The sequence below is a fragment of the Dactylosporangium sp. CA-092794 genome, from assembly GCF_050948465.1.
Lineage (GTDB): Bacteria > Actinomycetota > Actinomycetes > Mycobacteriales > Micromonosporaceae > Dactylosporangium.
Map to the genome: position 1 here is coordinate 9,830,967 of NZ_CP192044.1, position 453,718 is coordinate 10,284,684.

A 453,718-nucleotide genomic window follows, 5' to 3' on the forward strand; every position below is an offset into this window, starting at 1 on the left:
GGCCGCGCGCGCCGACCGCGGTCACCAGCCAGCCCGACTCCGCGTCGTGCCCGGTGCGCCCGGCCGGGCGGATCGCCCGCGAGTGCGCCTCCCAGTTGGCCAGCAGCAGCTCCGCCGAGCCGCCGGCCGCGTCGTAGGCCAGCACCTGGCGGGACAGGTTCTCCAGCACCACTGGGGCCCCGGCCAGGGCGGCGGCCTGGGCGACGACCTCGGCCGGGCCGGCGCCCTCGACGGACAGGTCGGTGAAGCGCTGGTGGATCTCCTCGGTCGCGCGCAGCTCGGCCAGCTGGGCGTCGATGATCATCGAGTGCACGGCCTCGGTGATGAGCACGAACGGCGTGCCACGGTGCAGCTCGACCAGGGGCAGGCCGAGCTCGTTCGCGGTGCGCACCATGACCGCCGGCAGCCGCTGGGCGTAGCGGCGGCCCATCTCCACCGCCAGGCCGCACGCGCCCACCTCGGCCAGGTCGGCGATGTACCGGCGCAGCCCGGCGTCGTCGGGCGGCAGCCCGATCCCCGTGGTCAGGACCAGCTCGCCGCCGCGCAGCAGCGTGGCGATGTCGGGCACCTCGGAGCTGTGCACCCAGCGCACCGCCTGGTCGAGGCCGCGCTCGCCCGCCACGATCCGCGGGGCGCCGTTGCGCACCGGCTCCAGGGCGAGCACCTCGCGGACCGTAGGGAACATCAGCGCGGATGCTACAAGCAGTTCGGCCGCGGGGGCGGGGTACGGCCGGCACCCCCGTTGGCCGCCGGCCGCACCGGTGCCGTCCCGTCATAGTCCGGCCTCGATCAAGTCTCCGCCGGGCGGCGGGTGTGATGTTGACCGGCAGTGCCAGGTTTCTTGACCGCCAGCGCCAATCCGGGTGGGTTACAGTCGCCCGCGTGCTGAGCCAGACGCTGGACCTGTCGCAGTACCCGGCCGAAGAGCGGTTCGGTCGCTGGCACGACATGGTCGCCGAGGCGGCCGCGCCCCAGCGGGTGTCCAGCGCGCACTCGGCCGCCTTCACCGCCTGGGCGCGGCTCATCGGCCTGGGCGGCGTGACCCTCACCTCCTTCGCCTACCCGGCGCTGGATGCCCGGCGGGCCGAGCCGGAGATCCGCCGGGGCGATCCGGAGACCTACACGCTGGCGCTGCCCCTGACCGGCACGAGCGCGATCGTGCAGGGCCGGCAGGAGTCGCTGCTGCGGCCCGGCGGCGACTTCACGCTGGTCGACTCGTCCCGGCCGCACGAGGCGAAGCACGCCCCGGACGGGCCGGAGCGGCTGGCCCGGTCGGTGACCGTGATCGTGCCGCGCGCCCTGGTGCCGATGCCGCACGACACGGTGCTGCGGCTGGCGGCCGCCCGGCTGGACTCCCGGGCCGGCATGGGGGCGCTGCTGGCCCAGGACATGCTGCACATCGCCCAGCACCCGGAGCAGTTCCACGACGCCGACGCGGCGTTCCTCGGCCACCGGATCGCCGACCTGGTGGCGGCGATGATCGGGCAGTACCTCGACACGACCCGCGAACTGCCCGCCGACGTGCGCCGCCGGGCGCTGCGCAGCAGCGTCGACGCGTTCATCGACGAGCGGCTGGGCGACCCGGATCTCGGTCCACAGATGATCGCCGCCGCGCACCACATCTCGGTGAGCACGCTCTACCGGCTCTTCGCCGACGGCCGGTCGGTCCGGGAGGAGATCAAGGCCCGGCGGCTGGAGCGCTGCCACCGCGACCTGCTCGACCCGCGGCAGGTCACGACGCCGATCGCCGCCATCGCCCGCCGGCACGGCCTGCCCCGCCAGGAGGTCTTCAGCCGGCAGTTCCGCGCCGCCTTCGGCGATTCACCGCGCGACGTGCGGCGCACCGCCGGCACCGCGCGCGAGAAATCGCAAAAGCGCAGTATATGACACAAACACATCCACTTGCGTCAACATCTCCCCGGCTCGGCGCGGGTGCTTGATGGGATCATTGCAGTAAGCACGAGCCGCACCGCGACAGGGGCCCAGCATGACCGTCACCAAGCCGATCCCTGCCGCGCCGGACGTTCTGATCGACGTCCCCGCCTGGCGGCTGTTGCGCTCGGCCCGCGATCCGATGGCCGCGATCGATGCGATCGGGCGCGAGACCAACGGCGCACTGGCCCGGCTGCACCTCGGGCCGGCCCGGCCGTATCTGGTCACCCACCCGGCGCACGTCGAGCACGTGTACCGCAACGCCGATCGGTACCGGCGCGAGGGCATGCTGTGGAAGCCGGTCCGGCGCCTGGTCGGCACCGGCATCGCCGGCGAGGGCGAGCGCTGGCGCACCAGCCGGCGCATCCTGCAGCCGCTGTTCACGCTGCGTCACACCCGCTCGATGTCCGACGCGATGGCCGCGGCGGTGGGCGAGGCCGTCGAGTTGCTGGCCCGGCGGGTCGCCGACGGCCGGCCGGTCGACGTGCTGACCGAGATGACAAGGATCACACACCGCGTGCTGATCCGGGTGTTCTTCGGCAACCGCATCCGGGAGGACGACGCCGACCGGTTGTCCACGGCGATCGACGCCGCGTTCGTGGCGCTGGGCTGGCGGATCGCGCTGCCGTGGGTCGGCCACGCGATGCCGGTGCCGGGCGACCGCGCGTTCGCCAAGGCGGTGCGCATCGCCGACGAGGTCATCTACCCGCTCATCCGCACCGCCCGGCCCGACGACGACGACCTGGTCGCGCACCTCGTCGCGGCGCGCGACGAGCACGGGGAGCCGCTCGAGGAGGCCCGGATCCGCGACGACCTGGTGGGCATGGTGGTCGCCGGCACCGAGGTGACCGCGCTGACGCTGACCTGGGTGTGGGTCCTGCTCGACGCCCACCCCGAGGTGTTCGCGCGGCTGAGCGAGGAGGCGGCGGCGGTCGTCGGCGGCGGCGACCCGCGGCCCGAGCACCTGCCACGGCTGGAGCAGACCCGGATGGTGCTGCGGGAGACGCTGCGGCTGTACCCTGTGGGCTGGGTCCTGCCCCGCCTGCTCACCGCCGACGACACGCTCGGCGGGGTCCCGATCCGGGCCGGCTCGACGATCATGCTGAGCCCGTACCTCACCCACCGGCTGCCGGGCGTCTGGCCGGACCCGCTCACCTTCGACCCGCAGCGCTTCGCCGGACAGGAGCTGCCGCGGTTCGGCTACCTGCCGTTCTCCGCCGGCCCGCACAGCTGCCTGGGCGAGCACTTCGGGCACGCCCAGGCCCAGCTTGCCGTGGCCGCCGTGCTGGCCCGGTTCCGGCCGGAGCTGGTCGGCCCGCGGTCGCTGCGGCCGCGGGCAACGGCGTCGCTGCGCCCGTGGCACCGCGCCCGGATGGTGCTGCGGCCGCGCGGATAGGCACGCGGGCCACCAACGGGTGAGGCGAATGCCCAGTTCACAGTTATATCCGTACACACCAATGTAATTGGGACTGGAATGCGGACCGGACACACTGCTACGGTGCCCCGGTTGCCCGCGCACCGTCGGGCCGCTGCTGCGGCATGACGAGATCGATGCGGCCGGCGCCGAATGCAATTGCAGTTGACCCGATTCCGTAAGCCGCAAGCCCGGACGGTGTGATGAGCTCCCGTACTGCACGTGTACGCCTGCGCTCCAGGATCAATCTTCGCCGCAAGATCGTCATGCTGCTCGCGACGCTCGCCGCGCTGTGGATCTTCGCCGCCTGGGTCACCCTGCGCGAGGGCTTCAACCTGCTGTGGGTGCAGACCTACAACACCACGATCTACAACCCGAGCGAGCCGCTGCTGCTGGAGCTGCAGACCGAGCGCCGCATGTCGATGGTGTACCTCGGCAACGCCAGCGCCGCCGAACACGAGCAGCTGGTGGCCCAGCGGCACAAGATCGACGAGCTGACCGAGACGTTCCAGGCGTCGGCCGAGGGCCGGCTGGCCCGCCTCGCCGCCAACGCCAGGCTGGAGCAGCGCGTCCACGACGCGGTCGCGAGCCTGCACGGGTTGTCCGCCGTGCGCGGCGCGGTCGACGCGCGCGCCGTCGACCGCGCCGCCGCCGAGGCCGCCTACACCCAGGTGGCCGACCAGTTGTTCCGGGTCTACTTCTCCCTCGGCCAGCTCGACGACGCCGACATCGCCGACACCGTCGTGTCGCTGATCCAGCTGCACCAGGTGCGCGAGCTGATCTCCCAGGAGGACGCGCTGCTGGCCGGTTCACTCGCGGCCGGCCGGCTCACCGGCGACGAGTACTCGCAGTTCGCCCAGCTGGTCGGCGCGCACCGGGTGCTGGTCGGTCAGATCGTCGCGAAGCTACCCGCCGACGACCAGACCCGCTACACGCGCATGGCGGCCGGCGACGCCGCCGGCCACTTCGCCTCGCTCGAGGACCAGGTGCTCAACTCCGCCCGGGCCGGCCTGAAGCTGCCGTTCGACGCCGCGCAGTGGCAGAGCGCGACGACGGCGATGCAGGACCAGCTGCTCGACGTGGTGCTCACCGGCGGCAAGGACGTCCGGGCGCGGGCGGCCCCGGGCGCGATCTGGGTCGTCGTCCGGCTGATCCTCGCGGCCGGCCTCGGCCTGCTCGCGCTGATCGCGTCGATCATCATCTCCATCACCACCGCCCGGTCGCTGCTCAACCAGCTGATCCGCCTGCGCGACGCGGCGAACGACCTGGCCACCAACCGCCTGCCCGCGGTCGTGGACCAGCTGCGCCGCGGTGAACAGGTCGACGTGCGCACGGCCGCGCCGCCGCTGGAGTTCGGCACGGACGAGATCGGGCAGGTCGGCCGGGCGTTCAACGCGGTGCAGGAGACCGCCATCCGGGCCGCGGTCGACCAGGCCGAGCTGCGCAAGAGCGTCCGCGACGTGTTCGTGAGCATCGCGCGCCGCTCGCAGGGCCTGATTCACCGGCAGCTGAAGATGCTCGACGCCATGGAGCGCGAGGAGACCGACGCCGCCGACCTCGACGCGCTGTTCCGGGTCGACCACCTGGCCACCCGTATGCGCCGCAACGCCGAGAACCTCATCGTGCTCTCCGGCGGCACCGCCGGGCGCGTCTGGCGCCGGCCGGTGCCGATGATCGACGTCATCCGCGCCGCGACCGCCGAGATCGAGGAGTACGCCCGGGTCAACGTCCTGCCGATCCCGCCCGCCGGCCTCGCCGGCCGGGTCGTCGGTGACGTCATCCACCTGCTCGCCGAGCTCGTCGAGAACGCCGCCTCCTTCTCCCCGCCGCACACGATGGTCCAGGTCAGCGGGCAGATCGTCAGCAACGGTTACGTGGTGGAGATCGAGGACCGCGGCCTGGGCATGGGCGAGACCGCCCTCGCGGCCGCCAACGAGCAGGTGCGCAACCCTCCGGACTTCCAGCTGTCGGGCAACGTCCGGCTCGGGCTCTACGTCGTGGGCCGGCTCGCCGAGCGCCACGGCGTCCAGGTCCACCTGCGCCAGTCCCCCTACGGCGGGACGACCGCGATCGTGCTGATCCCGGCCGTGCTGATCATCCCCCAGGGCGACGGCGAGCCGGTGGCCGCCGATCCGGCCCCGCTCAACGGCAGCGCCGGTGCCACGGCCGAGGCGATCGCCGCGGGCCTGCAGGCGGGCAAGGCCGCGGAGCTCTCGACCGGGTATCTCACCGAGCGGCAGCGCGCCGCCGTCGCGGTAATGGCCCGCCCGGACGACCCGGTGGCGGCGGAGGAGGAGCCCGCGGCCGAGCTGGTCGGCGACCTCGCTCCGGCCGCCCCGGCCGCGCCGCAGCCGCCGGCAGGGCCGATGTTCGGCCTGCCCCGGCGCTTGCGGAAGCAGCCCAAGCCGGCCGAGCCCGCCGCATCGGCGCCCGCCGCGCCCCCGGTCGACCCCGAGCAGGCCCGCTCGCGGATGGCCGCCTTCCAGCGCGGCGCACAGCAGGCCCGGCACGCACCCGGCGGTGACGGGCGGGACGGCGACGCCGCTCCTTCGGGGGCACCCGCTCAGCAGTCATGACACAGCCGCGACCGGAAGTTTAGAAAGGGAACCATAGTGGGGCAGGAACCGAACACTGCCGATCTGGGCTGGCTGGTACAAGACCTGGTCAACCGGGTGGCGGACCTGCGGCATGCCGTCGTGCTCTCGGCTGATGGCCTGGCCATCGCGTCGTCGAAGGTCATCAAGCGCGAGGACGCCGAGCGCCTCTCGGCCGTCGCGTCCGGCCTGCAGAGCCTGGCCCGGGGCGTCGGCACGCACTTCGAGATCGGCGCCCTGCGCCAGACGGTGCTGGAGTTCGAGGGCGGGTACGTCTTCGTCACCGGCGCCGGCCAAGGCACCTGCCTCGCCGTCATCAGCGGCCCCGACACCGACATGGGTCTGGTCGCCTACGAGATGGGGATGCTGGTCCAGCGCGTCGCCGAGCACCTCGAGTCCCGGCCGCGCAACCACGCCACTCCGATCAAGGCCGGCTAGCGCGGGGGAAACCATGGAGCCCAACGCCCAGCACGATCCCGACGAGGTATGGGTCGACGCCGACGCCGGCCCGGTCGTGCGCCCCTACGCCATGACCCGCGGCCGGACCCAGCCCACCAGCGGCAACTTCGACCTGATCACCATCGTGGTGACGGTGCGGGCCATCTCGCCGGTGGACGTCGGCCTCGGCCCGGAGCACGAGGCGATCGTCACGCTGTGCCAGCAGCCGAACTCCGTGGCGGAGCTGTCCGCCATCCTCAACCTTCCGGTGGGCACGGTCCGGGTCTTGCTCGGCGACCTGCTCAGCCGGGTCCTCATCATGGCCCACGACCCGGCCCCGACTCTGGGGGCGGACGGCGACGACGTCTTCGAAACGGTGATCAATGGCATCCGCAACCTTTGAGCCCCCGAGCAACGGCCGCCCCGTGCCCCGGGCCACGAAGCTGCTCATCGCCGGCGGCTTCGGCGTGGGCAAGACCACGCTCGTCGGCGCGGTCAGCGAGATCAAGCCGCTGCGCACCGAGGAAACCCTCACCGAGGCCAGCGTCGGCATCGACGACCTCGACGGCGTGGCCGCCAAGACCACCACGACCGTGGCCATGGACTTCGGCCGGATCACGATCAGCGAGTCGCTGGTGCTGTACCTGTTCGGCACCCCCGGCCAGGAGCGGTTCCTGTTCGTGTGGGACGAGCTGGCCACCGGCGCGATGGGCGCGGTCGTGCTCGCCGACACCCGCCGCCTGGACGACAGCTTCCAGTCCATCGACTACTTCGAGGAGCGGGGCATCCCGTTCATCGTGGCGGTGAACTGCTTCGACGGCGCGCGCCGCTACCAGCCCGAGGAGGTGCGCATCGCGCTCGACCTCGAGCCCGGCGCACCCGTCATCCTGTGCGACGCCCGCGACCGCGAGTCGGTGAAATCCGTGCTCATCGCCTTGCTGCGGCACGCCCAGAGCGTCGCACAGCAGCAGCGCATCGCCGCCGGCAAGGCCTAGCGCGGCCGGGCCGCCCGACGCCGGGGGGACCACCGGCGGCGGGCGGGGCGCCTACGATTGCCCGCATGCAGACCGCACCGGCGAGCCGGCTGCACCGGGCCGTGGTGCCGAGTGGGTCCGGCCGGGGCATCGTCGTGCAGAGCGCCGACGATCCGCCGACCGTGCTCAACCTCGCACCCGGCGACACCGCGACCTTCGGGCGCGGCAACCGCGACGCCCCGGTCGATCTGGTCCTGTCCGACGCGGCGGTGTCCCGGCTCGCCGGCCGGATCACGGCCGTCGAGGACTACTGGTTGATCAGCAACCTCAGCCTGCGCAGCACCTACGTGATCGAAAACCCGGAGGGCGGCGGCGAGTTCGTCAAGCTCGCCCCACGCCGGCTCGACATGCCGGTGCCGTTCGAGTTCGCCCGGATCGTCGTGCCGAGCGCCGAGCGGTCCGCCGCGTTCTACGTGTTCGCGCCGCAGCACCTCTACGCCGACCACCAGCCGCAGCCCGACGGTTCGCCCGACGCGACCCGCGTGGCGTTCCCGCTGGACGAGACCGCGAAGTACTTCAAGGTGCTCGTCGCGCTGTGCGAACCGCGCCTGCGCGAGCCGTCCTCGCCCGTGATCCGCACGGTGCCGGAGATCCTCGACCGGCTCGGCGGCGCCGGGCTCTCCCGGTCGGCGGTCAATTTCCACATCGACTACCTCGCCCGCACGAAGCTGCGGGTCAAGGCGCCCGCCGCCGAGCCGCCGGCCGACCACGAGCCGGGCAAGGCCGACTGGCAGCGCGCCGCGCTGGTGTCGCTCGCGCTGCAGTTCGACCTGGTGCGCGAGGAGCACCTGGCGTTGCTGCCGCCACGCTGACCGGGACCCGCGCGGCGGGCGCTCAGCCGGTCTCAGGACGGCCGGTCTCAGGACGGCCGGGGCGGGGGGCGGTAGGCGTCGAGCGCGGCCCGGAAGCGGGGCAGATACTCGCGCAGGGCCGGCCGGTCGGGCACCCCGCCCGCCTCGCGGACCGTGGCCGCCGAGGTCCGCCAGGCCGCGACCAGGTTGTTCATCGGGTCGCCGGGCACGTCGCGCAGGACGGGCGCGAAGCGGCAGAGGAAGTCTCCCATCGGCGGGATGGACATCTCCGGCGGGAACGGCGGCACGGGCTCGGTGTCCCGCTGCGCCGGCGGCAGGTAGTACTGCAGGACGTTCGGCGTCCAGCGCGCGATGCCGTACTCGTTCTTCACCGGGTCGCTCAGATCCGGGTCGAAGCCGCTCTCCGCCTTGAGGACCGCCGCGACGAGGTAGGGCGTCACCGGCGGCTCGCCCGGGCACTTCGTCCCCGCCTCGACGATCAGGTCGTAGTACTGCCGCGGGATGTCGGAGTCCGTGCGGAAGTACCGCTCGTAACCGGTCGCGGGCGGGCCGGCCGAGCCGACGGCGCCGGGCGGGTTCTTCGCCGGGTCGCGGTCGGCATACGCGACGCCGCTGAGGACCAGCGCCGCGGCGACGCCGGCCAGCACCATGATCCGGGCCCGGCGCCCGCGGCGCGCCGCCGCGCCGGTGTCCTCGCCCGCGGCACTCGCCCGGCGCCGCAGGCTCTCGGCCGTGTGCCGCAGCCGGGTGCGGTGGTCCGGCGCGAGGCAGTCGACGATGAACGCGCGCCACTGCGGCGTCAGGCCGTCGGGCAGGGTGAGCTCGGCCCGGCCCTCGGCGAACTGGGCGGCGGCCGCGGCCCGGGCGCGGGACGTGACGCCGGCGAACGGCAGCCGCCCGGTGAGCAGCTGGCACGCGGTGACGCCGAGGGCCCAGATGTCGGCGGTCTGCCGGACCGCGATCCCGCCCGCCCGCAGCCCCTCGGCCCAGCGCTCCGGCGGGACGTAGTCGGCCGTACCACCGGGCGGTAGGTAGGCGTGCGTGCCGTCCAACTCCACGGCGAGGCCGAAGTCGGCGAGCCGCACGGAGCCGTCGGCCATCAGCAGGATGTTGCTGGGCTTGAGGTCGCCGTGCACCCAGCCGGCCTCGTGCAGGCAGGCGAGGCCCGCGCAGATCTCGGCGATCGACCGGCTCGCGTCCGGCAGCCCGCCGCCGGTCTGGGCGAGCGCCGTGGCGGCCGAGCACTCGGCGAGCTCCAGCACGATGACGGTCGCGCCGTCGAGCTCCGGCTCCGCCGGATCGTCCACGACCAGGGTCTCGAGGACCTTGATGAGGTTCGGATGGCTGAGCCGGCGGTGCACGGCCAGCTCGCGGACGGTGATGTCGGCGAGGTGGGACAGCTGGCGCGCGGTGAGCGTGCCGGTCGGGATGAACTTGAGCGCCGCCTCCTCCTTGCCGGCGACGCCGGTTTCGCGCACGGCGGCATACACGGTGCTCCAGCTACCGCTGGCCAGCCTGCGGGTCACCCGCCATGGACCGACGCGATAGCCATCCGGCACACGCACCGTCGAACGCGCATCGGTCATCCGTCCTCCCCCGGGGAGCAGACCGCGTACCGCTCATCGAGGGATGTCTACACGATGTCATCACCGAGGGTCAATCGGGTAAACGACGCGGTCGCTTCAGCAGACGGGTACACCGGGGAGCGTGTTGTCGGGCGAGCTGATGTAGATGTTGGTCATGTAGCCGCCGTACTGCGGCAGGTAAGCCCACCAGGCGTTGCGGTACGGCTCGATCACGACCTCCTGGCCCAGTTCCTGGCGCGGGTGAGCTTGGAGACGGCCGTGGACGCCGACGAGAACGAGGTCCCGTCCGGATGCAGGGTGAGCACCACGACGATCGAGCGGTCGTCCGTGCCGACGGTACCGGTGGTGTGCAGCGCCTCGCGGACCAGGTCGACCGAGGCGGTGGCCTTCGTCTCCGCGACGGTGGCGGCGCCGGGTGTTCTGCTTCGTTTCCCGTAGTCGCTTCGAGCGAAAGGAGCGGAAATTGAAGGTAACGGCAACGGTGACCTGTCTGTCGCTCGCGGTTGCCGCCGTCCTTGTGGGTTCTCAGCTGAGCTGGTCTCTTCTCACCGGATCTGATCAGTCCCCACAGAAGCGCGCGACCCGTCGCGCGCCGGTAGAGGCGCCACCTGGGGGTGAAGGGACAGGATAAGTCGGTCAAAGTGGTCGGGGTAGGAGTGCCAGGCCGGTCTCGCAGAGGTGTGCATCTCCTGGTGAGTGGCGTGGTCTGCCGGCCCGCGACGAGTAGGCTGATCGTTCGTCATCGGACGGGGAGGCCAGCGTGGACTATGGCGACAAGCTCTTCTGGCTCTCGGTTGTGATTCAACGCAAGTACGCGCAGATCTGCGCCGAGTTCGACCTGACCCCCTCGCAGGCCACGCTGATCTGCGCAGTCAGGAACGAGCCGCGGCAGATGGCTGACCTCGCCGCGTCGTTGGGTATGACCAAGAACGCATTGAGCCAGCTGGTCGATCGCACCGCGCGGCGCGAGTTGGTCGGCCGGGCAAGCTCGGCGCAGGACCGACGGGTCGTCATGCTCAGTGCGACGCCCACGGGGAAGGTGCTCGCCGAGGCCGTTTACGCCGAGGTCGCCAAGCGCCTGCCCGAGATCGCGAGGAACCTCGACGCCGACGACCAGCGCGACTTCGAGCGCGTGGCCACCGCCATCGTGGACACCTCGGACCTCTCTTCGCCCGCCTCGAAGCAATCCATCACATCGTGAGGTCCCGCTACACCCGCACCTTGACGAAGTTCATGCCATGAACTAGTTTAGTTCATGGCATGAACTAGTGAAGGGTGGCGGCGATGAGCACACAGACGACCGGCACAATCGCAGTCTTCGGCGCGACGGGGCAACAGGGCGGGGCGGTGGTCGACGCGCTGCTGGACCACAAGGCGCGGGTGCGGGCCCTGGTCCGCAACCCGCAGTCCGACCGGGCTCAGGCGCTGGCCGCCCGCGGCGTCGAGCTGGCGGCCACCCGGGCCGACGACCCGGCGTCGCTGGCCGCCGCGCTGACGGCGGTCGAGGCGTTCTACTTCATGACCCCGGAGGCGAACAGCCTCGACGAGATCGAGGCGGAGATCCGCATCGGTACCGCGCTCGTCGACGCGGCGGTCGCGGCACGCGTCCCGCACGTCGTGTTCAACTCGGTCTTCGGAGCGGACCGGGAGTCGGGTGTGCCGCACCACGACTCGAAGCACTGGATCGAGGAGCACCTGAGGAAGTCGGGCCTGAGGGTCGCGATGGTTCGCCCGACCGCCTTCATGGAGAACTTCGCCAGCGTGATGGCACCGAGCCTGGAGCATGGGGAGATCGTGCTGAGGCTGCCGCTGCCGGAGGACGTCGCCCTGAAGATGATCTCGGTCAGGGACATCGGCCGGGTCGCCGCCGCGCTCCTGCTCGACACCGCGGAGGCGCCCGGCGGAGCCGTCGAGCTCGTCGGCGACGAGCTGACGGGCCCCCAGATCGCCGCGGCGTTCGGCGCGCGCGCCGGGCTCCCGGCACGGTACGAGGCTCTCCCGTTGAGCGTGCTTCCCAACGATTTCGACAAGGCGATGTTCCGCCAGTTCGCGGAGGCGGCGGAATACCCTTCGGATCTTGCGGTGGTGCGCTCGATCGAGCCGGCCACCCTGGACCTGGTCGAGTGGATCCGATCCACCGGCTGGACCGCGCCCACAAACGTGGCTGGTTCCTGAGCCTCCGGCCGCGATGAACGCCCCCCGATCGTGCCCACGGTCTCGGCGCTCTGGGCACGGCAACGCATCCGCCAACGGTTGAAGTAGTCGCAAAGCTCCCAGGGCGTGCCCGAGGCCGGCACCGGCACACTGGTTGTCGAGAAGGCCGCCGGTCGACGCGGGCGATGCCGTGACGCCGACCGCCAACATCCTCGGCACCTACGGCGGCACCACCGGCGTCGTCCTGAAGCAGGTCGACGTCCGCGCCCACCCGTCGATGACCGGCGCCGATGCGTGTGTGACGACAGTGACGTCCGCTTGAACAGGCGATGCGCCCACCCGCCGCCGGCAGGGCAGAATCGAGCGGTGCTGACCGTCGAGACGATCACCGACCACGACGACGAGCGGATCGGGGACTACCGGGCGCTCACCGACGTGGAGCTGCGCACCCGCTGGGAGCCGCCCAACGGCCTGTTCATCGCCGAGGGCGAGCTGGTGCTGCGCCGCGCGCTGCGGGCCGGCTACCGGATGCGGTCCGTGCTGATCGACGCCAAGCGGGTCGCTCAGATCGAGGACCTGCCGCTGGAGGGCGTGCCGGTGTACGCGGGCGACCAGGCGACGCTCGAGGCCATCACCGGCTTCCACGTCCACCGCGGCGTCCTCGCCTCGTTCCACCGCACGCCGGAACGGTCCGCCGGCGAGGTGCTCGCCGCCGCCCGGCGGATCGCGATCCTGGAAGACATCAACAACCACACGAACATCGGCGCGCTGTTCCGCAGCGCGGCCGCGCTCGGCATGGACGCCGTGCTGCTGTCGCCGTCGTGCGCCGACCCGCTGTACCGTCGCAGCGTCCGGGTCAGCATGGGCGAGGTGTTCGCGGTGCCGTATGCGCGCCTCGAGCCGTGGCCGGACGCTCTGGAACGGGTGCGGGAGGCCGGGTTCACCGTGCTGGCGCTGACCCCGGCCGCCGACGCGCTGCCGCTGCAGCGGCTCACCGCGGCGCAACGCTCGCGGCCGGCCCTCCTGCTCGGCGCGGAGGGCGCCGGCCTGACGCCCGAGGCCCTGCGGGCGAGCGACACCCGCGTGGTCATTCCGATGCGCCGCGGTGTCGACTCGCTCAACGTGGCCAATGCGGCCGCGGTCGCCTTCTGGGAACTCAGCCGCGATCTTTAGCGCCGGGACGCGGCCGGGACCGCGCTGTCGGTCCGCTCGAGCTGGCGGCGGCGGTGGCTCGCGGCCCGGTTGAGGGTGGCGACGGTGTACATGTCGCGGGCCCGCCGCAGGAGCGCCTCCTCGCCGGCGGTGTCCTGGCGCACGGTGAAGCCGACCGTGCTGTACGCCAGCCCGGACAACAGCAGGCAGGCCAGCACGCAGACCGGGACGAGCATGGCGAACAGGGTGACGCCGGGCACCGTGACGGCGAGCGTGGCCGGTTCGACCCGCACGGCGGCCATGACGGTGTAGTGCGTGCTGCAGACGGCCAGCGCCATGATCCCCGCGGCGAACAGCATGGCCACGGTTCCGCGGACCACCACGGCGCACCACACGGTCACCGTCGCGCCGACGACCGCGGCCCCGGCCGCGATGAGCAGTGTCCTGGGTTCGTACCCGACGGTCCCGCCCACCCGCATGGCCAGCGGACCGGTCGCGTACGCCGCCGTCAGCCCGATCCCGCTCAGCACCCCGGCCGGCACGATCTTCCAGGCGCTGGCCCGGCCGAACCCGGCGATGTACAGCCCCAGGCAGTACACGACCACGGCGATACCGAGGCCGAGCGCGGTCGTCGCGATGTCGTACCGCACGACGGTGTTCGGCACGTCCACGCCCAGCATCGCCATGAAGTGCGGCACCCAGGTCCCGGCGCCGCCGAGCGCGATCGCCGCCAGGGTCAGCCACCGGGCCCGGCTGCCGCCGGACGAGGCCCGCGAGCGGCTGCTCAGGAACGTGCCGAGCAGGCAGCCGAGAAACGACAGGGCAAGGGCCAGCGCCGGCGTGATCCAGCCATATGCGAATTGCTCAACCGCGGTCACAAGGCTCGATTCAGCCAGCCCCGAGCCGGCGCCGGTCGGACAGGCTGTGCGGGTTTGCCCAACTCCACCCCGGGTACGCGGCGGTCATGACGGACCGTGACTCGTACGTAGCCAGGCATTCCACCATCGGCTCCGGCGCAGCCGGTCGCGCGACGGAAGGCGAGACCGACGAGGCACTCGAGGCCGAACAAGCCACCGAGTGGACGCGCCCGGACGACACGTCACCGGAGTCGGCGACCACCCCACCCGACATGATCGACATGCCGGACCCGGACGGCTCCCACCACCGACTCTGACACTGTCTACAGTGGATTCAACGCGTGGCGCCTTGACGAAGGTCAGGCCGCATCCGGGCGGAGTGCCTGCTGCTGCTCCGGGTTCAGGCCGTCGGGCCAGGCGCGCGGTGATTCGATCTCGGTCAGCTCGACGCGGTCCTCGGGGAGCACGCGCCGCGGGAGCTCGCCGAACCGGACATGCCGGAGGAACGCCATCTCGGCGTCCGTGAACGACTCCTCCGCCATATATCGATGGTGCACCCGCGCTCGCCGGACACGCAACGACACCGACGGAGCCGGGAACCGGCCGCGAAAGCGGCGAGGTGGAGCGGTGCGCGGCGGACGTGTGACGGCGGGCTACGCTCGGGACGCATGAGACTTGATCCGGTCGGTCGCTTGCTCAAACTTCCGCCTGCCGTCGCGGGGCGGGTCGCGGTGACGCGGGCGATTCCGATCCGGATGCGCGACGGGGCCAATCTGCGTGCCGATCACTACGGGCCGGCGGTCGACGGCGCGATGCCAACCGTGCTGGTGCGCACGCCCTACGGGCGCGGGGCGCCGGTCAACCTGCTCTGCCGGGCCGTCGCGCAGCGGGGGTTCCACGTGCTCATCCAGTCCTGCCGCGGGACGGCCGACTCGTCGGGGACGTTCGAGCCGCTGCTGCAGGAGCGCGAGGACGGGCTCGACACGCTGGACTGGCTGCGCCGCCAGCCGTGGTACGACGGGCGGCTGCTCACCTACGGCCCGAGCTACGTCGGGTTTGTGCAGTGGGCCCTCGCCGCCGAGGCCGGCGACGAGCTCAAGGCGATGGCGACGATCGTGACCGCGTCCGACTTCGGGCCGCCGACCTACGCGGGTGGTGCGTTCTCGCTCGACACCGTGCTGACCTGGTCGGCGCTGCTGGAGGCGCAGCGCGGCCCGCGCCTGGAAAGCATCGTCGAGCTGCTGCGGGGGCAGCCGCGGCTGCAGCGCGGGCTGGCGCGGCTGCCGATGGCCGAGGCGGACCGGATCACCACGGGCGCGGAAATCGAGTTCTTCCAGCGGTGGCTGGCCGAGGCCGACCCGACGTCGCCCTACTGGACGCAGCGCGGCCACGCGCACCGCCTGCCCAAGGTCACCGCGCCGGTCCTCATGATAGGCGGCTGGTACGACATCTTCCTGCCCTGGCAACTGGCCGACTACATGGCGTTACGGGCGGCCGGTCAGCAGCCGCACCTCACGATCGGCCCCTGGCAGCACGGCAGCGCGGCCCTGTTCCAGCAGTCCGCGGCCGAGGCGGTCGCCTGGTTCCGCGCGCACACCGGCGGCCCCGAGCCGATCCGGGAGCGCCCGGTCCGCGTGCACGTCGGAGGCGCCAACGGCTGGCACGAGCTCAGCGACTGGCCGCCGCCGAAGAGCACACCCCAGCAGTGGTACCTCGCGGCAGGCGCCCGCCTCACCGCCGACCCGACCGCCGGCGGCGCGGCCCTGGCCTCGTTCCTCTACGACCCGAAGGACCCGACCCCGGCCCTCGGCGGCCCGCGCCTGGTCGCCAACATCTCCGGCCGCCGCGACAACCGCCCGCTGGAGGCCCGCCCCGACGTGCTGACGTTCACCTCGGCGCCGCTGACCGAGCCGCTCGACATCGTCGGCCCGGTCGCCGCGGAAATCACGGTCCGGGCGACCAGCCCCGGCCGGCAGGGCGCCCCCGACGCACCGGCCGAGCACTTCGACGTGTTCGTCCGCCTCTGCGAGGTCGACGAGCAGGGCCGCTCCTGGAACGTCTGCGACGGCCTGGTGCGCGCCACCCAGGGCCGCGCCCCGGACGAGCCGGTGCGCGTCGAACTGTGGCCGACCGCCCACCGCTTCGCCACCGGCCGCCGCATCCGCGTCCAGCTCAGCGGCGGCGCCCACCCCCGCTTCTCCCGCAACCCGGGCACCGGCGCCCCACTCGGCCACGAACTGGAACTCCGCCCGGTCCGCCAGGAAATCCTCGCCCCTTCGTCGATCACGCTCCCCGTAGCCAGCTGAACGCCCCAGAACCCCACAGCGGCGAGCCGCTTCACGGCGACCAGCAGCGGACCCCGGAGCCCGACGACACAGGCCAGGGCGGCAGGGTTCGGTGGCGGCGCCCGGCCGGCGCGCCCCAACGCCCCGGAGCAAGCCAGATCGGCGATCACGCCGACGCGCCGGGCACTGCACGGCGCAACGACCGGAAGTCTCCGCGATCATGCGCAACTGGCCCCGACACCAACGGTTTTTCATGATCACGGAGTGACGATGTACCCCTGGGTACCGTATGTCTCCGGGATCATGGCAAACCCGTAGAACGGCCACCTCGGGCATCATGATCACGGAGACATACGTCCGCCCCGGCCGCGCAGATCGGATGTTCCGCCCGACGGCCACCACGATCAGGCGCTGGCCTCACACACCACGCGCAGCGGACGCGACCCCAGACCACACGCCGGCGCAACGCACCGCGCGAGGAAACGCCGCCGGCGAGCTGCCACGAACGCCAAGGCCCAGGTCGCGGCCCGCGATCAACGGCGCCGGACGACCGAGGCCCAGGCGAGACCGCAGCCACGTCAGCGAGCACCGCCACCGACGGCTAGCGGCAGCTGGCAGCCGGCGGGCCACGAACGCCGAAGCCCGGGCACGACCGACGGACGACGCCCCAGGCGAGCCGGGGCACGGGCGAGCCGGGGCACGGGCGAGCCGGGGCACGGGCGAGGCGCAGGCGCGGGCGCGGGCGAGCCGAGGCGCAGGCGCGGGCGAGCCGAGGTCCAGGTCGCGGAACGCCGATCCCGAGGGGGCGGGGCGGCGGGCCTGAGCGGACGAGGCTGGGGCCACGGGCGGGGCGGGGTCAGGTTTGGATCAGGGGGCGATACTCCTCCTCGGTCAGGCCGAAGGTCCAGGCCACGCCCTCGCGGGCGGTGCGGGTCTGCGGGGGCACGCGTAGCCAGTACACGCGGCTGGTGCCGTCGGGCTCCGGGGTGCTGTTCACGACCTCGACCATGGTCAGCGGCTCGTCGTCGGCGAAGGCCAGGCGCCACAGCACGCCGGACTCGTCCTCGGACACCTTCTGGGCGCCGGCCTCGCGCAGGTAGCGGTCGTAGCCGAAGTGCTCGACCATGACGCGGCGCAGCTCCGCGTTGCGCTCGGCGGCGATCTGCGGATAGGTCAGGTGGGCCAGGCGGTCGACCAGGTCAGACGGGATCGGCATGCCGCGCCAGGCGTGCAGGGCGTAGCCGTCGCGATAGTGCAGGGCCGGGGCGTCCGCGGCGTGCAGGCGGCCCAGGTTGTCGCGGTGCAGGGCGTCCGGGCGGTCGGTGAGAATCGCCACATTCGCATACGGCCACCACCAGGATGACGAGCGGGCCACGCCGGCCAGGCCGGCCAGGCGCTGCACCGCGTGGAGAGCCGCCTCGGCAGGCACCGGAGCGGCGGTCGCCCAGACCGCACCGACCGGCCCCGCGCTGAACACCGGACCGCCGGAAGCGGCGCCCGCAGACCCGTGCGCCGAGTCGGAACCCCCGGGCACCGAACCCGAAACCCGACGCGCCGACACCCCGGGCACCACACCCGCAACCCCGCGCGACGAACCGGAAGCCGCGCGCGAGGAACCCGAATCGGCAACCCCGCGCGACGAACCGGAAGCCGCGCGCGAGGCAGCGGGGGCGCCGTGGCCGGAGCCCGCGGCGCGGGTGGGGGCGGAGGGAGAGGCGTCGAAGGCGGCCAGCCAGCCGGCGTCGTGCTGGCCGCCGACGGCGTCGAGCAGGACGGCGCGGGCGTGGACCGGCAGCTCGCCGCGCAGGTGCGTGCGCAGCGGGGTGGCGATGCGGTCGTTGACCAGGCGCCAGACCTCGGCGCCGCAGGCCGACCACAGGGCGGCCCAGCCGTCGGGGCCGAGCAGCTCGTGTGCCTCCGAACGGGACGCGGCCCACGGTGCGGTGCGGACCGCGGCGCGCACGGACGGGCCGGCGGTGCCGGGGACCGGCGGGCAGCCCTGGGCCCGCAGCTGCGCGGCGACCGCAGCGTCGGCGGCGGCCTCCGAGCCGGTCGGCGCCGCGCCGGGTAGGTCGCGGCGGCCGGTGAGCAGGGCGGCGGCCCGCGCCCCGGCCAGGGGCGAGGCGAACCAGACGACGTGGGCGGGCTCGGGCAGACCGGCCGAGCGGTAGGCCAGCCGGACCGCGTCGGCCGCGGCGGCGCGGTCGGCGGGCGCGGTGGACAGGCCGGCGGCCAGCCACTTCGCGGAGACGGCGCCCAGCGTGGTCGCCCGCACGTCGCTGTCGGCCGAAGCGGCGGCCATCACCGGACCACCGCCCAACGCCCGAACGAACCGGCCGAGGCCCGGGCGAACCGGGCACCGGCCCCAGCCGCGACCACCGAGGCCGGCGCAGGCAAAACGGCGGCCATCACCGGACCACCGCCCAACGCCCGAACGAACCGACCGAGGCCCGGGCGAACCGGGCACCGGGCCGAGCCGCGACCGCCGAGGCGGGCACAGGAGCCGGAGCCGGCATCACGGCGGCCATCAGTCGGCCACGTAGCGGTAGGCGCCGGGAATGTACTCACGCTGGCGCACGACGCGATAGGACCCGGCCGGGAGCGTGATCGTGCCGTGCTCCTCGTGGACCACGCGGGCGCGGGTCGTGATCTTGATGTAGAGGCGATCGGTGTCGTCGCGGTCCGCCAGGAGCAGCGTGTCGGGGCCGACGATCACGTGGGCGTGGCCGGTCGCCTCGCCGCGGGCCAGGACCATCCGGCCGGCCCGGTCGCGCGGGGCCGGGACCGCCGTGCCGGGCACCTCGCTCGCCGGGACTGGCACCAACAGAACGTCACCTTGCCGATACACGATCGCACTCCCCTCGACGGCCGGACATGAGTGAGCGTTGAAAGAACGCCCGGATCACCGGTTCGAGCGGAACGATAGACGGGGGGTACGACATTTTTTGGGCCCCCGCCCGTCGAGGCGTGGCGGGCTGATGGACAATGATTGAAGCGCAACAGGAGGGGAGTATTCCCCCGCGGCGGTCGTCGTCAGCACGGTGCCCACGGTGACGTGGGACAACACCCGGCGCCGTCGGTCATCCGGGCTGTCCCGGGTGGCGGAAGAGACCTCCGGTGTCAACTACACAGTCCGCGCGGCCCGGTGGGTCGGTGCGGCCTGTGGTGTGTCTACCGGAGGTCGTGCACGTGGGTGTTGCTGGCTGGATGTGGGCTGCGACCCTGGTGGGTCTGGGCGCCGTACTCCTCTTCGATCTGGCGTTCGTGGCCCGGCGGCCACATGAGCCGTCCATCACCGAGTCGACGATCTGGGTGGGGGTGTACGTCGGGCTTGCGCTCCTGTTCGGGCTGTTCGTCCTGGTCCAGTGGGGCGGCAAATATGCCGGCGAGTTCTACGCGGGCTGGCTGACCGAGTACAGCCTGTCCGTCGACAACCTGTTCGTCTTCGTGATCATCCTGTCCAGGTTCAAGGTTCCCCGGCAGTACCAGCAAAAGGTCTTGCTCATCGGCATCGTCCTCGCGCTGATCATGCGCGGCGGGTTCATCGCGGTCGGGTCCGCGGCGATCAGCCGGTTCTCGTGGGTGTTCTACATCTTCAGCGCGTTCCTGATCTACACCGCGGTCCGGCTCGCCGTGCAGGGCGAGACCGACGAGGAGGACTTCAAGGAGAACGCGCTGATCCGCTGGTCGCGTCGGGTCCTGCCGATGACCCCGCAGTACCACGAGTCGCGGCTCACGGCGCGTGACGAGCGGGGCCGGCTGCACATGACGCCGATGATCGTGGTGCTCATCGCGATCGGCACCACGGACCTCATTTTCGCGCTCGACTCGATCCCGGCGATCTTCGGGCTGACCGCCGAACCGTACCTGGTCTTCACCGCGAACGTATTCGCGCTGATGGGTCTGCGGCAGCTGTACTTCCTGATCGGCGGCCTGCTCGACCGGCTGGTCTACCTCTCCATCGGCCTCAGCGTGGTGCTCGGCTTCATCGGCGTGAAACTCTTCCTGGAGGCCCTGGCCGACAACAGCCTGCCGTTCATCAACGGCGGCAAGCACGTCGGATGGGCCCCACACATCGGCATCGAATTGTCACTCGCCGTCATTATCGGCACCCTCGTCATCACGACCGTCGCGTCACTGGTCAAGGCGCGCCACGACGCGCGTGCGGAGACCGCACAACCGGACAAAACACACAACGCGCACTAATACCCCAGGGGAGGTCGCGCCGAGCGCGGATCGGCGAGATTATGGGGTACCACGGCGGGGCGGGTGATGCATCTTGCACGAAATGACGCAGCGGGGGCAGACGACGGCCCCCTCGGTGCTGTGCCCGTTCGCACCGCGGATCTCACCGCACGCCGACGCCGTGCACGGCTGGTCGCTGCACTGGGCGACCCGGCACGGCCTCCTCGACCGGCCCGGTGCCCGCGCGGCGTTCGCGCGGGCCCGGTTCGCCAACCTGATGGCCCGCGCTCACCCCGACGCCGCCGAGGCCGACCTGCGCCTGGCCACGGCCTGGCTGATCAGCATCTTCGTCCTCGACGACCTGCTGGAGCGGGCGCTGGTGCGCGACCCGGAGCCGGCCAAGGCGGCGGTCGACGAGGTGGTGCGCCTGCTGCGCGACCGGCGGCCGACGCCGGTGCTGGCCGAGGCGCTCGGCCGGCCGCTCGCGGGCGCGCTCGGCGAGGTGTGGCGGCGCACCGAGCCGCGGGTCAGCCCGCAGTGGCGGGAGCGGTTCGTCGGACACGTGGCGGACTACCTGGCCGGCACGCTGTGGGAGGCCGGCAACCGGGCCGCCGAGCGGCCGCCGCTGCTGGAGGAGTACCGCCGGATGCGCCACAACAGCGCGGCCGCCGACATGTTCTTCGACCTCATCGAGCCGATGCACGGCGTCGAGCTGCCGCGCGCGCTGCTCGACGACCCCGACTTCGCCGTGGCGCGGCACACCGCCGGCACGATCATCGGGATCTTCAACGACCTGATCTCGTGGCCGAAGGAGGCCGCGATCGGCGACCATCACAACATCGTCTTCGCCTTCCAGCGCGAGCACCGGCTGCCGCTGGAGGAGGCGGTCGTCGCGGCCGTCGCCGAGCACGACGCGCGCATGCTCGACTTCCAGCTGGCCCGGGACCGGCTCGAGACCCGCCACTGGGGCGAGCCGAGCGCCGTCATCGGCATCACCGACCTGGTCCACTGGGTCCGCGGCAACGTGGACTGGTCGCTGGAGTCCGGCCGCTACACCCCGGCCGAGCTGCCCGGTCAGCGAGGACCGGTCGACTAGCCCGCCCGTTCTTGCTTCGGGGGTACTTCATGTGTCTGCGCCAGGCACATGAGGTACCCCCCAAACAAAGACGATCAGGCGTGGGCCCTCTTGCGCGCCACTCGCTCGCGATCCTTCTGGTCCAGCATGACCTTGCGGATCCGAATGGCCTGCGGCGTGATCTCCACGCACTCGTCCTCGCGGCAGAACTCGAGCGCCTGCTCCAGCGACAGCTTGCGGGGCGGGATCAGCTTCTCCGTCTCGTCCGCGGCGCTGGAGCGCATGTTGGTGAGCTTCTTCTCCTTGGTGATGTTCACGTCCATGTCGTCGGCGCGGGAGTTCTCCCCGACGATCATGCCCTCGTAGACCTCGGTGGTCGGCTCGACGAACATCGAACCGCGCTCCTGCAGGTTCATCATCGCGAACGGCGTCGCCACGCCCGAGCGGTCGGCGACGAGCGAGCCGGTGGCGCGGGTGCGCAGCTCGCCATACCACGGCTCGTAGGACTCGAAGACGTGGTGCAGGATGCCGGTGCCGCGGGTGTCGGTGAGGAACTCGGTGCGGAAGCCGATCAGGCCGCGGGCCGGGACCAGCCACTCCATGCGAATCCAGCCGGTGCCGTGGTTGACCATCTGCTCCATGCGGCCCTTGCGGGTGGCCAGCAGCTGGGTGATCGCGCCCAGATACTCCTCCGGCGCGTCGATCGTCAGCCGCTCCGTCGGCTCGTGGACCTTGCCGTCGATCTCCCGGGTGACGACCTGCGGCTTGCCGACGGTCAGCTCGTAGCCCTCCCGGCGCATCTGCTCCACCAGGATGGCCAGTGCCAGCTCGCCGCGGCCCTGCACCTCCCAGGCGTCGGGCCGCTCGGTGGGCAGCACCCGCAGCGACACGTTGCCGACCAGCTCGCGCTCCAGCCGGTCCTTGACCAGCCGGGCGGTGACCTTCGCGCCCTTGACCTTGCCGGCCAGCGGCGACGTGTTGGTGCCGATGGTCATCGAGATCGCCGGCTCGTCGACGGTGATGCGCGGCAGCGGGACCGGGTTTTCGGCGTCGGCCAGCGTGTCGCCGATCATGATGTCGGCGATGCCGGCGACCGCGATGATGTCGCCCGGCCCGGCCTGCTCCGCCGGCTTGCGCTCGAGCGCCTCGGTCATCAGCAGCTCGGAGATGCGCACGCTCTGCTGCGCGCCGTCCTCACGGCACCAGGCCACGGTCTGGCCCTTGCGGATCGTGCCCTGCCGCACCCGGCACAACGCCAGGCGGCCCAGGAACGGCGAGGCGTCGAGGTTGGTCACGTGGGCCTGCAGCGGCGCGGCCTCGTCGTAGGCGGGGGCGGGGATGGTGTCGAGCAGCGTGCGGAACAGCGGCTGCAGGCTGTCGCTGTCCTCGGGGATGGTGCCGTCCTTCGGCTGGCTCAGCGAGGCGATGCCGTCGCGGGCGCAGGCGTAGACGATCGGGAACTCGATCTGCTCCTCGTCGGCGTCGAGGTCGAGGAAGAGCTCATACGTCTCGTCGACGACCTCCTTGATCCGCGCGTCGGGCCGGTCCACCTTGTTGATCACCAGGATGATCGGCAGGCGCGCCATGAGCGCCTTGCGCAGCACGAACCGGGTCTGCGGCAGCGGCCCCTCGCTCGCGTCGACCAGCAGCACGACCCCGTCGACCATGGTCAGGCCGCGCTCGACCTCGCCGCCGAAGTCGGCGTGGCCCGGTGTATCGATGATGTTGATCGTGACCGGGTCGCCGCCGTCCTGCGGCACATACCGCACGGCCGTGTTCTTGGCGAGAATGGTGATGCCCTTCTCGCGCTCGAGATCCATCGAGTCCATGACCCGGTCGGTCAGCTCGGCGCGCGCGTGGAACGCGCCGGCCTGCCGCAACATCGCGTCGACGAGCGTGGTCTTGCCGTGGTCGACGTGCGCGATGATGGCCACGTTGCGGAGGTCTGAACGGGTCTGCATAACTCCCATTGTTCCAGGTACCTCCCGCACCCCGCGGCCCGCGGCGCCCCGATGTGACCTGAGGCGCCGCGTGGCGACACCCGACGGGGTCGCGCGCGCCCTGCCAGCGGGCTAGCCTGACCCCCACGGGGGAGGTAACGATGAGTTACGGCTACAGCGAGGACGACGACACCGCGGAGTTCGAGGTACCACGGCGGAAGCGCCCCGTGGGCGCCATCCTGCTCAGCGTCGGCGTCGCGGTGGTGCTGCTCGGCTGCGGCGCGATCATCACCCTGATGAAGGGCTCCGACCGGGACCGGCAGGCCACGGCGGCCGAGTCGCCGGACTCCTGGTCGACACCGATCGCCTCCGTGTCCCCGCCCAGCGAGGCGCCGCTGGCGGTCGTGACCACCTCGCCCGCCGCCGAATCGTCCGCGCCGCCGACGAAGAAGCCCTCGCCGGGCAAGACGACGAAGAAGCCGTCGCCGAAGGTCACCGAAACGGTCCAGCCACCGGCGCCGCCGCACACCACCCAGCCCGGGTGCATGCCGTCGCGCGGGCCCAACCAGCTGCCCGCCGCCACCGTCCGCGGCTACCTCGACACGGCGGCCACCACCCACTTCTGGGGCACCCGGACCGACCCGGACTACGAGCAGATCCTGGTGCCGCAGCGGCTGCTGTATGCGATCGCCGAGCAGGAGAGCGGCTGGCAGTCCGACATCAAGGCGTGCGACGGCGGCCTCGGGATCATGCAGGTCATGCCCGACACCCAGACGTTCGTCAACAACCGCTTCGCCACCACGTGGGACCGCACGAAGCCGAACCAGAACGTGATGCTCGGCGCCAACTACCTGGCCTGGCTGATCGCGTACTTCGGCCCGAAGCTCGGCACCTACGACATGTCCGACCCCAAGCTGCTCAGGGCCGTCATCTCCGCCTACAACTGGGGCACGGCCGGCGTCGACTACGCCGGCGGCGTCTACCCGAACCCGACCTACGTGCAGAACGTGGTGGCCCTCATGGACCACAGCCGCGCCGGAAACTACTGACCGGCCCCCAACTCCCCCCGGGCGCCCGCCGCGCGCGGTCCGTCGTCTCTCCCCGGTCCGTCGTCTCTCCCCGGACCGCCGCTCGCTCCCCGGACCGTCCATCCCCGGGCCGCGCAGCCTGCGGGCCACACCGGGCCGCGCGGACCGCGGCTCACTCCCCTGGCCGCGCGGACCGCAGGCCACTCCCGGAGCCGCGCAGACCGCGGGGCCACCCCGGCTGCGCGGACCGCGGGCCACTCCCGGAGCCGCGCAGACCGCGGGGCCACCCCGGCTGCGCGGACCGCGGGCCACTCCCGGAGCCGCGCAGACCGCGGCTCATTCGCCGGCCGGCATTGGCCGGGAAACCGCGCCCGCGCCCTAGTCCTAGCCGCCGTCGGCGCCGACGTCACCGGGGCGGACGTATGTCTCCGTGATCATGATGCCCGCGCTGACCGCACACCGGGTTTGCCATGATCCCGGAGACTTTCGGTACACGGGTGTACATCAGCACTCCGTGATCATGAAAAACCGTTGGTGTCGGTGTCGGTTGCGCATGATCACGGAGACTTCCGGTGTAACTATTCAGGTGGTTGGCGGCAGGGACTTGATCGTCTGGGTGGTTTAGGGCACGGTGTCCGTTGTGAGTGCCGGTCCGCGTCCCAGCTATGACGAGTTGGCGGCGTTGGTGGTGGTCCAGGCTGAGCAGATCGCGGTGTTGCGGGCGCGGGTGGCGGAGTTGGAGCGGCGGTTGGGGCTGGACTCGCACAACTCGTCGAAGCCGCCGTCCTCGGATGGGCTGGGGAAGCCGGCGCCGCGGTCGCAGCGGCGGGCGGCGGGCCGCCGGGCGGGCAAGCAGCCCGGCGCGCCGGGTGCGGCGTTGACACAGGTGGATGAGCCGGATGCGGTGGTGGATCACCGGCCGGTGGCGTGCGCCGGGTGCGGTGAGGTCCTGGCCGGTGTCGCGCCGGTCGGGTTCGAGGCGCGGCAGGTGTTCGACCTGCCGCCGATGCGCTTGGCGGTGACCGAGCACCGGCTGTGGCGGTGCGCCTGCGCGTGCGGGACGCACACCACAGCCGCGGCGCCGGTGGGGGTGGACGCGCCGGCGCAGTACGGGCCGTCGATCGCGGCCCTGACGGTCTATCTGCTGGTCGGCCATCACACGCCGGTGGACCGTACCGCGCAGATCCTGGCTGATCTGTTCGGTGCGGCGCCGTCGGCGGGGTGGATCGCCGGGCTGACCGGGCGCGCCGCGACCCGGCTGACCGGCTTCACGCAACGGCTGCGGCAGGTCCTGCGCACCGCGGCGGTGGTGCATTTCGACGAGACCGGGCTGCGGGTGGCCGGCCGGCTGCGGTGGCTGCACGTGGCCTGCACCCCGCTGGGCACCTTCTACCACCTGGACGACAAACGCGGCCGGGACGCCATCGACGTCATCGGTGTGCTCACCGCGCTGGGCGCGGGCCAGACCGCGGTCCACGACGGCTTCAAGTCGTACCTGCACCCCGCCTACGACACCGCCGGGCATGCCTTGTGCAACGCTCACCACCTGCGGGAACTGGACGGCTGGGCCGAACACGACCCGGCCCACACCTGGGCCGGGACCCTGGCCGGGCTGCTCCGCGAGGGCAAACACCAGGTCAACCAGGCCGTCGCCGCCGGCCGGGACCGTCTCGACCAGACCGTCCTGACCGATCTGCTGCACCGCTGGGACCAGGCCGTCCAGGCCGGCTACGCCGCCAACCCACCCCCACCAGCGGCGGCCGCGGCAAGATCCTCGCGCTGATCGACCGGATGCACGGATTCCGGCGCGAGATCTGGCGCTTCGCCCACACCTTCACCGTCCCGTTCGACAACAACCAAGCCGAACGCGACATCCGCATGGTCAAAATCCAGCAGAAGATCTCCGGCGGCTGGCGCACCCCCACGGCGCCCAGCACTGGCTGACCGTGCGCAGCTACGTCTCCACCGTGCGCAAAAACGGCCTGCACGTCCTCACCGCCCTGCGCGACGCCCTCACCGGCAACGCCTGGCTCCCACCCCAACCTGAATAGTTACCTTCCGGTCCCTGTTCCATACCCCGCGGCGGCCAGCACCCGGCGTGTGGGACGTGATCGCCGACCGCGCCCGACCCAGAGTGTCGGTGCGCGCGGATCGGGCACCACGTGGCCGCCGCCAGCGGTGCCGGCTCCCGGGCGGCGCGGGCCGGTGCCTGGGTGCAGGCGGAGCACCTCCTCGGCCGCCGGCGTGTCCGCCACGGACCAGCACCGGCACGGCCGTGATACGTCGCGTGCGGTCCGAAGGCGGCCGCGACCGCACCCGCCATCGTGGCCCACTCGGGCCCGTCGTCGGACTACGTGGGCGTGACGGCCCGGGCGTGTTTCTGAGCGGGGCGTGACCCGGCCGTCGCGCGGGCCCGTGCTAATCCCACGCCGGACGGCGGGACGTGGCCCGGTGCTACTCCCCGTCCGGGAAGGTCGAGGGACCGACGTCGGTGTAGCGGCCGGAGTCCGGGTCCCACTCGAACTGGCGCCCCTCCGAGCCCGCGCTGACGATCTTGCCGAACGCCGGATACCGCTCCACCAGCCACTCCAGGTCGGGCATGAGTAGCTCCCCCGCGTCGGCCAGCTGCTCGTCCGTCTCATCGCCGACGAGCAGGTTCCACCCGCTGGCCCGGCGGCCGTCCGGCGCCGCCGGCAGCGTGGCGTCCTCCGGATCGTGGTACACGTATCCGGGGGTCAGCGACTCGTCCTCCACCAGTCGCCGCGAGGCGAACGCGATCAGGTAACTCATACCGCAAGTATGGCTCCGCCGTTTGCCCGCTGTTTGCCGAGGAGGCCCCGTTGACCACCGCCGCCGACGACCACCGCGCCACCGCCGGCCGCTTCACCGGACTGGTCCGCGGCGCCACCGACTGGGACGCGCCGGCCCCGTGCGAGGGCTGGGTGGCCCGCGACGTGGTCCGTCACCTGATCGAGTGGTCCCGCGGCTTCGTGCGCTTCGGAGCCGATGTCGAGCTGCCCGCCGGCCCGCCGGTCGACGCCGACCCGGTCGCCGCCTGGGAGGCGCACGCCGGCGCGGTCCAGGCCCTGCTGGACGACCCGGCCACCGCCGCCGTCGTGCTGCGCAACCCCAACACCGGCGAGCTGCCGCTGCCGGCCGCGATCGCCACCTTCTACACCTCCGACGTGTTCCTGCACACCTGGGACCTGGCCCGCGCCACCGGCCAGGACGAGCGCCTGGACCAGGCGCGCTGCGCGGCGATGCTCGAGGGCATGCTGCCCATGGACGCGCTGCTGCGCTCCAGCGGCCACTACGGCCCGCGCGTCGAGGTCCCCGACGACGCCGACCCGCAGACGAAGCTCCTCGCGTTCATCGGCCGCCGCCCCTGACCGCGGCCGCCGGGACCGACCACAGTGGACGTTCGTGCGGGATCCGCTCCAGCACTCCCCCGGCGAACACCTCATACAGCGGCAGCGTGCGCAGGTGGACGTAGCCGATGTGGCAGTCGCAGGTGTTGTTGGGGCAGGGCCGGGGGCCGCGGCGGGCCGCCCACGAGCCGTCGTAGAGGTTGCCCAGCGGCTCGGGCACGAAGTGGCAGCGGCGGACCGTGCCGTCGCCGAGCACCGAGATGACCTCGTCGCCGGTGCGGCAGTCCCGTCCCAGCGACTCGTGCGGCCGCACGCTGTAGCCGAACAGCGGATCGATCGCGGTCCACGCCGCCTCCTCCGCCGCCGAGTAGGCGTGGCCGTCCGCCGCGTTCACCCACAGATACGCCTCGGCGGGCAACTCGCGGCGCAGGACGGTCGCGGCGCCGAGGTGCTCTGGCAGCCCGACGATCCCCACCGAGTGCCGCACGCCGTGGCGGCGCAGCGTCGAACAGGCGGCCAGGAAGCGATCGAGGGTCGTCTGGCCCGGGTGGTACGTGCACCACAGCGCCAGCCGCGCCGGGTCAGCCCCGGCCACCCAGCCGAGCCGGCCGGACAGGTTGGTCTGGATCGCCGCCCGGCCGACGTGCGGCAGGTGGGAGAGCTCGACCAGGGCGGTGCGGTACCACGACCGGGTGAGCCCCTCCCCCCACGGCGTGAACAGCACCTCGACCTCGCCGCCGCCCGCCGCGGGCGCCTCGTCGCGAACCCAGGCGACGAACCGCTCCAGCGCGGCCCGGTCGGCGCGCAGCCGGTCGGGCGGGTCACGGCGCTTGGCGAACGGGCAATACGGGCAGTCGTAGTTGCAGCTGGCCAGCGGCCCGCGGTAGAGGATGCGGATCATCGCGGCACGTGCCCGGCCATCGCGGCGCGCACGCCGGCGGAGATCAGCCACGGCCCGATCGCGTCGGAGTGCGCCAGGCCCTCGGCGGTGAGCCGGTGCCCCTCGAGGTAGCCGGCGTCGCGCAGCCGGGCCAGGGCCGGGAAGTCGTCGTCGACGGCGGTGCCGAACCGGTCCCGATACCGCCCGGCGTCGAGCCCCTCGGCCCGTAGCAGCGACTTGAGCAGCCAGCGGCGGCGCTGCTCGGCACCGTCGAGCGCGAACCCGACCTCGGCCACGTCGAAGTCCCGCTCCGGCCGGGACAGGTAGTCGTCCAGGATGCCGCGCACCGGCCGGACCCCGACGGCGTAGTCGAACGAGTAGTGCAGGGCGGCGGTATACGACCGGGCGCCGCAGCCCAGCCCGACCATGCCGTCGTCCTGGCAGCAGTAATCGGCCCCGCCGTCCGACGCGCCGCCGCGCCGCCCGTCGGCCGCAGCCTCACGCCGCCCTTCCGGTGCTCCGTCACGCCACCCGTCCCCCGCGGCGTCACGTTGACCTTCCGGCACGGCGTCACGCTGACCTCCCGGCGCGCCGTCACGCCACGCGTCCGCGGTGGCGTCACGCCGCACCGACCGGGCGGCCTCGTGCTGCCCCGGCGGCGCGGGCTCAGGCCGCTCGGGCGGGGCGGCGTCGCGGTGACGGAACTGGCGCATCGACAGTTGCTCGTAGCCGGCGTCGGTGAGCCGGGCCACGGCGTGCCGGTAGAGCGCCAGCCGCTGCGCGTCCCACTGCGGGTCGGCCCCGTCGAGGGCGTGCCGGCCGAGCCCGGTCATCGGCCGGACGTAGAGCGGGTAGAGGTACAACTCCTCGGGCTTCCACTGCAGTGCGGCGGTGAGCGAGGTGTCCCAGGTCTCGCGGGTCTGGCCGGGGATGCCGTAGATCAGGTCCAGGTTGAGGGCGGCGGGGCCGGCGGCGCGGATCGCGGCGAGCGCGCGGTCGACCTCGGCGCGCCGCTGCGGGCGGCCGGCCGCGTGCGCCTCCCCGTCGAGAAAGCTCTGCACGCCGATGCTGATCCGGGTGGCGCCGCGCTCGGTGAGCACGGCGAGCCGCTCGGGGGTAGCCGTGGCCGGGGAGGTCTCCACCGACATCGGCACGGACCGCAGGCCGGCGCCGGTCGCGTCCTCGACCAGATCGAAGAGCTCGGTGAGCTCGCCCGCGGTGAGATACGTCGGGGTGCCGCCGCCGATCGCCGCCCGTGCGAACCGGGCGCCGGGGATCGCCGCCGCGACCCGGCGGGCCTGCCGGCGCAGCTGGGCGAGGTAGCCCGCGACCTGTCCCTCCGGCGGGTTGGCCCGGGTGAACAGGTTGCAGAACCCGCAGCGCATCTCGCAATACGGCACGTGGACGTAGAGGAACAGAGCGCTGCGGTCCTCGCCGGCCCAGACGTCGGCGAGGCGGGGCCGCGGGTCCAGCGGCCGGTAGGCGGTCTTGTGCGGATAGGCGTAGAGATATCCCTGATACGGCGAGCCGAGGTTCACCATGCGCCGGCCTCCAGGGTGAACTCCGCATACGGCACCGTCCACACGACCTCGTGCGCGACGCGGTGGCCGGTGTGGCCGTCCTCGCCGTAGGCGGTGCCGTGGTCGCTGCACATGATCACCCGGCACGGCCGGCCCCGCGAGGCGACCAGGCGCAGCAGCGTCGGCAGGTGCCGGTCGACATACTCCAGCGCCGCACCGTGGGAGGCGATCGAGTCGTGCGCCGCGCCCGGCAGGTAGTGCCGGTTGGGCTGGTGCATCGCGGCCACGTTGAGGAACGTGAACGCCGGCCCCGCCGGGGGCAGCACCTGCGCCAGCCGGGCCAGCTGCGCCTCGAAGCAGGCCGGGTTGGTGACGCCGAACTCGCTGGTCCAGTGCGCCTCGTCGAAGAGCCCCGGCAGGACCGCGCCCTGCGCCGAGGTCATCGCGAAGAACCCGACGCCGCCGAGGCAGATCGTGTGGTAGCCGACCGCGCGCAGCCCGGTGACGAGGTCGGGGGCGTCGAAGACCCAGGTGTCGGCGCCGACGGTGGTGCTGCCCGGGAATTGGGCGGCGAACGGCCGCTCGTGCGGGCCGGGGGTCACCGGGGTGGGCAGGAACCCGCCGAAGAACGCGTGGTGGGCGGCGTAGGTGAACGACGCCGGCGTGTGCCGCCGCTGCCACGCGCCGCCGGGCAGCACCCGGGCCAGGTTGGGCGTGCGGCCCCGGGCGAGCAGGTCGGCGGCCACGTCGAAGCGGAGCGTGTCGAGGGTGACGAAGAGCAGGTCGTGGCTGCCGAGCAGGGATCTCATGCGGCCACCGCCATCGCGGCCACCTCGGCCGCGTAAGTGTCCCGGCCGCCGGCCAGCAGCCCGGGCAGCAGGTCGCCGAACGCGTTGACCTCGGCCACGGCGTGGGTGGCGTAGCCGGGCGCGAACATCAGGTCGACGCCCACGTGCAGGCTGCCCGGGAAGCAGGCGGCGGCCCGCTCGCAGGTCTCCATCGCCTCCGTCCAGCGCCGCGGCCCCGCCGCGGCCCGGATCGCGGCCAGGTCGCCGCGGGCGTTGCCGAGGTGCAGGTTGGTCATCGGCGTGCGGCTGGTGCGGGCCACCACGTGCGTGGCCCGGCCGGCGACGACGACCACCCGCAGGTCGAAGACCCGCCCGTCGTGGCCCGCCTTGGGGAACCAGCGCTCGACGTGCAGCCCGTCGGCGCCGAGCCGGTCGACGATCGCGGCGGCCTGCCGCTCGTCGGTGTAGTGGTGCACCCGCAGCTCGTTGAACAGCCGCCCGTCGTCGAGGACCGCGGAGGTGTAGGCGCTCACCCGGCCCGCGGCGAAAGCGAGGGCCATCACGCCCGACGCGGAGCTGCCGTGGGCCGGCTTGACGAAGACCCGGGGCCAGCCGCTGGCGCGGACGTCGGCATAGCCGGCGGCGGCGAACCCGTCGGGCACCGGCACGCCCCGCTCGCGCAGCAGGGCGTGGCAGCGGCGCTTGTCGAAGAGCACGGCCAGGTCGCCGACCGGGTTGAGCAGCGGCCCGGTGGCCCGGCGCTCGACCCGGCGGGCCGCCGCGAGGAAGCCCCGATACCACTCGGCGAGCCCGACGATCTCGCCGTGGGCGGCCGGCTCGTCGGCGCCGCGCAGCAGCCGGTCGACCTCCGCGTCCTCGCCCGGGGACTCCAGCCGGATGGTCGAGCCGGGTGCGATGGCGAAATCGCCCGCGCACACCTCCCGCCAGTCGACCACGTCGGGATCGCCGAGCCCGCCCGCCACCGCGGCGGCGCGGAACAGCTCCACCCGCCGGTGCCCGCGGATCCCGACCACCGTGATGGCGCTCATTCCGCCACCGACACGTATCTGAAGCCGTCCTCTTCCTCGTCCTGCTCGTCGCTGGTGTCGACGTCGACGCCGGGCAGCTCCTGCGCCAGCCGCTCGGCGAGGTCGGCGGACATGAAGTGGTGGGACAGGTTGAGCGCCGTCAGGTGGGTCAGCGGCTGGCCGAGCAGCAGCGACTCCGCGCCCGCGTCGGACAGCGCGCCGAGCGACAGATCCAGCTCCCGCAGCCGGGCCACCACCGGCGCGGCGGCCACGGCCGCGGCGAGCTCGTCGGCGATCTCCGCGTTGCGCAGGGCGAGGCGGCGCAGCGCCGGTAAATCCGCGCCGCCGAGGATCGGGGCGAGGTCCTCGACCGAGACGTCGCCGCCATACTCCTGGACGCCCAGCCACAGCTCCAGGTCCTCCAGCGCGGGGAACGACGAGTCGGCGATGCCGCGGACGAACTCGACCGGCAGGCCGCCGCTCTGCACGGCCAGCTCCCGCAGCCGCCGGTGCCGCACCGGGGAGAGCCGCAGCCCGTCGGCGCCGCGGATCCACAACACCTCCAGCGCCGGGAACGCCGCGAGCAGCGGCGCGACGTCGTCGTGCTTGATCCAGGAGATCTCGCACTCCTCCGCGGTCATCTCGCCGATGAACAGCGCGCGCAGGTTGGGCAGCCGGTCGCGGGCCCCGGTCAGCATGTCGAGCGGCGGCGGGTCTTCGAACGGGTCGCCCCACTGGCCGATCACCAGCGCCCGCACCGTCGCGCCGCCGACCGTGTCGAGCAACCCGTCGAACGCCGCCCGGACCCCCTCACCGTCGCCGTAGCCGGATTCGATCCGCCACGCGACCGCCTGGCCGGCCCGTCGCGCGGCCTCCCGGCGGCCCCCCGGGCCGGGGTTGAAGCGCTGCACGGGCAGACCGGCAAACGAGGTGATGTTGCTGCCGTTCGTCATGGGCGGGACGTTAGCAGGACCCTCTGACATTTCTCGGCGCGTCGGCCGGGAGCAGCGGAGACGCGAGATTCCAGCCCTGGGCGAGCAATGCGTCGCAGGCGCGGACCGCGGCGGTGAGCCGGGCGCGGTACGGCCCGGTCAGCTCGATCCACGGCACCCCGCTCGCGGCGAGCTCGGCGCGGAACCGCCCGGTCATCCAGGCGCGCAGATGCTCGCCGTCACGCATGCCGTCGTCCTCAAACGGCACGCCCTCGTCGCTTGTCAAGAGGTACAGCGCCGGTTTACGCGCAGCGTCACGGACTGCTGACGATGTGCTGCCCAAGTAGCGCTCTTCCCAAATCGCTGTTGCCAAACTGTCGGTGTCACAGACCAGAATGGGACCGCCGGATCGGGCGGCGGCGTCCTCGGCGGCGTTCTGCTCCCGCGCGACGGTCACGAAGTCCTCGCGCGTCCAGACGAGGTCGACCACGCCCTGATCCGGTGCCAGATCGGCCAATTTCGCCGACGTCAGCGTGCGACCGTATTCCTCGACCCAGGTGGTACCGGCGAAAACTCCTCCGCGCAGGCGAAGATGCGTGGCCAGGGCGCGGGCCAGCGTCGTGGTGCCCGTCGACTCCGCGCCGACGACCACCACCCGGCGGGCAAACCAGCCACGCACCGGCGGCGACAGGAACGGCCAGGCGGCCACCGGGTCGGCGCGCACCGCGGTGCCGGAGACGGGCACGGCGGCCCGGGCCGGGTCGACCGGCACGTGCACGGCACCGAAGCGACGGGCCAGTTCGTCGCCGTACCCCTCGGAAGAAAACACACGATCGACCGGGCGATCGCCGACGGCCGCGCGGAACAGCGCGCAGTGGGCCTCCCAGACCTCCGCCGATCCGTAGTCGATCGGCAGGTCGTCGTGGATGCCGACGAAGCGCACGTGCGGGCTGCCGGCATGGACCTCGCGCAGCCACACCAGCCGGTCCGCCAACGGGATCGACTCCACTGTGGATGGTGCGACGACCACGGTCACCTCGTCGCAGGCCCGCGCGGCCGTGTCGATGAGGTGGTGGTGCCCGGCGTGCGGCGGGTAGAACTTGCCGACGATCAGTCCGTGGACCACGCCGGCCTCGCCTCGCTCGCGGCACGCAGCTCCGCCCGCCAGGCCCGCAGCCCGAGCCCGCACAGCGCCAGGAAGACCAGGTAGAGCAGCGCGGTCAGCCACAGGTTCTTGTAGCCGTAGAGGGGGACGTAGACGACGTCGACGGCGATCCACAGCCACCAGCTCTCCACGAGCCGGCGGGTCTGGCCGTAGGTGGCCAGCAGCGACACCGCGGTCGTGGCGGCGTCGGGCCAGGGCACGGTCGACTCGGTGAAGCGGTCGAGGTACCACCACAGCACCACGGTGAGGCCGACGCCCGCGGCGCCGAGCCACCACCACTCGGCCCGGGTCGTCGTGCGCACCCGCTGCACGAGCGCGCCCGTGCTCCACCGCCACCAGCCGTAGGCCCCGAGCACCACGTAGACGACCTGCAGCCAGGCGTCGCCGTAGAGGCCCGCGTGCCAGAAGGCGACCATGAGCAGCAGGACGTTGGCGATGCCCAGCGGCCAGTTGGCGATGTGTTGCCGCACGACCAGGTACACCGTCGCCAGTCCGCTGGCGAAGCCGAGCAGCTCGGCCCAGGTCGTCGCGGCGCCGAGGGCGTGGAACGCCGGGGAGGTCAGCCAGTCGAGCACCGAGGTCCTTTACCCTTGCGGAATGGTTCTGGAGGTCGCACTGATCGACGTGCTCGAAGGCCGCGAGGATGAATTCGCCGCCGCTTACCGTAAGGCTCAGGAAATTCTCGTGACCACACCGGGCTGCCGCTCGGTGCGGATGACCCGGGGCGTCGAGAGTCCCTCACGGTTCGTCCTGCTGGTGGAGTGGGACTCCGTGGAGGCACACCTGGACAACTTCCGCGCCACCGAGCGCTTCGGTCAGTGGCGCGGGCTCATCGGCCCCTACTTCGACGGCGCCCCGCGCGTCGAGCACTTCACCGACCTCGAGCCTTAGTCGCCCGCCTTCTTGTAGACGATGTAGTCCAGGTTCGTGGTGTAGAGCGCGCCGGTCAGCAACTCGCCGGTGCGGGTCATGAACCACCCGTAACGGTCCTCGCTGGTCCGCACGCACACCTTCGCCCCCGGCAGCAGGGTCGCGAGCAGCACCTGGCTGCTCCACTGCGGGAGCGGCACCGCCGAGCAGGCGGCCAGCGAGGGCGTTTCCGCCGTGGTCAGCACCGCGAACTTGGCCCCGTTCGCCGCCGAGATGCCCAGTGCCCCGGCGGTCGCGTCGGCGCCGGCGATCTGCTTGCTGCCGCTGTCGAAGTCGTACGCGTCGTCGGGCTGCCCGGCCAGCACCGCCAGCTGGGCGGTCCCGGAGCGCAGGATGCTGGTCGCCGGCGGCGGCGCGACCGCTGGGGCCGTCGTGGCTTCGGCGCTGCTGCCCGCGCTTGGCTGCGCCGTCGCACTGGCGGCAGCGCTCGGGGTAGCGCCACCCGCGCTCGGGACAGCGCCGCCGGTGCTTCCGCCCCCGGCCCCGCCACCGGCGTCCAAGGACGGGTCCGCGATGACCGCAGGGTCCGCAGTGGCGGTCGCGTCGAACGAAGGGGTACTCACGGCGATGGCGTCGTTGTCCCGCGCCGAATGCTTGCGTGTCGCCAGCACCCCGCCGACGGCCGCGATGACCAGCACGACCAGCCCGGCGACGAGCGCGACGACCCGCCCCTTGCGCGAGGGCTCGGGCACGGCCTCCTCAACGACCAGGGGCGCTTCCTCCGCGGCGGGCGGGGCCGGCTGGCGCGGCACGATCGAGTACGCCGAGGTGGGCCAGCCGGAGCCACCGTCCAGCGGCGAGTCCGACATCCAGCCACGCCGGCTCTTCGGCCGCGGCGGCGAACCGTTCACCTGGTCGTGGCTGTGCTCCGTCGGCGGGTCCTGCCGTTGGGGGTGTCCCGGCTCCATGCGGCGCGTCCTTCTGGTCCTGGCAATTGTGCAGTTGCCCGGCAGAGTATCGCTGACCGCCACCTCTCGCGCCACGGCGGAACGGTCGCTCTCAGCGGGCCAGCATCTGCGCGACCGCGGAGGCGCCGCTGGCCGTGTACCAACCGCTCACGGCCAGTACGCCCAGCACCGCCACGGCGGCCAGGAACGCCCTCGCCTCCGGCCGGGCCTGCCACGCCCGCCGACCGCGCCGGTGCCGCGCCCGCCGCAGCAGCCGGCGACCACTCGCAATCACCCCACCACGCTGCGGCATGAAGCCTGCCCAATCGCGGCGCGCCAGGCCCGGCCGGCCCAGGCTGTGTCGCCCCACTGTCATGATCGCCCCCCCGAATCTCACCTGAGTCGGAAGATATCTTGACAAACCGTGCAATCCGTGCAAACCACGCCGCCACACCCCCGCCCGCGTGCGACGATTCACCTTCCGGTGTGATGGTCACCATGAGGATGGTTGGGCTGACCGGCGGTATCGGCGCCGGCAAGAGCGCGGTCGCGACCCGGCTGGCGGCCCTGGGCGCCGTGATCATCGACGCCGACCGGATCGCCCGCGAGGTCGTGGAGCCGGGCACGGCCGGCCTGGCCAGGGTCGCCGAGGCCTTCGGCGACAAGGTGCTCACGCCGGACGGCGCGCTCGACCGCGCGGCGCTGGCGAGCGTCGTCTTCGCCGACGACGACGCCCGCCGCCGCCTGGAGGAGATCACGCATCCGCTGGTCCGTGCGCGCTCGGCCGAACTCATCGCGGCGGCCCCGCCGGACGCGGTCGTGGTCAATGACGTGCCGCTGATCGTCGAGAAGGGCATGGCCGGGCTGTACGAGCTGGTCATCGTGGTCTTCGCGACCCTGCAGACGCGGCTGGACCGGCTGACCCGGCTGCGCGGCATGACCCACGACGAGGCCATGGCCCGCATCGCGAAACAGGCGACGGACGAGCAGCGCCGCGCCGTCGCGGACATCGCGATCGAGAACGACGGCACCCCGGAAGACCTGGACCGCGCGGTCGCGACCGCCTGGGAGCGCATCAAGTCCGCCTGATTGCGGCATTTCCCGGGAGTGGTACTGCATGAGGCCGCCCCGTTGGCGCGGTCCACGACACGCAGGGGCGCTCGCGGCGGCCGGTCGCGCGCTTCGCGCGATCCGTCCCTGGTGCGCTCGCCGACCGTGAGGGGCCGGGGCAGCAACCGGGCGCCGGGAGGACCCGCGTGATGGGCGGGCCGGCTCTCCGGTCGGCCGCCGCGAGCGGCCTACGCCATCTACCGTAGACCGGTGATGTTCCCCACACAATCGTCAGGCTGAATACGATCGAGTACCCAGGGCGAGGGCCCCAAAAACTGTCGTACCCCGCGCGTACGGTTGGGTCATGGCGCTCGACATCCCACGCTTGGACCGCCGTTTCGAGGTGGTCAGCGACTACACGCCCTCCGGCGACCAGCCCACGGCGATCGAGGCGCTCGCCAAGCGGGTGCGCGCCGGTGAGCGGCACACGGTCCTGCTCGGCGCGACCGGCACCGGCAAGAGCGCGACCACGGCGTGGCTGGTGGAGCGGCTGCAGCGCCCGACGCTGGTGCTCGCCCACAACAAGACCCTGGCCGCGCAGCTGGCCAAGGAGTTCCGCGACCTGATGCCGCAGAACGCGGTCGAATACTTCGTCAGCTACTACGACTACTACCAGCCCGAGGCCTACATCCCGCAGACCGACACCTACATCGAGAAGGACTCGTCGGTCAACGAGGAGGTGGAGCGGCTGCGGCACTCGGCGACGATGAGCCTGCTGACCCGGCGCGACGTCATTGTGGTCGCGACCGTGTCGGCGATCTACGGCCTGGGCACGCCGGAGGAGTATCTGGATCGGGCGGCCAAGGTCACCGTCGGCGAGGAGATCGACCGCGACAAGCTGCTGCGACGACTGGTCGATATCCAGTACACGCGCAACGACATGGCGTTCAACCGGGGCACCTTCCGCGTCCGCGGTGACACGCTGGAGATCATCCCGGCGTATGAGGAGCTGGCGATCCGCATCGAGTTCTTCGGCGACGAGATCGAGCGGCTGTCGTATCTCCACCCGCTCACCGGCGACGAGATCCGCCAGACGGACTCGCTGATGATCTTCCCGGCGACGCACTACGCGGCCGGGCCGGAGCGCATGGAGCGGGCCATCGCCGCCATCGAGGTGGAGCTGGAGGAGCGCCTCGCCGAGCTCGAGCGGGAGGGCAAGCTGCTGGAGGCTCAACGACTGCGCATGCGCACCACCTACGACGTGGAGATGATGCGCCAGGTCGGCTTCTGCAACGGCATCGAGAACTACTCCCGGCACATCGACGGCCGGGAGGCCGGCAGCCCGCCGCACTGCCTGCTCGACTACTTCCCCGACGACTTCCTGACGGTGATCGACGAGTCGCACGCGACCGTCCCGCAGATCGGCGGCATGTACGAGGGCGATGCCTCCCGCAAGCGCACGCTGGTCGAGCACGGCTTCCGGCTGCCCAGCGCCCAGGACAACCGGCCGCTGCGCTTCGACGAGTTCGAGGATCGGGTCGGCCAGACGGTTTACCTGTCGGCGACTCCCGGGCCGTGGGAGCTGGACAAGACGCAAGGCGAGTTCGTGGAGCAGGTCATTCGCCCGACCGGACTGGTCGACCCCGAGGTGGTGCTCAAGCCGACCAAGGGCCAGATCGACGACCTCATGCACGAGATCAAGCTGCGCACCGAGCGCGACGAGCGGGTCCTGGTCACGACCCTGACGAAGAAGATGGCCGAGGACCTCACCGACTACCTGCTGGAGCACGGCATCCGGGTGCGTTACCTGCACTCGGAGGTCGACACGCTGCGCCGGGTGGAGCTGCTGCGCGAGCTGCGCCGCGGTGAGTTCGACGTGCTCGTCGGCATCAACCTGCTGCGCGAGGGCCTCGACCTGCCGGAGGTCAGCCTGGTCGCGATCCTCGATGCGGACAAGGAGGGGTTCCTGCGCTCAGGCACCAGCCTGATCCAGACCATCGGCCGCGCGGCCCGCAACGTGTCCGGCCAGGTCCACATGTATGCGGACAAGATGACCCCGTCGATGGCGCTGGCGATCGACGAGACCAACCGCCGGCGCGACAAGCAGACGGCCTACAACAAGGCCAACGGCATCGACCCGCAGCCGCTGCGCAAGAAGCTCGGCGACATCCTCGACGACATCTACCGCGAGGCCGAGGACACGGCGGGCGCCGTGACCGGCCACGGCCCGGGCGGCGCCGTCGCCATCGGCGGCGGCCGGCAGATGAGCCGCGGCAAGTCGCCGGAGAACATCCGCGCCCGCCAGAAGGGCGGCGGCACGAAGGGCGCCGCGACCGCGGCGGCCGCCGGGTCCGCACCCGCCCGCGCTGGCATGGCCCGCGCCGAGCTGGCCTCGCTCATCCAGGACCTGAACGACCAGATGCTGGGCGCGGCCCGCGAGCTGCAGTTCGAGCTGGCCGCCCGCATCCGCGACGAGGTAGCCGAGCTGAAGAAGGAACTCCGCGCGATGGACGTGGCCGGCGTGAAGTAGCGACCTCCTGCCCCCGGGGGCAGGACCTCTCCGGGGCGGGGGCCGGGGTGCGCCCCCGCCCGCCTTCGCCGTCGTTGGTGCTTGCCGTGGGGGCGTTGCGGGCCGTCGTGGTTTTCCGCCGCCCGAGGCGAGGTCGGGGCGCGAGTTTGCGGCCGTTTTCCTGGTCAAACCCGCTGGCCGCCGGACGACATCGGGTCCGACCGCCGGTTGCGGCCGCCTCGCGTTGCAGCCCTGCCAGAGCCGTGTGCCATTCGCCCGGCCGACCTTCGGAACGGAAGGATTCGCGGTTACTGCAGGCGTGCACCGCGATCACACTCCGCGTGCGCTCGAGGCTGTCTTGGCTGCGGCGGACACAACTCTCCACGATCATGCACATGGCCACTCGGACACCACGGGTTTTTCATGATCATGGATACATATGGTACCTATGGGTACATAAACACTCCGTGATCATGAAAAACCCGGGTGCGGGTCGCGAGTTCGGCATGATCACGGAGACTTACGGCCGCGCCGACCGGCGGGCGACGGCCGGCGAGCGACGGGCGGGCGGGCGGCGAGCGACGGGCGGGCGGCGAGCGCGTGGGCGGGCGACGGGCGACGGGCGGCCGGGCGGCGGGCGCGTGGGCGGGCGACGGGCGACGGGCGGCCGGGCGGCGGGCGCGTGGGCGGGCGACGGGCGACGGGCGGCGGGCGACGAGCGACGGCCGGCGAGCGACGGGCGGGCGACGGCGGGTGGGCGACGGGCGGGCGACGGCGGGTGGGCGACGGCCGGGCGGGCGGGCGGCGGGTAGCGGGCGGTGGGTGCGGGCGGATGTGGAGAAGCCCCGGCCCGTGTTGGGGCCGGGGCTTCTTCGTGGTGCTGGGTGGGTGGGTGGTGGTGCGGGTGGTGCTAGGTCAGCTCTTGCCGCCGGCGAGCTTCTCGCGCAGGGCGGCCAGGGCCTCGTCGGTGGCGAGGGTGCCGGAGGGCTCCTCCGGGGCGCGGGCTGCGGTCGGGGTCGACGAGCTGACCGAGCCGCCGGTGGCCGGGGCGGCTGCGGCCGGCTCGGCGGTGGCGTCGGCCTGGCGGGCGGACTGCACCTGCTTGGTGTGGGCCTCCCAGCGCTGGCGGGCCTCAGCGTACTGCTGCTCCCACGCCTCGCGCTGCTTCTCGAAGCCGGGCATCCACTCGGCGGTCTCCGGGTCGAAGCCCTCCGGGTAGATGTAGTTGCCCTGCTCGTCGTAGGTGGCCGACATGCCGTAGAGGGTCGGGTCGAAGTGCTCCTCGCCCTCGACGAAGCCCTCGTTGGCCTGCTTGAGCGACAGGGAGATCCGGCGGCGCTCCAGGTCGATGTCGATGACCTTGACCATGACGTCGGAGCCGACCTGGACGACCTGCTCGGGGATCTCCACGTGGCGCTCGGCCAGCTCGGAGATGTGCACCAGGCCCTCGATGCCGTCGTCGACGCGGACGAAGGCGCCGAACGGGACGAGCTTGGTGACCTTACCGGGCACGATCTGCTGGATGGCGTGGGTGCGGGCGAACTGACGCCACGGGTCCTCCTGGGTCGCCTTCAGCGACAGGGAGACGCGCTCGCGGTCCAGATCGACGTCGAGGACCTCGACCTCCACCTCCTGGCCGACCTCGACCACCTCGGACGGGTGATCGATGTGCTTCCAGGACAGCTCGGAGACGTGGACCAGGCCGTCGACACCACCGAGGTCGACGAACGCACCGAAGTTGACGATCGAAGAGACGACGCCCTTGCGGACCTGGCCCTTCTGCAGCTTGTGCAGGAACTCGGTGCGCACCTCGGACTGGGTCTGCTCGAGGTAGGCCCGGCGGGACAGGACCACGTTGTTGCGGTTCTTGTCCAGCTCGATAATCTTCGCCTCGAGCTCGCGGCCCACATACGGCTGCAGGTCGCGCACCCGGCGCATCTCGACGAGCGAGGCCGGCAGGAAGCCGCGCAGCCCGATGTCGAGGATAAGACCACCCTTGACAACCTCGATGACGGAGCCGCGGACGACGCCGTCGTCCTCCTTGATCTTCTCGATCGTGCCCCACGCGCGCTCGTACTGCGCACGCTTCTTCGAGAGGATCAGGCGGCCTTCCTTGTCCTCCTTCTGCAGGACGAGGGCCTCGATGTGGTCACCGACCGACACGACCTCAGCAGGGTCGACATCATGCTTGATCGACAGCTCGCGCGAGGGAATGACACCCTCGGTCTTGTAGCCGATGTCGAGCAGGACCTCGTCCCGATCGACCTTGACGACGGTGCCTTCGACGATGTCGCCGTCATTGAAGTACTTGATGGTCTCGTCGATGGCGGCGAGGAACGCCTCCTCGGAACCGAGGTCGTCGACGGTGACCTTGTTGCTGCTGGCGCTCGAGGTGGCCTCGATGCTGCTCGTCATGTGGGCTGTTGCTCCGGTCGGTGGATTTGCGGTGGGTGGACCTGCGCGCTCCCGCGGACCCGTCGTCGGGCACAACCCACCAGTCGCAGTGCAGGATCAGTGCATTGGATGCTCAGGATGTGTTCGGCGACCGTGAGCCTGCTCCATGCCGAGGCGCACAAACCCACGAGTGCACCGATCAGCCTACCCTGCGCAATACCACATGGTCCAACCCTCCCCCAGACCCGATCTGCCGACTTCGCCAGGGCCTAAGTTGCTCCCCATGGAATCGTCACCTGACGCAGGCGTCACACGACGCGCCGTGAGTCCCGCCGAGAGCCGCCGGGCCAGCCGACGCTGGTGGGACGACGACGCCGACGCCTACCAGGCAGAACACGGTTCCTTCCTGGGCGATGCCGACTTCGTCTGGTGCCCCGAGGGCCTGCGCGAGGCCGACGCGCACCTGCTCGGCGACGTCACCGGCAAGCTGGTAATGGAGATCGGCTGCGGCGCCGCCGCCTGCTCCCGCTGGCTCAAGACCCAGGGCGCGCGACCGATTGCGGCCGATCTGTCCGCCGGAATGCTCCGCCACGCCCGCGCCGGAGCCACCCGTTCGGGTGTCGAGGTACCCCTGCTGCAGGCCGACGCGAGCGCCCTGCCGTTCGCCGAGGGCGTATTCGACATCGTCTGCACGGCCTTCGGCGCGGTGCCGTTCGTGGCGGACTCGGCCCGCGTCATGCGCGAGGTCCACCGCGTCCTGCGCCCCGGCGGCCGCTGGGCGTTCTCGATCACCCATCCCATGCGCTGGGTGTTCCTCGACGACCCGGGCGAGGGCGGACTGGTCGCCGTCCACTCGTACTTCGACCGCCGCGCCTACGTCGAAGAGGACGAACGCCACATTCCGACCTACGTCGAGCAGCACCGCACCCTCGGCGACCGCATCCGCGAGCTGGTCTCCGCCGGCTTCGTCCTGGACGACCTGATCGAGCCCGAGTGGCCGAACGGCCACAAGGAGACCTGGGGCCAGTGGAGCCCGCTGCGCGGCAAGATCTTCCCCGGCACCGCCATCTTCGTGACCACCAAGCCGGCACCCTAAAACCGCATAAAGACCGATATTTCCGCTTTAGCCAACGCCAATGCACCAAACCGCCAAGGCACGGCGCACACGTCGGCAAGAGTCGGCATCAGACGGGCATGAGCGATATTTCGGAAATGTCCGTCCGGGTCGAGGGTGCGGGCATGGTGTTCGAGCAGGTGCACGACCGACCGGCGAGGTTTCCACGCCAACGGTCGTCGGACTCGTTAGGACTCGCTCTGCCACGGAGCCGCGAGCAGACCGGGCAAAGGCCGCAATCGGTACGAGCAACAGATCGGAGCAGCGGCAACCGGACGGACGCAGGTCGGAAAGCTCACCCGGTATCTCACCCTGCGGACGGACTCCGCCAGCGCGGTCATCGGCGCCGACCCCGGGCCGACGCGGCGGGACGGTGCGATGCGGTGCGGTGCGGATGTCGCACCCGCCGGGCGCAACCTCCGATCCGGGCGGCCCGGGGCGGATGAAAGTCTCCGTGATCATGATGTCCGCGGTGACCGCACCACGGGTTTGCCATGATCCCGGAACCTTTCGGTACACGGGGGTACATCACCACTCCACGATCATGAAAAACCGTTGGTGTCGGGCCCGGATGCGCATGATCACGGAGACTTCCGGTCGCTGCGCCATGCTGCGCGCCGACAGCATCACGGGCGGACGGGGTGCCCACCGCCCGGACAGCAGGCGGCCGCCCACGGGGCGGCAACCGTCGGGGGGCTGACGGGCCCAGTGGGATGACACGGACCTCGAAACGGCCCACGCCACCGCCAACAACGGACAGCGACCGCCCAAGGCGACCAACGCCGCAGCACCCCGAAACCGCCAACGGCACGAACCGCGCAGACCCCGCAGCGACCCGCGCCACCCCCGGGACGGCCCGCGGCGGCCCGCGGAACGGACCGTGGCTGGCCACAGGGGCGAGCCGGCCGCGGCGGCCAAGGAGGGCGGCTGCGGGGGGGCAGGGGCGGAGCGGCGGCTGCGGGCGGAGCGGGGGGCGGCGGCGGGCGGCAGGGACGGGGGCGGGGGCGGGGGTTAGTGGTCGGCGGCGTTCCAGTCGGTGCCGGCGCCGACGGAGACGCCCAGGGGGACGTCGAGGGGGTAGGCGCCGCCCATCTCGGCGCGGACCAAGGCTTCGACCGGGGGGCGTTCGCCTGGGGCGATTTCGAAGACGAGCTCGTCGTGGACCTGCAGGAGCATGCGGGAGCGGAGGCCGGCGGTGCGCAGGGCGGCGTCGACGCGGAGCATCGCGACCTTGATGATGTCGGCGGCGGAGCCCTGGATGGGGGCGTTGAGGGCCATGCGCTCGGCCATCTCGCGGCGCTGGCGGTTGTCGCTGTTGAGGTCGGGCAGGTAGCGGCGGCGGCCGAGCACCGTCTCGGTGTAGCCGTCGCGGCGGGCCTGGGCGACGATCTGGCGCAGGTAGTCGCGGACGCCGCCGAACGTGGCGAAATATTCCTCCATGAGGACGGTGGCATCGGCCGCGGAGATGCCGAGCTGGGTGCCGAGGCCGTAGGAGGAGAGGCCGTAGGCGAGGCCGTAGTTCATCGCCTTGATCTTGCGGCGCTGGTCGGGGATGACCTCGGCGACGGGGACGGAGAAGACCGAGGACGCGGTCGCGGCGTGGAAGTCGAAGCCGGAGTTGAACGCCTCGATGAGCGCCTCGTCCTTGGACAGGTGCGCCATGATGCGCATCTCGATCTGGCTGTAGTCGGCGGTCAGCAGCGTCTCGTAGCCCTCGCCGACCACGAACGCGCGCCGGATGCGCCGGCCCTCCTCGGTGCGGATCGGGATGTTCTGCAGGTTGGGGTCGGTGCTGGACAGCCGGCCGGTGGCCGCGACGGTCTGGAAATACGTCGTGTGGATGCGCCCGTCGTCGCTGACCGACTTGAGCAGCCCGTCGACGGTCGTCTTGAGCTTGGCCACGTCGCGGTGGCGCAGCAGGTGCGCCAGCAGCGGGTGCTCGGTCTGCGCGAACAGGCTCTGCAGCGCGTCGGCGTCGGTCGTGTAGCCCGTCTTGATCCGCTTCGTCTTCGGCAGCCCGAGCTCGTTGAACAGGATCTCCTGCAGCTGCTTGGGCGAGCCGAGGTTGAACTCCCGCCCGATCACCTCATAGGCCCCCTGGGCGGCGGCCTTGACCCCGGCCGCGAACTGCGCCTCGAGCTCGCTCAGATAATCGGTGTCGGCGGCGATCCCGGCCCGCTCCATCTCGGCCAGGACGTTGACCAGCGGCAGCTCCACCTCGGCGAGCAGCCGGGCGGAGGAGTCGCCGTCGCGCTGCAGCTCCTCGCCGATCGCGTCGGCCAGGTCGAGGGTGGCCCGGGCGCGCAGCATCAGATTCTCCTCGGCCTCGGCGGTGTTGCCGCCCAGCCCCTCCAGCGTCAGCTGGCCGTTGTCCGGCGCGTCGACGCGCAGCTCCCGCTTGAGGTAGCGCAGGGCGAGGTCGTTGAGGTCGTAGGAGCGCTGGTCGGGGCGGGCCAGATAGGCCTCCAGGGCGGTGTCGCTGACCACGCCGCGCAGCTCCCAGCCGCGGGCCAGCACCGCCAGCCGCACCGGCTTGACGTCGTGCAGCACCTTGGGCCGGTCCTCGGCGGCCAGCCACGCCCCCACCGCGGCGTCGTCGGCCGGGTCGAGCTCGGCCGGGTCGAACCACGCGGCCGGCCCGTCGGCGACGGCGAGCGCGAGGCCGGTGAGCGAGCCGGTGCCGCGGCCGAACCGCCCGGCGGCGGCCACGCCGACCCGGGTGCCGGCCGGGGCGTGCTCGTCGAGCCAGGCGGCGACGCCGTCCTTGAGCACCGTGCCGGCCAGCTCGAAGCCCGACTCCGCCTCCGGCTCGACGGCCTCCAGATACTGATAGAGCCGGTCGCGCAGCACCCGGAACTCCAGCGAGTCGAACACCCGGTGCACGGCCTCGCGGTCCCACCCGCGCCAGCGCAGGTCCTCCGGCTCGACCGGCAGCTCGAGCTCGTCGACGAGCTGGTTGAGCTCGTAGTTGCGCATGACCTCGGCGAGGTGCGCGCGCACGTTCTCGCCGGCCTTGCCCTTGATCTCGTCGACCCGGGCGATGATCCCGTCGAGGCCGCCGAACTGCACGATCCACTTCGCCGCGGTCTTGTCGCCGACGCCGGGCACCCCGGACAGGTTGTCGCTGTCCTCGCCGACGAGCGCCGCCTTGTCCCGATACTGCGCCGGCGGGATCCCGTAGCGCTCCTCGACCCTCGCCGGCGTCATGCGATCCATCTCGGTGACGCCGCGCTTGAGATACAGCACCGTGACGTTGTCGTTGACCAGCTGGAAGGCGTCGCGGTCGCCGGTGACGATCGAGGTGGCCATGCCGTGCTCGGTGGCGTGCCGGGCCAGCGTCGCGATCACGTCGTCGGCCTCGTAGCCCGGCTTCTCCACGAACGGGATGCGCAGGGCGTTGAGCACCTCCTTGATCAGGTCGACCTGACCGGAGAACTCGGGCCTGGTGGCGGTGCGGTTGGCCTTGTACTCCGCATACTTCTCCAGGCGGAACGTCTGCCGGGACACGTCGAACGCGACGGCGATGTGCGTCGGCTGCTCGTCGCGCAGCATGTTGATCAGCATCGACGTGAAGCCGAAGACGGCGTTGGTCACCTGCCCGGTGGCCGTGGAGAAATTCTCCGCGGGCAGGGCGAAGAACGCCCGGTAGGCGAGCGAGTGCCCGTCGAGCAGCAACAGCCTGGAGTCAGTCGAACCCGTCACGCTTTGCGAGCCTAGTCGGGGGGTACGACAGTTTTTGCCGCAGCCCCGCGAGCGTTACACCCCAATTGTCCGGATTGCACCATGGATCCCGCATGTCCGGACACGCCATCCGAAAACTCGGGACAATGCGAATCCCGTTGCGGTTGCGAACAGGAAGATTACGACTGCGCAACTTCCTTGGGCGTGTTGGGCCGAAGGCCTAGTGCCGCGCGGTGAGTGTCATTAGGTTGTGCCTTCATCAGCGTCTTGGCATCTAGGCGCAACCACGCCTACCGCGCTGTTAAAAAGGAGACAGGTGATGATCCGCCCCAATCTCGGATGGCGCTCCGTCGCCGTGCTGAGCGCAGCCTGCCTGGCGCTCGCCGCGTGCGGTGACGACACGTCCAATAGCCCTGCCACCGGCGCGACCAGCGGTGCCGCGGCGGCCGGTGACGGCGTGCTCAAGATCGGCACGATCCTGCCGCAGACCGGCTCGCTGGCCTTCCTCGGCCCGCCGGAGTTCGCCGGCGTCGACCTTGCCATCAAGGAGATCAACGACAACGGCGGCGCGCTCGGCAAGCCCGTCCAGATCCAGCACATGGACTCGGGTGACACCTCCACGGACATCGCCACCCAGTCGGTGAACAAGCTGCTCACCGACAAGACCGACGTCATCATCGGCGCGGCCTCGTCCTCCGTCTCGCTGTCGGTCATCGACAAGATCACCGGTGCCGGGGTCGTCGAGATCTCGCCGGCGAACACGTCGACGGCGTTCACCACGTACAACGACCACGGGCTCTACTTCCGCACCGCCCCGCCGGACACCCTGCAGGGCCGCGTGCTCGGTGACCTGATCGTGCAGGACGGCAACGCGACCACGGGCATGCTGATCCTCAACGACTCCTACGGCGTCGGCCTCGGCCAGAACGCCAAGGCGGAGATCGAGAGCGGCGGCGGCAAGGTCGTCGAGTCGGTCACCTACGACCCGAAGGCCGCGGACTTCTCCGCCGACGTCGCCAAGATCAAGCAGGCCAACCCCGACGCGATCGCGATCATCGGCTTCGACGAGACCAAGAAGATCGTCCCGAAGCTGGTCGAGGCCGGCCTCAAGACCAAGAAGTGGTACTTCGTCGACGGCAACATCGCCGACTACTCGAAGGACTTCCCGGCCGGCACGCTCAACGGCTACAAGGGCACCCAGCCCGGCGCCGAGACCAAGGCCGACTTCAAGCAGAAGCTCCTGGGCGTCAACAAGGACCTCAAGGACTTCAACTACGCCGCGGAGTCCTACGACGCCACGGTCCTCGCCGCCCTCGCGGCCGAGGAGGCCAAGAGCGACAACCCGGGCGAGATCGCCAAGCACCTCACCACCGTCTCCAAGGGCGGCGAGAAGTGCACCGCCTTCAAGGCCTGCGTCGACCTGATCAAGGCCGGCAAGGACATCGACTACGACGGCGTGAGCGGCCCGATCTCCTTCAACGACGCCGGCGACCCGGCCGAGGCCACCATCGGTGTCTACACCTACGGCCCCGACAACAAGCTGCTCCCGGACGTCAAGTTCCAGTCCGGCAAGATCTGATCCAGCACAACCCGGAGGGCCCCCGTCGCACCAGCGGCGGGGGCCTTTCCGCGCACACCGCAAGTCCCACAAGACCGGAAGACCCAGAAGATGAGATGGGACTCGGGCCGCGTCACAGGCAGACCGTTGCTCCCGCCAGACACCGGGCCGGGGCCTGCCCTGAACGGGCGGCCCCGGCCCTGCCAGGTCCGCGGCGCCAAGGACCACCCCGTGGCGAAACGCCACCGCGCGGTGACCGAAATGCTGAGCCGACGATAATTGTTCCGCATTCGGAACGTCGATCAAATCCATCGGCAAGCGTTAATGCGCCGAGTCACAAGGCAGCGATTGTAAAAACGCCGTGAAATCACCCTGCGGTGGCACACAAAGAAATCCCGCGCCGCCCGTGGGAGCGGCGCGGGATTCAGGCCCGGGAAAAGGGTGGCTCAGGCCCGGGCGAGCGTCCCGAGGTACAACTCGATCACCCGCGGGTCGTTGATCAGGTCCTGACCGGAGGCGGTGTAGGCGTTGCGGCCCTGGTCGAGGACGTAGCCGCGGTCGCAGATCTGCAGGCAGCGCCGGGCGTTCTGCTCGACCATCACGACCGTCACGCCGGTCGCGTTGATCTGCTTGGTGCGGAAGAACACCTCGTCCTGCAGGGCCGGAGACAGGCCCGCCGACGGCTCGTCCAGCAGCAGCACCGTGGGCTCCATCATCAGCGCCCGGGCCATGGCCACCATCTGCCGCTCGCCGCCCGACATCAGCCCGGCCCGCTGCTTGCGCCGCTCGGCCAGGGTCGGGAACAGCTGGGTGACGAAGTCGAAGCGCTCCTTGTACCGCTTGGGCTTGAGGAACGTGCCCATCTGCAGGTTCTCTTCGATCGTCAGCGCGGCGAAGACGTTGTTCGTCTGCGGCACGAAGCCGATGCCCCGCTCGACCAGCGCGTGCGCCTTGAGGTTGGTGATGTTCTCCCCGCGCAGCGTCACCGCGCCGGTGCGGATGTTCACCAGCCCGAACATGGCCTTGAGCAGCGTCGACTTGCCGGCGCCGTTAGGGCCGATGATGCCGACCAGCTCGCCGTCGTGGGCGTAGAGGTCGGCGCCGTTGAGGATGTTGACACCGGGCAGGTACCCGGCGACGACCTCGTCGGCCCGCAGGACCGCACCATCGGCCTTCGAGATGTGCTCCGTCCGGTCGACGACCTCGCTGCTGCTCGGGGCGGCGTCCTCGGCCTCGTCCTCGGGAAGCTCGGGGGTGACAGTCACGATCGGTCCTTTCCGTGGCCCTCGGGCGCGGAGCCGTCCGGCAGCGGCTCGTTCTCCAGCTCGTCGACGGCCGGGATGAGCGCCACCTCGCCGCCCTCGGCGAGCTCGCCGGCGTCGATCTCCTCGCCGCCCACGGTCTTGACCGCGCCGTCGTGGTGCGCACCGAGGTACGCGTCGATGACCCGCGGGTCGGCCATGACCTTGTCCGGAGTGCCCTCGGCGATCACGCCGCCCTGCCCCATGACGATGATCCAGTCGCTGATGTCGTGGACCATGTCCATGTCGTGCTCGACGAAGAGCACGGTCATGCCGTCCTCGCGCAGCTGCTTGACGTGGCCGAGCAGCGACTGCGTCAGCGCCGGGTTGACCCCGGCCATCGGCTCGTCGAGCATGACCATCTCCGGCTGCACCATGAGGGCGCGGGCCATCTCCAGCAGCTTGCGCTGGCCGCCGGAGAGGCTGCCGGCGAAGTCGTCCTTCTTGGCGATGAGCTTGAACCGGGTGAGCAGGTCCTCGGCCCGGGCGGTGATCTCGTCCTCCTGCTGCTTCCACGTGCCGGGGATGAGGGCGCGCCAGAAGCTCTCGCCCTTCTGCCCGGTGGCGCCCAGCCGCATGTTGTCGATGACCTTGAGCTTCGACAGCGCCTTGGTGAGCTGGAAGGTGCGCACCATGCCGGCCCGGGCGACCTTGTGTGCCGGTACCCCCGAAAGCGAACGGCCGTTGAACGTCCAGCTGCCCTCGTCCGGCGCGTCGAAGCCGGTGAGCAGGTTGAAGAACGTCGTCTTGCCGGCGCCGTTGGGTCCGATCAGCGCGGTGATCGAGCCCCGCTGCACCTCGACGTGCGCGACGTCGACGGCGGTGAGGCCGCCGAAGCGGCGTACCACACCATCGGCGATGAGAATCGGGTCGGGCTTCGCCACTCCCGGCTCGCCGGGCAGGGCGGCCAGCGCGGCGACCGCCCGTTCGCGGGCCGTGCCGGGGGCCGCCGCCACCGGGCCGGAAGACACCGCATCAGCGGACATCGAGCATGACCTCCCTCTTGTCGCCGAAAATGCCCTGCGGCCGGAAGATCAGCAGCAGGACCAGGCCGATGCCGACGAGGATGAACCGGACCGAGCCGGCCTGCGAGGTGCTGATCAGCCAGGACGGGACGTCCTTGTGGTTGATCGCCTCGCTGAGGACGGCGTCGATGAAGACGAGCAGCACCCAGAAGATCGCGGCGCCGACGACCGGGCCGAAGACCCGCGCCGCGCCGCCGAGGATGACGATGGTGTACGCGAAGAACGTGAACTCCGTGCCGTAGGTGTCCGGCTGCACCGCCGCGCGGTCCAGGGCGAACACGAAGCCGCCGAGGCAGCCGATGACGCCGCCGAGCACGAGGGCCTGCATCTTGTAGGAGAAGACGTTCTTGCCGAGGCTGCGCACCGCGTCCTCGTCCTCGCGGATGGCCTTGAGCACCCGGCCCCACGGGCTGCGCATGAGCAGCCACACGACCAGGCAGCTGATCAGGATCAGCGCCCAGCCCACGACCAGGATCCAGGTCTCGCGGTCGGTGAAGGTGATCAGGCCGCCGATGTCGATGCCGGAGCTGCCCTTGAACGGGTTGATGTTGTAGAAGTCCTGCGAGAAGCTCTGCAGGCCGTCCGAGGCGCCGGTCCACTTGCGCAGGTCGGTGGCCCGGTAGAAGAGCCGGATGATCTCGGCCGCGGCGATGGTGACGATGGCCAGGTAGTCGGCCCGCAGCCGCAGCGTCGGGATGCCGAGCAGCAGGGCCAGGATGACCGAGGCGGCCAGGCCGATGACGACGCCCAGCCACAGCGGCAGGTCGAAGGTGGCCACGGTGATGGCGATGCCGTAGGCGCCGACGCCCAGGAACGCCGACTGGCCGAAGTTGAGCAGGCCAGTGTAGCCGAAGTGGACGTTGAGCCCGATCGCCGCGAGGGCGTAGGCAATAGTGGTGGAGCCGACGATCGCCTCGAGGGAGACGCTGAAGATGCTTTCCCAGTTCATCGTGCTCCCCTCAGCCGATCCGCGTCCGCCGGCCCAGGATGCCCTGCGGCCGGAAGAGCAGGATCACGATCAGCACCGCCAGCGCGCCGACGGTCTTCAACTCGGTCGGAATCCACAGCGTGGAGAACTGGATGAACATGCCGATGACCAGGCTGCCGATGAGGGCGCCCCACGCGGTGCCGAAGCCGCCCAGGGTGACCGCGGCGAAGACCAGCAGCAGGATCTGGAAGCCCATCTGGTAGCCGACGTTCTGGTAGACGCCCAGGAGCACGCCGGCCAGCGCGGCCAGGCCGCCGCCGATCGTCCAGACCAGCCGGATGATGCCGTCGACGTTGATGCCCGAGGCGGCCGCGAGCGCCGGGTTGTCGGCGACGGCCCGGGTCGCCTTGCCCAGCCGGGTGCCGATCAGCGCCCAGGAGACCGCGACGATCGCCACGATCGCGATCACGTCGCAGATGAGGTTCTTCGGCGCGATGAGGAACGGGCCGTACTGGTGCCCGGCCTGGGCGTTGAAGTCGGAGTATGCGCGCGACTCGCCGCCGAAGAAATACAGGAACAGGTAGCGCAGGGCCAGCGACAGGCCGATCGAGATGATCATCATGGTGACCAGGTTGGTGCGCCGCTTTCTCAGCCAGCCCCAGAAGGCCCGGTCCTGCAGGTAGCCGACGCCGGCGCCGATGACGACCGCGATGATGCCGGAAAGCACCAGCGGCAGGCCGATGGTCACGTTGAACAGGAACGCCATCAGCGCGCCGAAGGTGACCAGCTCGCCGTGGGCGAAGTTGGTCAGGCCGGTGGTGCCGAAGATCAGCGAGATGCCCAGCGCGGCGAGCGCGATGATGAGCGAGAAATGCAGGCCGGAATAGAGCAGATCGGCATACCGATCGAAGCTCGACGGTGTGGAGGGGGCGCCCGGCTGGTTCTGCCCCGGCGCGTTGCCCGCGGCGCCGCCGCCGAGCGGGAACAGCACGTTACGCGCCTGCCCGTCGGCCACGGCCGGGCTCAGGCTCGGCCGGTTGTTGGTGACCGTCACGCCCGAAGGCAGCGACGAAACGTCGAGGTCCACGCGATAGGTGCCGGGCCCCGGTACGGGAATGGTCCATTTGCCCGTGGTGTCGGACGTGGCCTCGCCGACGGCTGCGCCGTCCTGGGTGAACGCTTTGATCTTGACCCCGGCGACGGGCGCGTCGCCGTTCTTCAACGTTCCCTGCAGCGATTCCCCCTCGGCCCAGGCGCTCGTGGCGCCAACGCCGAAGGAGATCATTACGCAGGCCAGGAAGGCCGTGAGCATGATCACGGCTCTACGCAATGGTGCTCCTCGAATCAACGGTGATAACTGGGCCTCGGGAGTCGTTCGGCCTGTCCCGAGCTTCGGGACTGGCGGATCATAGCCCGCCCCGCAAGCCAATTGCGGGCCGTTACCAAGCCGTTATTCGATGCTCAGCCTCAATCGTGAAACACGCCGTGCGCAGGTAAAAGCTCAGGACCCGGTCGTTACGTCAGTGTTTCCGCCGGCCGTTTCCGTGATGATCCGATCGGCGACTTCGCGCATCGTCATGCGGTGGTCCATGGCGGTGCGCTGGATCCACTTGAATGCCTGCGGCTCGTTCATGCCGTACGTCGCCATCAGCTGCCCCTTGGCCCGCTCGACGACCTTGCGGGTCTCCAGCCGCTCGGTGAGGGTGGCCACCTCGGACTCGAGCACCGACAGCTCCGCATACCGCGATACCGCGATCTCCACCGCCGGCACCAGGTCGCTCTTCTGGAACGGCTTGACCAGGTACGCCATCGCGCCGGCTGCCCGGGCGCGCTCGACCAGGTCCCGCTGGCTGAACGCGGTCAGGATCACCACCGGGGCGATCCGCCCGCCGGCGATCTTCTCCGCGGCCGCCAGCCCATCCATGATGGGCATCTTGATGTCCAGGATGACCAGGTCGGGCTTGAGCTCCTCGGCGAGGCGGACGGCGGTTTCGCCGTCGCCGGCCTCGCCGACGACGTCGTAGCCCTCCTCGACGAGCATCTCCCGCAGGTCGAGGCGGATGAGGGCCTCGTCCTCCGCGATGAGCACCCGACGGCTCTGTGCCTCGGCCACTAGCACTCCCGAATCCGATCCGACGCGTACGACGGCGATTACCGTCGCGATCAGAGTAGTGGGTAGTCTGTTGCGGCGTACTCGTCCCGGTATCCCAATCGGCAGAGGAACGGAGCTCAAACCTCCGACAGTGTGGGTTCGAATCCCACCCGGGGCACCAAAAACGGACATCCATCACGGTCCTGCTCCGCGCACCTGGCGCGCGGCCTCTACGCTCGGCGCCACCCACCACAGGGTGAAGGTGCCAGCCGCCATCGCGGGGCGAAGGGAGCCGAGCGTGCACATCGCCGCCCACCTCGACGTCGATCTGATCGCCGTCGAGACCGACGACCAGGTGTCGGTCATGATCGAGCTCACCGCGCCGGCCGCACCCGGCGCCGGCGCCGAGCACCCGCCGCGCACGCTCGAGGTGGTGCTCGATCGCAGCGGCTCGATGCAGGGCGACCGGCTCGACGGCGCCAAGCGGGCGCTCGCCGCCCTGGTCGGCCGGCTCGACCCGCGCGACCACTTCGGCCTGGTCGCCTTCGACGACACGGTGATCGTGCCGGTGCCGGCCGGGCGGCTGACCGACAAGGCGGCCGTCCGCCGGGCGATCGCCGACGTGCGGGCCGGCGGCAGCACCGACCTGTCCGGCGGCTACCTGCGCGGCCTGCAGGAGGCCCGCCGGGTCGCCGGCGAGGCCGGCGCGACGGTGCTGATCATCAGCGACGGCCACGCCAACGCCGGGGTCACCGATCCCGACGCCCTGGCCCGGGTCGCCGCGGAGGCGTACCGCAACGGGGTCACCACCTCCGCGCTCGGCTTCGGCCTCGGCTACGACGAGCGGATCATGGCCGCGATCGCCCGCGGCGGCAACGGCAACGAGCATTTCGCCGAGGAGGCCGACACCGCGGTCGCGCTCATCGCCGGCGAGGTGGAGGGGCTGCTCGCGCAGGCCGCGCAGGCCGCCTCGCTGCAGGTGCGGCCCGGCCCGGCGGTGCGCGCGGTGCTGGTCGTCAACGACCTGCCGGCGGCCGCCGTCGACGACGGCGGCGGCATCCTGGTAGAGCTCGGCGGCTTCTACGCCGAGGAGACCCGCCGGCTCGTGCTCACCTTCGACGTGCCGGCCGTCGCCGCGCTCGGGCCGGCCGAGGTGGCGACGCTGACGTTCACCTACGTCGAGCTGCCCGCGCTGGTCCAGCACACGGTGACGGTGCCGGTGCAGGTCAACGTGGTCCCCGGCGACGTGGCCGCCGGCCGGGTGCCGGCGCCGGAGGTGCGCACCGAGCTGGTGTACCTGCAGGCGCAGCAGGCCAAGCTGCGCGCCTCGGGCCACCTCGGCCGCGGCGACACCGACGCGGCGCTGGCCGAGATCCGCCGGGCGCAGCAGGACATCGCGCGGATCCTGCCGGACGCGCCGCAGGCCATGGCCGCCGACCTGGCCGAGGAGGCGGCATCGCTGTCCTACCTGGAGCGCGAGGCCGAGCAGGGCTGGTCCGAGCGGGCCGGGAAGTACCTCTCGGCAAGCACCTCGCGCAAGATGCGCCAGCGCGGCCGCTCCGGCGGCCCGTCGGTTCCCCCGCCGCCCCCGCCTCAGGCCCCTTAGTCGAGGCGCAGCGGCACGGCGCCCTCGGTGAGCAGGTCGAGGCCGGCGCCGCTGATCACCTGGGCCGGCTGGCGGTCGCGGCCGGCGATCGCGGCCAGGCGGGCGATCGGTAGCCGGCCCGCGTCGAGCGCGGCGGCGAACACCGCGTTGCCGTAGCGGCGGCCCCGCAGCAGCTCCGAGCGCACGATCAGACACAGGTCGGCGAAGGCGGTGCGCAGCGTGGCCGCCTGGTCGCGGGAGAAGGTTAGCGGCGCGAGGTCGGCGACGTTGAGCGCGTAGATGCCGCCCGGGGCCAGCAGCCGCGCCACCGCGGCGGCGAAGGTCACGTCGGAGACGCTCTCGGGCATCTGCGCGGCGTCGTACACGTCGCCGATGACCAGGTCGTAGGCGGCCGGGTCGAGCTCCGCCACGGTTTCCCGGGCGTCGCCGAAGGCGATATCGATGCCGGCCTGCGCGGGCAGCGGCAGCACCCGCTGGACGAACGCGGCCAGTTTCCGGTCCCGCTCGACGACCAGCTGGGTCGAGCCGGGGCGGGTGGCGGCGATGTACCGCGGCATCGTGAACGCCCCGCCGCCCAGGTGCAGCACCCGCAGCGGCGCGCCGGGCGGGGCCGCGGTGTCCACGACGGAGCCGATGCGGCGGGTGTACTCGAAACTCAGGTGCTTCGGGTCGCGGACGTCGACGTACGACTGCTGGACCTCCTCGACCAGCAGCGTCCAGCCGCCCTTGCGCCGCGGGTCGCGGACCAGCCGGGCCGCGCCGTAGTCGCCCTGCTCCGCGATGCCGTCGATGATCTCGCGCCAGCTTCCCATCGGGGCACAACCTACCCCGCGGGGTGCGAAAACCCTCAGCCGCGGCGAGGATCGGCCGAAACGTCGGGTATGGACGGTCGCACCACCACCATCATCCGCAGCGTCGACGACGTGCTCGACGCCCGCGCGGTCACGACCGTCTTCCAGCCGATCGTCCGGCTCGACTCGTGGCGCGCCCGGCACGAGGTGGTCGGCTACGAGGCGCTGACCCGCGGCCCGGCCGGCACCCCGTGGGAGGAGCCGCTGCGGCTGTTCGAGGCCGCCGCCGAGCGGGGCCGCCTCGGCGAGCTCGACTGGATCTGCCGGGCCACGGCGTACCGCACCGCCCTGGACGCCGGCCTGCCGATCGGCCTCACGCTCTTCGTCAACGCCGAGCCGGCCGCGCTCGGCACCCCCTGCCCGCCGGACCTGGCGCCCACGATCCTCGACGCGCAGCTGCGGCTGCGGGTGGTCACCGAGCTGACCGAGCGGGCCATCGGCGACGACCCGTCGGCACTGGTCACCGCGGCCGAGGCGTGCCGGGGCGCGGGCTGGGGCGTGGCCCTGGACGACGTGGGGGCACAGCCGGCGTCGCTGTCGGTGATGCCGTTCGTACACCCCGACGTGGTCAAGATCGACCGGCCGCTGGTCCAGCACCCGGACGGCGCCTACGCGGCCCGGGTCGTCAACGCGGTCGTCGCCTACGCCGAGCGCTCCGGCGCGGCGGTGCTGGCCGAAGGCATCGAGACGCCCGAACACGCCGCCGCCGCGCTGGGCATGGGCGCCACCCTCGGGCAGGGCTGGCTCTTCGGCCGCCCCGGCCCGCTGCCCGACGACGTGGCCGACCGGCGCTGCTCGCTCAGCGTGCCGTTCGTCGCGCCGCCGGCCCCGGCCGGCGGCCGCACGCCGTACGAGATCGTCGCCGCCCGCCGCCCGACCGCCGAGGCGACCAAGCGCATGCTGCTGCCGCTGAGCCGGTACCTGGAGGCGAAGGCGCAGGACCCGGCGGAGCCGCCGATGCTGCTCGCCGCGTTCCAGGAGGGCGGCCACTTCACGCCGGCGACCACCCGCCGCTACGCCGCGATCGCCGAGACCGCCGCGCTCGTCGCCGTGCTCGGCACCGACCTGCCCGGCACACCGGCGCCCGGCGTGCGGGGCACCGCGCTGACCCGCGACGACCCCCTGCGCGGCGAGTGGACCGTCATCGTCGTCGGCCCGCACTTCGCCGGCGCCCTCGTCGCGCGCGACCTCGCCGACACCGGCCCGCAGCTCGACCGGCGCTTCACCTATGCCCTCACCTACGACCGCGACCTGGTGCTGGACGCGGCCCGTGCGCTGCTGCAGTGGATTGTGCAAACATAGGCGCTCATGAAGCGATCGGATGTCGGGTTCCTGCTGGGGGTCGCGCTGCTGGTGCTCATTTCCCTGGGCGGCGCGGCGGTGGCGGGTCTCGGACCGGACCGGGCGGCGAGCCCCGCGGCGCCGGCTCCGGCCGCCGATGACGCGATCAAGATGCGGGTCGAGCTGACCCAGGGCCGGGTCGACGAGGTCCGGCACACCGTGCAGATCTCCATGCACAACGACGGCCCGGCCAAGCTGGTGGTCGAGTCGCTCGAGCTGCAGGCACCGTCGTTCTCCGGCGGCCAGGGGCGGGTCCGGGCGGACGCCTGGCTGCCGCCGGGCGGGCTGCAGGTCGACGTGCCGGTGTCCTACGGCACCGGCGTCTGCGCGGGCGATGCCGTCAACCCGCGGGCGAAGGCCTCGTTCGTGGCGATGAGCGTGCGCACCGACGACGGCAAGGTCCACGACGTGCGGCTGCCGGTCGCCGACCCCAACCCGATGCTCGACAAGCTGCTCGCCATCGACTGCCTGCAGGCCTACCTCGACCACCGGGCCACCTTCACCTTCGGGCCGTGGACGCACCTGCCCAGCGGTTGGGTGAGCGGTACCGTCGTCATCAAGCGAACCGGCTTCGCGGGCACCGTGACGCTGCAGGAGTTCGCCGGCAGCATCATCCTCGAGGTCGTGCCGACGCCGCTGCGCCTGGCCACCCCCAAGCCCTACGCGGTGCTGCGGCCCGGCCAGAACGAGCTGTCCATCCCGATCGTCGTGGACGGCGACCGGTGCACCCCGCACGCCCTCGCGGAGATCAAGAAGCCCTACGTCTTCCCCACGTTCGTGAGCTTCGACGGCGGCCCGCCGCTCTACACCGAACTCAAGATCACCGATGCCGAGATCGCCGCATTCAAGCCGGTGATCGACGCCTGCGCGGCCGGCCACACGCAAATGTGACACGCAGAGTTTTAAGGCAGCTTTAGGCAGCTCCACCTCCACGTGCCGAGGTGACACGCTCGCAGCAATGTCCGACCCCGGCCGGGTTGCACGCGCGCAAGCCCGGGTGCCATGCTCCCAGCCATGTCCGAGGCCGGTCGGTTAGCCCGCGCCGCTCTCCCCGCGGTCGCCCTGCTGGTCCTCGCCACCGGGGCGATGCTCGCGCTGTCCACGCTGCTCGGCTTCGCGCCCGCGCCGCCGGCCTGGCGGATCGCGCTGACCCTGGTGGTCGCGCTGCTGCTCGGCCTGGCCGCGGCCGGCCAGGTGCGGGCCGCGCTCACCGACTGGCAGGGCGCCACCGCCGCCGAGTGGGGCGTGCACCGGCGCCGCCGCGGCCCGCTCACCGCGCCTCCGGCGGCCGGCCAGACCCGCCCGGTGCCGGCGGCGCAGGAGCTGTGGGGCGACACCGGCTCGGTGCTGACCGCGCCGGTCTCCCCCGCGCCCGAGCTGCGGCCGGAACGGCCCAAGGTCGGGCGCCCGTCGTGGGTCCGGCTGGTCGCGACCGTCGCGGCCGCGGTGGTGCTGGCCGTCCTGCTGTGGGTACCCGAGCTGCCGGTACACGCGCCCGCGCTCGCGGTGGCCGCGTTCGGCCTGGGCTACGTCGCCTACGCCCTGCCGGTGCTGCCGCTGCTGCTCCTGCGCCCGCTCCCCCGGCTGCCCCGCGAGCCGTGGCCCTGGCGTCTGCTCCTCGTGCCGCTCGCCGACCGGCGGCTGTGGTCCGGCCGCGAGCCGCGCGCCCTGGCCGGCGCGACCCTGGCGTTCCTGCGCGAGCGGGTGCTGACCCGGGCCACCGGCGTCGTGGTCGCCACCGCCGGCCTGCTGCACCTGGTGCGCGGCAACCCGCACCTGCTCGACGGCGGCACCGCCCGGGCCGGCGGCCTGGCCGGCTACCTCGTCGCCGAGCCGCTGCGCCTGGCCCTCGCCGACGGCGGCGCGATCGCCCTGCTCGGCGGGGTGCTCGCCGTGGCCGCCGCGATCATCGCCGCCTCGGCCGGCCGGGCCTTCGGCACCGTCACCGGCTACGCCGTGCTGGCCGTCGCCGTCGCCGTGCCGCTGGGCGCGGTCGGCGCCGGGCACTGGTTCGGCTACGAGTACTACCTGCGCGCCGAGAACGGCCGGGTGGTCGTCGTCGCCGGCCTCTCCCCCAGCCACCGCCAGTCCGTGCACGACACGAAGCTCGCCGTCGGCGGCCTGTCCCCGTCGCTGCTGCAGCTGTTCACCGACGGCCTGCCGGTGGCCGGCTACGCCGACGGCGACCGCATCGCCAACGCCCTGGTGAACCCGGCCGCCTCGGCCGCGCAGAGCTACCCGGGCGACCAGTTCGAGCTGCGCAGCGGCGAGTGCTTCGACTGGATCGGCGGGTCGTCGCAGCTGCGGTACGTGACCGCGTGCAACGGCGCGCACGTCGGCGAGGTCACCTTCGTGGGGCACCTGCCGTTCACGGTGAACCCGGGCGCCAAGGCGGTCACGGCCGCGGCCCGGGCCATGTGCGAGCAGTCCTACGGCGACTATCTCGGCGTACCGTTCGGGCAGTCGTTCCTGCCGCTGGAGCCCCCGATGCTGCCGCCCGGCCTGGACAAGGCGTGGCAGCCGAGGCCGGTCATCGCCTGCTCGCTCGGCTCGGTCGGCCCGTGGACGCTCAAGGCCACCAAGACCGTCGCCGCCCTGCAGCAGAAGACCCCGTGGTCGGCGGCCGGCGGCTGCAAGATCGAGGTACCGGACGCCCTGCGGGTCACCGCCGAGCAGCCCAACGTCCGCTGCCTGGCCCCCGGCCCCGAGCAGCGCCTGAGCGTCCCCGGCGGCGGCTTCGCCATCGACCTGGAGTTCGCCGCGATCGGCAAGACCGCCGGCGGCGCCCGCATCGGTGCCGGCTGCTTCGACGGGGCGAACCTGACCAACGGCTACAGCTTCGAGGTCACCGCCGACGGCGTCATCGAGATCTACAAGCACGCCGGCGACCAGCACGCCCGCCTGGCCGCCTCGGCGAAGCCGAAGAACGCCGGCCCCCCGACCACGGCCTCCACCCCGCTCCAGGTGACCTGCAAGCCGACGGGCGACGGCGGGATCGAGCTGACCGCCTTCTCCACCGGCAACCGCAAGGCCCAGTTCGTGGACAAGGACCACCCCTTCACGTCCCTGAGCCCGCGCCTGGTCCTGGCCAACGCCGCCACCGCCGGCGTGGTGATGACCACCATGATCTTCAACGCCACCCGCGCCTGACCGGCCGTGACCACGGCGGCAAGTCATCACGTCCGCCGGTGTGGTGTATGGAGGCCAGCGCCTGTTCGTGCTGGTTGACGCCCGGCGCCCGGCGCAGGCCGGGCGTCGGTGGCCACCGGCGGGGCACAAGCGCGCCGACCGCCGGTGCGGATGTCGCACCAGGCGGGCGCAACCTGCGATCCGCGCGGCCGGGCCGGACGTACGTCTCCGTGATCATGATGCCCGCGGTGACCGCACCCCGGGTTCGCCATGATCCCGGAGACTTGCGGTACACGGGGGTACATCAGCACTCCACGATCATGAAAAACCGTTGGTGTCGACGCCGGGCTGTGCATGATCGCGGAGACTTCCGGTCCTTGCAGCATTCGCGAGCGAGCGTTCGTTCTATAATTTCGGCGTGCCGCGCGTGTCCGAAGCTCATCTCGCCGCCCGCCGGGAGCAGATCATCGAGGCGGCGACGCGGTGCTTCCTGCGCAACGGGTTTCATCAGACGTCCATGCAGGACGTCATCCGCGAGGCGGGGCTGTCGGTCGGAGCGTTCTACCGCTACTTCTCCAGCAAGGCCGAGCTGATCCGGGCCATCGCCGAGGAGAAGGTCGGCAGCATCGTGGCCACGCTCGACGTGCTGCTGGAGCGGGAGCCGGTGCCGTCGCTCGCGGAGATCTTCGACGAGCTGCTCGAGCAGGTCGACATCAACCTCACCGAGGGGCCGGTGCGCATCGCCGTGCAGGTGTGGGGCGAGGCGGCGCACGACGCGAGCTTCGCCGAGCTCGTCCAAGGCATCTACCTGCGGATCCGCGACACCGCGGTCGCGCTCGCGGAGCGGCTGCGCTCGGCCGGGCAGCTCGCCCCCGGTGCCGACCCGGCGGCGGTCGGCGCGGTGCTCGTCGGGCTGATCCAGGGGTACATCATCCAGCAGGTGCTCCTGGCCCGCGTCGACCGGCGAACCTACCTGACCGGCATCCAGGCATTGATCGACCGTTATGGTGCACGGGACGCCCACGAGGCGTCCTGACCATTACGGAAGGCGCGACAATGACCAACCTCTCCCGCCGGGGGCTCCTCGCCGCCGCGGCGGCGGCCTCCGCGGCACCGTTCGTGGCCGGGCCGGCCGACGCCCACCCCGCCGAGCCCAAGACGGGGCCCAAGACATGGGACCTGACCCTGCTGGGCACCTCCGACACCCACGGGAACGTCTACAACTGGGACTACTACCGCGACGCCGAGTACGACGACTCCGCCCACAACGACGTCGGCCTGGCCAAGGTGGCCACGCTGGTCAACGCGGTGCGGGCCGAGCGGCGCGGCAAGGCCACGCTCGTGCTCGACGCCGGCGACACGATCCAGGGCACGCCGCTGGCCACGTACTACGCCAAGCAGGAGCCGATCACCACCACCCACGAGCGGCACCCGATGGCCCGGGCGATGAACGTCATCCGCTACGACGCCGTGACGCTGGGCAACCACGAGTTCAACTACGGGCTGCCGCTGCTGGACCTGTGGATCCGCCAGCTCGGCTTCCCGGCGCTGGCGGCCAACGCGGTGAACGCCAGGACCGGGCGGCCCGCGTTCCTGCCGTACCTCATCAAAAAGGTCGACCTCGGCCATGGCGCTGCGAACCTGCGGGTCGGCATCCTCGGCCTGACCAACCCGGGCGTCGCCATCTGGGACCGCGGCAACGTCGAGGGCAAGCTGCGCTTCACCGACATGGTCGCCACCGCGGCCAGGTACGTGCCCGAGATGCGCCGCCGGGGCGCCGACATCGTGCTCGTCAGCGCGCACGGCGGCGACAGCGGGACCTCCAGCTACGGCCCGGAGCTGCCGAACGAGAACCCGTCGGCGCTCATCGCCGCGCAGGTGCCGGGGATCGACGCGATCCTGTTCGGCCACGCGCACAACGACATCCCGCAGCGGTTCGTCGCCAACGCGGCGACCGGCGAGCAGGTGCTGCTGTCCGAGCCGTCGAAGTGGGGCCAGCGGGTGACCCGCGTGGACTTCACGCTGACCCGCGACCGCGGGCGCTGGCGGATCACCACCAAGGCGGCGACCACGATCAACACCAACACGGTCGCGGCCGACCCGGTCGTGCTGGCCGCGGTGCGCGAGCAGCACAACACGACCGTCGCCTACGTCAACCAGGCGGTGGCGAACTCGACCCAGGAGCTGTCGGCGGCCGAGTCGCGCTACAAGGACACGCCGATCCTGGACTACATCAACCAGGTCCAGACCGACACCGTGACCGCGGCGCTGGCCGGGAGCTCCTACGCGGCGCTGCCGGTGCTGTCGATCGCGGCGCCGTTCTCGCGCACCGCGCTCTTCCCGGCCGGGCAGGTCCGGATCAAGGACGTGGCCGGGCTGTACATCTACGACAACACCCTGGAAGCCGTCGTGCTCACCGGCGCGGAGGTGCGCGCCTACCTGGAGTACTCCGCCAAGTTCTTCGTCACGCTCGCCCCGGGCGCGCCGGTCGACCCGGCGACGATCAGCGACCCGTCGGTGCCGGATTACAACTACGACACGCTCTCCGGCGTGGAGTACGACATCGACATCAGCAAACCGGTCGGTCAGCGCATCACGCGGCTGGTCCACCCCGGCACCGCCACGCCGGTCGGGGACGCCGAGCAGTTCGTGGTCGCGGTGAACAACTACCGGCGCTCCGGCGGCGGCAACTTCCCGGGCATCGTCAAGACCCAGGTGTACAACGCCCAGCAGGAGATCCGCCAGCTGCTCATCGACTGGGCCCAGGCCAAGGGCGTGATCGATCCGGCCGGCTTCTTCACCGCCAACTGGCGCCTGGTCCGGGAAGGCACGCCGGTCTTCTAAGCGCGCGGGGTGATCCGGTGCGCCGTAGGGTTGTCTCCATGCAGGAGAGGATTCTGGGGCGCACCGGCGTCCCCGTCGGCGTGGTCGGGCTCGGCGCGTGGCAGCTGGGCGCCGACTGGGGCGAGGTCGACGAGGACGACGCGCTGGCGACGCTGACCGCCGCGCACGAGGCGGGCGTGACGTTCATCGACACCGCGGACGTCTACGGCGACGGGCGCAGCGAGCAGCTCGTCGGTGCGTTCCTGCGGTCGCTGCCGGCCGGCCACCGGGTCACCGTCGCCACCAAGATGGGCCGGCGGGTGCCGCAGGAGGCTTCACGGTACAACCTGGACAACTTCCGTGCCTGGAACGACCGCTCCCGGGAGAACCTCGGCGTCGACACCCTCGACCTGGTGCAGCTGCACTGCCCGCCGACCGAGGTCTACTCCACCGACGAGGTCTTCGACGCGCTCGACCTGATGGTCGAGGAGGGGCGGATGCGCGCCTACGGCGTGAGCGTCGAGACAACCGCGGAGGCGCTCACCGCGATCGCCCGGCCGGGCGTGGCCACCGTGCAGATCATCTTCAACATGCTGCGGCTCAAGCCGCTCGACGACGTGCTGCCCGCGGCGGAGAAGATGGGCGTCGGCATCATCGCGCGGGTACCGCTGGCCAGCGGGCTGCTCTCCGGCCGCTACGACGAATACACCACGTTCGGCGCCGACGACCACCGCACGTACAACCGCCACGGCGAGGCCTTCGACCAGGGCGAGACGTTCTCCGGCGTGGACTACGAGACCGGGCTGCACGCGGTGCGCCGGCTCACCGAGTTCACGCCCGACGGGCTGAGCATGGCGCAGTTCGCGCTGCGCTGGATCATCGACCACCCGGCCGTCTCGGTCGTCATCCCGGGCGCCCGCAACGCCACCCAGGCCCGGGCCAACGCGGCCGCGGCCGGCGCGGCACCGCTGTCGCCCGAGGTCCACGAGGCCGTCAAGGACACCTACGACGAGCTGCTGCGCACGTCGGTCCACAGCCGATGGTGAGTCCGGGCGACACGGTCGGGGTCGAGGAGGAGTTCCACGTCGTCGACGCCGAGACCGGCGCCCTGGAGCCGGCCGCGCGGCGGGTGCTGCGCGGCGCCGACGCCGAGCCGGAGCTGCACCGCTCGATGGTGGAGACGGCCAGCTCCGTGCAGACCGGTCTGGCGGGGCTGCGCGCCGACCTGCTGGAGAAGCGCCGCTCGCTGGTCGAGGCGGCCGGCCGGCACGGGCTGGCCATCGTCGCGGCCGGCAGCGTGCCGGGCTCGGGCAGCACGCCGAGCCGGGTGTACCCCGACGAGCGCTACGAGCGCATGGCCCAGGAGTACCGCCAGCTCGTCGACGAGCAGCAGGTGGCCGCCTGCCAGGTGCAGGTCGGCGTGCCCGACAAGGACCTGGCGGTGCGCATCACCCGGCGCATCCGGGAGTGGCTGCCGGTGCTGCTGGCGCTCAGCGTGTCGTCGCCGTACTTCGCCGGCCAGGACACCGGCTACGCCTCCTACCGCACGATCGTCACGTCGCGCTGGCCGACCGTCGGGCCGCCGCCGGACCTCGGCTCGGCCGCCGAGTACGAGCAGGTCGTCGACACGCTGGTCGGCAGCGGCGTGATCAGCGACGCCGGGATGATCTACTTCGACGCCCGCCCGTCGGCGCGCTACCCGACGGTCGAGGTCCGCGTCGCCGACTCCTGCCCGAACATCGACGACGCCGTGCTGCTCGCCTCCCTGGCCCGGGCCCTGGTGACGGTCGCCGCCGAGGAGGACGCCGCCGGCCGGGCGCTGCCCGAGGCGCCGCAGGTGCTGCTGCGCGCGGCGACCTGGCGGGCGGCCCGTTCCGGGCTCGGCGGCCACCTCGTCGACCCGGCCACCCGCAGCGCGGTGCCGGCCGGGGTGCGCATCGACGCGCTGCTCACCCATGTGCGGCCGGCCCTGGAGGCGCGCGGCGAGTGGGAGACCGCGGTCGACCTGCTGGAGGACCTGCGCTCGCGGGGCACCTCGGCGACCCGGCAGCGGCGGGCGCAGTCGCACCGGGAGACGGTGCTGGCCCTGGCTGCCGAGACGCGCGCGGGGTGACTACCCTCGGGGTATGGCGCTGCACCGAGGTCTGCTGGTCGACTACGGCGGCGTGCTGACCACCGACGTGTTCGCCTCCTTCGACGCGTTCTGCGCGGCCGAGGGGCTGCCCGCGGGCACCGTCCGGGAGCTGTTTCGCACCGACCCGGCCGCGCGGGCACTGCTGGCCGGCCTCGAGGACGGCACCCTGGAGAACGAGTCCTTCGAGGAGGGCTTCGCCGCGCTGCTCGGCCCGCGGGTCGCCGCCGCCGGGCTGATCGACCGGCTGATGGGCCGGGCCGGCAACGACCCGGCGATGCTGGACATCGTCCGGACCGCCCGCGCGGCCGGCGTCCGCACCGGCCTGATCTCCAACTCCTGGGGCGTCGGCGGCTACGACCGGGCCCTGCTGGCCGAGCTCTTCGACGGGGTCGTCATCTCCGGCGAGGTCGGCGTGCGCAAGCCCGACCCGCGCATCTACGCCCTCGGCGCCGAGGCCGTGGGGCTGGCGCCGGCCGAGTGCGTCTACATCGACGACCTGCCCGGCAACCTCAAGCCGGCCCGCGCGCTGGGCATGACCACGCTGCACCACCGCGACGCCGCCGCCACGATCGCCTCGCTCACGCCCCTGCTGGGCCTGTGATGCGCCGGCGGACCCTGCTGCTCGCCGCCGCCTCCACCGCCCTGCTCGGCGCCTGCGAGCCCGGCGGCGACGAGGCGAGCGGCCCGCTGCGCATCGCCACCGGCAGCCCGGGCGCGGTCTACTACCGCTACGGCAGCGCGATCGCCGAGCTGACCCGGCGGTACCTGCCCAAGGTCCACGCCACCGTGCTGACCACCAACGCCTCGAAGGAGAACGTCGCGTTCGTCCTGGACGGCCGCGCGGACGTGGCGTTCACCCAGGCCGACATCGCCGCCGACAGCGAGTCCGACCACCCGCGCGAGCTCGCCGCCCTGGCCCGGATCTACGACGACCACATCCACGTCGTGGTCGCCGCGAGCGGCCCGATCGCCGCGCTGGCCGACCTGTCCGGCCACCGCGTGTCGATCGGCGCCGAGGGCTCCGGCACGGCCGTCACCGCCAACCGCGTGCTGGGCGTCAACGGCATCGCGGTGCAGCGGATCATGCTGGGCCTCGACGAGTCGGTCACCGCGCTGCAGGAGGGCCGGATCGACGCGTTCTTCTTCTCCGGCGGCCTGCCCGTGACGGCGATCGACGACCTGGCCAAGCGGTTCCCGATCCACCTGCTGAACCTGGCCGACTCGGTCCAGCCGCTGCGCCGCCGCTACGGCGACTACTACGCCGAGCGGGTCGTGCCCGCCTCGACCTACGCCGGCATCACCGCCACCGTCGCCATCGGCATCGCCAACTATCTGGTGGTCCGCGCGTCGATGGCGGAGGCGCTGGCCTACGGCGTGACCCGGCTGCTGTTCGAGGGCCGCGACGAGCTGGCCAAGGCCCACCAGGCGGCGGCCCGGCTCAACATCCGCTCGGCCATCTCGACCCCGCCGCTGCCCCTGCACCCGGGCGCGATCCGCTACTACCGCGCTCAGAAGGCCTGAAACACGAGCAGTTCGCTGGTCTCGTATTGCGGCCCGTCGCCAAGCAAGGGCAGCGCCGCCTCGATGCTGGCGAAGCCCGCTTCGGCGGCCTCCTCGCTCAGGTGCTCGAAGACGGAGACGGCGCGCAGCTTCAGCCGCTCGAAGTCCTCGGCCAGGTTCGCCGCGCGAAGCCAGGTGACTTCGTCACGAGCGACGAGCGTCCAGCCGGCGCCGGCGAAGTCCCGCTTCACCTCGTCCTGGGACCGGAACTGCGCCGTGTCGGCCTTCCCCCATTCGGGCACGACGCGGAACCACCAGACGTCAGGCATCCGGTCGGAGAAGTTCGCCTGCACGAAGAGCTTGCCGCCCAGCTTGACGACCCGGCGCAGCTCCCGAGCCGCGGCCTCGCGATCGACGACGTGGTGCCAGACGAAGAACAGCAAGGCCGCGTCGCACGAGGCGTCCGGCAGCGGGATGTGCTCGGCGGACCCGGCCGCATACGTGACGGCGGGATGGCCGGCGTGGGCGAGGGCTTGAGCACGCATCCTCGCTGACGGCTCGACTCCGTGGGCGGGGCCGCCGAAGGCACTCGCCAGAGCGGGGGTCATGCGGCCGGTGCCCGAGCCCAGGTCGAGCCAGACCAGCGGCCGGGTCCGGGGCAGGTGGCGGGCGAACGCGTCCAGCCACGGTTGCAGAGCCTCGGGCGACATCCGCCGGCCGGCGGCGTACACGGCGTGCAGACGCGAGTCGTAGTCGACCTTCTCCATCCCGCCTCCAAGTCCGGCCCGGCCGATCCAGCGTAAGGCAGCTTTCGCGGCACCTCGTGGCCGTCAGGGGGCGGCCGGGAACCACAGCCGGGCGTGCAGGCCCGTCGGGGCGTTGGGCAGCAGGTCGAGGCGGCCGCCGGAGGCGTCGACCAGCACCGCGACGATCGGCAGGCCCAGGCCGCTGCCGTCGACGTTCTGCGCGTCGGGTGCGCGCCAGAAGCGCTCCGTGGCCAGCTCCCGCTGCTCCTCGGTCAGGCCCGGGCCGTTGTCGACCACGTGCAGGGCCACGCCGCCGTCGTCGGCCGCCGGGCGGACCGACACCGTGGTCTGCGGGCCGGAGAACTTCACCGCGTTGTCGATCAGCGCGTCGAGGGCCTGGTCGAGGGCGTTGCGCACGGCGCGGGCCCGCAGCGGGCGGGCCGGGCGGACGTACCGCAGCGTGATGCCCTTCTTCGCGGCGACCGGCTGCCAGGCCAGCACCCGCGCCCACGACGTCTCGCCGGCGTCGATGTCGACCAGGTCGAACCGGCCCTTCTCGGCCCGGGCCAGGGCGAGCAGGCTGTCGAGCACGTCGCCGAGCCGCTCCGCCTCCTCCAGCGCCAGCCGGTGGCCCTCGACCGCCTGCGGGTCGGTGAGGTCGGCGCCGAGGTCCTCCACCCGCAGCCGCAGCGCGGTCAGCGGGTTGCGCAGCTGGTGGCTGGCGTGCGAGACGAACGCCCGCTGCCGCTCCAGGGAGTCGGCGACGGTCGCCGCCATCTCGTTGAACGCGGTGCCGAGCCGGCGCAGCTCCGGCGGGCCGTCGGCGGCCGGTACCCGGGCCGCGTAGTCGCCGGCGGCGAGTTCGTGGGCGGCGGCGTCGAGTTCGGCGACCGGGCGCAGCGTCCAGCGGGCCAGCGTCCAGGCCGCGACGCTGCCGACGAAGAGCACGATCAGCCCGCCGCCGGCCAGGACGCCCCACGAGGTACCGACGCCGTGCGCGTTGCGGCCGATCGGCGAGACGGTGAGGACCGCGCCGATGACCTCGCCGCCCCGGCCGACCGGCACGGCGACGACCAGCGGGTCGGTGCGCCACGGCCACACCGTGCCGTCGTCGCTGGCCTCCCGCCCCTCCAGGGCCCGGTGGGCCTGGCGCAGCACGTCGGCGTCGGAGAGCGGGATGCCTGGGCGCGAGCTCACCTTCTCGTGCGCGTCCTGGTCGACGACGATCGCGCCGACGCCGTACACCTCCTCGTAGCGGCTCAGCTCGGCGGCCAGCTCCGCGGTGTCGTCGTCACGCAGCGCCGGCTCGGCGAGCGTGGCGAACCGGGTCGCGTCGGCCAGCCGGTCGGCGACGAGCCGCTGGGTGTCCCGGCCGGCGATGGTCATCGCGAGCGGCACCTCCAGCGCCGCCAGCACGAGCAGGAGCAGCACGAGATACACCGCGCCGAGCCGGACCCTCATGGCGCCAGCCGGTACCCGACGCCCCGCACGGTCTGCACGAGCCCCGGCACGTCGAGCTTGGCGCGCAGCGAGCCGACGTGGACGTCGAGGGTGTGCCGGCCGACGAAGCTGGTCTGCCACACCGCGAGGATCAGCCGGTCGTAGGAGACCACGACACCGGGCGTGCGGGCCAGCACCGCGAGGATCTCGAACTCCTTGCGGGTCAGCGCCACCTCGCGCCCGCCCGCGACGACCCGGCGGGCGGCCATGTCGACCGCGACCGGCCCGGCCTCGAGCACCTCGCTCGGCGCCGGCGCGGCCCGGGCGGCGCGTCGCAGCACGGCCTCGATGCGGGCGTTGAGCTCGGCCATCGAATACGGCTTCACGACGTAGTCGTCGGCCCCGGTCCGCAGCCCGGCGACCCGGTCGCGCTCCTCGGCCCGGGCGGTCACCGCGATGATGGCCACCGTCTCGTCCCGGCGCCGCAGGGTGCGGCAGACGTCGATGCCGTCGCCGTCGGGCAGGTTGAGGTCGAGCAGGACGAGATCGAACGGCTCGCCCGCGAACGTCTCGAGCGCGGCCTGCGCGGTCGGGCAGTGCACGACGTCGTGGCCGCGCCGGCGCAGCGCGGTGGCCAGGGCGGCCGCCACCCGCGCGTCGTCTTCCACCAGCATCACCCGCATTGTTCGCCCATGGTACGGGAGGTCGACGTTCAAGAGTTTCTCAAGGAACACGTCTGGCCGTTTCCCCCGGTACGGGCCGATTGCCACCGTGTGGTGGTGAACATGGTGTCGAGCGACGAGCGATTCCGGGCGTCGACCGCCGAGGCGTTCGAGGCGGCCGTGCTGGTGCGTTGTACCGGGGTGTGTGGGGGAGGCGGCCGTGCCCGGGGGCTGGGCAGCACCCGGGCACGGCCGCTCTCGACCCCGTCCGGTGTCGTGGCCGAATTCAACCGCGGGGTCGCCGCGGAGCGCCTGGCCGAGCTGCTCACCACCGCCGGCCACCCGGCGAGTGTGCACCGCTACACGGCCGGCACCCGGCACCGCTACGAGATCTTCCGGGTGTTCGCCGGCCCGGCCGCCGCAGCCTTCCTGGAGCAAGCCTGGGCACAGGGCTACGGCGACCTGTGCCGCGCACCGGCCGAGCCACGCTCGACCCGCCAGGTGCGCCACTCCCGCCGCCTGGCCGAGGCCGCCTGGCGGGGCGTGCTGATGGCGTCGGGCCCCACCCGCAGCGGCGCGCCGGGCCTGCGGGTGGCCGACCTGGACACGGCCACCGTCCTGATCCGCGCCGGCCGCATGATGTGCCTGCCGGTCCGCATGTGCACCCGCCCGGGCGGCCAGCTCCTGCTCGTCATGCCGGAGAACGCCGCCGCATAAAGCGGCCGGGCCGGACGTATGTCTCCGTGATCATGATGCCCGCGCTGACCGGACACCGGGTTTGCCATGATCCCGGAACCTTTCGGTACACAGGGGTACATCACCACTCCACGATCATGAAAAGCCGGGGTGTCGGTGGTGGGTTCGGCATGATCGTGGAGAGTTCCGGTCGCGGCGGCTGGGCGGGGCGGGCGGGGGCGTGGCTACGATCTCGGTAGGAATCGCGTCCGCACAGAGAGCAGCACGCACCGTGATCGACATCATCAATCCCGCCACCGAGCAGGTCATCGGCGCCGTCGAGGCGGCGGATGCCGGCGCGGTCGACGCCGCGGTGGCCGCGGCCCGTGCGGCGCAGCCGGGCTGGGCCGCGCTCTCCCGCGGCGAGCGGGCCGCCCACCTCCAGGCTCTGCTCGACGCGCTGACCGAGGCCGCGCCCGAGCTCGCCGCGCTCATCACCGCCGAGATGGGCGCGCCGCTCGCGGTCGCGCGGAAAGTCCAGGTCGGCCTGCCGCTCGCGGTCCTGCGGTCGATGATCGACATTCTGGACAAACCCGAAACGTCCGAGACGGTGGGCAACTCGGCGATCTACCGGGAGCCGCTCGGCGTCGTCGGCGCGATCACCCCGTGGAACTACCCGCTGCACCAGACCATCGCCAAGCTCGCCCCGGCCCTCGCCGCCGGCAACACCGTCGTGCACAAGCCCAGCGAGGTCGCCCCGCTCTCCGCCGCCCTCCTGGCCGACCTCGTGCGGCAGGCCGGGCTCCCCGGCGGCGTGTACACGGTCGTGCACGGCTACGGCGACCCGACCGGCGCCGCGCTCGCCGGCCACCCGGGCATCGACCTGATCTCATTCACCGGCTCCACCGAGGCCGGGCGCACGGTCGCCGCCCTCGCCGCGCCGAACGTCACCCGGGTCGCCCTCGAGCTCGGCGGCAAGTCCGCCAACGTGATCCTGCCCGACGCCGATCTCGCCGCCGCGGTCAAGGTCGGCGTCGCCAACTGCTTCCTCAACTCCGGCCAGACCTGCACCGCCTGGACCCGGATGCTCGTCCCGGAGGCGATCCACGACGAGGCGGTCGAGCTCGCCGTCGCCGCCGCGAAGAAGTACACCGTCGGCGACCCGACCGACCCGGCCACCCGGCTCGGCCCGCTCGCCTCGGCCGCGCAACGCGACCGGGTGCTCGGCCACATCGAGCGCGGCCTGGCCGGCGGCGCGACGATGGCCTTCGGCGGCGGACCGGTCCCGCCGGTCGGCTACTACGTCGCCCCGGTGGTCTTCGCCGGCGTCGATCCGGATGCCGCCATCGCCCAGGAGGAGATCTTCGGCCCCGTCCTGTCGATCATCCGGTACCGCGACGAGGACGATGCGGTGCGCATCGCGAACTCGACCCGCTACGGCCTGGCCGGCGCGGTCTGGTCGGCGGACCGGGAGCACGCGGTCGCCGTGGCCCGGCGGCTGCGCACCGGCCAGGTCGACATCAACGGCGGCGCGTTCAACCCGGCGGCGCCGTTCGGCGGGGTCGGGCACTCCGGCTACGGCCGCGAGCTGGGCGGCCACGGCTACGACGAGTTCACCGCCGTGAAGGCGATCCAGCTGTGACCGCCGCCGCCGTCCTGCGCGCCGTCGACGGCCCGCTCACCGTCGAGGAGATCGAGCTCAACCCGGTCGGGCCGGGCCAGGTGCGGGTCCGCCTCGCCGCGGCCGGGGTCTGCCACTCCGACCTGTCGCTGGCCAACGGCACCCTGCGCCAGCCGCTGCCGGCCGTGCTCGGCCACGAGGGCGCCGGCGTCGTGGTGGAGACCGGGCCGGACGTCACCGGCGTCGCGCCCGGCGACCACGTGGTGCTCAACTGGTCGCCGCCGTGCCGGGCCTGCTGGTACTGCGCCGCCGGCGAGCCGTACCTGTGCGAGCACGCCGACGACGCCCGCGCGGTGCCGTTCGCCAGCACCGGCGGCGAGCCGGTCTTCGCCGGGCTGGGCACCGGCGCGTTCGCCGCCGAGACCGTGGTCGGCGCCAACGCCTGCATCCCGGTCCCGGCCGACCTCCCGCTCGCCGAGGCGGCGCTGCTCGGCTGCGCGGTGCTCACCGGCGTCGGCGCGGTCACCAACGCGGCCGGGGTCCGGCCCGGCGAGTCGGTCGCGGTCATCGGCCTCGGCGGCGTCGGCCTGGCCGCGATCCAGGGCGCGCGGATCGCCGGCGCGTCGGCGATCGTCGCCGTCGACCCGGCGCCGGAGAAGGAGGGGCTGGCCCGCTCGCTCGGCGCCACCCACTTCCGCACCCCGTCGGCGGGGCTGGCGAAGGAGATCCGGGCGCTGACCGGCGGCCGCGGCGCCGACCACGCGATCGAGTGCGTCGGGCGGGGCGAGACGATCCGCGCCGCCTGGTCGGCGACCCGCCGGGGTGGCACCGCCACGGTCGTCGGGCTCGGCGCGGCGCAGGACCCGGTGCCCCTCAACGCGCTGGAGGTCGCCTACTACGCCCGGACGCTGCGCGGCTGCATGTACGGCAGCACCGACCCGGCGGTGGACGTGCCGATCCTGCTCGAGCACCACCGGGCCGGCCGGCTCGACCTGGCCGCGCTGGTCACCGACGAGGTCGACCTCTCCGGGGTGGGCGAGGCGTTCAGCCGGATGCGTGCGGGCCGGGGCGCTCGGACGCTCGTGCGCTTCTGAGCGGTACCGCCGAGGGCGGCGACGACGGCCGGCATGGCGAGGGCGGTCGCCGGGGCCGGGTAACGGCCGAAGCCGGCGCCCGCCCGGGTGAAGTGCAGGCTCACCCGATCGCCTCGTAGGCGCCCGGGTCGAAGCGGCGCATGCGCCGGCGGTACCACCAGGTCGAGCCCGGCCACAGCGTGGAGTTGCGGCCGGTGGCGTCGATGTACCAGCTGCGGCAGCCCGACGCCCACACCGTGCCGGCCATCCGGCGGTCCAGCGCGGCGACGTAGCGCTCCTGCGCCTCGGGCCGGGGCGCGAGCGCGCGGGCGCCGGTGCGGCCGAGCCGGTCGAGGGCGGCGAGCACGTAGTGCAGCTGCGACTCGATCATCAGCACGACCGAGTTGTGGCCCAGCCCGGTGTTGGGGCCGAGCAGCAGGAACAGGTTGGGGAATCCGGCCACCGTCGTGCCCCGGTAGGCCTGGGGGCTGCCCTGCCAGCACTCGGCGAGCGTGCGCCCGTCGCGGCCGCGGATCCGCTCGGCGATCGGCAGGTCGGTGACCCGGAAGCCGGTGCCGAAGACGATGACGTCGGCCGGGTGCTCGGCGCCGTCGGCGGTGACCACGGCGTGCGGGCGGACCTCGGTGACCGCCTCGGTGACGAGCTCGACGTTGTCGCGGGTCAGCGCCGGGTAGTAGTCGTCGGACTTGAGGATCCGCTTGCAGCCCATCGCGTAGCTCGGGGTGAGCCGGGCCCGCAGCCCCGGGTCGGGCACCGCGCGGCGCAGGTGGGCCAGGGCCAGCCGCTGCACGCGGCGCATGACCGCGGGGCGCTGGAAGGCGATCACGCCCGCCTCGATCTGCCAGTACAGGACGGTCCGCATGAGGCGCTGGGCGCCCGGAATCCGGCGGTACACCCACTGCTCCCAGCGCCGCAGGGGACGATCCCGGCGCGGCATCACCCAGGCCGGGGTGCGCTGGAACAGGGTGAGCCGGCCGGCCGCGGGCGCGATCGCCGGGACGATCTGGACCGCCGACGCGCCGGTGCCGATCACCGCGACCCGCCGCCCTTCGAGCTCGGCGTCCGGGTCCCAGCGGGAGGAGTGGAACGCGGCGCCCTGGAACGTCTCCAGGCCGGGCAGTTTCGGCACCACGGGCTCGTTGAGCGGCCCGCCCGCGGCGATCAGGACGTCGGCCGTCCACTCGCCCTGCGAGGTGCCGATCCGCCAGCGGGCCGCGGCGGCGTCCCAGGCGGCCTGGCGGACCTCGGTGCCGAACCGGATCGCGGGGCGCACGCCGAAGCGGTCGGCGCAGTCGCGCAGGTATGCCCAGATCTCGGCCCGCGGGGAGTAGGTGCTGGTCCAGTCGGGCTTGAGGGCGAACGAGAAGGAGTACACCTGGGAGTGCACGTCGCAGGCGCAGCCCGGGTAGGCGTTCTCCCGCCAGGTGCCGCCGAGGTCGGCGGCCCGCTCGAAGATCACGAAGTCGGCGTGGCCGCGCCGCTTGAGCCGGATGGCCGCGCCGAGCCCGCCGAAGCCCGCCCCGATGATCGCGATCCGGGTGTGCATCGGCGCCTCCACCAGGCTGGTACTTTTCGGTACCAGGACCGTACACCGAACGGGGGCCCGCCGTCAGCGGCGAGCCCCCGCGGGATTTTTCACGTTCAGAGGCCCAGCAGCCGGTCCAGGAAGTCCCGGTAGCCGCGCACGGCCGCGCGCAGCCGCTCGGTGTCCTCCTCCTGGTTCTGCCAGGCGGCCAGCTCGCGCCGCTGCCGCTGCAAGGACTCGGTCACGCTGCCGACCGCCTCGTCGACGAGCCGGTCCGCCTCATCGGCCACCGACCGCGGGTCGTCGATGAACCTGAGCTGCAGCTCCCGCCACCGCTCGCGCAGCCCGTCCGCGGAACCGTCGGCCCACAGCGCCCCGACCGCCGCCACGTCCACGCCCCCGGGCCGCGACTCGGCCAGCTCATCCTCGCCCGGGTCCTGCTGGTCCTGCTGGTCCTCGACCTCAACCGCTTGCGTCTCGTCGGCTTCGTCGGTGTCCACCGCGCCGGCCCGCAGCTGGGTGGCGTGCTCGGCCGCCCACCGCCGATCCTCGGCGTCGCTGTCGGCGTCACTGTCCGTGTCGGTGTCGGCCGACTCGGAGACGTACGTGCGGGCCGGGTAGCTCTCCTCGGCGCCCGCCTCGGCGTCCTGCTGGTTCGGCGCGGGCGCGGTGCCGACCACCGCGTCCTCGTCGTGCTCGCCGGACCGGGGCTGCGGCACGTAGGTCTCGTCCAGCGGCTCGCGCCGCTCCTGCTGCTCCTGCTGCGTCATCGCTGCTGTCCTCCCCCGGCCCTACGACCGGCTACGGGTGTCGTGGGGCACGTCGACGGCCTCGCGCTGGGCGGGGACGTCGGGCCTGCCGTCGGCCGGTTCGGCGCCGAGCAGGTCGGAAAAGAGCGCGCGGTAGTGCACCACGGCCTGGCGCAGCTGCTCCGTCGTGGCTTCGCCCCGCTCGGCGACCTGCGAGATCTCGTGGGCGTCGCGATAGTGACCGAGCGTGCGGGCGTGGTCGACGGACAGGTGCGCGACGTGCTCCTCGTAGTCGCCGGTGGGGTAGCCGCGCTCGGCGATGAGATCGGTCACGAGCGCGTCGGCGTCACGGACGGCGCCGGCCGGGTCGTCCAGGAAGCGGGCCTGGATCTGCTCCCACTGCCCGGCGTAGCGGGCCCGGGCGGCGGGGTCGAGCTCGCGCAGCTGGAGCTCGGCGTGGCGGCGTTCGCGTTCGCGCAGCTCGCGCTCGGCGGCCTGGCGGCTGTCGCCCTCGGCTACGGCCCGGTCGTACTCGGGGCCGAACCGCTGCTGCAGGGCCCGCCGCCGGGTGACGAACCAGATGCCGTAGCCGATCGCGGCGATCACGACCAACACGATGATCGTGATCAGTACTTGGGTGGCTGTCATGGCGGTCCTCCTTCGATGGAGGTATTCCGCGAGACGTCACCGCTCAAACCGTTCGGTCAGGTTCCGACCAGGTGGTTGAGGAAATCTCGGTACCCGTGCACCGCCGCGCGCAGCTGCTCGGTGTCGTCGCGCCCCGACGCGCGCCAGGTGCTCAGCTGGTCCTTGCGGGCGTTGAGCGACGCGGTCACCCCGGCCAGGGCGTCGTCGACGAGCCGCTCCGCCTCGCCGGCCGCGGTCTGCGGGTCGTCGACGAAGCGTAGCTGCAGCTCCTGCCAGCGGGTGCGGACCTCGTAGGCGTGGGCCTCGGTGGTCAGCGGCGCGCTGGAGAGGTACTGGCCTCCTCCGCCGCCCCCGCCTCCGCCGCCGTACATGCCGCCGGCCGGCGCGCTCGACTGGCCGTAGCCGCCGGTCGGCGGGGGCGCGGCGGCGGGGGCGCCGTAGCCGCCGGGCGCGGCGCCGGGCTGGCCGTAGGGCACCGACGACATCGGCGCGCCCTGCGGCACGGCCGCGGTCGCCGGCGGGCGCGGCGCGGCCGGGGCCGCGTGGCCCGCGGCGGGCGGGGCCGAACCGGCGACGCCCTCGGCCGCCTCATCCTCGTCCTCCTTGCCGCCGCGCAGCAGGATCCAGCCGCCCACCGCCAAGGCGACTACCACCAGCCCGATCGTGATCGTCGTGGAGTTCATGGGGTCCCCCTCAAGTGCGGTTGTTACAGCCCGAGGATTCGGTCGAGGAACTCGCGGTAGTCCCGCAGCGAGGCGCGCAGGTTCTCGGTGTCCAGGCCGCGGGCGGCGCGCTGCTGGTGCAGCTGCCCCCGGCGGGCGTCCAGCGAGGCGGTCAGCGACGCGACCGCCTCCTGCACGAGCCGCTCCGCCTCCCCCGCGACCAGGTGCGGATCGTCGATGAAGCGCAGCTGCAGCTCCTGCCACTTGCCCTTGATGCGCTGCCGGTCGGCGTCGTTCCACAGCCCGGCCAGGGCGGTGGCGGCGCTGCCGCCGACGGGCCGGTACTGCGCGCCGTTGACCGAACCGGAAGCCGGCCCCGAGGCCGGCGCAGCGGCCGGTGCGGACGCGGGTGCGGGCGCCGAGGGAGGCGTCGGCGCCGCGGGCGGAGCCGAGGCGGTACCGTTGTCGAACTCCGTGGCGGCCGGGGCACCATCGTCAGCCTGGGGCGCCATGTCGTCGCCTTCAGGTTGCATGCGCGCGTTCCTCTCCATCGGGAGCTGACGCGATACCCCCGGGCACCCGGACAAAAGCCGCCCGCGCGGGTGAGCCGCGGGGTCAGGTGCCCGCGGGATGAACGTGACGGCCGCCACGCTTGAGGGCTTTCGCAAGCGGACCGCAAGTGACCGCCAAGTCGGTCACGGCAGAGTGCTCAGCATGACGAACTCCTGCAAGTCCTGGGCCGGACCGACGTACACCTCAGCCGCGAACCTGGACAAGGGCAAAAGCGCCGCTGGTGCGCCATGAGGCGGGCAGGGTTCGCTCGGCGCCCCCGGCCAACCCGGCGACCACGTCCGACTTCACCGTCCGCAGTGCGGCGACCGGCCCCGGAAAGTATCCGGTAAGCCGCTCGAACGAGGTGGTGGCCGGCCAGTGCCGGTCCCCCACCAGGCGGCGGTAGTTGAGATCCCCCTTCAGGATCGTCAGCTCCGCCGCCGCGAACCGGGCGGCGAGCCCGTCCGGCGCGTCGTGGAAGGTCAGCGGCGCGCAGTAGAAGTCCTCGGTGTGCAGCCGCAGCGCCCCGTCGCGCAGGGCCGCGTCCAGCCGGCCGCCGATCGCGCTGCCCGGCGGGAACCGGCGCAGCTCGGCCAGCACGTCGGCGGTCAGCGCGTCGGAGACGAAGTACGGCGCCGGCTTGACGTGCAGCTCGACCCGCGCCGCCCGCCCGGTGCGCAGCAGGAAGTCCACCAGCACCAGGTCGGGCAGCAGCTCCCGCCCGGCGTTGTCGGCCACGACCACCACCGCGCCGCCCCGGGTGTGCTCCCACAGCCGCGCGCTGTCGTCGACGACCAGCTGCTCCTCCCGGTGCCGCTCCCCGCCGCCGGCCAGCCGGAAGCCCAGGTCGGCCCGGTTGCCCCAGAGCGCGGCCAGCACCACCCCGGCCGCCTGCTCGTGCTCCGGCAGCCCCTGCAGCGCGTCGAGCTCGGCCAGCTCCGCGGCCCCGGGCAGCTCCGCCGCCTTCTGCGGACCGAACGGGTCGATCCCCTGCCACGCACCCGGCGCATAGTAGCCCACCGCGTCCAGCAGGCGGCGGTAGAAGAAGTTCTCCGCCCACAGGAACGGCACGTCGTACCACGATCGCCCGTAAAATCCCTCGCCCCAGGTCTCCCAGGCGGCCGCGTCGTGCGCCGACCCCGGCAGTCGCGTCACGACCGGCTCGGTGAGCAGCCGTTCCAGCCGCGGCCGCACCTCGGGCGGGTACGGATGCGCGCGCAGCACCCGCTCCACGATGGCCGGGTGCCGCTCCCGCAGCACCGAGCGTGGGAACGATCCGGCCGCGTTGCTGACGATGACGGGCGGCAAGTCGGGCATGGGGGCAGTATCACCCGTAGACTGGAGTGCATGTCGGACGAGCTGTTCTACGCACTGTTCGTGGTCGGCGGGCTGCTGCTGCTCGCCCTGCTGGTGCTGGCGATCGTCCTGGCCGTGCGGGTATGGAAGACCGGCAAGTACCTGCAGGCGATGGGCGTCGGCGGCCGCTGGGTCTTCTGGGCCGCCCTGATCTACACCATCTCCCCCATCGACCTGCTTCCCGATCCGATCTACCTCGACGACGTCGGCGTCCTCGGCGGCGCCCTGCTCTACCTGAGCCGCCTGGCGATCAAGGCCCGCCAGCGCCAGCAGCAGGGCCAGCCGATCCTCCCGCCCCAGCTGCAGCGCCGCCCGCCCCAGCGCACCCCCTGACCCTGGGGCTGGCCCTACCACGGGCTGACCGGTTGGCGGCAGTGTCCCCGATCGTCCGTTTCGCGAGACTCGACGCCGTGATGGTCAAGCAACCTCAAGGCCTCGGCGCGGCCCGGATCGCCGCGCTCGTCGTGATCGGGCTCGCCACGGTCGCCGTTGTCCACTTCGGACGGTCCACCGCGGACCGGGCCGCCGTCCCGGCCGGCGCGCAGGCCGGCGAGCTGTCGCTGCACGCATGCACCTACGACACCGAGCGCGGCGCGCTGGCCGCGGACTGCGGGCTGCGGGCTGCGGGCTGCGGGCTGCGGCACACTGGTCGTGCCCGAGAACCGCGGCAACACCCGCAGCCGGCTGATCGCGCTGCCGGTCGTGCGCGTGCGGGCCACCGGCGGCACGCCCGCCGAGCCGGTCGTGCGGCGTGGCTGGGCCTGCTGGCCGCCGGGCCGCTCGGCGCGCTCGCCGGGGCGCCGCTGGCCGCGAACCTGGTGCTGCTGCTCGCCGACGTCGCGCGGGATCGGACCCGGGCCGCCCTACCGGCTCAGTAGGCCGCCGACGAGGAGATCCACGATCTGGCCGGCCAGGTCGTGGATCTCGGCCGTGGACTGGGCGGGGCGCTGGCGATACCACATGTCGACCGCGTTGAGGTTGCTCAGCAGCACCCGGGTGGCCAGCCCGGCGTCGACCCGGCGCAGCGAGCCGTCTTCCATCCCGTCGGTGAGGACCCGGCGGAACACGCCCTCGTACTCGCTGCGCAGCCGGTTCAGCGCGGCCAGCTCGTCGCGCTGACGCGGTTTGAGGGCGGTCGAGGCGTCGCCGCGCACCGCCTGATGGACGACGTGGTGGTACGCCAGGTCCTCCATGAGGTTCAGCACGTGCGCCGTCGACATGGCGACCAGCCGGTCATGGCCGACGCCGGGGACGTCGGCGAGCGGCTCGACCCGCTCCCGGACCCGGCGCATGCCCTCGGTGTAGACGGCCAGGAAGATGTCGAACTTCGAGCGGAAGTGGTAATACACCAGGCCCTTGGTCGCCCCGACGTCCTGGGCGATCTCGTCGATCGCGGTCTCGGCGAACCCGTTGCGCATGAACGCCTCGGCGGCGGCGTCGAGGATCCGGCGGCGCGCCTCGGTCCCCACCTCGGAAGTCGTGCTCAACGGATCCTCTTTCCCTTGGCGATTGACGCTCAACAATGTCGGTCCTATCGTGATACTCAGTAGTATCCCTGATGAGAGCCGCTACTCTCCAGGCCGGAGGCGTCCGATGACGAACGCAACGCAGCTCCTGCACACTCACGCCACCAGGAAGGCGATGACCCGGCTGCTGCCGGTGCTCGGCATCGCCTACTTCATGTCCTACGTCGACCGCACCAACGTCGCCCTCGCCAAGACCCACCTCGCGGCCGACGTGCACATCAGCGCCGCCGCCTACGGGCTCGGCGCGGGCCTGTTCTTCGTCAGCTACGCGCTGCTGGAAGTGCCGTCGAACCTCGTGCTCTACCGCGTCGGCGCGCGGGCCTGGATCACCCGCATCGCGGTGACCTGGGGCGCGATCTCCGCCGCGATGATGTTCGTGCAAGGCGAGACCTCGTTCTACGTCCTGCGTCTGCTGCTCGGCGCGGCCGAGGCCGGGCTCTTCCCGGCCATGATGTTCATGGTCACGCAGTGGTTCTCGCAGCGGTACCGCGTGACGATGGTCGGGCTGATCTACACCGCCCCGTGCATCGCGGTCCTCGTCGGCTCCCCGCTGGGCGGCGCCCTGATGGAGCTCGACGGCCTCTTCGGCCTGCACGGCTGGCAGCTGATGTTCCTGGTCGAGGGCCTGGTCACGATCGCCGTCGGCGTGCTGGTCTGGTTCGCGCTGCCGGGCCGGCCGGCCGACGCCAAGTGGCTGAGCGCCGAAGAGTCGGCCGTCCTCACCGAGCAGGCCGTGGGCGCGGCCCCGCCGCACTCGTCGGGCGTCCGCACCGTGCTGAAACTGGCGTTCGCCCGCCCGTTCGTGCTGATCATCGGCGCGATCTACTTCATCAACCAGACGATCAGCTCCGGCATCGGCTTCAACTTCCCGGCGTTCATCCAGTCGCTGGGCCTGTCCAGCCCGTTCCTCATCGGCCTCGTCGCCGGCGCGGGCGGCCTCACCGGCCTGGCCGGCGTGCTGCTCTTCCCGTGGCTCAAGCAGCGCTACGGCCGCGAGATCCTGCTGATCGGCATCGCGGCCGCCGCCGGCCTGCTGATCCTGCTGGGCTTCCTGGTCAGCCGCAACGGCGTGTGGAGCGTCTGCCTGGTCGTCGGGGCCAGCTTCTTCAGCCTCGGCACCCTGCCGCTGTTCTGGTCGGTCGCGATGTCGCGCATGTCGGGCCTGGTCGCGGCGGCGGGACTGGCGTTCATCAACATGCTCGGGATCATCGGCGGTTTCGTGGGCCCGTATGCGTACGGCCTCATCGAGGACGCCACCGGCAGCCTCGTCACGCCCTACTACGTGCTCGCCGCCGCGTCGGCCGTCGGGGTCGCGCTCGTGCCGGTCCTCGCGGTCGCGATCCGCAAAGAGCGGCCGGGGTACGACCAAGAGCCCAGCCCCGCGTCCACCGAGCCCCTGCCCGAGCCGGCCTGAGCCCGCCCGGAGGCGACGATGCTGGTTCGCATCATGGCGGTCGTGCTCGCCCTCACCACCGCCGGAACGTCCATGTCCGCCACCGCCGCGACCCGGCCGCGCACCCTCGTGGCGCTCGGCGACTCCTCGGCGGCCGGTCCGTTGATTCCCGAGCAGATCGACCCGGTGTGTCTGCGCTCCGACCACGACTGGCCGCACCTGCTGGCCGACCGGCTGGGCGCCGCGCTCACCGACGTCACCTGCTCCGGCGCCCGCATACCGGATCTCACCGGCCGGCAGCTCGGCACCGTCCCGCCCCAGTTCGACGCGCTGCGCCGCGACACCGACCTGGTGACCCTGGCCATCTCGGCCAACGACATCCAGCTCGGCGCCGCGTTCGTCACCTGCGCGAGCCCCGACCCGGCGACGACCGGCCCGACCTGCCGGGAGCAGTGGGGTGACACGTTCGCGACGCGGATCCGCGACACCGCGCCACAGCTGGCCGCCGCCCTGACCGAGATCCACCGCCGCGCGCCGCGCGCCCGCGTGCTCGTCGTCGGCTACCTGACCTACTGGCGCCCGGGCGGCTGCTACCCGGCCGACCCGTTCCGCCCGGCCGACGCCGACTACATCCAGACCGCTTTCGACCAACTGATGGCGATGATGGCCCGTGTGGCCCGGCTCAACGGAGCGTCCTATGTGGACATCCGCGGCCCGAGCGCCCGCCACGACCTGTGCGAGCCACCGCCCCGCCGCTGGCTGGAGGGCGCGACCCCGGCGTCGCCGGCGTATCCGTACCACCCAAACGCGACCGGCATGGCGGAGGCCGCCCTGATCATCGCGCACCACGCCCGGTAGTCAGTAGGGACGTACGATCGGCACACGTTCGCGTTGCGACTCCAGCAGGGTCGCGGACCTTACGCCTCGGCCCGGCGGCAAGAGTGCCGTGCCTAGAACGGGTGGGGGTCCAGGACGCGGTGCAACGGGCGGCCCTCGCGCACGGCGGTGACGGCCGGGTGGTTGGTGCCCAGCGCGGCGGCCAGGTCGGCGACCACCTCCGGGTCGGCGCCGCCGCCGCGGCGCATCAGCGAGGCGTTGGCCTGGGCGCGCCGCGTGTCCGGGTGCTTGTCGCCGAGCACCCGACGGGTGTGCTCGGCGAGCGCCTCCGCCTCGGCGGCCGCCGAGGCCTCGTCGCCGGATTCGTAGCGGTAGATCGTGCGGTTCACCCGCGCGGCGAGCAGGAACGGGTGGTCCTCGCGCAGCGCCGTGGCGAGCCCGGCGCAGGCGGTCTCGGCCGCCGCCGTCGCGGCGTCGAGGTCGCCCCGGGCCCGCTCGATGGCCGAGAGGTTGTTCTCGCAGACCAGGGTGTGCGGGTGGGTGGGGCCGAGGCGCCCGGCGTAGGCATCGCGGACCGCCGTGGTCTCCGCACGCGCCTCGTCGTACCGCTGCAGCGACAGCAGGTTGGTGGCACGGCTGAGCCGGCAGGCGAGCGTCTCCCAGTGCTCCGCGCCGAACTGCCGCCGCAGCGTGCCATGGGCGTCGTCGAGCAGCGGCTGGGCCTCGTCGGCGCGCCCGGCGCTGCGGATCGACACGGCGAGGTTGATCTGGGCGCTCAGCGTGATCGCGGCCAGCGGGCCCCGGAGTGCGGTGAAGCCCTTGACGACGTCGCGGAGCAGCGCGATCGAGCGTTCGTACTCGCCGAGCTCGCGCAGGTCCCGGGCCAGCGATCCCTGCGAGTAGAGGGTGAAGTACTTGCCGCGGCCGAGCACCACCTCGCGCCGCCGGACGGCGAGCTCGTCGTGGTCGCGCGCCTCGGCGAAGTAGCCGGCGAGCCGCAGCGAGGAGGCGAGGTTGTGCAGGGCGGCCAGCGTGCGCGGGTAGTCGTCGCCGAACTCCTGCGCCCAGGTGGCGTGGGTGGCCCGGTCGCGATCGAGGGCCTGGCCGTAGTGGCCGAGCGCGCGCAGGTCGGCGCCGAGGCCGCCCGCCGTCATCAGGGTGTCGGCCTGGGTACCGCCGAGAATCCGCTGCTGCTCGCGCAGCGTCTCGGTGTCGAGGTCGTACGCCACCTCGAAGCGACCCTGATCGCGCAGCGCGTTGGCGTGGTTGAACTGTGCCCGCAGCAGCGGCACCAGGATCCGCTCCCGCTCCGCCGGATCGCCGGCCGTGGCGAGCCGCGCCCGCCAGGCCCGCTCGACGACCTCGGCCAACTCGCCGCTCTGGTCGTTGGTGCCGCGGACCCAGATATACCGAATCCGGTCGACCATCAGCTCCAGCACCTCGGGGTCGTCCGCGGCCAGCGCCGCCTCGAACAGCGAGGGCGGCTGGCCGGGCACCCGCTCGCCCTCCGGACGCACCTCCAGGTGCGGCCACAGCATCCGGTACCGCTCCCAGGTGGCGCCGTTGTCGACGTCGTCGTCGGGCCGGACGGCCACGAAGACCTGCAGCACGTCGCGCTGCGTCGCCTCGACGCGCTCGAGGGCCATCCGCTTGCGCACGACGTTCTGCAGGATGCGGTGCACCTGGATGTGGCGGGCGCCGTTGTCCAGCTTGAGCAGCGCCAGCTTGTTGAGCTGCTGGATGAGCTTGGCCGCGCCGGGCCGCCGGGGCAGGGTCGGGTCGGCCTGGCGCACCAGGTCGACCATCGCGGTGTTGTCGAGCAGGTCCAGGGCGATGTCGGGGGCGAGGACCGAGCAGATCTCCAGCAGCCGGTAGGCGCCGGGCGAGCTCTGCTCCAGCTGGGTCAGCGGCACCGGCAAGCCGTCGTCGTGCCCGCAGATGTCGTAGGCGAGTGTGTACCCGTCGCGGCGTGCGATGCCATGCGGCGCGGAATCGTGCGGCACCGGACACCCCCACTCCACGGAACAGCGGCTCACGCTAACGGTACGCGTGAATGAGCGGTTCACGCATGCACCGGTCGAAGTACGACAGCTCCGGCGGCAGAGGACAGGAACTGTCCGCTACGGCTGGCATCGTCCACGGCATGCGCCACACCTCAGGCCGGCTGTTGTCCCTGCTTTCCCTGCTGCAGGCGCGCCGCGACTGGCCCGGGCGGATCCTCGCCGAGCGGCTCGGCGTCAGCCCCCGCACCGTGCGCCGCGACGTCGACCGGCTCCGCGAGCTCGGCTACCCGATCAGCGCGCTGAAGGGGCCCGACGGCGGCTACCGGCTCGGCGCGGGCGCCGAGCTGCCGCCGCTGCTGTTCGACGACGACCAGGCCGTCGCCATCGCCGTCGCGCTGCAGCTCGCCGTCACGTCCGGCGCCGACATCGGTGAGGCGGCGGTACGCGCACTGACCACCGTCCGCCAGGTCATGCCCGCGCGGCTGCGGCACCGCATCGACGCGCTCCGGGTCACCGCCGTCGACCGCGGTCGGCGGCCGGACCCGCCGGTCGACGCCGCGGTGCTCGTCGCGGTGAGCGCCGCCGTGCGCGCCCGGGAGGTGCTGCGCTTCGACTACGACACCGCGGAGCGCGACGGCCTCGCGCCGGTCCGCCGGGTCGAGCCCCATCACCTCGTCGCCCGGGCGGGGCGGTGGTACCTCGTCGGCTGGGATCTCGACCGGGCGGACTGGCGTACCTTCCGCGCCGACCGGATCCGCCCCCGTACGCCCACCGGCCCCCGGTTCGCCCCGCGCGAGGTCCCGGGCGGCGACGTCGGCGCCTTCGTCAACGCCCGGTTCCGCGGAGCGCGCGGCGACGGTCCGGGCGAGTGGCCCTGCCAGGGCGAGGTGATCCTCGACCGGCCCGCCGCCGACGTGGCACCGTTCGCCGGCGACGGAACCGTCGAGGAGATCGGGCCGGACCGCTGCCGGCTCGTCCTGGGCTCCTGGTCCTGGGTCGGGCTCGCCGCGTCCCTCGGCCGCTTCGACGCCGCCGTCCACGTGGTCGGCCTCGAGGAGCTCAGGAGCGCGTTCGCCCAGCTGTCGCGCCGTTATGCCGACGCGGCGTCCTGACCGTCAGGCGGCGGGGTACTCGGCGGCGACGTCCACGACCCAGGTGATGCCGAAGCGGTCCTTGAGCATCCCGTAGAGCGGCGCCCACTGCGAGGGCGCCAGCGGCGCGATGACGGCGGCGCCGTCGGCGAGCTTCTCCCACAGCGCGGTGATCTCGTCGGCCGAGCCGCCGCGCAGCGACACGAAGAACGGGTCGTCGCCCCGGCTCCACGCTCGCGTGGACGGTGCGTCGTAGGCCATGACGTGGAAGCCGTTGGCGGCCCGCACCTGGCCCCACACGACCTGGTCGGCCTCGGCCGGGTTGTCCACGTTGCCCATGTCCTTGTAGGTCACGATCGACAGCTCGCCGCCGGACACCGACTGGTAGAACTCGAGCGCCGCCCGGGCGTCGCCGCGGAAGTTGAGGTGGGTGACAGTGCTGACAGACACGAAACGCTCCTGACGTGATGATGGGGTACTTCCCGTTCGGGACCGACTCTGGCGCCGGTAGAGGACGGGAAATGACCCCTTCTGCCCGGAACCGGCAGTGGCGTGGATCACGTCGGCTACCCCGGGAGGATGGGCGCATCGGCCGTGGCGGGGGTACCGGGCGATGGTGCCGGACATCCTCGCGAAGCCGCGGGCGGATGCGTGCGCGGCCACCGTCCTGGGCGGCCCGACCGTCGTGCTCGACCTGGGCGGCCTGCGCATCGTCAGTGACCCCACCTTCGACCCGGTCGGGCAGCACGGATACCTCACCAAGACCATGGCCTCGGTCGCGACCGAGGAGCAGCTCGGCGCCGTCGACGTCGTCCTGGTCAGCCACCAGGACCACCCGGACAACCTCGACGACCGCGGCCGGGCCTTCGCGCTGGCCGCGCCGCTGCTGCTGACCGGCCCGATATCCGCCGGGAAGCTCGGCCCGCCGGCGGCCGGGCTGGCCCCGTGGACCACCCGCGCCATACCGCGCCCGGACGGCGGCGGCGAGCTGACGGTGCTCGCGGTGCCGGCCGTCCACGGCCCCGAGGACGGCGAACGCGACGCCGACGGCAACGTCAACTGCGAGGTCGTCGGGTTCGTCCTTTCGGGGCAGGGGCTGCCCACGGTGTACCTCAGCGGCGACAACGCCTCGATCCGCGTCGTGGCCGAGATCGCCCGCCGCGCCCCGGCCGTGGACGCCGCGGTGCTGCACGCCGGGGCGGCCCGGGTGTCGCCGAAGTTCCGCGGCCGCCCCCTGACCATGGACAGCCGCCGCGCCGCCGCGGCCGCCGCCGTCCTCGGCGCCGGCGTGGTCGTCCCGGCCCACTACGACGGCTGGGCGCACTTTGGCGAGGGACGCGACGAGCTCGAGCTCGCCTTCGACGAGGCCGGCCTCGCCGCGCTGCTGCACGCCCCCGAGCACGGCACCTGGACCTCACTGCGCCGCGACGCATAGCGGCCTACCGGTCAGTCCCGGGGGCCGACGGTCGCCATGGCCCGCGCGATGGCCTCGGCGTAGGAGCCCTTCGCGCCGGCCGCGAGCCACGCGTGCTGCCCGGCCACGAGGCACCCGAAGGCCGCCGCGGTGAGTGCCCGGGGCGTCGGATCGTCGGCGGCGTAGGGCGCGCCGGCCGCCTCGGCCCGCTCAACCAGCGCGGCGACGACCGCGTCCTGCATGCGTTGCAGCTTCTCCAGGTAGCCGGCGCGCAGGACCGGCGTCTCGAAGATCACGCGATGGATCGGCTCGACGAACTCCTCGTGGCCCGGCATGTCGGCGATGGAGACCAGCACGTCGAACAGGCGCTGCAGGGACGTCCAGACCGGCTCACCCGCCGGCCGCGCCCCCAGGACGTCGAGCATGTCGTCCGCGACGACGTCGAATTTGCCTAGGACGAGCTCCTCTTTCGTGGCAAAGTACCGAAAGACGCTCCGCTGCGACATCCCGACGGCCGCCGCGATGTCGTCGATGGTCGTCGCCTCGTAGCCACGCTCGACGAACAGCGCGGTCGCCGCGTCGGCGATCTCCCGCTGCACCGCCCGCCGGGTCCGCTCCCGCAGCCCGAACTGCTTCTCGCCCATGATCCCCCGATGATAACCACCCCCTACAGCCGAAAGCCGGATCCCGCCGGCCACCGACAGGGACCTCCTCGCCCGCGTCGGGGGCCTAGAGTCTGCAGGGTGCCTCGTTCCGCTCTTGCCCTTGTCCTTGCCGTGGTTGTGGTGCTCGGTGGTTGTTCGCGGGCCGCGGGTACCGATGGTGACGTCACCAACGGATGGGGGCCGCTGCCGGCCGCGTCGGCGTGGGTGGCCCCGGTCGGGGCGTGCCTTACCGGGAGTGGGCTGGTCGGGTTCGGGGATCGGGGGGATCCGGCGGTTGCGCCGGTCGACTGTGCGAAGCCGCACAAGCTCGAGGTGGTCAAGACCGGGCGGTTCGCCGACGGGGCCGACGTGCCGGGGTGGGGCAGTGACGCGCTGCGGGCCGCGTTCGACGACTGTGGGGCGGCGGCGACGGAGTACGTCGGCGCGGACTGGCACACCGGATGGCTCTTCCCGCACGTCGGCCGGCCGTCCACCGCGGCGTGGAAGAGCGGTGCGCGGGCCTACACGTGCGGGCTTGCCGAGCTCGTGAGCACCAGATATCCGGCGGAGGCGGTCGAGCGGACCGGGTCGCTCAAGGGGGCGGCGGCGCGGGTGGCGGTGGGCTGTGCGCTGCTGGTCGGTGGGCTGGCGGACGGGCAGGGGTTCTACACGCACATCACGGGCGAGCAGCGGATCGACTGCGCCGCCGAGCACGATGCCGAGTTCGCCGCGACGATCGAGTTGCCCGCCGGGACCTATCCGGCCGCCGAGTCGCAGGACCTGTTCGTCGGGCCGCGGTGCGGGCGGGCCGTGGCGGCGCTGCTCGGGCTGTCGGAACAGGCGATGCAGCGCCGCCGGGACGTTCGGATCTACTACACGTGGCTGGACGATCAGACCCAGTGGCAGGCCGGGCACCGGGTCAGCACCTGCTACGCCATGGTGGCCGCCACCCACAAGGTCCGCGCGTCGCTGAAGGGGCTCGGGACCGGTCCCCTTCCCTACTGACTACCGGGCGTGGTGCGCGATGATCAGAGCGGCCTCCGCTCCGGCCGGTGTGCGATTTCCGGCGTCCGGTGGACAGCGGGCGCCGTCGGCTGAATGCTCGACCCTGTGAGCACGACCACCGGCCGACTTCTCTTCGGGCGCGACGACGAGCTGCGCGTCCTGTTCGGGCACCTCGACGGGGTCGGCGCCCGGGGTCGCACGATCTGGCTGGTCGGGGAGCCCGGGGTGGGCAAGAGCGCGCTGCAGGCGGGAGTCGTGGAGCAGGCGCGGTCGCTCGGGTTCACCGTGCTCACCGCGCGGGGCAGCCAGTCCGAGACGCACCTGCCGTTCGCCAGTCTCCACCAGCTGCTGCGGCCCGTGTTGCCGAGGGCCAACCGGCTGCCGGCCAAGCAGCGCGACGCCCTGCTCGCCTGCTTCGCCATGAGCGATTCTACCGAGGTCAACCCGTTCTTCACCTACCTGGCGGTCCTGGAGCTGCTCGTGGACTCGGCGGGGCAGCAGCCCGTCCTGGTGTGCCTCGACGACCTGCACTGGATGGACCAGCCGTCGATCGACGCGCTGGCCTTCGTCACCCGCCGGATCGCCGGTGAGCGGGTGATCGTCCTGTGCGCGTCGCGGCCCGGGGCGCCGCCGTTCACCGACGCCCACACGATCGAGTGGATGGAGTTGGACGGCATCGACGAGGCCGCCTCGGCCGCGTTGCTGGACGCTCGGGCACCCCTGCTGCCGTCGACGGTGCGTGAACGGGTGCTGCGGCAGGCCCGCGGCAACCCGCTCGCCCTGCTCGAGTTCGCGGCGGCGCTGGAGTCGGGGCGGTACACCTGGACCGAACTGGACGACGACCTGCCCATGACCACCCGCCTGGAACGGGCGTTCGCCGCGCGGGCCGAGCACCTCGACCCGGCCGTGCGCGCGGTGCTGACCATCGCCGCGGTCGACGACGGCGACGACATCACCGACGTCCTCGCGGCCGCGGAGATCCTGCACGGTTCGCCGCTGGACCGGGTCATGGCCCAGCCGGCGTTCGAGCACGGGCTGCTGACCGTGGCCGGCGAGCGGTACCGCATCGCCCACCCGCTGGTCGGTTCGGCCCTCCGGCAGGCCATGCCGCTCGCCACGCGCCGGCAGGCGCACGCGGCGCTCGCCCGCGTCCTGGCCGCGCATCCCGACCGTGCGGTGTGGCACCGGGCCTCCTCGCTGGCCGGGCGGGACGAGCCGATCGCGGCCGAGCTGGAGCACGCGGCCGACAACGCCCAGCGCCGCGGCGCGGTCGCCACCGCCGCCGCCTGGTTCGAGCGGGCGGCCGCGCTGAGCCCGGACCCGCAGTCGCAGGCCGCCCGGCTGCTCAGCGCCGCGGAGCTCGGCTACCAGCTGGGCCGGTTCGGCCAGGTCGAGCAGATCAAGGCGCAGGTCAGGGGCATGGCGCTGCGGCCGCGGGACCGGTCGAGGCTGACCTGGCTCGAGGGCGTCTTCCACGACGGCTCCACGGGCGAGCCGGCGGAGGTGCGCCACCTGGTCGACATGGCACGGCACGCCACCGGCGCCCAGGACGTCGAACTCGCCATGCAGCTGCTGGTCGGCGCCGCCCGGCGGGTGTGGTGGCGCGACCCCGGTGAGGCGGTGCGGCTCGAGATCGTCCGGGCCGCCCAGCAGGTGAGCCTCCCGGCCGGCGACCCGCGGCTGCTGGCCATCTACGCGCTGTCCGCGTCGTACGAGCAGGGGCCGACGGTCATCGAGCAGCTCGCGCGCTGGCCCGCGGACGCCGGCGGGCGGCCGGACCTGGCGGGCCTGCTGGGCATCGCCGCGTTCTGCACCGGCGACTTCCGCCGGGCCATCGCCTTCCTGTCCACGCCCGTCCAGGAGCTGCGCGCGCAGGGCCGGATGAGCCTGCTGGCCGAGGCGCTGGCGATCCGCGCCTGGGCCGAGATCTACCTGGGCATCTTCGACGCGGCGAGCTCGGCGGACGAGGCGATGCGGCTCGCGGACGAGACCGGCCAGTCCCTGTGGGCCGCCACCGCGCGCATCGCCGTGGCGCTGATCGACGCGGTGGGCGAGGGCTGGGACACCCGCCACGACCTGCTCTCCGAGGCCGAGCACGTGGCGCTGCGCACCCCGAACGCCGCGTCGTCCCTGCTCGCGGGCGTGCAGCTGGCCCGCGGCATCGCCGAGCTGGGCGCGAACCGCCATGAGCAGGCCTACGGCGAGCTGCACCGGGTGTTCGTCCCCGCCGACCCGGCCTCTCAGCGGGTACAGCAGATGTGGACGCTCAGCTACCTGGCCGACGCCGCCGTCCACACCGGCCGCCGCGCCGAGGCGAGGTCGGCGCTGACCGCCATGGAGCAGCTCGCGGGCGCCTCCCCCTCGACCGGGTCGACCATCGCCCTGGAGTACTCCAGAGCGGTGCTGGCCGACCGGGCCTCGGCCGAGTCGCTCTTCCGGGCCGCCATGGACGGCGCGGGCTGCCGGCTGCCCTGGCACCGGGCCCGCGCCGAGCTCGCCTACGGCTCCTGGCTGCGCCGGCAACGACGCGTCGTCGAGTCCCGCGAACCGCTGCGGGCGGCGCGGAGCACCTTCGACGCCGTCGGCGCCCGCACCTGGGCGCAGCGGGCCGACCAGGAGCTGCGGGCGACGGGCGAACGCGGATGGCAGCCGTCGCCGAACCCGCGCGAGCGGCTCTCGCCGCAGGAGGCGCAGATCGCCAAGCTGGCCGCGCAGGGCTTGTCCAACCGCGAGATCGGCCAGCGCCTGTTCCTGTCACACCGGACGGTCGGCTCCCACCTGTACCGAATCTTCCCGAAACTCGGCGTCGCCTCCCGCAATCAGCTGGCCGAGGCGCTGACCGACCACGCCGAGCAGCCCCCGCCGCCGCCACCTTCAGTCATCTGACGCTAGCCGTCGCCCCGCCGACCGGCGATGCCGGGCCCATGGCTCAGGCCCGCGACTCAAGAAGGCCGGCGCCGCGTCGTCCTACGGTCGTCGCGAGCGCTGCGGTGCGTCCGGCGCCCAGCTCACGACGAGTGGAGACATCCGTGGCAACCCCCGTGCTCTTCATCCATGGCCTGTGGCTGCACGCCTCGTCCTGGGATCCGTGGGTACAGCTGTTCCGGGACGCCGGCTACGAACCGCAGGCCCCCGGCTGGCCCGGCGACGGCGACACCGTCGAGGCGTCCCGGGCCGACCCGGACGCGATCGGCGACCACGGCATCGACGACGTGGTCGAGCACTTCGCGGGCATCATCGAGCGGCTCCCCTCGGCGCCGATCCTGATCGGGCACTCGTTCGGCGGGATGATCGCGCAGAAGCTGCTGGGCCAGGACCGGGCGCTGGCCGCGATCGCGATCGACGCCGCACAGATCAAAGGGGTACTCCCGGTGCCGCTGTCGGCGCTGCGGGCCACGCTGCCGGTGTTCAAGAACCCCGCCAACCTGCACCGGGCGGTCTCGCTGACCGCGGAGCAGTTCCGGTTCGCCTTCGCCAACGCCGTCTCGGCCGAAGAGTCGGACCAGCTCTACGAGCGGTGGACGATCCCCGCGCCGGGCCGCCCGCTGTTCGAAGCGGCCACCGCCAACTTCAACCCGCACTCCCCGGCCAAGGTCGCCACCGACAACCAGACCCGCGGGCCGCTGCTGCTGATCGCCAGCGGCAAGGACAACACCGTCCCGGAGACGGTGACCCGGGCGACGCTCAAGCAGTACCGCCACTCGGAAGCCGTCACCGACATCGTGACCTTCGCCGAGCGGGCGCACTCGCTGACCATCGACTCGGGGTGGCGCGAGGTGGCGGACGCCTGCCTGACATGGCTGAAGGACCAGTCACTGTGAACCTCGGCCTCGCCGGCCGGACCGCCGTGGTGACGGGCGCCAGCAAGGGCATCGGCCTCGCGGTGGCCCGGGCGCTGGTGCAGGAGGGCGTCCGCGTCGCCGCGGGCGCCCGCACCGGCTCCGCCGACCTGACCGCCCTCGCCGGCGAGGGCGAGGTGGCCGTCGTCCTCGCGGACCTGACGACGCCGGCCGGCTGCCAAGCGCTCGTCGACGAGGCCGTGACCCGCTTCGGCGGCATCGACCTGCTCGTCAACAACGTCGGCGGCGTGCACCCCCGCACCGAGGGCTTCCTCGGGGTCACCGACGCGGACTGGCAGTGGGCGCTGGAGGTCAACCTGTTCTCGGCCGTCCGCGCGACCCGGGCGGCGATCCCGCACCTGATCCGGCGCGCCCCCTCGGCCGTGGTGACCGTCTGCTCGGTGAACGCCACCCTGCCCGACCCGGGGGTCATCGACTACAGCGCCGCCAAGGCCGCGCTGCGCAGCTTCTGCAAGTCGCTGTCGAAGGAGCTGGGCCCCTCGGGCGTGCGGGTCAACACCGTCAGCCCGGGACCGGTGGAGACCGCCCTGTGGCTGGGCCCCGGCGGCGTCGCCGAGACCGTGGGCCAGGCCCAGGGCCTCGACCCCGCCACGGTGCAGGCGGCCGCGGTCGCCGGCACCCCCACGGCCCGGTTCACCCGCCCCGCCGAGGTCGCCCAACTGGTCCTCCTCCTGGCCTCCGAGACGGCGGGCAACATCACCGGCGCCGACATCCTCATCGACGGCGGCATGGTCACCACCATGTAGTCGCGGGATGCGCAGCCGCCGCCGGGCGCCGCGATAGAACGGTGATAACGCGCCGATGTGATCGTGCCGGACAGTGAGCCTCGGGCCCCGTACACCCCGAGGAGGACCGAGATGATCAGATCGCGCGGGCGGCGTCCGCCACCCTCGGCGGCCGCGACCTCGGCCGGTGTCGACCACGTGCGTCTGTCATACGTCTATCTCGACTCCGGCGACCTCGACGGTTACGGCTCGCTGCTGGATGAGCAGGCCCAGGTGCGCCGGCCGGACACCCCGCAGGGCCAGGGCAGGGCACAGACGCTTCGCGTGCACGCCGGTATCGCCGGGCCCCCCGCGCGGCACGAGTTGCACCGGGTCGTCGCCGACGGCGAAAGTGTCGTGGTCTTCGGCCGTTACGTCCGCCCGCCGCTGGACGTGGAGTTCGCCGACATCTTCACGCTGACCGACCTCGGCCTGCTGCTGGGGTACCAGCGCTTCTACTTCGTGGCGCCCGGCTGAGACGACGAAGCGCCCCATCGGAAGGGAGTCCGATGGGGCGCGCGCACCTGATCGTCATGACACCGCCAGCGCCTCGACCACCTCCCGCCTGGGTGCGGCCGGCTCCTCGCGGCGGCGCAGTGCCCGCGCCGCGGCGACCGGTCCGGCCAGCGCGATCACTCCGCACAGCACCCACGTCGCCGGAGTCCCGATGAGGAGGCTGAGGGCACTGAACGCCGCGATCGACACCGGTCCGGTACCGACCGCGCTGAGCGCCAGCGTCGCCATCGCGGCGCCCATGCTGGTCCGCGGCGCGGCCTGCTGGTACGCGGTCACGACGGCCGGGCCGTTGAGTCCGGCCATCGCGCCGACCAGCAGCGCGACCGCGGCGAGCGAGACGACCGACGGCATCAGCACCATCGTGGCGATGCCGGCGGCCATGACCACGCCGCTGGCGACGAGCCGCAGCTTCAGCGGGATGCGGTGGGCCAGCAGCGCGCCGAGCGCCCCGGCCGTCAGCGCGCCGGCGCTGAATGTCGCCACGACGATGCCGACCGCGCCGACGCCCCAGGACCGGCCGTTGGCCAGCAGCGGCAGCGCCACCTCCAGCGGCCAGCCGAACGCCAGGTCCAGGCAGAACGCGGAGACGAACAGCCACAGCAGCCGGTGGTCGCCGGCCAGCAGCCGGAAGCCGGCGCCCGAGCGGCGGATGAGGTTCTCCTCGTCGCCGGTGCGCTCCGGGCGGGTCATGCCGCTGGTCACGTACAGCAGCCCGGCGAACACCACCGCGCACACCACCGAGCCGGCCACCAGCGCCTGCCAGAGCTCGCCGACGGCGATCAGCCAGGCGCCGATCGGCGCGCCGATAATCGGCGCGAGGCGCAGCACCGTGCTGTACAGGGAGTTGGCCCGCACCAGTTGGTCGCCGTTGGCGAGCGTGGCCATCATCGCGCCGGTGGCGGGGCTGGCCAGACCGAGCATGACCCCTTCGAGGACGGCGATGACCACCAGTGGCCAGAACGCGTGCACGGTCAGCACGACCGCGGCGCCCGCCGCCAGCACCACGACCCGCGCCCCCGTGGCCCGCAGCACCACGAACCGCGGGCCGCGCCCGTCGGCGATGGCACCGCCGAAGATGAGCATCAACGCCCTGGGCACGGTCTGCGCGAGCACCAGCGTGGTGACCGCGCCGGCGCCGCCGATCTGCACGGCGGTCCAGCCGAGCGCGACGAGCAGGACGAAGTCCCCGGCCAGGGACAGCGCGTTGCCCGCCACGAGGAAGGCGACCCGCCGCCAGTCGATGGTTGACGATTCCTGCATCAGTTCTGCCTGCCTATCTGTTCTCGACGGGACGCTGCCGCAGCGCGGTCTCCACCGCCCGGCCGGCGGCGAGGTATTCACTGCCGGCCGGGGTGCGCGGCCTCGACCCCGGCGGGCTCCACGTGACCTCCAGGTGACCGCCGAGGTACGAGCGGCCGAATGCGTTCAGCGTGCAGGCCGCGGCGCGGACGGCGGCCGTGCGGTGTACCGGATCGGTGGTCAGCACTGGCACGTCGGACACGGTGAACCGCGCATGGACGGTGTTGCCACCGCGTTCGACGGCCTGAATGCCCACCCAGCCCGGGGCGGGTCTTCCTCGAGCCTGCATGTGCCAGCCTCCCCTCCCAGTTCCTGCTGCTGCTCTTGCTGCCATTCGGGCCACTGCCATTCGAAGAACCTGAGCGCGTCGATCGCCTCGCCGACGGTCGCCAGCGCCGCGACGAAGCCGGGCGGCGCCGGCAGGTCCCGCAGCCGCCACAGGTCCTCGGCCATCGGGCCGGTGCCGGTGACGGTGCCCGGGCTCAGCACCCGGATCCGCAGGCCGTCGAGGAGCCGGCCGCCGCTGCACTTCACGCACGCCTCCTTGCGGGAGAGCAGCCGGTGGTAGAGCAGCCGCGCCTCGGCGGGGTCGGTCTGGGCCGCGATGGCGGCCGCCTCGCCCTCGTGCAGGAAGCGGATCGCCAGCGCCACCGCCCGGGTGTGGTCCCCGACCGCCTCGATGTCCACGCCGACCGGTTCGGTGAGCCGCACCGCGAGCAGCGCGTGCCCGCCGGACCGGCTGAGGCTCCACTGCCAGTTGCTCCACGTGCCGTCGAACGCGGGCTTGCCGTGCCGGCCGGCCGACCAGTCGACCGCGTAGGCCGCGATCCCCAGGTACCCGCCGAGGACGGTACGGGCGGCACCGTGAGCGACCCGATAGCGCTGGGCGGCGAGCGCGTCGCGGAACCCGTCGGCCCGCTCCCGCTCGTGCCGGTCCAGCAGCGCGGCCACCCGCTCGGCGGTGTCGGCGTCGACGTCGAGCCCCACGTGCCAGACGTCGACGCCCGGCGGCGCCAGCAGGCGCGGCGGGCCGATCGCCGGCGCCCGCGGGTTGTCAGGCGGCCCGGTCATCGTCGAGCCTCCCCGACAGGTACGCCTGGGCCAGGTTCAGCCGCTGGATCGTGCTGGTGCCCTCCATGAACTCGAATGCGCGGGCGTCGCGGACGTACTTGTCCAGCAGCGGGTGGTCCCATCGCGCGCCGGGGCCGAAGCAGTCCACGGCGGCGATGCTCAGCTCCTCGGCCAGCCGGGTGGCCCGGATCTTCGCCGCGGAGGCGAGCGTGCCGTCGGCCGCGTCCCGGTCGGCGGAGCGGGCGGCCGCCAGGATCAGCGTCCGGGTGCCGTTCAGCCGCTCGGCGAAGCCGGCGAGCCGGCCGTCCTTTGTGGACCGGGTGCCGTGCTCGACCGCGTAGTCGTAGGCGGCCTGGGCCACCCCGAGCGCCAGCGCCGAGACCACCGGGCGGTAGCGGTTGAAGGTCCGCACCGCGGCCCACATGCCCTGCCGGGTGGCCGAGCGGTCCCGGCCGAGCAGGTCGTCGTCGGTCAGCGGTACGTCGCGCATCTGCAGCTCGCTCAGCTGCAGCCCGCGCAGGCCGAGCGTCTCCAGCGGCACGCCGGTGAAGCCGGGCCGGTCGGTCTCCAGCAGCACCGCGCCGATGCCGAGCGGGCCGGGCCGGCGGCGGGCGAACACCACACCGATGCCGGCGCGGGCGCCGTTGCCCACGAACCGCTTCGTGCCGGTGAGGTGGTAGCCGCCCGCGCCGTCGGGCCGCACCGCGGTGGTCATGCTCGCCGGGTCGGAGCCGTGGGTGGGCTCGGTGATGCCGAAGAACGTCCACGTCGGGGCCTCGGCGAGGCGGGTGAAGTACCGCTCGTACTGCTTGCGGTCGGCCAGTTCGCTGACGACGAAGCCGGACATCGACGGGCCGGGCTGCGCCAGCACCGCGGCGGCGTCGACGCGGGCCAGCTCCTCCAGGACGGTGACCTGCTCGACGGCCTTGTCCAGGTACACGGCCCGGCCGCCGACCCGCAGCGGATCGGGGTTGTACTCGGCCGGCAGGCCCATCAGCTGCCGCCACGGCAGGCCGCTGTCCAGCAGCGTGCGCGCCAGGCTCGGGTCCCGGTCGACGGGCAGGACGGTCGGGCGGAGCATGTCGGCGAACTCGCGGGCGAGCCCGCGCAGCTGCGTCAGGAACTCCACGTCGGTCATGGCGTCTCCACGGTGGACGGTGGGGCGTAGGTGTCGCCGAGCAGTTCGGCGGCGCGGATCTCGCTGCCCGGCCCGCCGGCCAGGAAGCCGGTCGCGCCGAAGAGGTGCAGGCTGACCCGCCCGGCCTCGTCGAGCGCCCGGTGCACCCGGTGCAGCGCCGCCGCGTCGGGGCCGGCGGCCAGCAGCGCGTGCGCCTCGGCCAGGCCGGTCGCCGCGTCGGCGAGCAGGATCCGCACCGGCGGCAGGTTCAGCGTCACGGTGTCCTGGACCTTCCGGCCGCGCAGGTGCTCGGCCGCGCGGGCGAGGAACCGGTCGGCGAGGCCGAGCCGGACCCAGCCGAGCCCGACGGACCAGGCGTCCGGCGTGCGGGCGTCGCCGCCCGGCCCGGCGCCCAGCACGTGCAGCGCGACCATCGTGTCCGGCCCGATCGGCACCTCGGCGAGCCACCGCTCGCCGGCGCCGGCGCGGACCCGCGGCCCGTCCGGCGTGCCGTACAGGTCGGAGCGTTGCACCACGCCCTCGGGGAGGAAGACGTGCCCGCCCGGCCCGGCCGGCAGCACGGCGCCGCCGAGCTCGGCGTGCAGGGCGGTGACCGCCGCGACGACCCCGGACTCGCGGGCGACCGCGCGCCCGTGGGTCAGGTCCGCCGGGGCGACGAGCGTCGCGATGGCGTTCATCCGGCCAGCTCCGGTTCGCGCAGCGCCGGCCGGGCCGTCAGACCCGGCGCGACGGCGACCGGCAGCGTCAGGTCCAGGCTGCACAGGTACGGCAGCGCCGGGTCCTGGTCGACGACGAGCACCCGCCCGCCGGGCGTGCCGCCGCCTTCGGCGAGCAGCCGGGCCAGCGCCAGCCAGACGCCGGCGCAGGCGTGCCCGGGCGCGCCCCGGGTCACGGTGACGCCGGGGCCGGGGACGAGGTCGGCCAGGTTGTCGCCGACGACCAGCGCCGCGGCGTCGTCGCCGGACGGCGCCGGGTCGACCGGGCCGCCGGCGGCGGTGACCGGGGTGTCGAGCCCGGCCCGGCCGGTGACGGTGATGACCGGCCGGCCGATCGGCACCGGACCGTCCGGGCCGAGGACGATGGCCACCGCCACGTCGTGCGCCGGCAGGATCGCGGCGGCGTCGGGCGGCAGCGTCGACTGCTCCAGGATCAGGACGAGCGCCCGGCGGGACAGCCCGCGGGTGACCCGGTCGACGGCCATCCGCAGGGCCAGGAACGGACCGGCCACGCCCTGCTCGGAGACGCCGAACATGAACGGGTCGCCGGGCAGCAGGTCGGTCAGCCGGCAGCCGGGGAAGCTCTGCTGCCGGCAGTCGGGGCTGGCCTGGACGGTGACCACCAGGTCGACGCCGTCCAGGGCCGGGCCGAGCTCGCGGACCACCGCGTCGGCCATGTCGTGGTAGCTGACCAGGGCGCCGCCGTCCAGCCAGGACAGGTCGTCGAACTCCCCGTACAGCGTCTGCATGAGGTCGAGGTAGGTGTCGCGGTGCGCCGGCTGGGCCGACCCGTCCCCCGCGGTGAACCAGAACGGAACGATACGTTCGAGGGTCGTTCCGGGTGCGCCGATCGGCGCACCCGGAACCGGCTGCTCCCCCGAGCGCCGCTGCATCGACACGGCTCAGCGGCTCTCGGCGATGAAGTCGGCCAGCGTGCCGACCGTCTCGAGGTGGCGCTGCTCGAGGCTCTCCGGGTCGACCTGCATGTCCAGCGCGTCCTCCAGCGCCATCAGCAGCCCCAGCACGCTGGTCGAGTCGAGGCTGAGGTCGTCGAACAGCCGGGTCTCCTCGGCGACGTCGGTCAGCTCCTGGCGCAGCACGTCGGAGAGGGCGGCGACGATCGCGTCCAGGATCTGCCGGCGGTCGGTCGCCTCGGCGAGTGTGGTCATGACGGTGTCCTTCCGTGTGGGTGGGGTTCAGGCGTCGGATCGGTCGGATCAGGCGGTGAAGTCGTGCTTGATCTGGTTGGCGAGCATGCTGTCGGCGTCGTCGCGGGTGCGGATCAGCCGCGCCTGGCCGGCGTGGACGAGGACCTCGGCCGGGTAGCCGTGGCTGAGGAAGTGCACGGGCGAGGCGGTCGGGCCGTAGGCGCCGGACCGCTCCACCCCGACGACGTCGCCGGGGCGCAGGTCGGCCGGCAGCTCGACGGCCTTGCCGAGCGTGTCGTTGGGGGTGCACAGCGGGCCGGTCACGTTCCAGGCCACCCGCTCGTCGGAGCCGGCCCGGTTGAGCAGCCGCATCGGGAAGTTGCGCTTGACGAACGAGCCGATGCCCACGGCCGCCATGTGGTGGTTGGTGCCGCCGTCGGCGACCGCGAACCGCTCGCCCATGGACTCCTTGATGTAGCGGACCTCGACCGCGTAGACGCCGCTGTGGCCGACCAGGTAGCGGCCCAGCTCCATCACCAGCCGGGTGTCCGGGTGCCGCTCGGCGAACGCGGCGAAGACCGGGTTGAGCTTCGCGGTCAGCACGGCGGCGTCCAGGTCGTGCTCGCCGGGGAAGTACGCCACGCCGAGGCCGCCGCCGACGTCGACGATGTCCAGCGTGATGCCGAGGTGGCCGGCCAGCCGCTCGGCCAGGTCGAGGATGCGCTCGCTGTTCTCGACCACCACGTCCTCGGTGAGGATGCGGGTGCCCATGTATGCCTGGATCCCGCACAGCCGCACCGCCGCGTGCCGGCCGGCCAGGTCGGGCGCGGCGAACAGCGCCGCCTCGTCGATGCCGAACTGGCGCGGCTTGCCGCCCATGGTCAGGCCGCTGCCCTTGACCGCGAAGCTGGGGTTGACCCGCAGCACGACCCGGGCGGTCGTGGCGAGCCCGGCCGCGACCTCGTCGATGAGCGCCAGCTCGCCGAAGGACTCGCAGATGAGTACCACGTCGTCCTTGACGCAGGCGAGGATCTCGTCGCGGGCCTTGCCCGGGCCGAGGAACATGATCTGGCCGGCCGGCACGCCGGCGCGCTGCGCGGTGACCAGCTCGGTGAGGGAGGAGACCTCGGCCCGCGCGCCGAGCGAGTGCAGCAGCGCGCAGATGCTGATGTTCGGGTTGGCCTTCAGCGAGTAGAACATCTCCACCGCCGGGTGCAGCGACTCGCGCAGCCCGCGGTACTGCCCGGCGATGACGTCGCCGTCGTAGACGTACAGCGGGGTCCCGAACCGCTCCACCAGCTCGGTGATCGGGATTCCCTGGATGGTGTGACTCTCGGACATCGGATCGGACTCCCCTTCTACAGGCACTCGGTGACGGCGCGGTCGATGGCGGCCAGCTCGGTCTCCGACCCGGCCAGCAGCAGGCCGTACAGGCGGCCGCTGAAGCGGCGCCCCGGCTCCTGCTGGGCCGCGGCGGCGTTGACCGTCGCGAAGTTGTTGACCAGCAGGCCGCGCCCGTTGGTCGTGGTGTAGAGCAGGTCGCCGAGGCGCTCTTGCATCGCGGCGAAGCCGACCTCCGCGTCCAGCGACAGCTCGTACTGCCGGGCCATACCGACCGTGCCGGCGGCCATGAACGCCTCCTGCAGGCCGGTCTGGTAGGTCGACATGTTGTTCCGGGCGTTGATCTCCAGGACGGGCAGCAGGCCACCGTCGGTGGTGACGATCGCGTCCACCCCGACGACGCCGTAGAACCCGTCGGCGGCCAGGCGGCCACCCAGGGCGGCGGCGGTCTGCTCGATCTGCGCGTGGTGCGCGGCGGAGATCCGCGCCGGGATCCGGTGTCCCTTGTGGACGCCGTTCTCGGTGATCGCCTCCTTGACGAAGTCGAACCGGACCGAACCGTCCCGGCCGACGGTGAAGTGGTAGTTGAGGTCGACGGCCTTACTGGCCCACTGCTCCACCACCAGGGCGATCCGCTGGTCGCCGCTGCGCTCGGCGCGCCGGGTCACCATGCGCACCAGCTGGTCGAGCTTGCGCTCGTCGTCGACCACGACGATGCCCTTGCCGGAGACGCCGAACGCGTCCTTGACCCCGAACCGGCGCCCGGCGGCCAGCGCGGTGCGGGCCCCGGCGGCCGCCGCGGCGAAGTCCGCGACGCTCTCGCACTCCCAGCCGGGCGCCTGCGGCAGGCCCAGCTCGGTGGCGACCCGCCGGCTGTAGACCTTGCTGTTGACCGACTTGACCAGGCTCGCCGGCGGCAGCGCGGAGGCCAGCCCGGTGCTCGCGCACAGCTGCTCCTCCAGCACCGAGATGCCGTGCGGCAGCAGGTACGCCCCGCGCGCCGCGACCGCCCGCAGCTCGTCGAGCAGCCGCGCCGAGCGCAGCGCGTCGACCGTGACCGAGTTGGCCGGGTCGTGCTCGTCGGCGACCAGGATCTCCGGCAGGTCCAGCCCGAGGCTTTCCAGGTACGCGAGGTAGTCCGGGTCCGGCGCGGACTTCAGCACGACGTAGTCGCCCTTGCCGGCGAGCAGGACGGCGAACTCGTCCATCCGGTTGACGATCGCGGTCGAGGCCCGGCCGCCGACCGTCGGCAGGCCGATCTCGTCGCGGGCCCACTCGTCCTCGACCTCGAAGTTGCCGAGCAGGACGAACGGGGTGTCCGGGTCACCGGTACACGCGTGTTTGACGCCTTCGAGGAACGCTGACATCGGGGTTTCCCTTCCGTGCTCAGTGCCGCAGGACAGCGGCGGAGAACGTGGCGCCCAGCCCCACGGAGGCCATGAGGTACGGGTCTCCGGGGCGCAGCCGGCCGGCGGCCCGGGCGTGGACGTAGTTGATGAACGGGTCGGCGGTGAAGCAGTGCCCGGTGACCGGGATGTTGTCGAGGAAGACCCGCTCCAGCGGGATGTCCAGCAGCCGGCAGGTCCACGACCAGGAGAGCCGGTTGACGTTGTGCGGCAGGATCAGCGTCAGGTCGGCGACGTCCAGCCCGGCCTCGCGGCACGCCTGGCGCATGACCTCGGCGAGCAGGTCGTTGTGGTCCTTGAGGAAACCAGGGTCGAGCGCGAAGGGCGGGAACCCGTCGCAGTAGCGGCCGATCGTGCGGGTGGCGTAGCCGAGCAGCCGGTCCCGCTCGCCGCCCGGTGCGACCAGGCAGGCGGCGGTCGACTCGCCCATGACCGTGCTCTCCGGGATCATCTCCAGCGTCGGGCTGAACGCCTTCTCGCCGACCAGCACGAGCGCGAGCGCGTCCGGGTCGCCGTCGGCGTCGAGCAGCTCGCCGGCCAGCCGCACCGCCAGCAGTCCGCTCGCGCAGGCGTGCTGGGTGAGCGTGAACACCACCGCGTTGGTCAGCCCGAGCGCGGCGCAGACGTCCTCGACCGGCCGCTCGCCGACGGTGGCCACGGTGGCGACCGTTCGGGCGTTCATGACGTACCGCACGCGGTGCTCGTTGCCGCGCAGCTCCTTCAGGTTCGTGGCGGCCGCGGTGAGGATCTGGCGCAGGTCCTGTCCGGGCGCCCGGCGGACCGAGTCGAGCCCGTAGAACCGGCGGAACGTCCACATGAGACGGTCGTCGGTACCGACGGCGGCGCCGATGTCGCCGATGTTGATGCTCGTGCCGGGCAGGTGGCACCCGACGTCCAGCAACGCGGTCATGGCTGTCCTCCGATCCGCTCGACGGCGGGCAGCCCGCCCGGCGTCGCCGTCCGGTGCGGCGGCGCGTCCGGCCACCACACGTCATCCGGGGTGAGCGCGCCCGGGGCGTACTTGCCGAGCGCGCTGATCAGCAGCCGGCATTCCAGCGCCAGGCTGTCGACGAAACGGACCAGGCCGGCCTCGGGGTCCTCGTCGACCGCGAGGAGGGCGGCCCGGCCGAGGCCGGCGGCGGTCGCGCCGAGCGCGAGGCCGCGCACCACCCGGCCGCCCTCCCACATCCGGCCGGTGACGAGCAGGCAGCCGGTGGGGCGGCCGATCCGGTGCAGGCACTCGGCGAGCGGCAGCCCGACCGCGTCGAGGAAGCCCAGCGGCGCCCAGCCGCTGCCGCCCTCGGCGCCGTCGACCGTCACCGCGTCGGCGCCGGCCCGCCAGGCCGCGTCGACCGCCTCGGCGATGTCCCGGCCCGGGTGGAACTTCACCCAGATCCGCGCCTTCGGGAAGTTGTTGCGCATGAACCGCAGCTGCTGGCGGACGATCTCGGCGGTGAACGTGCCCGGGGCGGTGCAGCGCAGCCGGCGGTCGGCGCCGAGCACGTCCCGCATCGCGAACCGGTCGGCCAGCCGGTCGGCCTCGCCGGCCGGCAGCACGGTCATGCCGCCCAGGCCCGGTTTGGCGCCCTGGCCGACCTTGAGCTCGAACGCGAGCCGGCCCGAGGCCAGCAGCGGCCCGGTCGCCGGGTCGCTGTAGACCAGGTTCCACACCTCGGAGTCGGCGTCCACGGTGCTCTGCTGCACGACCACGCCGCCGAGCTCGTCGCCGGCCTCGGCGAGGTACGCCCCGATCCGGGCCAGCAGCGGAGACGCGGCGCCGCCCCGGCGGTACCCGTGCACCGGGACCATGTTCTCACCGATCACCATCGGCACCCCGAGCCGGCCGGCCTGGCGGCTGGCGGCGATCGCGAGGTCGCCGCTGCCGGCGCTGGTCGAGCCGAACGCGGACAGGAACACCGGCAGGCTGCTGGTGAAGCCGCCGATCGCGGTGCGCAGGTCGACGTCGTCGTGCATGGGCTCGCGGCCCAGCTCGATGAGCTTCTCCAGGCGCAGCGGCATGAACACCGGGGGTACGAGCCGGGCCCGGTCCAGCGGGTCGGCGCTGCCGGCCGCCGGGTCGGCGCCGAACAGCCGGGTGCCGTACTCGCCGGCGGGCGGGAACACCGCGGCCGTGCCGGTGCGGGCCCGCTCCCGGATCCGCTCCTCCGGCAGGCCGGGAGCCGTCAGTCCGCTCACGGCGCCACCTCCCCGGGCAGCTTCGGGTAGGCACTGACCTGCCAGAGCGCGTCGAGCCCGGTGAGGTAGCGGACCAGCCGCTGCACGCCCATGCCGAACCCGGCGCTGGCCGGGATGCCCTCGCGGGCGACTTGCAGGTACCAGTCGTACTTGGCCGGGTTCTCGCCGCTCTCCCGCATCCGGGTGACGATCGTGCGGTAGTCGGCCTCGCGCTCGCTGCCACTGACGAGTTCGCCGTAGCCGCCGTGCGCGATGAGGTCGAAGTTACGCAGCACGCCCGGCCGCTGCGGGTCCTCCCGGTCGTAGAAGCCGCGGGAGCCCTTCGGGTAGTCGGTGATGAAGAAGGGCCGGTCCGCCTTGTGCGACAGCAGTTCCTCGCCCGCCCAGTCGATCTCGGCGTCGCCGCTCTGCGCGTGCCCGCTGCCGTGCAGCCGGGCGACCGCCTCGGCGTGGGTGCAGACCTCGAACCCGCCGGCGAGCAGCTCGGCGAACGTGACCTCGTCCCGGCCGAGGCCGCGCAGCACGTCCGGCACCTCCTGCCAGACGCGGCGGACCACGTGCCGCAGCATCCCGGCCGCGACGGCCATCGCGCCGTCCCGGTCGGCGCCGGCGATCTCCACGTCGATCTGGTGGAACTCGACCAGGTGCCGGCCGGTCGACGCGGTCTCCGGCGGCTCGACGCGCACGTTCGGCGCCACGTAGAAGAGCCGGTCGAAGCCGCGCAGGGACGCCTGCTTGTACAGGATGGCGCTGGTCATCAGCTTGTACGTGTGGCCGTAGTAGTCGACGTCGAGCGCCTTGGCGCCGCGCCCGCCGGGATCGGTCACCGGCCCGACCAGCGGCGGCAGCAGTTCGACGAAACCCTCGCCGCGCAGGTACTCCCGCGCCGCGGTCAGGGCCTCCTGCTGCACGAGCATCGCCGCTCTGGTCGTCGGTGCGCTCAGGTGCTCCCCGAGCGGGGCCGGCCGGCCCCGCTCCTCCTGCTGCTGCATATCTGCCTCCGCGTTCATCCGTCGAAGCTGCGGGCCACGTGGTGCAGTGCCGACAGCAACCGCGCCGACGTCATCTCGGCCCGGTCCCCCGGCGTCGTTGCGGGTCTGATCGGCATCCGGCCGACCGCCGCCCAGCGCAGCCGGCCGCCGTCGTCGATGTAGCTGCGCGCCCGGCCGGCGTTGTCCGGGTGCAGGCAGTACGGCACGTCCAGCACGCCGCGGGCGAACGCGGCGCACAGCGCCCGGCCGATGTCCGCGTCCAGCTCCAGCACCGCCTCGACGAGCGTCCGGGCCTCGGTGTACACGCCGGTGTCGGCGACGGGGCCGGTGCCGCCGGGCCGCGCGGTCACCGCCGCGACGGTGGCGGCGGTCTCCAGCGCGGCCACGTTCTCCTCGACGGTGGGGATGCGGTGCGCCTCGGCGACCGTCTTGACGATCAGCCGCTCGGCACCGGATCGGACCGCCAGCTCGGCCGCGGTCTCCAGCAGCCGCCGCGCGCCGCGCGCCGACGTCGGGTAGACGCCCATGTACGCGTAGAGCACGACGTGCCGGTCGACCTCCGCCGGCAGGAACTCGCCGGCGAGCCGGCGCAGCGCCCGCACCGCCTCCTCGTCCTGGGCCGGGTCGGTCTGCTGCGCGTAGCTCAGCGACACGCTGCCGATGCCGTGCTGGGCGAAGAACCGCGCCTCCAGCACGCTGACCGCCACCAGCAGCCCGGGCGGGCAGAGCTGGCCCAGCAGGCAGCCGCCGAAGGTCTCCAGGTGCGGCTTGCGCGGCGGCGCGACCCGCTCGGCCAGCAGGTGGCAGGCCGCCTCCCAGTTCGACACCGACTCCCGCAGCGGGGTCCGGCCGTACGGCAGGCAGTAGGAGATCGGCCCGCCCTCGGTGGCGTCGAGCCCGGCCGCGGTCAGCGCCCGGATGATCTGCTGGGGGCGGGACGAGCCGTGCCGGACCTGGATCGGGAACGACGCGTCGAGCACGCCGTCGAGCAGCGCGCGGGTCTGGTTCAGCGGATACGCCACGATGGGGTACCCGTTGAGCGGCGTCCCGCCGGCGAGCGCCCGGCGCACGGCCCGGTGGTCGTTGAGCCGGGTGTAGCTGTCCAGCGTGATCGTCCCGACCGTGGTGGCCGCCGCGAACTTGGTGCGTTCCAGCCCGGCCCGCATGCGGCGCGGGTCGCTGAAGCCCATCCGCGGCTGGACGACCAGGCGTCCGGCGGCCGCGGCGGCGATGACGAACGCGCCGAACGACGTCGCGGCGGCGGTGGTCACAGCCCCGCCCCGATCGCGTCCACAGTGGACTCCTCCGGCACCGCGGCCGCCGCGCCGGCCGCCAGCCGGTGCAGGTAGCCGCGGAAACGGTCGAGGTCGCCGCCGTCGAACACCGCGGCGAACCCGGCGGCGAGCAGCCGGTGCACCTGCTCGGCGGCGAGCGGGCCCGCGACGCCGAGCTTGCCGCCGATCACGACCGGCGGTGCGGCCGGCCCGAGCCGGTCGCGCAGGTGCGTGACCGCGCGGAGGCCGTCGGGGTAGCCGTGCCCGTTGACGCTGCTGAGGACGACGAGGTCCGGCGCCACCCGCTGGCAGGTGTCGGCCAGCAGCTCCGGCGGGACGCACGGGCCGAGGTTGACGACCCGGTGCTCCTGCTCCTCGACGAGCAGCTGCAGGAACATGAGGTTCCAGGTGTGTGAGTCGGACGCCGTCCCGGTCACCAGGACCGTCAATCGCGGCTGCGATGTATTGCGCACGAATCGAATGTAGGGATGCGGGCGGGTGCCGAACGGTAGTTGCGGCGGCAGCTGCGGGGCAGTCGCTACGGCAGTGAGACGCGCGCACGAAAAGGGCGGGCCGTGTGCGTAACACACGGCCCGCCCGCGGTCGGGGAATGGTGGTCAGGCGTATTGGGCGACCAGGCTCTTGGGACGGATGTCGGTCCAGTGCTCCTCGATGTAGTCCAGGCACTCCTGACGGGATGCGGTCTGCTTGACGACGGTCCAGCCGCCGGGCACGGAAACGAACTCCGGCCAGAGGGAGTGCTGTCCCTCGTGGTTGACCAGCACCACGAAAGCGCCGTCGGCATTGTCGAACGGATTGGCCATCTCAGCTCCTCATCATTGTGGTGGGCGCGGGGAATCCAGCGCAGCCAACGTCGCGGAAATCGTTGCGCCGATCTCGGCGAAAGGTTCCGGCTCGGTCATTCTCAAATGTTCCACGTCGATGTCGTAACGGATCACCTTCCCGTCGACGAAGGGCTGCCAGCGCTCGACCGTGGGTGACTGTGGCCCCTTGTCGGCGGTGGCGGTGAAGAAGAGGACGTCGCCGGGGAACACGCCGGGCCGGTGGGCCCGCATGATCTCCGCGTGGTTGACGGAGGCGTCGACGAGTGCGCCGACCTCTCCGTCGGTGAGGCCGGCGAGGACCGGTTCGCGGCCTCGCAGCACCCGGACGACGGCGTCCCGGTCGTAGTGGTCGAAGAACCCGCCCGGCAGGTCCGGCGCGCCGGTGTCCGTGCCGAACAGCATCTCCAGGATCTCCGGCTCGCTCAGCGGGCCCTGCGGCTCGCCGGGCAGCACCGGGTAGGAATCGAGCAGCGCGAGCAGTTCGACCTCGGCGCCCTCGGCGCGCAGCCGGGCCGCCATCTCGTGCGCGACGATCCCGCCGAAGGACCAGCCGAGCAGCCGGTACGGCCCGTCCGGGCGGATCCGGCGCACCTGCGCGAGGTAGTCCTCGGCCATCGCCGCCACGCTGGCGGCCCGGTAGCCCGGCTCGCTCGCGGCGCGGGTCTGCAGGCCGTACACCGGCTGGTCCGGGTGCAGGTGCCGGGTAAGGCCGCCGTAGGGCCAGCTCGTCCCGGCGACCGGGTGCACGCAGAACAGCGGCGGGCGGTCGCCCTGGGCCCGCAGCGGCAGCAGGACGGCGAGGGCGTCGCCGGACCGGTCGGCCGCGGCGATCCGCCGGTCCAGCTCGGCCGCGGTCGGTGCCAGGAAGAGGTCCCGGATGCCGACCTCCACGCCCAGCTCGGCCCGCACCCGGTTGGCCAGCCGCAGGCCCAGCAGCGAGTACCCGCCGAGGTCGAAGAAGTTCTCCCCCGGCCCGACCGCGGGCAGGCCGAGCACCTCGGCGAACAGTCCGCACAGGACGGTCAGCCGGCGTCCGGGCACGGCGTCCGGCGGTGCGGCCGCGATCGCCGCGGCCCGGTCCGCCAGCTCGGTCAGCTCGGCCAGCCGGGCCCGGCGCTCGGCCAGGGTGCGGGTGTCCGCGGCGGTCAGCACGGGGGCGGCACCCACCCGGACCGCCGGATCGGTCGCGAGCGTGTCGAGGAGCCGGCCGAACACCTCGACGACGAGATGGGCGGCGGGCTCGTCGAACAGGTCGGCCGCGTACTCGAGCCACGCCTCGATCCCGGCCGGTGCGCCGTCGGCGTCGCGCAGCTCCACGCAGGAGACGGAGAGGTCGAACTTCGCCGCGGTCAGGTCGGCCGGCTCGATGCGCCCCTCGACGTCGCCGAGTCGCACCGCGGGCAGGCCGCCGTCCTGCAGCGTCAGCATGACCTGGAAGAACGGGTGGTACGCCAGCGAGCGCGCCGGGTTGAGCCGCTCGACCAGCAGGTCGAACGGCAGGTCCTGGTGCTCGTAGGCGGCGAGGTCGCCGTCGCGGACCCGGGCCACGAGGTCGTCGAGCGCCGGGTCGCCGGTCACGTCGGTGCGCAGCACGAGCGTGTTGACGAAGAAGCCGACCAGGTCGCGCAGCGCCTCGTCGGGCCGCCCGGCGACCGGGGTGCCGATCGGGATGTCCGCGCCGGCGCCGAGCCGGGCCAGCGCGGCGGCCAGCCCGGCCTGCAGCACCATGAAGAGGCTGGCGCGCTGCCGCCGGGCGAGGGCGACGAGCCCGCGATGGGTGCCGGCGCCGACGTTGACCACGGTCACGCCGGCCCGGCCGGTCGGTTCGGGCGGGCGGGGCCGGTCGGCCGGCAGGTCGAGCACGGCGGGCGCGCCGGCCAGCGCGGTGCGCCAGAAGGCGACCTGCCGCGAGAGCCGGCTGGCCGGGTCGTCGGGGCTGCCGAGCAGCTCCTGGTGCCACAGCGTGTAGTCGCCGTACTGGATCGGCAGCGGCTCCCAGTCCGGCGCCGCGCCGGCCGTGCGGGCGGTGTACGCGGTGGACAGGTCGCGCAGCAGCGGGCCCATCGAGGCGCCGTCGGTGGCGACGTGGTGCACGACGACCACCAGGACGGCGGTGCCGCCGGTGACGAACAGCCGCGCCCGGATCGGCAGGTCGGCGGCGAGGTCAAACGGCTCGTTGCTGAAGGCGGCCACCGCACCGTCCACGGTGTCCGGTGCGCAGTCGGCGGTGCCGAAGGGGACGTCGGTGGTGTCGAGCACCCGCTGGTACGGCTCGCCGCCGGCGATGCCGAACACCGTCCGCAGCGCCTCGTGCCGGTCGGCCACGTCGGCCAGCGCCGCCCGCAGGGCCGCCGGGTCGGGCACGGCGGCGAGGCGGAGCACCACCGGCACGTTGTAGGCCGAGGACGGTCCTTCGAGGCGGCTGAGGAACCACAGCCGGCGCTGGGCGTACGACAGCGGCACCAGGTCCTCGGGGTCGGGCTGGGCGGCCTCGGGCGGCCCGGCCCGCAGCAGCTTCCGGTCGATCTTTCCGGTGCTGGTGTGCGGCAGGGACGCAAGGACGTGCAGCACGCTCGGGACGGCGGGCGCCGGGAGCCGGCCGGACAGGTGGGCCCGCAGCTCCGCGGCGTCGACGTTCCCGGCGGCCGCGACGTATCCGAGCAGCCGCTTGCCGCCGGCCGGCAGGTCCTGCGCGACGACCGCCGCCTCCCGGACGGCCGGGTGCGCCAGCAGCACGGACTCCACGGCGGCCGGATCGATGCGGTACCCACTGATCTTGACCTCGTCGTCGACCCGGCGGACGAAGCCGATCTGCCCGTCGGGCAGCACCGTCACCACGTCGCCGGTGCGGTACGCCGGCACGCCGGACAGGGTGGTGAACCGGCGCCCGGTCAGCTCCGGCCGGCCGAGGTAGCCGCGGGCGAGGGCCGGGCCGGACAGCCACAGCTCCCCGTCCACCAGCGCGGCCGAGACGCCGGGCAGCGGCCGGCCGATCGGCACCGTGCCACCGTCGAAGGTGGACAGGTCGGCGACGGTGGCGACCACGGTGGCCTCGGTCGGGCCGTAGGTGTTGAGCAGCCGGACCCCGGGGCCCACGGCGGCGCACCACCGGCCGACCCGCTCGGGAAGCGCGGCCTCGCCGCCGATGATGACGGTCCGCACCGCCGGGGGCAGCGCCGCCGCGCCGGCCGCGACCGCGTACGCGAGCTCGTGCCAGTAGGCGGTCGGCAGGTCCAGGACGGTGATCCCGTGCGCGGCGCAGCCGGCCAGCAGCGCCGGCACGTCGAGCATGTCGTCGGTGCGCAGGACGAGCGTGCCGCCGGCGCACAGCGTGACGAACAGCTCCTCGACGCTCGCGTCGAAGTGCAGCGGGGCGAACTGCAGCACCCGGTCTGCCGGCCCGATGCCGTAGCGCTGCCGGGCGGCGGCGACGAAGTGCTCCAGGGCCTCGTGCCCGATGACGACGCCGTTCGGCACGCCGGTGGAGCCGGAGGTGTAGATGACGTAGGCGACGTCCGGTCCGGCGCCCGGCCCAGGGAGGAGGGCCGTGGCGCCGGAGCCGAACGGGTCCGGGGGCAGGGCCGCGCCGCCGGCCGCGTCGGTGAGGATCGCGGTGGTGCGGGCGTCCCCGGCGGCCGGGTCGAGCGGCAGGTAGCCGGCGCCGGTCCGCAGCACGGCCAGGATCGTGACGACCGCCTCGATCCCGCGCGGCTGCCGGATCGCGACCAGGCGGCCGGGCCCGGCGCCGGCGGCGCGCAGTTCCTCGGCGCGCGCGGTGTAGCCGGCGACCAGGTCCCGGTAGCTCAGCCGGGCGGTGTCGTGGACCAGTGCGTCCCGGTCGGGCGCCTCGGCCGCCCGCGCGGCGATCAGGTCGAGCACGGGCGCGCGCGGCACGGCCAACGGCTCACCGTCCACTGTGATCACGGGCGCCTCGGCGACGGCGACTGACATTGGTTTCCCTCCCTCCCGGTCAGGCGGGCTGGTGCTCGGCCGCGACGGCGTTGAGGACGCCGGTGACGAGCGCCAGGAACGCGGGCAGCTGCTGCTGGAAGTAGAAGTGGCCGCCGGGCATCAGCCCGACCGCGGTGCGCGCGGAGGTGACGGCCGACCAGCCGGGCAGCTCGATCGCCGGCACGACCGGGTCGGCGTTGCCGCCGATGACGGTCACCGGGCAGGTGAGCACGGATGGGTCGGCGGTGAAGCGGTAGGCGTCGTCGATGGCGAAGTCCGCCCGGATCGGCGGCATGATGATCTCGCGCAGCTCGGGTTCGTCGAGGATGCCGTCGTCGGTGCCGCCGCGTGCCTTGATGGCGGCGACCAGCGCGTCGTCGTCGAGCCGCTCCGGGTGCACCGGGCTCGGGTTGGGCACGTACGGCGGCCGGCAGGCCGAGGCGATCAGCGCGCGGGGCGGGCGCCCGGCGCCGGTCAGCGCGCGGGCCACCTCGAACGCGACGAGCGAGCCCATGCTGTGCCCGAGGATCACCAGGTCGCCGGTGTCGGGCGGCAGGCACCGCACGACCGGGCCGGCGAGGTCGTCGATCGACGTGGGCGGCGGCTCGCTGAACCGGGCGCCGCGGCCCGGGTACTGCCCGATCAGCAGGCGCACGTCGCCGGGAAGCAGGTCCCGCCACGGCGCGTAGGAGTGGGCGTTGCCGCCGGAGTGCGGCAGGACGAGCAGGGAGATCCGGGGATGTGCCGCCGCGCCGGGCAGCACCCAGACCACGTTCTCGGGGTCCTCGGGGTCCTCGCGGTAGGCATCGGTGTGGTCAGGGCTCACGAGACGCTCCAATGCAGGTGATCGGTGAACATCCCCGGCGACAACGCTACGGAGCGCGGCCGCCGGGGAGCGGCAGGTGCAGCGGCGGTACGGGCGGCGGCTCCTAGAGCCGCGCGCCGGCCTTGGTGCGGCGGCGCAGCGTGGGACGGCTCTCCGCCGGCGCTTCGGGCTGCGGCGCGCGGCGCGCCAGGTGCTCGGTGAGCGCGGCGACGGTCGGGGCCTGGAACACGTCGCGGATGCCCAGCTCGACGCCGAGCACCGCGCTGATCCGGCTGCCGAGCTTCGCGGCGAGCAGCGAGTGCCCGCCGAGGTCGAAGAAGCTGTCGTCGATGGAGACGCCGCCGACCCCGAGGACCTCGGCGTAGAGGTCGCACAGCACGGCCTCCCGGGCGTCGCGGGGAGCCCGGCCCTCGGCCGAGGGTCCGTACTCCGGTGCGGGCAGCTGCTTGCGGTCGACCTTGCCGTTGGCCATCAGCGGGAACGTCTCCAGGACCACGACCGCCGAGGGCACCATGTGCTCCGGCAGCACCCCGGCCGCGAACCGCCGCACGTCCTGGGGATCCACGCCATCGGCCGCGCCGGCCGGCACGACGTAGGCGACGAGCCGCTTGTCGCCCGGCCGGTCCGCGCGGGCCAGCACGAGCACCCGGCCGACGCCGGGGTGCCGCATCAGCACGGCCTCCACCTCGCCCGGCTCGATCCGGAACCCGCGGATCTTGACCTGGTGGTCGGCCCGGCCCATCAGCTCGAGCACGCCGTCCGCGGTCCACCGGGCCAGGTCGCCGGTGCGGTACATCCGCGCGCCCGCCTCGCCGTAGGGGTCCGCGACGAACGCGGCGCCCGACAGCCCGCTGCGCCCGAGGTACCCGTCGGCCAGGCCACCGCCGGCGACGTACACCTCGCCGACGACCCCGGCCGGGACCAGCCGCAGCCGCTCGTCGAGCACGTAGCAGCGGCGGTCACCGATCGGCGCGCCGACCGGCAGCGTCCCCACCGGCGGCTCCACGATCGGGTACCAGTGGGTGAAGATCATGCTCTCGACCGGGCCGTAGACGTGCAGCAGGCGCAGCCCCGGACGGTCCCGGCGCAGGCGGGACACGTGCTCCAGGGACGCCTGCTCGCCGCCGGTCATCACTTGCCGCAGCGCCCCGAACACGGCCGGGAACTCGTCCACCATCAGGTTGAACAACCCGGTCGACAGGAACATCGTGTCCACCCCGTGCTCGGCGACCAGCGCCGCGATCCGATCCGCCTGCGGCCGCTGACCCGGCTGCAGCACACAGACCCCGCCGGACAGCAACGGACCCCAGAACTCCAGCGCGAACGCGTCCCACGACACCGGCGCGCACTGCAGCCACACCCCGCCGAAGTCCACATAGGACTGCCCGGTGACGGTGCCCACGAGCGCCCGGTGCGAGGACAGCGCACCCTTGGGCCGGCCGGTCGAGCCGGACGTGAACATCACGCAGACCGCGTCGCGCTCGTCCCCGGGCACGCCGGGATCGTCGGCCGGCAGGCCTTCCCGGCCGGGCTCGTCCACCCGCACGACGGTGACGCCGGAAACCCGCCCGGCCAAGGCGTTCTCGCTCACCACGACCGTCACGCCCGCGTCGGCGGCCAGCTCCGCCAGCCGCACGTCGGGGAACTCGGGGTCGAGCATCGCGTAGGCCGCACCCGACTTCAACACGCCGAGCACGGCGGTCGCCATCGCGGTGCCGCGCGGCAGCAGCACGCCGACCACGTCCCCGCGGCGCACCCCGAGGCCCAGCAGGTGCCACGCCAGCCGGTTGGCCGCCGCGTCCAGCTCCGCGTAGGTCAGCCGGTCGGTGCCGAAGACGACCGCGGTCGCCGCCGGGTCCGCCGCCGCGCGCCGCTGGAACACCTCGTGCACCCGGCCGGTCCCGGCCCGCGCCCCGTCGCCCCAGCCGAGCAGCCGGTCGGCCTCGCCCGCGGCGAGCAGGTCGACGTCGGCGACGCGGCGGCTCGGGTCGGCCGCGACCGCCTCCAGCAGCCGCACCAGGCGGTCGGCGAGCGCCGCGACGGTCGATTGGTCGAAGACGTCGGTGGCGTACTCCAGCAGCCCGCCGATGCCGCCCGGCGCGCCGTCGGCGTCGCGGTGCTCGCGGACGGCGAGGCTGAGGTCGAACTTCGCCACGCCGGTGTCCAGCGGCACCTCCCGCCCGGCGAGCCCGGCATCGGCCAGGTCGGCGCCGACGGTCTGCTGCCAGACCAGCATCACCTGCACGAGCGGGTGGTAGGCGGTGGACCGGGCCGGGTTCAGCTCCTCCACCAGCCGCTCGAACGGCAGGTCCTGGTGGGCGTAGGCGGCCAGGTCGACGTCGCGGACCCGGGCGACCAGCTCGGCGAACGTCGGGTTGCCGGCGGTGTCGGTGCGCAGCACGAGCGTGTTGACGAAGAACCCGACCAGGTCGTCCAGCGCCTCGTCGGACCGGCCGGCCACGACGGTGCCGATCGGCACGTCGGTCCCGGCGCCGGAGCGGGACAGCAGTACCGCCAAACCGGCCTGCAACACCATGAACAGGGTGGCGCCGGTTTCCCGGGCCAGCTGGGCGAGGCCCGCGTGCACCCGCTCGTCGAGGGTGAACGGCACGAGCGCGCCGTTGTGCGACGGTTCGGCCGGCCGGGGCCGGTCGGTGGGCAGGTCGATGACCTCGGGCGCGCCGGCCAGTGCGCCCTTCCAGAACGCGAGCTGCGCGGCCATCGGGCTGGCCGGGTCGGCGGCGTCGCCGAGCAGGTCGCGCTGCCAGAGCGTGTAGTCGGCGTACTGCACGGGCAGCGGCGGCCACGCCGGCGGCCGCCCGGCGGTGCGGGCGGCGTACGCCCGCGAGAGGTCCCGCAGCAGCGGCCCGAGCGACGCGCCGTCGCCCGCGATGTGGTGCAGCAGCAGCACGAGCGTGGACCCGCCGTCGTCGGTCCGCAGCAGCCAGGCGCGCACCGGCAGGTCGGTGGCGAGGTCGAACACGTAGCCGATGGCCCGCTCGACCGCGTCGGCGAGGCCCGCCCGGGTCGTGGTCTCCACGGTCAGCTCGGGCCGGGCTGCGGGCAGGATCAGCTGGTAGGGCTCGCCGTCGACGGCCGGGAAGATCGTGCGCAGCGACTCGTGCCGGTCGGACACGTCGGCCAGCGCGGCCCGGAGGGCGGCCTCGTCGGGGGCCTGGTCCAGCCGGAGCACGATCGGGATGTTGTACGCGCGGTTCGCCACCGCCCACTGGCCGAGCACCCACAGCCGGCGCTGGGCGAAGGAGAGTGGCACCCGTTCCGGCCGCGGCGCCGGCACCAGCGCGGGCCGGGCGGCGGAGCCGTCGTGCTCGGCGATGCGCCGGTCGAGCTCGGCGACGGTGGGCGCGAGGAACAGGTCGCGGACGCCGATCTCGGCGCCGAGGACGGTCCGGACCCGGTTGACGAGCGAGATGGCGAGCAGGGAGTGCCCGCCGGCGCGGAAGAAGCTCTCGTCCGGGCCGATCGAGGGCCGCCCCAGCACCGCGGCGAAGAGCCCGCAGAGGATCTCCTGCCGGGGCGTGCGCGCCTCGGTGACCACTGTGGACGGTCCGGCGGCCGCGGCGGCGGGCTCGGCGGCGAGCCGCTCCCGCCGGGCGGCCAGCGCGGCCGCCTCCTCGCCGGTGAGCACGTCGGCGTCGCCCACCCGGGTCGCCGGGCCGGCGGCGAGCGCCCGCAGGGTCCGGGCGAACACGTCCAGCACCAGCCGGGCGGTCGGCTCGTCGAACAGGTCGGCGGCGTACTGCACCCCAACGTCGACGCCGGCCGGTTCGCCCGCCTCGCCGCGGATCTCGGTGCAGAACACGCTGAGGTCGAACTTGGCCCCGGCCACGTCGGCCGGCTCGACCCGGCCGTCGAGGTCGCCGAGGCGCACCGCGGGTGGCGCGCCGTTCTGCAGCGTCAGCATCACCTGGAAGAACGGGTGGTGCGCCAGCGACCGGTCCGGGTTGAGCCGCTCCACGAGCCGGTCGAAGGGCAGGTCCTCGTGCGCGAACGCGGCCAGGTCCGCCTCCCGTACCCGCTCGATCAGCTCGGCGAAGGTCGGGTCGCCGGAGACGTCGGTGCGCAGTACGACCGAGTTGACGAAGAAGCCGACCAGGTCGTGCAGCGCCTCGTCGGGGCGCCCGGCGACCGGCGCGCCGATCGGCACGTCGGTCCCGGCGCCGAGGCGGGTCAGCGCGGCGGCCAGCCCGGCCTGCAGCACCATGTACAGGCTGGCGCCGCCGCGCCGGCCGGCGTCGAGCAGTCCCTTGTGCGTCGCGGCGTCGAGCCAGGCGCTCACCCGGGCGCCCTTGCCGCTCGGCTCGGCCGGCCGGGGCCGGTCCAGGGGCAGCGGCAGCACGCCGGGGGCGCCGTCGAGCGCCGCCCGCCAGTAGGCCACCTGCTCGGCGGCGAGGCTCTCCGGGTCGTCCTCGTCGCCGAGCAGGTCGCGCTGCCACAGCGTGTAGTCGGCGTACTGCACCGGCAGCGGCTCCCACGCGGGCGGCCGGCCGGCCGAGCGCGCGGCGTAGGCCTCCGCCAGGTCGCGCAGCAGCGGCCCCATCGACCAGCCGTCGGTGGCCACGTGGTGGATCACGATCACCAGCAGCGAGGTGCCGCCGCCGGCCAGGAACAGCCGCGCCCGGATCGGCGCGTCGGTGGCCAGGTCGAACGGCTCGTTCGCGAACCGGGCCACCGCGGCGTCGACGGTGTCGGGGGCGCCGGCGACGGTGAACAGCGGCAGGTCGAGCCGGTCCAGCACGCGCTGGTAGGGCTCGCCGCCCGCGGCGCCGAACACCGTGCGCAGCACCTCGTGCCGCTGGACCACATCGGCCAGGGCGGCGGCCAGCGCCGCCCGGTCCGGCACGCCGGTCAGGCGCAGCACGACCGGGACGTTGTACGCCGGCGACGGCCCTTCGAGCCGGCTGAGGAACCACAGCCGGCGCTGCGCGAACGACAACGGGGTCATCGCGATCCTCCTTCGGACGGTTGGGGTCAGACCCCGACGGGCGAGACGAGCTCGGCGTCGAGCAGCAACTCGATCTCGCGGGCCAGGTCGCGCAGCCGGGGGTTGGCGTAGACGGCTTTCACCGGCAGGCGCACGCCGAGCTCCTTGCGCACCCCGGCGACCAGCTTGATGGCCAGCAGGGAGTGGCCGCCGAGCTTGAAGAAGTTGTCGTCGGCGCCGATGCGGGCCGCGCCGAGCACGTGCGCCCAGATGCCGGCGATCAGTCGCTCGACCGGCCCGGCCGGCTCGTCGTCGCCGGGTGCGGCGTCGACGGCGACCGGCGCGGCCGGCAGCGGCAGCGCCGCCCGGTCCAGCTTGCCGTTCGGCGTCGTCGGGAACGCCTCCAGCACCACGACGGCGGCCGGCACCATGTACACCGGCAGGTGGCCCTCGGCGTGCGCCCGCAGGTCGGCCGGCTCGACCGGCCCGGTGGTCCGCGCGTAGGCCACCAGGCCGGGCGCGCCCCACAGGTCCTCGTGCAGCACGACGACCGCCTCGGCGACGGCCGGGTGCCCGGTCAGGACGGCCTCGATCTCGCCGAGCTCGAGGCGGTGGCCGCGGAGCTTGACCTGCCCGTCGCGGCGGCCGAGGTACTCCAGCCGGCCGTCGACCAGGCGGCACAGGTCGCCGGTGCGGTACATCCGGGTCCCCTCGCCGTCGAGGTCGGCGACGAACCGCTCGGCGGTCAGCCCGGGGCGGCGCCGGTAGCCGCGCCCGACCCGGGGCCCGGCCAGGTACAGCTCGCCGGCCTCGCCGGGCGGGACCGGCCGCAGCTGCCCGTCGAGCAGGTGCAGGTGCAGGCCGGGCAGCACGGCGCCGATGTGCGGGCCGGTGCCGGCGGTGACCGGCGCCATGGTGGCGTCGACGGTGCACTCGGTCGGGCCGTAGAGGTTGACCGCCCGCACCACGCCCGCGTCGGTGAGCTCGGCGATGCGCCGCCACAGCGCCGGGCTGATCGCCTCGCCGCCGATGAGCATGGTGAGCGGGCCGCGCCGGGCGTCGTGCCGCTCGGCGAGGTGCTCCAGCAGCGGATCGGCGTGCGACGGGGTCAGGTCGAGGTCGGTCAGGCCGCTCTCGTCGACGAGCGCGGCGAGCAGCGCCGGGTCGGCCCGGGTCGCCTCGTCGACCATGACGACGGTGTCGCCGCGGCAGAGTCGTACCCACTGCTGCACCGACGCGTCGAAGGACGGCGAGGCGTTCCAGCTCACCCGGCCGGCGTCGGTGGTGGCGATCCCGGCGGACTCCAGCGCGTCGAGCAGGCCGCTCGCGGCGCCGCGGGTGATCTCCACCCCCTTGGGGCGGCCGGTGGAGCCGGAGGTGAAGATGACGTACGCCAGCGTGTCCGGGTGCACCGGCACCGGCCGGAACCCGTCGGCGAGCGGGTCGCCGGAGCCCGGGCGCAGCGCGTCGATCGACACGGAGGACACGCCGTCCACGGTGGCCTCGGTGCCGGGTGGGCCGACGACGAGGTCCGCGCCGGCCGCCTCGATCAGGTAGCGGCGGCGGTCGGCGGGCAGGCGGGGGTCGACCGGCAGGTACGCCGCGCCGGCGGTCAGCGTGCCGACGAGCGCGACGACCAGGTCGACGCCGCGCGGCAGGTGCAGCGCGACCACGTGCTCGGCGCCGACGCCGCGCTCGGTGAGAGCCGCCGCGATCCGGGCGGCCTCGGCGCGCAGTTCGCCGAAGGTGAGGGCGCGCCCGCCGGAGACGACGGCGCGCCGGTCGGCGGGTACCTCGGCCAGCCGGTCCAGCAGGTCCTTGCTGGCGCTGCCGGCGTTGACGGTGATGTCGGTCATGGTGCGGCTCACTTCCCGTACACGGTGGTCGAGGGCTCGGTGGCCGGGTCGCAGTCGGCGAGCGCGATCGGGTCGCCCATGGCCACGAGGATCTTGCGGTCGCCGTGGTACGCCTCGCGGCCGTGCGCGCTGAGGATGTTGTCCACCAGCAGCAGGTCGCCCTCCTGCCAGGTCTCGCGCAGGGTCACCTGGTCGTACACCGCGTTGAGCGCCCCGGCCTCGGCCTCGGTCAGCGGCGTGCCGTCGCCGACGTAGGTCTCGAACGGCAGGCCGTCCTCGCCGTAGGTGTCGAGCAGCACGTCGCGGACGTCGGGGTCGAGGCTCCACCGGCTCCAGAAGGCCACGTGGTTGAACCAGGTCCGCTCGCCGGTGACCGGGTGGGTGACGATGGCCGAGCGGCGCTGCCGGGTGCGCAGCTCGCCCTCGGACAGCCACTCGTAGCCGATGACGTTCTCCCGGCAGTAGGCCTCGACCTGGGCCGGGTCCTCGGTGGCGAAGCTCTTGTGCCAGGGCAGGCCGGCCAGCTCGGAGAAGTTGCGCACCAGCAGCCAGCCCGCGGTGGCGAACCGCTCGCGGAGGCCGGCCGGGATCAGCTCCAGCGCCCGGCGCATGTCCCCGACGGTGGTGGCGCCGCCGGACTCGGGCGCGATCACGCAGCCGAACAGCAGCACGGTCGGGAAGTCCAGCGTGTAGCTGTTCTCGTTGTGCAGCCGGATCGGCTGGACGGCGGGCAGGTCGGTGGAGGAGAAGACGCCCTCGCCGAAGTCGGTGCGCGGGGTGGCCTTCTCCTTGTACGACGCGCGCCGGGGCAGCAGCACGTCGCGTACCCGGGCGAAGTCACCGGCGTCGCGCACTCCGACGCCGCGGATCATCAGGCTGCCGGAGCGGTGCAGCTCCGCCCGGATCGCCTCGCGCTGCTCGCTGACCCAGGCGATCGCGGCGTCGAGGCTGTCGAACGCCGGCGTCCGCAGGATCGGCGGCTTGCCGGTCTCGTGGGTGATGTCCAGGTCGATGGTGGCGACCGCGTCGGTGGTCGGCATGGTGTACTCCCCTTTCAGGACTGGACGGCGACGGCGTCGGCACCGTCGTCGAGGAGCTCACCGGCGCGGGTGCGCCGGCGCAGCGCGGGCAGGCGCCGCCGGGGTGCCGGGGCACCGGCGTGCGGGCCGGGGGCGAGCGTGTCGAGATGGTCGGCGAGGGCCGCCACGGTCGGCGCCTGGAGCAGTTCGCGGATGCCGACCTCGACGCCGAGGACGGTGCGCAGCCGGCTGGCCAGACGCGGTACGAGCAGGGAATGGCCGCCGAGGTCGAAGAAGCTGTCGTCGATGGAGACCGCCGGCACACCGAGGATCTCGGCGTACAGGTCGCACAGCACCGCCTCCCGCGGGTTGCGCGCGGCCCGGCCCTCGGCCGACGGCCCGTACTCCGGTGCCGGCAGCTGCTTGCGGTCGACCTTGCCGTTGGCCATCAGCGGGAACGTGGCGAGGACCACGACCGCCGAGGGCACCATGTGCTCGGGCAGCACCCCGGCCGCGAACCGCCGCAGTTCCGCCGGTTCCGCCCCGGCGCCGGCATCGGCGGGCACGACGTAGGCGACGAGCCGCTTGTCGCCCGGCCGGTCGGCGCGGGCCAGCACGAGCACCCGGCCCACCGCGGGATGCTGGGCGAGGGCCGCCTCGACCTCGCCGGGCTCGATCCGGAAGCCGCGGATCTTGACCTGGTGGTCGGCCCGGCCCATCAGCTCGAGCACCCCGGCCGCGGTCCACCGGGCCAGGTCGCCGGTGCGGTACATGCGGCCGCCGGGCGCACTGTAGGGGTCGGCCACGAACGCGGCGGCCGACAGCCCGCTGCGGCTGAGGTATCCGTCGGCCAGGCCGCCGCCGGCGACGTACACCTCGCCGACGACCCCGGCCGGGACCAGCCGCAGTTGCTCGTCGAGCACGTAGCAGCGGCGGTCGCCGATCGGCGCGCCGACCGGCAGCACCGCGCCCGGGGCTTCGAGGACCGGATAGAAGTGCGTGAAGATCATGCTTTCGACCGGGCCGTACACGTGGACCAGCCGGAGGCCGGGCCGGTCACGGCGGATCCGCCGGACGTGGTCGAGCGAGGGCGGCTCGCCGCCGGTCATCACCTGGCGCAGCGCCCCGAACACGGCCGGGAACTCGTCCACCATCAGGTTGAACAACCCGGTCGACAGGAACATCGTGTCCACCCCGTGCTCGGCGACCAGCGCCGCGATCCGATCCGCCTGCGGCCGCTGACCCGGCTGCAGCACACAGACCCCGCCCGACAGCAACGGACCCCAGAACTCCAGCGCGAACGCGTCCCACGACACCGGCGCGCACTGCAGCCAGACCGCACCCGGCCTGAAGTCCACATAGGACTGTCCGGTGAGCGTGCCGACCACGGCGCGGTGCGAGGACAGCGCGCCCTTGGGCCGCCCGGTCGAGCCGGACGTGAACATCACGCACGCGGCGTCGCGCTCGTCCCCGGCCACGCCGGGGTCGTCGCCGGGCAGCCCGGCCCAGACCGGCTCGTCCACGAGCACGGTCGCGCCGGAGACCCGGCCGGCCAAGGCGCTGTCGGTCACGACGGTCGTCACGCCCGCGTCGGCGGCCAGTTCCGCCAGCCGCACGTCGGGGAACTCCGGGTCCAGCATCGCGTAGGCCGCGCCGGACTTCACCACCGCGAGCACCGCCGTGGCCATCGCCGGGCCGCGCGGCAGCAGCACGCCGACCACGTCACCGCGGCGCACGCCCAGGCCGAGCAGGTGCCGCGCCAGCCGGCTCGCCGCCGCGTCCAGCTCGCCGTAGCTCAGCCGGTCCGTGCCGGAGATGATCGCGGTCGCGGCCGGGTCCGCCGCCGCGCGGCCGGCGAAGCGCTCGGCGAGCGTGCCGGTGCCGGCGTCCGGGCCGGTGCCCAGCGCCAGCAGGGCGTGCCGCTCGCCGGCGGAGAGCACGGCCAGGTCGTCGAGGTGGACGGCCGGGTCGGTGACGGCCTGCCCGGTGACCCGCACCAGCGTGGTGACCAGCCGTTGCACGGTCGCCTCGTCGAACAGGTCGGTGCTGTAGAGCACGACCCCGTTGATGCCGGCGTCGCCGTCCTCGCGCAGCAGCAGGTCGAGGTCGAACTTCGCCGAGCCGGTGTCGACCACGTGGCTCTCGGCCGCCTCGGCACCGCCCAGCCGTAGCGGGCCGCCGGTCGCCGGTTCCAGCGCGAGGCAGACCTGGAACAGCGGGTGGCGGGCCAGCGAGCGCGGCGGGTTGAGCGCCTCGAGCAGCAGGTCGAACGGGACGTCCTGGTGGGCCAGCGCGTCCAGCGCGGTGGCCCGCACCCGGCCGAGCAGCTCCCGGAAGGTCGGGTTGCCGCCGGTGTCGGTGCGCAGGACCAGCGTGTTGACGAAGAACCCGACCAGGCCGTCGAGGGCCTCGTCCGGGCGGCCGGCGACGGGCGAGCCGATCGGCAGGTCCGTGCCGGCGCCGAGGCGGGTCAGCGTGGCGGCCAGGGCGGCCTGCAGCACCATGAACGGCGTGCAGCCCTCGGCCCGGGCCAGGGTGACCAGCCGCCGGTGCAGGTCGGCGTCGATCCGCACGGGGACGGCCCCGCCCCGGTGGCCGGCGACCGGCGGCCGGGGCCGGTCGAACGGCAGCGGCAGTTCGTCGGGCACGCCGTCGAGGGCCTGCCGCCAGTAGGTGGTGTCCCGGGCCAGCACGCTCTGCGGGTCGCCGGCCTCGCCGAGCATCGCCCGCTGCCACACCGCGTAGTGTGCGTAGCGGACCGGCAGGGGCGCCCAGTCCGGCGCCCGTCCGGCGGCCCGCGCGGCGTATGCGGCGGCGAGGTCGGCGACCAGCGGCCGGACCGACTGACCGTCGGTGGCGATGTGGTGCAGCAGTACCAGCAGCATGGACCCGCCGTCGCCGAGGTCGAGCAGCGTCACCCGGAACGGCGGCTCCACGGCCAGGTCGAACGGTTGCCGCGCCGCCGCGGCGAGCCGGGCGCCGGCCTCGGCCGGGTCGCACCGCCGCACCGCGAACGCCACGTCGCGCCCGTCCAGCATCACCTGGTACGGCTCGCCGTCCGCCGACCGGTACACGGTGCGCAGCACGTCGTGCCGCTGCGCCAGGTCGGCGCAGGCGGCCCGCAGCGCGTCGGCGTCCACCGGCTCGGTGAACCGGAACGACAGCGGCACGTGGTAGGTGGCGGCCGGGCCGGTGACGCCGTCGAGGAACCAGAGGCGGCGCTGGGCGTACGACAGCGGCAGCCGCTCCGGCAGCGCCGCGGCCGTCAGCGGCAGCCGCGCGGGACCGCCGCCGGTGGCCAGCCGGGCGGCGAGCGCCGCCACGGTCGGGGCCTGGAAGACGTCGCGGATGCTCAGCTCCGCGCCGAGCGCGTGCCGGATCCGGCTGACCAGCCGGGCGGCGGTCAGCGAGTGGCCGCCGAGCTCGAAGAAGCCGTCGTCGACGCCGACCGACGGCACGTCGAGGACCTCGGCGAACAGGCCGCAGAGCAGTTCCTCGCGGGCGTCGCGGGGTGCCCGCCCGGCGGGTGCGGCGGCGAACTCCGGCGCCGGCAGGGCGCGGCGGTCGAGCTTGCCGTTCGCGGTGAGCGGCAGCCGGTCCAGCACGACGACCGCGGCCGGCACCAGGTGCTCGGGGAGCCGGGTGCGCAGCCAGGACCGCAGCTCCCGGCCGTCGGGGGTGGTGCCGGGCTCGCCCACGGCGTAGCCGACCAGGCGCACCTCGCCCGTGCCGTCGGCCGCGGCGACCACGGCGGCCTGCGCGACCGCGTCGTGGCCGAGCAGGACGGCCTCGACCTCGCCCGGCTCGACCCGGAACCCGCGGACCTTCACCTGGGCGTCGGCCCGCCCGCAGAACTCCAGCTGCCCGCCGGCGCTCCAGCGGGCCAGGTCGCCGGTGCGGTAGAGCCGCTCGCCGGGCGCGCCGAACGGGTCGGCGACGAACCGCTCCGCGGTCAGGCCGGGCCGGCCGAGGTAGCCGTGCGCGAGGCCGGTCCCGGCCAGGTACACCTCGCCGACCGCGCCGGCGGGGACCGGGCGGAGCCGGGCGTCGAGCAGGTAGGCGCGCTTGTTGGCGATGCCGCGCCCGATCGGCACCCCGGTGCCCTCCGGCGGGCCGGCGGGCACGTCGTACGTCGTCGTGAAGCCCATCGACTCGGCCGGGCCGTAGCCGTTGCGGACGGTCAGCGTGTCGCCGTAGCGCTCGAGGATGCGGGCCACGTGCGTGGCGGAGGCGGGCTCGCCGCCGGTGAACGCCAGCCGCACCCCGGCGAACGCCTCGGGGTGCTCGTCGACGAGGAAGTTGAAGAGGCTGGAGGAGAGCTGCAGCATTGTGACGCCGTGCGCGGGCACGAGCCCGGCGATGAGCGCCGGCTCCGGCCGCTGGCCGGGCTGCAGTACGCAGACCCCGCCGAACGCGAGGGCGCCCCAGAACTCCAGCGAGAACGCGTCCCAGGAGACGGGCGAGCACTGCAGGAACACCTCGTCCGGGCCGAACGTGGCGTACCGCTGGCCGAGCAGCGTGCCGACGAGCGCCCGGTGCGGGGAGAGGACGCCCTTGGGCCGGCCGGTGGAGCCGGAGGTGAACATGACGCAGGCGGCGTCGCCCGGGTCGACGGGCAGGCGCGGGTCGTCGCCGGGCAGCCCGTCCCAGGCCGGCCGGTCCACGCACACGGTCGTGCCGGCGGCCCGCCCGGCCAAGGCGTGCTCGGTCACCACGACCGCCACGCCGGCGTCGGCGATCAGCCCCGCCAGCCGTTCGTCGGGGAACTCCGGGTCGAGCATCGCGTAGGCCGCGCCGGACTTGACGACCGCGAGCACCGCCGTGGCCATCGCGGTACCGCGGGGCAGCAGCACCCCGACCACGTCGCCGCGGCGCACGCCCACGGTGTGCAGGTGCCGGGCGAGCCGGTTGGCGCGCTCGTCCAGTTCGCCGTAGGTGAGCCGGTCGGCGCCGCAGACCACGGCCGTCCGGCCGGGTGCGCGCGCGGCCTGCTCGGCGACCAGCGCGCCGAGGTCGCGGTCGGCGACCGCGACGGTGGTGTCGTTCCACCTGTGCACGACGAGGTCCCGCTCCTGCGGGGAGACCAGCTCCAGGTCGCCGATCCGCACGCCGGGGCCTGCGGTCAGCGCGGCCACCAGCCGCAGGAAGCTGTGCAGGTAGGCGCCGAGGTCCACGGTGGACACGTAGGCGCCGTCGATCGAGCAGTCGACGCGCAGGGAGCCGGCGGCCGTGCGGTACACCGTGGTCGACAGGTCCTCGGCGGTGCCGCCGGTGGAGAACAGGTGTGCCCGCGCCGACATGTCGAAGAAGTGCGGCTCCTGCTCCGCCGCGACGATGTTCATCACCGGGCCGAACAGCCGCCGCCCGTTGGCCGGCCAGTTCAGGTCGCGCAGCAGGTCCGCCGCGTCGTAGCGCTGGTGCCACTGGGCGCGCAGCGACTGGGCGGCGACCCGTGCGGCCAGCGCCTCGCCGGTGTCGGCCGGCTCGACCCGGCAGCGCAGCGGCAGGACGTTGGCCGTCATGCCGGGGGTGTCCCGGCCGTGTGTGCTGACCCGGCCGGTCATCGGCAGGCTCAGCACGACGTCGGTGTCGCCGGTCCACAGGTGCCGGTGCACCACGGCGGCGGCGACGAGCGCCTGCTGCCAGGTCACGCCGGCGCGCTCCGCGAATCCGTTCAGCGCGGTGAAGACGTCCTCCGGCAGGTGCGCGGTCTCCCGCACGATCCGGTTGGTGGGCGGCCCGGCCGTCGAGAGCGCCGAGGGGTACGTCGCCCCGTCCATGACCTTCTGCCAGTACGCGGCGTCGCGGCGCTGGGCCGACGAGCCTGCGTACGCCGCCTGCTCGTCCAGCAGCCGGGTGAACGCGCCGAACGGCGTGCCGCTCACCGCGCCGGCATCGGCGAGACTGCCGTAGATCTCGGCCGCCCGGCGCCGCACGATCGTCGTGGTGTACCCGTCGCGGATCAGGTGATGCGCCCGGTCGTACCAGAGGAAATGCTCCGGGCCGAGCCGGAACAGGATGTGGTTGAACAGCGGACCGGCCTCCAGGTCGGGGACGACGGCCATGTCGGCGCGCATCCGCCGACCGGCCTCCGCCTCCGGGTCGGGCTCGCCGCTGAGGTCGACGATGCTCGCGTCGATCTCGGGCGCCGGCCCGACGTACTGCCACGGCACGCCGTCGGCCTCGACGAAGCGCAGCCGCAGCGTCTCGTCCTCGGCGACCGTGGCCAGCAGCGTGGCTCCCAGCACATCCGGGTCGACCGCGCCCCGGATCTCCAGGTATCCGCCCATGTTGAAGACCGGGTTGTCCGGGTCGATCCGCTGGGCGTACCAGACGCCCAGCTGGGCCGGGTTGAGCTGCCGCGCACCGGCTGGCAGACCTGACATGGGAGCCCCTTCGTTTCGTCGGTGTTCGCCGTCAGCCGGTCACTGCCGCTGCAGCACCAGGTCGAAGATGTCCTGCACGGACTGGAGCTGGTCGAACTCGTTGTCGTCGATAGCGATGCCGAACACCTGCTCGATCTTCATCACGATGTTCACAATGGACAGTGAGTCGACGCCGAGCTCGGCGCCGAGCCGCGCGGTCGGCTGGATCCGGCCCTCCAGGTCCGGCACGACCTCGACGACGATGTCGGAGATGTGCTCCAGGGTGGTGATCGTGGTGGTCATGGCGCGGTTCCTCTCGTTCGGCGCGCTCGGCGAGCGCAGGTGGGAGTGACGGGTTGGCTGGACGGTTCAGCCGAGTTCCGGCCAGGTGATGGCGGCGGCGGCCCAGGTGAGGCCGGCGCCGAAGGCGGTGAGCACGATCCGGTCGCCCGGGTGCAGCAGGCCGCTCTCCGCCGCGTCGGCGAGGGCGAGCGGGATGGAGGCGGCCGAGGTGTTCGCGACCCGGTCGACGTTGACGATCGCGCGCTCGGGCGGGATGCCGATCGCCGCCGCGGTGGCGTCGAGGATGCGCTTGTTGGCCTGGTGCCCGACGAGCCAGTCGACCTCCTCGACGGACCAGCCCATCTCGTTCATGACGGCCTGCGACGCCTCGGTCATCCGGGCCACCGCGTTGCGGTAGACGACCCGGCCCTGCATTTGCAGGTACTGCTCGGCGCGCTCGGGGACGGTGCCGGCCACCCGCTGCCGCGCCCCGCCGGCGGGCACCACGAGCAGGTCGGCCTGCTCGCCGTCGCTGCCGAGCAGCCGGGCGGCGAGTGCGCCCGGCTCGTCGGGACGGCCGGCCCGGATGACGACGGCACCGGCGCCGTCGCCGAACAGCGGCGCGGTCATCCGGTCGTCGGGGTCGGGGACGGTGCTCATCGCCTCCGCGCCGATCACCAGGCCCGTGGTGTACGTCCCGGCCGCCAGCAGCCCGGCGCCGATGGTCAGCGCGTACAGGAAGCCGGAGCAGGCGGCGTTGACGTCGAACGCGGGGATGCCGCCCAGACCCAGCCGGGCCGCCACGACCGGCGCGGTGCCCGGGATCGAGTGGTCGGGCGTGCAGGTGGCGATGACGAGGAAGCCGACCCGGTCGAGGCCGGCGGACTCCAGCGCCCGCCGGGCCGCCTCCGTCGCGAGGTCCGATGTGGACGCTCCCGGCTCGAGGACGTGCCGCTGCTCGATGCCGGTGCGCTCGCGGATCCAGTCGGTGGTGACGTCAAGCCGTTCCGCGATCTCGTCGTTCTTGATCACACGCTCCGGCAGGCAGGCGCCGATGCCCGTGACGACCGCCGCCGGGGTGCCCGATGTGGACAGTTCAACCGTGGACATCGCTCCTCCTTCACGGCCCGCTCCGGGGCCCGCGTCACCCGCTTGACCATCGAACACCCGGCGTGAGCGGCCGGGCGGCAGTTCGCCCGGCACTCGCGCAGCAGCTTCCATCGCCGGTCAGGGCCGCACTTGCGTCGACGGCGCGGTCAGGTGGCAGGCCAGCACGAGGTTGAGCACCTCGAACCGGCAGCGGCCCGCCTCGTACCACGGCCGCACGACGCCGTGCAGCAGCAGGCCGCGCACCAGCCGGCCGGCGTCGGGCAGCCGCAGCCCGGTCAGCGTCACCACGTCGTCGAGCTCGAACTCCCCGCCGAGCTCGCACAGCCGCCCGAGGAGGTCCCGGTCGCCGGCCGGGAGCCGGTCGAGGCGGCGGGTCAGGTCGTCGCGGTAGCCTTGGCCGCCGTCCGGTCCGGCGACGTGGCCGAGCAGGCCCTCCGGGTCGCCGTCGAGGCAGCGGTACAGCACGTCCAGCTCGTACACCACGAGCCAGGACGCGGCCGCCCGCAGCGCGACCGGGAGGCCGTCGACCTGCCGGCAGATCTCCGCCACGGCCGGCACGTCCGCGTCCGTCAGCGTGTACTGCGGCCGGACCCGCCGCACCCGGTCGAGGAACAGCCGCACGGCGGCCACCTGCGCCAGGGTCTGCGCGTCGCGCTCGTCCCGCACGTGCGGCAGCTCCAGCGGCCCCAGCAGGTACAGCCGCTCCTGCGGCAGCCCCCACGGGCGGTCACTGGTGACGACGATCCGCAGCCCGGGGCAGTCCCGCAGCAGCAGGTCCAGGCGCTCCGGGCGGGGGACGTACCCGTCGGCCCCGTCGACCACGAGTAACGCCGCGGACTCGCCCACCACGTCCACCAGCCCGGCGAGGCCGTCGTCCCGGATGTCGAACAGGTCCTCGACCGCGGTCCGTACCACCTCGGCGATCGGCTCGGCGGGCTGGTGGCGGTGGTCGGCGACGGCGCCCGGCATGGCGTGCCACAGCACCGCCATGCCGGCGGCGTGCAACCTGGTGGCCACCTCGAGCACCAGGCGGGTCTTGCCGACGCCGCTGAACCCGACGACGTTGACCAGCCGCTCGGCGCCGGAGCCGAGCTCGCCCTGCAGGACCGCGAGCTCCGACTCGCGGGCGACGATCGGGTCGGCGGCGACCGGCGGGGCGGGCGTCTCGTCGCCGTACCCGGAGCCCAGCCCGAAGACCAGCCGGCCCGCGGACGCGGCGCTGGTGAGGTCGGCGCGCGCCCGCGGGCCCAGCCGCAGCGCGTCGGCGAGCAGCCGTACCGTGTCCTCGCGGGGGCGCCGCGCCCGGCCCTGCTCCAGATCGCGGATCGCCCGGACGCTGATCGTGGAGAAGTCGGCGAGCTGCCGCTGCGTCATCCCGATGCGGATCCGATGCTGCCGGACCAGCCGCCCGAACTTCGGGAGGTCGTCACCGGCCACTACATCGACGGTCATTGTTTGCATCTCCTTCGTCGCGGTGTCGACCGGGGGATGCGTAGCCGAGAGCCGTCATAGCTGCCTCTCCGGCCGGTCCCGATCACCTACGATCGTCCGGAGGCCGTTATCAGCCCACCATCGCGACGCCAACCCGCCGGAGATAGCCGGCGGTGATAGTCGCGGGATAGCAGCGGCGATAGTCCCGGGTAGGCCGCCGTTCCTACTGTCGTTTCCAAGCCGAACGGAAACGGATGAAGGGACAACCGAGATGCGCGCTGTCGACGCCCTCAAGATTGCCATTGCCACCGGTGCGGTCGCCGCGGGCCTCGCGATCGGCGCCGGTGCGGCGTTCGCCGACACCACGCCCCCGGCCGAGGGCACCCCCGCCCCGGCCGCCACCGGCTCGCCGGCGCCGGTCCCCACCCCGACGCAGGGCGGCGAGCGGCCGCAGAACAACCCCTGGGACTGACGCCGGCCCGGGGTGGCTCAGGCCGCCGGCCCCCGCGCGGCGGTGACCGCCGCCAGCAGTTGCTCCGCCTCGTTCATCTCGCGATGCATGCTCCGCTCCCGGAACGTCGCGATCGCCTGCTCCAGCAGCCCGGCGGCCGGCTCCGGTTCGCCGGCCCGGTCCATCAGCCGGGCGAGATCCAGCCGTACCACCGCGGCACCCCCGTGATCCATGACCTGTTCGCGGATGGCCAGTGCCCGCACGAACAGGTCCTTCGCCTCCTGGAAACGCCCCATGTCGGCGTTGACCTCGCCGAGGTTCCGCAGGAGATGGCCCTCCCCGATGACGTCGCCGCTCTGGCGGACCATCCCGAGCACCTTGTCCAGGATCCGCTCCGCTTCCGCGGACTCCCCGCGCTGGGTCAGCACCTGACCGACCCGGCGCAGCGCCTGCGCCTCACCGCCGACGTACCCGGCGGATCGGTAGATCTCCAGCGCCTCCTCCAGCTCGGTATGGGCGATCGCGCCCTCGCCGCGGCGCATCCTGATGTGGGCCCGCTGGGTCAGCACGGTCGCCCGGCCCACCACGTCGCCGACGGTGTCGAAGTCGTCGATCGCCAGCCCGTACAGCCGTAACGCCTCCTCGTCGGCGCCGTACTGGCGCTCCAGCAACGCCAGGTCGCGCCGGCACAGCGCCAGCCCGTGCCGGTCGCCCAGCCGCTCGAACAGCGCCCGGGCGGACTCCAGCGCCTCCCTGGACTCCCGGGGCTGGCGGCGGCTGCTGTACAGCGTGCCGAGCGAGCCGAGCAGCACGGCGGTGCCGCGGGTGTTGCCGGCCCGGCGGACCGCCTCGAGCGCCTGCCGGTGCGTCTTCTCCCACTGGTCCAGGTAGCCCCGCGCCTCGAACAGCGTCACCAGCGTCGCGGCGAGGTCCCACGAGACCTCGTCCAGGCCCGCCGTGGCGGCCTGCTCGACGGCGGCGCAGAGGTTGGCGTGCTCGCCGTCGAGCCACTCCAGCGGGTCGGCGAGCACCTGCTCGACGTAGGTCGGCGGCGGCTGCCAGCGCGGGGCGGTGCCGTGCAGGATCGTGTAGTCGCCGCCGTAGACGCGGCGGTGGGCCTGCTCGGCCAGCGCGAGCCAGCCGCCGGTCATCCGCTCCAGCGCCGAGCGCCGCACCTCCTCGCTGTCGTGCACGACGAGCTGCTCCCGGGCGAAGACCCGGATGATCTCGTGGAAGCGGTACCGGAACTCACCGGTCGTCTCGACCGCCACGACGTCGAGCATCTGCACGTCGACGAGCGGCTCCATCAGGTCGGACGGGAACGCGCGGCGGTCGTCGAGCAGCGCGCCGGCCAGCCAGCCCGGCAGGGACGCGCCCTCGGCGAGGCTCAGCAGGCGCAGGAGCTGCCGTTCGGTGCGGCCCAGCCCGTCGTGGGTGAGGGAGAGGCTGGCGCGCATCGTCATCTCGCCGTGGGTCAGCTCGTCCAGCCGGTGCCGTTCGTTGGCCAGCCGGTGCACCATGGACGCCAGCGTCCAGTGCGGGCGGGCGGCCAGCCGGGCCGCGATGATCCGTAACGCCAGCGGGAGGCCGCCCACCGTGCCGACCAGCGCCGCGGCGGCCTGCGGCTCCCGGGCCACCCGGCCTTCGCCGATCACCCGGCCGAGCAGTTCGAGGGCCTGCGCGGTGTCGAGGATGTCCAGCTCCAGGCGGTGCGCGCCGGGCAGTGCGGTGAGCCGCGCGCGGCTGGTGACCAGCACCGCGCAGCTCCCGCTGCCGGGTAACAGCGGACCGATCTGGCTCTCCGACGCCGCGTCGTCGAGCACGACCAGGGTGCGCCGCTGGGCCAGCAGGTTGCGGTACATCTCGGCGCGCTCGTCGACGTCGTCCGGGATCATCGCACCGGGGATGCCGAGGGCCCGCAGGAACCGGCCGAGCACCTCCATCGCCTCGACCGGTTCGGCGCGGGTGCCCCGCAGGTCGCAGTAGAGCTGCCCGTCGGGGAAGTGATCGCGGCCCAGCCGGTGCGCGATGTGCGTCGCGAGCGTGCTCTTGCCGACGCCGGGCATCCCGACGATCACCACCACCCCGACCGGGCGGTGCGGCAGGTCGGGGCCGGTGAGCGCCGCCTCCGCGGCGGCGACGAGGTCCTGCCGCCCGACGAAGTCGGCGGTGTCGGCCGGCAGCTGCCGGGGTTTCTCCACGCGATAGGCGGCGGCCGGCGCGCGGGCCGGTCGCTCGGGGTCCGGGTCCACCATCACGGTCGAGGCGACGCGGGCGGCGACGCGGATCGGCGGCAGGCCGGCCTCCGGCAGGAGCGCGGCGTTGCCGGAGAGGATCGCCATCTCCAGCCGGCGCAGGTCCTCCCCCGGCTCCAGGCCGAGTTCCTGGATCAGCAGGTCCCGGCCGGTACGGTAGCTTTCGAGCGCCTCGGCCTGCCGGCCGGATCGGTGCAGCGCGAGCATGAGCTGGCCGCGCAGGCGTTCCCGCAGGGGATAGTCGTGCACCAGCCGCCCGATCTCGCCCACCAGCTCGTGATGACGGCCGAGCTCCAGCTCGAGGTCGAGATATGTTTCGACGGCGGAGAGCCGCTCCTCGTCGATGCGCAGCGCCTTGGTCCGCAGGGCTTCGCTCGGGATGCCGCTCAGGCATGGGCCGCGCCAGAGCGCGACCGCGCCGCGTAACAGCTCGGCGGCCTCGGCGCGGCGGCCCTCCTTGACCAGGGCGCGCGACCGGGCCACGTGACGGTTGAACACCTGCAGGTCGATGAGGTCGTCGGGGGCGTGCATGAGGTACCCCGGCGGCCTGGTGGCGATCGGTGCGTCGACGCCCGCGTCGGCGAAGCTCTTGCGCAGCCGGGAGACGCAGATCTGCACCTGGGTGCGGGCGGTGTCCGGCGGATCCTCGTCCCAGACGAGGTCCACGAGGTGGTTGCTGCCGACCACGCGGTTGGCGTCCATCAGCAGCGCGGCAAGGATGATCTCCTGCCGGCCGGGCGGCACGCGGACCGGGCCGGCCGTTCCGTGGACTTCGAGGGGACCGAGGACTCTGAACACGATCGGTGACGAATCGATCTCTTGGCCATCGACGGACACCGGTTAGAACCTCCAAGGCCGGCACCTTCAAAGAATTGAGGTATCTTTTGTCTACCGTGGCCGTATGATCGGTCGCTGTCTATTCACGCAAAGGGTGATCGATTAGGGCCGTGCGGGGGGTTGCGCTGACGGCCCGTCGTCCTTGATGATCGTCGTTCGTTCATCGCCCTTACCTACGGGCCGGTGCCGCCCAGGTTTCCCGGAACTCGGTCATCCACCGCACGTCGATCATGTGCCGAAACACCAGGGGCGCGGCGATCCGGCCGACGACGCCGAGATCACCGTTGCGCTTGCCGTGCGCGACGACCCGCTCGACGCGGTCGCGCCGGCGCGTCTCGAACTCCGCCAGCGCCTGCGGCACGCCGTCCACGTCGCGCAGGCACTTCGCCAGGACCAGCGCGTCCTCCAGCGCCATCGACGCGCCCTGCCCGGACGCGGGCGACGCGGCGTGCGCGGCGTCGCCCACCAGCACCATCCGGCCGCGGCGCCAGGTCCGCAGCGACGGCATGTCGTAGCCGGCCCACGGGCGCAGGATCTCCTCGGTGGCCTCGATGATCCGGGCGGCCGGCCCCCGGTCGCCCGCGACCTGGGCCAGTATCCGGGCCCGCAGCACGTCCTGCGGGGTCGCGGCCAGCTCGTCGCGGTCCGGCTCCGCCTTCGACGGCGGCTGTGTGAACCACCACACCTCGCCGTCGGGGTGCGGGATGTAGCAGAACAGCCCGCCCCTGCCGTAGATCAGCCGCAGCACGCCGGGCTCGGCGTCCAGCCGCAGGCCGCGGGCGTAGCCGCCGGTCTCGGTCACCCCGGTGTAGCGCAGCGCGGGCGCGTCCGGGTCGATGATCCGCCGCGCCACCGACCGCAGCCCGTCCGCGCCGATCAGGACGTCGGCGTGCTCGGTGGAGCCGTCCGCGAATCGGGCGACCACCCCGTCCGCGCCGGTCTCGGCGCCGACCAGGCGCTTGCCGTACACCACCTGCGCGCCCGTCCGCGCACATGCGTCGCGCAGCACCTGGTACAGGTCCGCGCGCCGGAGGGTCTGCGCCGCGGTCCCGTCCCGCAGCGGGGCGCCGTAGCTGAGCGTGCCGAGCTCCTTGCCGTCGAACGTGGACACCACCAGCCTCGGCGTGGTGAACCCGCGGGCCACCACCTCGCGGAGCAGTCCCAGCTCGTCGAGAATGGACAGTCCGTTGGTCGTGAGGCTCAGGTACGCACCGACCCCGTCGGCCGACCGGTCGTACGCCTCGCACACGGTGACGGCGATCCCGGCGCGCTGCAGCGCCACCGCCGTCACCGATCCGGCGATCCCACAACCCACTACCAGCGCCTTCATCGGATTATGTCCTCCAGTCGGGCCGGGCCGCCTTCGGCCACGGCGGTGAGCAGGGTGGTGAAGTGCGCGGCACCGTCGGCGACGATGTCGAGCGAGACCCGGCCGCCCCGCCGCACGGCGGTGACGACCGGCGAGTCCGGCGGGCTGCCGGTGCAGAGCAGGGTGGCGGTGGCCGTCGCCTCGCCGAAGCGCAGGACCCGCTCGTCACCGAGGACCGTCACATAGGGCCGCGGCCGGTACGGGTGGGGAAAACGCTGGTGCCACTGGGCTTTGCGCATCGCCGACCGCACATCGCCGACGACCTCGTCGACCGTCCGGCCGGGACCGACCCGGATCCGCAGCGGCACGACGTTGACCAGCATCCCGGGCACGTTGCGGGCCGCGGCCCCGACCCGCCCGGGCAGCGGCAGGTTCAGCACCACGTCCGCCGGCCCGGTCCGCCGCCACTGGTCGACGGCCACCGCGGCGACGACGACCGGCTCCCACTGACCGTCGAGCGCGACCGAGCCGGCCGCCCGCTCCAGCGGCGCCGTGTGGACGGGTTCGCGCGCGCCGTCGAGCGTCTGCCGCCAGTGCTCGGCATCCCGCCGCCACGCCGCGGACCCGGCATAGGCGACCTGGTCGTCGAGCAGCCGGGAGAACGAGCCGAAGCCCGCTTCGGCGGAGCCGCCGTAGAGGGCGGCGACGCGGTTCTGCACCAGCAGCAGCGACTGTCCGTCGTGGACGATGTGGTGCACCCGCAGGTACCAGACGTGCCGCCGCGGCCCGACCCGGAACACGACGTGCCGGAACAGCGGCCCGCGCAGCACGTCGACGGCGGCGCCGGCATCTTGCCGGATCAGCCGCTCGACACCCTCGTCGGTCGTCTCGACGAACTCCGGCGCGTAGTCCACCGGCGGCCCGAACTCCTGCACGGGCCCGGCGGCGCTCTCCCGGAACCGCAGCCGCAGCGCCTCGTCCTCCCGGACCGCCCGGCCGATGGCCGCGCACAGCGCCTCGGCGTCGAGCGGCCCGTCGAGGTCCAGGCGGACCGCCATGCTCAAGCCGGGACGCTCCCGCCCCGCCTCCCACACCCGCAGTTGGGCCGGGCTCAACGGCCTGTGCATCGCCACTCCCGTTGTCATCGGTGACTCCATGGCATCACCGGCACACGGCCCCGAGCGGCAGATCGAGCGGCACTCATGGCAGCGTTTGCGCGCTTTCACCGGGATTCGACGGCGGCGGCCGGCCGCCTCCGGCCCCGGCGCGCGCCCATCCGGCGACCGGCTCAACCGCAGCGGCCCCGCCCGCCGCGCGCGGCGCTGGTGACCCCTGCGGCCGGTGCGGCGTTTTGCTTCCGCGATCATGCACCGGAGGCGTCCACTGGCTGGGATCCTCATGATCGTGGAGTGATGGTGCCGCTCCTGGTACATCGTCGCTCCACGATCATGGAGATCCCGCCATTCGGGACGCTCCTCGGCATGATCACGGAAAGAAAGCGCCGCCGGGGCCCCTTACGGTTCTTGGTCGTTGACCGGCCTGGCCGAAATCCGGTGGTATGTGGCGTTCTCGCCACTGTCTCGCGAACCGGCGGCCGCCTACCTTCGGGTTCCGTGACAAAGGTCCTGTTGAGCCTGCATGTCCTGGCCGCGATCATCGCCATCGGCCCGGTCGCGGTGGCCGCGAGCATGTTCCCCGCCGCCGCCCGCCGCGGCGACGCCGACGCGCTGCGCCTGCTGTACCGCGTCTGCACGGTCTATGCCGTCATCGGCGTCGCGGTTCCCGTCTTCGGCCTGGCGACGGCGAGCAGCCTCGGCGTGCTCGGCGACGCCTGGCTGCTGACCTCGATCGCCCTGACGGTCCTGGCGGCCGGGCTGCTGGGCCTGGCCATCCTGCCGCGCCAGCAGGCCCTGCTGGCCAGGGTATCCGCCGGCGCCACCGCACCGCCCGGCGATCGGTCGGCGGCGCGCCTGGGCATGCTCACCGGCGTCTTCAACCTGCTGTGGGCGGTCGTGGTCGTCCTGATGATCGTCCGCCCGGGCTCGACCACGGGGGTGTGACGTGCCCATTACCCTGTTGCGCGTCGCCGCGGTCGTCGAGCTGCTCAGCCTCGCCGTACTCCTGACGAACCTGGCGACCGTCCACATCCCGGCGGTGGTGCCCCTCTTCGGCCCGATCCACGGCTGCGCCTACCTGCTCGTGATCGGCACCGCGCTGCACCTCACCCGCTCGAGGTCCACGACGCTGCTCGCCGCCGTCCCGATCATCGGCGGCCTGCTCGCCCTGCGGCGCGCCCGGTTCGGGGCATAAATGGAATGAAAATTCAACTTGAGAACCGGGTTTCCACTTCGCTATGATCACGGCGTGCCCGACCCGCCCCAGCCGCTGCGTCGCGACGCCGAGCGCAACCGCCAGCTCCTGCTGCGCACCGCCTACGAGCTCATGGCGCGCGACGGGCTCGACGTGTCGTACGAGGAGATCGCCCGCGCGGCCGGCACGGGGACCGGCACCATGTATCGCCGCTTTCCACAGCGGCAGGATCTCGTCGACGCTCTGTTCAGCGAGCACATCGACACGGTGACGAGCCTCGCGGAACAGGCCGCGCGGCACGGCGATCCCTGGGCCGCGCTCACCTGGTTCCTCGAGCGGCAACTCGAGCTCGAAGCGGACAACCGTGGACTCGGGCAGCTGCTCCGCGGCCACCAGCAGTCCTCCACGCTCGTCAAGCAGGCGCACGCCCGGATGACCCCGCTGGTGGCGGAGCTGATCGCACGAGCCGTCCGCGAGGGGCAACTACCGGCCGGCGTCACCCCTGGCGACTTCGTCGCCGTGCACCTGATGGTCGGCAGCGTCATGGACGCCGCCCGGGGGTTCGCGCCGCACCTCTGGCGCCGAGCCCTGGCCGTCGCCCTGGCCGGACTGCGCCACGCGGACCTGCCCGGCACCCCGCCCGGCGACGAGATCATCGAACGCCTCTACATCAACGACACGAAGTGAAGGTCCCACCACCATGCCACTCCCCCACGACCTGCAGGACGTCCTCACCTCGCCGGCCATCTGCTTCGTGACGACGCTCATGCCGGACGGCTCACCCCATGTCAGCCAGACCTGGGTCGACACCGACGGCGAGCACGTCCTGATCAACACGGTGGCCACCCACCAGAAGATCCGCAACATCGAGCGCGACCCACGCGTCGCCGTCGGCATCGCGGACCCCGCCGCACCGCTGCGATCCTGGGCACTGCGCGGCAGCGTGGTGACCGCGACGACGGACAACGCGCGGGAGCACATCGACGAGCTGTCGCAGAAGTACCTGGGCCGCCCCTACCCCGGCTACGGCGGCGAACAGCGCGTCGTGCTCACCATCAAGGTCGACAAGCTGCACGTCCCGACCAGGTAGCCGCTCAGCGGCGCAGGTCGTGCCGGCGGTGGGTGGCCTTCTCCACCAGCCCTGAGGGCAACAGCCGGCGCAGCGGGAAGACGAGCGCGGCGTTGCTGCCCACCGCGTAGTGCGCTTTGGGCCGGGGGGCCTCGATCGCCTTGACGATGGTCGCGGCCACCCGCTCCGCCGACACCCCGGCCCGCTCGTTGCGGTCGAGCGCGGCCAGCATCCGCTCGAAGTCTCCTCGGTGTGGCGAGTTTTCCGAGGTGTACTTCGTGCGGCGGGCGCTGAGCCCGGTGCTGATCGATCCGGGCTCGACGGTGGTCAGCCAGACGCCGAACGGGGAGTACTCGTGCCGGGCCCCGTCGCTGAAGCCCTTCAGCGCGGCCTTCGACGCGACGTACGACGAGCGGTACGCCAGCGGAAACGACGCCAGCATCGACCCGACCATGACCACCCGGCCGCGACGACGCTCGCGCATGCCGGGCACGATCAGCTGGGTGAGCCGGACCGGCGCGAACACGTTGACCTGGAACAACCGGCGCAGCGCGTCGCCGGGCAGTTCCTCGAACGGCCCGGACTGGCTCTCCCCCGCGTTGTTCACCAGCACGTCGACGGGGCCGGCCACCCCGGCGAGCTCCTCGATCGACGCCTCGTCGCCGAGGTCGAGCGGGAGGTACTCGACCCCTTCCGCCTGTTGCTCGGCGGTGAGCGACTCCGGATGGCGGCTGGTGCCCAGGACCCGGTAGCCCCGCGCGACCAGCGCCGCCGCCGTCGCCTTCCCGATGCCCGACGATGCCCCGGTGACCAGCGCGGTGCGATCCATCGCCGCACCATACCCGGCGCCCGGCGGGTAGCTCAGCGCGGCGGTGCGGCGGTCGCGGCCGGCGGTGGCCGAGCGCCGCGACGTGGGCCGCCGCCAGGCGGGCCGCCGCGCGGTCGTCGATGCCGACATACGGCCGGCCGGGCTCGATCGGCACGTCCAGGCCGACGACCGGCAGCCGGCGGGTGCGCAGGGACTCCAGCCGCGCCCGGTCCAGCGGGTCGCAGAACGCGACGAAACCGTCGACCAGCGCCGAGGTGACCACGTCCGGCCGGCCCGGCTCGGCCCGCGGCACGAGCACCAGCGACGAGCCGACCTCCCCGCACGCCTGCGCCACGCCGGTCATCGTGAGCCGGGCCGCGGCATCCTCGAACAGGTACTCCAGCGGCTCGTGCACGATGAACCCGACAGCGCAGCAGCGAGTTGCTCGCCACCGTCATTTCCGGCTGTGGGTACTCGCTGTTCGCCGTCGGCGTGGCGGTCGCACCCGGGCTCGCCGTCCTCGCGCTCACGCTGGCCGTCATCGCGGCCGGCTCCGCCGCCCTGCTGTTCACGCTGCCCCGCGCCGCCGGGTGAGCCGGCGGCACGGCACAGAGGAGCGACTATGCGGTACACCCGATTAGGCAGCACCGGCCTGGTGGTGTCCCGGCTCTGCCTCGGCGGCATGAGCTTCGGCGACCCAGGCCGGGGCGCCGATTGATGGACGCTACCGGCAGCGGCGAGCCGGGCCCTGATCCGGCAGGCGCTGGAGGCCGGCGTCACCTTCTTCGACACCGCCAACATCTACTCCGACGGCGGCAGCGAGGAGATCCTGGGGCAGGCAAGCACGAGACGGCGATGCTGAACAGGTTCAGCAATTGTTTAGCCTAGATGCCACCCGCCGGCGGGCATGGTTATGACCTGCGTCACCGGCCGCCACTCATGTCGGATATGGCAGCGATTATCCGATATGAGCCAATTTCAAATCATGAGGCCATGCGCGCGCGCCTCTAGGCCGGCTTCCGGGCCACCAGGACGTCTCGCATGATGGCCTGGTCCACCCGGTGGCGGAACGAGCGATAGGGCTCCTCGTCCACCACCTCCAGCCCCGCCCGCTCCAGCAGCCCGGCGGCCAGCTCCCGCTTGACCACGAACGTGTTCCACGCGATCCCGAGCGCCCCGCCGCCGCGCAGCAGCCGCGCCCACACCGGCGCCGCCTCCGCGAGCAGGTCCTCCGGGCTGCGGACAAGACCTTTCCCGGCGGTACGGCTGCCGTGCTGCACGCCGTAGGGCGCATCGGTCATGATCAGGTCGAACGAGCCGTCCTTGAAGAACTCCCGGGCCCGCACGGTATCGGTGTTGACGACGTCGAGGAGCTGCGTTTCCCCCGCCTTGTAGTCGCCCTTCTCCGCCGCCAGCTCGATCCGCAGCCGCTTCGCCACGACCTGCCGCTCCCGCCGCACCGGCCCGAACTCGGCCTTGTGCTTGATCCGCTTCCGCTTGAGCCACGTCTGGATGAACGCGGAGTACGCCTCGAAATCCTTCTGATCCCGATCCACGCCGGCCGCGTCGAACCCGTACATGAGCGCCTGATTGAGCGTGGTCCCCCGCCCACACAGCGGGTCGAGCACCCGAAACCGCCGCTCCAGCAGCTCGCCGCCAAATCCCGAGGCCAGCAGCGTCACGTTCAGCAGCAGCTTGGTGAATTGTTCGTTGGTTTTGCCGGGGTACTTCTGGATCGTGATCAGGTCGTCGTCGAACCGGTCGAGCCGCCGCAGCTCAACCGGCCGCAGCAGTTCCCCCACCACCTCGAACAGCGCATACACCGCCGACAGGTTCCCCAGCACCGCCAAGTCGCGTTCGTCCAGCTCACCGGCCTCGAAGGTGACATACGGCACCCCGCCGACCGACCGCGTGCCGACCTCGGCCACGCCCTTGCGCAGTACCCCCCGCTCGAACGCCATGAGCTCGGCCACGGTCAACTCGACCGCCGAGTCGGCGTAGACACGGTTGGCGGAGGGCAGGATGAGCAGTGCATATTGCGCCATAGGGCTCCCACCCTACCGACACGCCTCATACCCAGATGCGACCCCCGGGGTCAGTAGGGTACAGTTCAACTCCGCGGGCGATTGGCGCAGCGGGAGCGCGCTTCGTTCACACCGAAGAGGTCACTGGTTCGATCCCAGTATCGCCCACCGCCGAGGGCGGAGCCTACTCATAGGGCTTCGCCCTCTTTCGTCGTATCGGCGGTGGATTCCTCCCGCTCGCTTCGCTCGCTCATGGCGGGGGGCTGCGCCACCCCTGCACCCCCCGATGCCTCGCTTCGCATCGGCACTGGCTTCGCTTCGCTTGCCCGGACCCGGCCTCACTTCGCATCGGCTGCCTCGGACACGACCGGCCGGTCCGAAGAACCCTTCGTAGCGGCGAGGACACACTTGACCAGAGCCTGCAGCGCGAGGACGCCGGTAAAGGAGGGTCGTGCTCACGCCTTGCAGCCCTTGGCTACGCCCCCGTGCGGTTCACGGAGGACGTGACCGTTCGGCTGCCCAACGACGCTGAGCAGCACCCATTGCAAGTCGAGGCGGATCGGGATGACGAACTGGCCACCGACACATCGTTGATGAAAGTGCGATTCGCGACCGCTGCCGCACCGGGCCGGCCGAACGAAGACTATGCGCTCGCCATCGGCGACCTGGTCGCCGTCTTCGACGGAGTCACGCAACTGGCCAGTGCGGACAGCTGCTGTGTACACGGACCAGCGTGGTACGTGCGCCGCCTCTCGGCACACCTCTGCGCCGGCTACGTAGCCAGACCGGAACGCACACTCGCCCAACTAGCGGATCGGCTGTGCTCCCCGCGCACGCGGGGGTGGTCCCGTGGTGCGGGCGGGGGCGGTCAACACCGCTGCGTGCTCCCCGCGCACGCGGGGTGGTCCCTTCTGCGTGCGCAGCATTGCCTTCGCGCATGCGTGCTCCCCCAGCACGTGGGGGTCCAGACCAACTCCCGGCAGCTAGCCCAGGCCGAAGGCGCTCCCCGCGCAGACGCGAGTCGTCGGTGACTGCGTGACGGAACTGGACGGCGGTGGCCTGCTGCAGCTCACCGCGGAGCACCATGACGATCTGATCGTCGGGCTGTGTCTGAACCTCGGCCGAGAAAGTCCATCGTCCGTCTAACCCTCTCCGTGTCCTCGGAGCCAGAGGTTACCGATGGCCCCATGCCCCGCCAGCCGGTGCGGCGCGACGGCCGATGACCGGCCCCGCGCGATCAGCCCTGCCCAGGGGCTCCGGTGGATCACCCAGAGAATCTATGCTGAAGACACTAGACATGCTTTCCATCGCCGACTAATCTTTCTCAAGTCGAGAACAGGGAGTATGAGAGACGCTGACGAGCCGCCCCGACAGTTGGGCGGCGAGCTGAGCCGGTAACACCACGGTTCGCTCAGCACGGCAGTACGAGATGGAAGCCCCGGAGGTCCGGGGTGCAGGTGGGCGAGCCATGGTTTTCGTTGGTGGCATCGCCCGGAGGGCAGTTCGCCGCCGGTGGGTCGTGAAGTTACGTGGACCCTCAGCACTGGCGGAGTGCAGCACAGAGCACCACACGGCAACACGAAGAGAAGCAGAGGAAAGGGAGGGCTCTACACCGTTGGATCGCCCGCACCGGCCGCAGTTCAGCTGGGCGGACACCGCTGTTTCCATCGAACGAGAGGTGGTCACCGGTCACGCTTACGCGATCCTCGCATCCGACGCTGTCTGTGGCGTTCGGGGCGGAAAAGACAAGCCGACGGACATGTCGGTAGATGGTGTTTGACCCATAACCTTGGGCCCCGGCGCGGCAGCGCCGGGGCCCTCGACGCGGAGGCACTATGGCCCAACCCGATGACCTGTTCGGCGACGAGGACTACCCCGCCTACACGATGGGCCGCGCCGCGGACATCGTCGGCACTTCACAGGACTTCCTCCGCCGCCTCGACGAGCTCAAACTCATCACCCCGCAACGCTCCGCCGGCGGACACCGCCGCTACTCCCGCTACCAGTTGCGCCTCGCCGCCCGCGCCCGGGAAATGGTCGACCAAGGCACCGCCATCGAGGCCGCCTGCCGGATCATCATCCTCGAAGACCAGCTCGAGGAAGCGCTACGCATCAACGCAGAACGCGACCGCACCTGACCCTGCACCCGCCCGCGGCCAGGTGCAGGCGACAACCGGTACACCCTATCGATCCCGGCTGTCGGGGTCGTGTCCCGGAAACGCACCTAGTAGTGCTTTGTTAGGTTCGTCGATTGTTGTTGCGGCGTAACGGTTTCACCGTCTGGTGGCAGGTTGGGCCTCACCGCGGCCGCACCGTCCACACTGGACCGCTGGGTCCGCTCCGGCACTCTCGGCGGCCTCACCGGCGACACGGCCGGCCTCGGCGGCACGCCGCCGCAGGTCTGGGTGAACCTGGCCCTCGTCGGCGTGCTGATCGGCTACCCGCTGCCCGGCATCGCGAACAAGCTGATCGCCGCCACCGCCGCCCGCCGCACCGAACTGGACGCGCTGCGGCTCATCGGCACCGCCCCGCGGCAGATCCGCGCGATGCTGCGCCGCGAGGCCGCCCCCGTCAACGCCTACGCGCTCGGCGCAGCCACCGCGCTGTCCGCCACGCCGCTCGTCCTGCTCGGCGTCGCCTTCCTCGGCCGCCTCTGGGCCGCCGGCCCGGCGTGGCTGCTGCCGGCCGCCGCCACGGTCGCCGCGATCGCCTTTCTGGCCACCGAGATCCCGGCCCGGCACGCGCTGCGCACCCCGCCCGCGCAGGCCCTCGCCCTCCGCGGATGACCCCGGCCGTCACCGTGCATGGCGCGCCGAACGGTCGCCGTGTTTCTTCCGCGTTACGGGTTGACCAAGATTCGCGGACCGGTTAGCGTGTCCGCATCCCTTTAGAAAATCGGTTTTCTAGGGCAACTTCGGAGGTCATCACCCGACAGGGGGTTTACGTGACGGCACAGCGATCCACGGCGCGGGCTATGCGGCATAGCAGGTCCATCGTGGGGCTCGCGCTCGCGATGAGCTTGGCGGTGCTCATGAGCGCCTGCGGCGGCGGGACGGGAGCATCGAGCAATACCGTGCGCCTCACGGTGTGGACGTGGAGCAACGAGGCCGCGACCGCCTTCAAGAAGGGCGGCATCATCGATGCCTTCAAGAAGGCCAACCCGGGCGTCGACCTCGAGGTGGTCGCGCAGCTCGACAAGAACTACGAAACACTGCTCACCACCGGGCTGGCCGGCTCCGGCAGCCCCGACGTGGTGGCGTTGCGGTCCTACGGCGTGCTGTCCAGCTTCGCCGACAGCGGCAACATCGTGCCGCTCGACGACGTCGTGAAGGACTGGACCGGCTTCAGCAAGTCGGCGCTCGCCGGCGCCAAGCGCAAGTCCGACGGCAAGGTCTACGCGGTGCCGCAGGGCATCCAGACCGCCCAGGTGTACTACAACAAGAAGATATTCGCCGACCTGGGTCTCGGGGTGCCGAAGACCTGGGACGAGTTCATCGCGGCCGCCCAGAAGATCAAGGGCGCCGGGATCGCGCCTATCGTCGTCCCGGGCGCCGTCGCCGCGCAGATCTCGCTGGCGGCCGAGATCCTCGGCAACGCCCGCCGCGGCGCCGGCGGGTTCCAGCAGGCGTTCCTGGCGGGCCAGAAGAACCTGACCGACCCGGACGACGTGGCCGCCATCGGCCTGATGGACCAGGTCAAGCCGTATCTGGTCGACAACGTCACGTCGGTCACCCTCGACGAGGCGGTCACCCTGTTCGCGACCGGCAAGGCCGCCATGTTCCCGTCGGGCACCTGGCAGGTCACCACGTTCGCCAACCTCGGGGCGAAGATGGACTACGGGACGTTCAACGTGCCGGCCAACGCCGACTGGCCGTCGAAGAGCGTCACCGTCAGCTACGCCGACGGCGGCTGGGCCCTGGCGAAGCGCAGCGCACACCCGACCGAGGCGGCGGCGCTGCTGAACTGGCTCGCCGGCACGGAGTTCGGCAACCTCTACGCCAACGCCATGGGCACCATCCCCGCCCGCGACGGCGTCACCCTCAAGAATCCGTTGCTGGCCGAGATGTACCAGCGGTACCAGAGCACCCCGTCGACGTATCTCGGCGCGGCGTACCTGCGCTACGGCTCGCCGTCGGGCACCGACCTGCTGGGCGAACAGGTCCAGAAGATCTGGCTCGGCAAGGCCACACCCGCCGCCGCGGCGCAGAGCGTCCAGACCGGCATCGACGCCTGGTTCAAGCCGGGCGACTTCAAGCAGGAATAGCACCACACACCCACGCACCACACACCCCATGCACCACACAGCCCACCCACGCACCCCGCACCCCGGCCCGGTGGCAGCGACCGCCGGGCCGGGTTCCGCCCACCACAGGAGAAGCCCTCCATGGCAAAGACACAACGAAGCGTGCGGCGACCGCCGGCGGTCGCCGTGGTGCTCTTCGTCCTTCCCGCGCTGGCACTGTTCGGGGTGGTCCTGCTCTACCCGATGGCGAGCGCGCTGGGCTACTCGCTGTTCGAGTGGCAAGGCGGCACGAACCTGGTGCGGTTCAACTGGTTCCACAACTTCGTCGTGCTCTTCACCGAGCAGCCGTTCGTCGAGCAGCTGCCCCGCGCCTTCCTGCACAACCTGGCCGTCTTCGTCGGCACGCTGGTGCTGCAGAACTCGATCGGGCTGTTCCTCGCGGTGCAGCTGCACAAGCTCGGGCCGGTCCGGCGGGTGCTGCAGGTCCTCTACACCACCCCGTATCTGGTGAGCCCGCTCGTCGTCGGCTACCTGTGGACCCTGCTGCTCTCGCCGAACTTCGGCCCGATCAACGCCGCGCTCAAGGCGGCCGGCCTCGAGCCGCTCGCGCTGTCGTGGCTCGGCGAGCCGTCCACAGCCCTGCCGGTGCTCATCCTCGTCAGCGTGTGGCAGTGGATCGGCTTCCCCGTCCTGCTCTACGGCGCCGCGCTCGGGGCGATCCCGCCCGAGCTCGGCGACGCCGCGAGCGTCGACGGGGCCGGTGGCTGGCGCCGCTTCCGCCACGTCACGCTGCCGCTGCTCACCCCGGTGATCGGCACCGTATCGATCCTGACGTTCATCGGGGCGATGGAGACGTTCACGCTGCCGTACGCCTTCGGCGGCGCGACCGGTTCGCCGGCCGGGGCTACCGACGTCGTGAGCCTGCTGTTCTTCCGCGTCTCGTTCGAGTCGGGCGCGAGCAACGCGCTCGGGGTCTCCTCGGCGCTGGCGACGCTGCTGTTCGTGTTCATCCTGGGCGGCGCGGTCCTCGGCCGGCGCCTGATCCGCGCGCAGGAGGAGAGGCTCTCGTGACCGGAACGGCACTCACGGCCGACGCCGTCGAATCCACGCCGTCGGCAGTCCCGTCGCCGTCGCGCCCGCGGCGCAGGCGGTGGAACGCGCAGACGCTCGCCGTCGGCATCCTGCTCTGGGTGTACGCCGCCATCTGCGTCCTGCCGCTGCTCACCATGGTGCTCAACTCGTTCCGCACGCACCTGGAGATCGCGACCGACCCGTGGCCGTTGCCGAGCGACCCGACGGTGGCCAACTACGTGAGCGCGTGGACGGAGGCGTCCTTCGGGCGCTACGCGCTGAACTCGGTCCTGATCACGGTCTGCTCCGTCGCGATCTCCACGGCCGTGTCACTACCAGCGGCGTACGCGATCGCCAGATGGCGGTTCCCCGGGCGCAACGCGCTGGAGGGGCTGTTCATGTCCGGGCTGCTCATCCCGTTCATGCTCGCGATCCTGCCGCTGTTCTACCTCATGGACGGCCTGCGGCTGATCGACTCGCCGCTCAGCCTCGTGCTGATCTACTCCGCCAACGGCATCCCGTTCACCACGTTCGTCCTCGTCTCGTTCTTCCGGCAGTTGCCCGGCGAGCTGGAGGAGGCGGCCCTGCTCGACGGCGGCGGCCACTTCACCGTCTTCCTACGGGTCATGGTGCCGCTCGTGCGGCCCGCGATCGCGACGGTGGTGGTCTTCCGGTTCGTGCCGATCTGGAACGACTTCCTGATGCCGCTGGTCATGCTCCGCTCCCGGGAGAACTACACGCTCGGCGTCGGCCTCACGACCTTTTTCGGGGAGTACCAGAACAACTGGGCGTCGCTGTTCGCCGGGCTGGTCATCACCACGCTTCCGCTGCTGGTCCTGTTCATCCTCGCGACCCGCCAGATCATCCAGGGCCTCACCGCCGGCATCGGCAAGTAGCCGGCGCACCGCACACCGAAGGAAACGAAAGGTTCCATGACGACACCAGCCGCACAGATCGAGGTCCAGGACGTCGCCGCGCTCGTGCGCGAGCAGCTCCCGCCGCTCGCCGGGGTCCGCCCCGCCGGCCGCATCGAGATCTCGCGACCCACGACGGCGATCGGCTCTTCCAGGCTCGGCATCGGCTTCGAAACCCTCGACCGCAGGATGTTCACCGCCGAGCCGGTGTATCCGCACCTGTCACGGCTCGGCGCGAAGTGGGCTCGGGTGCAGACGGGATGGAGCCGCTGCGAGACCGAGCCGGGCCGGTACGACTTCACCTGGCTCGACGACATCGTCGACGGCCTCGCCGCGGCCGGGGTCTCCACGATGTTCAGCGTCACGTTCGGCAACGAGCTCTACATGCCCGGCGTGCCGCACGAGTCCGCGGTCGGCTACGTGCCCCTCTACTACGACGGGGCGGTCGCGGCCTGGACCGCGTACGTCGAGGCCCTGGCCGCGCACTACCGCGGCCGGGTCACCTGCTGGGAGGTGTGGAACGAGCCCGACATCCCGCAGTTCTGGCAGCCCGCGGCGGTCAGCGGTCGCGACTACGCCGAGCTCGTCCGCATCACCACCGGCGCCGTGCGGGCCGGGATCCCCGACGCCACGATCGTTGGCGGCGCCACCTCGCTCGCCGACCCCGCCTTCCTCGTCGATGCGCTGCGCGCCGGGCTCGCCGACTCGATCGACGCGTTCTCGTTCCATCCGTATCAGATGGTCCCGGAGCACAACCTGCAGAACATGCACGACCTGCTGCGCCGCCTCCTCGACGAGCACTCGCCGCACCGGCGCATCGCGCTGTACCAGGGCGAGAACGGCTGCCCCTCGCAACTGTCCGGCCACCACGACGACTGGCTCGGGATGTACTCGATGGACCAGGTCGTGCAGGCCAAGTGGATCGCCCGCAGATTCCTGGCCGACCTCAAGGTGGGCTTCGACAGGATCTTCTACTTCCACGCCGTCGATCTCATTGAGCGCCCGTACCGTCAGGCCGGCGACAAGGTCAACGCCCCGGTGATGATGGGCCTGATCCACGGCGGCAGCTACGAGCCCAAGTACTCGTTCGACGTCGCCCGGCGCGTGTGCCACCTCTTCGACGAGCGGACCCGGCGCACCGAGCTCATGTGCCTGTTCACCGAGCCCGATCCCGCCACACCACAGCGCTCGACGCTGCTGGCGGCGCCGCACGTCGCCACGTTCGAGCGCGGCGGCGCCCCGCTGTTCGTCTACTGGCTCGCCGAGGACCCGCAGCAGCGGGCGCGCCAGGCCACGATCGACGTGGAGCTGTGGTGGGACGACCGGCTCACCCTGCGGCGGCCGGTGCTGCTGGACCTGCTCACCGGCGAGGTGTATTGCATCGACCCGCCGGCGGACCCCACCGGCGTGCCGGACCGCACCGACTGGCGCACCCGCGGCGTCAGGTATTCGCTGCCGCTGACGGACTATCCGGTCGTGCTCACCGACGCGTCGGTCGTCGAAGAGCTCGACGGGTCGTGGCGGTACCGATGAAGCTGCGGTCCCTGACGACGTACATCTGCGACGCGTACCGCACGAACTGGGTCCTGGTGCGGCTCGACACCGACGAGGGGATCGAGGGCTGGGGCGAGGCGACGCTCGAATACCGGGAGCACACCGTCGAGGCGGCGGTCCTGGCGCTGCGCCACGGGCTGGCCGGGCGCGAGATCGGCAGCATCCAAGGGTGGTGGCAGGACGCCTACCGCGACGCGTACTGGCGCGGCGGCCCCGTGCTGACCAGCGCGCTCTCCGCCGTCGAGATGGCGCTGTGGGACATCAAGGGCAAGGCACTGGGTGTACCCGTATACGAACTGCTCGGCGGCAAGCTGCGCGGCTCGGTCGAGTGCTACGCCAACGGCTGGTTCGCCGGCGCCAAGCTGCCGCAGGAGTTCGCCGAGAAGGCGCGCGAGGCCGTCGGGTGGGGGTACCGGGCGCTCAAGTGGGACCCCTTCGGGTCGGCCTTCCGCACCCTGACGCCCGCCGCGCTGCGCACCGCGATGGCGGTCGTCGAGGCGGTGGCCGAGGCCGTCGACGGCAAGGCCGACATCATCGTCGAGGCACACGGCCGCTTCGAGCTCGCGGCGGCCCGGCAGGTCGCCCGCGCCCTGGAGCCGCTCGGCGTGCTGTGGCTGGAAGAGCCGCTCATCCCCGGCAACCTGGCCAACTACGCCTGGCTGCGGGAGCACACGTCGACGCCGATCTCGCTCGGCGAGCGCCTCTACACCCGCTGGGACTTCCGCGAGGTGTTCGAGCGCGGCTGCGCCGACGTCGTGCAGCCCGACGTCTCCCACGTCGGCGGCATCTGGGAGGCCCGCACCACCGCGGCACTGGCCGAGCTGTGGCAGGTCGGGTTCGCACCGCACAACCCCTCGGGCCCTGTGGCGAACGCGGCGACGCTGCAGCTCGCCGCGTGCACGCCGAACTTCACCTACCTGGAGACGATGGCGACCGACGTGCCGTGGCGGGCGGAGATCGCCGCCGAGAGCTCGGTCGTCAACGGCGGCGTGGCCGAGATTCCCGACGCGCCCGGCCTCGGGGTGCGCATCGACACCGAGGCGGTCGCCCGGTACCCGTACGTCCGCCACGACCTGCGGCACTACAGCGGCGCCCTCACCGACATCCGCCCGGACGACGAAGTGCCGCTGCACGCGAAGGAGCAAGGATGACCCGGATCGCCCTCGTCACCGGCGCCACCCAGAACCTTGGGCAGACCATCGCCAGGCGGCTCGCCTCGGACGGGGTGGCCGTGGTCGTGCACGGGATCGACGAAACGGTCGCGGCGGCGGCCGCGGCCCGGATCGCCCGCGACGTCCCGGGCGCGGTGCTCCATTCCGTCGGGTTCGACCTCGCCGACCCTGAGGCGATCGAGGCCGGTTTCGCCGGGCTCGTCGCGCGCGGGCTCGCCCCGGTGATCCTGGTGAACAACGCCGCGCACCTCGGCGTCGGCGACGAGGACGTGCTGCGGGAGCGGCCGCGCTTCCTGCGCGAGGTCTTCGAGGTCAACGTCTTCGCCACACACCTGTGCTCGGTGCTCGCCGCGCGGGAGATGGCGCGCGCCGGCGGCGGCGTCATCGTGAACATCTCCTCGCTCGCCGGCGAACGGGCCATCCTCGGCCGGACTGCGTACAACGCCAGCAAGGCCGCGGTCGACGGCCTCACCCGCAGCCTGGCGGTCGACCTGGCGCCGCTGGGCATCCGGGTCAACGCCATCGCTCCCGGCTTCATCTGGAGCGACCGCTGGAACTCGATCAGCGACCAGGAGGCGGCGGCGCGCAGGGCGCGGATCCCCGCCGGCGAGCCGACGGCGCAGGAGGAGATCGGGCGGCTGGTCAGCTTCCTCACGTCCGGTTCCGCCCCGACCCTCACGGGCGCGCGGATCGTCATCGACGGCGGCCTGGACGCCCTGCAGGTGCCGCCGTAGCTACGCTAACCTCTCAACCTGATCAGGACGCCGGCGTGTGGAGGAGAAGGCAGGTGAAGGGGGCCCAGCCTGAGCGGGTACGCCTCATCGACGTCGCGATGGCCGCGGACGTCACCAAGAGCATCGTCTCGAGGGTGCTCAACGGCGATCCGACGGTGGCGGTGCGCCCGGAGACGCGTCGGCGCATCATCGAGGCGGCGGCGGAGCTCGGCTACGAGCCGCACGCCGGTGCCCGTGCCTTGGCGAGGTCGCGGACCATGGCGCTGGCGCTCATCGCGCCCTCCATCGACAACCCGCCATACATCACCATCGCCCGTGGCGCCTACCGCCGCGCCGCCGAGCACGGGTATCTGGCGCTGCTCGCCGAGGACTTCGCCGAGCAGCCGGCCGGGCGCTCGCTGCTCGACGGCGGCCGGGTCGACGGGCTGCTCATGGGTTCCGCCGTGCCGGGCCATCCGCTCGTGGACGGCCTGCGCGAGTCGTCGTTCCCGCACGTGTTTGTCAACCGCGCGGTGGCCGGCTCCGGTCGCAACGTCACCATGAACGTCGGCCGGGCCGGCGAACTGGCGGTGGAGCACCTGGCCGGCCTCGGGCACCGGCGCGTCGCCCACCTGGCCGGGCCGGCCGAGGTGGAGGGTGCCGCCGACCGGGTCGCCGCGTTCGAGCGCGCGGTCGCCGCGCGTGGCCTCCCGGTGCTGCCGCCGCAGTTTGGCGACTTCACCGAGGCGACCGGCTTCGCCGCCGCGCGGGCGCTGCTCGACGCGGGGCCGACCGCGATCTTCACCAGCTCCCCGGGCCAGGCGATCGGTGTCATCCGATACCTGACCAGCGCGGGGATCCGCGTCCCGGGCGAGATGTCGGTGATCGCATACGGCGACTTTCCGTCTGCCGGCTTCACCGTGCCCACGATCACCACGATCGCCCTGCCCCTGCTGGAGCTCGGCGCCGCGGCCGTCGACGAGCTCGTCGCCCAGCTCGACGGGGCGCCGCCGCGCGACCTGACGATCCCGGACGAGCCGCGCCTGCTCGTCCGGGAGTCGACCGGACCGGCGCCGGCCCCGAGTTCGGCCATTCCGAACGGTGGGTAGCCTGTTGGTGTGGGTGAGACGATTCAGTCGGTGGAGCGCGCCGCGGCGATCCTGCGGCTGCTCGCGTCGGGCGGGCGCCAGCTGGGCGTCGTCGAGCTGGCTCGCGCGATGGATCTGCCGAAGGGCACCCTGCACGGCATCCTGCGCACGCTCGTGCACGTCGGCTTCGTGGAGCAGGACGCCACCACCGGCAAGTACCGGCTCGGCGCCACGCTGCTGCACCTGGGCAGCAGCTACCTGGACGTCAACGAGCTGCGTGCCCGCTCGACGAACTGGGCCGACGCCCTGGCGGGCCGAAGCGGCGAGAGCGTCTGGATCGGCACGCTGCACGAGGGGCAGGTGCTGGTCATCCACCACGTCTTGCGGCCCGACGATTCCCTGCAGACGCTGCAGATCGGGGCGCTGCTGCCCGCCCACGCCACGGCGGTGGGCAAGGTGCTGCTCGCCTTCGACCCGTATCGGGAGATCACCGTACCGCTGCCCGCCTTCACCAAGGCCACCGTCGTCGACGCCGAGATCCTCGACGCCGAGCTCGAACTGGTCCGCGGCCGCGGCTGGGCCGCCGAGATCGAGGAGGGCGAGGTCGGCATCGCCGCCCCGATCAAGGACCAGCGCGGCGTGATCGTCGGCGCCATCGGCATCCGCGGCGCGGTCGAGCGGCTGGCCACCGGCGGCATCCTGCATCTCACGGCGCTGTCGTACGTCCGCGACGCCGCCCGGGCCATCTCGCGCGACTTCACCCGCTGAAGTTCGCTCGCGACGAGATCGCGGTCATACGAGCTTGTGACGCCGGGAGACAAGCGCATCCGATCCGCTTGTCGTTCGGCATTGCCGAACAGATTCCTGTGAGGGGTACCTCTTGCCAGCCTTCATCGCGGCAATCGACCAGGGCACGGCGTCGAGCCGGTGCATCGTGTTCGACCGCCGGGGCAACATCGTCTCCGTCGCGCAGCGCGAGCACCGGCAGATCTATCCCCGGCCGGGCTGGGTCGAGCACGACGCGGGGCAGATCTGGCGGTCGGTGCGCACCGTGCTGTCCGACCGGCATCACCGCCGAAACCCGCCGCCGGGAACTGGACAACTGGCGCAAGGCGGTGCGGCGCACCCTCGACTGGACCGACGCGTAAAGGAGACCACCATGCCCGTTGCCGCGCTCGCCGGACGCGCACAGACCCGCGAGGAACTGTCGCGGAGCACCTACGACCTGCTCGTCATCGGAGGAGGCATCCTCGGCACCGCCGTCACCTGGATGGCGGCGCAGTCGGGGCTGCGGGTGGCGATGATCGACGCCGACGACTTCGCCGGCGCGACGTCGAGCGCCTCGAGCAAACTCGTCCACGGCGGCCTGCGGTACCTGCAGACCGGCAACGTCAAACTGGTCGCCGAGAACCATCGCGAACGGCGCGCCCTCGCCTCCGACATCGCACCCCACCTGGTCAAGCCGCTGACCTTCGTGGTGCCGATCTACCGCGGCGGCCCGCACGGCGCGGCGAAGCTCGGCGCCGGCGTGCTGCTGTACTCGGCCCTGTCGGCGTTCGGCGACGGCCTCGGCCGGGTCATCACGCCCCGCCAGGCGGCCGACCGGGTGCCGGCGCTGCGGACCACCGGCCTCAAGGCCGCCACCGTCTACGGCGACCACCAGATGAACGACAGCCGGGTCGCCATCATGACCGTGCGCGCGGCGGTCGAGGCCGGCGCCGACATGCTCAACCACGCCCGGGTCGTCGGCCTGCGCACCACCCGGGGCCGGGTCACCGGCGCCGACGTGCGCGACCAGGTCGACGGCGCAGAGTTCGGAGTCGACGCCCGGCTGGTGCTCAACGCGACCGGTCCCTGGGTCGACCACCTGCGCCGGATGGAGGACCCGGCGGTGTCCCCGAGCGTGCGGCTGTCCAAGGGCGCGCACCTGGTGCTGCGCCGGGCCGACCCGTGGCGGGCGGCGCTGACGATACCGATCGACAAGTATCGCGTCTCGTTCGCGATCCCGTGGGAGGACCACCTGCTGCTGGGAACCACCGACGAGCCGTACGACGACGACCCGGCCGCGCTCGCGGTGACCGACGCCGACATCGGCCAGATCCTCGACGAGGCCGGCCACGCGGTCGCCGGCCACCAACTGCGGCGCGAGGACATCACCTATGCGTTCGCCGGCCTGCGGGTGCTGCCGGGCGGCCCGGGCGAGGTCAGCGAGGCCAGGCGGGAAACCGTGCTCACCCGGGGCCGCGGCGGCATGCTGTCGGTCGCCGGCGGCAAGTGGACCACGTACCGCCACATCGGCAAGGTCGTCTTCGACACGCTCACCCGGCTCCCCGGCCACCCGCTCGGCGCCACGATCGCCCGAGGGCCGCGCGTGGTCCCGCTGCCCGGCCTCGCCAACGCCGACGCCGTCACCCGGCGCCTGCAGGTCGAGCGCGAACCGGGCGTCACCCTCACCCCCGACATCGCCGGCCACCTCGCCTCCCACTACGGTTCCCTGGCGTTCGACCTCGCGCAGCTGATCCGCGCCGATCCGGCGCTCGCCGAGCGCGTCCATCCCGACGGTCCCGACATCTGGGCGCAGGTCGCCTTCGCCCGTGACCGGGAGTGGGCGGTCACGGTCGATGACGTCATGCGGCGGCATACGACACTCACCGTCCGTGGCCACGACACCCCGTCCGTTCGCGAACAGGTCCGGCGCGTCCTGGAATGAGCGCTCAGCGGACCACGTCGAAGACTGCTTCTGCAGACCGTTGGCGTAGACGTCGTGCTCGACCAGCTTCAGCTGCCGCGCGTCCTTGTCCGTGGTCCTGAACCGGCGCTTGCCGGCGCCGGGCAGCAGGTAGCGGTCGATCAGACCGGCGTCGGAGAGGCCGTGCTTCAGCGAAGCAACTCCATGCAACGCGACGCACCCTGCCGCCGGGCTAGCCAGCCGGCCTCGACTATCCGCGCACGAGTTCGTCGGCGATCACGTCAGGGATCTCCAGATGAGGTGCATGTCCGATCGTCGGATATTCGATGAGATCCGGTGCGGGGAGTCGGGTGCGAAGGCCTTCCGCGACCAACCGGCCGGAGACCGGGTCGGCCATGCCCCATAGGTACCTGGTAGGCGTCGACCCGCTCAGCGTAGAGACCAGCTCGCCCGCCCGGTCGCGATATAGGAGAGCAGCGCGCGAGCTGCTGCGGCCTTGGGATCGTTGCGGGTCAGCGCGACCCGGTGTTCATGAGCGACTCGGCGATCAAGCCGGCCTGCTCGAGGCGCAGCAGGAGGTCGTGGCCGCGGTGGCCGCGGCCGGCGCGGATGTGCAGGCGGGCGAGGTTGACGAGGGGTTCGAGGGTGCGGATGGCATCCATGCCGGGCAGAGGGCAGTGGTGCAGGTAGCGGCGAGCGTTCCTCACGGCTCACGTCGGGTCCTTGGGGTCCCTCGCCGTTGATCTCGGATCGGGGTAAACAGGGCATAAGGCGGCTCCGACTATGTGTGGGGCTGTCGAGTGGGGGGCGTTGGAGCAATGGCTTGGCAGGATTCGCCTGTCCGGGGCGAAGTGGTGCATGAGAGCGAGCAGACTCGCGTCACTCGGATGTGTGTCGCTGGGCAGATGGTTGTCTGCAAGGAGCCGTTGGGACCGGATGCCCAGCGGCGGGTGCGACACGAGTTGGCGATGCTCAAGCGCGTGCGCGGCGTCAACGGGGTTGCGCGGTTGGTGGAGGCCTCGGGGCACCGGGGGTCGATCGTGCTTGCGGACGCCGGTGAGGTGAGCCTGGCCGGGTTGGCGAAGCCGCTCGCGGTAGGTGATTTGGTCGGGCTGGCAGTGGGACTGGCCCGGGCGGTGGCGGGGATGCACCGGCGCGGGGTGCTGCACCGGGACATCGCGCCAGCGAACATTGTGGTCTCCAGCAATGGTGCACCGTGCCTGGTGGATTTCGCGCTGGCGACATCATTCGCCGAGATCCGTCCCGAGTTCACGCATCACACCGAGATCGTGGGCACGTTGGCGTATCTGGCACCGGAGCAGACCGGCCGGACCGGCCGGTCTGTGGATCAGCGTGCCGATCTGTACGCGTTGGGTGCGACGCTGTACGAGCTGGCCACCGGCGCGCCACCGTTCGGTGCCGGGGATCCGTTGCGGCTCACACATGACCATCTGGCGCGGGTGGCGGTGCCGCCAGCGCAGGTGAACCACTCGGTGCCGAATCCGTTGTCCGAGATCATCATGCATCTGCTGGAGAAGGAACCGGACAACCGGTACCAGACCGCCGAGGGCGTGGTCTACGACCTTGAGCGGTTTCGGGACACTGCCATGCGTCCAGAAGCGGCTGCGCTGCGGGTCGGCGAGCGCGACTTTCCGCTGCGGCTGCTGCCCCCGTCGCGGCCGGTCGGGCGCGACGGCGAGGTCGCGGCGCTGGAGGCGGCGTTTGAAGATGCGCTGGCGGGCCGATGCCGCGGGATGCTGGTCGGCGGGGCGCCGGGCGTGGGCAAGACGGCGTTGGTCGACGAATTGCGGCCGGTGGTGACGGGCAGCGATGGCTGGTTCGTGGTGGGTAAGTTCGACCAGTACCGGCGGGATCTGGAGTTCAACGGGCCTTATCAGGCGTTTCGCGCGTTGGGTCGGCTGTTGCTGGCCGAGCCGGAAGACGAGCTGATCAAGGTCCGCGAACGGATCTTGGAGGCGACCGGCCCGAATGCGGGCCTGATGACTGCGACAGTGCCGGAATTCGCTACCCTGCTGGCGGTGCCGCCCGATGCGGGAGATCCGCTGACCGCACAGGTTCGGGCGCAGCGGGTGGGTGCGGACGTGTTGCGCGCGGTCGCTTCGCGCAAACGGCCAGTGGTTCTCTTTCTCGATGATCTGCAGTGGGCGGGGCGCACGCCACTCGGCTTCGCCGACCTCCTGCTGAGCGAAGAGCAGATCGACGGTCTGTTGCTGGTGGGCGCGTACCGCGAGGACGACATCGATCCGGCGCATCCGGTGGCGGCGCCGCTGTCCCGATGGCGTGAACTCGCCGGAGTACAGCACCTCCGGCTGGTCAATCTGCCGGTGTCCGGCTCCGTCGCCATGGTGGCCGAGATGCTGCGTGTGGACCGGGCCACGGCGGCAGGTCTGGTCGACGAGATCAAACCGTCCGGCAATCCGTACGAGATCGTGGAGTTGCTCAACGCGCTACGACGTGACGGCGCGCTGGCCGCGACGGCCGCGGGGTGGCGGTGGGACGCGACGGCTGTGCGGGCTCGCCTAGGTCATTGCGAGGTTGGGGGGCTGCTGGCGGCCGGTGTTCAGGCGATGCCGCCGGCGTCGCGGCAGATCGTACAGGCGATGGCGTGTCTCGGCGGGCGAGCCGAGGTGAGCCTGCTGCAGACCGCCACCGCAGAGCCGGCGAGCGTGGTGGAACGGCGGCTGTCGCATGCCCTCGACGAGGGTCTCTTGGTGGTGGAGCCGGGCGCACATGAGGCGGTACGGTTTCGCCACGACCGGACCCGTGAGGTGATCCTGCGCGGGCTCCATCCCGAGCAGCGACGGACCCTGCACCTGGCCATGGCGCGGCGGCTGGCGGCGGCGGAGTTGTACGCGGTCGCGGCGGAGCAATACCTACCGGTGGTCGACGCGATCGACGACTCCGCGGAGCAGCGTCGAGTGGCGACGCTGCTGCGGCGCGCCGCCGACCAGGCTGCGTTGATCGGGGACTACGCGCTGGTGAAAGGGCTCCTAGCCGCCGCACTGCGGCTCGTCGACCCGGGCGAGACTGCCACGCTGGTCAAGGTGCGCACCGCCCACCACACCGCGCTCTACAGCATGGGACGCCTCGAGGAAGCTAACGAGGAGTACCGCACGATCGACCGGCTGTGCACCACCGTCATGCAGCGTGCCGACGCGACGTGCATCCAGGTGCGCAGCCTGACCCACCAGCACCGCTTGGCGGAGGCGCTGAGGGTCGGCCTGGAGTCGCTGCACGAGCTGGGCATCGCCGTACCACCCGCGGACCGGCTCCCGCTGGAACTCGACCACCAACTCTACTATCTGTATCGATGGCTCGACCACACCGACAACGCCGCCGAACTGGCCCGTCCGGACATCACCGAGCCGATGCTGCTCGCCGCGACCCGTCTGCTCGATGCGCTCTTCCCGGCCGCCTACTACACCAGCCTCCCCCTCTATGCGTGGCTGAGCCTGGAAGGGTTGCGAATATGGATCGAGCACGGCCCTGCCCGTAGCCTGATCGGCCCGGCCGCTACCGCCGCCTTCGCCGCGGTGGGCCTACGCCATGACCACGCCGCGTATCAAGCAGCACAGCGGGTCCTGGCCTTCAGCGAGGCGCGCGGCTACGAGCCCGACACCTCAGAGGCGCGTTTCCTGTCCGCGCTCGTGAGCTGCTGGTTCGAACCGATCGAAAACAGTGTCCCAGCGGCTCAGCTGGCCCGCGAAGGGTTGATCGCCGGCGGCGACCTGGCCAACGCCGGATACAGCTACTCCCCGACCGCGGCGAGCCTGCTGGACTGCGCGCCATCGCTGGACGTCTACGTCGCCCAGGTGGAGGCGGGGCTGGCCTTCGTGCACCGTACCGGCAACGAACAGATCACCCTATGGCTCGACTCGTTCCGGTGGCTCGCCGGTGTGCTGCGCGGCGAAAGCTCCGCCGTATCAGGTGAAGCCGCCTCCATCGACCGGTACGCCGACAAACCGGCAGCGCTCTTCCACGCGCACGTCACCAGGGCGATCGCCGCCGCCATCCTCGGTGATCCGGCTGGCCTGACGCGGCACGCTGCGGCGGCGATGTCGCTGCGGCCGGCTGTGCTGGGCAACTACATAATCGGCACGGCGTACCTGGTGCATGGGCTGGCCATCGCCGGGCAGGCCCAAGCCAGCCACGGTGGCGAGCGCGACGGTCTCCTGTCGGAACTGGACGAGGTGACGCAGTGGCTGGCCGCCCGCACTGCGGACGCACCGGCGAACTTCCAGCACCTGCTCCGGTTGCTCGAGGCGGAGCGGGCGTGGGCGGTCGGTGACTTCCATGCCGCCGCCCTCGCCTTCGACGCCGCCCTGCGCGAGGCCGCCCAGCCTCAGCGGCCATGGCACCGAGCCCTGATCACCGAGCATGCGGCCCGCTTTCACCTCGCACACGGGCTCGAATATCTCGGCTACAACCTGCTTATCGAAGCACGCCAGGAGTACCTCGCATGGGGCGCCACCGCAAAAATCGACCAACTCGACTGGGCTTACCCGACTCTGCGCCCACAACCCGGCACCACCGTCGCGCAGCGCGCTGACGAGAGCGGCAGCCAGACCAGGGATGTCCCGCACCAACGGGCCGCTGTCACCACTGGAGCGCTCGACATGCTCGGCATCTTGTCCGCCTCGCAGGCACTGAGCTCCGAGACCAGCATCGAACGGCTGCACGCCCGCGTGGTCCGGGTGGTCAGCGCGATGACTGGCGCCACCGACGTTCACCTGCCGCTGTGGAGCGACGAACGGCACGACTGGCTGCTGCCCACTCCAATCCGCGGCACGGAACACGCGGTCCCGATGTCAGTGCTGCGATACGCCCAACGCGTCGGCGAGGCACTGGTCGTGGCCGACGCCACCCGCGACGACCGCTTCGCCCGAGACCCCTACTTCACCGACCTCTCCTGCTGCTCACTCATGGCTGTACCCATCCTCAGCCGCGGTACGCTGCGGGCGGTACTGCTGCTGGAAAACCGGCTCATCCGAGCCGCCTTCACCACCGAACGACTCGACGCCGTCAAACTCATCGCCGGCCAACTCGCCGTCTCCCTCGACAACACCCACCTGTACGCCGAACTCACCACCTCCCGCGCCCGGATCGTAGCCACCGCCGACCAAACCCGCCGCCGCGTCGAGCGCGACCTGCACGACGGCGCCCAGCAGCGACTGGTCTCCCTGGCGCTACAGCTCCGTGCGGCCCAAGCGGCGCTGCCACCCGAACTCGCCGCGCTCCGCGCACAGCTCGACCATGCCATCGCAACAGCAGCCGACGCGCTGGACGAGCTACGCGAGATCGCCCGCGGCATCCATCCAGCGGTCCTCACCGACGGCGGCCTGAGCCCAGCGCTGCGCGCACTCGCCCGCCGATCCCCGATCCCGGTCCGCCTCGACCTGCACACGGAGGGGCGTGCGCCGGAGCACGTCGAGGTCAGCGCCTACTACGTCGTCGCCGAAGCGCTCACCAACGCAGCCAAACACGCGCGGGCCTCGACGGTCACAGTCACCGTCGAAACAGACCCTGCCGACGCCGTCCTGCACGTAGCAGTCCACGATGACGGCGTTGGCGGCGCAGACTTCACCCGGGGCACAGGTTTGCTCGGCCTCAAAGACCGCGTGGAGGCGATCGGCGGGCGGATATTTCTGCATAGCCCGCGCGGGGCAGGGACCCGCCTGCAGGTGGAGATCCCGCTCGCCGCCACGGACGGCGGCTTCTGTGGCTAAGGGGATCACCGTCGCGTTTGTTGCACGCCATGTATGCGGCGTGGGTTCACGGAGTATGGCTGCGCAGGCCGCACAAGCCGAGGTGCAGCACGTAGCCGACGAAGCAGATGCAGCCCACGAGCGCCACGACCGAGGCGACGCTTGCATACGCTGGCTGAAGCGGTGCAGTGCGTCCGTGGCTGAGCCGGCTGCGGCCTCGGAAATTGCCGGTGTGGCAGCGCGGACGATGATCAGCGTGAGTGTGATAGTTACGACGGCCGCGGTCATGCCGATGGCGCGCCGCCACGCGGGCCTCACGGTCACGTTGTCCGTGCGCATCATGAATGCCGCCAAGACGTTGATGTAGAGGGCGTCGGACCAGCGGCTGCGTGACGTGTCACGCCATCGTCTGAGCCCAGCGGCCACGCGCCGGTCGATCCAGCCCGACGTGCGGGTGTAGACGGTGGGACGTGGTGGTGTGTCTGATCGTTGACGATCTCGAACGTCACGCTCACCTCGGGGTAGAACGTGGTTACCGCACGGGCGCGGAAGTACTCGCCGGTTGCGAATCGGATGCGGTGCGTACCGGCACCGGGCGCACCGAGCTCGCGGATGCGGCCGTCGACATCGGTGCGGCCGGACGCCACCAGCTGCCACTTTTCCTCGACGCAACTCTCCAGCGTGACCGCGATATCCCGGGCGGGCGTCCCAGCCTCCTCGTCCGGATACGGGCGTCCGGCGATCAGCCGATCGGCCCGGGCGTCGGCGGCGCAGCACGCGCGCAGGGCGGCCCGCAGTTCGTCCGGGGATGCGGCGTTGAACCAGTCCATCACGCTCACCAGGTCGGAGACCGGGATCCGGACTGAACGCGACCGTCCAGTCGCACGTCCGCGTGTCGACCGCCCCGGACCGGAAGTCGCGCCGCCGGGTGCGTGGGATCTGCCTGTAGTGCTCGCGGCGCGCGCGTTCTGCACCACAGAGCGGCATCGTGCGCCATCACCGCAATGCTAGGTTGGACCCTGGCTGCCCGGCAGGATCTGATGAGACGCGAGATACGAGACGCAGCTGCACAACTATTTCAGCAGCGTGGCATCCGAGCCGTCTCCTTGAAAGATGTGGCCGCCGAGGTAGGCCAAAATTCCGCCAGTTGATCTACGGACCTGCAAGTCAGAAAGTGTGCTCCCCGCGCATGCGGGGGTGGTCCCGTCCCTTGCCCTAGCGCCGGACGGTCGCCGTCGTGCTCCCCGCGCATGCGGGGGTGGTCCCGGGTCGGTCGTCTCGGTGTCGCAGAGGACTGCGTGCTCCCCGCGCATGCGGGGATGGTCCGATCCGCCCGCCGACGCGCCAGACCCCAAGTGGAGAAGCTCATCGAACAACTGGGCATCACCGCGCTGTCGGAGTCACGGATGTCGGAGATGACCCGACACCTGGACGCGCAGGTCGAGGCGTTCCGCAGCCGACCCCCGGACAGCGCCACGACACCTCATCTGGATAGACGCACTGACGATCAAGGTCCGCGAAGAGGCCCTCGCGGCTCACACTGAGTCCAGGCCGAACCGGTTCGGTCGGCCACGACCACCTGGGCCGCGGTGCGGTTACTTCGCCGCGGGGCTGAATCCGCTCGCTGCAGACCAGACCCGAACGCCAAGGGCCCCCGCAGGCAACCCAGCTGCGGGCGCCGCATCAACGGCACGCTCCACACACACTCGCGCGGAACACAACCGCCGCAGCGCCGGCCTTACTGCAGATCCTCACCCGGAGGTAAGGAGGCGCCCGCCGCAATCGCCTCCAACAAGTCGTTCTCCAGCGGATCAGCACGTACACCGACCCACGGGCCCGCGCCGCGATCGTGGACCAGCTCACCTTCACCGGCAACATCCTCGAGACCGACACCGACGCGCACCAGTTCGCCCAGCCCGAAGACCGAACGCGACGCGATACGATACACGCGTGCTCGAGAAGCTATCGATGCGTCTTCGCCAGACATGTCGATGACCGCCTGGAAGACCGCGCTGCCGCCGCGGACGACTAATGAAAACTCCGTCTGTTGATCTACGGACCTGCAGGTCAGGAAGTGTGCTCCCCGCGCACGCGGGGGTGGTCCCCGGTGAGTCCAAAAGCCTGAGCAATGCTTTGGGTGCTCCCCGCGCACGCGGGGGTGGTCCCACCTCATCTCCCGGAACCACCTCAGAGAATGGGTGCTCCCCGCGCACGCGGGGGTGGTCCAGACCGAACGGTCCCGCTCCTGGGGAAGGGAGCGTGCTCCCCGCGCACGCGGGGGTGGTCCCCACTCTTTTAGGCGGGGACAGTGGCACAAAGAGTGCTCCCCGCGCACGCGGGGGTGGTCCCGGCACCACGTTTTGCGCCGGCTGGTAGGACGAGTGCTCCCCGCGCACGCGGGGGTGGTCCTTGGGATCGAAACCTAGCCGAGCCCTGATTTGGGTGCTCCCCGCGCACGCGGGGGTGGTCCCGACAGGTGCGGCGTCCGGCCAGGATCGGCAGCGTGCTCCCCGCGCACGCGGGGGTGGTCCTGCCGAGCCGGCGAGGCGGCGGGCAACGAATGCGTGCTCCCCGCGCACGCGGGGGTGGTCCCTGGCCGCCCTGCGGCTGGCCGGAAGGCGGCTGGTGCTCCCCGCGCACGCGGGGGTGGTCCGTAGTGTTGATAGATGTCAGCGTTGTACCCCCAGTGCTCCCCGCGCACGCGGGGGTGGTCCGCTCAGCGGCAATCCGCCTCACATCCGCATCAGGTGCTCCCCGCGCACGCGGGGGTGGTCCCAGCTCGCCGGTAAGCAGACGTGGACTAGTAGCGTGCTCCCCGCGCACGCGGGGGTGGTCCCCGAAGATCCACGAACTTCGATCATGAACGCGTGTGCTCCCCGCGCACGCGGGGGTGGTCCCGACAAGGAGTGCTTGATGGCGAAGCGTGACGTGTGCTCCCCGCGCACGCGGGGGTGGTCCCGACAGGTCGATCTCCTGCACGAAATCGAAAAGGTGCTCCCCGCGCACGCGGGGGTGGTCCATGTCGGCGACCGGCCAGGAGCGCACCCACATGGTGCTCCCCGCGCACGCGGGGGTGGTCCGGCGCACATCCGGATGCTGTCCGCCGCCGGCATGTGCTCCCCGCGCACGCGGGGGTGGTCCTACGCGTCGAATCGATCAACCACAGAGAGCATGGTGCTCCCCGCGCACGCGGGGGTGGTCCCGGTTCGGGTGGTCGGGTGGATGTATTACTGGGGTGCTCCCCGCGCACGCGGGGGTGGTCCAACGTCGGCCTGGACCGGGGCAACCCGCTGTGGGTGCTCCCCGCGCACGCGGGGGTGGTCCCACCTCGACGGCGAGGGTGAAGTCCAGCTCCTCGTGCTCCCCGCGCACGCGGGGGTGGTCCCTTCTACTGGCGCCCCCGTCATTCCTAAGGAACGTGCTCCCCGCGCACGCGGGGGTGGTCCCCACTTGTGCCCGTTCATGAAGTTCTTCGGGACGTGCTCCCCGCGCACGCGGGGGTGGTCCCCGAAACGGCTTTGCCTCTACTGTGAGCGTGAGTGCTCCCCGCGCACGCGGGGGTGGTCCTGCTTCATGCTGGGATCTCTCTCGGGAGGGTGGGTGCTCCCCGCGCACGCGGGGGGTGGTCCTACGGCACCGACTACCCGGCCCAAGAGGTCGCCGTGCTCCCCGCGCACGCGGGGGTGGTCCTCGGTCCACCGGCATGCTGCCCGGCCCGAACAGGTGCTCCCCGCGCACGCGGGGGTGGTCCCAAGGTGTGCCACCCCACTCGGGCCGGCGCCGTGCGCTCTCCGCGCACGCGGGGGTGGTCCCGGGAGTTGGCTCGAGCCGCCCGGCCGCCGACCCGTGCTTCCCGCGCACTTGGGGATGGTCTACCGCGGCTCGCTGCCGCGGACGAGCGCATACAGCGGTCCCTGTGCACGCGGGAGCATGTCGAGGTTCGCACGTCAGCGCTGTCCGGTGCAGGCGGTGATCCGGCCTCTGTGTGTTGCTGGGGAGGGTGTCGAGCGTTGCTGGCCCTGCGTGCTCCGCTGGCCATCGTGTCGTGGTTGCTGGAGTTGTCGCGACGGGGACGTCGTTTTCGCGCTTGGGTGGGACGACCCTGGCGGTTCAACGGTGGTGGGGGTGTTGGTCGGTGTCGATGGTGAGGGTGCCGGAGGTTAGGCCGTCGCCGATTTCGCGGGTCAGGGCGGTTCCGGTTGTGGCGGCTTGTTGGAGGGCGGTTCGGAGTTCGATGAGTTGTCGGTAGGTCCGGCCGTACTCCTGTTGTTCGTGGAGTTTGAGCACAGGGATGGTCAGACGCTTGAGGTCGATGCGGAGGGCGCCGCTGGTGGTGGAGGGGCGGGTGGCGGAGCGTATGTTGCCGCTGCTGGTGAGGGCGCCGGCGACGAACCATGGGTCGAAGCGGTCTGGGTCGACGCGCAGGATTTGGACGCCGGGGCCCGGTTCGGCGCCGACCTGGTCGTTGGTGGCGACGCGGGCAATGATTTCGCGGCCGATGACGGGGATGAGGATGTCTCCGGTGTGGATCCTGGGGGTGCCGTCGGTGGCGGTTCCGCTGGTGGGGCCGGTTGGGGGGCTGTCGGCCAGGATGTCCGCGGACGTGAGCACTGTGTGGTCGGCGGGGCGGGTGCGGGGCGACGTCCGCAGGATGGACATGCTTCCGGAGCGGACCAGGTCGGCGAGGCTGGCTTGAGGAGCGGTACGCAGGCCGCCGGTCGTTGCTGGCCGGACGGCGGGGAGCAGGTGGCGGATCTCGGTGAGCAGCCGGTCGATCGCGGCGATGCCGGCGATGGTCTGGGCGGGGTCGACGCTTTCGCTGTCGTGCGGCCGGACGTAGCGCTGCGGTGTGAGGTCCACCTGGTCGTTGAGGACGTCGATGGCCGGGACGGTGCGGTGGACGCCGGGTGTCTCGGTTCGTCGGCCGGATCGGTAATCGCGCCAGGCCGCTGTGACCGTTTCGGTGAGGGTTTGCGCGGCGTTGGTGGCGTCGACGAAGAGCAGCCGGTCGTCGGGTTCGTGGTGCTCGTCAGGCTGGGTGAGGGCCCAGATCTGCAGGCCGACGCCGGCTGGAGGCATGAGGCCGGCGGGGAGTGCGACAACGGCTCGCAGCGCGCCGCGGCGGATGAGTTCGGCACGGATGCGGCGGCCTGCCGGGCGTAGGGCGGCGGCCGGTGGCATGAGTACGACGGCGGTCCCGCCCGGGGAGAGGTGGGCCAGGGCGTGCTGGACCCAGGCCAGTTCCGGTTCGGTGCGGGGCGGCAGTCCGTATCGCCAGCGGGGGTCGTAGGCGAGGCGGTCGTGGCCCCAGTCGTGGATGCCAAAGGGGAAGTTCGCCACGACGATGTCGGCGCGGACGTCGGTGTAGGCGTCGGCGAGCATGCTGTCGCCGACGTGCAGCACGGGTGGGGGCATGTCGAGGCCGGCCTGCTGGGCGCGGCGGTGGACGAACCACAGCCGGATGAGGGCGATCAGCGCGTACTGCGGTTTGATTTCCTGGCCGAGGCATGCGGTGGGGGTGGCGGTCCGGGTCGCTCGGTCGACGGCCTGGCGGAGCAGTGATCCGGTGCCGCAGGTGAAGTCCAGCGTGACCGCGCCGTGGCCGGCGAGGCTCAGCATGACGTCGGCCACGGTGTCCGGTGTGCTGGCCAGGCCGGACATGGATTGTGCCGATGTGACGTACTGGCCGTGCAGGTATTCGAAGGCGGTCTCGGCGTCCTGTTCGCGCGCGAGTTGGTCGACGGTGCGCAGCATGGGGGTCAGTGGCGGTCCCCATTGCTCGGGCAGGATGCGACCGAGCATGGCGGCGAGTCCGGTGTCGATCGTTTTGAGCCGGCTCGTGAGCTGTTTCGGGGTCAGGATTGCCGGGGTTTGGCTGGGTCGTGCGGTGAAGGCGAGCAGGTAGGCGCCGGCGATGACGAGTGCGTCGCCGATCTGGGTCGCCGGCTGGTAGCTCTCGATGTGCCGCCACGCCCACTGTTCGGTGGCGGCGTGGTGGAGCTTGCCCTGGCTGCGCAGCCATTGCTCGACGGCACGCGCGTTGAAGGTGGGGCTTGCCGGAGTGCCGCCGACCGGGGCGGGGAAGTCGGCGTATCGGCGGCGCCAGTTGCTCACCGCCGCGCGGCCGACACCGGCGAGTTGCGCGATGCCGCTGGCGGTCAGGGTGGCGGCGCCGAGGGCGGTGTCCTGCTCGTTCGTCACGCGTGAACATTAGCACTCGGAATTCTGTTTGTGGTATGAGTTCACAGGCGTATGGTGTTCGTACGCGAGAGGTTCACACGGCGTGGAGGGGTCATGGCGCGGCGCGGGCGCAGCACCACTATCGGCAAGTTTGCCAAGATCGAGCTGGACCGGCGGGTCTCGGAGATCCGGATACTCGGCGAGCTGCTGCGCCGCGAGCAGCACGCCGTGCCGGCCGACCGGACCGGCCCGGCTTCCGACGACTAGCCATCTTGTTCCCACGACTGAAGGAGGACCATGAACACGGTTGTTCGTACCCACGTTGTCTTCGGCTTCGCCGTTCTTCGAGCCGGTTGCGTATCTGCGTGATGGTGCGCGCCGCCTCAGCGGGCAGCACAGAGACCCGGTGCAGTACCAACGGGTGCGGCTGGATCCGGTGCTGGGCACTGCCATCGCGGATGCCTACATGGCGGCTCCCGGCCGTGACGAGCGCGCCTTCGCGGCGTATGCGGCCCTGAGCGCCGAGACGGTTCGGCAGTACCACTTCCTCATCGGCAGGGTCGAGTTCGGTGGGCTCGGCGTGACGGTCCAGGTCGTCGACACCGACCCGTATCCGGACGCCGAGGCGCTGGTCGAGGACGTCAGCACCCGGCGGTTGCGGGTGTTCGCCAGTGCGGCCAGCCACAATCCGCACCCATATCTCAGCGACGGGGAGAACGACATGTTCCGTGCGGTGCACGACGCGTTCGGTCATGCGGCCAGCGGGCGTGGCTTCGACCCGCACGGCGAGGAGGCCGCGTGGCTCAAGCAGCGCACCATGTACTCGCCGCTGGCCCGGCGGGCGCTGGCCACGGAGCTGCGCGGGCAGAGCTGCGCGCTGGTCTTCCGGGGCGGGGGCCGGTTTCCCGAGCAAAAGGCGGTCCTGCTGCCGGTACGGTTCGGCGACCCGCGGTCGGTGCGTATCGACCGCGGGCCCGTGGCTACGCTCAATCGGCCGGGTCAGCCCCGCCCTGCAGCCGCTCAATCTCCGCCCGCAGCCGCCGCACCTGGGCCTGCCCGGCATCGCCCAGCCGCGTCCACTGCTCGACCATCCCATTGAGCAGCCGCAGCGCACGTTCGTGCTCATGCAGCGAGGCGTGAGCGAGGGCGACGCGCACCCGATACTCGAACGCCAGCGGGTCCGCGGGACCGTGCTCCCGCTCCTGCCGATCGGCGAGCTGCCGCCAGAGGCGTGCGGCCGCCCGGAACTGTCCGGCGCCGGCGAGCCGCTCGGCCTCGTCGGCGTCCGGCACGACCGGCTGGTCCGGCGCGGCACGCGGACCGGTGGACCAGCCCGGTTGCCGGCCGACGACGGCGGCGTAGGCGCGGACCGGATCGATGCCGTCGGTAACCAGCCCGGGCAGGGGCGGCAGCGGGGCGGCCAGCGGCGCGAGCGCGGCGTAGACCTCGGCCGCGTCGCCCGGACGGTCCTCGGGCCGGGCAGACAGCAGCGCGTGCACCAGATCGTCAAGGACGTCCGGTGTCTCGGCGCGCAACGCCACCGGGTGTGGCGGCGGGGTGCTCAATTGGTGGTACAGCGTGCTCACCGTGGTGTCACGGTCGAACGGGGGCTCGGCGGTGAGCAGGTGGAACAGGACGCCGCCCAGCCCGTACAGGTCGGTGCGATGGTCGGTGGGCTCGCCGCGGACCTGCTCGGGGGCCATGTATCCGACGGTACCCAGGCTCTGGCCCGTTCCGGTGATGCGGGAGTACCGCTCGTCGCCGGGGATCACGGCCAAGCCGAAGTCGAGCACCTTGACCGCGCCGCTCGGCTCGAGCATGACATTGCTGGGTTTCAGGTCGCGGTGCACGAGGCGCAGCCGCTCCGCCGCGATGAGCACGCTGCTGATCTGCGCGCCGATCGCACACACCCACGGGATGGGCAACGGATGCCGCTCGGCGGTCAGATCGGTCAGGTCAACGCCGTCGATCTTCTCCAGGACGAGGTAGGGGCGCCCCTCGTGCTCGCCCAGATCGAAGACCGCAGGCACGCCGGGGTGGCTGAGCCGGGCGGTCAGCAGCGCCTCCCGGCGGAACCGCCGCACCGCGTCCACGTCCAGGCCGGCGACATTGATCGCCTTGACGATCACGTCGCGGTCCAGCGCCGTGTCGCGGGCCGGCCAGACCTCACTCATCCCGTTGTGGGCCAACGGATGGCGGGCCACCACGTACCGCTGCTTGAGCCGCGCATCCGCCAGCACGGCGGCCAGTCTACCGAGCCGCGGACACGGCAACCGGATTCGGTGGGCCGATCGGCCGGACCACCATCCACCGTCCGTTCGTGAACCGTATCTATTATTGATTTGCTTGAAGTCACTATTCACAATACTCTGACGGTTGCCGATGGACCGCGAGCCGACCAGGAGGGGAAGCGACATGGCCGACCTGGCCATCGATCGGGAGTTCCTGCGCCGATACGCCGGCCTGCCGCGCCCGGTGCAGCGCCTGGTCGACGCGGCGATCGGGAAGTTCGCCGAGCACACCCATGCCGGGCTGCACCTGGAGAAGCTGGCCGGGGCGCGTGACCCGAACGTCCGCACGATCAGGATCTCGGACTTCTGGCGCGGCATCGTCGTCGCGCTCGGCGGGGCCTCCTACCTGCTCACGGACGTGCTGCCGCACGACGACGCCAATGACTACGCGGTGCGGCGGGTCTTCTCGGTCAACCAGCGGCTCGGCGTGCTGGAGGTCCGCGACCAGGCCGGCATCGAGGCGTTCGAGCGGACGCTGCCCGACGACCCGTCCACGGACGGGCTGTTCGACCGGGTCTCCAGCGCCGACCTGCGGCGTCTCGGCATCGATCCGGGACTGGTGCCACTGCTGCGGCGGGTCAATACCGAGCCGCAGCTGGACAGCCTCTGCACGTTGCTGCCGGAGGTGCAGGCCAGCGTCCTGAGCGGCTTGGCCTCAGGCATGCCCACCGAGGAGGTCTGGGCCGAGCTGGCCGATCAGATCCTCGCCGGCAGAGAGCCCGCCGACACCGACCCGCGCGACCTTGCCGCCGCGGCCCGCCGGACCCCGGACCGGATCGCGTTCGTCTCCGGCCCGGTGGAGCTCGCCGCGATCCTGGCGCACCCCTTCGATCTGTGGCGCACGTTCCTGCACCCGACGCAGCGTGACGTGGCCTACCGCGAGATCTACACCGGCCCGGCCCTGGTCACCGGTAGCGCGGGCACCGGCAAGACCGTCACCGGGCTGCACCGGGCCGTGTTCCTCGCCGGCCGGCTACCCGCCGACGGCAGCAAGGTGCTGCTCACCACGTTCACCCGGGCGCTCGCCGACGCGCTCGGCCGGCAGCTGTTCCGGCTCGCCGAGGACCCGGCGGTCCGCTCCCGCATCGAGGTGATCAGCATCGACAAGCTGGCCTACGAGATCGTGCGGCGCGGCCGGAAGATCGGCGTGGCCGGCGACGACATCCTGGATTCGCTGTGGGAAGCTGCCGCGGCCGACCGGCCGACCCGGTTCAGCGGCACCTTTCTGCGTCGTGAGTGGGAACAGGTGGTGCTCGCGCAGCGGTTGAGCAGCGTCGAGGCGTATCGCGACGCCCAGCGGGCCGGGCGCGGCGAGGGACTCGGTGCGGCGCAACGCGACCAGGTCTGGACCGCGATCCAGCACGTCGTGGACCAGCTCGCCAAACGCGGCCTGTACACCCATACCCAGCTCGCCGACGAGGCGGCCGAGATCGCCCGGCGCACGCCCGCGCCGTACCGGCACGTCGTGGTGGACGAGGCGCAGGACCTGCACCCTGCCCAGTGGCGCCTGCTGCGCGCACTGATCCCGGCCGGGCCCAACGACATGTTCCTGCTGGCCGACCCGTACCAGCGGATCTACGACAACCGGGTGTCCCTGGCCCAGCTCGGCATCCACGTGCGGGGCCGGACCCGGAGGCTGACCGTCAACTACCGCACCACCCACGAGATCCTCGACTACTCCGTGCGAGTCCTCAATGGACAGCCGACCGTCGGCCTGGACGACGAGGACGACACCCTGCGCGGCTACCACTCGGTCACGCACGGCGCCGCCCCGGCTCTGGCCGGGCATCCCGGCCGCGACGGCGAGCTCGACGCACTGGTCGAACAGGTGGGCACCTGGCTGGACCAGGGCGTCGAACCGCACGCGATCGGCGTCGCCGCCCGTACCAATGGGTTGGTCACCACCATCGGCGAGACCCTGCGCGAGGCCGGCATCGACGTGGCCGACGAACGGCGGGGCATCGACGGCGTGCGGGTCGCCACCATGCACCGGATGAAAGGCCTGGAGTTCCAGTGCCTCGCCGTGGCCGGGCTCGACGCCGGCGTCCTGCCCGCGCCGAACGCGGTGACCTCGCCGGCCGAGGATCCGCACGCCCATCGACAGGACCTGCAGCGGGAGCGCTGCCTGCTGTTCGTCGCCCTGACCCGGGCCCGGGACGCGCTGTATCTGTCGCACTCCGGCACGCCGAGCACACTGCTGCCGGCGGCCGTCCAATGAACGCCCGGGCGGCGAACCTCGGGCCGCAGCTCAGTGCAGCGGCACGGTCGGCGTGGGGCAAGACCGATCGCACCAACACTTCGCCGGTGGGTTGGCTGCCGCTGTGGCGCCACCTCGCCGACACCGCCGACGTCGCCGCCCGGCTGTGGGACGACTGGCTCAGCCCCGCCGTGCGCCGCTTGGTCGCGCGCGAGCTGCCGCGCGGCGACACCGACGGCCGCACCCTCGCCATCTGGCTCGCCGGCATCCATGACGTCGGCAAGGCCACGCCGGCCTTCGCCATCCAAGCCCCCGGCCCGGCCGGCCGCATGCGCGACCACGGCCTCACCTACGACTTCGGGCAGATCAAGGCCGACCGGCACCACGCCCCGCACGCCACCGCCGGCCACCTCGTGCTCGCCGACTGGCTGCAGGAGCAGGGCTGGACCGACCCGCACCCGTATGCCGTGGTCGTCGGCGGCCACCACGGCGTGCCGCCGACCGACCAGCAGCTCAACGACGCGCGCTTCCGCGGCCATCTCCTCGGTGATCCCGCGTGGCGCAACGTCCAGCGTGAACTGCTCGCCTGGATGAGCGACCGGTCCGGCGCCGGCGACCGGCTCGGCGACTGGCGCGACCGGCCGCTGTCCCAACCGGTCCAGGCCGCCCTCACCGGCCTCGTCATCGTCGCGGACTGGATCGCCAGCAACGAGACGTTCTTCCCGTACATTGTGGACGGCACCGACGCCGACCGGCTCCACGCCGGCTGGGAACTGCTGGACCTGCCGGAGCCCTGGCTGGCGGCCGAACCACCCACCGGCGTCGACGACCTGTTCGCCGCACGGTTCCAGTTGCCGGCCGGCGCCGCCCCGCGCCCGGTGCAGCGGACCGTCGCCGAGCTGGCGGCGACAATGCCCGTGCCGGGCATCATCATCGTCGAGGCCGCCATGGGCGAGGGCAAGACGGAGGCGGCCCTCGCCGCGGTGGAGATCCTGGCCCGGCGCACCGGCGCGTCCGGCTGCTACCTGGCGCTGCCCACCCGCGCGACCAGCGACGCCATGTTCGGCCGCATGCTGTCCTGGCTGCGCCGGCTGCCGGACGCCAGAACCGGGCGCGGTGACCGCGATGTGCGGCTGGCACACGGCAAAGCGGCCTTCAATCCCGAGTACGACAAGCTCCGGCTCACCTCACTGCCCAGCGGCATCGCCCAGGACGCGGGCGGCGCCGACATCGGTGTGCACGCCTGGCTGGCCGGCCCGAAGCGCACGATGCTGTCCAGTTTTGTCGTGGGTACCATCGATCAACTCCTGTTCGCGGCGTTGCGCGGCAGGCATTTGGCGCTGCGCCACCTCGGCCTCGCCGGCAAGATCGTGGTTGTCGACGAGGCCCACGCCTACGACGTCTTCATGAGCCAGTTCCTGGATCGGGCGCTGCAGTGGCTCGGCGGCTACGGCGTCCCGGTCGTCGTGCTGTCGGCGACCCTGCCCGCCGGCCGGCGGGCCGACCTGATGGCCGCCTACGACCGCGGCCGGCTCGGCCCGCCGCCCAAGCGCAGCTGGCGCGACCGTGGCAAACCCGCCACCGACCCGTACGCCGACCTGCGCACCGACCTGCGCTACCCCCTCGTCAGCGCCTCCGGCCCGGACCGCGGCGCCACCACCACCGCGTGCGCGGACTCCGGTCGCGGCATCCAGGTCCGGCTCCGGCGCCTGGACGACGACCCGGCGGCGCTGGCGGAGCTGCTCCGCACGCGGCTGGCCGACGGCGGCTGCGCGCTGGTGGTCCGCAACACGGTCGCGCGGGTCCAGCAGACGGCCGCGGCGCTGCGCGCGGCGCTCGGCCCGCAGACACCGGTGTCCGTGGCCCACTCCCGGTTCATGGCCGTCGACCGGGCCGCGAAGGACCAATGGCTCCGCGAGACGTTCGGGCCGCCCGGCACCGCCCGCCGCCCGGACCGGCACGTCGTCGTGGCCAGCCAGGTCGCCGAGCAGTCGTTGGACATCGACTTCGACCTGCTCGTCACCGACCTGGCCCCGGTCGACCTCGTGCTCCAGCGCATCGGCCGGCTCCACCGCCACCCGCGCCCGGCCCGCCCGGCCGCGCTCGCGACACCGACCTGCTACGTCACCGGCGCCGACTGGGCCGAGACGCCCCCGCAGCCGGTGCCGGGCTCCCGCCGCGTGTACCACGTGTCGACCCTCCTGCGCGCCGCCGCCGTCCTGCTGCCGCACCTCGACGGACAGCCGCTACGCCTGCCGGCCGACATCGCCACGCTCACCCAGGCCGCCTACGGCGACGCGCCGGTCGGCCCGCCGTCGTGGCAGCCCACACTGGCCGAGGCCGCACTGCGGCAGCGCGAAGCCGCCGACGCGAAGGAGCAGCGCGCCAGGAGCTTCCTGCTGGCCGAGCTCGCCGAGCCCGGCACCGCGCTGATCGGCTGGCTCTCCGGCGGCGTCGGCAACACCGACGAGCGCGTGGCACAGGGCCACGTCCGCGACACCGACGGCGAGTCACTCGAAGTGCTACTCCTCGTCCGTACCCCCGAGGGACTGGTATTGCCCCCATGGATCGACGGGGGTGGGGTAGTCGTCCCCACCGCCGACGAGCCGGCCTGGCCCCTGCCCCGGCAGATCGCCCGGTGCACCCTGCCGCTGCCCCGCTCGATGACCGCCCCAGACGTGATCGACGAGGTCATCGCGGACCTGGAGCACCGGATCGACGTGAGCGCCTGGCAGACCAGCTCGTGGCTGGCCGGCGAACTGGTCCTCGACATCGACGCCGACGGGCGCGCCACCGTCGCCGGTTTCGACCTGCACTACGACCCCGAGGAAGGGCTGCGGGCGGAGCGCGCCGCCTGACCTGCCCGATCGACCAGAAGGAGGTGCCGCCCGTGACGAGCTATTCACTCGTCGACGAGGCGTGGATTCCGGTGCTGGACACCAACGGGCAGCGGCGCGACGTCGGCCTGCTGGAGCTGTTCGCGCAGGCGCACGACCTGCGCATGATCGCCTGCGAGCTGCCCACCCAGACGTTTGCGCTGCTGCGCCTGGCGCTGGCGGTCCTGCACCGGGCCACCGACGGACCGGACGGCGAGGCCGCCTGGCTGGCCCTGTGGCGCGACCGCCGGCTGCCGACGGGCGACGTCGAGGCCTATCTCGACGACGTCCGGGAGCGGTTCGATCTGCTCCATCCGAAGCACCCCTTCTACCAGGTCGCCGATCTGCGTGCGGGCAACGACAACGCGTTCGGTCTGGAGAGGCTCATCGCCGACGTGCCCAACGGCACGCCGTTCCTGACCAGCCGGGCCGGTCTCGGGATGGCGTCGATGCCGCCGGCCGAGGCGGCCCGCTGGCTGGTGCACTGCCATGCCTTCGACACCTCGGGCATCAAGACGGGCGCGCTCGGCGACCCGCGCGTGAAAGGCGGCCGGGGGTACCCGCTCGGGGTGGCTTCGGTCGGCGCGCTCGGCGGCGTGCACGTCGAGGGCGCGACCCTGCGCGAGACGCTGCTGCTCAACCTGCTGCCGGTGGCGCCCGGCTGGCAGGTCGCCGACGAACGGGATTTCCCTGCGTGGGAACGGCCGTCGCAGACCGCCGCGGAGGAGCCCGCCTCGACCCGCGGTCCCTACGGCCTGCTCGGCCTCTACACCTGGCAGTCGCGGCGCATCCGGCTCTTCGGCGATCGCGCCGCGATCACGGGCGCCATGATCTCCTACGGCGATCAGCTGGAGTGGCAGGACCGGCACCTGCTGGAGCCGATGAGCGTCTGGGGCCGCAGCGGTCCCCGCGAGAAGCAGCAGAAACGGACTCCGGTGTACCTGCCCAGGCCGCACGACCACACGCGGGCGCTGTGGCGCGGGCTGCAAACGCTGCTGCCGCCCCCTCCACCGGGTAACGAACCGTCTCAGCGACTGTCGCCGCGGGTCGTGGAGTGGCTCGCCCACCTCGCCGTGCGGAACGTGATCGGCAACGACTTCCGGGTCCGGCCGCGCGCCACCAGTGTCGCGTACGGCAACCAGATGTCGGTCGTCGACGAGGTCTACAGCGACGCACTGACCATGAACGTCCTCGTGCTCGTGGAGCATTCGTCGCTGCGTACCACCGTGATCGACGCCGCCGCCGACGCGGACGCGGCGGTCAAGGAGCTGCGCCGCCTCGCCGGCAACCTCGCCCGGGCGGCCGGCGGTTCCGCCGAGGACGGCGCGACCGAACGGGCCGCCGAGCGCGGATACGCCCTGCTCGATCGGGCGTTCCGCGGCTGGCTGGCCGCCCTCGGCCCGACCGCCGACCCGGCCGCGGAACGGGCCGCCTGGCAGCGGCTCGTGTGGCGGGCGATCGACCGGCTCGGCCGCGAGCTCGTCGCCGACGCCGGCCCGGCCGCGTGGGCCGGCCGCCTCATCGAGGACCGCCCCGGAAAGCCGGTGCACTACTGCAGCTCCCAGGCCGAGGCGTGGTTCCGCCGCGGCCTGGCCAGGACGCTACCGATGGCTGGCGCCGCCGCAGCACCGCAGGACGGCAGGCAGACACAGGAGGTACAACAGCCATGACAACAGCGGCAACAGAACAACCCGGCGCGCCGTCGCGGGACCGGCCGAGACATCGGCGGCGCGAGCTCGGCGAACACGTCGCCGGCATCGTCGCGAAGCTGCAGAGCCGGGCCCTGCGGGAGCCACCCCATCCGGAGGCGGTGAGCGCGCTGGCCCGGCTGCGCCGCGGGATCGGACGCACGCCCGGGTTCGACTACACGCTCCAGGACTACCTGTGGGTGCCCGACGAACTGCTCGGCCGCCGGCCCGCCGACGACACCCAGGCCACCGACACCGAGTACGCCGTGCACGACGCGGTCACCCTCTACGCGCTGCACCAACAATCCCGCCGGGAACGGATGCACGTGCCCGGCCGGGGACTCGGCGACGCGCTGGGCGACCTGGTGCGCGCCGTGAGCGGGCCGGACGGCGTGCGCCGCCGCTTCGCGGCCCTGGGCACCGCGAGCAGCTACGCAGAGAGCATCTACCACCTGCGCAGCCTCACCACCATGCTGCGCGAGCACCAGATCCCGCTGGACTACGGCCTGCTCGCCGACGACCTGCGGACCCTGCGCCGGCCCGAATACCGGGCCACCATCCAGGCCAAATGGGGCCGGCAGTTCTTCCGGGCCCGCCCCGCCCAGACCGACGCCCCAGAGGAGACCACCACATGAACCGCACCATCGTGGACGTGTACGTGCTGCAGACCGTCCCGCCGAGCAACCTCAACCGCGACGACACCGGCTCGCCGAAGACCGCCGTCTACGGCGGCGTACGCCGCGCCCGCGTGTCCAGCCAGGCATGGAAACGCGCCGTCCGGCTGGCGTTCAAGGACCTGCTGGACCGATCCCAGCTCGGCGAGCGGACCAAACGGGTCGGCGAGTCGCTCGCCGAGCGCATCGCGGAGCTGGAGCCGAGCCTCGCCGGCGAGGCCGCCTCCCAGCTGGCGACCGACGTGCTCGTCGCGGCCGGCGTGGCCAAGGCCGACAAGAAGAAGGGCGAGCTCAAAGACGCCGAATCGGGCTACCTGCTGTTCCTCAGCCGCCGCCAGCTGGACAACATCGCGGCCGCGGCGGTAGACACGGCCCGCACCGGCACCACCCTGGACAAGAACCGGTTCAAGGCCCTGGCCAACACCGAGCACTCCGTGGACATCGCCATGTTCGGCCGGATGGTCGCCGACATGACCGACATCAACGTCGACGCCGCCTGCCAGGTCGCCCACGCCATCAGCGTGCACGCGGTCGACAACGAGTTCGACTACTTCACCGCCGTCGACGACCGCAAGGAGGACGCCGACGAGACCGGCGCCGGCATGATCGGCACCATCGAGTTCAACTCCTCCACCCTGTACCGGTACGCCACCATCAACGTCGACGCGCTGCACGAAACCCTCGGCGACCCGAAGGCCACCCGGGCGGCCGTGGAGGCATTCCTGACCGCCTTCGCCCGCAGCGTACCGACCGGCAAGCAGAACACCTTCGCCCACCGGACACTGCCCGACGCCGTGCTGGTCCGGGTCCGCGACACCCAGCCGATCAACCTCGTCGGCGCGTTCGAGGAGGCGATCCGGGAAACCGACACCGCCGGCCGGATCGGCCAGGCCGCGGCCGCCCTCGCGAAGTACACCCGCGAGGTCGAAGACGCCTACGGCGAGCAGCCGGTCCGCAGCTGGGTGACCCAGGTCGGCGAACGCACCGCCGTCCTCGCCGAACTGGCCCCGGCCGTACCGTTCGGCGAACTGGTCAGCGGCGTCGGGGAACAGGTCGGCGCGGCGCTCGGCCGATCCGCATGAGCGTGCTGCTGCTGCGGCTGGCCGGACCGATGCAGGCCTGGGGAGCCACCAGCCGCTTCACCCGCCGAACCACCGAGGTCGCACCCACCAAGAGCGGCGTCATCGGCCTGCTCGCCGCGGCCAAGGGCATCCGCCGCACCGAGCCGCTCACCGAACTGCTCGGCCTGGAATTCGGGGTACGCCTGGACCAGCCCGGCCAGCTCATGCGCGACTTCCACACCGCACGGGCCGCGGACCCGCGGGTCAGCATCCCGCTGACCTACCGGTTCTACCTCGCCGACGCCGCGTTCCTCGCCGCCGTCAGCGGAGACCACGAGGTGCTCAGCGGGCTCGACGAGGCGCTGCGGCGCCCGCACTTCCCGCTCTATCTGGGCCGCCGAAGCTGCCCACCCGCCGGCGCGGTCAGCCTCGGCGTACACGAGGGCGGCCTTGACGACGCGCTGAGGACGTGGCCGTGGATCGCCGCCACGTGGTGGCGGCGCAAGGCCGCCGGTACCGTCCGGCTCGAAATCATCCGCGACGCCCGGCCCGGCGAACCGATCGACGAAACCGTTCCCGACGTGCCGGTCAGCTTCGACCCCGAGCACCGCCGCCACACCTGGCGCGCCGTGCACCGCGAACACGTCACCGTCGCCAACGACCTCGCCGAACGCGCCGGCGTCGCCGAACACGACCCGTTGAGCCTGCTGGGAGGCTGAACATGTTCCTCACCCGGTTCACGATCGACACCGCCCGCCGCGGCGCCCGGAAACTGCTGGCCTCACCACAGGCCATGCACGCCGCCGTGCGGGCCGCGTTCGCCGTACCCGAAGACCACGACCGGCCCGGCGCCCGCACCCTGTGGCGCCTCGACACCGCGACCAACGGCACCGTGCAGCTCTACATCGTCAGCCCGGGACGGCCCGACCTCACCCACCTCGTCCACCAGGCCGGCAACCACAGCCAGACCACCGCCGAGGCATGGACCACCCGCGACTACGACGGGCTGCTCGCCTCGCTGCGCCCCGGGCAGCGGTGGGCGTTCCGCCTCACCGCCAACCCCAGCCACAGCGGCCGCAAGAACGCCGACGCCAAAGACACGCAGCGCTTCGGCCACCTGCGACCGGCCGACCAGACCAAATGGCTGACCGACCGATCCGCTCGCTACGGCTTCTCCGTCGCCGTCCAGCAGGACGGCGAACCGAACCTCATGCTGCGGCACCGCCAGACCCTGATTTTCAGCCGCGGCATGCATTCCGTCACCCTCACCACGGCCACTTACGACGGTGTCCTCGACGTGACCGACGCGGACGCCTTCCGCCAGGCACTGGTCCAGGGCATCGGCCACGCCAAGGCCTACGGCTGCGGTCTGCTGACCATCGCCGCGGCCCACTGATGCAGATCCCTGGTGTACCACCATCTGAACTGCCCGACCTGACCCGGGCCGAGGACCGGATCAGCTTCATCTATCTCGAGCGCAGCGTCATCCACCGCGACAGCAACGCCATCACCGCCACCGACGACCGAGGCGTCGTGCACATCCCGGCGGCGTCCGTCGGCGTGCTGCTCCTCGGACCCGGCACCAGCATGACGCACCAGGCCATCGCCCTGCTCGCCGACCACGGCGCCACCGCCGTCTGGGTCGGCGAGCGAGGCGTGCGCTACTACGCCCACGGCCGCTCGCTCGCCTCCTCCAGCCGGCTGCTCACAGCCCAGGCCGCAGCAGTGAGCCATCGCGGCCGCCGCCTCGCCGTAGCCCGCGCCATGTACGCCATGCGCTTCCCCGGAGAGGACACCGCCAACCTCACCATGCAACAGCTGCGCGGCAAGGAAGGCGCCCGGGTCCGCCGAACCTACCGCGAACACGCCGCACGGACCGGCGTGCGCTGGAACCAGCGCGAATACGACCCCGACAACTTCGTCGCCGGCGACGCCGTCAACCAGGCGCTGTCAGCCGCCCACGCCTGCCTCTACGGCGTCGTACACGCCGTCATCGTCGCACTCGGCGCCGCACCCGGCCTCGGCTTCGTCCACACCGGACACGAACGAGCATTCGTCTACGACATCGCCGACCTGTACAAGGCAGAGATGACCATCCCCGTCGCCTTCGACATAGCCGCCGCGGACTCCACGGACATCGGCGCCGACACCCGCCGAGCCATGCGCGACCGAATGCACGACGGCAGCATCCTCAACCGCTGCGTCCGCGACATCCGAACGCTGCTGCTTCAGCCGCAGCCCTCCGGCGAGATCGACGAAGAAGACAGCCTCAGCCTGTGGGACGACAGCGGCTACGAAGTGCCAGCCGGCCGAAACTACACCAACGCCGCAGAAGACGTCGATTTCTGATGACAGTCGTCATCCTCACCGCCTGCCCACCCGGCCTGCGCGGCCACCTCACACAGTGGCTCATCGAACTCTCCGCCGGCGTCTACGTCGGACACGTCAGCACTCGCGTTCGCCGCCGACTGTGGGCCCGCGTGGTCGACATGGCCGGCCCCGGCCGCGCACTGATGGTCTACCAGGTCAACGGAGAACAGCGGCTCTCCTTCGAGGTCCACGACCACCATTGGACACCCACCGACCTCGACGGCATCACCCTGATGCGCCGCCCCGCCAAGCCCCTCTTCAACGCCGCCCTACCAACCGGCTGGAGCAAAGCATCCCGCCGCCGCAGGTTCGGCCGCCGACCCCGCCCAAACAGCCCCAACCAGACCCCAACCGACGAACCCTGACCCTCGATCCCCAACCTGCCGCCCCTCAAGCGTTCCTCACGGCACTCGCGAAAACCCTCCGCAAAGGCCCACCGCCGACGCACGTACCGCCCCTCCCGTGCCGGATCATCCCACGCAGCAGACCGCTGAACACTCGGATGAGAAATGCCTCCCGCCCGCGAACGTGGCCCTAACCAGTCACATGGACACACGTGCCATTCCCAACGTCGCAAGATGGGTGGCACGCCCGCACCCGAAGAACTGCCAGAGCGCACCCGCGAGGCGCCTTGCTGACCATCCAAGCAACCGCCGCCGTTGCGGACAACTAATCAAAACTCTGTCTGTTGATCTACGGACCTGCAGGTCAAGAAGTGTGCTCCCCGCGCACGCGGGGATGGTCCAGTGCTTACATCTGACGAACGGGAGAGTCTGCAGTGCTCCCCGCGCACGCGGGGATGGTCCTGAGCTACGGGCTCTCGTCAATGACAAAGAGCGGTGCTCCCCGCGCACGCGGGGATGGTCCCACGCTGACGACGACCCTCATCCGCGGGAAGGCGTGCTCCCCGCGCACGCGGGGATGGTCCCCCGTCGTGTACGACGGTGCGCCTGCTGAACCGGTGCTCCCCGCGCACGCGGGGATGGTCCGCTTCAAGCGATAGTCCAGAAGAAAGGGAGCCTGTGCTCCCCGCGCACGCGGGGATGGTCCTGGTGCGGACGGGACGCGGTCTGACCAACATTCGTGCTCCCCGCGCACGCGGGGATGGTCCCTGTTCGAGCGACTGATGAAGACTCAGGCAATCGTGCTCCCCGCGCACGCGGGGATGGTCCCGTCTACCGCACGCTGACTCTCCATCCAACCGTGTGCTCCCCGCGCACGCGGGGATGGTCCGTGATGCGGGGGAATTCGTTCGACCCCTCGCGTGTGCTCCCCGCGCACGCGGGGATGGTCCCCACTCACGTTTGGCGTTCCGCTCGGCTTGTGCGTGCTCCCCGCGCACGCGGGGATGGTCCCAACATCAAGTGGTACGCGGACACGGAAAAGACGTGCTCCCCGCGCACGCGGGGATGGTCCCGCTGCTGCGACCGTGGAGACGCCGATCTTCAGGTGCTCCCCGCGCACGCGGGGATGGTCCACCGGTCGCGTCGTGCAGCTTGATCGCCGCCTCGTGCTCCCCGCGCACGCGGGGATGGTCCCGTGGATGGCGGGTGGACGATCAAGGGCGAGTAGTGCTCCCCGCGCACGCGGGGATGGTCCCAGGCCGAGCGGCGACAATGCCGGCGCCTGATCGTGCTCCCCGCCCCACTTTGGGTCCACACCCCACGCGACGAAAGACAGCGTCCGCCGCAATCGCCTCCAACAAGTCGCGCTCCAGTGGATCAGCACGTTCACGACCTGCGGTCCCGCGCCGCGATCGCGGCCCGGCTCACCTTCGGCGGCAACATCGTCGAGACCAACACCGACTCGTACCAGTTCGCCCAGCCTGGAGACCGGAGACGACGAGATAGAGTACTCGCGTGCTGGAGAAGCTATCGAAGATCTTCGCTTGGCAGTCGATGACCGTTTGGAAGATCGCGCTGTCGCCGACGACTAATCAAAATTCCGCCTGTTGATCTACGGACCTGCAGGTTAGGAAGTGTGCTCCCCACGTACGCGGGGGTGGTCCTGATTGTCCCGCATCCGAGGATGAACATGTTCGGTGCTCCCCACGTACGCGGGGGTGGTCCGAAAGAGGGACCGTCATGGCTCCGCAGAAAGGCGTGCTCCCCACGTACGCGGGGGTGGTCCTGGGCTGGTCACGATTCGGCGCGAGGATGTCGCGTGCTCCCCACGTACGCGGGGGTGGTCCCTGGATAAATGATGACCTTCAAGCAATGGAACTGTGCTCCCCACGCACGCGGGGGTGGTCCTACCGCGTCGACGCCGCCCCCGGACAACAATCCGTGCTCCCCACGCACGCGGGGGTGGTCCTGACCGGCTCCACTGTGGACAGAACAGCCGAAGGTGCTCCCCACGCACGCGGGGGTGGTCCGCACGTGACGACGAGCGCCTCCAGCAAGCGGTTGTGCTCCCCACGCACGCGGGGGTGGTCCCCCGTTCGCCGCGATCCAGCTGGGTGACTACCTGTGCTCCCCACGCACGCGGGGGTGGTCCCCCGACACCACGGGCGGTTGAGGGCTGCCCGGCGTGCTCCCCACGCACGCGGGGGTGGTCCTTTCGCTCAGGCCATCGACGCTGCCGGGTATATGTGCTCCCCACGCACGCGGGGGTGGTCCCTGCCAGCAACCACCGCACCCGTGCAGCCACAGGTGCTCCCCGCGCACGCGGGGGTGGTCCGCTGACCGACGCGATCCAGGCGCACCGGCCCTGGTGCTCCCCGCGCACGCGGGGGTGGTCCCCAGACGAGTACGGCGAGCGGAGCCGGGCCCTCGTGCTCCCCGCGCACGCGGGGGTGGTCCCGAGCGACCACTTGTCATTGCCGTCCGCATGGAGTGCTCCCCGCACACGCGGGGTGGTCCCCTGCCGCCGCCCCGAACGGTCGGGCGTTCGTGCTCCCCGCGCACGCGGGGGTGGTCCGGTCACGTAGCGGCGGACCCTCCGCGCCACCTTGTGCTCCCCGCACACGCGGGGGTGGTCCCCCAGTTGGCCCCCGTGCCGTACGGCTTCCGTCGGTGCTCCCCGCGCACCCGAGGATGGACCTGGAGTGCGCCACAACGAGATCCCCTCGAAGAGCTCCCACGCAGCTGGCCGCCAACCATCGCCGAGGCCGTGTCAACCTCGGGCCCGAGCACGACGCCGAACCGGGACCACGGTCACATCCGGCCCCTCAACAGGGAAGACGCGGTTCTTATTCTGCCAAGTTCGGTTCGCCGAACTCACCCGCCGCAACGACTCAGAACACTAGGACGTCGGCGATCGGACCAACGGCCTTGCGCAAGTCGTCCATGCTGGTCGGGCCAGGTCACCATCCGGCAAGTGCTGGCCGGCCTGCTGCGCAACCGTGAGATGTCCGCCGTGGTCGCCGCCGCCACGGCCGCCGCTTTGGTCGGCACGAGCCTGCCCACGCTGCTGCTCCTCCACCAGGAGGGGGCCACCGACGTCGCCGTCTACGGATTCTTCCTCGGGGCGATGTCGGCCGGCTCGCTGGTTGGCGGGGTCCTGACCTGGCAGCGGACCTCGTCACGTGGCTGGCCTACGGCCTCGGAGGGCTTGGCGGCTGACCGCGCCAACTGCACTCGGTCGGCAGGCTGGCTGCTCGCCGACGCGACCAAGGAGGCTGACTCCGATCCCAAGGGCCAATCAAACGAGCCCATCACCGTTGGTCCCTGGACGAGTGCCGACTATGGAGCTAACGCCATTCTTCGATCAGCCCCGGCGCCGGTTCGTGCCCGGATCCACTTGGTAGGACGCGATCCCGTTGAGTGCCCGCGTCAGTGTGGGTAGATCGAGGCCGCTGAGATTCTCCAGGACGATCCGACGAACGCTGTCGGAATGGCCGGGCCATGCATTGTGGAGGCGTTCCATGCCTTTCTCGGTGAGCATGGCCAGCTGTCCGCGTCCGTCCGTGTCCGCCCTCATCTTCGTCACCATCCCCTGCCGTTCGAGCCGTTCCATCAGACGAGTGAGTCCGCTGGGGGTGATCGGCACGTCGTTGGTGAGGTCCGCCATGCGCCGCGCGTGGTTCGGTGCCTCCGACAGGACCATCAACACCGTGTATTCGTTGAGCGTCAGATTGTCGACCCGGAGGAGTTCGGCGTCGATCAACCGAGGCAGAACGATCACGACCCTCGCGAGCGCACGCCAGGCGGCTTCCTCATCGCTGGTCAACGGGCTGGCCACGACGACAGTGTACCCGACCTTGACAAAAAAATGCTTGTACAAGTAAGTTATTTACCAGGGACGATACAGGAGAGGTGAGTGTCATGAGCTTTGCACCAGACAACCGGCAGGGATTGCTGCACGTGCCTGCTGGTACGGGGCTCACAAAGTGGGTGTCCGGGGACATCTACACGATGAAGTCGACCAAGGCTGAGACTTGCGGCTCGCTCGGTTTCGTCGAAGCGATCGTGCCACCGGGCAGCGGACCGATCGCCCATGCACACACCGATGAGGACGAAGCGTTCTATATCCTCGACGGCGAACTGGAATTTCTCGACGGGGACCGCACGTTCGTCGGCCGCCAGGGAGACTTCGTCTTCATCCCGCGCCATCGTCGGCACCGGTTCAAAAACATCACCGAGGTACCGACCAAGACGCTGTTCCTCTTCACACCGGCCGGCCCAGAGGATCTGTTCATCGAGGGCGGCGACGACCCACGTCCCGGCGAACAGCCGGTTCCCTGGGACATGGCCAGAGTGGAGCAGGTCATGGACATCGTGCAGCGAACCGGACTTGTGGTGCTGCCAGAAACACCCTGAGCGAAGGGACATCTCTCGTCGTGGCGCGCGATGCGGAGGTCCTGCCGCATCGCGCCTGCGGGCCGGTGTACCTGGTGCCGGTCGTTTCGGCTCTGGCTCCACCGGCCTTGTTCGGTATCGATGCTTGCGGCGTGGAATCTTGACCGCGATGTCTGGCGCACCTTCCGGCTTGGCCGTTTCTGTCCCTTGCACCGGCTGGCCCTCGGCTCGGTTCATCGGATCCAGGCGGTGGACGACGATGAGGCCACCGACCCGCGTCAGTCGCACCGCTGACCGTCGGTAGCGGCCGGAAGTCTCCGTGATCATGCGCAACCCGGCGTCGACACCAAGGGTTTTTCATGATCACGGAGTGGTGATGTACCCCTGTGTACCGAAAGGTTCCGGGATCATGGCAAACGCGTGGTGCGGCCAGCGCGGGCATCATGATCACGGAGAGTCTCCGTATCCGGCCACGCCAGCGCCCGCCCAGCAGGTGGTCGAGCACCCGCACGGGCGAGCCGGGCGCCATCTCCCGCCGAGTCCGGAGGGCTGGCTCCCACGCCTCCGTCAGGCCGTCCACGAGACCGGCGACCATCCGCGCCGTCACGTGCGAGCGCTGCCCGCCGAAGGACGACTCCCGGCGGGACGTGCACATCTGCGAGTCGCTGATCGAGCGAGTTCCATTGCCCGCGGCGGCCAGCCAGCGAGTAGGGTCATCGGCAGAAGCCGAGCAGAGGACTACGGTGCGACAAAAACGGGCGGCAATGGCACTGGGTTTTGCCCTCGCGTGGGGCGTCATTCTGGCCGCTGCACATTACGTCGTCGAAGGTGGATCGCTGCTCCGTACCTTCATCGTCTTTATCACGGCTGGACTGGTCTTTCTGACTCCGGCGTTCTACTTCGGCCGCCCGGATCGCAGGGCGAAGAAGTTCGTAGCCTGGGGCGCCGGCATGTTGCAGAGGTCGCCACGAACACGCCCACCGGGGCTGTCCACCACGCCTGTACAGCAACAAAGTACTGCAGCCGACGCCACCGGACCGGACGACGCCGGACCGAAACACACCGGCTGACCTCGGACGAGCCCTCACGGGATCATCGGACCGACAGTTCGCATCGAGGGCCGAGCCGACACCCGATGACGTTTCCCGCGGCGGCTCACCCGGTTCGACGTGCCCGCTCGGTGGAAGCCACCGCGCGGCCGTGCGGTGCTCGACGAGGAAACAGAGCGACGACCCTCAGAGACAGCACCTCCGGCGGCCAGGATCGTGCCGCCGCGGGCCTTTCACCCGTGTGGTGGAGAGCCCGCGGTGCCGCGCAGCTGGCGCCAGAGGTACTCCAGGGTCAGTGCCCAGAGGGTGGCGGCCTGCTCGTTGTCCGCGGCCGCGCCGTGCCCGCCCTCCATGTTCTCGTAGTAGGAGACGTCGTAGCCGTGCTCGCGCAGCAGGGCCACCATCTTGCGCGCGTGTCCAGGATGGACGCGGTCGTCGCGGGTCGAGGTCATGAACAGGGCCGGGGGGTACGACCGGTCCGGCCGGACATTGTGGTACGGCGAAAATTCGCGCAGGTAGGACCAGTCGGCCTCGTCGTCGGGGTCGCCGTACTCGGCGATCCATGAGGCGCCGGCGAACAGTTTGGTGTAGCGGCGCATGTCGAGCAGCGGCACCGTGGCGACGATCGCCCCGAACAGCGCGGGATAGCGGGTCAGCATGACACCCATGAGCAGTCCGCCGTTGCTGCCGCCTTCGATACCCAGCTGTGCCGGGGTGGTGATCCCGCGGGTCACCAGATCGGCCGCGACCGCGGCGAAGTCCTCGAACGCCTTGACCCGCTTCTCGCGCAGCGCCGCCTGGTGCCACGCCGGACCGAACTCGCCGCCGCCACGGATGTTCGCCACGACGTAGGTGCCGCCCCGCGCGAGCCAGCCACGCCCGATGACGCCGTCGTAGTACGGAGTCTGTGAGATCTCGAAGCCGCCGTACCCGGTCAGGAGCGTCGGCGCGGCGGTGGCCCCGCCCACGACGAAGTACGGCACGCGCGTGCCGTCGGCGGAGGCGGCGAAGTACTGGCGTACCTCCATGCCGTCCGGGTCGAAGAACGCGGGCGCCCGCTTGAGCACCTCGACGCCGCCGCCGACGGTGCCCAGGCTCAGGGTCTCCGGCCGCAGAAACCCGGCCGAGGCGGTCAGGTACGAGTCGTCGTGGTCGGGATCGGTGTCGACGATCCACGTGTCGTCGAGTTCGCCGGCCCCGGGAAATGGCCGCCGGCGCCAGCCCGAGGCGCCCGGGGTCAGCACGTGCAGCTGGGTCCGGACGTCGGTCATCGTGGTGAGGATCAGGTGGTTGCGCGTCCACACGTACGAGCCGAGCGACGTGCGCTCGTCGGGCTGAAACAGGACGCTCAAGTCCCGCCGGCCGTCGAGGTACGCGCCGAACGGGGCAGCCAGCAGGACGTCGGCCGGATACGTCACACCGCGGACCGTCCACGGTGACCGGAGCCAGATCAGCAGCCAGTCCCGCTGGATGCCGCAGTCGGCGTCGTCCGGCAGGTCGATCTTGACGAGGTCGCCGGCCGGGCGGCGCAGGTACAGCTCGCTGCGGTAGAAGTCCAGGGACCGGCTGACGAAGTCGCGCTCGTAGCCGGGCGTCGGGTCGTGGCCCGCGCTGACCGAGATGTCGTCGACGTGCCCTTCGTAAACGAGCTCCGCCTCCGACAGCGGGGTGCCGCGCCGCCACCGCTTCACCACACGCGGGTAACCGGAGGCCGTCAGGGTACCGGGCCCGAAGTCGGTCGCGACGTAGATGTGGTCGGCGTCGATCCAGTCCACGTCGCTCTTCGCCTCGGGCAGCGCGAACCCGTCCTCGACGAAGACCCGGCCGCGCAGGTCGAACTCGCGGACCACCACGGCGTCGGCGCCACCCCGGGAGAGGCTGACCAGGCAGCGGTCGTAACCGGGCTGCAGCACCGTCGCGCCGCCCCACACCCAGTTCTCACCCTCGGCCACGTTCAGCGCGTCGACATCGAACAGGACGTCCCACTCCGGCTCGTCGCGCCGGTACTGCTCCACTGTGGTCCGCCGCCACAACCCTCGCGGGTGGTCCGCGTCCTGCCAGAAGTCGTAGTAGAGGCCATCGCGGCCCCAGTCCGGGTACGGGATCCGGTCCTTGCTGTCGAGCACCTCCCGGATCGCGTCCTTCGCCCGGACGAACCCCTCATCGGCGAACGCGGCCAGCGTCTCGGTGTTGCGGTCCGTCACCCACCGCACCGCGCGTGGTGAGTCCAGTTCCTCGAGCCACAGGTACGGGTCGTCCGCATCCTCGTCCAGCGCAGCCTCCTCCGGCCCGATCGGTACCCGATGATCGCACGCTCCGCCGCCCTGGGCGCTTTGCCGAGGTCAGGGTTTGGTTTCGGTTCGGCCCCACGGGGTGTCCATGCTTTGCAGCATGGTCACCGCCTCATTCCAGGACTTGTCGTCCGGATAAAGCTCGCTGCGCAGGTACGCCCACACCAGTGCGCGGAGCGCGGCGACCCGCTCGGGGTTCTCGTCGGTGGTTTCCGCCGCGTCGTAGGTGCTGATGCCGCCGAAGCTGTGTCCGGCTTCGTACAGCCACAGCAGGCTCTTGCGGCCCGGGCCCAGGCGGTAGGCGTCGGCACGCCAGTCCTTGCGTTCGCTGAAATACGTGTTCGTGTCTTCGTCGCTGGTGACGACCAGCGCCGGCGTCGTCATCCGGTCGAAGCGGGTGGTGCGCAGGATCGGCCAGTGCTCGGTCGCGTACGGCGCGAGGTCCTCGCCCAGGCCGGGCGCGCCGAGGAGCACGCCCGCCTTGATTCTCTGGTCGGGGAGGTAAACCTGCGAGCCGTTGACCGGGTCGGTGACCGTCGAGCCGCAGAGCATCCCCACGGTGTGCCCGCCCATCGAGTGGCCGACCGCGGCGATGCGGCTACGGTCGATACGCCCGCTCAGACCGGGCACGGTCGACTCGATCCGGTCGAGGTGGTCGAGGATCGTGCGCACGTCTTCGACCCGGGTACGCCAGTACAGCGGCGCCTCGAAACTGTCGGCCTCGCGCAGCCCGAGCGTCATCGAGTCCAGGTGCGTGGGTTGGATGACGACGAAACCGTGCGCGGCCCAGAAGTGCGCGACCGGACCGTACCCGTGCAGAGACGAAACGAAGTTGGAGGGGCCGTTCCCGTGGGACAGCACGATGACCGGCAGTTCCTCGCCGGCCTCGGGCACGGAGACCTTGATCTGCAGGTCGACGGCGCGGCCGGGGACGGGGATGGTCATTGGGCCGTAGGCGATGACGGGACTGGCCTGGTTGACTCCGAAGCCGGCGGTTTCGGTGAAGGCGGAGCTCATGGCACTCAACTCCTATTCCGCGTGCATTGCTGATCGGGGGTGTCGCATGCCTCCAGCCTGCGCGCCGAATGCTGAACGTTGAATGGTTGTCCGTTCGCAATTCTTGTGCGAGGGTACGGGCGTGGCAGTTGATCGCCTGTCCGAGGTGTTCGATCTGGTCGAGGTTCGTGGAGTGCTGTCCGGCGGGTTCGCCGCCCGGGGGCGGTGGTTCACGCGCGGCGAGGTGCACCTCCCGCTCAAGTTCCTCGCCGTCCCGTACGGGCAGGTCCGCCTGACCACCGACGGCCTCGACGCGCCGCTGACTCTCGAGCCCGGCGACGTCGCGATTCTCAACGACCGGTCGTGGCTACGGCTCGACGGCGGCACAGGCGACGAGCCACCGCGCGAAGTCGTGCCGGACGAGCACTTCTCGTTCGCCGTCGACCGTGAACGAGACGACGTGGTCGTGGGCGGCCGCATCGATCTCACCCCGGCCGGCCGGGCGCTCCTGCTCAACGCGCTCCCGCCGGTGGTGCACGTCGGGCCGTCGATCCCAGCCACGAACTCGCTGCGCGGCTGCGTGCACCGCATCGTCGACGAGATGACCAGCGGCAAGCCGGGGGCCGCCTTCGCGATCCGCCAGCACGGTCAGCTCCTGCTGCTCGAAGTCCTGCGCGCCTTCATGAGCACCACGGATCTGCCGCCGGGCTGGCTCGCAGCACTGGGCGACGAACGCCTCAGACCGGCCCTCGACCTCATGCACGACCGCCCGGACCGCGCATGGAGCCTGCAAGAACTCGCCCACGCCGCCGCCATGTCGCGCACCACGTTCGCCGTGCGCTTCCGCGAGGTGGCAGGTGCGCCACCGCTGACGTACCTCACCCAGTGGCGCATGCTGCTCGCCCAGCGGGCCCTGCGCGACGGCGACGTCCGGATCGCGTCGCTCGCGGCGGAGCTGGGCTACGCGTCGGAGGCCGCGTTCAGCACAGCGTTCAAACGCGAGGTCGGCGAAGCGCCGCTGCGCTTCAAGAACCGTGTAGCAGCGGGCACCCGTCCACGTGCTGCCGCAGGTACATGACCTGTCGCCGGATGCAGGCGTGGCCGACGAGGCCCACGTCCGACGGCGGCGCGATCACGTCCCAAAGCGGCTAGGCGCTGCACCCGCGCAGCGCGGTGCAGGGACCGGAAGTCTCCGTGATCATGCACAACCCGGCGCCGGCACCAACGGTTTTTCATGATCACGGAGCGCTGATGTACCCCCGTGTACCACAAGTCTCCGGGATCATGGCAAACCCGGTGTACGGTCACCGCGGACATCATGATCACGGAGACATACGTCCGGCCCGGCCGCGCAGATCGCAGGTTGCGCCCGCCTGTCGTGGTTGCTTGCGTGGGACGGCCCTGGCGATTCAGCGGGGTGGGGGTGTTGGTCGGTGTCGACGGTGAGGGTGCCCGAGGTCAGGCCGTCGCTGATTTCGCGGGTCAGGGCGGTTCCGGTTGTCGCGGCCGGGCACTTCTCATGCCACCTTGATAACAACCTTGCCCGCAGTGTGACCATTCTCGACGGTGGCGAGGGCAGCCGGGGCGTCGGAGAGCGGATGGACCGCGGTGATCACGGGTGCGAGGACTCCGTCGAGGGCCAGCCGGGCGGCCCGTTCCAGGTTCTTGCGGTCGATGCGACGCTCGACGAGACGCCCGCCCAGATCAGGCACAGACCTATCACCCACTGCGATGACGTTGCGGGGATCCCGGGCCAGCGGAGCGACCGTCCGCAGCGAGCTGCCTCCGGCCAGGTCGACGATCCCGTCGAAGCCGTCCGGAACCAGCTCGCGTGCCGCGGTGACGACGTCCTCGGTGGTGTAGTCGATGAACCGCACCCCGATGGCTTCGGCGTGCTCGCGTTTGGCGGTACTCCCGGTGCCGATCACCCGCAACTCGCGACCGATAGCCAGCCGGCCGACGGCGAGGCCGACCCCGCCCCCGACCCCGTTGACCAGGACCGTGGCACCGGCCGGGAGGCCGAGCTGGTCGAGCGCGTCCACCGCGGTCGTCCCGGCCACTGGCAGCGTCGCCGCCACGGTCGTGGACAGACCCGCCGGAATGCGCGCGGTGTTCGGCGCGGACAGCACCGTCGTCTCGGCGTAGGTGCCGCCACCGGTGAGGGCGAAGCCGAAGACCGCGTCACCCACCTCGAGCCCGTCGACGTCCTCGCCCAGGGCGAGAACGGTTCCCGCCGCCTCCATGCCCAGCACGCGGGGAAACGGACGCCCGCCGTCGAGCCCGGAGACCAGACCCGAGCGAAGAATGTGATCGAGGGGATTCACGCCGGCCACGGCGACCTGGATCAGCACCTCGCCGCGACCGGGGACGGGATCGGGACGATCGAAGAACTCCTGCACCTCGGGCCCGCCATACCTGCCGAAACCCCACGCCTGTCCCATTCTCTGCCGCCTCCCGTGTGACCGCCCCGGTGATTCCGGGCGCTGTCGCCATCCTCACCGCTCACATCGGTGTAAAGGGCAAGCGGCTGAGGTACAGGTCACAGCATCAGGCCGACAGTGCCGCCGGTTCCGGGGTCGTGGACAGCTTCGCCCGGTGCCGGCTGTTGGCCCTGATCAGCACGTCGAGCGCATCCCGGGTCTCGATCAGGTGCGCGATGTCGGCGTCGATCCGGTCGCGCTCGCGCATCATCGCCGTGAACGTCTCCTCGGCAACGCCCAGGTCACCCGGGACGTCCACACACGGCAGCACAGTCGCGATCACCCGGCTGGACATACCCGCGTCGAACAACTGCCGGATGAGCGACACACGCAGGACCTCGGCATCGGAATAGTGACGCTGCCCCGCGTCGGAGCGTGAGCTGGTCAGCAGGCCCTGCTCTTCGTAGTACCGCAGTGAGCGCGGACTCACGCCCGTGCGCTTGGACAGCTCGCCGATCCGCATCCCTGAGAGCCTACGCCCGCGCGCTCCAGGCTCAGACCGCCAGCGAGTCATGGACACCCGCGGACACCGCCACGGCCGGCAAGGGCGTCGCCCCGGCCCTACGACTGCGCACTTTTCTAGTACGCCGACAACACGCCGACTTGACAGGGAACATCGTCGAGACCGGCACCAACTCGTACCGGTTCGCCCAGCCCGGAAACCGGAGACGACGCGATACACCACACGCGTGCGCGAGAAGCTATCGATGTATCTTCGCTTGGCATATCGATGACCGTCTGGAAGATCGCGCTGTCGCGGACGACTAATCAAGATCCCGCCTGTTGACCTGCAGACCCGCAGGTCGAGAAGTGTGCTCCCCGCGCACGCGGGTGGTACCTGAAATGCTCCAATGGATTGACCCAGCGTAAGGTGCTCCCCGCCCTCGCCCAGGCGCACTGGCCCGAACTCGTCAGCACGGACCGCGGATCCGGTGTCCCGCAGTTGACCGGCGCCTACGTCGCCGGATGAGCCGGACCGGCCGCCCCTGACCGCCCGGCGCCCGCCGTTGCCTGCAACAGCGGGCGGCGGGACGGCGCTCAGGCGATCCGGTCGCCGGCGGTCACCGGGCGGGCTCGGTTGTCGACGCCCGGCAGCATCGCGGCCGGGTCACGGGTGACCGCGACGTCGAGCACGGTCGGGCCGGGGGTGCGCAGCGCCTGCCGCAGCGCCGGGCCCAGCTCGGCCGGGTGGTCGACCCGTACCCCGTGGCAGCCCAGGGACCGGGCGATGTCGGCGTAGTTGAGGTCGGACTCGGTCATCAGGCGGGCGACGCTGACCGGTGACTCGTCGCAGTGGAGCCGGTCGGCCACGCTCTCCCACCACCGGGCCATCCGGCGGGCGACGTCCGCCGCGCGCGGGGCCAGTCGCGCCCCAATGGCCGCCGCCGGTTCGAGCCCGGCCCGCAGGTCCTGCACGCCGAGCAGCGCGTCGCCCCACAGCAGCACATCCGGTTGGACGGTGCGGCCGAATTCCTCGGCCACGATGTCCAGCTGGACGATCACCGCGCCCGGGCCGGGCAGCGTGTAGCGCTTGGTGGCGATCTCCCCGAGCTTGCAGCCGATCACGAGCAGAAGGTCGGCCTCGTCGATCAGCGTGTCGGCGATGCGCTACTGGACGGTGATCCCCGCCGTCGCCGGTCTGCTCGTCCTCGGGCTCCTGCCGCTCGGGCTGCGCAGCCGCCTCGCCGAGTACGACGTCGCGTTCGCCGAACGGGGGTTGTCACGGTTCCACGGGCCACGCCTGGTGAACGCGCGACCTGCCGACGACATACGGAATCGTCTGCGGCCCTTCCGGCAGCACGCAGATGGACGCCGCGGAGTCCAGGCGGCGCACGAACTCGCCGATGTCGGCCGTCTGCTCCAGGTGTGCCGCGGCGAGTTCCTCGTCGGACAGGTACGACGTGTGCATCACCACCCTCGCGGTGGCCTGGATGCGGGCCTGGATCTGCACCTGCCACTGGTCCGGCACCGTGTGCGTGCGCGCCTCGATCTCTGCCATCAGCGCTTGCGGCGACGACTGCGAGGTGAGCACCTCCCGGTACGAGCCATGGTCGGGGAACCCGTCGCGGCACTCGGCCGCACAGATGATGGTGCCGCCGGGGCGCACCACCTGGTGCGCTGCCGACATTCCCTTCACCGCCTGGTAGAGGTTCTGGTCGAGCGGGAAGCCGGCGTTGGTGGTGATGACGACGTCGAAGCGGCCGGTTACGGGCCGCATCGAGACGCGGCGGGCGACATCGGTCGCGGCGCCGTGCATGTCGAGCAGGTCGCCGCCGAATGCCGACACGATGCGCTGGTTGCGGTCGAGCACGACGTCGAGCCCGAAGTCGACCCCGGTGCCCGCGGCGATCGCCCGCACGTCGTCGTGGACGGGATTGCCGCGCGTGATTCCCCACACCGCCTTGGGATGGCCGATTCTGCGCGCGTCGTGCAGGGTCAGGACGGTCTCCAGGGCGGCCAGGCCGGGCGCGACCAGCTTCGGTCCGCCCGAGAAGCCGGCGAAGAAGTGCGGCTCGACGAAGCCCGTGGTGATTCTGACATCGGCCTCCGCCCATTCGCGGTTGAGCCACACGGGCACGTTGTCGCCGAACCGGCCGATCCAGCGCAACGAGTCCGCGGCCCGCGCGTCGTGGTTGACGATGCGGACCCGGTCCACCGCGTCGCCGAACATCACGCGCAGTTCGGCAGGGCTGTTCCCGCGGTGGGTGCCGGTGGCCACCAGTACCACGATGTCGTCCGGAGCAATGACGCCGTCGAGCTCGTCGAGGATTGCCGGGATCATCAGCTCGCGGGGCTGAGGCCGGGTGCCGTCGCAGGCCGAGATGGCCACGGTCTGGCCGCGCCGGACCCGTTCCCGCAGCGGCGGCCCGCCGACGGGCGTGCGCAGCGCCGCCCGCAAAGCCTGCATCGGATCGGGCGCCGCCGGTGGATGATCCGGCGTGATGACAGTGGTACGTCCGTCCGGAACGTCCACCCAGATGCCGTCGGTGCCGTAGGCGAGCTTGACTTCCAACTCCGAGGGGCTCCTTGTCAGCGGTTCTCGAGCGGCCACGGCGGGCGTTTCGGGCTAGGCATGGCGCCAGCGCTGTGCATCCGGGAGCAGGTCGTTCATCGCACCGGATCGGAATGCGGCGACGTGCAGCCGGGCGTCGCCGAAGCCGGCGTCGGCGACCGCCCGGGCGACGGCGGGGTCGGCCCCGGCCGGGCCGACGAGATGGGCGTCGACTTCGAGGCGGACCTCATCACCGAGATCGCGGACCCGCAGGTCGTTCAGCCCGGCACCGGCCAGCGCGGCACGCACGGCCGTCTCGGCCCGGTGGACCCGCGACAGGCGTTGCGTGGAGATGACGACGCCGAACGCGATCCGGCTGGACAGGCAGGGCGTCGCCGGCTTGCGCCACGTGGCGAGTCCCCAATGCCGGGCAAGTTGCCGAACCTGGTCCTTCGCGAAGCCCAGGTCGGCGAGTGGGGTGCGCACGCCGTGCCTGGCGGCGGCCCTGATGCCGGGCCGGAAGCCGCCCGCGACGTCGGAGGCGTTCGTCCCGGTCGCCACTGTGACGAACCCGTGGGTGCCGGCGAAGGCGCGCGCCGCGCCCGCCAGCGTGTCCTTGCAGAAGTAGCACCGCATCGGCCCGTTCTCCCGATAGCCGGCGACGTCCATCTCCCCGGTCGCAATGAGGCGGTGCTCTACGGCGTGCTGCCGGCAGAACTCGCGAGCGGCGCTGACCTCCTCGCCGGGCACCGCGGGCGAAACCGCTGTGGCCGCGACGACGTTGTGCGTGCCCAGTGCACGCGCCGCAGCCACCACGACCAGACTTGAGTCGACGCCGCCGGAGAACGCCACCAGGGTACGGCCATATCCGGCAACCTCGTCAAGCAGGCGGCCCGCGAGCACCTGGATGTCCGGCACGGTACCCACGTATTCTCTCCTGGCCTGTCGTATCACACTGGCGTATGAGAAATGATATCAAGATGAGGGTCAGGGTGACAGAGGATCTTGGGTTCGCACGGCTGGACCTGCAGCGCGAGCAGCGCACCGGCGACCCAGAAGTCGTGTTCGGGGCCGGCAAGACTCCGCAGCAGATCGCCGAGCTGCTGAGCGTGCTGCACGACGCACATCCTGACCGAGCGGTGATGGCGACCAGGCTCAGTCCCGAGGCGGCGGCACACTGCCGCGCCCAGCTGCCCGACGCGGAGGTGGACGACCTCGCCGGGGTAGCGGTTGTCGGCCGGTATCCGCAGCCCAAGGGCTCGGTGACGATCGTGGCCGCCGGCACGAGCGACCTGCCGGTGGTTCGCGAGTGCGCGGTGACGGTCCGGGTTTTCGGCGCGGCGGTCGACACGGTGCTCGATGTCGGCGTGGCGGGTCTGCACCGCCTGCTCGATCAGCGCGACCGCATCGGCCGCGCCGATGTTGTCGTCGCGGTCGCCGGCATGGAGGCGGCGCTGCCATCGGTGCTGGGCGGCCTGATCGGGGCGCCGCTGATCGCGGTGCCCACCAGCGTCGGCTACGGCTGGCACATGGACGGCCTTGCCGCGTGGCTGTCCGTGCTCAACAGCTGCGCGCCGGGCGTGTTGGGAGTAAATGTGGACAACGGCTTCGGCGCGGGCGTTGCCGCTGCACGGATCGCCCGCCGTGCGGCGACGCCACGGGGGAGCCGGTCGTGAGGGCGATGTGGGTGGACGCATCCAACGGCGTGGCCGGCGACATGCTGCTGGCGGCGTTGCTCGATGCCGGCGCGAGTGAGCAGGCGGTGCGTGCCGCACTGGGACGGCTGCCGGTAGAGACGATCACCTTGCGAACCACGTCCGTACGCCGCCATGGACTGCGGGCGCTGCGGGCCGAAGTGCTCGCGCCAGAGGCGGCGGCCCGCCGCGGGATCGAAGACATCCGGCGCGTCATCACCAGCGCGGGCCTGGCCGCGCCGGCGACCGACTTCGCACTGTCGACGTTCCAGCTTCTCGCCCGGGCCGAGGCCCGCGTGCACGGCGTTGCCGAGCATGAGGTGCACTTCCACGAGGTCGGCGCGCTGGACGCGATCGCCGACGTGGTCGGCTGTGCGGTCGCGCTCCATGAGCTGTCGTTGCTGCGCGGCGCGCGGCGTGTGGTCGGACCGGTGGCGGTCGGCTCGGGCACCGCACTCACCGCCCACGGCCGGCTGCCGGTGCCGGTGCCGGCCGTGCTCGAACTGCTCAGCGCCGCCGGTGCCCCGATCACATCCCATCCCTCACCGACCGAACTGTGCACACCGACGGGGGCGGCCCTCCTGGTCAACCTGGCCACGTCGTGGGGGCCCCCGCCGGCACTCACCGGTTTTGTAGTCGGCGTCGGCGGCGGCACCAGGGATCCGGACACCCACCCCAACGCGGTGCGGGTCGTGGTCGGCACCGCCGGGGCCGGCGCAGACACGCTGACGACGTCGATGATGCAGATCGAGGCCACCATCGACGACATGGACCCACGACTGTGGCCGGACGTGATATCGCAGTTGCGCGGCATCGGCGCGGCTGACGCCTGGTGTGTCCCGGCGCTGACCCACAAGGGCCGGCCCGGCCAGGTGCTCACGGTGCTGGTCGACCCCGATCTCGTCGACGCCGCGTGTGCGATGGTGTTCACGCAGACGACGACGTTAGGGCTCCGCCTTTCGCCGGTATCGCGACGGCGGCTACGGCGAGACGTGGTGCGGGTGCTCGTCGACGGGTACCAGGTCGACGTCAAGCGCGCTTATCTGGGTGACGGGACGGTCCGGCTGCAGCCGGAGTACGACGACGCGAAGGTGGCTGCGGCGGGCTTGGGACTGCCGATCGCCGAGGCGATCGACCGCGCCCGCCGGGAGGCCGCCGGCAGGGCAGATCCCGAGTGACTCCCCCGCGCCTCGGGGGTGCGTATGCCTAGCCACGCCAGGGTGGGCGGACCAGACCGGCCGGGCAGCGGTACCGGAAACCGGCCGTTCACCGAAAGGCACCCGGACCGCCGCGAGCCGCTCCCGCGCCAGTCCGCTCCACATTGGCACCGGGGTGCCGGCCGCCCGTGGGCGGCCGGTTCGCCGTGGACCCGGTCAGCTCGTGACGACGCCGAGGCCGTCGGCGCCCACCCGCACCGCCGACTCGTCGACGTTCGCCTCGCGCAACGGCTGTATCGTAGCGTCCAGCCCGAGCACGGGGCTGGCCTCCTTGTACCAGGACTCGATGACGGCGTTGCCCCAGAAGTCCCGGCGGCGCGGGTCACGGACGTTCCAGCGCAGCACCGGGTGGTCCGGGTCGCCGGTGAAGTAGTCACTGGTGTACACCTCGAGCCGGTGGCCGTCCGGGTCGCGCAGGTAGACGTAGAACGCGTTGGAGACGCCGTGCCGGCCGGGCCCCCTCTCGATGTGCTGCTCCAGCCCGAGGGAGCCGAAGATGTCGCAGGTGCGCAGCACCTGCGCCGACTCATGGGCGAAGAAGCCGAGATGGTGCAGACGCGGGCCGGCGCCGCCGGTGAAGGCCACGTCGTGCACGGTCTGCTTGCGGTACATCCAGGCGGCGTACAGCTTCTCGCCGTCCTCGATCGTCTCGGAGCAGCTGAACCCGAGCGACTCGTAGTGGGCGAAGGCCGCGGGGATGTCCGGCACCACGATATTGAAGTGGTCCAGCCGGGCGATCTCCGCGCCGCGGCGCAGGTCGTAGCGCTGATGCAGCCGCTCGACCGGATCGATGTCGTGGAAGAATTCGACCACGAATCCCAGCGGGTCCTCGACCCGCACGCTCTCGCCCACCCCGACCGTTGCGCCGGCCGGGAAGCGCTTGACCGGACAGCCCCGCGCGCCGAAGAACCGCTCGGCCCGGTCCAGGTCGGCGGGGCTGCGCACGCGGAACGCCAGCCGGTCGGCCGCGGCCGTGTCGCCGCGGCGCAGCACCAGGCTGTGGTGCGTCAGCTCGTCGAAGCCCCGCAGGTACAAGGCGTCGCGCTCCTCGTGCTGCACGACCATGCCGAGCATGTCGACCCAGAACCACCGCGATCGAGCCAGGTCGGTGACAACCAGTTCGGCGTACGCGGAGCGGACGATGTCCGGCGGGACGATCCCGTCGAGCCGTGTCTGCGGGGCAGGCATCGCAACATCCCCTCACCTGGACCGCGACGTTGTGGCGCCCGCGCGGTCGGAGCCTATTCTACACGGAATCATATCTGATACCGTGCACCTGGTCGAGCCGCGGCTTCCTCGGGTCAATCGAGGTTGTTGCACAGATTCTTTTGCTGGACAGCCATATTGGACTTGCTCATGCTTACCTGACGAGCGGCCGGTCGAGACGACCGGCCGGACACCCGGCCGCGGGCGTCACCGCACGACGGGGACGCGGAGCACAAGGACCGAATGCAGGCGGTGGTGAGGATGACCCGAGCGATCGGCGCCGGCGATGACGTCACGCTCACTGAACTCTGGGCCGACCCGTATCCGACATATGCCATGCTGCGCCGGCACGAGCCGGTCGCCTGGGTGCCGGCGGTGAACCGGTACCTCGTCACCAGGCACCGTGACATCGTGGACCTGGAGCGCCGCCCCGAGGTCTTCAGCGCGGACGAGACCGGCTCGTTGATGAAGCGCGTGATGGGCCACACCATGCTGCGCAAGGACGGCCCGGCGCACGACCGCGAACGGACTGGCGCCGAGCCGTCGATGCGGCCGCGGCGGGTCCGCGACCACTGGACCCCGCTGTTCCAGCGGGTGGCCGACGACCTGATCGACGGCTTCGCCGGGCGCGGCGAGGCCGACCTGTTCCGCGACTTCGCCGGCCCGTTCGCCGCCGTCAACCTCGCGATGATGCTCGGTTTCGATGACGTCGACGCCGCGGACCTGCAGGAGTGGTCGCAGGCGATGATGGACGGCACCGGCAACTACGGCGACGTCGAGGCCGTGTGGCAGCGGGCGGAAGCGGCCGCCGCCGGCGTGGACGCCGCGGTGCTGCGCGCGGTGGAACGGCTCCGGTCCCACCCGCGTCAGTCCCTGATCTCCGCCATGCTGCATGCCGAGGATCCGCTCGGCGTCGACGAGATCCGGGCGAACGTCAAGATGTTCATCGGCGGTGGCCTCAACGAGCCCCGCGACTCGCTTGCCACCGGGCTGTACGCGCTGCTGAGCAATCCCGATCAGGCTCAGGCGTGCATCGACGACCCGGGGCTGTGGCGGCGGGCGTTCGAGGAGACCGTCCGATGGGTCGCCCCGATCGGTATGTACCCGAGGCAGACCACCCGCGAGGTCGAGCTCGGCGGCACCGTCCTGCCGGCCCGGGCGAAGCTGGGCATCGTCCTGGCGTCCGCCAACCGCGACGAGGACGTGTTCGACGACCCGGACAGCTTCGATGTCCGCCGCGCCGCGAACCACCACATCAGCTTCGGCGGCGGGCCGCACTACTGCCTCGGCTCGTTCGCCGCCCGCGCCGAGGTGAGCCAGGTCGCCTGGCCGACGCTCTTCCGACGGCTGCGCAACCTGCGCCTCGACCCGGACAGACCGGTCCGGTGGGGTGGCTGGGTGTTCCGCGGCGTGCTGAACCTGCCGGTCCGCTGGGACCCGTGAACGGATCCCAGCCGCCCGCGAGCATCGCCCCGAATCCCGCCCCCTCTTCGAGAGGTATCCCATAGTGCCAATCGTCAACTTCCGCCACCCGGACGGCTCCATCGACGTCGTGGACGCCTCGCTGAACAACTCGTTGATGTCCGCGGCCATCAAGCATCCGGTCGACGGGATCATCGCCGAGTGCGGCGGCAACGCGATGTGCGCGACGTGCCACGTGTACGTCGAGCCGGCGTTCGCCGACCGGCTTCCGGCGATGGCCGAGGAGGAGGACGAGATGCTCGACGGAACGGCCAGCCCCCGCACCGGGCTCAGCCGCCTGAGCTGTCAGCTCGTGGTCACCGAGGAACTGGCCGGGATGACCGTCGACGTGCCGCCGGACCAGGTCTGACGATGGATTCCCGGGTGGTTGTACTGGGCGCCGGGCACGCCGGGGTGGAAGCGGCCGCGGCCCTGCGCAAGGCGGGGTTCGGCGGGGCGGTGACGCTGGTCGGCGACGAGGACGCGCTGCCGTACCAACGCCCGCCGCTGTCGAAGGACTACCTGGCCGGCACACAGGACGCGCCCCTACCGCTACGGGGCGAAGGGTTCTACGCCGGCCAGGACATCGAGCTGCGCACCGGGCAGCGGGTCACCGGCATCGACCGTGCGGCGCGGCGGCTGGTTTCGCGGGCGGGCGCACCCATCGGGTACGACCACCTGATCCTCGCTCTGGGCGCGCTGCCCCGGCCGCTGCCGCTCGCCGAACCGTACCCGGACGGGGTGCGATACCTGCGAACGGTCCACGACAGCGACGAGCTGCGCGGCCGGCTGGCGTCCGGCATCCGGGTGGTCGTCGTCGGTGGGGGCTTCCTCGGCCTCGAGTTCGCCTCGGTCGCCGCCGCCCGCGGCGCGGCCGTCACCGTTGTCGAGTCCGCGCCGGCGTTGATGGGGCGGGCGGTGTCGGCACCGGTGGCGGACACGTTCGCCCGGCTGCACCGCGACGCAGGCATCGAGGTACTGACCGCTGAGAGCGTCACGCGGATCCGCTCCGCCGAGGGGCGCGTCGTCGCGGTCGACACCGCCTCCGGCCGGCGCATCCCGGCGGACCTCGTCATGGTGTCGATCGGCGCGACCCCCAACACCGCGCTGGCCCGCGCCGCCGGCCTCGCCGTCGGCGACGGCATCCTGGTCGACGCATGGTTGCGTACCTCGGATCCGGCCATCTCCGCCATTGGTGACTGTGCCCGCTGGCGGGTGGACGGCGGCACGCGCCGGCTGGAGTCGGTGCAGAACGCCACCGACCAGGCCCGCTGCGTGGCGGCGCGGCTCGCCGGGACGGTCCGCCCGTACGCAGCGGTGCCCTGGTTCTGGACCGACCAGGGCGTCGGGAAACTGCAGATGGTCGGCGTCCCGGGCGCACGCGACAGGTTCGTCGTGCGCGGCCGGCCGGAGTCGCTCACCTTCTCCGTCTTCCACTTCGACGGCGACCGGCTCACCTGGGTCGAGTCGGTCGGGCGGCCCGGCGACCACCGCGCCGCGCGGCGGCTGCTGGAGGCCGGTGCCGGCCTCTCCCCCGACGAGGCCGCCGACCCCGACACCGATCTCAAGGCACTGGCCCGCTCCCGGGTCGTCGCGGCACGCTAACCGGCCTTCCCGGGCGCGCACACGAGGAGATGGCATGCACACGCATTCCGGGCACGCGCACGTGGCCGGTCCGCTGCACGGACACCGGCTGCTGGACGACCCGGTCTCCGTCGCCGCGGTGCACGCGATCCCGGTCGGCCACCGGACGCTGGTCGGGCTGTCCGACGGCTTCCTGCTGATGTCGCCGGGTTTCCTCGGTACCCCGGAGGCGCCCACGGCCGGGCACGACACGCTGCGTCGCCGCTACGGCGAGGTGCGGCTGCCGCTCGGCTGCTTCCTGCTGCCCGGCGACCGGGCAGCGCTCATCGACACCGGGCTCGGCGCTCACGACTTCGAGCAACGCGACACCCTCGTCGGCGGCAACCTGCTGTCGCAGCTCGCGCGGCAGGGCGTACGGCCGGACGACGTCGCCGTGCTGGCGCTGAGCCACCTGCACGCCGACCACTCGGGCACGATCGGCGACCCGGTGACCGGCCGGCCGGTGTTCGCCAACGCGCAGACGTTCGTCGGTCGCGGCGACTGGGAGTACTTCGTCGAGCGGGAGCTGGCCCCGGTCCCGATCGCGCCGCACACCCGGGCCGCCCTGCTGGAGCTCGAACGGCGCGGACAGATCACCCTGACCGACGGCGAGCAGAACATCGCCGCCGGCCTCCGGTCGATCTCGGCGCCCGGCCACACACCCGGCCACACCGTCTATGCGGTCCACGACCACGGCGTGCGGGTGCTGGTGCTCGGCGACGCCATGCACTGCCCGCAGCAGCTGGACCACCTGGACTGGCAGATCACGTTCGACGTCGACCCGGTGCTGGCGAGGCAGACCCGCGACCGGCTGCACGCCGACCTGGCGGCGCACGGCGGCGGCGCGGTCGGCTGTCACTTCCCCGAGCTCCGGCTCGGCCGGATCCTGACCCGCGCGGCGTGACTCCCGCGCGGGTCAGGAGCATCCCCGCGCAGGACGGCGCCGCGGCCACGTCCAGCGCCTGATCCGGCGTCGGCCCATCGGCCATCTCGTTGGGCGTCTCGCCGATGTGCACGATCCAGTGTGAAGCGTCACAGGATTGCCGCCAGTGGTAGTCAGGTAGGTTCTTTATAGCGATCAATCGTATAGAAAATAAGATCGACGATCAAAGGTGATCAACGCGCGCCGAAGTCGCCGGGCGCCGCGCCGGCGCGGCACCACCTCGGCGCCGACGCGCGCCGCGACGACTCTGGAGGACTGTTGAGCGGACCAGCGGAAGCCGAGATCCCTCTCGCCGCTCCGGTCGGCGGCCGCGCCGGCCTGCGCCGCGCGTTCGTCTCACTGCGCACCCGCAACTACCGGCTCTTCGCCGTCGGGCAGTTCTTCTCCAGCACCGGCCTGTGGATTCAGCGCATCGGTCAGGACTGGCTGGTGCTGACCCTCACCGGCAGCGTCACGGCGGTCGGCATCACCACGACACTGCAGTTCCTGCCGACCCTGCTGTTCGGACTGCTCAGCGGCGTGCTGGCCGACCGATATCCGAAGCGGCGCCTCCTGCTGTACACGCAGATCGTGGCGGCGCTGCTGTCCGCCCTGCTGGCCGTCCTAACACTCACCCACCAGGTACAGGTGTGGCACGTCTTCGTCATCGCGTTCGGGCTCGGCGTCGCGGCCGCCCTGGAGATCCCGACCCGGCACTCGTTCGTCAACGAACTGGTCCCTCCCTCCCAGCTGCGCAACGCGATCAGCCTCAATGCCGCGATCTTCCAGCTGGGCGCGCTGATCGGGCCGGCGATCAGCGGGTACCTCGTCCACGCGGTCGGCCCGGGCTACTCCTTCGCCATCAACGCCGGCTCGTACCTCGTACCGATGGCCGCACTGCTGTGGATGCGGCAGGACGCGTTGCGCCAGCCACCCCGCCCGTCGGTCACCGAACGGGCCGGTCGCCAGCTCGTCGACGGCCTGCGCTACGTCGCGCAACGGCCGGACATCCTGTGGACCACCGTGTTGATCGGCACGTTCGGCACCTTCATCGCGAGCATCCCGGTGACCAACGCCGCCTTCGCCCGGATGGTTTTCAACAGCGGAGCGGCGGGCTACGGAATGCTCAGCTCGGTGGTCGCGGTCGGCTCGTTGGTCGGCGCGCTGTTCGCCGCCTCCCGGGACCGCCCGCGGCTGCGCACCAGCGTCATCGCGGCGATGTGCCTGTCGGCGCTCTACGTGCTCGCCGGTGTCGTGCCCGGGCTCATCGGCTACGCGATCGTCGCGGCCGCCATCGGCATGATGACGATGACGCTCGTGACGGCCGCCAACTCCACGGTGCAGACCAGCGCCGAGGACCATATCCGCGGGCGGGTGATGGGGCTGTACATCCTGGTCTTCCTCGGCGGCGGCGCGGCCGGCGGGCCGATCATCGGCGCCGTCGCCGAGCATTACGGGCCGCGCGCCGGCATGCTGGTCAACGGCATCGCCGCCGGGCTCGTGACGGTGCTCGTCGCGATCCAGCTGGCCCGCGCGGTCGGGGTCCGGATCCGGGTGCCGCTGCCGCGCCGGCCGGCGTACGTGATCGAGGTCGCCCCGTCCGCACGCCGGCGGCGGTCCGCTGCCGCGGTGCCCGATCCCGCGGAGTCGCCCGGTCCGCCCGGACAAGGCCGGTGACATCCACTCGACCGTGGACGGCCGACGCAGGCGACAGGGCTGGGATTTCGTCGGAAATCCGATATAATGTCGTATCGCGGCTGCGCCGGCCGCGAGCGGCGTCCCGCTCCCGCCACCACCCCGCCACCGCCCGTCGGGTGCGCGCCGCCGATGGCTCTCGCACCGGGATGGGTACGCGCCGTGGACGTCAACTACACCATCCGCCAGCTGCAGTACTTCGCGGCGGTCGCGCAGACCGGCACGATCAGCGCCGCCGCCAGCCGCGTCCATGTGTCGCAGTCAGCGCTGTCGCTGGCGGTCTCCCAGCTGGAGCGCGGCCTGGGGGTCAAGCTGCTGGTCCGGCACCGGGCCAAGGGCGTCGAGCTCACCCCGGCCGGGACCCGGCTGCTGGCGCTCGCGGAGTCGCTGCTCGCCCAGGCGGCCGATCTGCAGACGAAGGCCGGCGTCGAGCGCGGCGGCGCGCTGTCCGGGACCCTGGCGGTGGGCTGCTACACGACGCTCGCCCCGATCTACGTCCCGCCGCTGCTGACCGGGTTCAAGGAGGAGTGTCCGGACATCGTCCTGGAGCTCGCCGAGTACGCCCAGCCGGAACTGCAGCGGGACCTGCACGAGGCAGTGCTGGAACTGGCGCTGCTGTACGACTTCCAACTCGACGCGGACCTGGAGTACATCGAGGTGCAGACGCTGTACCCGCACGTGCTGATGTCGGAGGATCACCGCTTCGCCAACGACGCGACGGTGAGCCTCACCGCGCTGGCGAACGAGCCGATGATCCTCTTCGACGTGCCGCCCAGCCGGGAGAACTGGGAGCGCATGATGAACGCTATCGGCATCGAGCCGATGATCGGGCACCGCACCCACAACTTCGAGCTCACCCGGTGCCTGGTAGGCCGCGGGCTCGGATATGCGATGCTGTTCCAACGCCCGCCGGTGGACCTGACCTACGAGGGACGGCGGGTCGTGGCTCGGCCCATCGAGGAGAGTGTCCCGCCGATCCGGCTCGTGCTGGCCTACCCGTCCCGCACGAACCTGACCGCCCGCGCGCACCGGTTCGCCGAATTCACGATCGCCACCTTCGGCACAGACACCGCGACGACGGTCGAGCCGCACCGCCCGGCCGGCGAAGGGACCGGCCGGTGAGCGAGCTACGCGGCCGGCCCAGATCGGCGCGGCGGCAGCGGGTCGAAGCGAGCTACGCGGCCGGCCCAGATCGGCGCGGCGGCAGCGGGTCGAGCCGATCGAACCCGAGACGCTCGCCGGCGCGCAACGCGCGCTGTACGACGCCATCACCGGCGGCCCACGCCGGCAGAAGCAGAGCCAGGTGCCGATCACCGATGGGTCCGGCCGGCTGCTCGGCCCGTTCGGGCTCATGCTGATCGCCCCCGAGGTGGGTGATGCCGTCCAGCAGCTCGGGGCGGCGCTGCGCTTCCGCAGCGGGCTGAGCCCGCGCGTCCGCGAGTTGGCCATCCTCACCGTGGCCGTCGCCGCCGGCTGCGAGTTCGAGTGGTGGGCGCACGAACAGGCCGCCCTGGCCGCCGGCCTGACCGTCGAGCAGCTGCAGTCCATCCTGGACGGTGCCGTGCCCGACGGGCTGAGCGACGCCGAGCGGGAGGCCGCCGGGGTCAGCCTCGCGCTGTCCCGCCGGCGACGGCTGGACGACGCCGAGTACGCCGCCGCGCAGCGGACCCTCGGCACGGCCACGCTCGCGGAGCTCACCTGGCTCGTCGGCTACTACGGCACCCTCGCCCTCGCGCTCGAGGTCTTCGCCCCCGCGTCGCCGGCACCGCACGACGACGACGGGTGAGACGGCGCGTTCATCGCGGAAACCGAGGAACAACGCCGGGAATGCATGTTTGACGCTCGTTCTCGGGCGTTCCTACGCTGCCGGTACTACGTCTCCGCACCGGCCACCGCAGGCCGCGGCGGACGGTCCCGCGGTGAGGTGAACAGTGCCTGCAGACCAGCAGACGGTCCTCGACGAAATCCTCTTGTCCGATTTGTATAACGATCCGTACCCGATCTATCGACGGCTCCGGGCGCAGGCGCCCGTGGCCTGGGTCCCGGCCGCCAACCGGTACCTGGTGACCCGCTACGACGACATCGTCCATCTGGAGCGGAACCCGGAGATCTTCAGCGCCAACGAGCACGGCTCGCTGATGACCCGCATCATGGGGCACACGCTGCTGCGCAAGGACGGCGACGCCCACCGGCGGGAACGGGCCGCGGCCGAGGCACCGATGCGGCCGCGCACGGTCAAGCACCACTGGCTGCCGTTGTTCCAGCGCAACGCCGACGACCTGATCGACGAGTTCGCCGGCGACGGTACGGCCGACCTGTTCCAGCAGTTCGCCGGCCCGCTCGCGGCGCGCAACCTCGCCCTGGTGCTGGGCCTGCGCGACGCCCTCGACACGGATATGCAGCGCTGGTCGCAGGCCATGATGGACGGCGGCGGGAACTACGCCGACGATCCGGTCGTCTGGCAGCGTGCCGACACGGCGGCGGCCGAGATCGATGACGCCGTCTACGCGGCGGTCCGGCATGCGCGCCGGCAGCCCGACGAGTCCGTCATCTCGGCCATGGTGCACGCGCCCGACCCGCTGACCATCGACGAGATCCGCGCCAACGTGAAGGTGTTCGTCGGCGGCGGCCTGAACGAGCCACGCGACTCGATCTGCGTCGCGACCTGGGCGGTGCTGACCCACCCCACGATCCGCGCCGAGGTCGAGGCCGACCCGGCCCGGTGGCGGGCGGTGTTCGAGGAAGCCATCCGCTGGGTCGCGCCGATCGGCATGTACCCGCGGGAGGTCACGCGGACCGTCGAGCTGGGCGGCGTGACCCTCGAGCCCGGCTCTCGCATCGGAGTCTGCCTCGGCTCGGCCAACCGCGACGAGACCGTCTTCGAGCGCCCCGACGAGTTCGACATCAACCGCGCCAACAAGGCGCACATCGCGTTCGGCGGCGGACCGCACTTCTGCCTGGGCACCTGGGTCGCCCGGGCACAGGTGGCCCAGGTCGCGCTGCCGACGCTGTTCCGGCGGCTGCCCGGCCTGCGGCTGAGCGACACCGAGGAGGTCCGGCTCGGCGGCTGGGTATTCCGGGGCTTGCTCAACCTTCCGGTCAGCTGGACGGTGTGAGCGATGATCGAGCTGCCACCGTTCAGCCTCGACGAGCCCGGCACCATCGAGTTCACCGCGCTGCGGGCGCTGCAGGGACAGGCGCTGAACCGGTTCGCGCTCAGCCTGCGCAAGCCCGGCAACCGCGCCGCGTTCCTCGCCGACGAGACCGGCTATCTGCGCGCCGCGGGCCTGAGCGACGCCGAGATCGACCTGGTGCGGCGGCGGGACTGGACCGGCCTCATGCAGGTCGGCGGCCACCTGCAGGCCGTCCTCAAGCTGGCCGCGACGGTGGGGCAGGACCTGTGGCACGTCGGCGCCCACAACGTCGGCTGCACCCGGGACGAACTGCTCGCCGCGTGCCCCCGCCGGGTCAGCGGGATTCCGGGGAGTGACGGCTGATGGCCTGCGTCGTCGCCGGGATCGGCATCTCCCACACCCCGTCGATGGGGATCGAGTTCGACCGTGGCACGGCCGGGGGCACCGGCTTCAGCCAGCGCTGGCAGCCCTGGTACGACGGCACCCGGCGGATCGAGCGGCTACTGCGCGCCCTGGCGCCGGACCACCTCGTCGTGGTGTACAACGACCACCTCAACTACTTCGACCTGGACAACTACCCGACGCTGGCCATCGGGGTCGGCGAACGGTTCCGTCAGGCCGACGAGGGCTGGGGCCTGCGGCACCTGCCGGACCTCAACGGCGACGTCCGGTGGGGCCTGCACCTGACCGAGCACCTGGTCACCAGCGAGTTCGACATGACCGTCAGCCAGGACCTGGCGGTCGACCACGGCATCTTCTCGTGGCTGCCGTACCTGCTGGAGCGGCCGTGGCCGGTCACCGTCACACCGATCGCGGTGAACATGATCCGCCACCCGCTGCCGACGGCGCGCAGGCTGCACGCGCTCGGGCGGGCGCTGCGCACCGGCGTCGAGTCGTTCGCGGCCGACGAGCGGGTCGTGGTCATCGCCACCGGAGGCATGTCCCACCAGATCAGCGGCGCGCGGTTCGGGATCGCGAACGAGGGCCTGGACCGGTGGTTCCTGGACATGCTCCCCGACCATCTCGACCAGCTGATGGCCATTCCGGTGCGGGAGTACATGCGGTATGGCGGGACGGAGGCCGCCGAACTGTCGCTGTGGTTCGCCATGCGGTCGGCGTTGTCGGCCGACGCGCGGGCCGTCTACCGGTTCCAGACCTTTCCGGCGATCACCGGCTGCGGAGCTCTGGTGATGCTCGAACCCGGCGTGGCAGTCGACGACGACCTCGCCGAGGACACCAAGGAGACGACACGATGAGGTTCGGAACGGTTCGCTCGAACGGCCGGGAACGCGTGGTCGCCGCGCTCGATGAACAGCACGGGCTGCTGCTCGAGGGTGTGCCGAGCCTCGCGCAGATCATCGCGGACTGGCCGGCCGCGGAGCCGGTGGTGAAGCAGGCCCTCGCCACCGACCGGGCGGGCGCCCGCCATGTCGACCAGTTCGACTGGCTCCCGCCGATCCCCCGGCCGGGCAAGGTCATCTGCGTCGCGCTCAACAACAGCGCCAACACCGACCGCATCATGAGCGGGCCGAAGCATCCCGCGATGTTCCTGAAGCCGGCGTCCTCCCTGATCGGCCACGGCCAGTCCATCCGCCTGCGCGCCGACTACGGCCGGGTCCACCCGGAGCCGGAACTCGCCGTGGTCATCGGCCGGGGCGGCGTCGACATTTCCCACGACACGGCGCTGGACCACGTGTTCGGGTACACCATCATGAACGACCTCACGTCCCCCACCATGCGGGGCGAGGACACGTTCCACTACCGCGCCATCCATCCTGCCTCCGACGGCTCGTCCGGCCTGTCCTATGTCGACACCTGGGTCACGTACCCGATGCGGTACAAGGGGTCCGACACGTTCGGCCCGATCGGGCCGTGGGTTGCCACGACGGACGAGATCCCGGACCCGCACGACCTGACCATCCAGTGCGTCCACCAGGGCCGGGTGGTGACCGCCGACAACACCGCGAACCTGCTGCACTCGGTAGCGGACGTCATCGCGTTCGTGTCGCGGTACACGGCGCTGGAGACCGCGGACATCATCGCCATGGGTACCGCGCTGAAGGCGTCGGCCGCGGGTGGCTCCGCGGTGCAGAACGTCGACCTCACCGCGCTCGGCGGCCCGATCGACGTCAGCATCTCCGGCATCGGCACGCTGAGCAACCCGGTGGAGATGCGATGACAGCCGGGCTGCGGGCCGACATCGACGCGGTCATGGCCGACTGGGCGTACTACATCGACCACGACGATGTCGACGCGCTGATGGACCTGTTCACCGCGGACGCGCGGTACGTCGCCGGCAGCGCCAGCCTGCACGGCAAGGACGAGATCGCCGCGCGGTACCGAGCCCGCACCCGCTTCGGCGCCCGCTCCACCCGCCACGTCTACAGCGGGCTGCGCCTCACCGAGGTCACCGCGGCGTCGGTCCGGGCGACGAGCACCTGGACCTGCTACGCGGCGAACGAGCCGGCGCCGGTGCAACGCGCCGCGGTGTACCTGGTCGCCGACTTCATCGACCGCCTGACCTACTGCGATGACGCGACGTGGCGGATTGCCGAACGCACCATCGTCGAGGTGTTCCGGGAACCGTCGCTCGCGCCGGTGAGCGGGCCGGCGTGACGGCGCCGGAGCCGTTGCTCATCGACACGTTCTCTGTCGACGTGCCAGGAGGCCGCCTGCACGGCGAGGCGACCGGCGCCGGCGCGGCCGTGGTCCTGCTGCATGCTTTCGGCTGTGACCGGTCCATGTGGGATCCGCAGTTCACCGCGTTCGCCGGACGGCACCGGCCGGTCCGCTACGACATGCGCGGCTTCGGCGCCTCCGCCGCACCGATCGCCGGCGCCGGCCACGTGGCCGATCTGCTCGCCGTCCTCGACGCGCTCGGCATCGCGCGGGCGCATCTGGTCGGCTTGTCCCTCGGTGGCAACGTCGCGCTCGCCGCGGCCGTCGAAGCCCCCGACCGCGTCGCCGGGGTGGTGCTGTGCTCGCCAGGACTGCCGGGACACCGATGGACCACGCCCCGGCCGCCCGACGAGGCGGCGGATATCGCCCGTCGTGAGGGCATACCGGCCGCCAGGACCTTCTGGCTCCAGCATCCGCTCTTCGAGCCCACCCGCGCCCACCCCTCGGCCTACCGGACGTTGGTGTCGATGGTCGAGCGGTTCGCCGGCGAGCCGTGGCGGGACCAGGCGGCCGTCGAACCGCTCGCCCCGCTGAACGACCGGCTCGGCGCGGTGACGGCTCCGATGCTGGTCATCAACGGCGAGCAGGATCTCGACGGGTACCGCGAGATCGGCCGGGCCATCCACCGGCAGGCACCCCATGCCGAGCACCACGAGATCGCCGGCGCCGGCCACCTGGTGAATCTTGAGCAGCCCGACGCGTTCAACCGCCTCACCGGCCGCTTCCTCAACGAGCTCGACCAGCACCACTGACCTGGGCCGGCAGCGGTATCGGACCGGGCGAGACCGTGATCCTGGAGGAGAAGATGACACCCCACAACTTGAATACCCGCACACTCCGGCCCGGCGAGCAGTCGCTGCCGTCCGCGACGATGGTCGAGGACCAGCCGGAAGGCCCGGGCGGGTCCGCCGGCAGCCTGGCCGAGTGGCGGGGCGACCGGGCCTCCCGGGACCGGATCGCCGAGACGGTCGCGGTGCTGGAGTCCGCGGTGACCGCACTGAGCGCCCCATCGCTCACACCGGCCGACCTGCAGGCGGCGCGTCACACGAACCGGCAGTTGGCCGAGGTGGTCGAACGCGGCGTGGCGGATACCGCGGCCGAGGCCAGCACGCTCATCAATGCGTTCCACGAGCGGCTCTCCCTGCGGTGTGCCAACGCGCGGATGGTCGAGCTGCTCGGCGAGGAGATGACGCTGCTGCGGGCCCTCGACGCGGGCGCCGCACCACTGTCCTCGGCCCGGCTGCGCCGGATCGTCGAGGAGCACGAGGACATCGTCAACCAGATCGAGGCCGACCCCGCGGCATCCACCATGCCATACATGCTGCGCACCCACCGCGGGCACACCTGCCGCCTGTGACGGGGGGGCTGCGAAGGTGACTGGGCCCGTCCGGGGGACCGGACAGGCCCAGTCGATCGGGCGGAGACCTGGGTCAGTCCTGCCCCGCGCCCGCGGCGATGGCGTCGGCGATGACGGCCTACGCGCTCGCACCGGCGTCCGGCCGGCCCTGTGCCCGCTCGCCGATCCAGCCGGCCCGCCCGACCTGGGGACGCATCGACGCCGTCGCCTCAGCGCCGGCGCGGGCGCCGTCAGCGGCCGCCCGAAGCGCGGTGAACCCGTCCCCACCGGCATCACGCGCCCGGTCACGGGAGGCGAGCAGGGCGTCGAGCACGGTACGCTGTCCGGCGCTGACCTCGCCGCGGCGCGCCACGCCGGCGGCCATCACATCGAACATCTCGGTGACCTCCGCTCCCGTCAAGGCCGGCCGGCCGGCGAGCGCGCGCCCCGCGTCGCGCCACGCCATGCCGAGCAGCGTGCCGAACGTGGACGGCGCGCTGCGGCTCAAGGCCGTGCCGGCGCGCAGCAGGACGGCGCCGGCGTCGCTCGGCACGTCGCCGGCGAGCTCCCGCTCCACCGCGGCGAACCCGATCACCAGGCTCTCGCCGAGATCGCCGTCGCCGGCCGCGGCGTCGAGCGCGGTCAGCTCGGCCCGGGCGTCGCGCACCCGTGCGCACGCCGAGAGCATACCGGCGCGCAGCCGCGCGGCGTCCACCGTCGCTCCGCTTCGCTGCGGACCGCTCATGCGCCCTCCGCTCCGCTCCGGCCGCACGAGCTCCACCTCGAGTTCATGATGAACGGCCTCCTCCGCTGCGCTCCGGAACCGCTCATGCCGGCGCCTGGGCAGCTGCCGCAGCGGCGATCAGCGGCTCGACGGTCTCGTCCAGGTGCAGCAGGCTGATCGACGCGCCGGCCATCTCCAGCGAGGTCGCGTACTCCCCGACGAACACGTGGCGCGGCGTGACCTGTGCCTTCTCCAGCAACTGGTGTACCCCGCGGTAGATGAGGTACAGCTCCTCACGCGGCGTGGCCCCGAGACCGTTGACGAGCACCGCGACCTCGTCGCCGGCGGACAGGCCGAGTTCGGTGATCAGCTGCGGCACCATCTCCTCGACCAGCTCGTCGGCGGTGACCAGGGGGCCGCGCCGGGTCCCCGGCTCACCGTGGATTCCGGTGCCGATCTCCATCTCGTCCGGCCCCAGCTCGAAATTGGGGGCGCCGACCGTGGGCAGGATCGCGCCGGACAGGGCGACGCCGATGCTGCGCGTGCGCGAGAGCGCGTACCGGGTCAGCGCGGCGACCTCGGCCAGATCACGGCCCTCGTGCGCGGCGCCGGCCGCAACCGCGTAGCCGAAGAAGATGCCGGCGATGCCACGCCGCTGCGCGGCCTGCTCCGCCGGCGCGGAGAGGATGTCGTCGGCGGCGCGGACCGACTCGACGGCGATGCCGTGGTCACCGGCGAGATCCGCCGCGGCCTCGAAGTTGATCCGGTCCCCGCCGTAGTTGCCGTACAGGTACAGCACACCCTTGCCGGAGTCGATCGCCCTGGTGACGGCCAGCATGACCTCGGTGCTCGGCGAGGCGAACATGTTGCCGACCGCACACCCGTCGGCCAGCCCGCGCACCACGTACCCGACGAACAGCGGCAGGTGGCCGGAGCCGCCGCCGGTCGCGATCGCCACCCTCCCCCGCTGCGAGCCGTCGGCGCGGACCACCGCCCTGGGCTCCTCGGGCAACCGGCGGGCCCGGCCGGGATGCGCCAGCAGCAGGCCCTCCAGGGCCTCGTCGGCGAAGCGTTCCGGATTGTTGAGAAACTTGCGCATGTGGTGGTGCCCGGGCCCGACCCGGGTCAGCTCCATTTCTCGAGTACGGGATCGACAGCCTTGAAGGCCCGTTGGAACAGGTCAAACGAAGATCGGCCGGCGCCTCGGCAGGTTGTCGCGGTCATATACCAATCCGCACAGATCGTATAGGATTTTCGATAGGTCAGTCAATAGATTCTGGGCCGGACGCCGCCGGGTAACATCTAGACTTGATACGATTTTGTATTGTAGATTTCGGTACCGGCACAGCCGTGCCCTCATCGGCCGGTCGCGCGACGCACCGGATCGACCACCAATCCCTCACCTGACGCCCGGGAGGCCGCGCCATGACCGAGTTGAGCGAAGGTCTTGATCTGTCAAACATCGACTCGATCTCGCCCGAAGAGGTCCAGCAGAACCTCGCGCACGTCTGGAGCTGGCGCGGCCCGCTCTACGAGACGTACGCGATGAGCCTCTACATCGACTACGCACCGGACTTCGGCAAACTGTCCCGGTGGAGCGGCGACGTCTTCGGCCGGCGCTCCGGCTCGCGCAACGTCATCCTGGCCAGTGCCCAGAACATCCACAGTTACATGATGCTGGGCTGGGAGACGGGCATCCGCAACGAGTTCTACGTGCTCTGGCGCAACGGGATGTCGAAGGAGGACGTGCTCGAGCTGGTCATGTTCTCCCAGCTGTACGCGGGCATGCGGGGACTGGGTCACGTGTACCACGCCGTCGGCGACCTCCTGCCGACGTTCGCGCCGCCGAAGGAGGCGGCCACCTACCCGGAAGGCTGGGCGGCCGACCCGGAGGCGTTCAAGTGCGGCCTGGACCTGTCCACCCGTGACCTGACCGCTGCCGACATCGCCAACCTCACCGAGTGGTACGAGCGGACGATCGGCTACGTGCCGAAGTCGATCCAGTTCGGCATCAAGCGCAACCCCAAGTTCGTCAAGCTGAACCGGGCCCGCTGGGAGGTCACGCTCAAGACGGTACCGAAGCAGCTCGCCCCGTACCTCATGCTCCGCCACCACACCATCACCCAGTCCGTGGACGGCCTGCGCGAGTCCGCGCTGCTGGCCAAGGCGTGGGGCATCACCCCGGACCTCGTCGTGCGCGCCGTCACGAACACGGCGATGTACTTCACCCACTTCGAAGGGCTCTACGCGGTCGAAGAGGCGCTGGAGGACATCCTCGAGAACTGGGACAAGTGACGGCTCGGCATCGTCGCGGCGAGGCATCCGCCCGTCTCGAGCACCTGACAGAAGGAGAAAGTTGATGGCCAGAAGCGAGGGCCTCGACCTGAACAACATCACCGAGACGAGTGCCGAGGAGATCGACGACGCGCTGATCCACGTGTGGAGCTGGCGGGGCCCGCTGTACGAGATGTACGCGACGAGCCTGCAGCTGGATCACGCACCGGACTTCGCCAAGATCTCCCGGTGGGCCTCGGACCTCTTCGGCCGTCCGGCCGGCGAGCGGGCCGTGGTGCTGCAGAGTTGCCAGAACATCCACAGCTACATGATGCTGGGCTGGGAGACGGGTATCCGCAACGAGTTCGTCACGCTGTGGCGCAACGGGATGTCGAAGGAGAACATCCTCGAGCTGACGATGTTCTCCCAGCTCTATGCCGGCATGCGCGGGCTGGGTCACGTCTACCACGCCATCGGCGACTTCCTGCCGACCTGGTCGCCGCCCAAGCAGGACGTGATGTTCCCGGAAGGCTGGGACGCCGACCCCGAGGCGTTCAAGTGCGGCCTGGACCTCAGCAGCCGCGAGCTGACGGACAAGGACGTCGCGAACCTCACCACCTGGTACGAGAACACCATCGGCTACGTGCCGAAGTCGATCCAGTTCGGCATCAAGCGCAACCCCAAGTTCGTCAAGCTGAACCGGGCCCGCTGGGAGGTCACGCTCAAGACGGTACCGAAGCAGCTCGCCCCGTACCTCATGCTCCGCCACCACACCATCACCCAGTCCGTGGACGGCCTGCGCGAGTCCGCGCTGCTGGCCAAGGCATGGGGGGTTGACTCGGATCTGATCGTCCGGGCGATCACCAACACGGCGATGTACTTCACCGGCTTCGAGGGCCTCTATGCCGCCTACGAGGCGGTCGACGACATCCTCGGCTGACCATCGATCAGCGTGCGAGTGCCCGGGCCGTTGACGGCCCGGGCACTCGGTGTTTGCGCCCCGCGATACGCCGTGCGGGAACGAGCGGTTCAGCCCACAGGCTGCGGTACGACATCCGCCAGACGTGCCGCCAGGGCCCCCACCGTGTCGTCCAGCAGTGCCGCACCCTGCGCGAGCAGCCGCGAGATCTGCTCGATACCGGCCGGCGACGGCGTCACCAGCGGCGGCCGCACGAATCCGGATCCGAGCAGGCCGGCCTGCTCCAGCACCCACTTCGCCGGCGCCGGATTGGTCTCCACGAAGATCAGGTCGACGAGGGGGTGCAGCCCGTAGTGCAGGTCCTGCGCGGTGCGCAGATCGCCGGCATCGGCCGCCTCGAACATCCGCGCCACCGCGCCCGGCGCGATGTTGGCGACCGCGCTCACGAAGCCGATGCCGCCGAGCGTCAGCAGCGGCAGGCACAGCAGCTCGATGCCGGACCAGACCAGGGTGTCCCGACCGGCGGCGTGGAACACCCGGGAGAAGTGCTCGAAGTCCTTGGTCGTCTCCTTGACGCCGACGACGTTGGCGAAGTCGCGCCGCAGCCGGGCGATCGTCTCGGGCGCGATGTCGACCGCGGTGCGGCTCGGGACGTTGTAGACGACGATCGGCAGGTCGGGGAACTCCCGGGCGACGGTCGCGTACCACGAGTAGAGGCCGCGCTGGGTCGGGCGTGCGTAGTACGGCGTGATGACCAGCACCGCATCGGCTCCGAGGTCCTGCGCGGCGGCGGTCAGCCGCAGCGTCTCCTCCAGCTTCGCCGCGCCCGTGCCGGGCACGAACGGCAGCTCGTCCGCGGTCTCCTCGCCGACCACCCGCATCGCCGTGATCCGCTCGTCGACGCTGAGCGAGCTCGGCTCGCCGGTGGAGCCGCCGATGGAGATGCCATGCGAGCCGTTGGCCCGCTGCCACCGGACAAGGCGCCGCAGCCCCTCGGTATCGAGCCCCCCGTCGGCGGTGAACGGCGTGACGACCGGCGCGATGGACCCGCGAATCGTCGACGGATCCGATCGGAACCTCACCGACGGCCCTCCCCCGGCTGCGCGTTACCCGCGTGGCGCTCGAGGAAGCGGTGCGCGGTGCGCATCCGGTGCACCCGCGCGTAGTCCTCGATCTTGGCCGGCGTCGACTGGCCCTCGATCAGGTCGACGAGCCGCGTGTGCTCGGCGACCGCCTGCTGGGCCCGCTCGGGGATGAACGCGAAGCTGGAGTTGCGGATGCCGCGCAGGCGGTCCCACTCGCGCTCCACCATGCCGAGCAGGTAGGTGTTGGGGCAGGCGCGGTACAGCGTCTCGTGGAACTCCTTGTTGAGGTTGCTGAAGCCGACCGGATCCAGCCGCTCCAGACTGCGCCCCATCGACTCGTTGACCTTGCGCGCCGCCTTGATCTCCTTCTTGCCCAGGTGCGGCGCGGCGAGCGCCGTGGCGGTGGCCTCGAGGATGGCCAGCGTCTCCATGGTCTCGCCGTAGGCGGTCGCGTCGATGCTGGCGACCGTGGCGCCCACGTTCCGCTTGAAGTCCACGTAGCCCTCGGCCTCCAGTCGCCGCAACGCCTCGCGCACCGGCACCGCGCTGACCCCGATCTCCGCGGCCAGACGGTCCAGCACCAGCCGATAGCCCGGACCGTACGTGCCGTCGAGGATCCGCTCGCGGATGCTTTCGTAGGCAACTTCCGCCTTGGAGCCCTGCGCAACACGCCCCGCCGTGGATGTCATGACTGCTCCGTTCTCGCGCTCCAGGCCTCGTAGACCGGGCGCCACTTCTTCGTCAGCGGATAGAGCCCTTGCACCGCGTCTCCGGCGGCGACACGCTCGAGGATGAAGCGCTCCTCGCGCTCCTGCTCGACCGCGTCGCGTGCCACCTCCGACGCGACCGACCGCGGCACGACGACCACCCCGTCACCATCGCCGACGATCAGATCACCCGGACATACCAGCGTCTCGCCGCACGACACCGCCACGTCGCACTGCCAGGGTACGTGCCGACGACCCAGGACCGCAGGATGGGCGCCGCCGGTGTACACGGGCAGCTCCATCGCCGCGATCGCGTGGTAGTCACGCAGCGCCCCGTCGGTCACGATCCCCGCGGCGCCGCGCAGCTGGGCGCGCAGAGCGAGGATGTCGCCGATGGTGCCGGCATTGGACTGCCCGCGGGCGCCGATCACCAGCACCTCGCCGGGAGCGATCTCGTCGACGACCCGCTTCTGGGCGTTGTAGCCGCCGCCGAATTCTGCGAACAGGTCCTCCCGCAGCGGCAGGTACTCAAGGGTCTTGGCGAAGCCGATCATCTTCAGCTCGGGCCGGGTGGCGCGCAGCCCGTCCAGCGTGCAGCTGTGCAGGCCGCGCTTGCGCAGCTGGGAGGAGATGGTCGCGGTCGACACGCCCTTGAGCAGCCGCAGGAGTTCGGCGTCGACGGCGCTGGTGGCCGTGCCCGTGTCGCGTGGCTCCCGCGGCCCGCCGCGGGCGAGCCGGCGCGTCTCGTCGTCCACCTTGGGCATGGCGCCGATCGGCGCCATGGGCGTCTCGTCCTGCACTATCGGGCTCACGAGCCGTCCGGAGGTCCGCCCGTCCGCCGGTCCGTCCGCGCTGCCGTCCCAGACCTCGACCTCCACCGTGTCGCCGGGCGCGACGACGCCCGATCCCGCCGGAGTGCCAGTCAGGATGACGTCACCGGGCTCCAGCGTCATCAGTCTGGACAGGTCGGCCACGATCCGGTCGAAGCCGAAGATCAGCTCGTCGCCGACGCGGGCGTCCTGCACCACGACGCCGTTGACCCAGGTGCGCAGGTGCAGCCGGGCCGGATCGATCGTCGCGGCGTCGAGCAGCTGCGGGCCGAGCGGCGTGAATCCGTCGGCCCCCTTGGAGCGCACGTTCGAACCGAGGTCGGCGTAGCGCAGGTCGTAGACGCCGAAGTCGTTGGCCGCGGTGACCCACGCGACGTGCGACCAGGCTTGCTCCATCGGCACGCGCTTGGCCCGCGTGCCGATGATCAGCGCGACCTCGCCCTCGAAAGCCAGCAGCTCACAGCCGTCCGGCCGAATCACACACTGCCCGCTCCGCGCGACCGACGTCGGCGGCTTGAGGAAATAGGAAGGAAAAGGCGGGGTCCTGCCGCGCTCGGCGGCCCGGCTGCGATAGCTCAGATGAACCGCGACCACCTTGCCCGGCGCGCGATCTTCGAGTATTGCCACCCAACCTCCCTCCTACGACAATATCATATAACAAGACCTACACGAACGGCCCATGGACGACAGCCGATCAGCGTTCTCGACGCTGGCGCCGAGCGTCAGGCGAACCGATGGTAGGCAGTCTTCAGCTGCGTGTAACGCAGCACGCCCCACTTCCCGTCCTCGCCACCCATGCCGGATTCCTTCCAGCCGGCATGGTGCGCGTGCACCGACTCGCCCAGCGTCCGGTTGACGTAGATCTCGCCGAACTCCAGCTCGTCGACCGTCCGCATGACGGTCGAGTAGTCCCGGCTGAACACGTACGCGGACAGCCCGTAGCGGCTGTTGTTGGCAATCGACAGGGCGTCCGCGAGATCGTCGAAGCCGAGGATCGGGGTCACGGGCCCGAAGGTCTCCTCGCGCATGACGCTCATCTGTGGCGACACGCCGCCGAACACGGTGGGCTCGTACCAGTACCCGCTGGCGAACGCGTCGCCAGCCGGGCGCCGCCCGCCGGTCAGCACCTTCGCGCCTTCCTGCACGGCGAGCCCCACCGCGGCCTCGACCTTGTTCAGCTGGGCCTGGCTCACCAGCGGGCCCAGGTCGGCGCCGCCGGCCGGGTCGCCGAGCCGCATTCCACGCACGGCCTGGACGTAGCGCTCGGTGAACTCGTCCAGCACGTCGCGGTGTACGAGCACGCGCTCGGCACTGGTACACACCTGGCCGCAGTTCGTGTGCCGCGCCTCGAGGATCGCCGGCACGGCGCGGTCCAGGTCGGCGTCGCGCCACACGATCGCCGGCGCCTTGCCGCCGAGTTCGAGCGAGACGCGGGTCAGGTGTCGCGACCCGGCCGCCATCACAGCCTTGCCGGTGTCCCGGTGACCGGTGAAGGTCACCAGGTCGGCCTCGCCGGACTCGACGATCTGCCGGCCGACGACGGGCCCGCCGACCACAAGGTTCAGCACGCCGGGCGGGACGTCGAGCAGCTCGTCGAAGAGCCGGAACAGCACGACCGTGCCGATCGGGGTCACCTCGCTGGGCTTGACCACTACGGTGTTGCCGGTCACCAGCGCCGGCCCGAGCTTTCGGCACAGCACCGCCAGCGGGAAGTTCCACGGGCAGATCGCCGCGACCACGCCGACCGGCACGCGCAACAGGTGGACCTGCTCCCCCGGCACGTCGCCCGGCAGGATCTCGCCCTCCAGGCGCAGGTCCCACTCGGCGTTGTAGCGCAGGAAGGACTCCGCGAACGCCACCTCGCCCGCAGCCTCGGCCGCCCGCTTGCCGACCTCGCGCACCAGCGTCTCGGCCAGCAGGTCGGCGTGCATGCGGATCACGTCCGCCATCCGGCGCAGAAGCCGGCCGCGCTCGCCGGCCGAGGTGCGCGACCAGCCCGGTGCCGCCGCCCGCGCCGCTGCCAGCGCGGCACGGACCTGGTCGGGAGACGCCGAGGCGATGTCGGCGATCACGCGTTCGTTGCTGGGGTCGAGCACGCGCACCGGCTCGCCGGCCCCGGCTTGCCACGAACCGTTCACGTACACACCGCGGTAACCGCCGGCGTCCGTCATGTCCGTTCCTCCTGTGAATCGCCGGTGACGCGGCCGCCCAGTGCGATGACGTCGACCGAGGCGAACCGGATGTCGCCGAACCATGGCGGCAGCACCATCGTTCCGTCCTCGCGGGCGGCCCGTATCTCTGCCCGTGCCTCCGGCCACGGCCGGCCGAGCTGGTACAGCGCCAGATGGGTCAGTGGGCCGTTCCGCGGCGCGTTACCGCCGACGGGCGTCACAGCCCACCGGCAGCCGCTGTCGATGCCGTCGATCGCGACGTTCTCCAGCAGGTGACCGCGGTAGTACTCGCCATAGGCGGCCAGGTCCATGCCCTCGGGCTGCGAGCTGAGCGCCAGGAACATCGCGCCGGTGAGTTCGGGCTCGTCGTATTCGGGCTCGAGCACGCAGTCCCAGCTGGCGAAGTCCAACCGGTCGAACCACGCGGGCTCCTGCCCGCGGCCGATAGCGGCCAGGTGCTGCCGGATGCTGCCGTGCCCCGGGCGCATCTCGTACACGGTCAGGAAACGGTAACCGGCCGGCGGGCGGCTGTGCGGGGACGGGTTCACCCGGTACCGCCGGGCGCCGACGAAGCCGGGTACGAGGAGCACGTCACGGACGTGCTCCTCGTACCATGCGTGATACGAGGCGTCCTCGACGCCGTCGGGCGGCGTCGAGAACACCAGTCGCAGGATGCTGCTCAACAGTGCTCCATCAGGGCATCAGTCGCCGCCGGACGCCGCGGCGACATCCTTGGCCCGCGTCTTGCGGGGCCGGGCGCGTCCCGAGCGCGCGGCGTCCTCGCGCAGCGCGGAGCCCGGCGCGACGTCGGCGAGGATACCGTCGAGGGTACGGATTCCCTCGACCCCTGCCGGGATGCCGCAGTACAGGATCGAGTGCAGGGCGATCTCGCGGAGCTCGACGTCGGTGACGCCGTTGGCCAGCGCGCCCCGCATGTGGATGTTCAGCTCCGGGCCGCGCCCGAGGGCGAGGAGCATCGCGACCGTGATCATGCTGCGGGTCTTGAGGGGCAGCTCTTCGCGCACCCACATCTCGCCGAAGCACCAGCGGGTGACGATCTCCTGGAGCTTGTCGTTCAGCTCGGTCGTCGCGTAGATCTGCCCGTCGGCACCGGCCTCGCCGAACATCTGCCGGCGAAGCTCGATACCGGCGTCGAACGTGCTGTCTTCCAACATGCGGGTTGCGCTGCCTCTCTTGTAACAGACGGGTCCGGGGCGATGGCCGCTCAGGCGGCGAGGTTCACCCAGATGCTCTTGACCTCGCTGTACGCGTCGATCGCGTACCGGCCCATCTCCTGGCCGTAGCCGCTGGCCTTGTACCCGCCCCAGGGAGCGGCGGGGTCGAGCACCGGCGGGTGGTTGATGTACACGTTCGCCGCGTGGATCTGCGCCGCGAGCGTGTGCGCGGTGACCAGGTCGCGGGTCCAGATGCCGGCCACGAGGCCGTACTGCGTGGCGTTCGCGCGGGCCGTGAGCTCGTCCGGGTCGCTGTAGGTCAGCACGGGAATGACCGGGCCGAACACCTCTTCCTTGATGATCGTCATCTCGTCGTTGAGGTTCGTCAGCACGGTTGGCTCGTAGAAGTTGCCCCGCGCCAGCTCGCCGCCGGCCCGGTCGCCGCCCGTCAGCACCTGAGCGCCCTGTGCGACCGCGCCCTGCACGTAGTTGCTGACGCTGTCCAGCTGCTGGGGTGAGACGAGCGGACCGAGGTCGGTGGCCTTGTCCAGACCTCGGCCGAGCCGCATCGCCTTGGCGCCGGCGGAGAACTTCTCGGCGAACTCGTCGGCCCGCTTCTCGTCCACGTAGAAGCGGGTCAGGGCGCCGCAGACCTGGCCGCTGTTGAAGAAGGCGCCCTGCAGGTTGCCCGCCACCGCCGCGTCGATGTTCGCGTCGCGGGCGATGATGCTCGGCGCCTTGCCGCCCAGCTCCAGCGTGACCCGCTTGAGGTTGCCCGCGGACGCGGCCACGATGTGCCGTCCGACCTCCGTCGACCCGGTGAAGGACACCTTGTCCACGTCGTCGTGCGCGACCAGCGCCTTGCCCACCTCGGGCCCGCCGGTCAGCAGGTTCACCACACCGGCCGGCACCCCGGCCTCCTCGCAGATCTCCGCCAGCCGGTAGGTGCTCAGCGGCGTCTGCTCGGCCGGCTTCAGGATGGCCGTGTTCCCGCACGCCAGCGCCGGGGCCAGCTTGAACGCCGCGATCATGATCGGGAAGTTCCACGGCGTGATCAGTGCGCACACGCCGACCGGCTCGCGCCGCGTGTAGTTCATGACGTTCGGCCACGACAGCGCCGAGGTCGCGCCCTCGATCTTCGTGCACCAACCGGCGAAGTACCGGAAGTGCTCCGCCGCGCCGCCGACGTTCACGTGCCGCGCGACGAACCACGGCTGACCCTGGTCGCGGCTCTCGATCTCGCCCAGCTCGTCGCCGTGCTCGTCGATGAGGTCGGCGATCCGCCACAGCAGCTTGCCCCGCGCCGCGGGCGTCATGTCCCGCCACTCGGGGTTGGACAGGGCGGCCCGCGCGGCCTCCACGGCGGCGTCGACCTCCGCCGGGCCGGCCTCGGGACAGACCCCGATCACCTCGTTCGTCGCCGGGTCGTAGGTCTTGAACTCACCACCGGAACCCGACTCGAGCCACCGGCCACCAATCAGCAGCCGCGTACGAATGTCCATCGTCTCTCCACTCGTAGGAAGGGGTGCCATACCGGAACTGCCGGCCGAGGGGCGTGTGCGATCGACGGGGCGCTTCCGTATATGATCGTATATAAGCAATCGTAGCTGTCAACCATACGCGGCACGCACGGACGGCGATTCAGTCGCGCGTCAGATCCACTTCGGACCAGGCCTTGTGCGCCGCGGAGTGGTCGGCGGCGGGGCCGACGGCGGACAACGCCTGCGCCCACCGCTCGTCGGTCAGCGCGGTGACCGGCGCGTCGATGCCCAGGCTCGCCGCGATGTCGGCGGCGATGTGCACGTCCTTGGCCAGCAAGCCCAGCTGGAAGCCCGTCGCGTACTTGCCGGTCACCGCGTGGCCGCCGAAGACCAGCTCGCTGACGAAACTGCGCCCGGTCGAGGTGTTGATGGTGTCGACGATGACGCCCGTGTCCAGGCCGAAGGTCTTGCCGACCACGAGCGCTTCCGCCGTCGCACAGTAGGTCGCGGCCGCGACGAAGTTGTTCAGCGCCTTCAACACGTGCCCGCTGCCCGGCCCGCCGGCGCGGAACTGACGGGCCGCGTCGCCCATGACCTGCAGCTCGGGCTGGACCGCGGCGACGTCCTCGTCCCTGCCGCCGACCATGATGGACAGCTCGCCGGTGACCGCCCGGGGCACGCCACCCGAGACCGGCGCGTCGACCACGTGCACGCCGCCGGCCTCCAGCGCGGTGCCGAGCTCCAGGGTGTCCGACGGGTTGGACGAGCTCATGTCGAGCACGATGGCCCCCGGGCCGAGAGCGGAGGCGATGCCGCCGTCCCACGTGAGCACGACCTCCCGCACGATCACACCGTTGGGCAGCATCGTCACCACGACCGGCACGCCATGGAACGACGCCGGCCCGGTCGCGGCCGTCGCGTTCGGATGCTCGGCAGCGAAGCGCCGCGACAGCTCGGGTGCGGCGTCGTGCACCACAAGTTCGAAACCGGCCTCGGCCAGGTTGTGCGCCATCGGCCAGCCCATGTTGCCCAGCCCCACGAAGCCCGCCTTGCGGCCCTTGGTCCGGGCCGGGTCCGGACGCACCGGTGTCGTCTCTGTCGTCATCGCGCTCCCCTTCTCAATCCGACACTTCTCATCCGCGGCTGCGGCCGGACCGGCCGCGCGGTCCTCACAGCGACTGCCACCGGATGAGGGTCACCTCGGCGGTCACCGGCTCGAACGTGGCCCGCACCCGGTCGCCCACCGCCACCTGGCGCTGCCCCGGCACCATCCGGGCGGTGATCCGCGGGCCGTCGTCGAGCTCCACGACGGCCACCGTGTACGGCGCCTGGCCGGTGAAGGCGGCGTGCAGCGCCCGGTGGTACACGGCGAAGCTCCACACCGTGCCGGTCGGCCGCAGGTCCTGCCACTCGAACGTCCGCCCGAGGCAGTCCGGGCAGCCGACCAGCGGCGGATAGCGCAGCAGCCCGCAGGTCAGGCACCGCTGGACGGCGATGCGCCCCTCCCGCGCGGCCGCCCAGAACGGCCCGGCGACCGGGTCGTCCACGTCGGGCAGCAACGGCGCCGGCCGCTCGCCGGACGCCGGGCTCACGCGGCCACCGCCGGGTCGGTGGACAGGATCGACGCCGCCGCCTTCGAGAACGCCTGACTCGAGCAGTACATCGCCACCCGCGCGTCGCCGACCTGCCGCTCGCCCGCCTCGCCACGCAACTGCCGTACCGCCTCCACCATGTGCATCCATCCCCATGCGTAGCTTTCCGAGAGTTGGCCGCCGTGGGTGTTCAGCGGCAGACGGCCTCCCGGCCTGGTGTGTCCCTCGGCGAGAAACGGTCCGGCCTCGCCGAGGCCGCAGAAGCCGTAGTACTCGAGCATCTGCAGGCTCCACACCGCCGTCGGGTCCTGGATGAAGAGCACGTCAACGTCCGACGTGCTCAGCCCCGTCCTGCTCCAGATGGACCGCGCGGCGTCGCGCAGCCACGGCCGCAGCAGGTTGTCCGGGTTGTACGCGCCGCGCACCCCGGACTGCTCGGCGATGCCCGACACGTAGACCGGCCGGTTGGGCAGGTCGCGGGCGCGCTCGGCAGTGGTGACCACGACGGCCACGCCGCCGTCGGAGATCATCGTGACGTCCGGGCGGCGCAGCGGCTCGACGAGATACGGCGTGGCGAGGTACTCCGGCATGGACAACGGCGTGCGGAAGATGGCGTTGGGATTGCGTTGCGCCCACTCGCGCTGGCCGACAGCTATCCAGCCGAACTGCTCGTCCGTGGTCCCGTAGAGGTGCTTGTGCCGCTGCAGCGCCAGGGCCGCGGGCCCCGCGATGTGCACGAGGCCCGACGCCGTGGCGAGGTCGACCCGGCCCAGGGGGGCACCGAAGTCGACCTTGCCGGTCCGGGCGTTCGCCCCGTAGCACATCACGATCGTCTCGGCCATCCCGGAGAGGATCGCCATGACCGCCAGGTGCAGCGAGAAGTTGCAGGTGCCGTAGTCCAGGCACTGCGCGTAGGGCGGGTTGATGCCCAGCAGCTCGCCGACGGCCACGTCGTTGCCGAGTCCCTGTGCGGACTTGCAGGCGATCAGCCCGTCCAGGTCCTCCTTCTCCAGTCCGGCGTCGGCCAGGGCGGCCGTGACGGCGTCGACCGCGTTCTCCTCGACGGACCGACCTGGCAGTTCGCCCTGGACCGTGTGCCCGATCCCGACGATCGCCACCCTGCCGGCAACATCCATGATTGTCGCTTTCTGATCATCATCTGCCTGAGTCCCGCCGGCCGAGCCGACCGGCCCCGAGCGCACATCGCTCGACCAGATATGATCAGATCTTATATCTGATACGGCCGCAGAGGAAGCGTGAGCCGCGCCGCTCAGATGACGTGGTCCTCGGCAAGCTTGGCGATCTGGCTGGTCGACATCCCCAGCAGCTCGCCGTACACGTACTCGTTGTCCTCCCCGTAGACCGGCGCACCCCGATCCGGGCGGCCCCCGATGTAGGCCGGGGTCCGGTCGAGCCGCACGGGCACCTCGGCGACCGGCCAGCGGCCGATCTTGGTGCCGGTGACCTCGGTGAGCCACTCCAGGTGCGCGAGTTGGGGATCGATCTCGTAGCGGTCGCTCGCGTCCTGGCAGACGCCGGCGGGAACGCCCGCGCCTTGCAGCCGGTGCATCACGTCGTAGCGGTCCTCGCCGACGGTCCACGCCGTCACGAGTTCGTCCAGTTCGTCCTGGTGAGCGAGGCGGTCCGCCAGGGTGGCGAACCGCGGGTCCGCCAGCCACTGCGGCCGACCGGCGACATCGGCGAGGGCCCGCCAGTCCGCCTCGGTGAAGCAGGCGATCGCCACCCAGCGGTCGCCGCCCGCGCACCGGTAGGCCCCGTGCGGCGCAGCCGGCTTGTACGGCGAGCGGTTGCCGATGCGCGACCAGGCGCGCCCGTTGGCCGACCAGTCGAGCACCGAGGTTCCGCCGACGAAGATGCCGGCCTCGGTCTGCGAGGCGTCGATCCACTGGCCGCGCCCGGTGCGCTGCCGGTGCATCAACGCGGCGAGGATCGCGCTGGCGAAGCTGTAGGCGCCGATCCAGTCGAGGTACGAGTAGCCCCAGCCGGCCGGCATCGCCGGGTCCGGCAGGCCCGACATCTCCGCGGTACCGGCCAGTGCCGCCGCCACCGGCCCGATGGCCCGGAAGCGGCCGTACGTGCCGTGGGCGCCCATCCCCGACTGCTGGGCGTAGATGACGTCGGGCCGCAGCTCACGCAGCTGCTCGTAGCCCAGGCCCCACCGGTCCATCACGCCCGGCGAGAAGCCTTCGGCGACGACGTCGGACAGCTGAACGAGCCGCCGCGCGATGGCCAGCCCCTCGGGATGGCGGACGTTGAGCGAGATGCCGAGCTTGCCGGCGTTCTTGTTGTTGAACTGGCCGCCCATGTCCGGGTCGGTGACGCCGGGCAGCGGGCCGCGCGCCCCCTCCCGCGCGGCCCTGCCGCCGACCGGGGCCATCGCACCCATCCGGGTGTCCGGATGCGCGGCCCACTCCACCTTGATGCACTGCGCGCCGAACGCGGACAGGAAGCGGGTACCGCCGGCCGAGGCAAGGAACCAGGAGAAGTCGAGGATCCGTACGTCGTCGAGCGCGAAGGGCTTGTCGCGCCCGGCGGACCGGCCCGACAGCCGCGGGCGCCGGGGCGTGGCCAGGGCGCGCGGCTCGGCCGCCGCCGCAGCGCGGGGCGCGATCGTCGCGGTGTCCTCGCCGAGCAGCGGTGCCCGCCGCCCGGCCACCCAGGCAGTCTCGGTGGAGATCCACTTGCTCGTCGGATACGTGAACGACCGGCCGTGCTCCGGGTGGTCGACCTCGCTGTAGGTGCCGCGACGCCGCCAGTGCGGATCGGCGACGTTGTCCTCCGGGCGGCGCAGCGGAGCGCAGAACAGGCCGGCCTCCTGGGCCTTCTCCCAGGGGAACGAGCGCCAGGTGAACTTGCGGGTCACCCGCTGGAAGATCTCCAGTGGGCGCGCCGCCTCCTCAAGGCCGCCGGTGGTGCTGCCCGGGATCGCGCGCGGCTGCGGACCGGCGGCCTCGTCGACGTTGAGCGGGTACTCCATATTCTGCTGCTTCATGAACGCGGCCAGGTTCTGCTCGTCCTTGCCGCCCGCGATCACGCCGATGAACCACCGCCCGTCCTTGGTCTGGCTGATCGTCGGCGCGAGGGTCACCACCTCCATCGCGTGCCGGCAGGTCTGGCGGTACAGCGGCACGCGCCGCATCACCCAGCTCATGAGGTCGAGCTCGGTGTTCTTCGCCGCGGCCTCGTGGACCGCGCACGAGAGGTACTGGCCCTCGCCGGTCGCGCCGCGGTGGTACAACGCGGCCAGAATGCCCATCACGACCTGTTCGCCGGCGATGTGGTACGCCTGCCACATCTGCGGCGCGATCGGCGGCGTGTCGTAGGTGCCGTCGGGCTGCGGGTCGTAGCCGCAGTTCGACATCTCGCCACCGAGCGCCAGGTGCACCAGGTCCGAGCCCTTGTAGCCGGCCCATGGGCCGGTGTCGCCGAACGGGCTCATCCGCGCGTAGACCAGGCCCGGGCTGCGTGCGGACAGGTCTTCGTAACCGAGCCCGGCATCGGCGAGGTGGCCGCGGGGCATCGAGTCGAGGACGACGTCGGCTCCGGCGATCAGCTCGCTCAGCCGCGCCCTGTCCCGCTCCTGCGTCAGGTCGAGCACGACGGAGTGCTTCCCGCGGTTGTACTGCCAGAAGTACAACGACCGCTCGGGGTCGACGACGTCTTCGTAATACGGACCGATCCGCCGCGTCGGGTTGCCCTCGGGCGGCTCGATCTTGATGACCTCAGCTCCCAGGCCGGCCAGCAGCAGGCCGGCGTACTCGGCCTGCTCGTCGGCGATTTCAATGACCCTGATGCCCTCGAGTGCACGCTCGGCCACGGTGTTCCTCGACCTGCCTTCCGGTGAAGGCCGCCTCAGGCGGCGTCTTGTTCCCCGTGGAGCGGGAAGTGACATGCCACGCGCTGCCCCGGAGCGATCTCGCGCAGTTCGGGCACCACACGCGCACACTTCTCCCGCACGAGCGGGCACCTGGTGCGGAACCGGCAGCCGCTCGGCGGGTTCATCGGCGACGGGATCTCGCCCCGCAGCGCCGTGACGTTCCCCTCGGTCGTGTCCCGGTGCGACGGGACGGCGTCGAGCAGCGCCCGGGTGTAGGGGTGTGCCGGGCTGCGGGTGACCGTGTCGGACGCGGCCAGCTCCACCAGCTTGCCGAGGTACATCACCGCGATCCGATCGGAGATGTTGTGCACCACCGACAGGTCGTGCGAGATGAACAGCATCGACAGGCCCAGCTCGGACCGCATGTCCTCCAGCAGGTTGAGCACCTGGCCCTGGATCGAGACATCCAGCGACGCCACCGGCTCGTCGCAGACCAGCAGCTCCGGCCGCAGGATCAGGGCGCGCGCGATCGCCACTCGCTGGCACTGCCCGCCGGAGAGCTGGTGCGGGCGGCGTTCGCCGGCGATGTCGATGTTCATGCCGACCAGTTCGAGGATCTCGGCGACCTTGCGCTGGGCCTCGGCATGCGACACGCCCGCGATCGTGAGCCCCTCCGCGACGATGTCCTTGACCCGCCGGCGCGGGTTGAGTGCCGACACGGGGTCCTGGAAGATCAGCTGCATCCGGCGCCGGGCGGCGCGCAACTCGCCGGGCGGCAGGCTGGTCAGGTTCTGGCCGCCGAGCGTCACGGTGCCCGAGGTGGGCGGCGGCAGGTGCATCACTGCGCGGCCGGTGGACGACTTCCCGCAGCCGGACTCTCCGACCAGGCCGAGCGTCTCGCCGCGGGCGACCTGGAACGACACGTCGGACACAGCCTCCAGGTGCCCGCCCCGCACGGGGTAGCGCAGCACCAGGTGGTCGACGGTGAGCAGCGGCTCGGCGGGTGCCGAGTCGACGGGCGGCTGCTGCGTGGCGGCCGTGGTCATCATCGGCCTGCCTTCGCGAGCGGCGTGCCGGTCGAGTCGTCCGGCAGCGGGGTGGGCCAGAAGCAGCGATACCAATGCGTCGCCGAGCCCTCGTTGAACTCCGGCGCCGGCTCGGTCGTGTGGCACTTGTCGGTCGCGGCGCGGCAGCGGGGCGCGAACCGGCAGCCGACGACGTCCCGGGTGTTGCGTCGCGGGCTGCCCGGAATCGTGGCCAGTTTCGTGTGGATCTCCGCCTCGATGTCCGGGATGGAACGCAGCAGGGCGGAGGTGTACTGGTGGCGATTGTGCCGGAACAGCTCGGCGGTCGGTCCGGTCTCCACGACCTGGCTGGAGTACATGACCGCGAGCTGGTCGGTGCGGCCCGCGACGACACCCAGGTCGTGGCTGATGATGATCGCCGACATGTTCCGGCTCGTCTGGATCTCCTTGACCAGATCGAGGATCTGCTTCTGCACCGTCACGTCCAGCGCCGTCGTCGCCTCGTCGGCGATGAGCACGTCCGGGTCGCAGGCCAGCGCGGCGGCGATCATCACGCGCTGGCGCATACCGCCGGAGAGCTGGTGCGGGTACTGCTTGAGCCGCGCCGCCGGTTCCGAAATCCCGACCAGGCCGAGCAGTTCCAGCGCCCGCGCACGCGCCTCGCGGCTGCCGATCCGGCGGTGGTAGCGCAGTCCCTCGGTGATCTGTCGTCCGACGGGAACGACCGGGTTGAGGGAGGTCATCGGGTTCTGAAACACCATCCCGATACCGGCACCGAGACGTCGGCGCCGCTCCTTCTTCGGCAACGTGAGCACGTCGACGCCGTCGAGCATGACCCGCCCGGTCACGGTCGCGGCGCTCGGGTTGATGCCCATGATGGTCCGTACGAGCATGGTCTTGCCGGAGCCGGACTCGCCCACCACGCCGAGGGTCTCGCCCCGGCGGATGGCGAACGAGACGTTGTCGACGAGCTTCACAGGGCCGTCGTCGGTGTCGATCGAACAGCTGAGGTTCTCCACCTCGAGCACGGTCTCCGAGTTGGTGTCCCGCACGACCGGGACGGGTGCGGTTCGGGTCATGGATCCTCGTTCTCCTGTGGTTCGTCTACGGAGCCGCCACCCGGGCCGGGTGCCGGCCGAACGTCGTCAGGGTGTGGCGCCGCGGTTGCGGGCCAACGCGCCGGCGCGCAGAGTCGCTGCGTCCCGTCCCGGCGTGCGCTCAGGCCGGGCGGGCGCCGAAGCGAGGCACACGCACATCGCCCAGAGCGACGTGCACGATCTTGGACTCGGTGTAGAAGTCGATGCTGTGCGTCCCGCCCTCGTGACCGACGCCGCTCGCCTTGATCCCGCCGAACGGCGTACGCAGGTCGCGGATGTTGTGCGAGTTCAGCCAGACCATGCCGGCCGACACGGCGTCCGCGACACGATGCCCGCGCCGCAGGTCGGTGGTCCAGATGTACGAGGCCAGCCCGTATCGTGTGTCGTTGGCGAGGCGCACCGCCTCGGCCTCGTCGGCGAAGGGCGTGATGCAGACCACCGGGCCGAAGATCTCCTCCTGGAAGATGCGCATCGCCGGCGTGACGTCGGCGAAGACGGTGGCGGCGAGGAAGTTGCCCGACCCGAGGCCGGCCGGGCGGCCGCCGCCGGCCACGAGCCGCGCGCCCTCGGCGATGCCGATTTCGACGTACTCGCTGACCCGCGCGTAGTGCTCGGCATGGACCAGCGCGCCGATCTCGGTCGCGTCCTGGGCTGGGTCCCCGACCCTGATCCGGGCGGCGCGCTCGGCGAAGCGCTCGACGAACCGGTCGTAGATCGTGTGCTCGACGAGGATGCGCGAGCCGGCGGTGCACCGCTCGCCGTTGAGCGAGAAGACGCCGAACAGCGCGCTGTCGAGGGCCGCGTCGAGGTCGGCGTCGGCGAACACCACCACCGGGCTCTTGCCGCCGAGTTCCATCGACAGTCCCTTGAGGTGGTCGGCGGCGCTGCGCATGATGATCTTGCCGGTGGTCGTCTCGCCGGTGAACGAGATCAGCGGCACGTCGGGGTGGGCCACCAGGGCGGCACCGGCCACCTCCCCGATACCGTGGACGATGTTGAACACACCGTCCGGGACGCCGGCGCGCTCCATCAACGAGGGAAGCAGGCTCGCCGACAGCGGTGTCCACTCGGCGGGCTTGAGGACGACGGAGCAGCCTGCGGCCAGCGCCGGGGCCAGCTTCCACGACTCGAGCATGAACGGCGTGTTCCACGGCGTGATCAGCCCGGCCACGCCGACCGGGCGCCGGATGACGTACCCCAGCTGGGAGTCGCCGGTGCGGAACGCGTCCTCGTGCATGCCGGCGATCAGGCCGGCGAAGAAGCGGAAGTTCTCCGCCGCGCGGGCGGCCTGACCTCGGGCCTGCGTGATCGGCAGGCCGGTGTCGAACGTCTCGAAGCCGGCGAGCTGATCCGCCGACGCCTCGATCAGCTCCGCCAAGCGTGTCAGTACCCTGGCCCGCTCGCCTGCCGTGGCGCGCGCCCACGGCCCCTCGGTGAACGCGCGGCGGGCGGCCGCGACCGCCCGGTCGACGTCCGCGGCCGAACCGGCGGCCACCTGCGCGTAAGTGGCGTTGCCGACCGGGTCGCCGAGGGCGAACTTCCCACCGTCGAGGCTGTCGACATGCTTGCCGTCGATGTAGTGCTGGATCAAGGTGGGGACGCCGGCCGGTGGGTTCACCAAATGGTCCTTTTCGGCAGCCACGAACGAACTCATGTACAAAATCATATATGGTTTGTATCGTTGAGGGCAAGCGTGGCGGCTCACCGCGTCGGCGCGTGCCGGGCGACAGGGCCGCATGGTGCCGTCAGACGACCGTGCTCATCACGTCGACGAGCAGCAGTTCGTCGGCGCTGAGCTCGAAGTCCCAGATGTCGATGTTCTCCCGGATGCGTTCTTCCCGCACCGACCGGGGCAGGCAGACGACGTCGTGCTGGATGTGCCAGCGCAGGATAACCTGGGCCGGCGTCACCGAGTGCGCGTTCGCGACCTTCACCAGCGTCGGGTCGTTCAGGTCGGTCAGCCGGATGGCACTGAAGCCCTCCAGGACGATGCCGCGCTCATGCGACTCCTCCATCCGCCGCCGGTCGAACAGCTCCGGCGTCCACTTGATCTGGTTGACCGCCGGCACGATGCCGGTGGCGTCGACGAGCTCGTCGATCTGCGCCGTGCTGTAGTTGCTCACACCGACGGCGCGGACCTTGCCCTCCTCCCGCGCGGCGGTCAGGAACTTCCACAGTGGCACGGACTGCTCCGGCGCCGGCGGTGCGTGGATGAGCCAGAGATCGAGGTAATCGGTGCGTAGCTGCCGGAGGCTGCGCTCGAGGGTCTCCCGCTCGAAGCCGACGCGCCGGGGCGGGATCTTCGAGGTCAGGAAGATCTCCTCGCGGTCGACGCCGCAGTCCGCGAGCGCTTTGCCGATCTCGGCCTCGTTCTGGTAGCCGTACGCGGTGTCGATGTGCCGGTATCCTGCCGCCAGCGCCGCGCGGACCGACCGCCCCACATCCTCGCCGGTCACGTTCCACGTCCCCAGGCCGACCATCGGCAGCGGCTTGCCACCGCCGATGTCGATGCCACGATGTTCGGTCATCAGCCTCGTTCCAAGACTCGCGATGGATTTCGCAGGTGGATCCGGGGTGGGTCAGCTGAGCGCCGCGGCGACCGGGATCGTGTCGGTGACCTGTTCGAACCGGCTGATGCGGCCGTCGGTCACGGTGAACCAGTGCACATACCGGGCCTTGAATGCCTTGCCGGTCGCCTTGTAGGTGCCCGAGTACCAGCCGATCGCGGCGGCGACGTCGCCGTCGCCCACGATCGTGTCGGGAACCGCCTTGAACCCGTCCCATTCCGTGCCGAGTCGCGCGAAGACATGCTCCAGCACCGCCTGCTGGCCGTGATACGTGCCGGCATACGGGAAGCCGGCCGCCTCCGTCCAGACCACGTCGGCCGACAGGGCGGCGAGCGCCCCCGGCACGTCCCCAGCGGCAAGGCCCGCGTACAGCACGCGGACAACGTCCTTCGCGTCGGTCATCGGTCACTCCCCGGGCTCGTTACGTATCTGAAATCATATACGTCGCGATGCCTAGGTCAAGCGCTCAGTACGGCTCGTTCCGGCTGAACACGTCGCGCGGGTTGCGTACCGTCATGCGGTCGATGTCGTCGTCGCCGACGCCCAGTCCCCGCAGCGCGGGCAGCACCACGGTCGGTATGTAGGTGTGTGAGCAGTTCGGCCACAGCCGCTTCCGGGTGTCCGGCTCCAGCGTGTCCGAGTAGCACGGCGCGTCGTGGGATAGCAGCATCCGCCCGGCGTATCCGCGCCTGACGAGCTCGGCCACCACCTCCAGCCGCCGTTCGGGCGCCAGCCGCGCGTCGTAGCCGAAGCGGTCCATGCCGATGTAGGAACCCGCGTCCATCAGCTCGGTGAGGTACGCGAGGTCCGTCGAGTCACCGCAGTGGCCGATCACCACGCGGCTCAGGTCCACGCCCTCGGCCCGGAACAACGCCTGCTGGTCGCGGCCGCCGAAACTCGCCGCATCGGTGTGCGTGCTGATCGGCACGCCGGTGCGCCGGTGCGCGCGGGCCGCGGCGCGTAGCATGTGTGTCACGTCGGGGGTCAGGCCCGCGACGTCGGTGCCGCACTTGATGATACCGGCGCGGATCCCCGTCCCGGCGATGCCTTCCAGGATCTCGCGGACCAGGAAAGCCTCGACCGGATCGGGGCCACCGTTGACGGTTTGCGGGCCACGGGCGGCGAAGAAGCGGGGCAATCGCTCGAAGGCGTAGATCCCGGTCGCCACCACGACGTTCATGCCGGTACCTTCGGCGATCCGGCGCACCCGCTCGACGTTGCGGCCCATTCCGAACGCGGTCAGGTCGACGATGGTGTCGACGCCGGCCACCCTGGTCGCGATCAGGCTCGCCGTGGCCGCGGGGATCTCGACCTCGTCACGCCAGCGGCCGAGCCGGTTCACCTCGACCTCGGCGTCGAGCAGGACGACGTGCTCGTGCATGAGCGTCAGGCCGAGCGCGTCGATCCGCACCTCGCCGGACACCGTGGCGACCGTGCGCGTCGTCATCCGCGCTCCGACCCGCAGTTCCTACGGCTCGGCGATCCGGTCCGGGAAGAGCGGGCCCGGGTCGTCGATGAAGTCCCCGATCCGCGATCCGACGTCGTCGAGGATGGTGCGGACGGTCCGTAGCCGGTGCGCGCGGCAGCGGCTCGCGATCTCCGCCGCGGGGATGGGCCCGGCCTCGATGAGGTCGAAGAGGACGTCATGCTCGCGGACCGACTGGCGGGCCGCGGCCATGGAGAAGACCGGGTGGACCTTCGCGATGGCGCGGATCTGGGCCGCGTGGCTGCGCACCAGTTCGAGCAGGTGCCTGTTGGGGCACCGGGAGTAGAGCACTTCATGCAGTTCGTGTCCTAATTCTCCGTATCGCTCCCCGTTTCCGGCAATGACACATTCGGACATCTCGGCATTGAGTCTGCGAGCGATGGCGAGGTCCTCATCGGTCAGCAACGGAACGCTCAGCGCCGTGGCGTTCTCCTCCAGCACGGCCAGTGCCTCCACTGCCATGTCGGTCAAAATCATCCGCCCTCCATAGCCTCGCCGCAGACACGCTCAGGGTGGCCGGCGCAGCAACATGACGGACCGCGTCGCCGGTTACGCCCGTGTCACCGTGATACTAAGAGCGTGTTACGTGCGAGGCCAGTGCCTCCGTGTCACGACACGGCCGTCCCGCACGGCGAGGTACGGTTCGGGCGGGGCATCACCGGCGCCACTCCGGCTCCCGCCGGCCCTCGCGCGCGTCCATCCGCACGCGAAAGTAGTCACCGATCGTATGCAACGCAAGCACGGTTGCGAACATGATCGAGGCACGGGATACTGGTGTGCCACGGCGCGGGTCAGGGGCCCTCCGCCTTGCGCGCGGGGCGGCGAGCGCGTATTTCGCGGTGGCGATGCCGGTCGCGTTCATCCGGACCCACCTAACCGGCCGGCCGGAACCGGTACAGCGCCGTGCCGTCCGCGGTGGGCACGAAGGTGACCTCGACCGGCATGCCGATCCGGACCGCCTCGGGCGAGCAACCGACAATGTTGGTGAAGATCCGCGGGCCCTCCGCCAGCTCCACACTCGCGACGACGTACGGCACCGCGGTCGTGTAGCCCTCCCGCCGCGACTTGCGCACGACGGTGAAGGTGTAGACCACGCCCTTGCCGCTAGCCTCGAACCACGTCAGTTGCGTGCCGCCGCAGGCCGGGCAGAAGAACCTCGGGTACCACACAACCGTGCCGCAACCCGTGCAGCGCGGTAGCAGCAGGACGCCGCGGGCGGTCGCTGCCCAGAAGGGCTCGTTGTCGGGATCGACCTGCGGCTGCGGCACCGGCAACGGGTCGTTCCCGGACGCCGGCGACGGCTGCGGACCGCTCATGCCGCCGCCCCCAGGATCAGCGTCGCCGCGCTGCTGCGCGTGCCCAACCGCCCACCGGTGCCGTGCACCAGCGCGAGTTCGCAGTCAGGCACCTGTACCGCCCCATGAGCCTCGCCACGCAACTGGCGCACCGCCTCGATGATCTTCGGCATGCCACCCCGGCCACCCGGATGGTTGTTGCACAGGCTGCCACCGTCGGTGTTGATCGGCAGCCGGCCGTGCGGGGCCACCAGCGTGCCGTCGCTGACGAACGCGCCGCCCGCGCCCTTGGCACAGAAGCCGAGATCCTCCAGGGTCTCGACGACGGTGATGGTGAAGGAGTCGTAGATGCCGGCGTAATCGATGTCGCCGGGCGCCACACCGGCCTCCTCGAACGCTGCCGGACCCGACCAGATGGCGCCGGTGTGCGACAGGTCGAGCCGGCCGTTGTCGTTGTACTTGTACCGCTCAGCGTGGCCGAGCAGGGCGACCGTCGCTCGCGGCAGGGTCCGCGCCACTTCCGGGCTGACCAACACGATCGCGCCGCCACCGTCGGTCGTGATACAGCAGTCGAGCCGGTGCAGCGGATCGCTGATCATCGGCGATGACAGCACATCCGCCACCGTGACCGCACCGGGCAGCAGCGCGTTCGGGTTGTGCTGCGCGTGCCACGACGCGGCCACCTTCACCTCGGCGAGCTGCTCGCTGGTCGTGCCGAACTCGTACATGTGGCGCATCGCGACCATGGCGTAGTTGTGCACGGTCTCGGTGATTCCCCAGAGGTTGTCGAAGCTACGCTCCGGCCCCTGGCTGTCGCCGCGCGGCAGCGGGGGGCCGGTCAGCGGCCGGTCGGCCATGGTCACCAACGCGACGTGACACTTGCCGGCGGCCACCGCCATCGCGGCATGCCCGACATGCGACAGGTACGACGAGCCTCCGATCTCGGTGGTGTCCGCATGCGAGCACCGCAGCCCCAGATACTCGATCATCGACAGCGGCCCCACGCCGGGGGCCGAGAAGTCACAGAAGTACGCGTCGACATCGGACAGCGAGAGTCCGGCGTCGGCCAGCGCGCCCAGCGCCACCTCCGCATGCAGCTGCGGCACGGTGCGGTCCGGAATGCGCCGACCCGGGTGCTCGTACGCGCCGGCGATGTGGACCTTCCCGCGCAGGCTCATGGCATCACCGTCTCGCCACGCGCCGACATGTGCTTGACCCAGCCGTCGAACCGCTGCGCGAAGTCCGGCAACTCCTCCATCGGGTAGTGGCCGTACCCCTCGAGCAGTTCGTAGGTGGCGGTCGGGATGCGCTGCGCCGTCTGCCGGATCAGGTGGTGCGGGATGAACGGGTCGTCCTCGCCCGCGACCACGACCACGGGGCAGGTGATGGACGGCAACTGGTCCCACAGGTCCAGACGGCCCTGCGCGGTGCCGTCGGCGAAGGTCACGTGCCAGTCCTCACGGCAGTGCATCAGCGCGATCAACTCAGCCCGGTCGGGCGGGACGAGCCGGCCCGACGACACCAGGCCGCCGTAGTACGTGCGGTCGCGGATGCTCGGCGCGCCGCTGTCCTCCAACACCAGCGGGCGCACCCCATTCGGATGCACGATGCGCGAGTCGGCCGCCGCCATGGCGACCACGCCGGCCAGCCGGGTGTGCGCCTTCACCGCCATGTCCATCACGATCGCGCCGCCGATGGAGCAGCCGATCAGGTACGGACGCGTGGCACCGAACAGGTCGAGCACGCGCAGGGACCAGTCACTGTACATCCCCAGGTCGGCCACCGGCCCATCGGCGGCCGGCTCGGTGCGACCGTGCCCCGGCATGTCCGCGACAATCACCCGGTAGCCCAGCCGCGCGATCTCCGGTGCGGCGTAGCGGTACTGCACGCCGCTCTGCCCAGCGCTGTGCACGCAGAGCACGTCCGGCCCGCCCTCGCCGAAGACTTCCACAAAGGACAGTCGCCCGTCGATGGTCAGGTAGTGAGCCTCATGCATGCAGCACCTCCGCCACCTCGGCGCGCGCCTCATCCAGGATGAGCATGACCGCCTTGATCATTCGTACGTACTGGAAACCATTGCCCCGCACCTTGAAGGAGCCGGTCATGGTCCGGCGGAAGTAATCGTTGGTCGGCACGGTCAGCAGCTCCAGCCAGGTCAGCTCCGGCGCGTCGATGGTGAAGGTCGGTCCGTCCACCGCCTTGCGCGCCACCTCGACGATGGAACCCCGGTAGACGCGGAAGTTCACCTCGTCCGTACCGCAGGAGAAGCCGATGGCCCCATCGAACGGGGTGGTCGTGGAGCGGAACGCCGCGTTGCCGGCGAGCCGCTCGCCGATACGGCGGCCCCAGGCGACCGAGCCGAGTTCGAAGGCGACCCTTGCCCGGTCGTCCTGCCCGGCCAGGTTCACCGACGGTACCCGCCAGCGGGCCCGGCCGCGCTGCACCTCGACACCGGCCGCGTCCACCAGGCGCAGGTCGGTGACGAGACGGGCGGCGTCGCGGCCCTCGGGGCCGTGCCGCACCACCGTCGAGACCAGGTGCACCCGGTCCTCCGGCGTAGCCGCTGACTGTTCGGCCCAGTCCAGCGCGACCAGTTGCGCCCCCCGGCAGGGCACGGCGGCCGACACCAGGCCGAGCACCACTCCCATCCGGGTCGTGCCGTCGGCCGGGCCCAACAGGGTTTCGGCGCCGATCTGCCGCATGCCGACGACGACATCCTCGGCGGCCGCGTCCGGCGGCAGCGGCCGGCCGAGCACGGCCCGCTCGGTCGCCGTCACCGCTGCACCGGCTTCGGGATGGTCAGGCCAGGGTCCTCGGCGTACTCGTCCATGCCGATGAAGAAACGGGTGAACCGCCAGAAGCCGTCCGCCTCCTTGCGCAACCGCGTGTCGTACATCACGGCGGCCTGCAGGATCAGGCCCTGCGCGGCGCGGGTCACCACGCTGTTGGCGTACGCCTTGGCCGTGGTGTCGGTCAGCTCGTCGATGATGATGTTGGTCATGCAGTGCCGCCGCTGGCCGTACATCTCACCGATGCCGGTGGACAGTTGCTTCTCCAGCGCCGCGTAGCCGTAGAACGCGTTGAACGGGGTGGCCGACCCCAGCGACCCCTCGAACTGGATGTCCTCGGTCATGCAGGACAGCACCACGTCGGGCCGGTTCTCGTCGTGCCCCATCGCGAAGCGGTAGAACGCCTCGTGGATCAGCATGCGGTCGCGGATCTGTTCGGGCGGGAACGGCACCGCGCCCAACGGCTTGAGGTCGATCAGCCCCTGTTGGGTGGCCCAGAACTTGGGCGGGAAGTCCGCCTTCGCACTCGCCTGGTCAACTGACATGTCACGCCTTGCCTTTCGCCAGCAGTTCCCGGAACCGCCGCCCGTCCACCAACACACAGATCTGGGCGAGCGTGCGCCGGATCCCGTCCTCGTCACTCATCCATCTCCCCTCCCCCTCGCAGCATCAGGTCCATCTGCTGGTCGCACCAGTCGGTCACCTGGGCCGTGCCTCGGGTGTCCCGACTGGCGCGCAGGAAGCCCATCGCCTGCTCGACCTGCGGACGAGGCGCCGCGACGAAGGGCGCGGCCACCTCCAGCGCGGCCGTCAGCGCCTGTCCGGCCTCCGCCGTGTGGGTCACCAGGCGGGCGGCCACCGCCTCGGCGCTGGTGAATACCGTGCCGGCCACCGCCCAGACGACCGCCACCTCGGCGGGCACCCGGTGCAGCAGGTGTGGCAGCACCGCGTGCGGCAGGTACTGCGACCGGATCTCCGGCAGCCAGAAGCGCGAGTCCACGCCCGCGACGGCGTAGGTCGCCGCGCCGACGAGCGCGAGGCCCATACCGATCGCCCAGCCGTCGATGACCGCGATGACCGGTACCGGCGCAGCCGACAACGCACGGAACAACTGCGCGTGCGGTTGGCTGGCCCAGGGCCGGCTGGCCTCGACGGGATCGAGCCGCTCACTGAGATCCGCGCCGGAGGACAGGTCGCCACCGCGGCCGTACAGCACGATCGCGTGACAGCCGGGGTCTGCCCCCAGCCGGTCGACGGCGTGCCACAGCTGCGCCCCGATGGCTGTGGTCATCGCGTTCTTCTTCTCCGGCCGGCAGATCTCCACGTGGCCGACCGCGGCCTCCAGCCCGACGCGCACCTGGCCGGTGGCGTCGGACACGTTGGGCGACTCAGTCAACGGTCACCCCGGGCCCGGTCGAATCCGCCAGGCCGAGCTCGGCGATGATGGCTTCCGTGTCCTCCCCGGCGTCCGGGGGTGCGATGTCGTACGCCTTGTCGATGACCGGCAGCGGTGAGGCGGGCACGTAGACCGAGTCGACGCCATTGATGTCGGGCACCTGCCGGATCAGCCGGCGGGCCTGGACGTGTGGGTCGGCCACGATGTCCTCGATGCTCAGGATCGGGCTGGCGGCGACGCCCGCCGCCTGCATCGCCGCGGTCGCCTCCGCGACGGTGTGCGCCCGGGTCCAGGTTTCGATCGCCGCGTCCAGCGGTTGCCGGTGCTCCAACCGGGTGTCGACCCCGTTGGAGCCGGTCGAGAAGTACTCCAGGATCCAGGGTTGGCCGATCACCGCGGCGACTCCTTCCCACATCTTCGCGGTCAACGGGGCGAGATACAGGTAGCCGTCGGAGGCTTGGTAGGTGCTGGCGAACGAACCCCGTACCCGGCTGCCGATGCGTTGCGGGCTCTCGTGCCAGTTCAACACCTCCTGGAAGGAGGATGCCTGGAACGACATCAGGCAGTCGAGCATCGCCAGGTCCGTGAACGACCCCTCGCCCGTCAGCGCGCGGCGCTGCAGCCCGAAGGATGTCGCCAGGGCGGCGTACAGGCCGGCGAGGTGGTCGGGGATGAAGATGCCGCCGAGCATCGGCGGCCCGTCCGGCTCGCCCGTCAGGTGCATCAGGCCCGACATCGCCTGGATGACCCCGTCGAACGCCGGGCGGTCCTCGTACGGCGTGTCCCGGCCGAATCCGGTGATGTGTACGTAGACCAGCCGGGGGTTGATCTCACGCAACTCGGAGTACCCGAAGCCGAGCTTGTCCGGTACACCCGCGCCGAAGTTGGTGACCAGCACGTCCGCCGTCGCGACCAGCGCGCGCATGATCTGCCGGCCGCGGTCGGTGCGCAGGTCCAGAATGATGCTGCGTTTGTTGCGGTTGAGCGTGTGGAAGTAGCCGTTGCGCTGGTCGTGGTGCGGTGACTCCACCTTGATGACATCAGCGCCCTGGTCGGCGAGGATCTGGGTGCAGAACGGCCCGGAGATGAAGTGTTCCACGCCAAGGACTCGAATGCCGTCGAGCGCCCCTGGACTGACCATCGCTGACTCCTCCTGACTAGCGACTACGGACGGTGCACCGCTGCGGTCAGCGGGACCAGGCATACGGGCGCTTCGAAAGCCCGCAACACGTTGAGCAGGGGTGTCTCATCTCGGACACGACGTCCCGCACGCCGCGGCCTCCAACGCACGCCGCACCATCTCAACAGATCTGATATTTAGTTATATCTGATTCTGGCGCGCGCTGTCCAGGGTCCACCGCTGGTCAGCGGCTGCCGGCACCGGGCCGGGCGCGGCGCGAAGCGCCGCACCATCCGTACTGACGGCGGAGGCGACGAAGACGCGTCCGCACTGGTCCACAGCGATGTCGTCCGGGTTCGCGGTCTCAACACTGTGGACCATCGGGTCACGGTGAGTCCGAACCCGGCGTGCCGAGGGTCATCAGCAGCTTGCCGTCGGGGCCACCACTCGTTGCGGGGCGGGGCGGTCAAGACACCCCGATGCCCGCGGGCGAAGACCGCCGTTGCGGCGGCGACAGCCCGCGGCCGCCGCCGCGGGGCGCTTCACCGGCTCACGCCGGCCCGGTCACAGCTGGGCCTCCCGCACGTCGAGCCGGACCCGCAACGCGTCGCCGAGGATGTTGAGTGCCAGCACCGTGGCGAACAGCACGACGCACGGAACCAGCACCGGCGCCGGGTACTGCGCGAGGAACGGCTGCGCCGCCGCGATCATCGCGCCCCAACTCGGGGTGGGCGGTGGGATGCCGTGCCCCAGGAAGCTGAGCGATCCTTCGGTGACGATCAAGCTCGGGATCGCCAGCGCCATGTAGGAGATCAGTGGGCTGATGATGTTGGGGAGCACCTCACGGAACATCAGCCGTAGCCTGCTCGCGCCCATCATCTGGGCCGCTATCACGTAGTCGCGGACCAACTGCGTCTTGGCATGGGCCCGGGTGAGCCGGGCGAACGCGGGAACGAAGATCAGCCCGAGGGCCATCGTCAGGGTGAACACCGACGGCCGCAGCGCGAGCACGATCGCCAGCAGCAACAACAACGCCGGGACGGCCAGCACCGCGTTCGTGACAATGTCGACGAGCACCGTCAGCCAGGAGCCGAAGTAGGCGGTCAGGATGCCGAGCAGCGCCCCCACCACGACGGCCAGGGCACAGGCCATCACGCTGATGCCCAGCGAGGCCCGGGCACCGTAGGCGAGCCGGGACAACTCGCTGCGACCGATCCCGTCCAGGCCCAGGAATTCGCGGGTCCAGCCCAGGGGCGCGTTCGGGCTGCCGACGCCGACATCGGGGTCGGCCAGAGGAAGCCACTGCACGACGAGGGCAACGACCACCACCAGCCCGACCCAGACGCCGGCCAGCACCACCAGGGTCTTGCTGCGCCTGCGGGGGCGCCGCGGGGCGACCAGACGGGCGAGCAGCCGGCCGCGGCGGCGGCGGTCGGCCGGATCCAGGGTGACGGCGGGCGGCTCGACGGGGGTGTCGACGGTCGAGCGGGTCACTGCTTCGCCGCCACGCGCGGGTCGATCACTGCGTGGATGAGATCGACAAGGGTGTTGAGCACCAGGTATATCAGAGCGACGAGCACGACCACTCCTTGGATCACGGGAAGGTCCTTGCCGGTCACGGCCTGGCTCACGACCAGGCCGATACCCGGCAGGGAGAAGTAGGTCTCGATCACGATCGAGCCGCCGAGCAGGAAGCCGAACACCAAGGCGCTGATCGTGAACAGCGAGACGCTCGCCGGACGTAGCACGTGCCGAAGCAGGATGTACCGGTCCGGCAATCCGCGGGCGCGGGCGCTGAGCACGAAGTCCTCGCGCAGCACGCCGACGACATCGGCGCGCAGCACCCGCAGGAACAGCGGGGTGACGCCGGCGCACAGCGACAATACCGGCATGGCGGCGAACCGCAGATTCTCGCCGAGGCCCTGTTCGATCGGGCTCCAGCCGTAGGTCGGCAGCAGTTGGTAGCGCGCGGCGAAGATCTCCGAAAGGAACACCGCGGTGACGAAGGAGGGAAGCGAGAAGAACCCCGAGGAGATCGCGGTGACGACGCGGTCGACGATGCCGTCCTCCCTCGCCCCGCAGTACAGCGCCAGGGGGAGCGCGATGAGCAACGAGATCGCCATCGCCAGGATGGCGATCTCGACGCTCACCGAGACGTGCCCGGCGAGCAGGTCCGTCACCTTCTGGTTGTTGTGCACCGAAGTGCCGAGGTCGCCGTGCAGCGCGTTGAGCATCCAGTTCCAGTACCGGACGAGGAACGGCTGGTCGTATCCGTGCTCGTGGTTGAACCGCTCGAGCGCGCCCGGGGCCGACGTGTCGCCGAGCACGAGCGCAGCCGGCGTTCCCGGTATCAGCTCGACCAACCAGGCGACGGCCAGGCTGACCACGACGAGGATTACCACTGCCATACCGATCTTCTGGGCGATGAATCGCACCTGCGCACCTCCGCGCCGTGTCGTCCGCGACGGCGCCGTGCCGTCGCCGGTTTGGCCGGAAACCCGAGCGCCGGGAGTGGCGGCACAGTCCGCACGCGCACCGCGTGCCGCCACTCCCGACTGCCTTGGTCTGTCCGGCTACGTCAGGCCTTGTATCCGAGCGGTCCCCACAGCGGGGCGTTGCCGTAGTTGACCCGGGTGATGTTCACCAGGTCCTTGTTGGCCACGAAGCCGATAAGACCCTGGCCGGCCCAGTAGGCGACGTGGTCCTTGTTGACTTCCTCCTGGATGATCGCGTAGTCCTCTTTCTGCTTCGCGGCATCCGCCTGGGTGTGCAGGTCCTTGAAGGCCGCGTCGACCTTCGGGTTGCTGTAGCCCATGCTGTTCAGGAAGCCGCCGGTGACGTAGTAGTCCTCCAGCTCGGGGATCGGGTTGACCAGGTAAAGCCCGTTCGGCACCATCTGGTAGTTGCCGGCGCGCTGCTGCTTGATGTAGTCGGCGGTGGTCACAGTCTTGATCGTCATCGTAACGTTCTTGTACGCCTTCAGCTGGCTGAAGATCAGCTGGGCACAGATCTGAATCTGCGTCTGGTCGGCCGCGAGGTACTCGAAGACCACCGGCTTGCCCTCGGCCGCGAGCTCGTCGAACAGCTGCTGCGCGCGTTCGCGGTTCTGCTTCGGGTAGTCGTATTTCGTGTCGTAGTAGGGCGAGTTCGGCGCGAACAGGTTCGTCTGCGGCGGGGTGCCGGGCTGGAAGGCGTTGGCGACCGCAGTGCGGTCCAGCGCCAGGTCGATCGCCTCCCGCGCCCGCGGGTCGTTGAACGGCGCACGCTTGTGGCTCATCTGCACGTTGGAGCCGGCGCCGGTCTGGTTGATCAACACGTTCGTGTTCGGCAGGGTCTGGAACATTTTGATCGCGTCACCGCCGTAGGGTGCGGCGATCTGCGCCTGGTTGGCCGCCAGCGCCTGCGACTCCTTCGGGAAGTCGGCCACCGCCTGGAAGGTCAGCTTGTCCAGCCGGGGCTCGTCCTTGGCGAACAGCGCGTAGTTCGGGTTGGGCACCAGCGTGACGGCGTTGGCCCCGTCGATGTTCTGCACCTTGAACGGCCCGGCACCGACCGGCCGGGTGCCGAAGTTGGAGCCCGCGGCGCGGATGGCGGTTGGGGAGCCGATGTAGCTGAAGTCCTCGGTGAAGACGGCGTCGAAGTGCACGTTGGGCGACTGCAGCGTCATGGTGAACGTGGTGGCGTCGACGGCTTTCGGGGTGAGCGACTTGGCATTGGTGAGGAACAGCGAGCCGTTGGTCGGATCGGCGTGGCGCTGCAGGTTGAAGACCACGGCTTCGGCGTCGAATGGCGTGTCGTCGCTGAACTTCAGGCCCGGCGTGAGCTTGCCCGTCCACACCGTGTAGTCGCCGTTCGGCGTCAACGACTGCAGGAAGCCCATCTTGATTTTGTTGGTCGCCGAGTCGAGGTACGTCAGGTTGCCGTAGATGGCGTTCATCGGACCGCCGGTGGTGAAGGCGAAGGCGTTCGCCGCCACCGGGTCGAGGCGTCCGTTCAGGCCGGTCACCAGCATGGTGACCTCGCCGCCCTTCTTGGTGTTTCCGGTCGCCAGTGATGCCGACGAGCTCGGCACGTTGTCCGCGCCGGTACCGGAGCTGGTGCCGCACGCCACCGCCCCGGTGGCAACCACGGCGAGGGCGCTGAACAACGCCACGGCGTGACGCAGCCGGTACGGGTGTCTGATCCGCAAGCCGAGCGTGTGGGGTGTTCGCATCGGGTTCCTCTCGTACGGGAGTGGCTGTACTTGGCCACGTTGGGTACGGACGGCGTTCGTGTAGTTAGTGGTGTCGTCTTCACAAGACCGCAAGACCCGTCAGACGATTGCGACTGGCCCGGCGGCAAGGCCGCCAGCACGCAGACAGCAAACTGTCGGGCGCGATAGGTCACGCCGGACTCGGTCGCCCGCACGTCCTCGGCGGCGGTGCTGGGCAGACCGGTCAGGACATGGCCTCCTCGACGGTGAACCCCGGTCGCAGTTTCCTCAACCGCCCTTGAGCTCGTCGATGACCTTGATCTTGAACTGCTGCGTCAGCGGACCGCAGAACGAACCGGGGGCGGGGTCGGCGATCCGCTGGGAATTGAACATGATGGCCTCCGCGCTCAACGGAGTGCCGTCGCTGAACCTGGTGTCAGGGTTCAGCGTCAACGTGCAGACGGTGACGTCAGCATTCGGCGCGGTCGTCTGCAGCAGATGGTACTGACCCTGCCAGTCTGTCGGGACGACACTGCCCTGGCCTTCGAGTCGCCGGGAGATTCCCGCAGCCTGGGCCATCTCATCCATGTGGGTCCTTCAGCTCACGTGCGGCGTGGACTTGGGTATGCGTCGTGGTGGACAGTTGCTCCTATCAGCACCGACGCGGCGAAGCGCTCCGAACATCAGCGCCTGGCAGGTCGCAGCCCTGGTCGGAGCGCCCCGACCTCCATTTCGAATAGGAGATCATATAAAATCCGCCGGTGTCAAGAATCTGGATGACTCGGATCACACCGGTCTGGCGCCCTGTCGATCCGCCACCCGTCACCTGCCGGTCCATCGGCTGAACGACGGCTCGGCGGGCGTCGGCGCGGGTGGCGAAGATGCGGTGCCGAGTCCGGCCTTGATGCTGGCGAGGAACGACTCGGCGACGGCGTTGTCGTAGCAGGAGACGGCTCGGCCCATCGACGCGCGGAGCCGCGGTTCGGTCAGTTCATGCGGAACTGAGTCGTGTCCACCTCGCCGGCCCTCCGGCCCGGAGACGGTCTGCGCCTGACGCCGGTCGGCACGCGTCGCCGCGTCAATGCGCGCTCGGGTGGCTCCCGACGTGTCGCCGGTTCGTATCGGGCGGGCTCCAGGCGACCGAAAGCACGGTGTCGACCAGCCGCTGAGCGCGCACTCCAGGTGTTCGACGATGTGGGCATCGTCGAACGTGGTTCCGGTGCCCGCTGGGGAGCGTCGTCGGCGACCACCTGACCGCCCTGCGCGCCCGGCCCGCGCCCGCCGCGGCAATGTTCTCGTATACAGTGGTCGGCGTGAATGCATTGCGACTGCGGTGGATCGTTCCGGCGGCAGTGCTCGTCGCCGCCGCTGCGGTGACCGTGTTCACCTGGAGCCCCTGGAGCGCAGGCGTCATTACGGGTGCCACCGCCGGTCCGACGCTGACCGGCCACACCGACATCGTCAATGACGTCGCCTTCAGCCCCGACGGCACGACCCTCGCCAGCGGCAGCGCGGACACCTGAAAATCAGATAGGCAGTCTCCGTCAAACCCGGGGCTTGACAGGAGCCGATCGGCCGTCCTGGCACGGCCGCCAGCGGGACCGGTTGCCTGTCCGGGGCAGGCCAGGTTGTCCGCGCCGGAGAAGCCGCGGTCGACCACGGTGATGACTGCCCTCCCTGTTTGTCACGGGTGTTCCCGCAGATCCTGGTCGAGTGATTCGGTTGCCCTCGTGCGCGCGACTACCGTTACTCGAACCGTAGGCCCTCGGGCCGCATGAGACGGAACAACGGTGGAAGGCTGGCAGCGGCGACCAGGAGGACCACGCCGGCGGCGATGCCGCTGACCGCCCCGATGCTGGCCCAGTCGAGCCGCACGGGGACGGAGACGATCTTCAGCAGGACCGCGCCGACCGCCACGCCGAGGGTGGCGGCGACGAGCAGGCCGAGCACGACCGGTACTGCTGTCTGCCAGAGGATCGACAGGCCCATCGTGCCGCGCCGGGTGCCGAACGCGACGAGCGCGGCCAGGATGCGGCGGCGGTCGCGGAGCTGTTCGATGGTCGCGACCAGCAGGCTCAGGCCGACCAGCAGGAGCACTACGGCGGCGCCGGCATACAGGCCGCGCTGAATGCTGGCGAACGTGGTGTCGGTGCGGGTCGTGCGCAGGATGGACACGTCGACGACGGGGTCGATGCGGGCGCCCGCGTTGCGGATCTGCTCGTCGGCGTCCGGGGCGGCGGTGTTGTATCGCACGAAGGTCATGAACCGCTCGTAGGGCTGCGCCGCCGGCGCCCGCGACGGTGTGACCAGCAGGCCGGCGTATTCCTGCCCGCTGGGGTCGCGGCGGACCGTGGCCTCCTTGACCGGGCCGGGCACCGTCCAAACCGCGTTGTCTTCGCCGATGGTTATCTGTTTCCCGGCGAGACTGGCCAGCGCGGGCGGGGTGCCATCGGGGGTCGCCGGGCTGATCGAGCCGAGGCCGAACACGTCGCCGTCGGCGCAGGAGGTCAGGTCGGCGAGCAGCCGCAGCGTGTCGCAGTCGGCGACGATGACCGCGAACGTCGTGTCGTCGGCGTCGCCGAGGCCGCCGGCGTCGGTGCGCAGCGTGTAGGTGCCGGTGACGATCGGGGTGGCGCGGACGGTGGCGTCGATGTCGACGGCGGTGCGGGCGTGCGAGTCCGCGGTGGCCTGGGTGAGGATGGCGGCCTGGACGCGGGTCACGTCCTGGTCGGTGCCGGTGATGTAGTTGTGCTGGGCGGCGGCGAAGAGCATCTGTAGCGCGATGGTGCCGGCCGCGGCGACGGCGACGGCGTTAACGGCCCGCACGGCGCTGTCGCCCGAGAGCTGGAGACGGCGCAGGGCGAGTTGCCAGGACAGGGAGCCGCCGCCGAGGCGTGCCACGATGCGGTCGAAGATCCAGGGCAGCATCGTGGAGACGCCGATGAGGAGCAGGATGACGCCGCCGCCGACTTGATACACGTTGAACTCGGCGTTCTCGGCTCGGGCTTCTCCGGCTGGGCCAGCCAGCGCTCGACATCGGCGACCCCGGCGTCGGTGATCGCGTAGCGCTTGCGGTCGGGCCCCTCGCCCGACTCGACGCTGTCGACGCTGACCAGGCCGTGCTTGAGCAGCCGGGACAGGGTCGCATAGACCTGCCCGTAGGCGAGCGGGCGATCGGTGCCGAAGCGCTCGTCATAGGCCCGCTTCAGGTCGTAACCGTGGCGGGGCCGGGCCTCGAGCAGCCCGAGGAAAGCCTGACCGATGGACATGCCGAGCACTCGACACGACAGGTATACATGCTGTGTATACCCGTCGTGTATAGCGGTGCGTTGTCTCGCTTACGGTGATTACGATGTCGGACAAGTTCGACGGCCCGGAGTGGTGCGCGGCGGCGTCTGGTGTGGTTGCTGAGGGCCGCAGGCTCGGAAGCTCCGGAGAGGCTACCGATTGTCGTTGGTCACCATCGGGGGTAATTCGGGAGCCGGGCCGCGATCCTGTCCAGCACGAGGGTGAGCGCTTCTCGCTCACTGCGCGTGATGGGCGCGAGTATGTCCTCGTCGACTGCCGCCATCGCCAGGTCGAGTCCGTCGATCAAGGCAACTCCGGCCGGGGTGGCGTAGACCCGTTTGATGCGATCGTTGCCTGCGTCCAGTCGCCGCTCGACAAGGTGTCGTTTCTCGAGCTTCTGCAGCATGCTCGACACGTTGGCCTCGCCGCGGCGTACCTCTCGTGCGATGTCTCGTTGGATCGATCCGGGGTTGTCCCGCAGGTAGCCGAGGATGAAGCCTTGCTCGAGGCTGATATCGCGTTCGCGGATCCATTTCTCGCCGGCTCGCATCTGGGCGGTGATGATCTGCCGCATGAGTTCGAAACTGCGATCGCGTTCTAGGTCCATGGTCTCCGTGAGCCCTCGCCGAAAGTGATGCTGTTTTCCGGCCAGGTTGCCGGCGTTGGGTTGTCAGACGGTCTTGCCTGCACCGTTCGCGGTACCGACGAACGCCCGCCTGTGCACCTTCGGGCGTCCGCCTGGGCCGCGAGGATGGCCCGATCCCTGGTTCGAGGACGATCGTATAGGTTCTGCACTGTCCAGCCGGCGTCGCCCAGCAGTCCCGTCCAGCTCTCGCGGGACATGATGGCGTGCAGCGGGCTGGTGCCGCCGAACATGATCCGGTCGGCCGTTGAGAGCACCAGGTTCGAGTCGACCCCGGCGGGGTGCACCTCGACGGTGAGCCCCAGGGTGCTTCCCGTCGCGGCTCGGCCGGACAGGGCGGCGAACAGCCGCGCCACTTCGTTCGCGCTGAGGAACAAAGCGACGTGCTCGGCGAGCAGGAGCGGCGGCGTCCGGGATCCGCGATCGTCGCGCTGAGGCTTCAGCTGGAGGAGACGATGTGGACGGACTCTCGCACACCCCAGTCCTCCACGTGGTCGGCGACGAGGTCGACGACCCTCTGGTGGCCCTTGTCGAGGTCGGGGTTGGAGTAGTGACGGTTGAAGGAATCGTCGTCGCGGTAGAACTCGAACGCCCACATGATGTCGGGGTCCTCGTCCGAGCGGCTGAGCACCCAGTCCACCGGGCCGTCCGGGTCGCCGTTGAAGTGCAGCTCGTTGCAGACCTTGAACAGTTCGTCGCCCATGCCAGGCTTCGCCTTGAGCCTGAGCACCATGCCTGGCTGCTGCTCTTTCACCTGAATCTCCTGTTGGCTCGTACTTGTATTCGAGTCCTATTCGTCGGTGACGCCGTAGCGGCGGGCGACGAGGTCCGCCATGGCACGCGCGAGAAGCTCTTCGCCGGCCTCGTTGGGGTGCAGGTGATCGCCCGAGTCGAGCGCCGTGGACAGCCGCTCGGGTTTCGTTGCGGAGCGCACGGCTTTGTCGAAGTCGACCACGTTCGGAGCCGAGGACCTGATCCAATCGTTCACGGCCGCCCTGATCTGCTCGCGGCTGCTGTCGTACCCCTCGGCGGGGAGAAACGGCGTGATGGTCGCGATCGTCGCGCCCAGCCCCGCAGCGGCGGCCCGCTCGATGAGCTGCTCGTAGGCGTCGATCAGTTGTTCCCGTGAGGGCAGCTCGGAAATGGGGGCCACCGCACCCGGAAGGCCCAGATCATTCGTGCCCAGCGCGATGACGACGTCGGTTGCTCCGGCGGTGCCCAGCACGTCTTCCTCGAAGCGTGACAAGCCCGACAGGCCGAAGGAGGCGATCGACGGATCAGGATCGATACGGAGCCGGTTCCCGGCGATGCCTCTGTTCACGATGGACACCTCGACACGACCCGCGAGCAGCGCGGCGGCGGCCTCCGGCCAGCCGCCGGCGGTGATCGAATCGCCCAGACACACCATGACCGCTTCGGCCGGACGTCCGGACACGTCCAGGCTTCGCAGGAACGGCACGGGAATCGGCATTTCGCTCCCGTCCGGCGCTGGAATCGTCGGCGTCTCGATCGCCGGGAAGCCCTGCGACCCGGCATGGTTTCCAGGGGTGGACACCTCTACCGGAGTGCGCGCGAAGTTTCCGGCCGAGTGCAACGTTTCCTCGGGGAGATACACATCGACCTGCACCTCGTCGCCGCGATCCACGGTCAGGGCCACCGGATCCGTGCGACGAGTCTCCCCGGCCGGGATCGTGACATCGGCGTGCCCTGCGAACAGCGCGACCGCATGGCCCCCGCCGGCGGCGACGGCGCAGGCCCCGATCTTCACAGGGGCATCCCCGAACCGATTGCTCAGCTCCAGCCGAACACGATCCCCGCTCAACGCCGTCACGACGCGCGCTCGGAACGTGGTGTTCGAGAACGAGTTCTTGAAGCTCCGGACGTCCGCGACGGCCTGCGCCCAACCCGTCTGCCACTGATCCATGATCCGTCCTTTCCTGCCGCCCACCAGACGACGACCATGTCGACGACGGTAACACTTTTGCAGCGAAGTATCTAGTGACGAAGCATCCGGCAGCGAAGTGTCCGCGAGGCGCCGGCCGCGGCGGCCTGCTTGGTGCGGCTCAGCTTGTTCGGGGGGCCGCCGGCTCGGGGGCATCCGCCGGCAGCATGAGGGGCGTGCCCGGCGATCGCAGTTTCGTCCATCGGCCCCGGGATGCCAGCGTCGCGGCGACGACGGCGACGATCGCGACGAGCATGCCGCCTTCGCCGAGCCATACGCGTGCGCCGTCGCCGGTCGTGGCGGGGTCGAATGCGCTCTGGATGATGCTGTTCCAGGCGGCGTGCAGGACGATCGCGGGCCAGATGCTGCCGGTTTCGAGGCGGACGCGGGCGATCACGTAGGCGGAGGAGATGGTGGTCATGGCGAAGCCGGCCAGCCCCATGATCTTGGATCCGCCGCTGTTCACCACGTAGGAGCCCGTGATGATCAGCGGCGCGTGCCAGAGGGCCCAGATCACTCCGCTGGCCAGCACCGGGCGGGGGACGCCGGCCTCGATGAGCCGGGTCAGCATGTAGCCGCGCCAGCCGATCTCCTCGCCGGTCGTGGAGATGCAGGCGACCGCCGTGGTCACGGTCGCCCCGAGGAGCAGGCCGGTGAGGAAGCCGTTGGGGGGTGACGTGTATTCGGCCAGCCCGGTGGCCCAGGCGATGCCGTAGGCGACCAGCCCGATCGCGATCGGATACGCGATCGCGGCGAGGAGGATCGCGAGGGTACGCCGCCCGCCGAACCGGAACGACACGTCGCGGAATCCTTCGTGCAGGACGAGCCGGCAGATCACCGAGGCGAGCGCGACCGACCACATCAGCCCGAGGAACCATCGGGTGTCGCCGGTCTTGACGACGACGGCGACGAAGATGAGGTTGAAGATCGCCACCAGGGAGAGAAACAGCAGCAGTCCGCGCCGGGCCTTGGCCCGGCGTTCGTGTGTGGTGTCCATCGCAGTGGTCATGACAGTCCTCCTGAGTCGCGTCCGGCGGCCATGGTGTTGCCGCTGCGGGACTGATGGGGGTCGAGTCTCATGGGGCCCGAGACGTGGTTGATCCCGGGGCTTTGACAGATGGCCATTTAGTACCATCAATGGCTTTCGGGATGGGCCGGCCAGCGAGGAGCTAGAAGATGGCCAACGGATTGACAGGCAGTCCCGTCATGCCGAAGATGCGTGGCGTGGCGGCCACGAACAGAAACGTGTGGCGCCCCTGCCGGGCGCACATGTCGGCCAGCGCGCTGGGGTCGGCGCCGTCGATCAGCGGGATGCCCAGGCGGCCCAGTGCGAGCATGTGCAACGCGCCTGGTATGTGTCCTTTGATCGGGGGGCGGGCGTCTCCGATGTCCCCGGCGTAGATCGCGATCTCGTGGTCGGACATCCAGCGGACCGCGTCCTCGGTGATGCCGGGCAAGGGGCGGTCGCGTTCGGTGACCCAGTCCCAGCCGCCGCGGACGATGAGTGCGTCTCCCGACTGCACGGAAACGCCTTCCCGTGCCGCTGCCGCATCCAGGTCCGCGGCGGTCACCGGATACGCCGCCGGCAGACGGCCGCCCGGGGCGAGGTCGAGCAGGACGCCACGGGTGAGGATGCCATCGGCGTACGCGTCGGTCGCGCCGTGGCGTACACCCGCCGGACCGGAGCTGTCGGCCTGCGGGACGCCCGGGTAGACGTGCCCGTCGAGAACCATGTGCGCCATGGCGTCCAGGTGTGTGACCTCCGGGTGGTGCGTGGTGATGACCATGAGTTCTGCCATGGCGACCGGCGGATTGCCGGTGAACATCATGGCGGTCTGCACGGCCGTCGAGGACGCCTGCGTGGGCGCCATGGGACCGGGGATCAACGCAGCGGGGCGAGTGGTCCGCGCGATCGACACCGATACGCCGGTGCGGGCCTCAGCGACACCGCGCACCCGGGCTCGGGCTGTGATGAAGTTGATCGCGCCGAGCTCGTCCGAGTCGCCCCAGCGTCCCCAGTTCGTGGGAAATGATGCCCCCGTGTCGTTCAACGTCTTCTCCTGATGTCCATGCTGTGCAAGTCGGATAGATGGCGGAGCCGCCCGCAAGGGCTCACGGCCCGGGGCCGTCGTGTCGTCGAACGGGCGAGCCGTGAACCGTGCGGACCTGCGCTGCCGGCGCTTGGTCACCGCCGGCATGTGGGGTGCCGGCCGATCAGTGGGCGCGGCGGGGCGAGGTGCTCAGGCCTGTTCTAGACGTGGGTGTGTTCGGCGAGGAACGCCAGGACGATGTCGGCGACCTGCTGCGGGTATTCGGCGTGGGGGTAGTGGCCCGCGTTCGCGATCATCTGGTAGCGGCCCAGCCCGGCCGGTAGCCGGCCGACGATCCCGGCGGCCTCGGCCTCGGGGTCCGGGAAGTCCGAGTCCTCGCGGCCCATCACCACCAGCGCCGGGCATCGGACGTCGGCCAGCTGCGCGGCGGCCTGCTTCAGGGTCGCCGACGAGCTCACCATCCGCTGTGCCGCCTTCACCCGGCCGGGTTCACGCAGGTTCGCTTGCAGCGCCGCCAGCCAGGCGTCCCAGTCGGCCGGCTTACGCCCCGGGTATGCCATGTCGAGGTACTTCGACCAGGTCTTGACACTTCCGGTGAGGGCGAACCACCCCAGCAGGAGCGCACCACGGCGGTACCGGCCATCCCGCACAAACGCGGCCACGCTGTAGCTCGGGGGGCGGGTGAAGGGGTCGATCTCCACGACCGCGCTGACCAGATCAGGGTTCGTCGCCGCCGCGATCGTCACCGCCCCGCCCGAGAAGGACTGACCCACCAGCACCGCCGGGCCACCCAGCACGCGGACGACCTCGACCAGGTCACCGGCGGTGTCCGCGTGGCTGTACGAGCCGAAGCCGGTGCTGGACTCACCGTGCCCCCGCAGATCGACACTGGCGACGCGGTAGCCGGCCCGGGCGATCAGCGGCGCCAGGAAACGGTAGGAACTGCGGGTGTCAGCCATGCCGGGAGACAGCACCACCAGCGGCCCATCCCCGATCACCTCGTAGGCGACGCGCCCACCCGAGACGTCCACATAGGCCGTGTTGTTGAGGGTGTTGGTCATGATCTTTTCCTCTCGATGTCGACTCGGCACTCGGCCGGATGGCCGAGTGGTTCAGCTGCGTACATGCATCGATGGCGCGGGGCGGGACCGCCCTGGTGGACCCGCACGGGGAGGCTGGTGGCCGCCCGCACGACCACCCTCTGCCTGGCCTGAAATCTAAGATTGAACCAAGGTCCTATACTGATCTGAAGTACGATGTAGAACCTCGATCTAGACTTGGACTGAAGTCCAACGTTGGATTGAAGGTAGGGTACGAGTTCCGGCAGCGTCAAGAGCGATGCACAGAAATGGGTGAGTGACTTTTGGGGACACCGTCTTCCGACCCCGGCCCCGACGTGAAGACCGCTGACCGCCGCACACGCGGACGGCAACGACGGCGCGACGCGCTCTACGCCACGGCGGTCGACCTGTTCGTCGAACGGGGCTTCGACAGCACGACGATGGACGACATCGCCGAGCGCGCCGACGTCGCGCGCGCCACGGTCTTCAATCACTTCCCGCGCAAGGCCGCCTTCCTCGACGAGTGGGCCACCCGGCGACGCAAGCGCGCGTCAGCGGCGGCCCACGCCGACGACCTCGAAGGTGCGCCACTGCGAAACGTGCTCACCCGCTACTTCACGGAGCTCTGCCAGATCAGCCAGACCAGCGCCGCGAGCCGACTCGAGACGGTTGCGCTCATGAGCGCCGCCGTGCACTCGATCAACGTGCTCGCCCGTTCGGAGCTCGTCACGGAGATCAGCCAATTCGTGGACCGCGCTCGCGCCCGCGGCGAGATCGCCGCGCGGATCGCCCCGATGCGCGTCGGGAGGCTGCTGGTCGCGTCCTACGTCGCCGTGCTGACCGCGTGGATCAGCGCGGAACCCGCTCCGTTCGACCTGGCCGAGGAAATGGTTGCGACGCTGGACCTCCAGCTCAGGGGCATCATGCCGCCGCCAGGTCCGCCCCAACGCTGACCGCCAACGCCGGCGTCGGCACTGTCTTCGCCCGCCGCGGCAACGACAACAGCGCGTGACGCTGACCATCGCCTTTCGGCCGCCGGCGGAGCATGCCCTCACGGTCGACGCACCGAACGCCGGCATGCCGCAGCCGGGGCTAGCACCTTTGTTAGGCTGTGGTGGAATTTGGATGACAGTCCTCGTTTGGACTGAAGTCCAGATCGAACGGACGCTAAGGTTGGCCCGACTTGAACATGCCGTCTTCCGGCCCTTCCAGCGACATCGAGCGACGCCCTGACCGTCGCACGCGTGGACGGGAACGACGACGCGACGCGCTCTACGCCGCGGCCGCCACGCTGTTCGTCGAGCGAGGCTTCGACAACACGACGGTGGACGACATCGCGGAACGGGCCGACGTCGCGCGCGCCACCGTCTTCAACCACTTCCGCCGCAAGACCGACTTCGTCGATGAGTGGAGTGCCCGACGGCGCAAGCGCGCGTTCGAGGCGCTGCCTGCCGACAAGTTCACCGACACACCGCTCCGGACCGTGCTCGTCACCTACTTCACCGAACTCGGCCGGATCAGCACCGCCAGCCGCGCCGAAACAGTCGCGTTCATGAGTGCCGCCGTGCACCAGACCAACGTGCTCGGACGCCCCGAACTCGCCACAGAACTCAGCCGCTTCGTCGCACACGCCCGAGACGCCGGCGAGCTCGATCCGCAGACCAGCCCCCGGCGCGTGGGGCTGCTGCTGGCCGCGACCTACTTCGCCACACTCACCGCCTGGGTGGTCGAAGAACCCATCCCGTTCGACCTCACCGAAGAACTCCTCTCCTCACTGGACATCCTGCTCAGCGGCATCACGCCCCAGCCGGACCAGCCAGCGGAACGGTGACCGCCTAGGCCAAACGGTTTACTACTTGACGGTATAAGCCTAAACAGTTTACCTTTCGAATGCGGTTGGGGCCGTCCGGTCTCGAGGCTGGCCGCCGCGTGCGAGGAGCTGTTGATGACGAGCGAGTACCGGATTGATGCTGCTGCGCCCCCGGCGGAGGTTCCGCGCCCGCAGCCGACTCACCGCGAGATCCTGATCGCGATGAGCGGCCTGGTCATCGCGATGCTGCTGGCCATGCTCGACAACATGATCGCGGCTCCGGCGCTGCCGACGATCGTGGGCGAATTGGGGGGCCTGCGGCACCTTGCGTGGGTGACGACCGGCTACATCCTGGCGTCCACGGTCTCCACGCCGATCTGGGGCAAGCTCGGCGACCTGTTCGGCCGGAAGCGCACGTTCGTCACGGCGATCGTGCTGTTCCTGATCGGTTCGGCGTTGTGCGGCATGGCGCAGAACATCGCGGAGCTGATCGGCTTCCGTGCGCTGCAAGGCCTCGGCGGCGGCGGCCTGATCGTCGGCGTCCTGGCGATTATCGGCGAGCTGATTCCGCCCCGGGAGCGGGGCCGCTACCAAGGGGTCATGATGGCCGTCATGCCGGTCGCGATGATCGGCGGCCCCCTGATCGGCGGCTTCATCACCGACCACCTGACCTGGCGCTGGGCGTTCTACGTCAACGTGCCGCTCGGCGTGATCGCGCTGGCCGTCATCGGGGCGACGCTCAAGCTGCCCCGGGGCACGGGCAAGACGGTCATCGATTGGGCCGGCGCTGCGCTGCTCACGATCTGGATCTCGGCGCTCGTGCTGATCACCAGTTGGGGTGGCAGCCAATACCGGTGGAGTTCCTGGCAGATCATCGGCCTGGGCGGGTTGACCGTGCTGGCCTTCGCCACGTTCGTGGCCGTGGAACGGCGGGCCGCCGAACCGATCATGCCGCTCAACGTGTTCGCCACCGCCAACTTCAGCCTGGCCGGCGCGCTCGGCCTCATCGCCGGCTTCGCGATGTTCGGCGGGGTGACGTTCTTGCCGCAGTTCCAGCAGTTCGTGCAGGGTGCCTCGGCCACCAGCAGCGGCCTGCTGCTGATGCCGATGATGATCGCCGCGATGGCGGTGTCCATCGCCGGTGGCCAGCTCATCACCAAAACCGGCCGGTACCGCGCCCTGCCCATCGCCGGTGCCGCACTACTGACCGCGGGCCTGTTGCTGGTGAGCACCATGGGGCTGCATACCTCACGGACCACCACCACGCTGTACCTGGTGATTCTCGGTGCCGGCCTCGGCGGCCTGCAGACGACCACGCTCATCGCCCAGAACAGCGTTTCGATGCGCGAGATCGGCGCCGCCACCGGCGCCGCCACGCTCCTGCGCAACCTGGGCGGATCGCTCGGCGTGTCGATCCTCGGCTCCCTCTACACCAGCCGCCTGAACGACTTCCCGGACGGCCACGACGCCGCGGGCTTCACCCCGGCTGCCGTCAAGGCGCTGCCGGACGCCACCCGCCACCTCTTCCAGCAGGCCGTCACCAACGGCATCGGCGCGGTCTTCCTCTGCGCCGCGATGGTGGCCGCGACCGGCTTCCTGCTCTCCTGGTTCATCCGGCACGTCCCGCTCCGCGGCAACACCACACCACACTGACGATGGAGGACAACCCATGACCGGCAACGCTGTGATCCTCATCCACGGCGCGCAGCACGGCGGCTGGTGCTGGCGCAAAACGGTCGAACCACTGCGAGCCCTGGGCTACGACGTCCACGCGATCACCCTCACCGGCCTCGGCGAGCGAGCCCACCTGATGACCCCGGACGTCGACCTGAACACGCACATCACCGACGTGCTCGCGATGATCGAGGCGGAGGAACTGACCGCCGTGACGCTGGTCGGGCACAGCTACGGTGGCATGGTCGCGGCCGGCGTCACCGCCCGCCTGCGGCACCCGGCCGTACTCCGCCTGGTCTATCTCGACAGCCCGGTGCCGGTCGACGGCGACAGCATCACCACCGTGCATCCTGCGGGCCACCTCATCCCCGAGGGGCGCACCGTGATCGACGGCGTCGCCGTGCTGCCGGTCCACGACGCGACGCCGATGGGTGTCCACGGCGACGACCTCGCCTGGGTGCAGCGCCGGTTGACCCCGCACCCGTACGCCACGGTCACCACGCCGCTGCACCTGCCGGACGGCTGGAACGACAACGTCGAACAGGTCTACATCCGCTGCGTCACCGGGCCGCACGACGAGCCCATGCCCTACCTGTCCCGGGTCGACCCGGCTGCCGGCTGGCGCTCGTTCGAGCTGCGCAGCGGCCATGACGCGATGATCGACGCGCCCGACGGCCTGGTCGCGCTCCTGGACCAGGTGTGCACTGCCAAGCACGCCACCACGCAGGCACGCTGAGACCGATGATTTACAGTTGTTGGTCATGATCCAGCCGGAGAACACGTCGCAAAGTCTGCTGGAGTCGATGCGCTGGATCGGATGGGCTCAGCGCAAGGCGGCCGAGGACGTGTTCCGGGCGCGCGAGCTGAGCTTCGAGCAGGGATTCGCACTCACGTTCCTCGTCCAGAATCCCGGCGTGATTCAACGCGACCTGGCCCGGATGACCCGTACCACCGCGGGAGCGGTTTCGAGCCTGCTGCAGGGACTCGAGCGCCGTGGCCTCGTCGAGCGCCGCATGGAACCCGGTGATGATCGCAGCAAGCGCCTGTACGCGACGCCGACCGGTATCGACCTGATCGCCGGGGTCGATACCGCCATGGACGACGTCCAGGAGACCATCCTCCGCCCGCTGAGCCAACCCGAGCGAGCGGCCCTGCAAGCGTTGCTCGCGAAGGTCACCGCAGAACTGCCGCGACAGCCCCGCCCATAGCCGGACGGCGACGTTCAGCTTATCCAGCGGTCTCCTCGGCCTCGGCCGGCCACTTCTCGGAGATCGCCAGCAGCGCGGCGGCCGCATCGTCGGGGCGGGTCAGCATGGACTCGTGACCCCCCGGCACAGTGACCGGGAGAATCCCGAGCCGGGCCGCGTACTCGGGTCCGGGCCGGGCCAGAACCAGATCGTTCTCGCTGGCGATGTACGCCACAGGCAGACCGAGCTCGGTGACCGGATCCACGTCGAGTGCCTCGGTGTAGTAGGCGCCCGGTTGCGGGACGAGGAGCTCGTACAGAAACTGCCGGGCCGGGTCGTCCCACTCCGGCGCCAGCAGCGGCATCTGGTCCGGCGTGACCGCCACACTGCCGTCCGGCGACGCCTCGATCGCGGCGCGCAGCATCTCCCGGTAGTCCGGGTTCTCGGCGATGAGTGGCACGCCCCTGGCCGGCACGATGGCGTTGTAATAGACGACTGCCGCGATCCGGCCGCCCAGCCGGTGGGCGGCGCCGGTGACCGGATAACCGCCCCAGCTCTGCGCGACCAGCACGACGGAACGAAGGTCGCGCCGCTCGACCTCGTCCACGACGTGGTCGACCGCGTCCGACAGGTGCCAGCCGGTGCGCGGGTCGCCGTCGGCCAGCCCGGGAAGCGTCAGAACCACCGCGGCGTGGCCGGCGGCCCGCAACCGTTGCGCAACCGGCTGCCAGGACCAACCGCCTTGGTAGGCGCCTGGTACGAGAACGAACGTGAGCGGATGAGAAGACATTGCCGGTGGACCCTTCGGTCGGAGATGGTCACGACCAAGATGCGCGGGAGAACCAGAAAGTTCGCCGTATCCCAGAAATTCTTTTCAGACCGGCCGGGAGTAGAGCCGCAAGCGGTCGATCCGCCCCGCGTCGTAGGACAACAGCCAGACGGTGTACGACGGGCAGGGCCGTTCGGCACCCAGCGGGTTCAGCACGTCCATCTCCCAGATCGTCACGCCCTCGCTCGCCACGACGCCGGCCAGGCGTTGCTTGATGCCGACCGCCATGCTCCCGTCCATGTGCCGGGCAATCGCCTCGATGCCCCGCAGGCGCCGGCCATCCGCCCAGGTCGCGTCGACATCCCGCCGCCATCCGTCACGCAGCAGCTCCGCGAACGTGCCCGCGTGCCCCGCCGCGACCGCCTGCTCCGCCTCGCGCCGGCGTGTCTCGATGATCGCGGCCGTCCCGTCGTACGCGCTGTGCCGAACCGCCAGCAGATGACCCGCGAGTTGCCGGCGCGCCTCGTTCAGCCGGCTACGCACGGTGCCGACCGGGATGCCGCAGAGCGCCGCGATCTCGTCATAGCGGGTGACGGCTGAGAAATAGCGGAGCATGGTGACCGTCCGCAAGTGTGGTGCGAGACGGCCGATCGCATACCACACACCATCCCGCATCGCATGGCGGTCGAGCACCTGCTGCGGGTCGGCCGAAGCGGCCAGAGTACGCGGCAACGACTCCGCCAGTGTCGCCGACGGGCCGCGCAGCCGCATCCGGCAAGCGTTCCGTACGATCACTCGCAACCACGGGCCTACCGCAGCCGGATCACGCAGCTCGCCGATCCGGCCCAACGCGGTCAGCGCGGCATCCTGCACCACATCCTCGGCGTCGTCCGGCCGGCGCAGCACACTCAGCGCGACCCGGAGCATGCCGGCCCGGTGCAGGGCGAACAGCGAACCCAAGGCCGCCATGTCGCCCGACTGGGCGAGCACGGCCAGGTCCCGGTCAGAAGAACTCATCTCACGATCCAGCGATCAGGGGGCATTGTCCCGACTGCGGTCAGCCCGGCGTTGACGAACCGGATCATCCAGGCAACGCTCTCATCCGGGTCGTTGCCCCACTGAAAGCCGTTGGCGGCCTGGAGCAGCGCGTAACCGTGGATGATGCAACGCAGCATGCGGATCGCGTGGTCGAGTTCGTCGGGTCGAATGCCGTAGCCGGACAAGGCGGCCCGGATCGACTTGATCACCCGGGTGCCGGCAACGAGCAACGGGTCGTCGTCACCCTGAAACTGCGCGCCCGTGGTGGCGCGATAGCGGCCCGGGTGTTCGGCAATGTAGGACTGCAGCGTCGTGAACAGCGCGCCGATCGCGTCCGCCCCTGACTTGCCCTGAAGCGCGTCTCGCACCGCGTCGCCCAATTCGGTCATCGCCAGGGTCGCGATGCGGTGCCGCAGGTCGCCGATGCCATCGACGTGCTTGTACAGCGCCGGCGCCTTGACACCCAGTCGCTCGGCAAGAGCAGCGAGGCTCACCGATCCGATGCCGGCCTCGTCGGCGAGCTCAGCACCGGCGGCCACCACCTCGGCGGTGTTCAGGCCCGCTCTAGGCATGGGTGTGCTCGGCGAGGAACGCCAGGATGATCATGCTCCGCCATCCTCTAGTTACGAGGAACAGCTAAAAGGTTACGCCTCATAACTTTGCTGTCAAGAGTGATCACGCCTGCACTCTCGCGGTCGGCGATCACGTCCCACCCGTCGGGCACTGCACACCGCGCAGGGACCGGAAGTCTCCGTGATCATGCGCAACCCGGCGTCGACACCAACGGTTTTCATGAGCCGCGGTACGAGCCCTGTGGCCGAACGGTCACATACAACTGCCGCGCGACGCAGCGTGCCTCGCGCGGCCGGGCTTGACTACATCAGTAGGGCAAATACCACAGCGCGAGCTGACCGGGCGCGCCGTCGGTGCAGGTGTAGGACCTGGCGGTCTGCGCGGCCACGAGCTGGTTGCCGACGTACTGGCAGATCCACAGCAGCGGGAAGTCGGAGTAGTAGACCCATGGCGGGGGAAGCACGGTGCGCTGAGCCACGCTCGGTGCGGGGCTCGAGGGGGTCGCGCTTGCCGACGCGGGCGCAAGGGGCAGGGCCGCGAGCGCGAGAGCCAAAGCCGTGACGGTAGCCAGTCGCCGCATTTGGTGGCCTTTCGGTGAGCCGGGACAGGGCGAGGGCGGGCTTCACGATATCACCAATGTCGATGTATGGGATCGACAGACATCCACGCGTCGTCATTGGAAGATCGCGATCGACGCGGCCGTCGCCCTCCATGGTCTTCAGGATTCCCTCAGGTACCGCCGGAAAGGCTGACCTCCATGCACCGGCGGACTCTCCTCCTGGCCGCGGGCGCGGCGGCCCTCGGCGGCTGCGACGGCCCGGCCCCCAAGGCCGAGGCCCCGCCGGCGCCGCCCGCGGCGCCGGCCGTTTCACCGGCTCCGTCGCCCAGCGTGGCGCCCCGAGCGCTGCCGGCGGAGGTGGCCAACGGCCCGCGCGACGCTCCGGCCGTCGCGCTCACCTTCCACGGCCAGGGCGAGCCCGGCGTCGTCGGCGGCCTGCTCGACGCGCTCGTCGCCGCGCACACGAAGGTCACCGTCCTGGCCGTCGGCGTCTGGCTTCAGCAGCAGCCGGAGCTGGCCAAGCGGGTCCTCGACGACGGCCACGAGCTGGGCAACCACACCCTGCACCACGCCGACATCACGAGCATGTCCGAGGCGCAGGCATTCGCCGAGATCGACGGCTGCGCGACCGCCCTGCGCGCCGTCGGCGGCTCGATCGGCCGCTGGTTCCGCCCGTCGCAAACCCAGCACAGCACCGCGCGAATCCAGACCCAGGCGGCCCGGGCCGGCTATCCGACGTGCCTGTCCTATGATGTCGACTCGTTGGACTACACCGACCCTGGCGCCGACGCGATCGTGCGCACCACGCTGCAGGGCGTACGGAACGGCTCGATCATCAGCCTCCACTTCGGCCACGCCGGCACCGTCGCCGCGATGCCGAAGCTCCTTGCCGGCCTGCGCGACCGCGGCCTGCGCCCGGTCACCGCCTCGGAGCTGCTGACGTGACCGCCCGACCGCTCGGCGCGCTGCTCGCCGGGGTGCTGCTGCTGGCCGGCTGTTCGAGCGGCACGGCCGGCGACACGCATCCCGCCGGCCCCGGCGACGACAACGCGCCCGCCAACATGTCGGACATGCCGGGCATGGGCGGGTCGCCGGCGATCTCCGGCCAGGCGAGCACCAGCCCCGGGCCCGGCCTGCCCGGGATGCCCCCGCTGCTCGACCCGCACGACATCTACGCGGCCGACCGGCCCAACGCCTTCGCCGCGGCGGTGCAGAACGACCCCTCCCGCGTGTACGTGCCGAACCTCGGCAGCGACACCGTCACCGTGATCGACCCCTCGACGTACAAGATCATCCAGACCGTGCGCGTCGGCGGCGGCCCGCAGCACGTCGTGCCGTCGTGGGACCTGCGCACCCTGTGGGTGAACGACAACACCGGCAACTCGCTCACGCCGATCGACCCGGCGACCGGCGCGTTCGGCAAACCGATCGCGGTCGACGACCCGTACAACCTCTACTTCACCCCCGACGGCCGCTACGCCATGGTGATGTCCGAGGCACGCCACAAGATCGTCTTCCGCGACCCGCGCACGATGGCGATCGTCAACTCGCTCACCGTCGACTGCTCCGGCGTGAACCACGCCGACTTCTCCCCCGACGGCCGGTACTTCATCGCCACCTGCGAGTTCTCCGGCGACCTGATCAAGGTCGACGTCGAGCGGCAGCGGGTCATCGGCCGGCTCCACCTGCCCGGCGACCACGCGATGCCGCAGGACGTCAAGATCGCCCCGGACGGTGGTACCTGGTACGTCGCCGACATGCACACCTCGGGCGTGTGGGTGCTCGACGGCGACCAGTTCACGGTGCGCACGTTCCTGCCGACCGGCGCCGGCGCGCACGGCCTGTACGTCAGCCGCGACTCGAAGTACCTCTACATCGCCAATCGCGGCGAGGGCTCGGTGTCGCTGCTGGAGTTCGCCACCGGCCGGCTCGTGGCCAAGTGGCAGATCCCCGGCGGTGGCAGCCCCGACATGGGCGGCGTCTCGGCCGACGGCACCGTACTGTGGCTGTCGGGCCGCTACAACGGCGAGGTTTACGCGCTGTCGACCACCGACGGCCACCTCCTGGCCCGGATCAAGGTCGGCACGCAGCCGCACGGCCTGTGCGTGTGGCCGCAGCCGGGCCGCTACTCACTCGGCCACACCGGCATCCTGCGGTAGCCCCCATCAGGTGGCGGCGAGCGCCTGGGTCGGTGTCATCCGTGCCGCGCGTACCGCCGGATACAGGCCGGCCATCGCACCTACGACGACGGTCGCGGCCAGCCCTCCGGCCGTGGCCCACAGCGGTACCACGGTGATCCATCGCTGGGAGAAGGCGTACCCGCTGGTGGCGATGATGCCGAGGAGTACCCCGGCGATGCCGCCGATGGCCGACAGGAGCAGCGACTCGGCCAGGAACTGCAGCCGTATCTGCCCGCGGGTGGCGCCGAGTGCCCGGCGCAGCCCGATCTCGGCACGGCGCTCCAGCACCGAGATCACCATCGTGTTGGCCACCCCGATGCCGCCGACGAGCAGCGCCACCGCGCCGAGGCCGAGCATGAGGCTCTGGAAGGTCCGGTCGGTGATCGCCTTCGCGGTCAACGCGTCCGACGGGCGGGTCACGTTGACCGAGGAGGGCGCGGCCGGGTCGATCGTCCTGGCGAGCAGCGCCCGCACTTGCAGGACCATGTCGGGCCGGACCCGGGTGTAGACGCTGGTCGGTGCGGAATCCAGGCCGAAGACCTGCTCGGCCACGGGCCAGCCGACGAGCGCGGCCGAGTCGAGCTCCGGCGCGAGCGGCACTTGGCCGAGGATGCCGACCACCGTGAAACGCCGGTCGCCGATCACGACATTGGTGTTCCCGGTGACCTCGTCGAAGCCGAGGCGCTGGGCGGCATCGACGCCGAGCACCACGGTCGGGAACTGATTACCCGGCTCGGCGAGCCAGTGACCGGAGGTCACGGTGATGCGCAGCGTATCCGCCAGGCTCAGGTCGGCGGCGTAGGCCGTGATGGCGTTGGTCTCCGCGGCCAGGATGTGCTCGTTGCGGTAGACACCGACCTCCGGCAGCCGCCCGACCGCCGAGACCGATTCCACCGCCTCGATCCTGGCGACCATGGGCACCGCGGTCGGTGGGAACCTGGGCGTGGCGGTGTTCGCGCTCGGCGTCGGTGTGGCCGTGAGCGTGTTGGTGCCCAGGGCGGCCAGCTGGCGCTCGAGGTCGGCCCGGCTGGATGCGGAGATGCCGACCACACTGATCATCGCGGCGATGCCGATGGCGATGCCGAGCGCGGAGAGGACCACCCGGGTGCGCCGGGTGCGCAGACCGCTGGACCCGACCCGGAGCACGTCGCCCGGGCGGAGCCGGGACGGACGCAGCCGTGCGGCGGGCGGCTGGCCGGCGGTCATGGCGTCCGCCCCGGGCCGTGGCCGTGGGCACGGTCGGACCGCACGGTGCCGTCGGCGATCTCCACCTGCCGGGGCAGGGCCGCGGCGAGTTCCCAGTCGTGCGTGACGACCACGACGGTGGTACCCGCGGCGTTGAGCGCCGTGAGCAGCTCCATGACGGTGGCTCCGGAGCCGGAGTCCAGGTTGCCGGTCGGCTCGTCGGCCAGCAGCAGCTTCGGCTCGCCGACCAGCGCGCGGGCGACGGCCGCCCGTTGCTGCTCGCCGCCGGAGAGCTCGTGAGGCCGGTGATGCATCCGGTGGCCGAGCCCCACCCGTTCCAGGGCCTGCGCGGCGCGCTGCCGCCGCGACCGGGCACCGACCCCGGCGTAGAGCAGCCCGTCGGCCACCGCGTCCTGGATCTGGACTCCGGCGGTGAGGTGGAACTGCTGGAAGACGAACCCGATGGTACGCCCGCGCAGCGCCGCCAGCTGCCGGTCGGTGAGCTCGTCGACGCGATACCCGTCGATGCTGACCCGGCCGGACGACGGCCGGTCGAGGGTACCGATGAGGTTGAGCAGCGTGGACTTGCCGGACCCGGAGCGCCCTACGACGGCCACCGCCTCGCCGGGGCCGATCACCAACGACACGCCGGCCAGCGCCCGCACGCCGCCGGGGTACTCGCGCACGACGTTCTCGAGCTCGACCACGGGCGGGCGGGTGCCCGCGCCGGTCGGCGTCTGCTGCCTCATCCCGCCATCCCAACCGTCGTCCCCTCGGCGATGCCCTCGCCGCTGACCTCCACCTGACCGTCGGCGAACAGCCCGGTCCGGACCGGCACGACCCGGATGCCGGCGGCGTCGCGGATCTCCAGCCCGTACCCGCCGCCGGTGAGCGCGAGCAGCGCCTGCACCGGCACCGTCAGCACGTCGGCGCGGGAGGCGGCCACGTAGCGGATCGTCACCGATGCGTCGTCCGGCAGGTCGAGCACCGCGCCGTCCACCAGGCTCACCGCCACCAGGGTCGAGTCCTGGTCGCCGCCCAGGGCGGTGAGGGTGCTCCCGGAGTCCTTGTCCGCGGTACCACCCCCACCGCCGGCATGGTCGAGAGCGACGATCCGGTCGGCGTCGGCGCCCACGGCCACCACCTTCCCCGGCAACTCCCGGCCCCCCGGGACCTGGAGGGTGACGGCGTTGCCCGCCCGGGCCAGCCGCACGTCCGGCTTGGCCACGGCGGCGATCACCATCTTGGTGGTGCCGGTCGCGGTGAGCACCTCTCCCGGGGCGCTGGCACCGACCCGCACCGACTGCCGCGCCACCCGCAGCGGGCCGGCCGAGTAGATCACGTCGGCGATCTCCACGTTGCCGGTCGGCTCCCGCTGCAGCTTCTGCTGCCAGCGCTTGACGGCGGTCGCGGTCGCGGCGTCGTACTCGGTGCTCACGGTGAACCCGGCGTAGCCGAGCTGCTTGAGGTTCTGCTTCAACTGCTTGACGTCCTCGCCCTTGGTACCCGTGGTCAGCTGCCGGTACATCGGCAACGCGCCGATCAGCAGCACCACGGGCTGGTCGTTGACGCGCAGCAGCGGATCCCCCCGCAACACCACGGTGCCGACCGCGGGCAGCCAGGTCACGACGCCGGTCGCCGACGAGATCACCGGCGCCGGATCCCGGTAGGCGATCCGGCCGGCCGCGGTGCTCGCGTCGACCAGGGTCCGGCGGGTCACGGTGGTGGTCTTCGCCGCCGGGGGCCGGGGCTTGCCGGAGTCCGCGCCGCGCCCGTCCAGTCCGAACGCCGCGGCGGCGGCGCCGGCGACGGCGATCACCACCACCCCGACCGCGATGGCGCGGACCGCGGACGACCCTTGGCGGGTCATCCGCCGGGCTGCGAATCCGGGATGCCCACCTGCTTCACGCAGTCGCGCATCACCTTCGACCACGGCTGTTCCACACCGGCCTTGTTGTCGTCGTACTTGCTGGGCTTCCGCGGATGGCTCGAGTCCGTGACCGGATCGGGATAGTCGGGAAACCCGTTCTCCCGCATGCACTTGGCGAGCGCCAGCTGCTGCTTCACCTGTTCCGGATCCATGGTGTACGGCTTCATGAACGGCTTCGGCCGGTCACTGTCGGTCGGCTGGAGGGACTTGCACTGCTCCAGCGCCGGGCTGTTCACGTCGGTGACGTGGTCGTAGCCGTCCAGCTCCATGATCGCGGTTTCGGCGTTGTCGAGATGGAAGCGGAACTTCACGTTCGGCAGGCCGTGCTCCCGCAGGCACGCCGCCCAGGTCTCGCCCTTCGCGTCGTACACCTTCCACCGCTGCGGATCCGTCTCCGTCAACGCTCCGCCGGCTCCCCCGGCCTCGGCCTGCGGCGCCCCGGTGGCCGACGAGGGGGCGGCCGGGCCGGCCGGGCCGCCACAGGCTCCGCCGCCGATCAGCAGGCCGGCTCCGATCAGCGGCACCGCCACCGTTCGCAACAGACGGCTGCGGGTATGTCTCATGAACGCTCCAATCCCGGGCTGCACGTGAACGCGGCAGCAGTCTTCCGGGCGGCTGATCCGGCGACGGTGAGCCGATCGCTGACGGAATCCTGACGTTCGCGCTGGCATACTCGCGGTGGGGCGGCCTCGGAACCGGTTCGGGCGGCCCGGCAGGGAGGGACGGCGTGCGCGTACTCGTGGCCGACGACGAACGGTTGCTGGCCGACATGGTCGCGACCGGCCTGCGTCAGCAGTCGATGGCGGTCGACGTCTGCTACGACGGCGACGGCGCCATGGAGCGGCTGGGCGTGAACCGGTACGACGTGGCCCTGCTGGACCGGGACATGCCCGGCCGCAGCGGAGACGAGGTGTGCCGCTGGCTGCTGCAGACCCGGCCGGCCACTCGGATCCTGATGCTGACCGCCGCCGGCGGGATCCGGGACCGGGTGGAAGGGCTCGGCCTCGGCGCCGACGACTACCTGACCAAGCCGTTCGCGTTCGCCGAACTGGTCGCCCGGGTCCAGGCACTCGGCCGCCGCTCCAGCCCCGCCCTCCCGCCGATCCTGGAGCATGCCGGCCTGGTCCTCGACGCCGGCCGGCACGTCGCCTCCCGCGACGGGCGGCTGCTGCACCTGACCAACAAGGAGTTCGCGGTGCTCCAGGTCCTGCTGCGCCGCGCCGGGCAGGTGGTCAGCAGCGAAGAGCTGCTCGAACAGGCATGGGACGAACACGTCGACCCGTTCACCCACACGGTACGGGTCACCGTGATGACCCTGCGCCGCAAGCTCGGCGACCCACAGGTGATCGAGACACTCCGCGGCACCGGCTACCGCATCGGTTCGGAGCCCGGATGAACCTGGCCACCCCGCGACGCCGCTTCTTCCTCGTCGCCGCGGCCGTCCTGCTCGCCGGCAACGCCATCCAACCGCTGATCGCGACCCTGTTCGGCGCGATCATCAACCGGTTCGACCTGTTCTGCACCGGCGCGACCGGCGCCTGCGGTGTCGCGAAGAGCCTGCAGTACTCGCTGCTTCCGGATCTGCTGGTCGCGTTCGCCGTCGCCGGGCTGCTCGTGCTGCTGCGCCCGGTCACCTCCTGGGTGCTGCGACCGCTGCGTGACCTGGTACCGGTCGTCGAGCAGGTCGGCCCGCAGAACCTCGGCCACCGCATCGAACCGGTCGGCGGCAGCCGGGACGAACTCGCCGCGCTGTCCCGCGCCATCAACGACATGATGGACCGGATCATGGCAGGCTACGAGGGGCAACGCCGCTTCGCCGCCAACGCCTCGCACGAGCTGCGCACCCCGCTCGCGGTGCAGCGGATCCTGATCGAGGTCGGTATGGCGCAGCCGCTCACCCCCGAGCAGACAGCCCTGCTCACCACCCAGCTGCTGCAGACCAACCAGCGCAACGAACGCCTCATCGAGGGGCTGCTCGTCCTCAGCGAGGTCGACCAGGGCCTGGCCGCCCGGCTGCCGGTCCGCCTCGACGAGATCGCCGCCGCGGTCGTCGCCGCGCACCATGGACCGGCGGCCGCCACCGCGATCCAGCTCACCACCGACCTGAAGCCACGGACCGTCAACGGCGAGCAGGTCCTCCTGGAGCGGCTGATCACGAACCTGGTCCAGAACGCCGTCAAGTACAACCACCCGCACGGCACGATCCACGTCGCCGTCGGCCAGACTCCTGCCGTCACCGTGACCAACACGGGCCAGCCGGTACCCCCCGAAGCCGTGACGGAACTGTTCGAACCCTTCAAACGCCTCACCGGCGACCGCATCGACCACAGTGGCGGCGCCGGTCTCGGGCTGGCCATCGCCCGGTCGATCACCCGCGCACACGGCGGCACCATCACCGCGACCGCCCTCGGCACCGGCGGCCTGCGCATCGAGGTCCGCTTACCCGAGCCGACCCCCTGACCCGGCCGGTCTCCGGGTTACAGCTTGGCGGCGTGGAACTCGGCGTGGAACTCGGCCATCCGGTCGAAGTACTCGCCGCGGCCGGCGGTGACGTATGGGATGGTGACGTAGGCATGACCGACGCCGCCCTCAGCCAGTTGGGCCATGTCCTCGACGATCTGGGCGGCGCTGCCGGTGAAGGGCGCCCGGCCGGCGGCCGGCGCTTCGATCAGCGGCGCGGACAGGCCGACCTGGACCACACAGCCCAGTTCCTGGGGGTCGCGTCCTTCGATGGCGGCGAGTTCGCGGATCCGGGCGAGTCCGGCGACCGTCTGCTCGGGTGTGATGCCGGTCGGCAGCCAGCCGTCGGCGCGCCGGGCGATCCGCCGGAACGCCTTGCCGGTCGTTCCGGCCAGGTAGACCGGCAGCTTGCGGGCGGGTTTGGGATTCACGTCCGCCCGGGCGATCCGGTATCGGCCGGTGTCCACGGTGACCGGGTCCGGTCCCCATACGGCGGCGGCGACGTCGAGGAACTCGTCGAGGGCGGCACCGCGCTCGGCGAACGGCCGCGGCGCCGCGGCGTCGAACTCGTCGATCGACCAGCCGGAACCGAGACCGGCCACGACCCGGCCGCCGCTGATCGCGTCGAGACTGGCCAGCGATTTGGCCAGGCGGAGCGGAAGGTGGACACCGGGGACCAGCACGCCGGTGCCCAGTTCGACCCGGCTGGTCACCGCGGCCGCGGCCGTCAGGGTGATCAGCGGATAGGCGATGATGCCGTACACCGGGGGCCAGGGCAGGTCGGGGATGCCGTAGGCGCCGTGCGGGCCGCTCTGGTCGTGCGGCTTGAGGATCCGCTCGGTCGTCCACACGCTGTCGTATCCGATCCGCTCCGCGGCCCGCGCCGCGTCGACCACATCGGTGGTCAGGTCGTAGTCGGTGCCCTGAGGCAGGCTGACGCCCAGTTTCATCGAGACGATGAACCCTTCTGTGTTTGCTGGCATTTCGACATGGAATAGATGACTCTCTCTAGAGAGACGACTCTAGAGGGCGCGTTCGGTATCTTCAACCCATGCCGCGCCTCGTCCACGACACGTCGGCGATTCTCGACGCGGCGGCACGACTGCTCACGGCGGGGAGCGCGGACGCCATCACCATCGCCAGCGTGATGCGGGAAGCGGGGGTGTCCAGTGGCTCCGTGTACCACCGCTTCCCCAACCGCGCGGCACTGCTCGCCGCCGTCTGGAACCGGGCTGCGCAGCGCTTCCACACCGAGCTGTATCCGTTGTTCGCCGATGAACCGGTGGCCGCGGCGGCCGCGCTCGGGCGCCGGACCGTGTCCTGGTGCCGCGCCAACCCGGCCGACGCCCGGGTGCTGCTGGCCGGCCTCGGCTCCTTCGAGCCCGCCGCGTGGCCCGCGGAGAGTCGACGTTGGCGGGAGGCCGACCAGGCGCGCTGGGAGCAGCGCATCCGCCGCCTGGTGACCGACCTCAAGACCGCGACCGGGCTCCAGACAGCGGAAGTGCTCCTCATCGTCGTCGACCTGCCCTACGCCGCTGTACGCCGGTACCTCAGCGTCAACCGGGAAATCCCGGCAACCCTCGAAGGCACCGTCGAGCGCCTCATCCAGTCGCAGCTCACGCCGGCCCCGCCACAATGAGCTCGCCGCGCCGGCCGCTTCGCGATCATGTCCCAGACGGCGGGCGCTGCACCCGCGCAGCGCGGTGCAGGGACCGGAAGTCTCCGTGATCATGCACAGCCCGGCGTCGACACCAACGGTTTTTCATGATCACGGAGTGCTGATGTACCCCCGTGTACCGAAAGTCTCCGGGATCATGGCAAACCCGGGGTGCGGACACCGCGGGCATCATGATCACGGAGACATACGTCCGGCCCGGCCGCGGCTGCTCAGCCGCGGGCGGTGCAGGTGGCGGCGTGATCGGTGAGCCACTCCAGTGCGGACGCGATGGCGGGGGCGTCCGCGTCGAGGCCGCAACCGGTGCAGCGTTTGGTGAGGTACCCGGAGAGGTTCATCTCGATCCACGCCTGCGCGCCGCCAGCGGTCGTGACGACGTCCGACACGATCTCCCGATACTCTTCCATGCCGCCATCGTGCCGCCGGCCGTGAGCCGTTGCCGCGCCGAAGTCCCGGCGGCGTGTGTGCCGGCCCGGCCCAATCACCCGACGAATAGCCCGCCGCCGCTACGACCGCAACCGGCAGTGCCCAAGACGTCACACCGCCACTACCCGGCCATGACCGAGCCGGGCATCGACGTACGAGCGGGGCCTTCAGATGCATAGAGATCGGTCGGATTCACTACATCGCAGCGGATAAGGCGGTGTATATCCTCAAGGCGCGGGGGGATGCGTCGGGTTGATGACCCAGGTGGTGACCGCGTGCTCGGCGGTTGCGCCGTCAGGCTCGCCGGGCTGCGGCCGGTCCACTATGGGGTACACAAGGCCGGCCCGTTCTCCCGGTCCGCGGTGTGGCCCGGCACGGCCGGCCCGGAAGTCCACTATGGACACTTCCGGATGCCGGCCAGGCGGAGATCCCGTGGGCGAGCTGGAACGCGGTACCACCCCAACCCCGAACGCAGGCGGAGCAGCCGGTGACTGACTGGGTCAAGTCCGATATGGATCGTCGATCGGTGCGGTTCGGAGTGCTGGGCCCGCTCACCCTCGCCCTCGACGGTGAGCCGGCCCACATCGGCGGACCGCAGGTGCGCATCGTGCTGGCCCGGCTGCTGGTCGACGCCCCGCACCGGGTGAGCGTGTCCGCCCTCGTCGACGAGCTGTGGGCGCACTTCCCGCCGGCCGACGCCGACCGGACCGCCCGCACCTACGTTTCCCGCCTGCGCCGCACATTGCGCAAGGCCGCGCCCCCCGACGTGGAGGACCTGCTGGTTACTCTCCCCGGCGGGTACGAACTGCGGGCCGGCACCGGCGCGGTGGACGCGGCCCGGTTCGAGGAGCTGGCCGCGGCCGGACACCGCGCCCTCGACCAGGGTGCGCCCGCAGTGGCCGTCCGCCTGCTCGGCGAGGCCCTCGCCCTGTGGCGCGGCGACGCCTACGCCGAGTTCGCCGACTCCCCGACCCTGCTGGCCGAAGGGACCCGGCTGGACCGGCTGCGCCTGGCCGCCGTCGAGGATCACATGTCGGCGCTGCTCGCCACCGGCTCCGACGAGGTCGCGGTGGACAACCTCGAAGCGCTCGCACGGGCCTACCCGCTGCGGGAACGCCTGTGGGGCCAGCTGATGACCGCGCTCTACCGCTCCGGCCGCCAGGCCGAGGCGCTGGCCGCCTTCCGCGACGCCCGCGCCGCCCTCATCGACGGGCACGGGGTGGAGCCGTCCCCGGACCTCATCGACATCCATCGCAAGATCCTCAACCACGACCCGTCGCTCACCCGCCCGGTCCGGGTCGTGAACCTCGCCGCACCCGTACCCGTTCCGGCCCAACTGCCCGGGGCGGTGCACGACTTCGTCGGCCGGCGGCGGGAGCTGTCCGATCTGGACGGTCTGCTCGATCACCGCGCCGGCGGAGCCGTCGTCGCCGCCCTCAGCGGCACGGCCGGGGTCGGCAAGACCGCGCTCGCCCTGCGCTGGGCCCACCGGGCGGTCGACCAGTTCCCCGACGGTCAGCTCTACGTCGACCTGCGCGGCTTCGCCCCGGCCGGTGCCGTGCTCGACCCCGCCGCCGCGCTGCACTGGTTCCTGGAGGCATTCGGGATTCCGGCGGAGCGGATACCGTCCGATGTGGAGGCTCGGGCCGCGCTCTACCGGACCGTGCTCGCCGGCAAACGGGTCCTCGTCGTCATCGACAACGCACGCGACTCCGACCACGCCCGCCCGTTGCTGCCTGGATCGGCCGGCGCGGTCGCCGTCGTCACCAGCCGCTCCAGCCTGGCCGGCCTGGTCGCCACCGGGGCCCGCCGCCGCGTCCTCGGCGCGCTCAGCCGGGACGAGGCCCGCGAGCTGCTGGCCCGCCGGCTCGGCGCCGAGCGGGTCGCCGTCGAGGCCGCCGCCGCCGAGGCGGTCATCGCCCGCTGCGCGCGGCTGCCGCTCGCCCTGGCCATCGCCTCCTCCCGCACCGACGCCACCCTGACCCAGCTCGCCGCGTCCTTCCAGGACAGCGCGCCGGACCCGTTCGAGGTGCCCGACGACGCCACCGGCATCACCGGCGCCTTCTCCTGGTCGTGCGACGCGCTGAGCGAGCCGGCCGCCCGCCTGTTGCGGGTGCTGGGGTACCAGTCAGACCCGCGGCTCACCGAGACGCTGGCCGCCTACCTGCTCGGGGTGGCCCGGCCACAGGCGCGGGCCGCCATCGAGGAGCTGGTCGAGGCCAACCTGCTGGCCGAAGAGCGCCCCGGCTACTACGCCTGCCACGACCTGCTGCGCCAGTACGCCGCCACCTGCAGCCTCGGCGGGTCCCGGTCCGCCGAGTGACCTGCTACTCCGGCTGCACCACCACTCCGTCGTATGCGATGAACTTCCCGCCCTGCCACTCGTACACGATCCGCCGGCCGCCCCGCGACATCTCCCGCATGAAGCCCATGCAGCGCGAGCACGGGTCGAACGTGCCGCCGATCTGCAACGTCTCGCCCGGCCGCAACTCCGCTTCCAGGACCGCTTGCCGCTCGGTGTGCTTGTACCAGTTCGCCTCCCGCCATTGACTCGTGGGGAGCGCCTCGGCCTCCGGGATCTCGGTCTCGCTGGTGTACCGCGCGATCGGACGCGCCTGCTCGCCCCGCCCGATCGGGCGCAGCCCGCCGTCCCGGCCGACGACCTTCGCCGTCGCCTCGTGGCGCAGCCAGTGCCGGTCCTTCGAGTACTTCTCCAGCTCCTTCACCTGCTTCTCGGCCCGCTTGCCGGCCTTCTGGGCGAGCTCGCGCTCCTCGCGCACCCGGCGGGCCAGCCCGTCGCTGCTCTGCCGGACCTGCGCATCGAGCTCCTCGGAGCTCATCCGGCGGTACCGGGCCTCCAGCTCGGCCACCGCGTCCGGGTGCTGTTTCGCCAGCTGCCGCACCTCGTCCAGCGACATCGCCTCCAGCCTGGCGATCGACGGACTGCCGTTGGTCAGCACGAGTTGCTCCACCTCCGCCAGCGTCCGGCCCGGGGTCTGCACCCACGCGTCGAGCAGGTCGGCCAGGCGGCTGTCGGTCAGGTAGGCGGCGCGGGCGGCCTCGTTGAGCCGGACCACCGCGGCGCGTGCCTGGCCGAACGCGTCGCGCAACACCGCCGCCTCGCCCGCGGACAGCTCGCCCTCGGCGATCAGCCGGTCGGCCTGCAGCTGGGCCACGAAGCGATCGAGGGTGGTGACACCGCGCCGGTCGGCCACCCAGACCAGCCGCACCATCTTGGCCAGCCCCTCCGGCGCGCCGGCGTCGAACGCGGTGAGCGCGTCGACCGTCCGTGCCGCCACCGACGCGCCTTGCCGGGCCTCCACCCGGGCCGCGGGGACGATCGCGGCCACGATGTCCTCCGGCACGCCCTGCTCTACCAACGCCTTCGTCAGCGTCTCGACCTTGTTGGGGGCCTTCGACGTGTTGAACGTCCTGATCGCCTCGCGGACATCCTTGGTGAGGGCCGCGTCCAGCCTGGCCAGCGTCCCGCCCACGGCCCCCAGGTCGATCAGGGCGCCGATCGCGGCCACGATCACCCAGGCGATCGACGGGTCGGCGGCGATCATCCGGGCCTGGTACGCCGCATGCATGCGGCTGTACTCCGCGTAGGCGTCGATCGCCTGGTAGGTGCCGAGGCCGGCGACGGCGGCGGCGCCGAGGACGGCCACCAGGCCGGTGCCGGCGGTGGCGAAGGCGATCGCCAGGGTCAGCACCGCCAAGGCGATCTGCTTGACGGCGTTCTGCATGTGGTACCGCGCGATGCGGTCCTCGATGATCCGGCGGTAGATACTCCCGTCGGCCAGGCCGAGCCGTTTCGCCGCCACCTCGATCAGGTCGGGCAGCTGGTAGACGAAGGCGTGGTCGTTGACGAGGTGGCCCCGCGTTTCGGCGACGCTCTTGCGGTGCTCAGCGATGTAGTCGCGGATCAGGCCCGGGACATCGTTCCAGGCGGCGCGGGCCAGCGCGGCCCGGTCGAAGTCCTCGGCCGCCACCACCTTGCTCCTGGCCACATTGTTGATCAGGATGTCGGCGGCGGTGCGCATCGCCTTGGCCTGCTCGCGCAGCTGGTCGCCGATGGTCTTGTGCGGTGCCGGTCGCTCACCCGGCTTGAGGCGCTGGTGGAGGGGCAGCGGTCCGGTCAGCGACACGTCGTGGAAGGGCGCCGCCCGCTCGTCATGCTCGGCCCGCTCGTAGAGCACCGCCGCGCCCGGCCCGACCTCGGCGAAGCCGGCGCTCGCGCCCGGCTGTCCCCACCGGGCGAATTCCTCGTTGAGGAACTGCTCGTACTGGTGGAGCAGCTCGAGCCCGGCCTTGACCGCCTCGCGTTCGAACGCGGTGAGAAAACGACGGAGCAGAGCCTCGAACTCGTCGGACGTCATGATCGCGTTTTCCGCGAGCGCCGCCTGGAAGTCGGCGGCCACGCCGCGGGGCTCCGCCGGCCCGTAGGCATGGACGTTGAAGTCGACCTTCGCCGGCGCGAGCTGGGCCTCCAGCCTGGTGCGCCGGCTGCGCCACGCCTTGTAGCGGTCGAAGAGGTGCTCCAGCCCGAACAGATCGATCTTCGCCTGCTCCAGGTCGATCTCGTCCCGGTTGGGACTACCGAGGGGAGCGCCGCTCGCGCGGGCGGGGCGGTTCTGCGGGATCCCGGTGGGCTCGCCCTGGTTGTCGTAGCTGGGCACCGAGTACGTGTCGTCGGAGTCCCGCTCCCGAGCCCGGCTCCACATCTCCCGGGCCACCGGCCGAGCGGCGACGGCCATCGCCACGTCGCCCGGGGCCGCGTTGCCCACGGCCTGGGCCACGGCCCGCACCAGGGCCGCGGTCACCACACTGCGGGTGTCGGCCGGCAGGTCACCCCGAATATCCACATCGGACGGCAGATGGTAGTTCCGGCGCGTCATGGTTGCTTCACCCAGTAGAACTCGGCCCGCCACTCGTGGTGGAACTGTGGATCGGGATCCTCACCGTGCGCCGTCTCGAGGATGATCGTGTGCTGCGAATCCACATAGGACATGTGGCTGCGGATGACGTATTCCGGCTTGGCGAGGTCGCCCAGATACCAGGCGTCCGGCAACCCGACGGCGACGAGCGGGCCGAGCGTGAAGAGGCGGTTCTCGACCGTGCTCCATCCGACATACGCGTCCGGCATCATCGGTCGCCGCTCCAGCTGCATGATGCGCCCCATCCCGTACCGCTGCGCCTGCGCCGGGTCACCACCCAGGTGGCGCATCGCGACCGGACGGAACGTCGTGATCATCGCCGGCGGTCGAGGGAGCAGCGTACGGCGGCGGTAGGCCAGCTTGAAGCCGGTGCGGGCCCGGATGCCGGGGCGGTTCTCGTACTCGTACCAGGCGCCGCGGTGCGAGTCCGGCGCGTAGTCGGCGTTGAAGGCCGGCTGTGGCTTGTCGTCAACCTTGTCCGGGTGGTACGGCGCGGCGCTCAGCACCCACATGTCGCGGAACGTTTGCGTGTCGCCGGCGTCGTGGACACCGGTGATCTCGTTGGCGAGGTTGACCGACGCGGGCACCTCCCATACTTCGACGATCGTGACGGCCAGCCCCTCGTTCAGCAACCGGGCGACCTGCTCCCGGTAGAGCTTGTCGAAGGCCTCCTGGGCCTGCTCGTTCTGCAGCTCCTCCCCGTGGCGGAAGAGGGCGCTGTTGATCATCTGTGCCGCACCTTCGACGCCGCCGCGCGCGCTGTCCGGCGGGGCCTCGATCGGTCCGGCCGCTAGGCCGCGGCCCTCGACGGTCAGCCGGGCCGGTGGCTCCACCGGCGGCGCGGCAGCGGATCGGGCCACCTCGGCCGCGGCGGTGGTCTCGGCCGGACGGACCGGCGCCGGACGGACCGGCGCGGGCGGGGCGACCGGCTCGCTCACCGCCGGCGGGCCGGCCGGAGCCGGGCGCGCCGCCGGCTCAGCGGACGGAGCGGCCGAAGCCGGACGCGCCGCGGCCGCGACGGACGGAGCGGCCGGAACACGGGGCGCTGCCGCCTCAGCGGGCGGGGCAGCCGGAACTGGACGCGCCGCGGCATCGGCGGACGGAGCGGCCGAAGCCGCGCGCGCCGCCGCTTCAGCGGGCGGGCCGGCCGGAGCTGGACGCGCTGCGGCATCGGCGGGCGGGGCGGCCGGTTCCGCCGTCGCCGGTCCGGCGCCGCGCCGCCGGCCGGCCGGCGCCTCGGGCGGGCGGGGCGTCGCGGCCGCTGGCCGGGGTGGCCGGGGCGGGCGGGGTACCACCACCGGGTCGAGGACCTCCCGCACGCTGTACCGGGCCCGGACCGTGCCGTCCGGGTTGCGCTGCACCACCCACTCCGAGCAGTCCAGGCACAGCCGGCGGGAGACGACCATGCCGTCGATCACAGCGTCGTTGGCGTCGGCCGCGTCCTCCATCAGCTGCTCGGCGTCGTTGGGCGCACCGGCCGCGCCCCGGCCCGAGGCACGTCCCCGCGCCACCCAGGGGGTGATGGCGAGTTCGTCGCCCACCGCCCGCATCGCCTTGGAGATGCGGTTGTTGTTGACGGTGAACACCAGCCGCGGATCGCCGTCGATGGTCACCGCGCCGATGGCGAGCGTGCCGTTGCGCTTGAGTGCGATCCGCTCGTTCAGCGGCAGCCGCTCGTAGAACTGGCGCAGCTTCGACTCGAGAAAGGTCATCGCGTCGGGGTGCAGCGGCCGCTCCGGCGGCAGCGGGCCACCCGGTCCGCCCGGGCCGCCACCGGCGACCGGTACCACCACCGGGTCGCCGTCCTTCTGGTAGGACGGCACCGAGTAGCCGTCACCGGTCTGGCGCCGCGGATCGTACGCCTCGCGGAGCTCGACCGGGCCGGCGGCGGTCACGCCGTATCGGTCGGCCAGCGCGCGCTCGGCCTCGGCCAGCCGTGCGGTGACCGCCCGCACCACGGCCCGGCCGGCGGCGGCGAGCTGGTCGTCGGACGGTCTGCCCACGATCCGCAGGGTCACCGGCACGTAACAGTTGATCCGCATGTTGGTCCGCATAGAGGCCTCAGGAGAGCGTGTAGTTGATCTGCACCGTGGAGACGCTCGTCCCGTTGGGGTCGCCGACGAACGTCGAGAGATAGAACACGAAGTACCGGAAGGCGTTTTGATTCACCGTGGCGAAGGCGGCGTTGACCGGGACCGTCAGGTCATACGGGTTGGTGAACCCGGGCGTGTTCTGCGCGACGACGGCCAGTGTGTCGGATGCCTTCGTGACATCGACCAGCGACGCTCGGCCGAGCGTGACGGAGAAGTCATGCGGGCCCCCGAATCGTCCTACCGCGCGAAACGAGGTGACCCGGGCGCCCTGCGGCAGATCCACCCCCATCACGCCGGCCCCGCCACCCGAGCCGCCCCTCGGGTGCGCCTCGCCGTTGACGTCGTAGAAGATGCCGTTGCCGCCGCTGAACCCCGGCAGTGAGACGAGCGTCACCGGGAGAACGAGCTGCTGATCGCCCGTGCCGACCGGGACCGTGCCGTTCCTGATCTGGTCCAGAGCTTTGTCGATCTGCGCGACCACTGTGGACAGTTGTTGCAGGTCGCTCTCGATCGCGTGGAGCCGGACATTGAATCCCTTCGGGCCACCGGCCACGATCCGGTCGACGTTGTCGACCCAGTCGGTGTGCTGGAATGTCGGGTCGTAGCGGATGTCGGTCACGGCGGTACCTTCTAGGTAGTCTGCAGATTGATCGCGACGGAGTTGATGATCATGATTTCGTTGCCCAGATCGGTCTGGACGGAAAACGTCAGGGTGACGAAGTAGCGGAACGCGGTGCGATCAACCACGGCGAGGTCCGGGGCGACCGGTGCGGCGGCGTCCACGACGAAGCCCGTGGTGTTGATGGTGGCCAGCGCCTGGGCGCTCGCGGGCGGTGCGGCGAGGCGGATGGGGCCCCGGGAGAGCGTCAGCGTGAAGGCCGTGATGTCGGACGAGAAGTGCAGCATGAACGACTGCACCCGCACCGAGGCGAGGCGCGCACCGTGGGGCAGGTCCAGGTTGACCAGCCCCCGAAACTGGGTGATGTCCGAGCTGGACGCCTTCGTCCCGCCCCGCGCGTCGAAGAACCATGCCTGGTCGGAGTCCATCGCCCCGGGCATCGGCGTAAACGTTATCTGCTGGGCCTGGCTCGTGGCCGGGCCGAGCTGACCGAGCTCGGTGTTGATCCGGCCGATCACGGCCGACGCCTGCCGAAGGTCGCTCTCGATGGCGTGCAGGCGGGCGTTGAGACCGCCCGGGCCTCCGGCCTCGACCCGGTCGACGCCGCCGAGCCAGTCCGCGTGGACGAACGACGGTGTGTAGCTGAGGTCGGTCATGTGAGCCTCGGTCTCAACGAAGGAAATAGGCGATCTGGAGCGAGCCGATCGTCACCAGCGGTCCCGCGGGCGCGGCCGTGGTGGCGGTGATGAAGTACCGGAAGGTCGACAGGTCCACCAGCGTGCGGGCGGGGTCGACGGCGGCGGTCTTGTCGTAGGTGGTGGCATCGCCGGTGACCGACGCCAGCACATCCGGCGTCCCGAGGGTTCCGGTCGCGCGAGAGAGCGTGATGGTGACCGTGGTACCGGTCGCCTGCCCGATGGCCCGCAGCGAGATCAGCCGGCACCGGTCCGGCAGAATCGGATCCAGCACGCCCTGAGGCTGGGCCGGCGGCGGGATCGCGCCGGAGAAGGAGCCGACGGCCTGGGCGGCTCCGGTCGCGTTGATGAACCACGCCGGGCTGGACTCCGGCCGCGCGAAGAGCGGGGCGAGGGTCAGCACGAGTGGCGGCCCCGGCGGGTTCGCCACGAGGTCGTCGATCGACGCCCCGATCTGGCCGACCACGGTGGACAGCTGCAGCAGGTCATTGTTGATGGCCCGGAAGCGGCCGTTGAACCCGGTCGTCCCGTCCGCCGCGACCCGGTCGACATCGTCGACCCAGTCGGTGTGCTGGAACGTCGGCGTGTACTTGATGTTGCCCATGGGCGGAACCCTCCTCTGCTCGGCCGCTCAGACCGCGACGAACCCGACCTGGATGCCGGCGATGCTCATCGTGGCGGGATCCGCGCCGATCGCGCCGCTGGCCGAGACGAAGTACCGGAACGCGTTCAGGTCGACCGTCGCCACGGTCCGGTTGGCCGGCGACGTGAGATCGAACGGGCCCGCCGGCGCGGTGACCAGCTGGCTCACGGGCACGAGCGCGATGGTGTCGCCGGGGCTGGTGACGTCCGTGAGGGGCGAGCGGGCCACGGACACCGTGAGGCTTCCCGGCGCGCCGAACGGGTAGCGTCCGGTCACCCGCAGCGACGTGATCCGGGTCCGTTCGGGCAGGGTCAGCGCGAACACGGCGGTGTCGGGCACGGTGCCCCGGGTGAAGTGGAGTTCGCCGGCGGTGTCGATGAACGGGAACCCCTGGCGGAGCGCCGGTCCACCGGTGAAGAACGGGACCAGCGGCACGGCCACGCGCTGCTCGCCCGGGGGTGGCACCGGGACGGCGGCCTTGATCTCGTCGAGGGCCGAGTCGAGCGCGACGACCACGGTGGACAGTTGGTGCAGGTCGTCCTGGATCGCGTTGAGCCGCACGTTGAACCCGGTGGGGCCGCCGGCCACGATCCGGTCGACGTTGTCGATCCAGTCGGTGTGCCGGAACGTCGGCGTGTAGTGGATGTCGCTCACTCCAGCTCTCCCTCTACGCGGACCGGAAGTCGAACTCGATGGCGTTGATGTTCGCGGTGGAACCCGCGACGGTGCTGGTGAACGTCGCCGACAGGAAGTACCGGAAGGCGGCCAGGTCGACCAGCGCCAGGTCGGCCGCGACCGGAATGGTCACGTCCATCGGCCCCCGGGTCGTCACGGTCGTGCTGGCCAGCGGCTCCGGGCTGGGCTGGGCGGCGGGCACGAACGGGGCCCGCAGCAGGGTCACCGCGAGGCTGAGGCCGTCCTGCCCGTTGCTGTTCTGCAGCAGTCCGCGGATCCGCAAGGTGATGAGTCGCACCCGGTCGGGCGGAGCGATCGAGGCGATGCCTTCGGGGTGCGCGGACGGGCTGGCGTTGCCGGCCGGCGCGCCGTTCGCGTCGGTGTTCCACTGCAGGGCCGTGGTCGAGCCGGACGGCAGGAAGCGCGGGACGAGCGCGATCCGCCGCACCAGCGCCGCCGGCTGCGGCAGCGCGATCTGCCCGATCTCATTGTTGATCTGGTCGACCACGGCCCCTACGCGGTGCAGGTCGTCCTGGATCGCACGCATCCGCGCGTTGAGGCCGCGCGGACCACCGGGCACCACCCGGTCGACGTTGTCGATCCAGTCGGTGTGGACGAATGTCGGCGTGTAGCTCAGGTCGGACACAGCGGTCTCCCGGATCAGATGGGGATGTAGGCGACCTGGAGCCCGCCCAGCGACAGGGCCCGTTGGGTCACCACCCCGGACGTGGTGGCGGTGATGAAGTAACGGAAGGTGGAAAGGTCGACCACCGCCCGGCTGGAGTCCACCGTGACCGTCTTGTCGAACGGATCGGTATCGCCGACGATCGACGCCAGCGGCGGGTCCGGATTGGACGCGCCGAATGCGAGCCGGACCAGGTTGATGCCGATCGTCAGGTTCGTCGCCTGCCCGACGGCGCGCAGCGAGACGAGCCGGACGCCGTCGGTCAGTGGCAGAGCGAGGTTGCCGGCCGTCGGCGCGCCGGCCGGGTCGGCAACTGCCTGGGCACCGGCGCCGCTGGTGATGGTCCACGGGATCGTCCCGACCGCGCCCCGGACGAGCAGCGGGGCCAAGGTCAGGCGCTGCACGGGCAAGGGCGGGTTGGCCGCGATGGCGTCGAGCGACGCGCCCACCCGGCCGACCACGGTGGACATCTGCCGCAGGTCGCTGCCGATCGCGCGGAACCGCACGTTGAAGCCGTTCGGCCCGGCTGCCTCCACCCGGTCCACGTCGTCCACCCAGTCGCGGTGCTCGAACGTGGGCGCGAAGCTGATGTCACCCACTGGTGCCTCCCTTTCCCGCCCGCGGCAGCGGCCGGCGCACCCGGAACTTCGGGAAGGTGAACTCGGGGTTGGCCTGCCGCAGATCGCCCCGGATCTCGACCACATGGCTGCGGATGGCCGCCGTGTTCACCTCGACGCTGATCGGGTGGAGCGTGTTGAGGATGTTCATGATGAGGTCGTACTGGTCCTTGGAGATGCTGGTCGTCGCCACGTCCAACTCGGGGCGCAACCGCACCTGGAATGTGTACGGGAACTGCTCGCCACCCACCTGGTAGCTGGCCTGCACCCACGCCGTCCCGGCCGCCGTCGCGGTGACCCGCACGGTCGGCTGGGTGCTGGACGAGAGGGCGATGCCGCCCTGATCGAGAGTGCCGGACGACCAGGCGAGCCGCGGTGGTCCGCCCGGTGGCGGGCCCACCAGCGTGGTCGCCGCGACCGCGCTCGGCGCCGGGGCGGCGACCACGTCCATGGTGTCGCCCTCATCGAGTTCGATGATCGCACCCGTATCCGCAGGGGATGGGCCCCGCACCGCGACGAGCTGACCCGGAGGCTGGCGCACCTCGACGTTGTCGCCTTGGCGCGCCACGTAGCCGAAGCCCACCGCGAACGCGGCGGAAGCGAGCAGACCGGCCCCGATCGGGTGGGTCAGCAGCAACCGCCGGCCCTGCGCCGTGGCCGCGTCCCCGGCCGGGTCGACCGCGGCGAGCACGCTGAGCTGCCCGCTCCCGTTGGGGCGGCCGGCCACCTCGGTGACGAGTGCGTCGAGCAGCTCGGCCACGGCCGGCTGCATCAGGTGGTTGTTGACCGCGGCGCCGTAGTTGACGGCCGGGTTGGTGCTCTGCGCCAGGAACACCGGGTCGAAGAACGTGTCCGGCCGCTCGACCACGCTCGCCGCCACCCCGTGCGTGCCGTCGGCGGCGATGGACTGCTGGTCGGCCAGGGCGGTGAAGCCGATCCGGAACGCCCGGGTGGCCGAGACCGTGTGGCGGCCGAACGTCACGTCGGCCTTGAGCACGATCTGGCCGGCCGCCGTCACCTGTACGGTGGCCTTCTGCTGGGTCGATCCCGGTGCGCCCTCCGGCGTCACGATCGCTGCTCCCGTTCCACCGGGCACGGTGACCCAGCGGACGAACGCATCGACCGGCAGCCTCGGCGCCAGCACCGCGAGAGCCTTGTCCACGCCCTTTCCCACCTCGAAACGGCCGTCTCCGTTCTCCGGGTCGAGCAGGATCTCGAGGTAGTCGCCGAGCGCGGCCGCCGCATAGACCTGAGCCTCACTGCCCAGGCCGGGCCGGTAGCAGACGAACTCGAAGCCGGCCCGGTGAGCCAGCGCCGCCAGCCGGCCGGGCCCGACCGTGCTGTGGCCGAGCACAACCGCCCGGCCGGTGGCGCGCAGGTCGTCGGCGCGCGGGTCGAACGCCGACGCCACGAACAGCCGGCCGGGCGGGTCGGTCTCGGCCGCGGACAGGGTGACCAGCTGCGCGAGCCGGTTGGCTACCCCGATCTGCATGCGGTGCGGGTCGGGCGGCGGCTCACCGGGGCCGAGCACCCTCGGCGGCGGCGTCCCGAAGTCGATGGTGGTCTGGGTGTTGCTCAGCAGGAACGCCGGGTCGAAGCTGTCCTCCGCGGCGGCGGTCCCGACCGCCTCGGCTTCGGTGCCGTCCCGCCGCCCGGTGAAGTCGATGCACTCGCCCGGCAGCAGCGTGACCGGCCGGACGTGCACGAGCCGGGTTCCCCGCACCAGTGTGGCGTTGACGTCGTCGACGACGAGCGGGTGGTCCGTATCCGCGATCTTCCCCACGGCCTGGTTCAGTGCGGCCGCCAGGTTGGCCGGCGTGGGCAGCGACCAGCGGCGGAACAGCCGCAGCCGGCGCCGGTAGTGCTCGTCGGCCTCACCCAGCACCGGCGCGAAGTCCGGACGGACCACCGATGAGAGGCGCACTTCGTCGATGATGCCCCGGAACTGGCCGGTGGCATGACCGATGCTCAGCGGCTGCGTGCCGGAGATCGCGCCGAAGGTGCTGTCGAACCGGGCGCTTGCGTGCAGTACCCCGTTGACATAAAGAGCGACCCGTTGGCCGGTCCGGTCCAGCACACCGGCAAGGTGGGTGAAGGCGTCGGTGGGCAGGGTCGTGTCGGCGAAGACCTGCACCAGGGTGTGGCCGTCGAAGAAGGACAGCCGCACATTGCGGGCCAGGCCCCGGCCGAAGTCGCCCACCGAGAGGTCCCACCCCGCGTCGGAGGCTCCCGGAGCCGACTGGCGGATCAGGATGGAGCCCTGACCGGTCGACGCATCCGGGCGGACGAAACACTCCACGGTGGTGCTGGCCGTGCCCGGCAGATCGAAGGCCGGGCTGCTGGCGATCCGGATGGTCGCCCCGTTACCGGCGAACCCCATGGCCGTGCCGAACCGGCCGGGCCGACCGGCCTGCACCGCCCCGACGAGCACACCCGGATGCCCGGTCCGGCCCGGAAAGGCACCCGTCACGTCGAGGACCCCCGTGGCGGCGGTGGCCGCGTCCTCGTCGAGGTGGTACAGCGCGACGGTGTCGGCGTCGAACCCGTGCGGCAGCGGCGGGAAGCGCGGCACGCCGAGGTCGGAGCCGATCAGGTCGAGGCTCGGCCCGATCGCGGTCAGCAGGTGGCGCTGGGCCACGGTACGGCGGGCGTGACCGCGCAGCGCGTCCCGCTCGGCGCCGATCACCCACAGCAGCTTGGCCATCGTGCCCAGCAGCGCGGTGACACTCCACGCCCGGTCGACGCCGGCCGCGGGGGCCGGCGTGGCGCTGACCCGGGTGACGCGAACGGTGGGACTCTCCGGGACGCCGACCGCGAACGACTCGCCGGCCAGCGCGCCGTTGGGCAGGGGCAGCATCGCGGTCAGGGCCGGGCCGCCGCCCACATCCTGGTAGGTGACGGTCACCGTGGTCGGGCCCGGTATGTCGGCCTGTGCCGCGATCACGTACCGCGGCTGCGGCGCGTGCTCGAACCGGGCCGTGTACTCGGCGAAGTCGTAGGCGTCCACCATGGACACACCCGACGCGTCGGCCGGGTTCAACCGCAGGGCCTGCACGCCCGCGCCGCGCTGGAACGGGGCGGTGAGGCGCCGCCCCATCCGCGCGCCGGCGAGCCCCGAGACGAAGGCCGGATCGCCCCCCGGCGGCGGGTCGATGCCGGGCGTCACCGGCGGGATCGGATCCGGTGGCGGCGGCGGCACCGGATCGGGGCCGGGGTCGGGCAGCGGAACCGGCTGCGGGTCGGGCCCGGGGCTCGGGAACGGCGTCGGCTCCGGGGCGGGAGCCTGCGGTGCCAGCGCAACGGGCGGCGCCGGCTGGGGCGGGGTCACTGCGTCACCACCGTCAGGTCGAAGGCATCCGGACCGGCGGCGAGGACGGCCAGTTCGGTCGGGCCCATCACGAGGTTCTCGCCGACCGCCGCCTCGGCCAGCACGGTCTGCTGCGGCACGGCGCCGAAGGTGATCCGCCCGAACGCGGCCGGCGCGCGGCGCAGGTGCAGCCCCTGCACGTCGAGCACCCCGGGCTGCTCCACGAAGGCCCGCACCACCTGGGAGTAGAGCACGTCCCCGCCCAGGCGCAGCGCTCCGATGTCGGAGGCGAGTCGCTGCCGCACCGATTCGAGCAGCGCCGGTCCGTCCGAGCCGGCCTGGATCACGACGGTGGCTCGCACGCTGACCTCGATGTGGTCGGCCTCGACGATGTTCGCGTGCACGCCGATCGGGCGCACCTTGTCCACCGCCGCGGTCACCTGCTCGAAGATGCCGGTGACCGACCCGATCGTGCGCCACGGCGCGCGGAACTCGTGCGCCACCACCACGCTGAACGGGTACGGCTGCCCGACGCGGCGCTCGCTGCTGAACGCGCGCTGGTCGAAGTTGAACAGGTCGAAGATGCTCTGCGAGACGTCGACGCCGCCGAGCGGGTCGCTCAGCACCACGTCGAGCACGCCCCGCACGTTCAGCGCCGCCTGCGCCACCGAGTCGACCGTCCACAGGTTGCGTGGCACGCCGAGCAGCTTCGCCCGGTAGACGTCATCGGTCTCGGCGGCGGTGCCCCCGGTGGTAGCCGCCTTGTTGGTGACGGTCACCTTGGCGGTACCGAAGTCGGCCAGGAAGATGGCCTGATACGCCGGATCGATGCTCGCGATGGCCCCGTCCGGCACGTCGCCGCCCGGGCCGGGCACGAACGCCACCACCCCCACGTCGGCCTTGGTCGAGCCCGTGGCGAGGATCACCGGCGCCGCCGTGCCGAAGGTGACCCCGCTCGCCGTCGTGACCACGGTCCCCTCCGGCAGCACGTACTGCCGGCCGATGGCGGCGTTGGTCAGCTCGAAGTGGACGGTTCCGGCGCTGGCGAGGTTGGCCCGGGCCAGGCCCGCGTCCTCACCGAGCTGGTCGAGCGCGTCGCCGATGGCGGTCGAAACGAAGTTGCCGAAGTACAGATCCTCCAGCCGCTTCCACACCTCGCCGTCCTCGACCGCGGTCGTCTCCAGGATCTTCCGCAGCGGGCTGGTACTGGTCAGGTCGACCGAGTCGAAGACCGCCCTGGCGCGGTCGAACGACTCGCTGAGGATCACGTCCACGGGCTTGACCACGAAACCGTCGGTGGTCACTCCGAAGTCGGTCACCGCTGTCACACCTCCACGTTCACTTGCAGGGTCACCGGGGTGTCGGTCACCGTCTCCAGCTCGACCTGCACCGTCCACGCGCGACGGCGGTGGGCCGCGCGCACCACCGCGGCGGCGTTGGGATCGGCGGCGAGGCGGTCGGGGTCGTCGTCGAAGACGACCTGGCGGACCTCGCGGATCCGGGGATCCTGACCGAGCGTGCTGACCAGGTTGAGCTTGACCAGCTCGCGGACCATCCGCAGCCCGCTCGGCTCGGTGAAGACCTGCTTGAGGTTCAATCCGTAGCCGGTGTTGAACGGGTCGGAACCGAACGGCGTCAGCACCCGCAGCGTCAGGGCCTGGGTCAGGTTCGCGGTGCCCTCGACCTCCTGCAGCCGCCCGCCCACGAGCACCAGGTCACCGTCGTCGAGCCGCAACGCCCGGCCGAACGGGTCGCTCATAATGCCTCCAGCTTGGTCTGTCCGGCCGAGGTCACGGACCAGGTCCCCGGCGGCGTCGAGTTGGTGAGTCCGGTCGCGGTGTCGAGGGCCGCCGCCTCGCCCCCCACCGTCAGCTTGTGCGCCAGGCCCGCGATGATCGACGCGATCGCCAGGCACGGCTTCTGACCCAGGTTCGCGACCGTGTTCTTGCAGCCTGTGATCACCGCGTTCTGCAGCTCCGACTGGCGCACGACCGCCTGACCGTCCACGGTGAGCAGCTTGTGGCCGGCGGTGAAGGTGAACGTGCCGCTGTGCGAGCAGATCACGCTCGAGCCGACGGTGAGCACGGCGGGCATCACGACACCGCCACGTTGGAGCCGTCGAGCTTCAGGTTGACCGAGCCGTTGGTGAGCTCGATCGTCTTGTTGCTGGTGGTGATGGTGACCGCCCCGCCGGCGTCGATGGTGATGGTGGTACCGCTGTGATGCTCGATGGTGATCGAGGCGTCGGTCGGCGGGTCCGGCCGTGTCCCCACGTCCGGGAGCTTGTCGGCGCCGACGAGGATGTGCAGTCCGGCCGCCTGGATGACCCGGAAGCCGCCCTTGTCGGTGAGGTCGTTGACGCCCTTGTTCTGCGGCAGACCGTCGTTGTCCAGCTCGGTCGGCAGGGCCAGCCAGTAGTCGCCGGCCTCGTTGGGCGGAGGGTCCAGCCGCGGGTTGTCCGGCCACAGGAAGCCGGTGACCACCGCGTCGTTGACCCGGCCCTGGTTGTGCGCCAGCAGTGCGCGCATCTTCGGGTAGACGGGCACCATCAGCCCGGTGTTCGCGAACGCGAACACCGACGCGATCGGCTTGCTGACGAGGTCCACGGTGGAGTCGACCTCGCTCGCCACACTCGGCGAGACCACGCCGGGCTCGGGCGTCTGTCCATAGTGCATGGTCGCGAGGTGGCTGCCGTCCGCACCCGGGGCGTATTCCGCCACCTCGCCCACGTCGATGGCGGGGTGATCGTCGCGGGACCGGTCGACCGTGTTCGCCAGGCGGTCGACGACCGCCCGCACACCGTCGGTCGCCTGGACCCGCACGCCCGGCTGGGCGACGATGAGGGAGACCTCCGTGGTGTACCCCTGCGTGCTCTTGAAACAGTGCACCACCCGCGACAGCCGCAGCGGGCCGTCGGGCAGCCCGGAGAGTCCCTTGACCGTGGCGATCTGACCCACCCGCAGCTGGGGATGGCCCAGCACGGTCAGGTTCAGCGTGCTGCGCACGGGCGGCTTGAGCTGCAGGGCGGTGTCCTCGCCGTCGACCGCTTCCAGCTCCACGATGTTGACGTCCGGGTCGAACGCCACCGGCGCCCGGTCGCTGAGCGCTCCGACCGCGTCGCCCAGGAACACCTTGCCGTCCCGGACCAGCAGCGGCACCTGCTGCGGCTTGGTCAGTTCGCGCAGGGCGGCGAGCAGTGTGCTGAAGCGGGTGGTGACGGCCGGCAGGGTGCCGGGCATGGACGACCCGGCGGCGAGTTCGAGGTCCGCAATGCCGACGAGGTCGGACATGTATTGCAGCGCCGGTGTGTCGCTGGGCGGGCCGATCAGCGCCTCGACGTTGCGCAACCGCCAGCCGGCCTCCTCCTGTCCGGACAGGACGGTCACGGCCAGCCCGTCCGTCCCGACGCCGGAGGCAACCTTCGTCACCCGCCCGACCAGGACCACTCCGATGTCGGTGCTCGTGGTCTCGGGCTCGTCGAAGTAGCCCAGCCGGACCGTCATCCGCAGCGGGCGGGCGGCCTGAGCGGCCCGGATGAGCTCGGTGACGCGGGTCGGCAGGTTGATGAGCTTGACGTCGAACGTGTCGGCGGCCGCCTCCTCGCGCATGGTGACCGTGATGTCGGCGTCGAGGATGAACGCCCCGTTGAGCATGTCGTTGGAGATGGTCACCGGCAGCCCGGACCCGGCCAGCGCCGAGAGCGTGCCCAGCAGGCCGCCGCCGTCGCTGTCGTCGGAGATCTCGACCTTGTACCAGATGACGAAGCTCATGGCGCGACCCGCCGCTCACGCCCGCCGGCACCGGCTCGCTGATGGCGCACACTCATCGCAGGGCCACCCCGCCCAGGATCTGGGAACCGAACGAGCCGATCCCGTTGAGGTTGCGCCGGTCCACCCGCATGGTCCGGAACATCAGCGCCAACTCCGCCGCGCGGTACTCCACGCCCGGGACGAGCTTGCGCCGCAGCAACGGCACCAGGCCGCCCGGCTCCTCCCGGCCGACCGCGAGCACGAGGAACGCCCCGGGCGCCGGCAGGTCGAGCAGGCCGTCGGGCGCGGCCGTGGCGATCTCCTCGGCCACGTTGGCGTGCAGGGCGAACTGGTAGGTCCGCCCGGCCAGGCTCAGCCGGAACGTCTGCGGGAAGCCCTCCGCCGGGTCGATCGGCAACTGCCGGAAGTCCGCCATGCTCACCTGCCTCGTCAGAACAGCGCGCCGAGCTGACGCGGGATCGGGTTGGGGGACGGTAGTGCCGGGATGCCGGCGGTGCCGGCGGCGAGCGCGAAGTCGGCGACCTCACTCACGACCGCCGACAGGCTCGCCCGCGGCACGTGCTGCAGGGTCATCGACACATCCAGCGCGTCGCGCTTGGCGACGCTGGCGGTGAAGCGCAGGTCGGTGATCTGCATGTCCAGGCTGATGGTCAGCCCGGACACGACCGGGATACCGGTGGTGGCCAGCGCCGGCGCCTCGGTCGCGACGAGCAGCCGCGAGGTGAGGGCCAGCGTCTCGAGCGCTTTCTTCTGCTCCAGCCGCCGCGGCCCCAGCAGCACCGCCTCGATCGCGATGGTCTTGACGGTCGGCTGGGTGGCCTGGGAGAACCGGCTGCCCTTGATCCGCTCGATCCGGTACCCCTCGGTCATGGTCATGCTCTGCACGTAGAGCAGCTGAACCGGTCCGACGAGCACCGGGACGTTGACGGCCACCGCGCTACACCCGGGTCGCCAGTTCCCGGTCCAGTTCGGCGAAGACGTGCTCGGCGACCCGCTGGACCTCCTCGTCCGGCAGGCAGCCCACCACCTCCACCTGGACCGGGAAGTAGAAGTTGACCACGGTGCCCTCGGCGGCGCCGGAGGAGATCATCGCCTCGCTGCCGGCCGCCGGGACGATGTACTCGCCCTCGTGGACGAGCGCGATGCCGGTGCGCTCCACGCGGCCGCCGGCGGCGTACGCCGGTAGCTCCAGACCGTAGCTGTCCTCACCGTCCACTGTGGTTACACCGCCTCGATGCCGACGGCCAGCGCCATGCAGTTGAAGCTCGCCTGCGGCACGCCGTCGATGACCACATTGCTCGGGTTGGCCGAGGTGACGACGCAGCGGGAGAACTTGAACGAGTTGAAGGCCCAGTCGGTGCCCTTCTTCTCGGCCACCACGATGGAGAACTCGGTGCCGTTGGTGGCCAGCTCGGTCAGGTCGGCCACGGCCGTCGCCACGGCCGGAACGGCCATGGTGAAGGTGAAGGTGAACGGCTGCCGGACGAACCCGACGTTGTCCGCCTCGATGCTGTGAAGCACGGTGTGCGGCACGTTGAACGTCGGTGTGAACGACGAGATCGGGGTGATGGTGGCGTCCCCGAGCTTGACCTCGAGGCGGGTGTTCCAGTCGGCCATCGTGCTACTCCTAGTCGAACTTCAGGGTGATCGCGAGGCGGTGGATGGCGCCGGCGTACTCGACGGCGGTGAGGATCTGGACCAACCGCTGCGACTGCGCGTTGTTGATCTGCGCCAGTTCGGTGGCGGTGAGGGTCGCCGGGTCCTTGTCCAGCAGAGCGAGCAGCGGCACCACGACCTCGAAGCCGTCCAGGATGTCGGCCTGGAGGAACGGGGTGAGGACCGACTCCATCTGAGCGATGAGCGTGCGCAGGCCGGAGCGGCTGATCCGCACGTTGCCGATCGTCTTGATCAGCTGGGCCTTGAGCCGGAAGGAAAGGTCGTCGGTGAACCGGACCATGTCGATGTACTTCTTGCCACCAGGAGCGCCGGTGTAGCCCTCCCCCATGAAGACGCTCGAGCCCGGGATCAGCGCCGGGCTGGTCAGCCAGTTCACGCCGGCTCCGGTCGGGCCGGAGTCGAACGTCTCGGGCTGGCCGTTGAGCTGGTCGACCTGGGCGGCCGTGAAGTTCGGGCTGGTGATGTTCACCTGCTTGAGCAGCAGCGACACGTGGGGCTGATAGCCGGCGATGGTGCCGGCGACCGCCGCGGCCGCGTCCTCGTCGCTGTTGTGAGCGATGTAGACCATCCGCTCGCTGGCCAGCGTCCCGGTGACGATGGACGGGTTGCTCACGCCCTTGGGCAGCATGGCCACGCCCATCCGCTCCATCCCGTCGGTCCCGGTGTTGGAGATCGCCGCGATGTGGTTGACCAGGGTGGTGACCGCCCCGTTGGTGCCGCCGGTGTTCGTGTCGAGCGGCGTGTGAGCCAGCACGACGAGCTGCACGTTGAGGGTGTCCACCACGGCCAGGGCGGCGCCGAAGTCGGGGGCCGTGGCGTCCACCCGGACGCCGTAGATCAGCGTCGGGCCGGGCGACTGGGCGAAGGCGAGGGCGATGGCGTCGCCGAGTTCACCGGGAACGCGCAGCTTGGCGTCGTTGGGGTCGGTGAAGGCGACCGGGATGTTCACGTCCGGGATGGTCACTCCGGCCGGGAGTGTTGTCGGCGGCTTGACCTTGCCGACGATGGCGATGCTGCCGAATGCGCGGACGGCCGGCGCGAACAGATCGACGATCGGGTTCACGCGGATGTACCGAACGGTCACCGGCTCCTCCTTTTCTCTCGGGCTCGATCGAGCCGGGTCAGTGGTACTTACGGACGAGCCGGGACCGCAGCCGCTCCGCCGCCGCGGGGGTGAGCGGACGGACCGTGGGGTTGCCGGTCTCGACGGGCTCGCCCGGGGCTGCCGGCGCGGCGTCCGCCCCGGTCGCGACCGCCGCGAAGTTCTCGGTCGGCCGCTCGGCACCGGCATCGTGGCCACCCTGCCGGTAGCCGTACGGGTCGTCGGATTGCATGAGGCTCCTCAACCGGGGTTCTGGAACAGGGTGACCACGCCCTCGCGGGCGTAGAGCTGCTCGACGGCGGTGACCAGGCTGGCGTCGGCTGGATCCGCAAACACGACGGCGGTGGCGTAGGCGGCGATCGAGTCGGCCGGGATGCCTGCCGGTGCCGGTGCGGTGAGGTCGCGGGCGGTGTCGCGGATGAGCCGGGCGGCGCGCAGTCCGTCGGCCACGTCGAACGGGTCGACGACCGCGACGGCCAGCCGGACGGTGAGTGTGTGGACATTCGCCGGGTCGTTCGCGTTGAACGGCGGCGGGACCCGCAGCCGCACCTCGGTGACGAGGTAGTCGAACGCGTTGCGCAGATCGTCGACGGTTTGCAGGTGGTGGCGGGCCATGAACCCGTCGAGGTCGATGAACTGGAACCGTCGCCGGAACTCGTCGAGGGTGGTGAAGTCGTCGAAGCTGCGGCTGAGCACCGACTCGGCCCCGCCCGGGGCGATCTCGGTCACCACGGTCACGGCGACCTGGGCGAGCAGGTCGATCCAGACCGGGCTGGCCGGGGCCGGCCGGTCGAGGGTGAACTCGGTGCGGGTGAAGCTCGGCACCGTCTGCGTCCACGCGCCGACCTGGTGGCTCACCGGCAGCAGCGGCCGCTCGACCAGCACCTCCTGGACGGCGACGGACCGGATCTGGTCCACCCGGGCGGCGGTCAGGTCGTAGACGGCCCCGAGCGCGGTGCGCACCCGGGCCCCGAAGGTGTCCCCGTCCGGGAGCAGGGCAGCACCGAGCTGCGTGGGGTCACTGAGGGCCAGCAGGGCCCGGTCCCTGAACGACGCCATCTCCACCGCCTCGGTCGGCAACGAGGCAACGGTGACAGCGGACGTCGACGATCCGTCGACAGTCCACCGACAAGGGACCGGACGCGACCGGGCCTCTGGGCACCGGCCGCGTCCGTGATCCGCGGCTCAGCAGGTGATCTGCGCGCCTGCCCAGTCGGTGTGGTCGCTGTCCGGGCTGCCGTTGTCGTCCGCGACCAACCGCAGCACCTGCGCGCCGGCGAGGCTGCCGGACAGGTGCTTGGCCGGGTCGGCGGCGGTCATCGCGCCGCTGTTGGCCACCTCGGTACCGTCGGCGTAGATGATGAAGGTGGCGTTGGCGGGGCTGCCGTTCTTCTCGTCGTCGATGCCGACGTCGGTGCTGACGGTGCTGCACCTGCCGTCGAGGTAGTAGTCGATCTCGGCCGGGGCGTTGGTACCGAGGCCCTTGGCGTAGGTGACTCCGTTGATGGTGATGGTGTGGCCGTCCGCGGCACCGGTCTCGCCGTTGCTGCGGTCCTTCTCCACCGGTCCCCAGTCGTTGGACGCCGACAGCCAGTCCAGGTCGGACAGGTAGCTGACCCCGGACGGCGGCGGCTTGGCGACCACGAAGGCGGTCGTGGTCGTGATGGTCTGCCAGCTGCCGCCGGTCCAGTTGTAGACCGCCGACGCGGACACCTGGTAGCTGCCGGGACCGGCGCCGGCCGGCGGCGCGATCGTCCACTGTGACTTGAACGGCTTACCGCTCTGGATCGCGACGCCGATCGGGCTGGACTTGACGGTGACGGTCCAACCGGCCGGGGCGGTGAGTGTGACCGCCGCGCTGATCAGCGGGGCGCGCCCGTTGTCGGTCAGCGCGGTCTGCACGTCGACCGGCGTGTTCGGATTCACCACTGGCTGCGAGCCGGTCGCGGCCGCTCCCGGCAGGGTCACCGACAGGTCGGCCGACGGCGGGAGATTCGCCCACTTGCTGTCCTTGGACAGCCGGTAGATCGCGGTGCCGTGCGGCGGCACGACGGCGCTGATGGTGCCGGCGGTCTCCGTGGAGGTACCGGTCCACAGGTCCTTCTGGCGGTAGGCGGTGGCCTTCGGCAGGCCGGCGGCGCCGACGGTGGTGCTGATCCGCGCCGCCGTGTCCGACTCGTTGTACAGCGCGACCGCGACGTCCCCGCCCTGCAGCGGCTTGGCGAGCACGACGTGCCCGTTGCTGTCGCTGATCGGCTTGGCCTGCTTGCTCAACGGGTCCTGGTCGATCGCGATGATGTCCTTGTTCAGCAGGATGTTCATCGTCGCGGGCGTCGCCTGGCGCAGGTCGCTGCCGATCAGCAGCGGCGCGGCGAACATCGACCACACGGCGAAGTGCGTGCGGTACTCGGTGTCGGTCATCCCGCCGTTGCCGATTTCCAGCATGTCCGGGTCGTTGAACGCGCCGGCACCGGCGTACGGGTACAGCGGAAGGTTCTCCCGGATGATGGACTTCAGGCTGTTCCAGCCGTCGCTGATGTCACCGGTGGTACGCCACAGGTTGCCCACACTGGGCGCCCACAGCCACGGCGAGTTCACGCCCCACTCGCAGATGGAGTAGACGATCGGCCGGCCAGTGGCCGCCAGCGCGTCGCGCATCGCCGAATACCGGTCGATGTACTGCTGCGTGGTGGTGCTGCCGGCGTTGTTGCAGTTGTCGTACTTGAGGTAGTCGACGCCCCAGTCGGCGAACGTCTGCGCGTCGACGGTCTCGTGTCCGAGACTGCCCGGGTACCCCGCGCAGGTCGCCGTGCCGGCGTCCTCGTAGATGCCCAGCTTCAGGCCCAGCGAGTGCACGTAGTCGGCGGTGCCGTCGATGCCGTCCGGGAACTTCGCCGGATCGGGCACCAGCCGGCCGGTCTGCGGGTCGCGGGAGTGGGTCATCCAGCAGTCGTCGATGTTGACGTACTGGTACCCGGCGGCCTTGAGACCGGAGGAGACGAAGGAGTCGGCGGTCTGCTTGATGAGCTGCTCGCTGACGTCGCAGCCGAAGGCGTTCCAGTCGTTGAAGCCCATCGGCGGCGTGCGTACCAGTCCGTTGTTGAGGGCCTGGGCCGGGGTGGACCGGACGGAGTCCACGGCCAGCCCGCCGAAGGCGACACCAATCATGAGCACCGCGGACAGGACCAACTTCGGGGGTGTTCGCATGGCTGAACCTTTCTGTACATCGGTCACCCGGCGCACGTGAGCACCGGGTTGGCCCAGTCGCCGTGGTCGTTGCCGTTGCCGTCGCCGGCATCCCCGACGACCAGGTCGACCACCTGGCCACCGGTGACCGGGACGTCGATGGTCGCCGCCGGTGTGGAGCCGTTGACGGTCGGCGTGGTGACCAGCGTGACGCCGTCGAGGACCACGCTGAACGTCACCGTTCCGACGTTGCCCTTCTCGTCGTCCATGCCCACGGTCGCGGTGAACCGGCTGCAGGTGCCGCCGAGGTAGACGGCGACGTCGCTGACCGAGTTGGTGCCCAGACCCTTCGGGTACACGGTGCCGTTGATGGTGATCGGGTGCCCGTCACCGGCGGCCTGCTCGCCCACGCTGGTGTCCCGCTCCACCGGTCCCCAGCCGTTGGTCGCCGACAGCCACGGCAGGTCGCCGACCTGGTCCTGGCCGGCGGGCGGCAGCGGCGGCACGGCGCCGACGATCCGCTCGTCACCGACGCTGCGCCGCCTGCCCTCCTGGGTCAGCGTCGCGGTGGCGGTGATCGGGCTCTGCTTCGCGAGCGTCGGGCCGGCGGTAACCGTGAACGTGACCTCGGCCGACCGGCCGTTGGTGAGCTTGTCGATCCGGGCCGGGCTCGGCGCGCTCGCCGTCCAGCCGTCGGGCAGGGCGAGCGCCGTGGTGATGTTCGTGGCCGCAGCGCCGTGGACGCTGACCGTCGCCGTCGCGGTGAACTGCTCGCCAGCGCTGACCGAGCCGGGAACCTGGAGCGCGACGGCGGCGGTCGGCGTCTTCGGCATCCGGTACTGCGCACCGTTGTAGCGCGGGCCGTCGTTGCCCGCGACGCTCAGCGAGGACGCGTAGCCGCCGTAGTTGGTCAGTGCCACGGTGCCCAGGCCACCGGTGGAGCCGTCCAGGTTCCACACCGCGATCTTGACGTCGTTGACGCCGTTCGGGTTGAGGACGCCGGTCGGGATCGGGAAGCTGTGCTGCGGCCCGACGTCGTTGACGTAGTGACCGATGTCCCAGCCGTTGACGAACAGCTGCGCCCGGTACCGGCGGGACGGGTCGTCGGTGATGGTCAGGCCGAGCGACGTGTCCTGCCCGTGCGGCAGGTTCAGCGACACGCGGGTGGCATACCAGGACACGCCCGGCGTGGTGTCGCCGACCGGCAGGGTGACCGGCTTCCAGGTGCTGGTCGGATAGCCCGGCAGGTACCAGCCGGCCCGCTCGCCCCACAGGCCGCCGACGCTCAGCGGGCCGCGCACCGTGTCGAGCGGGGTCTCGCCGCCGCGGACGCCCTGCAGCCGCCAGGTGATGGTGTTCAGCGGTGCGCCGGCCAGCGACGCGCCGACCAGCCCGCGGGCCGCTTTGTTGCCGCTGGACTGGTTGTAGTCCTCCTCGTGGCCCATGTTCACGGTCAGCACGGACAGCACGTTGTCGGGTCCACTGTGGACCACTCCGGCCGGGAGCGGGTAGGTCGTGGTCCCGTCGGACGTGGCGCTGCCCAGGAACGTGCCGTTCAACCAGACCGACGAGGCGGCGGCGCCACCACCGCTTTGCGCGGTCAGCGTGATGCCCGTCTCCGCACCGGTACCGGTGAACCGGCCGCGGTACCAGGTGCTGCCGGTGTGGAAGCCGTAGTCGTCGGCGAACAGCACCGGCAGCGAACCCGGGCCGGTGATGCTGTTGCTGGTCATCTTGTCGGCGACCGTCCAGGTCGAGTCGTCGAACCCGGGTCGCGCCTCGGGCGACTCCTCGGTGTGCACCCAGTTGGTCAGCGCCGGCAGGGCGACCGGCCGGGCGGTCGGCAACTGCCCGACCAGGCTCCCGGATGGCGACCTGGTGGCCCGTACCGGCGCACCGTTCCAGGTCAGCTGGTGCGCGGCGGTGAACACCTCGAGCGAACCGTCGGTGCCGACGTCCCCGGTCAGGTCGGCAGTGGACGCCCGGCTGGTCGCGCCGCGCAGCAGGTGGGTGCCGCGGACGAGCACCGGGCCGGCCGCGGTGTCCTGCCGCCAGAAGGTCTCCGCGGTGTCCTTGTCGGCCAGCAGCAGCAGGAGCGGGTGCTCCCCGCCGCCCACCGTCACCCGGATCAGGCCGCCGTGCGTGTAGTTCAGCCGCAGGTCGCCGGTCGCCGGGTCCCAGGTGGACGTCACCGTGCCGCCGGTGGCGGCGACGGTTGGCCGGGTCGGGTAGTTAAGCACGGTCTCGCCGGCCGAGCCGGCGTCGCCGTAGAGCACCGCGATGTCCCGGCCGCCGATGGTGGCGTCGGTCATCAGCTCCGAGGTGGAGTACCGGAGCTCGTTGCCGCCCAGGCTGTAGCCGGCGACGATGATCTTCGAGTCGCGGCCGTTCAGGGTGATCCCGGTGCCCGGCTCCTGCGGCACGAGCGGGTAGGTCGCCGGCCCGGGTACCGACAGGTCGACGGCGTCGATGGCCACGTAGTTGTCGGTCGAGCCGGAGCCGTGCCGGCCGTCCACGACGATCCGCAGGGTGTGCGGGCCGTCGGTCAGCCCGCCGCGCTCGAACAGCACCGCCTGGTTGGCGCTGCCGGAATCGTCCACAGTGGCCTGCAGCTCGCCGTCGAGGTACACGTCGGCGAAGCCGTGGTTGTCGGTCTGCGAACCGATCCACCGGATCGCCGTACCCGTGAAGGGAATTGTCACTGCATCGCCGGCACGGTTGGAGAAGGACTCGGTGTTCTTGTAGTCGCCGCCGGTATAGCTCTGGTCGGCCACGTGCGACCAGGTCCCGGTGTACTGCAGCGCGGGGTCGTTGTCGTCGTACGTGTAGCTGACCACCGGCCTCGCGTTGAAGTCGATCGCGATGTGCGTGCTGTCGGCCGACGTCGACGTGGAGTCGCCGTGGCGCAGCACGTGGAACTGGGTACCGGTGTCGGGGTTGCGCCGCGCGGTGTCCACGATCCGGGTGTTGTCCGGCTTCGCGGCCGGGATCGCGTCGGTCTTGGCCAGCGGCGCCGCCGCCTGGGTCAGGTAGCCGATGAGCTTGTCCTGGTAGTACTTCGGGTCCAGCTCGCGGGTCTCGCGGATCGCCGCACCGTAGTCGTAGGAGGTGTAGTTCTCCGGCTCGCCGAGCCAGCCCCAGTTGGTGCCGCCGTAGAGCATGTAGAAGCTCTGCGAGGTGGCGCCGACGGCGATGTTCTGCTTGTAGAAGACGCTGGCGAACTGGTCGTTGATGAGTCGTGCGCAGTTGTCGTACCCGGGGCCACCCCACGGGTCGAAGGCACCACCCTGGTACTCGGCGGTCTCCAGCGGCTTGCCGGCCGCCTTGCCGCCGCTGATGTTCGGCACGCCGCTCCACCGGGCCGGGTTGCCGCAGTCGAAGCCCTGCGGGTAGGCGTCCATGCCATCCACGTCCAGGGCCGCGTCGCCGGTGCTGAACGTACCGTTGTTGTTGCCGACCAGCGGCACGGTGATGCCGTCGGCGCGCGCCTTGTCCTCCAGGTGCCGCATGTACACGCGACCCGCGGCGTCGCCGCGGTAGTACTCGTTCTCCACCTGGTACTCGATGATCGAGCCGGTGCCGTTGGTCAGCAGGTGCCGGGCCAGGATCCGGTCGATCCGGGTCTGCCACTCGTCGGAGTACCTGAGGTAGTCGGGGTCGCTGGTGCGGGTCGTGCCCGGCTTGGTGGACAGCCAGCCCGGGAAGCCGCCGCCGTCGACCTCCGCATTGATGTACGGTCCGGGCCGGGCGATGACGTAGATGCCGAGCCGGTCAGCGATGTCCAGCAGCTTGTCCACGTCACGCACGCCGGTGAAGTCGTAGACTCCGGGCGCCGGCGAGTGGTAGCCCCAGTCGAAGTAGAGCGACACCGCGTTGAAGCCGGCCGCCTTCATCTTCTGCAGCACGTCGACCCACAGGTCCTGGTTCGGCAGCCGGAAGTAGTGGAACTCACCGGACCACAGGTACACACGCTTCCCGTCGATCAGGTACGAGTAGCCGTCGTAGCCGACCGTGTGCGACCGGCCCGCACGGGCCGGGTCCGGGGCGGCGCCGGCAGCGGACGGCAGGCCGACGGCGAGCGCGAGCACCATCGCGACCACGGCGGCGCGGGTGAGTGCCCGCAGCGAGCGCCGGCGGTTCCGGCCGCGTCGGCCCAGCCCGACGGGTCCGAGGTCGGTGCGGTGTGCGGCGGGTTTGGTGGGCTCGGGGCGGATCAGCCGCCAAGCGCGCAGGCTCGAGCGGCGGCGGGGGCTCGGGGGCATCGAGGCGGACCTTTCCAGGTCGATCCCGCGCCAGGCGGGGGCGCATCGCTGTGGCGCGGGCGGGACAAGGGCCTACGCGGGCAACCTCGAACAGCATCACCCGCAAACGAGCAGAATCTCGCGCACTGAGTGGTGGGGTATGATGAGATTAGTTTGAATGTGTCGATGATGTTACCGCCAACGCTCCAGAAATCAACCTCTGATCGCCGAGCGTCGATCCGCGCCGAGCGCGCGCGACGGGCGGGCCTCCGTCAGCCCCATCGGCGTGGGAGCTTCAGCGCGCCGGCCTTGGTTCACCGCCTGTCGCACACCACCTGAACGTCGCTGAGACCCCCCGTCGGCACGGTGACCGGGACATCAACCCGGCACGGTGCGAAATCGCTGACGGGCGGCCTGGTGCCAGGGGTGCTCGGATCGTCGCTTGCCGAGACCACGGGCGGGACCTCACGCGCGCCTGCCGCAGATCCTGGCGGGCTACTGGCCCCCAGGTACGACGGGAAACCAGTGACGTCGTACCGGCCCGGTGCAACGGTCAGCGTGAACTCGCCGCTCCGGCCGGCAACCGTCTCGACGACGCTGCCGCCCTGCCCTCTGAACCGCACAATGCCTGGGATCCCCCGAACCGGTGTCCTGGGGGTGCCCGACGTGAGCTCCAGACGGCCGCCCACCTGTAGGAGCGTGCCGGTGACACACGGTCCCATCGGCCGAGCAGCCTGACGAACGCCTCCTGAACGCACTCCTCGGCGTCCGCCCGGCTCTCCGCGACGAGAGCGACGACGCCCACGAGCCGGCCATAGGACGCCGAGTAGAGATCCGCGACAGCGTCATTCGGCGACCGGCTCATACCTACTACCACCCCCGAGCCGACCCACCGGTTCCCTCGCAGGCAAACTTCGGCGTAGCGGCCGGAAGTCTCCGCGATCATGCGCAACTGGCCCCGACACCAACGGTTTTTCATGATCACGGAGCGCTGATGTACCCCCGTGTGCCACAAGTCTCCGGGATCATGGCAAACCCGTGGTGCGGCCACTGTGGGCAGCATGATCACGGAGACATACATCGCATGCTCATCACGGCTGCGATCGCATCGCTGGCCGCGGTCGCGGTCGCCGGGCCGGCTTCGGCCGCGCCGGGCTCCGAACGCCGGTCGACGATCAGTGCCGGCTCGCTCGGCTGCGCGGCGGACACCGTGGACGCCGCCGACTACCCGCGGTGGACCTCAACTCGACGGTCGTCGACCGTGACACCGCCGCGACCTCAATCCACGGCACCATCGAGCTGTGAAGGCCTCACTGGTCCTAGGGCTGTGCACGACGCACGCGTGGCTTTGAGCAGACGCTGGCCCCGGCTGAGCGCGACGGCCGGCCGGCTTAGATGGTGATGGACTGGAGGGCCTCCGCGATAATCTGGCGTGACCGGGTTCGCGCCGCGGAATCGGTCAACATGTCCTGGACCATGACCTCGGTCGCACCCGATTCCCGGATCATCGGTTCGAGCTGAGCCCGCAGGGTTGCCGGAGTCCCGGAAATCTGCGGCGGAATGACGCCGCCGGCGATCGTGCTCGGCTGCGCTTTCGCCGCGGCGCTCAGCTCCGCCCTGGCCTGTTCCAGGGTGGGGATGGGCCGGTCCCGTCCACCGGCCCGCAGGGCTCGCGCGGGCCAGGTCAGCTGGTGTGCCTGCTCCTCGTCGTCGGCGGCGACGATGTTGAGCGCGAGCATCGGCTGTGGGCCGCCGGTTCCGAATGGTGTTTTCGTGAAGGCTTCGCGGTAATGGCGGAGCGCGCGGGAAGTCAGGTCCGGGTTGATATGGCCGCCGAAGGTGTAGCCGATGCCGAGCCGGGCAGCGAGGCCGGCGCTCGCGCCGGAGGAGCCGAGCACCCAGACCTCGGGAATGCCGTCGATTCCGGCCGTGAGGTCGATCGCCGCGAAGGGGTGGGCGCGGTCGAATGCCTTGTGGAGGTACCCGATGATCTCCTGCACCTGGTCGTGGAAATCGTCGGCCGGTTGGCTGTTTCGGTCACGGCGCAGCGCGTAGTCGATGAGCGGTGTGGCCGTGGCGCGGCCGAGCCCCAGGTCGATGCGGCCGGGCGCGAGCGATTCGAGCATCAGGAAGCGTTCGGCGACGCTGAAGGCGCTGTAGTGGTTGAGGAGGACGGCACCCGAGCCGAGGCGGATTCTCCGGGTCCGCTGGGCGGCCGCCGCGATCAGCGGGGCCGGGTCCTGTGCGGCGTATCCCCGCACGTGGTGGTGCTCGGCGAACCAGAACCGGTGAAAGCCGAGGTGTTCGGCCTCTTCGGCGGCGGCGAGGGCCCGGTCGAGGGCTTCCCGCTTGGTGCCGCCGGGCGCGACCGGGGCCAGTTCGACGAGCGAATACCTCACCGGGCGTCTCCGGCGTGCAGGACGCCGCCGGTCCAGGAGGGGAAGCCGGTCGCGAGGACCGAGGCGACGTCGGCCCCGGCTGGGTCGATCCGCAGGCCGTTGTCGAGGGCGCGGCGGGCGGCGGCGGCCATGGCGGCGGGGTCGGGGCCGGCGTCCAGCAGGGTCTGCACGAAGGAGACGTGGCCGCCGTGGATCAGCACGGGGATGCCGCCCTTCGCGCGGACCTCGGGGATGAGGGCAGCGTCGGTGATCTCGACGATCGGGGCGTCGGGGGCGAAGAACACCGCGGCCAGGGGGTTGGCGGCGATCTGCGGGAACTCACGCAGGCCGGCGTGCGCGCCGGTCGGCGGAAGGTCGGCGGGCACCGTGGCGACCGTACGCATCGCATAAAAGAGATGCGCCAGATCCGGGAACTCGGGCGCGCTCAGCAACGCCCGGCAAGCCGCCGTCTCGATCTCGAAAGCCTCGTCCAGCGGCGCCGCCGCGCTCCGCACCGCCACCTGCAGCACCGCGGCGAGCGCACGCACCGGCGACCCCTCGGAGCGGCGGCTCACCTCCTCGGCAAGACCCGGCGGCTCCGCGGTACCCCCGGGAATCTCATAGCCGGGCCGCTCCCACCGCTGCACGAAATGCCCGGCCGGCTGCGCCAGCACCCAGGCCCGCGCCGCGGCGACCACGTCGTCGGCCAGCTCGTCCACCAAGCCGGCGGCCAGCGCCCGGGCCGGGTGATACGCCGTGCCCGGCCCGACGATCTCCAGCACCGTCGCGGCGATCCCGAACATCCGCGTCGCCCGGACCGTCCCGCCGCCTCCGGGAATGATGCCCATTCCGGTCTCGGCGAGCGCCCACACGACCGACGGGTCGTTCGGGCCGACCCGGTAGTGGCAGGCCAGCGCCAGCTCGAAGCCGCCGCCGAGCGCGGAGCCGTTGAGCGCGGCGGCGACCGGCCGGCCCAGGGTCTCCAGGCGGCGCGCCTGGTCGCGCAGGGGCGTCAGCAGGTCGTAGGTGCCGGCCGCCTCGTCCGGGGTGATCTCGCCCGGCACGAAGTCGGGGCCGGCGATGAAGGAGCGTTTCGCCGAGGTGAGCACCACGCCGCGCAGCCGGCCGAGCTGCCGGGTGAGGTCGTCGAGGCACGCGCCGAGCCCGTCGTAGTGGCGCCGGTTGAGCATGTTCGCGGTGCGGCCGGGGTCGTCGAGGGTCACGGTGACGACGCCGTCGGCGTCCCAGGACCAGCGCGCCGAACCGGATTGTTGGACATCCGTCATACCGTTAACATAGGCGACGGTATGACGGATGTCCAACTGTATGGTGGAGGCATGGCCCGGGAGGACGACGCGATGCCGGACATCGCCGACGTGACGATGGTCGACGTGCTGCGGGCGGTCGCCGACCCGATCCGCCTGCGCATCGTGCAGACGCTCGCCGACGGCCTGCCGCACGGCAAATGCGGCACGCACTGGGACTTCGGCGTGCACAAATCGACCATGACGCACCACTTCCGCACGCTGCGGCAGGCGGGCCTGACCCGCACCGTCGTGGCCGGCCGCACGCACACCATCGAGCTGCGCCGCGACGAGCTCGACGCCCGCTTCCCCGGTCTGATCGACGCCCTGACCACAACCGCCGGCGTTCCGTCAGCCGTTGGGGTCGCTCAGCGGATCGGGGACCAGAAGTAGTAGGTGCCGTCGCCGGGCCCGCGCGCCTACTGCGGTTGCGGCGGGCCGCGCGGTGGGAAGGCCTGGCGATGCCGGCGACCCGGTATTGGCAGGAACGGTCACGCCTGCCGTGGAGCTAGGGCCTTGGCCCCGGGGGTGAGCAGCTCGACGCCGCTCGCCTTGAGGGCGTCGCGCAGGTCGGGTGGCGGTGCGGTGTCGGTGATCAGGTAGTCGGCGGCGCCGAGCTCCGACACCTGGGCGAACAGGCGGCGGCCGAACTTGGAGGAGTCGGCGAGGATCGCCACGCGGGTCGCCCGGGAGATCATTTCCTGCATCATCGCGGCCTCGGCGAGGTTGCTCGTCGTGTAGCCGGCGTCGGCGGCGACCGCGCCGACGCCGATCAGCGCCAGATCGCAGCTGATGTCCAGCTCGGCGCCGGTGTTGGCGCGGAAGCTGACCGGGCCGATCGTGGCGAGGGTGAGCGCGCGCACCGCGCCGCCGAAGACGTAGATGTCGCGGATGGCGGTGGGCGGGAGCGCGCCCGGCACCAGCAGATTGTTGGTCGCAACCGTGAGGTCGCGGTGCTGGCCGAGGTTGCGGGCGAGCGCGAGGGTCGTCGTCCCGCCGTTGATCATGATGGTCGAGCCGTCCTTGACCAGTGCCGCGGCCAGCGCCGCGATCTTCTCCTTCTCCTGCTCCTGCACGGTGAGCCGCTGGTCGACGGTGCGGTCGGTGCGGAAGACCGTGGACAGGCTGACGGCGCCGCCGTACGTGCGCACCAGGATGCCCTCGGCGGCCAGCTGATCGAGATCGCGTCGCACGGTATCGATGGAGACGCCGAAGCGTTCGGCCAGCTCGCCCACCGTGACCTGGCCGGTGTCGGCAACATACGCGGCCAGCTGAGCCTTGCGTCCAGCAGGTAGATGGCGCTGCCGCTCGTCCCTGCCAACGCTCACTGTTCCCCCTTTGTCCGTGCGGCAGTATGCCACACCTGCGTGCACACTGAGCACATCGCTGCGTAGAGCCGCGAAGAGCTGCAAGGATGGGCAGGGTCCACCGAGGACCGGTACCAACCGGGCAAACTCCAGCCCGGAGGGTGGCGACGGGATGCCAGGCTCTGCTTCATAGCGCAAGAGTATGCCGTACTCCGCAGTTTTCTGCTGTTCTTCTCTTGTTCTAATCCGTAACACGCTGCTAACGTGACGCCAACACGGCACAGAACAGAAAGATCTCGATATAGAAGGAGTCCGTCATGGCGGTTCGTGCAACCCGGCTGAAGCGAGTGATAGGGGCGGTGACAGCGGCCGCGACGGTCGCGTTCGTGGCGGCGTGCGGCTCGGGCGGCTCGGGCGGCACCGCCTCGGACGGCAGCGTGACGCTGGAGTTCGCCCAGTGGTGGGGGGCCGAGCTTCCGGCCGGGGAGTTCGACAAGATCGTCAACGATTTCACCGCGCAGAACCCGAACATCAAGATCAAGCTGCTGAGCGCGCCGTACGCTTCCACCAAACAGCAGCTGATCACCGGCGCCGCGTCGAAGACCCTGCCCGACGTGGTGGGGCTCGACGGCGCCTGGGTCAACGACTTCGCCAAGCAGGGCGCGATCACCGACCTGTCCAAGCTGATGACCGACGCGAACTACGACACCGGCCAGCTCGCCAGCCAGGTGCAGATCAAGGGCAAGACCTACATGATCCCCGTGGTCAACTTCGTCTACCCGCTCTTCGTCAACAAGGACCTGCTCGCCAAGGCCGGCGTCGCCGAGGTGCCCGCCACGCGCACCCAGTTCCTCGACGCGGCCAAGAAGATCAGCGCGACCGGCGGCGACGTGAAGGGCTGGGCGCTCCCGCTCGACACCGCCGTCCCCAACGGCATCCAGAACGACGTCATGTCCTGGCTCTGGGCGTCCGGCGGCAGCATGCTGACCGACGGCAAGCCCAACCTGAACAGCGCGCCGGTCAAGAGCACGGTCGAGTACGTCAAGAGCCTGAACGACGCCGGCGTCATCGCCCCCGGCTCGCTCACCATGAAAGAGCAGGACAAGGTCGAGAAGTTCACCAACGGCCAGGTCGGCATGATGATCGACTCGCTCGCGCACATCAACCTGATCAAGAAGAACAAGCCGGACCTGAAGTTCGAGGTGGCGGCCCTGCCGGCCGAGGACGGCTACACCGGCAAGCGCGGCATCCCGTACGCGTCGTGGGGCATCGGCATCTCCAACTCCACCAAGCACAAGGCCGAGGCGTTCAAGTTCGTGTCCTACCTGCTCAGCCAGGACACCAACGCGAAGCTGAGCACGATCGCGAACGGCTTCCCGGGCAACAAGAACGCCAAGCCCGACTTCGGCAACAGTGACCCGCTGTTCAAGACCGCCTTCGACATCTACCAGCAGGGGTACCCGGCCAACGAGTTCGTCGGCCTGCCCAAGTCCGAGGACCTGATGCGCAGTTTCGACGAGCAACTCCAACTCGTGCTGACCGGCAAGACCACGGTCGACGATGCCCTCGCCAAGGCGCAGGAGTCCTGGTCCTCGGTGATCGAGTAGCCCGCCCGGGCGCCGTGCCGGTCCACCGGCGCGGCGCCCGATCAAGGAGACAGCGATGACATCCATGACGGCGCCGAAAACCGCGGCGCCCATCGAGGAGCAGGACACGCCGGGCCGCAACCGCTCCGCTCTGGCCCGGCGCCTGATCCCGTACGGCTATCTGTCCCCCACGGTGCTGTTGGTCGTGGTCCTGATGGTGGTCCCCATCGTCATGGTGATCAGCTACTCGTTCCGGGACAACGTGATCGTCCAGGAGAACTCGGTGTTCGCCGGGTTCGCCAACTACACCAAGGTGCTCACCGACCCGGACTTCCTGGCCGCGCTGAAGAACACCGCCGTCTTCATCTCGGTCAGCACCGTCGCCCACCTGGCCCTCGGCCTGGCCTTCGCGATGATGCTCAACACCCAGTTGCTGAGCGGGGTCACCAAGGCCATCTTCCGGATCGTCTACATCCTGCCCTGGCTGTTCACGATCGCGGTGATCGCCGTCATCTGGCGGCTGCTGCTCGACCCGTCCGGTGTGGTCAACTCCGTGCTGCGCACGCTGGGCCTGATTCAGGAGGGCGTGAACTGGCTCGGCGACCCCGGCAAGGCGCTCTGGGCGGTCACGTTCGTCAACATCTGGTCCGGCTACCCGTTCTTCATGATCAGCTTGCTCGCCGGGCTGCAGAGCATCCCCAACGATCTGTACGAAGCGGCCGCCGTGGACGGGACGAACTGGTTCCAGCGGTTCCTGCACGTGACGCTGCCCCAGCTGCGGCCGGTGATCGTCAGCATGGCGGTACTCGACCTGATCTGGACGTCCCAGCAGTTCGCACTGATCTGGATGACGACCGGCGGCGGGCCGCTGCACGCCACCGAGATGCTCAGCACCTACACCTACAAGCAAGCCTTCAGCGAGTACGAGTTCGCGACCGCGTCCGCCGCCGCCGTGATCGTGCTGCTGCTGACGATGGTCCTGGCCTTCTTCTACGTACGCCAGCAGCGGGAGCGGTGAGACACATGGCCGTCACGGTCAAGACCCGTCGCACCCTCGCCAAGGCCGGCGTCATCACCGGGCTCGTCATCGGCGGGCTGTTCGCCGGCCTGCCGGTCCTGTGGATGCTGTCCACCTCGTTCAAGAGCAACGGGGAGGTCTTCCAGAACCCGCCGAAGCTCATCACCAAGAGCTTCTCGTTCGACGCCTACCGGGAGATCCTGGGCAACGGTGCCCAGCTGCGGTTCTTCCTCAACAGCTACATCGTCGCCTTCGCGGTGACCATCCTGACGCTGCTGGTGGCCGTCCTGGCCGGGTTCGCGTTCAGCCGCTTCACGTTTCCGCTCCAGAAGACCATCAACGCCGTGATCGTCAGCGTCCAGGCCGTGCCGCCGATCACGCTCGTCATTCCGTACTTCGGGCTCGTCGTCGCGCTCGGGCTGTACAACACCTATCCCGGCCTGATCCTCACGCACATGGTGTTCACCCTGCCGTACGCGATCATCATGGTCACCGCGTACCTGAACACGCTGCCTCGAGAACTGGACGAGTCCGTCAAGGTCGACGGCGGCACCAGCTGGACCGCGCTGTGGCGGATCCTGGTGCCGATCTCGGTGCCCGGTCTGATCGCGGTCGGGATCTACACGTTCATGATCTCGTGGAACGAGTACCTCTTCGCGCTCACGCTCACCCGTACCGACGACATGCGCACCGTGCCGATCGGCATCCAGCTGCTCATGGGCCAGCACTCGTACGAGTGGAACCAGATGATGGCGATGAGCATCCTCGGGTCCATTCCGGTCCTCGTCCTCTTCCTGCTGTTCCAGCGACGGTTCATCGGCGGGCTCACCGCCGGCGCTGTCAAGGCCTGACACCTTCCAGCAACGTAATAAGGCAGTCACCCAGAAGGAGAAACACCGACATGCTGACGACCGGCAAGGCGATCCTGGACGTCGCCAACGAGCACAGCTTCGCCGTGCCCGCCTTCAACATCAGCGACTGGGCGATGTTCAAGGGGATCGTGGAGATCAGCGAGGAGACGAACGCCCCGCTGATCGTCGGGATCCACCCTGATGAGGTCCGGCACATCGGCCGCGAGATGATCACCGGCATCGTCGAGCGGTCGCACAACTCGAGCGTCCCGATCGCGATCCACTGGGACCACGGCGCCACCTACGAGCAGATCCTGCAGGCGATCCAGTACCGCTTCACCTCCGTGATGATCGACGGCTCACTGAGGCCGTTCGAGGACAACATCGCGATCACCAAGCAGGTCACCGACGCCGCGCACGCCGTCGGCGTGTCCGTGGAGGGCGAGCTCGGCACGATCGGCGGGAACGACACCTACGCCGAGGCGGGCGCCGCCGAGATCATCTACACCGACCCCGACGACGCGGTCACGTTCGTCGAGCAGACCGGCGTGGACAGCCTCGCCGTGGCGATCGGCACGTTCCACGGCCTCTACCCGGCCCACCTCAAGCCGGAGCTGAAGCTCGACCTGCTCAAGGAGATCAAGAGCCGGGTGCAGATCCCGCTGGTACTGCACGGCGGCTCCGGCAACCCGGACGACGAGATCCGCGAGGCCGCGCGGATCGGTATCAACAAGATCAACATCTCCACCGACATCAAGGTCGCCTACCACAACAAGATGCGCGAGGTGCTGGGCAACGACCCGAAGGTGCGCGAGCCCAACGCCATCCAGCCCGCCTGCATCGAGGCCATGAAGGTGGTCGCCGCCCAGAAGATCGAGCTGTTCGGCGCCATCGGCAAGGGCTCGCTCTACTGACATGGCCGACGCGTCCCGTGTACTCCTGGGCCTCGGCGGTTGCGTCGACTACGAGTTGAAGCTGACCGCCGGCGTGCTGGAGCAGCTTGTCGCCGAGCACGGCATCGTCGCCGCGGAACTGACGTCGCCGGCCAGGGTGACCAGCGAGCGGGACCTCGTGGTGTCGATCCTCGCGTACGTGGCCCGGGGCGGAGGCGGCGAGCACTTCGTCGCCTCCGCCCCGGCGCTGTCGGCCTTCGCGAACCGGTTCCCGCATCGGGAGACCCTGGGCGGTACCTCCGTGCGGGCCGGGATCCTGATGAGCCGGCTCGGCGTGCCGTCGACGCTGCACCTGGTCAGCGTCAACGACACCTTCCGGCGGCTGCTGCCGGCGGACAGCGAGTACATCAACAGCGGTACCGGCGACACCTTCTATCCGCACCTGATCGTGCAGTACGACAAGGGCCTGCGCGTCCGGGCGAGCGACATCGACATCACCGCGCCGTTCCCGAACCGCCTGATCTACGTCAACGACCCGGCGAACGGTGCCATGCTGCTCACCCACGACCTCGGCGACCGGCTGGCCAAGGCGGACGTCTTCCTGATCTCCGGATTCAACGCCATGCTCGACGAGGCGGAACTCGACGAGCGGCTCGCCGCCCTCAGGGCACACATGCGGCAGCTGCCGCACGGTGCGGTGACCTATTTCGAGGACGCGGCGTACCACGAGCCCGCCTTCAGCCGCCGGGTCCGGGACGCCCTGCTCGACAAGATCGACGTGTACGGGCTGAACGAGGACGAACTGCAGTCGTACCTCGGCCGCCCGGTCGACCTGCTCTCGGCCGAGGACGTCGCGGACGCGCTCACGGCGGTGCACTCGCTCATCCCGGTGCCGACGCTGGTGCTGCACACGAAGTACTGGGCCGTGTCGCTCGGCGCAGGCGTCTACGCCGACGCCCTCGACACCGGCACCGTCATGGCCGCCACCCGCTACTGCCACGGCGACAATTTCACCGGCGAGGACGTCGAGCGCCTGCGCCGGCTGCCGCGGCGGCCCGAGTCCGTCGCCTTCGCCGCGGCGCTGCGCTCGCGCATGGGCGAGGCCGTCGAATGTGTCCCCGGCTTCGCGCTCGACGTCCAGAACCCCACTACTGTCGGGCTCGGCGACACGTTCGTCGGCGGCTTTCTCGCCGAGCTAGCGCTGAAGGGACACCGATGACCGTCCAGGTACTGCCCGCCAACCAGCCCGAGACGTTCTATCGCGGCGCCGGCCGGATCGCCGAGTTCCGCACCCTGCCGGCGCTGCCCGACCGCCCCGAGGACTGGGTGGGCTCGGTGACCAGCCGGTTCGGGCTCGCCCCGGCCGGGCTGTCCACCCTGGCCGACGGCCGCGTGCTGGCCGAGGCGATCGCCGCGGACCCGCGCTGGTGGCTCGGCCCGGAGCGCGCCGACACCGGCGTGCTGGTGAAGCTGCTCGACGCCGGGCAGCGGCTGCCGTTGCACGTGCACCCCGACCGCCGCTTCGCCACCGCGCACCTCGCCTCGCCCTACGGGAAAACCGAGGCCTGGGTCATCGTCTCCGCACGGCCCGACGCGTACGTCCACCTGGGCTTCGCCCGTGACGTGGACGCCGCCGAGCTGGCCGGCTGGGTGGACGGGCAGCGGACCGAGGCGATGCTCGCCGCCACCAACAAGATCCCGGTCACGCCCGGCGACGCGATCCTCTGCCCCGCCGGCCTGCCGCACGCGATCGGCGACGGCATCCTGCTGGTCGAGGTCCAGGAGCCGACCGACTTCTCGGTACTGCTGGAGTACGAGGGCACCGGCCTCGCCGACGGCCACCTGGGCCTCGGCTACGACCTGGCCCTGCAGTGCGTTGACCGCGGCGCCTGGACGCCATCGCGCCTCGGCGAACTGCGCGGCACTGCGGCCCGGCTGCTGCCCGAGGCCGCGGACGAGTTCTTCGCCGCCCGCCGCCTGCACGGCGGCGACCGTCTGGAGCGCGGCTTCGGCGTGCTGGTCGTGGTGGCCGGAGCGGGCCGGCTGACCGGCGAGCAGGACGACGTGCCGCTCCGGCGGGGCGACACGCTGCTGGTTCCCTACGCCGCCGGCCCGGTCCTCCTGGACGGCCAGGTCGAGGCCATCCACCTCGCGGCGTCCGCCTGATGCGCGCAGTAGCCGCGCGACCGGCGGTTTCTGGACGGGCGCTGGGCCGGTAGAATCTGCGCGCTGCGGCACGAGAACGGTTCGGCGGTTTGCCCGCCGGCAATCTGAAATGTCCGTCCAGGGGGGACAAGCGTGGCCTTGCCCATCCAATCCGTCCCGCCCGGCGGCGTCTCCCTCCGCCTACAGGTGCTCGGCCCGTTGCGGGTGTGGCGCGACGGGGTCGAACTGGACGCCGGGCCCCGGCAACAGGCTTACCTGCTGGCCTTGCTGCTGGCCCGGGTGGGCAAGCCGATCAGCACGGGCGAGCTGATCGACCTGATCTGGGGCGACGAGCCCCCCACCAGCGCGCTCAACGTCATCCACAAGTACATCGGCGCATTGCGGCGGCTGCTCGAACCCGCGGTCCCCGCCCGGGAAACCGGCTCGTACCTGCATCGCCACGGCAATGCCTACCTGTTCACCGTCGCCCTCGGCACGGTGGACCTCGTCGCCTTCCGGGAACTCGTCGAGGCCGCCAAGGCCGACCTCTCGCAGCAGCGCCACGAAGCGGCGCTTGAGCACTATGTCGAGGCGCTCGGCCTCTGGCAGGGGCACGCCGGCGGCGGATTCACGCATGGGCCGGCCGCGACGTCGATCTTCGCCGCTCTCGACCGCGAGTTCCACGCCGCGTGCGCGGAAGCGGCCGAACTCGCGGTGTCGCTGCGCCGAGCGGAATGGGTACTGCCGGCATTGCACCTGGCCGCGTCGATGGCGCCGTTCCACGAACCGGTACAGGCCGGCCTCATCGCCGCCCTCGGCGCCGCCGGGCGCCAGGCGGAGGCGCTGGCAGCGTTTCACGCGGTCCGGTACCGCCTCGCCGAGGAGCTCGGCATCGACCCCGGCCCGGCGCTGCAGGCCGCGCACCTGCGAGTGCTGACGCAAACCCCGAGGTCGCTCGCGGTGGCGGGCACGGCGGGTGAGGGTGACCGCGCGCCGGCGAGGCGGGGAGCCGGCCTGGTCGGCCGGGACGAGGAACTCGGCGTGCTGCGGCAAGCCATCGAGGCGGCGCTCACCGGCGGCACCGGGCTCGGCATCGTCGAAGGCGAACCGGGCGCGGGCAAGACGCGCCTGCTGGAGGAGGCCGCCGCCGTCGCGGACCGGCGCGGCGCGGTCGTCGTCTGGGCCTCCTGCCTGGAAGGCGACGGAACACCATCGATGTGGCCCTGGGAGCAGGCGCTCACCGTGGTCCTCGACAGCCTGCCGGCGTCGGCGCGCGAGAAGTGGCTGGCCGGCGAGCTCGGTAGCCTCCTCGAATCTCGGCACGACGACGCCGCGCCGCCGGCTTCCGGCGGCCGCGCCCAGTTTCGCCTGTTCGAGCAGGTCGTCACCGCTATCGGCCAGGCCGCCGCGGAACGGCCGATGCTGGTCATTCTGGACGATCTTCAGTGGGCCGATGCCGCCTCGCTGCAGCTGTTCGGCCATCTGGCGGGCCGGCTGCCCGCCGGCACCGCGATCATCGGCGCCCTGCGCGACCGCGCGCCCACACCGGGCTCCGACCTTTCGCGGGTACTGGCCGCCGCCAGCCGGCTGCCCGGCCACCGCCGGATCCGGCTCGGCCCGCTCGGCCTGACCGACGTTGCCGAGCTCATCCGCCGCGAGACCGGCCACGAACCCGGCGCGGACGTCGCCCGCGACATCCACGTTCGTACCGCCGGCAATCCGTTCTTCGTCCGTGAACTGTCGCGGCTCCTCAGCGACCGCGGCGCGATCGGCGACGGCGACGCCTCGGACCGCGTCGGGGTGCCGTCCACGGTGCGGGACGTCGTCCGCGATCGGATGGCGGGCCTCGACGACGGCGCCCGCGACCTGCTGCGGGTCGCCGCGCTCATCGGCCGCGACCTCGACCTCGGCCTGCTCGCCCGCGCCGCCGGCGTCGACGTCGCCGACTGCCTCGCACGCCTCGAACCGCTGCGTGCGCTCGGCCTACTCGAAACGGGGCCGGAGGACCCGTTCTCGTGGCGCTTCGCGCACGACATCGTTCGCGAGTCGGTCACCGAGACGACGGCCCACCAGCAGGCCATCCGGCTGCACCTGCGCGTCGCGGACGCACTCGAAGCACGTCATGCGGACGACGAGTCGATCACCGAACGCCTCGCCTACCACCTGTGGGCCGCCGGCCCGCTCGCCGACCCGGTTCGCACCGCGGAGGCGCTGAAGCGCGCCGGCCGCCGCGCCGCGACCAAGCTCGCGTTCGCCGCCGCCGACCGGCACCTGGAATCGGCCGCCCGGATCGCGCGGGCCGCCGGGATGCCGGAGCTCGAGCTCTCCGCCCTCTCGCTGCTCGCCATCGCCCCGCGCCGGCAGGCCGGCTACGGCGGCACGACGTTCGATCTGCTGGAGCGCGCGGAACAGCTGGCGCGCCAGCTCGGCCGGGAGGTGGACGCCGCCGGCCTGCTCTTCGCCCGCCTGTTCGGGGCCTACACCTTCCTGGAGTGGGACCGCGAACGTCTGGTCCGCCGGCTGTCCGAGCGAGGGGAAGCGACCTCCGATCCGGTCGTCCAGGTGTACGGCCGGCAAGCCCGGGGCCTGCACCAGTGGGACAGCGGCAACATCGGCGAGGCGTACCGATGCTTCAGCGAGAACAACCCCGCCCTGCTCGACGGGGTCGTCTCCGCGCACAGCGACACCCCGATCCGGCGTGACGTCTCGGGTGAGTGGCCCGGCTGGCTGGCCGTCGTGACCGCGCTCCACGGCGACGTCGGGACGGCGGAGACCATCGTCGACGAGTGGAACGGCCCCGACGACCCGTATGCGGTCACGGCCTGGGCCTACTACATCACCAACATCGCGTCGATGGCCGGCGACGCGGGCTGGGTGATGCGCACGATCGAGCGGTGGATGACCGTCGGCACCGGCCGCACCGCGGTCCAGCAGGAGCACTATTTGCGGCTGAACTGGTACTGGGGCCGCGCCCTCACCGGCGACGACCCGGCCGGTATCGCGGCGGAGGCCGAACAGCTCCTGGCCGGGACGCTGGTCGACCCGCCGCGGTGGGGCGTCGCATACCACCACGGACTGGTCGCCGAGATGTGGCTGGCCGCCGGGATGCCGGACGCGGCGAGCAACGCCCTCGACCGGGCGGACCAGGCCCTCGAAGCCTACGGCCAACGCTACGCCGAAGGACTCGTCCTGCTACTGCGAGCGCACCTGCTCCGCGACCGCGGCGAGCCCGCCGACGCCGTGCGAGCCGCCGCCGAGAAGGCCCGCGACCGGTCCAACGAGCGCGAATCCTACCTTTTCGCCCGCCGGGCCGAGCGGTTCCTCGCCGAGCTGTGACGTCACGGCGTCGGGTTCAGCCGAGCCCGACGGGTGAGCAACCAGCCGAACCCGGCCGCTGTGAAGAACATGACGATGCCGTACACCGCGCCCGGGATGGCCATCTCGGCGCTGTCCAGCAGTGCGGGGCTCAGCGCGATCGTGATGGCGAGTGCGGTGTTGTGTATGCCGATCTCGAACCCGGCCGCGATGGCCGCGCGGTGCTCGACGCCGGCCAGGCGCGGCACGCCGTAGCCGATCAGCAGGCTCACGAGGTTGAAGACCAGCACGGCCAGCCCGACCGAGACGAAATAGTCGGCGAGGTTCTCCCGCTCCCCGAACAGCACGGCGGAGATGACCGCGACGAGGACCACGACCGACAGCACCCGCACGGGGCGGTTGAGCCGCTGCGCCGCCTCCGGCGCCCGCGCGCGCACGAGCATCCCGATCGCGACCGGCACGAGCACGATGACGAAGACCTGCACCATCTTGTCGAACTGCAGCCCGAGCTTGGCCTCGCCGGCCAGGAGGTACCCGGCCGAGAGGTTCACCACGATCGGCAGGGTGACCACGACCAGCACCGAGTTGGTCGCGGTCAGCGTGATGTTCAGCGCGACATTCCCGCCGAACAGGTGGCTGTACAGGTTGGCGGTGGGGCCACCCGGCGACGCCGCGACCAGGATCATCCCGACCGCCAGCTCCGGCGGGAGCCGGAAGGCGAGCACCAGGCCGAAGCAGATCGCCGGCAGCAGCACGACCTGGCACAGCAGCGCGACCACGGCCGCCCTCGGATGCTGGCCCACCCGCCGGAAGTCGTCCAGGGTCAGGCCGAGGCCCAGGCCGAACATGACGATGCCGAGGGCGAACGGCAAGCTGCCCAGGATCAACGCGGAGTCCATGGCGGACATTCTCGGCGTCCGATCCGGCGAGCGCGAAGGTCACTCTTTCGGATTGCCCCCGTGTGGTGCAATTGTCGCAGAGCTGCCGGGCGGCGGAATGCGAGTTGGCGGTCACGAGAGAGGTGCATACGTGACTTGGGGTGTCCGTCCACCGTGGAACCTGCCATGAGAGCGCACAGCTGGGGCGTCATCGCGCGTGGCGCCGTGGCGGTCACGGCGGCGCTCACGCTGACCGCGGCGTCGTGCAGCGGTGAGCCGCCCGCGAAGCCCGCCGGTGCTGATCCGAGCCAGCCGGGCCCCGCGTTGCGCGGCACCCTCCTGGTCTACGTGGAGAGCGAAGTCGTCACCGTGACCGGGACCGCCGAGCGTCCGGTGGTGACCACCATTGCCAGCGACGTCCGATCCGCCGCCCTGAGCCCGGACCTTCGCACGCTCGCGTACGTGAGCGGCACCGGTCGCCTGCTGCTCCGGGACGTGGCCGGCGGGACCGACAAGCCGCTGGCCGTTCAGTCCGCCGGCCAGCCGCTGACGCCGGAGAACGCCTGTATGGCCTGGTCGCCGGACAGCCAGCGGCTGGCCGCCTTCGCCGGCGACAACGCGTTGTACGTCATCGCCACGGACGGGGCCGCGACCATGGTGGACGCGCCCAAGAGCGCCCGGTACGTCAAAGTTGAGAACAAGATCTTCCTGCGTCCCGACCCGGCCGACCCCGGCGTCCAGGTCACCTCGGAGATCACCTGCCCGGCCTGGCTGGATGCCCGGCGGCTGGTCTTCGACCGCGTGGCCGCGATGCCGGAGCAGATCACCGAAAGTGAACGCGCCGGGGCCCACGTGTCCACCGACACCACCACCATCGCCGATCTCTCCGCGGGCCCGGTCCGACTTTCCGACACGCAGTCGCGGTGGGGCGTCTCCGGCACCTGCGGCGACCGGCTGATCACCCACAACACCGACAACGCCCGCTTCCTCGTGAACAGCGCCGCGCTCACCGGCCCCGACGCCGCGACGCCGGCCGGTGGCGCGCTGCCCAAGGCCACCGAGCACGGATTCATCCCGGGGACCTGTGATGTCCTGCTGATCGACGAGGCCGCCGGCCACGACACGCACCCGGCACGGCGCTACGGCGTGACGACGGGCGCCCTGACCGAGCTGCCCGCGATCGGCGCGGACGCCGGAGCGCCACCCCGGCTCGATCCTCGCTTCACGGCGTGGCAACCCGGGGCCACGGTATTCGCGTGGGGCGGGTCGTACGCGCGCGACGGCTCGGTCCGGACCTTGCGGAACAAGATCGCGCTGCACGACCTCGCGAGCGGCCGCCGGAGCACCATCGCGATCGGCACGGACGACCGGCGATGGGTCAAGAGCATCCTCGGCTGGCTGCCGCCTGATCAGCGCGCGGCCGGGTAGTGCGGGCGCAGGTTGGCGGCGAGAATACGGTCGAGGACGCGGTCGGGCAGGATGCGGGGCAGGCGAGGACGTGGAAGCCCCGGCCGGCGAGTTCTCGTGCGGTGGCCGCGCCCATACCCGTGGAGGCTCCGGAGACGACGACCAGCTCGGTTTCATTTGACGTTGTCACATGAAACACTGTAGCCGTTGATCTGACGCTGTCAACTAGACTGCGAACATGGTCACCCGCACAGAGTCCGCCGCCGCCACACGAGCCGCTCTCGTCCGCGCCGCCGCGCAGTTGCTTGCCGAAGGCGGGCCGGAGGCCGTCACGCTACGCGCCGTAGGGGCACTGGCCGGCGTGTCCCGCGGCGCCGCCTACGGCCACTTCGAGGACAAGGAGGCGCTGCTCACCCAGATCGCGGTCGACGGCTGGACCGCGGTCGCCGACGCATTGGAACGACTCGGCGCCGACGCCGGCCTCAGCGCCACCGAACGGCTGGAGCAGGCCCTCATCGCGTTCATCGACGTGGCCCGTCACCAGCCGCACCTGTACGCCCAGATGTTCCGCACTCCCACGGGTGACCCGCAGGCCGTCGTGCGCGCGGCGGAACGGTCCCAGCAGGCGTTCCTCGCGATCGTGCGACCGGTCGTCGGCGCCGAGGACGTCCGCGCGCAGGGCGCGCTGCTGATGTCGAGCGCGCACGGCATCGCCGGGATGGAGCTGAGCGGTCACCTGGCCAAGGAAAAGTGGAGCGTCACCGGCAACGAGTTGATCGTCAGGCTCGTCGCGGCGCTACGGCGAGCCTGAGCCACGGACTCCGCCGCCGGCCGGGCCCCACGGCGTGCGGAGGCACAACGCCGGGTCGCACCTCCGCACGCGGTCGAGACCCTGGTAGGTCAGAACGTCACCACGGCCTTGAAGCGCGCCTTGCCGGTGCTCGCGGCCTCGTACGCCTCGCCGACCCGCTCCTTCGGGAAGATCTCGACCATCGGCTTGACCTCGCCGCGCGCGACGAAGCCGAGCGCCTCGACGAGGTACTCCATGCCGTTGTGCGCGGAGCCGATGACCTCGTAACCCTGGAAGGCCAGCGGGCCCGCCGGCAGTACCATCTCGTCGGTGGCGACGCCCATCACCACGACCTTGCCCCACGGCTTGAGGCCGGCCATGGCGTCGACGACGACGGCGTGCGAGCTGCCGGTGTGCATGAGGACGTCGGCACCGCCCGACGCCCGCAACGCTTCGCCGTCGGCGACGACCACGTCGGCGCCGAGCTGACGCGCGAGCTCGTGCTTGTCCGGCGTCCGCGTCACCGCCGTGACGTGGTAGCCCGCCGCCTTCGCGTACTGGATCGCGAGGTGGCCGAGGCCGCCGACACCCACAACAGCGATCCTCGCGCCCGGCTTCGGGTCGACCTTGCGCAGCGCGGCCCACACCGTGTATCCGGCACACATCGTCGGCGCGGCGTCCTCGTACGTGATCCCGTCGGGCAGCAGCACGGTGCCGTTCGCGTCCGCGGCGATGTACTCGGCGAACGCGCCGTTGACCGTGACGCCGGTCAACGTCGGGCTGGCGCAGTTCACGCCGCTGACGAAGCTGATCGGGTGCTCCTGGTGGCAGAAGTCGCACACGCCGCAGACCTTCTGGGCCATCGGGATGCCGACGCGATCGCCGACCTTGCGCTTCGTCACGCCCTCGCCCACGGCGACGACCTCACCGACGCCCTCGTGCCCGAGCACCAGGGGGAACTCGTGAAACGACAGGGTGCCGTTCGCCATCCAGACGTCGGTACCGCAGATTCCACACGCGCGGATCCGCACCAGCACGTCGTTCGGCCCGACCTCGGGAACAGGCCGGTCCTCCAGCACCCACGGGGCGTTGGCCCCGGCGATGACGGCAGCCTTCATCTGCGTCATAACTGATCCTCTCGTTACGTGATTGCGTGTCCGTCCGGGCCAACAAAACCACCGCGGACCGTCACGCGGGCCCGCGTAACCGGCCCGCTCGTACCTAGGCCGAACCAACCTGGGTACGGCAGGACCACCTTGGGCGACCCAGGCTCATCTCGACGGTCCGGCGACGGGCGTGCGATACAGGCGCACCCGGTAGCTGTAGTGCTCCGGGAGGTAGTGGTTGACGGCGAGCTCGACCGCGCGGCCGGTGGCGTCGTAGTAGGTGCGGTCAATCCGCAGCATCGGTGTCCGCGCCGGCACGGCGAAGTGGCCCGCGATTTCGCCCGGCAAGGGCGCGACCGTGATGACCTGCTCCGCCTCCGTGATCGGCTGCTCGGCAACCCGGTCGAGCAGCCCGACGATGGTTGCCCGGCGGATAACCCCTTGCTCCGTCAGCTCCGGCAGGCCGGACATGAGGCGTCCGACGTCGACCGGCAGAAAGACGCGCGTCGAGCAGAACGTGCGTCCATTGTGGATGCGCCGGAAGGTGGCCGTCGTGACGTGGTCGGCACCAAGTCCGAGGCGGCTTGCGGCCGCGGCGTCGACGACGTCGTGCAGCGGCAGCAACAACTCGAACTCGGTGTCGATGGCGAAGCCCATCAGCTCCTCGATCGAGCCGGACTGACGCAGGTATCTGCTGTCGTGCGCGCTGGCGAAGGTGCCGCGGCCGGGGACCCGGTAGACCAGGCCTTCGCCCACGAGATCCTGATACGCGCGACGGACGGTCTGCCGGCTGAGCCCACGTTCCCGGCTCAGCTGCTCCTCGGTCGGCAGCCTCACTCCGTCCGCGAACCGGTTGGCGAGGATCGCCGAGCGCAGTTCCTGCGCGAGCGACCGGTAGGCAACCGTCACGACTCACCTCCGGCTCACATCGAGAATCCGATAGCGCGAAGCTGCTCGCGCCCTTCCTCGGTGATGCGGTCGGGTGTCCACACCGGAGAGAAGACCCAGTCGACGCGTACCGCGGTCGCCAGGCCGCCGGCAACGAGCGCCGTCTGGATCTGGTCCTCGATGATCTTGGTCAACGGGCAGGCCGGGGAGGTGAGCGTCATCCGCAGTGTCGCGGATCCCCGGTCGTCGAGCTCGACGGCGTATACGAAACCGAGGTCGATCACGTTGACACCGAGGTCGGGGTCGAGCACCTCGCGAAGCGCGTCCTGGATCCGCCCCTCGCGAAGCGCGGCACCGGTGGCAGTGGTCATGACTCAGTCCTTCCGCACGGCATTCGGGAGGGGGCTCAGCTCGATCGTGATCGCGGTTGTCTGCGTGGTGATCCAGTCGGCGCTGCCGTGGGCGAGCCGGCGCACGCGAGTGACCGGATCGCCCGCATCGACCGTGTAGGCCGAGATCACGAGCACATATCCGCCCGGCTCGAGCGTGCGGTCGGCGACGGCCATGGCGTCTTGGAGCACGCGCGCGACCTGGGGGCAGATGGTGCCCGCGGCGAACCGCAGGGCGAACAGGGCCTCGACGGCGGTCAGGTGGCGAACCCGGTCGAGCACCCGGGCGGCTTCGGTCCGACTGACACGGGCGGTTCGGGTACCAACGACAATGGCGGGGGCGGCGCCCATCACCGGCTCCGCTCGGCGACGACGAGGCGCTTGAGGTTGACCGACTCGTCGGCCAGCAACCGCGGGTCGACCGCCGCACCGGACTGGATCAGCCGCTTGCCGGCCAGGATGTCTGTGCCGCGGTCGATCGCGAAGACACCGCGCACCCGGCCCGAGGCCAGGGAGAACACGGAGAAGCTGCGGTCGGCCAGCGAGCCGCGGACAACCGTCTGATCGCAACCGTCGCCGCGCCCGATCGACTGGAGACTGTGTTCGTACTGGTCCGACCAGAACCAGTGCGGGTCGTCGTAGGTCTCCCCCGATCCGAGCATGTTGCGGGCCGCGGCGGCGCCCTGCTTGACCGCGTTGTCGTGATGCTCGACGCGGATCCGCCGGTCGTAGCGAAGGTAGTGCTGCGACGCGACGTCCCCGGCGGCGTAGACGTTCGGGGCGGACGTTCGGCAGCAGCCGTCGACCGCTATCCCACCGTTGGCGCCGTCGACAGCGATGTCCGTGCCCACGGCGAGATCCGTGGCCGGCACGAGGCCGATGGCGACGACGAGGCTGGCGCATTCCAGGCGACCACGGTCCGTGGTCACGAGGACGCGGTCGCCGGTCGCGTCGACGGATTCGACGGTCTCTCCCGTCCGCAACGCGACGCCGTGATCGCGGTGGATGGCCGCGACGACCTCACCCACCTCCTTGCCCACGATGCGCTGGAGCGGCACCTCGGCCTGCTCGAGCACCGTCACGTCGACGCCCAGCTTGCGGGCCGCGGCGGCGACTTCGCAGCCGATGAAGCCCGCGCCCATGACCACCAGCGGCTCGCCGGGCGTCAGGCGCTCGGCGAGAGCCTGGGCGTCCGCCAGATCGCGGAGGTAGAGGATGCGGTCGCTCTCGATGCCGGGCAGTCGCCGCGGTCGCCCGCCCGTCGCGATCAGGACGCGGTCGTAGCCGACCCGCTCCCCGTCCCCCAGCACGACCGCCTGCCCGGCGGTGTCGATCGCGGCCACCCTGGTGCCCAGCCGGAGTACGACGCCCTGCTCGGCATACCAGTCCGGTCGGCGCAGCTGCAGGTCGGCCGCGGTCGTGGCTCCGGTCAGGAAGTCCTTGGACAGCGGGGGGCGCTCGTAGGGAGCGACGTGCTCGGCGCTGATCAGGGTGAGTGCGCCGTCGTATCCGGCAGAGCGGAGCGCGGCCGCCGCGGCGGAGGCGGCGGGACCGCCACCGACGATGACACAGTTGGCGATGGTCATCACGACACCGCGACCCAGATGGTGCCGTCCTCGACCTTGGCCGGAAAGGCGCCCAAGGCGCAGTCGTCGGGGTTGAGGCCCTTGCCGGAGAGGGCGTCGAACTCCCACAGGTGGCGTGAACAGGTGAGCTTGCCGTCCTCGAATGCTCCCTCGTCGAGGGCCCACTCCTGGTGCGGGCAGCGATTCAGGTAGGCCCGAACCTGGCCGTCGACGTTCATCAGGAGAATGTTGGTACCGCCGACGACGACGCGGGTCATGTCGCCCTCCCAGAGATCGTCCTCGGCAAGCGCGGGCGTCCACTCGGTTGCGGTGGCGGGGACGTCGTTCACAGCGGACATGCTTTCGGCCTTCCATGCGGATTTGGATCGTTGGCCGGCGCCGGGCCACGGAATCGTGCGGTCTCCCCTGCCGGGGCCGACCGTCGGCCCCGGCAGGATCGAGGTGGCGGTCAGCCCGCGGTGACCGCCGGATCGAGTCCGGCGCCGGCGAGGAAGCTTCCCCGGGCGGCCCGTGCCTGTTCGGCCACGCGCTTCGCCGGCCGCGCGTTGCCGGGGAGCGACTCGAACAGGGTGCCGAGGCCCTCGGCCGCGGCATCGGCGCGCGATGACCACTTTTCGATCCACTTGTGCAGCACGTCGGTGTTCTCGACGCGCTGCGCGACCGCATACCGGGCCAGCGCACCCGACCAGCGGGCCCGCCGGTCGGCGTCCTTCGCCAGGTAGGAGCTGAGCAGCCAGGTCAGCTCGTCGCCGTTGTCGCGTGCGACCTCGCCGAACTGGCGCAGGAGCACGTCGTCGATCGTCGGCATCAGCACGAGATTCAGTGCCGTGAACGCCTCGGCCCAGTCGTAGGCGATGAGCGCCAACTCGATGGTCTTTCGCATCGGCTGCCAGGCGGCCGATGTCTCCCATACGTGACGCTCGTGGCTGGCGAATCCGAGGCTCGGGTCGAGCAGCTCGAGCTCACGGGTGCGGTAGGCGACCTGCGTTACCCGGCGGAGCAGGTCGGCGGCGGAGAGCGCGGCGGCGTTCGTGATGTAGGACGACGGTGCGATGTATCCGATGTACGCCTCGACCTGCTGCGCACCGTGCAGCGGGTAGCGCGACGGCGTGTAGAGCTGCGCGAGGGTGTGCCGCCACGCCGCCGGGAGCGACGCGTCCGCGTTCGCCGAGGCGTACTGCACGAGCAGGCCGTTGACCTGCGTTTCCTGCTCGTCCTGCATTACCACGTACGTGCGGTACGTGTGCGCGTCGGGGTCGCGGAACCCGTGCCAGTCGGCGGCCCGGAGCGGGGAGCGGTCGCGGTAGGTGCTGATCCACAGGTTCCCGGGCGACGACGGGTTGCCTTCGAGCGGCGCTTTGCGGCCCTCACGCAGGGTCCAGTTGGTGCCGTGGGTGACGATCTCGTACTCGCTGGGCCGCTTCTTGATGTCCCCGAAGGCGCTCCACGTGCGCAGCCTGGGCTTCGGCGCGGGCGGCGTGGTCCGCATCTCGGTCACGATGTTCTCCTTCCGCCGGCCTTGGCCGCCGGGCGCGCGCCCAGCGACCATTCGACAGCGTCGCTGCTGGTGTGGATGCGGCCGGAGAACGACGACATGATCGCCTCCAGCGAACGGATCTCGAAGCTCTCTCCGAGGTGCCGTTTGAGGGACTCCGCGGTCACCCGGAGGCGGTCGGAAGCGTGGATGCGGACGTAAGCGCCGCGGTCGATGACCTCGATCTCGCGATCCGGATTGTCGTCCTCGATGGCCGCGGCGATCAGGTCGACCTCGTCGCACATGCGCAGGATCGGTCCGACAGGATTGTCCATGGCTCGGCTCTCAGTCCTGGTACTCGACACGGACGTGGTCCAGCGCGACGATGCCCGCTTCGGCGACCGTCAGGTGCGCGGGCACGATGCGGCCGTTGTGGAAGACGACTTTCGGCTTGTCCTGCTTGCGGACCCGCTTGCCTTCGCTGTGGGCGGCGACCGCCTCGGCAAGCTCGCCGATCGTGCTGTTGGACATGATCGGTAGCAACAGTTCGCTGTAGTCGTCGGAAAAGATCGCGTTCAGCGGGACGAGCAGCGGCTCTTCGGTCTTCGTCTCCGTCATGTCAGCGCGCCCCCACCAGCAGGCCGGACTCGGTGGTCGAGGGCTCGGCGAAGGACTTGGCCCAGGCGTAGCCGTGGGCGTCGTCGCCCATCACGTCGGGAGTCAGGCCCATCCAGCTGAGGACTCCGGGCAGGTCCATGGGCTGGATCTCGCCGGCGAGGAACCGGTCGACCACGGTGGTGTGGTTGACCGCGTCCCGGTCCTCCCACCAGATCTGGCGGCAGCCCTTGGTGCAGAAGTAGTAGGTCGTCCGGTTGTGTTTGAGCGGGTAGTTGCGCACCTTCCACTTGCCGTCCCGGCCGTAGACCGGATTGATGTTCGGCAGATGGCACATGCTGCACAGCCACGGGAGCGTGTCGGGGAGCGTCGCCTCGACGTTGCCGGCGTTGATGTTCTCGGCGATGACGGTCCACTTGTCGAGATAGAACTTGTCCCAGTCGGGGTACTTCTCGCGAAGCCATTCGCGGGACTCGGCGTCGACACCGCCGGCGGGCTTCCACCAGACGGTGGGACGGTAGTTCCAGAAGCCGAGGTGCAGCGAGTGGTGCCACGTGTCGAGGCCCTGCATGAACTCGTCCCAGTACCAGGGCTTGCGCAGCCCGTAGTCCTCCAGCGTGCGGACGAACTGATCGATGATCCACTCTTCCATGAACTCGCGGTAGGACTGCCGGCGGTGCTCGACCGGCGTGTAGTAGTCCATGACCGGGCCGGTGAGCGCGGCGAAGGCTCGGGCCGAGAACCAGAAGTACTTGTCGATGGTCCACTGGGCGCGGACGGGGTCGTGCGCGACGAGCAGTTCGAGGGTCGGCCCGCCCTGCTGCGCGTGCCGGGCCTCGTCCGTCTGGATGGAACTGATCATGTTGGCGAAGTTGATGTCACCGGCCTCCAAAGCGTCGGACGAGAGCGCGACGAACTGGAGGTTGGTGAAGCCGGTCTCGAAGGTCATCGGCAACTGGACCGCCAGGTCGACGACATCGGGACCAATGATCATGCCGTCGAACAGGGTGCGCAGTGAAATCGAGGCCCAATCGTTGGTGTGGAAGGCCTTCTGCGACCAGTCGTACTGCGGGTCCTTGGCGACGAACTCATGGCCGAAGAAGAGCGTGATCTGCGCGTGCCGCAGCTCGTCGAGGGCACCGAAGACGGCCATGTTGCGCCACGCCGGACTCAGCCCGAACCGGGCCATCTTGAGCTCGCCGAGCAGGCCGGCGTACTCCACCAGGGAGACGCCACCGAAGTGCATCTTGGTGGCCGACTTCCAACCCTCGTCGAGGCTCTCGAAGGTCTTGGAGCGCTGCAGCGCGGCCTTGACGGCGTAGGCGGAGCTCTCCTTCTCCCGCTGCGTGGCGACGTAGTCGGGGTAGCTGACCTTGTAGCTCTCCTCCCACTTCGACCACGCCGCGCGGGGGATCTTGCCGGTGCCCGACTGCCAATCGGGGTAGACCGCGTCGTCGTCGACGTAGGTGAAGGTCCAGTCGACGTCGCGGACAATGTGCTGCCATTCCTCGCGTTTCAACAGCGTCACGGTGGTATTCCTCTTCTTCCTCGTCGACTGGCTAGTCGACTTCGTAATGGCCGAGCTGCCGCGAGACGCTGGCGCAGTCCCAGTAGGCGGTGATGGAGTCGATCAGGCCGTCCCCGCCGACGTGCATGACGAACAGGTGGGGTTCGGAAAAGTGCTGCCACGCGTTGGCGATGGTGCCCCACGGTTCGGACTGGGTTCCGGACAAGACGACCTGGGCGGCGATGTTGCCGTTGTCGTCCGCGGTGATCCGCTGGACGGTGTTGGTCAGGTCGGGGAAGGCCGCGATGAAGCCGGACCACAGCGGCTTGCCGATCGTGGCGACCTTGCCGGCGCCGCGCATGACCCGCTGCCGTCCCCACATCTCGAAGGGGATGTACTCGAACACGGCGGTGTCGGAGCACAGGCCGACCATCGCATCCACGTCCTGGCGGCGGTAGGCGTCGAAGAACGCGGCGGCGACCTCGACAGCGCGGCCGGAGACGGCTTCGTTGGTGGTGAGAGTCATCGGTGCTCCTCAGACGAGCGCGACCTGATCGAGCCGCTTGACGGCAAGGCGGCGGTACAGCTGGTTCTGGCACCAGTAGCCGGTGATCGCGCGGATGAGTCCGTCACGCGTCTCCAGCAGCCAGACCTGGTCGACGTCGCAGTGCTTCTCCTGGTTGATGACGCCGAGGTACTCCGCGCCCTGCGTGCCTTCCATCGACAGCTCCGTGACGGTGACACCGTCGCGGGTGGTGAACGACTTGCCGACGTTGAACCGCACGTCGGGGAACGCGTGGATGGTGTGCTCGAAGAACGCGCGAGCGTGCTGCCGCGAGCCGAGGATGCCGGCGGGCGTGATGGTGACCTGCGCAGCCTCGGCGACGTTGGCGAACGCGGAGTCGATGTCTCGCTCGTTGAGGCTCGACCAGAAGGCCTGCGCGAGCGAACCGCTGTCAGTTGGTACCACGATGGCTTTCGTCCTTTCCGCTAAGGTCCGGGCCGATCAGAGGACGTGCAGCGCCTTGAGCACGGCGTCGGCCGTCGCCTCGGACGAGTTCGGGTTCTGACCGGTGATGAGGTTGCGGTCCACAACCACGTGCGAGGTCCAGGGCGCCCGCGCGTCGTCGAACACGGCACCCGCGTTGCGAAGCGCCGACTCGATCTGCCACTCCACGTTGCCGGTGGGACGCGCGACGCCCTCGCGGATCGGCCTCGCGGACGGCTCCGTCTGGTACTCCTCCTCATTGGTGATGGAGGTGACCCGGTAGCCGTCGAAGAGCCAGGTGCCGTCGACGTTGGCACCGGCCGAAAGGAGCATCGCGGGGCCGTGGCACAGCGACGCGATGGGCGCCTCCTTCTCGTGCAAAATCGAGAGCAGGCGGCGTACGTCGGGGTTGTCGGCCAGGTCGACCATCGGCCCGTGCCCGCCGGGGGCGAAGACCGCGTCGTAGGCCCGCATCTCGTCATCGGACATCCGGCTCAGGTCGAGCGGGTGCTGGAATCCCGGAAGCTCCGTCAGCGTGCGGGCGACGCGTGCGGACTCGGCCTCACTTTCGGCGACGACCTCGTCGATGCACGCCCGCACCTCCGCCGTTGTCAGCGGACAGGCCAACTCCGGGTCGGCGAGCGTGTCGGCGAACTGGCGGTCCTGCTCCCACGCCGCCTTCGCGGCCTCGCCGATGATGCCGCGCGCGTCGGCCGGCGACATGCCCGTGGCCCGCAGGGCGTGGAACACGCGGCGCGCCCCGATCAGACCGAGTTCGGTGATGTGGCGCAGGCTGAGCCGGATGTCGTCGACGTCGTGCGCGAACGTGCGCGTGACGGTTCCGAGGAAGTCCTCGTCCTCGTCGGGGTAGTGGAAGATCGGCTCGAGGCCGTACGGGTCGATGTTCGGCGACCGGCCGTCGGGCGTGACGACATCGAAGTCGAGACCGGCCGCGACGAAGCGCTCGTACGGCGTCAGCGCCTCCTCGGCGAAGGTACCGGTCTCGTAGGTCGTGCCGTCGTCGAGCGGCAGCACCCGCGCACTCGAAACGAGGAACATCAGTCTTGGCATCGCAACTCCTCTCGGGCTCATCTGAACTGCGGGCTCTGAGAGGACGGTAGAAGCCACACACCGCCGGTCCTAGCCCGGTTCCAACCCGAAAGTTGCCGATTCCACCGGGCGATGTCTGTCCACGATGGAGCGTCCGGCGAGGTCATACCGACTCCGACGGCGGGGGGTAGCGCGAAGGGCGGGACTGGTCAGCCGCGGGCGGCGATCGGATGCGTCGCTTCGTCGACCCGCATCGCGACGACGTGTCGCTGGGTCTCGGCGTATCCCCGGGGTGTGGTACCGAAGAAGCGTTTGAACTCGTTGATGAAGTGCGACAGGCTCGTGTATCCGACCTGCCGGGCCACCTCGCTGACGTTCAGGTCCTCCTCCATGAGCAGAGCACTGGCCCGATCGAGCCGCATGCGCTTGAGGAACTGATACGGTCCGATCCCCACCGCGTCCGCGAAGACGGTCGTCAGGGCCGACGGGCTCATCCCGACATGGTGCGCGAGGTCCGCGACCGTGAGCGGCTCCGCCATGTGTCGCTTCGCGAAGCGGATGACGTCGGACACCGGGTTGCGCTCATGGTCGGTGGCGGCGACGTGTAACAGACGGGACACCTGCTCGGCCTGCAGCAGCCGATAGGCGATCTCACGTAAGTACATCGGAGCGAGGACACGCTGGTCGGCACCGGCGCCGATCGAGCGGAGAAACCGCAGGACCGCCCCCAGCAGGTTCTGGTTCACGCTGGACAGGTGCGCCGGCGGCGGGGCGACCTCCACGGAGGATCGGGAAAAGGTCGTCGTGTGCCGGTCTGCCATGTCGGCGGTGACCGATCGGACGATCGCCGGGTCGATCTGCAGGACGAACGACAGGTAGGGACGTTCGACGGTCGCCTCGAGAATCTCCGCGGCGAACCGCATGCCGCGGGTGAACAGCAGGTAGTTGAACGGGTCGCACCGGTACTCGTCGTCCTCGACGACAAACCGCTTGCGGCCTTGGACCACACAGCAGATCGCCAGGGAGTGCACCTCGGCCCACTGAGCCGCCTGCGGGTGCTCGAAGCGGTACGTGGTCAGGCCCGGCCACCCGGTCTCGTTCGGGCCGACCGAGGGAGCCTTCATCAGCATCTCGGCGATCAGGTCGCCGGCCACAAGGCGTTCCTCGGGTGGAAGCTCAAAGAATGCCACTGCGGATCTCCTCACGGATGTACTCGGCGACGTTTCCAGCGCGATTTGTCCGGCCAAATGTCAGTGTTGTGCGTCACATCGGCGGTGTCAACGAGAGCCGCGGCCGCCCAGTTGCGGATTCGACGCCAACATGCGCCCGATCGGCCGGCAAAGGGGCGTTTGCCCTGCGCTGGTGCCTGGTCGCGCCCCGAAACATCGGTACGCCCCAGGCTTGGATCTGTGATACAGCGGTATTGCGCAAAATGTTCTGGCGGTATTCAGAAAGGGGCTTCAGTGAACCGCGCAAATGAACGTCCACTGATGCTGAGGTCGTCGGCAGTCGTCGCGACGGCACTCGCCCCGCGGTTGGCGCTGCTCCGCGCGATGCTCGACGCACCGAGCCTCGGCGCGGCGGCGGAGTCGGTCGGGGTGCCGAGCCCGACGGCGGTGCGCTGGTTGGCCGCGCTGAACGAGGCCGCCGGGATCGCCTTGTCGGTCCGGACCGGCCGGCACGTCGAGCTCACTGCCGCGGGCGTGGAACTTGCCCGGGCGGCCGCAGACGCGAACACGGCGCTGGCCGTCGGCGTCGCGCGGGCCGTCGAGGCCGGCGATCCCCGCCACGGTCACATCGTGTTCGCCTTCCCCCGGAGCCTGGGCGCCATCCATGCCCCGAGATTGCTCCGCTCGTACCGCGCCGCGCATCCGGGCATCGGATTCACCCTGGTCCAGGGCTCTCACGAGCTCCTGGTCGAGAAGCTTCACAACGCCACCGTCGACATCGCGCTCAGCGTGCTGCGCGACGCCGATACGGCTGTCGATCGAGTCGAGTTGTTCCGCGAACCGTTCGTGCTCGTCGTACCCGAGGACCATCGTCTCGCCGGCCGGCAGGCGGTGCGGCTGACCGATTGCCGGGCGGAGACGATGGTCGGCCTGGCCATGGGAACGGCGCTGCGCGGGCAGGTAAACGAGATGCTGACCGAGGCCGGGATCGACGCGGGATACGGCTTCGAGGCGGACGAGCTCGACACGGCCCGCGGCCTCGTGGCGGCCGGCGTCGGTGTGGCCGTACTGCCCGCCAGTGCCGGGGAGGCGGCGGCGGGCAGCGTGGAGATCCCGATCCTGCCCCGCCGATACCGGCGCATCGGCCTCGTCACCTCGACGCTGCATCCTCTCTCGCCGGCCGCCGAGCGCTTCCTGAACTGGGTGCGTTCCACGATGCGGGCGTCGTGACATCCCGGTCCAGGACGGCCTGGGTCATACGCCGTGCGCTCCCGAGGTACCCGGTGGGATCGCACAACGCCTCGATCTTGTCGGTGCCGAGCCGCGCCGCGATCTCGGCGTGCCGCTGCAGCTCGCCCGCCAGATCCGTGCCCGCGTCGATCGCTCGCCGGCACGCCTCGTAGACCGCGTGGTGCGCCTCGTGCCGGCCCAGCATCGGCGCCAGCGCCATCATCACGGCCTCGGCCACGATCAGGCCGTGGCTGAGTTCGAGATTCGAGCGCATCCGTGCCGTGTCCACCTGAAGGCCGGACAGCACGAAGTCGGCCTGATGCAGGGAGCTCGAGAGCAGCAGGAAGGCCTCCGGGAGCGCCGCCCACTCCACCTGCCACGGGCCGGTGGCCCGCTCGAAGTCCTGCATCATCGCGTCCAGCATCGCCGCGGACTTGTCGCGCAGGAGCTTGGCGGCCGCGATCATCAACTCGCTCGAGATCGGGTTGCGCTTCTGCGGCATCGTCGAGCTGGCGCCGCGACCGGGAACAAACGGCTCGGCGACCTCTCCGAACTCGTCGGCACACATGATGGAGATGTCGAGCGCGATCTTGCCGATCGAGCCGCCGATCGACGCCAGGAGCCCGACGATCGCGACCAACCCGTCACGGGCCACGTGCCAGGTGATCTCCGGATCACGCAGCCCGAGCTCGTCGGCGAGAGCGGCCCGAATCGCCGTCCCCTCCGTCCCGCCGCCCAGGGACGCCAGCGTCCCCGCGGCGCCACCGAACTGCACCATGAGGTCACGCGCCCGGACCTCGAGGAGCCGCTCGGCGTGCCGGTCGAGCGCGGAGAGCCAGACCGCCACCCGGTATCCGAAGGTGATCGGAACCGCCTGCTGGAGATGTGTCCGGCCGGCGGCCACCGTGTCGATGTGCTCGGCGGCCATGCGGCGAAGCGCCGTGCGGACGCGATCGAGCGACGCGGAGATCAGATCCAGTCCGTCGGCGCACTGCAGGACCGTGGCCGTGTCCATGATGTCCTGGGTCGTCGCGCCCCAGTGGATGTAGCGTCCCGCGTCGCCGCACTGCTCGACGAGCTGCGTGACGACCGGCAGGATCGGGTAGCCCACGTTTTCGGTGTCGCGGCGCAGCCGGTCGTGATCCAGCCTGGTGGCATCGGCCCGCTCCGCGATGAGCATCGCCGCCGGCCGGGGAATGACGCCAACTGTCGCCTCGGCGCCGGCGAGCGCCACCTCCGCACGCACGATTCGCTCCACGAACCCGGAATCGCTGAAGACCTCACGCATGGCGGCGGTACCGAACGCATCGCGGAACAGGAAACTGTCGAAGACCGTGCTGCCCATCATCGCTCCGGAGGGTTCCGTGTACGCCTGTCAGTGAGCACTATCGGGAGCCGGGCCGGCCCTGTCACGCAGGCTGACGCCAAGTTGCCGCGTCCTGCGCTCGGCGCTCGCCCTCCACCTGCGGATATGCGAGAAGGTTCGGCGCGATTTCATAGCCGGTTGCGGCGCCGCCGGCGCCGTTGACTCAGGCCCGCCGAAAGGCGCTTTGGGCGTACCGTGCGGCCCAGCGCTGAAAGCCTTCGGCGGCAGGCTCGAGTTGCCGCTGTGCCCACACCAGCAAGCCCATGCGGCGGTACGTTCGCGGCACGATCGGTACCTCCACCGAGCCCGGGAGCGGGCCACCATCGCGAGCCGGGAGCACGGCCACGCCGGCACCGGCGGCGGCCAGGCCACGGACGGTGGCGACTTCGTCGGTGACGAACCCGTAACGCGGCCGGGAACCCGCGGCCCGGTACAGCTCGTCGACGCTGCGACGCAGGGCGATGCCGGAAGACAGTCCGACGGCGGTCGCGTCACGGAAGTCCCTGACGCGCACGTAGTCCTGCCGCGAAAGTCGATGATCCGCGGGGATCACCAGGACGAACGGTTCCCGGAACAGTTCCACGGCCCGCACGCCGGCATCGGTATCCCGGATGACGGTCAACGCCACGTCGACAGAACCGCCGTGAAGATGCGCGAGGAGCTCCTCGTGCGCCGCCTGCACCAGGCCCACGCGCACGCCGGGATGCTCGCGCCGGTAGGCGGCCACGAGCCGCGGGGCCTTGGTGGCGCCGACCGTGCGGACGAAGCCGAACGTCACCTCACCATGCTCGGGATCGCCGGCCGCATACGCCCGAGCCATCCCGTCGGTGAGCGACTGCTCGGCCATCGCCACCGCGGCGGCCAGCGCCAGTCCGGCCGGGGTGAGCGTGACCCGGGAGTCCTCGCGGTCGGTCAGCGTGACGCCGGCGGTCTTGGTCAGCGCCGTCACCCATCTGGTCGCGGTCGACTGCGGAATGCCGATCGCCTGGGCGGCAGCGCTGAGATGGCCATGCTCCTGCAAGGCGACCAGCAGCCTGAGCCGGGGCATCAGGCTGGAGACGACCGTCGTCGAGGGAGCCACACCGACATCCTAGGCACGCGGGAGCGCGGCGGGCGCCGCGTCGGCCAGGCCACACGGTTGTGAAAACGCGACCGCCGATTCTGCATATCCGCAGGAAATCGAGTGGGCGGCGGACCGCGTCGCGACGCCGGGCACCACCGGCGTGCTTCCGTTGCGCCCGTGCCCTGATCAACACTCGTGCCGTCGTCTTCGATCCCGTATCGAAGACCCGACGTCCACTGGACCCGGCAGACGGCGAGGGAGCAGGACGATGAGCGGCGCTCGTACCGCTGAAATGGTGATCGGCGGGGTCGACAAGGGCCTGATGTTCGGCGGGAAGGTCCTTGAGGCAGCCGGAGGGTCGACCTTCGGCGTCGAGAATCCGGCTACCGGCGAGGTGCTGTGCGAGGTCGCCGACGCCACGCCGGCGGACGCCATGGCGGCCCTCGACGCCGCCGTCGCCGCCCAGCGGTCATGGGCGGCGACCCCGCCGAGAGAACGGGCCGAGATCCTGCGGCGTACCTACGAATTGCTGATGGCACGCATCGACGAAATCGCTCTGCTCATCACCCTGGAGATGGGCAAGTCGCTCGCGGAGTCGCGCTCGGAGGTCATCTACAGTGCCGAATTCTTCCGCTGGTTCGGCGAGGAGGCGGTCCGCATCAACGGATCGTGGAAGATCAACGAGGCCGGGACCGGCCGTATCCTGGTGACGCACCAGCCGGTGGGTACCGCCTTGCTCATCACGCCCTGGAATGTCCCCCTGGCGATGCCGGCCCGCAAGGTCGCGGCCGCCGCGGCCGCGGGCTGCACGATGATCGTCAAGCCGGCGCCCCAGACACCGCTGACGATGTTGATGCTCGCGTCGCTGCTGGCCGAGGCCGGCCTCCCGCCCGGCGTGCTCAACGTCATTCCGACGACCTCGGCGAGTGCCGCGACCCGGCCGCTGATGGAAGACCGGCGGCTCCGCAAGATTTCGTTCACCGGCTCTACCGAGGTCGGCCGCATCCTCCTGCGCCAGGCGGCGCAGAACGTGATGCGCACCTCGATGGAGCTGGGTGGGAACGCGCCGTTCATCGTGTGCGCCGACGCCGACCTGGACGCCGCCGTCGAGGGTGCGATGGTCGCCAAGATGCGCAACATCGGCGAGGCCTGCATCGCGGCCAACCGGTTCTACGTGCACGCCGGCGTCGCGGAGGAGTTCACGGAGCGACTTACCGCCCGGATGAGCCGGCTTCGAGTCGGCAACGGCACCGACCCCGGGACCGACGTCGGACCGCTGATCGATGCCGCCCAGCGCGACAAGGTCGCCATGCTCGTCGGCGACGCCGTCGACCGGGGCGCCCGGATCCGCACCGGCGGCGCGGTTCCCGGCGGCGCCGGCTACTTCTATCCGCCGACGGTGCTGCGTGACGTCGCCCGGGACTCGAGGATCGTCAAGGAGGAGATCTTCGGCCCCGTCGCGGCCGTTCAGACGTTCACCACCGACGACGAGGCGATACACGCCGCCAACGACACCGAGTTCGGACTGGTCGGTTACCTGTTCACGCGGGACATCGAGCGGGCGATCCGGCTGAGCGAGCGCCTGGAGTCCGGCATGGTCGGGCTCAATCGGGGCTACATCTCCGACCCCAGCGCCCCGTTCGGCGGCATCAAGCAGTCGGGGACAGGGCGCGAGGGCGGCGACACGGGCATCGACGAGTACCTCGACACCAAGTACATCGCGGTCAACGTCGCCGGGCCGTAGGAGGTCATTGGCGCAGCATCACGTTGATCACCTTCTCTTCGGTGTACGACAGCAGCTCGGCCAGGCATTCCTCCTTGCCGCCCACGCCGGACGCCTTCACCCCGCCGTAGGGGACGTTCGGGAAGTGCGGCCCGGCCCCGTTGATCCAGGTGTGCCCGGCCTCGAGCTCGCCGATCACCCGGAAGGCGCGATCGAGATCGTTGGTCCACACCCCGCCGGTCAGTCCGTACCGTACGTCGTTGGCGATCCGGATCGCCTCGGCCTCGTCGGTGAACGGCAGGACGGTCAGGACCGGACCGAAGACCTCCTCCTGTGCCAGCCGTGCGTGCGGCGTCAGTCCGGTCACGACGGTCGGCTCGACGAACGCGGCCCGCGCCAGCTCGGGATCGGCGGGGATGCCACCGCCGGTGACGATCGTCGCGCCGTCCTCGATCGCCGACCGGATGTAGCCCAGTGCCTGCTGTTGCGCACCGCGATGCACCATCGTCCCCTGGCCGGTGGTCTCCTCCAGCGGGTCGCCGAGCCGGATCGCCCGGACGAGCTCGACCACGCGGGCGACGACCCGGTCGTGGATGGACTCGTGCACCAGCAGTCGCGAGGTCGATCCGCAGGACTGACCGGCCCAGGTGAAGTTCATGCCGCTGACGGCGCCGGCGGCGGCCTGGTCGACGTCCACGTCGTCGAAGACCACCAGCGCGTTCTTGCCGCCGAGTTCCAGGGTGACGTGCTTGACCCCGCTCTCGGCGGCGGCGCGCTGGATCGACCGGCCGGTCGCCTCGGAACCGATGAACCCGATCCGGCGTACCGCGCGATGGCGGACCAGCCGGTCGGGAACCGCCGGCCCGATGCCGACGATCACGTTCAGCACGCCGGCCGGGAAGATGTCGTTGGCCAGCTCGCCGAGGCGCAGCGTCGACAGCGGGCCGGCTTCCGGTGGCTTGATGACGCAGGTGTTGCCGGCCACCAGCGGCGCGGCCACGCGGCAGGCGAACATCAACGGATGGTTGAACGGAAAAATCTTGGCGACGACCCCTTCGGGCTCGCGCACCGAGAGGTGCAGCGCACCGGCGCCGGGGATCGTCTGTCCCTTCAGTTCCAGTGCCAGGCCGGCGTACAGCCGCATCTGGTCGAGCGCCATCCGGACGTCGTTGCGGGCGTTCGAGATCGGCGAACCGACGTCGAGGCAGTCCAGCAGGGCCAGCTCCTCGGCGTTGGCTTCGACGGCGTCGGCGAACGCCTCCACCATCCGGGCCCGTTGCCGGGCCGGGGTCCGGCGCCAGTCGCGCCGGGCCCGGTCGGCGGCGTCCGCGGCGGCGTCGACGTCCTCGGCCGTCGCGTCCGGAACCCGCGCCAGCGGCCGCTGGCTGAAGGGATCGATGCTGTCGAAAGCCCGGCCGCCCGACGCCGGCCGCAGCCGCCCGTCGATCAGCAGCCGGAACGAATGATCGCCGACGGCGGCGATCTCATCCGCCCGCCGGGCACGTTCACCGGCCGTCACGGTCAGCTCGCTGCTCATCGCGCCGAACCTGCCTCCGGTGTCGCAGGGGTGGATACCCGATCCCGCCACACGCCCCAGGCCCGGTCGACCTGGGAGCCGACCGTCGCGTCGGCCGACGCGCCCTCGCCGGGGGTCAGGTAGGTGGGCGTGCCCAGCGCCATGGCCTCGGCCTGGGCCCGGGCGTTGATCTCGGTGTAGACGGCTCGGTAGACCGCCTCCCGCAGCGATGCGCCGACCGCCACCGATCCGTGCCCGCGCATCAGCGCGACCGCGCCGGTGTCCAAGGTCCGGGCGAGGCCCCGGCCGAGCTCGGCGGAGGTGATCAACAGGTCGCTGGCGTCACCGGCGTACTCCCGGATCTCGAAGACCGGGGTCGGACGCGCGGCCAGGAAACCCGCCATGTGCAGGACCGCTCGCAGCGGCACGTCGACGACGCTGAACGGCACCACCGCCGGGGAATGGCTGTGCACGACGGCCAGCACGTCCGGCCGGGCGCGGTAGATCTCCGCGTGGATGAAGCGTTCCAGATACGGCCGCTGGTCCCCCTCCGGGGTGCCGTCGAGATCGTGCACGAGCAGATCGGCCGCCGTCACCAAGCCGGGAGCGAGGTTGCGCGACAGCAGAAAGCGGTCCGAACCGGGACCGAGCCGCACGCTGACGTGACCGAACGCGTCGAGGACTCCTTGATCGACAAGGATCCGATTGGCGGCCACGAGATCGTGGGCGTCGTTGCCATGTGCCATGGGGTTCCTTCCGTCGGCCCGGCGCTCAGGACCGCGGCACGGGGCGCCGGGACGGCAGGTGACTCAGATCGATGCGATCCCGGCGATCCCGCTCCGAGGTGGCCGTCAGCGTGCCCGCCGCGGTCATCACCTCGACCACCTTGGCCATGCCGGGGCCGGAGAGTTCGAGCTCGGGATCGAGCGTCCGTGCGCTGACGAAGCGGGTGTAGTCCCGGGTCGCATAGTCCACCGACGTCTCCATGACCTCGGCGGCGAGCGCGATCGTGGCGTCGGCCTCGTCGTACATCCAGCGGGTGCCGCGCGCGAGGACGTCCAGGAACGCGTCCAGGGCCGCGCCGTGGCCGGCGACCCAGTCGCGCCGGGCGTTCAGGGTGGTGAACTGGTAGTGCGGAATGACGTCGGCGATGGCTCCGAGGTTCGGGAATCCCTCGTCGTCGGCGATGTAGGCGTGCGGCGGCGTCTGGAGGCCGGCGTCGATGTCACCGTTGCGGATCATGTCCCAGCGCTGCTCGGCGACGCCGACGGCGGCGAGCTGGACGTCCCGGCCGGCGACCAGCCCGTGCCGCGCCAGGACCTCGGTGGCCAGCAGCGCGGTGCCCTCACGGGGGTGGGAGACCCCGATCGTCCCGCCGCGCAGGTCTTCGATCGAGGTGATGCCGCGGCGGGCGATCAGCACGTTCGACACCGCGCCGGCGTTGGCGGCCACGATCCGCAGGGAGCTTCCCTCACTCACCGGCGTGGTGTCGCTCAGCACGCTCTCCGGAGTGCCGATGCCGATGGCCATCCGCCCCTCGCGGACGGCGTCGGTCACCCGCCCGACGCCGTACAGCACCTCGGCGTCGACGTCGAGCCCGGCCTCGGCGAACCAGCCGAAATGCTGGCCCACCCAGAGCGGCATGTTGTTGAAGATGGGCGCGACCACGCCGACCGATACGGCGGTTCGTGGCGGCGCGGACATCGAATCGGTCATCACTGTTTCCTCTCATGACTTGGCAGCCAGCGGCGAAGGGTCTGGACGACGACGTCGAGGACCTGCTCCGGGCCGGCCGCCGCGGCGAGGTACCCGTCCGGTCGCACCAGACCGCCGCCGTGCCAGCCCTCGGCCGACGGTGCGGCCGTCGCCGTCACCGCACGGGACCACGACGGCCCCAGGCCGCGTTCCAGCCCCTCCCGGGGTACCCCGTAGGCCACGAACCGGCCGTCGTGCAGATGATCGAACAGGTGGCTGCCGTCGGTGAGCGCGTGGTTGGGCACCCGGGTTCCGGCCTCGGCACGGACCCGATCGGTGTAGGAAATGCCCAGCCCGGAAAGCAGCCGCGCGAACTCGGCGTTGACGGCGGGGTACCGGGCGAGCAGGACATCCAGCCAGTCACGCAGCGCCTCACCCGGACGGCCGGGCGCGGCGACGACGGCCGTCTGACTCAGCGTGTTCTCGATGACGAGGGCGCCCGCGGCGTGCCGCTCGTCGTGATAGCTCTCCAGGATCTCTTCCGGTGCGGTGCCGTGCAGCACGGCCGCCAGCTTCCACCCGAGGTTCATCGCGTCCTGGACACCGAGGTTGAGCCCCTGCCCGCCCATCGGGAAGTGCACGTGTGCGGCGTCGCCCGCGAGCAGGACCCGGCCGGCGCGGTAGCGGTCCACCTGATAGGTGGCGCTGCTCAGCCGGGTCAGCCAGGCCGGGTCGCGCATCCCGAAGTCCGTGCCCATCACGTCCTTGACGCGGGTACGGAACTCGTCGAGGTCCAGCGGCGTATCCGCCGGGACCAGCGCGGGCCCGTGCTCGACGATGATCAGACGGTACTGCTCACCGGACATCCGCACGCCGTAGAACGAGCCGGCCTCGGCGTGCAGGGTGAGCGCGTGCGGATCGGGGTCCCCGGCGGCCGGCGAGATCTTGACGTCCCCGAGCAGGCAGCCCGCGGCGTCCTGCGCCCCGTCGTAGGCGATCCCGGCCGAGGCCCGCACGACACTGTGCTTTCCGTCGCAGCCGACGACGTAGCGGACGTGCATCCGGGACGAACCGGCCGGCTCCGTGACATCCACCCACACGCCGCCGGGATCGGCGCCCAGATCCGTGACCTCGCAGGGGCGCCAGATCGTGACGCCCAGGTCCCGGGCCCGGGCCTCGAGCAGTTCCTCGGTCCGCAGCTGGGGAATGAACAGGGTGAACGGGAAGTCGCTGTCGAGCCCACGCAGATCGATCCGGCTGTTGAGCATTCCGAAGTGCGTGGTGGGCACGGGAACGCCCTCGGCGAGCCATGGTTCGACGGCGCCGCGCATCGCGAACACCTCCAGGGTCCGCGCATGCACGGTGAGCGCCCGGGACCAGTTGGTGCGCCGCGCGCGCTTCTCGACGACCGTCGTCGCGATCCCGGCCAGGGCGAGCTCACTGGCGAGCCAGAGACCGACCGGACCGGCGCCGACGATCAGTACATCGGGATCGTCTCCGGTCATGTGTCCCTCCTGTTCTTGATCAACAACTTCGCCGCCGAAGCGGTCAGTGGGTCTGAATGGTGTAGCCGTCGGGCCGGACTCCGACGTCGACGAGGACGCTTTCGCCGGCACGTGCGGCCTTGACGCCCTCCGCCAGCGCCTCGAACAGGTCGGCGCGGCGGCGCACCGGACCGATGCCACGCAGGCCGAGGGACCGGGCGAATCCCGCCAGGTCCGGCCGCGGATCGTCGATCGCCTGCCCGATCCAGCGGTTCTCCGCCGGGCGACCGCGTCGGGCGGCCACCCGGTCCTGGTGAATCACGTCGTTGTAGTAGAAGGCGTTGTTGGCCACGACGACGAGGAGCGGAATCTCGTAGTGCGCCGCGGTCCACAGCGCCGTTCCGCCCATCAGCAGGTCGCCGTCTCCCAGGACGGCCACCGGCAGCCGCCCGCTGTTCTCCAGCGCCAGCGCCGCCCCGACCGCCATGCCCGGCCCGGAGCCGATCCCGGCCCCGCCGTCGCCACCGAGGTAGTCCAGCGGATGGTCGACGTGCAGGTCGGCGCCCCGCCAGCCCAGCGGGAGCCGGATCAGGCACGTCGGCCCGCCCGCCGTCGCCGCGGCCAGTTCCTCGGCGAGGTCGGCCATGAAGATGTCATCGGTGTCCGGGTGCCGGTCGGCAGCATCCCGGGCCGTCGCCGCCGCGGTCCGCACTACGGCGGGCGCGCGTGACGGCGGCGCTTCCCGGTCGAGCAACGCCGCGACCAGTCGATCGGGATCGGCCCGGACCTCCAGATCGAGGTCGGCGTGGCCGTAGGAATCCTTGGCCCACCCGTTGCGCAGGGCACCCTCGAGCGTGCAGGAGATCACCCGCGCCGCGCCGGCCGCGGCGATCACGCCCGGCAGGTCGATCCAGTCCAGGCTGAGGATCAGGTCGGCGTCGGCGAGCAGCCGGGCCGACGCCTCCGGCAGGAACATCGCGGGAGGGCCGGCGTGCAGCGGGTGTGCGGTCGGGAAGGCCGCGCCGACCTTGAGGTCGGTCACCACCCGCGCGCCGTACCGTTCGGCCAGGGCCACCCGCCGGTCCCAGTCCGCAGGATCGCGGCTGACCCTGCCCATCAGGAACACGGGACGCCGCGCGCCCGCGAGCGCCGCGTGGACGGCGTCGACCGACGCGACGTCCGGTCCGGGTGCTCGGGGCGTCCGGTCCCGGCGGGTATCGGGCAGCTTGGGCGGCGACGTGAGCCGCTGCTCCTGCAAGGCGATGTCCAGGCAGACATAGGTCGGCGCGGACGGCGCCATGCGCGTCACCCGGTGCGCCTGCGCCAGGGAGTCCAGGGCGGCCTGGACGGAGCCCGGCTGGTCGTCCCATTTGGTGTACGGCCGGATCAGCGCACCCTGATCGGCGGAGGTGTGAATCCAGTCGATCCAGGGCCGCCGGGCCCGCGCGTCCAGCGGCCCGGTCGCACCGAGCACCAGCATCGGCACCCGGTCGCAGTAGGCGTTGTAGAGCGCCATGCTGGCATGCATCAAGCCGACGTTGGCGTGAACGGCGACCGCCATCGGCCGGCCGGTGACCTTGGCCCAGCCGTGCGCGATCGCCACGGCCGCGTCCTCATGCAGGCAGAGCAGCATCTGCGGTTCGGTGTTGCCCGCGAAGTTGACCAGGCTGTCATGCAGGCCCCGATAGCTCGAACCGGGATTGAGCGCGATGTAGGTGAGATCCAGCGATCGCAGTACCGCTGCCATCGCGTCACTGCCCCACCCGGGCTCCGGCTCGCTCGGCAGGTTCTTCGGCGCCTCGGCCTTCATAGCTGACACTCCTGTGTGTCCGGTGGCGGGCGAGCGCGGCGCTCGGCGGAGTCCTGCATGGACGGCGGCGCTTGCCTCGGCCAATCGTTGATGCTGGTTCCCACTGACGTCACGAACGTTCTGCACACCAGAATGGCCCGGCCGAACCCGTGTTCGGCGATTGCCCATCCCGTCGCATGCCGTTACCGTAACCGTCATGTCAGTTGACAATCAAGGGCCGGGACGTCCGCCGGACACGCCCTGGCTCGCGCCGTACCTGACGGTCGCCGATCCCGAGCGGGCCATGGGCTGGTACCGCCAGGTGTTCGCATTCGAGCAGGGTTTCGTGCGCCGGGGCAGGACCGGCGAGATCGAGCACGGTGAACTCGTCGTGCACGACCAGAAGGTGATGGTGGCACCGGCCGGTTCCCCCGGTGGAGCGGACGCGTCACCGGCCATGAGCGGCGTCACCTCGCCCGTGACCCTGTTCCTCTACGTCCCCGACACCGACGCCGTCTGCCAACGCGCGAAGGCCGCCGGGGCCAAGGTGCTCCTGGAACCGGCCACCATGTTCTGGGGTGACCGGATATGCAAGATCGCCGATCCGGACGGTCACCTCTGGGTGGTGGCCACCCACGTGAAGGACGTGTCCGAGGAGGACATCCACCAGGGCGGACTGGCATGAGCCGGTTTCCCCGATCCCTGGAGCGGGACCCGGCCAGGACGATCCTCGTGGGCGGTGCGCCGTTGGACGTCATCGTGGGCAGCGAGGACACCCAGGGGGCCTTCAGCCTGAGCCTCGGCCAGGTGCTGCCCGGCGGAGGACCGCCACCACATGTGCACAGCCGGGAGGAGGAGTTCTTCTACCTCCTTGAGGGTTCCCTCGACGCGACGGCGGCCGGCGAGCGTTTCCACGCCGAGGCGGGCACGTTCCTGTGCCTGCCCCGGGGGCTCGCTCACGGCTTCGTCAACGCCTCGAAGTCGGCGCCGGCGTCGATGCTCGGGACGTTCGCTCCCGCGGGCGGCGAGCAGCTGCTCGTGGAGCAGTCCCCGGTGGCCGGCCCGCCGCCGGCTTCCCGGCTCTCCCCCCGGGAGGTGGCCGCCAAGTACGGCGTCGAGATCCTCCCGCCCGGGGCGGACCTGAAGGAGTCCACTTTGGACTATGCGCGCGGCCGGCACCCCACCGTGGTCGCTCCCGGCGAGGGAGACCTTCGCAATCTGGGCGGGTTCTCCTTCACCATCAAGGTGGGCACCGAGGAGACCGCCGGCACGTACACGGCGATGGAGTTGCGGGTGGAGCCCGGCGCGGAGCTGCCCGGCCTGTCCAGTGACGTCTTCGAGCTGGTCGCCCATGTGATCGACGGCGCATTGGTCGCCGACCACAACGGCACCGAGGTGACCGCACGATCCGGGCAGTCGCTCAGCCTGCCCCGCGGCGTGACGGCCAGCCTGCGGGCGGGTTCCGGCGGCGCGACCGCGCTGGTCGTCTCCGCTCCGGCCGGCCTGGAACGCATTCTGCGGGCGTCCGCCTCGAGCAGCCGCCGCACGGGTCTGCAGCGCCTGGCCGAGGCCGGCCGGCCACTCGGCCTCTACCTGGCACCCGGCGCAGGGGCCTGATCGACGACCGCACCTACCAAGAAAGGGCTCATTCCATGGCATCCTCGCTCCGCGACATCATGTACACATTCTTCGAGGAAATCATCAACAACGGGCGCCTGGAGCTCATCGATGACCTCATGACGGAGGATTTCACCAATACCCGGACCGCCCTCGACAGCGCCGCCACGCTCGCGGCCGGCGCCGCCAACGCACCGCTGCGCCGGGAGGGCTCATCCGGGCGGGACGGATTCCGCAAGGGCCTGACCATGATCCGCACGGCGTTCCCCGACTACCGCAACGACATCGAGGAACTGGTGATCGAGGGCGACCGGGTCGCCGGGTCGTGGCTGGCGACCGGGACCCACCAGGGCGAGTTCCTCGGCATTGCGGCGACCGGCCGGAAGCTGCACATGGCCGAGGCCGGAATCATGACCTTCCGCGACGGCAGGATGGCCACATTCTGGGGCATCGGCGACGAGCTCGGCGTGCTCGACGGCTTCGGGACGATCACCTTCGACCCCAAGGGCGCAACGAACATCGGACCCTGAGGAGCAGGCACGGCTCGTATCGACCAAGGCCGAACCGAAACCGGCGCGAGCCCAGTGACACGCGGGCTCGCGCCGGTTTCGTGGACCTCTTACGCGCGCCTCGGCTCCTCGACGCGCTCGGACGCGTGCAGTGCGAGCAGCCGCCATCCCGCCCCGGCGCGCACCCACGTCTCGGTCACCAGTTGCTCGGTGTCGACTTCGCGCCCGGCGCGGGCGCCGACGAGGTGGCGTCGCCCGGTGACGACCGCCGCGTCCGCGCGCACGGCGACGGACTCGACCGACGTAACATAATCGTCGATGCGGATCGAACCACCGAAATGCAACGTGAGGTATAGCGCGCCGTCGACCGACTGCCACTGCGAGGCGCGGAACTCCTCCGCCATCAGTCGCGCCGCCGACGCCTCGTCGTGCTCGCGGTGCGCGCGAGCCCAGTGCTCCGAGGCGAGACGGACCGCGTTCTCGTCCGCGGCGATCCGATCTCCGGAGGCTTGATTGTCAACTGACATGACATTTAGGGTAGCATCGTGAAACGCGCTGGACAACGAGCTCCCGCACGGGGCCGTTCCGCGGCGGACGGGCCGCCGCTGCTGGCATCCCTGATGCGTGAGGGGTTCCGTTGGTTCAACGAACGGCTCAATGAGATGGCGCTTGCCGATGGTGAGGTCCGGCTGAGCGTCAGCGCGGCGACGGTGCTCGCGTACCTGGCGCCCGAACGCCGCCGGCCGAAGGACATCGCCCGGACGATGGGGGTAAGCCGGCAGCACGTGCACACCGCGCTGCGGGAGCTGATCGAGTCCGGGATGCTCGAGCTCGTGCCGGACCCGGAGTCCAAACGGGACAGGATCATCATCGTCACCGAGGCAGGGCAGGCGTTCTGGGAGCGCAACCTCACCCGGATGCGAAGCCTGGAAGACGAGTTCTGCGCCGGCCTGAGCGCCGATGAGGCCGCGCGACTGCGCACGCTGCTGGCCCGCGCCATCACCTCGCGGCACCCGTGACACCGACCCGCCCTGTCCACCCGGGCGCCGCCGCGAGATCGCGGCCGGTCGCGGTGGCGGCCGCGGACAGCGCGCTCACCCAGGCGGGCAGCAGGTCCCGGTCGAACCGCGCCGTGGGCATGGCGATCGACAGCGCGGCCATCGGGCGCCCGTCCGGATCCGGGATCACCACACCCACCGCGGTGAGGCCCGTTTCGGTGAGCTGGTCGTTGATCGCGAACCCCCGTCGGCGCACCAGCCCGACCTCGCGGCGGAGCTTCGCCAGGTTCACCCCGGCGGCCTCCGGGTCCGGGTAGAGCTCCGCCAGGTCGTGCGACGACAGCGCGGCCAGCAGCGCCTTGCCCCCGGACGTCAGGTGCGCGGGCAAGGCCCGGCCCGCCCGGTCGCCCACGCGCAGCACATGGTCGGACTCCACCGTGGCCACGAACCGAACACTCGCCTCCACCCGGACCATCAGGTTCGCGGTCTCCCGCACCCGTGCGACCAGGTGCCGCATGTGGGGCAGTGCGGCCCGCCGCAGCAGCGCGACCGGCGCGTCGGTGGTGCCGGCCGGGCGCAGCAACGGACCCGCCTGATAGCGGCGGTCGTCGCCCTGCTCGGCGAAATCGCGGTAGACCAGCATCGCCAGCAGCCGGTGCGCGGTCGAGCGGGAGACGCCGAGCCGGTCGGCCGCTTGCGACACACTGAGCGGGCCCTCCTGCTGCAACAGCGCCGCCAGGTAGAGCGCATGGTCCACCGATTCGATCGCGTACGGCGGCTTGTTCTTCACGGCAGAGTCGTCACGAGGTCTCGGTGTCCAGCGGGATGGGCCGGTAGAGCTCCGGCTCGTCCTCGGGGCGCAGGGCGGTCGGACCGAAGACCCAGTCGGTGAACGAATAGTCGTAGACATCCCTGTCCCGCAACACCGTGTTCCGCTGCTGGCGCGCGCGGCCGTCGAGATGCCACAGCCGGCCCCACGACCGTGCGGTGAGGACGATCCGGCGGCAGTGCTCGGTCCGCACGGCCTCATAGGCGGCGAATGCCCGTTCCCAGTCCACACCGGACGACTCCGTCGACCGTCCGGCCCGCTGGGCACCGACGTGTTCGGCCAGCACCCAGCCGTCCTCGATGGCCATCACCGCGCCCTGCGCCAGGTACTGCAACGGCGGATGCGCCGCGTCACCGAGCAACGCGATCCTGCCCCGCACCCACGTGGCGATCGGGTCACGGTCGAACATCCGCCACCAGCGGTCGCGCCACACGAGCGGAAGCCCGGCCTGGACCTGCGCGCACGTGCCCTCGAACGCCCGATCCAGCTCGTCCGGAGTGCCCCAGTCCGGCCGGCCGGCGACCGCCTTGGGTGATTCGAACACGGCGACCTGGTTGAACATCTCCCCACCGCGCAACGGGTACTGCACGAGGTGGCACTTCGGTCCGATGTAGACGACGACGGCCTTGTCGTGCACGTCGTGGCCACGCACCCGCTCGAAGGGAACGGCACCGCGATAGGCCACGTAGGCCGAGTTGACCGGTTCGTCGTCCACGAGCAGCCGCCGCGCGACCGAGTGGAGACCGTCGGCCGCGATCACCGCCTCGGCCTCGTCGACGCGTCCATCGGCGAACGACACCCGCGCGCCCCGGCCGGTGTTCTCATATCCGGTGCAGTCGGCGTCGGTGACCAGGTCGACGCCCGCTCGCCGGCAGGCCTGGTGGAAGATGCCGTGCAGATCGCTGCGGTGCAGCACCAGGTACGGGTACCCGTACCGCCGCTGGACGTCGGCGAGATCGAGCCGGGTCAGTTCCGCGGCGTCGAGCGCGTCCTTCATGATCATGTGCTCGGGCAGCACCCCGAGCGCCTTGGCCCGGCCCAGCAGGCCGTACTCGTTCAGGATGCGGGTGCAGTTCGGGGCCAGCTGGAGCCCGGCGCCGACCTCCCCGAACTCCGGGGCACGCTCGTAGACCCGCACCCGCAGTCCCTTGCGGCTCAAGGCAAGCGCGGCCGACAATCCGCCGATGCCGCCCCCGACCACCAGGACGTCGAAGCGATTCGGTTGTTCAGTGCTCATGGTGGTGCCCGCTCACCCGCGACACATCACGCGCATCCAGGTCGCTCATGCCAGACATAGTGCCTACCCACGCGCCCAGTAGAACCCGAAATTCTGCCGTGCAGAACGCCCGGCCCGCACAGCGCGGGGCGGACGTATGTCTCCGTGATCATGTTGCCCGCCGTGGCCGCACCACGGGTTTGCCATGATCCCGGAGACTTCTGGTACACGGGTGTACATCAGCACTCCGCGATCATGAAAAACCGTTGGTGTCGGCAGCGGGCGCGGCATGATCACGGAGACCTACAGCCGCTGCGCTCCGCGGCGTGCAGCGCCCGACGCGTGCGATGTGATCGCCCCGGGGCGTCGGGACGCGCGGGCCGGGCACCACGTGGTCGTCAGCGGGCAAGGCGGCCGGCGCCGCGGCGCGGGATGAGACACAGGGGGTGGGCTACGGTCTACACAGATTTCGAGAGGTGGGGCACGGTGTCCGCACGTCGTCGCGTTGCTGCATGCACGATCGTCGCAGTCGGCCTGGTGGCGGCGTGGTACTTGCAGCACACGGCTGCCGCATCCGGACCGGAGGACGGCGCGGCGCGTCCCTCCGCTACCGCCATCCTCCAATTTCCGCCGGCGAGCCGTCAGGCCGCGCCGGCGTTGACCGGGCAGCTCCTCGACGCCAGCGCGTTTCGACTCGCTGACTGGCGCGGTTCCGTTGTGGTGGTCAACTTCTGGGCGTCCTGGTGTGCGCCCTGCGGTGACGAAGCACCGGACCTGCAGGCCGTCGCCGACGCCACGGCCGGCCTCAGCGTGCGGCTGCTTGGCGTGAACGTCAACGATGACCGCGACGCGGCCAGGAAGTTTGTCGACGCCTATCACTTGACCTACCCGAGCCTGTTCGATCCCGGCGGTGAGATTCCGCTGATCTTTCCCGCGATCTCGCCCCGCACGCTGCCAAACACCGTCGTCGTTGACCGGGCCGGCAACGTAGCCGCCGTCGCTCGCCGCAAAGTCACCCGCACCGAACTCGAGGCCGCGGTTCGAGCCCTTGCCGTGGAACCGGTGGCAACCGGGTGACTGGCGGGCTGGATGCCTAGGTCCAGGGGATCTCCGGGTCGGGGTGGAAGCCGATGCCCTGCAGTGTCCATCGTGGACCGTGGGCGGCCAGCCGGGACCGGAATTCGGTCCAGTCGCGGCGGGACTGTGGTGACCAGGCCAGCTCGGCGACCGCGGGCAGGCGGGGGAAGGTGAGCAGGTCGATGTCGGCGGGCGTGGCCACCGTTTCCGTCCAGAGTGGGGCTTCGACGCCGATGACGTCGGGGGTGCCGGGCAGCAGGGTGGCGGGGTCCCAGTCGTAGGCGGTGCGCACGGTGATGTGGCCGGCCCAGTCCAGGCCGATCGGGGTTTGCGGGTCGTACTTCATGTCGAGGTAAACCCGGTTCGCCGGCGACAGCAGCAGCCGGTCGCCGTTGGCGATGGCGGCGCGCGCGTCCTCGTCCGGCTCCGGCGTTCTGCCCCAGTACTGCACGGTCCGGCCGGGTACCGGATCGGCCGGGCCGATCTGGTGCCAGCCGAGGACCGTCTTGCCGGTGGCGGTGACGAGGGGCTGGACGCGGCGCAGGAACTCGCGGTAGTCCGCGGCCGGGGTGCTGTGCGCCTCGTCGCCGCCGATGTGCAGATACGGGCCGGGGGTCAGCGCGGCGACCTCGGCCAGCACCTGGCGGACGAAAGCGTAGGTCACGTCCTTGCCCACGCACAGCGTGCTGAAGCCGACGTCGACGCCGGTGTACGGCGGCGGGGCGGCGCCGTCGCAGGTGAGTTCCGGATACGCGGTGAGCGCGGCGTTGACGTGGCCCGGCATGTCGAGCTCGGGCACCAGCGTGACGTGCCGGGCGGCGGCGTAGGCGACCAGCTCGGCATACTGCGCCTTGGTGTAGTGGCCGCCCGGGCCGCCGCCGGCCTGCGTCGCGCCGCCCACCTCGGCCAGCCGCGGCCACGCGTCGACGGCGAGCCGCCAGCCCTGGTCGTCGCTCAGGTGCAGGTGCAGGACATTGAGCTTGTACCGCGAGATCTGGTCGACGAACCGCTTGACCACCTCGACGCCGAAGAAGTGCCTGGCCACGTCGAGCATCGCGCCGCGGTACCCGTAGCGGGGATAGTCGCGGATCCGTCCACCCGGGACGGTCCACGGTCCGGCGTGGACGGTCCGCGCCTCCACGGTGGACGGCAGCAGCTGGCGCAGCGTCTGCACGCCGTGGAACAGGCCGGTCTCGGTTCGGGACCGGATGGTCACCCGGTCGGCCGTGGCCTCGAGCTCGTAGCCGTCGTCGGGCAGGCCGGCGACGTCGGCGAGGACGAGCGCGATGTCGCCGGGGCCGGCGCCGGCGGTGACGACCGGGAGCGCGAAGCCGGTCGGCGGGCGCAGCACGTCGGCGAGGTACGAGCCGAGGAACGCGGTGGGGGCCTCGATGACGGCGTCGGGCCGCAGCGCGAAGGCGACCCCGGGCGCGGGGATCACCTCGACCGGAGCGGGAACGACGGAGTGTGCGGGGACGGTCACACCGCTCAGGTTATGCGAGCGGACCGAGCAGGATGCCGGTCAGGCTCGCGGTGAGGTACCGCTGCAGCGCTTCGGTGGGCATGGTGGCCAGCGCGCCCTCGGCGAGCAGGTACCGGCTGAACGTGACGCCGATCAGGTGCGCACCGACCAGCTCGACCCGCGCGGCCACGTCGGGCCCGTCGAGCACCGTGGCGTAGGCGGCGACGCTCGCCTCGGTCATGGCCCGCAGCAGGGCCTTGGCCGCGTCCTGGTCGGCGGCCGCGCTGCGCACCACCGCGATGAACGGGTCGGCGCTGTCCGCCGACTCCATCCGGGCGACGTAGGCCCGCGCGATCCGGGCGGGCAGCCCGGCCCGGTCGCCGGAGACGCTGACCGCGAGGTCGCGGGTGCCCGGCACGGCGGCCAGGAACAGCCGCTCCTTCGACGCGAAGTGCAGCATCACCAGGCCGTGGGTCACCCCCGCGCGCCGGGCGATCTCCCGGATCGTGGCCTTCGCGAAGCCCCGCTCGGCGAAGACGGCGCGGGCGGCGGCGAGGATCGCCGCGCGCTTGGCCTCGGGGTCGCGGGTGCGGCGGGGCCGGTCCGTCGCCGGTGAGGCGGGAGACACCATGACCGTACTGTACACGCGGTCAGTAGCGGCGCTACCTTAATGTCCAAGTGGTCATTAGCGAAGGAGTTCACCATGAACCTCGAGCCGCTCTCCCCCGACAACGCCACCGTCGTGCTGGTCGACTACGCGGTCGGCTTCGCCAACCTGCTGCGCTCGCACGACCTGCGCGAGCACGTCGCCAACGCGGTGGGCCTGGCCAAGACCGCGAAGCTCTACGGCGCCGGCCTGGTGGTCACCAACGGCGAGCCGGCCAAACCGTCCGGCCCGCTCTACCCGGAGCTGCTCGCCGCGATCGGCGACCAGCCGGTGATCGAGCGCACCACCGCGTTCGACTCGTTCCTCGACGCCGACTTCACCGCGGCGGTCGAGGCCACCGGCCGGCGCCGGCTGATCATCGGCGGCATCGCCACCGACGGTTGCGTGCTGCAGACGGCGCTGGGCGCGCTGCGGCACGGCTACGAGACCTACGTGGTGGCCGACGCGAGCGCCTCGACCAGCAAGGAGGCGCACGACATGGCCATCCGGCGGATGGAGATGTCCGGCATCGTCCCGGTCACCTGGTGGTCGATCGCCGCCGAGTTCCAGCTCGAGCCGCGCTTCGCCGCCTCGCCCATCCGCCAGCAGCTGATGAGCGAGTTCCAGCCGGCGATGACCATGGGCGGCCGCACCTTCTTCGCCGGCGTCGCCCAGGGCCGCCTGACCCCCGCCGGAGCCTGACGGCTACTTGATGGCCAGGGCGTTGGGCGGCGAGCCCACGCCGCCGGGGATGTTCAGCGGCTTGCAGGTCAGGAAGCAGTCGTAGCGCCCGTCCGCCGCGCAGCTCGCGGCGAGCTCGTCGAGCTTCCACAGCTCGCCCATGGCCATGCCCAGCAGGGCGATCAGCGGGCGGTGCAGCATGCCGTCGTGGTTGACGCCGCGCTCCGGCGGGCGGGCCCCGGCCAGGCGGAAGTCGGAGTCGATGACCGGGTCGGCCTCCACGGCCGGGGTGTCGCTCGCGACCAGGGCGATCTCGTGGTCCCAGAGCCAGCGCAGCGAGGTCTCGCGCTGGGCCAGGCCCGGGGACTTGTTGCGGGAGTTGAACTCGATGCGCTGCTCGCGGGACTTGGCGACGTAGTTGCCGGCCCAGCCGGTGCGCAGCAGCAGCATGTCGCCGCCGTGAAACTCGACACCCTGGAAGTCCGCGATCTCCGACAGCGTCCGGGCCTCGATCGCGATCGTCGTCTCGCAGTTGTACTCCCGGCCTCGCGCGGCGAAGAAGCGCGGCACGTCGAGCAGGACGCCGCGGCCGGCGATGCCGGACTCGGCCCAGTTGTGGATGCCCAGCCGGGTCGACTCGGCGGTGTTGTCGGCGGCCGCGAGCCCGTTGTAGAAGCCGTGCTCGGGGTGGCCGATGTGGCGCAGGGAGTCCAGCTGCGAGGTCGACTGCAGATAGAAGGAGTCGAGCCAGTCGTCGCGGTGGAACTCGTTGTTGGCGAACACGTGGTGCCGGGTGGCCGGGCGGGTGCCGGTCGGATACGGCTCGAAGGCGTTGACCGGATAGTCGAGGCTGAACCGCTCGCCGGTGCGGATCAGCCGGGCGGCCGCGGCGACGCGCTGCGGCGTCAGCAGGTTGACGGTGCCCAGCTCGTCGCCGGCGCCGAAGACGTCCCAGCTGGAGTGGGCCGGCTTGGCATTGGCGAGCTCGTCATACGTCGGCCGGGGGCGTTCGTTCACCCGATACTCCTGACATCTCGTCGGTCAGCGCGTTGGCGGTGGCCAGCAGCGGTTCGAGCACGGGCGGCAGGTCGGCGAGCTCGCCGGCGCCCAGGATTCCGACGGTGGCGCACAGCCCCTTCTCGTCGAAGACGGGCGCGGCCACCACGAACACGCCGCCCGCGCGGCGCACGAAGCTGAAGCCCTGCCGGCGGGCGGAGTAGACCTCCGACTCCAGCCGGGCCCGCTCGGCCGGGGTCATGCCCTCGGCCATGGCGTCCATCGCGGCGGCATCGCCGTAGGCGAGGAACACGTAGGTCTGCGCCGCGGTCGAGTCGAGCTTCGTGCCGGCCCGCACCGTGACGACCACCATCCGGCTGGTGTCCTCCTCGGCGAGGGCGACCACCGGGCCCTGCGCGCCGCGGATGCTGAGCACCGCCGTCATGCTCACGACGGTGCTCAGCTTCCGCAGATACGGCGGGGCGATCTCCACGATCCGCTGGCGGCCGATCGCCTGGATCCCCAGCTCGAGCATCAGCCCGCCGAGCGCGAAGGTCCCCCGGCGGGTACCGCGCTCGAGGATGCCGGCGGCAACCATCGATGCGCAGTACCGATACGCCGTAGTGCGATTCAGCCCGGTGCGCTCGGCGACGTCCGCCGCCGTGAGCTCGAGGACCCGAGGACCGAACAGCGCGCAGATCTGGCCGACGCGTGCGACCGCCCGGATGTCCGAGTTCGCGGCCTCGGTCGGATCAAAGTTCGCCATGTCCTAACTATAGTTCACATGGAGAACGTTGAGCTGTGGCAGACATCGCCGACCGGGCCCACTCATCCGGCGAGCCAATTGGTGAGCTTCGTCGTCACCGCGTTGAAGTTGGCGGCATACCAGTCGACGTCCTGCATCACGGTCTGGCCGGTGTTGACCGGGCCGTAGACCTCGACCTTCTTCGCATGCTCGGACAGGTTGGACTTGGCCGCCTTGTTCACCGGCGCGGTGCCGAGGGTCTCGGAGATGCCGGCCACCGCCTCCGGGGAGGTCACGGTGGGCAGGAACTCGGTCGCGGTCTTCACCTTCTTCGACCCCTTCGGCACCGCGAAGGCGTTGAGCGAGGTCACGGTCACGTCCCAGACGACCGTGATGTTGACGCCCTGGTCCATCAGCGGGACCAGCCGCGAGTCGGCCAGCAGGAACATGTCGACCTGCTTGGAGCCGACCGCCTGCTGCAGCGCGCCGACGTTGGGGGCGAAGGTGGTGACCTTGCGGATCGTGTCGAGCTTCTTCAGCGCCCGGTCGACGTCGAGCGGGTAGAGCTTGTCCGGGGCCACGCCGTCGGCGAGCAGCGGGTACTCCAGGATGCCGTTCTGCAGGTTGGTGAGGATGCCGCGCTGGCCCGGGAACTTCTGCACGTCGAAGAAGTCCTTGATGGTCTTCGGCGCCTTGCTCGGGTCCGGGAAGGCGTCGGTGCGGTAGGCGAACGGCGTGGTATTGATGAAGTTGCCGATGTAGCACTTGCCGACCGTGCCCTTGACCAGGTTCGTCTGGTCGACCTTGGAGAGGTCCAGCGGCTCGAAGAGCGTGCCGCAGTTCTGCTGGGCGGCGTAGGGCGCGACCGCGACCACGTCCCAGAGCACCGAGTTGCTCTGGACCTGGGCCTTCACCTGGGCAACGTCGGCGGGCGAGGTGTTGACGAAACTGACGTTGGGGTGCGCCGCGGTGTAGGGCTTCTGGTAGTACTTGATCATCGCGTCCTGGCCGACGCCCCCGTAGGCGACGAACGTCAGCGTCACGTTCGAGTCGCCGTCCTGACCGCCCGAGCTGCCGCCGCCACAGGCGGCCAGCGTCGAGATGAGGGCGATCGCACTGAGGGCCTTGACGGCACGGGTGCGGTTGCGGGTTAACACCATGTCACTTCCTCTGGTTGCGGGGTGTGGCACCAGCCGGGTGTTCAAAATATGTAGTTGGAATTCACGATCCGCACGCTAGTGAGACGTGGGCGGGCGTGCAAGAGCGCGAACGGGTACCGTTACGAAAATGTGCGCTATACGGCTTGGGGAGTGCGTATGCCGAACAACTACGCGGCGACCAGGCGCTGCCGGTCGACGCGCCACCACGCTACCGCCGCCTGACCGGGGTGCAGGTCGGTCTCCGCGGCGTCGAGCCGGGCCCGGCCGGCCAGTCCGCGCGGCCCGAGGGCGAGCGCGGCGGTGCGGTAGGCGCCCAGGTACTCGAGGTCGACGACGGTCGCGGTCACCGCGTTGGCGCCGGGCGGCACCGCGTCCGCACTGCCCGCGATGCGCACGTCCTCGGGCCGCACCATGAGCGCGGCCCGCTCGCCGGCGCTCACCCGGGCCGAGACGGTGGCGGGGTCCACCGCCCAGACCCGGTCCTCCCAGCTGACCTTGCCCTCGGCGGTGTGTGTCGCCTCGAAGACGTTGGAGTCGCCCAGGAACCGGGCCGTGAACAGGGTCTCCGGCTCCCGGTAGAGCGCCTCGGGGGTGCCGACCTGCTCGATGCGCCCGTTGTTGAACAGGGCGATGCGGTCGGACAGGCTCATCGCCTCCTCCTGGTCGTGGGTCACGAACACGAACGTCGAGCCCACCTCGCTGTGGATGCGGTGGATCTCCTGCTGCAGCAGGCCGCGCAGGTTGCGGTCCAGCGCGCCGAGCGGCTCGTCGAGCAGCAGCGCGTTGGGGTCGAACACGATGGCGCGGGCGAGCGCCACCCGCTGCTGCTGGCCGCCGGAGAGCTGGGCCGGATAGTTGTCGTCCCGGCCGGTCAGCTGCACCAGCTCCAGCACGTCGGCGACCTTGCGGGCGATCTCGGCCCTGGGCAGCCGGCGCTCGCGCAGCGGGTAGGCGACGTTCTGCGCGACCGTCATGTGCGGGAACAGCGCGTAGTTCTGGAACAGCATGCCCAGGTTGCGCTTGTGCGGCGGCAGCGCGCTCACGTCGGAGCCGTTGAACGCGATGGTGCCGGCGGTGAGCGTCTCGAAGCCCGCGATGAGGTTGAGCGTCGTGGTCTTGCCCGAGCCGCTCGGGCCGAGCAGCGTCATGAACTCGCCCGGCTCGATCGTCAGCGAGACGTTGTCGACGGCCGGAACCGCCAGCCCGTAGTCCTTCGTGACGCCGGTGAGGCGGATCTGGGTCCCGGCTCGCGGTGACACGGACACGGGCGCGGGCGCGGCGGTGCGAGAGGCGGTTGGGGACATGGCGGGAGGCTCCTAACGGGTCTTTCTGCGGCTACCGACGAACTGCAGCACGAGGCAAATGACGGTGACCGCGGTGACCACGAGGCTGGATGACGCGGCGATGGTGGGGTCGACCTCGACGGTGACGCTGTTGTACATCTGCACGGGCAGCGTCTGGAACAGCGGCGAGCGCAGGAAGAGCGCGATCACCACCTCGTCGAACGACGTGACGAAGGCGAAGATGGCGCCGGTGACGATGCCCCGGCTGATCAGCGGCATCGTCACGCGCAGGAAGGTCCGCAGCGGTGAGGCGCCCAGCGACGCCGAGGCCCGCAGCAGCTTCGGGTCGAACCCGCCCAGGGCGCTCGTCACCGACACGAGCACGAACGGCACGCCGATCGCGGCGTGGGCGAGCACGTATCCGGTGGCGGTGCCGACCAGGTGCCAGGTCAGGAACGAGATGTACACCGCCACCGCCAGCACGATCGCGGGCGTGACCATCGAGACCATGAGCAGCGTGCGCACGAACCGCGCCAGGCGGCCCTTGAGGTTGTGCAGCCCGATCGCGGCGGCGGTGCCCACCACCGTGGCCAGCAGCGCCGCGAGCACGGCCACCAGCACCGAGTTGCGCAGCGAGGTGAGCCAGATCTCGTGGGTGAAGAAGTTCTCGTAGAGCCGCAGCGAGAAGCCCCGCGGCGGGAACTCGAACGTCGAGGCCGAGCTGAAGCTCATCGGGATGACGAACAGCGTCGGCAGGATGAAGTAGACCGCGACGGCCCCGCCGATCAGCCACAGCCACCACGGGATCGGGTCGACGCCGCGCCGGCGCGCGGCCCGGGCCTTGCCCGGGACCGGCGCCTGGTCGGGCGTCTCGGCCTCCAGCTCGGCGAGCGTGGTGGTCATGCCTGCTCCTTCGTCCGGGTGGTGGCGACGACGCCGATGGCCGAGATCGTGCCGCCCAGGCGGTTGGCCCAGGCCACGAGCACGAGGGTGACGACGAGCACGACCATGCCCAGCGCCCCGGCGCCGGAGAAGTCCAGCAGCTGGGTCGTGCGCTGGCCGAGCAGCTGCGCGATGAGCGACTCCTGCGGCGAGCCGAGCAGCGCCGGCGTGACGTAGAAGCCGAGGCTGAGGGTGAACACGAGGATCAGCCCGGCCACCACGCCGCTGCGCGACAGCGGCCAGTAGATCTTCCAGAACGCCACGATCGGGTGCGAGCCGAGGCCGCGCGCGGCCAGCAGCAGCCGGCGGTCGATGCCACTCAGCGCGCTGAACAGCGGCAGCACCATGAACGGCAGCAGCACCTGGCTCATCGCCACGGTCACGCCGGCCACCGAGCCGTAGAGCACGATGTCGAGACCGAAGAGCTTGAAGAACGAGTTCACCGGCCCGTCGCGCTGCAGGATGATGATCCACGCGAAGTTGCGGGCCATGACCGAGGTCCAGAACGGCACCAGCACGACGACCAGCAGGATGCCGCGGGCGCGCGGCCCGACCCGGGTCATGAGGTAGGCATACGGATACCCCAGCAGCAGGGCGACGACGGTGACCAGCAGCGCCGTCAGCGCGGTGCGGCCGAGCACCTTCAGCGTCACGCCGTCGGTGAAGAGCTGCCGGTAGTGCTCGGCCGTCCACTCGTCGGGAGAACCGACGCTGCGCAGGAAGCTCTGCCACAGCGGCAGGAGCAGGATCGCGGCGAGCAGCACGAGCGCCGGCACGACCAGCAGCCAATGCGGGCTCGGGGTGCGCCGCTTTGCGGAACCTGGCATCTCACATCCGTCTTCCGCCCGTCGCAGCGGGCTGGCCTGTCGGGGATGGGCTAACTGGCGACCATGGACCCGAGGGTCTGCGCCGCCCGCTCGAGGGCCCGGACGTGATCCGTCGAGGGGCCCGAGGGACTCAGCGTGGCGGTCGTGCCGAGCAGCGCCATGGCGGCCCGCACGTCATGGGTGGTGAGGACCGGCACGGCGACCGAGGTGAAGCCCGCGCCGTCGAGGTCGGCCCAGGCGATCCGGTGGCGGCGGACCCCCCGCAGCGCCTCGCGCTCCGCGGCCGCCTGCGCCGCGTTCAGCGTCGCGTGCGCGCGGGTCACCGCGGCCGGATCGGACTGGAACGCGAGCAGCACGCGGGTCTGGGCCGCCTCGAACCCCAGCACCGTGCCGACCCGCACGGTGATCACGATGGCGCTCTGGTTGGCCTCCTCGACGAGCGTCACCACCGCGCCCGTGCGGCCGAGGAGGCTCAGCACGGCCGTGAGGCCCGTCGCGTCGGAGAGCTGGCGCATGATCGCCGGGGCCGACATGAGGATCTGCCGGCGCTCCGGCGCCAGCGCGGAGAGCTGATCGAGCAGCGGCCCCGGGCCGAACGACGCGTTGAGGAACCCGGCCCGCTGCAGCGACTGCAGATAGCGGTGGGCGGTCGTGCGGTTGAGGCCCAGCCGCTCGGCCACGAGTGCCGGGGTGAGGCGTCGCGTGTCCTGGTCGAGCAGCGCGAGGACGTTGGCGGCGCGATCGATCGACTGGATCGTCGCGCGGTCCGCGTCGGCCTCGGCCGCCGCGGCGCCGACCGGCGCGGCGGAGCGGGCCACGGACAGCGGGTTGCGGCCGGCGGGAGCGGCGCGCCGGCCGTGCTGATCGACGCCCATCTCACACCCCCTCGCCGAGGTCGCGTCCGGTCCGCGCCCTGCCAGTAGATCAGTCGAAAGTTCATGATGCAACCCCAACGCTTCGCATTGTGAACAGAGGAGGCCAGCCGAAGGGCCCGGGACGGCATGATCTGCGGTGGACACTCGCTGACATGATCCGTAGGATGAACTTCCAATACACAATCCGAACAGCACACAGGGAGGAACGCGGATGTCCATCGCCGCCGAGGAGGGGCTCACGCCGTCGCCCGCACTGCTGAAGGTGCTGGACGGCGCCGTCGACCTCCATTGCCACTCCGGCCCGAGCCCGTTCCCCCGGCGGTTCGACCACGTGGAGGCCTCGCACGACGGCGCCCGGATCAACATGCGCGCCATCCTGTGCAAGTCGCACCACCACAACACGGTCATGGACCTGCTGGCCATGAAGTCGCAGCTGGTGAACGCGCCCACGCCGATGTTCGGCGGGGTCGCGCTCAACTCCGAGGTCGGCGGCGTCAACCCGTCCGCGGTCGCGGTGGCCATCAACATGGGCGGCAAGTGCGTCTGGGGTCCCACGGTGTCCGCCGGGCAGCACATGCGCGCGCACAGCCACGACGACGGCTTCCCCAGCGCGTCGGGCAACCTCTACGAGAAGGAAGAGTCCATCTTCAACGCCGCCGGCGACGTGTCCGAGGAGACGCACCTCGTCACCCGCCTGATCGCCGACGCCGGGATCATGATGACCGGCGGCCACCTCGACGGCGAGTCGATGAAGGCGTTCTTCAAGACGGCCAGCGGCAACGGGGTCAGGCGGATCATGCTGCACCACCCCGACTTCATCGTGAACGCCACCGACGCCGACATCGAGGAGATGGTCGGCTACGGCGCGTTCGTCGAGCACGCGCTGTCGATGTACCACCCGCAGGTGCCGGCGCCGCAGTGGCCGATCGAGCGGCTGGTGAACTGGATCAACAAGATCGGGCCGGAGCGCACCGTGCTCAACTCCGACCTCGGTCAGCAGGGCAACCCGCTGCCGGTCGACGCCTACATCTTCATCGTCCAGCAGCTGCTCGACCACGGCATCGCCGAGGCCGACGTGCGGCAGATGATCTGCCGCAACACCGCCTATCTACTCGGGCTGGAGGAGACGAACTGATGCGCAAGGCCGAGAAGGTCATCATCACGACCGCGGTGACGGGCTCGGTGAACATCCCGTCGCAGAGCCCCTACCTGCCCCTGTCCGCGCAAGAGGTGGCGAATGCCGCCATCGAGGCGGTCGAGGCCGGATCGGCCATCGTGCACCTGCACGCCCGGCACCCGGACGGGCGGCCGGCGTTCGAGCCGGAGATCTTCGAGCAGATCGTCCCGCGCATCACCGAGCGCACCGACGCGGTCATCAACATCACCACCGGCGGGTCGTCGGCGATGACGATGGACCAGCGGCTGGCCGGGGCGATGCACCTGCAGCCGGAGATCGCGTCGATGAACATGGGCTCGATGAATTTCGTGTACTCGGGGATCGCCGACCGGGTGAAGGAGTGGAAGCACGACTGGGAACAGCCCTACGTGCTCAACACCTACTCCCATCCGTTCATCAACACCTTCGACCGCATCGAGCACACCCTGCGCACGCTCGGGGCGACCGGCACCCGCTTCGAGTTCGAGTGCTACGACATCGGCCACCTGTATTCGCTCGCCTACTTCGTCGACAAGGGCCTGGCCAAGCCCCCGCTGCTGATCCAGGGCGTGTTCGGCATCCTCGGCGGCATCGGCGCCGACCACGAGAACCTCGAGCACATGGTGCGCATCGCCGACAAGCTCTTCGGCGACGACTACTGGTTCTCCGCGTTCGCCGCCGGACGCGACCAGATGCAGTTCGGCACGCACAGCGCCTGGCTCGGCGGGCACGTGCGGGTCGGGCTCGAGGACAGCCTGTGGATCGGCAAGGGCCGCCTGGCCAAGAGCAACGCCCAGCAGGTCAGCAAGATCCGCGAGGTGATCGAGGACCTCGGCAAGGAGATCGCCACACCGGCCGACGCCCGCGCCATGCTGGCGCTGCGCGGCGCCGGCACGACCGACGGGAGCACACCGCAATGACCATGTACGCGGCGGAGGACATCCGCTCGAAGCTGGCGACGGCCGCGCCCACCAAGGTGGTCGACGCCGCGACGCCCATCCGGCCGGCGCAGTGGATCGAGTTCCACGAACTCGAGCCGTCCGAGGTCGCGCCGAACGGCAGCCGCACCTGGCTCGCCCGCGCCGCCAACCTCGTCATCGCCTACACCGATGCCAAGGCCGGCGACGTGTTCGCCCGCACCGCGCAGCCCGACGAGTACACCGTCCTCATGTATTCCGGCAGCGCCCCGGTGACGGTGAGCGCCGGCAGCGCGACCGAGTCCGTCGCCGAAGAGGCATTCGTGGTCGTGCCGCCCGGCGACAGCGAGATCCGCGTCGACGGCGACGGCACGCTCATCCGCCTGTTCTCCACCGTCGCCGAGGACCTGCGCGCCGCCGCGGTGAACGCCGCCGCCTACGCCGAGCCGGACGAACGCGTGGCGCCGCTCGAGCCCTGGCCCGACCCGGTCGGCGGGTTCCGGCTGCGCGTCTACCGCCTGGCCGACACGCCGATCGCGGAAGGCCGGTTCGGGCGCATCTTCCGCACCACCACCGTCATGGTCAACTTCCTGGCGGAGGAGCCCGCGCCCCGCAACGTGCACAAGCTCTCCCCGCACCACCACGACGACTTTGAGCAGATCTCCCTCGCGGTGAAAGGCCGCTTCAAGCACCACATCCGCTACCCGTGGGGCCCCGACTCGACGCGGTGGCGGCCCGACGAGAACCGCGAGATCGCCACCCCGTCGATCTGCGTGATCCCGCCGCCGACCGTGCACACGACCCAGGGCGTCGGCGATCACCAGCAGCTCATCGACATCTTCGGGCCGCCGCGCACGGACTTCTCCGCGTCCGGCTGGGTGCTCAACGCCGACGACTACCCGGCGAAATGAGCCGCTCCAGCCGGTTCCGGGCGGCCGTCTCCCGCGCCGGCGGGCCGGCGCTCGGGACCTGGATCAAGATTCCCGCCATGGAGATCATGGAGCTGGTCGCACTGGCCGGCTTCGACTTCGTCGTGATCGACCTGGAGCACTCGCCGATCGGCCTCGAGTCGGCGTACCACCTCATCGGCACCGCCCTCCACACGGGCGTCGCCCCGCTGGTGCGCGTGCCCGGCCTCGACGCGGGCATCGTGGCGCGGATCCTCGACGCGGGCGCCGAGGGCGTCATGGTCCCGCACGTCGACACCGTCGAGCAGGCCCGCGCGGCGGTCTCCGCGGTGCGCTTCCCGCCGCTGGGCGCCCGGGGCGTGGGCTCGACCAGCCGGGCCGGCGCCTGGGGTGCGCTGTCACGGGCGGACTACCTGCGCTACGGCCAGGAGGAGGCCGTGCTCATCGCCCAGATCGAGAGCGCCGAAGGCGTGCGCAACGCGGGCGCCATCGCCGCGCTCGACGGGGTGGACGCGCTGCTCGTCGGCGCCGCCGACCTGTCGGTCAGCGAAGGGCGGACCGAGTCCGACCCGGAGGTGGTCGAGCTGATCGCGCACGCGGTCAAGCAGGGCCGGGCGGCGGGCGTGCCGGTCGGCAACGCCGGCGGCGCCACCGTCGCCTCGGTGCGCGCCGCCGTCGACGCCGGCTTCACGTTCACCATGCTGAGCAACGACGCGAGCATCTTCGGCGCCGCCGCCAAGGCCGCCGTCGAGGCCGCCCGGACAGTCAAGCCAGAACAATAAAGCCGGAACAATGAGGACGGAGCACCATGCCTGACCAGATCACCCCGCCGCTCGCCGGCAAGGTCGTCCTCGTCGTCGGGGCGAGCATCGGCATCGGCGCCGACGCGGCCCGCGTGCTGGCCGCGGACGGCGCCGCGCTGATGCTCGTCGCCCGCACCGAGCCGCTGCTCGCCGAGCTCGCCGCGGAGCTGGAGAAGGCCGGGCACGACGTGGCCTACACGACCGGCGACGTGTCCAGCGCGGCGGACGTCGCCCGGTTCGTCGACGCGACGGTCGAGCGGTTCGGCCGGCTCGACGGGGCCTACAACAACGCCGCGATGACGCAGGCGGGCCGCCTCGACACGGTGCCGGAGGAGGACTTCGACCGGATCATGGCGGTCAACATCAAGGGCACCTGGCTGTGCATCCGGGAAGAGGTGCGGGTCATGATCCCGCAGGGTGCCGGCGCCATCGTCAACATGAGCAGCATCGGCGGCCTGCGCGGCAGCTCCGGCATGGGGGCGTACCAAGCGAGCAAACACGCCGTCATCGGGCTGACCCGCACCGCCGCCCACGACTTCGGGCCGCTGGGCATCCGGGTCAACGTGATCGCGCCCGGCCCGACCGAGTCGCCCATGCTCGACCAGACCCGGCGGAACATCCCCGGCGGCGTGGAGGCGCGCATCGCCGCGACGCCGCTGCGCAAGGCGGGCACCGGGGCGGAGGTCGGCGCCGTGGCCTCCTTCCTGCTCAGCGACCGGGCCAGCCACGTCAACGGGGTCATCCTGCCGGTGGACGGTGGGTTCGTTGCCTGACATCGGCAGCCTCCGCCTGCCCGCCCGGGTGCACTTCGGCTACGGCACCCGCGCCCAGCTGCCCGAGATCGTGCGGGTCCACGGCCGGCGGGTGCTCGCCGTCGTCGACCCCTTCCTCACCGGTACCCCTTTCCTCGCCGAGACGACCGGCGCGCTGTCCGCGGCCGGGGCCGAGGTGCGGGTCTACTCGGACATCACGCCCGAGCTGCCGGTCGGCACGCTCGACGCGGCCGGCGCGATCGCCCGGGACTACGGCGCCGACGTCGTGCTGGCCATCGGCGGGGGCAGCGCCCTGGACGCGGCCAAGCTGATCGCGCTGCTGTCCGCGCACGACGGGCCGCTCAGCCGCTACTACGGCGAGAACCTGGTGCCCGGCCCGGTCGTGCCGATCGTGGCCGTGCCGACGACGGCCGGCACCGGCTCGGAGGTCACGCCGGTCGCGGTCGTCTCGGACCCGGACCGGGAGCTCAAGGTCGGCATCTCCAGCCCGTTCCTGGTGCCGGCCGCCGCGGTCGTCGACCCGGAGCTCACCCTGGGCTCCCCGGCCACCGTGACCGCCTACTCGGGCATCGACGCGCTGGTGCACGCGGTCGAGTCGTACACCGCCCGCCCGCTCGACTTCGCCTGGTCCGCGCCGCTGCCGGTGTTCACCGGGCGCAACGCGCTCATCGAGCCGATCGCGCTGCAGGCCGCCCGCCACCTGGGGCCGTGGCTGGAGGTCGCGGTGCGCGAGCCCGCCGACCGGCAGGCCCGCCAGGAGGTCGCGCTGGGCGCGCTGCTCGGCGGGGTGGCGTTCGGCTCGACCGGCACGCACCTGTGCCACGCGCTGCAGTATCCGATCGGCGCGCTGACCAAGACCCCGCACGGCCTCGGCACCGGGCTCATGCTGCCCTACGTGCTCGACGCGCTGCGGGCCGACGGCGAGGTCGCCGAGCGGATCGCGACACTGGGCGCGGCGATGGAGGGCATCCCCGCGGGCGAGGCCTCGGCCGCGCGGACCATCGCGCGGGTGGTCGAGATCAACCGGGCGATCGGCGTGCCCGCGACGCTCGCCGAGATCGGCGTCGAGCGCGACCAACTGCCCCGCATCGCCGACCTGGCGCTGGTGTCGAAGCGGCTCGTCGCGATCGCGCCGATCGAGCCGTCCCACGACGCGCTGCTGGACATCCTCGAGCATGCCTACGAAGGAGCCGTCGCATGACGTTGTACACCGATCTCTTCATCGACGGGCAGTGGCGGCCCGGCTCGGACGGCCGGCGCTTCGACGTCGTCGACCCCGCCGACCTGTCCACGATCGGCCAATTCGCGGTCGCGACCGAGCAGGACTGCATGGACGCGGTCGACGCGGCGGCCGCCGCGCAGCCCGGCTGGGCGGCGACCGCCCCGCGGGAGCGCGGCGAGCTGCTGCGCGCCGCCTACGAGATCCTCACCGACGAGGTCGAGCTGTTCGCCGAGATCATGGTCCGGGAGAACGGCAAGTCCTGGGCCGACGCCATCGGCGAGGCCAACTACGCCAAGGAGTTCTTCCGCTGGTTTGCCGAGGAGGCGGTACGCGTACCGGGCGACTATCGCCTCTCCCCCGCCGGCGACAAGCGGATCATCGTGGACCGGCAGCCGATCGGGGTGTCGCTGCTCATCACGCCGTGGAACTTCCCCGCCGCGATGGCGACCCGCAAGCTCGGCCCGGCCCTGGCCGCCGGATGTACCACCATCCTCAAACCGGCCCGCGAGACGCCGCTGACCGCCGCCTACGTCGTCGACGTCCTGCGCCGGGTCGGGGTGCCGCGCGGCGTGGTCAACCTGGTCACCCCCGTGCCCACCGGGCCGCTGGTGAAGCGGATGATCGACCGGCCCGAGGTGCGCAAGCTCTCCTTCACCGGCTCCACCGAGGTCGGCCGGGAGCTGCTGCACGCGTGCGCGGACAGCGTGGTGAGCGCCTCGATGGAGCTCGGCGGCAACGCCCCGCTCATCGTGCTGCAGGGCGCCGACCTGGACGAGACGATCGCCGGCGCGCTGCTGGCGAAGATGCGCAACGGCGGCTCGGCGTGCACCGCGGCGAACCGCTTCTACGTCCACAGCTCCCTGCACGACGAGTTCGTCGCCCGCATGGACGCCGCGCTCGCGGCCCTCGCGGTCGGGCCGGGGCTGGAGCGCACCAACGACCTCGGCGCCCTCGTGTCGGTGGCCGAGCGCGACAAGGTGGCGGCCCTCGTCGACTCCGCCGTCGCGGACGGGGCGACGGTGGTGCGCGGCGGCCACGCGTCGGCCGACGGCGCGTTCTACGACGCGACGCTGCTCACCGACATCAAGCACGGCTCGCAGATCAACGCGACGGAGATCTTCGGCCCGGTGACCGCGGTGGTCCGCTTCGACGACGTCGACGAGGCGATCCGGATGGCCAACGACACCGTCTACGGGCTCATGGCCTACGTCTTCGGCGAGGAGCGGGAGGCGATCGCCGTCGGGCGCCGCCTCGAGGCCGGCATGGTCGCGATCAACCGGGGCGTGGTCAGCGACCCGGCCGCGCCGTTCGGCGGGGTCAAGCAGAGCGGGCTGGGCCGGGAGGGCAGCTCCGAGGGCATCCTGGAGTTCCTGGAGGAGAAGTACATCGCGCTGACGGCGTGAACGGGAGCGGCCCGCAACCAAGGTTGCGGGCCGCTCGCTGTGCCGGTTCAGCCGACGGGCCGCCAAGGGCCGTTCCGGTCCCCCGGGGCCTGGTTTCGGGTCCACCACTTGGCCTCGTAGAGGTGGCCGTTGTACGTCACCCGGTCACCGGTGTCGAAGATCCGCGACGGCGTCCAGATGGTCACGCCGGCGTCGGTCATCGCCAGCTCCTGCCAGGCGCCGTAGGGGTCGCCCGGCTTCTGGTTGCGGTTGTACCAATTCGCGACGTAGACCTTGCCGTTGTAGGTCACCCGGTCCGGGCTGTTGTAGACCGTCGAGCTGTTCCACGCCGGCGGCAGATTCACCGTCACGCTCACCGTCGTCTGCCCGGGGGCGAGCCGATCGCTGCCCTGATAGAGCACCGTGAGGGTGTGCGTGCCACCGGACAGGCCCGGCGGCAGCGCGATCGGGGTGGAGATCGCACCCGAGCCGCGCGGGGTGCTGCCCTCCCACAGCTCCACCGAGCCCGCGAGGGGCTCGTCGGGTCCGGCCGCGATCGAGACCGTCACGGTGGCGGCGGTACCCCAGGAGACCGGCGCCGACGTCGCCGTCACCGACGTCGGCCCGCTCGGCGGCAGCTGGTAGCCGTGCGCCAGCATGCTCGCGTCGGGCCGCACGTCGCACGGAGGGCAGTCCGGCCAGTACTTCTGGGGCACCCGGCCGGTCACCAGGTTGCGGTAGTGGAACCACATCGGCAGGATGCCCGGCCACACGATCGTCCGGCCGGTGCCGCCGGTGAAGCCCTCCTGGCGCACGGGCATCTCGGTGAGCTTGATGTCCGGCGGGTAGCGGGTCAGCAGCGGGCTGCCCGGCGGGTTGGTGGTGCTCGTCGGGTCCACCGCGGCGGCCCAGCCGCCGGCCCAGTTCGGCGTGGAGAAGTACGACTCGTCGATCTCCAGCATCCAGATCCGCCAGATGCCGTCCTCGAGCACCGCCGAGTCGTTCGGGTACATGCCGGCCCAGTAGCCGGTGGAGCCGTTCACCACGTTCGTGGACGTGCGCGGCTGGAACAGCCGGGTGCGCAGGGTCGCCGACCGGCCGTCCTGCGACACCAGGATCACCGACTGGGTACGCCAGTGATAGGAGATGCTGGTCCGCAGCGCGGTGAGCGGCAGCGGCGCGCCGTAGCTGGCCGTGCCGGCCGCCTGGATGCGGTCGCGGCCGAAGTAGTAGCCGGCGAACGCGAACGCCTTGCTGCCCTCGGTCGCGAAGATCGCCGCCATGCCCTGCCACTGCGAGTCGTCGATGTAGTAGCCGTAGGCCGCCGAGACGTTCTCGGTGCCGTCGTAGGCCTGGGAGCGGTCGAGCCGCCGCTTGAGGTCGGTCAGGCTGGGGTTGGCCGCCTGGCCCGTCGCCGGTCGCGCGCTGCGCCCGGCCACGTCGAGGAACGCGGGCGCGACGCTCGCGTGCGGTGCCGTGCCGCCGTTACCCCAGCCCCCCGCGTAGGGGCTGCTGAGCAGCGGGGTGATGGCGAGGTCCTTGAGCTTCCACAACCCGTCCTCCTTGACGAAGTGGTTGCGGAAGGCGGAGAACTCCCAGCCGCCCTCGTGCGTGTCGGCGTTACCGAGCATGCCGACCTCGACGCCGCGGGTGGTCGCCTCGCGCCCGTCGGGGTTCACGTCGACGATGAGGTCGAAGATGGGACGGTCGTTGAGCTGGCCGTGGGTGAGGCCCTCCGCGCCCATCCGCTCCATCGCCTGGCGCGCGCCGGCGGAGCCGGTGTAGGTGCCGACGCCGTCGATGGTCACCGTGGCCCCGGCCGCGAAGAGGTCGACGACGTCCGTCCACATCTTGCGGTCGACGTAGTAGCCGTAGGCGTCCTGCAGGTTGCGGACCTCGTCCTCGTTGTTGAGCTTGGCGATCCGGGTGGTCAGCTCGGCGGCGGTCGCCGTGGTGGGCGGCGCGGCGCCCTCGGCCGGCGGGATCGGGATGCCGGTCTCGTCGGAGGTGAAGTGGAACGGCACGATCGGCAGCCGCTGGCCGCCGACGTTGCGCCAGCCGGTGGCATAGTCGCCCTCGTACTGCGGGTAGTAGTGCAGCAGCGAGATCTGCCAGCGGCCGTCGCGCAGCACGTACTCGTTCTCGTAGACGCCGCCCTCGATCCGGGCCGTGCCGTGGCCGTCGCCGAGGAAGCGCATGCCCATCCACCGCGACTTGGCGCTGAGCCCGTCGACGGAGAGGTTCACCAGCGGCTCGTCGATGATCTCGGTGTGCAGCGAGCCGGGCGACACGCCGTCCATGGCGCCGGCCGTGGTGGCGAACCACGACTCGATCGCGCCGCGCCCGGTCGCGGTCTGGGTGCCCCACTGCAGGGTGCCGTCGGCGGCGAACAGGGCCGCCATGTCACCCCACCGGCCGAACTGGCTGAGCTGGGTGTAGCTGCGCTGCACGTCCTTGACCTCGCGCAGCGACTCGAGCCGGGACACGTCCCGGGCCAGCGAGTCGATCGTCACCGGCGCCGGGTCGGCCGCGGCCCGGTGCGGCGGCGGCGCCTGCACGCCGATGCCCACGCCGGCCGCCACCACCAGGATCGCTGTCATTGCTCTCGCAACCCGCATCGTTCCTCCCTGATCCGTTGCGTTGTCGGAGCCTGCAATGCGAGCGGCCCGGGATCTCGCGATCCCGGGCCGCCGTGTTCCTCAGCCGATGAGCTTCCAGGGGCCGTACTGGTCGCCGGGGGCCTGGTTGCGGGTCCACCACTTGGCCTCGTAGAGGTGGCCGTTGTAGGTCACCCGGTCACCGGTGTCGAAGATCCGCGACGCGGTCCAGATCGTCACGCCGGCCTCGGTCATCGCCAGCTCCTGCCAGGCGCCGTAGGGGTCGCCCGGCTTCTGGTTGCGGTTGTACCAATTCGCGACGAAGACCTTGCCGTTGTAGGTCACCCGGTCCGGGCTGTTGTAGACCGTCGAGGCGTTCCAGGCCGGCGGCAGATTCACCGTCACCGTGACACCGGTCTGCCCCGGGGCCAGCCGATCGCTGCCCTGGTAGGCGACGGTCAGCGTGTGCGTGCCGCCGGACAGGCCGGGCGGCAGCGCGATCGACGCGGTGCCGCCGGCGTTCAGCGCCGCCGACCCGCGCGGAGTGGTGCCCTCGCGCAGCTCCACCGTGCCGGCCACCGGCTCGCCCGGGCCCGCCGTCACGGTGACCGTCACCGTTGCGGGGGTACCCCACGCGACCGGCGCCGACGTCGCCGTCACCAGCGACGGACCGCTCGGCGGCAGCTGGTAGCCGTTGGACGTGAGCTTCCAGTCGGGCCGGAACTCGCATGGCACGCAGTCCGGCCAGTACTTCGGCGGCACCCGGCCGCTGACCGGGTTGCGGTACTCGAACCACATCGGCACGATCTCGGGCCACGCGATGAACCGGCCGCTGCCGCCCTGGAAGCCCTCCTCGCGCACGCCGACGTCGGTCAGCAGCACGTCCGGCCGGTACTGGGTGATCAGCGAGCTCGGCGGCGGGTTGGGCGCGGTCGGGCTGCGCGGGTTCGCCGCGGCCCAGCCGCCGACCCAGTTGGGCGACTGCCAGTAGAACTCGTCGATGGTCAGGCTCCACAGCTTCCACGTGCCGTTCTCCAGCACCACCTGGTCGTGGTACATCGCGCCGTTGAAGCTGCCGGCGGAGAACGTCGACGTGGAGGGCTGCAGCAGCCGCGCGCGCAGCGTGGTCGACCGGCCGTCCTGCGACGCCTCGATCACCGGCTGCGGGCGCCAGTGGAAGGAGATGCTGGAGCGCATCGTGGACGGGTTGGCCCCGTAGACGACGTGGCACGCCCGGGCGATGCGGTCGGGGCCCTGGAACCAGCCGGCGAACGGCGAGTTCTTGTGGCCGGCGGTCGCGTGGATCGTGCCCATCTCGTCGCATCGCAGGTCGTCGAGGTAGTAGCCGTAGGCCGCCGAGACGTTCTCCGTGCCGTCGTAGGCCTCCGAGCGCAGGAGCCGCCGCTGCAGGTCGGCCGGGTCGGTGCTCGACCCGTCCGGCCCGACCGGCTGGGCGCTGCGCGCGGCGACGTCGAGGAACGCCGGCACGACGCCGGCCGGCGCGGCGGTGCCGCCGTTGCCCCAGCCGGTGGCGTAGTTGGCGACCATCAGCGGGGTGATGTTCAGCTCCTTGAGCTTCCACACCCCGTTGTCCTTGACGAAGTGGTTGCGGAAGGTGTTGAACTCCCACGACGCGGCGCGGGTGTTGGCGTCGCCGATCATGCCGATCTCGATGCCGCGCGCGATCGCGTCCCGGCCGTTGGGGTCGACCTGGACGATCGTGTCGAACAGCGGGTGGTCGTTGAGGATGCCCTGGGTCAGGTTCTCCGGCCCCATCCGCTCCATCGCCTGGCGCACGCCGGCGGCCCCGGTGTAGGTGCCGACGCCGTCGATCCGGACGGTGGAGCCGGGGACGAACAGGTCGACCACGTCGGTCCACATGCGCTGGTCGACGTAGTAGCCGTAGGCGTCCTGCAGGTTGCGGACCTCGTCCTCGTCGTTCATCCGGCTGATCCGGTGCGCCAGCTCTGCGGCGGTCGCGGTGGTGGGCGGCGCGGCGCCCTCGGCCGGCGGGATCGGGATGCCGGCGGTCTCGGGGGTGAAGTGGTAGGGGATGATCGGCAGGGCGCCGCCGACGTTGCGCCAGCCGCCGACGTAGGGGCCGGCGTAGTACGGGTAGTAGTGCAGCAGCGAGATCTTCCAGCGGCCGCCGTCGAACACGTACTCGTTCTCGTAGATGCCGCCCTCGATCCGGGTGTTGCCGGCGCCGTCGCCCATGAAGCGCAGCCCGTCGAAGCGGGCCTTGGCGGTGAGCCCGTCGACGGAGAGGTTCACCAGCGGCATCTCGATCACCGAGGTGTTCAGCGAGCCGGGGCGGACGCCGTCCATGGCGCCGGCGTCGGTGCGCAGCCAGGTCTCGATCGCTGCCGGGCCGGTCGAGGTCTCCGCGCCCCACTGCAGGGTGCCGGTGCCGGAGAACAGCCCGGCCATGTCGCCGAACCGGCCGTACTGCGCCAGCTGGGCATAGGTGCGCTGCAGGTCCTTGATCTCGCGGACCGACTCGGCCCGTGACACGTCGCGGGCCAGCGCGTCGACCGTGACCGGCGCGCCCGGATCCGCCGCGGCCGCGGCCGTGGGCGGGGCCAGCAGGGTCAGCCCCATGCCGGCTAACAGGACCGCCAGCGTCGCCGCCGATCCCTTGGTGTGTCTCATTGCGTCATCCCCTGTCTGTTGCCGAGTGAGGTGTTGGGGACATTGCGTCGCCACTCCATAGCGGGGAGTTGCGATGCCAGGAAACGTACTAGAAATGTTCGGCTGACGCTAGATACGTTTCGATGCTTGAACTTTGACCGGCTTCTGCGCCGCAATGTGCAGGACCCGCGATGTCAACGTTCGGCATCCGAACTCCATCCGGGCGCGCGTCATTGGCCCGACTTGCACAAAAAAGAGCGGCGCTAGTGCGCCGCTCTCTTCGGTGACGGGTTGCGGGTCAGATGCCGCGGACGTCCCACATCCACAGGCCGCCGGTGAAGGTGCCGGGGCCGACGAGCTCGCTGATCGTCTGGCAGCCGGCGACGAACTTCGGCCCCTCGGGGCACAGGATCAGCGCGGTGTGCCAGTACCGCAGGTCGACCTTGGCCTGCTCGCGGTCGGCGTCGGTCACCGTGGGCACGGCGCGCTTGTACATCGCATCGCTGAACAGCTTGTCGGTCGGGCGCGGCACCGGGCCGACGAACGCGTGATGCCCCTTGATCCCGTCGGCGGGGCCGAGGAAGTACCCGTGGGACAGCGGCAGGTCGGTGTTCGTCGCGTCGGCCCAGAAGGTCGCGATCTGGAAGTCCCACTGCGGCAGCGGCACGATCAGCACCGACTGCCCCGGGCCGACGTAGGGCTTCCACGCGCCCGAGGCGATGAACGCCGGCGTCTGCGGGCGCAGCTCAACCTTGATCGGCATCGGCGCCCCCGGTACCAACGCGGCGGCAAAGGCACCGATCAGGAACAGCCGCCGGGTGCGCGCGTCCAGGCCGCGCAGCCGCATCAGCCGCTGCAGGCCGATGGCGACGATCGGCACGACCGCCCAGTTGGTCACCTCGCCCAGCCGGGTCGGCAGCAGCGTGTCGAACAGCGGCAGGTGCATGATCAGCCCGTAGGGACCCGGCACGTGCGTGTCGCGGCCCTGGAACTGCAGCGGGCTGCCCCAGGCGAGCACCGCGAAGCCCAGGCCGGTGATCGCCAGGGTGCGGACGAGCACGTCGCGCCACTGCCAGACGATCAGGGTGAGCAGCAGCAGGCACAGCGACCAGCCGAAGAAGCCGTGCTCCTCGGCGCCCAGCGGCGGCCGGGGCTCGCCGAAGCGGCCCAGGCGCTCGGCGACGCTGTTGCTGCCGTAGGAGGTGAGGCCGAGCACGTCCATGCGGAACGTGGTCATGTAGGCCTCGCCGCCCTGATAGCTGCCCGGCCCGTAGAACTGGAACCACAGCGGGTAGGCGAGCACCGCCACCGACGCGACGGCGGTCACCCCGAGCCCCAGGATCAGCGGCTTGAGCGCGGCCCGCACCAGCTCCCGCCGCTGCACCGCGTAGATCAGCAGGAACGCGCCGATGGCCAGGGCGGCCAGGAACAGCGTCTCCTCGTTGATGAACACCTGGTACACCACGACGGCGGCGAGCAGCAGCCCGTTGCGCAGCGGGCGCCCCTCCAGCAGCTTGATCGTCCGCCAGGCCAGCAGCGGCACGAGGAACTGCGCCACGAGATTCGGGTGGTACGACGCGTGCGAGGCGACGGCGGGCGCGAACCCGCCGACCAGCCCGCCCACCCACGCGGCGGTGCGGCTGGTGACGACGTGGCGGGAGAGCAGCCAGTACCAGGCCGAGGCGGTGCCGGCGATGCCGATCACGATCAGGAGGTCGAAGGTGACCTGGGTGCCGAACAGCAGGGTGATCGGCGACAGCGGCAGGCCCAGGCCGAGGATGCTCGTGTTGGCCATGCCGTTGATGCCGAACGGCACGTTGACCTGCATGATGTGCAGCGGGTTGTCGCCGTGCGCGACGATCCGGGCCGAGTAGCCCAGGAAGTATTCGGCCAGCGCCCGGTCGCCCGGGCTCACCGGCGTGCGGCGCCCGTAGTGCGCCAGCAGCGGGGAGATGATGAACAGCGCGCCCAGCACGTAGCTGCCGAGCGACAGCAGGTCGGCCCGGCGGCCGGGCCGCTGCCCGACGGCGGTGTCGCTGTCCTCGGCGATGCTGTCCGGTTCCTCGCTCGTACGCCGCGTCGCGCCGGAACCCCGTTGCGTGACGATCCTGCCGGTGGCAGGTGCGGTCGATTCGTCGGGGCCGGCCGTACCCGTCAACATCGCGTGACAATATCAGCGCCGCGCCGCCGTCCTACGCGCGGCGGCGGGAGACCCAGCCGTCCGAGTCCCCCGCGCCCCGCTTCCGTGTCTCAGCGCCCCCGCTTCCGGGTTTCAGCGCCCCTGCTTCCCGGTTTCAGCGCCCCTGCTTCCCGGTTTCAGCGCCCCTGCTTCCCGGTTTCAGCGCCTCCGCTCGGTGAAGGTCATCGTCGGCATCGGGTTCACGGTCTCGCTCGGTGCCGGCGCCCCGAATGTGTCGGTGGGCAGCGGCGCGCCGAACGTGTCGGTCGGCACCGGCGCGGGCGCGCCGAAGGTGTCGGTCGGCGTCGGCGACGCGGTGCAGGTCGGTGCGGGCGTCTCGGAGCCGCCGAAGGTCGGCGTGGTGCTCGGCGTCTCGCTGGGCGCCGCGGTCGGCGTCTCGGTTGGTGTCTCGGTCGGCGCCACGGTCGGCGTTTCGGTCGGCGTTTCAGACGGCGCGACGGTCGGTGTCTCGGCCGGCGCGGCGCTGGGCGTTTCGGCCGGCGTCGGGCTGGTTGTGTCGAATGCGCCCGGCGGGATGATGATCGACGCGCCCGGGGCGGGCGTGCTCGGCGGCATGATGATCGTGCCGCCCGGCTCGGGCGACGAGGTGGCGCACGGGTCCCCGAACGGTCCGCCGGTGGGCGTCGGCTCGGCCGACGTGGATGGGCCGGGCGTGGATGGGCCGGGCGTGGATGGGCCAGGCGTGGTCGGGCCGGGCGTGGTCGGGTATGCGCCCCACGGGTCCGGGGTCACGGTCTCCGCGGGCCGCGCCCGGTCCTCGGCGCCGACGGTCTGCGCGCCGGCGACGGTCTGGTAGGTGAGGCCGGCGGTCAGCGCGGCCAGGAAGCTCGCCGCCCCCACGGCGATCGGTACGCGCCGCTTGCTCTTGCTCGCAGGCATTGGGTGAAACCCCCGTTGGTCTCGACAGCAGTCACCCTCATGTTCACCCCTGGCTCCGCCGAACGGCCCTAAAACCCCGGTTTTCGAGATTTTTCCGGACTTATCGTGTATGCCGCTTTGTGCGGGCACCGGGCATCACGACCAGAACTCTCCGCGATCATGCCGCAGCCGCCCCCGTATCACGCGTTTCTCATGATCGCGGAAGGTCGATGTACCCATGGGCACCTTATGGTTCCGCGATCACGGGAAACCCGCCGTGCGCTGGCGGGAGTCGCATGATCGCGGAGAGATTCGTTCGCTCCAGCCGCCGGCCGGCGAGTCGCGGCCCCCTGGCGGCGGGTTAGGTACAGATAAGTCCAGATACTTCGTGTCCGGACTTATCCGACATTTCACGATTTAACGGTTGCCACGCCGATTGCCGGTTCTCGTCGCCTCGGCATCGGCTCCGGGCGACGGAACGGCGGCCTGGGCGGGGGCGGACGCGGGGGTCGGTGCGAAAGCCGTGCCGGGGGCGATGGCGACGCGGTTGCGACCGCGGAGCTTGGCGTCGTACAGGGCGCGGTCGGCGGCGGCCAGGAGAGCCTCCGGGCCGAGCGGGGGGCCGGCGTGCGTGGAGGCGAGGCCGATGCTCAGCGTGGGCAGGCCGTCCGGCAGGTCGCTGCCGCTCGCGACCGCGGCGCGGACCCGGGCGGCGACCGCGCGGGCGCGCTCCGGCGGGCCGTCGACGACCAGGGCGAACTCGTCGCCGCCCAGGCGGGCGGCGGTGTCGGACGGGCCGGCGGCCGCGCGCAGGGCGGCGCCGACGCGGGTGAGGACGGCGTCGCCCGTGCCGTGGCCCCAGGTGTCGTTGATCGTCTTGAAGTGGTCGACGTCGACGATGAGCAGGCAGCGCTCGGTACCGGTGGCCAGCGCGCGGGTCAGGTCGCGGTCGAAGGCGCGGCGGTTCGGCAGCGCGGTGAGCGGGTCGGTCAGCGCCTGCTCCTCGAGGCGGGCCACCAGCGCCTCCGCGCGGTCGCGCAGCTTCGCCACGACGACCATGGAGACCGTGTAGGCGGTCACCAGCGCGGCCACGTCGGTGACCGCCACACTGCCCGGTTGCAGGGTGATCGTCACCGCGGCGTCCGTGACGCTGACCGCTGCCAGCACTAGGTACGCCACGTCGCGGCGGAGGAAGGTCGCGGAGTACAGCAGAGGCCAGAGGAAATAGAGGTGCGCGCTGACGCTGACGTCACGGGTGAGCAGGTTCAGGCCGCCGATCAGCAGGACCGCGAGGAAGGGCACCAGCGCCCAGAACAGCGCGGGTATACGCCGCGGTCGCAACCGGCACGCGGCACCGGCCAGTACCATCGCGCCGGCGGTCGCCGTGGTGGCGGGCACGCCGGCCGGTCCGCCCGCGAAACCCGGCACCAGCAGGGCGCATGCGCCGACGACCGAGCCGCCGACGATGAGGAAGTAGGCCACCGCCCGCGTCGCGGCCACCCAGTCGCGCGCGTGGATCAGGGGCCGAGCCGGCGCGCGCCACACCCACCGTCGATCGGCGGGCAGGGCGCGAAGCTGAGCAAACGCGGGTGGGACAGTGATGCGCATCGCCGGGAACCGGACACCGCCACGCGCCGGAAGGGATTATGCTGCCCCGGGTCTTCCCGTGCCGAGGAGCTTTCATGTCTGACCCGTACGCACAACAACCTCCATACGACCCCTACGGCCAGCAGCAGCCTTCGCCGTATGGGCAACAGCCCCCGCCGTACGGGCAGCAGCCGCCGTCCTACGGGCAGCAGCCGCCGCCGTATGGCCAGCAGCCACCCCCCTACGGCAACGACCCCGGGTATGGGCAGCAGCCGTCGTACGGTCAGGATCCGGCGTACGGCCAGGACCCCGCCTACGGCCAGCCGGCCTACGGGCAGGACCCGGGCTACGCCCAGCCGACGTCGGCCATGCCGGCCTCGGGCGGCGGCTACGGTCAGCCCGCTTACGGCCAGCCGGCCTATGGCGCGCCGCAGCCGGAGTATCCGGCGTGGTCCGGCGCCCCGACCCCGCCGCCGAAGAAGAAGAGCAACGCGCTCATGCTGAGCCTCATCTTCGGCGCCATCGCGATCGTGCTCTGCGGTGGCATCGGCGTGGCGGCGTATGTCGTCACCTCCGACGACAAGCCCGATGCCTCGGCGTCGTCCGGCCCGGGCCCGTCGCATGGCCCGTCCAGCGCGGCCGGCGCGTCGAAGACCCCGACGGCCGCGGCCGGCCCGAAGGTGACGCTGACCGCCCCGGCCACGATCAGCACCTGGAAGAAGATGGCCAACCAGGACCAGGCCAAGGAGCTCAGCCAGCAGCTCTCGGACGCGGGCATCAAGGATCCGTTCGCCGCGCAGTACCAGAACTCGGCGAAGACCTCCCAGGTGGCCGTGGTCTGGGGCGGCGTCGGCTCGGCCTTCAGCGCCGGCGGCCCGCAGAAGCAGCTCGACGAGTTCTTCTCGGGCGCGTTCAAGGAGCTGGGCGGCAGCGGCAGCACCCCGGTCAACGTCGACCCGGGCAAGCTGGGCGGCAAGGCCGAGTGCCAGAAGACCGACGGCGGCACCGGCGTCACGCTGGCCATCTGCGCGTGGGTCGGCAACAGCGCGTTGCTCGCTTTCATGTACACCGGGATGGAGCCCGACGCGGCCGCTATCCAGATGAAGCTCATGCTGCCCTCGATGGCGGTCGCTTCCTGAGCGACGCCTGTCGAAGCGCACCCGGCGGCCGGGACGGAGCTCTCCGTCCCGGCCGCCGCCGTTGCGGCGCCGGTCAGCCGCGAACGGTCGTGGCCAGGGCCGCCTCGACGATCCGGATGGCTTCGGCCTTGTCCAGGCCGGCGGCGGCGGCGACCGCCGCGTAGTCGGCCGCGGCGCGGCGGGCACGCTCGCGGGCGGCCTCGCCGGCGGCGGAGACGAACGAGCCGGCCCGGCCCCGGGTCTCGATGAGACCGGCCTCCTCCAGCTCGCGATAGGCCCGGGCGACCGTGTTGGCGGCCAGGCCGAGCTCGGTGGCGAGGGCGCGGACGGTCGGCAGCCTCGTGCCCACGGCGAGCGAGTGATCCTGGATCTGGCGGGCGAGCTGGACCCGCAGCTGCTCGTACGGCGGCACGGCCGACGCCGCGTCGATGACGATCATCCCGTACCCCCTTTGTCGCAACGATTGTCGCAGAGCGGGGATCAGCCCATGACCCGGGCGCCGTGGGGGTCGCGCGGAGCGCGACGGAAGGCGGGGGTCAGCCCATGACCCGGGCGCCGTAGGAGGTGGCGACCCAGAGCAGGGCGCGGGCGGTGCGGGAACGGCGCAGGTCGTTCGGGGTCAGCGCGCGCCAGTCGGTGGGCAGGGCGTGGAGCTGGGCGACGGTCATCGGCAGGGCGGCCAGGCTCAGCCGGGTCAGGTCGGCGGCCAGCGGGGTGGCGGCGCGGGTGGTCAGGCTGCGCACGAACCAGATCCAGCGCCACACCCACTCCTCGCGCGACCAGGCGGCGGCGTCGGCGGCGCGGTCGAGCAGCCACAGCTCCAGAGCGGCCCACTGCGGGGCGCGGGCCGGGTCGTCGAAGCGCAGGGCGGGCAGCGGGTGCAGCAGCGCCAGCCACCAGTCGGCGGCCTCGGCCGTGTCGGGGACGCGGGCGGCGAGCCACTCGGCGCGCTCGGTGCGGGTCAGCGGGAGCAGTTCGCGCAGGCTGTCGCAGACCGCCCGCCATCTCGCCTCGGGCAGCGGTTTCTGCTCCGGGATGGGCCACTGCGGGGCGGCGATCGCCACCGTGTCGCCGGCGGCGGTGGCGGTCACCGTGGCGCCGGTCAGCGGGGCGCGCAGGGTCGGCTCGGCGGCGCCGTGTCGCGGTGCCGGCAGCGGTACCAGGCTCTGGCCCACCCGCCGCAGCTCCTCCTGCACCTCGTCGAGGCGCACGGGGGCGTCGAGGCGGTCGGCGCGGATCACCAGGAAGCGGCCCTGCCACGGCTCGTCCGGGCCCAGCCGCTCGTAGTGGCACTCCACCAGGCCGAAGTCGCGGTGCATGCTGTCGTCGGCGGCGTGCTCGGTGTACTCGGCGCCGAGGGTCGCGGCGAGGGCGTGCAGCGGCGCGTCGGCGCCGAGGCCGTGGACCCGGGCGGTGGCCAGGGCCTCGACGCACAGCTCGAGCGGGGTGGTCACCTCGGTAACCCCACGGCGGCGGGCCGGACGAGGCTCGGCAGGGCGCGGCGGTCCGCCGCCCCGCGCCGGAATGCCGAGGTCCGGTCGGTGAGCGGGGGGTCGAAATCGAAGATCGCCAGCGCCACGCCGCCGATCGTACTGACGCGCGCAAGGGCCTGCCGGGTTCTCCGCGCGTCCGGTTCGATCGGATCGACGACGCCGGCGCCGCCGCGGCGGGAAGTCTCCGCGATCATGCCGGACTCGCCGCCGGCACCAGCGGTTTCTCATGATCACGGAGCGAACGTGCACACCTGAGTACCATAAGTCTCCGCGATCATGGCGAACCCGTGGTGCGGCCGGGGCAACGCGCATGATCACGGAGACTTATGGCGGTGCAGAACACGGTTTAAGGTGACATGTCGGCCGTCAGGATATAAGTCCGATATGTCGTGGCGCGGAGCGCCCGACATATCGTTTTGCCCTTGGCGGCGCGGGCGGTCGTCAGGCAGTCACTGGACTTTGAAGGTTTCTCCGTAGACCTTCCAGGTCAGTGGGGGGTTCAGGGTCAGGTTGCCGGCCTGGAGGAATTGTCGCTGGGCCGTGTCGACGCGGCTGGTGTCGCTGTGCGCCGCCTCCGTGCGCATCGCGGTGGCGCGGGCGTCCAGGAAGGCGTTGAGGTAGGTTGCCTCGTTGCCGCCCTGGGCCGGCGGCTTCGCCCGGGACAGGGCGGCCCGGCGGATGCCGCCGAAGCTGTCCGCGTCCGGGCCCGGGCCGTGCATGACCATGGCGTCGTAGTAGATGAACTGGCCCAGCGCGCCCAGGCCGTCGGCCTTGGCCTGGTTCACGGCCGGGTTGAAGTAGACGCGGTCGCGCTCGTCGTCCTGGGCCTTGGTGAATTTCGGGTCGGCCGCGGCGGTGCGCCAGTCGGCAGCGAAGCCCGGGTCGAGGCCGGCATGCGAAGCCGTGCCGTTGACGCGGCGCAGGGCCGGCAGATACTTGGCCAGGACGTTGCCGGGGGCGCTGCGCGTGTAGGCCTCGACGAGTTCCAGCATGTCGCCGGTGCCGGAGCAGAAGCCGATGATCCCGGCGGTGTAACCGCGGCCGTCGCCGATGTCCTCGATATAGCGGTACTGGGACTTCCAGTCCAGCGACGAGTTCTCCGCGGACGAGACCAGCTGCATCGCGATGTCCTTCTTGCGCGGGTCGTCCAAATCCGCGGATGCCGGTGATTTGGCGGTGGCCTGCGGGGGCGCGGCGGCCGTGGCGGAGGGGGCCGACGGGGCGGGCTGTGTGGCGCGGCCGGGTGCGCGCACCGCGGACGAAGGTGGCGGCGGCGGTGCCTCGCCGCTGCCGGTGCCGTAGACCTCGAGCTCGTACAACGAATATCCCCATTTCGTCCCGCGGGCGGTGCCGTAGAGCCGGACGTACCGCCCGGAGCCCGACAAGCCGGTCAGGTCGTCGGTGCCGCCGTTGCCGGCCCCGGTGCTGTAGATGGTCGTCCAGGCGGCGCCGTCGGGCGAGGTCTGGATCTTGTACTCCCGGCCGTAGGCGGTCTCCCAGCGCAGCCGGACCCGGCTCACGGTGCGCGGGCCGCCGAGGTCGACGGCGATCCACTGCGGGTCGACGCCCTCCTCGCTGCCCCAGCGGGTCCGCCCGTTGCCGTCGGTGACGTTGCCGGGCGCGAGCTCCGGCGCCTCGATCGAGGACGCCGCCACCGGCCGGCCCTGCGACAGCAGCGCGTCCGTGGCGGCCTCGGCGCCGGTGTGGGCCCACACGGCCAGCGGCACGGCGATCAGCGCGGTGACACCGGCGAGCGAGGCGAGCAGCCTGCGAGATAAGCGCATGCGCGAATCGGATCACGCGACGTGGTGGGCGCGCCGCCGAGCAAAGGTGGATTTCAGCAGAGCCTCAGGCGGGCGGTACCCGAACGGGTGACGCTCCTAAGAAAGCAGGTCCCGCAAGGCCGGCAGCAGGTCGGGATGTGCGAACTCGAAGCCGGCGTCGAGCAGCCGGCGGGGCACGCAGCGGCGGCCGGTGAGGGCGAGGGCCGGGTCGGTGCGCAGGACAACGGCGCCCAGCCGGGCCAGGGCGGCCGGGGTCGGCGGGGCGGGCGGGCGGCGCAGGACGGTGCGCAGGGCGGCCATCAGCTCGGCGTTGCGGACCGGGTTGGGTGCGGTGACGTGGACGACCCCGCAGAGCTCCGGGTCGTCGAGCCCGCGGCGGACCGCGGCGAGCAGGTCGGCGATGTGGATCCAGCTGACCCACTGCCGGCCGCCGCCGACCGGGCCGCCGAGCCCCCAGCGGACCAGGCCGGCGAGCCGGTCCAGGGCCGGGCCGCCGCGGTCGAGCACGATGCCCATCCGCAGCACGACCTGGCGGGTGTGCTCCACGATCGCGCGCTGGAAGGTGGCCGCCTCCTCCAGCGCCGCGGCCGCCTCCCAGGGCCGCGCCACGCCCGCCATCTGCGGCGGGCCGTCGGCGGGCGGCGCCGACTCGTCGAGCTCGGCCTCGCCGGCGTCGCCGTAGATGGCCAGGGTGCTGGCCTGCAGCCACACCGGCGGCGGCTCGGCGAGCACCGCGGCCGCCTCCACCAGGGCGCAGGTCGGCCGGACCCGGGACAGCCGCAGCAGCTCGACGTTGGCCCGGGTCGGGCGGCGGTCGACCAGCTCACCGGCCAGGTTGATCACGGCGGCGCCGGCCAGCTCGGCGGCCCAGTCCTCGACCGTGGCGCCGTCCCAGAGCACCTGACGGTACGGCAGGTCGTCGCGGATCCGGCGGGTCAGGATCACGATCTCGTCCCCACGGCCGGCGAGATCGGCCGCGATCCGCCTGCCGAGCGCCCCGGATCCCCCGGCCAGAACGACCTTCACGCCGCATTTCTACCAACTTGCAGTAGCCCGGAGTGCAGCAGGTCGGTGAGCGTATCGACGACCCGGTCGTCGGGGTGCTCCCCGCCGGGCGGCAGCGCGTAGCTCAGCAAGGCCAGCATCGCCCCCATCGCCGCGGCGACCAGCTCGGGCTCGCCGGGCAGCGACCGGCCCCGGTCCCGCAGGTAGTCCAGGTGCTCCCGCAGCACCGCCGTCTGCCCGGTCAGCTCGCGCCAGGCCCGGCCCGAGGCGGGGTCGTCGGCGACCATCGACTGGAACAGCGCGATCTGCACCGGCCGGTGCTGGCGCATCACCGCCCAGGCGACGCCGACGTGGTCGCGCAGCTGCGCCCGGTCGGTCAGGTCGTGGTCGGCCGGGTGGTCGCCGGCGGCGAGGTGCGCGTCGGCGGCCTCCTCCAGGTCGGCGAGCAGCGCCCGCAGCAGCTCCTCCTTGTCGGCGAAGTGCTCGTAGAAGGAGCCGGTGGCGCGGCCGGCCGCCGCGGTGATGTCGGTGATCTTGGTGTTGAGGTAGCCGCGCTCGGCGAACAACGCCCGGGCCGCCTCCAGCAGGGCCGCCCTGGTCTGGGCGGCACGGACCTTGCGCACGGGCCCCATCGTAACCGAACATACTTTCACCGAACTTTGATTCAGTGAATCGAGATTCAGGGAGTGGTTGGGATGCGCGCGATCGTGATCGGGGGCGGGGTGGCCGGCGCGGCGACGGCGGTGGCGCTGCGCCGGGTGGGTGCCGAGGTGACGGTGTACGAGGCGTACGACGACCCGGCCGGCGACGTCGGCTCGTTCGTCAGCCTCGCCGCCAACGGGCTGCGCTGCCTGGAGGCGCTCGGCTGCCTGGCGCCGGTGCAGGCCGCCGGTGTGGCGGTGCCCCGGCAGCGGATGTGGTCGGCCGGTGGGCGGCTGCTCGGCGACGTGGCCCGGGGCCGGCCCGCGAGCGACCCGCGGCCGAGCGTCACGCTGGCCCGCGGGCGGCTGGTGGCGGCGCTGCGGGCGGCCGCCGCCGAGGCCGGGGCCCGGATCGTCACCGGCGAGCGGCTCACCGGCGCGGCCGAGACGGCGGCCGGGGTCACCGCCGAGCTGGCGAGCGGCCGGGAGGACCGCGCCGACCTGCTCGTCGGCGCCGACGGGCTGTGGTCGGCGGTCCGCGGGCGGCTCGACCCGGCCGCGCCCCGCCCCCGCTACGCCGGGCTCTACGCGATCTCCGGCGCGTCCCGCCTCGACGGCGTCGAGCCGGGCGTGTTCAACCTGACGTTCGGGCGCAACGGCGCCTTCATCCACCTGCTCGCCGGCGGCGAGGTGTGGTGGTCGGCGCAGGTCGCCGACCCGCGGGCGCCGGAGCGCGACGACGTCGACGAGGCCGGCTGGCTTCGCCGGGCCGCGGAGCTCTACCGCGCCGAGGCGGTCCCGGCGGCGGTGATCGCGGCCAGCACCCGGCTGGACCGCACCGTGCTCATGCACGCCCTCGACCCGGTGCCGGTCTGGCGCGGCGAGCGGACCGTGCTCGTCGGCGACGCCGCCCACCCGGTCGGCGCCGGGCAGGGCGCCTCGATGGCCCTCGAGGACGCGCTCGCCCTCGCCGCGGCGGTGGCGGCCGAGCCGGCGGTGCCGGCGGCGCTGCGGGCATACGAGACGGCCCGCCGCCCGCGGATCGCCAAGATGCTCGGCGCAGCCGAGGAGAACCGGGGCGTCAAGCGGGCCGGGCCGGTGCGGCGCCGGGCCCAGGCGGTGGCGATGCGGCTCTTCGTGCCGCTGTTCTACGAGCGGGCGACCGCCTGGCTCTACGCATATGACCCACTAACCTTGGCGGGTGAGCAGTGAGCGCCGCGGGCAGATCGAGGCCGTCGTCCGGGGTGCGGTCCCCTACGAGCAGGGGTTGGACGCGCTGGCCGTCGCGCCGGCCGGCGAGGTCGACCCGGCCCTGTTCGCCGCGGTGACCGAGGCCGGCGCCCGGCTGTGGCGAGGCGGCTGGCAGCCGGCCGAGCTGCACCGGGTGGTGGTCCGCCGGGGCGGCACCGACCGGCCGGTGCTCGGCCGGGTCGTGACCGACGCGGTCGCCGCGCACCTGCGCGGCTTCGCCCGCCGGGACGTCGACGAGCGCTGGTGTGCCCAGGCCGAGGCGCTCGACGCGACGGTGTGGTGGCGGGCCGACGCCACCTACGCGTCGGAGCTGGCCGCCCGGCACCGGCTGGACCGGGTCTCCGCGCTCGACGACCTGCTGAGCCTGCTCGTGGTGCTCGCCGAGCTGCCGCCGATCGAGGTGCTGGTGCCGCCGCCGGGCACGGCGCCGCGGCCACGGGCGGGCGGCAGGCAGGCCGGCGGTACCGCGGTCGACGAGAAACTGCTCGAACGGGTCAGGGCGCTGCTGGCCAAGGCCGAGTCGACCGGCTACCCGGCCGAGGCGGAGACCTACACCGCGAAGGCGCAGGAGCTCATCGCCCGGCACTCGATCGACGAGGCGCTGGTGGCCCGCCGGGACGGGCCGGACGCCGCGGTGGTGCCCTTCGCCCGCCGGATCGGCGTCGACCACCCGTACGAGAGCGAGAAGGCGTCGCTGCTGAGCGCGGTCGCGGCGGCGAACCGCTGCCACACGGTCTGGTCGCCGGACTACGGGTTCACCACCGTGTTCGGGTTCGACGCCGACATCGACGCGGTCGATCTGCTCTACACGTCGCTGCTGGTGCAGGCGGGCCGGGCAATGGCCCGCGACGAGCCGCCGGGCGGCAAGGCGGGGCGGGCCCGGCTCAAGGCGTTCCGCCAGTCGTTCCTCGTCGCCTACGCGGTGCGCATCGGCGAGCGGCTGGGCCGGGCCGCCGAGGCGGCGCTGGATGCGGCGCCGGAGGCGGCGGACCTGCTGCCGGTGCTGCGCTCCCGCGACGAGCAGGTCCGCGAGACGATGCAACGGGTGTTCCCGCGCACCGTGCGCGGCCGCGGCAGCCGGGTCGACAGCCGGGAGGGCTGGGAGTCCGGCCGGGAGGCCGCCGACCGGGCCGCCTTGTAGCCGGTTGGCCAATTGACGATGCTTCGACGCCTGTGAGAATCTCCCGCGTCACATTTCTTCAATACGACGGGGAGCCACTCCAGTATGATCACGATTCCCGCCGGACAAGTCGCGGCCGGTCACCTGCCGCCCGTCTGTCCGCGCCACGGCGAAGCGCCGATCGAGAGCAAGCGCATCAAGCTGATCTCGAAGCCGCCGTCCTGGGCGCCGGTGCTGATCCTCGTGGGCGTCATCACCTACGCCATCGTGGTCGCCGTCATGCGCAAGAAGGTCGACGCGCCGGCCTGGCCGTGGTGCGCGCAGTGCAAGGCCCAGCGCTCGCGCCTGCTCGGCATCGGCTGGGGCCTGGTGGGCCTCGGCGCGCTGCTGTTCGTCATCGGCATCGCGGTGATGGGCAGCAACGACTCGGGCGCGATGCTGTTCCTGCTCGGCCTGATCGTGCTGCTCGTGGGCATCATCGTCGCGGCGCGCGGCGGCTATCAGGCGGTCACCAGCGCGTTCGTGTCGCAGGACGGGCAGTTCGTCGAGGTGCACAAGCCCGACGACCGCTTCGTCCAGGCCCTGCAGTACGGCGGCCAGCCGCTGCCGCAGCAGCAGCGCTACTGAACGTAGAGCGGGCCGCGCACTCCGCCAACCGGTGTGCGCGGCCCGCCTCCCCCGCCCTCAGGGGGTCTACGGGGTGGTCGTCCACACGAAGGTGGCGCTCGCCCCGGTGCTCGCGGTGACGGTCACGGTGCTGGTCCCGGCCGAGGTGGCCGTGCCCGAGATGACCCCGGCCGCGCTGATTGACAGCCCGGCCGGCAGGCCGGTCGCCGTGTAGGTCGCCCCGGCCGCGCCGAACGCCCACGAGACGGGCCGGCCGACCGGGCTGCTCATCCCGTACGGGTTCGGCAGCAGGTTGGACGGCACGGTCGCCGCGGTCACGGCCAGGTTCCCGGTCAGCGGCAGGCTCCGCGAGGAGTTGCCGACCGAGATCTGGTACGTCCCGGACGCGGTCGTCCAGGCGTTGCTCGACGTGTTCCAGTAGGCCAGGTCCTTGGCCGTGACCGTGAACGTCACCGTCGTGGACTGGCCGGCGTTCAGCGTCACCCGCTGGAAGCCCTTCAGCGACCGCGGGGGCTCGCCGGCGGCGGCCGGCGCCCCGACGTACAACTGCACGACCTCGGTGCCGGCCCGGCTGCCGGTGTTGCTCACCGTCGCGGTGACCGTGGCCTTGCCGTTGTTCAGCGCCCCGACCTGCAGGTTGCTGAAGCCGAAGCTGGTGTAGGACAGACCGTAGCCGAACGGGAACAGCGGCGCGATGTTCTGGCTGTCGTACCAGCGGTAGCCGACCTTGAGCGCCTCGGAGTACTGCACCTGGTTGTTCGCGCCGGGCCACTGCGCGGCGGTGTGCGCCGGCACGTCGGCGAGGCTCTTCGGGAAGCTGACCGGCAGCTTGCCCGACGGGTTGGCGTCGCCGAACAGCAGCGCCGCCGTCGCCGTGCCGACCTGCTGGCCAGCGTAGAAGCCCTCGAAGACCCCGGCCACCTGGTCCAGCCACGGCATGGTGGTCGCCGAGTTGGTGTGCAGCACCACGATCGTGCGCGGGTTGGCCGCGGCGACCTGGCTGATCAGCTGGTTCTGGCTGCCCGGCAGGTCGATCGTGGTCTGGTCGCTGCCCTCGTTGCCGTAGTTGTTGCTGGCGAACACGATCGCCACGTCGGAGCCGCGGGCGAGGTTGACGGCGTTGGTCAGGTTCGTGCCGTCGTTGTAGGTGACGGTGGTACTCGTGCCGGCCACCCGGTTCTGGATGCCGGTCAGCGGCCACACCGTGCCCGAGCTCGTCGCGGTGGCGCTGCCCCCGCCGACGCTCTGCACGCCCGCGCCGCCGTCGACGCCGAGCACGGCGATCGAGTGGGTGGTCGCGGTCGACAGCGGCAGGATCCCGGTGTTCTTCAGCAGGACCGTGCCCTCCTCGGCGCCGCGGCGGGCCACGTCGGCGTGCGCGGCGGTGCTCACGTTCGCGCTGGGCGAGCCGGTGGGCGCCTTGTCGAACAGCCCGAACGCGAACATCGGGGTGAGCACGCGGGTCACCATGAGGTCCAGCTGCGCCGCGCTGACCTGGCCGTTGGCGACGGCCTGGCGCAGGAAGTCGGCGTAGAAGTACCCGCCCGGCATCTCCATCGTCATGCCGTTGTTGGCCGCCGGGACCGTCGAGTGCGCCGCGCCCCAGTCGGACGTGACGAACCCGCCGAAGCCGGCCTGCTGGTAGAGCGCCGTGTTGAGCAGGTACGGGTGGTCACAGTCGTAGGTGCCGTTGACGGTGGCGTACCCACACATGATCGACGCGGTCGCGCCCTGCGTCACCGCCGCCTGGAAGCCCGGCAGGTAGATCTCCTGCAGGGTGCGGTCGTCGACGATGGCGTTGTCGGCCGGCCCGTTGCGGTTGGTCTCCTGGTTGTACACGGCGGCATGCTTGGCCTGGGCCATCACACCCTGGCTCTGGATGCCGCGCACGTCGGCCACGGTCATCTGGGAGGTCAGGTAGGGGTCCTCGCTGAACGTCTCGAACGCCCGGCCCCAGCGCGGGTCCCGCACGATGTTCAGCGTCGGCCCGAGCGCCACGTTCGCCCCCTTGCCGGCGAACTCGGCGCCGATCGCCGCGCCGTACTCCTGCTCCAGCGCCGGGTCGAAGGTCGCCGCCGAGGTCACCGCCGACGGCATCTGAGTCACGCCGCCCATCCCGTCACCGACCCCGCCCGGGCCGTCCTGCAAGCCCATGTTCGGGATGCAGAGCGACGGGATGCCGGTCAGGTTGCCGATGTACGGCGACGAGGCCCCGTTGCCGTGCAGGATCGAGATCTTCTGGTCGGTGGTCATGCGGCTCAGCAGCTGGCTCACCCGGGTCGCGACCGGCGCCGTCGACCCCACCCACGGGCAGCCGGCCGGCGGGGACGTGGTCGGCGGGCCGGTGGTCGGCACCGAGCCGATCACGTGCACCTCCAGCTCCCACAGGGAGTACCCGTACGGCGTGGCCCGCGCGGTGCCGTTCATCCGCACATAGCGCGCACTGCCGGTCACGGTGATCGTCTGGGTACCGCCGGTGCCGGTCGTGGTGGAGTACGCGTTCGTCCACGTCGAGCCGTTGGCGGACAGCTGGATCTGGAAGGCGGTGGCATACGCGGTCTCCCACTGCAGCACGACCTGGCACACCTGCGCGCTCGCGCCGAGGTCCACCTGCAGCCACTGCGGGTCGGAGAACGCGCTGGACCACCGGGTCCCGGCGTTGCCGTCCACGGCGCCGGCGGCCGGCGTGCCCGCGTTCTCCGTCGAGGAGGCGGTGGCGGCGCGGTTGAGCGCGGCGTTCGTGGTGCCACAGGTGCCGGTCCCGGTCTCGCCGTAGACCTGGAACTCCCACAGCGAGTACCCGTACGGCGTGCCCCTGGCGGTGCCGTACAGCCGGACGTAGCGCCCGGCGCCGCTCACGTTGAGCGTCTGGGTACCGCCGGTGCCGGTGGTCGTGCTGTAGACGGTGGTCCAGGCGGCGGCGTCGGCGGAGACCTGGATCTGGAAGGCGGAGGCGTAGGCGGTCTCCCACTGCAGCACCACCTGGCTGATGGTGGCGCTGGAGCCCAGGTCGACCTGCAGCCACTGCGGGTCGGCGAACGCGCTGGACCACCGGGTCCCGGCGTCGCCGTCCACGGCGCCGGCGGCCGGCGTCCCGGCGTTCTCGGTCGAGGAGGCGGTGGCCGGCTTGCCCTGCGACAGCAGCTGGGTGGCCGCGGACGCGCTGAGCGTGGTGACGGCGAGATACCCCGTGGCGAGCAGGGCCACGACGCCCAGCGGCACCAGCCGCCAGCGCCTGAGCCGAATTTGTCGGATATTTCGGGCACGCAGCATGCAGACCTCTTGGCGGAGAGGAGCCAACGCCCTTCGGGTGAGAGAGCGCTCTCTGAAGACTTCCCCCGCACTCCCTCGTCTGTCAAGAGAACGAACACAATCGATTGGGAGAGCGCTCTCCCACCGCGCCGGCCTCGCGCGTCGCGAGCCAAGTCTTTCGGGGGGCCACGGAGCACGCGTAGCGACCGGAAGTCTCCGCGATCATGCGCAACCCGCCGCCGACACCAACGTTTTTCATGATCACGGAGCGGCGATGTACCCCTGTGTACCGAGAGTCTCCGGGATCATGGCAAACCCGCGGTGCGGCCACCGCGCACATCATGATCACGGAGACATACGTCCGCACCGCCGCGCCGCCCCGGGGGCGGCGCCGATGACAGCCATCGACGGCCGGCCCGAAGGGTGCCCCCGGCCGCCGTCCGTGCGGCCGGGTGGGTGCCGCGGCGGCGCGCCCGGGGGCACGGCGCCGCGGCGGTTTCGCGGACGGAAGCGCCGGTTCAGCGCAGGGACGGGAAGCCGCCCAGGGGCTGGGCGGCGGCTTCCTGGCGGACCTGCTCGGCGGCGGCCGCGACCGAACCGGCCGCGGCCACGCGCTCCACCACCGCCGCCACCACGCGCGGCGCGGCGAAGGAGGTGCCGCTCCAGGCGGCCCAGCCCGAGGCGAAGCTCGGGTGGTGGATGAACGTGCTCACGACGTCGGCGCCGGGTGCGGCCAGGGTCACCCACGGGCCACGGTTGCTCCACTCGCAGACGGTACTCCCGTCGTGGGCGGCGACGGCCAGGATCTGACCGGCCCATGCCGTACCACTCAAGGAAAACGCGGCCGGCCAGAACGGGCGGCCGTCGATGCCGTCGTTGCCCGCGGCGGCGACGACGACCCGGCCGGTGCCGGACAGGAAGCCGGCCAGAGCCGCGGACAGGATGGCCGGTGGCTGGTCGCCGACGGAGAAGCCGCCCAGCGAAAGGTTCAGCACGTCGACGTCGGTGAGCGCGGTGATGGCGGCGGCCAGGTCCGCCTCGGTGCACACGCCGAAGCTGTCCAGGACCTTGACGATGCGGACCTGGGCGGCGTCGGTGCCCTGGACCACGACACCGGCGATGAAGTTGGCGTGGCCGACGTCGGAGTCGAGCTCGCCGTTGTTGTCGCCGTCGAGGACGGTTTCGTGGTTCTCGGCGGCGGCGGTGTAGCAGCCGGCCGGCAACGGGCTGTCGGTCCAGACGCCGGTGTCCAGGACGACGACCCGGACGGAGGATGCCCCCGTGGCCGAAGGGGCGAGTTTGGCCGGCGGAGCGTCGGCCGGCAGCGGCGGGCCGAACGGGCCGCCGTGCTCGTGCGGCGTGGACAGGAACACGTGGTTCGGGCCGACGACGGCGTCGGGCAGCTGGCCGCGCAGCTGGCGCACGGCCGAGCTGACGTCGAGGCCGCGGGCCTTGAGCCGGCGCAGGCCGGTGTGCGGCTCGTCCTCGACGATCTCGCTCGCGCGGTGGCCGAGGCCGGTCAGGGTGCGGTGCGCGATGCCGACGCCGCGGTCGGAGACCAGGATCTCGTCGGCGACGAAGCGCACGGTGCGCCCGGACTGTACTTCGCTGCGCAGCCACGGCAATGTGGACAGACGCGCGCCGCGGGCCTGCTCCCACCGCCCGAGACGATCATTCGGTACGGACATGTTTGCTTCCCCCCATAACAATTCAATGATGAGGCCGGTGACATGAGTCGCGCCCCGGACCCCGTGATACACATCCGAGCCTTTGGCAGGATGCAACCATGACGGCAGCGCCCGTACTCCCCGCCGCCGATGACGATCTGGCGCAGCGGCTGCTACCGATTGTGATGGCCGACCCCGGCAAGGCCAAGCACCTCGCCGAGACGGCGCTGCACGACGCCCGCCGCGACGGCGACCCCGGCCGCGAGGCGGTGGCGCTGCGGGCGCTGGGGCTGGTGGCCCGGGCACGGCACGACGCGGCCGGCGCGGCGACGCACCTGCGGGCCTCGATCAACGTGGCGCGCCGGCACGGGCTGCGGGTGCACGAGGCGGAGGCGCGGATGAGCCACGCGCTGATCCTCGACGACCTCGGGCGGCCGAGCGCGGCGCTGAAGGAGATCGACCGGGCGGTCGCCGAGCTGCAGGGGCACCGGCGGGCCCGGGCGAGCATGCAGCGGGCGCTCATCCTGCGCCGGCTGGGTTTCGACCGGCAGGCGATGGAGCTCTACCGCGGGGCACTGCGCGCCTTCCGCACCTCCGGCGATCAGGTGTGGGAGGCGCGGACGCTGACCAACCGGGGCGTTCTGCACGGGTACCGCGGAAACCTCAAACAGGCCGAGAGCGATCTGCGCGCCGCCCAGGTGCTCTACAACCGCCTCGGCATGGCGACGGCGGCCGCGCAGGTGGAGCACAACCTCGGCTTCGTCGCGGCACAGGCCGGCGACGTGCCGACGGCGCTGGCCCGCTACGACCGGGCGCACGACCGGCTGTGGAGCACCGGGGTCGACGCGGTCAGCCTGCTGGACCGGGCCGACCTGCTGCTGTCGGTGCGGCTGCTGCCGGAGGCGCACGCCGCGATCCGGGCCGCGATCGACGCGTGCACGGACGGGCACCTGGACTCGGTGCTCGGCCAGGCGCACCTGACGCTGGCCCGGCACGGCCTGGCCGCCGGCGCGGCGCAGGAGTCGAAGGAGGCGGCAGCGGCCGCGCGGCGGGTGTTTCAGCGCCAGAACCGCACCGTGTGGAGCGCCCGGGCCCGGGTGGCGGAGCTGGCCGCGGTGGTGGCGCTGCGCAAGGCCAACCGGGGCACGCTGCGCGAGCTGCGGTCGGTCGCCGCGCACCTGCTCGAGGCGGGCTGGCTGCAGCCGGGCTGGGACGCGCTGCTCGACGCGGCACAGCTGGCGGTCGACCTCGGCGAGCTTTACACCGCCCGGGAGCTGCTCACCGAGGCCGGCGGGGCGGCGAAGCTCGGGCCGGCCCCGGTGCGGGTGCGCTGGTGGCACATCCGGGCCCGGGTGGAGCTCGCCTCCGGCGCGGTCACCGAGTCGGTGCGCGCGGCCACGGCCGGCCTGCGCCAGGCCGACACCTACCGGGCCAGCCTCGGCGCCACCGAGCTGCGGGTGCGCGGCAGCGCGGAGACGGCGGCCCTCGCCGGGCTGCGGCTGCGGCTGGCGCTCGTGCACGGCGGCCCCGCGTCGGCGCTCACCTGGGCCCAGCGCTGCCGCTCGGCCGCGCTGTCACTGCCGCCGACCCACCCGTCGACCGACCCGGTGGTGGCCCGGCACCTGACCGAGCTGCGGCGGATCAACGCCGAGCTGGCCGCGGCGCCGGCCGGCCCGCAGCGCACCGGTCGGCTGCTGCGCCGGCAGCGGGTGCTGGAGGCCGAGATCCGCCGCCGCTCCTGGCGCGCGCCCGGCTCCTCCGCTCAGGCTATTGAGTTGTCGATCCCGGCGCTCGCGGCGGCCCTGGGTGAGCGGGTGCTCGTCGAACTGCTCGACATCGACGGGCTCCTGCACGCCCTGGTGGTGCGCGGGCGCAAGGTCACGCATCGCATCGTCGGGGAGATCGACGCGGTGCGAGCCGAGCTGGAGTCGCTCAGGTTTGCCCTGCACAACCAGGTGCTCGGGCATGCCGCCGGCGGCGAGCGACTCGAGCGGCGCGCCGAGGCACTCGACCGGCTCCTGCTGGACCCCCTCGCCGACCTGCTCGGCGAGGGGCCGCTGGTGCTGGTGCCGACCGGGGCCCTCCACGCGCTGCCTTGGGGGATGCTACCGCGGCTGCGGGGCCGCTCGCTGACCGTCGCACCGTCGGCGACGATATGGTTGCGCCGCGTCAGCACGTCCACTGTGGACGGCAAGCTGGTGCTGGTCGGCGCGCCGTCGGCGGAGCAGGCGAAGGACGAGGTGCGGGAGATCGCGGCGGACCGGCCCGGCGCCGTGGTGCTGTCCGGCGAGCAGGCCCGGGTGGCGCCGGCGCTGACCGCGCTGGACGGGGCGGCGATCGGGCACATCGCCTCGCACGGCGAGTTCCGGGTCGACAATCCGCTGTTCTCGTTCCTGATGCTCGCCGACGGGCCCCTCACGGTGTACGACCTCACCGCGCTGCGCCGGCCGCCGGGGCTGCTGGTGCTGTCCGGCTGCGACACCGGCCTGGCCGACGTGCACCCCGGCGACGAGCTGATGGGGCTGGTCGCGGCGCTGCTGAACATGGGGACGGCGACGGTGATCGCCTCGACCGGGCCGGTCGACGACGGCGCGACCCGGCACCTCATGCGGTCGTTCTACGCGCACCTGGGCAAGGGGCTCGCTCCGGCCGCCGCGCTCGCCGCGGCGCAGGCTTGCGCGGACCCCGGTGACCGCGCGAGCACGGACAGTTTCGTCTGCTTCGGCGCGGGTTGATCGACCCGGATTCTTGTCACACCCCGGTCCTACGATGGCGCTCGTGACCCGACGACGCGCCCGCCTCCCGCTCGCCACCCTGGTGGTGCTGCTCGGGCTGGGCGCGTTGGTGGCCTGGGCGCTCGGCGGGGCGCTCGGCCTGCGGTTCACCCGGGTCGCGGTGCCGGTCGAGCGCCCGTCCGTCGCCGACGTGCTCCCGGCGGCGCCGGTCTCGCTCGCCTCGATCTCCGTCCCGGCGTCGCCCCGCCTCACGCTCGCGGCCGGCGCGGTGGCCGACGCCGTGGCCGCGCGCGGTTCCCCGCGCCCCTTGGTGGGATCCGATGAGCCGGCCGATTTGGTGGTACGGCTCGATCCGTCCCTCCCGGCCACCGCCTATCGCCTCGACCCGCCGCTGGCACTCACCGCCAGCGACGAGGCCGGTGCCGCCTCCGGGCTCTATGCGCTCGCCGACCGGATCCGCTCCGGCGCGCCGCTGCTGCCCGACGACCAGCGCGGCACGGTGGTCAAGCCCCGGCTCGGGCTGCGGCTCACCGACGCCGGCTCGGTCGGCCGGGAGCCCGACGTGACCGCGTTCGCCGCCGGCACCGACTACTCGCTCAACACCGACGTCGTCGGCGGGGCGCTGCTGCCGGAGGCGCCGTGGGTGGACCGGTCCGCCGTGGAGCGGATCTCCCGCCAGTTCCACCAGTTCGTCGACCATGCCCTGGCCCAGGGGTACAACGGCGTGGTGCTGCCGGGGTTCCTGGAGTATGTGACGTTCTCCGGCGTCGGCGACGGGCACGCCGTCTATCCGGCCGGCGACCCGCACATCGCCCGCGCCGAAGCGCTGACCGAGGCGTTCGCGCCGGTGTTCCGCTATGCCGCCGACATGGGCATGCGGGTCTACCTGCTCACCGACATGCTGGCGCTGTCGCCGCCCCTGCGGCGATATCTGGAGCACACCTATGGCGGCCTGCGGGTCTCCGACCCCGCGTTCTGGCAGGTGTATTCCGCGGGTCTGGCGGAGCTGTTCCAGCGGCTGCCGTTCGCCAGCGGCCTGATGGTGCGCATCGGCGAGGGCGGCGGCGTCTACAAGCTGCCCGGCTGGGACTACGAGTCGCGGATCGCCGTCACCACGCCCGAGGCGGTGCGCACGATGCTCGGCGCGCTGCTGGGCACCGCCGGCGCGGGGGGCCGAGACGTCATCTTCCGCACCTGGACCGTCGGCGTCGGCGCCGTCGGCGACCTGCACACCGACCCCGACGCCTACCGGGAGGTCCTCGGCGGCCTCGACGACCCGCACCTGATCGTGTCGACGAAGTACTCCCTCGGCGACTTCTACAGCCATCTGCCGTTCAACTCGACGCTCGAGGTCGGCGACCAGCGGCGGATCGTGGAGTTCCAGTCGCGGCGCGAGTTCGAGGGGTTCGGGTCGCTGCCCAACGACCTCACCGGGCTGCACCAGCAGGCGCTGCAACGCTTCCTGGCCGCCAACCCGCACGTCGAGGGCATCTGGACGTGGACGCAGGACGGCGGGCCGCTGCGCGCCGGGCCGATGACGCTGCTGCTGCGGTCCGGGTTCTGGCAGCTGTATGACCTCAATTCCTACGCCCTCGGCCGGCTGGCCTGGGACCCGGCGACCCCGCCCGCGCGGATCACCGCCGACTGGGCCCGGCAGACGTTCTCCGACGACCCGGCCACCGTCACCGCGATCTGCCGCATGATGGCGATGTCCCGGGAGGCGATCACCAAGGGCCTCTACCTCGGTCCGTATGCCGACGAGAAGGTCCAGGCCCTCGGCCTCGAACCGCCGCCGATGATGTGGATCTTCGAGTGGGACATCGTCACCGGCGACTCCGCCGCCCTCGACAGCATCTACGCGGTCAGCCGCGACCACATCGACGAGACCATCGCCGAGGGCGACCGCGCGGTGGCCCTGGCCGCCTCGATGCGCGGGACGATCGCCGCCACCGACCCGGCCGCCTGGCGCGACGCGACCCTGCGCGCCCGGCTCCTGGACACCCTCGCCTACGAGACCGACCTCCTGCGCACCCTCGGCGCGTATCGCACGATGTTCCTCCGCCACGCCCAGTGGCTCGACACCGGCTCGTCCGCCGCCCGCGCCGCCTGGCAGCAGGCCGAGGCCGATTACCGCGCGGCCCACGCCGCGCACGTGGCCCGCTACGGCGGCGACGTCGACCTGCCCGCCTACAACTTCGCCGCCGCCGACCTGGGCGCGGCCCGCGCCGACCGCGACCCGGCGATGGCCGTGCTCGCCCGCGCCCTGCTCGCCGCCCTGGTCCTGCTGCTGCTCATGGGCGCCGTCGGCCGCTCACCCGGCCTGCGCGCGCTGTGGCTCGGCGCGACCCGCCCGTGGCGCCTGGCCGACCTCGCCCCGCCGCCCGCCCTCCTGGACCGCGTGCTGGTCGTCACGATCCCCGCCGCCGCCCTGGTCGCCTCGCGCCTGATCTACACCTGGTTCGCCGCCCCCGCCCACCTGCTCCTCTCCCTCGGCGCCTGGCTGCTCTTCGCCGCCACCGCCCGCGCCCTGCTCGGCCGCCGCGACCCGTTCCACCTGTGGGCCGCGATCGGCGGCGTCGCCCTGCTGCGCACCGTCATCCTGCTCGCGGCCCTGGCCCTCCGCGGCCCCGGCGGCTACTGGTTCGCCTTCTGGACCGACCCGGCCCGCCGCTCGGCCTACGTCTGCCTGGCCTTCGCCGCCTTCGCCTGGCTGTTCGTGGCGGTCGCCCTGGTCCTGCGCGACCGCCACGCCCTCCCCCGCCGCCGCACGGCCGCCACCCTCCTCGCCGCGACCGGCGTGCCACTGACCGCGCTGGGCGGCCTGATCACCGCGCTGGGCCTGGAGCGCGCCCTGACCTTGTGGAACGACCAGATGGCCCTGCTGCCGTGGGGCTTGTCCCGCATCCTCGGCATCACGGTGTACCTCGGCATCCCCACCTACCTCCCGGCCGCCACCACCGTGCTCGGCGCCGCCCTCATCACCGCCGCCACGCTCCTCTCCCTGCACCGCCGCCCCAGCCCCCGCCCTGGCTCCCGCCCCGCCCACCGCCGCCCGGCCGCCCCTCTCCCACCCGGCCCCTCCGTCTCCTCCCCGCCACCACCCTCCCCACCACCACCCCTCCCCCCACCACGGCCCCTCGGCGCATAGCTCGCCGCCCGACGCACAGCTCATCGCCCGACGCGCAGGTCATCGCCCGACGCGCAGGTCATCGCCCGACGCGCAGGTCATCGCCCGACGCGCAGGTCATCGCCCGACGCGCAGGTCATCGCCCGACGCGCAGGTCATCGCCCCGGCGCACAGGCCGCCGACCGCCCGCTCTTCCCGCCGCCGCCCCTTCGCCTGTCGCGGCCGCTCGGCGCATAGGTCGTCGGCCGGTCGCTCGTCCCCTGGGCCCTCACCCGCGCTCCCCGTCTGGAGGTCGCCGGGGGCGGGGCCGGGGGCGGATCACGAGGCCGCCCCACGCGGGGCGCCGACCGCCACCGGTAGGAGACGACGGGTCATCGGCGCATGCCCCCGGGGCGGGGCGGTTGTTGCGCATGTCGCACCCGTCGGGTGCAGCATCCGATTTGTGCGGCCGGGCCGGACGTATGTCTCCGTGATCATGATGTCTACGGTGACCGCACACCGGGTTTTCCATGATCCCGGAGACTTGTGGTACACGGGTGTACGTCAGCACTCCGTGATCATGAAAAACCGTTGGTGCCGGTGCGGATTGCGCATGATCACGGAGACTTCCGGTCGCCGCGGCGGGCAGCGTCCGACATGTGGGATGTGTGACCCGGGTGAGCGCCCACTTGACCGCGCTGCCCGCCGCGATGTGTTGGAGCGGTGCTGCGCCCACCCGGCCGATGGCTCACCCTGATCAGCGCGGGGCATTGACGGGGGTGCGTGGCGGCGGTTCGCGGGCGGGTGCGCGGGGTATGCGTCAGGCATGAGGCATCAGGGGGTCCGTCAGGTCGTTGTCGTCACCGGGGCCACCGGCGGGATCGGCCGAGCCACCGCGCGGCGGTTCGCGCGACGGGGCGCCGCGGTGGCGCTGCTCGCGCGCGGGGACGCCGGGCTCAAGGCCGCGGCCGAGGACGTGGAGGCGCTGGGTGGCACCGCGCTGCCGATCGAGGTCGACGTCGCCGACCACCGCCAGGTCGACGCCGCCGCGAGCCGCGTCGAGGACGAACTCGGCGCGATCGACGTGTGGGTCAACGACGCGTTCACGTCGGTGTTCGCCCCGTTCATGGAGATCGGCCCGGAGGAGTTCCGCCGCGTCACCGAGGTGACCTACCTGGGCTACGTCTACGGCACCCGCGCCGCCCTCGACCGCATGCTGCCCCGCGACCGCGGCGCCATCGTGCAGGTCGGCTCGGCCCTGGCGTACCGCGGCATCCCGCTGCAGAGCGCCTACTGCGGCGCCAAGCACGCCGTCCAGGGCTTCAACGAATCGTTGCGCACGGAGCTGATGCACGACAAGAGCAACGTCCACGTCACGATGGTCCAGATGCCGGCCGTGAACACGCCGCAGTTCGACTGGGTGCTGTCCCGCCTGGGCCGGCACGCCCAGCCGGTACCGCCGATCTACCAGCCGGAGATCGCCGCCCGCGCCGTGATGTACGCCGCCGACCACCCCAAGCGCCGCGAGTACTGGGTCGGCGCCTCGACGGTCGGCACGCTCATCGCCGACAAGTTCGCGCCGGGCCTGCTCGACCGGTACCTCGCCCGCACCGGGTACGACTCGCAGCAGACCTCGCAGCCGCGCAACCCGCGCCAGCCCCGCAACCTGTGGGAACCCGCCGACGAGAACACCGACTTCGGCGCCCACGGCGACTTCGACGACCGCTCGACCAGCCGCGCCCCCCAGCTGTGGGCCTCACACCACCACGGCCTGCTGGCCGCAGCCGCCGGCGCCGCCTTGGCCGCCCTGGCCGCCGGCGCCACCTACGCCCGCCGCCGCTGACCGCCGACCGTGACAGTGGTTCCGCATACCGTCATGCGTTCCTCACTAAGGATCCTACGTAGGGCCCTATCTGGTTGCGCACAATCAACTAGGTGTGGAAGCATGGTCTCGACGCGGTTCGCAGACACGGGAGGAGCGCCGCGATGACTACCACCATCCCCAGCCAACGCTTGCCAGAACCTCAGCCGGACGAGCAGGACGACGACGATATCTGGCGGCCGACCCGCGAAGAACTCACCGCCGCGATCCAAGCGGACCTCGACGAGTTCGGCCTGACCCGTGAGGAACTAGCCCGTCAGGCGGCGGAGAACGACTTCCAGTCCTGGTCGGCCAAGAGCCTCTGGATGATGATCGAGGTCTCCGGTGCCTAGATCTCGGCTCGAAGAGGGCTGCGCCGCCTTGGCCGCGGACATGACCAGGCTGCTCAACGCCACGGTGACCGACGGGGCGACCATCCGTTCGAGGACGACCGACCCCGGCGTCGTAGCTCTCGGCACCGGCCCGGGGCGCCACGGCGCGCCGGGCCGGCCCGTCCCGATCGCCGCGCAGGGCGGCACGCGGCTGTGGCTCGGCGTCTCGGCGTTTCTTTTCGCTGACGACGACGGTCACCTGACGGTGCTCAAGTCAACCTGGGGACTCTTGACCGGGCGGAACGCCGATACGGACGTGCTGCACTACGACTACGAGCGCGGCAAGGATGGTTACCCGGAGGCGCATCTCCAGGTCTACGGGCGCAATGCCGACCTCGAGGAGGTGCTCGAGTCCGTCGGTCGCAAGCGGGCGCGGCTGCATCAGTTGCATCTGCCGGTTGGTGGGCGGCGGTTCCGGCCGGCGTTGGAAGATCTCATCGAGTTTCTTATCGACGAGCGGCTCGTCGAGGCCAAGCCGGGCAGCAAGCAGGCCCTGGAGCGGTCCCGCGGCGCCTACCACGACGTGCAGCTGCTGGCGGCGATCCGGCGAAGACCCGCGAAGGCCGCCGAAGGGCTGGCCATGCTGGCGGCGGTGCGGTGAAAGCTAGGAGCGTTCGGCGAGGGGGCGGCCGTCCCAGCGCCAGGAGGTGCGTGGGGAGTGACCGGGCAGGGCGGTGCGGCCCGTCGCCCAGAGCAGGGTCTCCCACGGGTTCTGGTGGGGCGGGAGATCCACGAACAGGCGGTCCAGGACGGCCTGGCACAGCCGCGCCGGCGGATCCCACGGTCGCTCGACCGTGTCCGCCACGTCCCAGGCGTGCACCAGTACCTCCAGCACGCCCATCGCGGCGAAGCCCTCCGGGTCGCTGAGGCCGTCCGGGTGCCAGCCGCGGCGCGACGGCGGGGCGGCGTCGATCACGCCGGCCAGCATCGCTGCGCACGCGTCCAAGGCGCGTAGCAGGCCCAGGGTGCCGGCCTTGCGCTCGACGAAGATGGTCGACGACGGGCCGCCGTCGCGCATGGTGCGCCAGACGAACGGGAGGTACGCCTCCTGCGGGGCATCCGCCGGGGCAATCTGGGCGGCGTAGGCGAACAGGTCGTCGGCCATGTGCTCGACCGTCTCCCAGCAGCTCCACGACAGCGTGCCGGCCGGGCGGTCCCAGCCGTCGTCGGGAACGTCGCCGAATGCCTCGCGGACCCGTCCGACCGCGTGCAGGACGTCGCTGCCGTTCATCGTCACCCCGCCGACGCTAGCAGGCTGGCTCAGCCGGCCAGGGGCAGCGGGGCCGTCGCGGGGCCGGCCTCGCGCCATTGGCGGAGCATCGGCGTCGGGGTCCAGCGCAGCTCTCGCTCGCGGTAGGCGGCGTCGGCGCAGCGGGCGGACCAGCTGCGCGCCGCCCTCGGCAGCGGGACGTCGCCGCCGAGCAGTTCGTCGCGCAAGGCGTACAGCACGGCGGCGGCGTGCTCGAAGGCCGGCACCTCGCGCTCGCGCTCCGGCAGCGTCGCCATCCAGTCCAGGTCCCGGCCCTCGCAAACCGGGCAGTCGCAGGCCCACAGCCGGGCATCAGGATGCCCGCGGCGGGCGCGCGAAATCGCACTGATCCGGCGGTACGACATCGTGGGTTTGAAAATCGTCGACGGCGGGCGAGGCCCCGGCGGCGGCCGGCCACCCCCGGCCTCGCGGGGCGCGAGGTGCCGCAGCGCCCCGACCGTGCCGACGGCGGCGGCGACCGCGCCGTGACACAGGGCGCCCAGCGCGGAGAGGTCGCAGCGCAGCAGCAGGACCGGCACCCCGCAGCCGAGCACCTCCAGCAGCCCGCTCACGCAGCCGACCAGGGCGAACGGGTCGCTGCGCGCCTCCAGGACCAGGGCCACCGGCACCCCGGCGTCGCGGACGTGGCCGGTGAGCAGGGTCAGGTGCAGCCGGTCGCGCAGCCACGCCGGGTGCAGCGGCAGCACCGCGATCCCGTCCGGCACCGCGGCGGTGCGGCGCAGGATGCTGACCAGGCCGGGCTCGTCACCGTCGGCGATGTACCCCGAGTCGGTGAGCACGGGCAGGCCCAGCTCCCGCTGCCGGCGCAGCCAGCGCGGGTTGAACGGCGCGCTGGCCGGCAGGCGGTTGCGCCCCGCGTAGCGCGCGGCGTCGAGCAGCAGCGGCGCGTCGAAGCCGCCCTGGCGGCGCAGGTAGGCGGCGGTGGCCAGCAGGCCGGCCTCGTCGTGGGCATACGGCGAGATCACCAGCCCGCCGTGCGGCCTCCGGCCGATCGGTGCGCAGCGCAATGCCTGGTTCGCCGCACAGTGTACGAGCAGGCTGCGCCCGGTGAGCATGACCGACCGTCCCCGTCACGTTGGGTACATCGATCGTAACCAATCGTGCGGGATTCACGAACATTCATCTTCCGCAGTCGACCTCGATGGAGGTCTGCGCGGTCGCGGCGCTCGGCGAGCTGACGGCGATGCGCACCTGGTGCTGGCCGGTCGTCGGGTTGACGGTGACCCTCGTCGTCTCGGTGAACGTGGTGTCGGTCGCGGTCTTGCGCACGGCCAGTGTCTCGTTGATGGTGTACCGCACGGGAAGCCCCGGCTGGCTCAGCACCATCCGCACCGTGAGCCGCGCGGTCAGCGTGCCGCGGCAGGTGCTGAATGCGGCCGGGTCGGCGGCGACCGTCACCGACACCACCCGCGGCCCGGACGGGGTCGACGGAACGGGCGAGCTCGGCCGGGCCGAGGTCTTCGACGCCGACGGGCGGACGGACGCCGACGACCGGATCGCGCTCGGCCGGACCGGCGTCGGCGAGGCGCTGCTCTCCGGCACCACCGGCGCCGGCGTCGCGCGGGCGGCGACCGGCCGGTCGCCCGGGTCGCTGCCGCCGCCGGTGTTCAGCGCCGCGACCACGAGGCCGACGATCGCGATCAGCGCCACCCCGCCGCCGACCAGCAGGGCGAGGGTGCGCGGACCCGGCCCGTCCGGCGGCGGCTCCGGTAGCCCGGGCCGCTCGTCGTCGCCGCCGAACAGATCCGTCATTCCGGGTGTTTGGTCAGCGTCGGCGGCTTCAACGAGAACGGCGGCTTCCGCGTGGTCGGATGCGTGTCCGGCGGCGTGGTGGTCGCCGGCGGCGGCTGGATCGTGGTCGGCGGCTTGCCGCTCTTGCTCGGCTTGCCGCTCGACCCGCCCGCCCGGCCGTCGAAGCCCGACGGCGCCATCGCCCAGGTCGGCGACGCCGACGGCTCGCCGGTCGGCGACGGCCCGCCGGACGAGCTCGCGGCGCTGGAGGGCTGCTCGTTGGCGACCGCCGGCGAGTCGACCCCGCCGCCGGTGCTCAGCGCGGCGATCACGAGGCCGATGATGAACACCAGCGCGAGGCCACCGCCGGCCAGCAGCATCATCGTCTTGCGGTCCATCGGGCCGCCGGTCTCGGCCGGCTCGGGGCGCTCGGGCAGGCGGATCTCGCCGGTGTACTCACCGTAGATGAACCGCGGCAGGCCGTCGCGCGTGACGTCGTCGTTCATGCTGGGCTCCTCGGCACCCCGGCATCGTAGCGAGTCTTCAGCGGGAGCAGTCGTTCGTGAAGGTCGCCGATGAGCTCGCCGCGCTCGGGGCGGTCACACCAAGCGCGTAGGTAAATGTGTTTTTGCGCGTGTTGTCAACCGGGACATGGAAGCTTGTGGTGTACGTTCCGTTCGTCGCCGTCACGGTCCGTGGTGGCTGACCGGTCACGGTGTATGTGACCTTCGTCCCGGGCTGGTTCACGGTGATCGTGACCGTGACCGTGACGTCGAGGCCGCCCCGCCGGCACGGGCCGTCATAGTAGTCCGGGTTCGTTTCGATTTTCGCGGATAGTACCGCCGGCTTCGCGGACGGCGACCCCGAGCTCTTGGTCTTGGCCGGCTTGCCGGACGGCGAGGCCGAGGCGGACACCGACGGCGACTCGCTCGGCGTCGGGCTCGGCTCCGGGCTCGGCGGCAGGGTCTGGCTCTGCCGCGACGGCCCCGGCACGACCGGGCCCTCCTGCGCCGCCGTCTCCTTCGGACCGCCGTGGCCGAGCACGCCGATCGCCACCAGCAGGGCCAGCACGGCGGCACCGACCAGGGCCGCGGTCTTGCGCTGCGACCAGCCCTTCCGCGGCGGTGCTGGATTGTCTGGTACGTCCACCGGCGCCGCTTCCGCAGGCATTTCGTCCACTTCGGCCGGCGGTGGCGGCGGAGGCGGCGGCACTGGCGCTGCCACCGGCAGTGGCACCGGCACCGGCAGTGGCAGTGGCAGTGGCACGGGCGGGGATGCCGGGACGGCCGGGGCCGGTGGCGCCTCCGCGGGCGGGCGAATCACCCCGACGAGCGCCTGGCGGGCGGCGTCGCCCATCGGACGGTCCTGCGGATCGGCGGCCTGCAGGGCGGTGAGCGCCCCGACCAGCGACGCCGGCAGGGGTTTGCCGCTCGTGTTGGACGGATCGCCGCCGGTCGCGGCGAAGGCGAGCGTGGCGCCGAGCGAGTAGTAGTCGCCGGGCGGGCCCGCCTCGCCGGTGTGCATCCGCTCCGGAGAGATGTACGCGGGCCGGCCGAGCGGCACGCCGTGGCCGATGGTGGCGGCCAGGGCGAAGTCGGCCAGCAGCACGTGGCCGTCGGGCTGCAGCAGGACGTTGGCCGGCTTGACGTCGCCGTGGACGATGCCGGCGGCGTGCGCGGTCCGCAGCGCGTCGAGCAGCGCCAGGCCGATCCGGGCCGTCTCGGTCGGAGAGACCGGACCGTCGGCGCGCACCCGCTCGTCGAGCGAGCGCCCCTCGACGAACCGCATCACGATCCACGGCGTGCCCTCGTCGACCACCACGTCGTGGACGGCGACGATGTGCGCGTGGACAAGCCGGGCCACGGCACCGGCCTGGTTCACCACCACATCGACGATGGCGGTGCGTTCCTCGTCGCTCAGGGTGTCCAGGAGGCGCACCTCCTTGATCGCCACCAGCCGCTGCAGGTGCAGGTCACGGGCGCGCCACACGATGCCCATGCCGCCCGCGCCGATCGCGTACTCCAGCCGGTACCGGTCCACCAGCGTCTTCAAGATCAGACCCCGCCCATTGCCGTTAAAAGGACATCCCAGCACGCCCGCCACCACCGACGCGGTCGGTAAAACGGACCGTCTTAGTCTGCCGGATAGCTCCCGGCGATACGAACCTCGTCAATGTTCAACTTGCCCTGCAACCGCCTGGAGCACTACGTCGTCAATCCGTCGCTCATCGCGCACAGCCGGACGACCGTCGCCCGCATGTGCCGGATCATCCGCTCGCCCAGCGGACCACCGACAGCAGCGGCGGCCCGAACAGCAGCGTGACGACAAAGACACCGGACGTGACGAACACGATCAGGTCCGCCCGGCGAGCCCGGCCGGCATGGCGACCGCCGCCGCCAAGGCGACACCGCCGCAGGCCGGGCGTCGGCGGCCCACCGGTGGAGGCACGAGCGATCATCGACGCCAACCCCGGGGCAGCGCGACGGACCGGTGCGAATGTCGCACCCGCCGGGCGCAACCTCCGATCCGCGCGGCCAGAGGCGGACGTATGTCTCCGTGATCATGATGCCCGCGCTGACCGCACACCGGGTTTTCCATGATCCCGGAGTGTTGTAGTACCCCCGTGTACTACAACACTCCGGGATCATGGAAAAACCGTTGGTGTCAGTGCCGGTTGCGCATGATCACGGAGACTTCCGGTCGCTACGCCGCGCTCCGCAGCGGCCAGCGCGCCCACCGCACCACGCGTGGCGCGACACCGGGGCCGGGCCGCGCCGGGGCAACGCCACACCGCGCTGGGCCGCACCACACGGCTGCACCGCGCAGCGCCCGACGGGTGGGACGTGATCGCCGATCGCACCCGCCCCGGATGGTCGGGACGCGCAGACCGGACACCACGAAGCCGCCGGCAGGCACCGCGTCCAGCGGCACTCGGTCTGCGCCGGTGCAGGCGGAGATCTCCTCCGGCTCCGGGGCGAGGGTCCGCAGCGACATCAGCGGCCGGGCCGACACGTCCACGCCGCCAGCCGGGCATGACCCCGATCGAGGGCGCCGACGCGTCGCGGTCACGTCCGCTGGTGTCGTGTATGAGGGGCGCCGGTTCCCGCGCGGCACCAGCCGGTGCCGAGGCGCGGGCGGAGCACGGCCGGAGCACGGCCGGAGCACGGCCGGAGCACGGCCGGAGCACGGCCGGAGCACGGCCATTGCGGGTCGGCCGCCCATGGACCCCGCGAAGCGCATCACGGCCGCGCCGGTGGCCGCTCCGTGGCGGACCCCGCCAAGCTCGCACCACACCGGCGGGCGGGGCCTCCGGGGCAGGCACCCCGCGACGAGCAGCGACACCGGGCGGTGCGAGCCGGAACCGAGGCGACGGTCCCGCTCGGCGCTCGCGGTGATCAGGTGGCCTCCAGGGCGAGCAGGGCGGTCTTGGCTTCCGGGCCGCCGATGTAGCCGCCGAGGGTGCCGTCGGCGCGCAGCACCCGGTGGCAGGGGACGACGACGGGCAGCGGGTTGGTCGCGCAGGCCGTGCCGACCGCGCGGACCGCTCTCGGGTTGCCGACGAGCTCGGCGACCTGCCGGTAGCTGCGGGTCTGCCCGTAGCCGATCTGCGGCAGATGCCGCTGCACCAGCTGCCGGAATCCGTGGCACAGCGACAGATCGAGCTCGACGTCGAACGCTTGGCGGCGCCTGGCGAAATACTCGTCGAGCTCGCGGGCGGCGCTCGCCAGGCGCCCCGGCGCGCGCAGGATCCGCAGGCTCAGCTGCCGGCCGAGGGTGTCCAGCACCCGGTCGTGGTCCTCGCTAGCGTAGGCCACCCGGACCAGCCCCCGCGGCGTGGCCGCCAGCAGCAGCTTCCCCACCGGCGAGTCGACGATCGTGTAGGCGACGTCCACGAGCCCCGCCTGCTCGGCCTCCCGCTCCAGGCGGCGGTGCAGCCGGTCGAGGGTCGCGGCGTCCACCGGCGCCGACAGCCGGGCGGTGATGTCCGTCATGATGACGCTCCCGAATACTGCTTTCTGAGGTTCCTGATGCCGTCGGCCGCCGCTCTTCGCGCCGCGTCGACGGTCCCCTCGAGGATCTGCGCGATCTCGGCATACGCCAGGCCGGCGACATAGCGATAGGCGACCGCCTGGCGCTGCTTGGCCGGCAGCCCGCTCACGGCGGCCCACAGGTCCGCATCCCCGGCCCCGGGTATGCCCAGCGCCGTCGGCTCCTCCGGCAGCTCCTCCACCGGCACGGGGTTGCGCCTCGCCGCCCGCAGCACGTCGATCGCCTTGCGGTGCGCGATCGTCACCAGCCAGGCCTCCACGTTTGCCGTCTCGGGGAGGCCCGGATACGCCCGCATCGCCGAGAGGAACGTCTCCGACCACGCGTCGTCGGCGTCGTGCGGCGCGAGCAGGACGCGGCAGACCCGCAGCACGGTGCTCCCGTGCTGTGCGACGACCTTCTCGAACGGCTGCTTCATATCCTTCTCGAGTCTCCCCGCTCAGAACAGGCGGCCGGCGCTGACCTCGGCCGGCTCCTCGAGCTCCAGCAGCGCCCGCTTGCGCTTGAGCCCGCCGGCATAGCCGGTCAGCGACCCGTCGGAGCCGACGACGCGATGGCACGGCACGAAGACGCACAGCGGGTTTGCCCCGACGGCCTGCCCGACCTTCTGGGCCAGCGTCCGGTCGCCGAGCCGCTCGGCTATCCGCCGGTAGGTGGTCGTCTCCCCGAACGGGATCTCCCGCACGATGCCCCAGACCGCCCGCTGGAACTCGTCGCCGTCGGCCACCAGCGGCAGGTCGAACTCCCGCCGCTGCCCGGCGATGTATTCGAGCAGCTGCCGGGCCGCCTCCCCCAGCTGCGGATCCGCGGCGGCGACCACCTCGGGCCCGAACGTCTCGTGCGCCGGGCGCCGGACATGGTGGCGGAAATACAGCCCGCTGACCGCCTCGTCCCTCGCGACGAGGGTGATCGCCCCGAGCTCGCTGTCGACGACCGTGTGCCGGGTCCTCATCCGCGTCTCCTTTCGTCTCTGCCGGGTAGACGCGTGAGGGGGCCGGAACGTGAGGCGGGTTTAGCGACCGTTGCGGAACGCGTTGCGGTAGGCCGACGGGGAGGTGTGCATGAGGTTGGTGAAGTGGTGACGGTACGTCACCGGGGTCTCGAAACCGACGGTGCTCGCGATCCGCTCGATCGGGGCGTCGGTCGTCTCCAGCAGGGCGAGGCTGGCCTGGACGCGCTGGCGCAGCAGCCAGCGGATCGGGCTGGTGCCGGTCGCGCGGGTGAAGTGGCGCAGGTACGTGCGCGGCGACATGTGCGCCTGGCCCGCCAGCGCATGTAGCGTGAGCGGCTCGGTCAGGTGGGACAGGGCCCAGTCCAGGCTGGCGGCGATCCGGTCGTCGGCCGGGCCGGCGGGCACCGGGGCCTCGATGAACTGGGCCTGGCCGCCGTCGCGGTGGGGCTGCACGACCAGGCGGCGGGCGACCGCGTTGGCGACCGCGGCGCCGTGGTCGGTGCGCACCACGTGCAGGCACAGGTCGAGGCCGGCGGCGCTGCCGGCGCTGGTCCACACCGGGCCGTCGGCGAGGTAGAGCACGTCCGGGTCCAGCTCGACCGCCGGGAACCGGTCGCGGAACACGGCCGCGTATTGCCAGTGGGTGGTGGCGCGGCGGCCGTCGAGCAGGCCCGCGGCCGCGAGCGCGAACGCGCCCGAGCAGATGGACAGGATCCGCGCGCCCCGGGCATGTGCGGCGCGCAGGGCGTCGAGGACCTCGGGCGCGGGATCGGCGTAGACGCTCTCGACGCCGGGGACGATGACCGTGTCCGCGGCGGCCAGCCGGGCCAGGTCGCCGGCGGCGTGCAGCGTTGCCCCGCCGAGCACCGGGATCGGGCCGGGAGCGGGGCCGCAGATCTCCAGGCGGTACCACGGGACGTCGAGCTCCGGCCGGGCCAGCCCGAAGACCTCGGTGACGATCCCGGTCTCGAACAGGGACATCCCGGCGAACGCGAGCACCGACACGGTCGGGCCGCCGACGTGGACGCGCATGGCGAAATATTAGCGAACGGCGTCGTTCGCGCCACTGTCCCGGAGTACCCCCGCCGAATCATGCTCAACGGCATGACCAATGCCATCGAGCACTTCACCGCCCGCCTCACCTTCGAAACCGACGTCAGCGACGTGCACGCGGCGCTGGCCGCCGGCACCGAAGACCTGATCGTCGTCGACTCGCGCGGCGCGCAGGCGTGGACGCAGGGGCACGTCCCGGGCGCCGTGCACCTGCCCACGGCCGAGATCGCGGCGCGCGCCGCCGGGCTGGTGCCGGCCGGGGCGGACGTGGTCACCTACTGCTGGGGCCCCGGCTGCAACGGCGCCACCCGGGCGGCGCTGGAGTTCGCCCGGCTCGGCTACCGGGTGCGGGAGATGCTCGGCGGTTTCGAGTACTGGGTCCGCGAGGGCCTGGACTTCGAGACCTCCGCGGGCCTCACGCGCCGGCCCGCGGACGAGCTCACCGCGCCGCGCTGGGCGGTGTCATGCGACTGCTAGCAGGGTCTTGCCGAGCGCGGTGCGCTCCTCGATCGCGCGGTGCGCCGCGGCGGCCTCGTCGAGCTGGTACACCTGCCCGATCAGCGGCGTGAAGCGCCGCTCGGCGACCGCGGCGAGAGCCCGGCCGAGCAGCGCGCGGAAGCGCTCCGGGCGCAGCCGCACGTCCCCGATGCCGGTCACGGTGATCCCGCGGGCCCGGGCGGCCTCGGGGTCGGGCGCGGCGAAGCCGCCCGCCGGCGTGCCGTGCCCGGAGAACCGGCCGCCGTCCCTGACCAGGGCGAACGCGGCCCGTCCGTAGTCGCCACCGGCGCCGTCGAGCACGGCGTCGACCGGCCCGATCCCGGCCGTCCAGTCCGGCGCGGAGTAGTCGACGACCTGATGGGCGCCGAGCCCGCGCAGCGCCTCGAGCTTGGCCGCGCCGCGGGCCGCCGCCACCACGGTCGCCCCGGCCGCTCGGGCCAGCTGCACCAGGATCGCGCCCAGGCCGCCGGCGGCGGCGGTGATCAGCACCCGGTCGCCCGGCGCGACCGGTACCACCTCACTCAGAGCGAGCGCGGTGACGCCGTCGTGCAGCACGGCCGCGGCGTCGAGGGACTCGACCGCGTCGGGGATCGGCACCAGGGCGCCGGCCGGGGCGGCGGCCCGGGTCGCGTAGCCGCCGCCCGCGTGGCCGGTCGGCGCGACGACCCGCCGGCCGATCCACTGTGGATCGACGCCACTGCCCACAGTGGACACCGTGCCGGCCACGCCGACGCCCGGGCGGTACGGCAGGCTGACCGGAAAGACCGGACCGCCGCGCCCGGACCGGACCGCGGTCTCCAGCCACAGGGTGTCGGCCACCTCGACCGCGACGAGCACCCCGCCCGGGCCCGGCTCCGGCTCGGGCACCTCGACCGGCACGAGCACTTCGGGCCCGCCGAACCGGGCCACCTCGATCGCACGCATGCCACCACCCTTCAACCTCAAGCGCGCTTCATGTCAACGAGGTGGTTAGTCCGGGCGCCGCGCGGGCAGCAGCGCGGTGGTGGAGACACGACACACGAGCGACGTGACGCTGCTGGTCAACGGCCACGCGTTCCGGCTGCGCCTGGACAACCGCGCGACGCTGCTGGACGTGCTGCGCGAGCAACTGGACCTGGTGGGCGCGAAGAAGGGCTGCGACCACGGCCAGTGCGGCGCCTGCACGGTGCTGCTGGACGGCCGCCGGGTGGTCAGCTGCCTCATCTTCGCCGCCAGCGCGGACGGGTCGGAGGTGACCACGGTCGAGGGGCTCAGCGCCGGGGACGGCCTGCACCCGGTCCAGGAGGCGTTCATCCGGCACGACGCGCTGCAGTGCGGGTTCTGCACACCGGGCCAGATCTGCTCGGCGGTCGGGCTCACCCCGGCCGAGACCCGCTCCCTGGCCGACGTCCGGGAGGCGATGAGCGGCAACATCTGCCGCTGCGGCGCCTACGTGAACATCGCCGCGGCCGTTTACGAGACGGCGTCGGCGTCATGAGACCTTTCGTGTACGAACGGCCGGAGGACGAGGCGGGCGCCCTGGCCACGATGGTGCGCCCGAACGCGGCGTTCCTGGCCGGCGGGACCAACCTCGTGGACCTGATGAAGCTCGGCGTGAGCGCCCCGGACATCCTGGTCGACGTGAGCGGGCTGCCGTACCGCGACGTCGAGGAGCTGCCGGAGGGCGGCCTGCGGGTCGGCGCGCTGGTGGCCAACAGCGACCTGGCGGCGCACTCCGCGGTGCAGGCCGCCTACCCGGCGGTCTCGCAGGCGCTGCTGGCCGGCGCGTCCGGGCAGCTGCGCAACCGTGCGACCGTCGGCGGCAACCTGTTGCAGCGCACCCGCTGCCGCTATTTTCAGGACGTCGCCAAGCCCTGCAACAAGCGCGCTCCGGGCACCGGCTGCGCGGCCCGCGACGGCGAGCACCACGACCTGGCCATCCTGGGCGCCTCCCCGCAGTGCATCGCCACGAACCCGTCCGACCTCGCCGTGGCACTGTCCATCATGGACGCTTCGGTGCACTACGCGGGGCCGCACGGCGCGGCCGCGGTCAGCGTGCACGACCTGTTCCGCCGCCCCGGCGAGCGGCCGGACCGCGACACCAACCTGCCCCGCGGCGCGTTGATCACCGCGGTGGTACTGCCGGAGCTGCCGATCGCCGCGACGTCGGTCTACCGGAAGGTCCGCGACCGGGCGTCGTTCGCGTTCGCCGCCGGCTCGGTCGCGGCCGCCGTCGAGGTGCGCGACGGCGTCGTGCGGGACGTCCGGCTGGCCTGGGGCGCGGTCGCGCACCTGCCGTGGCGCGCATGGGCGGCCGAGCGCGCGCTGCGCGGCGCACCGGCCACTGTGGACAGCTTCGCGCGGGCCGCCGACGAGGAGCTGTCCGCCGCCCGCCCGCTGCGCGACAACGCCTACAAGGTGCCGCTGCTGCGCAACCTGACCGTCGAGGTACTGCGGGAGATGACGTCATGACGGTGAGCCTCACGCAGGTCGGCGCGGCGCGGCCCCGGCTCGAGGCGCGGGAAAAGGTCACCGGGCAGGCGCTCTACGCCGCGGACCGGCCGGTGCCCGGTGCGGTCCACGCCTGGCCGGTGCTCTCCACGTTCGCCCGCGGCCGGATCTCCGCTGTGGACACCGCCGACGCGCTGGCCGTCGACGGCGTCCTCGCGGTGCTGTGGCACGGCAACGCGCCGCGGCTGCAGCCGGCCGGCGATCCGGTCGTGCTGGTGCTGCAGTCGCCCGAGATCCGGTACCACGGGCAGGTGGTCGCGCTGGTCGTGGCCATGACGCTGGAGAGCGCGCAGGAAGGCGCGGCGGCGGTGAAGGTCCGCGCGGAGGCGCAGCCGCCGGACACCGAGCTGCGCCCCGACCACCCGGACCTCTACGAGCCCGCGATCGTCAACGGCGGCTACCCCGGCCGGCTGGACACCGGGGACTTCGACGCGGCGTTCGCCGTCGCGCAGGTGCGCCTCGACGCGACGTACCGCACGCCGGCCGAGCACCACAACCCGATGGAGCCGCACGCGACGACGGCGTTCTGGGAGCGCGGGCGGCTCGTCGTCTACGACTCGACGCAGTCGTCCACGACGGTACGGGACACCCTCGCGGCCCTCTTCGAGCTGCCGCCACAGCTCGTGCGGGTGCACAACGAGCACGTGGGCGGGGGCTTCGGGTCCAAGGGCGGGCCGCGGCCCAACGTGGTCCTGGCCGCCATGGCCGCCCGCCTGGTCGGCCGGCCGGTGAAGCTGTCGCTGACCCGGTCGATGCTGTTCTCGCTCGCGGGGTACCGCACCCCGACCATCCAGCGCGTGCGGCTCGGCGCCTCCGCGGACGGGCGGCTGACCGCGCTCGCCCACGAGGCGGCGAGCCAGGCGTCGCGGCTGGCGGAGTACGTCGAGCAGACCGCCGTGATCAGCCGAATCCTCTACGGCGCGCCGAACCTGCGCACCTCGCACCGGGTCGTCGCGCTCGACGTGCCGCCGCCGACCTGGATGCGGGCCCCGGGCGAGTGCCCCGGCGCGTTCGCGCTGGAGTCGGCCATCGACGAGCTCGCGGTCGCCGGCGGCTGGGACCCGGTGCAGCTGCGCATCGACAACGACACCGCCACCGACGCCGAGGGTCGGCTGTTCAGCAGCCGCCACCTGGTCGAGTGCCTGCGCCTGGGCGCGGAGCGGTTCGGCTGGGCCGGACGCGACCCGCGACCGGCGGCGCGCCGCGAGGGCCGGTGGCTGCTCGGCACCGGCGTCGCGGCCACCACGTTCCCGGCGCTGACCTGGCCGTCGACCGCGACCGCGCGGGCCACCGCCGACGACCACTTCGAGGTCGCGGTGAACGCGGCCGACATCGGCACCGGCGCCCGCACCGTGCTGCGCCAGATCGCCGCCGACGCCCTGCGCACCGACCCGAGCTGCGTCGACATCCGGGTCGGCGACAGCGAGATCGGCATGGCACCGGTCGCCGGCGGCTCGATGGGCACCTCGTCCTGGGGCTGGGCGGTGACCAAGGCGTGCCGGCTGCTGCGCGAGCGCATCGAGCGGCTGCACCAGGGCCGGGTACCGCCCGAAGGCGTGGCCGCGGCCGCCGACACCACCGCGGACGTCGCGGCCCGGCCCGACTACGCCCGGCACTCCTTCGGCGCCCAGTTCTGCGCGGTGCGGGCCGACCCGGCCACCGGCGAGGTACGCCTGGACCGGCTGCTGGGCGTCTTCGCCGCGGGCCGCATCGTCAACCCGACGACGGCCCGCTCGCAGCTGCTGGGGGCGATGACGATGGGGGTGTCGATGGCGCTGCTCGAGCAGAGCGTCATGGATCCGCGGTCGGGCGACTTCGTGACGGACGACCTGGCCTCGTACCACGTCGCCGTGAACGCCGACGTGCCGCACATCGACGTCGAGTTCGTCGCCGAGGAGGACCCGCACCTCAACCCGATGGGCTCGAAGGGTGTCGGCGAGCTGGGCATCGTGGGCACGGCGGCCGCGGTCGCCAACGCCGTCTACCACGCCACCGGCCGCCGCATCCGAACCCTCCCCATGACCCCCGCCACATTTCTGTAACGTGTGGCCCTAACCGGTTGCAACCAGGGACAATACCTTGCCAGGATGGCGGCATGACGACCACCATTTCCAACCAACACCCACCAGAAACCGAGCCGGACGACCAAGACGACGAGATGTGGCGACCGACCCGCGAAGAACTCGCCGCCGCGGTCCAGGCGGACCTCGACGAGCTCGGCCTGACCCGTGAGGAGCTGGCTCGCCAGGCCGCAGAGGACGACTTCCAGAACTGGCGGGCCCGCAAGCTATGGACGATCATCCGGTACGGCGATGTCTAGAACCGCTCTCGAACGGTCGAGCGCCGACTTCGCAGAACGCCTGACCAAGCTGCTGAACTCGACGGTGACGGACGGCGCCAGCATCCGAACCCTGCTCATCCGCACCGGCACCGTCGTGCTCGGCGCCGAGGTCCAGCGCCAGGCCCGCGGGAGAAGCCCGATCCGGCTCCGCACCGCCCGCGGCCTGCATCTGTGGCTCGATGTCGAGGCACTGCTGTTCGCGGACGACGACGGCCACCTCACGGTCCAGAAATCGACGTGGGCGCTGCTGGCCGGTCCGCAAGCCGCGGACGAGGTGCTGCACTACGACTACGAACGCGGCAAGGACGGCTACCCGGAGGCCTATCTCCAGGTCTACGGCCACAACCCGAGCCTGGAGGAACTGCTTGCCGCCGCCGGCCGCAAGCGGTCGCGGCTGCACCATCTGCATCTGCCGGTCGGCGGCCGGCGGTTCCGGCCGGCGCTGGAGGACCTCATCGAGTTCCTCATCGACGAGCGGCTCGTCGAGGCCAAGGCCGACAGCAAACTGACCCTCGAACGGTCGCGGACGACGTACCACGACATCCAGCTGCTGGCCGCGATCCGGCGAAGACCCAGCAAGTCCGCCGAGGGGCTGCTCGACCTCGGTTACGGCATCAAGGAGCCGGCCATCGGCGGGCGGTGAGCGAATGCGGCCCCGGCGTCAGTCCTCTGGCGCCGGGGCGTACCGGGCCAGCACCTCGACCGGCGGGATGACGTAGTAGGCGCCGGTGAGCGGCGCCGTGTAAAGGGTCAGGGCGTCGCGCACGCCGTCGCCGACGCCGGCCATGCGGCTCAGCATCTCCGCGAGCGGGTGCTGCGTGGCGCAGAAGCCGACGAACATCGTGCCGTGGTCGCGGACCGTGCCGTAGGCCGTGTTGCGGCGGAAGATCTTCAGCTCCTTGCCGCCCTCCTCGACGACGGTGCGGGCGACGTGCGACGTCGCCGGCTTGTGGGCGTCGTCGAGCTCGATCGAGTCCGCCTTCGTGCGGCCGATGACCAGCTCCTGCTCGGCGACGGTGAGCGACTCGAACGCGGCCGAGTCGTGCCGCCACTGCTGCAGCAGCGCGATGCTGTAGCCCGCACCCGGGCCGTCCGCGGCGGCGGCGACCGTCGGGGCCAGGCTGCGCGGCGGGTTCTCGGTGCCGTCGATGAACCCGGTCAGGTCCCGATCCTGGTGGTACACCCAGCCGGAAACGTCGAAAACGCACGTCGCGACCGGCTCCAAGAGCGTCAGCGCGGAGCGGGTGTAGTCGAACAGCGCCGTGCGGTCCGCGCCCGACAGCCACAGCCACGCGTCGTGTTGCGTGGCCGGCATCGTGAACCCGTCCGGGCCCACCACCGGGTCGGTAAAGTCCTCGGCCAGGATCGGCTCCCACAGCGACGGCCGCACCCCGATCACCACATTGATCGCGCCGGTCGCCGGCATCGGCTCGCCGACCGCGGTCAGCGCCGCCACCAGGTCGCGCAGCGGCACCCCCGGCCGCAGATCGAACTCCATGTAGGTGTGCTCGGCCAGAGCGGCGGCGAAAATACCCGGCTGCGGAGTCGGTGCCATGTCCGCGATGGTAGTCGTACCAAGATTCACAGGACATTTGTCACCGCGCAATCGAGATGCACGAATCTGCACCCACCGTCACCGCGACCATAACGTTGCGTGCATGACCGCCGTCGAGCTCCAAAACTTGTCGTACTCCTATGGCAGCCTCCAAGCCGTGCACGACATCACGCTCACCGTCGGCGCCGGGGAGGTCGTCGCCGTCCTCGGGCCCAACGGCGCGGGCAAGTCGACGACCCTGCTCATGCTGCTGGGGCTGCTGCCGCCGCGCACCGGCACCGTGCGGCTCTTCGGCGGCAGCCCGCAGGCGGCCGCGGCGGCGGGCCGGATCGGGGCGATGCCGCAGGCCGGCGGGCTCCTGCCCCGATCGACCGTTGGTGATCTGCTGACGTTTCTGCATCAGGTGTACCCACACCCGATGCCCGTCGCCGAGGCGCTCGAGCTCGCCGAGCTGACCGGGCTGGCCGGGCGGACGGTCGAGCGCCTCTCCGGCGGCCAGGCGCAGCGGCTGCGCTTCGCGATGGCCGTCATCGGCCGGCCCGACCTGCTCATCCTCGACGAGCCGACGGCGGCGCTCGACGTGGAGTCCCGGCGCGCGTTCTGGGCGGCGATGCGCGGCTACGCCGGGCAGGGTCGCACCGTGCTGTTCTCGACGCACTACCTCGAGGAGGCCGACGCCAACGCCGACCGCATCGTCGTGCTGGACCGCGGCCGGGTCATCGCCGACGGCACCGCCGCCGACGTGAAACGGCGGGTGCAGGTGCGCACCGTGATCGTTGCCGATCAAAACCACGATTATTCGGTACTTCCCGGAGTCGTCGCGTTCGCCCGGCACCAGGGACGCGCCGTGCTGACCAGCACCGACTCCGACGCGACCGTGCTGGCCCTGGCCGAGGCGCGGCTGCTGTGCGACCTGGAGGTCACCGGCGTCGGCCTCGAGGAGGCCTATCTCACCCTGACCCGTTTGGAGGCCTGACCGTGCTGCCCTACCTCCGCCTGGAGCTGCGCCGGCTCGCCCGCATGCCCGGGCTGCTGATCTTCACGGTGCTCATGCCGCTGATGAGCTATCTGCTGTTCACCAACATCACCACGATCACCGGCCAGGACAAGAGCGTCGCCGCGACTTACACGATGGTCTCCATGGCCGGCTACGGCGCGATCGGCGCGCTGCTCAACTACGCCTCCGGCCTCGTCATCGACCGCTCCATCGGCTGGCTGCGCCAGCTGCGGCTGACCCCGCTCCCGCCGGTCAAGGTGGTGCTGGGCAAGGGCCTGGCCGGGATGGCCGCGGCGCTGCTGCCGGTGCTCGCGCTGTGCGGCGCCGCCGTGCTGATCAACGGGGTGCAGCTGCGGCCCTGGCAGTGGCTGGCCATCCTGCCGCTGCTCTGGCTGGGCGCGCTGCCGTTCGCGCTGCTCGGGCTGGCGCTGGGCTATCTCGCCACCAGCCAGACAGTGCAGCCGCTGAATTTCCTGGTGTACCTCGGGTTCTCCATCGTCGGCGGTCTCTGGCTCCCGCTCGACCTGCTGCCCGGCTGGGTGGCCGCGGTCGGGCGGCTCCTGCCGACCCACGCCTATGCCGACATGTCGTGGCGGGTGGCCTTCGGCGGCGCGCCGAGCACCGGAGACGTGGTGACGCTCGCGGTGTGGCTGGTCGCGTTCGCGGCCCTCGCGGTGCTGGGGTTCCGCCGGTCCGTCCGCAGCGTCGCGGCGCTGTGAAAGGGTGGACGCCGTGACCCGCCGCCTGCGACCGTCGATCGCGGGCATGGTCTGGACCGCGGTCTGGACGTTCCCGCTGCTGGAGCCGTTGAGCGCGGCCACCTCCGGGCTCGCGGTGGCGGGCCTGGTCGCCTTCGAGCTGATCTATGTCTTCGCCGCGGCGGCCGGCTTCGACGCCGCCGGCCCGCCGCGATACCGGCAGTCCTTGTTCGGCGTGGTGGCGGCGCTGGGCCTGGCCCTGACGTTCGCCTACGGCGAGCACTGGCTCGTCCTGCTGCTCTTCGTCTCCGTCTGCGGCATGGCGGTGTTCGCCGGCGAGGAGCGCCCGGTCACCGCCGCGCTGGTCCTGCTCGGGACGCTCGCCACCATCCCCGTCGCCGCCCTGGTGCACCGCGCCGGGCCGTGGACGGCCGGCAGCGTCTTCGTCGGCACGATCCTGTCCTCGCTGCTGGTCGGCTCGGTGCGGCAGATGAGCCGGCTGATCGGCGAGCTGCACCGCACCCGGGAGGCCCTCGCGGAGGCCGCGGTCGCCGAGGAGCGGCTGCGGTTCTCCCGCGACCTGCACGACCTGCTCGGCCACACCCTGTCGGTGATCGTGGTCAAGGCCGAGGCGGTGCGCCGCCTGGCCGAGCGCGACCCGTCCGCGGCGGCCGCCCAGGCCGCCGACATCGAGCAGGTCGGCCGCCGGGCGCTGGTGGAGATCAGGGAGGCCGTGACCGGATACCGCGAGTCCGGCCTCACCGCCGAGCTCACCCGCGCCAAGGGTGCCCTGTCCGCGGCCGGCATCACCGCCGACGTCCTGCGCACCGCCGACCCACTCCCCGACCCCGCCGACCGCCTGCTGGCCTGGGTCCTGCGCGAGGCCACCACCAACGTGGTCCGCCACAGCGGCGCGAGCCGCTGCCGGATCGCCCTGACCACCACCGACGGCACCGCCCACCTGGCCGTCACCGACGACGGCGACTTCGCCCCCGCAGCCCCACCCCCGCCCCACGGCAACGGCCTACGCGGCCTGACCGAGCGCCTCACCGCCGCCGGCGGCACGCTGGAAACCGGCCCGCACCCAGACGGCGGCTTCACCCTGACCGCAAGGCTCCCGATATGACCCGCACTCCCCCACCCCACGCCGCCCGCCCACCACACCCCGCCTGCCCACCCCGCCCCGGCATCCGGCCGCGCTCCGCCGGGGGGAGCGCACGGCACCCGGCCGACATGTCGGCCCGCGGGCGCTCACGATGCGCCGCCGGCTCACCGGACCGAGCCCACCCGCCGCGACCGGCGCACGCCGCGGCCGCCGCCCGATCGCGGCGCCACCCTCCGGCCGCGCGAGGCGCCTGGGCGGCCGGCATTCACGCGGTCGGCACACCGCGGCCCATCGCTCCTCCCGTCTCTCCTCCCGTCGGCCTGGCTCACGTCTCGCCGGCCGATCGCGGGGCGGCGAGGGTCCTTGTCGGCGGCATCGCGGTTGGTGAGGTGGGGGCGTGACCATCCGGGTGCTGCTCGCCGAAGACCAGGGCATGATGCGCGGGGCATTGGCCCTGCTGCTCGACCTCGAGCCCGATCTCGAGGTGGTCGCGCAGGTGGGCTCCGGCGACCAGATCGTGCCGACGGCGCTGGAGGTGCGGCCCGACGTGGCGCTGCTCGACATCGAGATGCCGGGCGGCGACGGGATCAGCGCGACGGTGGAGTTGCGGCGGCGGCTCCCCGGGTGCCGGGTGCTGATCCTGACCACATTCGGGCGGCCCGGATACCTGCGGCGAGCCATGGAGGCAGGGGCCAGCGGCTTCATGGTCAAGGACGGCCCGGTCGAGTCCCTGGCAGCGGCCGTGCGCCGGGTGATCGGCGGCGAGCGGGTCGTCGACCCGGCACTGGCCGCGGCCGCCTTGGCGGTCGGCCCCGACCCGCTCACCGACCGCGAGCGCGACGTGCTCCGCCAGGCGGCCGACGGCTCAACGGTCGCCGACATCGCGGCGCGACTACACCTGTCGGAGAGCACCGTCCGCAACTACCTGTCGGCCGCGATCACCAAGACCGGCACCCGCAACCGCATCGAGGCCGTCGGCGTAGCCCAGTCCAACGGCTGGCTCTGACCGGCGCCGACCCCAACCGACTCGGCGAACACGGTCGCCTTCCCGTTCAGCCCCACCCCGCACGGCCCCACCCCGCACGGCCCCGCCTCGCACGGCCCCGCCTCGCACGGCCCCACCCCGCACGGCCCCACCCCGCACGGCCCCGCACGGCCCCGCCTCGCGCGAGACCGCCCCGCCCCGCCCGGCGCGAGACCGCTCGCCCTGCGCTGCCTCACCCCGCGCTGCCCGCCCGCGAGGCCGCCCCGGCCCCACGCCGGACAGCCCGCGCCGCGTCGCGTCGACGCCCCATCTTCGCCCGCGCAAGACAGCCCGTTAGGGCGTCGCAGGGCTGGGCGTTACGACCAGAACTCTCCGCGATCATGCCCGTCCCGCCGCCCGCACCACGTGTTTTCCATGATCGTGGAAGGTCGATGTACTCATAGATACCTTAAGGTTCCGCGATCATGAGAAACCCGCCGTGCGCTGGCGGGACGGGCATGATCACGGAGAGATTCGTTCGCTCCGGCTGCAGTCGACAGCTCACGTGCCCGATGGGCGGCGCGCCGACTTCCGTGTCGCGTCGCTTATGCACAGATCGGACCGATTGTCCGAAATACCTTGTAGTTGTCGCTACACGCTAGGCGAGAGTTGAGTCTTGGTGACGCAGGTCACGGGGGAGAGTGGAAGGGTGCGGGCGGGCTTCCGGTTGTAGGAGTTGAGCGACACGGGCTCAACCTTGGAGGGACTGACCATCATGCTGCTGCGTACCGCACCGTTCCGGAGCTTTGACGCGTTCGACCAGTTCTTCGGCGGGAACGCCGTTCGGCCGGGGGCCGGGGCGCCGCTGGACGCGTACCGCGACGGGGACACGTTCTTCGTCGAGATCGACCTGCCCGGGGTGGACCCGGCCACGATCGACGCGACCGTCGACCGCAACGTGCTGACCGTGCGCGCCGAGCGCACCCGCACCGAGCGTGAGGGCGTTCGCCGCGTCATCACCGAGCGTCCGACCGGCACCATCACCCGCCGCCTGGTCCTGGGCGACAGCCTCGACACCGAGCGCCTCGCGGCCAGCTACGACGCCGGCGTGCTCACGGTGAGCATTCCGGTGATCGAGAAGGCCCGGCCGCGGAAGATCGAGATCAGCACCACCCAGCGCGAGCTGGCCACCGCGTAACGACACGGACCCGAACGGGCCGCGCCCCCGAACCGGGGCGCGGCCCGTCGCGTTAGCGGGAGGCAGAACCTCTGCGCAACGACAACGGACCGACGCGGCCGCGCCAACCCGAACCGCGGGGCACGGCCCGTCGCGTTTCTGCCAGGCATTCTCAATCGATCGACGTCGGCACGGTGGGTTATTCTCGGAGCGCCCGGCGTGATCATGTATCGAAATTGCTTGTGCGAAATGGCATGCCGACCGGCGATCGGTGGTCGCTTCGAGGTGGGTTCCAGGCGGGGCGGGGGCCGCAGGCAATGGCTGGCCGAAGGCGAGTGCGGAGTGCCGAAAACCGGACCGTTTCGGTAGACATTGCGGGGGCCTGACGGCGGCAAAGCAAAGTGTGCGGCGGTGGTGTCCCGGCGGACGGGAAAGTGCGGCAAGATCCGGGGCAAAGGCAAGGGGCAAAGCGGGTTCGCCGGGCCGGGCAAAGGTGCCGCGCATGGGCGACGCAAAGGCCCCGGATGCGCGGCGCCGGCGGTCGGGGCGACGCAAAGCGCGGCGGGATCGGGCACAAACCGTTGCACCCCGGCATATAAATGCGGGGGCATTTCCGCAGCCGATGGGACGTGTGGCCGTAGGCTTTCGGCGCATCCTCGGGGTCGCGAAACGGTGCTCGGCGGGAATGCGCTGCCGGTCCAGGGCCGATCAGGGGCGGTCAAGTCGATCGCAGGTGATCGGACAAGGTGACCGGAGAAGGAGAACCGACAAGCGACGGGCCCCGACGTGATCGTAAAACCCGCATAAGAACAAGCGGTGGACGACAAGCTGCCGTTACAAGCCAACCGCCGAACATGCGGCGGCGGAGTCGACAAGGAGTCGACAAGCCGCGGGGCAGAACATGCGGCCGCGAAAACGAGCCGCCGCCGCGACCAACAAGGGTCTCGGCGGCGGCTCGGCCGGCAAGGACCGCCGTGCACCGGCGGATGAGCTCCGTCACGTAACTGCAGGCGAACACCGCAACGCAGTGGTCCGCGAACAGCGCCGTGCAGCGGCGGGTGCGCGCCGCCCGAGAGCGGCGGACACCCACCCGAGAGGGCGGCGGACACGCCCGAGATGGCGGGTCAACGCCACCCGACATAGCGGGTCAACGCCACCCGTGAGTGGCGGTGAACTCCGCCGGAAACGGGCGGTGAACGGAATCCGCCGGGCGGCGGTCAACCGCAAACCGGATGGATCAGCGACCCGCCTCGGCGTGGTAGCGGTCGACGATGTCCTGCTTGATGCGGCCCCGGTCGGACACGTCGATGCCCTTCGCCTGGGCCCATTCGCGAATCGCGCGGTTCTGGTCGCGATCGCCGCGGGTCACCGTGCGCCCGCGGGCCTCGCGGCCGCGCGAAGTCGCGACCACTCCACCGCGGCCGATCTTCGTCGCGGCGGCGACGAAGGGGGCCACTGCGTCGCGCAGCTTCGCTGCGTTGGCCGCGGACAGGTCGATCTCGTACTGCACGCCGTCGAGCGCGAACACGATGCTCTCGGCGGCGGGCTTGCCGTCGATGTCATCGATCAGCTCGTGGATGACGCGTTTTGCCATGAGTGGCCTTTCCTCGGTGGTACCCAGGTGTACAGAACCGATGCATACGGAACCGATCCGGAACCTCGGCACTGAGTGCACCGGCCGTATCATTCGGATGCAAACAAGATACTTGCCGACATGCTACGCCGGGACTCGGGCGAGAATACCTCTACGGTAGCGCTTTCGCGCGCCGGGTACCGAAATCAGCATGTCACGAAACGCATACAACACGAAACGCACACGATCGGTAAAGGCAACGGCCAGATATCCGGGTGCGATCACGCGGCTAGAGAGCCACCCGGGCCGGATGGGGAGAACTCACCCCGGCGATCCAGAAGATCGCAGATGTGGAGTCAGGCGAGCATCCGCAGCGACAGCAGCAGCGCCCCACCGACCAGCAGGAGCAGGCCGCCGACGGAGACGATCCGCACCAGCCACGAGCCCTCGCGCACGAGTCGGGTCCAGCGCAACAGCTGTTCGCGGGTGAAGTGCAGCAGTCGCCGGGCCCACACGAACTCCATAGCCAGCAACGCCAGGCCGGCCAGGATGATCACCCAGCCGGGGCCGGGCAGCGGCAGCAGCACGATGCCGATGGCGATGATCAGCGCGCCGGTGACGGCGACCGCGATCTTCACGCCGAGGCGGCCCAGCGGGGTCGCGTAGGCGCGCCCGCGCAGCCGCAGGGCCGCATCCCGCACCCGCTCGGCCCGCGCCCGCCACGCATCGAGCCGCGAACCCGGACTGACCGACCCCGAAGCACCGGCCTCCGGCGAACGCAAAGCCTTGACCTGGGGCAAAACGGAAGCGTCGGGCCGAGAGTCCTGCGGCGAAACGGCAGCGTCAGGCCGGGAGCCCTGGGGCAAAACGGCAGCGTCAGGCCGGGATGCCTGCGGCGAAACGGCAGCGTCAGCCTCAGAGGCCTCGGGCAAAACGGAAGCGTCGGGCTGGGAGGCCTGGGGCAAAGGCAAAGGACGGAGCAAAGCGACCGAAGGGTCCACGTACAGCGGAAGCCGCGGCGAAGCGTCCGTGGGCGAAGAATTCCGGACATTATCGGACGAATGCCCAGCATCACCACTAAAACCGGGCTGAGAGGAGGAATCCGGAGCGGCAGCGACACGCCGAGAGTCACCCTCGCGGGCGGCGGAACGCCCGGAATCAGGCGTAACGCCGGACCCGTCCGCCTCACTGCCGCGCAATTCTCGTTCCCATCACTCGATAACCCGTCACTCCCATGGACCACTGGACGTTACCGGAATGAATTGGCGTACGGCCCACACGTCGCGCCAAGGACACCGGATGCGCCCAGAAAACTGGACATCGCACGCAGGATGTTCGGTTGACGGCAAATCGGGCCCAGAAACACTACAGAGTGAGATCGTAGAATCACTACGCGTAACACTGGGAATCGCCTCAACATAGGAGAGGCGGGGCAGGAACACAGGATGCTCCGCGCGGTGCCGGGGGGAGTACGACATGAGCGCTATCCGACCATCGACCGTCGAGGTCGAGACATCCCTACGACTCGTCGCGCCCGACGCGACCGCGCTGCCGGTGCGAGCCAGCCTGCGCTACGACCCGAACGACCCGTACGCCGTCCACGTGCTCTTCCACGCCGAGTCGGCCGGGGGCGAGCCGGTGAGCTGGTCGTTCGCCCGCGAGTTGCTGTTCACCGGGCTGGATGAGCCGGCGGGCATCGGCGACGTGCGGGTCTGGCCGTGGAACGGGCCGCGCGGGGACTTCGTCGCCCTGGCGCTGTCCTCGCCGGACGGCAACGCACTGTTCGAGGTGCCGCGCAGCGTGCTGGTGCGCTTCCTGCGCCGCACCTACAGCGTGGTACCACGTGGGCACGAGACCGACCACCTCGATGTCGACAATGCCGTGAATCGGCTGCTCGCCGGGCGCTGACCCCGGCCCGGCGCGGCCCGACAGCAGTCAAACCCAAGCCCGACAGCAGTCAAACCAAAGCGCCACCCCACCACCAGGACGGGCGACACCGGGCGCCACGCAACGACCGATCCTCCACGCGACCCGCCAGCCGCGAGGATCCAGGTCCGAGCGTGGCGCCCGACGCCGTAACGGCCCAGGTAATCCCATCGGGGCTGTGATTTCTCCCATCGCCGGAACGCAGGACGAGCCGTGAGCGGCGCGCTACTGTTCATGGAGTCGGTGTGCTGTGTGTCCCCGGGCCTCACCACACTGCCTTCACGGAATACCGTTCGGCTGGAGCCGTGTCGCGCCTATCGCCGCGAGGCGACCTGGCACACCGACCCCAAAGCCCTTACCGCAAGCGCGCCTGGCACGCCAGCCGCAAAGCACTCATCGCGAGCGCACCTGCCACGCCGGCCGCGAATGGCACACCGGCTCCAAAGCGCTCAACCACGAGATCAAACGAGCACCGCGTAGACGACCAGATTGTCGCGGTACGAATGCCGGCTCTGATCGAAGCTGCCACCGCACGTGATCAGCCGAAGCTCCGGCACCGGCGTAGGGCCGTAGACCTTGGCGCTGGGAAACTGCGCCTTCGCGTAGTGCTCGCTCGCCGTCACCCGGAAGGTGAGCCAGCCCGAACCGCGCAGCACCGACACGGTGTCGCCGGGCTTGAGCTCGTGCAGCCGGTAGAACACCGCCGGCCCGGTCTTCGAGTCCACGTGGCCGGCGAGCACGGCCGGCCCAGGGTCGCCGGGCACGGTGCCGCCGGCGAACCAGCCCGCCTCCCCGTACTCCTTCGGGCTGGCCAGCGCCCCGGAGCCGCCCATCTCCAGGTCCTCCAGCGGCGTGTCGACGCCGAGGGCGGCGATCCGCAGCCGGGTCGGCGGCGCCTCGCCCGCCGGGTCGGGGCCGGCCAGGTCGGCGAGGTCGATGCGGTGCGGCACGATCCACGTCGCCCGGCCGGCGTCGATGTCGACCCGGCGCCCGACGAGCACGGCCGCCCCGACGTACACCGGCGCGGCGAGGGCCAGCACGCACCCGATCAGGGCAAGCGTGCGGCCCCGCCGCCGCCGATGTCTGACCACCCGCGCCGAACCGGCCATGAGGTGCAGCCTGCGAACTAGGCCGCCGCCCGGACCCGGGCCCGGCGCCAGAGCAGCCCGCCGGCCACCGCCAGCACCGCCACCGCGACCCCGCCGGTGATCGGCAGCAGCGGGCTCGTCCCGCCGCGCCCGGCCGTGCCACCCCCGCCGGTGTCGACGCCGCCCTCGGGCACCCCGCCGGCCGCGGCGTCGGTGCGCAGCTGCGCGGTCAGGCCGCCGGTGCCGTCGAGGATGATCAGCGAGTACACCGCACCGGCCTTGAGCGGCGCGGTCACCGTCGTCGCGGCCCCCGTCGAGCTGGGCTGGGTGAGCCGCAGCGTCCAGCGGCCGGGGTCGACCGTCTCGTAGCCGGTGGTGGTCGCGAACTGCACGCCGGAGGCGATCTTCGACCCGCCGGCGACGGCGACGTCGAGGATCGGCTCCTTGACCGAGGCCTGAATGACGCGCACCTTCGCCTTGCCGGAGTCGGGCAGGCCGAGGTCGTCGACGATGACGCGCAGGCCCAGGTCGGCGAACTTGCCGGTGCCGGCGACCGTGTAGGCCTTGCCCTCCTCGATGGTGGCCTGGGTGCTCAGCACCGGGGCGGCCGAGGCCGGGTCGCCCTGCTTGCGCATCGACACCGCGTAGGTACCGGGCGGCAGCGCCAGGTACTTCGAAACGGTCCCGTAGCCGACGGCGTCGAACTTCTGCTGCGGGATGGCGCCGGTGACGGAGCTCAGATAGACGTCGACCGCCGGCGTGTCCGGCGAAAGGTGGGCGAGGCGGACATAGCCGACCCCGGCCGCCGCGGCCGGCGACGCGTCCACCGTCGTCAGGCCCAGGCCGAGCAGCGCCGCGGCGGCCAACGCCGCGAGCCGCCGGTGCGGAGCAGCGAACACGTTGGTACCCCCCTGCTGTGGGTTCTATGTACCCGCGGGGAGGAGCATAAGTAATCCGCACGGGCCCACTAAGTAGGCCCAACGCTGCGCCACGGCGCAACCACCGGACGGGTGAGACAAACTACCCGTCGGTACCGGTCGATGCCTCCGCCGGCCACCCCTACATCAGGGTGCCGAAGTCCTGCGTCCAGATGGGGCTCTTGCCCTGGTAGGCCAGGCCCACGCCCAGGTCCTTGAGCTTGCAGTTGAGGATGTTGGCACGGTGCCCGGAGCTGTTCATCCACGCCTTCATGACGTCCTCGGGGGTGCGCTGCCCCTTGGCGATGTTCTCCGCCGCCATCGACCAGCGGTACCCCTCGTTGGTGATCCGGGTCGCGAAGGAGACGCCGTCCGGGGTGTCGTGCGAGAAGTAGTTGCGGGTCGCCATGTCGGCCGAGTGCTTGTAGGCGGCGGCGCGCAGCTTCGCGTTGAAGGCCAGGGGCTGGCAGCCCGCCTTGGCCCGTTCGGTGTTGACGATGGCGAGGACCTGGGCCTCATAGGCGGTGTTGCCGCCGGCCTGCGGGGCGGTCGTCTTCGGCTTCCCGGCCGGGGTCGTCTTGCGGGTCGCGGGCGTGGTCGCGGCGGCGGTCGGCGCCGGGCTCGCGGAGGCGGTGGCATTTTCGGCCGGGGCGGAGGGCGGCTCCGCGGACGGGCCGCCGGGCGCGCCGGACGGGTCGCTCGACACGGCGCCGGCGATGTTGTTGGACTGCGGCGCGGGCGTCGACGTGCGGGTCATGACCAGCGAGCCGGCGAAGGCGATGGCACCGACCACGATCAGGGCGAGCGCGCCGATCGCCGCCACGAGCAGCATCCGGGAACCGCGCCGGTGGGACTGCGGGTCGTCGACGCCCGGATACGCGGAAGAGCCATACGGGTCGTACCGGTCCGGATAGCCGTCACCGAACGCTGACACCGGGTCCTCCATGAGCGCGTCTCGTCGTCGCCGTCACAGACACTAGAAGGCGATAGTCGCGCGACGCACGCAGGAAAGCCGATTTAACGACGGAATAAGCGAAACTTATGCCGATGCTACGGGCGGCAGCAGCGCGCTCACCACGCGGCGGAGCACCGCGGTCGCGGCCGGCACGTCCAGCCCCAGATCGTCGCGCCACACCGACCAGCCGGAGAAGGTCGCGGCCGCGCTGAGCGCGTCGAGGATCTCGCCGCGGTTTGGGCCGGCGCCGGCGAGCTCGGCGGCGAACAGGGTCTCGATCTCCTGGCGGTCGACGTCGAGGTACCACTGCCGGTTCTTGCGCAATTGGGGCGAGAACGGTTCGCGGATGCGGGCGGCGCGGGTGGCCGGGGCAATGATCTCCAGCATCCGGGCGCGCTGAGCGCAGTACCGCTCGATCCGCTCCGGCAGCGGCAGCTGCGGCGGGACCGCCCGGAACTCGGCCAGCTGCCGCTGCATGAGCCGCTCCCCGGCCGCCGCGAACAGGCCTTCGGTGTCCTTGAAGTTGCTCCACAGGGCGCGCAGCGACACCCCGGCCCGCTCGGCGATGCGCTCGGCGGTGGGGCGCAGGTCGCCCTCCTCCAGCAGCGCGAGGTGCGCGTCGGTGATGGCCTGCCGGGTCCGCTCGGCCCGCAGGGTCCGCCCGTCGACCCGCGACCGGACCTCCACTTCGTTCACGAGACGAAGCCTACGACCCGGGGCCGGACCCTCACCTCGTGCACGAAGCGAAGCCTACGACCCGCGGCCGCGCCACGACTTCGTTCACGAGACGAAGCCTACGTGCCGCCCGGAGGCGCGACCCTTTACGGTGAGGTACGTGGCATTGCGCACCGTGCACGACATCGACATCGAGCTGCCGGTCTTCAACCCGGGCGAGCTCGAGCCGGTCAGCGCGCCCTGGGGTGGAAACCTCAACGAGGCGCACGTGCAGACCGGCCGCGCCATCCGCACCACCCTCATCGACGCCCGGCTGCGCCGCTCCCACCTGGAGAACCTCGACCTCAACGGCGTCGTGTGGGAGGACGTGGCGGTCAGCGGCTGCCGGTTCGAGAAGGTCGACTTCACGGCCGCGCGGCTGACCGGACTCACCCTCGAACGGGTGCATTTCGTCAACTGCAAGCTCACGTGGGCCAACCTGGCCGAGACGCGGCTGTCCGACGTGCTGTTCGAGGGGTGCCGGCTCGACGGCGCCTCCCTCGACGACGTGAGCACGGCCGGGCCGACCGGGTTCGTCGGCTGCGTGCTGGTCAACACCAACCTGCGCGACTGCGTGCTGCCGTACGCGGCGATGCAGGGCTGCCGGCTGCGCCAGATGTCGTTCGAGAGCTGCGACCTGCGCGGGGCCGACCTGCGCGGCAACCAGCTGTCGGAGGTCAGCGGGATGAGCAGCCTGCGCGGGGTCACGATCGAGCCGGCTCAGCTGCCCGGGCTCACCGACGCGGTGATGCGGGACCTCGGCGTGATCGTGCGCGGCCCGAAGGGTTGACCCGCCAGCGCGGCCGGCCGCGCGACACGGGCCGGCCCGGCGGCTCGTCGACGCAGGCGGCCAGCGGCTGGGCCGTGCCCAGCAGGTCGCGCGGGTCGGCGTCGACGGCGCCCTCGACCGTGGCGAACGTGGCGATCGCGCTCATCCCGGCCGCCACGTGCAGCCACGAGCGGATCGCCGGCGACGGCGCGGCCAGGCGCAGCTCGCCGCCGCGCTCGCGGGCCGTGCCGGCGACGCTGACCAGCAGCGCCGCGCCGGTGGTGTCGCACACCGTCACCTGGGAGACGTCGAGCACCAGCCGGGGCTCGTCGGCGACCAGGAGCCCGGCGAGCACCGGCTCGATCGTCGCCACCGTCCCGTCCACCAGCAGCCCGTGCAGGGCCAGCACGACCGCACTCATCGGTGACGACGGTACCGAGCGGGAGCGTCGAGCGTCAGCCGTCCATCGGCCGACCCCCGGCGGGGCCGTTCAGCCGTGCCGGGGTCGACATCCGCCGATCCACTCCGCCGAACCGAGGGTGCGACCCTGCGCACGGCCGCGGGAAGCCGAACCGAGGATGCGACCCTACGCACGACCGCGGGAAGCCGAACCAAGGGTGCGACCCTACGCACGGCCGCGGGAATCCGCGTGCGAAGCTGTCCGCCGTGAAGTCACTGCCTTTGCGGGTGCTCACCCCCGCCGTTGCCCTGCTGGCCCTCGGCGCGTGCAGCAGCTCCCCCTCGACCGCGCCGCCGGCCCCGGGCGACAACGCGTCCGAGCAGACCGCCACCAGCTCGTACGAGGTCAAGGACGACGTCAGCGTCGTCGAGGTGGACAGCGAGGGCGGCGCGATCACGATCAAGGCCGGCAGCGGGCCGACGATCAAGGTGACGGAGATTCAGCGGTACAAGAGCGACAAACCCGGCCGCCAGCAGAGCCTCGACGGCGGCGAGCTCGTGCTGGCCTCGACCGGCTGCAAGAACAACGACTGCTCGATCTCCTACGAGGTCGAGATGCCCTCGACGCTGACCGCGCGGCTGGACAGCTCGGGCGGGATGATCACGCTGACCGCGCTCACCGGCATCATCGACGTGCAGTCCGACGGTGGCGTGCTGTCCGGCGACGGGCTGGCCCCGCCGGAGCTCACCGCCCGCACCGGCGGCGGCCCGGTCGACCTGAAGGTCACCCAGGCGCCGGACCGGATCGACATCGACAGCGGCGGCGGCAACGTGAACCTGCGGCTGACCAGCGACGGCTACGCGCTGCAGGCCGAGCTCGACGGCGGCAAGCAGACCGGCACGGTCAAGGCCGACGCCGGCTCGGTGCACAAGGTGCACGTGGTGACCGGCGGCGGCAACCTGACCTTCATCTAGTCGATGAGGGCGCTGTAGATCAGCTGACGCAGCTGCGGGCGCAGCGGGTACGTGCTGGACGGCATCAGCTGGGTGTAGAACCCGACGGTGAGCCGCTCGGCGGGGTCGATCCAGAAGGCCGTGCTCGCCGCGCCGCCCCAGTAGTACGTGCCCGGGGTGCTGAACACCCGGGCCGGCACCGGGTCGCGGACCACGGCGAAGCCCAGGCCGAAGCCGATGCCCTCGAAGGTGGTCTCGGCGAACCCGCCGGTCTGCAGCGCTGACAGGTCGACGTCGCCGGGCAGGTGATTGCGGGTCATGAAGCCGACCGTGCGCGGGGCGAGCAGGCCGTCGCCGCCGCGCAGCAGCATGGTCATGAACCGCTGGTAGTCGGCGGCGGTGGAGATCAGCCCGCCGCCGCCGGACGGCGCCTTCGGCTCCTCGTAGGCGTACTTGCCGATCGGGTCGAAGCGCACCCGCCGGCCGTCCGGGCCCGGGACGTACAACGCCGCCAGCCTGGGCTCGTCCGGCTCCACCGACCAGACGGTGTCGCTCATGCCCAGCGGCTGCAGGATCCGGGTGTTCACGAACTCGGTGAACGGCACCCCGGCGATCACCTCCACGAGCCGGCCGAGCACGTCGGTGCTCACCCCGTAGCCCCAGGCGGTGCCCGGCTGGAACAGCAGCGGCAGCGCCGCGTAGTCGCGGGAGGTCTCGGCGAGGTCGACGCCCTCCTTCGGGTAGATGTCGTAGCCCGCCTTGCGGTAGAGCGCGTCGACGACCGAGGTGTTGAGGAAGCCGTACGTCAGCCCGGACGTGTGGGTGAGCAGGTGCCATACACGGATGGGCTCCACCGCCGGGACGGTGAAGGGCTGGCTGGAGGAGCCCTTGTCGTACACCCGCGGCTCGGCGAACTCGGGCAGCCACCGGCTGATCGGGTCGGTCAGCTCGAAGCGGCCCTCCTCCCACAGCAGCATCGCGGCGACCGAGGTGATCGGCTTGGTCATCGAGTAGATCCGCCACAGCGTGTCGGGCTCGACCGGCAGGGCCGCCTCGGCGTCGCGGTGGCCGTGGACGCTGCTGTGCACGACCCGGCCGTCCCGCGCGATCATCAGCTGCCAACCGGCGAGACGGCCGTCGTCGACGTACCGCGCGAAATGGGCATCCAGGCGGGCCAGCCGCCCCGCGTCGAAACCGTCGTTGCTCACATCGGCAGGGTAGATCGTCCGGCTAGGAAAGGGCGAGCTGGTCGGCGCCCTGCACGACGCGGTCGACGAAGCCGTACTCCACCGCCTCGGGCGCGGTGAACCAGCGGTCGCGGTCGGAGTCCTCCTCGATCTGCTCGTTCGTCTGGCCGGTGTGCTCGGCGATGAGCCGCTGGATCGTCTTCTTGGTGAAGAGCATCTGCTCGGCCTGGATCGCGATGTCGGCCGCCGTGCCGCCGATGCCGCCGGACGGCTGGTGCATCATGACCCGGGAGTGCGGCAGGGCGTAACGCTTGCCCGGAGTACCGGCGCTCAACAGGAACTGGCCCATCGAGGCGGCCATGCCCATGACCACGGTCGACACGTCGTTGCGGATGAACTTCATGGTGTCGTAGATGGCCAGGCCGGCGTGCACGGCCCCGCCCGGCGAGTTGATCCAGAAGCTGATGTCCTTGTCGGAGTCCTCGGCGGCGAGCAGGATCAGCTGGCCGCAGATGCGGTTGGCGCTCTCCTCGTTGACCTCGGTGCCCAGCACGATGATGCGTTTGGAGAGGAGCCGCTCGAAGACGGCGCTGTCGAAGGGGATGTCAAGGTCAGCCATGCCTCGACGGTATGGCGGCGGACCCCTCCTGAGACCCCCCGTTCGCCGTGAGCGTGTTCGCTCTCAGCGTGGCAGCTCGTTGCGCAGCACCGGCGTGAGCGCGTCGAGCACGGCCGGGTCCTCGATCGTCGACGGGACCGGCTCGTCGCGCCCGGCCGCGATGCCGCGCATGGTCCGGCGCAGGATCTTGCCCGACCGGGTCTTCGGCAGCGCCGCCACCACCTCCACGCTGCGCAGGCTGGCCACCGCGCCGATCCGGTCGCGCACCAGCTGCACCAGCTCGCCGGCGATCGTCTCGGCGGCCTCGGTGACACCGGCCTTGAGCACCACGAACCCGCGCGGCACCTGCCCCTTGAGCGCGTCGTCGACCCCAATGACGGCGCACTCGGCGACCGCCGGGTGGGCGGCCAGGACCTCCTCCATCGCCCCGGTCGACAGCCGGTGCCCGGCGACGTTGATGACGTCGTCGGTGCGGCCCATGACGAAGAGGTACCCGTCCTCGTCGAACCGCCCGCCGTCGCCGGTCAGGTAGTGGCCGGGGAACGCGCTGAGATAGGAGGCGACATACCGCTCGTCGTCGCCCCACAGCGTGGGCAGGCACCCGGGCGGCAGCGGCAGCCGGATGACGATCGGCCCCTCGGTGCCGGTGGGCGCGTCCGAGCCGTCCGGCAACAGCACCCGCACGTCGAAGCCCGGCACGGGTACCGACGGCGAACCCGGCTTGGTCGGCAGCTCCTCCAGTCCGCGCGGGCTCGCCGCGATCGGCCACCCGGTCTCGGTCTGCCACCAGTTGTCCACCACCGGCACGCCGAGCCGCTCCCCCGCCCACGCGTAGGTCTCCGGGTCCAGCCGCTCCCCGGCCAGGAACAGCGTCCGCAGCGACTTGAGGCGGTCCCGGTCGATCAGCTCGCCCCGCGGGTCCTCCTTGCGGATCGCCCGGATCGCGGTCGGCGCGGTGAACAGCACGTTTACCCCGTGCTCGGCGATGACCCGCCAGAACGCGCCCGCGTCCGGGGTGCCGACCGGCTTGCCCTCGTAGAGCACGGTCGTCGCGCCGGCGAACAGCGGCGCGTAGACGATGTAGGAGTGGCCGACCACCCACCCGACGTCGGAGGCGGCCCAGAACACGTCGCCGGCCCCGCAGCCGAAGAGGTTGGCCATCGACCAGGTGAGCGCGACCGCGTGCCCGCCGTTGTCCCGCACGATGCCCTTCGGCCGCCCGGTCGTGCCGGAGGTGTAGAGGACATACAGCGGGTCGGTGGCCTCGACCGGCACGCACCCGGCGGGCGCCGCCCCTTCCAGCGCCTGCTCCCAGGTCAGCTCGCCGGCCCGCAGCCCGGCGGTGCGCTGTTCGCGCTGCAGGATCACGCAGTGCTCGGGCCGGTGCGTGGCCTCGTCGAGGGCGGCGTCGAGGAGGGGTTTGTACTCCACGACACGGCTCGGCTCGATGCCGCACGACGTGGCGATGATCACCTTGGGCTTGGCGTCGTCGATCCGGGCGGCGAGCTCCTTGGGCCCGAAGCCCCCGAACACGACCGAGTGGACGGCCCCGATCCGCGCGCAGGCCAGCATGGCGACGACGGCCTCGGGCACCATGGCCATGTACACGACGACCCGGTCGCCCTTGCCGACGCCGAGGTTGCGCAGCGCCCCGGCGAACAGCGCGACCTCGTCGAGCAGCTCGCGGTAGGTGTACCGCCGGACGGTCCCGGTGACGGGGCTGTCGTAGACCAGCGCGAGGGCCTCGCCCCGGCCGCCGGCGACGTGCCGGTCGAGCGCGTTGTAGCAGGTGTTGAGCTCGGCGTCGGGAAACCACCGGAAGAACGGCGGCCGGTCGCGGTCGAGCACCCGGATGGGGATCCGGTCCCACGCCACACCCGAGGCGGCGTCCCGCCAGAACCACTCCGGGTCGTCGAGACTCCGCCGGTAGGTGTCACGGTACGCGCCCATCCCCCGATCCTGCTCCGCCCCGCCCGGCCGCGGTAGATCCCCCGCGAAACAACCCGGAAATGAGTTTCCGGTTCCTTGACTTCAAGCGCTTGAAGTCTGGTTGGCTGGAGGTATGACGACCTTGACCATCCAGGAGGTCTCCCGGTACTGCGGGCTGAGCGAGCCGACGCTGCGGTATTACGAGGAGGTCGGCCTGATCGGCCCGATCGCCCGGGACCAGCGCAGCGGGCACCGCCGCTACGGCACCGACGACCTCAACGCGATCGAGGTGCTGACCTGCCTGCGCGCGGTCGGCGTCGGCATCGAGGAGATGCGCGCCTACCTGGCCAACCGTAAGCGCGGCCGGGCGGCGGCGGCCGAGCAGCGGGACCTGCTGCTGCGCCACGCCGAGCACATCGAGGCCGAGATGGTCGCCCAGCAGGCCCGCCTGTCCTACCTGCGGGTGAAGGCGGCGGTGTGGGACGCCCGGCACCGCGGCGACACCGAGGCGGAGGCCGAGGCGAGCGGGCGCCTGACGGACATCATCACCCCGCTGGTGGCGCCGCTGGCGAAGGCCGCTCGCGCCGCCTAGCCGATGGGGCCGTTTTTTCACACGGCCCCATCGGTCAGGTCCCTACACGGGAGCGTTCGCGCTGGCCAGGCCGGCCGGGGCGTTGGCCAGGGCGCGCTGGATCGCGGCCACCAGGGCCAGGGCGGCCTCCTCGGTCAGCTCCACCGCCACCCGCGCCGACGGGCCCTGGGACGGGTTGGCGAAGTCGATGTTCACCGTGTGGGCGAACGGGGCGTGCTGCGGGTGGTCGACGTAGACCGCCGCGCGGGTCAGCTCGAACCAGCCGTCCGGGCCCTTGCCGCTGCCCTCGAGATCCGTGATTTCCGTGTCGTACGTGCACATATCAGGCCGCCAGGTGCTTGCCGAAGAACGCGAAGACCCGCTGCCAGCCGTCCACGGCGGCCTGCGGGCGGTAGGACGGGCGGTCGACGGCGAAGAACGCGTGGCCGGCCCCCTCGTAGCTGTGGTACTCGAAGCTCTTGCCGTGCTGGGCCATCAACTCGGCCAGCCGGCCGACCTCATCCGGCGCCGGGAACTTGTCGTCGTCGCCGAAGAGGCCCAGGACCGGGCAGCGCACGTCGGGCAGGCGATCCTTGATCGGCGTGAAGTTCAGGCCCGACCCGGACGGCGGGGCCTCCAGCGCGAACGCGCCGTAGCAGTCCACCGCGGCGTCGAGGTCGACCGCCGTGGAGACCAGCAGCGTCTGGCGGCCGCCGGAGCAGTGGCCGATCGCGCCGACTTTGCCGTTGGCGTTGTCGAGCGCCCGCAGCGCGGCGGCCGCGGTGGCGACGTCCTTGATGACCTGCTCGTCGGGGACGCCGCCCTGGCCGCGCACGAAGGCCGAGGCGTCGTCGGGCGAGGCATTCGGGGCCTCGCGCCAGAACAGGTTGGGGCAGATCGCCGAGTACCCGTGCGCGGCGAACTTGCGGACCATCTCCTTGTTGGCCTCGTCCCACCCGGGCAGGTGGTGGATCAGCACGACCCCGGGGAACGGCCCGGGGTCGAGCGGGCGGGCCTGATATGCCTGAATCTGCTCGTCACCGATGAACACGGTCTCGGCCCGGATAGCGTCTGACATCGTCTTCTCCGTCGTTGCTCGCGGCACTTTTTCCTTAGCCGGGCAAACAATATCCCCGGCGCGATCACCGCTAAACCCGGGTAGGACTACCCCACCACCGGCCCACCGGTTCACCACACCGACCCCCGCCACCACCACGCCCGCCGGCGCGGTGCGCGAGGTGGGCCACCGATCGGTCGCGACGGTTGAGGTGCCGCGGCAGACGGTCCAGCGGCGCTGCCCCGCCCGTGCGCTGGCGCCTGACGCACGCTGCACGCCGCGGACCACGGCGCAGCGACCAAATGTCTCCGCGATCATGCCGAACCCGCCACCGGCACCAACGGTTTTTCATGATCACGGAGTGCTGATGTACCCCCGTGTACCACAAGTCTCCGAGATCATGACAAACCCGTAGCGCGGCCACCGCGCACATCATGATCACGGAGACATACGTCCGCCCTGGGCCGTGCAGACCGGATGATGCACCCGACGGATGCGGCATCCGCACCGTCCGCCGCCCCGTGCCGCCTCGGGGCCGGCGCCGATGACCGCCACCGCCCGTCCACGAAGCCCGCACCCGGCCCCACCGCCGCCCGGCCCCACCGCCACCCGGCCCCACCGCCACCCGGCCCCACCACCGCCGGGTCCACGCTCCAACGCATACGCCGGCCATGCCCCCGCCGGTGGCCATCCACGCCCGGCACACAGCGACCGCCAGCGGCCGCCCGACGTCAACCAGCACGATCAGGCGCCGGCCTCACACCACGCCGATGGGCGCGACCCGAACAACACCACCCCGACGGACGCCGCCCAAGAGCACCACGCCGGCGGACGCGACCCGAACAAACACCACGCTGGCGGGCGGGGCTCGAAGGGCACCGCGCCGGCGGGGTGGGGCGGCGTCCGCGGCGGGGGGACTGAGCTGGCCCGCGCCGCGAGGCGGGGTTACTGGCGGCCGGGCTCCGAGCGGCGCAGGGCGAGGCGGGCCAGGCCGACGAGGATGGCGATCTGCAGGATCAGGATGAGGACCGAGCGCCACCAGGCGCCCGTGGTGTGGACCCACAAGGAGTCCTTGAAGGGGACCATCGACTGCAGGTCGACCGTCGAGCCGCCGGCGGCCAGGCCCCAGCGGGTCGGGAAGAGCCAGGAGATCTGCTGCAGGACGTTTTGCCCCTGGAGCTCGAACATGCCGCCGGACAGCACCAGCTGGGCCATCACCGCGACGACGAGGACCGGCGTGGTCTGCTCGGTGGTCTTCACCAGGGCGCTGATCAGCAGGCCGAACGCCATCGAGGCCAGGGCGATGAGCGCGACCGGGATGATGATCTCGATCAGCCAGTGATCGGCGAAGATCAGCGGGTCCTTCGGCGGCTTCTTGTCCAGCAGGGCGAGCCAGGTGAACAGGATCGTCTGGATGATGATGATCAGGGCGAAGACGACCACCTTCGAGGCGAGGTAGGCGCCGGCGGAGAGGCCGACGGCGCGCTCGCGCTTGTAGATCGTCGACTCGTTGACCAGCTCGCGGATGGCCGCCGCGGTGCCCAGGAAGGCGGCGCCGACGGCCAGCACGACCAGCAGCCGCTGGGCCTCCAGGCTGTAGCGCAGCAGGCCGGGCGCGAGGCCGTTCTCGCCCGGCACCGTCCGGGTGAGCAGGGCCAGGGCGAGCGGCAGGCCGATCATGAACACGCTCAGGCCGCGGTCGGCGCCGATGACCCACAGCATCCGCAGGCACAGCGTGAGGAACTGCCGGATCGGGGCGGCCGGGTGCAGCGCCCGGCTGCGCAGGCCGCCGCCGAGCCGGACCCGGGCACGGCCGACCGCGGGCGACGACGCGGCGGGGCCCGAGCCGGCGGGGGCCGAGCCGCCGGAAGCCGGGGTGTCCGGCCGGGCCGGCAGCCGCTGCTCGGCGGTCGCGGACTCCGTGGTTTCGACCGGCCGCGTGGGCATGGCCTGCTCGGCGGTGGACTCGCCCGGGACACCGGCCGCCGCCGGGGCTGGGCGCTGGGCGGGGCGCTGCGCGGGGACGGAGGCGGAGGCGGAGGCCAGCTCGAGGGCCTCCGGCTTCGGCGGGGGCGCCTCGGCGATCTGCTCGGTGACGTAGCGCGCGTAGAGCTCGGAGCCGCGATACTTGCCCACCCAGTGCGCGGCGTTGTTGGTGACCTCGCGGAACACCTCCGCGTAGTCCTCGGCGCCGAAGAACGACAGCAGCTCGCCGGGCGGCCCGAAATACCCCATCCGGCCGCCGACGGTGAGCACGAGGACCCGATCCGCCAGGTCGAGGTGCATCACGTTGTGCGTGACCACGGCCACGGTGCGGCCCTTGTCGGCCAGGTCGCGCAGCTCCTCCATGACCTCCTTGTCGAGGGCGGGGTCGAGCCCGGAGGTCGGCTCGTCAAGGAAGAGCAGCGACGGCTCGGTGAGCAGCTCCAGCGCGACCGAGACCCGCTTGCGCTGGCCGCCGGAGAGGCTGTCGATGCGCATCTTGGCCCGCTCGGTGAGGTTGAGCGTCTTGAGCACCTCGGCGACCCGGGCGCTGCGCTCCTTGCGGGGCACGTCGTCGGCGAAGCGCAGGGCGGCGGCGAAGCGCAGCGCCCGGCGCACGGTGAGCTGGCGGTGCAGCACGTCGTCCTGCGGGACCATGCCGATGCGGTAGCGCAGCTCGGCGTAGTCGGCATAGAGGTCGCGGCCGTCGTAGCGGACCCGGCCCTGGGTGGCGGGGCGCAGCCCGGCGACCGCTTTGATCAGCGTGGACTTGCCGCAGCCGGAGGGGCCGATGACGGCCAGCAGGCTGCCCTCGGCCAGGGCGAAGCTGACGTCGTCGAGCAGGATCGCGTCCTTGATCCGCACGGTGAGGTCGTCGGCGATGAGCGAGGAGGGGCCCGCGTCCTCGAACTCGTGCAGCTTGGCGCCGTCGAAGATGAACTCGTGCTTGCCGATCGAGATCAGGTCGCCGGCGCTGAGCTCCTGGCGGGTGACCTGCTGGCCGTTGTGATAGGTGCCGTTGCGGCTGCCCAGGTCGACGACCTCGTAGCCGGTGGCGGTGCGGCGCAGCTCGGCGTGGTTGCGTGAGCTGCGCAGGTCGCTCAGCACGATGTCGTTGCCCGGGTCGCGGCCGATGCGGATGCGGGCGGCGCCGAACTCGTGCTGGGTCGCCTCGCGCGGCGGCGCCGGCTCGACCGGCAGCTGCTCGGTGATCGTGATCACTTTGAAGGTGACCGCCGGGCCGTCGGCGGCGCCGAGGTGGACCTCGCCGCCGTCGGTGGCGGCGATGAACGCGGCCTTCTCCCCATTGACGAACGTGCCGTTGCGGCTGTCGAGGTCCCGCAGGAACCAGCTGTCGTCGCTGTAGATCACCTCGGCGTGCCGCCGGGAGATGAGGTTGCCCTCGACCATGAGGTCGTTGGCGGCGTCGCGGCCGATGGTCACCGTGTCGTCCGGCCGGACGATCGCCTGCTTGTCGCCGCTGGTCACCTGGAGCACCGTGAGCTCCCGGGTGACCGTCTGCTGATCGCTGCTCGCCACGCGCCTCATCATGCCGTGGGGGTACGACAAGAAACAGTGGGGGTCTTTGTATCAGGAACCCGACGCGGCCCCTCATGTGTGTCGAGACCACGTGAGGAGGAGACCCATGGCGGCGGACGCCCGTACGGACGAGTGGCGCTCGCGGCGCGCCCGGCGCTTGGCCGGCCTGCCGTGGGTGCGCCGCGAAGACCGCGCGGACGGCACGCCGGTGCGCTTCGTCGCCGATGAGCTGCTGGTGCTCGACGAGCACTTCGCCACCGCGCGCCAGGCGTTCGCCGAGCAGGGCCTCGCCGCCCGGGACATCGTGGAGGAGGGGGATGTCCCGGACGGCTTCCGCCGGGTTCGCCTCGCCGGTCTCGACGTCGCCCGCGCCGCCCGCCGCGTGCGCGTGCAGGCGGAGGCGGCCGGCGACACCCGCGTGGCGGCCGGGCCCAACCACGTGTTCGGGTCGACGGCGTTCGAGCACGCCGGGCCCTACGGACCGCCCCGGCCCGCGGCGCCCGGCCGGCTGCCGGAGCCGGACGGCACCGACGGGGTTCGGGTGCTCGTGCTCGATTCGGGCGTCTGGCTGAACAGTCCGCTGCCGAAGGACCGCTACGTCACCGAGGACTACGAGTCCGACGCCGACGTGGACAACGGCGGCATCCGCGACGGCGACGCCGCGCACGCGAACTTCGTCGCGGGCGTCATGCTCGGCCGGTCCCGGCGGGTGCGGCCGAGGTTGGTCCGGATCGTCGGCCCGCACGGGGTGTGCCGGGAGAGCGACCTGGTCGCGGCCCTCCAGCAGGCGGGCGACGATCCGGTCATCAACCTGTCGCTGGGTGGCTACACGCTCGACGACCGGCCGCCGGTGCTGCTCACCGCCGCCCTGGGGGCGCTGCTGAGCAGCGGCGACCGGGTCGTGGTCGCGGCGGCCGGCAACGACGGCCAGCACGACCGGCCGTTCTGGCCGGCCGCCTACGCGGGGACCAACGCGCCGTGGCGGCGGCGCGTGGTGGCGGTCGCCGCCCACGACGGCCGGCGCGTCTGCGAGTGGAGCAACACCGGCGCCTGGGTGACGCTCGCCGCGCCGGGTGCGGAGGTGGTGAGCACGTTCGTGCACCACGAGGACTTTCCCGACGGTTGGGCGCGGTGGAGTGGTACCTCGTTCGCCGCGCCGTTCGTAGCAGCGATGATCGCCGATGCGCTGGGGGAGGCCGGCTCGGCCCGGCTCGCGGCGGAGGCGGTCATCCGGGGGGCCCACCTGCGGTACGGCCGCTACGCGGGGGTGGCGTAGGGCCATGTATTACGCCGGGGGGAGGGGGGTGATGGGGTGCGGCGCGCTGGTCGCCGCACCCGGTCGCCCCGCAGTCACGATGCTACTCTTCGAAGCCATGGCCGAGCCCGAAAGTCCCGGTGAGCACCCGAACGCAGCACTTCTGCGGGCCGCCGCCGACGGCGACCAGGCGGCGTGGGAGTCCATTGTGGACAAATTCGCCAACCTCGTCTGGTCGGTGGCGCGCAGCTTCCAGCTCGGCCAGACCGACGCCGCCGACGTGAGCCAGGCGACCTGGCTGCGGCTCGTCGAGCACATCGACGACATCCGCGAGGCCGACAAGCTCGGCTCGTGGCTGGCCACCACCGCCCGGCGCGAGGCGATCGCGCTGCTGCGCAAGGGCGGCCGCGACGTGCCCGCGGGCGCGGCCGGCGACTTCGTCGGCCACCTGGGGATCCAGATCGGCCTCGCCCCCGCCGAGGACGAGCCGGACGCCGGCGTGCTGCGCGACGAGCGCGACGCCGTGCTCTGGCAGGAGTTCCGCGCGCTGTCCGGCCAGTGCCAGCAGTTGCTGCGCGTGCTCATCGCCGATCCGCCGCCGAGCTACGCCGAGGTCTCGGCCGCGCTCGACGTGCCGATCGGCAGTATCGGTCCGACCCGCAAGCGCTGCCTGGGCACGCTGCGCCGACGATTGGCTGCTTCGATATGACCCGCTGCCGCTGGGCTGGGCCGACCCGATGATCGGGGAGGAAGAGGTGCTGAGCTCATTGCGTGAGATCGCCGGCCGGCGCGACCCGGTGCCACCCGCCGTCCTCGCCGCCGCGCGGGCGAGCCTCGCCTGGCGCGATCCCGACGCGGCCCTCGCCGAGCTGGTCCGCGACTCCCTGGAGCAGGAGCTGACCACGGTGCGGGGCGGGCGGCCGCGGATGCTGACGTTCGGTGGCGCTCCGGTCACGATCACCATGGGGGTCACCGCCCGCGGGGGCGTGCTGGACGTGGTCGGCGAGCTCAGCCCGGCGGTCGCGGCCCGGGTCGTGGTGGAGTGGCCGGGCGGCTCGCTGGAGGCGCGGCCGGACGCCGAGGGCCGGTTCCGGGTCGGCGACGTCGCGCCGGGGCCGGTGCGGCTGCGGTGCGAGCCGGCGGTTGCCGGGGCATTCGTGCCGGTCCGGACAGAATGGGTGCAATTGTAGAGATCGCCGCAAAGCTCCGGCGCGGTCGCGGTACCGTGCGAGAAACGTGCCGCGACGTCGCGAGGAGCCGGCCATGCCCATCGACCACGTGCAGATCGTGTCCATCCCGGTGAGCGACCAGGACCGGGCCCGCGACTTCTACGTCAACGCGCTGGACTGGGAGCTCGTCAGTGACAACGCCGAGGGCGAGCAGCGCTGGGTCGAGGTGGCGCCCCGGCACGGTCAGACGTCGTTCACGCTCGTGACCTGGTTTCCCACCATGCCGCCCGGCTCGATGCACGGCATCGTGCTGGACACCGACGACATCGAGAAGACCTACGACGAGCTGGCCGAACGCGGGATCGTCTTCGACTCGCCGATCGAGGAGAGCCCGTTCTCCCGCACCACCAGCTTCGCCGATCCCGACGGCAACACCTTCGTGCTGCACCAGCTCTACCACCCGCGGACCCGACCCGTAAACTACGCCCCGGCAAGGTCGTAGCGCAGAGGTCGTCGCGCCGGCGCAGCAGGCTGGAGGACGTCGGTTCGATTCCGACCGACCTTGACCGGTTCCGCGGTGCACCCTGCTCGCAGCTGGGGCTGCTCGCCTGGGCTCACCGGATGCTTGCCACTCGCTTCGCTCGCTGGGCGGGGGGTTCCCACCCCGCTACCCCCCATGCCTTCGCTGCGCTCGGCACACCGTCGCTTCGCTCGGACCCCTGGCACGGCCTTTTCACTCGCTGGGTCAGCCTGCCTGTAACCTGCCTGTTGCGGGTTGTAGCGCAGAGGTCGTCGCGCGCGGACTCATAATTCGCGAGGACGCCGGTTCGATTCCGGCCGGCCCGCACCGCGAAAACCCCGCCGGGCCGGCGTGCGGGGCGGGGATACCATGCTGCGGTGCCGCAACTGGACCCCGCCGACGTCGAGGCGTGCCTTCGGGTGCTGGCCGCCGTCGGCGACGCCGATCCCGGGGACGACGGGGCGAGGGCGGTGCACGAGGCCGTCTCCGTGGCGTACAAAGGCCGCAAGAAACGCCAGAAGAGCACTCGGCGCGCGGCGGCCGGCACGCACGACCGGCGGCTGCTGACCGACCCTGCCGCCGATGATGCCGAGTTGGTACGTCCACGACGCTGCTACGTGTGCAAGTCCCCCTATCGCACGGTGCCCGCGGCCTACCCGCAGCTGTGCGCCGAGTGCGCGGCGGGCAGCCTCGCCCGGCGCACCGCCCGGTGCGACCTGACCGGCCGGCGCGCCCTGGTCACCGGCGGCCGGATCAAGATCGGCTTCGAGACGGCGCTGAAGCTGCTGCGCGACGGCGCCGAAGTGATCGTCACCACCCGGTTCCCGCGCGACGCGCGGCGCCGGTTCGCGGGAGTTCCCGACGCCGCCGGCTGGCTGCCCCGGCTGCACGTCCACGGCGTCGACTTTCTCGACCTGCCCGGCGTGGTCGGGCTGGTCGACGCGGTCGCCGAGCGCTGGGACCACCTCGACATCCTGATCAACAACGCCGCGCAGACGATCCAGCGGCCCGCGTCGTACTACCGCGAGCTCAACGCCGCCGAGGGCCGCCCCGCCCTGCCGTCGTCGGCCGCCGAGCTGCTCTTCCCGGCCGGCGCGCTCGACGAGACCGGCCAGCCGCTCGACCTGCGCCCGGTCAACAGCTGGATGCTCAAGCTGCACGAGGTGACCCCGCGGGAGTGGATGGAGGTGCAGGTCATCAACGCCTTCGTGCCGTTCCTGCTGGTCGCCCGGCTGCGGCCGCTGCTGCGCGCCTCGCCGTTTCCCGACCGGTATGTGGTCAACGTCTCGGCGATGGAAGGCAGCTTCAGCCGGGAGAACAAGACCGCCAACCATCCGCACACCAACATGGCCAAGGCCGGGCTGAACATGCTCACCCGGACCGTCGCGGGCGAGTACGCGGCCGAGGGCATCCACGTCACCAGCGTCGACACCGGCTGGGTCACCGACGAGCGGCCGCAGGCGGCCCGGCAGGCGCTGCACGAGCAGGGCTTCCGGGTACCGCTGGACGTCGTCGACGGCGCGGCCCGGGTCTACGACCCGATCGTCCGCGGCGTGCACGGCGACCCGGTGCACGGTGTGTTCCTCAAGGACTACCGGGAGGTGCAGTGGTAGAGATCGCGTGCCCGGTCGTGTCGGCACCGGCCGTACCACCGGCGGATCTGACGCTGCTGGAGCCTCTCCTGACGCGGCTGGCCGACCCCGCCGGGGTGGCCGGCACCGAGCGTTTCCCGCTCGGCACCCTCCAGCCGGACGGGCGGCTCGACCTGTGCAAACAGGGCCTTGGCGCGGACGGCGTGACCCGCGTGCTGGACCGCGTGGTCGGCTCGCCGCACGCCGTGCACCTGCTGCTGGGCACCAACGGCCTCGGCGCGCCCGGTGCCGCCGCGCTCGCCGCGTCGCTGCGGCCCGGGCACCGGGTCGAGACGCTGTACCTCGGCTGCAACGCCATCGACGCGGGCGGCGCGGAGCCGCTGTTCGAGCGGCTCGCCGAGGACTCGACCGTGACCGCGCTGTGGCTCAAGCGCAACCCGCTCGGCGACGCGGGCGTGGCGTCCCTGGCCGCGATGCTGCGCACCAACACCGGCATCTCAACGCTCGACCTGGTCAACACCGGCCTGTCCGATTCCGGACTGTCGTTGCTGGTGGACGCCTTGGCTGCCCGCCCGGTGCCGGTGACCCGGGTCTTCCTCGGCGGCAACGGGCTGGGTCCGTCGTCCGCCCCGCTGCTCGGCCGCCTGCTGGCATCGTGCGGCGTGACGGGGTTGTTCCTCGCGGCCAATCGGTTGGGAGATAACGGAATTTCCGCGATTCTGTCGGATTTATCCCTTGGGGGTACGACCCTGGGCCTGGGCGGCAACGGCCTGACCGACATCGGACCGGTGGCCGAGCGGCTTCCCCTGCTGGACAGCCTCGACCTGAGCCGGCCCCAGTCGCTGCGCGTGCTCGGCGCGCTCGACAACACGGTCTGCGACCCCGGCGCGGCACTGCTCGCCGCGGCCCTGCCCGGCACCGGCCTGCGCCGCCTCGACCTGCGCCACACCGGCGTGCGCGGCCGCGGCGCCAAGCTGCTGCTCGCCGCGGTCGAGGGCGGCCGGACCGCGCTGCGCCGGCTCACCCTCGGCCCCGACGTGCCGCGGCGGGTCAAGCGCGCCCTCGCCGAGCTGCTGCCCGCCGGCGAGCCGCCGCTGGCCAGCGAGATCGTGAGCGTCTACCGGTGACCAGCGCGCTGGTGTCCCGCAGCGAACTGGGGGTGTGGCGGCGGGTGCGCCGCTACGACGTACCCCCGGCCATGATCGCCGCCGCGACCGCGGCCCGGCTGGCCGGCGACTGGCGCGCCGCCTGCACCGCGGCCGGCATCGAGGTGCGCGGCCCGGCCGAGGACTTCGCCGAGTTCGCCGACGACCTGGCCCACCTCGCGCCCGACCTGGTCCGCTGGCACCTGCCGCGCAGCCCGGCCCGCGGCGACACCACCCCGGAGCCCCGGCAGCTGATCGTCCTGGCCCGCCGCGGCGACCGGATGCTCGCCGTCGCCACGCCGCGGGTCGGCCTGGCCGTGTCCCGGATGGCGCTGTTCGCCGGCGAGGGGCCGGCCGACGAGGAGTACTTCCACGGCGAGTACGACTGGTCGGCCAGCCGCGAACGGTGGGACGCGCGCGAGGCCGGCGAGCTGATCCGGCGTACCTGCGGCCCGCGCGCGGCCGAGGTGCTCGCGCTGCAGGACGCCGGGCGCATCGACGAGGCGTGGGCCACCGCGGGCGTCGACGTGCCGATGCCGCCCACGGGCGAGCGCTTTCCGGAGAGCACTCTGCGGCCGAACGCCGCGGCCCTGGACGCGGACCCGGACCGGTTGCTCGCCGCCGCGCGGGCCACCGGCCGGACGGAGGCGTCGATCCCGCTCGGGTACTACTACTACGAGCTGCGCCTGCGCGACCTGGACACCGATCGGCCGCGCGGCGAGTGGCTGCGCACCGACCGGCGCGCCGAGCCCGGCGTCGCGATCGGGGCGCTGCTGCGGCCGGTCGATCTGCATCTGGTCCGGCTCGGCCTGCTCTCCCCCGCCGACCTGCACCCGCTGATCGGCCCGCTGCTGGAACCGTTCGCCGCGCCCGTGCCCCCGCGCCGCCCTGACGCCGATCCGGCGCCGGTGCGGGTGCGCTGCGGCGGCCGGTGGCACGAGGTCGGCTGGGCGGCCGGTCGGCTGCACATCCCGCACGACGACGAGGAGCGCCGCCGCGAGGACGCCCTGCGCGCCCTCGGCGGCGAGCTGCACGGCTGCTTCGCCGCGGCGGCCGGCTGGCGCGACCGGTCCGTCCCGCTGCCGCGGCGGCTGGAGGCGCAGCGCACCGACCTCATGATGCGCGCCGTGCACGGCGACCTGGCGGGCGTCGTGGCGCTGCTCGACGCGGGCGTGGACCCGCACGCCCGCGACCCGCACGGCCGCACGCTGCTGCACCTGCTGCCCTGCTTCGCGCACGACCCGGGCGGCGCGCTCGCGCTGCTAGACCGGCTCCTCGCCGCCGGCCTGGACCTGGAGGACCGCGACCGGCGCGGCCGCACGCCGCTGCACACCGCCGTGCACGGCGACGGTTCGCCGGACCTCGTCCGGGCGCTGCTCGCGGCCGGCGCCCTGGTCACGGCGGAGGACAACGTCTTCGACTCGATCGCCGACGCCTACACCCGCCACCGCCGCGACGACCTGCCGTTCCTGGACGAGCTGCTGCCGGGCTGATTTTTCGTCGTACCCCCGGGCTAATCTCTGCGGCATGACCGAGGCAGTGACCTTGCTGGCGGCGGCCGACGAGCTGCTCGCCGCGACCCGCGCGACCCGGGTCGAGCGGCGCGACAACACCCAGCTCGAGGCCCTCGCGCTGGCCGTGTCGGCAAACCTGCCGGTGCTGCTGTGGGGCGAGCCCGGCATCGGCAAGTCGGCGGCCCTGCAGCAGCTCGCCGGCCGCCTCGAGGTGCCGATGGAGACGGTCATCGCCAGCATCCACGAGCCGTCCGACTTCGCCGGCCTGCCGGTCGTCGGCGACGACCCGGCCACCCAGGGCGTGCCGATGGCCCCGCCCGACTGGGCCGTCCGCCTGACCCGCCACGGCGTGGGCCTGGTCTTCTTCGACGAGCTGTCCTCCGCCCCGCCGGCCGTGCAGGCCGCCCTGCTGCGGGTCGTGCTGGAGCGGCGGGTCGGCAGCCTGCAGCTGCCGCCCGCGATCCGGGTCGTCGCCGCCGCCAACCCGCCGGCCAGCGCCGCCGACGGCTGGCACCTCAGCCCGCCGCTGGCCAACCGGTTCGTCCACCTGCACTGGACCCACGACCCGGCGATCGTCGCCCGCGGCCTCGCCGGCACCTGGCCCACCGCCGACATCCCCCGCATCGACCCGCGCCGCGCCGGCTCCGCGCTGGCCCGGGCCCGCGGCACGCTGTCGGGCTTCCTGACCGCCCGCCCCGGCCTCACCCACCACCTCCCCGCCGACGCCGAGGGCCGCGGCGGCGCCTGGCCGTCCCCGCGCACCTGGGAGATGGCGCTGCGCCTGCTCACCTTCGCCCTGGCCAGCGACGCCACCCGCGAGGCACTGTCCACCGCCCTGATCGGCGCGATCGGCGACGGCACCGGCCTGGAGCTGATCAACTATCTCGACGAGCTCGACCTGCCCGACCCCAACCGCGTCCTGGCCAACCCCGACGCCTTCGCCCTCCCCGAGCGCGGCGACCGGCAGCTCGCCTTCCTCACCGCGGTCGTCTCCGCGGTCCAGTCCGACACCAGCCGCGCCCGCTGGGAGGCCGCCTGGACGGTCCTGGCCAAGGCCGTCGAGGCCGGCGTGCCCGACGTGGCCGCCCGCGCCGCCACCGACCTGGCCACCATGCGCGAGCGCACCTGGCCGGTCCCGCCCACCATCGACGCCTTCATCGACATCCTCCGCCTCTCCGGCGCCCTGCGATGACCTCCCCACCACCCCCCACCCCCGGACCGCCCGCCGCGCCCGCCACCCCCGGACCGCCCGGACCGCCCGGACCGCCCGCCCCGCCCGGACCGCCCGCCCCGCCCGGACCACCGGGACCGCCCGCCGCGCCGGGATCGCCCGGATCGCCGGCCTCTGCGGCCAGGGAGGCGCTGGATCGGACGAAGCTGCTCGCGGCGCGGTATCAGGCCGCGGGGAACCGGCCGTATCTGGCGTCGGCGCTGTATGCGCTGTCGGTCGTCCCGTCGTGGCACCTGCCGACGATGGGCGTCGACCGGCACTGGCGCCTCTACGTCAACCCTGACTTCGTCGCCGGCCACCCCGTTGACGAGCTGGGCGGGGTCTGGATCCACGAGGTGGCACACCTGCTGCGCGACCATCACGGCCGGGCCGACCGGCTGCCGCAGGCGGACCGGCACGACCACCATCGGGTCAACCTCGCGCAGGACTGCGAAATCAACGACGACCTGGTCACCGACGGCCTCGCCCTGCCGGCGGACCGGGTCGAGCCCAAGACGTTCGGGCTGCCGGGCGGCCGGCTGTTCGAGGAGTATCTGACCGGCATCCCCCGCTCGACCATCCTGCACCTGCAGTGCGGGTCGGGCGCCCACGGCGCGGCGGTGGCGGGCGAGCTCGGCGGCTTGGACGGCGCGCCCGGGGTGCGCGAGGTCGAGGCCGACGCCATCCGCCGGCAGACCGCCGACGCGGTCCGCGCCCACCAGCGAGCCCGCGGCAACGTGCCGGCCGGCTGGCTCCGCTGGGCCGACGAGATCGCCGAGCCGGTCATCGACTGGCGCCGCCTGCTCACCGGCGCGCTACGCCAGGCCGTGACGTGGGCCAGCGGCGCGGTCGACTACACCTACGCCCGCCCCGGCCGCCGCAGCGCCGCCCTGCGCGGCGTGATCCTGCCCAGCCTGCGCCGCCCACTGCCGCGCGTGGCCATCGTGATCGACACGTCGGGTTCGATGGGCGCCGGCGACCTGGCCGCCGCCCTGGCCGAGGTGACCGGCGTCCTCCGCGCCGTCGGCATCCGCGGCAACCGCGTGACGGTCCTGGCCTGCGACGCCGACGTGCACGCCGTAACCCGCGTGACCAACACCGCCCAGGTCCAGCTCGCCGGCGGCGGCGGCACCGACATGCGAGTCGGCATCACCCGCGCCCGCTCCGCGCCCGACCCCCCAACCATCATCGTCGTCCTCACCGACGGCGCCACCCCCTGGCCGGCCGAACCAACCGGCTGCCGCCTGATCGCCGGCCTGGTCGGCGCGAACCCGCCCCAACCCCCACCCTGGATCGAGGCCATCCACATCACCGACACACCCAGCCACTCCACCAGCCCCACCTGACCCCCCGCCCCGCCCCTCCCGGCCCGCGCGGTTTGCATTTGCGCGACCCGGCGCAGCCCGGCGCAGCCCGGCGCAGCCCGGCGCAGCCCGGCCTGACGTGCGGCCTGGCCCGGGGCCTGGCCTGGCCTGGTGTGGCGCGGTCGGGTGGGCGTTGCGGGTGTCGCACCCCGTCGGGCGGACCATCCGATCTGCGCTGCCGGGTCGGACATCTTGCGGACATATGTCTCCGTGATCATGATGCCCGCGGTGACCGCACACCGGGTTTTCCATGATCCCGGAGACTTTCGGTACACGGGGGTACATCAACACTCCGTGATCATGAAAAACCGTTGGTGTCAGTGCCAGTTGCGCATGATCACGGAGACTTCCGGTCGCTACGCCGTGCTCCGCAGCGGCCAGCGCGCCCACCGCACCACGCGCGGCGCGACACCGGGGCCGGACCGCGCCGGGGCAACGCCACACCGCGCCGGGCCGTGCCACACCGCGCCGGGCCAGGCCAGGCCAGGCCAGGCCAGGCCAGGCCAGGCCGGGCCGGGCCGGGCCGCGGCAAACTAGGCCAGGCCAACCACACCGGGCCGGGCCGGGCCACACCAAGCCGCGCCTCAAGTCGAGTTGCGCCGGGGCGCGCACATGCCAGCCGCGTGGGGCACGCCGATGTCGGGAGGAAGCGGGCGGGTGGTCAGTGGGTTGTGGTGAACCAGCGGGCGGCGGCGCCGTCCAGGACTACCTGCAGGCCGCGTTCGAACTGGGCGGCCAACGCGTCGGCGGTGGTCGGGGGGCCGGGGGCGTCGGGGTCGCGGGGGTCGCGGTCGCCGAGTAGGGCGGCGGTGTGGGGGTAGCGGCCCGTCGCCAGTTGGGCCAGGCCGTAGGCGACGATGCCCTCGACCACCGCCGGGTCGGTCTCGGTGCGGTCGTGGGCGTCGGCGGCGCGCTGGGCGCTGCCGAAGACGTAGGCGTCGACTACCGCGAGCAGGTCGAGCTTGGCCTCGGTGGACAGGCCCGTGCCGGACAGGGCGGCCAGGCTCTGTTCGAAGTGCAGCATGGCGTTCGGGCCGACGGACGGGCCCTGGCCCACGGTGATCGCCCACGGGTGGCGGGCCAGCAATGACCAGGTGCGCCTCGCGATGGTGGCGACCGCCTCGCGCCAGTCGGGTGGGAGGTCGCCCTCGGGCACGACGGCCTCGGCCATGAGGGCGTCGTCCATGAGGGCCAGCAGTTCGTCCTTGGTCTCCACGTAGTTGTAGAGGGTCATCGTGCCGGCGCCCAGGCGGGCGGCGACGTTGCGCATCGACACCGCCTCGATGCCCTCGGCGTCGGCGATCTGCAGGGCGGCGGCGGCGATGCGCTCGCGGCTGAAGCGGGGGGCCCGGGCGCTGGGCTCCGGGCGTGCCCAGATCGGCGGCCGGGACGCGGACATGTCCGTAGTCTGACGCACGATCAGGCTCGACGGTGACAGCGGTCCGCATTCAAGCCCCACACAAACGGCCCGCATGCAAACCCCACACAAACGGCCCGCATGCAAACCCCACACAAACGGTCCGCGATCAACCCCCAACACAGGCCCACACACGCGGCCGACGATCGGAGCGTTCAGCGGTGGTAGCGGTGGGCGATGAAGCCGGGGGACGGCGGTTCGGGGCGGGCCGGCAGCGGAGCGGCAGTGTGGGTGCCGAAGCCGCGGCCCAGCGTCCGGACCTGCTCCTCCATGAGCGGCACGCCCCGCCGGGCCTGGCGCTCCACCTGCTTCTCCACCAGGCGGCTGTTGAAGAAGGTGCGCAGCCAGTACACCAGCATCACGCTGCGGGGCACGAAGACCTTGCGGCGGCGGCGTTCCAAAGCGTCGGTGAAAGCGGCCGCGCAGCGCTCCACCGACGTGGTCGAGCCCAGTGGCGGCGGCAGGCGGGTCAGGGTGTCCTTGAAGGCCGGTAGGTCGTCCCTGGCGTCGCGGACCAGGTCGGTGTCGACCCACGACGGGTGCGCGGTGCCGACCGCGACGCCGTGGTGGGCGACCTCCAGGCGCAGCGCGTTGCCGAAGTGCTCGACGCCGGCCTTCGACGCGCAGTACGCCGCCATCCCGGGCAGCGCGGCGAACGACGCGGCCGAGGCGACGATGAGCAGGTACCCGCGCGCGGCGATCAGGTGCGGCAGGCACGCCGCGGCCGTGCGCATGACGCCGATCAGGTTCACCTCGACGGTACGTACCAAAGCCTCGACGTCACCGGCCGAAACCGTGCCGCGGCTGGCCACGCCCGCGTTGGCCACGACGGCGTCGATGCGGCCGTAGGCGGCGAGGACGCCCTCGACGGCGGCGGCCATACTGGTCTGGTCGGTCACGTCGGCGGCGAACCAGACCGCGCCGATCTCGCCGGCGAGCCGTTCCAGGCGTTCGGGCTCGAGGCCGACCAGCGCGAGCCGGGCGCCTCGGGCGGCGGCCTGGCGGGCGGTGTGTTCCCCGATGCCGCGGGCGGCCCCCGTGACGAGCACCACCTGCCCCGACAAGCTGTGCTTCACCGCGGTCCTCCCATCGGCGGTACCGTCCAGTACCAGGCAAACTACACCCGTACGCATTGTGGCGAAAGGCGGGGGAAACCGCATGACGAGCACCAGGACCGCCGAGGAGCTACGGCACGACCTCACCGGCGGGCTGGCCGAGGCGATCGCCGCGAAGGGTTACGCGGCCACGACGATCGCCGACATCGTCATGCACGCGCGGGTGTCCAAGCGCACCTTCTACGAGCACTTCGCCGACAAGGAGGCGTGTCTCATGGCCCTGTACGAGCAGGGCTGCGAGCAACTGCTGGAGGTCGTGCGCGGTGCCGCGGGCGCCGGTGGGCGGCCGTGGCGGGAGATGGTCAACGACGGCGTCACCGCGTACCTCACGGCGATGGAGGGCATGCCCGCGACGACCCGCACACTGCTGGTCGAGATCCAGGCGGCCGGGCCGAAGGCGTTCCGGCTGCACCAGCGCATGCAGCGCCGCTTCGCCGACACACTGGTCGAGGTCGTCGAGGGGGCGCGCGCCGCCGACCCGTCGATCCCGCCGCTCGCGCCGCTGCTGGCCATCGCGCTGGTGGGCGGCGTGCACGAGATGATGATGCAGGTCTGCGATCCGTACACCGGCGCCGGACAATCATTCACCTCACTCACTCCGGCCGTGGACGAGCTGGTATACGCGATCCTCACAAACCCGTGGAAAAGTCAGATGGAATGATCGGACGTACGGACGGGTTGCACGACTAAAAAGAGGAAGGGACTCGTTGCGGTGCTGAACCCCAGCGAACTTTACGAGCTCACAGACGACCCGCCGGCGGTCGACCGGCCGGTGCTCGTGCACGCGCTGACGGGCTTCGTCGACGCCGGCAACGCCAGCCGCCTCGCCCGCGAGCACCTGCTCACCGTCGGCTCGCCGCGCACGATCGCGACCTTCGACCTCGACCAGCTCTACGACTACCGCAGCCGGCGCCCGGCGATGCTGTTCATCGAGGACCACTGGGAGCACTACGAGCAGCCCCAGCTGCTGCTGCGGGTGCTGCGCGACGCGACCGGCACCGAGTTCCTGCTGCTCGACGGCCCCGAGCCGGATCTGCAGTGGGAGCGGTTCACCGGGGCGGTGCTCGAGCTGATCGAGCGCTTCGACGTGCGGGCCACGGTCGGGCTCAACGCGATCCCGATGGCCGTGCCGCACACCCGCCCGACCGGCGTGACCGCGCACGGCACCAGCCGCGACCTGATCGCGGGCTTCGAGCCGTGGCTGCAGCGGGTCCAGGTGCCCGCCAGCGCCGGCCACCTGCTCGAGTTCCGCATCGGCCAGCAGGACCGCGACGCGTTCGGCTTCGCCGTGCACGTGCCGCACTACGTGGCCCAGGCGGAGTTCCCGGCCGCCGCGGAGAAGCTGCTGTCCTGCCTGTCCGAGGCGACCGGCCTGCAGGTGCCGCTCGACGAGCTGCGCGGCGCGGCCGAGTCGGTGCGGGCCGAGATCGACATGCAGATCGCCCAGGCCGACGAGGCCGCCTCGCTGGTGCGGGCGCTGGAAGAGCAGTACGACGCCTACACCCGCGGCCGGGCCGGCAACAACAATCTGCTGGCCGAGTCGCCGGCACCGCTGCCGACCGCCGACGAGATCGGCGCCGAGCTCGAGCGCTTCCTCGCCGAACACACCCGCGGGGATGAGCCTCCCCTCGGCGGCTGAGTCACCAGGCGGTGCCGGTGAGCCGCTCGTAGACCTCCACGTAGCGGGCCCGGGTCAGGGCGACGACGTCGTCCGGGACCTCGGGCCCGGGTGCGGTCTTGTCCCACCCGCTGCGCAGCGACCAGTCGCGGACCAGCTGCTTGTCGAACGAGAACTGGGCGCGGCCCGGCTCCCACTGCTCCAGCGGCCAGAAGCGCGACGAGTCGGGGGTGAGCACCTCGTCGGCGAGGACCACCGTGCCGTCGGGCGCCCGGCCGAACTCCAGCTTCGTGTCGGCCACCACGATCCCCCGCTCGGCGGCGAGGGCGGCTCCGCGCGAGTACACCTTCAACGTCAACTCGCGCAGCTCGTCGGCCAGATCCTTGCCGAGTTGCCCGCGCACCTCATCGAGGGTCACGAACTCGTCGTGCTCGCCCACCGGCGCCTTGGTGGTCGGGGTGAAGACCGGCTCGGGCAGCCGGGAGCCCTCCACCAGCCCCGGCGGCAGCGGCACTCCGGACACCTCGCCGTGCGCGTTGTACTCGGCCAGGCCCAGCCCGGCCAGGTAGCCGCGGGCGATGCACTCGACCGGCAGCATGGCCAGCCGCCGGCAGCGGATGGCCCGGCCGGCGAACCGCGCGGGCACGTCGGTCGCCGAGATCACGTGGTTGGGCACGAGGTCGGCGAGCTGCTCGAACCACCACAGCGACAGCCGGGTGAGCACGGCGCCCTTGTCCGGGATCGGCGTCGGCAGCACCACGTCGTAGACGGAGATGCGGTCCGAGGCGACCAGGATCAGGTCGTCGCCGTCGGCATAGACGTCCCGGACCTTGCCGGAGTGCAGCAGTTCCACGCCGGTCAGCCTATCCGGGCGGCGTAGGGTGAGCTGCGTCACCCTGTTCACGAGGAGGACCGCCATGACCATCGAACCCGCCAAGACCGCCCTCGTGCTCATCGAGTACCAGAACGATTTCGTCTCCGACGGCGGCGCCTTCCACGGCGCCGTGGAAGCCGTCATGGAGAAGACCGACATGCTCGCCAACACCCGCAAGGCCGTCGCCGCCGCCCGGGCGGCCGGCGTGACGATCATCCACGCGCCGATCATGTTCGCCCCGGGGTACAACGAGATCACCTCGCACCCGTACGGCATCCTCAAGGGCGTCGTCGACGGCAACGCGTTCGTCAAGGGCGAGTGGGGTGCCCAGATCGCCGACGACCTCGCCCCGCAGCCGGGCGACATCGTCGTGGAGGGCAAGCGCGGCCTCGACACGTTCGCCAGCACCAACCTCGACTTCATCCTGCGCAGCAAGGGGATCACGACGATCGCGATCGGCGGGTTCCTGACCAACTGCTGCGTTGAGTCGACCATGCGCACCGGCTACGAGCACGGCTACCAGGTAATCACGCTGAGTGACTGCGTGGCCGCGACCTCGCAGGAGGAGCACGACAACGCCCTGAAGTACGACTTCCCGATGTTCTCGACCCCGATGCCGGCGGCGGAGTTCACCGCCCAGCTGTGAGCGCGCACAGCCGCGCGGTGTGGAGTCAGCTCCACCCGCGCGGTAGCGTGCATGCCGCGTGATTGGTTCACAGGGAGTCGGACGATGGTGATGGCGAAGGACTGGGTCGTTGTCGGCCTCGACAACGGTGGCACGGCGAACAACGCCACGGTGCTCGATCACGAGGGCGCGTTCCTCGTGGACGGCCTGGTGGAAGTGCCCAGCCGGGTCCTCGACGGGCCCGCGGCGGCCGTCGAGTCCCTCGCCGGCGCGTTCGACAACATCCTGGCCGTGACCAAGGTGGACCGCTCCCGGGTGGTCGCCGTCGGGCTCGACACGCCGGGCCCGGCCAGCGCCGAAGGCGTCATCTCCTCCAAGGGCGCGACCAACTTCTCGCAGCCCGCCTGGTGGGGCTTCGACTTCCGCGGCGCGCTGGAGGAGCGGCTCGGGCTCCCGGTGGTGTACAACAACGACGGCAACGCGGCCGCCCTCTACGCCCACCACGAGTACTTCGGCGCCAACGCCCACGCCCGCTCGTCGGTCTCCGCGATCGTGGGCACCGGCCTCGGCGGCGGCGTCATCGAGCAGGGCAAGGTCATCAAGGGCGCGGCCGGCATGGCCGGCGAGCTCGGCCACGTGCACATCCCGATGCACGGCCTGCTGGAGGAGGGCCAGCCGCTGCCCAGCTGCGGCTGCGGCTTCCTCGGCGATGTGGAGAGCGTCTCGTCGCTGACCGGCATCGTGCGCAACCTGCTGCCTTACTGGCTGACCCGCTTCCCGGACCACCCGCTGCACAAGGCCGACACCATCAAGGCGGCGGCCAAGCAGGTCCGCGGCTTCGGCGAGCAGGGCGACGGGCTGGCCCTGAAGATCTTCGAGCAGCAGGCGATGGGCCTCGGCCGGCTGTTCACGATCGCGGCCAACTTCACCGACCCGGACTGCTACTTCGTCGGCGGCGGCGTGGTCGAGGCGGCCCCGCACTTCCGCGACTGGTTCCTGTCCCGCGTCCGCGCGCACACGCTGCTGCGCGACGAGCAGGTCAAGGTGGCGCAGTTCGCGCTGGTCCCGGAGCTGGACATGGCCGGCGCCCGGGGCGCCGCGATCGCCGCCGCCGGCACCGTGGTGATCTGAGGCTCAGCCGGCCTCGACCGGCGCCGGCGCCCGCGCCACGTTCTCCGCGAGCAGGCTCAGCCGCCCCTGGTCGTCGCGCTGCCACCGCCGCCCGCGCGGGTCGGTGAACCGCAGCTCGACGAGCATGTCGGCGGACGGGGCGAGCCGGATCGTGCCGTCGTCGTTGATCCGGTCGCGGTCGACGGGCCCGTTCGTCTCCTCCTGGTCAAACCCGGCGTACACCTCGGGGTCCTGCGCCGGCGGCACGATCCTGACCCGCCGGACCGCCGTCCACGCGGCGGGCGGATCGCGGAAGACGATCTCCATGTCGTACACCGGCACCTGCCCCGCATTGCGCACCGCCGCCCCGACGACACCGCGCGTGATGATCCGCTCGAACGTCTCGCGCTCGCTGACCGCCCACGCGCACACCCGCTCGGCGTCGCCCCGGTCTTCGGCCTCCCGATAGCCCGCGACGAGCTCGGCCACCGCCGCCGCCCCTTGCCGGACCGCCTGCAGCGCGCGCCACGCCACATACACCCCCGCCCCGGCCACGAGCACGGCGAGGACCGCGGCGACAAGTCCCACCACATCGGACAAATTACCGCGCCGACCTAACGCCGCATATACGAAATGTCGGATAAGTCGTGACGCCGGAGGTGTCATGACTTATCCGAGCTATTGCTCCGGCCCGCGCAACTGACGACCGTTGCTCCCGTCAGACACCGGGCCGGGGCCCAGCATTCGCTGGCCCTGGCCCTGCCAGCTCCGCGGCGCCAAGAACAAAAGGACCGGGCGCTGCCGCGCCCGCTTCTCCCGCCGCACCCACCTCGACCCCCGATATGTCCGATAAGTCGGGCGCTGGCGCGCCACGACTTATCGGACATATCACGATTTATCATCATCCAGAACGATTGTCCCGACCAGGCCGGCGGTGCCACGAGCAGGCCAGTCGGTCACGTCCGCCGGCGTGGCGCATGAGGTGGCCAGCCCTTGGCTTCCGCCGCACGCCCACGCCCGCCGCACCGCGCACCGCGCACCGCGCACCGCGCACCGACCAGAAGTCTCCACGATCATGCGCATCCGGCACCGACACCAACGGTTTTTCATGATCACGGAGCGAACATGTACTCCCGTGTACCAGAAGTCTCCGGGATCATGGCAAACCCGTGGTGCAGCCACGACGGGCATCATGATCACGGAGACATTCCGCCCACCCCGGCCACGCGCCGATCGGACATTTCGCCTGCCAGGCGAAATGTCCGAAACTTCGACCCACTGCGCCGCCCGCAAAATGACCGTCGTGCCCCACCCCAGGGCTCGGCGGCGATGCCCGGTTCGCGCAGCCGGGACGGGACGACCCGACCGGCAGCCAGCCGGGCGCGTCAACGGGTCGGTCGCGAGCGTGCAGAATCGGGGGGTGAGCAATCTGGAGGCGCAAGCCGCCGAGGCGGGACTGCCCGTCGAGACCGACACCGGCGCCCGGGCCGAGCTGCTGGAGGGCCGGGACGTGCCGCTCGGGCGGTACACGGTTGTCCGGCGCAGCCTGCCCAACAAGACCCGGCGGACCGTCGGGGCCTGGTGCTTCCTCGACCACTTCGGACCCGAGGACGTGACCGGCGGGCCCGGCATGCGGGTGCCGCCGCATCCGCACATCGGGCTGCAGACGGTGAGCTGGCTGCTCGGCGGGGAGGTGCGCCACCGCGACAGCCTCGGCTCCGACCAGGTCATCTACCCCGGCCAGCTCAACATCATGACCTCCGGGCGGGGCATCGCGCACTCGGAGAACTCGCCGACGGACAAGCCGCCGATCCTGCACGGCCTGCAGCTGTGGGTCGCCCTGCCGGACGCCGAACGCCACCGCCCGCCGGCCTTCCAGCACATCCCGGAACTACCCGAATTTTCGGACAAATCCGCAAAAATCCGGATCGCCGTCGGTGCGCTGGAGGGGCAGACGTCGCCGGCTCAGGTGTACAGCGAGCTGCTCGGCGCCGATGTCGAGCTCGACGGGCGGCTCGAGCTGCGGGTCAGAGCGGACTTCGAGCACGCCGTCGTGGTCACCGAGGGCACGGCCACCGTCGACGGCGTCGACGTGCGGCCGGGATCCCTGTTGTACCTCGGCGCCCACCGCGACCGCCTGACCTTCGCCGCCGACCGTCCCGCCCGCCTGTTCCTGCTCGGCGGCGTGCCGTTCGAGGAGGAGCTGGTCATGTGGTGGAACTTCGTCGGCCGCTCCCACGAGGACATCGCCGAAGCCCGCGAGGACTGGATGAACGGCGCGGACCGCTTCGCCGCCGTGCCGGGTGGCGAGCCGCCGCTGCCCGCGCCGCCGCTGCCCACCACCCGGCTGTTGCCACGCCCCAGATACCGCAAAAGCTAGAACGGTACCGCCAAAACTAAAGCAACTTCCACAGGTGATCGGCCGTGCCGTTGTCGTCGAACTGCACGACCTGGGCGCTGTTGGCGGTGGACATTCCGGAGACGCCCAGCACCTTCAGGCTGTGCTGCACCTGAATGCGGTACCACCCGTCGCCGTTGTCGACGAGCCGCCACAGGTGGTCGGCGCTGCCGTTGTCGTCGAACTGCTGCACGAACGCGCCGTTGGCCGTCGACATGTCCTGCACCGCGAGCAGCTTCCCGCTGTTCTGGTTCTGGATCTTGTACCATCCGGAGCCGGCGTCGATGAGCCGCCAGTTGTGATCGGCGGTGCCGTTGTCGTCGTACTGCACGACGTTCGCGCTGTTCGCCGTCGACATGCCGGAGACGCCGAGCACCTTGAGGCTGTTCTTGTTCTGGATCCGAAGCCACTGGATCGGCGCCGTGGTGCCTTCGACCCGCCACTCCAGGATGCCGCCGGAGACACCGGCCTTGAGCTGCACGACCACGCGCAGCGCCGACGTCGTCACGGCGTTGAAGGTGACCCGGTTGAAGGTGTTGAGGGCGGTGCCGTACGCCGACGCCCCGCTCACCGCGGTCCACTGGCCGGTGGCGTTGAGATACTGCAGCTGCCACGACTGCGGCACCCGGCACTGTCCCGCGCCGGTGTCGTCGAACCAGTACAGCGACACCGCACCCGTGTTGATCGGCGTCGAGTACGACAGTTGGGCCCACTCGCTGGTCCCGAGGTGGTCCCACCAGGTCAGCCGCGGGATGCTCTGGTCGGCGGAGCTGCTGGGCACCTTGCCGTCGTTGATCGCGCCGACGCTGTCGCCGCCCCAGCACCACGACGCCGTGGCGGTGGCCGGGATCGACCAGTCGATCGCGTCGGCGCCGTCGCTGATCCGGGGGAACGTGGTGATCCGGACCCGCTGCGCGCCCATCGGCAGCAGGGTCAGCGTCTCGTTCGGCTGGGTGGAGCGGGCCGGGCTCTGCTGCAGGGTGCGCACGATCCCCTCCGCGTCGGCCTGCCAGTTGGGGATCCGCCGGCCGGTGACGGCGAGCGAGATCGGCGCGCCGTCGCGGGTGAACGGGTTCGCGGCCAGCGGCCCGGCCTTGCGGGTGACGGTGACGCCCGGGTTGTTCGGGTCGATCAGCAGCCCGTAGTTCCAGGCGGAGTTGGCGTACACCTCATTGGAGGGCCAGGCGTCGGTGCCACCGATGCGCGCCCAGCGCTCCGCGATGGACAGCGAGAAGCTCAGCGGCCCGTTGTCGACGCTGACCGCGTTGCCGTTCTTGGCCCAGGTCCGCACGGTGGTGCGCATCGGCAGCGTGACCGTGACGACGTCACCGTTGTTGAAGGTCTGGTCGACGATCACGAACGAGCCGGACTGCACCGTGCCGGTGACCAGCACGCCGTTCACCCGCACCTGCGCGGCGGTGCACCAGCCCGGGATTCGGAGGTACAGCGGGAAGCTCACCGGCCCCGGCGTGCTCACGGTCAGCGTCACGGTTTCGGAGAACGGGTAGTCGGTGTCCTCGACAATCGTGACCGTGGTGCCGGCCGCGCCGACCTTGGCGGTGACCTGCGAGGCGCCGTACATCCCCGCGCACAGCCCGTTGTCCCAGGTACCGAACCACAGCTCCTGGGCATAGTAGGGCCAGCCCATGCCGTAGTTGTGCGGGCAGCAGCGGTAGTTGTGGATGCCCAGCATGT

The 453,718-nt window shown here is 71.6% G+C and carries 410 protein-coding genes, 4 tRNA genes, 3 pseudogenes and 2 CRISPR repeat arrays (2 of these 419 only partly in view); of the genes and pseudogenes, 181 read left to right on the top strand and 236 right to left on the bottom strand.

What is annotated here, in order from left to right; genetic code table 11:
- Positions 1-685: the beginning of a PucR family transcriptional regulator gene (locus ACQPXD_RS42085; RefSeq protein WP_432828285.1), read on the bottom strand. 848 nt of this gene lie to the left of the window's left edge; only the first 685 of its 1,533 coding nucleotides appear in the window; it begins with the start codon at positions 683-685; its stop codon lies off the left edge, out of view.
- A 197-nt stretch (positions 686-882) separates the two neighbouring features.
- On the opposite strand from ACQPXD_RS42085, the gene ACQPXD_RS42090 reads away from it, so the two are divergent.
- The 7 genes from ACQPXD_RS42090 (at position 883) to ACQPXD_RS42120 (ending at position 8,224) form a co-directional block, all read left to right on the top strand.
- On the top strand, positions 883-1,887 hold the full coding sequence (locus tag ACQPXD_RS42090) for a helix-turn-helix domain-containing protein (protein ID WP_432828287.1): 1,005 nt from the start codon (positions 883-885) through the stop codon (positions 1,885-1,887).
- Positions 1,888-1,987: 100 nt separating this feature from the next.
- The gene (locus tag ACQPXD_RS42095; protein ID WP_432828289.1) at positions 1,988-3,328 is read left to right on the top strand and encodes a cytochrome P450; all 1,341 of its coding nucleotides are present in this window, start codon (positions 1,988-1,990) and stop codon (positions 3,326-3,328) included.
- 221 nt (positions 3,329-3,549) lie between these two features.
- Positions 3,550-5,922, top strand: coding sequence for a sensor histidine kinase (locus ACQPXD_RS42100; protein ID WP_432828291.1), 2,373 nt, complete (start codon positions 3,550-3,552; stop codon positions 5,920-5,922).
- A 36-nt stretch (positions 5,923-5,958) separates the two neighbouring features.
- Positions 5,959-6,378 carry a roadblock/LC7 domain-containing protein gene (locus ACQPXD_RS42105; RefSeq protein WP_432828293.1) on the top strand — a complete coding sequence of 140 codons (420 nt, stop codon included), beginning with the start codon at positions 5,959-5,961 and terminating at the stop codon, positions 6,376-6,378.
- A gap of 13 nt (positions 6,379-6,391) precedes the next feature.
- Positions 6,392-6,781, top strand: a complete 390-nt coding sequence (locus ACQPXD_RS42110; protein ID WP_432828295.1) for a DUF742 domain-containing protein — start codon at positions 6,392-6,394, stop codon at positions 6,779-6,781.
- Positions 6,762-7,373, top strand: a complete 612-nt coding sequence (locus tag ACQPXD_RS42115; RefSeq protein WP_432828297.1) for a GTP-binding protein — start codon at positions 6,762-6,764, stop codon at positions 7,371-7,373. The genes ACQPXD_RS42110 and ACQPXD_RS42115 overlap by 20 nt, the downstream gene beginning before the upstream one ends.
- 65 nt (positions 7,374-7,438) lie before the next feature.
- Positions 7,439-8,224, top strand: a complete 786-nt coding sequence (locus ACQPXD_RS42120; protein ID WP_432828299.1) for a hypothetical protein — start codon at positions 7,439-7,441, stop codon at positions 8,222-8,224.
- Positions 8,225-8,271: 47 nt separating this feature from the next.
- On the opposite strand, the gene ACQPXD_RS42125 is transcribed toward ACQPXD_RS42120, so the two are convergent.
- Together ACQPXD_RS42125 and ACQPXD_RS42130 are read right to left on the bottom strand one after the other, a co-directional pair.
- On the bottom strand, positions 8,272-9,750 hold the full coding sequence (locus ACQPXD_RS42125; protein ID WP_432828301.1) for a protein kinase domain-containing protein: 1,479 nt from the start codon (positions 9,748-9,750) through the stop codon (positions 8,272-8,274).
- Between the two features lie 269 nt (positions 9,751-10,019).
- Positions 10,020-10,289 carry a hypothetical protein gene (locus tag ACQPXD_RS42130; protein ID WP_432828303.1) on the bottom strand — a complete coding sequence of 90 codons (270 nt, stop codon included), beginning with the start codon at positions 10,287-10,289 and terminating at the stop codon, positions 10,020-10,022.
- A 281-nt stretch (positions 10,290-10,570) separates the two neighbouring features.
- Between ACQPXD_RS42130 and ACQPXD_RS42135 the strand changes: the two genes are divergently transcribed.
- The 4 genes from ACQPXD_RS42135 to ACQPXD_RS42150 all read left to right on the top strand — a co-directional run bounded on the left by ACQPXD_RS42135 (position 10,571) and on the right by ACQPXD_RS42150 (position 13,137).
- Entirely contained in the window at positions 10,571-11,011 is a 441-nt protein-coding gene (locus ACQPXD_RS42135; protein WP_432828305.1) for a MarR family winged helix-turn-helix transcriptional regulator, read from the top strand.
- 83 nt (positions 11,012-11,094) lie between these two features.
- Positions 11,095-11,985, top strand: a complete 891-nt coding sequence (locus tag ACQPXD_RS42140) for an NmrA/HSCARG family protein (RefSeq protein ID WP_432828307.1) — start codon at positions 11,095-11,097, stop codon at positions 11,983-11,985.
- Positions 11,986-12,154: 169 nt separating this feature from the next.
- A complete protein-coding gene (locus tag ACQPXD_RS42145) occupies positions 12,155-12,286 on the top strand; it encodes a hypothetical protein (RefSeq protein WP_432828309.1) in 132 nt (43 codons plus the stop codon).
- A gap of 47 nt (positions 12,287-12,333) precedes the next feature.
- Positions 12,334-13,137: a TrmH family RNA methyltransferase gene (locus ACQPXD_RS42150; RefSeq protein ID WP_432844158.1), complete on the top strand. Its 804-nt coding sequence runs from the start codon at positions 12,334-12,336 to the stop codon at positions 13,135-13,137.
- On the opposite strand, the gene ACQPXD_RS42155 is transcribed toward ACQPXD_RS42150, so the two are convergent.
- The gene (locus tag ACQPXD_RS42155) at positions 13,134-13,994 is read right to left on the bottom strand and encodes an MHYT domain-containing protein (RefSeq protein WP_432828311.1); all 861 of its coding nucleotides are present in this window, start codon (positions 13,992-13,994) and stop codon (positions 13,134-13,136) included. The genes ACQPXD_RS42150 and ACQPXD_RS42155 overlap by 4 nt on opposite strands.
- Positions 13,995-14,080: 86 nt before the next feature.
- On the opposite strand from ACQPXD_RS42155, the gene ACQPXD_RS42160 reads away from it, so the two are divergent.
- Positions 14,081-14,290, top strand: a complete 210-nt coding sequence (locus ACQPXD_RS42160) for a hypothetical protein (RefSeq protein ID WP_432828313.1) — start codon at positions 14,081-14,083, stop codon at positions 14,288-14,290.
- 42 nt (positions 14,291-14,332) lie between these two features.
- Here the strand turns inward: ACQPXD_RS42160 and ACQPXD_RS42165 are convergent, their stop codons facing one another.
- The gene (locus ACQPXD_RS42165) at positions 14,333-14,515 is read right to left on the bottom strand and encodes a hypothetical protein (RefSeq protein ID WP_432828315.1); all 183 of its coding nucleotides are present in this window, start codon (positions 14,513-14,515) and stop codon (positions 14,333-14,335) included.
- 126 nt (positions 14,516-14,641) lie between these two features.
- Between ACQPXD_RS42165 and ACQPXD_RS42170 the strand changes: the two genes are divergently transcribed.
- Positions 14,642-16,279, top strand: a complete 1,638-nt coding sequence (locus ACQPXD_RS42170) for a CocE/NonD family hydrolase (protein WP_432828317.1) — start codon at positions 14,642-14,644, stop codon at positions 16,277-16,279.
- Positions 16,280-17,114: 835 nt separating this feature from the next.
- On the opposite strand, the gene ACQPXD_RS42175 is transcribed toward ACQPXD_RS42170, so the two are convergent.
- Both ACQPXD_RS42175 and ACQPXD_RS42180 read right to left on the bottom strand, forming a co-directional pair.
- Positions 17,115-18,560: a DUF6745 domain-containing protein gene (locus ACQPXD_RS42175; RefSeq protein WP_432828319.1), complete on the bottom strand. Its 1,446-nt coding sequence runs from the start codon at positions 18,558-18,560 to the stop codon at positions 17,115-17,117.
- Between the two features lie 225 nt (positions 18,561-18,785).
- A complete protein-coding gene (locus ACQPXD_RS42180) occupies positions 18,786-19,079 on the bottom strand; it encodes a hypothetical protein (protein WP_432828321.1) in 294 nt (97 codons plus the stop codon).
- Between the two features lie 386 nt (positions 19,080-19,465).
- Here ACQPXD_RS42180 and ACQPXD_RS42185 point away from each other — a divergent pair, with 386 nt between their 5' ends.
- Together ACQPXD_RS42185 and ACQPXD_RS42190 are read left to right on the top strand one after the other, a co-directional pair.
- Positions 19,466-20,464 carry a TerC family protein gene (locus tag ACQPXD_RS42185; RefSeq protein ID WP_432828323.1) on the top strand — a complete coding sequence of 333 codons (999 nt, stop codon included), beginning with the start codon at positions 19,466-19,468 and terminating at the stop codon, positions 20,462-20,464.
- A gap of 82 nt (positions 20,465-20,546) precedes the next feature.
- Positions 20,547-21,539 carry a terpene synthase family protein gene (locus tag ACQPXD_RS42190; protein ID WP_432828325.1) on the top strand — a complete coding sequence of 331 codons (993 nt, stop codon included), beginning with the start codon at positions 20,547-20,549 and terminating at the stop codon, positions 21,537-21,539.
- Between the two features lie 74 nt (positions 21,540-21,613).
- Here ACQPXD_RS42190 and typA read toward each other — a convergent pair whose 3' ends face one another.
- Positions 21,614-23,479: a translational GTPase TypA gene (typA, locus tag ACQPXD_RS42195; protein ID WP_432828327.1), complete on the bottom strand. Its 1,866-nt coding sequence runs from the start codon at positions 23,477-23,479 to the stop codon at positions 21,614-21,616.
- A gap of 140 nt (positions 23,480-23,619) precedes the next feature.
- On the opposite strand from typA, the gene ACQPXD_RS42200 reads away from it, so the two are divergent.
- The 3 genes from ACQPXD_RS42200 to ACQPXD_RS42210 all read left to right on the top strand — a co-directional run bounded on the left by ACQPXD_RS42200 (position 23,620) and on the right by ACQPXD_RS42210 (position 26,430).
- The gene (locus ACQPXD_RS42200; protein WP_432828329.1) at positions 23,620-24,507 is read left to right on the top strand and encodes a transglycosylase SLT domain-containing protein; all 888 of its coding nucleotides are present in this window, start codon (positions 23,620-23,622) and stop codon (positions 24,505-24,507) included.
- 619 nt (positions 24,508-25,126) lie between these two features.
- The gene (gene tnpC / locus ACQPXD_RS42205) at positions 25,127-26,269 is read left to right on the top strand and encodes an IS66 family transposase (protein ID WP_432824394.1); all 1,143 of its coding nucleotides are present in this window, start codon (positions 25,127-25,129) and stop codon (positions 26,267-26,269) included.
- Positions 26,270-26,277: 8 nt separating this feature from the next.
- Positions 26,278-26,430 (top strand): IS66 family transposase, encoded by a 153-nt coding sequence (locus tag ACQPXD_RS42210; protein ID WP_432824395.1) that lies wholly within the window; start codon positions 26,278-26,280, stop codon positions 26,428-26,430.
- 510 nt (positions 26,431-26,940) lie between these two features.
- Here ACQPXD_RS42210 and ACQPXD_RS42215 read toward each other — a convergent pair.
- On the bottom strand, positions 26,941-27,276 hold the full coding sequence (locus ACQPXD_RS42215) for a hypothetical protein (protein WP_432828331.1): 336 nt from the start codon (positions 27,274-27,276) through the stop codon (positions 26,941-26,943).
- Positions 27,277-27,326: 50 nt separating this feature from the next.
- On the opposite strand from ACQPXD_RS42215, the gene ACQPXD_RS42220 reads away from it, so the two are divergent.
- The gene (locus ACQPXD_RS42220; RefSeq protein WP_432828333.1) at positions 27,327-27,875 is read left to right on the top strand and encodes a TIGR03086 family metal-binding protein; all 549 of its coding nucleotides are present in this window, start codon (positions 27,327-27,329) and stop codon (positions 27,873-27,875) included.
- Here ACQPXD_RS42220 and ACQPXD_RS42225 read toward each other — a convergent pair.
- Genes ACQPXD_RS42225 through pnuC form a run of 7 tightly spaced genes read right to left on the bottom strand, consistent with a single transcriptional unit; the run spans position 27,856 to position 34,742 of the window.
- Positions 27,856-28,755 (bottom strand): STM4011 family radical SAM protein, encoded by a 900-nt coding sequence (locus ACQPXD_RS42225; RefSeq protein WP_432828335.1) that lies wholly within the window; start codon positions 28,753-28,755, stop codon positions 27,856-27,858. The two genes, ACQPXD_RS42220 and ACQPXD_RS42225, sit on opposite strands and share 20 nt — an antisense overlap.
- A complete protein-coding gene (locus ACQPXD_RS42230) occupies positions 28,752-30,275 on the bottom strand; it encodes an STM4012 family radical SAM protein (protein WP_432828337.1) in 1,524 nt (507 codons plus the stop codon). The genes ACQPXD_RS42225 and ACQPXD_RS42230 overlap by 4 nt, the downstream gene beginning before the upstream one ends.
- Positions 30,269-31,063 (bottom strand): STM4013/SEN3800 family hydrolase, encoded by a 795-nt coding sequence (locus ACQPXD_RS42235; protein ID WP_432828339.1) that lies wholly within the window; start codon positions 31,061-31,063, stop codon positions 30,269-30,271. The genes ACQPXD_RS42230 and ACQPXD_RS42235 overlap by 7 nt, the downstream gene beginning before the upstream one ends.
- A complete protein-coding gene (locus tag ACQPXD_RS42240; RefSeq protein WP_432828341.1) occupies positions 31,060-32,091 on the bottom strand; it encodes an STM4014 family protein in 1,032 nt (343 codons plus the stop codon). The genes ACQPXD_RS42235 and ACQPXD_RS42240 overlap by 4 nt, the downstream gene beginning before the upstream one ends.
- On the bottom strand, positions 32,088-33,023 hold the full coding sequence (locus ACQPXD_RS42245; protein ID WP_432828343.1) for an STM4015 family protein: 936 nt from the start codon (positions 33,021-33,023) through the stop codon (positions 32,088-32,090). The genes ACQPXD_RS42240 and ACQPXD_RS42245 overlap by 4 nt, the downstream gene beginning before the upstream one ends.
- A gap of 10 nt (positions 33,024-33,033) precedes the next feature.
- Positions 33,034-34,128: an AAA family ATPase gene (locus ACQPXD_RS42250; RefSeq protein WP_432828345.1), complete on the bottom strand. Its 1,095-nt coding sequence runs from the start codon at positions 34,126-34,128 to the stop codon at positions 33,034-33,036.
- A complete protein-coding gene (gene pnuC / locus ACQPXD_RS42255; RefSeq protein WP_432828347.1) occupies positions 34,113-34,742 on the bottom strand; it encodes a nicotinamide riboside transporter PnuC in 630 nt (209 codons plus the stop codon). The genes ACQPXD_RS42250 and pnuC overlap by 16 nt, the downstream gene beginning before the upstream one ends.
- Before the next feature lie 22 nt (positions 34,743-34,764).
- On the opposite strand from pnuC, the gene ACQPXD_RS42260 reads away from it, so the two are divergent.
- Complete coding sequence (locus ACQPXD_RS42260; protein WP_432828349.1) at positions 34,765-35,058, top strand: antibiotic biosynthesis monooxygenase family protein; 294 nt, start codon at positions 34,765-34,767, stop codon at positions 35,056-35,058.
- On the opposite strand, the gene ACQPXD_RS42265 is transcribed toward ACQPXD_RS42260, so the two are convergent.
- Positions 35,055-36,005 carry a hypothetical protein gene (locus tag ACQPXD_RS42265; RefSeq protein ID WP_432828351.1) on the bottom strand — a complete coding sequence of 317 codons (951 nt, stop codon included), beginning with the start codon at positions 36,003-36,005 and terminating at the stop codon, positions 35,055-35,057. The genes ACQPXD_RS42260 and ACQPXD_RS42265 overlap by 4 nt on opposite strands.
- A gap of 91 nt (positions 36,006-36,096) precedes the next feature.
- Positions 36,097-36,279 carry a hypothetical protein gene (locus tag ACQPXD_RS42270; RefSeq protein WP_432828353.1) on the bottom strand — a complete coding sequence of 61 codons (183 nt, stop codon included), beginning with the start codon at positions 36,277-36,279 and terminating at the stop codon, positions 36,097-36,099.
- Between the two features lie 203 nt (positions 36,280-36,482).
- Between ACQPXD_RS42270 and coaE the strand changes: the two are divergent.
- Positions 36,483-37,052: pseudogene (gene coaE, locus ACQPXD_RS42275) on the top strand (dephospho-CoA kinase); the annotation flags it as partial.
- 346 nt (positions 37,053-37,398) lie between these two features.
- The gene (uvrB, locus tag ACQPXD_RS42280) at positions 37,399-39,564 is read left to right on the top strand and encodes an excinuclease ABC subunit UvrB (RefSeq protein ID WP_432828355.1); all 2,166 of its coding nucleotides are present in this window, start codon (positions 37,399-37,401) and stop codon (positions 39,562-39,564) included.
- An 894-nt stretch (positions 39,565-40,458) separates the two neighbouring features.
- On the opposite strand, the gene rpsA is transcribed toward uvrB, so the two are convergent.
- Positions 40,459-41,958: a 30S ribosomal protein S1 gene (gene rpsA, locus ACQPXD_RS42285; RefSeq protein WP_432828357.1), complete on the bottom strand. Its 1,500-nt coding sequence runs from the start codon at positions 41,956-41,958 to the stop codon at positions 40,459-40,461.
- Between the two features lie 262 nt (positions 41,959-42,220).
- Here rpsA and ACQPXD_RS42290 point away from each other — a divergent pair, with 262 nt between their 5' ends.
- Positions 42,221-43,033 carry a class I SAM-dependent methyltransferase gene (locus ACQPXD_RS42290; RefSeq protein ID WP_432828359.1) on the top strand — a complete coding sequence of 271 codons (813 nt, stop codon included), beginning with the start codon at positions 42,221-42,223 and terminating at the stop codon, positions 43,031-43,033.
- A gap of 1,029 nt (positions 43,034-44,062) precedes the next feature.
- Here ACQPXD_RS42290 and polA read toward each other — a convergent pair.
- Complete coding sequence (polA, locus tag ACQPXD_RS42295; protein ID WP_432828360.1) at positions 44,063-46,753, bottom strand: DNA polymerase I; 2,691 nt, start codon at positions 46,751-46,753, stop codon at positions 44,063-44,065.
- A gap of 298 nt (positions 46,754-47,051) precedes the next feature.
- Here polA and ACQPXD_RS42300 point away from each other — a divergent pair, with 298 nt between their 5' ends.
- Positions 47,052-48,311, top strand: coding sequence for an ABC transporter substrate-binding protein (locus tag ACQPXD_RS42300; protein WP_432828361.1), 1,260 nt, complete (start codon positions 47,052-47,054; stop codon positions 48,309-48,311).
- Between the two features lie 425 nt (positions 48,312-48,736).
- Here ACQPXD_RS42300 and ACQPXD_RS42305 read toward each other — a convergent pair whose 3' ends face one another.
- The 5 genes from ACQPXD_RS42305 to ACQPXD_RS42325 form a co-directional block, all read right to left on the bottom strand.
- On the bottom strand, positions 48,737-49,555 hold the full coding sequence (locus ACQPXD_RS42305) for an ABC transporter ATP-binding protein (RefSeq protein WP_432828363.1): 819 nt from the start codon (positions 49,553-49,555) through the stop codon (positions 48,737-48,739).
- Positions 49,552-50,577, bottom strand: a complete 1,026-nt coding sequence (locus ACQPXD_RS42310; RefSeq protein WP_432828365.1) for an ABC transporter ATP-binding protein — start codon at positions 50,575-50,577, stop codon at positions 49,552-49,554. Before ACQPXD_RS42310 ends, ACQPXD_RS42305 begins: the two co-directional genes overlap by 4 nt.
- Complete coding sequence (locus ACQPXD_RS42315) at positions 50,567-51,565, bottom strand: branched-chain amino acid ABC transporter permease (protein WP_432828367.1); 999 nt, start codon at positions 51,563-51,565, stop codon at positions 50,567-50,569. Before ACQPXD_RS42315 ends, ACQPXD_RS42310 begins: the two co-directional genes overlap by 11 nt.
- A gap of 10 nt (positions 51,566-51,575) precedes the next feature.
- The gene (locus ACQPXD_RS42320) at positions 51,576-52,874 is read right to left on the bottom strand and encodes an ABC transporter permease subunit (RefSeq protein ID WP_432828368.1); all 1,299 of its coding nucleotides are present in this window, start codon (positions 52,872-52,874) and stop codon (positions 51,576-51,578) included.
- Positions 52,875-53,045: 171 nt separating this feature from the next.
- Positions 53,046-53,657, bottom strand: a complete 612-nt coding sequence (locus ACQPXD_RS42325) for an ANTAR domain-containing response regulator (RefSeq protein ID WP_432828369.1) — start codon at positions 53,655-53,657, stop codon at positions 53,046-53,048.
- Positions 53,658-53,740: 83 nt separating this feature from the next.
- Between ACQPXD_RS42325 and ACQPXD_RS42330 the strand changes: the two genes are divergently transcribed.
- Positions 53,741-53,817 (top strand) — tRNA-Leu (locus ACQPXD_RS42330).
- Positions 53,818-53,934: 117 nt separating this feature from the next.
- Positions 53,935-55,242, top strand: coding sequence for a vWA domain-containing protein (locus ACQPXD_RS42335; protein WP_432828370.1), 1,308 nt, complete (start codon positions 53,935-53,937; stop codon positions 55,240-55,242).
- Here the strand turns inward: ACQPXD_RS42335 and ACQPXD_RS42340 are convergent.
- On the bottom strand, positions 55,239-56,054 hold the full coding sequence (locus ACQPXD_RS42340) for a spermidine synthase (RefSeq protein WP_432828372.1): 816 nt from the start codon (positions 56,052-56,054) through the stop codon (positions 55,239-55,241). The genes ACQPXD_RS42335 and ACQPXD_RS42340 overlap by 4 nt on opposite strands.
- Before the next feature lie 69 nt (positions 56,055-56,123).
- Between ACQPXD_RS42340 and ACQPXD_RS42345 the strand changes: the two genes are divergently transcribed.
- The 9 genes from ACQPXD_RS42345 (at position 56,124) to ACQPXD_RS42385 (ending at position 67,041) form a co-directional block, all read left to right on the top strand.
- On the top strand, positions 56,124-57,395 hold the full coding sequence (locus ACQPXD_RS42345) for a sensor domain-containing phosphodiesterase (RefSeq protein WP_432828374.1): 1,272 nt from the start codon (positions 56,124-56,126) through the stop codon (positions 57,393-57,395).
- A 6-nt stretch (positions 57,396-57,401) separates the two neighbouring features.
- Entirely contained in the window at positions 57,402-58,325 is a 924-nt protein-coding gene (locus ACQPXD_RS42350; protein WP_432828376.1) for a hypothetical protein, read from the top strand.
- Positions 58,326-58,448: 123 nt separating this feature from the next.
- Positions 58,449-60,584, top strand: coding sequence for a hypothetical protein (locus ACQPXD_RS42355; protein ID WP_432828378.1), 2,136 nt, complete (start codon positions 58,449-58,451; stop codon positions 60,582-60,584).
- 397 nt (positions 60,585-60,981) lie between these two features.
- A complete protein-coding gene (locus ACQPXD_RS42360; protein WP_432828380.1) occupies positions 60,982-61,599 on the top strand; it encodes a TetR/AcrR family transcriptional regulator in 618 nt (205 codons plus the stop codon).
- Positions 61,600-61,619: 20 nt separating this feature from the next.
- A complete protein-coding gene (locus tag ACQPXD_RS42365; protein ID WP_432828382.1) occupies positions 61,620-63,407 on the top strand; it encodes a bifunctional metallophosphatase/5'-nucleotidase in 1,788 nt (595 codons plus the stop codon).
- 38 nt (positions 63,408-63,445) lie between these two features.
- Positions 63,446-64,432 carry an aldo/keto reductase gene (locus tag ACQPXD_RS42370; RefSeq protein ID WP_432828384.1) on the top strand — a complete coding sequence of 329 codons (987 nt, stop codon included), beginning with the start codon at positions 63,446-63,448 and terminating at the stop codon, positions 64,430-64,432.
- On the top strand, positions 64,426-65,499 hold the full coding sequence (locus tag ACQPXD_RS42375) for a carboxylate-amine ligase (protein WP_432828386.1): 1,074 nt from the start codon (positions 64,426-64,428) through the stop codon (positions 65,497-65,499). Before ACQPXD_RS42370 ends, ACQPXD_RS42375 begins: the two co-directional genes overlap by 7 nt.
- Before the next feature lie 13 nt (positions 65,500-65,512).
- Complete coding sequence (locus ACQPXD_RS42380; protein WP_432828388.1) at positions 65,513-66,121, top strand: HAD family hydrolase; 609 nt, start codon at positions 65,513-65,515, stop codon at positions 66,119-66,121.
- Positions 66,121-67,041, top strand: a complete 921-nt coding sequence (locus tag ACQPXD_RS42385; protein WP_432844160.1) for a TAXI family TRAP transporter solute-binding subunit — start codon at positions 66,121-66,123, stop codon at positions 67,039-67,041. Before ACQPXD_RS42380 ends, ACQPXD_RS42385 begins: the two co-directional genes overlap by 1 nt.
- Here the strand turns inward: ACQPXD_RS42385 and ACQPXD_RS42390 are convergent.
- From ACQPXD_RS42390 to ACQPXD_RS42400, 3 genes are all read right to left on the bottom strand, one after another.
- Entirely contained in the window at positions 67,029-67,787 is a 759-nt protein-coding gene (locus tag ACQPXD_RS42390) for a class I SAM-dependent methyltransferase (protein WP_432828390.1), read from the bottom strand. The two genes, ACQPXD_RS42385 and ACQPXD_RS42390, sit on opposite strands and share 13 nt — an antisense overlap.
- 63 nt (positions 67,788-67,850) lie before the next feature.
- The gene (locus ACQPXD_RS42395; protein ID WP_432828392.1) at positions 67,851-69,227 is read right to left on the bottom strand and encodes an ATP-binding protein; all 1,377 of its coding nucleotides are present in this window, start codon (positions 69,225-69,227) and stop codon (positions 67,851-67,853) included.
- Complete coding sequence (locus ACQPXD_RS42400; protein ID WP_432828394.1) at positions 69,224-69,889, bottom strand: response regulator transcription factor; 666 nt, start codon at positions 69,887-69,889, stop codon at positions 69,224-69,226. The genes ACQPXD_RS42395 and ACQPXD_RS42400 overlap by 4 nt, the downstream gene beginning before the upstream one ends.
- Before the next feature lie 96 nt (positions 69,890-69,985).
- Here ACQPXD_RS42400 and ACQPXD_RS42405 point away from each other — a divergent pair, with 96 nt between their 5' ends.
- The 3 genes from ACQPXD_RS42405 to ACQPXD_RS42415 all read left to right on the top strand — a co-directional run bounded on the left by ACQPXD_RS42405 (position 69,986) and on the right by ACQPXD_RS42415 (position 73,258).
- A complete protein-coding gene (locus ACQPXD_RS42405; protein ID WP_432828396.1) occupies positions 69,986-70,585 on the top strand; it encodes a hypothetical protein in 600 nt (199 codons plus the stop codon).
- Positions 70,586-70,835: 250 nt separating this feature from the next.
- Positions 70,836-72,185: an aldehyde dehydrogenase family protein gene (locus ACQPXD_RS42410; protein WP_432828398.1), complete on the top strand. Its 1,350-nt coding sequence runs from the start codon at positions 70,836-70,838 to the stop codon at positions 72,183-72,185.
- Complete coding sequence (locus tag ACQPXD_RS42415; RefSeq protein WP_432828400.1) at positions 72,182-73,258, top strand: Zn-dependent alcohol dehydrogenase; 1,077 nt, start codon at positions 72,182-72,184, stop codon at positions 73,256-73,258. Before ACQPXD_RS42410 ends, ACQPXD_RS42415 begins: the two co-directional genes overlap by 4 nt.
- Positions 73,259-73,358: 100 nt before the next feature.
- On the opposite strand, the gene ACQPXD_RS42420 is transcribed toward ACQPXD_RS42415, so the two are convergent.
- The 6 genes from ACQPXD_RS42420 to ACQPXD_RS42445 all read right to left on the bottom strand — a co-directional run bounded on the left by ACQPXD_RS42420 (position 73,359) and on the right by ACQPXD_RS42445 (position 78,711).
- Positions 73,359-74,804, bottom strand: coding sequence for a flavin-containing monooxygenase (locus ACQPXD_RS42420; protein ID WP_432828402.1), 1,446 nt, complete (start codon positions 74,802-74,804; stop codon positions 73,359-73,361).
- Positions 74,805-74,899: 95 nt separating this feature from the next.
- The gene (locus ACQPXD_RS42425; RefSeq protein ID WP_432828404.1) at positions 74,900-75,553 is read right to left on the bottom strand and encodes a hypothetical protein; all 654 of its coding nucleotides are present in this window, start codon (positions 75,551-75,553) and stop codon (positions 74,900-74,902) included.
- Positions 75,554-75,574: 21 nt separating this feature from the next.
- Positions 75,575-76,180 carry a hypothetical protein gene (locus ACQPXD_RS42430; protein WP_432828406.1) on the bottom strand — a complete coding sequence of 202 codons (606 nt, stop codon included), beginning with the start codon at positions 76,178-76,180 and terminating at the stop codon, positions 75,575-75,577.
- 56 nt (positions 76,181-76,236) lie between these two features.
- Positions 76,237-76,863: a hypothetical protein gene (locus tag ACQPXD_RS42435; RefSeq protein ID WP_432828408.1), complete on the bottom strand. Its 627-nt coding sequence runs from the start codon at positions 76,861-76,863 to the stop codon at positions 76,237-76,239.
- Between the two features lie 23 nt (positions 76,864-76,886).
- On the bottom strand, positions 76,887-77,375 hold the full coding sequence (locus ACQPXD_RS42440; protein ID WP_432828410.1) for a hypothetical protein: 489 nt from the start codon (positions 77,373-77,375) through the stop codon (positions 76,887-76,889).
- Between the two features lie 223 nt (positions 77,376-77,598).
- Positions 77,599-78,711 (bottom strand): damage-control phosphatase ARMT1 family protein, encoded by a 1,113-nt coding sequence (locus ACQPXD_RS42445; protein ID WP_432828412.1) that lies wholly within the window; start codon positions 78,709-78,711, stop codon positions 77,599-77,601.
- Between the two features lie 30 nt (positions 78,712-78,741).
- Between ACQPXD_RS42445 and ACQPXD_RS42450 the strand changes: the two genes are divergently transcribed.
- Both ACQPXD_RS42450 and ACQPXD_RS42455 read left to right on the top strand, forming a co-directional pair.
- On the top strand, positions 78,742-79,083 hold the full coding sequence (locus ACQPXD_RS42450; protein ID WP_432828414.1) for a YkvA family protein: 342 nt from the start codon (positions 78,742-78,744) through the stop codon (positions 79,081-79,083).
- Positions 79,084-79,160: 77 nt separating this feature from the next.
- Positions 79,161-79,628 carry a hypothetical protein gene (locus ACQPXD_RS42455; RefSeq protein ID WP_432828416.1) on the top strand — a complete coding sequence of 156 codons (468 nt, stop codon included), beginning with the start codon at positions 79,161-79,163 and terminating at the stop codon, positions 79,626-79,628.
- Here ACQPXD_RS42455 and ACQPXD_RS42460 read toward each other — a convergent pair.
- The gene (locus ACQPXD_RS42460) at positions 79,614-80,237 is read right to left on the bottom strand and encodes a TetR family transcriptional regulator (RefSeq protein WP_432828418.1); all 624 of its coding nucleotides are present in this window, start codon (positions 80,235-80,237) and stop codon (positions 79,614-79,616) included. The genes ACQPXD_RS42455 and ACQPXD_RS42460 overlap by 15 nt on opposite strands.
- 106 nt (positions 80,238-80,343) lie before the next feature.
- On the opposite strand from ACQPXD_RS42460, the gene ACQPXD_RS42465 reads away from it, so the two are divergent.
- Positions 80,344-81,690 (top strand): MFS transporter, encoded by a 1,347-nt coding sequence (locus ACQPXD_RS42465; protein ID WP_432828420.1) that lies wholly within the window; start codon positions 80,344-80,346, stop codon positions 81,688-81,690.
- Between the two features lie 18 nt (positions 81,691-81,708).
- On the top strand, positions 81,709-82,527 hold the full coding sequence (locus ACQPXD_RS42470) for an SGNH/GDSL hydrolase family protein (protein WP_432828422.1): 819 nt from the start codon (positions 81,709-81,711) through the stop codon (positions 82,525-82,527).
- A gap of 92 nt (positions 82,528-82,619) precedes the next feature.
- On the opposite strand, the gene fxsT is transcribed toward ACQPXD_RS42470, so the two are convergent.
- Positions 82,620-84,509: an FxSxx-COOH system tetratricopeptide repeat protein gene (gene fxsT, locus ACQPXD_RS42475; RefSeq protein ID WP_432828424.1), complete on the bottom strand. Its 1,890-nt coding sequence runs from the start codon at positions 84,507-84,509 to the stop codon at positions 82,620-82,622.
- 140 nt (positions 84,510-84,649) lie between these two features.
- Between fxsT and ACQPXD_RS42480 the strand changes: the two genes are divergently transcribed.
- Positions 84,650-85,621, top strand: coding sequence for a helix-turn-helix transcriptional regulator (locus ACQPXD_RS42480; RefSeq protein WP_432844162.1), 972 nt, complete (start codon positions 84,650-84,652; stop codon positions 85,619-85,621).
- 3 nt (positions 85,622-85,624) lie between these two features.
- On the opposite strand, the gene ACQPXD_RS42485 is transcribed toward ACQPXD_RS42480, so the two are convergent.
- Positions 85,625-86,050 carry a VOC family protein gene (locus ACQPXD_RS42485; protein WP_432828426.1) on the bottom strand — a complete coding sequence of 142 codons (426 nt, stop codon included), beginning with the start codon at positions 86,048-86,050 and terminating at the stop codon, positions 85,625-85,627.
- 163 nt (positions 86,051-86,213) lie between these two features.
- On the opposite strand from ACQPXD_RS42485, the gene ACQPXD_RS42490 reads away from it, so the two are divergent.
- Positions 86,214-87,035: an MBL fold metallo-hydrolase gene (locus ACQPXD_RS42490; protein ID WP_432828428.1), complete on the top strand. Its 822-nt coding sequence runs from the start codon at positions 86,214-86,216 to the stop codon at positions 87,033-87,035.
- A gap of 11 nt (positions 87,036-87,046) precedes the next feature.
- On the opposite strand, the gene ACQPXD_RS42495 is transcribed toward ACQPXD_RS42490, so the two are convergent.
- Complete coding sequence (locus ACQPXD_RS42495) at positions 87,047-87,658, bottom strand: TetR/AcrR family transcriptional regulator (RefSeq protein WP_432828430.1); 612 nt, start codon at positions 87,656-87,658, stop codon at positions 87,047-87,049.
- Between the two features lie 9 nt (positions 87,659-87,667).
- Here ACQPXD_RS42495 and ACQPXD_RS42500 point away from each other — a divergent pair, with 9 nt between their 5' ends.
- The 5 genes from ACQPXD_RS42500 to ACQPXD_RS42520 all read left to right on the top strand — a co-directional run bounded on the left by ACQPXD_RS42500 (position 87,668) and on the right by ACQPXD_RS42520 (position 93,764).
- Positions 87,668-88,663 (top strand): septum formation family protein, encoded by a 996-nt coding sequence (locus ACQPXD_RS42500; protein ID WP_432828432.1) that lies wholly within the window; start codon positions 87,668-87,670, stop codon positions 88,661-88,663.
- Positions 88,664-88,756: 93 nt separating this feature from the next.
- Positions 88,757-91,549 (top strand): ATP-binding protein, encoded by a 2,793-nt coding sequence (locus tag ACQPXD_RS42505; RefSeq protein WP_432828434.1) that lies wholly within the window; start codon positions 88,757-88,759, stop codon positions 91,547-91,549.
- 143 nt (positions 91,550-91,692) lie between these two features.
- Complete coding sequence (locus ACQPXD_RS42510; RefSeq protein ID WP_432828436.1) at positions 91,693-92,484, top strand: alpha/beta hydrolase; 792 nt, start codon at positions 91,693-91,695, stop codon at positions 92,482-92,484.
- Positions 92,481-93,269, top strand: coding sequence for an SDR family NAD(P)-dependent oxidoreductase (locus tag ACQPXD_RS42515; RefSeq protein ID WP_432828438.1), 789 nt, complete (start codon positions 92,481-92,483; stop codon positions 93,267-93,269). The genes ACQPXD_RS42510 and ACQPXD_RS42515 overlap by 4 nt, the downstream gene beginning before the upstream one ends.
- Positions 93,270-93,380: 111 nt before the next feature.
- Entirely contained in the window at positions 93,381-93,764 is a 384-nt protein-coding gene (locus ACQPXD_RS42520; protein WP_432828440.1) for a nuclear transport factor 2 family protein, read from the top strand.
- A 54-nt stretch (positions 93,765-93,818) separates the two neighbouring features.
- Here ACQPXD_RS42520 and ACQPXD_RS42525 read toward each other — a convergent pair whose 3' ends face one another.
- From ACQPXD_RS42525 to ACQPXD_RS42640, 24 genes are all read right to left on the bottom strand, one after another.
- Positions 93,819-95,063 (bottom strand): MFS transporter, encoded by a 1,245-nt coding sequence (locus tag ACQPXD_RS42525; protein WP_432828442.1) that lies wholly within the window; start codon positions 95,061-95,063, stop codon positions 93,819-93,821.
- Positions 95,064-95,076: 13 nt separating this feature from the next.
- Positions 95,077-95,295, bottom strand: coding sequence for a hypothetical protein (locus ACQPXD_RS42530; RefSeq protein WP_432828444.1), 219 nt, complete (start codon positions 95,293-95,295; stop codon positions 95,077-95,079).
- Positions 95,283-96,173, bottom strand: coding sequence for a 4'-phosphopantetheinyl transferase family protein (locus ACQPXD_RS42535; RefSeq protein ID WP_432828446.1), 891 nt, complete (start codon positions 96,171-96,173; stop codon positions 95,283-95,285). Before ACQPXD_RS42535 ends, ACQPXD_RS42530 begins: the two co-directional genes overlap by 13 nt.
- Positions 96,157-97,311, bottom strand: a complete 1,155-nt coding sequence (locus tag ACQPXD_RS42540) for an acyl-CoA dehydrogenase family protein (protein WP_432828448.1) — start codon at positions 97,309-97,311, stop codon at positions 96,157-96,159. The genes ACQPXD_RS42535 and ACQPXD_RS42540 overlap by 17 nt, the downstream gene beginning before the upstream one ends.
- Complete coding sequence (locus tag ACQPXD_RS42545) at positions 97,308-97,988, bottom strand: hypothetical protein (RefSeq protein WP_432828450.1); 681 nt, start codon at positions 97,986-97,988, stop codon at positions 97,308-97,310. The genes ACQPXD_RS42540 and ACQPXD_RS42545 overlap by 4 nt, the downstream gene beginning before the upstream one ends.
- Complete coding sequence (locus ACQPXD_RS42550) at positions 97,985-98,920, bottom strand: hypothetical protein (protein ID WP_432828452.1); 936 nt, start codon at positions 98,918-98,920, stop codon at positions 97,985-97,987. Before ACQPXD_RS42550 ends, ACQPXD_RS42545 begins: the two co-directional genes overlap by 4 nt.
- 9 nt (positions 98,921-98,929) lie before the next feature.
- Positions 98,930-99,196, bottom strand: coding sequence for an acyl carrier protein (locus ACQPXD_RS42555; RefSeq protein ID WP_432828454.1), 267 nt, complete (start codon positions 99,194-99,196; stop codon positions 98,930-98,932).
- A gap of 48 nt (positions 99,197-99,244) precedes the next feature.
- Positions 99,245-100,516, bottom strand: a complete 1,272-nt coding sequence (locus ACQPXD_RS42560; protein ID WP_432828456.1) for a type III PLP-dependent enzyme — start codon at positions 100,514-100,516, stop codon at positions 99,245-99,247.
- Positions 100,517-100,533: 17 nt separating this feature from the next.
- Positions 100,534-101,883: an ATP-grasp domain-containing protein gene (locus tag ACQPXD_RS42565; protein ID WP_432828457.1), complete on the bottom strand. Its 1,350-nt coding sequence runs from the start codon at positions 101,881-101,883 to the stop codon at positions 100,534-100,536.
- A gap of 19 nt (positions 101,884-101,902) precedes the next feature.
- Positions 101,903-102,832, bottom strand: a complete 930-nt coding sequence (locus ACQPXD_RS42570; RefSeq protein WP_432828459.1) for a 3-oxoacyl-[acyl-carrier-protein] synthase III C-terminal domain-containing protein — start codon at positions 102,830-102,832, stop codon at positions 101,903-101,905.
- On the bottom strand, positions 102,829-104,118 hold the full coding sequence (locus ACQPXD_RS42575; protein ID WP_432828461.1) for a glutamate synthase-related protein: 1,290 nt from the start codon (positions 104,116-104,118) through the stop codon (positions 102,829-102,831). The genes ACQPXD_RS42570 and ACQPXD_RS42575 overlap by 4 nt, the downstream gene beginning before the upstream one ends.
- Entirely contained in the window at positions 104,115-105,128 is a 1,014-nt protein-coding gene (locus ACQPXD_RS42580; protein ID WP_432828463.1) for an asparagine synthetase A, read from the bottom strand. The genes ACQPXD_RS42575 and ACQPXD_RS42580 overlap by 4 nt, the downstream gene beginning before the upstream one ends.
- Positions 105,125-106,381 carry a methylaspartate mutase gene (locus tag ACQPXD_RS42585; protein WP_432828465.1) on the bottom strand — a complete coding sequence of 419 codons (1,257 nt, stop codon included), beginning with the start codon at positions 106,379-106,381 and terminating at the stop codon, positions 105,125-105,127. The genes ACQPXD_RS42580 and ACQPXD_RS42585 overlap by 4 nt, the downstream gene beginning before the upstream one ends.
- Positions 106,378-106,857, bottom strand: coding sequence for a cobalamin B12-binding domain-containing protein (locus ACQPXD_RS42590; RefSeq protein WP_432828467.1), 480 nt, complete (start codon positions 106,855-106,857; stop codon positions 106,378-106,380). The genes ACQPXD_RS42585 and ACQPXD_RS42590 overlap by 4 nt, the downstream gene beginning before the upstream one ends.
- A 144-nt stretch (positions 106,858-107,001) precedes the next feature.
- Complete coding sequence (locus ACQPXD_RS42595; RefSeq protein ID WP_432828469.1) at positions 107,002-107,208, bottom strand: MbtH family protein; 207 nt, start codon at positions 107,206-107,208, stop codon at positions 107,002-107,004.
- A 12-nt stretch (positions 107,209-107,220) separates the two neighbouring features.
- Positions 107,221-111,180 carry a condensation domain-containing protein gene (locus ACQPXD_RS42600; protein WP_432828471.1) on the bottom strand — a complete coding sequence of 1,320 codons (3,960 nt, stop codon included), beginning with the start codon at positions 111,178-111,180 and terminating at the stop codon, positions 107,221-107,223.
- A 19-nt stretch (positions 111,181-111,199) separates the two neighbouring features.
- Complete coding sequence (locus ACQPXD_RS42605) at positions 111,200-112,006, bottom strand: thioesterase II family protein (RefSeq protein ID WP_432828473.1); 807 nt, start codon at positions 112,004-112,006, stop codon at positions 111,200-111,202.
- A gap of 103 nt (positions 112,007-112,109) precedes the next feature.
- Positions 112,110-116,972, bottom strand: coding sequence for an amino acid adenylation domain-containing protein (locus tag ACQPXD_RS42610; RefSeq protein WP_432828475.1), 4,863 nt, complete (start codon positions 116,970-116,972; stop codon positions 112,110-112,112).
- 26 nt (positions 116,973-116,998) lie between these two features.
- Positions 116,999-118,807 (bottom strand): non-ribosomal peptide synthetase, encoded by a 1,809-nt coding sequence (locus ACQPXD_RS42615; RefSeq protein WP_432828477.1) that lies wholly within the window; start codon positions 118,805-118,807, stop codon positions 116,999-117,001.
- Between the two features lie 8 nt (positions 118,808-118,815).
- Positions 118,816-119,847 (bottom strand): TauD/TfdA family dioxygenase, encoded by a 1,032-nt coding sequence (locus ACQPXD_RS42620; RefSeq protein ID WP_432828479.1) that lies wholly within the window; start codon positions 119,845-119,847, stop codon positions 118,816-118,818.
- A gap of 14 nt (positions 119,848-119,861) precedes the next feature.
- On the bottom strand, positions 119,862-126,212 hold the full coding sequence (locus ACQPXD_RS42625) for an amino acid adenylation domain-containing protein (RefSeq protein WP_432828481.1): 6,351 nt from the start codon (positions 126,210-126,212) through the stop codon (positions 119,862-119,864).
- Between the two features lie 39 nt (positions 126,213-126,251).
- On the bottom strand, positions 126,252-126,494 hold the full coding sequence (locus ACQPXD_RS42630) for an acyl carrier protein (protein ID WP_432828483.1): 243 nt from the start codon (positions 126,492-126,494) through the stop codon (positions 126,252-126,254).
- A 66-nt stretch (positions 126,495-126,560) separates the two neighbouring features.
- The gene (locus ACQPXD_RS42635; RefSeq protein ID WP_432828485.1) at positions 126,561-127,583 is read right to left on the bottom strand and encodes a beta-ketoacyl-ACP synthase III; all 1,023 of its coding nucleotides are present in this window, start codon (positions 127,581-127,583) and stop codon (positions 126,561-126,563) included.
- A 117-nt stretch (positions 127,584-127,700) separates the two neighbouring features.
- On the bottom strand, positions 127,701-129,035 hold the full coding sequence (locus tag ACQPXD_RS42640) for a helix-turn-helix domain-containing protein (RefSeq protein ID WP_432828487.1): 1,335 nt from the start codon (positions 129,033-129,035) through the stop codon (positions 127,701-127,703).
- A gap of 250 nt (positions 129,036-129,285) precedes the next feature.
- On the opposite strand from ACQPXD_RS42640, the gene ACQPXD_RS42645 reads away from it, so the two are divergent.
- Entirely contained in the window at positions 129,286-129,486 is a 201-nt protein-coding gene (locus ACQPXD_RS42645; protein WP_432828488.1) for a hypothetical protein, read from the top strand.
- 17 nt (positions 129,487-129,503) lie between these two features.
- Here ACQPXD_RS42645 and ACQPXD_RS42650 read toward each other — a convergent pair whose 3' ends face one another.
- The 3 genes from ACQPXD_RS42650 to ACQPXD_RS42660 form a co-directional block, all read right to left on the bottom strand.
- On the bottom strand, positions 129,504-132,557 hold the full coding sequence (locus ACQPXD_RS42650) for an AfsR/SARP family transcriptional regulator (protein ID WP_432828490.1): 3,054 nt from the start codon (positions 132,555-132,557) through the stop codon (positions 129,504-129,506).
- A 169-nt stretch (positions 132,558-132,726) separates the two neighbouring features.
- On the bottom strand, positions 132,727-133,887 hold the full coding sequence (locus ACQPXD_RS42655; RefSeq protein WP_432828492.1) for an FAD-dependent monooxygenase: 1,161 nt from the start codon (positions 133,885-133,887) through the stop codon (positions 132,727-132,729).
- Positions 133,884-134,993 (bottom strand): condensation domain-containing protein, encoded by a 1,110-nt coding sequence (locus ACQPXD_RS42660; RefSeq protein WP_432828494.1) that lies wholly within the window; start codon positions 134,991-134,993, stop codon positions 133,884-133,886. The genes ACQPXD_RS42655 and ACQPXD_RS42660 overlap by 4 nt, the downstream gene beginning before the upstream one ends.
- A 486-nt stretch (positions 134,994-135,479) precedes the next feature.
- On the opposite strand from ACQPXD_RS42660, the gene ACQPXD_RS42665 reads away from it, so the two are divergent.
- The 4 genes from ACQPXD_RS42665 to ACQPXD_RS42680 are packed head-to-tail and all read left to right on the top strand — an operon-like array spanning position 135,480 to position 137,266.
- Positions 135,480-135,926, top strand: a complete 447-nt coding sequence (locus ACQPXD_RS42665) for a DUF2269 family protein (protein ID WP_432828496.1) — start codon at positions 135,480-135,482, stop codon at positions 135,924-135,926.
- Between the two features lies 1 nt (position 135,927).
- Positions 135,928-136,176, top strand: coding sequence for a DUF3817 domain-containing protein (locus ACQPXD_RS42670; protein WP_432828498.1), 249 nt, complete (start codon positions 135,928-135,930; stop codon positions 136,174-136,176).
- 54 nt (positions 136,177-136,230) lie between these two features.
- The gene (locus ACQPXD_RS42675; protein ID WP_432828500.1) at positions 136,231-136,863 is read left to right on the top strand and encodes a TetR/AcrR family transcriptional regulator; all 633 of its coding nucleotides are present in this window, start codon (positions 136,231-136,233) and stop codon (positions 136,861-136,863) included.
- A 13-nt stretch (positions 136,864-136,876) separates the two neighbouring features.
- Entirely contained in the window at positions 136,877-137,266 is a 390-nt protein-coding gene (locus ACQPXD_RS42680) for a TIGR03618 family F420-dependent PPOX class oxidoreductase (protein ID WP_432828502.1), read from the top strand.
- A gap of 4 nt (positions 137,267-137,270) precedes the next feature.
- On the opposite strand, the gene ACQPXD_RS42685 is transcribed toward ACQPXD_RS42680, so the two are convergent.
- Entirely contained in the window at positions 137,271-138,074 is an 804-nt protein-coding gene (locus tag ACQPXD_RS42685; protein ID WP_432828504.1) for an SDR family oxidoreductase, read from the bottom strand.
- 420 nt (positions 138,075-138,494) lie between these two features.
- Here ACQPXD_RS42685 and ACQPXD_RS42690 point away from each other — a divergent pair, with 420 nt between their 5' ends.
- Both ACQPXD_RS42690 and ACQPXD_RS42695 read left to right on the top strand, forming a co-directional pair.
- Entirely contained in the window at positions 138,495-138,647 is a 153-nt protein-coding gene (locus ACQPXD_RS42690; protein ID WP_432828506.1) for a hypothetical protein, read from the top strand.
- Between the two features lie 169 nt (positions 138,648-138,816).
- Positions 138,817-138,915 (top strand): aldo/keto reductase, encoded by a 99-nt coding sequence (locus ACQPXD_RS42695; RefSeq protein WP_432844164.1) that lies wholly within the window; start codon positions 138,817-138,819, stop codon positions 138,913-138,915.
- A 145-nt stretch (positions 138,916-139,060) separates the two neighbouring features.
- Here the strand turns inward: ACQPXD_RS42695 and ACQPXD_RS42700 are convergent, their stop codons facing one another.
- Positions 139,061-140,098: a TRM11 family SAM-dependent methyltransferase gene (locus ACQPXD_RS42700; protein ID WP_432828508.1), complete on the bottom strand. Its 1,038-nt coding sequence runs from the start codon at positions 140,096-140,098 to the stop codon at positions 139,061-139,063.
- A gap of 75 nt (positions 140,099-140,173) precedes the next feature.
- Here ACQPXD_RS42700 and ACQPXD_RS42705 point away from each other — a divergent pair.
- The 12 genes from ACQPXD_RS42705 (at position 140,174) to ACQPXD_RS42760 (ending at position 153,542) form a co-directional block, all read left to right on the top strand.
- A tRNA-Val gene (locus tag ACQPXD_RS42705) sits at positions 140,174-140,245 on the top strand.
- 1,667 nt (positions 140,246-141,912) lie between these two features.
- Positions 141,913-142,215, top strand: coding sequence for a MerR family transcriptional regulator (locus ACQPXD_RS42710; protein ID WP_432828510.1), 303 nt, complete (start codon positions 141,913-141,915; stop codon positions 142,213-142,215).
- Positions 142,216-142,368: 153 nt separating this feature from the next.
- Positions 142,369-142,863: a hypothetical protein gene (locus ACQPXD_RS42715; protein ID WP_432828512.1), complete on the top strand. Its 495-nt coding sequence runs from the start codon at positions 142,369-142,371 to the stop codon at positions 142,861-142,863.
- Between the two features lie 209 nt (positions 142,864-143,072).
- Positions 143,073-144,341 (top strand): ABC transporter substrate-binding protein, encoded by a 1,269-nt coding sequence (locus ACQPXD_RS42720; RefSeq protein ID WP_432828514.1) that lies wholly within the window; start codon positions 143,073-143,075, stop codon positions 144,339-144,341.
- A 141-nt stretch (positions 144,342-144,482) separates the two neighbouring features.
- Positions 144,483-145,391 carry a carbohydrate ABC transporter permease gene (locus ACQPXD_RS42725; protein ID WP_432828516.1) on the top strand — a complete coding sequence of 303 codons (909 nt, stop codon included), beginning with the start codon at positions 144,483-144,485 and terminating at the stop codon, positions 145,389-145,391.
- Positions 145,388-146,287, top strand: a complete 900-nt coding sequence (locus ACQPXD_RS42730; protein WP_432828518.1) for a carbohydrate ABC transporter permease — start codon at positions 145,388-145,390, stop codon at positions 146,285-146,287. The genes ACQPXD_RS42725 and ACQPXD_RS42730 overlap by 4 nt, the downstream gene beginning before the upstream one ends.
- Before the next feature lie 36 nt (positions 146,288-146,323).
- Positions 146,324-147,838 carry a GH39 family glycosyl hydrolase gene (locus ACQPXD_RS42735; RefSeq protein WP_432828520.1) on the top strand — a complete coding sequence of 505 codons (1,515 nt, stop codon included), beginning with the start codon at positions 146,324-146,326 and terminating at the stop codon, positions 147,836-147,838.
- Entirely contained in the window at positions 147,835-149,010 is a 1,176-nt protein-coding gene (dgoD, locus tag ACQPXD_RS42740; protein ID WP_432828522.1) for a galactonate dehydratase, read from the top strand. Before ACQPXD_RS42735 ends, dgoD begins: the two co-directional genes overlap by 4 nt.
- Positions 149,007-149,765, top strand: a complete 759-nt coding sequence (locus ACQPXD_RS42745; RefSeq protein ID WP_432828524.1) for an SDR family NAD(P)-dependent oxidoreductase — start codon at positions 149,007-149,009, stop codon at positions 149,763-149,765. The genes dgoD and ACQPXD_RS42745 overlap by 4 nt, the downstream gene beginning before the upstream one ends.
- A 53-nt stretch (positions 149,766-149,818) precedes the next feature.
- Positions 149,819-150,853: a LacI family DNA-binding transcriptional regulator gene (locus ACQPXD_RS42750; protein ID WP_432828526.1), complete on the top strand. Its 1,035-nt coding sequence runs from the start codon at positions 149,819-149,821 to the stop codon at positions 150,851-150,853.
- Between the two features lie 9 nt (positions 150,854-150,862).
- Positions 150,863-151,600 (top strand): IclR family transcriptional regulator, encoded by a 738-nt coding sequence (locus ACQPXD_RS42755; protein ID WP_432828528.1) that lies wholly within the window; start codon positions 150,863-150,865, stop codon positions 151,598-151,600.
- A 112-nt stretch (positions 151,601-151,712) separates the two neighbouring features.
- Positions 151,713-153,542: an FAD-dependent oxidoreductase gene (locus ACQPXD_RS42760; RefSeq protein WP_432828530.1), complete on the top strand. Its 1,830-nt coding sequence runs from the start codon at positions 151,713-151,715 to the stop codon at positions 153,540-153,542.
- A gap of 229 nt (positions 153,543-153,771) precedes the next feature.
- On the opposite strand, the gene ACQPXD_RS42765 is transcribed toward ACQPXD_RS42760, so the two are convergent.
- Together ACQPXD_RS42765 and ACQPXD_RS42770 are read right to left on the bottom strand one after the other, a co-directional pair.
- The gene (locus ACQPXD_RS42765) at positions 153,772-153,918 is read right to left on the bottom strand and encodes a hypothetical protein (RefSeq protein ID WP_432828532.1); all 147 of its coding nucleotides are present in this window, start codon (positions 153,916-153,918) and stop codon (positions 153,772-153,774) included.
- 115 nt (positions 153,919-154,033) lie between these two features.
- A complete protein-coding gene (locus ACQPXD_RS42770; RefSeq protein WP_432828534.1) occupies positions 154,034-154,228 on the bottom strand; it encodes a hypothetical protein in 195 nt (64 codons plus the stop codon).
- Between the two features lie 198 nt (positions 154,229-154,426).
- Here ACQPXD_RS42770 and ACQPXD_RS42775 point away from each other — a divergent pair, with 198 nt between their 5' ends.
- Positions 154,427-159,268, top strand: coding sequence for an AAA family ATPase (locus ACQPXD_RS42775; protein WP_432828536.1), 4,842 nt, complete (start codon positions 154,427-154,429; stop codon positions 159,266-159,268).
- A 317-nt stretch (positions 159,269-159,585) separates the two neighbouring features.
- Here the strand turns inward: ACQPXD_RS42775 and ACQPXD_RS42780 are convergent, their stop codons facing one another.
- On the bottom strand, positions 159,586-160,077 hold the full coding sequence (locus ACQPXD_RS42780; protein ID WP_432828537.1) for a hydroxyisourate hydrolase: 492 nt from the start codon (positions 160,075-160,077) through the stop codon (positions 159,586-159,588).
- 210 nt (positions 160,078-160,287) lie between these two features.
- On the opposite strand from ACQPXD_RS42780, the gene ACQPXD_RS42785 reads away from it, so the two are divergent.
- Positions 160,288-160,398 (top strand): TetR family transcriptional regulator, encoded by a 111-nt coding sequence (locus ACQPXD_RS42785; RefSeq protein WP_432828539.1) that lies wholly within the window; start codon positions 160,288-160,290, stop codon positions 160,396-160,398.
- 201 nt (positions 160,399-160,599) lie between these two features.
- A pseudogene (locus ACQPXD_RS42790) lies at positions 160,600-160,768 on the top strand (transposase); the annotation flags it as partial.
- 217 nt (positions 160,769-160,985) lie between these two features.
- Here the strand turns inward: ACQPXD_RS42790 and ACQPXD_RS42795 are convergent.
- Together ACQPXD_RS42795 and ACQPXD_RS42800 are read right to left on the bottom strand one after the other, a co-directional pair.
- Entirely contained in the window at positions 160,986-161,195 is a 210-nt protein-coding gene (locus ACQPXD_RS42795; RefSeq protein WP_432844374.1) for a hypothetical protein, read from the bottom strand.
- A gap of 128 nt (positions 161,196-161,323) precedes the next feature.
- A CRISPR array of direct repeats spans positions 161,324-163,121; the repeat unit is 28 nt; unit sequence GTGCTCCCCGCGCACGCGGGGGTGGTCC.
- 236 nt (positions 163,122-163,357) lie between these two features.
- On the bottom strand, positions 163,358-165,448 hold the full coding sequence (locus ACQPXD_RS42800) for an N-6 DNA methylase (protein WP_432828540.1): 2,091 nt from the start codon (positions 165,446-165,448) through the stop codon (positions 163,358-163,360).
- 93 nt (positions 165,449-165,541) lie between these two features.
- On the opposite strand from ACQPXD_RS42800, the gene ACQPXD_RS42805 reads away from it, so the two are divergent.
- A complete protein-coding gene (locus ACQPXD_RS42805; protein WP_432828542.1) occupies positions 165,542-165,694 on the top strand; it encodes a hypothetical protein in 153 nt (50 codons plus the stop codon).
- A gap of 139 nt (positions 165,695-165,833) precedes the next feature.
- Complete coding sequence (locus tag ACQPXD_RS42810; protein ID WP_432828544.1) at positions 165,834-166,526, top strand: hypothetical protein; 693 nt, start codon at positions 165,834-165,836, stop codon at positions 166,524-166,526.
- Here the strand turns inward: ACQPXD_RS42810 and ACQPXD_RS42815 are convergent.
- Positions 166,414-167,667 (bottom strand): serine/threonine-protein kinase, encoded by a 1,254-nt coding sequence (locus tag ACQPXD_RS42815; RefSeq protein WP_432828546.1) that lies wholly within the window; start codon positions 167,665-167,667, stop codon positions 166,414-166,416. The genes ACQPXD_RS42810 and ACQPXD_RS42815 overlap by 113 nt on opposite strands.
- Before the next feature lie 175 nt (positions 167,668-167,842).
- Between ACQPXD_RS42815 and ACQPXD_RS42820 the strand changes: the two genes are divergently transcribed.
- The 9 genes from ACQPXD_RS42820 to cas2e all read left to right on the top strand — a co-directional run bounded on the left by ACQPXD_RS42820 (position 167,843) and on the right by cas2e (position 178,949).
- Positions 167,843-169,936: a UvrD-helicase domain-containing protein gene (locus tag ACQPXD_RS42820; RefSeq protein ID WP_432828548.1), complete on the top strand. Its 2,094-nt coding sequence runs from the start codon at positions 167,843-167,845 to the stop codon at positions 169,934-169,936.
- An 86-nt stretch (positions 169,937-170,022) separates the two neighbouring features.
- Positions 170,023-172,773 carry a CRISPR-associated helicase Cas3' gene (gene cas3 / locus ACQPXD_RS42825; RefSeq protein WP_432828550.1) on the top strand — a complete coding sequence of 917 codons (2,751 nt, stop codon included), beginning with the start codon at positions 170,023-170,025 and terminating at the stop codon, positions 172,771-172,773.
- Positions 172,774-172,805: 32 nt separating this feature from the next.
- On the top strand, positions 172,806-174,461 hold the full coding sequence (gene casA, locus ACQPXD_RS42830) for a type I-E CRISPR-associated protein Cse1/CasA (protein ID WP_432828552.1): 1,656 nt from the start codon (positions 172,806-172,808) through the stop codon (positions 174,459-174,461).
- Positions 174,458-175,114 carry a type I-E CRISPR-associated protein Cse2/CasB gene (gene casB / locus ACQPXD_RS42835; protein ID WP_432828554.1) on the top strand — a complete coding sequence of 219 codons (657 nt, stop codon included), beginning with the start codon at positions 174,458-174,460 and terminating at the stop codon, positions 175,112-175,114. The genes casA and casB overlap by 4 nt, the downstream gene beginning before the upstream one ends.
- Positions 175,111-176,235: a type I-E CRISPR-associated protein Cas7/Cse4/CasC gene (gene cas7e, locus ACQPXD_RS42840; RefSeq protein WP_432828556.1), complete on the top strand. Its 1,125-nt coding sequence runs from the start codon at positions 175,111-175,113 to the stop codon at positions 176,233-176,235. The genes casB and cas7e overlap by 4 nt, the downstream gene beginning before the upstream one ends.
- On the top strand, positions 176,232-176,933 hold the full coding sequence (gene cas5e, locus ACQPXD_RS42845; protein ID WP_432828558.1) for a type I-E CRISPR-associated protein Cas5/CasD: 702 nt from the start codon (positions 176,232-176,234) through the stop codon (positions 176,931-176,933). The genes cas7e and cas5e overlap by 4 nt, the downstream gene beginning before the upstream one ends.
- Before the next feature lie 2 nt (positions 176,934-176,935).
- Positions 176,936-177,610, top strand: a complete 675-nt coding sequence (gene cas6e / locus ACQPXD_RS42850; RefSeq protein ID WP_432828559.1) for a type I-E CRISPR-associated protein Cas6/Cse3/CasE — start codon at positions 176,936-176,938, stop codon at positions 177,608-177,610.
- The gene (gene cas1e, locus ACQPXD_RS42855) at positions 177,610-178,563 is read left to right on the top strand and encodes a type I-E CRISPR-associated endonuclease Cas1e (protein ID WP_432828561.1); all 954 of its coding nucleotides are present in this window, start codon (positions 177,610-177,612) and stop codon (positions 178,561-178,563) included. The genes cas6e and cas1e overlap by 1 nt, the downstream gene beginning before the upstream one ends.
- Positions 178,563-178,949, top strand: a complete 387-nt coding sequence (gene cas2e, locus ACQPXD_RS42860) for a type I-E CRISPR-associated endoribonuclease Cas2e (RefSeq protein ID WP_432828563.1) — start codon at positions 178,563-178,565, stop codon at positions 178,947-178,949. The genes cas1e and cas2e overlap by 1 nt, the downstream gene beginning before the upstream one ends.
- Before the next feature lie 352 nt (positions 178,950-179,301).
- A CRISPR array of direct repeats spans positions 179,302-180,184; the repeat unit is 28 nt; unit sequence GTGCTCCCCGCGCACGCGGGGATGGTCC.
- Positions 180,185-182,292: 2,108 nt separating this feature from the next.
- Here the strand turns inward: cas2e and ACQPXD_RS42865 are convergent.
- Positions 182,293-182,766, bottom strand: a complete 474-nt coding sequence (locus ACQPXD_RS42865) for a MarR family winged helix-turn-helix transcriptional regulator (RefSeq protein ID WP_432828565.1) — start codon at positions 182,764-182,766, stop codon at positions 182,293-182,295.
- Positions 182,767-182,849: 83 nt separating this feature from the next.
- Between ACQPXD_RS42865 and ACQPXD_RS42870 the strand changes: the two genes are divergently transcribed.
- Positions 182,850-183,344 carry a cupin domain-containing protein gene (locus ACQPXD_RS42870; RefSeq protein WP_432828567.1) on the top strand — a complete coding sequence of 165 codons (495 nt, stop codon included), beginning with the start codon at positions 182,850-182,852 and terminating at the stop codon, positions 183,342-183,344.
- Positions 183,345-184,087: 743 nt separating this feature from the next.
- Complete coding sequence (locus ACQPXD_RS42875; protein WP_432828569.1) at positions 184,088-184,393, top strand: hypothetical protein; 306 nt, start codon at positions 184,088-184,090, stop codon at positions 184,391-184,393.
- A 212-nt stretch (positions 184,394-184,605) separates the two neighbouring features.
- Here ACQPXD_RS42875 and ACQPXD_RS42880 read toward each other — a convergent pair whose 3' ends face one another.
- The gene (locus ACQPXD_RS42880; protein ID WP_432828571.1) at positions 184,606-186,576 is read right to left on the bottom strand and encodes a prolyl oligopeptidase family serine peptidase; all 1,971 of its coding nucleotides are present in this window, start codon (positions 186,574-186,576) and stop codon (positions 184,606-184,608) included.
- A 138-nt stretch (positions 186,577-186,714) separates the two neighbouring features.
- Positions 186,715-187,680: an alpha/beta hydrolase family protein gene (locus ACQPXD_RS42885; RefSeq protein ID WP_432828573.1), complete on the bottom strand. Its 966-nt coding sequence runs from the start codon at positions 187,678-187,680 to the stop codon at positions 186,715-186,717.
- A 121-nt stretch (positions 187,681-187,801) separates the two neighbouring features.
- On the opposite strand from ACQPXD_RS42885, the gene ACQPXD_RS42890 reads away from it, so the two are divergent.
- On the top strand, positions 187,802-188,737 hold the full coding sequence (locus ACQPXD_RS42890; RefSeq protein WP_432828575.1) for an AraC family transcriptional regulator: 936 nt from the start codon (positions 187,802-187,804) through the stop codon (positions 188,735-188,737).
- 439 nt (positions 188,738-189,176) lie between these two features.
- Here the strand turns inward: ACQPXD_RS42890 and ACQPXD_RS42895 are convergent, their stop codons facing one another.
- From ACQPXD_RS42895 to ACQPXD_RS42915, 5 genes are all read right to left on the bottom strand, one after another.
- The gene (locus ACQPXD_RS42895) at positions 189,177-190,058 is read right to left on the bottom strand and encodes an NADP-dependent oxidoreductase (RefSeq protein WP_432828577.1); all 882 of its coding nucleotides are present in this window, start codon (positions 190,056-190,058) and stop codon (positions 189,177-189,179) included.
- 148 nt (positions 190,059-190,206) lie between these two features.
- Positions 190,207-190,602: a MerR family transcriptional regulator gene (locus ACQPXD_RS42900; protein ID WP_432828579.1), complete on the bottom strand. Its 396-nt coding sequence runs from the start codon at positions 190,600-190,602 to the stop codon at positions 190,207-190,209.
- Between the two features lie 575 nt (positions 190,603-191,177).
- Positions 191,178-191,705: a thiamine pyrophosphate-dependent enzyme gene (locus ACQPXD_RS42905; protein ID WP_432828581.1), complete on the bottom strand. Its 528-nt coding sequence runs from the start codon at positions 191,703-191,705 to the stop codon at positions 191,178-191,180.
- A gap of 154 nt (positions 191,706-191,859) precedes the next feature.
- A complete protein-coding gene (gene larA / locus ACQPXD_RS42910) occupies positions 191,860-193,152 on the bottom strand; it encodes a nickel-dependent lactate racemase (RefSeq protein ID WP_432828583.1) in 1,293 nt (430 codons plus the stop codon).
- A gap of 54 nt (positions 193,153-193,206) precedes the next feature.
- A complete protein-coding gene (locus tag ACQPXD_RS42915) occupies positions 193,207-194,058 on the bottom strand; it encodes an asparagine synthase-related protein (RefSeq protein WP_432828585.1) in 852 nt (283 codons plus the stop codon).
- A gap of 65 nt (positions 194,059-194,123) precedes the next feature.
- On the opposite strand from ACQPXD_RS42915, the gene larB reads away from it, so the two are divergent.
- Positions 194,124-194,807, top strand: a complete 684-nt coding sequence (gene larB, locus ACQPXD_RS42920) for a nickel pincer cofactor biosynthesis protein LarB (RefSeq protein ID WP_432828587.1) — start codon at positions 194,124-194,126, stop codon at positions 194,805-194,807.
- Between the two features lie 5 nt (positions 194,808-194,812).
- On the top strand, positions 194,813-196,003 hold the full coding sequence (larC, locus tag ACQPXD_RS42925; protein WP_432844166.1) for a nickel pincer cofactor biosynthesis protein LarC: 1,191 nt from the start codon (positions 194,813-194,815) through the stop codon (positions 196,001-196,003).
- Between the two features lie 195 nt (positions 196,004-196,198).
- Here larC and hpaD read toward each other — a convergent pair whose 3' ends face one another.
- Positions 196,199-197,230 carry a 3,4-dihydroxyphenylacetate 2,3-dioxygenase gene (gene hpaD / locus ACQPXD_RS42930; protein WP_432828589.1) on the bottom strand — a complete coding sequence of 344 codons (1,032 nt, stop codon included), beginning with the start codon at positions 197,228-197,230 and terminating at the stop codon, positions 196,199-196,201.
- 279 nt (positions 197,231-197,509) lie between these two features.
- On the opposite strand from hpaD, the gene ACQPXD_RS42935 reads away from it, so the two are divergent.
- From ACQPXD_RS42935 to ACQPXD_RS43000, 14 genes are all read left to right on the top strand, one after another.
- Positions 197,510-198,691 (top strand): cytochrome P450, encoded by a 1,182-nt coding sequence (locus ACQPXD_RS42935; RefSeq protein ID WP_432828591.1) that lies wholly within the window; start codon positions 197,510-197,512, stop codon positions 198,689-198,691.
- Positions 198,692-198,755: 64 nt separating this feature from the next.
- Positions 198,756-199,079, top strand: coding sequence for a 2Fe-2S iron-sulfur cluster-binding protein (locus tag ACQPXD_RS42940; protein WP_432828593.1), 324 nt, complete (start codon positions 198,756-198,758; stop codon positions 199,077-199,079).
- A 14-nt stretch (positions 199,080-199,093) separates the two neighbouring features.
- On the top strand, positions 199,094-200,314 hold the full coding sequence (locus ACQPXD_RS42945; RefSeq protein ID WP_432828595.1) for an NAD(P)/FAD-dependent oxidoreductase: 1,221 nt from the start codon (positions 199,094-199,096) through the stop codon (positions 200,312-200,314).
- Between the two features lie 34 nt (positions 200,315-200,348).
- Entirely contained in the window at positions 200,349-201,236 is an 888-nt protein-coding gene (locus tag ACQPXD_RS42950; protein ID WP_432828597.1) for an MBL fold metallo-hydrolase, read from the top strand.
- A gap of 297 nt (positions 201,237-201,533) precedes the next feature.
- Complete coding sequence (locus ACQPXD_RS42955; RefSeq protein WP_432828599.1) at positions 201,534-202,931, top strand: MFS transporter; 1,398 nt, start codon at positions 201,534-201,536, stop codon at positions 202,929-202,931.
- A 180-nt stretch (positions 202,932-203,111) separates the two neighbouring features.
- Complete coding sequence (locus ACQPXD_RS42960) at positions 203,112-204,071, top strand: LysR family transcriptional regulator (RefSeq protein ID WP_432828601.1); 960 nt, start codon at positions 203,112-203,114, stop codon at positions 204,069-204,071.
- Positions 204,072-204,252: 181 nt separating this feature from the next.
- Positions 204,253-204,735, top strand: a complete 483-nt coding sequence (locus tag ACQPXD_RS42965) for a carboxymuconolactone decarboxylase family protein (protein ID WP_432828603.1) — start codon at positions 204,253-204,255, stop codon at positions 204,733-204,735.
- A 145-nt stretch (positions 204,736-204,880) separates the two neighbouring features.
- Positions 204,881-206,065, top strand: coding sequence for a cytochrome P450 (locus ACQPXD_RS42970; protein WP_432828605.1), 1,185 nt, complete (start codon positions 204,881-204,883; stop codon positions 206,063-206,065).
- A gap of 3 nt (positions 206,066-206,068) precedes the next feature.
- Positions 206,069-206,446 (top strand): hypothetical protein, encoded by a 378-nt coding sequence (locus ACQPXD_RS42975; RefSeq protein ID WP_432828607.1) that lies wholly within the window; start codon positions 206,069-206,071, stop codon positions 206,444-206,446.
- Entirely contained in the window at positions 206,446-207,339 is an 894-nt protein-coding gene (locus tag ACQPXD_RS42980) for a hypothetical protein (RefSeq protein ID WP_432828608.1), read from the top strand. The genes ACQPXD_RS42975 and ACQPXD_RS42980 overlap by 1 nt, the downstream gene beginning before the upstream one ends.
- On the top strand, positions 207,336-208,262 hold the full coding sequence (locus ACQPXD_RS42985; RefSeq protein WP_432828610.1) for a fumarylacetoacetate hydrolase family protein: 927 nt from the start codon (positions 207,336-207,338) through the stop codon (positions 208,260-208,262). Before ACQPXD_RS42980 ends, ACQPXD_RS42985 begins: the two co-directional genes overlap by 4 nt.
- The gene (locus ACQPXD_RS42990; protein WP_432828612.1) at positions 208,259-208,699 is read left to right on the top strand and encodes a nuclear transport factor 2 family protein; all 441 of its coding nucleotides are present in this window, start codon (positions 208,259-208,261) and stop codon (positions 208,697-208,699) included. The genes ACQPXD_RS42985 and ACQPXD_RS42990 overlap by 4 nt, the downstream gene beginning before the upstream one ends.
- The gene (locus ACQPXD_RS42995; RefSeq protein WP_432828614.1) at positions 208,696-209,514 is read left to right on the top strand and encodes an alpha/beta fold hydrolase; all 819 of its coding nucleotides are present in this window, start codon (positions 208,696-208,698) and stop codon (positions 209,512-209,514) included. Before ACQPXD_RS42990 ends, ACQPXD_RS42995 begins: the two co-directional genes overlap by 4 nt.
- A gap of 53 nt (positions 209,515-209,567) precedes the next feature.
- On the top strand, positions 209,568-210,119 hold the full coding sequence (locus ACQPXD_RS43000; protein WP_432828616.1) for an FCD domain-containing protein: 552 nt from the start codon (positions 209,568-209,570) through the stop codon (positions 210,117-210,119).
- A 118-nt stretch (positions 210,120-210,237) separates the two neighbouring features.
- On the opposite strand, the gene ACQPXD_RS43005 is transcribed toward ACQPXD_RS43000, so the two are convergent.
- Positions 210,238-210,843: a DAK2 domain-containing protein gene (locus ACQPXD_RS43005; protein WP_432828618.1), complete on the bottom strand. Its 606-nt coding sequence runs from the start codon at positions 210,841-210,843 to the stop codon at positions 210,238-210,240.
- Positions 210,844-210,925: 82 nt separating this feature from the next.
- Positions 210,926-211,957 (bottom strand): dihydroxyacetone kinase subunit DhaK, encoded by a 1,032-nt coding sequence (locus tag ACQPXD_RS43010; RefSeq protein ID WP_432828620.1) that lies wholly within the window; start codon positions 211,955-211,957, stop codon positions 210,926-210,928.
- Between the two features lie 290 nt (positions 211,958-212,247).
- On the opposite strand from ACQPXD_RS43010, the gene ACQPXD_RS43015 reads away from it, so the two are divergent.
- Positions 212,248-213,117, top strand: coding sequence for a hypothetical protein (locus ACQPXD_RS43015; RefSeq protein ID WP_432828622.1), 870 nt, complete (start codon positions 212,248-212,250; stop codon positions 213,115-213,117).
- Between the two features lie 64 nt (positions 213,118-213,181).
- On the top strand, positions 213,182-214,036 hold the full coding sequence (locus ACQPXD_RS43020) for a hypothetical protein (RefSeq protein WP_432828624.1): 855 nt from the start codon (positions 213,182-213,184) through the stop codon (positions 214,034-214,036).
- A gap of 89 nt (positions 214,037-214,125) precedes the next feature.
- On the opposite strand, the gene dapA is transcribed toward ACQPXD_RS43020, so the two are convergent.
- The 30 genes from dapA to ACQPXD_RS43170 form a co-directional block, all read right to left on the bottom strand.
- Positions 214,126-215,097 carry a 4-hydroxy-tetrahydrodipicolinate synthase gene (dapA, locus tag ACQPXD_RS43025; protein WP_432828626.1) on the bottom strand — a complete coding sequence of 324 codons (972 nt, stop codon included), beginning with the start codon at positions 215,095-215,097 and terminating at the stop codon, positions 214,126-214,128.
- Positions 215,094-215,789: a GntR family transcriptional regulator gene (locus ACQPXD_RS43030; RefSeq protein WP_432828628.1), complete on the bottom strand. Its 696-nt coding sequence runs from the start codon at positions 215,787-215,789 to the stop codon at positions 215,094-215,096. The genes dapA and ACQPXD_RS43030 overlap by 4 nt, the downstream gene beginning before the upstream one ends.
- The gene (locus ACQPXD_RS43035; RefSeq protein ID WP_432828630.1) at positions 215,786-217,264 is read right to left on the bottom strand and encodes a fumarylacetoacetate hydrolase family protein; all 1,479 of its coding nucleotides are present in this window, start codon (positions 217,262-217,264) and stop codon (positions 215,786-215,788) included. Before ACQPXD_RS43035 ends, ACQPXD_RS43030 begins: the two co-directional genes overlap by 4 nt.
- Before the next feature lie 95 nt (positions 217,265-217,359).
- A complete protein-coding gene (locus ACQPXD_RS43040) occupies positions 217,360-218,808 on the bottom strand; it encodes an aldehyde dehydrogenase family protein (RefSeq protein ID WP_432828632.1) in 1,449 nt (482 codons plus the stop codon).
- The gene (locus tag ACQPXD_RS43045; RefSeq protein WP_432828634.1) at positions 218,805-219,491 is read right to left on the bottom strand and encodes a hypothetical protein; all 687 of its coding nucleotides are present in this window, start codon (positions 219,489-219,491) and stop codon (positions 218,805-218,807) included. Before ACQPXD_RS43045 ends, ACQPXD_RS43040 begins: the two co-directional genes overlap by 4 nt.
- An 18-nt stretch (positions 219,492-219,509) precedes the next feature.
- The gene (locus ACQPXD_RS43050; RefSeq protein WP_432828636.1) at positions 219,510-219,983 is read right to left on the bottom strand and encodes a carboxymuconolactone decarboxylase family protein; all 474 of its coding nucleotides are present in this window, start codon (positions 219,981-219,983) and stop codon (positions 219,510-219,512) included.
- A gap of 50 nt (positions 219,984-220,033) precedes the next feature.
- Entirely contained in the window at positions 220,034-221,485 is a 1,452-nt protein-coding gene (locus tag ACQPXD_RS43055) for an aldehyde dehydrogenase family protein (protein WP_432828638.1), read from the bottom strand.
- 139 nt (positions 221,486-221,624) lie between these two features.
- The gene (locus ACQPXD_RS43060) at positions 221,625-222,569 is read right to left on the bottom strand and encodes an NAD(P)-dependent oxidoreductase (protein ID WP_432828640.1); all 945 of its coding nucleotides are present in this window, start codon (positions 222,567-222,569) and stop codon (positions 221,625-221,627) included.
- A 64-nt stretch (positions 222,570-222,633) separates the two neighbouring features.
- Entirely contained in the window at positions 222,634-223,056 is a 423-nt protein-coding gene (locus ACQPXD_RS43065) for a Zn-ribbon domain-containing OB-fold protein (RefSeq protein ID WP_432828642.1), read from the bottom strand.
- A complete protein-coding gene (locus ACQPXD_RS43070) occupies positions 223,053-224,192 on the bottom strand; it encodes a thiolase C-terminal domain-containing protein (RefSeq protein ID WP_432828644.1) in 1,140 nt (379 codons plus the stop codon). Before ACQPXD_RS43070 ends, ACQPXD_RS43065 begins: the two co-directional genes overlap by 4 nt.
- A 134-nt stretch (positions 224,193-224,326) precedes the next feature.
- The gene (locus ACQPXD_RS43075) at positions 224,327-226,894 is read right to left on the bottom strand and encodes a CaiB/BaiF CoA transferase family protein (RefSeq protein ID WP_432828646.1); all 2,568 of its coding nucleotides are present in this window, start codon (positions 226,892-226,894) and stop codon (positions 224,327-224,329) included.
- Between the two features lie 35 nt (positions 226,895-226,929).
- The gene (locus ACQPXD_RS43080; RefSeq protein WP_432828648.1) at positions 226,930-227,943 is read right to left on the bottom strand and encodes an ABC transporter ATP-binding protein; all 1,014 of its coding nucleotides are present in this window, start codon (positions 227,941-227,943) and stop codon (positions 226,930-226,932) included.
- Entirely contained in the window at positions 227,940-228,998 is a 1,059-nt protein-coding gene (locus tag ACQPXD_RS43085) for an ABC transporter ATP-binding protein (RefSeq protein WP_432828650.1), read from the bottom strand. The genes ACQPXD_RS43080 and ACQPXD_RS43085 overlap by 4 nt, the downstream gene beginning before the upstream one ends.
- A 139-nt stretch (positions 228,999-229,137) precedes the next feature.
- Complete coding sequence (hpaE, locus tag ACQPXD_RS43090; RefSeq protein ID WP_432828652.1) at positions 229,138-230,670, bottom strand: 5-carboxymethyl-2-hydroxymuconate semialdehyde dehydrogenase; 1,533 nt, start codon at positions 230,668-230,670, stop codon at positions 229,138-229,140.
- Positions 230,671-230,761: 91 nt separating this feature from the next.
- Entirely contained in the window at positions 230,762-231,544 is a 783-nt protein-coding gene (locus ACQPXD_RS43095; RefSeq protein WP_432828653.1) for an aldo/keto reductase, read from the bottom strand.
- A 51-nt stretch (positions 231,545-231,595) separates the two neighbouring features.
- Positions 231,596-231,985, bottom strand: a complete 390-nt coding sequence (locus ACQPXD_RS43100; protein ID WP_432828655.1) for a nuclear transport factor 2 family protein — start codon at positions 231,983-231,985, stop codon at positions 231,596-231,598.
- A gap of 64 nt (positions 231,986-232,049) precedes the next feature.
- Complete coding sequence (locus ACQPXD_RS43105; RefSeq protein WP_432828657.1) at positions 232,050-233,030, bottom strand: phosphotriesterase family protein; 981 nt, start codon at positions 233,028-233,030, stop codon at positions 232,050-232,052.
- Between the two features lie 21 nt (positions 233,031-233,051).
- On the bottom strand, positions 233,052-233,531 hold the full coding sequence (locus ACQPXD_RS43110; protein ID WP_432828659.1) for an FCD domain-containing protein: 480 nt from the start codon (positions 233,529-233,531) through the stop codon (positions 233,052-233,054).
- Positions 233,532-233,724: 193 nt separating this feature from the next.
- Positions 233,725-233,931, bottom strand: coding sequence for a hypothetical protein (locus ACQPXD_RS43115; RefSeq protein ID WP_432828661.1), 207 nt, complete (start codon positions 233,929-233,931; stop codon positions 233,725-233,727).
- 10 nt (positions 233,932-233,941) lie between these two features.
- Positions 233,942-234,385, bottom strand: coding sequence for a Zn-ribbon domain-containing OB-fold protein (locus ACQPXD_RS43120; protein WP_432828663.1), 444 nt, complete (start codon positions 234,383-234,385; stop codon positions 233,942-233,944).
- The gene (locus tag ACQPXD_RS43125; protein WP_432828665.1) at positions 234,382-235,542 is read right to left on the bottom strand and encodes a thiolase domain-containing protein; all 1,161 of its coding nucleotides are present in this window, start codon (positions 235,540-235,542) and stop codon (positions 234,382-234,384) included. Before ACQPXD_RS43125 ends, ACQPXD_RS43120 begins: the two co-directional genes overlap by 4 nt.
- A complete protein-coding gene (locus tag ACQPXD_RS43130) occupies positions 235,539-236,360 on the bottom strand; it encodes an alpha/beta fold hydrolase (protein WP_432828667.1) in 822 nt (273 codons plus the stop codon). The genes ACQPXD_RS43125 and ACQPXD_RS43130 overlap by 4 nt, the downstream gene beginning before the upstream one ends.
- Complete coding sequence (locus tag ACQPXD_RS43135) at positions 236,353-237,141, bottom strand: hypothetical protein (RefSeq protein WP_432828669.1); 789 nt, start codon at positions 237,139-237,141, stop codon at positions 236,353-236,355. The genes ACQPXD_RS43130 and ACQPXD_RS43135 overlap by 8 nt, the downstream gene beginning before the upstream one ends.
- Complete coding sequence (locus ACQPXD_RS43140) at positions 237,138-237,698, bottom strand: nuclear transport factor 2 family protein (protein WP_432828671.1); 561 nt, start codon at positions 237,696-237,698, stop codon at positions 237,138-237,140. The genes ACQPXD_RS43135 and ACQPXD_RS43140 overlap by 4 nt, the downstream gene beginning before the upstream one ends.
- A 92-nt stretch (positions 237,699-237,790) precedes the next feature.
- The gene (locus ACQPXD_RS43145; RefSeq protein ID WP_432828673.1) at positions 237,791-238,549 is read right to left on the bottom strand and encodes an enoyl-CoA hydratase/isomerase family protein; all 759 of its coding nucleotides are present in this window, start codon (positions 238,547-238,549) and stop codon (positions 237,791-237,793) included.
- Positions 238,542-239,690, bottom strand: coding sequence for a CaiB/BaiF CoA transferase family protein (locus ACQPXD_RS43150; protein WP_432828675.1), 1,149 nt, complete (start codon positions 239,688-239,690; stop codon positions 238,542-238,544). Before ACQPXD_RS43150 ends, ACQPXD_RS43145 begins: the two co-directional genes overlap by 8 nt.
- A gap of 543 nt (positions 239,691-240,233) precedes the next feature.
- The gene (locus tag ACQPXD_RS43155; RefSeq protein ID WP_432828677.1) at positions 240,234-241,163 is read right to left on the bottom strand and encodes an ABC transporter permease; all 930 of its coding nucleotides are present in this window, start codon (positions 241,161-241,163) and stop codon (positions 240,234-240,236) included.
- Positions 241,160-242,104, bottom strand: a complete 945-nt coding sequence (locus tag ACQPXD_RS43160; protein WP_432828679.1) for an ABC transporter permease — start codon at positions 242,102-242,104, stop codon at positions 241,160-241,162. Before ACQPXD_RS43160 ends, ACQPXD_RS43155 begins: the two co-directional genes overlap by 4 nt.
- Positions 242,105-242,247: 143 nt before the next feature.
- Complete coding sequence (locus ACQPXD_RS43165) at positions 242,248-243,882, bottom strand: ABC transporter substrate-binding protein (protein ID WP_432828681.1); 1,635 nt, start codon at positions 243,880-243,882, stop codon at positions 242,248-242,250.
- A 267-nt stretch (positions 243,883-244,149) separates the two neighbouring features.
- The gene (locus ACQPXD_RS43170) at positions 244,150-244,449 is read right to left on the bottom strand and encodes an ABC transporter substrate-binding protein (protein WP_432828683.1); all 300 of its coding nucleotides are present in this window, start codon (positions 244,447-244,449) and stop codon (positions 244,150-244,152) included.
- A gap of 725 nt (positions 244,450-245,174) precedes the next feature.
- Between ACQPXD_RS43170 and ACQPXD_RS43175 the strand changes: the two genes are divergently transcribed.
- Positions 245,175-245,384: a WD40 repeat domain-containing protein gene (locus tag ACQPXD_RS43175; RefSeq protein ID WP_432828685.1), complete on the top strand. Its 210-nt coding sequence runs from the start codon at positions 245,175-245,177 to the stop codon at positions 245,382-245,384.
- A gap of 223 nt (positions 245,385-245,607) precedes the next feature.
- On the opposite strand, the gene ACQPXD_RS43180 is transcribed toward ACQPXD_RS43175, so the two are convergent.
- The 9 genes and pseudogenes from ACQPXD_RS43180 to ACQPXD_RS43220 form a co-directional block, all read right to left on the bottom strand.
- Positions 245,608-246,840, bottom strand: coding sequence for an FtsX-like permease family protein (locus tag ACQPXD_RS43180; protein ID WP_432828687.1), 1,233 nt, complete (start codon positions 246,838-246,840; stop codon positions 245,608-245,610).
- A gap of 113 nt (positions 246,841-246,953) precedes the next feature.
- A pseudogene (locus ACQPXD_RS43185) lies at positions 246,954-247,130 on the bottom strand (PadR family transcriptional regulator); the annotation flags it as partial.
- 188 nt (positions 247,131-247,318) lie between these two features.
- Positions 247,319-247,723, bottom strand: a complete 405-nt coding sequence (locus ACQPXD_RS43190; RefSeq protein WP_432828689.1) for a MarR family winged helix-turn-helix transcriptional regulator — start codon at positions 247,721-247,723, stop codon at positions 247,319-247,321.
- Between the two features lie 23 nt (positions 247,724-247,746).
- A complete protein-coding gene (locus tag ACQPXD_RS43195) occupies positions 247,747-248,169 on the bottom strand; it encodes a hypothetical protein (protein ID WP_432828690.1) in 423 nt (140 codons plus the stop codon).
- 62 nt (positions 248,170-248,231) lie between these two features.
- Positions 248,232-248,546 carry a putative quinol monooxygenase gene (locus ACQPXD_RS43200; protein ID WP_432828692.1) on the bottom strand — a complete coding sequence of 105 codons (315 nt, stop codon included), beginning with the start codon at positions 248,544-248,546 and terminating at the stop codon, positions 248,232-248,234.
- Between the two features lie 36 nt (positions 248,547-248,582).
- Entirely contained in the window at positions 248,583-249,716 is a 1,134-nt protein-coding gene (locus ACQPXD_RS43205; protein ID WP_432828694.1) for a GDSL-type esterase/lipase family protein, read from the bottom strand.
- A 139-nt stretch (positions 249,717-249,855) separates the two neighbouring features.
- On the bottom strand, positions 249,856-250,743 hold the full coding sequence (locus ACQPXD_RS43210; RefSeq protein ID WP_432828696.1) for a CPBP family glutamic-type intramembrane protease: 888 nt from the start codon (positions 250,741-250,743) through the stop codon (positions 249,856-249,858).
- A 160-nt stretch (positions 250,744-250,903) separates the two neighbouring features.
- Positions 250,904-251,785 carry a cyclase family protein gene (locus ACQPXD_RS43215; RefSeq protein WP_432828698.1) on the bottom strand — a complete coding sequence of 294 codons (882 nt, stop codon included), beginning with the start codon at positions 251,783-251,785 and terminating at the stop codon, positions 250,904-250,906.
- A gap of 200 nt (positions 251,786-251,985) precedes the next feature.
- On the bottom strand, positions 251,986-252,846 hold the full coding sequence (locus ACQPXD_RS43220; RefSeq protein WP_432828700.1) for an alpha/beta hydrolase: 861 nt from the start codon (positions 252,844-252,846) through the stop codon (positions 251,986-251,988).
- Between the two features lie 335 nt (positions 252,847-253,181).
- Between ACQPXD_RS43220 and ACQPXD_RS43225 the strand changes: the two genes are divergently transcribed.
- The 5 genes from ACQPXD_RS43225 to ACQPXD_RS43245 all read left to right on the top strand — a co-directional run bounded on the left by ACQPXD_RS43225 (position 253,182) and on the right by ACQPXD_RS43245 (position 257,538).
- Positions 253,182-253,799 carry a helix-turn-helix domain-containing protein gene (locus ACQPXD_RS43225; RefSeq protein ID WP_432828702.1) on the top strand — a complete coding sequence of 206 codons (618 nt, stop codon included), beginning with the start codon at positions 253,182-253,184 and terminating at the stop codon, positions 253,797-253,799.
- A 236-nt stretch (positions 253,800-254,035) separates the two neighbouring features.
- A complete protein-coding gene (locus ACQPXD_RS43230; RefSeq protein ID WP_432844168.1) occupies positions 254,036-254,677 on the top strand; it encodes a TetR/AcrR family transcriptional regulator in 642 nt (213 codons plus the stop codon).
- A 114-nt stretch (positions 254,678-254,791) separates the two neighbouring features.
- On the top strand, positions 254,792-256,309 hold the full coding sequence (locus tag ACQPXD_RS43235) for an MDR family MFS transporter (RefSeq protein WP_432828704.1): 1,518 nt from the start codon (positions 254,792-254,794) through the stop codon (positions 256,307-256,309).
- Positions 256,310-256,325: 16 nt separating this feature from the next.
- The gene (locus ACQPXD_RS43240; protein ID WP_432828706.1) at positions 256,326-257,066 is read left to right on the top strand and encodes an alpha/beta fold hydrolase; all 741 of its coding nucleotides are present in this window, start codon (positions 256,326-256,328) and stop codon (positions 257,064-257,066) included.
- Between the two features lie 25 nt (positions 257,067-257,091).
- Positions 257,092-257,538: a MarR family winged helix-turn-helix transcriptional regulator gene (locus tag ACQPXD_RS43245; RefSeq protein ID WP_432828708.1), complete on the top strand. Its 447-nt coding sequence runs from the start codon at positions 257,092-257,094 to the stop codon at positions 257,536-257,538.
- A 19-nt stretch (positions 257,539-257,557) separates the two neighbouring features.
- On the opposite strand, the gene ACQPXD_RS43250 is transcribed toward ACQPXD_RS43245, so the two are convergent.
- From ACQPXD_RS43250 to ACQPXD_RS43265, 4 genes are all read right to left on the bottom strand, one after another.
- Positions 257,558-258,307: an alpha/beta fold hydrolase gene (locus ACQPXD_RS43250; protein WP_432828710.1), complete on the bottom strand. Its 750-nt coding sequence runs from the start codon at positions 258,305-258,307 to the stop codon at positions 257,558-257,560.
- Positions 258,308-258,391: 84 nt separating this feature from the next.
- Complete coding sequence (locus ACQPXD_RS43255) at positions 258,392-259,303, bottom strand: RNA polymerase sigma factor (RefSeq protein ID WP_432828712.1); 912 nt, start codon at positions 259,301-259,303, stop codon at positions 258,392-258,394.
- On the bottom strand, positions 259,300-259,896 hold the full coding sequence (locus ACQPXD_RS43260; protein WP_432828714.1) for a TetR/AcrR family transcriptional regulator: 597 nt from the start codon (positions 259,894-259,896) through the stop codon (positions 259,300-259,302). The genes ACQPXD_RS43255 and ACQPXD_RS43260 overlap by 4 nt, the downstream gene beginning before the upstream one ends.
- 308 nt (positions 259,897-260,204) lie before the next feature.
- Positions 260,205-260,360, bottom strand: coding sequence for a hypothetical protein (locus ACQPXD_RS43265; RefSeq protein ID WP_432828716.1), 156 nt, complete (start codon positions 260,358-260,360; stop codon positions 260,205-260,207).
- 294 nt (positions 260,361-260,654) lie between these two features.
- Here ACQPXD_RS43265 and ACQPXD_RS43270 point away from each other — a divergent pair, with 294 nt between their 5' ends.
- Positions 260,655-261,401 (top strand): polysaccharide deacetylase family protein, encoded by a 747-nt coding sequence (locus tag ACQPXD_RS43270; RefSeq protein ID WP_432828718.1) that lies wholly within the window; start codon positions 260,655-260,657, stop codon positions 261,399-261,401.
- Entirely contained in the window at positions 261,398-262,615 is a 1,218-nt protein-coding gene (locus ACQPXD_RS43275) for a hypothetical protein (RefSeq protein ID WP_432828720.1), read from the top strand. The genes ACQPXD_RS43270 and ACQPXD_RS43275 overlap by 4 nt, the downstream gene beginning before the upstream one ends.
- Before the next feature lie 6 nt (positions 262,616-262,621).
- On the opposite strand, the gene ACQPXD_RS43280 is transcribed toward ACQPXD_RS43275, so the two are convergent.
- From ACQPXD_RS43280 to ACQPXD_RS43295, 4 genes are read right to left on the bottom strand one after another with little or no spacing between them, the layout of a single operon-like run.
- Complete coding sequence (locus tag ACQPXD_RS43280; RefSeq protein ID WP_432828722.1) at positions 262,622-263,842, bottom strand: ABC transporter permease; 1,221 nt, start codon at positions 263,840-263,842, stop codon at positions 262,622-262,624.
- Positions 263,839-264,528, bottom strand: coding sequence for an ABC transporter ATP-binding protein (locus tag ACQPXD_RS43285; RefSeq protein ID WP_432844170.1), 690 nt, complete (start codon positions 264,526-264,528; stop codon positions 263,839-263,841). The genes ACQPXD_RS43280 and ACQPXD_RS43285 overlap by 4 nt, the downstream gene beginning before the upstream one ends.
- A gap of 38 nt (positions 264,529-264,566) precedes the next feature.
- Positions 264,567-265,691 (bottom strand): peptidoglycan-binding protein, encoded by a 1,125-nt coding sequence (locus ACQPXD_RS43290; RefSeq protein ID WP_432828724.1) that lies wholly within the window; start codon positions 265,689-265,691, stop codon positions 264,567-264,569.
- Positions 265,688-266,314 carry a hypothetical protein gene (locus ACQPXD_RS43295; RefSeq protein ID WP_432828726.1) on the bottom strand — a complete coding sequence of 209 codons (627 nt, stop codon included), beginning with the start codon at positions 266,312-266,314 and terminating at the stop codon, positions 265,688-265,690. Before ACQPXD_RS43295 ends, ACQPXD_RS43290 begins: the two co-directional genes overlap by 4 nt.
- A gap of 164 nt (positions 266,315-266,478) precedes the next feature.
- On the opposite strand from ACQPXD_RS43295, the gene ACQPXD_RS43300 reads away from it, so the two are divergent.
- Together ACQPXD_RS43300 and ACQPXD_RS43305 are read left to right on the top strand one after the other, a co-directional pair.
- On the top strand, positions 266,479-267,147 hold the full coding sequence (locus ACQPXD_RS43300; RefSeq protein ID WP_432828728.1) for a response regulator transcription factor: 669 nt from the start codon (positions 266,479-266,481) through the stop codon (positions 267,145-267,147).
- Complete coding sequence (locus tag ACQPXD_RS43305) at positions 267,144-268,211, top strand: sensor histidine kinase (RefSeq protein WP_432828730.1); 1,068 nt, start codon at positions 267,144-267,146, stop codon at positions 268,209-268,211. Before ACQPXD_RS43300 ends, ACQPXD_RS43305 begins: the two co-directional genes overlap by 4 nt.
- A gap of 17 nt (positions 268,212-268,228) precedes the next feature.
- Here ACQPXD_RS43305 and ACQPXD_RS43310 read toward each other — a convergent pair whose 3' ends face one another.
- Positions 268,229-269,194, bottom strand: coding sequence for a TIGR03619 family F420-dependent LLM class oxidoreductase (locus ACQPXD_RS43310; protein WP_432828732.1), 966 nt, complete (start codon positions 269,192-269,194; stop codon positions 268,229-268,231).
- Between the two features lie 68 nt (positions 269,195-269,262).
- Here ACQPXD_RS43310 and ACQPXD_RS43315 point away from each other — a divergent pair, with 68 nt between their 5' ends.
- Positions 269,263-269,850, top strand: coding sequence for a TetR/AcrR family transcriptional regulator (locus tag ACQPXD_RS43315; RefSeq protein ID WP_432828734.1), 588 nt, complete (start codon positions 269,263-269,265; stop codon positions 269,848-269,850).
- Between the two features lie 248 nt (positions 269,851-270,098).
- Here the strand turns inward: ACQPXD_RS43315 and ACQPXD_RS43320 are convergent, their stop codons facing one another.
- Entirely contained in the window at positions 270,099-270,293 is a 195-nt protein-coding gene (locus tag ACQPXD_RS43320) for a hypothetical protein (RefSeq protein ID WP_432828736.1), read from the bottom strand.
- A gap of 506 nt (positions 270,294-270,799) precedes the next feature.
- On the opposite strand from ACQPXD_RS43320, the gene ACQPXD_RS43325 reads away from it, so the two are divergent.
- Positions 270,800-272,635: a BTAD domain-containing putative transcriptional regulator gene (locus tag ACQPXD_RS43325; protein ID WP_432828738.1), complete on the top strand. Its 1,836-nt coding sequence runs from the start codon at positions 270,800-270,802 to the stop codon at positions 272,633-272,635.
- A 4-nt stretch (positions 272,636-272,639) separates the two neighbouring features.
- On the opposite strand, the gene ACQPXD_RS43330 is transcribed toward ACQPXD_RS43325, so the two are convergent.
- From ACQPXD_RS43330 to ACQPXD_RS43450, 25 genes are all read right to left on the bottom strand, one after another.
- On the bottom strand, positions 272,640-275,210 hold the full coding sequence (locus ACQPXD_RS43330) for a hypothetical protein (protein WP_432828740.1): 2,571 nt from the start codon (positions 275,208-275,210) through the stop codon (positions 272,640-272,642).
- The gene (locus tag ACQPXD_RS43335; RefSeq protein ID WP_432828742.1) at positions 275,207-277,291 is read right to left on the bottom strand and encodes a hypothetical protein; all 2,085 of its coding nucleotides are present in this window, start codon (positions 277,289-277,291) and stop codon (positions 275,207-275,209) included. Before ACQPXD_RS43335 ends, ACQPXD_RS43330 begins: the two co-directional genes overlap by 4 nt.
- Before the next feature lie 19 nt (positions 277,292-277,310).
- Positions 277,311-277,961, bottom strand: a complete 651-nt coding sequence (locus tag ACQPXD_RS43340) for a hypothetical protein (protein ID WP_432828744.1) — start codon at positions 277,959-277,961, stop codon at positions 277,311-277,313.
- A gap of 11 nt (positions 277,962-277,972) precedes the next feature.
- Positions 277,973-278,617: a hypothetical protein gene (locus ACQPXD_RS43345; protein ID WP_432828746.1), complete on the bottom strand. Its 645-nt coding sequence runs from the start codon at positions 278,615-278,617 to the stop codon at positions 277,973-277,975.
- 13 nt (positions 278,618-278,630) lie between these two features.
- Entirely contained in the window at positions 278,631-279,260 is a 630-nt protein-coding gene (locus ACQPXD_RS43350; protein ID WP_432828748.1) for a hypothetical protein, read from the bottom strand.
- A gap of 27 nt (positions 279,261-279,287) precedes the next feature.
- Positions 279,288-279,953, bottom strand: coding sequence for a hypothetical protein (locus ACQPXD_RS43355; RefSeq protein WP_432828750.1), 666 nt, complete (start codon positions 279,951-279,953; stop codon positions 279,288-279,290).
- 13 nt (positions 279,954-279,966) lie between these two features.
- Positions 279,967-280,620: a hypothetical protein gene (locus ACQPXD_RS43360; RefSeq protein WP_432828752.1), complete on the bottom strand. Its 654-nt coding sequence runs from the start codon at positions 280,618-280,620 to the stop codon at positions 279,967-279,969.
- 14 nt (positions 280,621-280,634) lie between these two features.
- Positions 280,635-281,258, bottom strand: a complete 624-nt coding sequence (locus ACQPXD_RS43365) for a hypothetical protein (RefSeq protein WP_432828754.1) — start codon at positions 281,256-281,258, stop codon at positions 280,635-280,637.
- Positions 281,251-284,604 carry a LamG-like jellyroll fold domain-containing protein gene (locus tag ACQPXD_RS43370; RefSeq protein WP_432828756.1) on the bottom strand — a complete coding sequence of 1,118 codons (3,354 nt, stop codon included), beginning with the start codon at positions 284,602-284,604 and terminating at the stop codon, positions 281,251-281,253. Before ACQPXD_RS43370 ends, ACQPXD_RS43365 begins: the two co-directional genes overlap by 8 nt.
- A complete protein-coding gene (locus ACQPXD_RS43375) occupies positions 284,601-285,902 on the bottom strand; it encodes a baseplate J/gp47 family protein (RefSeq protein WP_432828758.1) in 1,302 nt (433 codons plus the stop codon). Before ACQPXD_RS43375 ends, ACQPXD_RS43370 begins: the two co-directional genes overlap by 4 nt.
- A gap of 5 nt (positions 285,903-285,907) precedes the next feature.
- Positions 285,908-286,342, bottom strand: coding sequence for a hypothetical protein (locus ACQPXD_RS43380; RefSeq protein WP_432828760.1), 435 nt, complete (start codon positions 286,340-286,342; stop codon positions 285,908-285,910).
- Positions 286,339-286,668 (bottom strand): hypothetical protein, encoded by a 330-nt coding sequence (locus ACQPXD_RS43385; RefSeq protein WP_432828762.1) that lies wholly within the window; start codon positions 286,666-286,668, stop codon positions 286,339-286,341. Before ACQPXD_RS43385 ends, ACQPXD_RS43380 begins: the two co-directional genes overlap by 4 nt.
- An 8-nt stretch (positions 286,669-286,676) precedes the next feature.
- Complete coding sequence (locus ACQPXD_RS43390) at positions 286,677-288,353, bottom strand: hypothetical protein (protein ID WP_432828764.1); 1,677 nt, start codon at positions 288,351-288,353, stop codon at positions 286,677-286,679.
- Between the two features lie 52 nt (positions 288,354-288,405).
- Complete coding sequence (locus tag ACQPXD_RS43395; protein WP_432828766.1) at positions 288,406-288,768, bottom strand: hypothetical protein; 363 nt, start codon at positions 288,766-288,768, stop codon at positions 288,406-288,408.
- Positions 288,769-288,782: 14 nt separating this feature from the next.
- Positions 288,783-289,286, bottom strand: a complete 504-nt coding sequence (locus tag ACQPXD_RS43400; RefSeq protein ID WP_432828768.1) for a hypothetical protein — start codon at positions 289,284-289,286, stop codon at positions 288,783-288,785.
- Positions 289,287-289,290: 4 nt separating this feature from the next.
- Positions 289,291-289,569: a hypothetical protein gene (locus ACQPXD_RS43405; RefSeq protein WP_432828770.1), complete on the bottom strand. Its 279-nt coding sequence runs from the start codon at positions 289,567-289,569 to the stop codon at positions 289,291-289,293.
- Positions 289,570-289,574: 5 nt separating this feature from the next.
- Positions 289,575-289,970 (bottom strand): hypothetical protein, encoded by a 396-nt coding sequence (locus ACQPXD_RS43410; protein WP_432828772.1) that lies wholly within the window; start codon positions 289,968-289,970, stop codon positions 289,575-289,577.
- Between the two features lie 10 nt (positions 289,971-289,980).
- Entirely contained in the window at positions 289,981-291,114 is a 1,134-nt protein-coding gene (locus ACQPXD_RS43415) for a hypothetical protein (protein WP_432828774.1), read from the bottom strand.
- Positions 291,115-291,151: 37 nt separating this feature from the next.
- Entirely contained in the window at positions 291,152-291,364 is a 213-nt protein-coding gene (locus ACQPXD_RS43420; protein WP_432828775.1) for a hypothetical protein, read from the bottom strand.
- 8 nt (positions 291,365-291,372) lie between these two features.
- Positions 291,373-292,212, bottom strand: coding sequence for a hypothetical protein (locus ACQPXD_RS43425; protein ID WP_432828777.1), 840 nt, complete (start codon positions 292,210-292,212; stop codon positions 291,373-291,375).
- A 105-nt stretch (positions 292,213-292,317) separates the two neighbouring features.
- Positions 292,318-294,339, bottom strand: coding sequence for an NPCBM/NEW2 domain-containing protein (locus ACQPXD_RS43430; RefSeq protein ID WP_432828779.1), 2,022 nt, complete (start codon positions 294,337-294,339; stop codon positions 292,318-292,320).
- 23 nt (positions 294,340-294,362) lie between these two features.
- On the bottom strand, positions 294,363-298,580 hold the full coding sequence (locus ACQPXD_RS43435; protein ID WP_432828780.1) for a beta-galactosidase: 4,218 nt from the start codon (positions 298,578-298,580) through the stop codon (positions 294,363-294,365).
- A gap of 532 nt (positions 298,581-299,112) precedes the next feature.
- Positions 299,113-299,640, bottom strand: a complete 528-nt coding sequence (locus ACQPXD_RS43440; RefSeq protein ID WP_432828781.1) for an RNA polymerase sigma factor — start codon at positions 299,638-299,640, stop codon at positions 299,113-299,115.
- Between the two features lie 310 nt (positions 299,641-299,950).
- Positions 299,951-300,958, bottom strand: a complete 1,008-nt coding sequence (locus ACQPXD_RS43445; RefSeq protein WP_432828782.1) for an MsnO8 family LLM class oxidoreductase — start codon at positions 300,956-300,958, stop codon at positions 299,951-299,953.
- Complete coding sequence (locus ACQPXD_RS43450; protein ID WP_432828784.1) at positions 300,955-302,223, bottom strand: enoyl-CoA hydratase/isomerase family protein; 1,269 nt, start codon at positions 302,221-302,223, stop codon at positions 300,955-300,957. Before ACQPXD_RS43450 ends, ACQPXD_RS43445 begins: the two co-directional genes overlap by 4 nt.
- A gap of 51 nt (positions 302,224-302,274) precedes the next feature.
- Here ACQPXD_RS43450 and ACQPXD_RS43455 point away from each other — a divergent pair, with 51 nt between their 5' ends.
- Positions 302,275-302,634, top strand: coding sequence for an ArsR/SmtB family transcription factor (locus tag ACQPXD_RS43455; RefSeq protein ID WP_432828786.1), 360 nt, complete (start codon positions 302,275-302,277; stop codon positions 302,632-302,634).
- 98 nt (positions 302,635-302,732) lie between these two features.
- Here ACQPXD_RS43455 and ACQPXD_RS43460 read toward each other — a convergent pair whose 3' ends face one another.
- On the bottom strand, positions 302,733-303,569 hold the full coding sequence (locus ACQPXD_RS43460; RefSeq protein ID WP_432828787.1) for a DeoR/GlpR family DNA-binding transcription regulator: 837 nt from the start codon (positions 303,567-303,569) through the stop codon (positions 302,733-302,735).
- A 296-nt stretch (positions 303,570-303,865) separates the two neighbouring features.
- Between ACQPXD_RS43460 and ACQPXD_RS43465 the strand changes: the two genes are divergently transcribed.
- From ACQPXD_RS43465 to ACQPXD_RS43495, 7 genes are all read left to right on the top strand, one after another.
- Positions 303,866-305,155, top strand: a complete 1,290-nt coding sequence (locus ACQPXD_RS43465) for an ABC transporter substrate-binding protein (RefSeq protein ID WP_432828789.1) — start codon at positions 303,866-303,868, stop codon at positions 305,153-305,155.
- A gap of 55 nt (positions 305,156-305,210) precedes the next feature.
- A complete protein-coding gene (locus tag ACQPXD_RS43470; protein ID WP_432828791.1) occupies positions 305,211-306,152 on the top strand; it encodes a carbohydrate ABC transporter permease in 942 nt (313 codons plus the stop codon).
- 5 nt (positions 306,153-306,157) lie between these two features.
- The gene (locus tag ACQPXD_RS43475) at positions 306,158-307,003 is read left to right on the top strand and encodes a carbohydrate ABC transporter permease (protein WP_432828793.1); all 846 of its coding nucleotides are present in this window, start codon (positions 306,158-306,160) and stop codon (positions 307,001-307,003) included.
- Between the two features lie 50 nt (positions 307,004-307,053).
- On the top strand, positions 307,054-307,917 hold the full coding sequence (locus ACQPXD_RS43480) for a ketose-bisphosphate aldolase (protein ID WP_432828795.1): 864 nt from the start codon (positions 307,054-307,056) through the stop codon (positions 307,915-307,917).
- A gap of 1 nt (position 307,918) precedes the next feature.
- The gene (locus tag ACQPXD_RS43485; protein WP_432828797.1) at positions 307,919-309,115 is read left to right on the top strand and encodes an ADP-dependent glucokinase/phosphofructokinase; all 1,197 of its coding nucleotides are present in this window, start codon (positions 307,919-307,921) and stop codon (positions 309,113-309,115) included.
- Positions 309,112-310,062, top strand: a complete 951-nt coding sequence (locus ACQPXD_RS43490; RefSeq protein WP_432828799.1) for a class I mannose-6-phosphate isomerase — start codon at positions 309,112-309,114, stop codon at positions 310,060-310,062. Before ACQPXD_RS43485 ends, ACQPXD_RS43490 begins: the two co-directional genes overlap by 4 nt.
- A 132-nt stretch (positions 310,063-310,194) precedes the next feature.
- A complete protein-coding gene (locus tag ACQPXD_RS43495; protein WP_432828801.1) occupies positions 310,195-313,377 on the top strand; it encodes a BTAD domain-containing putative transcriptional regulator in 3,183 nt (1,060 codons plus the stop codon).
- Between the two features lie 2 nt (positions 313,378-313,379).
- On the opposite strand, the gene ACQPXD_RS43500 is transcribed toward ACQPXD_RS43495, so the two are convergent.
- Entirely contained in the window at positions 313,380-314,255 is an 876-nt protein-coding gene (locus ACQPXD_RS43500) for a bile acid:sodium symporter family protein (protein ID WP_432828803.1), read from the bottom strand.
- Positions 314,256-314,420: 165 nt separating this feature from the next.
- Here ACQPXD_RS43500 and ACQPXD_RS43505 point away from each other — a divergent pair, with 165 nt between their 5' ends.
- Both ACQPXD_RS43505 and ACQPXD_RS43510 read left to right on the top strand, forming a co-directional pair.
- The gene (locus ACQPXD_RS43505) at positions 314,421-315,662 is read left to right on the top strand and encodes a TolB family protein (protein ID WP_432828805.1); all 1,242 of its coding nucleotides are present in this window, start codon (positions 314,421-314,423) and stop codon (positions 315,660-315,662) included.
- A gap of 217 nt (positions 315,663-315,879) precedes the next feature.
- On the top strand, positions 315,880-316,452 hold the full coding sequence (locus tag ACQPXD_RS43510; protein WP_432828807.1) for a TetR/AcrR family transcriptional regulator: 573 nt from the start codon (positions 315,880-315,882) through the stop codon (positions 316,450-316,452).
- A gap of 89 nt (positions 316,453-316,541) precedes the next feature.
- Here ACQPXD_RS43510 and ACQPXD_RS43515 read toward each other — a convergent pair whose 3' ends face one another.
- The 14 genes from ACQPXD_RS43515 to ACQPXD_RS43580 all read right to left on the bottom strand — a co-directional run bounded on the left by ACQPXD_RS43515 (position 316,542) and on the right by ACQPXD_RS43580 (position 327,224).
- Positions 316,542-317,558 carry an alcohol dehydrogenase catalytic domain-containing protein gene (locus tag ACQPXD_RS43515; protein ID WP_432828809.1) on the bottom strand — a complete coding sequence of 339 codons (1,017 nt, stop codon included), beginning with the start codon at positions 317,556-317,558 and terminating at the stop codon, positions 316,542-316,544.
- 144 nt (positions 317,559-317,702) lie between these two features.
- Positions 317,703-318,446: a GntR family transcriptional regulator gene (locus tag ACQPXD_RS43520; protein ID WP_432828811.1), complete on the bottom strand. Its 744-nt coding sequence runs from the start codon at positions 318,444-318,446 to the stop codon at positions 317,703-317,705.
- A gap of 14 nt (positions 318,447-318,460) precedes the next feature.
- Positions 318,461-318,796 (bottom strand): metal-sulfur cluster assembly factor, encoded by a 336-nt coding sequence (locus ACQPXD_RS43525; protein ID WP_432828813.1) that lies wholly within the window; start codon positions 318,794-318,796, stop codon positions 318,461-318,463.
- Between the two features lie 3 nt (positions 318,797-318,799).
- Positions 318,800-319,165: an uL22 family ribosomal protein gene (locus ACQPXD_RS43530; RefSeq protein WP_432828815.1), complete on the bottom strand. Its 366-nt coding sequence runs from the start codon at positions 319,163-319,165 to the stop codon at positions 318,800-318,802.
- Positions 319,165-320,400 carry an NAD(P)/FAD-dependent oxidoreductase gene (locus ACQPXD_RS43535; protein ID WP_432828817.1) on the bottom strand — a complete coding sequence of 412 codons (1,236 nt, stop codon included), beginning with the start codon at positions 320,398-320,400 and terminating at the stop codon, positions 319,165-319,167. Before ACQPXD_RS43535 ends, ACQPXD_RS43530 begins: the two co-directional genes overlap by 1 nt.
- Positions 320,400-320,738, bottom strand: a complete 339-nt coding sequence (locus ACQPXD_RS43540; protein WP_432828819.1) for a Rieske 2Fe-2S domain-containing protein — start codon at positions 320,736-320,738, stop codon at positions 320,400-320,402. The genes ACQPXD_RS43535 and ACQPXD_RS43540 overlap by 1 nt, the downstream gene beginning before the upstream one ends.
- A gap of 110 nt (positions 320,739-320,848) precedes the next feature.
- Positions 320,849-321,889: a toluene hydroxylase gene (locus tag ACQPXD_RS43545; RefSeq protein WP_432844172.1), complete on the bottom strand. Its 1,041-nt coding sequence runs from the start codon at positions 321,887-321,889 to the stop codon at positions 320,849-320,851.
- A gap of 5 nt (positions 321,890-321,894) precedes the next feature.
- Positions 321,895-322,209 carry an MmoB/DmpM family protein gene (locus tag ACQPXD_RS43550; protein WP_432828821.1) on the bottom strand — a complete coding sequence of 105 codons (315 nt, stop codon included), beginning with the start codon at positions 322,207-322,209 and terminating at the stop codon, positions 321,895-321,897.
- Positions 322,210-322,219: 10 nt separating this feature from the next.
- Positions 322,220-322,492 (bottom strand): toluene-4-monooxygenase system B family protein, encoded by a 273-nt coding sequence (locus ACQPXD_RS43555; RefSeq protein ID WP_432828823.1) that lies wholly within the window; start codon positions 322,490-322,492, stop codon positions 322,220-322,222.
- A 1-nt stretch (position 322,493) separates the two neighbouring features.
- On the bottom strand, positions 322,494-324,017 hold the full coding sequence (locus ACQPXD_RS43560; RefSeq protein WP_432828825.1) for a toluene monooxygenase: 1,524 nt from the start codon (positions 324,015-324,017) through the stop codon (positions 322,494-322,496).
- Positions 324,018-324,048: 31 nt separating this feature from the next.
- Entirely contained in the window at positions 324,049-324,522 is a 474-nt protein-coding gene (locus ACQPXD_RS43565; RefSeq protein ID WP_432828827.1) for a nuclear transport factor 2 family protein, read from the bottom strand.
- 9 nt (positions 324,523-324,531) lie between these two features.
- Entirely contained in the window at positions 324,532-324,966 is a 435-nt protein-coding gene (locus tag ACQPXD_RS43570) for a nuclear transport factor 2 family protein (protein WP_432828829.1), read from the bottom strand.
- Positions 324,967-325,002: 36 nt separating this feature from the next.
- A complete protein-coding gene (locus ACQPXD_RS43575; RefSeq protein ID WP_432828831.1) occupies positions 325,003-326,055 on the bottom strand; it encodes a DJ-1/PfpI family protein in 1,053 nt (350 codons plus the stop codon).
- A gap of 188 nt (positions 326,056-326,243) precedes the next feature.
- Positions 326,244-327,224, bottom strand: coding sequence for an AraC family transcriptional regulator (locus tag ACQPXD_RS43580; protein WP_432828833.1), 981 nt, complete (start codon positions 327,222-327,224; stop codon positions 326,244-326,246).
- Between the two features lie 219 nt (positions 327,225-327,443).
- On the opposite strand from ACQPXD_RS43580, the gene ACQPXD_RS43585 reads away from it, so the two are divergent.
- Entirely contained in the window at positions 327,444-328,433 is a 990-nt protein-coding gene (locus tag ACQPXD_RS43585) for a LysR family transcriptional regulator (protein WP_432828835.1), read from the top strand.
- On the opposite strand, the gene ACQPXD_RS43590 is transcribed toward ACQPXD_RS43585, so the two are convergent.
- Both ACQPXD_RS43590 and ACQPXD_RS43595 read right to left on the bottom strand, forming a co-directional pair.
- Complete coding sequence (locus tag ACQPXD_RS43590) at positions 328,354-329,781, bottom strand: class-II fumarase/aspartase family protein (protein WP_432828837.1); 1,428 nt, start codon at positions 329,779-329,781, stop codon at positions 328,354-328,356. The two genes, ACQPXD_RS43585 and ACQPXD_RS43590, sit on opposite strands and share 80 nt — an antisense overlap.
- 181 nt (positions 329,782-329,962) lie before the next feature.
- Positions 329,963-330,847 carry a LysR family transcriptional regulator gene (locus ACQPXD_RS43595; protein WP_432844174.1) on the bottom strand — a complete coding sequence of 295 codons (885 nt, stop codon included), beginning with the start codon at positions 330,845-330,847 and terminating at the stop codon, positions 329,963-329,965.
- A 283-nt stretch (positions 330,848-331,130) separates the two neighbouring features.
- Between ACQPXD_RS43595 and ACQPXD_RS43600 the strand changes: the two genes are divergently transcribed.
- Entirely contained in the window at positions 331,131-332,606 is a 1,476-nt protein-coding gene (locus ACQPXD_RS43600) for an NAD-dependent succinate-semialdehyde dehydrogenase (RefSeq protein WP_432828839.1), read from the top strand.
- A gap of 4 nt (positions 332,607-332,610) precedes the next feature.
- Here ACQPXD_RS43600 and ACQPXD_RS43605 read toward each other — a convergent pair whose 3' ends face one another.
- The 5 genes from ACQPXD_RS43605 to ACQPXD_RS43625 are packed head-to-tail and all read right to left on the bottom strand — an operon-like array spanning position 332,611 to position 339,090.
- Positions 332,611-334,122 (bottom strand): aldehyde dehydrogenase family protein, encoded by a 1,512-nt coding sequence (locus tag ACQPXD_RS43605; RefSeq protein WP_432828841.1) that lies wholly within the window; start codon positions 334,120-334,122, stop codon positions 332,611-332,613.
- Positions 334,119-334,847: a class II aldolase/adducin family protein gene (locus ACQPXD_RS43610; protein ID WP_432828843.1), complete on the bottom strand. Its 729-nt coding sequence runs from the start codon at positions 334,845-334,847 to the stop codon at positions 334,119-334,121. Before ACQPXD_RS43610 ends, ACQPXD_RS43605 begins: the two co-directional genes overlap by 4 nt.
- Before the next feature lie 25 nt (positions 334,848-334,872).
- Complete coding sequence (locus ACQPXD_RS43615) at positions 334,873-335,817, bottom strand: ABC transporter substrate-binding protein (protein WP_432828845.1); 945 nt, start codon at positions 335,815-335,817, stop codon at positions 334,873-334,875.
- The gene (locus tag ACQPXD_RS43620; protein WP_432828847.1) at positions 335,817-337,301 is read right to left on the bottom strand and encodes an FAD-dependent monooxygenase; all 1,485 of its coding nucleotides are present in this window, start codon (positions 337,299-337,301) and stop codon (positions 335,817-335,819) included. Before ACQPXD_RS43620 ends, ACQPXD_RS43615 begins: the two co-directional genes overlap by 1 nt.
- 43 nt (positions 337,302-337,344) lie before the next feature.
- Complete coding sequence (locus tag ACQPXD_RS43625; protein WP_432828849.1) at positions 337,345-339,090, bottom strand: thiamine pyrophosphate-binding protein; 1,746 nt, start codon at positions 339,088-339,090, stop codon at positions 337,345-337,347.
- Between the two features lie 196 nt (positions 339,091-339,286).
- Between ACQPXD_RS43625 and ACQPXD_RS43630 the strand changes: the two genes are divergently transcribed.
- From ACQPXD_RS43630 to ACQPXD_RS43640, 3 genes are read left to right on the top strand one after another with little or no spacing between them, the layout of a single operon-like run.
- Positions 339,287-339,754, top strand: a complete 468-nt coding sequence (locus ACQPXD_RS43630) for a VOC family protein (RefSeq protein WP_432828851.1) — start codon at positions 339,287-339,289, stop codon at positions 339,752-339,754.
- Positions 339,751-340,686, top strand: coding sequence for a cupin domain-containing protein (locus ACQPXD_RS43635; RefSeq protein ID WP_432828853.1), 936 nt, complete (start codon positions 339,751-339,753; stop codon positions 340,684-340,686). The genes ACQPXD_RS43630 and ACQPXD_RS43635 overlap by 4 nt, the downstream gene beginning before the upstream one ends.
- A gap of 35 nt (positions 340,687-340,721) precedes the next feature.
- On the top strand, positions 340,722-341,216 hold the full coding sequence (locus ACQPXD_RS43640) for an ester cyclase (RefSeq protein ID WP_432828855.1): 495 nt from the start codon (positions 340,722-340,724) through the stop codon (positions 341,214-341,216).
- Positions 341,217-341,305: 89 nt separating this feature from the next.
- Here the strand turns inward: ACQPXD_RS43640 and ACQPXD_RS43645 are convergent, their stop codons facing one another.
- On the bottom strand, positions 341,306-341,722 hold the full coding sequence (locus ACQPXD_RS43645) for a DUF4440 domain-containing protein (protein ID WP_432828857.1): 417 nt from the start codon (positions 341,720-341,722) through the stop codon (positions 341,306-341,308).
- A gap of 135 nt (positions 341,723-341,857) precedes the next feature.
- Here ACQPXD_RS43645 and ACQPXD_RS43650 point away from each other — a divergent pair, with 135 nt between their 5' ends.
- A complete protein-coding gene (locus tag ACQPXD_RS43650) occupies positions 341,858-342,214 on the top strand; it encodes a MarR family winged helix-turn-helix transcriptional regulator (protein WP_432828859.1) in 357 nt (118 codons plus the stop codon).
- Here the strand turns inward: ACQPXD_RS43650 and ACQPXD_RS43655 are convergent.
- Both ACQPXD_RS43655 and ACQPXD_RS43660 read right to left on the bottom strand, forming a co-directional pair.
- On the bottom strand, positions 342,195-342,983 hold the full coding sequence (locus tag ACQPXD_RS43655; RefSeq protein ID WP_432828861.1) for an IclR family transcriptional regulator: 789 nt from the start codon (positions 342,981-342,983) through the stop codon (positions 342,195-342,197). The two genes, ACQPXD_RS43650 and ACQPXD_RS43655, sit on opposite strands and share 20 nt — an antisense overlap.
- Positions 342,984-342,993: 10 nt before the next feature.
- A complete protein-coding gene (locus tag ACQPXD_RS43660; protein WP_432828863.1) occupies positions 342,994-344,259 on the bottom strand; it encodes an FAD-dependent oxidoreductase in 1,266 nt (421 codons plus the stop codon).
- Between the two features lie 465 nt (positions 344,260-344,724).
- Between ACQPXD_RS43660 and ACQPXD_RS43665 the strand changes: the two genes are divergently transcribed.
- Positions 344,725-345,315 (top strand): TlpA family protein disulfide reductase, encoded by a 591-nt coding sequence (locus ACQPXD_RS43665; protein WP_432828865.1) that lies wholly within the window; start codon positions 344,725-344,727, stop codon positions 345,313-345,315.
- A 16-nt stretch (positions 345,316-345,331) separates the two neighbouring features.
- Here ACQPXD_RS43665 and ACQPXD_RS43670 read toward each other — a convergent pair whose 3' ends face one another.
- Entirely contained in the window at positions 345,332-346,798 is a 1,467-nt protein-coding gene (locus tag ACQPXD_RS43670; RefSeq protein ID WP_432828867.1) for a beta-N-acetylhexosaminidase, read from the bottom strand.
- 10 nt (positions 346,799-346,808) lie between these two features.
- Entirely contained in the window at positions 346,809-347,408 is a 600-nt protein-coding gene (locus ACQPXD_RS43675) for a TetR family transcriptional regulator (RefSeq protein ID WP_432828869.1), read from the bottom strand.
- Positions 347,409-347,480: 72 nt separating this feature from the next.
- On the opposite strand from ACQPXD_RS43675, the gene ACQPXD_RS43680 reads away from it, so the two are divergent.
- On the top strand, positions 347,481-348,125 hold the full coding sequence (locus ACQPXD_RS43680) for an isochorismatase family protein (protein ID WP_432828871.1): 645 nt from the start codon (positions 347,481-347,483) through the stop codon (positions 348,123-348,125).
- A 3-nt stretch (positions 348,126-348,128) separates the two neighbouring features.
- Here ACQPXD_RS43680 and ACQPXD_RS43685 read toward each other — a convergent pair whose 3' ends face one another.
- The 7 genes from ACQPXD_RS43685 to ACQPXD_RS43715 form a co-directional block, all read right to left on the bottom strand.
- Positions 348,129-349,121: a cyclase family protein gene (locus ACQPXD_RS43685; RefSeq protein ID WP_432828873.1), complete on the bottom strand. Its 993-nt coding sequence runs from the start codon at positions 349,119-349,121 to the stop codon at positions 348,129-348,131.
- Positions 349,093-349,866, bottom strand: coding sequence for an IclR family transcriptional regulator (locus tag ACQPXD_RS43690; protein WP_432828875.1), 774 nt, complete (start codon positions 349,864-349,866; stop codon positions 349,093-349,095). Before ACQPXD_RS43690 ends, ACQPXD_RS43685 begins: the two co-directional genes overlap by 29 nt.
- 62 nt (positions 349,867-349,928) lie before the next feature.
- Positions 349,929-351,005, bottom strand: coding sequence for an extracellular solute-binding protein (locus tag ACQPXD_RS43695; protein ID WP_432828877.1), 1,077 nt, complete (start codon positions 351,003-351,005; stop codon positions 349,929-349,931).
- Positions 351,006-351,172: 167 nt separating this feature from the next.
- Entirely contained in the window at positions 351,173-352,309 is a 1,137-nt protein-coding gene (locus ACQPXD_RS43700) for an ABC transporter ATP-binding protein (protein WP_432828879.1), read from the bottom strand.
- 12 nt (positions 352,310-352,321) lie between these two features.
- Positions 352,322-353,191 carry an ABC transporter permease gene (locus ACQPXD_RS43705; protein WP_432828881.1) on the bottom strand — a complete coding sequence of 290 codons (870 nt, stop codon included), beginning with the start codon at positions 353,189-353,191 and terminating at the stop codon, positions 352,322-352,324.
- Positions 353,188-354,057, bottom strand: a complete 870-nt coding sequence (locus ACQPXD_RS43710; RefSeq protein WP_432828883.1) for an ABC transporter permease — start codon at positions 354,055-354,057, stop codon at positions 353,188-353,190. Before ACQPXD_RS43710 ends, ACQPXD_RS43705 begins: the two co-directional genes overlap by 4 nt.
- A 50-nt stretch (positions 354,058-354,107) precedes the next feature.
- Positions 354,108-354,932 (bottom strand): helix-turn-helix domain-containing protein, encoded by an 825-nt coding sequence (locus tag ACQPXD_RS43715; protein ID WP_432828885.1) that lies wholly within the window; start codon positions 354,930-354,932, stop codon positions 354,108-354,110.
- A 211-nt stretch (positions 354,933-355,143) separates the two neighbouring features.
- Here ACQPXD_RS43715 and ACQPXD_RS43720 point away from each other — a divergent pair, with 211 nt between their 5' ends.
- Genes ACQPXD_RS43720 through ACQPXD_RS43750 form a run of 7 tightly spaced genes read left to right on the top strand, consistent with a single transcriptional unit; the run spans position 355,144 to position 362,114 of the window.
- On the top strand, positions 355,144-356,067 hold the full coding sequence (locus ACQPXD_RS43720) for a DUF6282 family protein (protein ID WP_432828887.1): 924 nt from the start codon (positions 355,144-355,146) through the stop codon (positions 356,065-356,067).
- Entirely contained in the window at positions 356,067-357,008 is a 942-nt protein-coding gene (locus ACQPXD_RS43725) for a 3-keto-5-aminohexanoate cleavage protein (protein WP_432828889.1), read from the top strand. Before ACQPXD_RS43720 ends, ACQPXD_RS43725 begins: the two co-directional genes overlap by 1 nt.
- Positions 357,005-357,916: a hypothetical protein gene (locus tag ACQPXD_RS43730; protein ID WP_432828891.1), complete on the top strand. Its 912-nt coding sequence runs from the start codon at positions 357,005-357,007 to the stop codon at positions 357,914-357,916. The genes ACQPXD_RS43725 and ACQPXD_RS43730 overlap by 4 nt, the downstream gene beginning before the upstream one ends.
- Positions 357,913-358,695, top strand: coding sequence for an HpcH/HpaI aldolase family protein (locus ACQPXD_RS43735; protein WP_432828893.1), 783 nt, complete (start codon positions 357,913-357,915; stop codon positions 358,693-358,695). The genes ACQPXD_RS43730 and ACQPXD_RS43735 overlap by 4 nt, the downstream gene beginning before the upstream one ends.
- A gap of 26 nt (positions 358,696-358,721) precedes the next feature.
- Positions 358,722-359,489, top strand: a complete 768-nt coding sequence (locus ACQPXD_RS43740; RefSeq protein WP_432828894.1) for an SDR family NAD(P)-dependent oxidoreductase — start codon at positions 358,722-358,724, stop codon at positions 359,487-359,489.
- Entirely contained in the window at positions 359,482-360,690 is a 1,209-nt protein-coding gene (locus ACQPXD_RS43745) for an iron-containing alcohol dehydrogenase (protein ID WP_432828896.1), read from the top strand. Before ACQPXD_RS43740 ends, ACQPXD_RS43745 begins: the two co-directional genes overlap by 8 nt.
- A complete protein-coding gene (locus ACQPXD_RS43750) occupies positions 360,687-362,114 on the top strand; it encodes an NAD-dependent succinate-semialdehyde dehydrogenase (protein WP_432828898.1) in 1,428 nt (475 codons plus the stop codon). The genes ACQPXD_RS43745 and ACQPXD_RS43750 overlap by 4 nt, the downstream gene beginning before the upstream one ends.
- Before the next feature lie 47 nt (positions 362,115-362,161).
- Here ACQPXD_RS43750 and ACQPXD_RS43755 read toward each other — a convergent pair whose 3' ends face one another.
- From ACQPXD_RS43755 to ACQPXD_RS43765, 3 genes are all read right to left on the bottom strand, one after another.
- Positions 362,162-364,693 carry a nuclear transport factor 2 family protein gene (locus ACQPXD_RS43755; RefSeq protein ID WP_432828900.1) on the bottom strand — a complete coding sequence of 844 codons (2,532 nt, stop codon included), beginning with the start codon at positions 364,691-364,693 and terminating at the stop codon, positions 362,162-362,164.
- Between the two features lie 99 nt (positions 364,694-364,792).
- Positions 364,793-367,342, bottom strand: coding sequence for a nuclear transport factor 2 family protein (locus ACQPXD_RS43760; protein ID WP_432828902.1), 2,550 nt, complete (start codon positions 367,340-367,342; stop codon positions 364,793-364,795).
- Between the two features lie 277 nt (positions 367,343-367,619).
- Positions 367,620-369,482: a hypothetical protein gene (locus ACQPXD_RS43765; RefSeq protein WP_432828904.1), complete on the bottom strand. Its 1,863-nt coding sequence runs from the start codon at positions 369,480-369,482 to the stop codon at positions 367,620-367,622.
- 193 nt (positions 369,483-369,675) lie between these two features.
- Here ACQPXD_RS43765 and ACQPXD_RS43770 point away from each other — a divergent pair, with 193 nt between their 5' ends.
- Positions 369,676-370,317: a hypothetical protein gene (locus ACQPXD_RS43770; protein WP_432828906.1), complete on the top strand. Its 642-nt coding sequence runs from the start codon at positions 369,676-369,678 to the stop codon at positions 370,315-370,317.
- Positions 370,318-370,796: 479 nt separating this feature from the next.
- Here ACQPXD_RS43770 and ACQPXD_RS43775 read toward each other — a convergent pair whose 3' ends face one another.
- Positions 370,797-371,987 carry a GGDEF domain-containing protein gene (locus ACQPXD_RS43775; RefSeq protein ID WP_432828908.1) on the bottom strand — a complete coding sequence of 397 codons (1,191 nt, stop codon included), beginning with the start codon at positions 371,985-371,987 and terminating at the stop codon, positions 370,797-370,799.
- Positions 371,988-372,061: 74 nt separating this feature from the next.
- Here ACQPXD_RS43775 and ACQPXD_RS43780 point away from each other — a divergent pair, with 74 nt between their 5' ends.
- The gene (locus ACQPXD_RS43780; protein WP_432828910.1) at positions 372,062-373,105 is read left to right on the top strand and encodes a hypothetical protein; all 1,044 of its coding nucleotides are present in this window, start codon (positions 372,062-372,064) and stop codon (positions 373,103-373,105) included.
- A 73-nt stretch (positions 373,106-373,178) separates the two neighbouring features.
- Here the strand turns inward: ACQPXD_RS43780 and ACQPXD_RS43785 are convergent, their stop codons facing one another.
- From ACQPXD_RS43785 to ACQPXD_RS43810, 6 genes are all read right to left on the bottom strand, one after another.
- The gene (locus tag ACQPXD_RS43785) at positions 373,179-373,544 is read right to left on the bottom strand and encodes a GntR family transcriptional regulator (RefSeq protein WP_432828912.1); all 366 of its coding nucleotides are present in this window, start codon (positions 373,542-373,544) and stop codon (positions 373,179-373,181) included.
- 97 nt (positions 373,545-373,641) lie between these two features.
- Positions 373,642-374,559 (bottom strand): hypothetical protein, encoded by a 918-nt coding sequence (locus ACQPXD_RS43790; RefSeq protein ID WP_432828914.1) that lies wholly within the window; start codon positions 374,557-374,559, stop codon positions 373,642-373,644.
- Positions 374,556-374,792 (bottom strand): hypothetical protein, encoded by a 237-nt coding sequence (locus ACQPXD_RS43795; protein ID WP_432828916.1) that lies wholly within the window; start codon positions 374,790-374,792, stop codon positions 374,556-374,558. The genes ACQPXD_RS43790 and ACQPXD_RS43795 overlap by 4 nt, the downstream gene beginning before the upstream one ends.
- Before the next feature lie 255 nt (positions 374,793-375,047).
- Positions 375,048-376,382 (bottom strand): chitosanase, encoded by a 1,335-nt coding sequence (locus ACQPXD_RS43800; protein ID WP_432828918.1) that lies wholly within the window; start codon positions 376,380-376,382, stop codon positions 375,048-375,050.
- Positions 376,383-376,478: 96 nt separating this feature from the next.
- Entirely contained in the window at positions 376,479-377,408 is a 930-nt protein-coding gene (locus ACQPXD_RS43805) for a TIGR01777 family oxidoreductase (protein WP_432828920.1), read from the bottom strand.
- Entirely contained in the window at positions 377,405-378,010 is a 606-nt protein-coding gene (locus ACQPXD_RS43810) for a TetR/AcrR family transcriptional regulator (protein ID WP_432828922.1), read from the bottom strand. The genes ACQPXD_RS43805 and ACQPXD_RS43810 overlap by 4 nt, the downstream gene beginning before the upstream one ends.
- 72 nt (positions 378,011-378,082) lie before the next feature.
- Between ACQPXD_RS43810 and ACQPXD_RS43815 the strand changes: the two genes are divergently transcribed.
- From ACQPXD_RS43815 to ACQPXD_RS43825, 3 genes are all read left to right on the top strand, one after another.
- A complete protein-coding gene (locus ACQPXD_RS43815; protein WP_432828924.1) occupies positions 378,083-379,240 on the top strand; it encodes an FAD-dependent oxidoreductase in 1,158 nt (385 codons plus the stop codon).
- Entirely contained in the window at positions 379,230-380,420 is a 1,191-nt protein-coding gene (locus ACQPXD_RS43820; RefSeq protein WP_432828926.1) for a DUF2786 domain-containing protein, read from the top strand. Before ACQPXD_RS43815 ends, ACQPXD_RS43820 begins: the two co-directional genes overlap by 11 nt.
- Positions 380,421-380,504: 84 nt before the next feature.
- The gene (locus tag ACQPXD_RS43825; protein WP_432828928.1) at positions 380,505-381,026 is read left to right on the top strand and encodes a hypothetical protein; all 522 of its coding nucleotides are present in this window, start codon (positions 380,505-380,507) and stop codon (positions 381,024-381,026) included.
- Between the two features lie 66 nt (positions 381,027-381,092).
- Here ACQPXD_RS43825 and ACQPXD_RS43830 read toward each other — a convergent pair whose 3' ends face one another.
- Both ACQPXD_RS43830 and ACQPXD_RS43835 read right to left on the bottom strand, forming a co-directional pair.
- Entirely contained in the window at positions 381,093-384,299 is a 3,207-nt protein-coding gene (locus tag ACQPXD_RS43830) for a glycoside hydrolase family 3 C-terminal domain-containing protein (RefSeq protein WP_432828930.1), read from the bottom strand.
- A gap of 497 nt (positions 384,300-384,796) precedes the next feature.
- Entirely contained in the window at positions 384,797-385,966 is a 1,170-nt protein-coding gene (locus ACQPXD_RS43835) for a S8 family peptidase (protein ID WP_432828932.1), read from the bottom strand.
- A 98-nt stretch (positions 385,967-386,064) separates the two neighbouring features.
- Between ACQPXD_RS43835 and ACQPXD_RS43840 the strand changes: the two genes are divergently transcribed.
- The 5 genes from ACQPXD_RS43840 (at position 386,065) to ACQPXD_RS43860 (ending at position 394,640) form a co-directional block, all read left to right on the top strand.
- Positions 386,065-388,680, top strand: a complete 2,616-nt coding sequence (locus ACQPXD_RS43840; RefSeq protein ID WP_432828934.1) for a CHAT domain-containing protein — start codon at positions 386,065-386,067, stop codon at positions 388,678-388,680.
- Between the two features lie 43 nt (positions 388,681-388,723).
- Positions 388,724-391,828 (top strand): hypothetical protein, encoded by a 3,105-nt coding sequence (locus ACQPXD_RS43845; RefSeq protein ID WP_432828936.1) that lies wholly within the window; start codon positions 388,724-388,726, stop codon positions 391,826-391,828.
- A 784-nt stretch (positions 391,829-392,612) separates the two neighbouring features.
- Positions 392,613-393,629 (top strand): SDR family oxidoreductase, encoded by a 1,017-nt coding sequence (locus ACQPXD_RS43850; RefSeq protein ID WP_432828938.1) that lies wholly within the window; start codon positions 392,613-392,615, stop codon positions 393,627-393,629.
- 143 nt (positions 393,630-393,772) lie between these two features.
- The gene (locus ACQPXD_RS43855; protein ID WP_432828940.1) at positions 393,773-394,000 is read left to right on the top strand and encodes a hypothetical protein; all 228 of its coding nucleotides are present in this window, start codon (positions 393,773-393,775) and stop codon (positions 393,998-394,000) included.
- A 40-nt stretch (positions 394,001-394,040) separates the two neighbouring features.
- Positions 394,041-394,640 carry a hypothetical protein gene (locus tag ACQPXD_RS43860; RefSeq protein ID WP_432828942.1) on the top strand — a complete coding sequence of 200 codons (600 nt, stop codon included), beginning with the start codon at positions 394,041-394,043 and terminating at the stop codon, positions 394,638-394,640.
- 3 nt (positions 394,641-394,643) lie between these two features.
- Here the strand turns inward: ACQPXD_RS43860 and ACQPXD_RS43865 are convergent, their stop codons facing one another.
- From ACQPXD_RS43865 to ACQPXD_RS43910, 10 genes are all read right to left on the bottom strand, one after another.
- Complete coding sequence (locus tag ACQPXD_RS43865) at positions 394,644-395,270, bottom strand: maleylpyruvate isomerase N-terminal domain-containing protein (RefSeq protein WP_432844176.1); 627 nt, start codon at positions 395,268-395,270, stop codon at positions 394,644-394,646.
- Positions 395,271-395,299: 29 nt separating this feature from the next.
- Positions 395,300-396,274 carry a hypothetical protein gene (locus tag ACQPXD_RS43870; RefSeq protein WP_432828944.1) on the bottom strand — a complete coding sequence of 325 codons (975 nt, stop codon included), beginning with the start codon at positions 396,272-396,274 and terminating at the stop codon, positions 395,300-395,302.
- Positions 396,275-396,428: 154 nt separating this feature from the next.
- Positions 396,429-397,061 (bottom strand): hypothetical protein, encoded by a 633-nt coding sequence (locus ACQPXD_RS43875; protein ID WP_432828946.1) that lies wholly within the window; start codon positions 397,059-397,061, stop codon positions 396,429-396,431.
- Entirely contained in the window at positions 397,058-397,546 is a 489-nt protein-coding gene (locus ACQPXD_RS43880) for a hypothetical protein (RefSeq protein WP_432828948.1), read from the bottom strand. The genes ACQPXD_RS43875 and ACQPXD_RS43880 overlap by 4 nt, the downstream gene beginning before the upstream one ends.
- Before the next feature lie 37 nt (positions 397,547-397,583).
- Entirely contained in the window at positions 397,584-399,143 is a 1,560-nt protein-coding gene (locus tag ACQPXD_RS43885; RefSeq protein WP_432828950.1) for a serine/threonine-protein kinase, read from the bottom strand.
- 163 nt (positions 399,144-399,306) lie between these two features.
- Positions 399,307-399,498 (bottom strand): hypothetical protein, encoded by a 192-nt coding sequence (locus ACQPXD_RS43890; RefSeq protein WP_432828952.1) that lies wholly within the window; start codon positions 399,496-399,498, stop codon positions 399,307-399,309.
- Positions 399,499-400,435: 937 nt separating this feature from the next.
- Entirely contained in the window at positions 400,436-401,032 is a 597-nt protein-coding gene (locus tag ACQPXD_RS43895; RefSeq protein ID WP_432828954.1) for a methylated-DNA--[protein]-cysteine S-methyltransferase, read from the bottom strand.
- Positions 401,029-401,505 (bottom strand): RNA polymerase sigma factor, encoded by a 477-nt coding sequence (locus ACQPXD_RS43900; RefSeq protein ID WP_432828956.1) that lies wholly within the window; start codon positions 401,503-401,505, stop codon positions 401,029-401,031. Before ACQPXD_RS43900 ends, ACQPXD_RS43895 begins: the two co-directional genes overlap by 4 nt.
- A 21-nt stretch (positions 401,506-401,526) precedes the next feature.
- Positions 401,527-402,039: a methylated-DNA--[protein]-cysteine S-methyltransferase gene (locus ACQPXD_RS43905; protein WP_432828958.1), complete on the bottom strand. Its 513-nt coding sequence runs from the start codon at positions 402,037-402,039 to the stop codon at positions 401,527-401,529.
- A gap of 60 nt (positions 402,040-402,099) precedes the next feature.
- Positions 402,100-403,071 carry a helix-turn-helix domain-containing protein gene (locus ACQPXD_RS43910; protein WP_432828960.1) on the bottom strand — a complete coding sequence of 324 codons (972 nt, stop codon included), beginning with the start codon at positions 403,069-403,071 and terminating at the stop codon, positions 402,100-402,102.
- A 72-nt stretch (positions 403,072-403,143) separates the two neighbouring features.
- Between ACQPXD_RS43910 and ACQPXD_RS43915 the strand changes: the two genes are divergently transcribed.
- Complete coding sequence (locus ACQPXD_RS43915) at positions 403,144-403,569, top strand: rhodanese-like domain-containing protein (protein WP_432828962.1); 426 nt, start codon at positions 403,144-403,146, stop codon at positions 403,567-403,569.
- Here ACQPXD_RS43915 and ACQPXD_RS43920 read toward each other — a convergent pair.
- Entirely contained in the window at positions 403,555-404,514 is a 960-nt protein-coding gene (locus ACQPXD_RS43920) for a zinc-binding dehydrogenase (protein WP_432828964.1), read from the bottom strand. The genes ACQPXD_RS43915 and ACQPXD_RS43920 overlap by 15 nt on opposite strands.
- Before the next feature lie 76 nt (positions 404,515-404,590).
- Here ACQPXD_RS43920 and ACQPXD_RS43925 point away from each other — a divergent pair, with 76 nt between their 5' ends.
- The 5 genes from ACQPXD_RS43925 to ACQPXD_RS43945 are packed head-to-tail and all read left to right on the top strand — an operon-like array spanning position 404,591 to position 409,064.
- Positions 404,591-405,067, top strand: coding sequence for a (2Fe-2S)-binding protein (locus ACQPXD_RS43925; protein ID WP_432828966.1), 477 nt, complete (start codon positions 404,591-404,593; stop codon positions 405,065-405,067).
- Entirely contained in the window at positions 405,064-406,041 is a 978-nt protein-coding gene (locus ACQPXD_RS43930) for an FAD binding domain-containing protein (RefSeq protein ID WP_432828967.1), read from the top strand. The genes ACQPXD_RS43925 and ACQPXD_RS43930 overlap by 4 nt, the downstream gene beginning before the upstream one ends.
- Entirely contained in the window at positions 406,038-408,122 is a 2,085-nt protein-coding gene (locus ACQPXD_RS43935; protein ID WP_432828969.1) for a xanthine dehydrogenase family protein molybdopterin-binding subunit, read from the top strand. The genes ACQPXD_RS43930 and ACQPXD_RS43935 overlap by 4 nt, the downstream gene beginning before the upstream one ends.
- A gap of 53 nt (positions 408,123-408,175) precedes the next feature.
- Positions 408,176-408,400, top strand: a complete 225-nt coding sequence (locus ACQPXD_RS43940) for a hypothetical protein (RefSeq protein WP_432828970.1) — start codon at positions 408,176-408,178, stop codon at positions 408,398-408,400.
- Positions 408,393-409,064, top strand: a complete 672-nt coding sequence (locus ACQPXD_RS43945; RefSeq protein ID WP_432828972.1) for a hypothetical protein — start codon at positions 408,393-408,395, stop codon at positions 409,062-409,064. Before ACQPXD_RS43940 ends, ACQPXD_RS43945 begins: the two co-directional genes overlap by 8 nt.
- An 18-nt stretch (positions 409,065-409,082) precedes the next feature.
- Here the strand turns inward: ACQPXD_RS43945 and ACQPXD_RS43950 are convergent, their stop codons facing one another.
- Positions 409,083-409,976 carry a Dyp-type peroxidase gene (locus tag ACQPXD_RS43950; RefSeq protein WP_432828974.1) on the bottom strand — a complete coding sequence of 298 codons (894 nt, stop codon included), beginning with the start codon at positions 409,974-409,976 and terminating at the stop codon, positions 409,083-409,085.
- 103 nt (positions 409,977-410,079) lie between these two features.
- Here ACQPXD_RS43950 and ACQPXD_RS43955 point away from each other — a divergent pair, with 103 nt between their 5' ends.
- The 5 genes from ACQPXD_RS43955 (at position 410,080) to ACQPXD_RS43975 (ending at position 414,938) form a co-directional block, all read left to right on the top strand.
- Positions 410,080-410,952: an ABC transporter ATP-binding protein gene (locus ACQPXD_RS43955; RefSeq protein WP_432828976.1), complete on the top strand. Its 873-nt coding sequence runs from the start codon at positions 410,080-410,082 to the stop codon at positions 410,950-410,952.
- Between the two features lie 2 nt (positions 410,953-410,954).
- Positions 410,955-411,692 (top strand): ABC transporter permease, encoded by a 738-nt coding sequence (locus ACQPXD_RS43960; RefSeq protein ID WP_432828978.1) that lies wholly within the window; start codon positions 410,955-410,957, stop codon positions 411,690-411,692.
- 13 nt (positions 411,693-411,705) lie between these two features.
- A complete protein-coding gene (locus tag ACQPXD_RS43965; RefSeq protein ID WP_432828980.1) occupies positions 411,706-412,797 on the top strand; it encodes a sensor histidine kinase in 1,092 nt (363 codons plus the stop codon).
- A gap of 376 nt (positions 412,798-413,173) precedes the next feature.
- Positions 413,174-413,782: a response regulator transcription factor gene (locus ACQPXD_RS43970; RefSeq protein WP_432828982.1), complete on the top strand. Its 609-nt coding sequence runs from the start codon at positions 413,174-413,176 to the stop codon at positions 413,780-413,782.
- A gap of 733 nt (positions 413,783-414,515) precedes the next feature.
- On the top strand, positions 414,516-414,938 hold the full coding sequence (locus ACQPXD_RS43975; protein WP_432828984.1) for an Hsp20/alpha crystallin family protein: 423 nt from the start codon (positions 414,516-414,518) through the stop codon (positions 414,936-414,938).
- 1,216 nt (positions 414,939-416,154) lie between these two features.
- Here ACQPXD_RS43975 and ACQPXD_RS43980 read toward each other — a convergent pair.
- Both ACQPXD_RS43980 and ACQPXD_RS43985 read right to left on the bottom strand, forming a co-directional pair.
- Positions 416,155-416,511, bottom strand: coding sequence for a histone-like nucleoid-structuring protein Lsr2 (locus ACQPXD_RS43980; protein ID WP_432844178.1), 357 nt, complete (start codon positions 416,509-416,511; stop codon positions 416,155-416,157).
- A gap of 335 nt (positions 416,512-416,846) precedes the next feature.
- A complete protein-coding gene (locus ACQPXD_RS43985; protein WP_432828986.1) occupies positions 416,847-417,290 on the bottom strand; it encodes a PGPGW domain-containing protein in 444 nt (147 codons plus the stop codon).
- A gap of 676 nt (positions 417,291-417,966) precedes the next feature.
- On the opposite strand from ACQPXD_RS43985, the gene ACQPXD_RS43990 reads away from it, so the two are divergent.
- Positions 417,967-418,398 carry an SsgA family sporulation/cell division regulator gene (locus tag ACQPXD_RS43990; RefSeq protein ID WP_033356715.1) on the top strand — a complete coding sequence of 144 codons (432 nt, stop codon included), beginning with the start codon at positions 417,967-417,969 and terminating at the stop codon, positions 418,396-418,398.
- A 479-nt stretch (positions 418,399-418,877) separates the two neighbouring features.
- Here the strand turns inward: ACQPXD_RS43990 and ACQPXD_RS43995 are convergent, their stop codons facing one another.
- The 4 genes from ACQPXD_RS43995 to ACQPXD_RS44010 form a co-directional block, all read right to left on the bottom strand.
- On the bottom strand, positions 418,878-419,525 hold the full coding sequence (locus tag ACQPXD_RS43995) for a class F sortase (RefSeq protein WP_432828989.1): 648 nt from the start codon (positions 419,523-419,525) through the stop codon (positions 418,878-418,880).
- A gap of 17 nt (positions 419,526-419,542) precedes the next feature.
- Positions 419,543-420,403, bottom strand: coding sequence for a DUF4397 domain-containing protein (locus ACQPXD_RS44000; protein ID WP_432828991.1), 861 nt, complete (start codon positions 420,401-420,403; stop codon positions 419,543-419,545).
- Between the two features lie 160 nt (positions 420,404-420,563).
- Positions 420,564-421,355, bottom strand: coding sequence for a CAP domain-containing protein (locus tag ACQPXD_RS44005; protein ID WP_432828993.1), 792 nt, complete (start codon positions 421,353-421,355; stop codon positions 420,564-420,566).
- A gap of 105 nt (positions 421,356-421,460) precedes the next feature.
- Entirely contained in the window at positions 421,461-422,072 is a 612-nt protein-coding gene (locus ACQPXD_RS44010; RefSeq protein WP_432828995.1) for a TetR/AcrR family transcriptional regulator, read from the bottom strand.
- Positions 422,073-422,211: 139 nt separating this feature from the next.
- Between ACQPXD_RS44010 and ACQPXD_RS44015 the strand changes: the two genes are divergently transcribed.
- Positions 422,212-422,880 carry a pentapeptide repeat-containing protein gene (locus ACQPXD_RS44015; protein ID WP_432828997.1) on the top strand — a complete coding sequence of 223 codons (669 nt, stop codon included), beginning with the start codon at positions 422,212-422,214 and terminating at the stop codon, positions 422,878-422,880.
- Here ACQPXD_RS44015 and ACQPXD_RS44020 read toward each other — a convergent pair.
- On the bottom strand, positions 422,825-423,280 hold the full coding sequence (locus ACQPXD_RS44020) for an STAS domain-containing protein (RefSeq protein WP_432828999.1): 456 nt from the start codon (positions 423,278-423,280) through the stop codon (positions 422,825-422,827). The genes ACQPXD_RS44015 and ACQPXD_RS44020 overlap by 56 nt on opposite strands.
- 245 nt (positions 423,281-423,525) lie before the next feature.
- Here ACQPXD_RS44020 and ACQPXD_RS44025 point away from each other — a divergent pair, with 245 nt between their 5' ends.
- Positions 423,526-424,233: a hypothetical protein gene (locus ACQPXD_RS44025; protein ID WP_432829001.1), complete on the top strand. Its 708-nt coding sequence runs from the start codon at positions 423,526-423,528 to the stop codon at positions 424,231-424,233.
- Here ACQPXD_RS44025 and ACQPXD_RS44030 read toward each other — a convergent pair.
- From ACQPXD_RS44030 to ACQPXD_RS44040, 3 genes are all read right to left on the bottom strand, one after another.
- Entirely contained in the window at positions 424,230-425,420 is a 1,191-nt protein-coding gene (locus ACQPXD_RS44030) for a serine hydrolase domain-containing protein (protein WP_432829003.1), read from the bottom strand. The two genes, ACQPXD_RS44025 and ACQPXD_RS44030, sit on opposite strands and share 4 nt — an antisense overlap.
- Positions 425,421-425,442: 22 nt before the next feature.
- Positions 425,443-426,018 carry a ClpP family protease gene (locus tag ACQPXD_RS44035; protein ID WP_432829005.1) on the bottom strand — a complete coding sequence of 192 codons (576 nt, stop codon included), beginning with the start codon at positions 426,016-426,018 and terminating at the stop codon, positions 425,443-425,445.
- 63 nt (positions 426,019-426,081) lie between these two features.
- The gene (locus ACQPXD_RS44040) at positions 426,082-427,968 is read right to left on the bottom strand and encodes a propionyl-CoA synthetase (RefSeq protein ID WP_432829007.1); all 1,887 of its coding nucleotides are present in this window, start codon (positions 427,966-427,968) and stop codon (positions 426,082-426,084) included.
- Between the two features lie 112 nt (positions 427,969-428,080).
- Here ACQPXD_RS44040 and ACQPXD_RS44045 point away from each other — a divergent pair, with 112 nt between their 5' ends.
- Positions 428,081-428,539 (top strand): MerR family transcriptional regulator, encoded by a 459-nt coding sequence (locus ACQPXD_RS44045; RefSeq protein WP_432829008.1) that lies wholly within the window; start codon positions 428,081-428,083, stop codon positions 428,537-428,539.
- A 42-nt stretch (positions 428,540-428,581) separates the two neighbouring features.
- Here ACQPXD_RS44045 and ACQPXD_RS44050 read toward each other — a convergent pair whose 3' ends face one another.
- The 3 genes from ACQPXD_RS44050 to ACQPXD_RS44060 all read right to left on the bottom strand — a co-directional run bounded on the left by ACQPXD_RS44050 (position 428,582) and on the right by ACQPXD_RS44060 (position 433,097).
- Positions 428,582-428,860, bottom strand: coding sequence for a DUF6295 family protein (locus tag ACQPXD_RS44050; protein WP_432829010.1), 279 nt, complete (start codon positions 428,858-428,860; stop codon positions 428,582-428,584).
- Between the two features lies 1 nt (position 428,861).
- Complete coding sequence (locus tag ACQPXD_RS44055; RefSeq protein ID WP_432829012.1) at positions 428,862-429,596, bottom strand: dienelactone hydrolase family protein; 735 nt, start codon at positions 429,594-429,596, stop codon at positions 428,862-428,864.
- A 924-nt stretch (positions 429,597-430,520) separates the two neighbouring features.
- The gene (locus ACQPXD_RS44060; RefSeq protein ID WP_432829014.1) at positions 430,521-433,097 is read right to left on the bottom strand and encodes an FHA domain-containing protein; all 2,577 of its coding nucleotides are present in this window, start codon (positions 433,095-433,097) and stop codon (positions 430,521-430,523) included.
- Positions 433,098-433,203: 106 nt separating this feature from the next.
- On the opposite strand from ACQPXD_RS44060, the gene ACQPXD_RS44065 reads away from it, so the two are divergent.
- The 11 genes from ACQPXD_RS44065 to ACQPXD_RS44115 all read left to right on the top strand — a co-directional run bounded on the left by ACQPXD_RS44065 (position 433,204) and on the right by ACQPXD_RS44115 (position 442,848).
- Entirely contained in the window at positions 433,204-434,373 is a 1,170-nt protein-coding gene (locus tag ACQPXD_RS44065; RefSeq protein ID WP_432829016.1) for a S8 family peptidase, read from the top strand.
- Between the two features lie 97 nt (positions 434,374-434,470).
- Positions 434,471-435,061, top strand: coding sequence for an RNA polymerase sigma factor (locus tag ACQPXD_RS44070; RefSeq protein ID WP_432829018.1), 591 nt, complete (start codon positions 434,471-434,473; stop codon positions 435,059-435,061).
- Positions 435,062-435,107: 46 nt separating this feature from the next.
- Entirely contained in the window at positions 435,108-435,542 is a 435-nt protein-coding gene (locus ACQPXD_RS44075) for a hypothetical protein (protein WP_432829020.1), read from the top strand.
- A 73-nt stretch (positions 435,543-435,615) separates the two neighbouring features.
- Positions 435,616-436,023, top strand: a complete 408-nt coding sequence (locus ACQPXD_RS44080) for a VOC family protein (protein ID WP_432829022.1) — start codon at positions 435,616-435,618, stop codon at positions 436,021-436,023.
- Positions 436,014-436,086: transfer RNA gene (locus ACQPXD_RS44085), tRNA-Ala, on the top strand. The genes ACQPXD_RS44080 and ACQPXD_RS44085 overlap by 10 nt, the downstream gene beginning before the upstream one ends.
- Before the next feature lie 205 nt (positions 436,087-436,291).
- Positions 436,292-436,368: transfer RNA gene (locus ACQPXD_RS44090), tRNA-Met, on the top strand.
- A 50-nt stretch (positions 436,369-436,418) separates the two neighbouring features.
- Positions 436,419-437,654, top strand: a complete 1,236-nt coding sequence (locus tag ACQPXD_RS44095; RefSeq protein ID WP_432829024.1) for an SDR family NAD(P)-dependent oxidoreductase — start codon at positions 436,419-436,421, stop codon at positions 437,652-437,654.
- On the top strand, positions 437,648-438,760 hold the full coding sequence (locus ACQPXD_RS44100) for a gala protein (protein WP_432829026.1): 1,113 nt from the start codon (positions 437,648-437,650) through the stop codon (positions 438,758-438,760). The genes ACQPXD_RS44095 and ACQPXD_RS44100 overlap by 7 nt, the downstream gene beginning before the upstream one ends.
- On the top strand, positions 438,757-440,271 hold the full coding sequence (locus tag ACQPXD_RS44105) for an ankyrin repeat domain-containing protein (protein ID WP_432829028.1): 1,515 nt from the start codon (positions 438,757-438,759) through the stop codon (positions 440,269-440,271). Before ACQPXD_RS44100 ends, ACQPXD_RS44105 begins: the two co-directional genes overlap by 4 nt.
- A 34-nt stretch (positions 440,272-440,305) precedes the next feature.
- A complete protein-coding gene (locus ACQPXD_RS44110; RefSeq protein ID WP_432829030.1) occupies positions 440,306-441,484 on the top strand; it encodes an AAA family ATPase in 1,179 nt (392 codons plus the stop codon).
- Complete coding sequence (locus ACQPXD_RS44115; protein WP_432829032.1) at positions 441,481-442,848, top strand: vWA domain-containing protein; 1,368 nt, start codon at positions 441,481-441,483, stop codon at positions 442,846-442,848. The genes ACQPXD_RS44110 and ACQPXD_RS44115 overlap by 4 nt, the downstream gene beginning before the upstream one ends.
- Before the next feature lie 679 nt (positions 442,849-443,527).
- On the opposite strand, the gene ACQPXD_RS44120 is transcribed toward ACQPXD_RS44115, so the two are convergent.
- Together ACQPXD_RS44120 and ACQPXD_RS44125 are read right to left on the bottom strand one after the other, a co-directional pair.
- Positions 443,528-444,265, bottom strand: coding sequence for a TetR/AcrR family transcriptional regulator (locus ACQPXD_RS44120; protein WP_432829034.1), 738 nt, complete (start codon positions 444,263-444,265; stop codon positions 443,528-443,530).
- A gap of 173 nt (positions 444,266-444,438) precedes the next feature.
- Positions 444,439-445,359, bottom strand: coding sequence for an SDR family oxidoreductase (locus ACQPXD_RS44125; protein WP_432829036.1), 921 nt, complete (start codon positions 445,357-445,359; stop codon positions 444,439-444,441).
- Between the two features lie 82 nt (positions 445,360-445,441).
- Between ACQPXD_RS44125 and ACQPXD_RS44130 the strand changes: the two genes are divergently transcribed.
- Both ACQPXD_RS44130 and ACQPXD_RS44135 read left to right on the top strand, forming a co-directional pair.
- Positions 445,442-446,059, top strand: a complete 618-nt coding sequence (locus ACQPXD_RS44130) for a TetR/AcrR family transcriptional regulator (protein ID WP_432829038.1) — start codon at positions 445,442-445,444, stop codon at positions 446,057-446,059.
- 51 nt (positions 446,060-446,110) lie between these two features.
- Positions 446,111-447,037 (top strand): proteasome assembly chaperone family protein, encoded by a 927-nt coding sequence (locus ACQPXD_RS44135; RefSeq protein WP_432829040.1) that lies wholly within the window; start codon positions 446,111-446,113, stop codon positions 447,035-447,037.
- A 1-nt stretch (position 447,038) separates the two neighbouring features.
- Here the strand turns inward: ACQPXD_RS44135 and ACQPXD_RS44140 are convergent, their stop codons facing one another.
- Complete coding sequence (locus ACQPXD_RS44140; RefSeq protein WP_432829042.1) at positions 447,039-447,869, bottom strand: phosphoribosylaminoimidazolesuccinocarboxamide synthase; 831 nt, start codon at positions 447,867-447,869, stop codon at positions 447,039-447,041.
- Positions 447,870-447,933: 64 nt separating this feature from the next.
- Here ACQPXD_RS44140 and ACQPXD_RS44145 point away from each other — a divergent pair, with 64 nt between their 5' ends.
- Both ACQPXD_RS44145 and ACQPXD_RS44150 read left to right on the top strand, forming a co-directional pair.
- Entirely contained in the window at positions 447,934-448,536 is a 603-nt protein-coding gene (locus tag ACQPXD_RS44145; protein ID WP_432829044.1) for a cysteine hydrolase, read from the top strand.
- An 84-nt stretch (positions 448,537-448,620) separates the two neighbouring features.
- Positions 448,621-449,646 carry an ROK family protein gene (locus tag ACQPXD_RS44150; protein WP_432829046.1) on the top strand — a complete coding sequence of 342 codons (1,026 nt, stop codon included), beginning with the start codon at positions 448,621-448,623 and terminating at the stop codon, positions 449,644-449,646.
- Positions 449,647-449,649: 3 nt separating this feature from the next.
- Here ACQPXD_RS44150 and ACQPXD_RS44155 read toward each other — a convergent pair whose 3' ends face one another.
- Complete coding sequence (locus ACQPXD_RS44155) at positions 449,650-450,216, bottom strand: hypothetical protein (RefSeq protein ID WP_432829048.1); 567 nt, start codon at positions 450,214-450,216, stop codon at positions 449,650-449,652.
- An 829-nt stretch (positions 450,217-451,045) separates the two neighbouring features.
- Between ACQPXD_RS44155 and ACQPXD_RS44160 the strand changes: the two genes are divergently transcribed.
- The gene (locus ACQPXD_RS44160; RefSeq protein WP_432829050.1) at positions 451,046-452,005 is read left to right on the top strand and encodes a pirin family protein; all 960 of its coding nucleotides are present in this window, start codon (positions 451,046-451,048) and stop codon (positions 452,003-452,005) included.
- Positions 452,006-452,021: 16 nt separating this feature from the next.
- Here the strand turns inward: ACQPXD_RS44160 and ACQPXD_RS44165 are convergent, their stop codons facing one another.
- Positions 452,022-453,718 carry the 3' portion of an RICIN domain-containing protein gene (locus ACQPXD_RS44165; RefSeq protein WP_432829052.1) on the bottom strand. Its footprint extends 1,102 nt past the window's final position, so only the last 1,697 of its 2,799 coding nucleotides appear in the window; its start codon lies beyond the right edge, outside the window — the gene reads right to left on this strand; the stop codon is at positions 452,022-452,024.

What these genes read in the sequence shown, in the direction of transcription:
- ACQPXD_RS42095 (WP_432828289.1), top strand. Translation starts at nt 1,988, where the DNA reads ATGACCGTCACCAAGCCGATCCCTGCCGCGCCGGACGTTCTGATCGAC.
- ACQPXD_RS42100 (WP_432828291.1), top strand. Translation starts at nt 3,550, where the DNA reads ATGAGCTCCCGTACTGCACGTGTACGCCTGCGCTCCAGGATCAATCTT.
- ACQPXD_RS42110 (WP_432828295.1), top strand. Translation starts at nt 6,392, where the DNA reads ATGGAGCCCAACGCCCAGCACGATCCCGACGAGGTATGGGTCGACGCC.
- ACQPXD_RS42115 (WP_432828297.1), top strand. Translation starts at nt 6,762, where the DNA reads ATGGCATCCGCAACCTTTGAGCCCCCGAGCAACGGCCGCCCCGTGCCC.
- ACQPXD_RS42120 (WP_432828299.1), top strand. Translation starts at nt 7,439, where the DNA reads ATGCAGACCGCACCGGCGAGCCGGCTGCACCGGGCCGTGGTGCCGAGT.
- ACQPXD_RS42140 (WP_432828307.1), top strand. Translation starts at nt 11,095, where the DNA reads ATGAGCACACAGACGACCGGCACAATCGCAGTCTTCGGCGCGACGGGG.
- ACQPXD_RS42160 (WP_432828313.1), top strand. Translation starts at nt 14,081, where the DNA reads ATGACGGACCGTGACTCGTACGTAGCCAGGCATTCCACCATCGGCTCC.
- ACQPXD_RS42165 (WP_432828315.1), bottom strand. Translation starts at nt 14,515, where the DNA reads ATGGCGGAGGAGTCGTTCACGGACGCCGAGATGGCGTTCCTCCGGCAT.
- ACQPXD_RS42170 (WP_432828317.1), top strand. Translation starts at nt 14,642, where the DNA reads ATGAGACTTGATCCGGTCGGTCGCTTGCTCAAACTTCCGCCTGCCGTC.
- ACQPXD_RS42175 (WP_432828319.1), bottom strand. Translation starts at nt 18,560, where the DNA reads ATGGCCGCCGCTTCGGCCGACAGCGACGTGCGGGCGACCACGCTGGGC.
- ACQPXD_RS42185 (WP_432828323.1), top strand. Translation starts at nt 19,466, where the DNA reads ATGTGGGCTGCGACCCTGGTGGGTCTGGGCGCCGTACTCCTCTTCGAT.
- ACQPXD_RS42190 (WP_432828325.1), top strand. Translation starts at nt 20,547, where the DNA reads ATGACGCAGCGGGGGCAGACGACGGCCCCCTCGGTGCTGTGCCCGTTC.
- typA (WP_432828327.1), bottom strand. Translation starts at nt 23,479, where the DNA reads ATGCAGACCCGTTCAGACCTCCGCAACGTGGCCATCATCGCGCACGTC.
- ACQPXD_RS42200 (WP_432828329.1), top strand. Translation starts at nt 23,620, where the DNA reads ATGAGTTACGGCTACAGCGAGGACGACGACACCGCGGAGTTCGAGGTA.
- ACQPXD_RS42210 (WP_432824395.1), top strand. Translation starts at nt 26,278, where the DNA reads ATGCACGGATTCCGGCGCGAGATCTGGCGCTTCGCCCACACCTTCACC.
- ACQPXD_RS42215 (WP_432828331.1), bottom strand. Translation starts at nt 27,276, where the DNA reads ATGAGTTACCTGATCGCGTTCGCCTCGCGGCGACTGGTGGAGGACGAG.
- ACQPXD_RS42225 (WP_432828335.1), bottom strand. Translation starts at nt 28,755, where the DNA reads ATGATCCGCATCCTCTACCGCGGGCCGCTGGCCAGCTGCAACTACGAC.
- ACQPXD_RS42230 (WP_432828337.1), bottom strand. Translation starts at nt 30,275, where the DNA reads ATGGTGAACCTCGGCTCGCCGTATCAGGGATATCTCTACGCCTATCCG.
- ACQPXD_RS42235 (WP_432828339.1), bottom strand. Translation starts at nt 31,063, where the DNA reads ATGAGATCCCTGCTCGGCAGCCACGACCTGCTCTTCGTCACCCTCGAC.
- ACQPXD_RS42240 (WP_432828341.1), bottom strand. Translation starts at nt 32,091, where the DNA reads ATGAGCGCCATCACGGTGGTCGGGATCCGCGGGCACCGGCGGGTGGAG.
- ACQPXD_RS42245 (WP_432828343.1), bottom strand. Translation starts at nt 33,023, where the DNA reads ATGACGAACGGCAGCAACATCACCTCGTTTGCCGGTCTGCCCGTGCAG.
- ACQPXD_RS42260 (WP_432828349.1), top strand. Translation starts at nt 34,765, where the DNA reads ATGGTTCTGGAGGTCGCACTGATCGACGTGCTCGAAGGCCGCGAGGAT.
- ACQPXD_RS42265 (WP_432828351.1), bottom strand. Translation starts at nt 36,005, where the DNA reads ATGGAGCCGGGACACCCCCAACGGCAGGACCCGCCGACGGAGCACAGC.
- uvrB (WP_432828355.1), top strand. Translation starts at nt 37,399, where the DNA reads ATGGCGCTCGACATCCCACGCTTGGACCGCCGTTTCGAGGTGGTCAGC.
- rpsA (WP_432828357.1), bottom strand. Translation starts at nt 41,958, where the DNA reads ATGACGAGCAGCATCGAGGCCACCTCGAGCGCCAGCAGCAACAAGGTC.
- ACQPXD_RS42290 (WP_432828359.1), top strand. Translation starts at nt 42,221, where the DNA reads ATGGAATCGTCACCTGACGCAGGCGTCACACGACGCGCCGTGAGTCCC.
- ACQPXD_RS42300 (WP_432828361.1), top strand. Translation starts at nt 47,052, where the DNA reads ATGATCCGCCCCAATCTCGGATGGCGCTCCGTCGCCGTGCTGAGCGCA.
- ACQPXD_RS42310 (WP_432828365.1), bottom strand. Translation starts at nt 50,577, where the DNA reads ATGTCCGCTGATGCGGTGTCTTCCGGCCCGGTGGCGGCGGCCCCCGGC.
- ACQPXD_RS42315 (WP_432828367.1), bottom strand. Translation starts at nt 51,565, where the DNA reads ATGAACTGGGAAAGCATCTTCAGCGTCTCCCTCGAGGCGATCGTCGGC.
- ACQPXD_RS42340 (WP_432828372.1), bottom strand. Translation starts at nt 56,054, where the DNA reads ATGGGAAGCTGGCGCGAGATCATCGACGGCATCGCGGAGCAGGGCGAC.
- ACQPXD_RS42345 (WP_432828374.1), top strand. Translation starts at nt 56,124, where the DNA reads ATGGACGGTCGCACCACCACCATCATCCGCAGCGTCGACGACGTGCTC.
- ACQPXD_RS42350 (WP_432828376.1), top strand. Translation starts at nt 57,402, where the DNA reads ATGAAGCGATCGGATGTCGGGTTCCTGCTGGGGGTCGCGCTGCTGGTG.
- ACQPXD_RS42355 (WP_432828378.1), top strand. Translation starts at nt 58,449, where the DNA reads ATGTCCGAGGCCGGTCGGTTAGCCCGCGCCGCTCTCCCCGCGGTCGCC.
- ACQPXD_RS42365 (WP_432828382.1), top strand. Translation starts at nt 61,620, where the DNA reads ATGACCAACCTCTCCCGCCGGGGGCTCCTCGCCGCCGCGGCGGCGGCC.
- ACQPXD_RS42370 (WP_432828384.1), top strand. Translation starts at nt 63,446, where the DNA reads ATGCAGGAGAGGATTCTGGGGCGCACCGGCGTCCCCGTCGGCGTGGTC.
- ACQPXD_RS42375 (WP_432828386.1), top strand. Translation starts at nt 64,426, where the DNA reads ATGGTGAGTCCGGGCGACACGGTCGGGGTCGAGGAGGAGTTCCACGTC.
- ACQPXD_RS42380 (WP_432828388.1), top strand. Translation starts at nt 65,513, where the DNA reads ATGGCGCTGCACCGAGGTCTGCTGGTCGACTACGGCGGCGTGCTGACC.
- ACQPXD_RS42385 (WP_432844160.1), top strand. Translation starts at nt 66,121, where the DNA reads ATGCGCCGGCGGACCCTGCTGCTCGCCGCCGCCTCCACCGCCCTGCTC.
- ACQPXD_RS42390 (WP_432828390.1), bottom strand. Translation starts at nt 67,787, where the DNA reads ATGGAGAAGGTCGACTACGACTCGCGTCTGCACGCCGTGTACGCCGCC.
- ACQPXD_RS42395 (WP_432828392.1), bottom strand. Translation starts at nt 69,227, where the DNA reads ATGAGGGTCCGGCTCGGCGCGGTGTATCTCGTGCTGCTCCTGCTCGTG.
- ACQPXD_RS42400 (WP_432828394.1), bottom strand. Translation starts at nt 69,889, where the DNA reads ATGCGGGTGATGCTGGTGGAAGACGACGCGCGGGTGGCGGCCGCCCTG.
- ACQPXD_RS42420 (WP_432828402.1), bottom strand. Translation starts at nt 74,804, where the DNA reads ATGCACACCCGGATCGCGATCATCGGGGCGGGCTTCGGCGGGCTCGGC.
- ACQPXD_RS42425 (WP_432828404.1), bottom strand. Translation starts at nt 75,553, where the DNA reads ATGACGCAGCAGGAGCAGCAGGAGCGGCGCGAGCCGCTGGACGAGACC.
- ACQPXD_RS42430 (WP_432828406.1), bottom strand. Translation starts at nt 76,180, where the DNA reads ATGACAGCCACCCAAGTACTGATCACGATCATCGTGTTGGTCGTGATC.
- ACQPXD_RS42435 (WP_432828408.1), bottom strand. Translation starts at nt 76,863, where the DNA reads ATGAACTCCACGACGATCACGATCGGGCTGGTGGTAGTCGCCTTGGCG.
- ACQPXD_RS42440 (WP_432828410.1), bottom strand. Translation starts at nt 77,375, where the DNA reads ATGCAACCTGAAGGCGACGACATGGCGCCCCAGGCTGACGATGGTGCC.
- ACQPXD_RS42445 (WP_432828412.1), bottom strand. Translation starts at nt 78,711, where the DNA reads ATGCCCGACTTGCCGCCCGTCATCGTCAGCAACGCGGCCGGATCGTTC.
- ACQPXD_RS42450 (WP_432828414.1), top strand. Translation starts at nt 78,742, where the DNA reads ATGTCGGACGAGCTGTTCTACGCACTGTTCGTGGTCGGCGGGCTGCTG.
- ACQPXD_RS42465 (WP_432828420.1), top strand. Translation starts at nt 80,344, where the DNA reads ATGACGAACGCAACGCAGCTCCTGCACACTCACGCCACCAGGAAGGCG.
- ACQPXD_RS42470 (WP_432828422.1), top strand. Translation starts at nt 81,709, where the DNA reads ATGCTGGTTCGCATCATGGCGGTCGTGCTCGCCCTCACCACCGCCGGA.
- ACQPXD_RS42480 (WP_432844162.1), top strand. Translation starts at nt 84,650, where the DNA reads ATGCGCCACACCTCAGGCCGGCTGTTGTCCCTGCTTTCCCTGCTGCAG.
- ACQPXD_RS42490 (WP_432828428.1), top strand. Translation starts at nt 86,214, where the DNA reads ATGGTGCCGGACATCCTCGCGAAGCCGCGGGCGGATGCGTGCGCGGCC.
- ACQPXD_RS42495 (WP_432828430.1), bottom strand. Translation starts at nt 87,658, where the DNA reads ATGGGCGAGAAGCAGTTCGGGCTGCGGGAGCGGACCCGGCGGGCGGTG.
- ACQPXD_RS42500 (WP_432828432.1), top strand. Translation starts at nt 87,668, where the DNA reads ATGATAACCACCCCCTACAGCCGAAAGCCGGATCCCGCCGGCCACCGA.
- ACQPXD_RS42505 (WP_432828434.1), top strand. Translation starts at nt 88,757, where the DNA reads ATGCTCGACCCTGTGAGCACGACCACCGGCCGACTTCTCTTCGGGCGC.
- ACQPXD_RS42520 (WP_432828440.1), top strand. Translation starts at nt 93,381, where the DNA reads ATGATCAGATCGCGCGGGCGGCGTCCGCCACCCTCGGCGGCCGCGACC.
- ACQPXD_RS42525 (WP_432828442.1), bottom strand. Translation starts at nt 95,063, where the DNA reads ATGCAGGAATCGTCAACCATCGACTGGCGGCGGGTCGCCTTCCTCGTG.
- ACQPXD_RS42535 (WP_432828446.1), bottom strand. Translation starts at nt 96,173, where the DNA reads ATGACCGGGCCGCCTGACAACCCGCGGGCGCCGGCGATCGGCCCGCCG.
- ACQPXD_RS42540 (WP_432828448.1), bottom strand. Translation starts at nt 97,311, where the DNA reads ATGACCGACGTGGAGTTCCTGACGCAGCTGCGCGGGCTCGCCCGCGAG.
- ACQPXD_RS42545 (WP_432828450.1), bottom strand. Translation starts at nt 97,988, where the DNA reads ATGAACGCCATCGCGACGCTCGTCGCCCCGGCGGACCTGACCCACGGG.
- ACQPXD_RS42550 (WP_432828452.1), bottom strand. Translation starts at nt 98,920, where the DNA reads ATGCAGCGGCGCTCGGGGGAGCAGCCGGTTCCGGGTGCGCCGATCGGC.
- ACQPXD_RS42555 (WP_432828454.1), bottom strand. Translation starts at nt 99,196, where the DNA reads ATGACCACACTCGCCGAGGCGACCGACCGCCGGCAGATCCTGGACGCG.
- ACQPXD_RS42560 (WP_432828456.1), bottom strand. Translation starts at nt 100,516, where the DNA reads ATGTCCGAGAGTCACACCATCCAGGGAATCCCGATCACCGAGCTGGTG.
- ACQPXD_RS42565 (WP_432828457.1), bottom strand. Translation starts at nt 101,883, where the DNA reads ATGTCAGCGTTCCTCGAAGGCGTCAAACACGCGTGTACCGGTGACCCG.
- ACQPXD_RS42570 (WP_432828459.1), bottom strand. Translation starts at nt 102,832, where the DNA reads ATGACCGCGTTGCTGGACGTCGGGTGCCACCTGCCCGGCACGAGCATC.
- ACQPXD_RS42580 (WP_432828463.1), bottom strand. Translation starts at nt 105,128, where the DNA reads ATGAACGCGGAGGCAGATATGCAGCAGCAGGAGGAGCGGGGCCGGCCG.
- ACQPXD_RS42595 (WP_432828469.1), bottom strand. Translation starts at nt 107,208, where the DNA reads ATGGCCAATCCGTTCGACAATGCCGACGGCGCTTTCGTGGTGCTGGTC.
- ACQPXD_RS42600 (WP_432828471.1), bottom strand. Translation starts at nt 111,180, where the DNA reads ATGTCAGTCGCCGTCGCCGAGGCGCCCGTGATCACAGTGGACGGTGAG.
- ACQPXD_RS42610 (WP_432828475.1), bottom strand. Translation starts at nt 116,972, where the DNA reads ATGACCCCGTTGTCGTTCGCGCAGCGCCGGCTGTGGTTCCTCAGCCGG.
- ACQPXD_RS42615 (WP_432828477.1), bottom strand. Translation starts at nt 118,807, where the DNA reads ATGACCGACATCACCGTCAACGCCGGCAGCGCCAGCAAGGACCTGCTG.
- ACQPXD_RS42620 (WP_432828479.1), bottom strand. Translation starts at nt 119,847, where the DNA reads ATGCCGACCACCGACGCGGTCGCCACCATCGACCTGGACATCACCCAC.
- ACQPXD_RS42625 (WP_432828481.1), bottom strand. Translation starts at nt 126,212, where the DNA reads ATGTCAGGTCTGCCAGCCGGTGCGCGGCAGCTCAACCCGGCCCAGCTG.
- ACQPXD_RS42630 (WP_432828483.1), bottom strand. Translation starts at nt 126,494, where the DNA reads ATGACCACCACGATCACCACCCTGGAGCACATCTCCGACATCGTCGTC.
- ACQPXD_RS42635 (WP_432828485.1), bottom strand. Translation starts at nt 127,583, where the DNA reads ATGTCCACGGTTGAACTGTCCACATCGGGCACCCCGGCGGCGGTCGTC.
- ACQPXD_RS42640 (WP_432828487.1), bottom strand. Translation starts at nt 129,035, where the DNA reads ATGACCGTCGATGTAGTGGCCGGTGACGACCTCCCGAAGTTCGGGCGG.
- ACQPXD_RS42645 (WP_432828488.1), top strand. Translation starts at nt 129,286, where the DNA reads ATGCGCGCTGTCGACGCCCTCAAGATTGCCATTGCCACCGGTGCGGTC.
- ACQPXD_RS42655 (WP_432828492.1), bottom strand. Translation starts at nt 133,887, where the DNA reads ATGAAGGCGCTGGTAGTGGGTTGTGGGATCGCCGGATCGGTGACGGCG.
- ACQPXD_RS42660 (WP_432828494.1), bottom strand. Translation starts at nt 134,993, where the DNA reads ATGCACAGGCCGTTGAGCCCGGCCCAACTGCGGGTGTGGGAGGCGGGG.
- ACQPXD_RS42680 (WP_432828502.1), top strand. Translation starts at nt 136,877, where the DNA reads ATGCCACTCCCCCACGACCTGCAGGACGTCCTCACCTCGCCGGCCATC.
- ACQPXD_RS42685 (WP_432828504.1), bottom strand. Translation starts at nt 138,074, where the DNA reads ATGGATCGCACCGCGCTGGTCACCGGGGCATCGTCGGGCATCGGGAAG.
- ACQPXD_RS42700 (WP_432828508.1), bottom strand. Translation starts at nt 140,098, where the DNA reads ATGGCGCAATATGCACTGCTCATCCTGCCCTCCGCCAACCGTGTCTAC.
- ACQPXD_RS42710 (WP_432828510.1), top strand. Translation starts at nt 141,913, where the DNA reads ATGGCCCAACCCGATGACCTGTTCGGCGACGAGGACTACCCCGCCTAC.
- ACQPXD_RS42735 (WP_432828520.1), top strand. Translation starts at nt 146,324, where the DNA reads ATGACGACACCAGCCGCACAGATCGAGGTCCAGGACGTCGCCGCGCTC.
- dgoD (WP_432828522.1), top strand. Translation starts at nt 147,835, where the DNA reads ATGAAGCTGCGGTCCCTGACGACGTACATCTGCGACGCGTACCGCACG.
- ACQPXD_RS42745 (WP_432828524.1), top strand. Translation starts at nt 149,007, where the DNA reads ATGACCCGGATCGCCCTCGTCACCGGCGCCACCCAGAACCTTGGGCAG.
- ACQPXD_RS42765 (WP_432828532.1), bottom strand. Translation starts at nt 153,918, where the DNA reads ATGGCCGACCCGGTCTCCGGCCGGTTGGTCGCGGAAGGCCTTCGCACC.
- ACQPXD_RS42775 (WP_432828536.1), top strand. Translation starts at nt 154,427, where the DNA reads ATGGTTGTCTGCAAGGAGCCGTTGGGACCGGATGCCCAGCGGCGGGTG.
- ACQPXD_RS42780 (WP_432828537.1), bottom strand. Translation starts at nt 160,077, where the DNA reads ATGGACTGGTTCAACGCCGCATCCCCGGACGAACTGCGGGCCGCCCTG.
- ACQPXD_RS42785 (WP_432828539.1), top strand. Translation starts at nt 160,288, where the DNA reads ATGAGACGCGAGATACGAGACGCAGCTGCACAACTATTTCAGCAGCGT.
- ACQPXD_RS42805 (WP_432828542.1), top strand. Translation starts at nt 165,542, where the DNA reads ATGGCGCGGCGCGGGCGCAGCACCACTATCGGCAAGTTTGCCAAGATC.
- ACQPXD_RS42820 (WP_432828548.1), top strand. Translation starts at nt 167,843, where the DNA reads ATGGCCGACCTGGCCATCGATCGGGAGTTCCTGCGCCGATACGCCGGC.
- casB (WP_432828554.1), top strand. Translation starts at nt 174,458, where the DNA reads ATGACAACAGCGGCAACAGAACAACCCGGCGCGCCGTCGCGGGACCGG.
- cas7e (WP_432828556.1), top strand. Translation starts at nt 175,111, where the DNA reads ATGAACCGCACCATCGTGGACGTGTACGTGCTGCAGACCGTCCCGCCG.
- cas5e (WP_432828558.1), top strand. Translation starts at nt 176,232, where the DNA reads ATGAGCGTGCTGCTGCTGCGGCTGGCCGGACCGATGCAGGCCTGGGGA.
- cas6e (WP_432828559.1), top strand. Translation starts at nt 176,936, where the DNA reads ATGTTCCTCACCCGGTTCACGATCGACACCGCCCGCCGCGGCGCCCGG.
- cas1e (WP_432828561.1), top strand. Translation starts at nt 177,610, where the DNA reads ATGCAGATCCCTGGTGTACCACCATCTGAACTGCCCGACCTGACCCGG.
- cas2e (WP_432828563.1), top strand. Translation starts at nt 178,563, where the DNA reads ATGACAGTCGTCATCCTCACCGCCTGCCCACCCGGCCTGCGCGGCCAC.
- ACQPXD_RS42870 (WP_432828567.1), top strand. Translation starts at nt 182,850, where the DNA reads ATGAGCTTTGCACCAGACAACCGGCAGGGATTGCTGCACGTGCCTGCT.
- ACQPXD_RS42875 (WP_432828569.1), top strand. Translation starts at nt 184,088, where the DNA reads ATGGCACTGGGTTTTGCCCTCGCGTGGGGCGTCATTCTGGCCGCTGCA.
- ACQPXD_RS42885 (WP_432828573.1), bottom strand. Translation starts at nt 187,680, where the DNA reads ATGAGCTCCGCCTTCACCGAAACCGCCGGCTTCGGAGTCAACCAGGCC.
- ACQPXD_RS42900 (WP_432828579.1), bottom strand. Translation starts at nt 190,602, where the DNA reads ATGCGGATCGGCGAGCTGTCCAAGCGCACGGGCGTGAGTCCGCGCTCA.
- larC (WP_432844166.1), top strand. Translation starts at nt 194,813, where the DNA reads ATGTGGGTGGACGCATCCAACGGCGTGGCCGGCGACATGCTGCTGGCG.
- hpaD (WP_432828589.1), bottom strand. Translation starts at nt 197,230, where the DNA reads ATGCCTGCCCCGCAGACACGGCTCGACGGGATCGTCCCGCCGGACATC.
- ACQPXD_RS42935 (WP_432828591.1), top strand. Translation starts at nt 197,510, where the DNA reads ATGACCCGAGCGATCGGCGCCGGCGATGACGTCACGCTCACTGAACTC.
- ACQPXD_RS42950 (WP_432828597.1), top strand. Translation starts at nt 200,349, where the DNA reads ATGCACACGCATTCCGGGCACGCGCACGTGGCCGGTCCGCTGCACGGA.
- ACQPXD_RS42975 (WP_432828607.1), top strand. Translation starts at nt 206,069, where the DNA reads ATGATCGAGCTGCCACCGTTCAGCCTCGACGAGCCCGGCACCATCGAG.
- ACQPXD_RS42980 (WP_432828608.1), top strand. Translation starts at nt 206,446, where the DNA reads ATGGCCTGCGTCGTCGCCGGGATCGGCATCTCCCACACCCCGTCGATG.
- ACQPXD_RS42985 (WP_432828610.1), top strand. Translation starts at nt 207,336, where the DNA reads ATGAGGTTCGGAACGGTTCGCTCGAACGGCCGGGAACGCGTGGTCGCC.
- ACQPXD_RS42990 (WP_432828612.1), top strand. Translation starts at nt 208,259, where the DNA reads ATGACAGCCGGGCTGCGGGCCGACATCGACGCGGTCATGGCCGACTGG.
- ACQPXD_RS43000 (WP_432828616.1), top strand. Translation starts at nt 209,568, where the DNA reads ATGACACCCCACAACTTGAATACCCGCACACTCCGGCCCGGCGAGCAG.
- ACQPXD_RS43005 (WP_432828618.1), bottom strand. Translation starts at nt 210,843, where the DNA reads ATGAGCGGTCCGCAGCGAAGCGGAGCGACGGTGGACGCCGCGCGGCTG.
- ACQPXD_RS43010 (WP_432828620.1), bottom strand. Translation starts at nt 211,957, where the DNA reads ATGGAGCTGACCCGGGTCGGGCCCGGGCACCACCACATGCGCAAGTTT.
- ACQPXD_RS43015 (WP_432828622.1), top strand. Translation starts at nt 212,248, where the DNA reads ATGACCGAGTTGAGCGAAGGTCTTGATCTGTCAAACATCGACTCGATC.
- ACQPXD_RS43020 (WP_432828624.1), top strand. Translation starts at nt 213,182, where the DNA reads ATGGCCAGAAGCGAGGGCCTCGACCTGAACAACATCACCGAGACGAGT.
- ACQPXD_RS43030 (WP_432828628.1), bottom strand. Translation starts at nt 215,789, where the DNA reads ATGACATCCACGGCGGGGCGTGTTGCGCAGGGCTCCAAGGCGGAAGTT.
- ACQPXD_RS43040 (WP_432828632.1), bottom strand. Translation starts at nt 218,808, where the DNA reads ATGACGGACGCCGGCGGTTACCGCGGTGTGTACGTGAACGGTTCGTGG.
- ACQPXD_RS43050 (WP_432828636.1), bottom strand. Translation starts at nt 219,983, where the DNA reads ATGTTGGAAGACAGCACGTTCGACGCCGGTATCGAGCTTCGCCGGCAG.
- ACQPXD_RS43055 (WP_432828638.1), bottom strand. Translation starts at nt 221,485, where the DNA reads ATGGACATTCGTACGCGGCTGCTGATTGGTGGCCGGTGGCTCGAGTCG.
- ACQPXD_RS43060 (WP_432828640.1), bottom strand. Translation starts at nt 222,569, where the DNA reads ATGACGACAGAGACGACACCGGTGCGTCCGGACCCGGCCCGGACCAAG.
- ACQPXD_RS43070 (WP_432828644.1), bottom strand. Translation starts at nt 224,192, where the DNA reads ATGGATGTTGCCGGCAGGGTGGCGATCGTCGGGATCGGGCACACGGTC.
- ACQPXD_RS43080 (WP_432828648.1), bottom strand. Translation starts at nt 227,943, where the DNA reads ATGATGACCACGGCCGCCACGCAGCAGCCGCCCGTCGACTCGGCACCC.
- ACQPXD_RS43085 (WP_432828650.1), bottom strand. Translation starts at nt 228,998, where the DNA reads ATGACCCGAACCGCACCCGTCCCGGTCGTGCGGGACACCAACTCGGAG.
- hpaE (WP_432828652.1), bottom strand. Translation starts at nt 230,670, where the DNA reads ATGAGTTCGTTCGTGGCTGCCGAAAAGGACCATTTGGTGAACCCACCG.
- ACQPXD_RS43095 (WP_432828653.1), bottom strand. Translation starts at nt 231,544, where the DNA reads ATGACCGAACATCGTGGCATCGACATCGGCGGTGGCAAGCCGCTGCCG.
- ACQPXD_RS43100 (WP_432828655.1), bottom strand. Translation starts at nt 231,985, where the DNA reads ATGACCGACGCGAAGGACGTTGTCCGCGTGCTGTACGCGGGCCTTGCC.
- ACQPXD_RS43105 (WP_432828657.1), bottom strand. Translation starts at nt 233,030, where the DNA reads ATGACGACGCGCACGGTCGCCACGGTGTCCGGCGAGGTGCGGATCGAC.
- ACQPXD_RS43110 (WP_432828659.1), bottom strand. Translation starts at nt 233,531, where the DNA reads ATGGCAGTGGAGGCACTGGCCGTGCTGGAGGAGAACGCCACGGCGCTG.
- ACQPXD_RS43115 (WP_432828661.1), bottom strand. Translation starts at nt 233,931, where the DNA reads ATGAACGCGACCGGCATCGCCACCGCGAAATACGCGCTCGCCGCCCCG.
- ACQPXD_RS43120 (WP_432828663.1), bottom strand. Translation starts at nt 234,385, where the DNA reads ATGAGCGGTCCGCAGCCGTCGCCGGCGTCCGGGAACGACCCGTTGCCG.
- ACQPXD_RS43125 (WP_432828665.1), bottom strand. Translation starts at nt 235,542, where the DNA reads ATGAGCCTGCGCGGGAAGGTCCACATCGCCGGCGCGTACGAGCACCCG.
- ACQPXD_RS43130 (WP_432828667.1), bottom strand. Translation starts at nt 236,360, where the DNA reads ATGCATGAGGCTCACTACCTGACCATCGACGGGCGACTGTCCTTTGTG.
- ACQPXD_RS43140 (WP_432828671.1), bottom strand. Translation starts at nt 237,698, where the DNA reads ATGTCAGTTGACCAGGCGAGTGCGAAGGCGGACTTCCCGCCCAAGTTC.
- ACQPXD_RS43150 (WP_432828675.1), bottom strand. Translation starts at nt 239,690, where the DNA reads ATGGTCAGTCCAGGGGCGCTCGACGGCATTCGAGTCCTTGGCGTGGAA.
- ACQPXD_RS43165 (WP_432828681.1), bottom strand. Translation starts at nt 243,882, where the DNA reads ATGCGAACACCCCACACGCTCGGCTTGCGGATCAGACACCCGTACCGG.
- ACQPXD_RS43170 (WP_432828683.1), bottom strand. Translation starts at nt 244,449, where the DNA reads ATGGATGAGATGGCCCAGGCTGCGGGAATCTCCCGGCGACTCGAAGGC.
- ACQPXD_RS43190 (WP_432828689.1), bottom strand. Translation starts at nt 247,723, where the DNA reads ATGCGGCAGATCATCACCGCCCAGATGCGAGCCGGCGAGAAATGGATC.
- ACQPXD_RS43205 (WP_432828694.1), bottom strand. Translation starts at nt 249,716, where the DNA reads ATGGATCAGTGGCAGACGGGTTGGGCGCAGGCCGTCGCGGACGTCCGG.
- ACQPXD_RS43210 (WP_432828696.1), bottom strand. Translation starts at nt 250,743, where the DNA reads ATGACCACTGCGATGGACACCACACACGAACGCCGGGCCAAGGCCCGG.
- ACQPXD_RS43220 (WP_432828700.1), bottom strand. Translation starts at nt 252,846, where the DNA reads ATGACCAACACCCTCAACAACACGGCCTATGTGGACGTCTCGGGTGGG.
- ACQPXD_RS43230 (WP_432844168.1), top strand. Translation starts at nt 254,036, where the DNA reads ATGCCGTCTTCCGGCCCTTCCAGCGACATCGAGCGACGCCCTGACCGT.
- ACQPXD_RS43235 (WP_432828704.1), top strand. Translation starts at nt 254,792, where the DNA reads ATGACGAGCGAGTACCGGATTGATGCTGCTGCGCCCCCGGCGGAGGTT.
- ACQPXD_RS43240 (WP_432828706.1), top strand. Translation starts at nt 256,326, where the DNA reads ATGACCGGCAACGCTGTGATCCTCATCCACGGCGCGCAGCACGGCGGC.
- ACQPXD_RS43245 (WP_432828708.1), top strand. Translation starts at nt 257,092, where the DNA reads ATGATCCAGCCGGAGAACACGTCGCAAAGTCTGCTGGAGTCGATGCGC.
- ACQPXD_RS43250 (WP_432828710.1), bottom strand. Translation starts at nt 258,307, where the DNA reads ATGTCTTCTCATCCGCTCACGTTCGTTCTCGTACCAGGCGCCTACCAA.
- ACQPXD_RS43255 (WP_432828712.1), bottom strand. Translation starts at nt 259,303, where the DNA reads ATGAGTTCTTCTGACCGGGACCTGGCCGTGCTCGCCCAGTCGGGCGAC.
- ACQPXD_RS43260 (WP_432828714.1), bottom strand. Translation starts at nt 259,896, where the DNA reads ATGCCTAGAGCGGGCCTGAACACCGCCGAGGTGGTGGCCGCCGGTGCT.
- ACQPXD_RS43270 (WP_432828718.1), top strand. Translation starts at nt 260,655, where the DNA reads ATGCACCGGCGGACTCTCCTCCTGGCCGCGGGCGCGGCGGCCCTCGGC.
- ACQPXD_RS43280 (WP_432828722.1), bottom strand. Translation starts at nt 263,842, where the DNA reads ATGACCGCCGGCCAGCCGCCCGCCGCACGGCTGCGTCCGTCCCGGCTC.
- ACQPXD_RS43290 (WP_432828724.1), bottom strand. Translation starts at nt 265,691, where the DNA reads ATGACCCGCCAAGGGTCGTCCGCGGTCCGCGCCATCGCGGTCGGGGTG.
- ACQPXD_RS43295 (WP_432828726.1), bottom strand. Translation starts at nt 266,314, where the DNA reads ATGAGACATACCCGCAGCCGTCTGTTGCGAACGGTGGCGGTGCCGCTG.
- ACQPXD_RS43305 (WP_432828730.1), top strand. Translation starts at nt 267,144, where the DNA reads ATGAACCTGGCCACCCCGCGACGCCGCTTCTTCCTCGTCGCCGCGGCC.
- ACQPXD_RS43310 (WP_432828732.1), bottom strand. Translation starts at nt 269,194, where the DNA reads ATGCCAGCAAACACAGAAGGGTTCATCGTCTCGATGAAACTGGGCGTC.
- ACQPXD_RS43315 (WP_432828734.1), top strand. Translation starts at nt 269,263, where the DNA reads ATGCCGCGCCTCGTCCACGACACGTCGGCGATTCTCGACGCGGCGGCA.
- ACQPXD_RS43320 (WP_432828736.1), bottom strand. Translation starts at nt 270,293, where the DNA reads ATGGAAGAGTATCGGGAGATCGTGTCGGACGTCGTCACGACCGCTGGC.
- ACQPXD_RS43330 (WP_432828740.1), bottom strand. Translation starts at nt 275,210, where the DNA reads ATGACGCGCCGGAACTACCATCTGCCGTCCGATGTGGATATTCGGGGT.
- ACQPXD_RS43335 (WP_432828742.1), bottom strand. Translation starts at nt 277,291, where the DNA reads ATGCGGATCAACTGTTACGTGCCGGTGACCCTGCGGATCGTGGGCAGA.
- ACQPXD_RS43345 (WP_432828746.1), bottom strand. Translation starts at nt 278,617, where the DNA reads ATGACCGACCTCAGCTACACACCGTCGTTCGTCCACGCGGACTGGCTC.
- ACQPXD_RS43350 (WP_432828748.1), bottom strand. Translation starts at nt 279,260, where the DNA reads ATGGGCAACATCAAGTACACGCCGACGTTCCAGCACACCGACTGGGTC.
- ACQPXD_RS43380 (WP_432828760.1), bottom strand. Translation starts at nt 286,342, where the DNA reads ATGAGCGACCCGTTCGGCCGGGCGTTGCGGCTCGACGACGGTGACCTG.
- ACQPXD_RS43390 (WP_432828764.1), bottom strand. Translation starts at nt 288,353, where the DNA reads ATGAGCTTCGTCATCTGGTACAAGGTCGAGATCTCCGACGACAGCGAC.
- ACQPXD_RS43395 (WP_432828766.1), bottom strand. Translation starts at nt 288,768, where the DNA reads ATGGCGGACTTCCGGCAGTTGCCGATCGACCCGGCGGAGGGCTTCCCG.
- ACQPXD_RS43410 (WP_432828772.1), bottom strand. Translation starts at nt 289,970, where the DNA reads ATGGCCGACTGGAACACCCGCCTCGAGGTCAAGCTCGGGGACGCCACC.
- ACQPXD_RS43420 (WP_432828775.1), bottom strand. Translation starts at nt 291,364, where the DNA reads ATGCAATCCGACGACCCGTACGGCTACCGGCAGGGTGGCCACGATGCC.
- ACQPXD_RS43430 (WP_432828779.1), bottom strand. Translation starts at nt 294,339, where the DNA reads ATGCGAACACCCCCGAAGTTGGTCCTGTCCGCGGTGCTCATGATTGGT.
- ACQPXD_RS43435 (WP_432828780.1), bottom strand. Translation starts at nt 298,580, where the DNA reads ATGCCCCCGAGCCCCCGCCGCCGCTCGAGCCTGCGCGCTTGGCGGCTG.
- ACQPXD_RS43440 (WP_432828781.1), bottom strand. Translation starts at nt 299,640, where the DNA reads ATGTATGTCTCCGTGATCATGCTGCCCACAGTGGCCGCACCACGGGTT.
- ACQPXD_RS43450 (WP_432828784.1), bottom strand. Translation starts at nt 302,223, where the DNA reads ATGACGGATGTCCAACAATCCGGTTCGGCGCGCTGGTCCTGGGACGCC.
- ACQPXD_RS43455 (WP_432828786.1), top strand. Translation starts at nt 302,275, where the DNA reads ATGGCCCGGGAGGACGACGCGATGCCGGACATCGCCGACGTGACGATG.
- ACQPXD_RS43465 (WP_432828789.1), top strand. Translation starts at nt 303,866, where the DNA reads ATGGCGGTTCGTGCAACCCGGCTGAAGCGAGTGATAGGGGCGGTGACA.
- ACQPXD_RS43470 (WP_432828791.1), top strand. Translation starts at nt 305,211, where the DNA reads ATGACATCCATGACGGCGCCGAAAACCGCGGCGCCCATCGAGGAGCAG.
- ACQPXD_RS43475 (WP_432828793.1), top strand. Translation starts at nt 306,158, where the DNA reads ATGGCCGTCACGGTCAAGACCCGTCGCACCCTCGCCAAGGCCGGCGTC.
- ACQPXD_RS43480 (WP_432828795.1), top strand. Translation starts at nt 307,054, where the DNA reads ATGCTGACGACCGGCAAGGCGATCCTGGACGTCGCCAACGAGCACAGC.
- ACQPXD_RS43485 (WP_432828797.1), top strand. Translation starts at nt 307,919, where the DNA reads ATGGCCGACGCGTCCCGTGTACTCCTGGGCCTCGGCGGTTGCGTCGAC.
- ACQPXD_RS43490 (WP_432828799.1), top strand. Translation starts at nt 309,112, where the DNA reads ATGACCGTCCAGGTACTGCCCGCCAACCAGCCCGAGACGTTCTATCGC.
- ACQPXD_RS43500 (WP_432828803.1), bottom strand. Translation starts at nt 314,255, where the DNA reads ATGGACTCCGCGTTGATCCTGGGCAGCTTGCCGTTCGCCCTCGGCATC.
- ACQPXD_RS43505 (WP_432828805.1), top strand. Translation starts at nt 314,421, where the DNA reads ATGAGAGCGCACAGCTGGGGCGTCATCGCGCGTGGCGCCGTGGCGGTC.
- ACQPXD_RS43510 (WP_432828807.1), top strand. Translation starts at nt 315,880, where the DNA reads ATGGTCACCCGCACAGAGTCCGCCGCCGCCACACGAGCCGCTCTCGTC.
- ACQPXD_RS43515 (WP_432828809.1), bottom strand. Translation starts at nt 317,558, where the DNA reads ATGACGCAGATGAAGGCTGCCGTCATCGCCGGGGCCAACGCCCCGTGG.
- ACQPXD_RS43525 (WP_432828813.1), bottom strand. Translation starts at nt 318,796, where the DNA reads ATGACCACTGCCACCGGTGCCGCGCTTCGCGAGGGGCGGATCCAGGAC.
- ACQPXD_RS43530 (WP_432828815.1), bottom strand. Translation starts at nt 319,165, where the DNA reads ATGGGCGCCGCCCCCGCCATTGTCGTTGGTACCCGAACCGCCCGTGTC.
- ACQPXD_RS43535 (WP_432828817.1), bottom strand. Translation starts at nt 320,400, where the DNA reads ATGACCATCGCCAACTGTGTCATCGTCGGTGGCGGTCCCGCCGCCTCC.
- ACQPXD_RS43540 (WP_432828819.1), bottom strand. Translation starts at nt 320,738, where the DNA reads ATGTCCGCTGTGAACGACGTCCCCGCCACCGCAACCGAGTGGACGCCC.
- ACQPXD_RS43545 (WP_432844172.1), bottom strand. Translation starts at nt 321,889, where the DNA reads ATGCGGACCACGCCGCCCGCGCCGAAGCCCAGGCTGCGCACGTGGAGC.
- ACQPXD_RS43550 (WP_432828821.1), bottom strand. Translation starts at nt 322,209, where the DNA reads ATGGACAATCCTGTCGGACCGATCCTGCGCATGTGCGACGAGGTCGAC.
- ACQPXD_RS43555 (WP_432828823.1), bottom strand. Translation starts at nt 322,492, where the DNA reads ATGACGGAGACGAAGACCGAAGAGCCGCTGCTCGTCCCGCTGAACGCG.
- ACQPXD_RS43565 (WP_432828827.1), bottom strand. Translation starts at nt 324,522, where the DNA reads ATGACTCTCACCACCAACGAAGCCGTCTCCGGCCGCGCTGTCGAGGTC.
- ACQPXD_RS43575 (WP_432828831.1), bottom strand. Translation starts at nt 326,055, where the DNA reads ATGCCAAGACTGATGTTCCTCGTTTCGAGTGCGCGGGTGCTGCCGCTC.
- ACQPXD_RS43590 (WP_432828837.1), bottom strand. Translation starts at nt 329,781, where the DNA reads ATGATGGGCAGCACGGTCTTCGACAGTTTCCTGTTCCGCGATGCGTTC.
- ACQPXD_RS43595 (WP_432844174.1), bottom strand. Translation starts at nt 330,847, where the DNA reads ATGCCCCGGCTCAGGCTGCTGGTCGCCTTGCAGGAGCATGGCCATCTC.
- ACQPXD_RS43600 (WP_432828839.1), top strand. Translation starts at nt 331,131, where the DNA reads ATGAGCGGCGCTCGTACCGCTGAAATGGTGATCGGCGGGGTCGACAAG.
- ACQPXD_RS43605 (WP_432828841.1), bottom strand. Translation starts at nt 334,122, where the DNA reads ATGAGCAGCGAGCTGACCGTGACGGCCGGTGAACGTGCCCGGCGGGCG.
- ACQPXD_RS43610 (WP_432828843.1), bottom strand. Translation starts at nt 334,847, where the DNA reads ATGGCACATGGCAACGACGCCCACGATCTCGTGGCCGCCAATCGGATC.
- ACQPXD_RS43615 (WP_432828845.1), bottom strand. Translation starts at nt 335,817, where the DNA reads ATGACCGATTCGATGTCCGCGCCGCCACGAACCGCCGTATCGGTCGGC.
- ACQPXD_RS43620 (WP_432828847.1), bottom strand. Translation starts at nt 337,301, where the DNA reads ATGACCGGAGACGATCCCGATGTACTGATCGTCGGCGCCGGTCCGGTC.
- ACQPXD_RS43625 (WP_432828849.1), bottom strand. Translation starts at nt 339,090, where the DNA reads ATGAAGGCCGAGGCGCCGAAGAACCTGCCGAGCGAGCCGGAGCCCGGG.
- ACQPXD_RS43630 (WP_432828851.1), top strand. Translation starts at nt 339,287, where the DNA reads ATGTCAGTTGACAATCAAGGGCCGGGACGTCCGCCGGACACGCCCTGG.
- ACQPXD_RS43635 (WP_432828853.1), top strand. Translation starts at nt 339,751, where the DNA reads ATGAGCCGGTTTCCCCGATCCCTGGAGCGGGACCCGGCCAGGACGATC.
- ACQPXD_RS43640 (WP_432828855.1), top strand. Translation starts at nt 340,722, where the DNA reads ATGGCATCCTCGCTCCGCGACATCATGTACACATTCTTCGAGGAAATC.
- ACQPXD_RS43645 (WP_432828857.1), bottom strand. Translation starts at nt 341,722, where the DNA reads ATGTCAGTTGACAATCAAGCCTCCGGAGATCGGATCGCCGCGGACGAG.
- ACQPXD_RS43650 (WP_432828859.1), top strand. Translation starts at nt 341,858, where the DNA reads ATGGCGCTTGCCGATGGTGAGGTCCGGCTGAGCGTCAGCGCGGCGACG.
- ACQPXD_RS43660 (WP_432828863.1), bottom strand. Translation starts at nt 344,259, where the DNA reads ATGAGCACTGAACAACCGAATCGCTTCGACGTCCTGGTGGTCGGGGGC.
- ACQPXD_RS43675 (WP_432828869.1), bottom strand. Translation starts at nt 347,408, where the DNA reads ATGGTGTCTCCCGCCTCACCGGCGACGGACCGGCCCCGCCGCACCCGC.
- ACQPXD_RS43680 (WP_432828871.1), top strand. Translation starts at nt 347,481, where the DNA reads ATGAACCTCGAGCCGCTCTCCCCCGACAACGCCACCGTCGTGCTGGTC.
- ACQPXD_RS43690 (WP_432828875.1), bottom strand. Translation starts at nt 349,866, where the DNA reads ATGGCGAACTTTGATCCGACCGAGGCCGCGAACTCGGACATCCGGGCG.
- ACQPXD_RS43695 (WP_432828877.1), bottom strand. Translation starts at nt 351,005, where the DNA reads ATGGTGTTAACCCGCAACCGCACCCGTGCCGTCAAGGCCCTCAGTGCG.
- ACQPXD_RS43700 (WP_432828879.1), bottom strand. Translation starts at nt 352,309, where the DNA reads ATGTCCCCAACCGCCTCTCGCACCGCCGCGCCCGCGCCCGTGTCCGTG.
- ACQPXD_RS43705 (WP_432828881.1), bottom strand. Translation starts at nt 353,191, where the DNA reads ATGACCACCACGCTCGCCGAGCTGGAGGCCGAGACGCCCGACCAGGCG.
- ACQPXD_RS43710 (WP_432828883.1), bottom strand. Translation starts at nt 354,057, where the DNA reads ATGCCAGGTTCCGCAAAGCGGCGCACCCCGAGCCCGCATTGGCTGCTG.
- ACQPXD_RS43715 (WP_432828885.1), bottom strand. Translation starts at nt 354,932, where the DNA reads ATGGGCGTCGATCAGCACGGCCGGCGCGCCGCTCCCGCCGGCCGCAAC.
- ACQPXD_RS43720 (WP_432828887.1), top strand. Translation starts at nt 355,144, where the DNA reads ATGTCCATCGCCGCCGAGGAGGGGCTCACGCCGTCGCCCGCACTGCTG.
- ACQPXD_RS43725 (WP_432828889.1), top strand. Translation starts at nt 356,067, where the DNA reads ATGCGCAAGGCCGAGAAGGTCATCATCACGACCGCGGTGACGGGCTCG.
- ACQPXD_RS43730 (WP_432828891.1), top strand. Translation starts at nt 357,005, where the DNA reads ATGACCATGTACGCGGCGGAGGACATCCGCTCGAAGCTGGCGACGGCC.
- ACQPXD_RS43735 (WP_432828893.1), top strand. Translation starts at nt 357,913, where the DNA reads ATGAGCCGCTCCAGCCGGTTCCGGGCGGCCGTCTCCCGCGCCGGCGGG.
- ACQPXD_RS43740 (WP_432828894.1), top strand. Translation starts at nt 358,722, where the DNA reads ATGCCTGACCAGATCACCCCGCCGCTCGCCGGCAAGGTCGTCCTCGTC.
- ACQPXD_RS43750 (WP_432828898.1), top strand. Translation starts at nt 360,687, where the DNA reads ATGACGTTGTACACCGATCTCTTCATCGACGGGCAGTGGCGGCCCGGC.
- ACQPXD_RS43755 (WP_432828900.1), bottom strand. Translation starts at nt 364,693, where the DNA reads ATGACAGCGATCCTGGTGGTGGCGGCCGGCGTGGGCATCGGCGTGCAG.
- ACQPXD_RS43760 (WP_432828902.1), bottom strand. Translation starts at nt 367,342, where the DNA reads ATGAGACACACCAAGGGATCGGCGGCGACGCTGGCGGTCCTGTTAGCC.
- ACQPXD_RS43765 (WP_432828904.1), bottom strand. Translation starts at nt 369,482, where the DNA reads ATGTTGACGGGTACGGCCGGCCCCGACGAATCGACCGCACCTGCCACC.
- ACQPXD_RS43775 (WP_432828908.1), bottom strand. Translation starts at nt 371,987, where the DNA reads ATGCGCATCACTGTCCCACCCGCGTTTGCTCAGCTTCGCGCCCTGCCC.
- ACQPXD_RS43780 (WP_432828910.1), top strand. Translation starts at nt 372,062, where the DNA reads ATGTCTGACCCGTACGCACAACAACCTCCATACGACCCCTACGGCCAG.
- ACQPXD_RS43785 (WP_432828912.1), bottom strand. Translation starts at nt 373,544, where the DNA reads ATGATCGTCATCGACGCGGCGTCGGCCGTGCCGCCGTACGAGCAGCTG.
- ACQPXD_RS43795 (WP_432828916.1), bottom strand. Translation starts at nt 374,792, where the DNA reads ATGATCGCGGAGACTTCCCGCCGCGGCGGCGCCGGCGTCGTCGATCCG.
- ACQPXD_RS43800 (WP_432828918.1), bottom strand. Translation starts at nt 376,382, where the DNA reads ATGCGCTTATCTCGCAGGCTGCTCGCCTCGCTCGCCGGTGTCACCGCG.
- ACQPXD_RS43815 (WP_432828924.1), top strand. Translation starts at nt 378,083, where the DNA reads ATGCGCGCGATCGTGATCGGGGGCGGGGTGGCCGGCGCGGCGACGGCG.
- ACQPXD_RS43825 (WP_432828928.1), top strand. Translation starts at nt 380,505, where the DNA reads ATGATCACGATTCCCGCCGGACAAGTCGCGGCCGGTCACCTGCCGCCC.
- ACQPXD_RS43830 (WP_432828930.1), bottom strand. Translation starts at nt 384,299, where the DNA reads ATGCTGCGTGCCCGAAATATCCGACAAATTCGGCTCAGGCGCTGGCGG.
- ACQPXD_RS43835 (WP_432828932.1), bottom strand. Translation starts at nt 385,966, where the DNA reads ATGTCCGTACCGAATGATCGTCTCGGGCGGTGGGAGCAGGCCCGCGGC.
- ACQPXD_RS43840 (WP_432828934.1), top strand. Translation starts at nt 386,065, where the DNA reads ATGACGGCAGCGCCCGTACTCCCCGCCGCCGATGACGATCTGGCGCAG.
- ACQPXD_RS43850 (WP_432828938.1), top strand. Translation starts at nt 392,613, where the DNA reads ATGAGGCATCAGGGGGTCCGTCAGGTCGTTGTCGTCACCGGGGCCACC.
- ACQPXD_RS43855 (WP_432828940.1), top strand. Translation starts at nt 393,773, where the DNA reads ATGACTACCACCATCCCCAGCCAACGCTTGCCAGAACCTCAGCCGGAC.
- ACQPXD_RS43860 (WP_432828942.1), top strand. Translation starts at nt 394,041, where the DNA reads ATGACCAGGCTGCTCAACGCCACGGTGACCGACGGGGCGACCATCCGT.
- ACQPXD_RS43865 (WP_432844176.1), bottom strand. Translation starts at nt 395,270, where the DNA reads ATGAACGGCAGCGACGTCCTGCACGCGGTCGGACGGGTCCGCGAGGCA.
- ACQPXD_RS43875 (WP_432828946.1), bottom strand. Translation starts at nt 397,061, where the DNA reads ATGACGGATCTGTTCGGCGGCGACGACGAGCGGCCCGGGCTACCGGAG.
- ACQPXD_RS43880 (WP_432828948.1), bottom strand. Translation starts at nt 397,546, where the DNA reads ATGAACGACGACGTCACGCGCGACGGCCTGCCGCGGTTCATCTACGGT.
- ACQPXD_RS43890 (WP_432828952.1), bottom strand. Translation starts at nt 399,498, where the DNA reads ATGATCGCTCGTGCCTCCACCGGTGGGCCGCCGACGCCCGGCCTGCGG.
- ACQPXD_RS43895 (WP_432828954.1), bottom strand. Translation starts at nt 401,032, where the DNA reads ATGACGGACATCACCGCCCGGCTGTCGGCGCCGGTGGACGCCGCGACC.
- ACQPXD_RS43900 (WP_432828956.1), bottom strand. Translation starts at nt 401,505, where the DNA reads ATGAAGCAGCCGTTCGAGAAGGTCGTCGCACAGCACGGGAGCACCGTG.
- ACQPXD_RS43905 (WP_432828958.1), bottom strand. Translation starts at nt 402,039, where the DNA reads ATGAGGACCCGGCACACGGTCGTCGACAGCGAGCTCGGGGCGATCACC.
- ACQPXD_RS43910 (WP_432828960.1), bottom strand. Translation starts at nt 403,071, where the DNA reads ATGCGCGTCCACGTCGGCGGCCCGACCGTGTCGGTGCTCGCGTTCGCC.
- ACQPXD_RS43915 (WP_432828962.1), top strand. Translation starts at nt 403,144, where the DNA reads ATGACCAATGCCATCGAGCACTTCACCGCCCGCCTCACCTTCGAAACC.
- ACQPXD_RS43920 (WP_432828964.1), bottom strand. Translation starts at nt 404,514, where the DNA reads ATGCGTGCGATCGAGGTGGCCCGGTTCGGCGGGCCCGAAGTGCTCGTG.
- ACQPXD_RS43930 (WP_432828967.1), top strand. Translation starts at nt 405,064, where the DNA reads ATGAGACCTTTCGTGTACGAACGGCCGGAGGACGAGGCGGGCGCCCTG.
- ACQPXD_RS43935 (WP_432828969.1), top strand. Translation starts at nt 406,038, where the DNA reads ATGACGGTGAGCCTCACGCAGGTCGGCGCGGCGCGGCCCCGGCTCGAG.
- ACQPXD_RS43940 (WP_432828970.1), top strand. Translation starts at nt 408,176, where the DNA reads ATGACGACCACCATTTCCAACCAACACCCACCAGAAACCGAGCCGGAC.
- ACQPXD_RS43945 (WP_432828972.1), top strand. Translation starts at nt 408,393, where the DNA reads ATGTCTAGAACCGCTCTCGAACGGTCGAGCGCCGACTTCGCAGAACGC.
- ACQPXD_RS43950 (WP_432828974.1), bottom strand. Translation starts at nt 409,976, where the DNA reads ATGGCACCGACTCCGCAGCCGGGTATTTTCGCCGCCGCTCTGGCCGAG.
- ACQPXD_RS43955 (WP_432828976.1), top strand. Translation starts at nt 410,080, where the DNA reads ATGACCGCCGTCGAGCTCCAAAACTTGTCGTACTCCTATGGCAGCCTC.
- ACQPXD_RS43975 (WP_432828984.1), top strand. Translation starts at nt 414,516, where the DNA reads ATGCTGCTGCGTACCGCACCGTTCCGGAGCTTTGACGCGTTCGACCAG.
- ACQPXD_RS43980 (WP_432844178.1), bottom strand. Translation starts at nt 416,511, where the DNA reads ATGGCAAAACGCGTCATCCACGAGCTGATCGATGACATCGACGGCAAG.
- ACQPXD_RS43990 (WP_033356715.1), top strand. Translation starts at nt 417,967, where the DNA reads ATGAGCGCTATCCGACCATCGACCGTCGAGGTCGAGACATCCCTACGA.
- ACQPXD_RS43995 (WP_432828989.1), bottom strand. Translation starts at nt 419,525, where the DNA reads ATGGCCGGTTCGGCGCGGGTGGTCAGACATCGGCGGCGGCGGGGCCGC.
- ACQPXD_RS44020 (WP_432828999.1), bottom strand. Translation starts at nt 423,280, where the DNA reads ATGAGTGCGGTCGTGCTGGCCCTGCACGGGCTGCTGGTGGACGGGACG.
- ACQPXD_RS44035 (WP_432829005.1), bottom strand. Translation starts at nt 426,018, where the DNA reads ATGGCTGACCTTGACATCCCCTTCGACAGCGCCGTCTTCGAGCGGCTC.
- ACQPXD_RS44040 (WP_432829007.1), bottom strand. Translation starts at nt 427,968, where the DNA reads ATGGGCGCGTACCGTGACACCTACCGGCGGAGTCTCGACGACCCGGAG.
- ACQPXD_RS44045 (WP_432829008.1), top strand. Translation starts at nt 428,081, where the DNA reads ATGACGACCTTGACCATCCAGGAGGTCTCCCGGTACTGCGGGCTGAGC.
- ACQPXD_RS44050 (WP_432829010.1), bottom strand. Translation starts at nt 428,860, where the DNA reads ATGTGCACGTACGACACGGAAATCACGGATCTCGAGGGCAGCGGCAAG.
- ACQPXD_RS44055 (WP_432829012.1), bottom strand. Translation starts at nt 429,596, where the DNA reads ATGTCAGACGCTATCCGGGCCGAGACCGTGTTCATCGGTGACGAGCAG.
- ACQPXD_RS44065 (WP_432829016.1), top strand. Translation starts at nt 433,204, where the DNA reads ATGGCGGCGGACGCCCGTACGGACGAGTGGCGCTCGCGGCGCGCCCGG.
- ACQPXD_RS44070 (WP_432829018.1), top strand. Translation starts at nt 434,471, where the DNA reads ATGGCCGAGCCCGAAAGTCCCGGTGAGCACCCGAACGCAGCACTTCTG.
- ACQPXD_RS44080 (WP_432829022.1), top strand. Translation starts at nt 435,616, where the DNA reads ATGCCCATCGACCACGTGCAGATCGTGTCCATCCCGGTGAGCGACCAG.
- ACQPXD_RS44110 (WP_432829030.1), top strand. Translation starts at nt 440,306, where the DNA reads ATGACCGAGGCAGTGACCTTGCTGGCGGCGGCCGACGAGCTGCTCGCC.
- ACQPXD_RS44115 (WP_432829032.1), top strand. Translation starts at nt 441,481, where the DNA reads ATGACCTCCCCACCACCCCCCACCCCCGGACCGCCCGCCGCGCCCGCC.
- ACQPXD_RS44120 (WP_432829034.1), bottom strand. Translation starts at nt 444,265, where the DNA reads ATGTCCGCGTCCCGGCCGCCGATCTGGGCACGCCCGGAGCCCAGCGCC.
- ACQPXD_RS44130 (WP_432829038.1), top strand. Translation starts at nt 445,442, where the DNA reads ATGACGAGCACCAGGACCGCCGAGGAGCTACGGCACGACCTCACCGGC.
- ACQPXD_RS44145 (WP_432829044.1), top strand. Translation starts at nt 447,934, where the DNA reads ATGACCATCGAACCCGCCAAGACCGCCCTCGTGCTCATCGAGTACCAG.
- ACQPXD_RS44150 (WP_432829046.1), top strand. Translation starts at nt 448,621, where the DNA reads ATGGTGATGGCGAAGGACTGGGTCGTTGTCGGCCTCGACAACGGTGGC.